The organism is Salinibacter sp. 10B (assembly GCF_002954405.1).
Lineage (GTDB): Bacteria > Bacteroidota > Rhodothermia > Rhodothermales > Salinibacteraceae > Salinibacter.
In genome coordinates, this window is record NZ_MQWC01000004.1 from 2182951 (window position 1) to 2621408 (window position 438458).

Annotated in this window: 334 protein-coding genes, 11 tRNA genes, 2 rRNA genes, 1 other RNA gene and 2 pseudogenes (2 of these 350 only partly in view); 158 read left to right on the top strand and 192 right to left on the bottom strand. The window is 61.7% G+C overall.

The features are described from left to right. The 6 genes from BSZ35_RS09090 to BSZ35_RS09110 all read right to left on the bottom strand — a co-directional run. Nucleotides 1-625, bottom strand: partial view of a flippase gene (locus BSZ35_RS09090; protein ID WP_347709571.1) — the start only. Its footprint begins 923 nt before the window's first position; only the first 625 of its 1548 coding nucleotides appear in the window; it begins with the start codon at nucleotides 623-625; the stop codon falls past the left edge of the window. Beyond that, a complete protein-coding gene (locus BSZ35_RS19230) occupies nucleotides 556-1629 on the bottom strand; it encodes a hypothetical protein (protein WP_146110041.1) in 1074 nt (357 codons plus the stop codon). Before BSZ35_RS19230 ends, BSZ35_RS09090 begins: the two co-directional genes overlap by 70 nt. A 226-nt stretch (nucleotides 1630-1855) precedes the next feature. Beyond that, entirely contained in the window at nucleotides 1856-3076 is a 1221-nt protein-coding gene (locus BSZ35_RS09095; RefSeq protein ID WP_105012136.1) for a Wzz/FepE/Etk N-terminal domain-containing protein, read from the bottom strand. 46 nt (nucleotides 3077-3122) lie between these two features. Continuing rightward, complete coding sequence (gene gmd / locus BSZ35_RS09100; protein ID WP_105012137.1) at nucleotides 3123-4241, bottom strand: GDP-mannose 4,6-dehydratase; 1119 nt, start codon at nucleotides 4239-4241, stop codon at nucleotides 3123-3125. Nucleotides 4242-4322: 81 nt separating this feature from the next. Then, entirely contained in the window at nucleotides 4323-5309 is a 987-nt protein-coding gene (locus BSZ35_RS09105) for a GDP-L-fucose synthase (protein ID WP_105013798.1), read from the bottom strand. A 191-nt stretch (nucleotides 5310-5500) separates the two neighbouring features. Next, on the bottom strand, nucleotides 5501-8587 hold the full coding sequence (locus BSZ35_RS09110) for an SLBB domain-containing protein (protein ID WP_258096169.1): 3087 nt from the start codon (nucleotides 8585-8587) through the stop codon (nucleotides 5501-5503). 622 nt (nucleotides 8588-9209) lie between these two features. Here BSZ35_RS09110 and BSZ35_RS09115 point away from each other — a divergent pair. Together BSZ35_RS09115 and BSZ35_RS09120 are read left to right on the top strand one after the other, a co-directional pair. Continuing rightward, entirely contained in the window at nucleotides 9210-10181 is a 972-nt protein-coding gene (locus BSZ35_RS09115; protein WP_105012138.1) for a ring-cleaving dioxygenase, read from the top strand. A 755-nt stretch (nucleotides 10182-10936) separates the two neighbouring features. Continuing rightward, a complete protein-coding gene (locus BSZ35_RS09120; RefSeq protein ID WP_105012139.1) occupies nucleotides 10937-11434 on the top strand; it encodes a methylglyoxal synthase in 498 nt (165 codons plus the stop codon). A gap of 125 nt (nucleotides 11435-11559) precedes the next feature. Here the strand turns inward: BSZ35_RS09120 and BSZ35_RS09125 are convergent, their stop codons facing one another. Continuing rightward, on the bottom strand, nucleotides 11560-11946 hold the full coding sequence (locus BSZ35_RS09125) for a hypothetical protein (protein WP_258096170.1): 387 nt from the start codon (nucleotides 11944-11946) through the stop codon (nucleotides 11560-11562). Nucleotides 11947-12605: 659 nt separating this feature from the next. Here BSZ35_RS09125 and BSZ35_RS09135 point away from each other — a divergent pair. Next, nucleotides 12606-12860 carry a DUF4277 domain-containing protein gene (locus BSZ35_RS09135; protein WP_105012141.1) on the top strand — a complete coding sequence of 85 codons (255 nt, stop codon included), beginning with the start codon at nucleotides 12606-12608 and terminating at the stop codon, nucleotides 12858-12860. A gap of 19 nt (nucleotides 12861-12879) precedes the next feature. Here BSZ35_RS09135 and BSZ35_RS19870 read toward each other — a convergent pair. The 3 genes and pseudogenes from BSZ35_RS19870 to BSZ35_RS19235 all read right to left on the bottom strand — a co-directional run. Then, a pseudogene (locus tag BSZ35_RS19870) lies at nucleotides 12880-13296 on the bottom strand (transposase); the annotation flags it as partial. Nucleotides 13297-13431: 135 nt separating this feature from the next. Then, on the bottom strand, nucleotides 13432-14229 hold the full coding sequence (locus BSZ35_RS09145; protein ID WP_181149263.1) for a prolyl oligopeptidase family serine peptidase: 798 nt from the start codon (nucleotides 14227-14229) through the stop codon (nucleotides 13432-13434). Nucleotides 14230-15050: 821 nt separating this feature from the next. Then, nucleotides 15051-15296 carry a hypothetical protein gene (locus BSZ35_RS19235; protein WP_146110042.1) on the bottom strand — a complete coding sequence of 82 codons (246 nt, stop codon included), beginning with the start codon at nucleotides 15294-15296 and terminating at the stop codon, nucleotides 15051-15053. Between the two features lie 1238 nt (nucleotides 15297-16534). Here BSZ35_RS19235 and BSZ35_RS09155 point away from each other — a divergent pair. Further along, nucleotides 16535-16888 (top strand): annotated as a pseudogene (locus BSZ35_RS09155) (plasmid pRiA4b ORF-3 family protein). After that, nucleotides 16773-17372, top strand: coding sequence for a plasmid pRiA4b ORF-3 family protein (locus BSZ35_RS19240; protein WP_146110043.1), 600 nt, complete (start codon nucleotides 16773-16775; stop codon nucleotides 17370-17372). Before BSZ35_RS09155 ends, BSZ35_RS19240 begins: the two are co-directional and overlap by 116 nt. Before the next feature lie 257 nt (nucleotides 17373-17629). On the opposite strand, the gene BSZ35_RS09165 is transcribed toward BSZ35_RS19240, so the two are convergent. Beyond that, nucleotides 17630-18667, bottom strand: coding sequence for an aryldialkylphosphatase (locus BSZ35_RS09165; RefSeq protein ID WP_105012147.1), 1038 nt, complete (start codon nucleotides 18665-18667; stop codon nucleotides 17630-17632). Between the two features lie 167 nt (nucleotides 18668-18834). On the opposite strand from BSZ35_RS09165, the gene BSZ35_RS09170 reads away from it, so the two are divergent. Beyond that, nucleotides 18835-19917, top strand: a complete 1083-nt coding sequence (locus BSZ35_RS09170) for a Gfo/Idh/MocA family oxidoreductase (RefSeq protein WP_105012148.1) — start codon at nucleotides 18835-18837, stop codon at nucleotides 19915-19917. Nucleotides 19918-20219: 302 nt separating this feature from the next. Here BSZ35_RS09170 and BSZ35_RS09175 read toward each other — a convergent pair whose 3' ends face one another. The 11 genes from BSZ35_RS09175 to BSZ35_RS09225 form a co-directional block, all read right to left on the bottom strand. Next, a complete protein-coding gene (locus BSZ35_RS09175; RefSeq protein ID WP_105012149.1) occupies nucleotides 20220-21719 on the bottom strand; it encodes a hypothetical protein in 1500 nt (499 codons plus the stop codon). Nucleotides 21720-21766: 47 nt separating this feature from the next. Then, the gene (locus tag BSZ35_RS09180) at nucleotides 21767-22882 is read right to left on the bottom strand and encodes a plastocyanin/azurin family copper-binding protein (protein WP_105012150.1); all 1116 of its coding nucleotides are present in this window, start codon (nucleotides 22880-22882) and stop codon (nucleotides 21767-21769) included. 392 nt (nucleotides 22883-23274) lie between these two features. Next, entirely contained in the window at nucleotides 23275-24252 is a 978-nt protein-coding gene (locus BSZ35_RS09185) for a Gfo/Idh/MocA family oxidoreductase (RefSeq protein ID WP_105012151.1), read from the bottom strand. A gap of 99 nt (nucleotides 24253-24351) precedes the next feature. Further along, complete coding sequence (locus BSZ35_RS09190) at nucleotides 24352-26343, bottom strand: ATP-binding protein (RefSeq protein WP_105012152.1); 1992 nt, start codon at nucleotides 26341-26343, stop codon at nucleotides 24352-24354. A 93-nt stretch (nucleotides 26344-26436) separates the two neighbouring features. Further along, a complete protein-coding gene (locus BSZ35_RS09195; protein ID WP_105012153.1) occupies nucleotides 26437-27828 on the bottom strand; it encodes a nicotinate phosphoribosyltransferase in 1392 nt (463 codons plus the stop codon). Nucleotides 27829-28224: 396 nt separating this feature from the next. Next, nucleotides 28225-30981: a zinc-dependent metalloprotease gene (locus tag BSZ35_RS09200; protein ID WP_105012154.1), complete on the bottom strand. Its 2757-nt coding sequence runs from the start codon at nucleotides 30979-30981 to the stop codon at nucleotides 28225-28227. Nucleotides 30982-31160: 179 nt separating this feature from the next. Then, nucleotides 31161-32240, bottom strand: a complete 1080-nt coding sequence (locus tag BSZ35_RS09205; RefSeq protein WP_105012155.1) for a BamA/TamA family outer membrane protein — start codon at nucleotides 32238-32240, stop codon at nucleotides 31161-31163. A gap of 234 nt (nucleotides 32241-32474) precedes the next feature. After that, nucleotides 32475-32672: a hypothetical protein gene (locus BSZ35_RS09210; protein ID WP_105012156.1), complete on the bottom strand. Its 198-nt coding sequence runs from the start codon at nucleotides 32670-32672 to the stop codon at nucleotides 32475-32477. 59 nt (nucleotides 32673-32731) lie between these two features. Further along, the gene (locus BSZ35_RS09215; protein WP_105012157.1) at nucleotides 32732-34108 is read right to left on the bottom strand and encodes a hypothetical protein; all 1377 of its coding nucleotides are present in this window, start codon (nucleotides 34106-34108) and stop codon (nucleotides 32732-32734) included. 51 nt (nucleotides 34109-34159) lie between these two features. Then, entirely contained in the window at nucleotides 34160-37288 is a 3129-nt protein-coding gene (locus BSZ35_RS09220) for a hypothetical protein (protein WP_105012158.1), read from the bottom strand. After that, entirely contained in the window at nucleotides 37285-37764 is a 480-nt protein-coding gene (locus tag BSZ35_RS09225) for a hypothetical protein (RefSeq protein ID WP_105012159.1), read from the bottom strand. Before BSZ35_RS09225 ends, BSZ35_RS09220 begins: the two co-directional genes overlap by 4 nt. 575 nt (nucleotides 37765-38339) lie before the next feature. Here BSZ35_RS09225 and BSZ35_RS09230 point away from each other — a divergent pair. Further along, on the top strand, nucleotides 38340-39587 hold the full coding sequence (locus BSZ35_RS09230) for a hypothetical protein (protein ID WP_105012160.1): 1248 nt from the start codon (nucleotides 38340-38342) through the stop codon (nucleotides 39585-39587). A 45-nt stretch (nucleotides 39588-39632) separates the two neighbouring features. Next, entirely contained in the window at nucleotides 39633-41561 is a 1929-nt protein-coding gene (locus tag BSZ35_RS09235; protein WP_105012161.1) for a GLUG motif-containing protein, read from the top strand. Between the two features lie 12 nt (nucleotides 41562-41573). Here the strand turns inward: BSZ35_RS09235 and BSZ35_RS09240 are convergent, their stop codons facing one another. The 10 genes from BSZ35_RS09240 to BSZ35_RS09285 all read right to left on the bottom strand — a co-directional run bounded on the left by BSZ35_RS09240 (nucleotide 41574) and on the right by BSZ35_RS09285 (nucleotide 55202). Then, entirely contained in the window at nucleotides 41574-43832 is a 2259-nt protein-coding gene (locus BSZ35_RS09240; protein ID WP_105012162.1) for an IGHMBP2 family helicase, read from the bottom strand. A 287-nt stretch (nucleotides 43833-44119) separates the two neighbouring features. Then, nucleotides 44120-45031 carry a dTDP-4-dehydrorhamnose reductase gene (rfbD, locus tag BSZ35_RS09245; protein ID WP_105012163.1) on the bottom strand — a complete coding sequence of 304 codons (912 nt, stop codon included), beginning with the start codon at nucleotides 45029-45031 and terminating at the stop codon, nucleotides 44120-44122. Nucleotides 45032-45047: 16 nt separating this feature from the next. Next, complete coding sequence (gene rfbC, locus BSZ35_RS09250) at nucleotides 45048-45620, bottom strand: dTDP-4-dehydrorhamnose 3,5-epimerase (RefSeq protein ID WP_105012164.1); 573 nt, start codon at nucleotides 45618-45620, stop codon at nucleotides 45048-45050. Between the two features lie 21 nt (nucleotides 45621-45641). Next, a complete protein-coding gene (gene rfbA / locus BSZ35_RS09255) occupies nucleotides 45642-46550 on the bottom strand; it encodes a glucose-1-phosphate thymidylyltransferase RfbA (protein WP_105012165.1) in 909 nt (302 codons plus the stop codon). Between the two features lie 111 nt (nucleotides 46551-46661). Beyond that, nucleotides 46662-47678, bottom strand: coding sequence for a dTDP-glucose 4,6-dehydratase (rfbB, locus tag BSZ35_RS09260; RefSeq protein WP_105012166.1), 1017 nt, complete (start codon nucleotides 47676-47678; stop codon nucleotides 46662-46664). A gap of 84 nt (nucleotides 47679-47762) precedes the next feature. Next, nucleotides 47763-49598: an SLC13 family permease gene (locus tag BSZ35_RS09265; RefSeq protein ID WP_105012167.1), complete on the bottom strand. Its 1836-nt coding sequence runs from the start codon at nucleotides 49596-49598 to the stop codon at nucleotides 47763-47765. A 219-nt stretch (nucleotides 49599-49817) separates the two neighbouring features. Next, nucleotides 49818-51695: a sulfate adenylyltransferase subunit CysN gene (cysN, locus tag BSZ35_RS09270; protein ID WP_105012168.1), complete on the bottom strand. Its 1878-nt coding sequence runs from the start codon at nucleotides 51693-51695 to the stop codon at nucleotides 49818-49820. Between the two features lie 110 nt (nucleotides 51696-51805). Further along, entirely contained in the window at nucleotides 51806-52717 is a 912-nt protein-coding gene (gene cysD / locus BSZ35_RS09275) for a sulfate adenylyltransferase subunit CysD (RefSeq protein WP_105012169.1), read from the bottom strand. An 86-nt stretch (nucleotides 52718-52803) separates the two neighbouring features. Further along, a complete protein-coding gene (locus tag BSZ35_RS09280; RefSeq protein WP_105012170.1) occupies nucleotides 52804-53766 on the bottom strand; it encodes a UDP-glucuronic acid decarboxylase family protein in 963 nt (320 codons plus the stop codon). 41 nt (nucleotides 53767-53807) lie between these two features. Further along, nucleotides 53808-55202, bottom strand: a complete 1395-nt coding sequence (locus tag BSZ35_RS09285; protein ID WP_105012171.1) for a UDP-glucose/GDP-mannose dehydrogenase family protein — start codon at nucleotides 55200-55202, stop codon at nucleotides 53808-53810. A 617-nt stretch (nucleotides 55203-55819) separates the two neighbouring features. On the opposite strand from BSZ35_RS09285, the gene BSZ35_RS09290 reads away from it, so the two are divergent. The 6 genes from BSZ35_RS09290 (at nucleotide 55820) to BSZ35_RS09315 (ending at nucleotide 66303) form a co-directional block, all read left to right on the top strand. Next, nucleotides 55820-56962, top strand: a complete 1143-nt coding sequence (locus BSZ35_RS09290) for a DegT/DnrJ/EryC1/StrS family aminotransferase (RefSeq protein WP_105012172.1) — start codon at nucleotides 55820-55822, stop codon at nucleotides 56960-56962. 18 nt (nucleotides 56963-56980) lie between these two features. Further along, on the top strand, nucleotides 56981-57607 hold the full coding sequence (locus tag BSZ35_RS09295) for a sugar transferase (RefSeq protein ID WP_105012173.1): 627 nt from the start codon (nucleotides 56981-56983) through the stop codon (nucleotides 57605-57607). After that, on the top strand, nucleotides 57600-58241 hold the full coding sequence (locus tag BSZ35_RS09300; protein WP_181149265.1) for an acetyltransferase: 642 nt from the start codon (nucleotides 57600-57602) through the stop codon (nucleotides 58239-58241). The genes BSZ35_RS09295 and BSZ35_RS09300 overlap by 8 nt, the downstream gene beginning before the upstream one ends. 12 nt (nucleotides 58242-58253) lie before the next feature. Continuing rightward, the gene (locus tag BSZ35_RS09305) at nucleotides 58254-59453 is read left to right on the top strand and encodes a glycosyltransferase family 4 protein (protein ID WP_105012175.1); all 1200 of its coding nucleotides are present in this window, start codon (nucleotides 58254-58256) and stop codon (nucleotides 59451-59453) included. A gap of 64 nt (nucleotides 59454-59517) precedes the next feature. Next, a complete protein-coding gene (locus tag BSZ35_RS09310) occupies nucleotides 59518-61083 on the top strand; it encodes a polysaccharide biosynthesis protein (protein ID WP_105012176.1) in 1566 nt (521 codons plus the stop codon). Nucleotides 61084-61269: 186 nt separating this feature from the next. Then, nucleotides 61270-66303: a C25 family cysteine peptidase gene (locus BSZ35_RS09315; RefSeq protein ID WP_105012177.1), complete on the top strand. Its 5034-nt coding sequence runs from the start codon at nucleotides 61270-61272 to the stop codon at nucleotides 66301-66303. A 14-nt stretch (nucleotides 66304-66317) separates the two neighbouring features. On the opposite strand, the gene BSZ35_RS09320 is transcribed toward BSZ35_RS09315, so the two are convergent. The 4 genes from BSZ35_RS09320 to BSZ35_RS09335 form a co-directional block, all read right to left on the bottom strand. Further along, nucleotides 66318-67475 (bottom strand): glycosyltransferase, encoded by a 1158-nt coding sequence (locus tag BSZ35_RS09320; RefSeq protein ID WP_105012178.1) that lies wholly within the window; start codon nucleotides 67473-67475, stop codon nucleotides 66318-66320. A 211-nt stretch (nucleotides 67476-67686) separates the two neighbouring features. Next, nucleotides 67687-68682, bottom strand: coding sequence for a glycosyltransferase family 2 protein (locus BSZ35_RS09325; protein ID WP_105012179.1), 996 nt, complete (start codon nucleotides 68680-68682; stop codon nucleotides 67687-67689). A 49-nt stretch (nucleotides 68683-68731) separates the two neighbouring features. Beyond that, the gene (locus tag BSZ35_RS09330; RefSeq protein WP_105012180.1) at nucleotides 68732-69715 is read right to left on the bottom strand and encodes a glycosyltransferase family 2 protein; all 984 of its coding nucleotides are present in this window, start codon (nucleotides 69713-69715) and stop codon (nucleotides 68732-68734) included. Beyond that, nucleotides 69712-71004, bottom strand: coding sequence for an FAD-dependent oxidoreductase (locus BSZ35_RS09335; RefSeq protein WP_105012181.1), 1293 nt, complete (start codon nucleotides 71002-71004; stop codon nucleotides 69712-69714). Before BSZ35_RS09335 ends, BSZ35_RS09330 begins: the two co-directional genes overlap by 4 nt. A 153-nt stretch (nucleotides 71005-71157) precedes the next feature. Between BSZ35_RS09335 and BSZ35_RS09340 the strand changes: the two genes are divergently transcribed. The 3 genes from BSZ35_RS09340 (at nucleotide 71158) to BSZ35_RS09350 (ending at nucleotide 74350) form a co-directional block, all read left to right on the top strand. Continuing rightward, nucleotides 71158-72492 carry an oligosaccharide flippase family protein gene (locus BSZ35_RS09340; RefSeq protein WP_105012182.1) on the top strand — a complete coding sequence of 445 codons (1335 nt, stop codon included), beginning with the start codon at nucleotides 71158-71160 and terminating at the stop codon, nucleotides 72490-72492. A 1-nt stretch (nucleotide 72493) separates the two neighbouring features. After that, the gene (locus tag BSZ35_RS09345; RefSeq protein ID WP_105012183.1) at nucleotides 72494-73441 is read left to right on the top strand and encodes a sulfotransferase; all 948 of its coding nucleotides are present in this window, start codon (nucleotides 72494-72496) and stop codon (nucleotides 73439-73441) included. A 141-nt stretch (nucleotides 73442-73582) separates the two neighbouring features. Beyond that, nucleotides 73583-74350 (top strand): response regulator transcription factor, encoded by a 768-nt coding sequence (locus BSZ35_RS09350; RefSeq protein WP_105012184.1) that lies wholly within the window; start codon nucleotides 73583-73585, stop codon nucleotides 74348-74350. Nucleotides 74351-74398: 48 nt separating this feature from the next. Here BSZ35_RS09350 and mltG read toward each other — a convergent pair whose 3' ends face one another. From mltG to tsaD, 3 genes are all read right to left on the bottom strand, one after another. Next, nucleotides 74399-75442, bottom strand: a complete 1044-nt coding sequence (mltG, locus tag BSZ35_RS09355; protein ID WP_105012185.1) for an endolytic transglycosylase MltG — start codon at nucleotides 75440-75442, stop codon at nucleotides 74399-74401. A gap of 24 nt (nucleotides 75443-75466) precedes the next feature. Then, on the bottom strand, nucleotides 75467-76150 hold the full coding sequence (locus BSZ35_RS09360) for an SGNH/GDSL hydrolase family protein (RefSeq protein WP_105012186.1): 684 nt from the start codon (nucleotides 76148-76150) through the stop codon (nucleotides 75467-75469). Between the two features lie 80 nt (nucleotides 76151-76230). Beyond that, nucleotides 76231-77241, bottom strand: a complete 1011-nt coding sequence (gene tsaD / locus BSZ35_RS09365) for a tRNA (adenosine(37)-N6)-threonylcarbamoyltransferase complex transferase subunit TsaD (protein ID WP_105012187.1) — start codon at nucleotides 77239-77241, stop codon at nucleotides 76231-76233. Nucleotides 77242-77447: 206 nt separating this feature from the next. On the opposite strand from tsaD, the gene BSZ35_RS09370 reads away from it, so the two are divergent. From BSZ35_RS09370 to BSZ35_RS09385, 4 genes are all read left to right on the top strand, one after another. Beyond that, nucleotides 77448-77972, top strand: coding sequence for a hypothetical protein (locus BSZ35_RS09370; protein ID WP_105012188.1), 525 nt, complete (start codon nucleotides 77448-77450; stop codon nucleotides 77970-77972). A 100-nt stretch (nucleotides 77973-78072) separates the two neighbouring features. Further along, entirely contained in the window at nucleotides 78073-78534 is a 462-nt protein-coding gene (locus BSZ35_RS09375) for a LytR C-terminal domain-containing protein (protein WP_105012189.1), read from the top strand. A gap of 78 nt (nucleotides 78535-78612) precedes the next feature. Next, nucleotides 78613-79083 carry a ribosome silencing factor gene (gene rsfS, locus BSZ35_RS09380; protein ID WP_105012190.1) on the top strand — a complete coding sequence of 157 codons (471 nt, stop codon included), beginning with the start codon at nucleotides 78613-78615 and terminating at the stop codon, nucleotides 79081-79083. A gap of 105 nt (nucleotides 79084-79188) precedes the next feature. Next, entirely contained in the window at nucleotides 79189-79560 is a 372-nt protein-coding gene (locus BSZ35_RS09385; RefSeq protein ID WP_105012191.1) for a DUF423 domain-containing protein, read from the top strand. Nucleotides 79561-79690: 130 nt separating this feature from the next. Here BSZ35_RS09385 and BSZ35_RS09390 read toward each other — a convergent pair whose 3' ends face one another. The 5 genes from BSZ35_RS09390 to BSZ35_RS09410 form a co-directional block, all read right to left on the bottom strand. After that, on the bottom strand, nucleotides 79691-80722 hold the full coding sequence (locus BSZ35_RS09390; RefSeq protein WP_105012192.1) for an alpha/beta fold hydrolase: 1032 nt from the start codon (nucleotides 80720-80722) through the stop codon (nucleotides 79691-79693). Nucleotides 80723-80738: 16 nt separating this feature from the next. Further along, the gene (gene pgeF, locus BSZ35_RS09395; protein ID WP_105012193.1) at nucleotides 80739-81542 is read right to left on the bottom strand and encodes a peptidoglycan editing factor PgeF; all 804 of its coding nucleotides are present in this window, start codon (nucleotides 81540-81542) and stop codon (nucleotides 80739-80741) included. 474 nt (nucleotides 81543-82016) lie between these two features. After that, nucleotides 82017-82553 (bottom strand): thioredoxin family protein, encoded by a 537-nt coding sequence (locus BSZ35_RS09400; protein ID WP_105012194.1) that lies wholly within the window; start codon nucleotides 82551-82553, stop codon nucleotides 82017-82019. After that, a complete protein-coding gene (locus BSZ35_RS09405) occupies nucleotides 82550-83950 on the bottom strand; it encodes a putative manganese transporter (RefSeq protein ID WP_105012195.1) in 1401 nt (466 codons plus the stop codon). The genes BSZ35_RS09400 and BSZ35_RS09405 overlap by 4 nt, the downstream gene beginning before the upstream one ends. A 53-nt stretch (nucleotides 83951-84003) precedes the next feature. After that, on the bottom strand, nucleotides 84004-86202 hold the full coding sequence (locus tag BSZ35_RS09410; protein WP_258096171.1) for a TonB-dependent receptor: 2199 nt from the start codon (nucleotides 86200-86202) through the stop codon (nucleotides 84004-84006). Nucleotides 86203-86425: 223 nt separating this feature from the next. Here BSZ35_RS09410 and BSZ35_RS09415 point away from each other — a divergent pair, with 223 nt between their 5' ends. Further along, nucleotides 86426-86665: a hypothetical protein gene (locus tag BSZ35_RS09415; RefSeq protein ID WP_105012196.1), complete on the top strand. Its 240-nt coding sequence runs from the start codon at nucleotides 86426-86428 to the stop codon at nucleotides 86663-86665. Between the two features lie 142 nt (nucleotides 86666-86807). Here the strand turns inward: BSZ35_RS09415 and lipB are convergent, their stop codons facing one another. The 6 genes from lipB to dnaX all read right to left on the bottom strand — a co-directional run bounded on the left by lipB (nucleotide 86808) and on the right by dnaX (nucleotide 100875). Then, a complete protein-coding gene (lipB, locus tag BSZ35_RS09420) occupies nucleotides 86808-87590 on the bottom strand; it encodes a lipoyl(octanoyl) transferase LipB (protein WP_105012197.1) in 783 nt (260 codons plus the stop codon). 180 nt (nucleotides 87591-87770) lie between these two features. After that, nucleotides 87771-95570 carry a cell surface protein SprA gene (gene sprA / locus BSZ35_RS09425; protein WP_105012198.1) on the bottom strand — a complete coding sequence of 2600 codons (7800 nt, stop codon included), beginning with the start codon at nucleotides 95568-95570 and terminating at the stop codon, nucleotides 87771-87773. A 282-nt stretch (nucleotides 95571-95852) separates the two neighbouring features. Further along, complete coding sequence (locus BSZ35_RS09430; protein ID WP_105012199.1) at nucleotides 95853-97055, bottom strand: saccharopine dehydrogenase C-terminal domain-containing protein; 1203 nt, start codon at nucleotides 97053-97055, stop codon at nucleotides 95853-95855. A 246-nt stretch (nucleotides 97056-97301) separates the two neighbouring features. Next, a complete protein-coding gene (locus tag BSZ35_RS09435) occupies nucleotides 97302-98027 on the bottom strand; it encodes a recombination mediator RecR (RefSeq protein WP_105012200.1) in 726 nt (241 codons plus the stop codon). Between the two features lie 133 nt (nucleotides 98028-98160). Further along, nucleotides 98161-98508, bottom strand: a complete 348-nt coding sequence (locus BSZ35_RS09440) for a YbaB/EbfC family nucleoid-associated protein (RefSeq protein ID WP_258096172.1) — start codon at nucleotides 98506-98508, stop codon at nucleotides 98161-98163. Nucleotides 98509-98772: 264 nt separating this feature from the next. After that, nucleotides 98773-100875, bottom strand: a complete 2103-nt coding sequence (gene dnaX, locus BSZ35_RS09445; RefSeq protein WP_105012201.1) for a DNA polymerase III subunit gamma/tau — start codon at nucleotides 100873-100875, stop codon at nucleotides 98773-98775. Nucleotides 100876-101368: 493 nt separating this feature from the next. Here dnaX and BSZ35_RS09450 point away from each other — a divergent pair, with 493 nt between their 5' ends. Further along, nucleotides 101369-102589 carry a hypothetical protein gene (locus BSZ35_RS09450; protein ID WP_105012202.1) on the top strand — a complete coding sequence of 407 codons (1221 nt, stop codon included), beginning with the start codon at nucleotides 101369-101371 and terminating at the stop codon, nucleotides 102587-102589. A gap of 190 nt (nucleotides 102590-102779) precedes the next feature. Here BSZ35_RS09450 and BSZ35_RS09455 read toward each other — a convergent pair whose 3' ends face one another. The 8 genes from BSZ35_RS09455 to BSZ35_RS09490 form a co-directional block, all read right to left on the bottom strand. Next, the gene (locus BSZ35_RS09455; RefSeq protein ID WP_105012203.1) at nucleotides 102780-103847 is read right to left on the bottom strand and encodes a serine hydrolase domain-containing protein; all 1068 of its coding nucleotides are present in this window, start codon (nucleotides 103845-103847) and stop codon (nucleotides 102780-102782) included. Between the two features lie 153 nt (nucleotides 103848-104000). After that, the gene (locus tag BSZ35_RS09460) at nucleotides 104001-105017 is read right to left on the bottom strand and encodes an NAD-dependent epimerase/dehydratase family protein (protein ID WP_105012204.1); all 1017 of its coding nucleotides are present in this window, start codon (nucleotides 105015-105017) and stop codon (nucleotides 104001-104003) included. Between the two features lie 54 nt (nucleotides 105018-105071). Continuing rightward, the gene (locus tag BSZ35_RS09465) at nucleotides 105072-105866 is read right to left on the bottom strand and encodes a glucose 1-dehydrogenase (protein WP_105012205.1); all 795 of its coding nucleotides are present in this window, start codon (nucleotides 105864-105866) and stop codon (nucleotides 105072-105074) included. Nucleotides 105867-105918: 52 nt separating this feature from the next. Then, the gene (locus BSZ35_RS09470) at nucleotides 105919-106278 is read right to left on the bottom strand and encodes an AraC family transcriptional regulator (RefSeq protein WP_181149267.1); all 360 of its coding nucleotides are present in this window, start codon (nucleotides 106276-106278) and stop codon (nucleotides 105919-105921) included. A gap of 255 nt (nucleotides 106279-106533) precedes the next feature. Continuing rightward, nucleotides 106534-107010, bottom strand: coding sequence for a DUF6653 family protein (locus BSZ35_RS09475; protein WP_105012207.1), 477 nt, complete (start codon nucleotides 107008-107010; stop codon nucleotides 106534-106536). Between the two features lie 137 nt (nucleotides 107011-107147). After that, nucleotides 107148-107999, bottom strand: a complete 852-nt coding sequence (locus BSZ35_RS09480) for an alpha/beta fold hydrolase (protein ID WP_181149268.1) — start codon at nucleotides 107997-107999, stop codon at nucleotides 107148-107150. A 40-nt stretch (nucleotides 108000-108039) separates the two neighbouring features. Then, nucleotides 108040-108591, bottom strand: a complete 552-nt coding sequence (locus BSZ35_RS09485; protein ID WP_105012209.1) for a TetR/AcrR family transcriptional regulator — start codon at nucleotides 108589-108591, stop codon at nucleotides 108040-108042. A gap of 408 nt (nucleotides 108592-108999) precedes the next feature. Next, nucleotides 109000-110118 carry a trypsin-like peptidase domain-containing protein gene (locus BSZ35_RS09490; RefSeq protein WP_181149269.1) on the bottom strand — a complete coding sequence of 373 codons (1119 nt, stop codon included), beginning with the start codon at nucleotides 110116-110118 and terminating at the stop codon, nucleotides 109000-109002. A gap of 325 nt (nucleotides 110119-110443) precedes the next feature. Between BSZ35_RS09490 and BSZ35_RS09495 the strand changes: the two genes are divergently transcribed. Further along, nucleotides 110444-111634 carry a histidine kinase gene (locus tag BSZ35_RS09495; protein ID WP_258096173.1) on the top strand — a complete coding sequence of 397 codons (1191 nt, stop codon included), beginning with the start codon at nucleotides 110444-110446 and terminating at the stop codon, nucleotides 111632-111634. 24 nt (nucleotides 111635-111658) lie between these two features. Then, nucleotides 111659-112489 (top strand): LytTR family DNA-binding domain-containing protein, encoded by an 831-nt coding sequence (locus BSZ35_RS09500; protein WP_105012211.1) that lies wholly within the window; start codon nucleotides 111659-111661, stop codon nucleotides 112487-112489. Nucleotides 112490-112651: 162 nt separating this feature from the next. Here the strand turns inward: BSZ35_RS09500 and BSZ35_RS09505 are convergent, their stop codons facing one another. Then, nucleotides 112652-114133, bottom strand: coding sequence for an FAD-binding domain-containing protein (locus BSZ35_RS09505; protein ID WP_258096174.1), 1482 nt, complete (start codon nucleotides 114131-114133; stop codon nucleotides 112652-112654). Nucleotides 114134-114215: 82 nt separating this feature from the next. Continuing rightward, nucleotides 114216-114653 carry an NUDIX domain-containing protein gene (locus BSZ35_RS09510; RefSeq protein ID WP_105012213.1) on the bottom strand — a complete coding sequence of 146 codons (438 nt, stop codon included), beginning with the start codon at nucleotides 114651-114653 and terminating at the stop codon, nucleotides 114216-114218. A 183-nt stretch (nucleotides 114654-114836) separates the two neighbouring features. Between BSZ35_RS09510 and BSZ35_RS09515 the strand changes: the two genes are divergently transcribed. Next, nucleotides 114837-116420 carry a hydantoinase B/oxoprolinase family protein gene (locus tag BSZ35_RS09515; protein WP_105012214.1) on the top strand — a complete coding sequence of 528 codons (1584 nt, stop codon included), beginning with the start codon at nucleotides 114837-114839 and terminating at the stop codon, nucleotides 116418-116420. Nucleotides 116421-116651: 231 nt separating this feature from the next. Here the strand turns inward: BSZ35_RS09515 and BSZ35_RS09520 are convergent, their stop codons facing one another. Beyond that, a complete protein-coding gene (locus BSZ35_RS09520; RefSeq protein WP_105012215.1) occupies nucleotides 116652-118145 on the bottom strand; it encodes an HAD-IG family 5'-nucleotidase in 1494 nt (497 codons plus the stop codon). Between the two features lie 438 nt (nucleotides 118146-118583). Between BSZ35_RS09520 and BSZ35_RS09525 the strand changes: the two genes are divergently transcribed. After that, nucleotides 118584-120293 carry a hypothetical protein gene (locus tag BSZ35_RS09525; RefSeq protein ID WP_105012216.1) on the top strand — a complete coding sequence of 570 codons (1710 nt, stop codon included), beginning with the start codon at nucleotides 118584-118586 and terminating at the stop codon, nucleotides 120291-120293. Between the two features lie 130 nt (nucleotides 120294-120423). Then, the gene (proB, locus tag BSZ35_RS09530) at nucleotides 120424-121578 is read left to right on the top strand and encodes a glutamate 5-kinase (RefSeq protein WP_105012217.1); all 1155 of its coding nucleotides are present in this window, start codon (nucleotides 120424-120426) and stop codon (nucleotides 121576-121578) included. Nucleotides 121579-121734: 156 nt separating this feature from the next. Here the strand turns inward: proB and BSZ35_RS09535 are convergent, their stop codons facing one another. From BSZ35_RS09535 to BSZ35_RS09545, 3 genes are all read right to left on the bottom strand, one after another. Beyond that, nucleotides 121735-122016: an amphi-Trp domain-containing protein gene (locus tag BSZ35_RS09535; RefSeq protein WP_105012218.1), complete on the bottom strand. Its 282-nt coding sequence runs from the start codon at nucleotides 122014-122016 to the stop codon at nucleotides 121735-121737. 122 nt (nucleotides 122017-122138) lie between these two features. After that, a complete protein-coding gene (locus BSZ35_RS09540) occupies nucleotides 122139-123380 on the bottom strand; it encodes a YaiO family outer membrane beta-barrel protein (protein WP_146110046.1) in 1242 nt (413 codons plus the stop codon). Nucleotides 123381-123394: 14 nt separating this feature from the next. After that, nucleotides 123395-125941 carry a sulfatase-like hydrolase/transferase gene (locus BSZ35_RS09545; RefSeq protein WP_105012220.1) on the bottom strand — a complete coding sequence of 849 codons (2547 nt, stop codon included), beginning with the start codon at nucleotides 125939-125941 and terminating at the stop codon, nucleotides 123395-123397. Nucleotides 125942-126863: 922 nt separating this feature from the next. Between BSZ35_RS09545 and BSZ35_RS09550 the strand changes: the two genes are divergently transcribed. Next, nucleotides 126864-127838: a 5'-nucleotidase, lipoprotein e(P4) family gene (locus tag BSZ35_RS09550; RefSeq protein ID WP_258096175.1), complete on the top strand. Its 975-nt coding sequence runs from the start codon at nucleotides 126864-126866 to the stop codon at nucleotides 127836-127838. Nucleotides 127839-127973: 135 nt separating this feature from the next. Here the strand turns inward: BSZ35_RS09550 and BSZ35_RS09555 are convergent, their stop codons facing one another. Beyond that, entirely contained in the window at nucleotides 127974-131231 is a 3258-nt protein-coding gene (locus BSZ35_RS09555; protein ID WP_105012221.1) for a S41 family peptidase, read from the bottom strand. Between the two features lie 272 nt (nucleotides 131232-131503). On the opposite strand from BSZ35_RS09555, the gene BSZ35_RS09560 reads away from it, so the two are divergent. Further along, nucleotides 131504-132217: a thymidine kinase gene (locus tag BSZ35_RS09560; protein WP_105012222.1), complete on the top strand. Its 714-nt coding sequence runs from the start codon at nucleotides 131504-131506 to the stop codon at nucleotides 132215-132217. A gap of 3 nt (nucleotides 132218-132220) precedes the next feature. Here BSZ35_RS09560 and BSZ35_RS09565 read toward each other — a convergent pair whose 3' ends face one another. Beyond that, nucleotides 132221-133666: a diguanylate cyclase gene (locus BSZ35_RS09565; protein WP_105012223.1), complete on the bottom strand. Its 1446-nt coding sequence runs from the start codon at nucleotides 133664-133666 to the stop codon at nucleotides 132221-132223. A 589-nt stretch (nucleotides 133667-134255) separates the two neighbouring features. On the opposite strand from BSZ35_RS09565, the gene BSZ35_RS19515 reads away from it, so the two are divergent. Continuing rightward, complete coding sequence (locus BSZ35_RS19515) at nucleotides 134256-135896, top strand: formate/nitrite transporter family protein (RefSeq protein ID WP_181149272.1); 1641 nt, start codon at nucleotides 134256-134258, stop codon at nucleotides 135894-135896. A 9-nt stretch (nucleotides 135897-135905) separates the two neighbouring features. Here BSZ35_RS19515 and BSZ35_RS09575 read toward each other — a convergent pair whose 3' ends face one another. The 4 genes from BSZ35_RS09575 to BSZ35_RS09590 all read right to left on the bottom strand — a co-directional run bounded on the left by BSZ35_RS09575 (nucleotide 135906) and on the right by BSZ35_RS09590 (nucleotide 140927). Beyond that, nucleotides 135906-137369, bottom strand: coding sequence for a glycoside hydrolase family 13 protein (locus BSZ35_RS09575; protein WP_105012224.1), 1464 nt, complete (start codon nucleotides 137367-137369; stop codon nucleotides 135906-135908). Between the two features lie 226 nt (nucleotides 137370-137595). Then, nucleotides 137596-138963 (bottom strand): sodium-dependent transporter, encoded by a 1368-nt coding sequence (locus BSZ35_RS09580; protein ID WP_105012225.1) that lies wholly within the window; start codon nucleotides 138961-138963, stop codon nucleotides 137596-137598. A gap of 223 nt (nucleotides 138964-139186) precedes the next feature. After that, on the bottom strand, nucleotides 139187-139435 hold the full coding sequence (locus BSZ35_RS09585; protein WP_105012226.1) for a hypothetical protein: 249 nt from the start codon (nucleotides 139433-139435) through the stop codon (nucleotides 139187-139189). 274 nt (nucleotides 139436-139709) lie between these two features. Further along, on the bottom strand, nucleotides 139710-140927 hold the full coding sequence (locus BSZ35_RS09590; protein ID WP_105012227.1) for an alanine dehydrogenase: 1218 nt from the start codon (nucleotides 140925-140927) through the stop codon (nucleotides 139710-139712). A gap of 404 nt (nucleotides 140928-141331) precedes the next feature. Between BSZ35_RS09590 and BSZ35_RS09595 the strand changes: the two genes are divergently transcribed. Then, nucleotides 141332-141943 (top strand): hypothetical protein, encoded by a 612-nt coding sequence (locus tag BSZ35_RS09595; RefSeq protein ID WP_105012228.1) that lies wholly within the window; start codon nucleotides 141332-141334, stop codon nucleotides 141941-141943. Between the two features lie 205 nt (nucleotides 141944-142148). On the opposite strand, the gene BSZ35_RS09600 is transcribed toward BSZ35_RS09595, so the two are convergent. Both BSZ35_RS09600 and BSZ35_RS09605 read right to left on the bottom strand, forming a co-directional pair. Then, a complete protein-coding gene (locus BSZ35_RS09600; RefSeq protein WP_105012229.1) occupies nucleotides 142149-142841 on the bottom strand; it encodes an ATP-binding cassette domain-containing protein in 693 nt (230 codons plus the stop codon). Between the two features lie 188 nt (nucleotides 142842-143029). After that, nucleotides 143030-143698 carry a DUF1080 domain-containing protein gene (locus BSZ35_RS09605; RefSeq protein WP_105012230.1) on the bottom strand — a complete coding sequence of 223 codons (669 nt, stop codon included), beginning with the start codon at nucleotides 143696-143698 and terminating at the stop codon, nucleotides 143030-143032. A gap of 242 nt (nucleotides 143699-143940) precedes the next feature. Here BSZ35_RS09605 and BSZ35_RS09610 point away from each other — a divergent pair, with 242 nt between their 5' ends. From BSZ35_RS09610 to BSZ35_RS09655, 10 genes are all read left to right on the top strand, one after another. Continuing rightward, the gene (locus tag BSZ35_RS09610; protein ID WP_105012231.1) at nucleotides 143941-144627 is read left to right on the top strand and encodes an SDR family oxidoreductase; all 687 of its coding nucleotides are present in this window, start codon (nucleotides 143941-143943) and stop codon (nucleotides 144625-144627) included. A 109-nt stretch (nucleotides 144628-144736) separates the two neighbouring features. After that, nucleotides 144737-145234: a luciferase family protein gene (locus tag BSZ35_RS09615; RefSeq protein ID WP_105012232.1), complete on the top strand. Its 498-nt coding sequence runs from the start codon at nucleotides 144737-144739 to the stop codon at nucleotides 145232-145234. A 445-nt stretch (nucleotides 145235-145679) separates the two neighbouring features. Further along, nucleotides 145680-147728, top strand: coding sequence for an alpha-glucan family phosphorylase (gene glgP, locus BSZ35_RS09620; protein ID WP_105012233.1), 2049 nt, complete (start codon nucleotides 145680-145682; stop codon nucleotides 147726-147728). A 66-nt stretch (nucleotides 147729-147794) separates the two neighbouring features. After that, entirely contained in the window at nucleotides 147795-148676 is an 882-nt protein-coding gene (locus BSZ35_RS09625) for a lysophospholipid acyltransferase family protein (protein ID WP_105012234.1), read from the top strand. A 58-nt stretch (nucleotides 148677-148734) separates the two neighbouring features. After that, a tRNA-Gln gene (locus tag BSZ35_RS09630) sits at nucleotides 148735-148807 on the top strand. A gap of 449 nt (nucleotides 148808-149256) precedes the next feature. Continuing rightward, nucleotides 149257-151479: a heavy metal translocating P-type ATPase gene (locus tag BSZ35_RS09635; RefSeq protein WP_272483060.1), complete on the top strand. Its 2223-nt coding sequence runs from the start codon at nucleotides 149257-149259 to the stop codon at nucleotides 151477-151479. A 229-nt stretch (nucleotides 151480-151708) separates the two neighbouring features. Continuing rightward, a complete protein-coding gene (gene tesB / locus BSZ35_RS09640) occupies nucleotides 151709-152569 on the top strand; it encodes an acyl-CoA thioesterase II (protein WP_105012236.1) in 861 nt (286 codons plus the stop codon). Between the two features lie 142 nt (nucleotides 152570-152711). Then, a complete protein-coding gene (locus BSZ35_RS09645) occupies nucleotides 152712-153068 on the top strand; it encodes a hypothetical protein (protein ID WP_105012237.1) in 357 nt (118 codons plus the stop codon). Nucleotides 153069-153071: 3 nt separating this feature from the next. Next, nucleotides 153072-153593: a hypothetical protein gene (locus BSZ35_RS09650; protein WP_146110047.1), complete on the top strand. Its 522-nt coding sequence runs from the start codon at nucleotides 153072-153074 to the stop codon at nucleotides 153591-153593. Nucleotides 153594-153611: 18 nt separating this feature from the next. Beyond that, entirely contained in the window at nucleotides 153612-153809 is a 198-nt protein-coding gene (locus BSZ35_RS09655; RefSeq protein ID WP_105012239.1) for a hypothetical protein, read from the top strand. A gap of 38 nt (nucleotides 153810-153847) precedes the next feature. On the opposite strand, the gene phoU is transcribed toward BSZ35_RS09655, so the two are convergent. From phoU to BSZ35_RS09690, 7 genes are all read right to left on the bottom strand, one after another. Next, on the bottom strand, nucleotides 153848-154582 hold the full coding sequence (gene phoU, locus BSZ35_RS09660; protein ID WP_105012240.1) for a phosphate signaling complex protein PhoU: 735 nt from the start codon (nucleotides 154580-154582) through the stop codon (nucleotides 153848-153850). A 197-nt stretch (nucleotides 154583-154779) separates the two neighbouring features. Then, nucleotides 154780-155676, bottom strand: a complete 897-nt coding sequence (pstB, locus tag BSZ35_RS09665; protein ID WP_105012241.1) for a phosphate ABC transporter ATP-binding protein PstB — start codon at nucleotides 155674-155676, stop codon at nucleotides 154780-154782. Between the two features lie 44 nt (nucleotides 155677-155720). Continuing rightward, nucleotides 155721-156608 (bottom strand): phosphate ABC transporter permease PstA, encoded by an 888-nt coding sequence (gene pstA / locus BSZ35_RS09670; RefSeq protein WP_105012242.1) that lies wholly within the window; start codon nucleotides 156606-156608, stop codon nucleotides 155721-155723. Between the two features lie 99 nt (nucleotides 156609-156707). Then, on the bottom strand, nucleotides 156708-157673 hold the full coding sequence (gene pstC / locus BSZ35_RS09675) for a phosphate ABC transporter permease subunit PstC (RefSeq protein WP_105012243.1): 966 nt from the start codon (nucleotides 157671-157673) through the stop codon (nucleotides 156708-156710). 42 nt (nucleotides 157674-157715) lie between these two features. Next, entirely contained in the window at nucleotides 157716-158789 is a 1074-nt protein-coding gene (locus BSZ35_RS09680) for a PstS family phosphate ABC transporter substrate-binding protein (protein ID WP_105012244.1), read from the bottom strand. A 134-nt stretch (nucleotides 158790-158923) separates the two neighbouring features. Further along, a complete protein-coding gene (locus BSZ35_RS09685; protein WP_105012245.1) occupies nucleotides 158924-159616 on the bottom strand; it encodes a response regulator transcription factor in 693 nt (230 codons plus the stop codon). A 230-nt stretch (nucleotides 159617-159846) separates the two neighbouring features. Further along, nucleotides 159847-160305, bottom strand: coding sequence for a hypothetical protein (locus BSZ35_RS09690; RefSeq protein WP_105012246.1), 459 nt, complete (start codon nucleotides 160303-160305; stop codon nucleotides 159847-159849). Between the two features lie 485 nt (nucleotides 160306-160790). On the opposite strand from BSZ35_RS09690, the gene BSZ35_RS09695 reads away from it, so the two are divergent. Both BSZ35_RS09695 and BSZ35_RS09700 read left to right on the top strand, forming a co-directional pair. After that, nucleotides 160791-162113 carry an MATE family efflux transporter gene (locus tag BSZ35_RS09695; protein WP_105012247.1) on the top strand — a complete coding sequence of 441 codons (1323 nt, stop codon included), beginning with the start codon at nucleotides 160791-160793 and terminating at the stop codon, nucleotides 162111-162113. A gap of 184 nt (nucleotides 162114-162297) precedes the next feature. Next, nucleotides 162298-166269, top strand: a complete 3972-nt coding sequence (locus BSZ35_RS09700) for a hybrid sensor histidine kinase/response regulator transcription factor (protein ID WP_219846621.1) — start codon at nucleotides 162298-162300, stop codon at nucleotides 166267-166269. A gap of 204 nt (nucleotides 166270-166473) precedes the next feature. On the opposite strand, the gene BSZ35_RS09705 is transcribed toward BSZ35_RS09700, so the two are convergent. Beyond that, entirely contained in the window at nucleotides 166474-167157 is a 684-nt protein-coding gene (locus tag BSZ35_RS09705; RefSeq protein ID WP_105012249.1) for a response regulator transcription factor, read from the bottom strand. 60 nt (nucleotides 167158-167217) lie between these two features. After that, a complete protein-coding gene (locus BSZ35_RS09710; RefSeq protein ID WP_105012250.1) occupies nucleotides 167218-167949 on the bottom strand; it encodes a hypothetical protein in 732 nt (243 codons plus the stop codon). 264 nt (nucleotides 167950-168213) lie between these two features. Between BSZ35_RS09710 and BSZ35_RS09715 the strand changes: the two genes are divergently transcribed. Continuing rightward, nucleotides 168214-169347 carry a sensor histidine kinase gene (locus BSZ35_RS09715; protein ID WP_146110048.1) on the top strand — a complete coding sequence of 378 codons (1134 nt, stop codon included), beginning with the start codon at nucleotides 168214-168216 and terminating at the stop codon, nucleotides 169345-169347. Between the two features lie 43 nt (nucleotides 169348-169390). Further along, entirely contained in the window at nucleotides 169391-170017 is a 627-nt protein-coding gene (locus tag BSZ35_RS09720) for a response regulator transcription factor (RefSeq protein WP_105012252.1), read from the top strand. Between the two features lie 17 nt (nucleotides 170018-170034). Here the strand turns inward: BSZ35_RS09720 and BSZ35_RS09725 are convergent, their stop codons facing one another. From BSZ35_RS09725 to BSZ35_RS09775, 12 genes are all read right to left on the bottom strand, one after another. Next, nucleotides 170035-170409 carry a class I SAM-dependent methyltransferase gene (locus BSZ35_RS09725; RefSeq protein ID WP_347709586.1) on the bottom strand — a complete coding sequence of 125 codons (375 nt, stop codon included), beginning with the start codon at nucleotides 170407-170409 and terminating at the stop codon, nucleotides 170035-170037. Then, entirely contained in the window at nucleotides 170410-170583 is a 174-nt protein-coding gene (locus BSZ35_RS19875) for a hypothetical protein (protein WP_258096177.1), read from the bottom strand. Between the two features lie 133 nt (nucleotides 170584-170716). Then, a complete protein-coding gene (locus BSZ35_RS09730) occupies nucleotides 170717-171547 on the bottom strand; it encodes a sulfite exporter TauE/SafE family protein (RefSeq protein ID WP_258096178.1) in 831 nt (276 codons plus the stop codon). 66 nt (nucleotides 171548-171613) lie between these two features. Then, nucleotides 171614-173260, bottom strand: a complete 1647-nt coding sequence (locus BSZ35_RS09735; RefSeq protein ID WP_258096179.1) for a S41 family peptidase — start codon at nucleotides 173258-173260, stop codon at nucleotides 171614-171616. A gap of 121 nt (nucleotides 173261-173381) precedes the next feature. Beyond that, nucleotides 173382-174242 carry a twin-arginine translocase subunit TatC gene (gene tatC / locus BSZ35_RS09740; protein WP_105012254.1) on the bottom strand — a complete coding sequence of 287 codons (861 nt, stop codon included), beginning with the start codon at nucleotides 174240-174242 and terminating at the stop codon, nucleotides 173382-173384. Nucleotides 174243-174325: 83 nt separating this feature from the next. Beyond that, nucleotides 174326-174925 (bottom strand): orotate phosphoribosyltransferase, encoded by a 600-nt coding sequence (locus BSZ35_RS09745; protein ID WP_105013805.1) that lies wholly within the window; start codon nucleotides 174923-174925, stop codon nucleotides 174326-174328. A gap of 272 nt (nucleotides 174926-175197) precedes the next feature. Beyond that, nucleotides 175198-176496, bottom strand: coding sequence for a serine hydroxymethyltransferase (gene glyA, locus BSZ35_RS09750; protein ID WP_105012255.1), 1299 nt, complete (start codon nucleotides 176494-176496; stop codon nucleotides 175198-175200). Between the two features lie 374 nt (nucleotides 176497-176870). Next, nucleotides 176871-177554 (bottom strand): DUF4159 domain-containing protein, encoded by a 684-nt coding sequence (locus BSZ35_RS09755; RefSeq protein ID WP_181149273.1) that lies wholly within the window; start codon nucleotides 177552-177554, stop codon nucleotides 176871-176873. Between the two features lie 196 nt (nucleotides 177555-177750). Next, on the bottom strand, nucleotides 177751-178128 hold the full coding sequence (locus BSZ35_RS09760; protein ID WP_105012256.1) for a hypothetical protein: 378 nt from the start codon (nucleotides 178126-178128) through the stop codon (nucleotides 177751-177753). A gap of 612 nt (nucleotides 178129-178740) precedes the next feature. Continuing rightward, entirely contained in the window at nucleotides 178741-180252 is a 1512-nt protein-coding gene (locus tag BSZ35_RS09765) for a T9SS C-terminal target domain-containing protein (protein WP_146110050.1), read from the bottom strand. Nucleotides 180253-180412: 160 nt separating this feature from the next. Beyond that, entirely contained in the window at nucleotides 180413-181999 is a 1587-nt protein-coding gene (locus BSZ35_RS09770) for a hypothetical protein (RefSeq protein ID WP_258096180.1), read from the bottom strand. 250 nt (nucleotides 182000-182249) lie between these two features. Further along, the gene (locus BSZ35_RS09775; RefSeq protein ID WP_105012259.1) at nucleotides 182250-185084 is read right to left on the bottom strand and encodes a TonB-dependent receptor; all 2835 of its coding nucleotides are present in this window, start codon (nucleotides 185082-185084) and stop codon (nucleotides 182250-182252) included. A gap of 483 nt (nucleotides 185085-185567) precedes the next feature. Here BSZ35_RS09775 and BSZ35_RS09780 point away from each other — a divergent pair, with 483 nt between their 5' ends. From BSZ35_RS09780 to BSZ35_RS09825, 11 genes are all read left to right on the top strand, one after another. After that, the gene (locus BSZ35_RS09780; protein ID WP_105012260.1) at nucleotides 185568-186824 is read left to right on the top strand and encodes an MFS transporter; all 1257 of its coding nucleotides are present in this window, start codon (nucleotides 185568-185570) and stop codon (nucleotides 186822-186824) included. Nucleotides 186825-187229: 405 nt separating this feature from the next. Further along, on the top strand, nucleotides 187230-188231 hold the full coding sequence (locus BSZ35_RS09785) for a TIGR00341 family protein (protein WP_105012261.1): 1002 nt from the start codon (nucleotides 187230-187232) through the stop codon (nucleotides 188229-188231). Between the two features lie 889 nt (nucleotides 188232-189120). Then, nucleotides 189121-189972, top strand: coding sequence for a hypothetical protein (locus tag BSZ35_RS09790; RefSeq protein ID WP_105012262.1), 852 nt, complete (start codon nucleotides 189121-189123; stop codon nucleotides 189970-189972). A 132-nt stretch (nucleotides 189973-190104) separates the two neighbouring features. Beyond that, nucleotides 190105-191364, top strand: coding sequence for an ABC transporter permease (locus tag BSZ35_RS09795; protein ID WP_105012263.1), 1260 nt, complete (start codon nucleotides 190105-190107; stop codon nucleotides 191362-191364). 197 nt (nucleotides 191365-191561) lie between these two features. Further along, nucleotides 191562-191798 carry a 50S ribosomal protein L28 gene (gene rpmB, locus BSZ35_RS09800; protein WP_105012264.1) on the top strand — a complete coding sequence of 79 codons (237 nt, stop codon included), beginning with the start codon at nucleotides 191562-191564 and terminating at the stop codon, nucleotides 191796-191798. A gap of 164 nt (nucleotides 191799-191962) precedes the next feature. After that, a complete protein-coding gene (gene rpmG / locus BSZ35_RS09805; protein ID WP_105012265.1) occupies nucleotides 191963-192127 on the top strand; it encodes a 50S ribosomal protein L33 in 165 nt (54 codons plus the stop codon). A gap of 3 nt (nucleotides 192128-192130) precedes the next feature. Next, nucleotides 192131-192286, top strand: a complete 156-nt coding sequence (locus BSZ35_RS19520; protein WP_181149274.1) for a hypothetical protein — start codon at nucleotides 192131-192133, stop codon at nucleotides 192284-192286. A gap of 208 nt (nucleotides 192287-192494) precedes the next feature. Continuing rightward, nucleotides 192495-192568: transfer RNA gene (locus BSZ35_RS09810), tRNA-Pro, on the top strand. Nucleotides 192569-192629: 61 nt separating this feature from the next. Next, nucleotides 192630-192703 (top strand) — tRNA-Arg (locus tag BSZ35_RS09815). Nucleotides 192704-192793: 90 nt separating this feature from the next. Beyond that, nucleotides 192794-192864, top strand: a tRNA-Cys gene (locus BSZ35_RS09820). An 80-nt stretch (nucleotides 192865-192944) separates the two neighbouring features. After that, nucleotides 192945-193496, top strand: coding sequence for a GNAT family N-acetyltransferase (locus BSZ35_RS09825; RefSeq protein ID WP_105012266.1), 552 nt, complete (start codon nucleotides 192945-192947; stop codon nucleotides 193494-193496). Between the two features lie 31 nt (nucleotides 193497-193527). On the opposite strand, the gene dnaB is transcribed toward BSZ35_RS09825, so the two are convergent. The 13 genes from dnaB to rplM all read right to left on the bottom strand — a co-directional run bounded on the left by dnaB (nucleotide 193528) and on the right by rplM (nucleotide 204692). Continuing rightward, complete coding sequence (dnaB, locus tag BSZ35_RS09830; RefSeq protein ID WP_105012267.1) at nucleotides 193528-195105, bottom strand: replicative DNA helicase; 1578 nt, start codon at nucleotides 195103-195105, stop codon at nucleotides 193528-193530. A 50-nt stretch (nucleotides 195106-195155) separates the two neighbouring features. Then, nucleotides 195156-196097 carry a uracil-DNA glycosylase gene (locus BSZ35_RS09835; RefSeq protein ID WP_105012268.1) on the bottom strand — a complete coding sequence of 314 codons (942 nt, stop codon included), beginning with the start codon at nucleotides 196095-196097 and terminating at the stop codon, nucleotides 195156-195158. A 111-nt stretch (nucleotides 196098-196208) separates the two neighbouring features. Further along, the gene (gene coaBC / locus BSZ35_RS09840) at nucleotides 196209-197474 is read right to left on the bottom strand and encodes a bifunctional phosphopantothenoylcysteine decarboxylase/phosphopantothenate--cysteine ligase CoaBC (protein WP_105012269.1); all 1266 of its coding nucleotides are present in this window, start codon (nucleotides 197472-197474) and stop codon (nucleotides 196209-196211) included. Nucleotides 197475-197668: 194 nt separating this feature from the next. Beyond that, a complete protein-coding gene (locus BSZ35_RS09845; RefSeq protein ID WP_105012270.1) occupies nucleotides 197669-197962 on the bottom strand; it encodes a DNA-directed RNA polymerase subunit omega in 294 nt (97 codons plus the stop codon). Nucleotides 197963-198155: 193 nt separating this feature from the next. Continuing rightward, nucleotides 198156-198722, bottom strand: coding sequence for a guanylate kinase (gene gmk, locus BSZ35_RS09850; protein WP_105012271.1), 567 nt, complete (start codon nucleotides 198720-198722; stop codon nucleotides 198156-198158). A gap of 89 nt (nucleotides 198723-198811) precedes the next feature. Beyond that, nucleotides 198812-199696, bottom strand: a complete 885-nt coding sequence (locus BSZ35_RS09855; protein ID WP_105012272.1) for a YicC/YloC family endoribonuclease — start codon at nucleotides 199694-199696, stop codon at nucleotides 198812-198814. A 164-nt stretch (nucleotides 199697-199860) separates the two neighbouring features. Next, nucleotides 199861-199948, bottom strand: a tRNA-Ser gene (locus BSZ35_RS09860). 102 nt (nucleotides 199949-200050) lie between these two features. Beyond that, complete coding sequence (gene frr, locus BSZ35_RS09865) at nucleotides 200051-200620, bottom strand: ribosome recycling factor (protein ID WP_105012273.1); 570 nt, start codon at nucleotides 200618-200620, stop codon at nucleotides 200051-200053. 52 nt (nucleotides 200621-200672) lie between these two features. Beyond that, nucleotides 200673-201455, bottom strand: coding sequence for a UMP kinase (pyrH, locus tag BSZ35_RS09870; protein ID WP_105012274.1), 783 nt, complete (start codon nucleotides 201453-201455; stop codon nucleotides 200673-200675). A gap of 209 nt (nucleotides 201456-201664) precedes the next feature. After that, nucleotides 201665-202495: a translation elongation factor Ts gene (gene tsf, locus BSZ35_RS09875; RefSeq protein WP_105012275.1), complete on the bottom strand. Its 831-nt coding sequence runs from the start codon at nucleotides 202493-202495 to the stop codon at nucleotides 201665-201667. 56 nt (nucleotides 202496-202551) lie between these two features. After that, nucleotides 202552-203517: a 30S ribosomal protein S2 gene (gene rpsB, locus BSZ35_RS09880; protein ID WP_105012276.1), complete on the bottom strand. Its 966-nt coding sequence runs from the start codon at nucleotides 203515-203517 to the stop codon at nucleotides 202552-202554. A 285-nt stretch (nucleotides 203518-203802) separates the two neighbouring features. Then, nucleotides 203803-204192, bottom strand: a complete 390-nt coding sequence (rpsI, locus tag BSZ35_RS09885) for a 30S ribosomal protein S9 (protein ID WP_181149409.1) — start codon at nucleotides 204190-204192, stop codon at nucleotides 203803-203805. Between the two features lie 53 nt (nucleotides 204193-204245). Further along, nucleotides 204246-204692 carry a 50S ribosomal protein L13 gene (rplM, locus tag BSZ35_RS09890; protein ID WP_105012278.1) on the bottom strand — a complete coding sequence of 149 codons (447 nt, stop codon included), beginning with the start codon at nucleotides 204690-204692 and terminating at the stop codon, nucleotides 204246-204248. Nucleotides 204693-205018: 326 nt separating this feature from the next. On the opposite strand from rplM, the gene BSZ35_RS09895 reads away from it, so the two are divergent. Both BSZ35_RS09895 and BSZ35_RS09900 read left to right on the top strand, forming a co-directional pair. Then, nucleotides 205019-205651 (top strand): sigma-70 family RNA polymerase sigma factor, encoded by a 633-nt coding sequence (locus BSZ35_RS09895; protein ID WP_105012279.1) that lies wholly within the window; start codon nucleotides 205019-205021, stop codon nucleotides 205649-205651. Nucleotides 205652-206015: 364 nt separating this feature from the next. Beyond that, on the top strand, nucleotides 206016-207035 hold the full coding sequence (locus BSZ35_RS09900) for a tetratricopeptide repeat protein (RefSeq protein WP_105012280.1): 1020 nt from the start codon (nucleotides 206016-206018) through the stop codon (nucleotides 207033-207035). Nucleotides 207036-207101: 66 nt separating this feature from the next. Here the strand turns inward: BSZ35_RS09900 and dnaN are convergent, their stop codons facing one another. The 8 genes from dnaN to BSZ35_RS09935 form a co-directional block, all read right to left on the bottom strand. Continuing rightward, nucleotides 207102-208301: a DNA polymerase III subunit beta gene (gene dnaN, locus BSZ35_RS09905; protein ID WP_258096181.1), complete on the bottom strand. Its 1200-nt coding sequence runs from the start codon at nucleotides 208299-208301 to the stop codon at nucleotides 207102-207104. A gap of 62 nt (nucleotides 208302-208363) precedes the next feature. Next, the gene (gene dnaA, locus BSZ35_RS09910) at nucleotides 208364-209953 is read right to left on the bottom strand and encodes a chromosomal replication initiator protein DnaA (RefSeq protein ID WP_105012281.1); all 1590 of its coding nucleotides are present in this window, start codon (nucleotides 209951-209953) and stop codon (nucleotides 208364-208366) included. 749 nt (nucleotides 209954-210702) lie between these two features. After that, a complete protein-coding gene (locus tag BSZ35_RS19525) occupies nucleotides 210703-210864 on the bottom strand; it encodes a hypothetical protein (protein ID WP_181149275.1) in 162 nt (53 codons plus the stop codon). A gap of 34 nt (nucleotides 210865-210898) precedes the next feature. Then, nucleotides 210899-212131 (bottom strand): 3,4-dihydroxy-2-butanone-4-phosphate synthase, encoded by a 1233-nt coding sequence (gene ribB / locus BSZ35_RS09915; protein ID WP_105012282.1) that lies wholly within the window; start codon nucleotides 212129-212131, stop codon nucleotides 210899-210901. Nucleotides 212132-212177: 46 nt separating this feature from the next. Further along, nucleotides 212178-212516, bottom strand: coding sequence for a preprotein translocase subunit YajC (yajC, locus tag BSZ35_RS09920; protein WP_105012283.1), 339 nt, complete (start codon nucleotides 212514-212516; stop codon nucleotides 212178-212180). Between the two features lie 148 nt (nucleotides 212517-212664). Next, nucleotides 212665-212764, bottom strand: an RNA gene (gene ffs / locus BSZ35_RS09925) — signal recognition particle sRNA small type. Between the two features lie 134 nt (nucleotides 212765-212898). Next, complete coding sequence (locus BSZ35_RS09930; protein ID WP_105012284.1) at nucleotides 212899-214485, bottom strand: Zn-dependent hydrolase; 1587 nt, start codon at nucleotides 214483-214485, stop codon at nucleotides 212899-212901. A gap of 87 nt (nucleotides 214486-214572) precedes the next feature. Then, nucleotides 214573-215301: an AraC family transcriptional regulator gene (locus BSZ35_RS09935; RefSeq protein ID WP_219846622.1), complete on the bottom strand. Its 729-nt coding sequence runs from the start codon at nucleotides 215299-215301 to the stop codon at nucleotides 214573-214575. A 334-nt stretch (nucleotides 215302-215635) separates the two neighbouring features. On the opposite strand from BSZ35_RS09935, the gene BSZ35_RS09940 reads away from it, so the two are divergent. The 4 genes from BSZ35_RS09940 (at nucleotide 215636) to BSZ35_RS09955 (ending at nucleotide 219764) form a co-directional block, all read left to right on the top strand. Continuing rightward, on the top strand, nucleotides 215636-217171 hold the full coding sequence (locus BSZ35_RS09940; RefSeq protein ID WP_105012286.1) for an aldehyde dehydrogenase family protein: 1536 nt from the start codon (nucleotides 215636-215638) through the stop codon (nucleotides 217169-217171). Nucleotides 217172-217365: 194 nt separating this feature from the next. Beyond that, entirely contained in the window at nucleotides 217366-218394 is a 1029-nt protein-coding gene (gene adhP / locus BSZ35_RS09945; protein WP_105012287.1) for an alcohol dehydrogenase AdhP, read from the top strand. 263 nt (nucleotides 218395-218657) lie between these two features. After that, nucleotides 218658-219041 carry a DUF779 domain-containing protein gene (locus BSZ35_RS09950; protein ID WP_105012288.1) on the top strand — a complete coding sequence of 128 codons (384 nt, stop codon included), beginning with the start codon at nucleotides 218658-218660 and terminating at the stop codon, nucleotides 219039-219041. Nucleotides 219042-219233: 192 nt separating this feature from the next. Further along, nucleotides 219234-219764: an Hsp20/alpha crystallin family protein gene (locus BSZ35_RS09955; protein WP_258096182.1), complete on the top strand. Its 531-nt coding sequence runs from the start codon at nucleotides 219234-219236 to the stop codon at nucleotides 219762-219764. 594 nt (nucleotides 219765-220358) lie between these two features. On the opposite strand, the gene BSZ35_RS09960 is transcribed toward BSZ35_RS09955, so the two are convergent. Beyond that, nucleotides 220359-220766 carry a CBS domain-containing protein gene (locus BSZ35_RS09960; protein ID WP_105012289.1) on the bottom strand — a complete coding sequence of 136 codons (408 nt, stop codon included), beginning with the start codon at nucleotides 220764-220766 and terminating at the stop codon, nucleotides 220359-220361. A gap of 561 nt (nucleotides 220767-221327) precedes the next feature. Here BSZ35_RS09960 and BSZ35_RS09965 point away from each other — a divergent pair. After that, nucleotides 221328-221876 carry a macro domain-containing protein gene (locus tag BSZ35_RS09965; RefSeq protein WP_105013809.1) on the top strand — a complete coding sequence of 183 codons (549 nt, stop codon included), beginning with the start codon at nucleotides 221328-221330 and terminating at the stop codon, nucleotides 221874-221876. A 39-nt stretch (nucleotides 221877-221915) separates the two neighbouring features. On the opposite strand, the gene BSZ35_RS09970 is transcribed toward BSZ35_RS09965, so the two are convergent. Beyond that, nucleotides 221916-222230: a TfoX/Sxy family protein gene (locus BSZ35_RS09970; RefSeq protein ID WP_105012290.1), complete on the bottom strand. Its 315-nt coding sequence runs from the start codon at nucleotides 222228-222230 to the stop codon at nucleotides 221916-221918. 129 nt (nucleotides 222231-222359) lie between these two features. On the opposite strand from BSZ35_RS09970, the gene BSZ35_RS09975 reads away from it, so the two are divergent. Beyond that, a complete protein-coding gene (locus BSZ35_RS09975) occupies nucleotides 222360-223403 on the top strand; it encodes a glycosyltransferase family 4 protein (RefSeq protein WP_105012291.1) in 1044 nt (347 codons plus the stop codon). A 31-nt stretch (nucleotides 223404-223434) separates the two neighbouring features. Here the strand turns inward: BSZ35_RS09975 and BSZ35_RS09980 are convergent, their stop codons facing one another. From BSZ35_RS09980 to BSZ35_RS09995, 4 genes are all read right to left on the bottom strand, one after another. Then, nucleotides 223435-225228 (bottom strand): hypothetical protein, encoded by a 1794-nt coding sequence (locus BSZ35_RS09980; protein WP_105012292.1) that lies wholly within the window; start codon nucleotides 225226-225228, stop codon nucleotides 223435-223437. A gap of 209 nt (nucleotides 225229-225437) precedes the next feature. After that, nucleotides 225438-225523: transfer RNA gene (locus tag BSZ35_RS09985), tRNA-Leu, on the bottom strand. 90 nt (nucleotides 225524-225613) lie between these two features. After that, nucleotides 225614-225687 (bottom strand) — tRNA-Lys (locus BSZ35_RS09990). 334 nt (nucleotides 225688-226021) lie between these two features. Further along, complete coding sequence (locus BSZ35_RS09995) at nucleotides 226022-226468, bottom strand: hypothetical protein (protein WP_105012293.1); 447 nt, start codon at nucleotides 226466-226468, stop codon at nucleotides 226022-226024. A 429-nt stretch (nucleotides 226469-226897) separates the two neighbouring features. Here BSZ35_RS09995 and BSZ35_RS10000 point away from each other — a divergent pair, with 429 nt between their 5' ends. Both BSZ35_RS10000 and BSZ35_RS10005 read left to right on the top strand, forming a co-directional pair. Continuing rightward, nucleotides 226898-229684 (top strand): hypothetical protein, encoded by a 2787-nt coding sequence (locus BSZ35_RS10000; protein ID WP_105012294.1) that lies wholly within the window; start codon nucleotides 226898-226900, stop codon nucleotides 229682-229684. Nucleotides 229685-229755: 71 nt separating this feature from the next. Further along, nucleotides 229756-231174 (top strand): DUF5723 family protein, encoded by a 1419-nt coding sequence (locus BSZ35_RS10005; RefSeq protein ID WP_258096183.1) that lies wholly within the window; start codon nucleotides 229756-229758, stop codon nucleotides 231172-231174. 114 nt (nucleotides 231175-231288) lie between these two features. Here BSZ35_RS10005 and BSZ35_RS10010 read toward each other — a convergent pair whose 3' ends face one another. Both BSZ35_RS10010 and pyrR (BSZ35_RS10015) read right to left on the bottom strand, forming a co-directional pair. Further along, nucleotides 231289-232257 carry an aspartate carbamoyltransferase catalytic subunit gene (locus tag BSZ35_RS10010; protein WP_105012296.1) on the bottom strand — a complete coding sequence of 323 codons (969 nt, stop codon included), beginning with the start codon at nucleotides 232255-232257 and terminating at the stop codon, nucleotides 231289-231291. 59 nt (nucleotides 232258-232316) lie between these two features. Further along, nucleotides 232317-232919 carry a bifunctional pyr operon transcriptional regulator/uracil phosphoribosyltransferase PyrR gene (pyrR, locus tag BSZ35_RS10015; protein ID WP_258096184.1) on the bottom strand — a complete coding sequence of 201 codons (603 nt, stop codon included), beginning with the start codon at nucleotides 232917-232919 and terminating at the stop codon, nucleotides 232317-232319. Between the two features lie 590 nt (nucleotides 232920-233509). Between pyrR (BSZ35_RS10015) and BSZ35_RS10020 the strand changes: the two genes are divergently transcribed. Further along, the gene (locus BSZ35_RS10020; protein WP_105012298.1) at nucleotides 233510-234445 is read left to right on the top strand and encodes a DUF58 domain-containing protein; all 936 of its coding nucleotides are present in this window, start codon (nucleotides 233510-233512) and stop codon (nucleotides 234443-234445) included. 179 nt (nucleotides 234446-234624) lie between these two features. Here the strand turns inward: BSZ35_RS10020 and BSZ35_RS10025 are convergent, their stop codons facing one another. The 3 genes from BSZ35_RS10025 to dat form a co-directional block, all read right to left on the bottom strand. Further along, nucleotides 234625-235401, bottom strand: coding sequence for a creatininase family protein (locus tag BSZ35_RS10025; RefSeq protein ID WP_105012299.1), 777 nt, complete (start codon nucleotides 235399-235401; stop codon nucleotides 234625-234627). Between the two features lie 119 nt (nucleotides 235402-235520). Continuing rightward, nucleotides 235521-236546, bottom strand: coding sequence for an alpha/beta fold hydrolase (locus BSZ35_RS10030; RefSeq protein ID WP_146110051.1), 1026 nt, complete (start codon nucleotides 236544-236546; stop codon nucleotides 235521-235523). Between the two features lie 61 nt (nucleotides 236547-236607). Then, a complete protein-coding gene (gene dat, locus BSZ35_RS10035; RefSeq protein ID WP_105012301.1) occupies nucleotides 236608-237447 on the bottom strand; it encodes a D-amino-acid transaminase in 840 nt (279 codons plus the stop codon). Nucleotides 237448-237996: 549 nt separating this feature from the next. Between dat and BSZ35_RS10045 the strand changes: the two genes are divergently transcribed. The 3 genes from BSZ35_RS10045 (at nucleotide 237997) to BSZ35_RS10055 (ending at nucleotide 240616) form a co-directional block, all read left to right on the top strand. Further along, entirely contained in the window at nucleotides 237997-238959 is a 963-nt protein-coding gene (locus tag BSZ35_RS10045) for an RNA polymerase sigma-70 factor (RefSeq protein ID WP_105012303.1), read from the top strand. Between the two features lie 130 nt (nucleotides 238960-239089). Continuing rightward, nucleotides 239090-239539 carry a hypothetical protein gene (locus BSZ35_RS10050; protein ID WP_105012304.1) on the top strand — a complete coding sequence of 150 codons (450 nt, stop codon included), beginning with the start codon at nucleotides 239090-239092 and terminating at the stop codon, nucleotides 239537-239539. A 21-nt stretch (nucleotides 239540-239560) separates the two neighbouring features. After that, entirely contained in the window at nucleotides 239561-240616 is a 1056-nt protein-coding gene (locus BSZ35_RS10055) for a hypothetical protein (RefSeq protein ID WP_105012305.1), read from the top strand. Between the two features lie 216 nt (nucleotides 240617-240832). Here BSZ35_RS10055 and BSZ35_RS10060 read toward each other — a convergent pair whose 3' ends face one another. Next, entirely contained in the window at nucleotides 240833-241735 is a 903-nt protein-coding gene (locus BSZ35_RS10060) for a LysR family transcriptional regulator (protein WP_105012306.1), read from the bottom strand. A 401-nt stretch (nucleotides 241736-242136) separates the two neighbouring features. Between BSZ35_RS10060 and BSZ35_RS10065 the strand changes: the two genes are divergently transcribed. From BSZ35_RS10065 to BSZ35_RS10075, 3 genes are all read left to right on the top strand, one after another. Beyond that, complete coding sequence (locus BSZ35_RS10065) at nucleotides 242137-243333, top strand: MFS transporter (protein WP_105012307.1); 1197 nt, start codon at nucleotides 242137-242139, stop codon at nucleotides 243331-243333. Between the two features lie 96 nt (nucleotides 243334-243429). After that, nucleotides 243430-244062, top strand: a complete 633-nt coding sequence (locus BSZ35_RS10070; RefSeq protein ID WP_105012308.1) for a trimeric intracellular cation channel family protein — start codon at nucleotides 243430-243432, stop codon at nucleotides 244060-244062. 140 nt (nucleotides 244063-244202) lie between these two features. Beyond that, nucleotides 244203-244994, top strand: a complete 792-nt coding sequence (locus tag BSZ35_RS10075) for a hypothetical protein (protein ID WP_105012309.1) — start codon at nucleotides 244203-244205, stop codon at nucleotides 244992-244994. A gap of 23 nt (nucleotides 244995-245017) precedes the next feature. Here BSZ35_RS10075 and BSZ35_RS10080 read toward each other — a convergent pair whose 3' ends face one another. Next, entirely contained in the window at nucleotides 245018-246070 is a 1053-nt protein-coding gene (locus BSZ35_RS10080; protein ID WP_105012310.1) for a fructose-bisphosphatase class II, read from the bottom strand. A gap of 349 nt (nucleotides 246071-246419) precedes the next feature. Here BSZ35_RS10080 and BSZ35_RS10085 point away from each other — a divergent pair, with 349 nt between their 5' ends. The 7 genes from BSZ35_RS10085 (at nucleotide 246420) to BSZ35_RS10115 (ending at nucleotide 263414) form a co-directional block, all read left to right on the top strand. Then, on the top strand, nucleotides 246420-250637 hold the full coding sequence (locus tag BSZ35_RS10085; RefSeq protein WP_181149278.1) for a PAS domain S-box protein: 4218 nt from the start codon (nucleotides 246420-246422) through the stop codon (nucleotides 250635-250637). Nucleotides 250638-251093: 456 nt separating this feature from the next. Continuing rightward, nucleotides 251094-251738 carry a response regulator transcription factor gene (locus tag BSZ35_RS10090; protein WP_105012312.1) on the top strand — a complete coding sequence of 215 codons (645 nt, stop codon included), beginning with the start codon at nucleotides 251094-251096 and terminating at the stop codon, nucleotides 251736-251738. Nucleotides 251739-251820: 82 nt separating this feature from the next. Further along, nucleotides 251821-254958 carry a PAS domain S-box protein gene (locus tag BSZ35_RS10095; protein WP_181149279.1) on the top strand — a complete coding sequence of 1046 codons (3138 nt, stop codon included), beginning with the start codon at nucleotides 251821-251823 and terminating at the stop codon, nucleotides 254956-254958. 539 nt (nucleotides 254959-255497) lie between these two features. Further along, nucleotides 255498-258416 (top strand): TonB-dependent receptor, encoded by a 2919-nt coding sequence (locus tag BSZ35_RS10100; protein ID WP_105012314.1) that lies wholly within the window; start codon nucleotides 255498-255500, stop codon nucleotides 258414-258416. 111 nt (nucleotides 258417-258527) lie between these two features. After that, the gene (locus BSZ35_RS10105) at nucleotides 258528-260288 is read left to right on the top strand and encodes a fibronectin type III domain-containing protein (RefSeq protein WP_105012315.1); all 1761 of its coding nucleotides are present in this window, start codon (nucleotides 258528-258530) and stop codon (nucleotides 260286-260288) included. 354 nt (nucleotides 260289-260642) lie between these two features. Further along, nucleotides 260643-262394 (top strand): sialidase family protein, encoded by a 1752-nt coding sequence (locus tag BSZ35_RS10110; protein ID WP_258096185.1) that lies wholly within the window; start codon nucleotides 260643-260645, stop codon nucleotides 262392-262394. Between the two features lie 186 nt (nucleotides 262395-262580). Next, nucleotides 262581-263414, top strand: coding sequence for a hypothetical protein (locus tag BSZ35_RS10115; protein ID WP_105012316.1), 834 nt, complete (start codon nucleotides 262581-262583; stop codon nucleotides 263412-263414). A gap of 26 nt (nucleotides 263415-263440) precedes the next feature. Here the strand turns inward: BSZ35_RS10115 and BSZ35_RS10120 are convergent, their stop codons facing one another. The 5 genes from BSZ35_RS10120 to BSZ35_RS19535 form a co-directional block, all read right to left on the bottom strand. After that, a complete protein-coding gene (locus tag BSZ35_RS10120; RefSeq protein ID WP_105012317.1) occupies nucleotides 263441-263926 on the bottom strand; it encodes a GNAT family N-acetyltransferase in 486 nt (161 codons plus the stop codon). A gap of 168 nt (nucleotides 263927-264094) precedes the next feature. Next, on the bottom strand, nucleotides 264095-264529 hold the full coding sequence (locus BSZ35_RS10125) for a hypothetical protein (protein WP_105012318.1): 435 nt from the start codon (nucleotides 264527-264529) through the stop codon (nucleotides 264095-264097). A gap of 260 nt (nucleotides 264530-264789) precedes the next feature. After that, nucleotides 264790-265518 carry a DUF72 domain-containing protein gene (locus tag BSZ35_RS10130; protein ID WP_105012319.1) on the bottom strand — a complete coding sequence of 243 codons (729 nt, stop codon included), beginning with the start codon at nucleotides 265516-265518 and terminating at the stop codon, nucleotides 264790-264792. Nucleotides 265519-265552: 34 nt separating this feature from the next. Further along, nucleotides 265553-266347: a DNA-formamidopyrimidine glycosylase family protein gene (locus BSZ35_RS10135; protein WP_105012320.1), complete on the bottom strand. Its 795-nt coding sequence runs from the start codon at nucleotides 266345-266347 to the stop codon at nucleotides 265553-265555. Nucleotides 266348-266641: 294 nt separating this feature from the next. Then, nucleotides 266642-266812, bottom strand: a complete 171-nt coding sequence (locus tag BSZ35_RS19535) for a hypothetical protein (RefSeq protein ID WP_181149280.1) — start codon at nucleotides 266810-266812, stop codon at nucleotides 266642-266644. Nucleotides 266813-267153: 341 nt separating this feature from the next. Between BSZ35_RS19535 and rpsT the strand changes: the two genes are divergently transcribed. After that, complete coding sequence (gene rpsT / locus BSZ35_RS10140; protein WP_272483062.1) at nucleotides 267154-267444, top strand: 30S ribosomal protein S20; 291 nt, start codon at nucleotides 267154-267156, stop codon at nucleotides 267442-267444. Between the two features lie 116 nt (nucleotides 267445-267560). Here rpsT and BSZ35_RS10145 read toward each other — a convergent pair whose 3' ends face one another. The 3 genes from BSZ35_RS10145 to BSZ35_RS10155 all read right to left on the bottom strand — a co-directional run bounded on the left by BSZ35_RS10145 (nucleotide 267561) and on the right by BSZ35_RS10155 (nucleotide 270893). Further along, the gene (locus tag BSZ35_RS10145; protein WP_105012322.1) at nucleotides 267561-269483 is read right to left on the bottom strand and encodes a TonB-dependent receptor plug domain-containing protein; all 1923 of its coding nucleotides are present in this window, start codon (nucleotides 269481-269483) and stop codon (nucleotides 267561-267563) included. 219 nt (nucleotides 269484-269702) lie between these two features. Beyond that, nucleotides 269703-270347, bottom strand: coding sequence for a DUF4019 domain-containing protein (locus BSZ35_RS10150; RefSeq protein WP_146110052.1), 645 nt, complete (start codon nucleotides 270345-270347; stop codon nucleotides 269703-269705). A gap of 51 nt (nucleotides 270348-270398) precedes the next feature. Next, a complete protein-coding gene (locus BSZ35_RS10155; protein WP_105012324.1) occupies nucleotides 270399-270893 on the bottom strand; it encodes a DUF4019 domain-containing protein in 495 nt (164 codons plus the stop codon). A gap of 536 nt (nucleotides 270894-271429) precedes the next feature. Between BSZ35_RS10155 and BSZ35_RS10160 the strand changes: the two genes are divergently transcribed. Together BSZ35_RS10160 and BSZ35_RS10165 are read left to right on the top strand one after the other, a co-directional pair. Then, nucleotides 271430-273727: a TonB-dependent receptor gene (locus BSZ35_RS10160; protein WP_105012325.1), complete on the top strand. Its 2298-nt coding sequence runs from the start codon at nucleotides 271430-271432 to the stop codon at nucleotides 273725-273727. Between the two features lie 186 nt (nucleotides 273728-273913). Further along, entirely contained in the window at nucleotides 273914-274882 is a 969-nt protein-coding gene (locus BSZ35_RS10165; protein WP_105012326.1) for a DUF4249 family protein, read from the top strand. 21 nt (nucleotides 274883-274903) lie between these two features. On the opposite strand, the gene BSZ35_RS10170 is transcribed toward BSZ35_RS10165, so the two are convergent. After that, nucleotides 274904-275725, bottom strand: a complete 822-nt coding sequence (locus BSZ35_RS10170) for a hypothetical protein (RefSeq protein WP_105012327.1) — start codon at nucleotides 275723-275725, stop codon at nucleotides 274904-274906. 544 nt (nucleotides 275726-276269) lie between these two features. Between BSZ35_RS10170 and fabF the strand changes: the two genes are divergently transcribed. From fabF to BSZ35_RS10185, 3 genes are all read left to right on the top strand, one after another. Beyond that, complete coding sequence (fabF, locus tag BSZ35_RS10175; protein ID WP_105012328.1) at nucleotides 276270-277535, top strand: beta-ketoacyl-ACP synthase II; 1266 nt, start codon at nucleotides 276270-276272, stop codon at nucleotides 277533-277535. 539 nt (nucleotides 277536-278074) lie between these two features. Continuing rightward, on the top strand, nucleotides 278075-278518 hold the full coding sequence (locus tag BSZ35_RS10180; RefSeq protein ID WP_105012329.1) for a hotdog fold thioesterase: 444 nt from the start codon (nucleotides 278075-278077) through the stop codon (nucleotides 278516-278518). Between the two features lie 15 nt (nucleotides 278519-278533). After that, nucleotides 278534-279487 (top strand): ring-cleaving dioxygenase, encoded by a 954-nt coding sequence (locus BSZ35_RS10185; RefSeq protein ID WP_105012330.1) that lies wholly within the window; start codon nucleotides 278534-278536, stop codon nucleotides 279485-279487. 32 nt (nucleotides 279488-279519) lie between these two features. Here the strand turns inward: BSZ35_RS10185 and BSZ35_RS10190 are convergent, their stop codons facing one another. The 5 genes from BSZ35_RS10190 to BSZ35_RS10210 form a co-directional block, all read right to left on the bottom strand. Further along, the gene (locus tag BSZ35_RS10190; protein WP_105012331.1) at nucleotides 279520-280902 is read right to left on the bottom strand and encodes a sugar porter family MFS transporter; all 1383 of its coding nucleotides are present in this window, start codon (nucleotides 280900-280902) and stop codon (nucleotides 279520-279522) included. 45 nt (nucleotides 280903-280947) lie between these two features. Beyond that, complete coding sequence (locus tag BSZ35_RS10195; protein WP_105012332.1) at nucleotides 280948-281856, bottom strand: carbohydrate kinase; 909 nt, start codon at nucleotides 281854-281856, stop codon at nucleotides 280948-280950. A 216-nt stretch (nucleotides 281857-282072) separates the two neighbouring features. Continuing rightward, nucleotides 282073-283677, bottom strand: a complete 1605-nt coding sequence (locus tag BSZ35_RS10200) for a glycoside hydrolase family 32 protein (RefSeq protein ID WP_105012333.1) — start codon at nucleotides 283675-283677, stop codon at nucleotides 282073-282075. Between the two features lie 626 nt (nucleotides 283678-284303). Continuing rightward, complete coding sequence (locus BSZ35_RS10205) at nucleotides 284304-286025, bottom strand: RagB/SusD family nutrient uptake outer membrane protein (protein ID WP_219846623.1); 1722 nt, start codon at nucleotides 286023-286025, stop codon at nucleotides 284304-284306. A gap of 78 nt (nucleotides 286026-286103) precedes the next feature. Beyond that, nucleotides 286104-289289 carry a TonB-dependent receptor gene (locus BSZ35_RS10210; protein WP_105012334.1) on the bottom strand — a complete coding sequence of 1062 codons (3186 nt, stop codon included), beginning with the start codon at nucleotides 289287-289289 and terminating at the stop codon, nucleotides 286104-286106. A gap of 466 nt (nucleotides 289290-289755) precedes the next feature. Between BSZ35_RS10210 and BSZ35_RS10215 the strand changes: the two genes are divergently transcribed. From BSZ35_RS10215 to BSZ35_RS10255, 9 genes are all read left to right on the top strand, one after another. Further along, entirely contained in the window at nucleotides 289756-290634 is an 879-nt protein-coding gene (locus tag BSZ35_RS10215) for a DUF58 domain-containing protein (protein ID WP_105012335.1), read from the top strand. A gap of 133 nt (nucleotides 290635-290767) precedes the next feature. Then, nucleotides 290768-291835, top strand: a complete 1068-nt coding sequence (locus tag BSZ35_RS10220) for a hypothetical protein (protein ID WP_105012336.1) — start codon at nucleotides 290768-290770, stop codon at nucleotides 291833-291835. A gap of 134 nt (nucleotides 291836-291969) precedes the next feature. Next, nucleotides 291970-292728, top strand: coding sequence for an NAD-dependent deacylase (locus tag BSZ35_RS10225; protein ID WP_105012337.1), 759 nt, complete (start codon nucleotides 291970-291972; stop codon nucleotides 292726-292728). Nucleotides 292729-293011: 283 nt separating this feature from the next. Next, complete coding sequence (locus tag BSZ35_RS10230; RefSeq protein ID WP_105012338.1) at nucleotides 293012-293989, top strand: VWA domain-containing protein; 978 nt, start codon at nucleotides 293012-293014, stop codon at nucleotides 293987-293989. A 92-nt stretch (nucleotides 293990-294081) separates the two neighbouring features. After that, nucleotides 294082-295107: a VWA domain-containing protein gene (locus BSZ35_RS10235; protein ID WP_105012339.1), complete on the top strand. Its 1026-nt coding sequence runs from the start codon at nucleotides 294082-294084 to the stop codon at nucleotides 295105-295107. Between the two features lie 511 nt (nucleotides 295108-295618). Continuing rightward, nucleotides 295619-296260, top strand: a complete 642-nt coding sequence (locus BSZ35_RS10240; RefSeq protein WP_105012340.1) for a tetratricopeptide repeat protein — start codon at nucleotides 295619-295621, stop codon at nucleotides 296258-296260. Further along, nucleotides 296260-296859, top strand: a complete 600-nt coding sequence (locus BSZ35_RS10245) for a hypothetical protein (protein ID WP_105012341.1) — start codon at nucleotides 296260-296262, stop codon at nucleotides 296857-296859. Before BSZ35_RS10240 ends, BSZ35_RS10245 begins: the two co-directional genes overlap by 1 nt. 194 nt (nucleotides 296860-297053) lie before the next feature. Next, nucleotides 297054-298904 carry a BatD family protein gene (locus BSZ35_RS10250; RefSeq protein WP_181149281.1) on the top strand — a complete coding sequence of 617 codons (1851 nt, stop codon included), beginning with the start codon at nucleotides 297054-297056 and terminating at the stop codon, nucleotides 298902-298904. Between the two features lie 393 nt (nucleotides 298905-299297). Further along, nucleotides 299298-299885 carry an AP2 domain-containing protein gene (locus BSZ35_RS10255; RefSeq protein ID WP_105012343.1) on the top strand — a complete coding sequence of 196 codons (588 nt, stop codon included), beginning with the start codon at nucleotides 299298-299300 and terminating at the stop codon, nucleotides 299883-299885. A 79-nt stretch (nucleotides 299886-299964) separates the two neighbouring features. Here BSZ35_RS10255 and BSZ35_RS10260 read toward each other — a convergent pair whose 3' ends face one another. Further along, nucleotides 299965-301023 carry a serine hydrolase gene (locus tag BSZ35_RS10260; protein WP_105012344.1) on the bottom strand — a complete coding sequence of 353 codons (1059 nt, stop codon included), beginning with the start codon at nucleotides 301021-301023 and terminating at the stop codon, nucleotides 299965-299967. Nucleotides 301024-301130: 107 nt separating this feature from the next. On the opposite strand from BSZ35_RS10260, the gene BSZ35_RS19540 reads away from it, so the two are divergent. Then, nucleotides 301131-301268, top strand: coding sequence for a hypothetical protein (locus BSZ35_RS19540; RefSeq protein WP_181149282.1), 138 nt, complete (start codon nucleotides 301131-301133; stop codon nucleotides 301266-301268). A 132-nt stretch (nucleotides 301269-301400) separates the two neighbouring features. Here the strand turns inward: BSZ35_RS19540 and typA are convergent, their stop codons facing one another. Then, nucleotides 301401-303233, bottom strand: coding sequence for a translational GTPase TypA (gene typA, locus BSZ35_RS10265; protein ID WP_105012345.1), 1833 nt, complete (start codon nucleotides 303231-303233; stop codon nucleotides 301401-301403). Between the two features lie 285 nt (nucleotides 303234-303518). Between typA and BSZ35_RS10270 the strand changes: the two genes are divergently transcribed. Next, nucleotides 303519-305225, top strand: a complete 1707-nt coding sequence (locus BSZ35_RS10270) for a potassium channel protein (protein ID WP_105012346.1) — start codon at nucleotides 303519-303521, stop codon at nucleotides 305223-305225. Nucleotides 305226-305406: 181 nt separating this feature from the next. Here BSZ35_RS10270 and BSZ35_RS10275 read toward each other — a convergent pair whose 3' ends face one another. The 6 genes from BSZ35_RS10275 to BSZ35_RS10300 form a co-directional block, all read right to left on the bottom strand. Next, nucleotides 305407-306300: a DUF5777 family beta-barrel protein gene (locus BSZ35_RS10275; protein WP_219846624.1), complete on the bottom strand. Its 894-nt coding sequence runs from the start codon at nucleotides 306298-306300 to the stop codon at nucleotides 305407-305409. 121 nt (nucleotides 306301-306421) lie between these two features. After that, nucleotides 306422-307447, bottom strand: coding sequence for a YceI family protein (locus tag BSZ35_RS10280; RefSeq protein ID WP_258096187.1), 1026 nt, complete (start codon nucleotides 307445-307447; stop codon nucleotides 306422-306424). A 145-nt stretch (nucleotides 307448-307592) separates the two neighbouring features. Beyond that, the gene (locus BSZ35_RS10285) at nucleotides 307593-308177 is read right to left on the bottom strand and encodes a hypothetical protein (protein WP_105012349.1); all 585 of its coding nucleotides are present in this window, start codon (nucleotides 308175-308177) and stop codon (nucleotides 307593-307595) included. Between the two features lie 165 nt (nucleotides 308178-308342). After that, nucleotides 308343-311096, bottom strand: coding sequence for a carboxypeptidase regulatory-like domain-containing protein (locus BSZ35_RS10290; RefSeq protein WP_105012350.1), 2754 nt, complete (start codon nucleotides 311094-311096; stop codon nucleotides 308343-308345). Continuing rightward, the gene (locus BSZ35_RS10295; protein ID WP_105012351.1) at nucleotides 311093-312130 is read right to left on the bottom strand and encodes a FecR family protein; all 1038 of its coding nucleotides are present in this window, start codon (nucleotides 312128-312130) and stop codon (nucleotides 311093-311095) included. Before BSZ35_RS10295 ends, BSZ35_RS10290 begins: the two co-directional genes overlap by 4 nt. Further along, entirely contained in the window at nucleotides 312127-312693 is a 567-nt protein-coding gene (locus tag BSZ35_RS10300; protein ID WP_105012352.1) for an RNA polymerase sigma-70 factor, read from the bottom strand. Before BSZ35_RS10300 ends, BSZ35_RS10295 begins: the two co-directional genes overlap by 4 nt. A gap of 309 nt (nucleotides 312694-313002) precedes the next feature. On the opposite strand from BSZ35_RS10300, the gene BSZ35_RS19545 reads away from it, so the two are divergent. Continuing rightward, nucleotides 313003-313164 (top strand): hypothetical protein, encoded by a 162-nt coding sequence (locus tag BSZ35_RS19545; RefSeq protein WP_181149284.1) that lies wholly within the window; start codon nucleotides 313003-313005, stop codon nucleotides 313162-313164. 158 nt (nucleotides 313165-313322) lie between these two features. On the opposite strand, the gene BSZ35_RS10305 is transcribed toward BSZ35_RS19545, so the two are convergent. The 5 genes from BSZ35_RS10305 to BSZ35_RS10325 all read right to left on the bottom strand — a co-directional run bounded on the left by BSZ35_RS10305 (nucleotide 313323) and on the right by BSZ35_RS10325 (nucleotide 318376). Continuing rightward, complete coding sequence (locus tag BSZ35_RS10305; protein ID WP_105012353.1) at nucleotides 313323-314045, bottom strand: succinate dehydrogenase iron-sulfur subunit; 723 nt, start codon at nucleotides 314043-314045, stop codon at nucleotides 313323-313325. A gap of 100 nt (nucleotides 314046-314145) precedes the next feature. Then, the gene (gene sdhA, locus BSZ35_RS10310; RefSeq protein WP_105012354.1) at nucleotides 314146-315888 is read right to left on the bottom strand and encodes a succinate dehydrogenase flavoprotein subunit; all 1743 of its coding nucleotides are present in this window, start codon (nucleotides 315886-315888) and stop codon (nucleotides 314146-314148) included. Between the two features lie 169 nt (nucleotides 315889-316057). Beyond that, entirely contained in the window at nucleotides 316058-316516 is a 459-nt protein-coding gene (locus BSZ35_RS10315; RefSeq protein ID WP_105012355.1) for a succinate dehydrogenase hydrophobic membrane anchor subunit, read from the bottom strand. Between the two features lie 53 nt (nucleotides 316517-316569). After that, nucleotides 316570-317034: a succinate dehydrogenase, cytochrome b556 subunit gene (gene sdhC, locus BSZ35_RS10320; RefSeq protein ID WP_105012356.1), complete on the bottom strand. Its 465-nt coding sequence runs from the start codon at nucleotides 317032-317034 to the stop codon at nucleotides 316570-316572. 178 nt (nucleotides 317035-317212) lie between these two features. After that, nucleotides 317213-318376, bottom strand: coding sequence for a citrate synthase (locus BSZ35_RS10325; RefSeq protein WP_181149285.1), 1164 nt, complete (start codon nucleotides 318374-318376; stop codon nucleotides 317213-317215). A gap of 915 nt (nucleotides 318377-319291) precedes the next feature. Between BSZ35_RS10325 and BSZ35_RS10330 the strand changes: the two genes are divergently transcribed. The 3 genes from BSZ35_RS10330 to BSZ35_RS10340 all read left to right on the top strand — a co-directional run bounded on the left by BSZ35_RS10330 (nucleotide 319292) and on the right by BSZ35_RS10340 (nucleotide 322483). Further along, nucleotides 319292-321124 (top strand): Rne/Rng family ribonuclease, encoded by a 1833-nt coding sequence (locus BSZ35_RS10330; RefSeq protein WP_105012358.1) that lies wholly within the window; start codon nucleotides 319292-319294, stop codon nucleotides 321122-321124. Nucleotides 321125-321309: 185 nt separating this feature from the next. Further along, nucleotides 321310-321603, top strand: a complete 294-nt coding sequence (locus tag BSZ35_RS10335) for a hypothetical protein (RefSeq protein ID WP_105012359.1) — start codon at nucleotides 321310-321312, stop codon at nucleotides 321601-321603. Continuing rightward, entirely contained in the window at nucleotides 321590-322483 is an 894-nt protein-coding gene (locus tag BSZ35_RS10340; RefSeq protein ID WP_105012360.1) for an MBL fold metallo-hydrolase, read from the top strand. The genes BSZ35_RS10335 and BSZ35_RS10340 overlap by 14 nt, the downstream gene beginning before the upstream one ends. A gap of 697 nt (nucleotides 322484-323180) precedes the next feature. Here BSZ35_RS10340 and BSZ35_RS10345 read toward each other — a convergent pair. The 3 genes from BSZ35_RS10345 to BSZ35_RS10355 all read right to left on the bottom strand — a co-directional run bounded on the left by BSZ35_RS10345 (nucleotide 323181) and on the right by BSZ35_RS10355 (nucleotide 326131). Continuing rightward, the gene (locus BSZ35_RS10345; RefSeq protein ID WP_105012361.1) at nucleotides 323181-323852 is read right to left on the bottom strand and encodes a nitroreductase family protein; all 672 of its coding nucleotides are present in this window, start codon (nucleotides 323850-323852) and stop codon (nucleotides 323181-323183) included. A 381-nt stretch (nucleotides 323853-324233) separates the two neighbouring features. Continuing rightward, on the bottom strand, nucleotides 324234-325415 hold the full coding sequence (locus BSZ35_RS10350; protein ID WP_219846625.1) for a hypothetical protein: 1182 nt from the start codon (nucleotides 325413-325415) through the stop codon (nucleotides 324234-324236). A gap of 152 nt (nucleotides 325416-325567) precedes the next feature. Beyond that, nucleotides 325568-326131, bottom strand: a complete 564-nt coding sequence (locus BSZ35_RS10355) for a hypothetical protein (RefSeq protein WP_105012363.1) — start codon at nucleotides 326129-326131, stop codon at nucleotides 325568-325570. A 373-nt stretch (nucleotides 326132-326504) separates the two neighbouring features. On the opposite strand from BSZ35_RS10355, the gene queG reads away from it, so the two are divergent. After that, nucleotides 326505-327488: a tRNA epoxyqueuosine(34) reductase QueG gene (gene queG / locus BSZ35_RS10360; RefSeq protein ID WP_105012364.1), complete on the top strand. Its 984-nt coding sequence runs from the start codon at nucleotides 326505-326507 to the stop codon at nucleotides 327486-327488. Nucleotides 327489-327604: 116 nt separating this feature from the next. Here queG and BSZ35_RS10365 read toward each other — a convergent pair whose 3' ends face one another. The 4 genes from BSZ35_RS10365 to BSZ35_RS10380 all read right to left on the bottom strand — a co-directional run bounded on the left by BSZ35_RS10365 (nucleotide 327605) and on the right by BSZ35_RS10380 (nucleotide 331074). Continuing rightward, nucleotides 327605-328228: a Uma2 family endonuclease gene (locus BSZ35_RS10365; protein ID WP_105012365.1), complete on the bottom strand. Its 624-nt coding sequence runs from the start codon at nucleotides 328226-328228 to the stop codon at nucleotides 327605-327607. A 106-nt stretch (nucleotides 328229-328334) separates the two neighbouring features. Then, on the bottom strand, nucleotides 328335-329675 hold the full coding sequence (locus tag BSZ35_RS10370) for an MFS transporter (RefSeq protein WP_105012366.1): 1341 nt from the start codon (nucleotides 329673-329675) through the stop codon (nucleotides 328335-328337). A 273-nt stretch (nucleotides 329676-329948) separates the two neighbouring features. Further along, nucleotides 329949-330380: a hypothetical protein gene (locus BSZ35_RS10375; protein WP_105012367.1), complete on the bottom strand. Its 432-nt coding sequence runs from the start codon at nucleotides 330378-330380 to the stop codon at nucleotides 329949-329951. Between the two features lies 1 nt (nucleotide 330381). Further along, nucleotides 330382-331074, bottom strand: coding sequence for a dienelactone hydrolase family protein (locus BSZ35_RS10380; RefSeq protein WP_105012368.1), 693 nt, complete (start codon nucleotides 331072-331074; stop codon nucleotides 330382-330384). Between the two features lie 699 nt (nucleotides 331075-331773). Between BSZ35_RS10380 and purF the strand changes: the two genes are divergently transcribed. Further along, nucleotides 331774-333303, top strand: coding sequence for an amidophosphoribosyltransferase (gene purF / locus BSZ35_RS10385; protein WP_105012369.1), 1530 nt, complete (start codon nucleotides 331774-331776; stop codon nucleotides 333301-333303). 249 nt (nucleotides 333304-333552) lie between these two features. After that, on the top strand, nucleotides 333553-335979 hold the full coding sequence (locus BSZ35_RS10390) for a TonB-dependent receptor (RefSeq protein WP_105012370.1): 2427 nt from the start codon (nucleotides 333553-333555) through the stop codon (nucleotides 335977-335979). A gap of 106 nt (nucleotides 335980-336085) precedes the next feature. Here BSZ35_RS10390 and BSZ35_RS10395 read toward each other — a convergent pair whose 3' ends face one another. Next, the gene (locus BSZ35_RS10395) at nucleotides 336086-337051 is read right to left on the bottom strand and encodes a J domain-containing protein (protein WP_105012371.1); all 966 of its coding nucleotides are present in this window, start codon (nucleotides 337049-337051) and stop codon (nucleotides 336086-336088) included. A gap of 437 nt (nucleotides 337052-337488) precedes the next feature. Between BSZ35_RS10395 and BSZ35_RS10400 the strand changes: the two genes are divergently transcribed. The 3 genes from BSZ35_RS10400 (at nucleotide 337489) to BSZ35_RS10415 (ending at nucleotide 342305) form a co-directional block, all read left to right on the top strand. Next, nucleotides 337489-338724 carry a DUF5687 family protein gene (locus tag BSZ35_RS10400; protein ID WP_219846686.1) on the top strand — a complete coding sequence of 412 codons (1236 nt, stop codon included), beginning with the start codon at nucleotides 337489-337491 and terminating at the stop codon, nucleotides 338722-338724. A gap of 345 nt (nucleotides 338725-339069) precedes the next feature. Then, a complete protein-coding gene (gene accC, locus BSZ35_RS10410) occupies nucleotides 339070-340599 on the top strand; it encodes an acetyl-CoA carboxylase biotin carboxylase subunit (protein WP_105013811.1) in 1530 nt (509 codons plus the stop codon). A gap of 401 nt (nucleotides 340600-341000) precedes the next feature. Continuing rightward, complete coding sequence (locus BSZ35_RS10415) at nucleotides 341001-342305, top strand: glutamate-5-semialdehyde dehydrogenase (protein ID WP_105012374.1); 1305 nt, start codon at nucleotides 341001-341003, stop codon at nucleotides 342303-342305. A 231-nt stretch (nucleotides 342306-342536) separates the two neighbouring features. Here the strand turns inward: BSZ35_RS10415 and BSZ35_RS10420 are convergent, their stop codons facing one another. Continuing rightward, on the bottom strand, nucleotides 342537-343118 hold the full coding sequence (locus tag BSZ35_RS10420) for a carboxymuconolactone decarboxylase family protein (protein WP_105012375.1): 582 nt from the start codon (nucleotides 343116-343118) through the stop codon (nucleotides 342537-342539). A 191-nt stretch (nucleotides 343119-343309) separates the two neighbouring features. Then, on the bottom strand, nucleotides 343310-343885 hold the full coding sequence (locus BSZ35_RS10425) for a carboxymuconolactone decarboxylase family protein (RefSeq protein ID WP_105012376.1): 576 nt from the start codon (nucleotides 343883-343885) through the stop codon (nucleotides 343310-343312). A gap of 302 nt (nucleotides 343886-344187) precedes the next feature. Here BSZ35_RS10425 and BSZ35_RS10430 point away from each other — a divergent pair, with 302 nt between their 5' ends. The 5 genes from BSZ35_RS10430 to lysS all read left to right on the top strand — a co-directional run bounded on the left by BSZ35_RS10430 (nucleotide 344188) and on the right by lysS (nucleotide 349834). Next, entirely contained in the window at nucleotides 344188-344799 is a 612-nt protein-coding gene (locus BSZ35_RS10430; RefSeq protein ID WP_105013812.1) for a methyltransferase domain-containing protein, read from the top strand. A gap of 218 nt (nucleotides 344800-345017) precedes the next feature. Next, nucleotides 345018-346055, top strand: coding sequence for an NADH-quinone oxidoreductase subunit NuoH (gene nuoH, locus BSZ35_RS10435; protein ID WP_105012377.1), 1038 nt, complete (start codon nucleotides 345018-345020; stop codon nucleotides 346053-346055). A 329-nt stretch (nucleotides 346056-346384) separates the two neighbouring features. Next, on the top strand, nucleotides 346385-347323 hold the full coding sequence (locus BSZ35_RS10440) for a DUF2520 domain-containing protein (RefSeq protein ID WP_105012378.1): 939 nt from the start codon (nucleotides 346385-346387) through the stop codon (nucleotides 347321-347323). Between the two features lie 218 nt (nucleotides 347324-347541). Then, a complete protein-coding gene (locus BSZ35_RS10445) occupies nucleotides 347542-348147 on the top strand; it encodes a hypothetical protein (RefSeq protein WP_105012379.1) in 606 nt (201 codons plus the stop codon). 130 nt (nucleotides 348148-348277) lie between these two features. Beyond that, the gene (lysS, locus tag BSZ35_RS10450) at nucleotides 348278-349834 is read left to right on the top strand and encodes a lysine--tRNA ligase (RefSeq protein WP_105012380.1); all 1557 of its coding nucleotides are present in this window, start codon (nucleotides 348278-348280) and stop codon (nucleotides 349832-349834) included. A gap of 166 nt (nucleotides 349835-350000) precedes the next feature. Here lysS and BSZ35_RS10455 read toward each other — a convergent pair whose 3' ends face one another. From BSZ35_RS10455 to nusB, 7 genes are all read right to left on the bottom strand, one after another. Continuing rightward, nucleotides 350001-351068, bottom strand: coding sequence for a hypothetical protein (locus tag BSZ35_RS10455; RefSeq protein ID WP_105012381.1), 1068 nt, complete (start codon nucleotides 351066-351068; stop codon nucleotides 350001-350003). A 69-nt stretch (nucleotides 351069-351137) separates the two neighbouring features. Beyond that, entirely contained in the window at nucleotides 351138-353309 is a 2172-nt protein-coding gene (locus BSZ35_RS10460; protein WP_105012382.1) for a prolyl oligopeptidase family serine peptidase, read from the bottom strand. A 569-nt stretch (nucleotides 353310-353878) separates the two neighbouring features. Beyond that, nucleotides 353879-354436 carry a hypothetical protein gene (locus BSZ35_RS10465; protein ID WP_105012383.1) on the bottom strand — a complete coding sequence of 186 codons (558 nt, stop codon included), beginning with the start codon at nucleotides 354434-354436 and terminating at the stop codon, nucleotides 353879-353881. A gap of 250 nt (nucleotides 354437-354686) precedes the next feature. Next, nucleotides 354687-355781, bottom strand: coding sequence for a redox-regulated ATPase YchF (gene ychF, locus BSZ35_RS10470; RefSeq protein WP_105012384.1), 1095 nt, complete (start codon nucleotides 355779-355781; stop codon nucleotides 354687-354689). Nucleotides 355782-356061: 280 nt separating this feature from the next. Beyond that, nucleotides 356062-357165, bottom strand: a complete 1104-nt coding sequence (gene ychF / locus BSZ35_RS10475) for a redox-regulated ATPase YchF (RefSeq protein WP_105012385.1) — start codon at nucleotides 357163-357165, stop codon at nucleotides 356062-356064. Between the two features lie 205 nt (nucleotides 357166-357370). After that, nucleotides 357371-358030 (bottom strand): metallophosphoesterase family protein, encoded by a 660-nt coding sequence (locus BSZ35_RS10480; RefSeq protein ID WP_105012386.1) that lies wholly within the window; start codon nucleotides 358028-358030, stop codon nucleotides 357371-357373. Between the two features lie 135 nt (nucleotides 358031-358165). Further along, nucleotides 358166-358648: a transcription antitermination factor NusB gene (gene nusB / locus BSZ35_RS10485; protein ID WP_105012387.1), complete on the bottom strand. Its 483-nt coding sequence runs from the start codon at nucleotides 358646-358648 to the stop codon at nucleotides 358166-358168. 359 nt (nucleotides 358649-359007) lie between these two features. On the opposite strand from nusB, the gene BSZ35_RS10490 reads away from it, so the two are divergent. Continuing rightward, entirely contained in the window at nucleotides 359008-361500 is a 2493-nt protein-coding gene (locus BSZ35_RS10490) for a DNA internalization-related competence protein ComEC/Rec2 (protein ID WP_105012388.1), read from the top strand. A gap of 828 nt (nucleotides 361501-362328) precedes the next feature. Here the strand turns inward: BSZ35_RS10490 and BSZ35_RS10495 are convergent. Continuing rightward, nucleotides 362329-363654 (bottom strand): glucose-6-phosphate isomerase, encoded by a 1326-nt coding sequence (locus BSZ35_RS10495; protein WP_105012389.1) that lies wholly within the window; start codon nucleotides 363652-363654, stop codon nucleotides 362329-362331. Nucleotides 363655-364156: 502 nt separating this feature from the next. Between BSZ35_RS10495 and BSZ35_RS10500 the strand changes: the two genes are divergently transcribed. From BSZ35_RS10500 to BSZ35_RS10545, 10 genes are all read left to right on the top strand, one after another. Continuing rightward, complete coding sequence (locus BSZ35_RS10500) at nucleotides 364157-365161, top strand: sodium:calcium antiporter (protein WP_105012390.1); 1005 nt, start codon at nucleotides 364157-364159, stop codon at nucleotides 365159-365161. 272 nt (nucleotides 365162-365433) lie between these two features. Next, the gene (locus BSZ35_RS10505; protein ID WP_105012391.1) at nucleotides 365434-365946 is read left to right on the top strand and encodes a DUF177 domain-containing protein; all 513 of its coding nucleotides are present in this window, start codon (nucleotides 365434-365436) and stop codon (nucleotides 365944-365946) included. A 208-nt stretch (nucleotides 365947-366154) separates the two neighbouring features. Continuing rightward, nucleotides 366155-366352 (top strand): 50S ribosomal protein L32, encoded by a 198-nt coding sequence (rpmF, locus tag BSZ35_RS10510; protein WP_105012392.1) that lies wholly within the window; start codon nucleotides 366155-366157, stop codon nucleotides 366350-366352. 253 nt (nucleotides 366353-366605) lie between these two features. Continuing rightward, nucleotides 366606-367619, top strand: coding sequence for a phosphate acyltransferase PlsX (plsX, locus tag BSZ35_RS10515; RefSeq protein ID WP_105012393.1), 1014 nt, complete (start codon nucleotides 366606-366608; stop codon nucleotides 367617-367619). Nucleotides 367620-367663: 44 nt separating this feature from the next. Beyond that, on the top strand, nucleotides 367664-368671 hold the full coding sequence (locus BSZ35_RS10520; protein WP_105012394.1) for a beta-ketoacyl-ACP synthase III: 1008 nt from the start codon (nucleotides 367664-367666) through the stop codon (nucleotides 368669-368671). A 100-nt stretch (nucleotides 368672-368771) separates the two neighbouring features. Then, nucleotides 368772-369704 carry an ACP S-malonyltransferase gene (fabD, locus tag BSZ35_RS10525; RefSeq protein WP_105012395.1) on the top strand — a complete coding sequence of 311 codons (933 nt, stop codon included), beginning with the start codon at nucleotides 368772-368774 and terminating at the stop codon, nucleotides 369702-369704. A 118-nt stretch (nucleotides 369705-369822) separates the two neighbouring features. Continuing rightward, a complete protein-coding gene (locus tag BSZ35_RS10530; RefSeq protein WP_105012396.1) occupies nucleotides 369823-370683 on the top strand; it encodes a hypothetical protein in 861 nt (286 codons plus the stop codon). Then, nucleotides 370673-371419: a 3-oxoacyl-[acyl-carrier-protein] reductase gene (gene fabG, locus BSZ35_RS10535; protein WP_105012397.1), complete on the top strand. Its 747-nt coding sequence runs from the start codon at nucleotides 370673-370675 to the stop codon at nucleotides 371417-371419. The genes BSZ35_RS10530 and fabG overlap by 11 nt, the downstream gene beginning before the upstream one ends. A gap of 183 nt (nucleotides 371420-371602) precedes the next feature. Beyond that, on the top strand, nucleotides 371603-373036 hold the full coding sequence (locus BSZ35_RS10540) for a DEAD/DEAH box helicase (RefSeq protein ID WP_105012398.1): 1434 nt from the start codon (nucleotides 371603-371605) through the stop codon (nucleotides 373034-373036). A gap of 673 nt (nucleotides 373037-373709) precedes the next feature. Next, on the top strand, nucleotides 373710-375500 hold the full coding sequence (locus tag BSZ35_RS10545; protein WP_105012399.1) for a PAS domain S-box protein: 1791 nt from the start codon (nucleotides 373710-373712) through the stop codon (nucleotides 375498-375500). Nucleotides 375501-375529: 29 nt separating this feature from the next. Here the strand turns inward: BSZ35_RS10545 and BSZ35_RS10550 are convergent, their stop codons facing one another. After that, entirely contained in the window at nucleotides 375530-375760 is a 231-nt protein-coding gene (locus tag BSZ35_RS10550) for a hypothetical protein (protein WP_105012400.1), read from the bottom strand. A gap of 160 nt (nucleotides 375761-375920) precedes the next feature. Between BSZ35_RS10550 and BSZ35_RS10555 the strand changes: the two genes are divergently transcribed. Then, nucleotides 375921-376289, top strand: a complete 369-nt coding sequence (locus BSZ35_RS10555; protein ID WP_146110054.1) for a hypothetical protein — start codon at nucleotides 375921-375923, stop codon at nucleotides 376287-376289. Nucleotides 376290-377432: 1143 nt separating this feature from the next. Further along, nucleotides 377433-377993, top strand: coding sequence for a peptide-methionine (R)-S-oxide reductase MsrB (msrB, locus tag BSZ35_RS10560; RefSeq protein ID WP_105013813.1), 561 nt, complete (start codon nucleotides 377433-377435; stop codon nucleotides 377991-377993). A 161-nt stretch (nucleotides 377994-378154) separates the two neighbouring features. Here msrB and BSZ35_RS10565 read toward each other — a convergent pair whose 3' ends face one another. Then, a complete protein-coding gene (locus tag BSZ35_RS10565; protein WP_181149287.1) occupies nucleotides 378155-378634 on the bottom strand; it encodes a DoxX family protein in 480 nt (159 codons plus the stop codon). Between the two features lie 216 nt (nucleotides 378635-378850). Here BSZ35_RS10565 and BSZ35_RS10570 point away from each other — a divergent pair, with 216 nt between their 5' ends. Further along, nucleotides 378851-379645 (top strand): hypothetical protein, encoded by a 795-nt coding sequence (locus BSZ35_RS10570; RefSeq protein WP_105012403.1) that lies wholly within the window; start codon nucleotides 378851-378853, stop codon nucleotides 379643-379645. A 97-nt stretch (nucleotides 379646-379742) separates the two neighbouring features. On the opposite strand, the gene BSZ35_RS10575 is transcribed toward BSZ35_RS10570, so the two are convergent. From BSZ35_RS10575 to BSZ35_RS10590, 4 genes are all read right to left on the bottom strand, one after another. Next, nucleotides 379743-383006, bottom strand: a complete 3264-nt coding sequence (locus tag BSZ35_RS10575; RefSeq protein WP_105012404.1) for a DEAD/DEAH box helicase family protein — start codon at nucleotides 383004-383006, stop codon at nucleotides 379743-379745. Nucleotides 383007-383063: 57 nt separating this feature from the next. Continuing rightward, the gene (locus tag BSZ35_RS10580; RefSeq protein ID WP_181149288.1) at nucleotides 383064-386183 is read right to left on the bottom strand and encodes a site-specific DNA-methyltransferase; all 3120 of its coding nucleotides are present in this window, start codon (nucleotides 386181-386183) and stop codon (nucleotides 383064-383066) included. A 308-nt stretch (nucleotides 386184-386491) separates the two neighbouring features. Beyond that, nucleotides 386492-386565: transfer RNA gene (locus BSZ35_RS10585), tRNA-Val, on the bottom strand. Nucleotides 386566-386680: 115 nt separating this feature from the next. Further along, nucleotides 386681-386753: transfer RNA gene (locus tag BSZ35_RS10590), tRNA-Gly, on the bottom strand. A gap of 426 nt (nucleotides 386754-387179) precedes the next feature. Between BSZ35_RS10590 and rpmH the strand changes: the two genes are divergently transcribed. The 7 genes from rpmH to BSZ35_RS10625 all read left to right on the top strand — a co-directional run bounded on the left by rpmH (nucleotide 387180) and on the right by BSZ35_RS10625 (nucleotide 394628). After that, complete coding sequence (rpmH, locus tag BSZ35_RS10595; RefSeq protein ID WP_105012406.1) at nucleotides 387180-387344, top strand: 50S ribosomal protein L34; 165 nt, start codon at nucleotides 387180-387182, stop codon at nucleotides 387342-387344. Nucleotides 387345-387451: 107 nt separating this feature from the next. Further along, the gene (locus tag BSZ35_RS10600; RefSeq protein ID WP_105012407.1) at nucleotides 387452-387904 is read left to right on the top strand and encodes a ribonuclease P protein component; all 453 of its coding nucleotides are present in this window, start codon (nucleotides 387452-387454) and stop codon (nucleotides 387902-387904) included. A gap of 256 nt (nucleotides 387905-388160) precedes the next feature. Further along, a complete protein-coding gene (gene yidC, locus BSZ35_RS10605) occupies nucleotides 388161-390119 on the top strand; it encodes a membrane protein insertase YidC (protein WP_105012408.1) in 1959 nt (652 codons plus the stop codon). Nucleotides 390120-390325: 206 nt separating this feature from the next. Continuing rightward, nucleotides 390326-391705: a tRNA uridine-5-carboxymethylaminomethyl(34) synthesis GTPase MnmE gene (gene mnmE / locus BSZ35_RS10610; RefSeq protein WP_105012409.1), complete on the top strand. Its 1380-nt coding sequence runs from the start codon at nucleotides 390326-390328 to the stop codon at nucleotides 391703-391705. A gap of 250 nt (nucleotides 391706-391955) precedes the next feature. Further along, the gene (locus BSZ35_RS10615) at nucleotides 391956-392897 is read left to right on the top strand and encodes a patatin-like phospholipase family protein (RefSeq protein ID WP_105012410.1); all 942 of its coding nucleotides are present in this window, start codon (nucleotides 391956-391958) and stop codon (nucleotides 392895-392897) included. 131 nt (nucleotides 392898-393028) lie between these two features. Then, entirely contained in the window at nucleotides 393029-393799 is a 771-nt protein-coding gene (locus BSZ35_RS10620; protein ID WP_105012411.1) for an acyl-ACP thioesterase domain-containing protein, read from the top strand. Between the two features lie 79 nt (nucleotides 393800-393878). Next, nucleotides 393879-394628: a hypothetical protein gene (locus BSZ35_RS10625; RefSeq protein ID WP_105012412.1), complete on the top strand. Its 750-nt coding sequence runs from the start codon at nucleotides 393879-393881 to the stop codon at nucleotides 394626-394628. 96 nt (nucleotides 394629-394724) lie between these two features. Here the strand turns inward: BSZ35_RS10625 and BSZ35_RS10630 are convergent, their stop codons facing one another. Beyond that, nucleotides 394725-395603, bottom strand: a complete 879-nt coding sequence (locus tag BSZ35_RS10630; RefSeq protein WP_105012413.1) for an NmrA family NAD(P)-binding protein — start codon at nucleotides 395601-395603, stop codon at nucleotides 394725-394727. A gap of 390 nt (nucleotides 395604-395993) precedes the next feature. Here BSZ35_RS10630 and BSZ35_RS10635 point away from each other — a divergent pair, with 390 nt between their 5' ends. The 3 genes from BSZ35_RS10635 to mnmG all read left to right on the top strand — a co-directional run bounded on the left by BSZ35_RS10635 (nucleotide 395994) and on the right by mnmG (nucleotide 399547). After that, on the top strand, nucleotides 395994-396683 hold the full coding sequence (locus BSZ35_RS10635) for a zinc ribbon domain-containing protein (protein ID WP_146110056.1): 690 nt from the start codon (nucleotides 395994-395996) through the stop codon (nucleotides 396681-396683). Nucleotides 396684-396778: 95 nt separating this feature from the next. After that, complete coding sequence (locus tag BSZ35_RS10640) at nucleotides 396779-397315, top strand: DinB family protein (protein ID WP_105012414.1); 537 nt, start codon at nucleotides 396779-396781, stop codon at nucleotides 397313-397315. 234 nt (nucleotides 397316-397549) lie between these two features. Continuing rightward, nucleotides 397550-399547: a tRNA uridine-5-carboxymethylaminomethyl(34) synthesis enzyme MnmG gene (mnmG, locus tag BSZ35_RS10645; RefSeq protein WP_105012415.1), complete on the top strand. Its 1998-nt coding sequence runs from the start codon at nucleotides 397550-397552 to the stop codon at nucleotides 399545-399547. Between the two features lie 71 nt (nucleotides 399548-399618). On the opposite strand, the gene BSZ35_RS10650 is transcribed toward mnmG, so the two are convergent. Continuing rightward, complete coding sequence (locus tag BSZ35_RS10650) at nucleotides 399619-400293, bottom strand: hypothetical protein (protein WP_105012416.1); 675 nt, start codon at nucleotides 400291-400293, stop codon at nucleotides 399619-399621. Between the two features lie 211 nt (nucleotides 400294-400504). Here BSZ35_RS10650 and BSZ35_RS10655 point away from each other — a divergent pair, with 211 nt between their 5' ends. Then, complete coding sequence (locus tag BSZ35_RS10655) at nucleotides 400505-401152, top strand: RsmG family class I SAM-dependent methyltransferase (protein ID WP_105012417.1); 648 nt, start codon at nucleotides 400505-400507, stop codon at nucleotides 401150-401152. Between the two features lie 83 nt (nucleotides 401153-401235). On the opposite strand, the gene BSZ35_RS19250 is transcribed toward BSZ35_RS10655, so the two are convergent. Together BSZ35_RS19250 and BSZ35_RS10665 are read right to left on the bottom strand one after the other, a co-directional pair. Continuing rightward, the gene (locus BSZ35_RS19250) at nucleotides 401236-401715 is read right to left on the bottom strand and encodes a hypothetical protein (RefSeq protein WP_146110057.1); all 480 of its coding nucleotides are present in this window, start codon (nucleotides 401713-401715) and stop codon (nucleotides 401236-401238) included. Between the two features lie 812 nt (nucleotides 401716-402527). Then, nucleotides 402528-403022 (bottom strand): hypothetical protein, encoded by a 495-nt coding sequence (locus BSZ35_RS10665; RefSeq protein ID WP_146110058.1) that lies wholly within the window; start codon nucleotides 403020-403022, stop codon nucleotides 402528-402530. 78 nt (nucleotides 403023-403100) lie between these two features. Here BSZ35_RS10665 and BSZ35_RS10670 point away from each other — a divergent pair, with 78 nt between their 5' ends. Beyond that, a complete protein-coding gene (locus BSZ35_RS10670; protein WP_105012420.1) occupies nucleotides 403101-403961 on the top strand; it encodes an alpha/beta hydrolase in 861 nt (286 codons plus the stop codon). Nucleotides 403962-404175: 214 nt separating this feature from the next. Here the strand turns inward: BSZ35_RS10670 and mfd are convergent, their stop codons facing one another. Next, on the bottom strand, nucleotides 404176-407607 hold the full coding sequence (mfd, locus tag BSZ35_RS10675) for a transcription-repair coupling factor (RefSeq protein WP_105012421.1): 3432 nt from the start codon (nucleotides 407605-407607) through the stop codon (nucleotides 404176-404178). Nucleotides 407608-408148: 541 nt separating this feature from the next. Between mfd and BSZ35_RS10680 the strand changes: the two genes are divergently transcribed. The 4 genes from BSZ35_RS10680 (at nucleotide 408149) to BSZ35_RS10695 (ending at nucleotide 410208) form a co-directional block, all read left to right on the top strand. Then, on the top strand, nucleotides 408149-408781 hold the full coding sequence (locus BSZ35_RS10680) for a class I SAM-dependent methyltransferase (protein WP_105012422.1): 633 nt from the start codon (nucleotides 408149-408151) through the stop codon (nucleotides 408779-408781). A 354-nt stretch (nucleotides 408782-409135) separates the two neighbouring features. Further along, the gene (locus tag BSZ35_RS10685; RefSeq protein ID WP_105012423.1) at nucleotides 409136-409366 is read left to right on the top strand and encodes a hypothetical protein; all 231 of its coding nucleotides are present in this window, start codon (nucleotides 409136-409138) and stop codon (nucleotides 409364-409366) included. A 150-nt stretch (nucleotides 409367-409516) separates the two neighbouring features. Continuing rightward, nucleotides 409517-409834 (top strand): hypothetical protein, encoded by a 318-nt coding sequence (locus tag BSZ35_RS10690; protein ID WP_105012424.1) that lies wholly within the window; start codon nucleotides 409517-409519, stop codon nucleotides 409832-409834. Next, nucleotides 409831-410208 (top strand): HEPN domain-containing protein, encoded by a 378-nt coding sequence (locus tag BSZ35_RS10695; RefSeq protein WP_105012425.1) that lies wholly within the window; start codon nucleotides 409831-409833, stop codon nucleotides 410206-410208. The genes BSZ35_RS10690 and BSZ35_RS10695 overlap by 4 nt, the downstream gene beginning before the upstream one ends. Nucleotides 410209-410215: 7 nt before the next feature. Here BSZ35_RS10695 and murQ read toward each other — a convergent pair whose 3' ends face one another. Next, nucleotides 410216-411145, bottom strand: coding sequence for an N-acetylmuramic acid 6-phosphate etherase (murQ, locus tag BSZ35_RS10700; protein WP_105012426.1), 930 nt, complete (start codon nucleotides 411143-411145; stop codon nucleotides 410216-410218). A gap of 64 nt (nucleotides 411146-411209) precedes the next feature. Next, nucleotides 411210-413657, bottom strand: coding sequence for a CHAT domain-containing tetratricopeptide repeat protein (locus BSZ35_RS10705; RefSeq protein WP_258096189.1), 2448 nt, complete (start codon nucleotides 413655-413657; stop codon nucleotides 411210-411212). A 478-nt stretch (nucleotides 413658-414135) separates the two neighbouring features. Here BSZ35_RS10705 and BSZ35_RS19880 point away from each other — a divergent pair, with 478 nt between their 5' ends. Continuing rightward, complete coding sequence (locus tag BSZ35_RS19880) at nucleotides 414136-414261, top strand: hypothetical protein (protein WP_258096190.1); 126 nt, start codon at nucleotides 414136-414138, stop codon at nucleotides 414259-414261. A 244-nt stretch (nucleotides 414262-414505) separates the two neighbouring features. Here BSZ35_RS19880 and BSZ35_RS10710 read toward each other — a convergent pair whose 3' ends face one another. Then, a complete protein-coding gene (locus tag BSZ35_RS10710; RefSeq protein WP_105012428.1) occupies nucleotides 414506-415081 on the bottom strand; it encodes a hypothetical protein in 576 nt (191 codons plus the stop codon). A 130-nt stretch (nucleotides 415082-415211) separates the two neighbouring features. On the opposite strand from BSZ35_RS10710, the gene BSZ35_RS10715 reads away from it, so the two are divergent. Both BSZ35_RS10715 and BSZ35_RS10720 read left to right on the top strand, forming a co-directional pair. Then, nucleotides 415212-416396 carry a DNA replication/repair protein RecF gene (locus BSZ35_RS10715; protein ID WP_105012429.1) on the top strand — a complete coding sequence of 395 codons (1185 nt, stop codon included), beginning with the start codon at nucleotides 415212-415214 and terminating at the stop codon, nucleotides 416394-416396. 272 nt (nucleotides 416397-416668) lie between these two features. Further along, the gene (locus BSZ35_RS10720; protein ID WP_181149290.1) at nucleotides 416669-418207 is read left to right on the top strand and encodes a M48 family metallopeptidase; all 1539 of its coding nucleotides are present in this window, start codon (nucleotides 416669-416671) and stop codon (nucleotides 418205-418207) included. 432 nt (nucleotides 418208-418639) lie between these two features. Here the strand turns inward: BSZ35_RS10720 and BSZ35_RS10725 are convergent, their stop codons facing one another. Next, nucleotides 418640-419089 carry a MaoC family dehydratase gene (locus BSZ35_RS10725; protein ID WP_105012430.1) on the bottom strand — a complete coding sequence of 150 codons (450 nt, stop codon included), beginning with the start codon at nucleotides 419087-419089 and terminating at the stop codon, nucleotides 418640-418642. Between the two features lie 295 nt (nucleotides 419090-419384). Here BSZ35_RS10725 and BSZ35_RS10730 point away from each other — a divergent pair, with 295 nt between their 5' ends. The 4 genes from BSZ35_RS10730 to BSZ35_RS10745 all read left to right on the top strand — a co-directional run bounded on the left by BSZ35_RS10730 (nucleotide 419385) and on the right by BSZ35_RS10745 (nucleotide 425588). Next, nucleotides 419385-421901 carry an MMPL family transporter gene (locus BSZ35_RS10730; protein WP_105012431.1) on the top strand — a complete coding sequence of 839 codons (2517 nt, stop codon included), beginning with the start codon at nucleotides 419385-419387 and terminating at the stop codon, nucleotides 421899-421901. A gap of 379 nt (nucleotides 421902-422280) precedes the next feature. Then, nucleotides 422281-422502 (top strand): hypothetical protein, encoded by a 222-nt coding sequence (locus tag BSZ35_RS10735; RefSeq protein WP_105012432.1) that lies wholly within the window; start codon nucleotides 422281-422283, stop codon nucleotides 422500-422502. 535 nt (nucleotides 422503-423037) lie between these two features. Next, complete coding sequence (gene hemH, locus BSZ35_RS10740; protein WP_105012433.1) at nucleotides 423038-424321, top strand: ferrochelatase; 1284 nt, start codon at nucleotides 423038-423040, stop codon at nucleotides 424319-424321. Between the two features lie 247 nt (nucleotides 424322-424568). Beyond that, nucleotides 424569-425588, top strand: a complete 1020-nt coding sequence (locus BSZ35_RS10745) for a nucleoside hydrolase (protein WP_219846626.1) — start codon at nucleotides 424569-424571, stop codon at nucleotides 425586-425588. A 181-nt stretch (nucleotides 425589-425769) separates the two neighbouring features. Here BSZ35_RS10745 and BSZ35_RS10750 read toward each other — a convergent pair whose 3' ends face one another. From BSZ35_RS10750 to BSZ35_RS10765, 4 genes are all read right to left on the bottom strand, one after another. Then, on the bottom strand, nucleotides 425770-426822 hold the full coding sequence (locus BSZ35_RS10750; RefSeq protein ID WP_105012435.1) for an endonuclease/exonuclease/phosphatase family protein: 1053 nt from the start codon (nucleotides 426820-426822) through the stop codon (nucleotides 425770-425772). A gap of 18 nt (nucleotides 426823-426840) precedes the next feature. Beyond that, nucleotides 426841-427521, bottom strand: coding sequence for an OmpA family protein (locus BSZ35_RS10755; protein ID WP_105012436.1), 681 nt, complete (start codon nucleotides 427519-427521; stop codon nucleotides 426841-426843). Nucleotides 427522-427563: 42 nt separating this feature from the next. Next, nucleotides 427564-428481: a DUF368 domain-containing protein gene (locus BSZ35_RS10760; RefSeq protein ID WP_105012437.1), complete on the bottom strand. Its 918-nt coding sequence runs from the start codon at nucleotides 428479-428481 to the stop codon at nucleotides 427564-427566. A 77-nt stretch (nucleotides 428482-428558) separates the two neighbouring features. Beyond that, nucleotides 428559-429971 (bottom strand): tetratricopeptide repeat protein, encoded by a 1413-nt coding sequence (locus BSZ35_RS10765; RefSeq protein WP_105012438.1) that lies wholly within the window; start codon nucleotides 429969-429971, stop codon nucleotides 428559-428561. Nucleotides 429972-430172: 201 nt separating this feature from the next. Here BSZ35_RS10765 and tmk point away from each other — a divergent pair, with 201 nt between their 5' ends. The 4 genes from tmk (at nucleotide 430173) to pyrR (BSZ35_RS10785) (ending at nucleotide 433264) form a co-directional block, all read left to right on the top strand. Then, on the top strand, nucleotides 430173-430835 hold the full coding sequence (tmk, locus tag BSZ35_RS10770; RefSeq protein WP_105012439.1) for a dTMP kinase: 663 nt from the start codon (nucleotides 430173-430175) through the stop codon (nucleotides 430833-430835). Nucleotides 430836-430916: 81 nt separating this feature from the next. Next, nucleotides 430917-431420: a transcriptional repressor gene (locus BSZ35_RS10775; RefSeq protein WP_105012440.1), complete on the top strand. Its 504-nt coding sequence runs from the start codon at nucleotides 430917-430919 to the stop codon at nucleotides 431418-431420. Nucleotides 431421-431518: 98 nt separating this feature from the next. Then, a complete protein-coding gene (locus tag BSZ35_RS10780) occupies nucleotides 431519-432646 on the top strand; it encodes a hemolysin family protein (RefSeq protein WP_105012441.1) in 1128 nt (375 codons plus the stop codon). A 102-nt stretch (nucleotides 432647-432748) separates the two neighbouring features. After that, complete coding sequence (gene pyrR / locus BSZ35_RS10785) at nucleotides 432749-433264, top strand: bifunctional pyr operon transcriptional regulator/uracil phosphoribosyltransferase PyrR (protein ID WP_105012442.1); 516 nt, start codon at nucleotides 432749-432751, stop codon at nucleotides 433262-433264. A gap of 332 nt (nucleotides 433265-433596) precedes the next feature. Here pyrR (BSZ35_RS10785) and BSZ35_RS10790 read toward each other — a convergent pair whose 3' ends face one another. Next, the gene (locus tag BSZ35_RS10790; protein ID WP_105012443.1) at nucleotides 433597-434499 is read right to left on the bottom strand and encodes a PASTA domain-containing protein; all 903 of its coding nucleotides are present in this window, start codon (nucleotides 434497-434499) and stop codon (nucleotides 433597-433599) included. 628 nt (nucleotides 434500-435127) lie between these two features. On the opposite strand from BSZ35_RS10790, the gene BSZ35_RS10795 reads away from it, so the two are divergent. From BSZ35_RS10795 to BSZ35_RS10810, 4 genes are all read left to right on the top strand, one after another. Beyond that, a 16S ribosomal RNA gene (locus tag BSZ35_RS10795) occupies nucleotides 435128-436665 on the top strand. A gap of 183 nt (nucleotides 436666-436848) precedes the next feature. Continuing rightward, nucleotides 436849-436923, top strand: a tRNA-Ile gene (locus BSZ35_RS10800). Nucleotides 436924-436940: 17 nt separating this feature from the next. Beyond that, nucleotides 436941-437013: transfer RNA gene (locus BSZ35_RS10805), tRNA-Ala, on the top strand. 216 nt (nucleotides 437014-437229) lie between these two features. After that, a 23S ribosomal RNA gene (locus BSZ35_RS10810) occupies nucleotides 437230-438458 on the top strand (it continues 1702 nt past the right edge of the window). The 16S and 23S rRNA genes sit together here with 2 tRNA genes alongside, the layout of an rRNA operon.

The window sequence follows — 438458 nt, forward strand, 5'->3', positions numbered from 1 at the left end:
ACTTCGATTTGATCTCAGATTTAAACCATAGCTTAAAGACATCAGCGGACTTGAACACCAGTTCTACAGAGACGACTAGGACTGCGATCTGAGTGATCCATTCATCACTGACCGAAAAGATCGTTGCCGCCACTACTCCAATCGTGAGCACGCCGGCCACCATACGCAACGCAAACGCCGTCCCCATCACCTTACCTTCACTCCACTTTTTGCTCGACAAATTTCGCACAACAATGCCGTCAAGCCCAAGTGTGGTCACCACCGTAAATAGCCCTACAAAACTCAGCGCATAACTGTACACACCGTATTTTTCGGGACCCAAATAGCGGATAACCCACACACCCACTAGGAAACGGACCGTCATATTCACGATCCGTTCGAACATTAGCCAACTTGTATTTCCGAGAATCTTTCGCAGAGTCGGACTGTCCCTAATCCTGCGCTGGAGGAATCCAGGTAGCAACCGACTCCACCAAGACTGCACATTATCAGTCGCTTGACTGCGCAAAGTGTGTACCCCGTCGGTTAGAGTTTTGACTTGATGCTTCAATGGTCCTATATATTGGAAACCATTTCCAAAAAACGTCTCGCCTGAGCCATAGGACCATAATGTTTGTAAGCCCACTTCCGCCCCCTTATTGCTATATCTTTCACCTTTTTCATATCGCGAAATACTTCAACCGCTGTATCTGGACTGTTAAGATCAACACCTATATAGTGGCGTAGGTTCGAGGGATAAACTGGAAGCAAAAAGCCGTATTTCTCAAAGTCTAAATGTATTGGCGCACTACCAGCGGCCCATGCCTCCCATAAACGAAAACTATCCCATTGACCAACTTTTTTAGGGTACATACCTAATCCATACATTTTCGACAATACACCATTCATGACTTTTCTCCCAACCTTTGACAATGAATAATTTGACATGAATATACTAGGTGGCAAAAAGAACCCACCAAACGCAAGGGTTGCCAAAGAACTTTCTAATCTTTCATAATATTTTGGATAATGACGTCTTCCTGTCATTTTCCAAAGCTTTAAATCCCTTTCATTTTCTGGCTTCTCTTCAAAGCTATCAACTTGACTATCTACATTTATAAAATTATTGATATTTTTCACAACTCTCATGTCAGCAACACTTCTTATTTCATGCCCTACCCTATAATTTTTAAGTACTTTCTCTTTTTTGTTATTATTTTTGTTGTTTTTTGTGTACTTTTTTATTCTATTAGTTATCCCAAATGGCCACGGGAAATAGTTTTCAGGATAATCTACCCATTTTGACATATGTGACCTTAATACTATATCAAACTTTTTCACCTCCTCCCTATACATCAAACCAAATTCGTCTAATTGATCTAAAAGAACATTTACACCTCCGTTAATATTACTTATGTCTACTTTATTTTCTTTTAAGAATTTAGAGTTATATACAACAATATCACACATGCTTGGTTGTATATTGTTAGACCTCTCAAACAACCATCCATCTTCTTTACTCCAATAATTCACATTAGAATATATGTTGTTTCCTAACTCGACTAGTCCTTCGGCTAACGCGATTTGACCGTGTTGATAACTAGCTGACGATGGTGATTTATACTTTGCGCAGTAAAAAAATATATCCATCTTACAAATAAAGGTATTTTGTATACCAATTTTTTTTCACAACACGTTTATTGTTAAAATATCAATGTTTTACCACATCAATAATTCAATTTTTAAGTAATCTAAATTTTACTTAAAATACAAATATAAACTCCCACCCTATACGCATATTCATATAACACGCTTATTTTTCAATTTTTTTCTTTTTCACTAACACGTTTACCATCTTTGGAGCTATTTTTCCACACTAACTAATAGGTATACTTCTTTTTATCTCACAGACTTTTTTCCTCCTTTGTGAATCCTTTATATTGCCGATAAAAAAGGAAACGAATGCTCCCCCTATTCCGATGAGTCCCCCAAGGGTCAAATACAGCAGTACAATCAACGTACGTTGTGGTGCACTCCGATTCATCGGAGGAAGCGGCTTCTCCACCACAGTCACCACCGGCTGCCGCCGCTGCAGATCAAGCCGTGTTTGAGTGAGTTGGCTCTGGAGTTCGCTGTAGAGCTGTTCTTTAAAACTCACCTGCCGCTGCAGCCGATCACGCCTAAACTGAAGGGACGCCGTAGTTGGATTCTGATTTCGCTCCAAAAACTGCGCCAGTCGTTCTTCGGCTGCCTCCAATTCTTGCTCCGCCTCCTCAAATCGTCCTTCTACAAACTCAAGACGCTCGCGCACCTTCTCCGTCCGGATCTCGCGCACACGCGTCGAGAAGTGATCAAGAAAGCTTTCTGCCACTGAAGCTGCTAACTGTGGTCCACCAGCTGTCACCGAGATCGTCATGAGGCCCGTCTCCTCGTCAACCGACGCCGAAATCTTGTTCGAGATCGATTTCAGGGCCGCGTCTTCCTCTTCGCTCGGGATCATCAGCTCCCCTGTGTCCGTCATGCCCGCCGGAGCAGGAGACCCGGAAACTGCCTTTCCCAACAATCCCTTCAACGTCCACGGCAGCCACAGTGTGTAGTCCAGAACGGTGCTCAGCGACCCAGCCGGACGATTCACGTATTCCACATACGTCATCCGCTTCTCGACATCTGGAAACCGAAACGTGTCCCGTACCACAGCCAATCGCACCTCGCGACTCTGCAACACGTCGGGGTAGGCCGCAGGCGTGAGGCCACTGGCCGTCCCCCCCAAACTCATGCCAAGCCCGGAAAGCGCCCCTCCCGCCAATCCTCCAGACAGTCCACCGGGTAGCCCTCCCCCCCCTCCCTCCTGTGCCTCACGCACAACTCGTGCCTCCGAGGTAAACTCTTCCGGCGCGAGCATAGCGTACGTTACCCCCAACAGCGTGAAGACAAGCATCGTCCGCACGATGAGTGTCTTGTTTCGTGTCAGGACAAGCAGGATGTCTAGTAGTGACACCTCGTCTTCCCGAGGTCTCCTGCGCCCTAACGCCTCATTATCCGGTGAGGTGGGGTCGGTACTGCCCTCGGTCTGGCCTTGCGGTGCAGAGTCATTCATTCAGCGGTGAATACAAATTGGTGGGGAGGAGACGAAACGTATCGCCTCACCCATTCTTCTGAACAACGATTTCTTCTCGCGCGTCTTCCATGTCGCGGTTGACCATTTCTTCGGCCAGTTGCTCCAGCGAGCGGGAGGGCGTCCAGCCCAGCTCTTCGCGCGCCTTTTCGGCCTTGCCCAGCAGCTGATGCACCTCCGTCGGGCGGTAGTAGCGCGGGTCGATCTCCACGACCGGCCGCCCGCTCTCCGCGTCGTACCCGACCTCGTCCTCGTCGGAGCCCTCCCACACGAGCTCCATCCCCGCCGCCTCGAAGGCCATCTCGCAAAACCGCCGCACCGTCGTCGTCCGCCCGGTCGCCAACACGTAGTCCTCCGGCTCCTCCTGCTGAAGCATCCGCCACATCCCCTCCACGTAGTCGCGGGCGTGGCCCCAGTCCCGCTCCGCATCCAAATTCCCGAGGTAGGTCTTCTCCTGCAGGCCGGCCTGAATGCGAGCCGCCGCCCGCGTGATCTTCCGCGTGACGAAGGTCTCCCCCCGCCGCGGGCTCTCGTGGTTGAAGAGGATGCCGTTGGAGGCGTGAATGCCGTAGGCCTCCCGGTAGTTGACCACGATCCAGTAGGCATAGAGCTTCGCTGCCGCGTACGGGCTGCGCGGATAGAAGGGCGTCTCCTCGGTCTGGGGCACCTCCTGCACCTCCCCGTAAAGCTCCGACGTGGAGGCCTGGTAGAAGCGCGTCTTCTCCGTCAGGTCCAGGATCCGGATCGCCTCCAACAGCCGAAGCGTGCCCAGCGCGTCGACCTCCGCGGTGTACTCCGGCGTGTCGAAGCTGACCTGCACGTGGCTCTGGGCCGCCAGGTTGTAGATCTCGTCCGGCTGGGTCTCCTGCACGATCCGGATCAGGTTCGTCGAGTCGGTCAGGTCCCCGTAGTGAAGGAAAAAGTCGACGTCCTCCTCGTGGGGATCGGTGTAGATGTGGTCGATCCGGTCGGTGTTGAACTGCGAGGCCCGGCGCTTGATGCCGTGCACCTCGTAGCCCTTCTCCAGAAGGAGCTCTGCGAGGTAGGAGCCGTCCTGCCCAGTAACACCGGTGATCAGGGCCACCGGGCGGTCTGCGCCCGCGCGGTCCTCCGGAATTTTGCTCGTGACTTCTTTGTCGGTTGGCATCGGGTCCTCAGCAGCGTCCAAAAAGGGAAAGAAGAAAAAGTAAGAGGGAAAGAGAGGCGCCAGGCAATAGCTCGGCAGCAGCTAGGCGGCAACAATCCCGCCTTCGTGCTTCCGGTACCAGTCGTAGGTGTTCTGGAGGCCCTCTCGAAGCGAGGTCTCCGCCTCCCAGCCGAGCGCGTCCAGGCGGCTCGTGTCCACCAGCTTCCGCGGGGTGCCGTCCGGCTTCGAGGGGTCGTGTTCAATCGGCCCGTCGTGGCCGACCACCTCCTGGATCAGGGCCATCAGGTCGTTGATCGAAAGGTCCTCCCCAACCCCCACGTTCAGCATGCCCTCCGGCGCCACCTCCCGAATCGCCTCCTCCGGCGTCTCCAGCACAAAGCGCACCGCATCGGCCAGATCCTGCGCGTAGAGAAACTCCCGCTTCGGCTCACCGGTGCCCCAGAGCGTCACCGGCGCGTCCGAGCCGTCCGGCGCGGCGCCCTTCGCCTCGTGGGCCTTCCGCAACAGCGCCGGCAGCACGTGGCTCGTCTCCAGGTCGAAGTCGTCGCCCGGCCCATAAAGGTTGGTCGGCATCAGGGTCAACATGTCGTCCCCGTGCTGGCGGTGGTAAGCCTCGCACAGCTTGTGCCCGGCAATCTTGGCCACCGCGTACCACTGGTTCGTCGGCTCCAGCGGGCCGGTCAAGAGGCTCTCCTCCGACATCGGCTGGTCGGCGTGCTTCGGGTAGATGCAGGTCGAGCCCAGAAAAATCAGCCGATCAACACCCGTTTCGTGCGCGGCCTGAATGACTGACTGCTCGATCGCGAGGTTGTCCCCAATAAAGTCTGCCGGGTAGCGGTCGTTGGCCAAAATGCCGCCGACGCGCGCCGCGGCCAACACCACAAAGTCCGGCTGCTCCTCCTCAAAAAACGCCCGCGTCGCCTGCGGGTCCCGCAGGTCCAGTGCCTCGGAGGAGCGCCCGATGAGGTTCGTGTAGCCGGCCTCTTCCAGGTGCGACCAGATGGCCCGCCCCACCATCCCCCGGTGGCCCGCAACGTAGATTTTTGCGTCTGGAGACTCCAGCTTCATAAATATTCCGGCTACGAGCATCAATCAGGAAGAGTACAATCGTTCCCGAGCTGAGCTTTTCTGCTCTGTACAATGGCCGAGAACCAAAAAAACGTACTGCCTAACTACAGGAATCCAGTAGTGGACGACCTGTCCCTGGCCAAACCTCCCCACTCTCCAGAGTTCCTTTCCCCCCATCAGCGAGGCGGGTCTTAGTTAAACACCCGCGTTGCGAGCACCAGGACCGTCAGGGCGCTCGACAGGATCGAGGTCACGTTGGAGGCAATCTCGGAGTAGTCGATCGGCTCCTCCCGCTCCGGCTCTTTCTCCACCCGGATGACGGCCCCGTCGTCCACGGTGGGGGTCCGCCGGAACCAGCCGGCGTCGACCTGGAACGTAGCGCCCGACGCCTGGGTCAGGAAGATGGCTTCCGTATTGGGCCGCACGCCGCCGGCCCGCTCCAGATAGTACTCTACGCGTCGTCCCTCCTCGTGCTTCAAGAGGCCCTCATTCGCCACGTTGCCCCGAATCGCCACGGTGTTGGGCTGGGTCGGGATAACGATCTCGTCGCCCGGCTGCACGATCACGTCCTCCTCCGGATCCCCCTGCACGGCGCGCTTCATCTCGACGATCACCTGCTCGCCGGACCGCCGCGCGAAGAAGTCTTCCGAGCCTTCGGTCTCGCGCAGCAGGCGCCCGCCTTTCAGGTACCCACTCGACCGGATGCCGCCGGCGCGCTCAATGACGCTGGACAACCGCTCCTTATTCTGTAGAAGCGTATACTCACCCGGATATCGCACCTCGCCCCGCACCGTGACGGTCTGCTGCGGCTGGAACGACGGGTCTTTCCGAACGAAGACGCGGTCCCGGTGCTGAAGCCGGAACGCGGCGGCGGCCTGCAGGGCTTCGGTCGTGTCCCCCACCGAAAAGTCGACGTCTTCCGGATCCGTTCCCTCCTCCACGAGGGGCACACTGATGGTGTTTGCCCGGAGGGTTTCCTGTCCTTTCTTCTCCACCATACGCGTCACCTCGACTTCCTGCAGGGAGGCGCCCTCTGTAAACCCATTCGCCTGCAGGATGAGGTCCTTGAGGGTCATGTTGTCGCGGTATGTGTACCGTCCGGTGTCGCGCACGGCCCCACTCACCTGCACAAACTTCTCGTCGAGACGCTCAACGGTGGCCGGATAAATGCGAATCTCGTCGTCCGGCCGGAGTGTACGAGACGCCATTCCCTCTCCGTCCAGCGCATCGCCAAGATGAAAGGGAATGACGCGCTCCTTCTCGCCGTTCGCCGACACGCGAAACAGGTCGGCGCGACCGAGAAAGACGCCCTTGAGGTATTCTTCGTCGGTCAGCCCGCCCCCTTTTCGGAGAAGGCTCCGGACCGTCATTCCTTCCCGAAAGCGATACGAGCCGGGATCGCGCACCTGACCCGTAATCTCGACCGTCCGGTCGGCCCGCATCTTTTGCACGGAGGCCACGTGCAGGCTGTCGCCCGGCTGGAGGACGAGGTTGGCTTGCGGCTGGTCCGCCATGACGGCCTCCAGGTCCAGAGAACGTGCCGTCTGGGTCAGCGAATCGTCGATGCGCACGAGATCGGACTGTTCGCGGTACGCATCGCCCGTGAGGCCGTCGGCCTGCTCAATCAGGTCCTTCACGGTGCGCACGTTCTGTCCCAGCTCGTACTGCCCCGGCTGAAATACGGCCCCCGTCACCTGCACGGCCTCGATCTCGGCCTTCACCGCTGGATCCTTGGCCTCGGTCAGCGAGAGGATGCGCACCCGGTCGCCATCGGCCAGCGAGACCTGTGCGGAATCGGACCGCACCGCCTGTAGGTCGGCGTCTATGACCTTCCGGGCCACCGACGGCGACTCGCGCTCCGAGAACGGCACGATGCGCTCAATCTGAAAGCGCTTGGCGTACGCCTTCGGCTTGAGCCCGCCCGCAAATTCAAGCAGGTCGGCCACCGTCTCGCCCTCCCTCATTTCGTAGTAGGCCGGCCGCTTGACCGCCCCCGTAATCGCAACGGTCTTGCCCCGCGGTGGCACAAAAATGTGGTCGCCGGTTCGCAGTTGGACGGAGTTCGTGCTATACCCCTTCAGCAGATAGTCGTAGAGGTCCACGTTGGAAACGAGCTCCCCCTCTCGAATCACCTTCAGGTTGCGAAGTGTCCCTCGGCGAAGGGGGCCGCCCACACTGTAAAGGGCATTAAAGACAGTCGCGTAGCTGCTCACCATGTAGCCCCCCGGCTGGGCCACCTCGCCCAACACAAAGATCTGCGACGGCCGGACCCGGGTCAGGCTGAGATCCATGAACACCGTGGGCGGATCGCTCGTGAGCCCGGAGTAGCTCCGGGAGAGCCACCTCTTCATTTCCTGCCGTAAGTCATCCATCGACTTGCCGGCCACCGTAAACTGTCCGACGTTGGGCACCGTCACCCGACCCGCCCGGTCGACCTGCAGTTCGTACGTAAACTGGGCGCCGCCCCACACCGTAAGCCGCAACTCGTCCTGCGGCCCCACGATGTAGCTGCCGTCGGTGGGCCCGGTCGGCTGCGGGGTGAACGCCTCCGGAATGGTGTCGAACGTGTCGTAGCCGAAGTACTTCAGGGTGTCCCTGTCGGCCCGGGCCGAGTCACGCTCCGGAAATTCGCCCTCTGGGAAAATGGTGATCTTTCGGCCTGTGGCCAGCGTGACGGTCGTGTCCTGCGTCGACGCTCCAACAAAGAGGGTCCACGTCCCGGCACTGGAGTCCGCCGGAATGGTGATGTCGCCGCGCCAGGTGCCCTCAATCACGGAACCGCGCACCCGCTGCACGTTGCGGAGCCGCACGGAGTCGCCCCCTGCCGTGAGAAACCCGGGCTGCACGATCTGGATGCGATTTCGACTGCGGAGCGGCACGCTCACCTCTACGTCCACGGGCAGTTCCTCAGACGCAATACTGTCGGGCTCAATCCGCGGCGTCCCCGCCAGTACAGGAAACGGCGGGTTGACGGGAATCTGGGCCCCGAGCGAGTCGGTTCCGGTGGTGTCCTGACGGGCCCGGGCCGCCTGCAAAAGGGCCTGCACACGGGCCGGCGGCACGCCCAACTGGCGCGCACGGCGCGCGGCCTCCTGTGGGCGCGATGGATCGAGGCCCAGCTGGCGGAGGCGCTGCTGGGCTTGCTCAACGGTCATCCCCCGCTGTTCGAGTTCTTCTTGGGCTGCCTCCGGAAGATCTTCCTGCTGCTGCGCCGAGACCGGCCCAGCGACGAAGAAAGCCAAGAGAACGAGACAAAGTCCGGCGCCGACGCGTTGCATGAACGAGGAACCAATCCAACGAAAAGACCTGATACACGACCCCTCTGGTGGAGGGAGGACGGAGACCCTGTTTTCCTGTGCGCTCGTCGCCCCATCCGCTGCCCAGGTTCTCGCAGACCGAACGCGGGTCGGAGCGTGTACGTCTGCTTCCCCGCCTGGGAGGAACGGTTCCGTAGTTACCGTGCCTCGCCAGGCTCTCAACGTATAAAGTCAAACAGCGTCTAGCGCGGAGTCCCCGCAACATCCGCATATTCAGAGGACCCGCCAGAAATACTTGGTAAGCCCCACACGTCGGAAACGCGAATAGCAGCCGCACATCCGCCCTCAACTTATTCAAATCTTCGCTACCCGTATAGCGGATCGTGAAATTGCGTGTCGGACGCGACGCACTCCGCAGATCGTCTATCCAAGCGACCGCTTCGGAACCATCGGGTGCGGCCCCAAGCATCGCCCCTCTTCCGCACGACTGCATAGCCCCCTGGAGCACTGACCCCTTCGGTCCCCTCTCGTCGCTCTTGAAATTTTCCCTCGTCCTGGGCACAAACAGGAGACTCATCGTTTAAGTACTCGCACCTGGAAGCGCTTCCTTTCTCGTTTCAACTCACTGTCCTCTACCGTTATCATGCCTCCGTCCGTTTCCGGCATTCACCATGTCACCGCGTACGCCCACGACCCTCAGGCAAACATTGATTTCTACACCGGCGTCCTCGGCCTCCGGCTCGTAAAACAAACGGTCCTATTCAACAATCCGTCCGAGGCCTTCACCGGACCAACGATGTATCACTTCTACTACGCCGATGGAACCGGGACGCCGGGCTCGGTCATCACCTTCAAACCCCATCATAGTATTCAGCAGGGCCAGGTGGGCCGCGGGCAGGCCACCGCCACGGCGTTCACCATTCCGGACGGGGCGGTCGACTACTGGGTCGACCGGCTCGACGCGACCGAAGAGGCAACGCTCTATCCGGTCACGGAGCGGTTTGGGCGTACGGTGGTCCAGTTTCAGGATCCGGACGGCCAACCCCTCGAACTCATCACGGGAACCTCCGACATTGAGCCGTGGGCCGACGGGCCCGTCCCGGCCGAGCATGCCCTGCGCGGCTTCCACGGCGTGACTCTCCACCCCGACAACGCCCAGCTCACGGCCGATGTGCTGGAACTGATGGGCTACGAGCAGGTCGACCGCCAGCCGACGCCGCAGGACGGGGACTGGACCCGCTTTCGGGTGGACGGCCCCGAGCACGCGCAGTTTATCGACCTCTACAACGAACCCAACATGCACGAGGGCCGCTGGGGCTACGGCACGGTGCACCACGTGGCATTCCGGGTTACCGATGACGACCAGCAACAGGCCCTCCGCCGGCGCCTCCGTGATGCGGGGCACGCGCCCACGACGATGAAGGACCGAAACTACTTTCACTCCATCTACTTCCGTGAGCCCAACGGAGTCAACTTCGAAATTGCGACCGACCCGCCCGGCTTCCTCCATGACGAGCCGGTGGACTCGCTCGGCGAGAAGCTGATGCTGCCCCCCTTCTTACAGGACCGGCGGGACGAGGTGGAGGCTCAGCTCGCCGACATCACCGTGCCGTAGTGGCGTCCGCCCGCAGCACTCCGTGGGATCCCTTCTCTCCAAACGGATCCCCTTCCCAAGCGTCGTTGGCATGCAACGGCGCTTCGGGGACCAACACGAGTGGTGCTATTGAAGGATGGTATTTGTAGAGCTTTGATGTAACCTCAATACCATAGACAACACCATCTTCGTCGCTCCTGAAAATCTGAGAATGCGGTGAGCTATATATGGACAGCATGTGGGGCCATCTCCAAACGCCAGAAATGGTCCCTCCCCGTCGCTCCTGGACATCTAGATGTCCAAACTCGCTTTGGAGCCCATCCAACCGGACGGAGAGGTCCCATCGATCATTGGATAGGCTCCAAGTCAAGCTTGGAGCGACAAAGGTGCTGGTTTTATTGGAATGAGGTTATATCCAGGGCCTTGCACATATTTTGCACTATAGCACAAGCCGTTCTGAGATGTTCAAGCTTGACTTGGAGCCATCCAGCCGGGCGGGGAAGTCTATTCGTTGATTGGGTAGGCTCTGGGAATCTCAGATTCCCTGGGGCGACGACGGAGCACTTTTCTAACGTTGAAAGCTATTTCATGTGCATTCAATAGCACCACTCGTACGAACAGGCAGAAAGGGCTTCGCGTCCCCTTTCCGGTTTTTTGTGAAGCAAAGCGCTCCCATCCCCCGGCCTCCGGATCTCCTGCTCAACGGAAGAGATTGGAAATCTCGAAGCAAACGCACACTGTTCCCTCACCACTCCGGCCCCCGCGGCCGCCCCACCATGGCCTCCCCTGCCACCCGCACGATGAACGAGAAGAAGAACATCGCCCTCGTGGCCCACGACAACAAAAAGCCCGACCTGCTGGAGTGGGCGGACTACAACCGGGGACGCCTTTCGACCCATGAGCTCTACGCCACCGGCACCACGGGACGCCTGCTGCAAGACAAGATCGGCTTTGACATCAACCGCCTTCAAAGCGGTCCGCTCGGCGGCGATCAGCAGCTCGGCGCCCGAATTGCGGAGGGCACCATCGACATCCTCATCTTCTTCTGGGATCCGCTGGAGCCAATGCCCCATGATCCCGACGTGAAGGCGCTGCTCCGCATCGCGGCGGTGTGGAACGTCCCGATCGCCTGTACGCGCGCCACGGCCGACTTCCTCTTCTCCTCGCCCCTCATGCAGGACGAATACGAACGTCCGGTCGAGGATCTTAGCGACTACCAGGACCGCGACGTGGACACCGTGCAACAGGCCTCCTCGGACGGCTCTTCCAAGTAGTCTTCCGGCTGCGACGCCCGGTGGGGCGCCGCACTCCCCCGGACCGATGCGCTCCTTCGCCCATGCCCCCTCCCCGTTGAATGGAGGCAGCAGGGCGCATAAGGATGGACAAATCCGTACGAGCGCTATCCTTCTTTCGTCTCCACCGTGCCGATTGTGAAGCCTTCGATCTCGCTCGCGCGGAACCGAAAGACGGAACCGCCGAGGTGGATGGCCTCCGCCCCCGTCATAACCTCCTGCACGGACACGTGGACGTACTCGCCCTCGTCGTCGCCTTCCACGGCCCCCATCATGGCGGAAATCAGATTGTCCATCGCGTCGATTGCGCCATTCTCCGCACCGGCCTGCTCACGGGCCATCTCGACCATGCGGGTCGTATCGGCCTCAAAGGTCGCTTTGCCCACGATGTGACCGGTCACCATGTTGCCGCTCACAACCAGCGTGACGGGACATGCCGCTTCGTCGTTCTCATTGGCCGCCTCGCTGAGTGCTTCAATTCCAGGATCGCTCATAAGAATACCGTGTGGTTGGTCCAAAAGTCTATGCGCGCTGCCGCAAAGTCGCTTCGACAACAACGTCAAGCCAACCTATGCCGAAGGAGGGACGCCGACAACCCTGCTCGTGTAAATGACCGACGATAAATGGATGGAGGGCCTACGGAGGCCGCTCTTCGTCCTTAGAAGCTGTTTTAATTTCGCACGCTGTGAGTTCGGCAGGACGCTACGACTGCGGACCCGTTCCTCCCCGCCGGGGATGCAGGCGTATACGCTCCGATGTGCTTTTGGTCTACGAAAATATCGGCATTGGATGTGGAGACGGGCGTAAATTAAAACAAGTTCTTAGGAGGACTTTGCCGCCCAAGTCCAAGCGGAGAACACCATTCGAGCGTATGCTGCGGATTTGGAAGACTTCCGGCACTGGTGCAAGCGGGTGGATCGGGAGTGGCTCCCGGCCAAGCCAAAAACAATCGGTTTGTATCTCGGCGCCCGGGCCGATGATCTGAGTCTCGCGACCTTAGAGCGCCGCCTCGCTGCAACCGCCTCCCTCCACACCGACCTTCCGCACCCTTGAACGGGCCTCAACTTACATCGCCGATGATCTGATTTTCCGTACTCTCTCGAGGTCGATCTGATATATTGAGGAATCCCGCAACCCAATCCAACGATGCCTGATGAGCCAGACCTACGAGAGCAAGATTCTAGATCATCTCGGTCTGGTGGCTGGGATGTACGACGAGCTTGAGATCGGGGAGGAGATCGACAGCCGGATCTTGCAGGACACCGAGCAACGCAAAGTCTCCGTCGGGAAGGCCGTAAAGGCGATGGTCTTCAATGGCTTAGGATTCATTGAGCAGCGGTTGTATTTGACCACACAGTTCTTTGAGACACTTCCAAACGAGACTCTTTATGCCTCCTACCCCACATAAAGGGGGTGCGGAAGGTCGGATCAACCACAAGATGGCGTTTCGTTCCCGCTTTCCCGCGATCTACCGGGTTCGGGCCGGTGGCAAGTTCCCCTTTCCCAGTCCCCGATGGCCGGAATTGACTGCGAGTCGACCGAAGCCCGCGACCAGTCAATCTGGTCGGCGCAGCCTAACTGGTCAAGAAACACTTGGTGGAGTCGCTCCCACACGCCAACTTCTTGCCAGTCGCGCAGGCGGCGCCAACAGTCATCCTACAGCCGCACCCTATCTCTTAAGAGAGAAGCTCCCAAGGGAGGCCACTTTGGAGCACGAACAGGAAGTCGGTTAGGGCCGCGCGGTTTGGAACGCGGGGCCGCCCGCCTTTCGGCTTCGGTGGCTCGAGAGGGAGAAGCGGCTCAATCGCTTCCCAGGGGGCATCGGGCAAAAGAGTCTTGACCATCGGCGTAGAAGTTAGGTCGGAAAGCACCTTGGACTCCCGATGTCAAAATAAGTTTTGTTAGAGGTTCTTAGCTGTATTTGTCACCTACACGCAGAAGAGGGGCTGGAACGGTTCAAATCTGCACGGCAAAAAACCCTACTGGGTAACCGTTGTGGCGGAGTGACTCGCTGTATCCAGCGGGGTCGCGGAACGTATAAGGAATTGCTCATAGATGCGGGCGAACCGTGGGTGCTGTATTACAGTGCCGTGCCTCGCCCCCTTTAGTACATGCAGTTCCTTCCTTTCTTCAGGTAGCGTCGACTCCTTATAGATCTTCCGAGACAGCATGGGTTTTGTCTGCCGATCGTCCGACCCAACCAGCAATAGAAGCGGTTCGTCGAGATCTCGTACGGTATACTTATTGCCTACCCCCTGCAGGTTTCCTTCAATCTCGATCCGAACGAACGGCTTGTAATACCAGGGCACTACCGAATCCGCCCACTCCTCCACCGTGGTGACTGAGCTTTCCAACACAACACCGGCAGTCGATCGGTGGTCTGCCACGTGGCCCGCCAAAAAACTTCCAAGGGACATCCCATGCACGACGAGGCTCTCGGGCGGAGTCTCCAAAGTATCTATTGCATACTCGTATACGGCAAGGGCGTCTTCTTTAAGGCGCTCTATGGTGGGCATCCCCGTGCTTTTGCCGTATCCCCGATGATCCACAAGTAAGAGATTCACATCGATAGGGGCCGTAAGGGCTTGGGTGATTTCCAATCCGTGTTCGCAGAGTCGAAAGCCATTTCCCCCGAAGTAGAGCACTGTCCGCATTGCATCACGATGCTGGATGTATGCGGCTTGCAACTCGGCGTCGTCTACCGGAATTCGATGGTACTGGAGCGAGTAGGCCGTTCCAAGGCTGTCGGTGACAGCTGTTTTCGAGAGTCCCGGCATCGGCTGAATAAAAGTGTTCTCGTCTACCCGAAATGTACGACATCCGCCTAGCGTCGACCCCATAACCAAAAGAAGGAAGAGTAAAACGAACGCTCGTCTAGTAAGCTTGTCCATTCGATAAATCATCAAGATGTAACCGATAAAGGTGGAGTTGATCCGCTTTAGTGGACAGTCGACGGCTTTCACGCCGCGACAGATGAGTGAGATTCCTTAAAATGAGAGTGGTCTCGTGAATGGTGTACACGACTTTCGACACCCCCACTGTCAGCCCAGCGTAGGTCAGATATACACCCTTTAACATTGTGCAATCATTACATGTGTAAAGGGTGTGTAGGCCACAATATTCTCGTTTCTCTACTTCCATCTTCGGCGAGATCGACTGCAAATTACTGGCTCGTGCCCATTGCGGGCGATCCGAACGAAAGAGATTCGTGTCAAGGGCCTAAATATTACGATTAATAACCCAATGTTTGTACAATCTAAGAGTAACACTTCGAGGTTGGTTACCCCGGCGGAGGGGGAGCGAGTGTCGGGTGTACCTCTTCATAATCTGTCGGAGATAGGTGACCGATGGGGGACCAGGTAGGTCCGGTGGAACTTCTTCCTCCACTCACTCTGGTCCGCTTTCGGAAGGTAACTGACCACGTTACTCTACAGTTCTTCCTATCTTCGGGAGCTCCCGGGCAAGAATACTTGGCGTTTAGAACTTGCCTCTTCTGTCATGGCGCCGTCTGATATCGACACAAAAGATGTAAATTTATTGCACTATAAAACCAAACATTTAAATTATAAACTGCATAAAACTTAATCTATAACTTATGTCATTCAGCCGCGACGGAGATAAAATCATCGACGAATTGGTCTATTCCTTTCTCGCTTGCACGATACCCTGCAACTTGACGCAATGTATCATTCCATGCTTGATGGTCGCTAATCTTTGGAAGCCTTGCCACTATTCTTTTTTCAAAATTGGGCCAGTAGGCCCAAGGATGTGGAACGTCAAGTACCTGTCTTTCGAGTCTTTTCATTTGGTAGTCATCAACACCTTCCAGATCGGCCTCTCCCACAGCGATTCGCTGGATGGAAGTGCAAGAACAAAGGATTGCTTCTGCTCTTCGAGCCGCGGCCGAATGGTTCGGTTGCTTCCATAGTCATCACTGTCGCCGGTGACCCAGCACCGGGGAACCTCGTTGGTAAGGTGCGCTCCAGCATCTAGTAGCCAAGTTCTGGCTTTGCAGTAAACTCGATCTCTTCCGACATCCCAACTTTTCGGGCGCAGCTCACCCCCTTGCCAGACTATTTGATTTCGTGAGTCCCGAACGATCCGCATCGGTACTTGCTCATCGCTCTGGGGAAGCTCATTCTCCGTGGAAGGCTTCGCTCCAAAAAATAATATATAGGTCCTCGATTGGGTTGAGTGCAGACGTTTCTTTCGAGTGTCCCACCAGAAGCGTCGTTGAAGTCCAACGCTGCTCCAGTGGATCTGCTGTCTATCAATCCGAGTGGATACCGCTGTTGCTGAAGCGGCTCGTCTGAAAAACGAGGGTTTTGAACTGAATATTTGGAAGCAAGTGTCTTGTTAAAGTGGAATAACAAGAAATGGCCTCAACAGGAAAATATATACCCCGCCCCCTCTAAAGGAGCGGGGTAGTATCTGACATTGAGCCAGAGATGTTTTTTCCGATACTACCTTTGCTCAACCCCACACGAACTCTCACAGTCCGAATGGGGATCCAAATCGGAGGGAGCAGCGGCAGCCATCTCGTATCGTTCTTCGAGTTTCTCCACTGAGAAGGTTTCGTTTGAGAAGGTTTCGTTCTCCATAGCTTATTTTAGGCTAGTTTATAAAGAAAGAGAATTCCCACCTGAACGGTATACACCCGTTAAATTCAGGAAAACAGAATATCAATTAAGTATAGCCTTTCTTATTTGAAGAATATGTTTATTGTAACTAAAACCTGCTCAAATTCCAGCCGGTCCGTGCTTATCAATTCCGAAGGTCCGTATGTAGATTAAATTATGGGCAACTCAATCGATCATTCCGATCCGGACGCCCAGCCCCGAGGGGTGTGTCAACTATATTGTGACCGCCGATGGTGGCCTGACCGGAATCGAGGTCGGAGAGCATAAAAAGTGTGGAGTAGCAGCTGATTGAGCTACTCACTTCCCTTGATTGCAGCGCGGCTCGTAGATTGTCTATTCGACTCTCCTGTGAGCTGTCCCCGCTTCGACGATGCCCGACCGCTCTGAACCTTCCGCCCCACACGTCTACCAGATCAAGGCTCGTTTTCTTCGAATTAGTCCGATGGTCTGGCGGCGCTTTCTGCTTCCCGACCAGGAGACGCTCGGCAAGCTTCACCGAGCAATTCAGGTCGCCTTCGGCTAGACGGACGTGCATCTGCCCCGGTTCGACATTCATGGCCTGACCTACGGGCTCTCCCACCCCGGCGGTCGGCCGTTCGACGTAGAAGCTGGCCAGGTTTCTCTCGCCTCCCTGCAGCTGCGCGAAGGCGAGACGTTTCGCTATACCTACAATTTCACAGATGGATGGGAGCACGACATCCGCCTTGAACAGAAGTGCTTTGAGCAGAGGCTTCCCCACGACGAGGAGCAGAGCGATCCGATCCCGCACGGGCGATCCTGGAAGAGGCCCTGTTGAGGACTGCGGCGGCCCGTGGGCCTACCAGAAGCTGATCGCGACCTGCAAGCGCGCTCCTTTGGAGGAATACCTGCGGCTCTGTCTCTGGTTGGGCGAACTCTTCGATCCGTCTGTCTTCGACCGGCAGAACGTCAATGAGAAGCTCCAAAGTGGCGCGGAGCCCAGAAACTCAAACGCCGGCTCTTCGAGGCAGGGCGATTGCATGTTAAAGATTCTGGAGGAGGTGCTCCCGATAGTCGTCGTCCCATCCAGCACGCTTTCGTTTGTTTTTCGTCCCGGCGTCGACCCGATCGTCCTGTTTGACAGCAGAGGCAACAAGCCGCCTTACGAGCGCCAAGTTCACCGCCGCGTTCTGGGTTCGCACCTAGCTGTGGTCCTCCCTGAAGGCCACATCGAGCACCCAGTGCAGCCCATTTTCGATCTGCCAGTGCCGCCGGGACGCCTCCAGAATATTCTCGGCGTCGGCCTTGAGAGACTGTTTTGATTTCACACGATCGCATTTCAGGCTGAGCGTAACGACCGCAGGTCGTCGCAATCTCTGTGTTAGGGGCTTCCGAACGATTGAGGGTCCCCCAGCTCGACGAAACACCTCTGCGATTTTCAATCCGGCCAAAAATCAAACCAGTCTCTTAAAGATGCTGTGTTACCGAGTGTCAGGCTCCAGGATGAAGCGACGGGTCGAACGGTACTCCGTTCTTCAACACTCCGAAGCAGATGCGCATCGATCCGTCGGAGATGGTATTACCGCGTCGTGCGGGGACGAATCGCAAAAGCGTCGGCAGGATTTTCGACGAGAAGCTGTCGTACGTCGGCCTCGGACACGCCTGCGTCCCGGAGCGCTGGGATGAGGTCGGTGAAAAGGGCGGTATAGGACGCAAACGATCCGCCCCCGGGCTCGCCGACGCTGTACCAGCCGTTGTCGTGTGAGAGCAGCAGCCGATCCAGCAGACCGCTCTCGCGAAAGGCGGTCACGAGCCGGACGTACCGCTCGGTGTGCTCCGGCTCATACCCGTCCAACGATACCCAGCCGCCGCGCCGGGCGGCGTCGAGGTGGCGAGTCGTGTCCGTTTCGTTTTGCGCGTGCACCCAGATCCAGGCCCTCGGCTCGATGCCCTCCTCCGCCAGCACGTCGAGCTGCTCAAACGCCGGCTGGGCGGGCCCGGTGTGCACAGCAATGGTGAGCCCGGTCTGCCGATGCGCCCGGCATGCGGCCCGCACTAGTTTTCGGTCCATGTCGGACAACGAGCCGGAATCGACGCCGATCTTGAGAAAGCCGGGCCGCACGTCGGTCTCCCCGATGCCGGTCTCCCACTCCGCCACCCAGCGCCCGGCGAGCGCGTCCACCGAGTCGGCGTAGGCATGCTGAGGGATATGCTGATCGTCGCGAGCGCCGTAGTAGCCGGTGTTCGTCAGGATCTGCACGCCCGTAGCCTGCGAGAGGCGACACAGCACGCGGGGATCGCGGCCCAGATAGGCCGGCGTGCAATCCACGAAGGTCCGGCCGCCGGCGTCGGCCACCTCCGCCAGATGGGGGCGCACCGTCTCCACCACCTCGTCTCGGTCGTACCGGTGCGCCCCCACCACGTCGACCCCAGCAAAATCCACCATTACGTGCTCGTGGGTCAGCGTTCGCCCCATCTCCGACGGGGCAATGGGACCGGTCACCGTCATAATCTCGGGCTCCTCCGTCCGCGGCGCGGGCGCGGCCCATGAGCCGCTGCACAAAGCAAGTCCGCCCAGGGCGGCGCCTCCAGTCGCGAGAAAGTGGCGTCGATCCATGGTCCCTGATGAGGAATCGTGAGGATGATATGCGAGAGACGTGCCCTTCCCTGTCGGCTGTATTCCTCAAGAACGACGACGCGCCCCCCAGAAGCAACAGGGATCCACAGAGAAATTCGCCGCTATTACCGCCCCTGCCTTCTTGAACACGTGTCTCCGCTTTCACCATGAACGAACCGTATCGACTGGGCATCATCGGCGCCGGATCGGTAGCCCACCTTCACGCCCATGCCGTTTCGGACCTCGACAATGCCACCCTCGTCGCAGCGAGCCGCCGCTCGGACGATCCGGGCCGCGCCTTTGCCGACACACACGACTGCACGTGGTATTCCGACTACGAGGTCCTTCTCGACGACGAAGTCCCCGACGCGGTGCTCATCGCCACCCCGAGCGGAGCACACCTGGAGCCCACCGTCGCGGCCGCCGAACGGGGCGTGCACGTGCTCTGCGAGAAGCCGCTGGAGATCACGTCCGCACGCATCGACCGAATGATCGCAGCGGCAGACGCGAACGACGTGAAGCTGGGGGGCATCTTCCAGCACCGCTACAGCGGCGCCGTTCAGACGCTGCAGGACACCGTGGCGCAGGGTCGGTTCGGTCCTCTCGCGGTCGCCTCGGCCACGGTCCCCTGGTGGCGAGAGGATGCATACTACGAAGGGACGTGGAAGGGCACCGAAGAATTAGACGGAGGGGGCGCCCTCATGAACCAGTCCATCCACGCGATTGACGCGATTGCGTGGATCGCGCGGGCCAACATGGATCTTGCGCTGGGACAAAATCCGGTAGCGGAGGTGTACGCACAGACGGACGTACGAGGCCACGACCCCGCCCACATCGAGGTGGAGGACACCGCCGTGGCGACGCTTCGATATCGCGATGGGACGCTCGGCCACATTCTCGGGGCCACGTCCATGTACCCGGGCACACGCCGTCGGCTTCGGGTCGCCGGCCGGGACGGCACGGCGGAGCTCCACGAGGACGAGATCGTGTGCTGGCAGCTACGCGATGAGCGGCCGGTAGACGAGGAGATTCGGGCGACGTACGGCGACGACGACACGGACGGCGGCGCCTCCGACCCGATGGCGATCGACTACGACAATCACACGCAGAACCTCCGCGCCTTCCTCGCCTGGGTAGACCACGACGCCGATTTCCTCCTCCCGGCCCCAGAGGCCCGAACCGCCGTCGCCATCATCGAAGCGATTTACGAGTCTGCGGAATCGGGGCAGCCGGTGACGCTCGCTCTCTAGCCCGTCTTTCGCGGCTAGGCCTCAACATTGGGAAAGTTGACCTCACGTGTTGACAAACGCGGAGACGTTGGTGCCCCCCCACGCCCTGAGTGAAACGAGGAGGTGCTTTTAGAGACTGTTTTGATTTCACACGATGACAGTTCAGGCAGAGCGCGACGACTGCAGATCGTCGGGATCCAGCAGGGGCTCCTTCTGAGCAACGGACGGCCCTCCAATTCCTGCGAAATATCTCGTCGATTCTCAACCCGATCAAAAATCAAAACAGTCTCTTAGAGTGCTCCCGGGCCCCATGCTCTTTTCCTTCACTGCCGCAACCGATTTAGCGTGTAGTAGAGCGTCGGATGAGCAATGGGCGTTCCGTCCGCTGCCGTCACGCCGTGCAGGTCCATCTGGTAGACGTAGCCGGACACCAACTCGCCCAGCGCCACCGACACCGTCCGTCGGTCCGGCGACACCTCAACGTCCGTCACCGGCACCGACTGCACGTCCATCTGGTCGGAGCCATATTCCTGGTGGTACTCGTAGTAGTACCGCGTAAATTGTACTGCCGAATCGGGACGCACCGTCTCAGGCTGCACTGGCTTCGTAAAGTGGAGGTCGAATCCCTCCTTGGTAAGAGTCATCTCCGCCACCTCCGTCGGCGTCCCGCCGGTCCACCGCACGCGCTGCAGCCCCTGATCCCCGGGCCAGCCGTGATCGGTCTGCCCCACCCACAGCGTGCCGTCCGGCCCAAATGCCAGCCGGTTGTTGCCGATGCGGAGGGGCCGCGAGTCGTGCGCCGTCGAGGAATCGATAAGGGTCGTGACCGCGCCCTGCATCGCCCCATCCACCTCTTCCAGCATGACCCGCAGGATGCGCGGGTGGTTCATCTCCCCGATCAGCATCTGCCCCTCGAACGGCCCAAACTGCCCGCCGGTCGTGTCGATGACGGGCTGCGTGGGCGAGTTGGCGAGAATGCCCTGTGGAAAGAGCACAGAGGCCCGCGTCCGCATCGTGTTGAGCACCGGCACAGGCAGATCCAGCGGCTGAATGTCGTCAAACCCTTCTTCCCAGACGAGACTCTGCGGGTGGCCGTAGAAGTGGTCCTGCTGGACGTGGTAGAGCTTGCTGGTCCCAAGCCAGTCGCCCTGGTTGTCGGTTGCAAAGAGGCGGCCCTTCTGGTCGAATACGAGGCCGTTGGGGGAGCGGAAGCCGCTGGCGAACGGCTCCAGGGAATCGGACGCCGGATGGTAGCGCATGACCCACCCCCGATACGGCACCGCCGCGTACATGCGGCCGGGACGCCCCTCCGGATCGAACGGGCCGCGCATAATGTCCCACACGCCCGCAAACTTCGAGGCCGTGTTCAGCGAGATAAACAGATCGCCGTTTGGCCCTTCCGCCGGCCCAAACGCAAACTCGTGGTAGTTGCCGGACATCCCGAAGTCGTCCGTCACCGTGTCGTAGCGCTCCGCCTTCCCATCCCGATCGGTGTCGGTGAGGCGCGTCAACTCGGGACGTTGGGTGACGAGCACCTCGTGATTCGAGACGGCCTTCACACCCAGCGGGTCGTGCAGCCCCTGCGCGAACACGTTCCACTCCTGCGTCTCGGCATTGTAGATCATCACCTCGCCGCGGTGGAAGACGCCGACGAGCCGCCCATCCGGCATCACGTCGAGCCCGCCGACCTCGGGAATCAGGCCGGGCGGCGTGTCGATGGTTTCGACGACGTATGCGGGTCCGTCGTCGGCAGACTGCTCGGTGCAGCCGGGGACGGCCACCAGGGCGGCCACGAGTACAAGAAGCGAGAAACGACTCATCATAGAGAATCGACGCGGTTGTAACATGGCGGATCGGTCGGCCTCGGTGCTTACTTCGTCATCGTGATGGTGAAGTTGCGCGCCTCCTCCGGCGAGAGCCGAAGCGTATCGGCCCGCCACGTCCCGGCCGAGGCCTCGACCGTCACGCTATCCGCCGCAGTCCGAATAAACCGGATCTCCTGCGGCGGCTCCTCGATCTGAAATTCGCGCTGGAGCCCCACCCCGTCGGAGACAGGTGTGATGAGCTCACGCACCGTGACCCCGTCCATCGTGTAGCGGAACTGCGGGCGTTCTTCCACCATCCGGTAGCCCTCAAATTCGGCGCTCGGCGCTCCTTCCGTCTCTCCGATGCGCAGTGGAAACTGTCCGTCGCTCCGGTAAAAGACGGTTCCCTCCACCACGGCGCGCTGGTTAGCGACGTGGCCCTTGAACACCTCGCTGTTGTCCACGAAGCCGCCGCTCCACGCGTAGCGAATCGTCACGGGCACCGTGTCGAAGGCGTACGAGACGCCGCCCGTTAGCCCCACGGCAATCGTCGCGGGACTGCTGTTCGGCATAAACGTCCGGTACATGATCGGGGGCGAGGTAGGATAGGGGTGTGCCGACGTGACGGCCGCAGAGGCCCCCGCGCGCAGGCTGTCCGGGGGCACGTGCGCGTCCTCTTCCAGCGGGGGCATCGCCGCCTCGCCGTCCGGCGACACGTACATGGCCCCATACATCACGACGCCGTGGCCCGGATACGTGCACACGTACGGATAGACACCTTCGTCCTCAGGGGCAGTAAAGGTGAGCGTGGCGCTCGAATCGGGATCGATGACCGGCGCAAAGTGGAGCACGTCGTCCGACTCCGGCACGTACTCCTGCTCCGGCCCCTCTGCGCCCATCCGGTTCGCTGCTGCCACGACGGCCTCACGCGTCCCCTTATCCGTAATGACGAGGTTGTGCGCGAGGGAGCTGGCGTTTTCGAGCGTCAACTTCACCTCCTGCTCCGGCTGCACGGCAAAGCGCACGCGGTCGTATTGCAGTCCCGCTACGGCCTGGATCTCGATGGTCTTTGGTGGGGGCAACGCAGGGCCGGGCGCCCACCGGAGCGCAAGCAGAAGGCCAAGGGCAAGAAACCCCACCCCGACCCCCCAGAGACGGTTGGAAACGTGTGTGCTACGCATTCGCCTGTGTGCTGTCAAGGAATGTCACGAATCTCCGCCCGCTGCATTCGGAAGCTGTGCAATCGCTTACAAACCGGTTTAAACTCTCAACTGGATCAGAGTTGACGTTCGACACTGCGGTTCGTTTTGCGTGCCGGCATTCATCAGCCGTCCGCTGTCCCCCCTTATGGACGCGCCTCCCTCCGATCGGTCCCGGTATTTTCGGAGTCACATCCCGGTCACGCCCCCCAAGACGATTACATCTTAATTCCTGATTTCTCGCTTCCGGATTTAACAGTCCAGTCGGTCCTTCTCCCGCGCGCCCATTCGCCCTCTCTTTCGAGCCAAATCGGAGGCTGCAGCCAGAGGAGCCGCCATTCTTCAGCTCTACGGTTCAACATACGATTGCCTTGTCACCCCTCCCCCGGATACGTCACCCCCCACTCCTGCCGCAGTGCATCGGCCGTCTGGAGCAGCGCGTGACTCTCGTCCAGCGGCATGACCGGGCTTTCGGTCTTCCCTTTCCGCAGGCAGCGCATGACGTGAGCCGCTTCGAACTGATAGCCGTTGCCCTCGAACGGACGCGCGAACGTTTCCGTGGAGCCGTCCGCACGGGTAAGATCGAACGGCGCCCCCTTCCACCACGCCCGTCGCCCCTGCAAGCGTCCCCCCGGTCCCGCAATCGCACAGGTACGCCCGGCATCGGCACGGACGGACGCCTGCCACACCGCCTGCATTCCATCGTCGTACTGGAAAACGACCGCACACTGTTCGTCGACTCCCGTGTCGCCGAGCACGACGGAGGACGTCACATCGTCGGGCGGGCCGAACAGTTCAAACGCGAGAGCAATCGGATAGACGCCGAGATCGAGCAGCGCCCCGCCGCCGAGCGCCGGGTTGAAGACACGGTGCTCCGGATCAAAGGGCTGGTGGAATCCAATGTCCGCCCGAAGGACCTGCACCGTCCCGAGCTCGTCTGCCACCACGCGTCGCACATCGTCCATCACCGGAAGGAACCGCGTCCACATTCCCTCCATCAGAAACTCGTCCTGCTCTCGGGCCGTGGCGATGAGCCGAGCCGCCCCGTCAGCGTTGAGGGCGAGCGGCTTCTCGCAGAGCACGGCACACCCGGCCTCCAGCGCCAGGGTCGCGTGCCCCACGTGGTAGGGGTGAGGACTGGCCACGTGCACCACGTCCACGTCCGCCTTCGTGACGAGGGCCTCGTAGGAATCGAAGCGCTGTGGTATGGCAAACTCATCACCGAACGCGTCGGCCCGCTCCTGCGCCCGAGAGCCGACGGCTGCGATCTCCGCGTCGGGCAACAGTTGCAGATCGGAGGCGACGAGGTTCGCGATATTGCCGGTGCCGAGAATGCCCCAGCGGATGGTCATGCGAGTGTGGTGTTCGGAATTGGGATGTTGGATTGCGGCGAGCAGGAGGGCAGAATAAGGAAGTGGGGAGTTTCGCACAACCCCGCCCCCACACACGTATCAGCGTGGCAGGTGGACCGTAAAGGTCGTCCCCACGCCTCTCTCGCTCTTCACGTCGATCGTGCCCCCCATTACCTCCGTCAAGTGCTTGGTAATGGCAAGCCCAAGCCCACTTCCCTCCGTCGTTTTCTGATCCGCGCCCCGAGCAAAGGCCTCGAACAGATTCGGCAGAAAGGATTCCTCAATGCCCACGCCGGTGTCCTCCACCTCAATCACGACCTGGTCGGGCGTGCCCCATGCTCGCAGCGTCGCGGTGCCGCCGGGCTCGGTAAACTTGAGTGCATTGCTCAGGAGATTGTCCGTGATGCGGTGAAGCATCGTGGGATCGATCTCAGCCGTGAGCGGCTCTTCGACGTCCGTTTCGAGGGTAAGGCCCTTTCCGTCAGCCTGCGGCTGAAACATCTCGGCCGTCCCCAGCAGCTCATCCGCCAGGTTCATCGATTCCGGGGTCGGCTCTACGGCCCCCGCCTCCAGCTTCGACAGGTCGAGAACCGACTCCAGAGTGTCGAGCAATCGGTCGCTACTTCGCTTAATGAGATCAATGCGATCCTGATGCTCGTCCCCGACCTCCCGCCGCAGCAGATCGGCGTGGTTCATGATGGAAGAGAGCGGCGTCTGCACGTCGTGGCTTATGTTTGCAAGAAAGGCCGACTTGAGCTGGTTGGCCTGCTCGGCCTCCTCCTTCGCCGCACGCAGCTCCCGCTCGTACTGCACCTGCTCCGTAATGTCGTCGATCGAAAACACAACCTGCCGCACCGCCCCTTGATCGTCGCGCAGCGGTGCCCCATTGACGGAGATGTAGCGCTGCGTGCCGTCGGCCCACTCAAAGATGTAGCGTTTCTCCGTGAGGGGCATCCCCTCATCCAAAATATTTTGAAAGGGCCACTCCTCCGGGGGAATCGTCGTCCCGTCAAGCGTTTTGAGCGTGCCGATCTCATTGTGGAGCTGCCCAGAAAGGGTATCCTTCTCCACACCAAGAATATCGAGGGCCGGATCATTCGCGAAAGAGATCTCCCCCGACGCGTCCACAATCACGATGGCCGCCACGCTGGTATCCATCACCGCCTCGGTCAGGTCCCGCTCTCGGCGTAGGCTCTCCCGCGCCGCCATGCGATCGGTTACATCGTCGAAGTATACGGAGAGCCCGCCTTCGAAGGGAAAGGCTTTAACCTCAAACCACCGGTTGAGCGGCGGATAGTAGTCGACAAACTCGACGGTCGTCTGCTCCTCAATTGCCCGTTCGTATCGTTTCTGAAAGGTGGACCCCACCGCTTCCGGAAAGGCATCCCACATGTTTTTCCCCACCATCTCTTCGCGGGAGCGCTCCAGAAAAGTCTCCGCCTGGTTGTTCACGTACGTGAACGTCCAGTCCTCATCAACGGCAAAAAAGGCATCCGTAATGCTTTCCAAAATGCGCCGTCGTTGCTCGCTGGTCTCTTGGTGCTCTTGCCGGGAGGCATCGAGATCGGAGGCATAATGGCGTAGATTGATCTCGTCCATCACCACGCCCGCCAGATCAGCCAGCGTCTTCTGATCCTCCGTCGTAAACGTGCGGGGCTCATCGTCCAGGAGGCAGAGCGCGCCGAGACGATATCCGTTAGGGGCTGTAAGAGGCGCCCCCGCGTAGAATCGCACGTGCGGCTTTCCCGTCACCAGCGGATTATCAGCGAAGCGTTCGTCCTTCTTTGCGTCCTCGACGACCATGACGCCTTTCTGGTCAATGGTGTGCACGCAGAAGGAGGCTTCGAGCGACGTGCGAGTCAGGTCCAGCCCACAGGTGGAAAGACACCACTGCTCTTCCTGATCAATGAAGTTTATGAGGGCCACGGGCACGTCGAACAAGCGCGTGGCCAGCCGCGTGATGCGATCGAAGGCCTCGGTGGGCGGGGCGTCAAGCACGTCGTACTGCTCGAGCGTACGGAGCCGCCGCTGCTCACTTTCCGTTTGGGGACGCGTTTGGGTGCCGGGGGGAAGAGTGTCTGGGGCCTCCATAATTGGACCTCAATACTCTCGTTGTAGAAAGTGCTTCTGGAAATGCCAATACCATTCCATACTAGCGCACGCCACGTCGCATGCGCTGAGCCCTTACCCTGACCCCACCGCCATCTCGTCGCGAAGGGCCGTGCGAGTCTCATTGAGCCGCGCCTCCATTGCGTCACTGAGCACAACGTCGTAGCCCTCGGCACTGGGCGCCAGCGCCCGGAGCCGGTCCGGCAGCTCCGCAACACGAGCGGCGGCATGCTCCCGATGTGCATCGAGGGCACGGGATGTGCCGGCATCTGTTCTACGCCCGTCGGCCATCACACGCTCCAGGAGCGGCGCGCCTGCGTGGCGATCGGCCTCCTCCGTCGCAATCACGTCGCGCACAGCCGTTCCATTTTCGTACTGCCGAATGACTTGCTTCCGACCGGGCAGGTTCGACTTTTCGGAGGAAAGCTTCATCCGCGGCTGGCCCGCGTAGCCGCACAGCTTGTAGGCGCTGTCGAGGGCCGGTTGATCGGCAGACGTCCCCATCTTCGTCCCCACGCCGACCCCGTCGATGGGCGCATCCCGATCAATCAGGTCTCGGATCTTATACTCATCGAGGCCGCTGCTGGCAAAGATGAGCATGTCGTTCAGTCCCGCCGCGTCGAGCATCCGACGGGCCTCCTGGGCCAATTCCGCGAGGTCTCCGGAGTCGAGCCGGATGCCGCGTACCTGAAAGTCCTCGCCTCGTTCGTCGGCCAAATCAATCACCTTCTGCACGCCGCGGAGGGTGTCGTAGGTGTCCACAAGGAGGATCGTCTCCGGATACAGATCCGAAAACTCGCGGAAGGCCTCTCGCTCAGTGTCGTGGGCCTCCACGTAGCTGTGGGCCATGGTGCCCGTGATGGGAAGATCGTAGGCCTGTCCGGCGGCAACGTTGGAGGTGGCATCCACCCCGGCGATGTACGCGGCACGGGCCGCCTTCATTGACGCGTCCGTGCCATGCATCCGACGCATGCCAAAGTCGGCGACCAGCCGATCGGTCCCTCCGGCCCGTGCAGCCTCGACCACCCGGGCCGCCTTCGAAGCGATCGTCGTCTGGAACGTGATCTGATTCAACAGAAACGTCTCGGCCAGCTGCGCCTCCCCAATCGGGGCCACGACCTCCACAATCGGCTCGTCCGGAAAGACGGGCGTTCCTTCCGGCACGGCATACACGTCGCCGGTAAACTCAAAGTCCTCCAGCCACGCCAAAAAGTCGTCGGAAAACTGCTCCTGCGCGTCGAGGTAGGCCAGAGCCTCCTCCGAAAACGAAATCTCTTCGAGGTACTCCAGTGCCTGTTCGAGGCCACAGGCCAAGAGGTAGTTGCGATCCTTCAGGCGGCGGACGAAGAGATCAAACACGGCCGTCTCCTCCATGCCCTCTCGCCAGTAGGCCTGAAGCATGGTGAGCTGGTACAGATCGGTATAAAGGGCCGCGGTCTCCGAGCGGAAGTGATCGTCGAATGCCATAAGGCCGGAAACGGTTGTCTAAAAGAGCCAGGGCAGGGACACACGTACCTGCACAGCAAATCACGGAGATCGGGAGGAACGAGACGAACAAACCCCGTCCAGTCCAAACTAGTGGTCCGTCAAGGTGTCCATGCCAATCAGAGTGTGGATCGATGGCCTGCCTCTCTCCCTGACGCAGGATTCAGATCAACAGTTCTCGTTCGCCCCCTCCCCCTTCGACTTGGCTGCCCACTAGCAGCTCTCGCTCCCGCACTCCCTCTCGTTAGGGCAGAGCGTCCGGTGCGGGGCTACGGCTCCGTCCCCGATAACTTCGTACGTCTGTCCACACCGTCAACGCCTTACCGTTCACAGGATCGTTGGTTTTGCGTGAAGCAAAATCGCCCTCCACGCCCTCCGCTACGGCTGCACGTCGACGGAGGCCTCCAGGGCCCGGTCGATCTGCACTTTCGTTTCCGCAAGGTGCGCCCGCGTGTCGCGGTCCAACGAGCGACGGTCGAGGACCCGTCCGATTGTGTCGGACAGCTCCGTCAGCTCCAACCGGGCCAGCGAACGAACGTCCTCCGGTACCGTCAGTTGATCGGCGCCCACGAGGGGATTGATCGTGATCCAGCTGGTGGTGTCGAGCAGGAAGGCAATGAGGCGGTCGGTGTACGTGCGCTGCAGGGAGCGGCGGAACGAGTTGATCGCCACGGCCCGCGGCGCCGTCGTGTCGAGTTCGCTCCAGATGGCATCCGTGAGGCGTGGCATCAGATCGCCCGGTCCGTAGTAGTTGTCCGCCTCGGTCCGCACGTGGTTGTCAATCATGCGCTTCAGCCGGGCAGGGTGGAGGAGACTCCGGAGAAGGCCCGTCTGAATCATCGCGACATGTTCGTGGACGGGATAATCGATCTGGAGCCCCCCGGAAGCGCCCCAGTGTGCATGCCGATTGGGCGCCAGCTTGTTGAGACGCTCGGCCTCGAACTGAAAGGCCTCGGGGGCAAAGGCCGTCTCGACGAGAAGGTCAACCGCCTCGCGCTGCTTCTCGGCGGTAACGGGGCGAAAGGGCATGCGGGCATCGGGCGTGCCCTTGTGATCGCGCGCCACGTACATGCCCCCCACCATCTTCGTCACGGGACGGAGCGCCCGGTAGCGCTCAAACAGAAGGGCGGTGGTGGCCTGGCGAAGACGATAATAGCGCTCTCCCTCGGCGATGAGACGGTCGTCGAGCTTCGGCTCCACCGTCCGGATGAGTTCAGTGCGCGTCTCGGCAAAGGCCAGCGGGCTGGACCCCAGCTCCCAGGTGTTCGTCAGCGGATCGACAGCGTAGGCCCCAAGGGCCGCGTCCTCATCGGTGCCGTAGGTGTGGTGGGGATCACTGGACTGGCCGGCGATCTTGTCGAGGCCGTTCTCCTCAGCCGTGGTCGTATCGGCCAGCGGGGCATCGCGCGTGAGCGGGCCCTCCGCCCCCTGCTCGGCAATGGGCATGTAGCCGTACTTGATGGCCCACTCGTCGTAGGTGCCCACGTTCGGATTCCAGTAGTGCCCCTGCTCCTCAGCGTCCGTCGCCACGTTGACCGGGGCGTAGTCCATCACCGAAAGACTCACGCCGTGCGCTTCGGTATAGCGCTTGTCGTGGAGCTCGTCGGTCGGGATGCCGGAAGAGGCCTTAAAGTTGTGCCGCAGGCCGAGCGTGTGCCCCACCTCATGCATCACGAGGTCCTTGACGGCCGCGCCCAAATAGTCGTCCGGCATGGGCGCGCCCGGATCGAGCCCCCCTCGTGCAAGCAACGTCGCGCGCTGGAGCCCAATCTGCTGCGACATGCCCCGCTCCGCCCAACAGGCGTGCCGGGCCAGCTTGGGGGAAAACATCTGCCGCAGTTTCTGCCCCCGGTGCCGGAGCGACGCCTGAACCGTCCCGTTCGCCTGTCCCCCTTCCGGGAGCAGATGGTCGTACTCCTGCTGCCAGCCGCGCACGAAGGAAGAAGAGATGAGAATGTCGGCGTTCAGCATCTCGCCCGTCCGCGGGTCCGTCTGCGATGGGCCAATGGCGTAGCCCATCTGGTGGGCTGCGGTCCACTGCACGGTGGAGTAGCGGATGTCCTCCGGGCTCCAGGTCGAGTCGTCCGGCGCGTCTTTGGCCACCACGGCATTCCTGTAGCCGGCCGCCTCGAAGGCCTCGTTCCAGGCCTCGATGCCTGCCTTCACGTAGGCCCGATACTCGTCCGGCACGCTATGGTCGACGTAATACACGATCGGCTCCTTCGGCTCCACGAGCTCGCCCCGACGATAGGCGGCCGTATCACTGGGCGCCAGCCGCCAGCGGTTGACGTATCGGATGTAGGGGTCGCTCTGCTTATCCTTCGAAAAATCCTTGATCGCGTCGGTGAAGTAGCCCACCCGATCGTCGGCACGTCGGGCCTGCATCGGCTCCTCCGGCAGCTGGAAAAAGGAGTAGCGAACCCCCACTGGAATGGATCGATAATCCGGAAGCGCCTCGCCGCCGATGAGGGGCACGTCCGGGCCTTCGTAGTTCAGCATGGCGTCGATCTCGACATTCCTCTCGAAGCCCCGCACCGAATCGACGTAGCTCGTTTCGTCTTGCAGCCGGGCCGGCTGCTGCCCAAAGTAGGGTTTCAGACGTTCGCCGATACTGGAGTAGTCCGACACCAAAAAGTCGGACAGCTCGATGAGCAGGTGCTCCGTAGAGTCGTTGCGGCTTACGATGTCGAACGCGTGAACGACCGAGTGGCCCACGTTCTCCTTCATGGACCGGCGCATGCCGCCCTCGTCCGCCCGGAACCGGGGATTGCGGTGGACCAGATGCACCTTGTGTCCCACCTTCCGGAAGCGCATGAGCCGGGTGTCGGTGAGGCGGAGACCATCGTGCAGGTTGAAGACGCCCACCCCTTTGCTGATGTGGAGCACCGCCCCAAAATTCTTGTCCAGCTGTTCGGGAGCAATTTCGGCATAGAGGGTCCGATCCTCTTTCATGTGAAGAGGAAGAAACCCATCGATGCTCTTGGCCTCCTTCAGGGTTTTCTTCCAGGGCTTAAAGGGATCGTCTTCACTCTCCTCTGTTGTGCTCTTCTCCTCAGCCGTGCCCGTCGACCCTTTGAAAAGGGAGCAGGAAGTAAGCAGAAGCGCCGCAATCGTAAATGTAAGGAGGTGTCGCATCGAAGAAGCGCAGGAAAAAGCGTGGAGCGGAAAGCATGAAGAAAGACCGGGCCGTACAAACGGACCTTCTTGATCAGAAAGACCGGTCCCGGAAGGATCGTTTGCCGTCTCCTGCGTCCAATATGCAAATCGCGACGGAGAAAGTGAATCTCTTCCGTCCCTGCGACGAACGTGAGAGGCTAGAATGCTTCTCCCAGGGAAACGTACGGTTCGATGCCCGTGGGACTCCACGCAAGGTCAAGCCGTCCGTGCACCCCATCGTCGGTGAGGCGAAGCCGCCCCCCGATCCCGACAGCCGCTTCAACATGCTCGACGAGCTCTGGGCCGACCCGGGGGCCCACCTCTCCAACGGACGCGAAGACGGTGGCCTTGAACCGCCAAAAGAGCGGCATTCGATATTCGGCCTGTGCGGTCCAGTACACGGAGTCCCGAAAGCGGCCCTCCCGGTAGCCTCGCATCTGGCTGGAGCCGCCCAACAGGGGAAGCTGCTGAAATGGTGCCGTTCCCATCACCGCCTCCGTGTAGAGCTGTCCGGTAAGAACGCCGATCCCAAGCGGGTGGTAGGTGCGAACATCGGTCTTGAGGTGCCCGAAGGTATAGTCGCTACCCCAAGCAGCCGAGTGAAGGGTCGTCACAACTTCTGCGTAGGTGCCGGTGGTGGGGTAGTACAGACTATTGCGCGCGTCCCAGAAGAGCGAAAGCCCAAGGCCCGCTGTGACGCCGCCCCCTGCCCCCGCCACGCGCCCCTGTGCAATGTCGCCGCGTGTCTCCCCCGACGTCCGCACCGCATCGGCCCGCACGAACACACGGGGTCCGACGCGCAGGTTCGACCGGATGCGGCGCTGGGCCGTGCCGTCTAGGAGTACGTACCGGGCCGTGTAGGATTCTTCTGCACTTTTTGGGGTCTCCCCGCCAATACCGAAGTAGGAGTTGGGATAGTGACTGACCTGCAGCTCTCCCTGCACGCGCCAGAGCCCATCGCGCAGGTATAGCTCCGGGCTCATCTTTGCGATGAGTTGCCGCCGCTGTGTGCCGGTAAAGGTCGCCTGCACGCTCGATGCCGTGCCGTTGGGCTGCTCCGGCCGATAGTATCCCACCACGAGTCCCCCCGCTATCTTCGTGTCCGGCGCGTAGGAGGCGTAAGGAAGCACCAGCCAGTCGGCACTCTGCCCGGTCCTGCTGGTGTCGTTCGCCGGCTGGGCATGCGCGGGCCCCGCTCCGATCATAGCAACGAGAAGAGAAAGGACGAGTCGGAACATAGGCAACCAGACGGCGACGGGTATAGCGACACGTCCTCATGTTCGGCATCCCGACCGACGGCGTCAACCGATGGCTCCCGTACGCGGACAATCGCCTGTGGAAGCGCATATCGGGAGACAGACGCTCATGGGTCTCCGGTTCTAATCAGAACGAGCGCAGAAACGGAAAACGGAAGAGAAGACCTTGCCGAATACCAGAACCGAGGGCTCCAACGAATCCGATACTTTCGCAAGCTACATGAGGCCGGGCTGAAACGTGCGCGGCTCGACGCGGAGGCGGACCTCCTTGAGTCCCGTTTCCTCGTCGATGTTCAGCAGGACCTGGACCCGCGGACAGGCGATGATCTCAAACAGGTCGTTGAGTTCGTTTGTCAGACGCCCGTGATCGAACTCATCGCTCAGCAGATGGCCGGAGTAGCCTCCTTGGCCCACACGCAGCCCTTGAACTATTCCTCCAGCTTGGTGTCGGCGCGCTACTATGAGCTGTCTGTTCAGGAGTCGTTTTTCTCATCAAGAAAATCTCTGAGCCACGGGGGCATTTCCTCCGTCTTCTTCGCGTCCTGGAGGGCCTCCGCGACCTTCCCGTCCTTCATCTTCTCGTACTGCTCGACGATCTGCTTTCGGGTGCGGCGGTAGCGGTTGTAGCGCTCTTTCATCTCTTCAAGCCGCTGGAGCTCCTCGACCGGCGGGCTCTCCCCGCGCGCTCGGAACTCTTCGTTCACCTCTTCCCGGGCCTCGATCCGTTCGTTCAGGTCTGCCATCATCTCGGTGTACTTCCGGTAGAGCTGCTTTTTGTTATCCTCGGCCCAGTCGGCGAAGGTCGTGCCCTCCCCATAGACGATGTTCTCCTCCGAGAGGTCGAAGCGGCGACGGGCAAATTGAATCCGGTCCCAGAGATCCCGGGGCTCTAAGTTTTGCTCCTCGGCGTAGTTGGCCTCGATGCGATTCAAGATGCGGCGATGACGATAGTAGAAAAACGCGGCTAGCGGGCCGCCGATGAGGGCCGTCGCCATCAGTCCCTTTCCGATGAGCGTGGAGGTAAGGGTGGCCCACACCGGATCTCCGTACCACCAGATGCAGCCTGCAAACAACGACATCCCGAGCAGGTGATAGGCACCCGCCGCGATAATGAGCACATGCACTGGGTTCAAGTAAAGAGTCTTCAAGAGGCCCCAATCGACCTCCTTGTCTACAGACAGCACCGGGTCGACCGCCTCGGGGTTCTCCCGGCAGTCGATCTGGCGGCAGAGAAGGGGGTAGTAGTATTTGTCCCGCGTGCCCCAGAGCGCAGAGCGGTTCAGATCGATGTCCGGGTTGGGAAAAACGTACGCCAGGGCGCTGGTGTGGAGATGCTGAAGGAGGTAGCGGCGCCAATGAGGAAGCATCTGAACCCGGGCGCCGATGCGGAAAAGCGTCCGTCCGCCTTGTCCGTTGATCATAGATCTGTACTTCCCACGAATCTCGGTGAGGGGATCATCGGTGCGAAGACGACTCGCGTCAACTCCGGCCTGGAACGGGTCGTACCAGAATTTGAGCCCTTCAATCAGAGATAGAATACATACGGCTGCTAACACTAAGAAAGCAGCGAAAGGTAGACTTCCCTTGGGAATGTCGTCGTATACGAAGTACCAACCTGGATTGGCCAACGCCACAAGGAGTGTGGGAAGCACCCACCCGATCTTCAGTCGAATCCACCACGCCAGGTGCCGGAGGTACGTCAGTTCATTTCCCGTTGGTGGGCGCGGCGCCATCTTCCCCTCGAAGTCGCTCTGCCTATGCTCGTAGGTCGGGTACTCGTGACCGGGTCCCTTTTCCCCGTGGTCCCGGACCTCCTCGTGATCGAATGTATATCCGTCGTCCGATTCCATGTCTTCAGTCTTTTAACCGTTGAAAACTGAACGCGCATGAAGGAGAGAAGGCTATGAGTATACGGGGGCCAGAACACCGGCCGATTTATGAGGCGCTGAGGAATCAGCCGCCACGCCCGGGCTCCCTTCGTACTCAAACTCCGGCTGGAGGTCGGCCGACTTCGCGGCCCGGTAGTCGATCCGGAGGGTCACGCTCGCTTCTACCGAGTCGAAGTCCCTTGTGGGTCGGACGGTCTGGTCGTGAGCCACCTCCGTAGCATCGGCAACGGCCGAGCCGTCCCAGGTCCAGCTGGCAGAAAGGAGGGTACCGTCGTCTTTTCGCATCATCTGGTCGGCGGAGTCGAGAGAAGTGGCTGTTTTGTCGAGGTGCGTCTCGTCGCCGACCACGAGGAAGTCGGACGTAAGCGAAAGGGATACTTCCGTAAGCTGCATAAGTCCGGGCTGGAACGTGCGCGGCTCGACACGGAGGCGGACCTCTTCGAGGCTCATTTCTTCACTGATATCCAGCAGGACCTGCACCCGGGGGCGGGCGATGATCTCAAACAGGTCGTTGAGTTCGGTCGTGAGACGCTTGGAGCCGAATTCACCCTTCGGCAAGTATCCGGAATACCCTTTCTTGGACCAAACGGAATTCTTGAACCACTCCTCCAGTTCGGTGTCACTGAAGACCGCCACTACGAGCTGTCCGGTCAAAATCAACCCCAGGCCGATCGCGCCGCCCCTGAATCCCGATTTTGGTATCAAAAGACCTGCCCCAATTGCTGAGGTCGAGTGGCCAACTGTGGCCCCGATATTTGAGTCTTTTTCGAAGGCGAGCTCCTCTACAGCATGACCTACAAAATAGAGGGCCTCAACGTACGCAACTCTCCTATGTAAATCATATAGATCGTCTTTCACCGCCGTCGACACTCCGGACAGGTGCCGAATGCTGGCAACGGCCTCCGCGGTCCCGATTCCGATCTGGGAGAGTTGGTCGATCGAGGCGCCCCGCCGGGCCGCGTCTCGGTAGGCATTGGCCAGGAAGAAGAGGTGCAGGCCGTCGATAGCCAGGGCGATGCGGCCCACCCGTCGCCGACCGGCTTTGTAGAGGTCGGCCTTTTGCCGGTGCTCGGTACTCTCGTCCATCTTCTCGCCGTATTGCTGAAGCCCGGCCTCGCGTCCCGTCAGGGCCTGCTGGGCCTCTTTCCCGGCCTGCACGCGCTTCCCCTTCAACTCGAAGAGCGTCTCGGCCTTCTTCCCCGCCCCCACCTGCTGGTGAACGTACTGGGCCACCGCCCCGACGGCGCTTCGGGTCGTTCGAATCAGATCGTCGAGGGTGCGGGTGCCGGTCGACGGTGCCGGCCCCGTCACCTTCCCGCTCGGGCTCAGCCCGAGCTTGCTGGTGAGGACCCGCACGTACCGCTGGCCCTTCTGCCAAGAGGCGAGCCGGCTCCGGGTCGATTCGATCTCGTCGGTCAAGTCGTCGACCTTCGACGCTTTGTTCTGGAAGGTCTCGTGGGCCTGGGCCGCCTTTTCGGCGTGTGTGGCCGCGACGTCCTCCTTCTTGATCGCCGAGCCGGCTTCGGACTTTGCCTCCTGTTCCAGCGCATTGGCCGCTACGCCCGCCAGGCGCCGGATGGTGCTAAGGTCGTAGGGCACCCGGTCGTACCAGGTCTTCTCGCCCTGCTTGTCAATGCCGCGCTTCGGGTCGGCGTCCACGTACTGCCCGAGCTGTTCGGCCAGGTAGTGCCGCCCGGCCTGCGAGTACTCGGCGTCCGCCAGCAGCCGCTCCTCGATGCCGAGCCGGTCGACGAACGTCTTAAATTTCTCGTCGGAGAGGGCCTCGGCCCCACCGGCCTCTTCCACAAACGCCGTCAGGTCCTCCCGCGCCTGCCGGTAGGCCGGAAGGTCCATCATGAAGTCGTACAGCGTGTCTCCCAGCCGCTCGACCGTATCCTGCAGGTCGTTCTGTTCAGCGCTCCAATCCTCCAGGGTCGACTCCAGGCGCTGCTTGTCCAGGAAGTCCCATACGGTTGGATCGTCGACCACGCCCTCCACGGCCCGCGCCGCCTGCGTGATCGTCGACTCTTCGGCTCGGTCCTCGAAGCGCTGGGCGGCCCGGTAGGTGAGGCTCGCATGGTGGTGTTCGAGACTGGTGCCGGCCTGGAAGGCCTTCAACCGCTCGACGGCGTGGCGGTAGGCGCTCCCGGCTGCCCGGACGAACTGCACCGGTTGCGGCACCGAGACCTGCAGGAGGTCCTCCGACGGCTCGGCCGCAAAGTAGCCGATTTCGTAGGCCCCACCGGTTTTGATCGTCTCCAGCGCGTCGGCGTCGATCGTTTCGCAACGCAGCGCCGCCAGCGGATAGATGTCCTCGGCGTGGGGATCGTCGTCTCGTCGATAGGCGCCGAGGCGCTCGTAGGAGAGCTGGCAGGGAGAAAGCATGACGTGCACCTTCGTGCAGCTCTCGGTTGCCGGGAAGCAAAGGTAGGGCTGTCCGCCTGCTGTCTTCGCGTCGAGCGAGGGAGAACGCTCGTCTTTGCCCGTCCACCGCGACGGATCCGACCAGTCGACGCGCTTGAGGGTGCCCTCGCCGGTGGCCTTTGCCTCGATCATCGGCGACATGGGCGGATCCTCTCCCGGGTGCTCCGGAAAGACGTACACCCAAGTGCCCTCCTGCAGTGGCTCCGTACTCGTGTCGAGCACGCCGGTCTCGTGGTTGGCCGTCATGACGGTCTGCTGCGGCGCGATTCGCCACAGGGACGCTTCGTTCGCGTCGGGACCGGTGGCCCCGTGGAGCGGATTCTCGCGGCTCGACCCCGGGAGGTCGGGAAAGAAGTACTTGATGGGACCGGGCGGAACGTCTGAAAGTTCAGCAGACCCATTCTCGTCGAGCGTGGTCTCTTGCTCGGACCCGTCCGGCAGGATCACGACGACCGTTTCGTCCGCCACGGGCGCGTCGGTCACGAGGTCGCGGAGGCGGATGCTCAGGTCGTCCACGAATCGCATCACGCCCGTGCTCTTCGCGTCCTGCGAATCGGCGATGATGCCGCTCACGTCCACCGTGTAGAAAAACTGCGGTTGCACGTAGCCCTCCGGCGCCTTCCACTCCGGCACAATGTCCGCGGTGTCGCCCGGATACTGGAACCGGTACATCACCTCCACGGCTCCGTTTTCTACCCGAGGACGCAGCCGCGTCACCGGGACGTGCGCCCCGCGCTCCTTGTATTCGAAAATGCGGACGGTCGCCCGGCGGCCGTCGGGCGCGCCTTTCGCGTCGGCTGTGAGCGTGAGAATGTCTCCGCGTTTGACTTCTTCCTGCGACCACCGCGGACCCGCACCGGCTCGGTCACCTTCAGGGCCTCCGACTCGGCCGAGAGGCCGTGGTTCGGCATCTTGACCTTCGCCAGGAGGCCGCCCTTCGCCTTTTGCGGCACCCGAAGCCGGAGATTCATGTCCTCGCCCGCGAGCCGGCCGTCGAGGGTGTTGTGGACGGTCCCCTGCGCGTCGACGAGCTTGATCTGGAGACGAGAGCCCTCAGCGCAGAAGAGCGTGCGGATTTCGAGGCCGATCTCCCCACCGGGGGCGGCCTGCCGTCGGTCGAAGCGGACGGCGTCGATTTCGGAGGGGAGGGTGAAGACGTGTGTCTCGTCGGCCGCGCCGGTAAACTCAGGCATGGAGAAAAGGGAAGCGAGGAGAAAAGAAAACTACAGCAGAAGTGAACCGAAATGGAATTGTACTTTATGACAAAATTAATCTAAAATAACCAATAACAAGATGTCAATGATCGATTCATGAAGAGCGGTTGTATCCAAAAACCTCGGCAAAAGTAGAGGGGCCGTCCCTTTTCCGCACTAACAAATGGACGCCTGAAAGCTGCAACTGCCCAACAGGCGATGATGCCTGGACACTCAGCCCGCCCCTTCATGTGATCTCAACTACACAAGATCGTTATGCCCTTTACGAGTGGCTTCGGATCTGACGGAGGTGCTTTTTTCGATCGGGGACGGCTCCGCATCGGGGTGAAGGATGGGCCGGAAGCAAACGGAGGAGATACCGCCGTCTGAACGCGCCCGATAGATGCCCTATGATCTTTGGAAGTGGCATGAGAACGAGTTCTGCTTCTTTTTGAATCAGGAATAGTACTTGCACCCGGCTCCCCCGCCCTCTGGTGCCCCTCGACGCCCACCCACCTTTTCGCGGCGCGGCCCCTGATCCCCTCCCCCTCCTGCACACGCGATGCCCTCCTCAGATGAACGCCTTTTGTCCCGTACGGGCCTTCGCTTCCCTTGCTCTCGCTCTTGCCCTCCTATGTCCCACACAGGTTCTCGGACAAGAGCCCGACACAACGGCTCAACGTCCCGACACCACAAGCGTCACGATCACAACCACTGCTCAGCACGAGCGAAGCACCTTTCGCCGGATCAAGGCCATCACAGGGTTCTTCCTGGACCTCAATGCGGGGTATAACTACCGGTTTAATACCTTCAGTACGGATCGCCCTCTGCTTGATGAGAGTCCTGTGAGGTACTCTAGCCTCGACCTGAGCGTGTACGATCTCTCCGTCGATCTCGGCCTGGCCGGCACCTCTCTCCTAGAGATCGGCTACGAATCTCCCTACCCACGAACGGACTTTCAGGAGCAAGCCCTCGATGCCCGAAAGGACCAGACGAAGGGCCTCGAAACGTACACCGCCGGGATTAACTTTCTTCCCCTCTGGCGTTTCCTACTGCCAGAGTCGTGGCCCGATTTTGTAAAGTGGCTGCCCGCCGTCGAAATCCGCTACACGCACGAGCTTACCCAAAACACGGCCATTGCCGAGCGGGAAAGTCTCCTCTTGAACGCCGTCTCCAACCTGGACGGAAGCGTCAGTCTCGACGACCTCACCTTTCAGCGCGTCGAGACCGGCGCTTTCTTCTCGTTCAAAACGCGGTATGAGTTTGGCTCGGTCAGCATTCCGATCTACGTGTGGAATTGGAACGACATGGAGTCAAACACAGCCCTGCGGCTCGGGGTGTCGCGGTGGAGCTACTCGCGCGTTTACAGCACTCGGTTCCCAAAATTCAACACCCCCATCGTGTACGAAGCCGACGCCGCGGGACGAGGTCTCCTGCTGAATTTTCAGTCCTATCCCCGCAGTGGCTTCCGAACCGACGTCACACTGGGCATCGGGCGCGGGACCTTTCAGACGGACGACCGCGAACTCTCGGGCGCGCTCCCGTTCTTTTATGAGACGAGCGACCTCTCCGCCAATCCGCTGAGCCTGTACGGCGAAGGCGCCTTTTCGTACCGATTCTCTTTCTTCCCCAAGGCCCCAGTGACGATGTATCTGGAGCCCGGCGTCGACATGAATATGTTCAACGTGACCTTCAACTCGTTCGACGAGGTCGTGTCGCCCGGCCCCGGTGACGGGACCCCCCTCTCGACGGATGGATCGAGCTCCATCCAGCACTTCGACTTCATCGTCCGTCCATGGATCCGGTTCTCTCTCAGCATTTGACCGTTCCGCTCTCGCCTCCCGCGCACTCCCACGTGCTGTTCCCCGATGTCTTTTCTCTCTGTGTCCAGTTCCCGCCGTTCGTGTTCACGCCCTCTTGCGATCCTCCTTCTCCTCGGCCCGCTTCTCCTCACCGGGTGTGACGGCATTGGCACGAGCGAAGCCCCAGACCGCGAGGCTCCGGACCAAAACGACGGCGGCGGGCAAGCCCCTGCGCTCTCGATTGGCCGCACCGCCTACGATTACGGCTTCGTGCACGTAGACACGCCGCAGCGTCGCACCGTTGCCCTCATCAACAACGGCTCGCCTCCCCCAGACTCGGCAAACCGGACCGGCGCACTGGAGGGCGACGTTGCCCTTGCCGGGACGGATACGGAGCGATTCACAATCGAATCGGGGGACGGCTCATTCACCCTGGCGCCGGGCGATACGCTGGACGTGCTCGTCTCGTTTGACCCAGAGAAGGACCGCGTGACGAGCCGGGCCCAACTGGAAATCACCCACAACGACACCGACCGCAAGACCCCGCTTCCGGTGCCCCTTCAAGGGGATGGTGTGGTCTTCGAGGGCGGCTCGGGCAGCGCCAATGCTCCCTACCAGATTGCACGCCCCGACCAGCTTCAGGTCATCAACAACGGACTGCGCACCGAGGACTTCGTTATGGTCGGGGACGTGGATGCCAGCGTTACGCGCAATTGGAACGAGGGCGACGGCTTCATTCCTATTGGGGAGCGTACCGACGGCGAACGGTTTACCGGCACGTTCGACGGCGCGGGGCACGTCGTCTCGGACCTCTGGATCCGGCGGTCGGACACGAACGGAATTGGGCTCTTTGCGGCCCTGGGCAACACGTCCCTCCATGATGTGACGCTTCGCGGTGTTGAAATTTCCGGCGGAAGCCAGACCGGCGCCCTCGTCGGCCAAAATGCGGGAGGAACCATCGAATTCGTGAGCGTAACGGGCACCGTGAACGGCAACGTGGGCGTGGGCGGTGTCGCCGGACTCAACTTCGACAATGGGACCCTCCGGTCTGTTCAGAGCAGAGCCTCCGTGCAGGGCGAGGCGCTCGTGGGCGGACTCGCGGGGCGCAACCACGAGAGCTCCATCCGTAATGCGACCACGGAGGGGGCCGTGGAGGGAAAGGGACCTGCGGGTGAAGTAGGAGGCCTCGTAGGTCGAAATGTGCAGGGCGAAATTCGTCGATCATCGGCCCAGGGCGACGTGTCGAGTAACGGGTCCCGAGGACAGGTCGGCGGGCTCGTCGGGCGCAACGTGGGCGGCACAATTGCGGACGCATCGTACGCCGCCGGGACCGTGCAGGCTCTCGCAAGTGCGGGCGGACTCGTGGGGGCCAACTTTGCTGGCGGAACCCTCCGGACGTCCACAGCCAGCGGAAATGTGATCAGCACCGACCGGGCGGGGGGACTCGTGGGCCGAAACGCGGTGACGGGGCGCCTCCAGACGTCCAGTGCAACTGCGAGCGTGGACGCAGACCGGAATGCAGGGGGACTCGTGGGCCTGAACCGGGCACAGGTGCACGGCTGCTGGGCAAGGGGCCCTGTCCAGGGAAAAACAAATGTCGGCGGACTGGCCGGTGCCAACCTCGGCGTCATTGAGGCCTCGTACGCGCACAGTTCCGTGGCGGGAGACACGCGCGTCGGGGGGCTCGTGGGACGTGGCAATGGAGGGACGCTGCAGCAAGCCTACGCCGCCGGCTCCGTATCGGGCTCGACGGACGTTGGGGGCCTTGTGGGCCGACAGGCGGGCAGCACGGTGAGCAGCAGCTACTGGGACACGAACACCACGAACCAGAGCCGCCCGGTAGGAACCCAGGAAGAGACCTCGGTGGAGGCAACCGGCCTTTCGACTGGGCAGATGACGGGAGCAGCGGCCGCCGAGCACATGCCCGGACTGGACTTCACGGAAATGTGGATGCCGATCGACGGCGCTTACCCCGCGCTCCGGTGGGAAGAGTGACGGTTCACGCGGCTACAGCCGCACCTCGCGGCCCTCGTTTTGAGCATAGGCCTGAACATCCGCAAACACGTCGGCGTGGGTGACGGTGGTGCTGTCGCCCACGACAATGGCCTTCCGCTTGGCCCGCGTTAGCGCCACGTTGAAGCGGCGGGGCTCATCCAGAAAGCCGATGGCCCCGCGCTCGTTGCTGCGAACGAGCGAGACAATCACGACCTCCTTCTCGCGGCCCTGGAAGCCGTCGACCGTGTCGACTTCTAGCTCGTCTATATCGAGCCGCTGCTCAATCCGGTCCACCTGATCGTCGTACGGCGAAATGACGGCGATCTGTCCCGGAGCCATCTCGGCATTCAGCAGATCGGTGACGAGCTGCGCCACGAGCTCGGCCTCACGGGGATTCTCGCGGGAGTGCGATCCGGATCGCTGACGCTCAGGAGCCTCAATGCCTGCAGTGTCGACGAAGACGAAGGGCGCCTCCGGATCGAGAATCTCACGTCGCTCCGGTGGCAAGTCGCCCGGCGGTACGCCGAGGTCAGCCAGCGTGTGCTGCCGCACCGCGTCGTCGGCCAGCAGTCGATCGTCGTAGAAAGTGCGGCTGGAAAAGCCCATGATGGTCTCGTGCATCCGGTACTGCGTGCGCAACAGACTGCGGATGGAATTGGGCGTCTCGGGATCCGTCTCGTGGTGCTTAGCGAGGCGCTCGAAGAGGGTGTACTGCAGCCCACTCTCGGCCGCCTCCGGGTTCAGAATGGTGGGCGGCAACTGCTTGTGATCGCCCACGAGAATCGCACGACGAGCGTGCGTCATCGGAATCCAGCAGGACGGCGCCGTGGCCTGCGTGGCCTCGTCAACGATGAGGGTATCAAACGTTTGATGCTGCAAAAGGTCACTGCCGGCGGTCGAGTTGGTGCTGCACACCACGTCGGCGGCGCTCAGCACCTCGTCGATCGCCTCTTGCTCCAGCCGCTCGGCCTCGTCGAAGAGGTCATCGGCCTTGTCGCGAAGGTCGAGCCACTCGGCCATCTCCTCGATCTTTTCCGGCGGTACGCCCCGCGATCCACGGCCCTCTTCGGCCAGTTCCTGAATCTTGCGATCCGACATGCCGCGGCGCCAACGGCCCGATGGATGCGTGAGGTCGTCCTGCTCTTCTAAGAGATCGAAGGCGTCCTCACGCCGGGCCTGCGAGCGCCGATAGGTGTCGTTGTCTTCAATCTGAGCATCGAGCGTGTGGGCATGAAGGGCCTCCGTAACCCGGGCCGGATGGCCGAGGCGGACGACCTCCTCCCCCTGCTCGACCAGCAACTCAACCATGTTGTCGACGGCCGTGTTGGACGCTGCAGTCGCGAGCACCGACTCGCCCCGATCCAGACACTGCCGGATGACCTCGATCGCGGTGGTCGTCTTGCCGGTGCCGGGCGGGCCGTGGATGAGGTGCACATCGTTGGTCCCCAGGGCTTCCCGAACGGCCTGTCGTTGAGAAGCGTTGAGGACCGGATTGTGCCAGTCGCCCACGTCCACGGCGTCCGCTTCGGCGGGCGAAGACGCCCCCGTACACACGTCGCGGAGATGGGCAAGCGTCCCCTCGGCCGTTGGGAGCTGAGCCAGCGCATCTTGCATCCGCTGGTACGTAATGTCGTTCACGTAGAGATCCACTCGCAGCCCTTTGCCGAACACCCATCCATCCGGCTTCGAGCCGAAGGACACAGTCACGGAATAGTTGGTGACCTGTGTGACGGTGCCGGTGGGATTGTCGTCCCGGAGCGGATCCTTCTTCGACACCATGACGAGATCGCCCACCCGGAGCTCGTGATCGGGGAGGGGCTGGCCTTTCTCCTGGCGCATAAACTTGACGCGATGCCCCCCGAGTCCCTCCCCTTCGTCCCGTCCTCGCATGCGGAGCAGCGCCCGCCCCCGCCGCTCGCGTTCACGTCCCGACAAATTTTCGATCTCTTGCTCGTGGCGCCGCATCTCCTCCTCGCGCTCCAACTCGACGAGGTCGGTGAGGCGATCAGCATACGCCCGTGCGGTCCTGGTCTCCTCGTCCAGTGCCGCAATTGACACCGTGGCGGTACCGATGCGCCCCCCATCGAGGGACTGAACAATTCGGTCGGCCACGTCGGCCGTCACGTCCACCGTGGCCGTGTCGCCCTCAATGTCGATGGCCCCGATGGCGTCGGGGTCCACATTGGCCTCGTTCACAACGGCACCGACAATGTCGCCGGGGCCTTCGCCGTTGAGTCCCTGCACGAGCAGCGTGGTGGTTTCGTCGCTCATGCGCTTTTGGGCTGGATTTGTTCGACATCCTCTTCCCTATCCTCTACCCAGAGGCCAATTTGAGAGTTGCAAAAGGGGCAGTGGAAGACGTGTAAAGGAAGCAGCTCGGCGTCGTTGACGTGGACTTAGAGACTGTTTTGATTTTTGAGCGGGTTTGAGAATCGACGAGATATTTCGCAGGAATTGGAGGGCCGTCTGTTGCCCAGAAGGAGCTCCTGTTGGATCCCGACGATCTGCAGTCGTCGCGCTCTGCCTGAACTGTCATCGTGTGAAATCAAAACAATCTCTTAGACCCCAGAGGCCCGTCCCCCTTGTTGCGACGTGCGCTCCCGCAGCCCCGCCAACTGCTCCGTCCACGTCGGAATCGTGAGGTCGAAGGTCTCTCGCGCCCTGCCAGAATCAAGCACCGTGTACTTCGGACGAGCGGCAGCCGTGGGGTACTCGTCGGAGGACACGGGCTCGACGGTCACGTCGTCGCACCCGAACGTCGAGAAGATGGCTCGGGCAAATCCGTACCAGCTCGTCTGGCCAGACGCGGCGAGATGATAGAGGCCGCTTGCCTCCCTCGGGGCCTCTCGCGCCTGCACATGACGCAGCATTGTCGCAGTAGCTTCGGCAATCCACCCCGCCCACGTCGGCGTGCCCGTCTGGTCGTCGACCACCGTGAGGGTGTCGTTCTCGTCGGCAAGCCGGAGCATGGTCCGCAGGAAATTGGAGCGGCGGTCGCTGTAGACCCAGCTCGTGCGCAGGATGAGGTGCCGACCGCCTACGTCTTGAATCGCCTCCTCTCCCGCCCGCTTCGTGCGGCCGTAGACATTGATTGGATTGGGGGCATCGGTCTCCTCGTACGGGGCCGTGTGCGTCCCGTCGAAGACATAGTCGGTGGAATAGTGCACAAGCCACGCCCCTACCTTGGCCGCTGCCTCCGAGAGCACCCTGGGGGCCTCGGCGTTAAGGACCCGCGCCGACTCGACCTCCTGCTCCGCCTGGTCGACCGCCGTGTAGGCCGCCGCGTTGACGATCACATCCGGCTCGATCTCCCGCACAGCCGCCCGCAGGGACGAAGGGTCGGTGAGATCGGTCTGCTCCCGACCGGGCGCCGCCACCGATCCGATTCGCGCAAGAGGCGCGCGCAACTCGTGTCCCACCTGTCCGGTCCCCCCCAGTAGCAGAAGAGTCGAATCCTTGGGGATACTCATCACGGAAGGAAGCGCATTAGGAAATGGGCGTGTGCGCCGTCCCGAACGCGAACCGCTCTTCGGAAAGGGCTTCTATCCCCGGCGCCTCACGGTCGCGCTCCGAAAGCACCGGGTCGTCCACTGGCCAGTCAATGCCGAGCGTTGGATCGTTCCAATGAATGACGCCCTCCGCTTCGGGGTGGTAGAAGTCGGTGCACTTGTAGTGAAAGAGGGCCTCGTCCCCAGTCACCACGAATCCATGCGCAAACCCTTCCGGCACGTACAACTGACGACCATTTTCAGCCGAGAGTCTCAAGCCCTCCCACTCTCCGAAGGTATCCGACCCAGCCCGGATGTCGACGACAACGTCGTAGACCTCTCCTTTCAAAACAGTGATCAGCTTCCCTTGTGGGCGTGGATTTTGGAAGTGGAGGCCCCGCAACACGTGCGTCCGGGAGCGCGAGAGATTGTCCTGCACAAACGTCACGTCGAGCCCATGCTTGCCGTAGTCGCGGGCGTTCCACGTCTCCAGGAATGCCCCACGATCGTCGGTATACACGTCTGGCTCGATGACGCGCACACCGGGAAGAGTCCCGTCAAATACGTCCATGGCTGAGCACATCATTCAAGATTACGCCGGCGTTCCTTCCGCCCGCCGGATGACCTGAAGAAGATACTGCCCATATGCGTTGTTGTCCATCGAGTGCCCGATTCGCCGCACGTCTTCGGAGGAAATCCACCCCTGACGCCACGCAATTTCCTCCGGACAACTAATCTTCAGCCCCTGTCGCTTCTCAATTGTCTGTACGAAGTTGGCGGCCTGCAGCAGCGAGTCGTGCGTGCCGGTGTCGAGCCACGCCATGCCCCGCCCCATGGTCTCGACCTGGAGTTCGCCCCGTTGGAGGTAGTGACGGTTTATATCGGTAATTTCCAGCTCTCCCCGATCGGACGGCTCCAGCCCTTCTGCAATCTCAACGACATCCGAGCTGTAAAAGTATAGGCCGGTCACGGCATAATTTGAGGCCGGATCGTCGGGCTTTTCTTCAATGGAGAGAGCCTGCCCGTCCCCGTCGAAATCGACGACCCCGTAGCGCTCCGGATCCTTGACGTAGTAAGCGAAGACGGTTCCCCCGCCCTCTTGCCGGGCTGCTCGCTGCAACCGTGCCGGCAGCCCCTCTCCATAAAAGATGTTGTCTCCGAGAATGAGGCAGACGTCATCGTCGCCAACAAAGTCGGACCCGATGGTAAACGCCTGCGCGATGCCCTTCGGCTCTGGTTGCTCGGCGTAGTGCAGATTGAGCCCCCACTGATGCCCGTCGCCCAGCAGCGCCTCAAAGCGCGGCAGGTCTTTGGGCGTCGAGATAATGAGCACCTCCCGAATGCCCGCCAGCATGAGGGTCGACAGCGGATAATACACCATCGGCTTGTCGTAAATGGGCAGGAGTTGCTTGCTTACCGCCCGGGTGGCCGGATAGAGGCGCGTGCCTGCCCCACCGGCCAGGAGAATGCCCTTGCGCGTCCGACTAGAATCGTCACTCATAGCATTTCGTGATTTCGGGTTTCTGCTAAAAAACGGATCGTAAAGACGCCCCGCGCCACGGGAATGACTCTCGCCCCCCGAAACGCCTCAACTCCCCCCCATCCCTCTCCCTCACCGAACAGCTCGCACCCACTCCCGATTTTCCACGTACCACTCAACCGTCCGGCGCAGGCCCTCCTCGAAATCGACCTGGGGGGCAAACCCAACATCCTCTTCGATCTTGCGGGGATCGATCGCGTAGCGCCAGTCGTGGCCCGGGCGATCTTCCACAAACGTGATTAGGGAGCGATGTCCCTCGTCTGGCCCGTCGGGCCGTAGATCATCGAGAATGTCGCAAATCTGACGCACCACCGCAATGTTTTCTTTTTCGCAGCGTCCGCCCACGTTGTAGGTTTCCCCCACCTGTCCCTCCTGCAGTACGCGAAGAAGGGCACGAACGTGATCCTCAACGTAAAGCCAGTCGCGCACGTTCTTCCCGTCGCCGTACACCGGAATGGACTTTTCGTCGAGGGCGTTCAGGATGACCACGGGAATGAGCTTCTCCGGATGCTGGTACGGGCCGTAGTTGTTCGAGCAATTCGTAATGAGCACCGGCAGGCCGTAGGTGCGCTGCCAGGCGCGCACGAGATGGTCGGCCCCGGCCTTGCTCGCGGAGTAGGGAGAGCTGGGATCGTAGGGCGTTTCCTCCGTAAAGGCGCCCGTTGCCCCGAGTTCGCCGTATACCTCGTCGGTCGAGACGTGCAGAAAACGAAAGTCTTCCGGGGTGCCCTGCTCTTCCCAGTAGGTGCGGGCTGCCTCCAAGAGCACCTGCGTTCCCACCACGTTCGTTTGCACGAAGGCGGCCGGACCGTCGATTGAACGATCCACGTGCGACTCCGCCGCGAGATGGAGCACCCCATCCGGCTCGTGCTCACGGAAGAGCCGGTGCATGGCCGGCGCGTCGGTGATATCCTCCTGTGCAAAGTGGTGACGGGGATGATCCCTCACCGGGGCCAGATTTTCCAGGTGTCCCGCGTAGGTCAACGCGTCGACGGTAACCACGGTGGCCTCGGTCTGATCAATCAGATGACGTACCACCGCCGAGCCGATGAAGCCGGCGCCGCCGGTAACCAACAGGGTATCATTCATAAGTGCCGTAGTGAGTCAAAAGAGCTGAAAGCGAAGAAAGCACACCTCAAAACGCGAGGGGGGGCGACCTGAGTCGTAAGAGACCTACAACCAAAGGATCGAAATGATCATGACGGAAATCGTCATGACGAGAAGCGTGGCCGGCCAGCCCACCTTCGCATAGTCGCTGAAGCGATACCCGCCCGGCCCCATTACCATGAGGTTCGTCTGGTAGCCGATGGGGGTCAGGAAGCTGGCCGAGGCTCCGATGGCCACAATGAGACCGAACGCAATGGGCGGCGCGCCAAGCGTGGACGCCGTGGCCATCGAGATGGGCAGCATGAGCACGGCTGCCGCATTGTTCGTGATAATCTCGGTGAGGAGATTCGTGAGGAGATAGATGGACGCGAGGGCCACAACAGGGCCATATCCTTCCGTAATCCCCAGCATTCCCTCCGCCGCCTGTTGCGCGAGACCGGTCGTCTCGATCGCCTTTCCGATGCCGAGCGCCGCGGCGATGACGACGAGCACCTGCACGTTGAGCGCGCGCTGGGCTTCCGCCGCCGTTACACAGCCTGTAAGAATCATGAGGAGCGCGGTGACGAACGCAGTCGTCACGATGGGCGCAAGGCCCACCGCCGCCGTAAGGACCATTGCCCCCGTGAGCGCCAGCGCGAGAGGTGCCAGCGCCTCTCGATCATCGTCGCCCTCGTCGTCCTGTCCGTTCGTCGACGTCAGCGCGCGCCCGTCCCGCGGCGCCACGAGGTAGAACTCGTCCCGGCTGCCACTGCTCCACCGCTGCCCAAAATCACTGGGCGCCTCTACGATGAGCAAGTCGCCCGCCTGCAGCTTTGTCGTCCCCACCGGCCCGGTGACCGGTTCATTTTCGCGCTGGATGCCCAGCACCACGCCCTGGTACTCCTCCCGAAAATTTGCTTCCCCGAGCGTGGAGCCCACGAGATCGGACGACTCGGCAATGACAGCTTCGTAAAGGGGCAGCGTTTCGTACCGCACCGGGTCGTCCGTCCGCTCTCCCGGACTTGGAAGCGTGCGCTTGAGTCCCGGACGCTTGAGAAGCCGCTCCCGTGCGGCGAGCCGTCCGTTGAAGGTGAGCACGTCGCCCTGTTCGAGCGTGAGACGCGGCGTGGCCTGCAACACCTGTTTCCCTCGACGAACGTGTGTCAGGTAGGCGTCGCCGAGATCCCGCAATCCCGCCTCTGCCACCGTTTGCCCGATGATCGGCGACTGCACTGTGACCTTCACCTCGAACATATTCTCGTCCAGCTCCTCCTCCACAGCAGGGGCCGGAGTGCCCCGATCCGGGAGGAGCCGGTGCCCGCCCATGACGAAGTATGCAATGACGGCGAGGGCGGAGGGAATGCCGATCCACGTCACATCGAACAGGTGCAGCGGCTCATAGCCCTCCGCCTCCATCAGTCCCGCCACGATCAAATTGGTCGACGTGCCCACGAGCGTCGTCATGCCCCCCGTAATCGCCGCGTAGGAGAGTGGGATCATGAGCTTCGACGCCGGGATGTTCTGCTCGTCCGCCCACTCCTGCAGGCGCGGCGTGAGCATTGCCACAATGGGCGTGTTGTTTAACAGGCCGGACAGGAACGCGGTGGGCACCATGAAGCGGGCCAGGAGCGGACTCAGGCGCGAGGTGTTGGCGAAGAGCACTCGATCGAGCCGACCGAGGGCATCGGTGTGCTGCACGCCTGCCGCAACGATGTAGAGAGCCCCCACGGTGAGGACGGCCGAGTTGGAGAACCCCGCAAACGCCTGCTGGGGAGAAATGACGCCGGTCACGAGCAGGGCCGAGAGCCCACTCAGCAGGACTAGATCGGGCCGCCCAAGGTCCGACACCAGTGCCGTGACCAATCCCAGCACCACGCCGACGGTGATCCAGGCGTCGGCACTAAGGGACGCGAGGACGGCCATAGCGAAGAGAGTGGACGGTCGACGGTCGGGACGTCAAGCCGAGCACGATCGTTCTTGCAGAAAATGCCCAAACGCCCGACGAATGCGACGGGGGTCATCGAGCTTGTGTTGAGGAGTGCGCCGGTCACGAACAAGGGACGACCGAGAAAATCATTTTCCCGCCCGTCCCGATCTGCCACGCACTCTACCCGCGCCCGCCTCTCCCACGCCCCCGATCGCCTACACGATGCCCTCTTCTTCGAGCGCCTCAATGATCTGATTCACGCAGGTCTCCACGTCGTTCTGATCCGAGTCGACGACGATCTCCGGGTCCTGCGGCTCCTCGTACGGGGCCGAGACGCCGGTAAAGTTGGCGATTTCGCCTTCCTCCGCCTTCTTGTAGAGCCCCTTCGTGTCCCGCTCCTTGCAGACCTCCAGCGGGCAGTCGACGTGTACCTCAAAGAACCGTCCCTCCGGCAGCAATTCTCGGATGCGATCGCGGTCCTCCTGGTACGGCGAGATAAAGCTACAGAGTGTCACGTTGCCCTGCTCGAAGAAGAGCCGGGCGGCTTCGCCGACGCGCCGAATGTTTTCCTTCCGGTCGTTGGGGCTGAAGCCGAGATCGCCGGACAGTCCGTGCCGCACGTTGTCACCGTCGAGCATCATCGTCTGCACGTCCCGATCGAAGAGGCGCTTCTCCACCTCTTTTGCAATCGTGGACTTTCCGGAGCCGGAAAGGCCCGTGAGCCACACCACAGCGGACTTGTGCCCGTTCTTCTCTTCCCGGTCCTCGCGCGGGATGTTGAGCCCCTCCCACACAACGTTCGGCGAGGTCTCTCGCTCCTTGTCCGTCACCACCTCATCTCGGCCGAACGGCGCCACGTCCTCGGACACGCCGCGGATCATGCCGGCGGCCACCGTGTCGTTGGTGTCCGGATCGATGAGAATGAAGTTGCCGGTCGACCGGTTGATCTTGTAGGGATCGATGAAGAGCGGGTCCGCCGTTTCCAGCTCCACCCGGCCAATATCGTTGAGCTCAAAGGTATCGGCCTCCTCGCGGTGAAAGGTCTCAACGTTGGTGCGATAGACCACCTTCGAGACATTGGCCTGCGTGCGCCGCGTGGTGTGCTGAATGATATACGGCCGGTCCCGCCGCATCTTTTCCTCATTCATCCAGCACAGGTCGGCGTCGAGTTGACGAGTGACGTCGGGGCGATTGCGGCTCCGCACGATCATCGAGCCGCGGCTCACGTCAATCTCGTCCGTGAGCGAGATCACGATCGAATCGCCCGGGCCGGCCTCCTCGACCTCGCCGTCGAGCGTCGTGATCGACTCGATGTGCGACGTGCGCTTTGACGGAAGAACGACGATCTCCTCCCCCGGTCGAATCTTGCCGGACGCCACCTGGCCCGCAAAGCCGCGGAAGTCCTGGTGCGGCCGGATCACGTGCTGCACCGGAAAGCGGAAGTCGACCTGATTGCGATCGGCCTCCGGCCGGACGTTTTCGAGGCGGTGCAGAAGCGTCGGTCCCTTGTACCACGGCATTCGCTCCGACTGGTCGACCACGTTGTCGCCCTTCAACGCTGAGATCGGGATGAAGGTGATGTCATTGATGTCGAGGTTGTCGGAGAACTCCTGAAACTCCTCCACGATCTCGCGGAAGCGCTCCTCGCCGTAGTCCACGAGGTCCATCTTGTTGACCGCGACAATCATGTACGGAATCTGGAGCAGCGAGGCGATGAAGGCGTGCCGCCGCGTCTGCTCGATCACGCCGTTGCGGGCGTCGATGAGCTCCACAGCCAGCTCCGCCGTTGAGGCGCCCGTCACCATGTTGCGCGTGTACTGCTCGTGCCCCGGCGTGTCCGCAATGATAAACTTGCGGTTCGGGGTGGAAAAGTAGCGGTAGGCGACGTCGATGGTAATGCCCTGTTCCCGCTCGGCCTTCAGGCCGTCGGTGAGGAGCGCCAGCTCCAAATCGTCATCGTCCCGCTGCGTATTCCGCTTAATCTCCTCCAGCTTGTCCTCGAAGATTTGCTGCGTGTCGTAAAAGAGGCGACCAATCAGCGTGCTTTTGCCGTCGTCGACGCTTCCCGCCGTGGTGAATCGAAGTACGTCCATCTCTCAGTGTCGAATTGCGAGTTTCGAGTTTCGAATGGGGAGTAGAACTGCGGAATGTCCGATCGGTGACTTGCCCAATTCGACATTCGCAATTCCCAATTCGCCAATGCCTAGAAGTAGCCTTCGCGTTTGCGGTCTTCCATCGCCGCCTCGGCGCGCTGGTCGTCGGCACGGGCACTGCGCTCGGCCTGCTGCGTGGTGGCCACCTCGGCGATCACCTCATCGAGCGTGGTGGCGGTCGACTCCACGGCTCCGGTGCACGTCATGTCCCCAATCGTGCGGAAGCGAACCATCTTCTCGACGTACTCTTCCCCCTCCCGCAGATCGTTGTACGGAGATTTCGGCAGAAGCACACCGTCCCGTTCAAACATTGTGCGCTCGTGGGCGAGGTAGAGACTCGGAATCTCCAGGTCCTCCTGCTGGATGTACTGCCACACGTCCAGCTCCGTCCAGTTGCTCAGCGGAAAGGCGCGGAAGTGCTCCCCTTTCCGGCTTCGGCCATTGTAAAGATTCCAAAGCTCGGGCCGCTGATTTTTGGGGTCCCAGTTTCCAAATCGGTCGCGGTGGGAAAAGAAGCGCTCTTTCGCACGGGCCTTCTCCTCGTCGCGCCGGGCCCCGCCGAGCGCCACATCGAAGCCATGCTCCTCAATCGTATCCAGCAGCGTCACGATCTGGAGCTTGTTGCGGCTCGCGTCGGGCCCTTGCTCCTCCTTTGCCCGACCGGACTTGATGGTTTCCTCCACGCTCCCAACGATGAGCTCGAGCCCATGCTCCTCCATCAGGTTATCCCGAAATTCGATGGTCTCGGGAAAGTTGTGTCCCGTATCCACGTGGAGAATCGGAAACGGCACCTGGCCCGGGTAAAAGGCCTTCCGGGCGAGGTGGACCATCGTAAGAGAGTCCTTCCCTCCACTGAACATGAGGACGGGATTATCAAACTGCGCCTCCGCCTCTCGGATGACGTGGATGGCTTCCGACTCCAGCCAATCCAGATGTTCTGAGGTGTCCGATGACAGGGACATAAGTATACAAGGAACGGTAATTCGGAGAACCGCAAGAAATAGAACTGCTGCAGCCGAATAAGCGGCTTTGCAGCAAACGTTTCGAGTTACGCTTCGGTAGCAACCCCTGCGTCAACCTTCTTCTTGAAATAGTCAAGGGTACGCTGAAGCCCCTCGCGCCGGTCGACCTCCGGGGTCCAGCCCAAAATCTCCTTTGCCCGCGAAATGTCCGGCTGCCGCACCTGTGGGTCGTCCTCGGGCAGCTCTTCGTAGGTGATGGAGCTTCCAGTGCCGGTAATCTCAATGATCTCCTCGGCAAACTCCTTGATCGTAATCTCGTCGGGATTGCCGATGTTCACCGGTTCGGACTCGTCGCTCATCAGGAGGCGGTAGATGCCGTCCACCAAGTCGTCGACGTAGCAGAACGCGCGCGTCTGACTGCCATCGCCGTAGACGGTGAGAGGATCGCCGCGAAGGGCCTGCGACATGAACGTTGGGAGGGCCCGCCCGTCGTCGATGCGCATGCGCGGGCCATAGGTATTGAAAATCCGGACGATGCGGGTTTCAACGCCGTGATAACGGTTATAGGCCATCGCCAGCGCCTCGGCAAATCGCTTGGCCTCGTCGTACACGCCCCGCTCGCCGATGGGATTTACGTTGCCCCAGTAGTCTTCCGGCTGCGGGTGAACGAGCGGGTCGCCGTACACCTCACTCGTGGAGGCGAGCAAGAACCGTGCGTCTTTCGCCTTCGCGAGGCCCAACGCCTTGTGGGTCCCCAATGCCCCCACCTTCATGGTCTGGATGGGAAGCCGCAGGTAGTCTTCCGGGGCCGCCGGACTGGCAAAGTGAAGAACGTAGTCGAGATCCCCGTTGACGTGGATGTAATCGGTGACGTCGTACTCAACGAAGCGAAACCGATCCTGTCCAAGCTCAAATAGGTGCTCGATGTTTTCGGTATCGCCGGTCACGAGGTTGTCCATGCAGATCACCTCATGGCCCTCGTCGATGAAGCGGTCACAGAGGTGCGACCCGAGAAACCCGGCGCCGCCGGTGATGAGTGTGCGTGGCATGAGAGTAGGAGAAGAGGATGAGAAAGGGGGGCCGCCTGCCGTTACGCAGCAGGCTGACCGTTTTCGACGATGGCTTCCTGAATCGCCTCCTGATCGTCCTCAGGCGCGTAGTGCGGCCGCCCGATACTGTAGTAGTCAAAGCCCATCTCCGCCATGCGCCCCGGCTCGTATAGATTCCGGCCGTCGAAAATCAGCGGACGGGCCAGCCGGTCGCGCACGTCTGCAAGGTTGGGGCGTCGAAACTCGTGCCACTCGGTGCAGATGACGAGCGCATCGGCATCGTCAAGGATGTCGTACATGTTCTCCCCGTAATCGATCGTGTCGCCGAAGACGTTTCGGGTGGTTTCGATCGCTTCCGGATCGAACGCAGCCACTTCGGCGCCCTTCTCGCGGAGGCCCTGGATGATGATGTGCGACGGTGCTTCTCGAATGTCGTCGGTGTTGGGCTTAAAGGAAAGCCCCCACATCGCGATTTTCTTGCCCTCCAGGTCACCGTCGAAATACTCGTCGAGCCGGTGTACAAGGAGTTCACGCTGCTGGTCGTTCACCTCAAGGACGGAGTCGAGAATCTTGAAGTCGTAGTCGTGCTCTTGTCCTTTCCGGTGGAGGGCCTGCACATCTTTCGGGAAGCAACTGCCCCCAAATCCAATTCCGGCGTAGAGGAAATGCTGCCCGATGCGGTGGTCCTTGCTGATGCCGAGGCGCACCTTGTCGACGTTGGCGCCGACCCGATCGCACATATTGGCGATCTCGTTCATAAACGAGATGCGAGTTGCCAGCAGCGAGTTGGCCGTGTATTTGATCATTTCGGCCGAGCGCTCGTCCACGACCAAGATCGGGTTGCCCTGCCGCACAAACGGCTCGTAGAGGCGCGTCATGATCTCGCCCGCTTTGTCGCTGGAGGTGCCAATCACCACACGATCCGGCTTCATGAAGTCGTCCACTGCAGCCCCTTCACGCAGGAACTCGGGGTTGGACACGACGTCGAAGTCCTCGCCCGCGACAAGTGCCCGCTCTTCCATCGTTTCGCGAACCCGGTCCGCTGTCCCCACCGGCACGGTGCTCTTGTTCACGATGACCCGGTAGTCCCCGTCCTCTTCCGCGGCGAGTAGATCCGCCACGTCCCCAGCTGCACTCATCACGTACGAGAGATCGGCGGACCCGTCCTCGCCCGGAGGCGTCGGCAGAGCCATAAAAATGACCTCCGCATCGGCCACGGCCTCTTCGAGCTCCGTGGTGAAGTGGAGCCGGTTTTCCTTGCGGTTGCGCGCGAAGTAGTGCTCCAAATCCGGCTCGTAAATGGGGAGCTCGCCCTCCCGAAGCATCTCCACCTTTTCCTGGTCGATGTCCACACAGGTGACCTGGTTTCCCATCTCGGCAAAACAGGTCCCCGTGACCAGCCCAACATAGCCGGTCCCGATGATTGCTATATTCATGACGCTGATAGAAAGAAATGAGTACAGAAAAAAAACTAATTCGATTCCGGAATTCCGGTACGGCCGTTTGTCTTCACAGCGGGCTCAGAATACCTGTTCGGAATCCCGGGAGGCTCAGTCTTCTCCTACCCCTCCACCGAACGAACGGCGCTCTTCCTTACGACTTTTGGCGCACCGTGCTCAATGCCCTCTTGAAGACGGTGCGTCTCCAATCGATAGAGGTAAAGAACTGAGAGTGATAGCTGCATATCGTTCCAATCACTCGAAGTGTAGTGACAAAAACAACGCCTAGCCTCCCGTTTTGCCTCCTGTCCCACCTAAAAGCATCGATTCTTCAGGAAATCCCCCTTCGGGTTTCCCTTTCCTGTGACTTCTTTCCGTGCTACTCTCCCCCGACTTCTCTTCTCCTGCAGCGTGTGGGATTAAATCCCCGAGTCGTTCCTCTCATACATGCACCTCGCGTCCAGCCAACATAGCGTCGCGACAACAGGGCTCCTCTCAATCGGGAGACGTGCCGGCCTGCATCCCTCCTGATTACATTCATACAATTCCAACCTTTCCGTTCCCTGTCTGTACGCTTACGTTGCCTGTCGTCTTACTTTCTCTTGTTTTCCCTCATGTCCGCTCGTTCTCAGTCAGACGCGTCGATCCCCCTCGCCCGCCCGTCGATCTCCTCAACGGGACTGGAACGAGTACAAGACGTCCTCCACTCGTCTCGCCTCTCTCGCGGTCCTGTCCTGGAACAGTTTGAAGCCCGCATGGCCGAACAGTGTGGGACGCGCCACGCCATCGGCGTCAGCAGTGGAACTGCGGCCCTTCACTGCATCGTCCGGGCGCTAGACCTGGAGCCCGGAGCGGAAGTCCTTACCACTCCGTTTAGCTTTGTCGCCTCGACCAATGTTCTGCTCTACGAAGACCTCACGCCTCGCTTCGTCGACATCGACCCGCAGAGCTACAACCTCGATGTCATGCGGATTGAGGAGAGGATCACTCCTCGAACGCAGGCGATTTTGGCCGTCGATGTGTTCGGCCAGCCGGTCGATTGGCCGGCCCTCACTCACTTGGCGGACACGCACGGCTTGGCCCTCATCGATGACTCCTGCGAAGCCCTCGGCGCGACGATTGACAGCCAGCCCATCGGATCCTGGGGGGAGGCCGCTGCCTTCGGGTTTTACCCCAACAAGCAGATTACGACTGGGGAGGGGGGATGCATCACCACCGATCGCGACGACGTGGCACGGATGTGCCGTTCTCTGCGGAACCAGGGACGATCCGCCGACGGTCAAATGCGGCACCCGCGCCTGGGATACAACTACCGGCTTGACGAACTCTCGGCGGCACTGGGCTGTGCACAACTCGACCGACTTGGCGAGATTCTCGACCGGCGTGCCGCCGTGGCCGATGCGTACCAAGAGGCCCTGGCCCCCCTCACCGACGACCTCCACCGCCCATCGACGGAGCCGAAGGGCACGCGAAGCTGGTTCGTGTACGTCGTACGCCTCCGCGACTCCTTCGAGGCAAACGATCGGGACCAGGTGATGGAGCACCTGCAGTCCAACGGGATCGGGTGTGCCCCCTACTTTCCGTCCATTCACCTCCAGCCGTACCACCGGGACCGACTGGACCATGCGCCGGGTGACTTCCCAATTTGTGAGCACGTGTCGGACCGAACGATTGCGCTGCCGTTTTACGATGCACTCACGCTGGATGACGTCCAGCGTGTAGTCGAGGTGCTTCGAGAAGCACTATCCTCTCTGTAGAGATCCTGCTTTGCTGCAATGTCGCCCCCCTATACTCCTTATGCCGTCTCGAAGCGGCTCTTCGACGTCGCTGGGGCAGCTCTTCTGCTGCTGATCCTGTCTCCCCTTCTGGCCCTCGTGGCGACGGCCATCTGGCTGGACGATGGGCGCCCCATACTCTTCACCCAAGAACGCACCGGACGCCACGGCACCCTGTTTCAAATTTTAAAATTCCGCACCCTCACCCCCGGTCCGAAAGACCCCACCCGCCCCTCCGCTCACACAACCCGAGTGGGGGCTCCGCTCCGCCGTTGGGCCATTGACGAGTGTCCCCAACTGTGGAACGTGCTCCGGGGAGAGATGAGCCTCGTGGGGCCGCGTCCCGCTCTGCCTCGACAAGTGAAGAAATACACGCCCCGTCAGCGCATCCGCCTCCAGGTGCGCCCGGGACTAACAGGATGGGCACAAATTCACGGACGCAACGTCCTTTCCTGGGCCGAACGCATCAGTCATGACATCTGGTATATCCGACATCGAGGATTCTGGCTCGACCTCACCATCCTGGGCCGCACTCCTCTCGTACTCATTCGGGGCATCGGGGTGTACGGCCCGGACGGTCGCAACCCCACAGTCCGTTCCCCTAGATCGGACTCCACCCATGCCTGACTCTCCCTCTCTTGTCATCGTTGGGGCCGGGGGGTTGGGCCGTGGCGTCGCTGCTCTCGTTGAGGCAGCCGATACGGAGACTCCGTCCTGGGACCTCCGTGGCTTTGTCGACGACAACGAGGATTTGCTCGGCTCCTCGGTGATGGGATACCCTGTACTAGGGAATACGGACTGGCTCTCTCACCAGCAGGACATATACTTCACCATCGCGATTGGGGACGGAACCCACCGGAAGCGGGTCGCAGAGCGCCTCCACCAACCCGATCTGTTCCCAGCTGTCGTCACGCACCCTTCCACCTCCTCTCACCGAACGAATCAAATTGCCGCAGGAACGATTGTGCGCGCCGAAACCGCCCTGGCCGTGAACCTCCAAATTGGGCCCCATGTCGTGATTAATATGGGATGCACCCTCGGCCACGACAGCGTGATCGACGCCTTCGCCACCCTGCATCCCGGAACGCACATCTCAGGGGGAGTCCACCTCGAACACGGCGTTTCGATGGGAACAGGATCCGTCGTCCTCCCCAAAGTCACGATTGGGCAAAATACGACCGTCGGAGCTGGAGCGGTCGTCACTGAAGACCTTCCTCCCCATTGCACCGCTGTTGGTGTGCCTGCACGTCCGCAATTCTAATGCCTCTTGCGCATGAATATCGCCATCTTCCTCCAATACTACCACACGCCGGACTGCCCCACGGCCGCCCGGCCGTACGCACTCGTCAAGCGTCTGGCGCAGGATCATGACGTAACTGTGATTACGACTCGCTCGTGGGAGCCCAGACGGCTTTCTCAAGACTTCCCGTGGGTTCCTTCAGGTGCCAATCTCGTGCGCTTCGACGTGCCCTATCACAACTCAATGTCGTCTCTGGAGCGCCTCCGCGCCTTTCTTTCGTACGCCGTTCGAGCCGTTGCCCATGGCTTTCGGATGCCCCCTCCTGACTTGATTATCGGCTCCTCCCCTCCCCTATCAGCAGCGATGGTCGCGGCAGGAGTGGCCTCTCTCCGTGGCCTCCCGTGGATTTTCGAAGTGCAGGACCTCTGGCCGGAATTCCCCATCCAGATGGGAGCAATTCCCGGCCCTGGGCTCCCCTCCCTTCTATACGGACTCGAGTCCGCACTCTACCGGAGCGCGACCCACGTCGTACCGGTTTCCCCGGACATGGAACGCCACGTCCACACCCTTGCCCCAAACGCCTCAACGACATCTCTGGAGTACGGTACGGACCTTCAACTCGTCGCAGATATCACGGACGATCAGCGATCGAGAATGCGACGAGATCTTTCAATCGACCGCCCCTCTCTCGTGCTCTATGCCGGGAAGTTTGGCCGGGCCAACGCAATTCCCACCCTGCTCGACGCGGCCCAACAATTGTCCGATCGCTCCGATCTTCTCTTCGCTTTTGCCGGACGGGGCTATTACGACTCCGCCGTTCAGCAGGCTGCCGATCAGCATGATCACATTCGGGCCATCGATCCTCTTCCGTACCCGGACACCCTGGCGCTCTTTTCACTGGCGGACGTGTCGCTCGTCTCCTTCCTCGACCGCCCGGTGTTAGCAGCCAACTCCCCCAGCAAGCTATACGACAGCCTCGCGACCGGGACGCCCGTCGTCGTAACCAACCCCGGCTGGACCAAACGGCTCGTGGAACGGCACGCGTGTGGCTGGTACACCCCGCCGGAATCGCCGACTCGCCTCGCCCACCGGCTCCGGCGCGTCTTCGACAACCCCGACCGTCTGGAAGAAGCGGGCAGAAATGCCCGAACCGTCGCCCATCAGCAGTTCGACCGGGCCGCACTAATGAACCAATATGCCAGCCTCATTGATAACGTGAGAGGGTCGACCTGAAGGTCTCATCGGTTTTCGTACGACCCGTTGCCCCCCGACTCCCAGATCTCTCGGCCTCGAACTGATGTCTCGTCCTTTCAATCTGACCCGCTCCGTTTTCGACGAAAAGGCTCCGGGAGGACTTTCCCCGTTCCTCTTACTCCCAGATTTTTTCATCCTCTATTTCGGGCTCCTCGTCGGCCATAAACTCCGTTTCGGAACGTGGCTTCTCCCCCACATCACGGACTGGAGCCTGTCGATCTTCATCATTCTCGGGGTGTACGTAGTCGCTCTTTGGTCCAGTGGGCTCTACACGATGGACCCGCGGGAGATGCATCTCGACGAGTTTATCGACGTGGGCGGTCGGCTTGTGGGCGCCTGGACAGCCTCCATCGCCTTTACGTACGTCACGGATCCGGCCAACCTGCCCCCGCGGGGCATGATGGTCACACACGGACTCGTCACCCTCGTCGGCGTGCTCGGCCTCCGCGCTCTCCTGCGACGCACCCTTGAGTATGCCCATCGCTCATCCGCCCCGGAGAAGAAAACGTCTCTCCCATCTCGCCCCAACATTCAACTGAGCGACCTCGTCGCCCGAGATCCGATCCACATCGACCGGTCGGCCCTCCGGGACTTCTTCTCGAACCGAACAGTGCTCGTAACGGGGGCCGGCGGCTCGATCGGCTCGGAACTGAGCGCCCAGCTTCTCGACCTCAACCCCTTCCGCCTGGTACTCGTCGACGTGAGCGAGCACAACCTCTACCATCTCGAACGGTCGCTTCGGACCCGGTCCTACGACGGCGACCTCGAATTCTGCATTGCCGACGTGCGCGACGAGACTGTCATCAACGGCCTCATGACCCGCGAGCAGCCGGACGTCGTACTCCATACTGCTGCGTACAAGCACGTCCCCCTCATGGAACGGCACCCGGCCGAGGCCTTCCGCAATAACACAATGGCCACCGTTCACCTCCTCCGGCTCTCGGAGCAGCATGACGTGGAGCAATTCACGTTCGTCTCGACCGACAAAGCCGTAGAGCCGACCAGCGTACTGGGCGCCACGAAGCAGTTGGCTGAATGGTACGTCCAGACGGCCCCGCCCTCGATGCACAGCACCACGGTCCGATTCGGAAACGTGTTCGGCAGCCAGGGAAGTGTAATTCCACACTTTGAGGAGAAGTTGGCCGCCGGCCATGCTCTCCCCGTGACACATCCGGACATGGAGCGGTACTTTATGACGAGTGACGAAGCCTGCCGCCTGATTCTGCAAACGCTGCTGTTCAACGATCATCCCGTCCACATTCTGAAAATGGGCGACCCGGTACGGATCCAGTGGCTGGCCGAGCAGCTGGTCGAGCGCTACTACCCGCACGTGGATCCCGAGTCGATGATCGAATTCGTGGGCCGCCGCCCCGGCGAAAAGCTCAGCGAGCAACTAACGCACGCCAACGAGACCGTACATTCCACGTCCCACCCCAGCATCCTCGGGCTCGATGCCCCGGTCCCATACAGCCGACGCACGTTGGAAGCCCACTTCCACCAGTTGCAGGCATTATGCGATCCGGCGCAAGGAGCCCGCGAACAGCTTCGTCAACGCCTGCTGAGCAGTTCTCCTGAAGCCTCGTTCTCCTCTCCGCACTCCGCCTCCTGATTCCGCAGACCGTCGTTGTCCCCCTGAACCGGTGCAGTGCCCCACCCGTAACAGCCGACGACTGTTTTCCTCCCTAAACCCCGTGCCCCTTCTCGTTGGTCGGCCCTGACAGGAGAACCGAGGCTGGCCCGAAGACGCCCCTCGGGCCACGCACGCCTTCTTCATGAGAGCTCCGCTCGTCGCTCTATGCTCCGTTCGTCTCTACTCGCCGTACTGGTTTACAGCACAATCCTGGCCCCGGGGCTCGCCCGGGCACAAGTGTCCGGCTCCTACGACGCGTCGTGGTACGATGCGGACGCTCCCCACGTCCGCATTGCTGTGGTGGAAGACGGAGTGTATCGCGTCACAGGGGCGGCGCTCCAATCGGCCCTGCCGGCCGGAACGACCCTCGGGGAAATTCCGGACTCGACCCTTCGCCTGTACGAAAACGGCCAGGAAATCCCGCTTCACGTGAGCGGGCCGCAGGATGGCACCTTCGGTACGTCGGATGCAATTCACTTCGTCGGGCACCGAAACCGCGGCACCGACGAGTTGTGGGCGTACGAGACCCCGAGCGACCAGAGCAGTCCGTACCGCAGCCTCTATACCGACACCACGCACTACTGGCTCACGTGGGGCGGAGAGACGACAGGCCAACGCTACACCTCGCCGTCGTTTGCCTCCACGACGCCCACAGCCTCACTCCGCGACACGGTTCACGTGGAAGAAGACAACCGGTACTACTACGGGCGCCCGTACGAGAGCGGCGACGCCTTCTACACCGAATCGGAAGGCTACTACTGGCGCCGGTTCTCTCACAACAACACCGGAACCATCCAGGACACGTACACGCTGCCGGTGTCCCGACGCACCAATACCTCTGATCAATTGAACGTGTCGGTGCGGCTGGACGCCGAGACGAATTCGTGCCATCGGGTGCGAGTCGAGGCAGAGCTTCAACAGAGCGGGGGCGGGGTGGCCTTCGAGGCACTCGACACTGTCGAATGGCAGGGGTATCAACGACAAACCGTCACCGCCTCCATCGACCAGAATCGGGTCCCTAGCGATCTTCGAGTGCGGATCGTCTCGATCAACCAGAATTTCTCTGATTCCAACTGTCCCGCCCCTGGCAGCACGCCCAACTACGTCCTCCTCGACTATCTGGAAGCCGACTACGTTCGCCGGCTTGCGGCCGCCAACGACGCGCAGCGCTTCGTTGCCCCCTCGGGCACCAACTACACCTTTTCGCTCAGCGGCTATTCGAGCAGTCGCGTAGAGGTCTACAATCCCGCCGACGCCCGGCGCTACGTGCTTTCTACGACCGGCGGAACAGGAACAGTGTCTGCTTCCCCGACAGGTCCGAATACACCGTTCTGGACCGTGGGCCAGCAGTCCTTCAAGTCGCCTGCCTCTCTTCGTCCCGACAAGTCGAGCGACTGGTCGGTGGCCTCGGCCCACGGGGCCGACTACGTGATCCTCACCACAGAAGCCCTGCTTTCCTCCGCGCGCGAGTTGGCGGAGTATCGACGCACACAAAGCGACTATGAGGTCGCAGTAGTACAGATCCAGAACGTGTTCGACGAGTTCGACTATGGGCGCCCTACGCCCATCGCAATCCGGCGCTTCGCCCGCGCCACGCAGTCCTGGTCGCCCGCCCCGCAGTTCCTCACCATTTTTGCAGATGCGCCCTATCCCATCGATCCGGGGCTTTCCCGTTCTCGTGCAGAGTGGGCCGTCCCCTCGTTCGGCTACTCGCCCTCCGACGGCTGGTACGTCATGCAGGCAAACGGACCCAGCGATTGGACGGAGTTCATGGCCGTCGGCCGCATTCCGGTCCGAAATAACGCGCAGGGGGAGCTCTTTGTCGATAAGCTGTCGACCTACGAGAATGCCGCCCCCGCGGCCTGGCAAAAACGCATGATGCTGCTGGCCGGGGGCACGAGCGAGAGCGAACAGAGCTCTCTGCAGTTCTACTCCAACCAGTGGGGCGAATTGGCCACCGGCACGGCCGACACCCTCTATGCCGCCGGGATGGATACCTTGCGCTACTATAAGCAGGCAGACGATGCACTCGATACGAGCTTCCAGGACTCTTTGTCCGTAGACCTTGAGCGGGGCGCCGGTTGGTTGAGCTACTTTGGGCACTCCGCCGCGCAGACGTGGGAAATTGTCACCGAAGCGCCGAAGGAGTGGGAGAACGCCGGTCGGCTCCCCGTCATCCTCTCTCTCGGCTGTAAAACGGGATCCTTTGCGGGGGGGCGTTACTCAGAACGGGGCGCCCCCTCTCTGGGCGAACAGCTCGTCGTGGGAACGCTCGGGAGTGACTCCTCCCCCGTGGACGGCTCCCGAAGTGGAGGTATCGCGCATTGGGGCACGTCGGCCCTGGGCAATCGGCTGCCCTCCGCTCGCCTGGGCGACGAGCTCACACACAGGGTCTTTCAGGATACTATGCGGGTGCTGGGCACGGCCATTCAAGAGGCCAAAGCATCAATTGCCCGCGACTTTGGATCAAGCAGTCTCTATCAACGCCACTTGCTTACCTACGGCCTGCTCGGCGACCCTGCCACTCGGATCGCAATTGCGGAACAGCCCGACTTCCATTTGTCTGAGGATCAGATTTCGATTTCCCCATCGGCTCCCGTCCCCGCCGAGCCGCTCTCGGTCAACGTCACGCTTCGCAATTACGGCCTAGTGCCCCGCGACAGCGTGGGCCTTCAGTTCACGTGGCAGCGCCCCGACGGCTCACAGGTGCAGCGCACTGCTCGCTTCCCTCGATTCGCGCTGCACCAGGACACGTCGTACACCTTCATCCCTGATGAGCGCGCCCTGGGCCCAAATACGTTCCGGGCTGTTGCCGACTGGTCAAACACCTACGACGAAGCCAACGAAACGAATAACAGTGCCGAGCAGACCCAAGTAGTCTTTGACACGGGCATCGATCTGATTCGACCTGCGGATCAGGGCATCGTGCAGTCGCCCTCTCCTACCCTCCGGACCAGTGTGCTCCGGCGCACGACCGAGACGGTGCCCGTGCAGATTCAACTCGACTCTGTTCCTGACTTCAGTTCGCCGGCCCGGCAAGAAGCGCGTCTTGACGCATCGTCGGCCGTAACCGAGTGGTCCCCGAGCAGTGCATTGCAGGAGGGCACCACGTACTACTGGCGAGCCCGGGTCGACCGTTCGGACCCGCCCTCTTCCTGGACGCAGGCCAGCTTCACGGTCCGCTCCTCGTTTCAAACCGATGGGTGGATGCAGCAGAATCGGCAGTTTCAAGTCAATCGACAGAACCGACTCTCCCATCAGGGTCCTTCCTGGACCTTCAACTCCTTCACTCGCGAAATCATCACCTTCTCCGAGCGAGGAAGCGGATCGAGAAACTTCGGGTTCGTCGTCGGGGGGACCCAGCGCTACGTACGACTCGGCTTCGGTTTCGGGGTTCTGGTGATAGACGGAAAAACAGGCCGCGTAAAAGGGGCCAGTAGTTTCCCCACCTACGAGCTGCCCGACCGCTTCACCGACCCAGAGATCGGCGACACGCAACAGGCAATCAACAGTCTGCGCGACTTCCTCGACCAGCATGTCGAATCAGGCGACTACGTCTTCACCCGAACCCGACACCTCGCCGGCGGCGGGAGCGCTCCCGTTCCCGATGAGGTCACGTCCCTCTTTCAAAATCTAGGCTCTTCTCCCACCCCAGAAGACTACTCGACGGCCATCGACACCCTCACATACGACCACCTCTGGGTGATGAAGGCTCGATACGGATTCCCCGACGCCACTGTCGAGCAGGTGTCTCCGCCATCCGAGGCCTCGTCCGTGAATGAAATTGAGCTCTCCTCTACCCCCTCCTTCCGTTACCCACGCGGCACGACTACGACCCCCCTCATTGGTCCGGTAACTGCGTGGGAAACGATGCGCTGGCAGACGAGTCCCTCCGATGCGAGCGACGACCTCCAGATTGACGTTCTCGCTCGTGATTCGACGCTCCTCGTTTCGGATGTAGGTGGCCTGAACGGAGAGCGCGACCTCAGCTCAATCGATCCGTCTGCGCATCCCTACGTCCGCCTCCGCGCCACCCTCACCGACTCAACGAATCGCACTGCTCCCAACCTTTCGCGGTGGAGCGTAGGGTACACCGGAGTGCCCGAACTTCTCACCGACCCGGCGCAGTTGCAGTCGATTCCCGACACCCTCCAGGAAGGCGCCTCGCAATCAGTGTCGCTGCCGGTGTTCAACCTTGGACCGGTGGCCTCCGCCCCTGTGCGCGTCCGATACGACCTCGTGGATGCAACCAACACGCGAACGACCCTCGCCATCGACACCCTCGGCGTCATTGATGCCGGGGCAGAAAAGACGAGCTCCCTCTCCTTCTCCACAGCGGATCGTCGTTCAGGGGCCACTCTTCTTGCCGTAACGATCGAGTCCGACGGTCCTCCCGAGCGAATCACCTACAACAATACGGCCCTCCGAAACTTCTACATCCAATCCGACGACACGCCGCCCACCCTAGAGGTCCTCGCCGAAGGCCGGGAACTCCCGCCAACCCCCGACGCCATCCAAAACCTGCAGGATCCCAGCCTGCCGTTCGTCCCCACAAACCCGACGCTCGAAATCCAGGTGCGGGACAACAACCCCTACCTCCGGCTCAAGGACACCTCCTACGTGGAGGTGTACCTAAAAGAGGGGCTTCCCTCAGATGGGCCGGACCTCATCTCGAACTATCAGCGGATTCCCTTTTCTGGCCCCACCCTGACCTTCCAGGCCCCCGAAGACGACGAAGAGAATCGAGCGCGCGTTCTGTACGAGCCCACTCTTCCCTCGAAGGACCAGACCTACACGCTGAAGGTGGAGGCGCAGGACGCGCAGGGCAACGAGGGGGAACCACACGCCGTGACGTTCAGGGTACAAACCGAACAGGTGATCACGGACCTGTATCCGTACCCCAATCCAATGAGCGACCACACCCAGTTTGCCTTTCAGGTCCAGGGGGGGAATACACGTCCCACCGACTTTTCGCTTCGGATTTACACGCTCAGCGGCCGCCTCGTTCGTGAATTCGAAGGATCCGACGTGAACGAGGGGGCAGGACTTCGCAAGACCGGATGGAATATGCTCACCTGGAATGGGCGAGACGAGGACGGCGACCGCGTCGCAACGGGCGTGTACCTCTACCGGGTCCGGATGGAGGGGGAAGACGGCACGTTTGAGGGCGACGTGGAAAAGATTGCCGTGATCCGATAGACGGCTCGGCGCGCTCACCCAGTGCTCCGGAGAAGACCATCGTACAGCTGCACAAGGCGCCGTCCCATGATCTCCCACCGATACGCCTGCGCCGCCTGTAGCGCAGCCTCGGATCGTTTCCGATACTCCCCTGGGTGCTGGTGCCAATGCTGAATTACGTCGAGGGCCTGTCGGGGCTCGTTGGAGGGCACTACTGCTCCACACTCATGCGTTTCGACAAAGCGACGCCACACCGGAAAATCGGTGCAGAGGATGGGGAGGCCGTAGTGCAGGTATTCGTAAAACTTCGTCGGGATCTTTTCGACCTGATTCGGGTGGTCCGTGCCCAAGACAACGCCTACGTGCGCCTCCGCATAGTGCTGGACGAGCTGGTTCCACGGGACGTACGTGTCCCACCCCACGCGCTCGACCACGTCGCCAAGACCCTCTCGTCGAATGCGTCGCTCCGCCCGACGACGGGACGCCTCGACGTAGCACACACCGACCAACCGAAGTCGTGCATCCAGACCGCCGGCCTTCATGTGCCCCGCCAGATCGATCAGTTGCGAAAGCCCTCGTCCTCCCCCATCGCCCATAACGCCTGTGTAGAGTGTCCGAATCGGTCCTGACCTCGGAAGGGAGCACGGCGCCCGCTGCTCCTCCGCACCCTGCTGGTCTTGTTTCCGATCAAGAGGCTTGTAGTAATTGGCGATCCGCGTGGTCGGCACCTCCTCCGTCTCCACAATGGAAAGGTGCGGTGCGTTGGCCACCACTACGTGATCGACCCACCGAAAGCACCATCGCTCCAGTCCCCGAATCAGCCGCCCCACAATGGGCCCGTGCCATCGGTAGTCTTCATGCATGTCGTAGATGATCTGCCCTTGTGTCTGTCGCTGGAGCAAGCGAGCAAGCGGAAGGAGCTCCGGATCATGGACGTGGTAGCAGTCGGCGTCGAGCGCCACGGCTTCGCGATAGGCCTCCCATTGAAGAAGAAGACGATGCCCCCACCCGGCTCCCTCGGTCAGTGCCCGGAGGGTGAATTTCTCGCTCTCTTCCGACGTACCATTCTGGGCAATCAGGTACGCATCGTACCCAGCCTCCGCCAACGTGCAGAGCTCCTTCCGGACGATCCTCGGATCTTGAGGATGATGCACGGTCGTGATATGTACGATGCGCTTGTCTGAACGCTGCATCTAAGATCTAAGAGACTGTTTTGATTTCACACGATCGCATTTCAGGCTGAGCGTAACGACCGCAGGTCGTCGAAATCTCTCTGTGTTAGGGGCTTCCGAACTATGAACGGTCCCCTCAGGTCGGCGAAACACCTCTGCGATTTTCACTCCGGCCAAAAATCAAAACAGTCTCTAAGAAGGGGCCGGTCCCAAAAGCCCGTGATCAGAAAAGTCAGTGCGTGGAGGGAAACTGTTTGGGATCATAGTATTTCCCTGAACGGCCCGAAATGCCGTGCCAGAAGGCTCGGGCAAGAACGGTGACCCGCAGCCACTTGTGATCATCGAGACACAGCACCGCTACGACACTCCGCAGGAAACGATACAGCCCCACCACATATCCCCTCCAGCGCTGCCGTCGGGTTTGAGCATGCTTGCGCACAATCAGAAGCTCATTTCGAAGGAGGTAGTAGCGTCGCCAGTAACTGTCGATGGGCCGCTCCCCCCAGAACCGAGCCCAAAGGGACGTGGGAATGTCCTTACTCTCCGACGCGTCGTGATGGACGATGCGGCTATCTCGCACCAGATACACGTGCCCCCAATTCGACAGCCGAAGCACGTATTCGTTGTCGTCAGACCGGATAAAAAAGTCGGCTTCCGGCAATCCGACATCGCGAACGGCCTGTGCGCGGACCATCAACCCCACAAAGGTAGCGTAACCAATTTTTTCTACTCCACTCCCCGTCCCAGACACTCGGTCATAGGTCATACGAAACGGCGCGTACCACCCGACTGAGCCCTTCTGAATCGTCCCATCTGGATTTACACGTAGCGACGCGAGTCCCGCTGTCTTCTCTTCGCGATGACGCCCCGATGAAAAGAGCCGTTCGAGAGCGTCGGGATTCGGCTCGGCATCATCATCCATCACCCACATCCACTCCACGTCCCGCGACACTGCCTGCTTCATCCCTTCGTGGAAGCCACCTGCCCCACCCCGGTTCTCGTCGAGCACCCGCAGGGTCACCTCCGGGAAGTCGGCCCGCACCATCGCCGCGGTGCCATCAGTGCTCGCGTTGTCGACGACGATGATCTCTGCAATCGGGTGCGTCTGGTTCTGCAGGGCCTCCAGGCACTGCCGCAAGAGCGCCTTGCGCTCGTAGGTAACCACAATCGCAGCGACCGTAGCAGATTCGGGCTGCTCAGGTGACGGTTCCGATGACGAGATCGACATCACGATTCTGAATGCCCTAATGAGTCGGCAGTGCAACGGGCAAGCGGGATCACTCCGAGGAGGCGTCGAGATAATGCTCCGGATCGACCCGCTTTCCCGTCCGCCCCGTCAAGCCGTCAACGATTCCCCAGAACAGGATCTGGAGCTTTCCCCACTTGTGGGAGCTGTACAGGAACACCGACCCGGCACTTCGGAGTCCCCGGAAAAGCACCCGCGCGTATCCCCGCATCCGCTGGGGGGCGGACGAAACGTGCCGACGGAGGATGAGAAGGCGATTTCTGTATCCGTAGTAATATCGCCAGTAGTAGCTCAATTTGAAATACCGCCAGGGCTTGGCCTCGCCCTTCTCCTGGCTTCGCCTCTCTTCGGATACGTGGTGTGTAACTCGGCTACTCCGCACCAGGTAGATGCGTCCTTCGCTTGCGAGACGAAGACAATACTCCACGTCGTCGTACCACAGGAAAAAGTCCGCCGCCGGAAGTCCTACCCGGTGCACGACATCCACACGACAGAGGAGTCCGACGAAGGCCGCATAGGAGATTTCCGTGCAGTCCTCGTCGGCAGCCGCAACGGGCTCGACCTCGGCGCGCACCGGATCGTACCAGCCGGCCTGGTCGTACTGCGGCCGCCCCGATGGAAACCGCTTCAGGGGACTTAGTGCCACCGTATCGGGGGCCGAATGCACTCCTGAATCGAAAAGCATCTCCAGCGCCGTCTCTGCTGGCTCCGCGTCGTCGTCCATGACCCAAACCCAGTCTACGTCCTGCGCCACTGCCGCCGTCATCCCCTCGTGAAAGCCGCCCGCCCCGCCCTGGTTCTCCTCCAGCGACTGCAAGGTCACCTCCGGGAAGTCGGCCCGCACCATCGCCGCGGTGCCATCAGTGCTCGCGTTGTCGACGACGATGATCTCTGCCACCGGGTGCGTCTGATTCTGCAGGGCCTCCAGGCACTGCCGCAGAAGCGTCTTGCGATTGTAGGTCACCACCACGGCAGCGACCCTCGGTTCAGCGGACGGGGAGGCAGAATCAGTCATTTGCGCACCGTCCCTCCGACGAATAAACCATCCTGCAGGGACTCTGCGATGCCCTGAAAGACCCACCGTCCATAGCGCCCGACCATGAGAATGTCGTGATCGTCCAGGACGCTCAGGGCCTCCTCTTTCCAGGTCGACTGTGGCCAGGACCACGTGTAGGCCACGTCGATCCACGTCGGATCCACAACCTCCGCCTCCTCAATGTATCCCCATCGCGTCAACTCGTCCACGACCGACGCCGCGTACTGGTCCACCTCATCAGCCGACGGCTTCTCGCCGCCCCGATACGCGCGCTCCACGTAGATGCTCACACGGTCGTCCAACCCGTCCGGGAGAAAGTCCTCTTCTACGTTCGAGTAGAAGCCGACCCGGTGAAAGCCGGACTCGCTTTGCGGAACGTAGATCCAGTGATCCTCGGGACACTCGGGACCGCGCACGGCTCCCACGTTCAGGACGAGAACGGACGTGTGCGGATCGGGCCGCGACGGCACCGACAGGTCCGTCATCTCCATCATCTCGTTGAGGGGCAGCGTCGAGACGAGACGGTCGTACCTCTCCGTGGCGCCGTCCTCGAAGGCCACCGTCTTTGTTTCCACGTCCACGTCCACCGCCCGCTTGCCGTATCGCACATCGCACTGGCTCGCGAGGCGCTGCATGAGCGTATTCAGCCCCTCCTCCGGGTAGAGAAACTCGACGTTGTACCCGACCTCCTTGGCCTGCCCGAAGGCCCCCTCCACCACGTCCTCTACGTCGGCGGGCGACTTGTACGGGTCCTGCGGGGCAATCTCTTCGTAGAGTCCTGCCGTGTAGAGATCGTGGAAGGGATCGAAAAAGACCTCACAGAGCGTCTCGCCGAAGCTGCAGTAGAGCCAGTCCTTCATCTTCTGCCGCGGCTCGTCCGGCGCGTGGATCATGTCGGTGAGGGCATCCGCGGCAAGCGCTTCGTCAAATCGCTTCAGGTGATTCTGCAGGGGATACGGCACCCGTAGATCCCGCTCGGGAAGGTACACGGCCGACTGTCGCTCATACTTCTGCATCGGCGTCAAGCGGCGCATGAAACGCTTGGCCGCCGGGTGCCCACCGAAGATCCAGTGGCCGCCGCCGATTTCAAACCGGTAGGTGGGGCACGACGCCGGACGTTCGTGCAATCGCTCGGTGCCGCCCGGCTCCACATAGTACGACGCGCAGATGCCCCCGGGCGCCTCCCGTGCTTCACAAACAGGATGGCCGGAGGCATAGCCCGCAGCGAGGCCCGTGATGCCCCCACCGAGAATGATACAATCGCTCATAAAGACGTGCGTAGTCGATGGAGAACCGTCAAAGTGCCCCGTACCGCGTCGCTCAGAGGTGATGCCCAATGAACTTCCTGCTGTCAGTATATAAGTTTCACAGACTCATGTCCAGCCGTCCCCCCAACTCCCGTTGATGACGCCACGCGCCCTATGCTTCAGCATGTACGGACCCTGCTCCGCCGATGGAGACAATCAATCGCAGCCCGCGGCGCGAGCCTCGTATTCATGACGCGTGTGGTGGGGGCCGGACTCAGTCTCGTCCTCCATGTCCTCCTGGCCCGATGGGCAGGCCCCACCGTGTACGGCACCTACAGCTACGCCATCGCCTGGGTCGCCACCCTCTCCATCGCCGTGGGACTCGGCTTCCCAGAAGCCTCGCTCCGATTTATTCCCACCTACCTCCAATCGGAGAACTGGAAGCCCCTGCACGGAATTGTCCAGCGGGGCGAACGTCTTACACTCCTCATAAGCGTAGCGGTGAGCCTGCTCGTGACAGCAGGCGTCTGGGGACTGCCCTTCGTCCCATCCGGGCCTACCACACAGGCCATTCTCATTGCGTTCTGGGCCCTCCCCTTCTCTGCCCTCGTCCGCTATTATACCGAAGCGTGCCGGGCCGCCGATCAAATTGCCGCTGCATATGCGGCTCCACGGTTGCTTCGTCCCGGCATCATGATTACCGGCATCGCGATGCTAGCGTGGCTTCCGGTCGGCGTACTGAGCGGCCCGTCGGTGACGGCACTGTTCGGGATTGCGCTCCTTCCCATTTTGGCTGTTCAACGGATATCCTTTCGTCGCCTGATCACCGTGGAAAGCCCATCGGTCGCCCCCCAATTCGAGACCCGGCGCTGGCTGCGCGTCGCCATGCCCCTGCTCCTGGTGACCGGCTTTACCACGCTTCTCCGAAAGACGGACCTCCTCTTCGTTGGCTGGATGCTCGACATGCAGGCAGCGGGCCTCTACCAGGCCGCCGTCACCGTTGCTGCCCCCGTAGGCTTCATCCTCAACGCCGTCAATGCCGTGGCCGCGCCCCGCTTTGCCCGGCTTCACGCGAATAATCAGAACCGGAAGCTCCGCCGTTTTGTCCGAACTCTCGCCCACTGGCTCTTCTGGCCCACGCTCGTCTTTTCCCTTCTGATTGCCGTCGGCGCCCCGCTTTTCCTCAACATCTTCGGTCCCGAGTTTAAAACGGCCCAAGCCCCTCTTCTCCTCCTCATCCTCAGTCACCTCATCAATGCCGGCACCGGGTCCGTCGGCCATCTTCTCAACATGACAGGTCACCATCGAGACAGTACACGTGTGTACGGAATCACGACCGTACTCAATCTTGTTATCACGCCGATCTGTATTCACCATTTTGGACTCTGGGGGGCCGCGGCTGCAACGACCGGTTCGGCTCTCGTTTGGAATGCGTGGCTGCATCACGTCGTGCAAAAGCGCCTTGGTCTCACCCCTTCCATCCTTTTCGCAGTGCAACCTTCCCGCTAGGATGTCCTGCCTGCCCACCTTCCTTCTGATCGGTGCCGCTAAATCGGGGACAACGTCGCTGTATCAATACCTCGGACAGCATCCCGAGATTTTCGTTAGTCCTCTAAAGGAGCCAAACTTTTTCGCATTTAAGGGGCAGGACGTGTGTTTCCAAGGCCCCGGCGACGAACGATGCAACCGGCTCTCCATCACCTCTCTGCCTGAATACAAGACCCTCTTTCAGAATACAGACGCACCGGTTCGTGGCGAGGCCTCTCCTTCGTCGCTCGTCTACCCACACGCTCCACACCGAATCGCGGAGCACGTGCCAGACGCAAAACTCCTCGCGGTTTTACGCAACCCCGTGGATCGGGCGTACTCAAACTTTCTCATGATGATCAAGCAAGGACGTGAGCCGCACCGGGACTTCGCCACGGCCCTTGCAAAAGAGGAGCCTCGTCTGGAGGCGGGCTGGAGTTACTTCTGGGGATACAAGAATTTTGGGTTCTACCATAACCAACTGTCTCGGTACTACGATGTATTTCCTAAGGACCAAATATACGTGTGCCTCTTCCGAGACCTCGTTCAGACTCCCTCCGCACTCCTTTCAGATCTCTTTTCTTTTCTTGGTGCAGCCCCTTCCTTTCAGCCGGACATCTTAAAACGGCACAACCCCTCCGGCATTCCTCAATTCGAATCGCTGCACTGGCTGCTCTACCACGCGGGCCTTCGCCCCACTCTCAAGTCTCTCCTTCCCCCTTCAGTGACCCGATTTTTCTCCTCCCACTTCTCCGACATTTCCCAAACCCTCCATCGTTGGAAACAGCACCTGGTACACCATAATCTACGTCGTCCCTCCATGCCCCCCGAGGTGCGTCGTCATCTACAGTCCTTATACCGCGACGACATCCTCCGCCTCCAAGACCTGATCGACCGCGATCTCTCCCACTGGCTCGACGATTCATCCTGAGTAGCCTGTGCTGGCAAACGAAGAGCCAGTTGTGCGTGCCCCCGGAACCCCATCGCACCCACGCTTTACGATCCAGGCAGGCTGGGTTTTTGCTTCTATCGACTTGCCCTCCTATCGCCCGCTCACCGCCCTTCTGCCCTTATGCCCCCGCCCAACGGCCCCACAACGGACACCGAAAATGCCCGCCTACTCATCGTGGAAGACGATCCGGACGTAGGCACCGGTCTCGAAGACTTCTTCTCCATCAAAGGCTACGACGTCACGCGGGTCACGGACGGTGCGGACGCCGTGCAGCAAATGACGATGCTTCCGCCCTACGACGTTGTGCTTCTGGACGTGATGCTGCCGGACAAGGATGGGTTCGAGGTGCTGCGCGAGGCGCGCAAGGCGGGGGTCGACTCGCCCGTTATCATGCTCACGGCCAAGTCGGAGTCAAAACACAAGCTCCGGGGCTTCGACCTGGGGGCCGACGACTACGTAACCAAGCCGTTCGACGCGAAAGAGCTGGCCGCCCGGGTACGGGCTGTCCTCCAGCGCAGCCGTGAACCCGATGAGATGCCGGATGTGGGAGACGTGTACTCGTTCGACGACTATACAATCGACTTCACGGACGAGTCAGCTACGAAGGACGGGGAGGAGATCGAATTTACGGACCTGGAGTTCGACATCCTGGAGTACTTCATCAACCATCGCGGCCGCACTGTGAGCCGCAAACAGCTGCTCCGCGACGTCTGGGGCATCAGCGGCGACATCACCACCCGGACCATCGACCGTCACGTCGCGTCCCTCCGCAAAAAAATCGAACCCGACCCCGACGATCCAACCTACATTCGGACGGTGTACGGCATCGGGTATAAGTTTGTGGAGGACGCGTCGTCCGATGCCGCCGACGAAGACGCAGCGTCTTGATGACCCCGACAGGCTGTCCCGCTGCCACCGCGGCCATGCCTCAGTACTCTACCGCGACGAGCCGTCCGCCTCTCGGGCCCGGCGGTCCATCATCTCGTGATACTCTTCCGCCGCTTGGTTGTGCTCTCGGAGCGTGCGGCTGAAGGTGTGTCCGCCCGTTCCATCGGCGGCAAAGTAAAAGTACTCGTGCCGCTCCGGATTGACGGCGGCCCGCAGTGAGGAGGGAGATGGATTCGTGATAGGCCCGGGCGGCAACCCGTCGATCTGGTAGGTATTGTACGGATGATCGATCTCTAGGTCGCGGTACAGGACGCGACTTGTCCGCTCTCCACGCGTCTGAATGAGCACGTACTGGATCGTCGGGTCGGCCTGTAGGCGCCAGCCCCGTTCCAGCCGATTGAGATACACGCCGGCAATGCGGGGCTTCTCCTGATCCTGTAAGGCCTCCCATTCCACGATGGACGCAAGGGTTACCACCTCTCGCTTCGTGAGCCCGAGGCTATCGGCCCCGGGGGCCAGGCGCCGCTCATAATAGCGGTCGAACGACGTCTTGATGCGGCGCACAATCGTTTCTGCGGGTGTCTGCCAGTAAAACTCATAGGTTTCGGGAAGCATATAGCCGAAGAGGCGAGACGGCGTGGTGCCAACCTCTTGTGCCAGACTCGTATCTCGAAGGGCGCTGAGGAACGCATCGGCGTCCAACTCGAGTCGATTTGCCATCACCTTTGCTACCGTCGACGGGCGGGAGCCGGGCGGAATAATTACCCGCACCGGGGCCTGAAGGCCGCGGCGCAGTTTGTCGAGCAGGCGATAGTTGGAGGTATGCGCCTCAACGCGGTAGTGGCCCGGCTTAATCTGGGCGCCCCATCCCGTGGCCCTGGCCACCAGGCGAAAGGTAGAGGGAACAACGAGGATGTTTTCTGCCTGAAGCGAGTCGACGGTCTGATCCAGCGACGCGCCATTGGGAATGATGAGATCCCGACTCCCATCGTAGGAACCGGTATTCGGGCCGAAAAGGATCGCTCCACCTACGCCGGCCCCAACTCCGAACACGAGGGCGGCAATCAGTACGAGAAGAGACTGTGTTCGCATCGAGACCGGGCTCAGTGTCACAAATCATGCAAAAGCGGCTGTGCGTTCCCCCGTACGGACGGCGGCAAGCCACGCCTGGGCCATGCGGTAGTGTCCCGCAGCAGTTGGATGGACGCCGTCACTGGCCCAGTATGCGGCAGGGGCCTCTTCGAGTGCCTCGTCAAACATGGACTGGTACGGGACCCATGTGGCCCCGTAGTCGACGGCAACCCGCCGGGCGACCTGTCGGTACTCGTCAAAGTGCAGGGCCCACTGCTCATCTACAGTCGAGCTTCCCGGAAGGGCAAACGGCTCTCCAATTACCAGTGTTACGTCCGGATGGGCACTGCAGGTTCGGTCCAGGAGCCTACGATACTGGTGCTCGTAGCGCTCCGGCGTGCCATCGTGCTCTCCCGAAACTGTATACCAGAAGTCGTTCACCCCAACGAGAATGCTCAAAACATCCGGCTGCAGAGCCAGACACTCGTCTTCCCACCGAGCGGCGAGGTCGTGCACCGTATCGCCCCCTACGCCCCGATTATAGCAGATCCAGTCCCGCTTCGGCTGTGTGCCCAGCAAGGTGGAGGCGACGAGTGCCGCGTAGCCGCTCCCCAGACCGGATGGCTCGTTGGGCGCCGCCTTGGTTCGCTGGCGGCCCGTGTCGGTGATCGAGTCGCCCTGAAACACCAGGACCGGCCCGACGGACTCGTTCGACGGATCCGACGACATCACAACTGAGATGGTGTAGACAAGTGCGTACGGGAGACAGAACCAACTGGACGCACCGCCCACTGATCCAACCCCCGGCCTCACTCTTCAATCTGCAGCTGCGGCACGACGTCTAGCGTCGAAGAATGCTCGTCGCCGGCCGCAATCCGGAGCGCTCCTGCATGCGCGATCATGGCCGCGTTGTCCATACAATACGAGAGGTCGGGCACGTACACCTCGAATCCCTCTTCGGCCCCTACGACCGCCCCCCGGCGCCGCAACTCTCGGTTGGCCGCCACGCCGCCCACCACGGCCACGTGCTCAGCGCCCGTCTCCTCCGCAGCCCGGCGCACCGCTCCCACAAGGACATCGACAATCGCCGCCTGCACCGACGCGCAGAGATCGTCGAGATGCTCCGTGAGCACCCGTTCGCGCTCTGCGTCCGAAAAGTTGCGCAGGTAGTAGAGCACTGAGGTTTTGAGCCCACTGAACGAAAAATCGAGATTGTCGAGCCGAGTGCGGGGAAAGTCGTGAAACGTGGGATCGCCGCCTGCCGCCTGCTGATCGATGGCCGGTCCTCCCGGATACGAAAGCCCGAAAAGCTGAGCAATCTTATCGAAGGCCTCTCCGGCGGCGTCGTCGCGAGTGCGCCCGAGCACGGTGTACGAAAAATCCTCCTCGACGTAAACGAGCTCGGTGTGTCCCCCGGAGACGATGAGGCAGAGGTACGGACGCGGGGGCGATGGCGACGCAAAATCGCCCGAGTATAGGTGCCCCTCCAAATGGTTGACCCCAATCAACGGCACGTTGAGGCCGCGGGCGAACGCCTTCGCAAAACTGAGCCCCACGAGCAGGGACCCGGGAAGCCCCGGCCCGTATGTCACCGCTACGGCGTCCAGCGTATCGGCCCCCACCTCGGCCTCGGACAGCGCCTTCTGCACGACGGGCACAATGAGGCGCTGATGGTCGCGCGAGGCCAGTTCCGGCACAACGCCGCCATATTCTTCGTGCAGGTCGTGCTGAGAGGAAATGATATTCGACCGCACAGTGCCATCGTCCAGCACGGCGGCGGCGGTATCGTCACACGAACTTTCAAGACCGAGAACACGCATGAATCGGGGAAGCTAGTGAAAGAATTTCCCAGCCGTCGGGGGGCGGGGACCGTCGTGCCGTTCTCTCCCACGCCTCGGCACCGCCGTGGATTCGCCCCTCACGTCAATCGCGAACAAATCGAGTCGTTTGGGGTATTGTGAAACGACGGAGATGTGTTCGTAACGTCCCTCTTCCTGCCTCCCCTCCAAAGACGATTTCGGCTCCCATGCGAACCGCGCTCCCGCTCTTGTGCCTTGTTCTCACGCTGAGCCTTACGGCCCCGGCGGACGCCCAGCTCCGCGAAACGGCCCAACAAAACCGGTCGGTGCAAACCCAGTTGTACGACTCGGGGTCGGCGGCCGCCAATGCCCTCCAGTCGCTGTTTGGAGCCGAGCACTTTCGCATGAGTCATAGCTACTCGGCGTCGTTCTCCTCCTTCGGTGGCCAGTCGGCCTCAATGGGAATGTACACGAACTCCATGATGTGGCAGTTCAACTCCGACTGGGCCGCCCGCATGGACGTGAGCGTGTCGCATCCGTTCACCCAAACGAGCGGCTTTGGACAACAGCAGGCACGGGTATTTATCCGCAACGCGGAGGTGGCCTACAAGCCCTCCGATAAATTCCAGGTGCGCATGCAGTTTCAACAGAGTCCCTACGGACGATACATGAGTCCGTACGGCTATCACAGCCCCTACAGCCGCGGCATCACCGCGCCCACAGCGACCGGCGATCTCTTCTGGAAAAAATAGCCGCGCTGGATGATACGAATCGATTCGCTACATCACGGCGCGGCATGCCCCGGGGCATGTCGCGCTTTTGTGTTGGCACGCCTGGCCCCTTCTCTCGTCTATGGTTTCGTGGTCCCGCGTTCGGAATGGCCTTTTAAACGCCGCTCTGGCGATTGGCGGCCTGTGTGTAGCGGTGCTCCTCTATGGCCTCGTCACGCGCGTGCTCATTCCCCAACCCGATCCGCGGCGGTCGCCCGGCGGCTCAAACCTTGTGGGATCCATTATTCAGGTCGAGGTGCGCAACGGGGTCGGCGTCGATCGCCTTGCCGCCGAAACGACGCACTACCTCCGCGATCGTGGGTTCGACGTGGTCGACGTGGGCAATTACAAGACCTTTACCCAGAAACGCTCCGTCGTCATCGATCGTGTGGGCGACCCCGAGGCCGCCCGAAAAGTCGCCGAAGCGCTGGGCCTTCCGCCCGATCGCGTGGAACAGGAAATTCGGCGCCAGTACTACCTCGATGCCTCCGTCATCATCGGGCACGACTACAAACAGCTTCACCCCTTTCACAACCAGCAGTAGCCTCCCTCCCAGCCGGGATGGAGGCAAAACGGTTCTCCGTACTCCGTCACTCATTCCCGCAACCAATGCTCTAAGTGTATGGCTTCCCCCGACCAAACATCGACTGCAGACCCTTCCGTCCGTCAACCTCCGCGCAACCCCGGCCACGTGCTGGCGGCCCATGCCGTAGACGCCATGGCCGAAAAGAAGGCCAAAGACATCACGGTAATCGACCTGCGCGACGTGAGCAATATGGCGGACTTCTTCGTCATCGGCACCGGCGAATCCGACCTTCAGGTCCGGGCCATCGCCAATGGGGTCATCGACCGAATTGAGGAAGAATGCGACGAGCAGCCGTGGAAACGAGAGGGACTCGACCATGCCCGGTGGGCTGTAGTCGACTACGTCGACCTCGTCGTGCACGTCTTCCTGCCGTCGCGGCGCGACCACTATCGCATTGAGCGACTCTGGGGCGAGGCCGACCGGGCCGAGGTCCCTGAAGATGGCGACGTATCGGACGTGGAGCTTCTGCAGGAGCTCCTCAATCAGTCGCCGGAGGAGGAGGAATAGTCCGAATCCTGTGGGTCGGATGTTTGGACGAGAGGTGGTATGGACGGCTGAGCCCTCTATTCACCTGTCCATACCTCGATTCGTTGCACTCAGGCATACCTTCACATGACGCGTTTCTTTCTTGCCGCCGGATCGATCTTTGCCGGGCTCGCCGTCGCCGCCGGGGCGTTCGGGGCGCACGGGCTCGAAGATAGCGTGTCGCCGGACCGGCTGGAGACGTTCCGCACCGCCGTGACGTACCAGATGTACCACGCACTGGCGCTCCTCGTCGTGGGCTGGGCAGCCGCGCAGGGATGGGGTGGCCTCTTGCATGGGGCCGGCTACTGCTTCATCGCCGGCATTCTGATCTTTTCCGGCAGCCTCTACGTGCTCGTCCTCACCGATACGGGCTGGCTCGGGGCCATCACGCCGTTTGGCGGCGTCGCCTTCATCGTGGGCTGGGGACTGCTGGCGTGGGGCGTCCTTTCGGGGGGATGACGATTTCGAGCTGATCGCTTCGCTCCACTCTTCATCCGTTTTGCCCGATGGGCATGGGAGCGCGGGAGCATGAGCGAGGAGCGACGGGCGACCTCGCGCATTATGCATTACGCATCACGCAATGCGTGCCTCAGCGATCGAGGGGCTCCTCCACGTCGGGCCTGCCGTCTTTTTTCTGAAGCTGAAGTGCCGTCGCCAGGAATGAGGCGGCACGGCGCTCCGACCAGTATTCGCCATTCTCGGTGAAGCGGACGAAGCCGACGTGTCCCCCACTCTCCGGCACCTCCAGCGTGAACTCGGAATGGCCGTTCGCCGCTTCCGTCGGGTAGCACGTCTCACTCAGAAACGGATCGTTCGCCGCATTCACCAGAAGCGTGGGCACAGCGATGTCTGACAAAAGCGGCTTGCTGCTGGCCGCCCGGTAGTACGCATCGGCGCCCCGAAAGCCGTTGAGCGGCGCCGTGTAGGCGTCGTCGAAGTCGCGCAGGGTGCGGACGTGGCGGAGCGCATCGGTACTCACCTCGGCATGCTGCTCTGCTTTCTGGCGAATCGTCTGCCGGAGGGTGCGAAGAAAGTACTGCGTGTAGTGCCAGTTTGAAAGCTGTCCAATCTGGTGAGACGACCCCTCCAGATCGACGGGCACGGAAAAGGCCACCGCTCCACAGATTCGGTCGTCGATCGTCTCGCCGCGCTCCCCAAGGTACTTGAGCGTGAGGTTGCCGCCGAGACTGAACCCAATGAGGGCCACGGTGGAATACCCCTGCTCGAAGATGTGCGCCACTACGCATGCCAGGTCTTCCGTCTTCCCGCTGTGGTAGGTGGTAGCCGTCCGGTTTATCTCGCCACTGCATCCGCGCAGATTCCAGGCACACACGTCCCACCCCCGTCGCACAAAGGCCCGCGACATGCCCCGCGTATAGGTCCCGTCCGCACTCCCCTCCAGTCCGTGCGTGAGAATGACCGCCCGCCCCCGTTCCTCGGATGCGCCGTTCGGCCGAGCCGCCGCCCAGTCCAGGTCCAGAAAATCGCCGTCTGGCGTGTCAACCCGCTCCCGACGATCGTAGGTGAAATCGACCCGTCGTACGAGCGAGGCGTAAAGCGTTTGTCGATGTCCCCCGGAAAGGAGAGGCGGCGGCGTGTAGGTGGATGCGACAACCGGCACTGAAAAGACAAAAGAATCAGTTTCGAAGAACGATCGCGCCGAACATGCGCCCGGTGGTGCCGCCGGAGGCGCGGTACGAAAAGAATGTCTCTGGATCCGACAGTGTGCAGCGATCCGATACCTCAATCCCGTCGCCCGGCACGCCCGCCCTCTCCAGTTGGTGTCGTAGGGCGGCCTTGAGGTCAACGTGCGGCCGTGCCTCCTCGTCCCGACGGTACACGAACGCATCGTCAAAGCGGGCCGCCACCTCCGGCCCCACCTCAAAGGCCGATCGGGAAAGACAGGGACTCACGTACGCCCGGATCTGCGCCGGCTCAGCGCCCTCTTCTTTCATCCGGTCCACGGTATCAGCAACAATGCCGGCCACGGCCCCTCGCCACCCAGCGTGGCACGCCCCCGCCACGATGTTCTCTGGATCCGCCAGAAGGACTGCCGCACAGTCCGCCGTTGCGATGGCAAGCAGCAGTTCCGGCGTGGTCGTCACCAGCCCGTCGCAGAATGGCTCGTGGCGCGGGGCCTCGATGACGCGAACGGTAGACCCGTGCACCTGCCCGGCGGTGGCCAGCCAGGCGGGATCGGCATCCAACGCGGCGCAGAAGCGGCGTCGGTTCTCCTCAACACTGCTGGAGTCGTCGCCCACGTGGCGGCCCAGGTTTAGAGTGTCGTACGGCGCTCCGCTGACCCCGCCCTTCCGCGTGCTTACCCCGGCCGTCACCGACGGCACCTCAGCAAAGATGCGAGGACGAAGCACGGGAGCGCGGGTCTGCATCGGGGACGAGAGCACGGCACCGGAGCATGATGAGACGTGAGCGGTCGGCATTCCAACTGCTCATCGGATCGTCGGTTCGCTGGTGAGCAATCGATCGCGAAGGCATTGATCATGCGGGGACGGCTCGTCTGTCATCTTCCCGCGGCGTGCCCGGAGGGTGTGAGGGTGCGGGTGTTCGTCTTGCATTCAAACGCCGATTCGGACGCCGTTGGTCTCCGGACATGATGGAGCCGGCACCGTTACGACGCCCCGAAGCAGAAAAGCCATGTGCCTTTGCGAGATTAACCACAGGAGCGACACACCCCGGCACTGGATTTACCGTCTTCTGCAAAGGTCAATATTCTCTGTGTAGCGTCGGTGGACTCCAAGGACGCTACACAAGGGCATCCATCACGTCCGGTGGACAATCTCGCAATCCTATAAAGCTTGTCAATGAGGAAGTAGTTTCCGACTGCACCTCAGATGATCATCGGCGGAAAAGGAGTCAGTCCCCCCGAGGATCAGCCTCAAATTGTCGTGTGGGGCTCACTCGGAACGGCGCGGCTCCCCACACGGCGCCGCCGTCTGTGTCCGATACTCGGCAAGCGTTGTGTGCCGATAGGCACGCGCCGACACGAACCCAAGCACCGCCTGAAGCGGCTCCGATTCGATGAATCCCGACAGGTGGAGCAGGTACTCGCCTCGTGGCGAAAGCAGGACGGTGGCAGGCACCCCATCGGCCCGAAACGTGGAGGCAATCTGCCGGGGCGTGACGCGTCGCCCCTTGTACCGGTACGTCGTGTCCGTGTCGTCGCGGTTGAGGCGCGTGCGCACGAAGTCGTCCGCCAGACACTGGCGCACGCCCTCGCTCGAATAGACCTCCTTCCTCATCTTGTGACACCACCCGCACCACGGAGCGGAGACGGCGACCATCACGAAACGGCCGGTCGAATCCGCGAGGGCCATCGCCTCCTCAAAGTCGTGCCAGTTCTCTTCTTGTCCCTGAGCCCTCCCCACCACCAGGATCGCAAGCAAGACTCCGAGAAACAGACGCTGTCGCTTCCACCTCCGACGGTCATTCATCCCCCAATCACCCCAAATCCAAAGCGGGCAAAAGGCCAGAAGTAATGCACGAGCACGCCCACGATAAGCGCCGGAATCGTCGTGTAGATTGTGGCCACGATGGCCGCCTTCATGTCGATTGCCATGAGCGGAAACAGAGCATCGCCGTCCTGGCTGATCGCGTTGGCCACGAGGGCAGAAAACGGAATGACCTCCTCGACGGCGTAGAGTTGCGCAAAGATGATCTGCGGCGTACAGCCCGGCACGAGACCAAGGGCCGCCCCCGCCATGGGGGCAAACACACCGGCGGCCGCGGACAGCGCGCGGAGGTCGAGAGAAAAGACGCCCATGGTGTACTCATACAGGAGGTACCCGGCAATCACCCACACCGTAACCATGGATGTCTCCATGGCAGCGTGCTCGAATGTCTCGTACGCGCTCCCGAAGCGCTCGCGCACCCGACCGCCCCCCTCGTCCATGTACTGGCGCCCGACGAAGTAGAGGTAAAACGAAAGCGCTGTGCCCAACAGCCCCGCGACGGTGAAAAGCCCAAAGAAGGTCGGGGCGAATTCGAGAGCCACTTCCGGAGCCCCCCGGACCAGATACATCACGCCCGCCACGAGCCCTGCCACGGCAACGAACCACCAGAGGAGATGCACCCCGTGACTGATGGTGCTCATCATGCCGGCCGACCCGTCCGGCGCAGAAGACGCCTCCGATGTCGCATTCGTCGCCGGTGCCGGACAGACAGAACCGACACTACAATCAGAATTGGACAGGTCTTCGGCAGCCGTTCCGCCTCCCCCCCATCCATTCGCCGCCGGACCGTCCCCGAGGGAGGGGACGGACTGAACGGCCTGACGGGACACCCCGGATTCAGGACTGCCGTCGATAACGCTCGACTGTAGAGCGGCGGGGCGTACGCTGGGGCCGCTCGTGGCAACGCTCGGGGTGGCAAACCCGTCGGAGCTCATCGACGCGGCGATGCGCTCGACAGCGTCGTCGATGCGACGAATGCCGAGCCCCCAATAGTCGATGGCGTATCCGAACAGAACACTCGTGATGAACGCAAGCCCGTAGGCGTACACCCCAGCCCCGGGAGCGATCGCGAGAATCACGAAAGCAGAGTCGCCGGCCGTGGCCCCAAGGGTCGCCACAACGGACCCGAAGCTGATCGTGCCGCGGATGTAGAGCGGCATCGCCACAATCGCCCCGCCGCAGCCCGGAGTAAGCCCAAGCAATGCCCCGGCGATGGGCTGCATTCGCTTGTGGTTCTTCAGGAAGGTGACGATTCGGCCCCCAGTGCGATACTGTACGTAGCTGAACAGCAGCACGGTCATAGCGACGAACGCGCTGACCTGCACGAATCCATCCCGGATCGAAAAAATCAGGATGTCGAGAGCGTCCTGAACGGACATGGGAGGAGTGAGATATTTTCAAAATACGTCCAATGCAGTGGAGCGCGGGAATGCTACCGCAGGGTCATCCGCACGCCCAGCGAGACCGTGCGCCCGACCATCGGCCCCCAGGTGTAGATGGTGTCGAACACCGTGTCGTCCTGCCGCCCGAACGGATCGTCCTGTCCCACGAGCGGACTCCCCTGCGTGTAGTCGAAGAGGTTTTCCACCGTGAGGTAGGCGTCAACCCCCACCCCCGACGGCCCATTCACGCCCAGAAATTCTTTCGTGAGCTTGAGGTCATGCGTCGTGAACATGGGCGACCACCGATCGCGCCCGTAGGTCTCGACGTAGAGGTCCGGCATCCGCTTCGGACCGGTGAGGCTGCCGGTGTACTCCACCGTTGCCCCAATGGCATTGATGTTGTACGAAAGCCCCACGTTGCCCATATAGTCCGGCGCGTACGTCACCGCCTGCCGTTCCCCGTCCTCTTCCGTATAAACATCCGAGAGCGTCATACTCGCATCATAGGAGATGGGAAGTGTGGTAAAGTTCTGGTCCACCCTCACCGAAAACCCGCGGGTCACGGAAACACCATCGAGATTCTCGTAGACGATGAGCTCGGGATTCTGGTCGTAGTTGGGAATAATCTTGTTGGCGAACCGCGTGTAGAAGCCGTCCACACTCACGGTGAGCGGGTTCGTACCGAAGGGGAGGATGTGCTCTACGCTGGCCGTGACGCTGCGAGAGCGCTCCGGGTCCAGATCCTCCTCAAACACGACCTCGCGGGAGCCGGTAAGCGCCGCGTGGTCCTCGGTGAAGACGTTCACGACTCGGAAGCCCGTACCGGCACTGGTGCGGAATGTGGTATGATCGGAGGGGCTGTACTTGGCCGAGAGGCGGGGCGCTGTCACGACGCCGTGCTCGTCGTGATGGTCGAAACGAAGCCCGCCCAACACTGTCACGTCGCCCAATGAGAATTCCCCTTGCCCGAACACCCCGGGGATGAAGCGTCGGTCCGCTACCGTCGTGGCCGGCGTATTGTCGTCGTACATGTCATATCGAGCACTCGCTCCCATCAGCAGGTCCAGCCCCTCGGTCACCGACTGGCTCCAGGTGGCCTGCCCGAACGCGATTTTCTGCGTCCCTACGTAGTGCTCCGGGCCGTAGTAGCTATCCTGATTATGGTACGTGAGCGCCCCGCGCAGGCGCAGCCGCTCGTCGAGGCCCGAGGGCCGGTACTCCGTCAACAGTTCGGCGCGACGAGTGTAGATCGACTCGCCGTACACCTCGTCCGAGCCCCGCAGGTCGTCGGTAAAGGTAGGCGGGCCACCCGTCCGGTCCTCGGCGTAGAGCTTGGCCGCCACGTTGAGCCGCTCCTCTCCGTTCACACCGGTAAGCGTTCCCTTTCCGAAAAGAGCCAGCCGCGACCGCTTCGCCTGGTCGGCAAAGCCGTCATCGTTCTCGTCGACGTAATTCTCCATCCGAACGGCGTTTCCGCTCACAAAGCCCTTGAACCGCCCGATCTCTGGCGAAGCTGCCAAGTTGATGCTCCCTTCCCGCGTGCTCGTTCCATACACGTCGGCGGAGATCGTGGGGGTGTTCGCCGGATCCTTCGTGAGGATGTTCACCACCCCGCCCAGGGCCTGCGTGCCATAGAGCGTGGACTGCGGCCCTTTGATGACTTCCACCTGGTCGATGATGGACGGGCTGATGCCGTTGAGTCCGTAGACCGACGCCAGCGCCCCCATGATGGGCATGCCGTCAATGAGCACCGCGGTGTTGGCCCCCTCGACGCCGTTCACCCGAATCGCGTTCGTGCCGCACACCCCGCAGTTGAGCTGCGTCGAGAGCCCACTCACGCTGCCGATCAGGTCCATCAGATTGGCGCTCGTTTTTCCCTGCTGTAGGCGCTCCGTTCCGACGACACTCACCTTCACTGGCGACTCCTTCACGTAGGTCTCGCGCATCGTGCCGGTCACGACCACCTCGTCGCGCTGCAGCACCGTCGCCCGAAGCGATACGTTCCACCTCTGCTCCGTCCCCGCCTCCAGCGTCAGGCGCTTTTCCACCGTTCGAAACCCAACGGCGGACACGACGACTGTGTGCGTGCCAGGAGCGATTGACGAGAGGCGGTAGCGGCCATCCTCGCCTGTGGCCCCGCCCCTGTCCGAGTCTTTCACGTACACGTTGGCCCCCGGAATCGGCGTCCCCGACCCGTCTGTGACGCGACCGGAAAGGGTCGCCTGTGCCGAAGCAACGCGAGGCGTCATTGCCATCAATCCAAGGAGTGCAACTCCAATTGTCGTCGTCCACCGAAAAGGGTACATCCGACGAATCATTTTGTTTTGACTGGCTATCTAGTCATATGGATATAGCTAACAGATTTATTAGTCAAGGCTAAAAAAGGGAGCGTGCGTGTACTTCTGATGAACAGTGGGCACATGCCCCCCGTTCAATTCACCTTCTTCCTTACGTCCCAATGCTCTGAGCCCAATGAAAATCTACTGCCCAAAGTGCGAGTGGGAACCGCCTGCCGGCGCCCGGTGGACCTGCGAGTGTGGGCACTCCTGGCACACATTCGACACGCACGGTCAATGTCCGAAGTGTGGCACGGTGTGGCGCGAGACGCAGTGTCACCAGTGCCATGAGTGGTCGCCACACCACGACTGGTACCACGACCTGCCGCCCGTAGACGTGGACGCAATTACGGAAGAGGAGAGTGCCCCCGGATGACTCGCCCGTCTGTCGCTTCTTCAATGCCTTGGAGACGCTTTCGTCTCCGGTCAACGAAAGAGCAAGAGCGCGGGAGACTGGGAGCGTGGGCGCATGGAAATATGCTCGATACGATCTCAGCGGCACGCACGCCCGTCCGTCGTCAGTCGTCGGCCGTCTGAAGCGTCGACTCCAACGCCTCGGCAGTATCGACAAACCCTCGAAGAAAGCCGCGGGCCTCACTGCCACGCAGCGCCGTCACGTCCACCTCAAACAACTCCTCGAAGTGCCGAACAATCGGCGCCCGCACCGCCGCCATCTCTACAGAAGCATCCGTCTCTTCCGCCAGCGAGGTTACGCCTCGGTCCTTGATGCCGCACGGCACAATGTGATCGAAGTAGTCAAGGTCTGTCGTCACGTTCATAGCAAAGCCGTGCATCGTGACCCAGCGGCTGCAGCGCACGCCCATCGCACAGATCTTGCGCTCCAGCCCCCGTTCATCCGGCCCCACCCACACGCCCGTCCGCCCGTCGACCCGGGTCCCCGTCACAGACCACTCGGCACAGGTGCGAATGATGATCTCTTCGAGCGTGCGCAGGTAGCGCCCCAGATCAGTAAAGAGGCGATCGAGGTCAAGGAGTGGATAGCCGACAAGCTGGCCGGGGCCATGATACGTCACGTCGCCTCCTCGCCCAATGCGGTGAAACGTCGCACCCAGCTCGTTAAGCCGCTCCTCCGACATCAATACATTCTCAGCATCCCCGCTCTTGCCCAGGGTGTAAACGTGTGGGTGCTCCAGAAGCAGCAAGACGTGTGGCACGGGATCGGCGTCCGGGCTGCGCTTCGCCGTAATCAACCGCTCCTGTACTGCCTCCTGCAGACTCCAGGCCGACGTGTACGCCGTCCGGCCCAGATGACAGACGATAAGTTCTTCGCGCGCAGACATGTGCTGTGACCTTTAACGAAAATAATAGGTCCGTATCCAGCTACCGGACCGTTTTCAATGACAACGGATTGGACCCCGAACATTCTCCAGCAATCCCGATGATGCCCCCGACCATTCGGATCGGCTGCCGTCGTGCGCTCCTGATCGAGCGACCAGAGCCTGTACCCAGACCCAGACCGATTAGTTTTGCGAGATGCTGACACTCACATTGAAGGTGCCGTTGACGTTCGTGTAGGAGGTCTGCTGTCCCTGCGTCACGTCGAACCGCTCAAAGTCGAGTTGGAAATCGGCCGTCACGCGGTTGCTGACGCTGTAAGAAATCTTCGGCGTCATCGTGAGACGGGTCGTCTTCGTCAGAATGTCGACATTTTCGCCCTGAGTGGCTCGGGTCGGATCGTAGCTGTCGAGCTCCGATCGGGCCTGCTGCAAGGCTTGCGTGACCAGGTACTCACGCTCGTCGCTGACCGACCGGCTGAGCGTAAAGGAGAACCGAATGCGATTCTGAATGCGCGGGAAGAAGGGGAGGCTGAGCCCGCGCTTGCTGAACGAGAGGCGCCCGGACAATTCCCCGGTCTGCCGCTCCACGACATTTTTTCCGCGAAGGGCCGTAGTGATGCGCCGGTTCCATTCGAGACTAGTCTGCAGCTCCCACGGCCACGTAATATCGATGCCGATAATGGGCTGATACTGCTCCTGAATCTGGATGGACTGGGGTTCGTACTCGGGCTCAATGTAGTTGAACGTCTCCCCAACGACGGTAATGGTGGTCGAGTCGCCCGCTGTCGCGAGCGAGTTGAAGCCCGTTTGGTACTCAGCGTTGTAGCTATGATTGAGCGAAACGCTCTCCGTCACCTGCTTGATGAACGGCCAATTGGAAAGCCCCGAGTAGCGAACCGTCCACCCTGGCATGGGAAAGGGGGCAAAGCCGCTCCCCCCAATGCGTCCCCCTCCGGTGAGGTAGGCCTCTCGAAAATCGGCCACCACCGACGACCGAATCAATGCCACCTCATCGGCCTCCCAGACCGTCTCCGGCGATTCCACATTGCGTCGAAAGGTGTTCAGTTGTCGTTCAAAGAATGATTGGTAGGACCCAAACGCCCAGATCGAGGCGCTAGCATTGCCGCTCTCGCTCCGAAACCGCTGCAGCCCCGACGATGCCTCTCCCCCCCCGGGCACCGGCCCGTTTTGTCCGCCTGGCTGAAACTGAATCTGCGGCTGGGTGCTCCAGCTTACGTTCCAGTTCAAGTCGATATTGAAAGCGGAGCTCGGCGATAGGGCCGTTCGCGCCTCAAACCGATGACGGTTCGTAAGATTATCCGTCACCTGCACGTCCTGAAACACCCGATTGGTGGTGTCGATCGACCGTCGAAGGCCGAGCCGATAGCCCAGGGGCGGCCCCTGCCCCTGAATAGCATCGAACAAGCTGTAATGGGTGCGCACATCCACTACCCCGGTTGCGTTGGTCACGGGACGGCCCACCCCAGTGGAGCGCGAGGAAAACTCCCCGTTGTAGTTCACCGTGAGGTCCTGAATGTCCATCACCATGAGCGCCGCCCCTCGGAGAATACGGACCGGATTCGGCAGCGGAAGATCACTGAATTGAACGCCCCCGTCTGTGCTGTCGGTCACAGCCCCTTCCTCAGTCCCAGGGGTAGGACCTTCGCTTCGCCCGCTTCCCTCGGAACGGGCCTCCGCCGAGCCCGATTCCTCCCGACCGGCCTCCCGCTGGGCCTGCTTCAGGCGCTCGTAGAACCCAAATCGCTCCCACACCCTGTTCGGATGCAGGCTCACCCCCGTCCGCAGGGTCACGGAGTTCCGCACGCTGGCACCGGTGAAGCTTCCCTTGGCCCCATTCTGCCAGTCAAACGACGACTGGTAGTTCACGTCCTGCACCCCAATCCAATTGAGTGCCTTCCGATCGAGAATCCCGAGCCGGAGGGTGGCCGAGAGCCGTTGCCGGTAGTTGTTTGTGCGCGGGCTCACGTCCCCCAACACAAGCGCCCGAAAGATCTCCCCCTCCGACTTCTCCAACAGGCGATTCTCCACGAAAATCGTCTCGCCAAGCTGGTCCCGAAGAACCCCCGTGCTGTCTGGTAAATCCGAGAGGAAGGCGCCCGGATTCCGGAAGAAGGCACTGGTGTCTACGTCTGTGAGGGTCCGACGCCCCACCACCGACTGCTCCGAGAAAATCAGATTGCGCTGCGTCCGCGACGCAAGATCGTTCAGCGTCTGCTGCGTGTTGGTATCAAAGCTGAGCCCGAGGAACCCGAAGGGGTCGTATTGAAGGCTGAAGTTGCGATTGTGCGTGAAGTTCTGCGTTTCGCGAAACGGGTTGGCAATGCGGACCGGCTGTGACGGATCGGTGCGGCCCGAGGGACGGCTGCGTGTAGTGGACAATTCACGCTCGGCGCTTCCACTGAAGGAAAGCGAGGTCGGCACGTAGTTGAATCCCACGTCTCCCAGCATCCCCGGAAGAAACCCGAGAGGCTGTATCGTGCGGGGCTGGCCGAAATCCACCTGGTACTCAAACGATCCCGACCAGCTCCACTGATCGTTGAGCAGTCTCTGCGGACTGCGGGCCGTCCGATCGAAATACGAGAAGTTCAGGGTCGTCGCGTCCATCGTATTCCGCACCCACCAGGAGTTGGATCCGTCCTTCGACACGTTGGCCGTAACGGTGCGGCGAAGGTTATAAGACTGCGAGGCCCGCCGTACGCTGTCCTTCAGCGTTTCTCGAATCTCGGTGGGGGACTGATCCGGATACTTGTCTCCGAATTCTCGCCGAACGGTGGAGTCCGGCAGAATGTCGAACTGATCCTGAATTTCGCTGATGCGCACGTCGCCCCGCTCGGGATCGAACTGCGGGGCCGTGAGGCTCGACTGCAGTTGCATCGTCACGGGAATGCTCCACCCCTGCCGGCGGGGAAGGAGGACGTCGAGATTCACATCAGTGCGCACGTTCCAGCTCGTGCTGTTGGCCTGTTCCCGCTCGTCCAGGGTACTGGAAAGCGATCCGAACCCGTCTGTTTGGCGCTGGAAACTCCCTTGCACCGTGGCCAGGTCGGCCAGCCCGATGTTTGCTGTTGTCGTGGTGGCCCAGCCGCCTTCCTCATCGAAGCCGCTGACCCGAAGCTCATTCACCCAGAGTTCGACGTTTCGGAGAGGCGGAGCCGAGGTTGGATCTCCTACGTGCCGCACCCCGATCACGACCGTGTTGATGCCGTCGAGGGACGGAGTGCCCCGAATCTTGAGCCGGGTCCCCTCCGGGGCAAAGTCAAGCGGCAGGTCCACCCGGTCGGACGTAAAGGTCGTGTCGATCTGCTCCCCACTTTGGTCGCGCGCCGTCTTGAGTTGCGAAAGGGTACTGAGCAGCAGATTCATCTCGTTCTGCTCCTGCCACAGCCCCGAGGCCCCTTCGGTCCCCGGCAGATTATTCGGGGTCAGGGGCTGTTCATACTCGTAGTAATCGCCGGTCTCGTTGGCCCCCAGCCGCACAAAGAACCGGAGGTTTTTCCGAATGCGCTCTTTTACTTGCGGGCTGTTCGACGCCCCGTGGACGTGGGTGTACATCCGCAGGTTGGAATACTTCAACAGGTCCAATCCCTGCTGATAGGTTTTAAACACGCCCCGCTGCCGCCCCGCCTCCAGCTCGTTGACATTGAGCAAAAGCGCCTGCTCCCGATTTTCACGCTGCACGCCCGTCGAGGTCCGGCTCCGGCTCACAATGGCCCCCACGGGCGGCTCGTAGTCGGGGTCCTCCTCATTATTGACACTGGCCACGCGGAGCTCCCCCTCCCCTTGGTCCATCACCGTCCCCCGGTCCACCGGCTGTTGCGCCACCGGCGGCGACTTGCGCCACTGGCTTCCCACCAGCTCCATCGACGCGAACCGCATCGTAATGGGCGCCCGGTGGCCCGTCGTCCACAGGCGAATGGACTGGATCCGCGTAAAGTCCTGAATGTTGCCTACCCGATCCGTGAACGCACTCACCGGAATTCGCACCTTGTACCAGTCGCGATTCCGCCCCACCTTGCTTACGACGTAATCGGTAGGCCCCTCGTCGGATTGAGCCCGCTGGTCCAGCGAGTCGAGGGGAATGGCATACTGGTAATAGTTGTTGGTGATGTTGGCACTGCCCCCGGTTCCATCGAGATCCTCGGTGTCCGGCGTGCCCGTAATGCCGCGCCGCGTGGACACCCCCTCAGCCAGCTGGTTCTGCGCCTCGAAGCTATTCAGCTCCTGCCCGGCGTAGTAGTGCGCAAATCGCTGCTGGAGGGTCGCGCCGTCCGGAAAAATCTCTGTATCGTCGAAGTAGCGGTCATTGCCGTAGAAGTGATAATCGTCGGCCGACGGGTCGCCCTGAATGCGCGCCACCTCAGCCTGCAGCCGGTCAAGCTGAGCCGACGTCAGCCCAAGCTGCCCGCCCTCTGCCGCCAGGCTGTCGGCCTGGGCCACGAAGTCGCTGTAGAAATTGCGTTCAAGCATCCCGGGCTCGTATGGATCGCTGGTGTACGACACCAGTCCGTCCAGTCCCAGGTCTTCCGTGCGCCCATTCCGCACGTCAATGGAGGCTCCGGCCTGACTTCCGCTCGCAATCCGGCTCAGTTCATCGAGGTCGTTTTCGTCAAAGGTGAGTGCGAGTCCGTTTTCGGAGTTGAGCCGATCATTGGGAATCACGTCTTCGGAAATGGTGCCGAGGTTGAGGTAGAGCTTCGCCCCGTCGGTGATCTGGCCGTTTTGAGGATACGGCTTCACGATGAACTCGACGAACTCGACGTTCTGCACCGAAAAATCGGTATATCCTTCCGGCAACTGTCGGGTCACCCCACCCCACACACGGGTGGGATTGCGGAAGAAGGACACAAGATCCGAGGTATAATTGTACGGCCCACGCTTCCAGGGATTGAAATAGAAGTCGAGCGACCGGAGCGTAGGATTGGCCGAGCCGCGGGTGTCCCGATCGAAGACGTCGCGCACGTCGAGAAGCTCTGTGGCCTCCGCCGGCCCCCGCTGAGCGACTTTCCCTTCGAGGTCCTCGACAATTTGCTGGTTGAGCTGGTACCAGGCCAGGCTTCCGCGCCAATGCGTCCGAGCGCGATCGCTCATGTCGGCGCCAAACCCGAGCGAGTCCGGCGCGGCACTGATCTGCCAGGAGTTGAGTTGCTGACGGAGGGAAAAAGTATTCTCAAAGCCCTCGAAGTCATCCACGTACGAGATGCCGCTCCGCTCATCAGGCGCGTAGCTGTCCGTCTCACTGTTCTTCACGTCCTGCACAGTTCGCTCGAACGCCTCGGTGCGGGTGTGGCCGGGGCGCAGCTGGGCAAACTCGCCCGACAGAGACAGCTGACTCTCCGCCCGGGTCTGCACCAGGGGCAACGCGTCGACTGCCTGCGTGAGCCAGCGCGGCTCCAGTTCCATGGAGCCGTCGACCCCCCAGATGGTGTTGTTGATGGGCTCCTGCCCAATCCGATATTTGTCGACGGGCGACTTTTGACTGAGCTGCATGACCGTAGCCCCGAGGGCAAACCGGTCTTGCAGGTTCCAATCGGCCCGCGCCCCGAGCAGCGTCTTCTTTTGTAGGTTTGCGATGCTCTGCTGCTCGTACGAAATATTGATCTCGCGCCCGTCCGTCAGGTACGACTGATTCGTGATGTTGACCGTGCCGCTCTGATAGTCGACCACGTAGTCGGTGCCTTCCTGCAGCGCCTGTCCGCCCGAGGTGACTTTTACGGATCCCTCCACGAGCCCGGTAAAGGCCTTCAGGTCGTAGAAGCCCTGCGCCTGCCCCTTGTAGGACCCCGTCATGCTGTAGACGTTCTTTTCGGTATCCTCCTTCTCCGCATTGCTCTTTTTCTTGAGGTACAGATTTTCGAACGCGTACGGCTGCCCGTCTGTGCGATTGCCCTCTTGTGCCGCAACGTCGAGAATGCGCTCCCCGAAGGGCCGGAGATAGGGAAAGTAGATGAGTCCTTCCCCCTCGTTAATGACCTGAGGCGTAAAGTCAAACTCATTGTCCGGGGTCGGAGCTCCGCTCTGATTGACCCGGTCCAGCCCGAGGATTTGGAGGAGCGGCGCGTTCGAGATGTCCGAAAGCGTGGTCGTAGCTCCTTGTCCGGACGGCTTGTACTCGACGTCGAGCTCGAAATTGTTTGCGGTGAAACCGCGCCCACTGAGCCGGTAGACGTTGCGCATCTCCAGGAACCAGGACGACGGCTCGTCGGTCGCGTTTGGGCCGGGCGCCACGGGATTGGTGGGACGAATGAGCTTCAACATGAGGCGATCGGCCTTCACCCCGCCGGTCGTGCCTCCCTGCTCTGCCGCAAAGTCGCCAATCTGTCGTACCTGTCCGTTCACGCGGTACTTGTACGCCACGGCCAGCGCTTCGTTGGGACGCAGGCGCTGGTTCAAGGAGATAAAGCCCAATCGATCGTCGAGCCGGTAATCGCGTCCCTTTTCGAGCTTCTTAAAGTTGCCCTCTTCCCAGTCCTGCGTCTGAAGGGGCTGAGCCAAATTCGCTCCCGACTCGACGTAGTTCGAGACCGACGTATTCTCTCCGTCGCGCAACGCGGCGATGTCGCTCTCCGTGTATTGATCCGCCTCTGGGGACGGCAATACACGCTCTGTGTATTCGTCGGCCTGTTGAAGAAGCCGGGGCGACTCGCCCAGATCCACCGTCGCGGCCACACGCCGCACGTCTGCCTCCTCGCTGGCGCTGCTGGAGGTTTGCAGTTTCCATACCTCGATGTTTTCGATCTGGTCGACGGGGGGGCGAATGCTCGTCGGATCCTCGTGGGCCACATTCCAGCTGTTGCGGAAGTAGTAGCCGAGGAAGAAGTGTGTGCCCTCATCATAGTCGGTGGGCTGCAGCGAGAACTCCGTGGTCTCGGCCCCGCCTTCGATGGAGAGACTGTTGGACTGCCCTTCCTGCTGACTGGCGATCGTGGTAAAGCTCAGATTCCCGAGCTGAAACGTCCCCTTAATGCCGAAGAGGCTCTGTCCTCCGCTGATGAGTTGGGAGGGCGTTTCCAGAAATACGTTGCCGGCTTCCACACTCTGGATAATCTCATCCTCGTATCCGGTGTATTCCAGCTTTACCTGGTTCTGATAGTCAAACTGATTATTCGTGTCCCAATCGACGTTGATCTGCATCTTGTCGCCGATGGTGCCGGTGATGCCAAGCCGCAGGTCCTGCTTAAAGCTCGGATCCAGCTGCGTGGCGTCGCCGGTGCGCGCGCCCTGCCGGTCATTCTTGCTGTACTTGAACCCGGCATTGATATCGGCCTGTCCGTTGACCCGGAGGTCCACCTGGGGCTTCCCGAAGATGGTGGTGAACGCACTCTCTCGCCCTCCGGGCACCGTCATGCGCACGCCCACGCCGCCCCGCTCGGCCCGTTGCCGCCGTCGCTGCTCTACCAGTGAGGTCCAGTTGTCCCGCACGTTGGCCCGGTAGCTCTCTCGCCGGTACACCTCTGCATCTACACGCATCGGCCCTTGGGTGTAGGGGCCGTCGTCGAGGGTGTAGTGGAGGCTTGACGAGTCGAGCGAGACCGAACGCTTCTGTACTGTACGAATCCGCGGGCCGAGAAAGGGAGACTGCGCCCCAAAGAGCGCACCGGAGGGGCGGCGCGACGACGGAAGATAGCGCGCTACGAGCCCGGTATCGGGCACCGCGGAGGACTCTACACCCGTGAGGGAATCTGCCACGAGTGCCCCGGTCGGGGGAGAAGCGACGGGTTCGCCCCCTGCCTCAAGACTGTCGAGCGACGGAGACGTGAGTGCGCGCGAGGGAGGGCCTTCCCTCGGCTGGGAGGGCGGCACAGCCGCGGCCGTGTCGGCGGCCGTTGTGTCGGGAGCCGGGCGCTCCTGGGCAACCGCCGGCTCTCCCCCGACGATCCCCCCACACAGCAACGCCACAACGACACAGATCCGACCCTTCCACGGACAGAGGCGCGCTCCCCCTCCCGGGCGCACCTGATCCATACAGTACCGAAAAGCGACTAAAACAAACGGCACGAAACGAGCAACACCGGTAAAATGCCATCATACAGATCGGGGCCGCCGTTAAGCGCCCCGAACATCGCAACGCAGGGTGCGTGCTGTATCAATCAGTGCCGATACGCAACAAAGCGAGTTATGAGCGTAGAACGTGGGGCGAGTTGCCGCTCCGCGGGCGGTCCTCCTTCTAGCAGAGTGCGCGTCTAGCGTTCCCACATCCTCCAATCGCCTGGTATTGCGCCCCTTTTCGGCCCCGGGCACGCGTCCCTACACGTGCTCTTCTTCAAGGGAACGCTTCGCAGTAATCTCCCGAAAGCCGTCGTGGCGTTCGTGACGAATATTGAGCCCACGCTGGGCCACTTCGTCGAGGAAACGCTCACGCGGCAACACATTTTCGGGCACGTCGGCACCGCCCCCGGTTACCGCGCCCTCCCGGGCTAGAAGCAAAGCCGATACAACGGTGGGAATGGCAGTGCAGCGCATCACGGCAGACTGGTGGGACTCCTCGTTGTAGCGCTCCACCATTTCGTACACGATGGTCGTCGGCGCTCCCTCCCGCTCGCCCCGCACGAGCACACGCAGGAGCACTGCATCCTCATGGTTGCCCCCAAGCCGCTCGCGCATGCGCCGAACGAGGATGTCGCGGTAGGTGAGGTGCGTGCGCACACCGATCTTCCGGTCCTCGCCTAGTCCAAGTCCCATGAGGAAGCGCATCTGGTGCGCGTGGCCGGGCCATCGGATGGTCTTGTGATCGAGTTCATTGACGCGTCCGGCCAGGGTATCGGTGAGCGTGGAGAGGCCGCCCTGCGTGCAGAAGGCCTCCATCGTACCGAAGGGCGCCTCCTCGAAATGAATCTCCTCGTCCCGCGACAGAGAATCGACCTCCACTACCGTCCCATTCTCAATAAGCTTCGCCGGATTGGTGTAATCGTCCAGTATTCGCTCGGCCGACCACGAAATTCGAAAGTTGAAGGGCGGCTCCGGATCTAAGGGCACGTCCCCAACCCGCAGGTGCGCCGCCTCTGCTCGATCGAGCTGGTCGAGGGCCCGCAGACACAGAATGTTGATGAGCCCCGGGGCAAGTCCGCAGTTGGGCACGATCCACACCGACTTCTCGCGGGCCTCGTCTGCCAGTTGAAGCTGCCTCTGCACGTGTTCATCGATGCCGCCGAGATCACAAAAGTGCACGCCCGCATCGAGGCAGAGCTTGGCGAGGTCCGGATTCAACTCCGCCGGCACACAGCTGATGACGCAGTCGCTCCCCTTCACAATTTGGGAGAGGACCGTCATATCCCGCGCGTCGACCTGGAACGAACGGAGAAACTGGCTGTCGACCTCCTCGTGGAGCTGCTGGAGAGCGCGGGAGCGGGTATCGCACACCTGCACCTGATCCACCTCATCGGTGCGACGGCACAGTTCGCGCACGACGGCCCCCCCGATTGAACCTGCGCCAATAACCGTGATTCTCATAATGTCGGAAGGATCTATCCGGTTGAAAATAGTGCTCAGTCAAGCTGAACGTGCTGAGCGTCGCCTCATACAGCGGCCGCCCATTGCCGCCGGCAAGATGAATGCGTCCAGACGGAGGGGCTGAAACGTGACGAAGCACACGTGCAGCCTTCTTCCCGTCCTCAGTTCAAACCGCAAGGCGCGTTCGTCCCCTCTTCACGTACTGCTCTCGTCTCACCCGCTGGAATCAGAGCCGCCTCTGCTCTACTACGTGCTCCCCTCGTCCTCCACTCCCCCTCGGCCCTCCAGGGCCCGAGACAGAGTAGCCTCATCTGCGTATTCGAGATCTCCCCCGATGGGAAGCCCCCGGGCAATCCGCGTGACCTGCACGTCGAACGGCTCTAAGAGCTGAGAGATGTAGTAGGCCGTCGTATCGCCCTCCACATTGGGATTGACGGCGAGAATCACCTCGTCGACCTGCGCGTCGCCCTCGGTTGCCTCCTCCGAAGCGACTCCATTTGGGGACCCGGCAGAGGCCTTTGCCTCTGAGGCTGCGTTGGGATCGTCCTCCGCCGCCGTATCGCTGAACGACGGGTCGATGCGACTCGCCAGTTCGTGAACGCGCAAATCATCCGGCCCCACCCCATCGAGCGGCGAAATGACGCCGCCCAGGACGTGGTACACGCCCCGGTATTCCCCAGTCCGTTCAATGGCCAACAGATCGCTGGACTCCTCCACGACACAGATGGTGGAGTGGTCGCGCTTCTCGGACCGACAGATGGGGCAGGGATCCTCGTCGGCCACAACGAAACAGGTGGAGCAGCGCTGCACTCGTTCCTTCACAGCCATCAGGGCATCCGAAATGGCCTCCACCTCCTCGCGCGGCATCTTCAACACGTAGTTGGCCAGTCGCCGCGCCGTCTTTGTCCCAATGGTGGGCAGCTTCGAAAACTGCTCCACCAGGGCTTCGACCGACTCCGAGGTAAACTGCATCGGAATGTGAAGTTTGGAATTCGGAGTTCGGAATGTGGATTTCGGAATGTGGAAGCAATTGTCGGGCGGTTACGGCTGTTCTCAAATCGAACCGCTCCCCCCTCCACACTCCCCACTCCGCATTCCCCATTCGCTAGAGGCCGAGCTGGCTCAGGTCCATTCCCGGCGGCAGCATGCCTCCCATCGACTCCTTCATTTGCTCTTGCGCCATGTCCGACGCATCCTCAAGGGCCTTGTTCACCCCGGCAATCACCAGGTCTTCCAGCAGCTCCAGGTCGTCCGGATCCACCGCTTCCGGGTCAATCTCAATGCCGGTAATCTTCTGATTGCCGTTGGCGGTGACTTTTACCATGCCGCCGCCGGCCTCCGCCGTCACGGTTTCGTCCTCCAGTCCTTCCTGGGCGGCGTTCATCTTTTCCTGCATCTCCATCATTTTGCCGAACATGTCCGACATGTTCATGCCTCCGGGTCCGTTAGCCATAAGTTTGGTCGTGGTCTCGTACCAAAAAAGAATCGATTCGTGAAATCGCCGGGGAGCTTTCATCCCCCAGTGGGTCATCTATGCAATCTCCCGACCCATACCTCCCAATCTCGCCCTCCGAAGCACAACGGGCCGCGCCGGATGGGCAGAGAAGATCCTCAGGAACTTGGATCGTAGATCGGTAGCTCCAACGTACAAAGCGAACGGGCGATCCCTTTCCCGCGAACCCAACGTTTTCCGTATTTTAACGCGCAGGGTCGGGGACTACCACACCGGCTCGGCCCCGAACTCCTCAAAGAGCACGTCCAGTGCGGAATACGTATCCCGGAGCTCCTGCAATTGCTCGCGCGGACTCATCGGATCGCCGGACTCATTCGTCGTCTCCGGATCGGGGGAGGACGTCTCCACGACGAACCGAAGCTCCTCTACGGCAACGTCGAATGTGTCGGTGAGACGCTCCAACAAGAAGTTGTGTTCGTCGCGGAGCGAATCGCGGTGGAAGGATTTGGGAACCGCAACGGTGAGCTCCGTTCCCATCATTTCGATCGGCTCGGCCTCTCCGAGAAGCGAACCGAGCCGAATGCGCTCCTCCTTGACGGCGTCCACGAACTGCGGCCACTCCTGTACCAGTCCGTCCACGCTCGTCCCGGACGCCTCAACGGTGGGTTCAGCCACGGCAGCCTGTGGGCCAGCCCCGGCTCCTCCACTGGACGCAGAGGACCCGCCCTGCGCGTCCGTCGGGCCGTCGCCGGAAGCCCCATCGCCCCCAGACGCGCTCTTGTCGAGGGCGGGACTGCCAAACAAGTCGTCGTACCCAACGCTGGACTCATCGTCGGACTCGTCCATGCTGGCATCGTCGTCCGTCGAGGAAGACGATCCCGAGTCCTCGGCCGCCGATTCCTCTGGGGAGGAGGGCGCGCGCTCCGCCTCTTCGCCTTCCGATTCCTCCGGCGTCGCCTCCGCAGAACCGGACGAGGAGGAGCGGGACGCGGCGTCGTCCGTCTTTGTTGCGGGCTTGGAAGAATCGGTCTGGGCCGGAGAGTCGTCTTCGGAAGGAGACTCTTCGGTGGGGGGCTCGTACGATGATGCCGGTTCAGACGCCGTGTCCGCGGTCGCCTGCGGCTCGTCGTGCGATGCCGACGCAGCGTCCGACCCGCCCTCTACGTGACCCTCGGGAATCGATTCGGGAAGCTCTCCCGACTCGGCCAGTCGTTCCAGTCGATCGATTTTTTGAATGACTTCGCGCAGGTCGGCCGCCCGGCGCATCTGAGCCATCTTGAGAAGGGTCGTCTCCAGCTTGAGGCGCGGCTGCGGACTATTCTTCACGTCGTCCTCCGCTTCTCCTGCGGCCGTCAGCAAGCGTAGCAGATCGGCCTCGCCGAAGCGCTCGGCCTCTTCCCCATACTGGCGACGTGTGCTCTCCGCCACGCCCTCCAACGCCTCCCCGCCTAGCGAGTGCGCCACCAGCAGGTTGCGCAAGTGCTCAGCCAGCCCCACCAGAAACTCTTGCAGGTCGTACCCGCTGCGAACGACGTGCCTTACAAGCTCCAGCACGCCGGCGGTGTCCTGCGTGGCCACATGCTCGGTGAGGTCAAAGTAGAGGTCCTGATCGACGACCCCCATCGCCTGGGCGAGCTCGCTGTATTCGAGCGTCGACCCGCACAGCGAGATGGCCTGATCGAAGGCCGAGAGGGCATCCCGAAGCGCTCCGTCGCCCTTCCGGGCCAGCAGCATGAGGCTTTCTTCGTCCGCCTCAATTCCTTCTTCGTCACAGACCTCGCGCAGCCGATCTACGATGTCGGGCACCGGAATGCGGCGGAAGTCGAAGCGCTGACACCGCGAGAGAATGGTGGGCAGTACCTTGTGCGGCTCCGTGGTCGCAAAAATGAAGAGAGCGTGGGGCGGCGGCTCCTCCAGCGTCTTCAGCAGGGCATTGAACGCCTGCTTCGACAGCATGTGGACCTCGTCGAGAATGTACACCTTCTTCTGGTCGCCCTGCGGCGGAATGCGCACCTTCTCACGCAGCTCGCGCACATCGTCGACCTTGTTGTTGGAGGCCGCGTCCATCTCGAACACGTTGAGGCTGCGCCCCTCCTCGAAGGAGGTGCACGAGTCGCACTCACAGCAGGGCTCGGCGCCGTCCTCTCGCTCCTCCCGCGGCGTCTCGCAGTTGATGGCCTTCGCCAAAATCCGAGCCGAGGTCGTTTTCCCCACCCCACGCGGCCCACTGAAGAGGTAGGCGTGCGCAAGCCGGTCAAGCTTAATTGCGTTCTTGAGCGTATCGGCCACGTGCTCCTGCGCAACCAGCTCTTTGAAGAGCGACGGCCGGTACTTGCGCGCGGTAACGAGGTAGTCCCGATCGGCCATAGCGACTGCAACGACGGACGTGTGGAAGAGGCGAGGCCCAACTCGGGCCGTAAGTGCATCGCAAGGGACTGTTCTTTGGAGGTGTCCCCTACATTTTCGAATTCAATATAGCACCGAACACCGGGGGGAATCAACTTTGCCGTCCATCCCGTGGGGCGATTGTACGTTAAAATCCAAGCTGTCCGTCCCCCCGCCCAAAAACAAAAACCGCAACGGAACGTCCGGGACGATTCTCTTTCAGCTTCGATCCGGACGATGGGCGCTCGCCAGCCATTGGCCGACGGAGTCGATCAGAATCTACGTGGACATGAACACAGGCGATTTGCCCGGCGCCCCCGGCTTGAGAATCATCCGGCCGCAGACGGACTCCGACGTCAAACGAACGTGCGATTGACCGTCCCTTCAATCATTGACATTCCTCACGCCTGAATCCTTCCTTTTGGAAAGTATACCACTTTCCCGTTTCAGCGTCACCGCTGCACTTTCCCTCAACATGATTGCATGTCGTCTCATCTTTTTTCTGTCCTTTGGGATGTGCCTTCTGCTCGGGGGCTGTTCTGAGGAATCTTCTCCCCCATCGTCCTCGCCCCCCTCCGATGCCACCCCGACGGTCGTTGGCCTCACCGGCGATGCCGCTTTTCCCCAAACGAGCGACGCCCTGAATGAACGGCTGTTTCCCCTTGTCAAGTATGAGAACGGGACCTTTCAGGACCTGTCCCTCCAAAGGGACACCACTCGTCAAGGGGGAACAACACACGTCACGTGGAGAGACTCCACCCTGGCGCAGCGCACCCGGTATTTCATTGATGCGCCCCCTCGACTCCTCACGGCCCAGACGATCGGCCTGCGGACGTCTCCCGTCCACACTGCTCCTTTCATCAACGGCAGGGTGACCGACTCTCTTTCGCCCCCGCCGGCGCATTCGCGCCTTGATGTGGGCAGCCACGGGGGCATTGCCATCAGTTTGCCTCCGGACTCGATCGTTGCCCCCAGCACCTGGATTCCGAAAGCCGATACCATACTCACAGACGCCGAGCGCACGGCCATAGCGACCTATGTCGGTCGCCAACTTCTGTCTCCCATCACGGACGCCAAAAAAACCGGACACCCGATCCCTTCGCGGCGGCGATCCGTCCTGACCCGACACATACAGTCCGGCCTTTCCCCCGCTGCTTCTCCGCCGAACACTCCCTCCTCCCATCCAAGGCCGATCTCGAACCTGAGCATCGACGTCGCCTCTGGCCAGTTTGATACGGACGACGCAACCGACTACCTCGTCGTCGTGAACCACGAGTACAACGCCGTATGGCACGTCAACAGGCGTGGCCAAGCCGACTCCATTCACACCGCGAAGCGGACGTCTCCCTGTCCCTGCGACCGCCCCTTCCACGAGGAAGACGATGTCTTCAGCACTCGCAGCGATTCCACGCTGACGAACTTCGGCCTGGATCCCGATACGACCGAGCGGGCCTGCCTACACGGCGGCACACAGGCCGCTGCCTTTTTCGGCGACATCTCGGGCACGCAATGGCGTCCCCACGATGCGACCATAACGACCACCGAGTGGCACACGTCCCTGTCGCACGTGCTCCGCCTCGATGGATCCTTCGTGCTCCTCTTCCACGGGCGCGGATACGAGGGACGGTGGTGGAAACTGTTCCGGCACGACGACAAAGCCTTCACCCCTGTCACTACGGTTTCTCTGGGCACCTGACCCCAGAGACTGTTCTGATGTCACACGATGGCAGTTCAGGCAGAGCGCGACGACTGCAGATCGTCGCGATCCAACGGGGCGCCTTCTGAGCAACGGACGGCCCTCCACTCCCTGCGAAATTTCTCGTCGATTCTCAACCCGCTCAAAAATCAACATACCAGTCTCTAAGGAAAAAACGTCCGTCTCCGGACTACTTCAGGTACAGCTCCGCGATCTCTTTCGTCGGCGTGAAAACGTCGAACCCCGCCCGGTTGGTGAGAAGGATCACCGTGAGATCGTCGTCCGGGTAGTGCATGAACGCAGCCTTGCCGCCGCCCGAATGCCACACGCGCCGGTGACCGTCCTGCGCATCTACCGTCCACCCGATGCCGTAGCCCTCGACGGCGTCGATCGTCGTCTCCTCGAACGGCACCGAGGTCCACATCTGCTCGCGGGACTCTGCTGCAAGGAGCCGCCCCCCCGAGAGCGCCTGTGCAAAGCGTGCAAGGTCCCCAGTCGTACTGAAGAGCCCCGCCGCCGTGGGAATGTAATATTCGTAGGCCTCCGCGAAGTCGAACGCCGCGTAGTCCTCCCGATACGGTGTGGCGAGACGGCTTGAATCGGGCACCGGCTGCCCAACGAAGAACGTGTATTCCATGTCGGCAGGCGCAAAGATGTGCTCCTGGGCGAACGCCTCCCAGGATTGCCCCGAAACACGCTCAATGATGCGCCGCACAATCTCGAAGCCGGTCTGGTTGTAGCGCCAGGTCGTCGTGCTCGTGTCCCGAAGCGGCTTCTGCCGCACGGCCTGCCACGCCGCGTCCATCGTCCCCCCGCCGCGGAGATCGCCGGTCTGCGGATCGACAAGCGACGGCAGCCCCGACGTGTGAGACATCGCCTGCCGGATGGTCACGCCCCGCCACGCGTCCGGAAGCGACGGCAGATACGTGTGTACGGAATCGGCAAGGGCCAACGCATCCTCCTGTACTAGCCTCATGACGGCAGTGCCGGCCACAATCTTCGTAGCGGAGGCGAGCTGGAACATGGTCGAGTCAGTCACCGCGCGCTCGGTGGCCCGATCGGACACACCGTAGTTGAGCTGTTGGACGATCTCGCCGTTCTGTACAACGGCGACGGACGCCCCGGGCACGTCGTGTTCGCTGCGGGCCTGATTGACGATCGATGCAATCACGTCGGCTCGCTCTTCTGGGGTCTCGGGGGGGGAGCAGCCCGAAAGTAGAACAGCAACCACGAGTAGAACAAGGGAAAAGCGGGTCATCGGGAAAGGCGTGGAAAGTCGAAAGCAAGTGTGCGGCAGGCAAACGAACGCAGGCGACGTGTGACGCGCTGTACCCTTAACGGGACGATGCCGTCGAAAGGTACGCGACTGTCGCGTTTCCGCCAACCCTTCACGTGGGCGACACGCCGGAGGCTAGGCCCATCGTTTCCACACGGCATTTTCAGCCTCATAATCAGGATCAGGCATTTCGTCCTCGTCCCAGTGGTCCCGCTCCCATTCGACAGTCCGACGAAGCGCTTCTGTTTTCGTTACGGGAGGCTCGTATTCGAGCTCGGCACGCATCCGACGGGTGTCGGTGGCCAGTTCATACCGCCAATCGCCCGGCCCCTGCAGATGCTCGGGCAGTTCTTTCGAGGGCACCGGCACCACGTCGCCGCACCATCCAACGACCCGCGCCAGTCGGTGTATTCGCTCGACCGTCGTTGGCGTTTCGACCTCGCCGACGTTGTAGATGCAGCTGTCCGCGCGTCCGTCCGCCGCAGCACAGGCAATGGCCGCCGCCACGTTCTCAACGTACCCGTGCGTCCACCGCCAGTCGGCCTCCCCCTCGTCCATCAGAATGGCCGGACGATCGTCGTCCATGCGGCGGAGGTGGCGCACAAGGCGATGCTGCGTATCCCCCGGCCCGTAGACGGCGGGAAGACGAAGCACGGTCCCTGCAAGATTCGGTGCCCTCATCACAACGCGCTCGACCAGAATTTTCTCGTAGTCCCTGGCATAGTCAAAGCCGAGCCCCTCGTGGCCGCGGTACGGATAGAGCTTCTCGCGCAGCGGGGCCTCTTCGTCCAGCGGCACAGGATCCGGATCGTGATCGCTCACACCGCGCCAGCCGTCGTAGTTACGATACACGTCGCTGCTGCTCACGACAACGAGACGATCGGTAATGTCCCCGAACACATCAACCACCCGCTGCGCGTGCGCCTCGGTGTAGGGCACCACGTCGATGACGACGTCCGGGCTCTCCTGCTCGAATGCGTCTCTGTGCTCTGCCAGGGCATTTCGGTCGCCGTGAAGATGTCGAACGGACTCAGGCAGGTCGGCGTCCGTCTCTCCCCGGTGGAAGACGACAATCTCGTGGTCCTTCCGGACGAGTTGATGCACGAGAGGCGTCCCGATGAAGCCGGTGGCACCGATGACGAGAATTCTCATGGCGACGCGTGATTTGTGATGCGCGATGGAGGCGGCCCGCCTCGCTTCGACCGATCAGCGCACCGCACAGGTCGTTCCGCCATCGACGATCATCGAGTGGCCGTGGACGTAGGTAGCGGCGCCGGAGGCGAGCCAGAGCACGGCCTGAGCCGCTTCCTCGGGCGTCCCGATACGACCCACGGCACTACGATCCGCATACTGTTGATGAACGGCGTCCACGTCGGTGCCCTGCGCATCGGCCGCCTGCTGCATCACAGTCTGCAGCATGGGGGTGTCGAAAGCCCCCGGCACGAGTGCATTGACGCGGAGGCCCTGGGGGGCATACTCCTGTGCTGCCGATTTGGTGAGGGACAGCACCCCAGCCTTACAGGCCGAGTAGATCGATCCCCCGGGCGCTCCACCCAAGCCATTGACACTGGATACGTTGACGATGGTCCCGCCCGACTCGTCCTTGGAGAGCATTTGCTGGATCTGATGCTTCATTCCCACCCAGACCCCGCGCAGTGCTACGTCAACAGTAGCGTCGAATTCCTCCAGGTCAAACGCATGCGTCGGCTTGCCTGTCCCCGTTCGGCCCGCGGCGTTGTTCACCGCCACGTCGAGCCCCCCATACGTCGCCACGGTCTGCTCCACAAGACTCGCGATCTGCGTGGGCTTCCCTACGTCGACCTGAACGAAGGTTACCTCGCCGTCGATAAACTGAGCGACCGAGCCTCCACGATCGACATCACGGGCAGCAATCACGACCGACGCCCCATGTTCGGCAAAGGCCTCGGCAACGGCGCGACCGATGCCGGAGGTTCCTCCTGTAACGAGGACGACGTGATCCGAGTAGTCGTAGGTAGGCATAAGTTTGCCTCTGCTGTTAGGAATTGTACCTCCTGCCGCCCCGTCGGCGTGCTCAGTCGGCCTGCTCGCGAAACGCCCCCGGGGGCTGACCCTCAAGACGCTTAAAGGTGCGTGTGAGATGGGCCTGATCGTAGAAGCCGGCGTCGATCGCAATCGTTGCAATTGGGCGATCCGTCTCAGCGAGCAAGCGCCTAGCCTTCTGAACGCGCGCCTCCATCACATAGCGCCAGGGCGTCACGTCGGCTGCAGCCTTGAATCGCCGCACGAGCGATGACGGACTCACGTCGGCGACCGCCGCCATGCGATCGAGCGACAGGTCTGCGGCCAGGTGCTCGTCGACGAACGTTTGGACCTGCCCGACCACGGGGTTGGGCGCCGCTTCGTCGGCCGCAGAGGAACCGGCAACGGGCATCGTGACTCGGGGGCTAGCCCGAACCCCGGCATCGCGGAGCACGCGATTCAATGACGCGAGAAACGTCCGATGCGATACTCTGGAAACCGAGTGAGTTGGACGCGACTGTGTGGATGTCATAACCAATTGGGGGTCGATGGATGATTGCACGTACGGATCGAACGTCTGCGGCTCGCCCACAAGGTGAATCACACGCCGTGCGGTGTCTTGTAAAATCGACGCACGGTTGTGCCCCCCTACTTGAGCTCCTCCCGTTCACGGATGGGTATCCTCGTACAGCCAGACCATCCGGTCCAGGTACCAGAGCTTGCTGGCGTAAACGAGCGCGGTCCCGAACACCGTGGGCCAAATCGACAGTTGCACGACGCCCCAGATCACGAACAGCGTGCCGACGCCGTTGACCCCATTCAGCACATTCGGCACGACCCGGTGATGCTCGGGCACAGGATTCTCGTCGCGGTTCGTCCACACGCGCTCGCCAAGGACCGACTTTGAGGCCCAGTGGTCGAACGAGTGAGGGCGTCCAAAGAGGCGCGGATTGAACCACGTCCACAGCAGGGCCGCCGCGCCGGGCACCAGCGCCCACCATCCGATCCACACCCGGCTCCAGGCGGCCAGAATGAGCAGCGGCAGCACCGTGGTACGGCTCCACACGCTCCAGGGATTCGCGTGGCGTGCCCACGTATCGTCGTCCATTCGGAAGAGCGAGGCAATGCGCTTGCCGACAGTCATGAGACGAGAAGAGTCAGCGAGAAACGAGAGGTGAGAGCCGCCCTCCCCCCCAGATACCGGACTCACAACCGATACAGTTATGGGCTCCTCCCTGGTCCCCGTGCTCACCGAGCGCCCCGCCCCACACTCGGAGCGGATTACAGAAACGACCGAAGAGCAACCTGCACGGCATCCGGCACTTCCTCCTGCGGCAGATGACCCGCGTCCGGGAAGGTCTTCGTCTCGGCCGTCTCGAAGAGCGCCTGCCAGCGCGCAAGGGCCTCCAGGCCGAAGCCCGGATCCTGCTCGCCCCACAACAGAAGCGCCGGAATCGAGCGCAGTCCGTCGCGCTGCTCCCAAAGCGACGCGTACCAGTCGTCTGCCCCGACCAGATCCCGCGCAAACAGCCACGGAGCGTGCCGCGTGTCCGGCGTGGGAAAGGGCCGCTGATAGTGCGCGTGTACTTCGGCGGAAAGGGCCTGATTCGTGAGGGCCGGCAGCATCACGTCCGGCGAGAAATTCCAGTGCGTGTAGACCCAACGTCCGAGGCGCGTCCCAAAGAAACGGCTCGCCCAACGCGTGGCCGTATTCTCAAGCGGCCACATCCACGTATTCAAGAGCACGAGACGATCGATCTCCTCCGGATGGTTAAGGGCGTAGGACAAGCCAATCGGGCCGCCAAAGTCGTGCACGATCAACGTGAATCGATCCAGCTTCAGATGGTCGAGAAGGGCGCGAAGGTGATGGGCCTGTTGGGGCGGCGCCACGGCCTCCGTTTGCGGTTTGTCCGAAAGGCCGAAGCCGAGCAGGTCGGGCGCGATCACGCGATGGTCCTGCCGCAAATCGTCAATGAGGCGACGATAAAGGAAGGACCACGTCGGCGTGCCATGCACGAGCACTACCACGGGCCCCTTGCCTACATCAACGTAGTGCATCCGGCCGGCGCCGACGTCGAAGAAAGAGGAGGGAAACGGATATGCCGATCGGTCCAGCCAGTCGGGAGCAGTCATCAAGGTGGGGGGAGTGAGAAAAACAGAAAGGACGGACTCATCAAGCCGCGGGAGAGAAGCGGCCGATGATTTGCTCGATGACATTGTCGAGCGGGTAGGATTCCGGATCACGAACGTAGTGCTGCCCCACCCCGTCGAGGGTGGCGAAGAGGAGACGAGCGCTTACGTCAGGCGCTTCGTCGTCCAGCGATACGAAGAGGGATCGGAGCCGAGCGTGGATCTCGTCGTACAGTCCGTCGAGCGTATCCCCAACCGCAGCCACCGCCTCGGGCTGCTGGCGCAGGCTGTAGAGCAGCTGCCAGAAGGCCCGGTGCGTGCGTACGGTGTCTAGGCAGGCAGTGACGAAGTGCCGGACCTGCTCCCCCGGAGGCCCATCGGGCTCGAGCTCGGAGAACGTCGTCTCGACCTGAGCCCTCCCCTCTTCCACAATCACACGAAGCAGATCCTCCTTTCCCGAGAAATAGTTGTAGGCCAGTCCGAGGGACACGTCCGCCGCCTCCGCAATGGCGCGCATGGAGGTGGCCTCGTAGCCGCGCCGGGCGAAGAGGCTGCGGGCAGCATCGCGGATGTCGGTGGCACGATCGGTTGGCATCGATACAAGCCTCCAGCATGCGGAATGAACGTTCGTTCAACACTTAGATCCTCCGCTGGCGTCTCTGGTTCCCACACCGTCAGCACGGGGTTACCGATGCCCCCCGTCAAGGATGCATCAGAAGCGCCGTTGAACTGTGACGTTACGAGTTTAACCGCAGGGGCGACACACCCCGGCACTGGATTTACCGTCTTCTGCAAAGGTCAATATTCTCTGTGTAGCGTCGTTGGATCCAACGGCGCTACACAAGGGCATCCATCACGTCCGGTGGACAATCTCGGAATCCTATAGTCCAACGACGCTACAACGGGGCCATCTCCCTCGTCCGGCGGATAATTTTGCAATCCTACACTCCAACGGCGCTACGGAATCCTGCTTCCTACCGGAATAGAGCTTCCGGAGTTGGTATCACTCCCGCCGTCCGATGGTCAGCTGAATCTCACGGGGCTCCCCGTCTCGGAGAACGCGCATGCGCAGTGTATCGCCGGGCCGGAAGTCGTAGATGCGGGCGATGTAGTCCTCCCGCGTCTCGATGGGCGTGCCCTCAATTTCAGTAATCACATCGTAGATCTGAAGGCCGGCCGCCGCAGCGGGCGACCCAAAATCGAAGTCGTGCACGAGCACCCCGCCGCTGCGCTTCAAATTGAGCGCACGGGCAATGCGGGGCGTGACCGACACCGTGGCGAGCCCCGTGTAGTACGACCGATCGACCGCGCCCCGGTCCCGGATCTCAGACACAATGCGGGCCGCGCGCTTGGCGGGCACAGCAAAGCCGAGTCCAATGGAGCCCCCGGACTCGCTATAGATGGCGGTGTTGACCCCAATCACCTTCCCCTCGGCATTTACGAGGGGACCGCCGGAATTGCCCTGATTGACGGCCGCGTCGGTCTGGATCATGTCGCGGTAGAGCCGTCCGTCACTCTCGGCGCGCAGGTCACGACCGGTGGCACTCACCACCCCCACCGAGACAGAGGGCTGCGAGGCCTCGAAGAGTCCGAATGGGTTGCCGAACGCAATGACCCACTCGCCGACGATCGGGGAGGAGGTCGTGTCGAATTCGACGTACGGCAGGGCCTCCTTCGGGTCCACCTTCAGCACGGCCAGATCGGTGGCCTCGTCGCTCCCCACTCGCGTGGCCGGCATGGAGCGCCCGTCGGGAAAAAGCACCTCAATCTCGTCCGCCGCTCCAATCACGTGCTCGTTCGTTACGACATATCCATCCGGCGACACAATGAAGCCGGATCCGGTCCCCTGCACTCGCTCCTCGCGATAGGGCGACTGGCGAAGAAAATAGCGGACATAGGCATCGTCGTAGGCGTCGAAGCGGGGATCGCGCACACGCTTCGTCTCCTCAACATTGATCGTAACGACCGATGGCGATACTGCTTGCACCGCCCGCGTGATGGCCGTCCGGCGCGACTGGGCCACTTCTACCGTGTCCGACGTGGACCGGGCGTTCTGTGCCACAACCCCTGCAGGCCCCACCACACTCATCGCGAAAACAACAAGGAGAATTCGAACACGCATATTGGACATTCCCTCTAGCAAGCTGATTTCATTTCAAGCGCTGTCTCCCTCTTGGACACCGACTGCCTCTCCCAATCGGCCGCCCGTCCCAAATTGAGAACCGCGGTCCAAGGCATGTTTTTCATAACGCAGGCGTGCCATTCGTCGCCTGCCTTGAACCCTGTGCACCTGTGCACTTCTATGAGAGAACTGCGTTCATCGAAAGACCCGTATCCGGAACTGCCGGCGCTATACGTGGATTTTGGGAAAACCTCGGAATACTTATTCCTCCTCCGGCCTCCGGTACGCCTCCTTCGCCTTCCCAACCCTCGTCTCCTTTGACGACGTGACTACGGAACGTTCAATCCCCAATTGGCCGAGCCGGTCCGAATGGGGCATTATTGTCGCCTTTTGGGGCACCTTTGCGCTCATCTCGATTGGCCAGGGATTCATTGGGGAACACGCGGGCCATTTTCACTGGACCGACGCCCTCGGCGATCTCCTCGAATACGGCGCCTGGACCCTCATTACCCCGTTCGTCTTCTGGTTCGTGGGAACCGTTCCCGTTATCGAGATGCTCTCCGACGACACGATGCGGGCCGTACGAAACGTGGGCCTGCACACGATAACGGGCCTCGCCACGGCCATTCTGGTCGACGTTAGTGAAGACCTCTTCGGGCTCCACATGGGCCCGTCTCCTCCCGGAGCCTCCGCCGGCTCTCCCCCCACCATCCTCCAGCAGATTCAAAACCTCTGGTTTCTGGACGAATTGGGGATCTATCTCATCGTGCTGATGGCCGGATTCGCCCGAATCTACTATCTACAGAAGAAGAAGCAACAAGAGGAGGCCGAGCGACTGGAGGAGCGGGCCGAATCGCTAGAGGCGCAGCTTACGGAGGCCCGGCTGGAGGCCCTCCGCATGCAGCTCAACCCTCACTTTCTCTTCAACACGCTGCATGCAGTAAGCACTCTTGTGGACCGCGACCCTAGCGGGGTGCGACGCATGATCGCTCGCCTCAGCGAGTTGTTGCGACACGTGCTCGACGAGGATGCACCGCAAGAGGTCCCCCTCTCTCAGGAACTCGACTTTTTGAACGACTACCTCGACATTCAAACCATTCGCTTTCAGGGGGAACTCGACACCGAGATCGACGTCCCCTCCGAGCTACACGAGGCACAGGTGCCGAATCTCATTCTCCAGCCCGTAGTTGAGAATGCCATCAAGCACGGGGCAAGCCAGGTCCGCGGCGTCGGTCGCATCGAAATTCACGGCCGACGGGAGGACGATCGGCTCGTGCTCTCGGTACGGGACAACGGGCCGGGACTGCCGCCTTCGCAGGAGGACGGGCTGGGGCTCCGAAACGTACGCGCCCGGCTGCAGGAACTCTACGGCGAGAATCAGTCCCTTCGCCTGGAATCAGATCCGGACAAGGGCACCCACGCGATCCTCGAGATTCCGTACCACTCCAGCACGGCCCTCTACACCGCCGAGGGCGAGTCGACTCTCACCGCCGCCTTGCCCTCCTCCGTCGAGTAGTCTTGCTCATTACGCAACCGGCCCATGCCTGCCTCCAACGTCCCGATTCGAACCCTCATTGTCGACGACGAACCGCTGGCCCGCGAGCGCCTGCGCGGCTTGCTGGACGACCGTTCGGACGTGCGCGTCGTCGGTGAAGCCGAGGATGGACTCGATGCGGCCGAAGCGATCCGCGAGCAGGAGCCCGACCTTGTCTTCCTTGACGTGCAAATGCCGGGAATGAACGGCATTGACGTGATCGAAGAGGTGGGACGGGAGCACATGCCGGTCACGGTTTTCGTGACGGCCTACGACCAGTACGCAATTAAGGCTTTCGACCTGGCCGCTGTCGATTATTTGCTCAAGCCGTTCGATGACGAGCGGTTCGAGCAGGCCTTTGCCCGAGCCCGTGACCGGATTGTGGACCAGGACGCCGATGCCATCTCACGCCGCCTACTGCGACTCCTTCAGGAGAAGGACCCCTCCCTCCTGGAAGAGGAGAAAGAAAAGACGTCGGACGAGCCGTACCTGGAACGAATTGCCGTGCAGGGACGCGGGAAGGCCCGGATCGTCTCGGTCGACGACATCACGCACATCACGGCCGACGGCTCCTACGCAGAGCTTCACACCGCAGACGGCACGCACGTCATTCGCGAGCGAATGAAGGCCCTTGCCTCCCGCCTCGACCCAGAGGAATTCGTGCGCGTGCACCGTTCGGCCATCGTTCATCTCGATGAGGTGGAAATGATTCTGCGGAGTGGTGGCGGCAACTATGCCGTGCGGCTCGAAGACGGGACGACCCTCAGTGTGAGTCGGGGGCGCATTGAAGAGTTACAGGACCGCCTCGGGGTGGATGTGGTGCAGCGGGATGGATAGGGGACTACCCCATTCGTGTGCAGTGACTTCGAGTCCCCTTCATCGATATAATCCCTGTTGAGAAGCGAAAGGCGAAGGGCGAACGACACCGTGCGGCCATTCGATACACGCCCCTCGCTCTTCGTCCCTCCCCTCTCGCCCTTCTCTCTTCGCCCCTCGCCACTACCCTCGGCTGCCGTGCCGCTCCAGGATGGTCTCGGCCTGTGTCTGAATCTCCGGCCGCTCGCGAAACGACCGAATCGTCTCTTGCGCGTGATGATAGGCCTCAAGATGATCGACGACCCGCTCGGGATAGTCGTCCCCAATCACACATCCCACGGCCTGCTGCTCGATGGGTGACATCTGCCAGGGCTCGTGGACGTAGGCATCGGTCTCCAGGTGAGATAGCTCCGGCACCCAGCGGCGAATGAACGTGCCTTCCGGGTCGTGCTCTTTGCCCTGCTTCACGGGATTATAGATGCGGATCTGGTTGATGCCGGTGGTGCCCGATTGCATTTGCACCTGCGGGTAGTGAATGCCGGGCACGTAATCGGCCATGAGGCCGCCGTAGGTGGGGGCGAAGCGGCGCCAGTCGAGCCAGCAGTCGTACGCGGCAAACGAGCACAGCATGGCCCGCATCCGGAAGTTGAGCCAGCCGGTGGTGCGGAGACAACGCATGCAGGCATCGACCATGGGAAATCCCGTCCGGCCGTGGAGCCACTGTTCGTAGAGGGCTGAATCCCAATCGTTCTTCCGGAGCGCGTCGAAGGCCGGAATGTAGCTCTCGTGCTCGATGCGAGGGGCATCCTCCAGCTTCTGTGTGAAGTGGCTGTGCCAGTGGAGGCGGCTGTCGAAGCTGTCAAGGGCTTGGCGCCAATCGGTGGCGGCCGGGTCGCGGCGCTCGTCCAGTTCGGCCCGCCGCTGTCGCAGCTCGTACACCACCCGTCGCAGGCTGATGGTGCCGAAGGCGAGGTGCACCGACATCCGCGAACAGGCCCTCTCTCCCGTAAGCGGGCTCGACATGGCACGCCGATAGTTCTGTCCCCGCTTGCGCAGAAAGGCGTCGAGCGTGCGGTGGGCCTCCGCCTCCCCGATCCGCTGAAGAGCAGTAGTGGACGGCCGCAGCCCGAGCTCGGCGTGCGAGGGCATCGGGCCCGGTTCTATGCCGTCCACCGGCGTCAGAGCATCCGGCGGATAAACGAGCGGGCGGCGCATGGCGTTCTCCCAGTGATTGGCCCAGTCGTCGCGGTCGTGCGGCCCCCGAACGACGCCCCGGCACGGGATTTCCGTGAAGCGAATGCCCTGCTCCTCGGCCCAGGCACGAACCCGACGGTCGCGCTCGAACGTCCGCCCGTTGCCGACTTCTTCGTGCGCCCAGAGCCTCAAGGGCCCGACCTGTCGTCGCAGCGCCTCCAGCACCTCCGGCATCTCGCCACAGCGCACCACGAGCGGCTGCCCCCGCTTTGCAAGACGGGCACGCAGTTCGATGAGGGCCTCGCGGATGAGCGTCCAGTGTCGTGAGCGGTAGTCGTCCGCCGCCGTAATCGACGGCTCGGCCACGTAGAGCGGCAGGACCGGTCCCCGCTCCGCGGCCCGGGCCAGCGGACGATGATCGTCCACCCGCAGATCCCGCTTGTACCAGACGACCTGGACCGGGTCGGGCATGGACGAGGCAGAGGCAGTTCGGACGAGCACCGGTACAGTTCTACCGCCCACCCCATCGCCCGATTCCATCGATTCGCACTCGTTACGGCATCGTCGACGCCCACCACGGTGCCTCTGCGGCCGATTCCCCGGCGAGAAGGGTGCGGAGCGGCGCCGGCTGAAGGTGGACCTCGCCGAGCGCATCCGCCGGGGCCCACGCGAACGAGAGGTAGCCCTCCTGCGCCGCCGGGGCCGTGCCGGACGGAAGCGCCGGGGCCTCCACGGCGAAGCAGTGGTTGAGCTCGTACTGCGGCTCCCCGTCCCGGTGCCACCGATGCTCCACGGCGCCCCGGTATGCCCCCACGATCGACTCCACACCCAACTCCTCCCGCAACTCGCGCCGGAGGCATCCCGTCAGTCCCTCGCCGTTCTCTACGTGCCCGCCCGGCAGAAAGGTGTGCGACTGCCCTTTCGCCTGAACGACGAGGACTCTATCGTCTCGGCGGATGACGGCGCGGGCAAGGAGGTGGGTAGTGGACATGTGAATGCGGACGGGAGTGAGAATGAACGGAAATATCGTGCTCTATCCGCAGGAGCGTGCCGTTCGTTCCCCCTTCGCCCTGGATTCACGCTTAAGAGCGTTTGGGGAAATGGCATTTCTTCTCTCCCTTCGCCTTCGCATCTTTCAGGCCCGCGAATCGCACACGCACACTTCCCGCTTCTTATGAGCGACGCCGATCCCATTTTGCTGGAGCTGTACCGCCACCGGTTCGAGGGCGTGGCCGATGAAATGGGCGGAACGCTCCAGCGTACCAGCTACTCGCCCAACATCAAGGAGCGTCTCGACTTCTCCTGTGCGGTCTTCGACGAGGAGGGCCGCCTCGTGGCGCAGGCCGCCCACATCCCCGTCCACCTCGGCGCCATGCCCGCCAGCGTGGCCGCCGCCCTGGAAAGCGTGGACGCCTGGGCCCCCGGCGACATCGTGATCCTCAACGACCCGTACGAGGGGGGCACGCACCTCCCGGACGTCACGATGGTCTCACCAGTCTTTGTGGCGAACAACGACACGCCAACATTCTTTGCGGCCAGCCGCGCACACCATGCCGACGTGGGGGGCATGACGCCGGGCTCGCTCCCGCTGGCGACAGAGCTGGTGCAGGAGGGCCTCGTCATTCCCCCGGTCAAGCTGTACGAAGAAGGCTCCCCAAACGAGAGCGTCCTGCGGCTCCTCCTCCGCAACGTCCGTACGCCGGAGGAGCGGCGCGGCGACCTGTCGGCCCAGCGCGCAGCTCACGCCGTGGGCGAGCGGCGCCTTCAGGATCTCGCGGCAACGCATGGCGCCGAAGAAGTCACGGCCTACGCCCATCATCTGCAGACCTACAGCGAGCGTAGAGTCCGTGCGGCCCTGGCCGAGTGGCCGAACGGCACCTATGCATTCGAGGACACGCTGGAGCTGGCCGACGACACGTCCGCCACGATTCGCGTCACTGCCATGATCGGGGAAACATCCGTGGCGTTTGATTTTGACGGAACGGATCCGGCGGACGATGGCAACCTGAACGCCGTGCTGCCCATCACCGAATCCGCCTGCTACTACGCGGTGCAGGGCCTCGTGGGCAGCGACATGCCGATGAATGCTGGGAGCCTCGTGCCCGTGTCGGTACACGCCCCTGAGGGATCCATCGTCAACGCCGATCCCCCACACGCGGTAGCCGGGGGCAACGTCGAAACCTCGCAGCGCATCGTGGACACGGTACTCGGCGCGCTCGCGGAGGCCCTTCCCACTCGGGTCCCTGCCGCCGGTCAGGGCACGATGAACAACGTTACGATTGGGGGGACTCGTGCGGACGGCTCCTCGTTTGCCTACTACGAAACGATTGGGGGCGGAATGGGCGCGAGTGCCGAAGCAGATGGCCTCAGCGGCGTGCACGTACACATGACGAACACGCTCAATACGCCCATTGAGGCACTGGAGCAGGCGTATCCGTTTCGGGTCGTCGCCTATCGGCTCCGCGACGGAAGCGGGGGCGGGGGCAAGCACCGAGGCGGCGACGGGCTCGTGCGGGAGTACGAGGTGCTGGTGCCCGTCACCGTGACCATGCTCAGCACGCGCCGAACGGAGGGACCGTGGGGACGCGACGGCGGTGACCCAGGCGCGCCCGGCCGCAACGTCCTCGTGCATCCCAACGGCCAGGAAGAGGTATTGCCCGCTCACTTCTCCCGGCGTCTTCCCGTGGGCAGCCGTCTCCGCATCGAAACGCCGGGCGGTGGGGGATTTGGGCAACCGTACGCTGGAAGCTCAAATTAGCCGACGACCGCTCGCATGCCGCTGCTCTTCCGGATGTGCGATGAGGGACGTGCGTGTGGGAGTGGGGAGGAGCCGTTGGTTCTGCTGAACTGTCCCCCATGTTGCCGGTCTCTTCTGTTACCTGTGTCCCCGGGTGCCCCCCCCATACGCCCACACTCCCAGACGCACACAGATTAGGTCGATTTCGCCAGACAGCCCCTCTCCTTGAATCAAAGCCCTTTCTGTCCTGCCCTACCCCCGCTCCTTGGCTGTTGTCTCGTCCCACTCATAGCCAGAGGTGAGGGAGGAGTACTTCGGCTCCCGCTCAGCGGCCTCGTCGTGAGGCAGGCTGCCACGATGCGAGCGCAGGTACGTGAAGGGGGTATGGTGGAGGAAATTCGACACGCGGCCCGTGTAGACGTCCGCGTAGCGCTCCACCTGCCGTGCGAATAGACTCTTGTCCTTGCCGGTGCGCATGAGGGGCCCCCAGTTCTCGTTCACGAGGCGGCTCGATTCCTTGGCGAGAGGAGCAATGCGCTCATCGAGCGCCGTGAGGCGGGTGCGGAGCGTTTGCATCTCTTCTTCCAGCGTCTTCGCATCCGGCCCGTTCGGGCCGCCGTAGTCCTTCTTGAGACGCTGCCGCTGCAGCCGCTTGGCCGAGAACTCCGCTTCCAGCTGCTCCTTCTTTTCCATGAGTCCCGACAACTGATCCTGCTTCTCGGCAAAGGCCTGAAACTCTTCAATTTCGGTCTCCAGTTCGCGCACCACAAGCGCCGTGCGCCAGCGCAGCACCTTCTTCGAAACGTTGACGTCGACGAAGAGGTGATCTCCCACGTAGAGAATCTCCTCGCCCCGTAGGCCCAGACTTTCCTCTACCAGCGGCGCATTGGCTCCTACGTAAACGTGCCCCTCTTCCAGCGGCCCATTCTTGTGCTCGCGTAGGAGTCCGTCTTCGCTCTCCACCCGAAACGCAGGCATGCGCACCGAGAAGAAATCCGGCTTGCGGGCGCCCACAATCGATAGATCGAAGAGATCACGCCACGTCATGCCCTCCGGCAGGAAGTCATTGAAGGCATACTCCAACATCGGGCGGGCATAGTCCCACTCCGAGTTGGTAATGAGCAACACCTTCTTACCAGCGCGCTTCTGATCGAGCAGCGTGAGCGGCATCTCCGGGTCCAGGTTCACGAAGCGCCCCGGGTTGTTCACAATCTTCTCTTTGAGGCGCCCCTCCATGTGCGCCTCGTCAAGCGTCTGCTGTACCTCCTCGAAAAGGTCGGCGTAGCCCATTGAACTGCCCAATTTATTGGCGTCGAGCAGGTCGACGAGCTGCATGTACATACAGGCCGACGAGATGGAAAAGAGGGTATTCAGAAAGTGCCATCGATCCTCCCCCAGATCAACCAGGGTCCGCTGATATACTTCTCGCTGTCGATCAAAATTGAGGGGTTCGGTCCCGTGAAAGGCCCGCTTCACGTACCCAAAGCGGTTGGCCTTTACGACATTGCCGTGCTCGGTATCGAGCACGAGCCCCCGAATGACGAGATCAGGATCAAAAGCAAGGTCCTCCACCGGCCAGCCCTTTGCCAGCAGTCCCTCTTTGATGAAGCTGTATGCCCGCTGCTCCCACTCGCGCATGTGGTAGTGAACGAGCGTGTAGTCCATGTCATATCCGATGGCCCGGATGCCACGCAGGTTGAGCGTGCGGTTGCAGAAGAGCCCGCGAGCGGGATCAATCGATTCCATAGAGCAGAAGGGATGTGCCGAGTTTCGTTGAGGAGTTTGGGTAAACGGGCCGAGCTCGGGATTGCTTCGTTATGAACCCGTTCGACCTCCTGTGGCTCTCCCGAGTGGAGTCGGAAGACCGAATCAGAATGCCTACTGAAGATGCTGGCGGAGGGTGAAAGCGTGAAGGTGCGAACGTTGACAGAAAACGATGTTCGGATGTCGAAGGCGGATGATACCCTGCAGTTACAACGGAAACGACTTGGAGGGGTGGATCGGTGAGGCGATGCATTCGTAGGACGGGCGAATTCGGGTGTACGTGATATCGACCGCCTCTGCTGACAAAACCGCATACCAGCATCGCCTAACGGACCTTCTCTACCCTTGGAATTTTCCTTTTTACGTCCACGAAGAGTCCCCGGTCCTAGCGCTCAACCTTCCAACCTTCAACGTTCCCCCGTGACTCGACGGCTTCTTCCTTCCCTTCTGCTCCTCATTGGACTCTGCACGATTGGACTCTGCACGGCCCGAACGGCCCAGGCACAAACCGACGGCCTCCTCCAGATCGACGACGAGACCCACCGGTTCCTCCAGTCGCAGCAGACGAAGGGCCATCTGCCAGACGCCTTCCTCTCCCACCAGCCGCTGTCGGTGTACGAGGCCCGTCGCTACCTCGACTCCCTTGCCGTTCGCGACAGTGCCGAGCAGATCCTCACGCCGGCAAATCGAGAACACCTCGCCTGGCTTCGGGGAACCACGGATCGTCCCGGCGCCGAATGGGCCGAGCGCACATTTTCGCTGTACGAGAATGGGCGGGACCTGATCTCACTCGCAGGCGAAGACTACGCTTTGCAGCTCAACCCGCGGTACTACGGCTTTCTCGGGCCGTCCGTCCACAGCGAGTCGTCGTCCCGATTCGCAAACGACCTCGCCTGGCGCAACACGCGCGGCCTCCGCTTCTCGGGCCACGTGGGCGATCACCTCTTTTTTGAAAGCCGGGTGTCGGAGAATCAGTGGCGGCCCGTCTGGCCGTCGTTCGCCAACAACACGGCGCCGCGCGTGGGGCACATCTCCTTCTACGACAACGGCGACCCCTACAACTTCTTCGAGGCCACCGGCGTCGTAGGGCTTCGCAGTCGGCACTTTGAGGTGCGTCTCGGCCGGGCTCGAAACCACTGGGGACCGGGACAGGGCAGCCTGTTCCTTTCCGATTACGGGACCGTTTACGATCAGGCACAGATCCGCGCAACCCTCGGGCCCCTGCAGTACAACTACCTGCTGGCCCGCTTCCTCGACACCGAGTCTCAAAGCATTGCCAGCGGCCCGCGTCGTCCCTCTCGGTACGGGGTTTTTCACCACCTCACGCTCCACGTGACCGACGCGCTTACGTTCGACTTCTACGAGGGCATCATCATGGGGCGCGACACCACCGCCGGGGGCACCGGCTTCGATCCCGGCTATCTCAATCCGGCCATCGTCTTTCGGCCCATGGAGCGGGACCTTGGGAGTGCTGGAAATACCTTGCTGGGACTGGGTGGGTCCTGGCGCCCCCTGTCGGGCGCGAACATTTATGGCCAGTTCGTCCTGGACGAACTCCGCGTCCCTGAGATCGGCAATCAGTGGTGGGCCAACAAGTGGGGCTGGATGCTGGGCCTGCACGTCGTGGAGCCGGGCGTGCCGCACCTGTCGGCCCGCATCGAAGCCGCACGCCTCCGCCCCTACCTCTACAGCCACCGCACCTCGGCCTCGGCCTTCACCCACATGAGCGACGTCGTCACTCATCCCGCCGGCCCCAACAGCATCGATCTCTCCGTCTTCCTCGACTACACGCCCCCCGGCCCGTGGCACGCGCTGCTCCACGGCAGTTGGACGGTGCACGGGCGCAACGAGATCGGCCCCGATGGAACCGTCACCGCTAACTACGGGGGGGACGCCACCGTGCCCTCTCGTCCCCGGGTCCGGAGTCGTCCGGTGCCAATGCTTCAAGGCATCCGGCAGCGGCAGGGGGTCCTGGAGGCCGCGCTCGCGTATGAGGTGCTGCCCCACCTGCGCGTGACGGCCGCCGTGCGGGGCGAACGCCTGGTCGACGCCGAACGAGGCACAGACACCTACCTCAGCCCGCGCCTCGTACTGAACTGGGGACTGCCGTTTCAGCACCTTCGGTATTAGCCCCCCTTGATGAAGGCACAGCAAAAGGCCCGCCGGTCGGTTGCCGATGCGCCGGGGCCTCTCTTCTTTAGGTGGAGAGTGGCGGCCTCTCCATCCAACGTGGGCATTCCTCCTCGATTCTCGATCCCCCATGCCTTCTGCTCCCTCCCTCCCCGACTGGAACCGCGCCGTCGTAAAGGTCGGCAGCGCCCTCATCGCCCCCGACAATAGCGGCTGCAGCACGACGCACCTGTTGCCCATTGCCCGGTTTATCATCGAGAGTCGACGACAAGGAAAAGAGGTGATCCTTGTTTCCTCTGGTGCCGTGGCCGCGGGGTTGGCCGAGCAGAACCGCGACGATCCCAGCACCGGCCTCTCCATCCCTGAGCGGCAGGCCCTCGCCGCCATCGGGCAGCCGCTGCTCATGGCCCACTGGCGCCGCCTCTTCGACGTGACGTGCGCGCAGGTCCTTCTCACGTACGACGACCTGCAGCGCCGATCCCGCTTCGTGAACGCCAAAAACACGATCGCGGAGCTGCTGGACCGCGGCACGCTTCCCATCGTCAACGAGAACGACACGGTGGCCACCGAAGAGCTCCAAGTGGGCGACAACGACAACCTCGCCGCCTACGTGTCCGTGCTTGCCGAAGCGGACCTCCTCGTCATCTGTTCGGACGTGGACGGCCTCTATACGGCCGATCCGCACCAGGACCCGTCCGCCAAACAGCTCCCCGAGGTGGACAAGATCACCGAAGAAATTTACGAGATGGTGGGAGGATCGCACCGGGCGGTGGCCACCGGAGGCATGCAGACGAAAGTGGAGGCGGCCGAGAAGGCCACGGACCGGGGCATCGACACGGTGCTCGTGAACGGAACGAAGGGGCGTCACCTCGACGCCCTCGGGCGTGGAGAGATGCCGGGGACCCTCTTCCGGCGCGCCGAGCGCCCCCTCTCCGCCCGCAAGCACTGGATGCTGCACGCCCTCCCCACCACCGGCCGCATCGTGATCGATGCCGGGGCCGCCCAGGCACTTCAAGATCACGGTGCCTCCCTCCTGCCCTCCGGCGTGGTGGCCGTCGAAGGCCCGTTTGGGCAGGGCGATGCCGTGGAAATTGCTGTCACAGAGGAAACCGATGCCCCCACTTCCCGAATTGGCAAGGGCATCACCCAGTACGGCTCGGAGGCGCTCCGCCGCATCCAGGGCCGGCAGAGCCATGCCATCGAGGACATCCTGGGCAATGCCCCCGCCGACCACGTCGTGCACCGCGACGATCTAGTGCTGCAGCACGCTGATCGGGACGGGTAGCCCTGCCTCCGAGGTACCGCCTGGAATGGGGCGAGTACGTGTCCCGTCAACATGATGTGCGACGTGAGGGGAGATGGGTACGGCGTCACGCGACATGCGTTACGGATCACGAGGGCCCCTCTCGTCAATCGTCCCGTCCTCGCCCCTACACGAGCATTATCCAATCTCCAGCGTGCCCTGCGCGGTGCCGTCGTCGTCTTCGTGCCACTCCAGCTCGAACTCGATTTCCATTTCGGCCGAGCCGTCCTCGTGTGCGTCCCGCTCTACGTCCACCTCAAACTGCAGGCGCTCGGGCACGGACACGGACGTCGTTTCGCCCCCCGCAGCAAATTCCAGCGTGCCGTCGCCGTCCAGCTTGTCGGCGATTTCGCGCAGGTAGGCGGCCACGTTGGCCCGAGAAAAGGTCTGCTCAAACTCAAAAAGGGTTTCGTTGGACATGGGAATGGAAGTTGATGTACAAAAACGCGAGCGTCCGTCTCTTTTTTACGTCGCCAAATTTCATCGGTTGCTTTTACCAGCAACCGCACGACGCCTCGCGACGTGCCTCGCCCATTCCCGCGTCAAAATTTATACGAGACGGAGAGGCGCACGCTCACTCGCTTTTGGACACGCGCCGGAAACTCCTCCCTGTCGTACCCCACCGACCCGCGAAGCAGCGTCCGATAGTTCAGCGCCATCTGCCCACCGGCCGACACACTCCAGGACGACTGACGCTGCACATCTTCCTCAAACATTGCCTCGCGGGCCGAAGTCCCGGCACTTCCGGCCAGCTCCACGTACGTACGGGCTCCGCCCAAATACCGACGCATGGTTCCTCCCACCGATACGGACGTACCCCCAGAAGACGGCGTGACGTAGCTCGCCCCTCGAAGCATGTAATTGCCCCAGTACTTCGTAAGCGAGCCGGTATAAATAAATGTATTTCCTCCTCCAAAATTGAGATGGCGCACCCCAACCTCTCCTGTGAGGCTGTAGGGAAGGCTTTTGTAGAGAGACGCCCCAAAGCGATAGTCCGGAAAAATCGACGACGCCGACACGCCCCCACTCACGTAGGCATAAAGCCCGCTCATCAGCGACGGATACGCATCTACCTCAAACTGCAGGCCACTGGTGGAAAACCGGTGTGCGTAGCGGACGCGGCCAGTGATACTCCCGATGGACGTTGATCGCCCCACACTCACTGCCCCAAAGGTCCAGGGCGTTCGAGAGCCCTGAAAGGCATCGCGGCGAGCGGCAAGCGTGGTGGTGTAGTGCATCTGGTCCTGCCGAAGGCTTTGCAAGGCCTCCCGGGCTTCGTCGTCGTTAGGCCGGGAGGCCAGAACGGCATTCAGCTGCGTAGCCGCAGCGTCGGGCTGTCCCATCCATTGCAGGATGGACGCGCGCTTGCGCATGAAGTACGGATCTTCGGGATAGTGCTCTCGGGCCTGGTTGGCATACGTGAGGGCATCTTGGGGATGATCGGACCACGTCTCGACATCAATGATGGCCTTCAGGGCTTCGTAGTGGTCCGGATCCCGCTCCAGCACATACCGCAGTTCGCGTCGTGCCTGGTCGTGCTGCTCCTCCCAGGCAAGTGTACGGGCCACAAAAACCCGGATGCCGTGATAGTTGGGGGCTGCGTCCAGCGCCCGGTAGGCCATGGCGCGTGCCTTCTCGTAGTTCTCGTCCTCGAACGCAATGGTCCGCGCCTGGGCAAAGAGAGAATCGACCGACTGGCCGTGCACGACGGACACGCCAAAGAGGAGGGCAACAATCATCCCCGCGAGCACGCCCGTCCCCGGCTGAATCCACAATCTAGACACAAAAACAAATCGGTTCACGGATGGAGGCGGTTCTTGAGCGTGGGAAGTTCGTCGTAGTCCGGGGCCGTCTGCTCGAGAGTTGCTACAACCTGCGTGGCATCCGCAGAACGGTTAAGGGCAAGCAGTGCCTTTGCCTTCTTGGCCAGGAAGTCGGCCCGATCGGGGTGGCGGTCTAGCCCCGCATTGATCGTCTCCAAGGCTGCTCGCGGGCGTCCGGCCCACAGCTCTACGTCGGCGAGGGCGTTGTACGCATCGTAGTACGCCGGATTGCGCTGGAGAATGGTGCGAAAGTGGTCGCGAGCCGTGTCGAACTGCTGCGTCCAGGCGTAGGTGCGCCCCAACAGCGTACGCACGTCGTGGTAGTCCGGGCTTGTCTGCAAAAGACGACGACAAAGAGCCCGGGCCACCGCATAGTCCCCATCGAAGGCCTTTCGCCGAGCTACCTGAAACTGCTCAGTCGTATTCAAGTCCTGCTCGTCGATGCGCGCAAGCACCGTGTCGATGGCCTGCTGAGGCGACGCGGGCCCATCGGGCGCCGACGCCGCCCGGTACGGCGTGGTGGGCGGAAGCTCGTGCCCCGGCACCTCCGGACTGTACAGCTTGTTCTGCTGCGTCACGTACTGGTTGACCCGTTTGAAGCGGGCCATGCGCTGCTCCAAATCGGCCTGCTTGTCGGGATTGTTCACGGGCGTCAGCGCCATTCCCTCCGACAGGCGGTACAACTGGTCGTCGGCCTGGTAGTAATCCTTGTGCAGATAGTCGATGAGCTGATTCTTGTTGCGCATCAGCGGCCGCGAGTGGACATTGCGAAACTGCCGCGCCGTGTCAATCCGCGTGCCCAGCCAATGGGCCGTCTCCGGCCACGAAAGCCCAAACTGTGCCTGGAGAAAGCCGAGGAGGGTCGGCCCCACGTCAGCGTGACTGGAGACGGATGCAAAGGTCGCACTTTCGGCCAGAAGGGGCGAGTAGAGGAGGAACGGGACGTGATAGCGGGCGATCTGGGTCGGCTGCGGAATTGGAATCAGCCGATGATCGCCGGTAATCATAAAAATCGTGTTCTCGTACGCAGGCTGCGACTGGTACCATTCGAAGAATTGGCGAAGGGCATCGTCGGTATAGAGAAGGGTCGTCAATTCCGATTGATACGTCCGATAGCGCGCAGCCTCGTCTTCGCTAAGGTTGAGTGCCTGGAGCCGCTGCTCGAAGCGGCGCCAGTAGTCTTCTTCCTCCGGCACCACGAAGGGATCGTGGGACTGCAGGGTGTGGAAGATGTCGAGACGCGGCTGCCGATCAACGGTATCGATGATCGAGGTCGCCAGGGAAAACATTTCCTTGTCGGGATAGCCCCAGTACCGCTCCGTAGCCCCAGGATCGCCCCCAAAGCGCCGATGCAACTCGGACCGGTCCACGAGACGATCAATCTCTTGCCGCTTTAGAAATTGGTCGACATTGTCGAACGCCGTGTCGAATCCGCTGTAATAACTGGTATGATATCCGCGCTCTCCCAGCAGGCGGATCAGCGTCTGGTGCCGGGGCATGTCGTCGCCCATCGCCATGAAGCCGCGCTCAGCAAAGGGCAGAGCGCCAAAAAGAGAGGGCATGAGACCGAAGGTACGCCCCGTCGTGCTCAGGAAATTTTTCCAGTACAGCCCGTCACGCGCCAGCGAGTCGACGAACGGCGTCATGCCTCCATACCGCGCCTCCTCTCCGATGAAGGTCGTCCCCAACCCTTCGAACACAATGACCACGACGTGAGGGGGACGGTCAAGGGCGTCCAGCTTGGCCTGGTCAAAAAATGGCCCCAGCACGTCCTCGTAGTTCGCCCGGTACATCCAGGGATACTCCCGGCTCCGCACGGAAGCATCGGCAGACGCAACATTGTCGGTGGGCTCCGTCTTGGGCTGGTACTCCGTGGAGGACGAGGCAAAAGCCCACGCTGCGCTCTCCCCAAGAAAGTATGCCGTTTTGTTGAGGGCAAGGTGTTCGGCCGCGGGGCGGTCGGCATCCAAGGCAGACGTCGAAACAAACAAATTGAGGAGGGCGAGAATCCCGACGGCATAAAGGGCCTTATCGGGGACGCCCCCCGCGCGAAGGAAAAACGCGTTGCCCACAAGCACTGCGATGAGGACGAGCGCATTCCCCCAGAAGACGACATTGCCGGCACCGGAGGTCTGAACCGTGTCTACGACCTCCGTCAGGTCGTAGGCCCAAAAGTCCAGGCCCAGCGGCTGCAGTGTGGTGGTGTAGTAGCGAATGAGGACCAAATGTCCCACAATGAGCACCACAAGCCCCGCCAGTGTGACCCCGAAGGCCACGGACCTTCCCGCAATCGAGAAGAGGGTGAGATACCCCCCAATGATCCCCACCGCCACAAACAACGAAAACTCCAGGTCGTGCAGTCCCCCGACCAACTCGTGCTTCCACAGCGCTACATCCAGCGAGTGATGAGCCCGAACGAGCCCGTATTCGATGAGACGACTAACGATCAGGGACGCAAAAAACGCAGCCCAGAGGACCCCCCCATCTCGGAAGACACCTTCAAGGTCAAGATCGAGGGTCATTGAAGAGGGATACTGAATTCAGGGACAACCGACCATCCTACTCTCTAACAGCACAACAAAGGACCGGACAGCGACACCGCCCATATCGTAAAGGGATCACAAAAACTGGTCCATGCTGCACGAAAAGTCCTTTGGCATGTTCGTAGCGCAGTGCACAGTCCTCCTTTGCAATTGGTATTGGAACGTGTTGTGTTACGCGTATCCGCTCCTAAGTAACTTCAATCATGGATTTGGACTTTGCCCTACTCAAAATCGGCTTTTGCAACCATTGCGGGTCGTTTTTTAGACGCCAAGCCCCAAGTTTTCGATTGAAGTCACTTGGTCTCCAGCAACGCCCCCTCGTCGCTCTAGAATGTGGGGAGGTATGAACTCGTCCCCTCGGACGAGAGGGTTGTGTAGCGTCGTTGGAGTCCAAGGCGTTACACAGGAGACGAAAGGCCCGGTGCTTCGTCCATGCTGATACATACAGGATCTGAGTCCTAGGGAAGCGGGAGGACCATGATGCTGATCGGAGTCGAACGCACCGAAACGGGAGGCGGGATCTGTTCTGTTTAACGAACTCACTGTTGCTCAAAGCAGCTGTACGCAACACGGGCCCAACGTCTTTCCCCAAGCATCCCGCCAGACTCACAGTATATGGAACGTAATACCAACCCCGGGAGCTCTATTCCGGTAGGAATCAGGCTTCCGTAGCGCCGTTGGAGTCCAACGGCGCTTCTGGTGCCATCCTTGACGGCACCGGCGATGCGAGAGGCTTTTGCGTATTGCACCGCCGTACCTCCTACCTGAAGTCTGCAGCAGGATTCGGTATAAAACGGCTTCTTTAGGATCCCGGAAGCCGACGTTCCATACGTCGCTGGGCGGGATCCCACCTGAAACAGCTTCTCCTTCTCAACTTCTATTTCCCCACCCCCAACCGCCGATGGCCGCCCTTCGCACGCTCTCCCCCTCCTTCGTCCTGTATGCCATTGGAACGATGGTCCTACTCACAACCGGATGTGGCACCACACATCCCCGTTCCGCCCCCGCCTCCACCGAGGCAGCAGCACGAGCCGACAGTCTGGCCCGCGTGACCGACAGTCTCGAACAGGCCCTCGCGGCGCAGACGGAGCGCGCTCACCTGCGCCATCCCAACCTCGACGCTACACTTTGGACCCAGACGGCGGTTGAATACGACGGGGTCACACAGGGGACCTACCGCCTAGCATCGGTCATGATGAAACGGGCCCTGACTGATTCCAGCTGGTCCGCCGCATTGGCCCAGGCTGAGGAGTCGGCCGCGCAGTACCGTGAGAAGCCCCCCGCCGTGGTGCTGGACGTTGACGAGACGGTGCTCGACAACAGTGCCTATCAGGCTCGTCTCGTACAAAACAATGAATCCTACGACACTCAAAGCTGGAACGCCTGGTGTCGCGAACAACAGGCCGACGCGGTGCCTGGAGCCCTGCGCTTTACGCAGCAGGCCGACTCGATGGGCGTGCAGGTCATCTACCTCACGAATCGGGACTCGGTTGTAGAGGCGGCCACGCGCGCTAATCTCCGAGCGCTGGGCTTTCCGGTGGAGGATGCGCCGGACGCCGTGCTCACGCAGGGCGAACGGCCCGGCTGGACGCCGAAAGCCTCACGCCGCGCCTGGGTGGCGGAGCGCTACCGCGTGCTGCTGCTTGTCGGCGACAACCTGGGCGACTTCGTCGAGCCCGCCGACACGTCCCTCGCCGCTCGTCGTCGCATGAGCCACCGGCACGCCGACTTCTGGGGCACACGCTGGATTGTCCTTCCCAACTCCCAGTACGGATCGTGGATGGGTGCGCTTTTCCAGTACGATTACGCCCTCTCGCCGACCGAACAGCTCCGCCGCAAACATGATCGGCTCAAGACGAAACCCCAAACGCCTTGATGGCCGAATTGCCCCCATCGTCGGGTAGGGCGTTCCGACATACGCCGGATGTTGAACTAGCAGGAGAAACGTTGGGGGCGGCGGTCTGAGGGCCGTCGTCCCTTTTCGTAAAAGCCCGGGGTCCACTGTGTGTTGCTACTGATTGCCGTTCGGCCGCTGCGTGCGATCCGGGGCCGGAGGCTGCTCGCGCAGGTCCATACCCTCCGTTTCGAGAAGGCGCAGACCTTCCTCCACCGCCCGTTCAAGCTGCGGGTCACGCCCTTGCTCCACGAGACGCGGCGTCATCTCCACCTCTACGTCCGGTGCCACGCCCTCATTCTCAATAGCCCATTCCCCCTCGGTCGTAAAGAAGCCACCGCGCGGCGCCGTAATGGCCCCGCCGTCAATGAGCGGAGGCGTCCCCCAGATGCCAACCAGCCCGCCCCAGGTGCGCGTACCCACCAGGGGACCGATGTCCATTTTGCGAAAGAGGTACGGCAGGTAGTCGCCCCCCGAGCCGGACATTTCATTGATGAGCATGACCTTCGGCCCCCACACGCCGGCTCCCGGGGAAGTGAAGGGCGTCTTTTCGCCAACCGGGTTGCTGAAGTACCCGTGCAGCTGGCGGCTCATCACGTTCACCATGTAGTCGGCCGCCGAGCCCCCGCCGTTGTAGCGCTCGTCAATGATGATGCCCTCTTTGTGCTGCTGAGAGAAGTAGTTGCGCGTAAAGTGCTGGTAGCCGCCCCCACCGGTGTCCGGAATGTAGACGTAGCCGAGACGCCCATTGGAGAGGGAGTCTACCCGCTGTCGGTTCTTCTCAATCCAAGCAATACGGCGCAGATCAGCCTCGCTACGGGTCGGAACGACAGTGACATCACGGGCTCCCTCGGCGGTCGGCTCGTCATTTACAGTGAGGATGGTCTGCCGCCCGGCCGTCCCTTCCATCGCTGCGTAGGGGTTGTCCTCCGCAGTAATCTCTGTGCCGTTCACGCCAATCAGGTAGTCGCCCTCACTCACGTCGATGCCCGGAGCAGCGAGCGGGCCCATAGCGTCGGTCCACGGCTCCCCCTCGAAGATGCGGGCAAAGCGGTAGTAGCCCTCGTCTGCCGCGAGATTTGCGCCGAGCAACCCCACCGGTACCCGATCCACCTCCGGCATGTCGCCCCCGCCGGTGTAGGAGTGCCCGACCGAGACCTCGCCGCCCATCACGTCGAGCACGTAGTTGACGTCTGCCCGATGCTGGGCGTGCTCGAGCCATGGCTTATAGCGCTCATACACGGTCGACCAGTCGGCTCCATGCAGGTTCTCGACGTAGAAATAATCGCGCTGAAACCGCCAGGCTTCCCGGTAGATTTGCTCCCACTCCTTCGGGGGCGTGATGCGCGCCTCCAGGTCCGTCGAGAGCGCTCCGTCTCCCACCGACGGATCACCGCTGGTCGGGACCACGCCCCACGTACCGCCCGCCCGGTAGAGCAGATTCTTTCGGTCGTGGGAGAGTTGGAACTGGCTCACGCCTTCCATAAACGTGGCGCTCGCCCGCTCGTCGAACGAGTAGCGCTTGAGTGCCGGTTCGCCGGGATCTTCCCCAACTGGGGTCGGCATCTCGACATAAAACAGGGTGCCTGACGGTCCGGCCCGCAACTGACTGTAGGTATCTTTCGGAACGCCGAGAGAAACGATGCGATCGCCGAGCCCGTCGCGGTCAACTTCGACGGTCACGGCGCCGGAGGCTTCCTCCTCATTTCCATTCTCGTTATTGTTGGTTGACTCCTCATCACTGCGAGGGAGAAGGGGAGACTCGTCATCGTCGGAGAGGACAGCGGCGTAGAGGCCGTAGGTGGTGGGCCGCCCGTAGCTGCTCATGTCGAGCCAGCCGGTGTCGAGGCCGAGATTGGTACTGCCAAGAAAGTAGAGATAGTCGCCGTCGGCGCCCCAGGTGGGGTGCCGCGTCTCCACGAGCGTGGTCGCCACCGGGGCCGTCTCGCCCGTCTCCATCGAGTAGAGCATCACTGCGTAGTGCAGGTTCTCCTGGCGAACAGTGTAGGCAATCCACTCACCGTCGGGCGACCACGTCGGATCGATGGCCCGCTCCGGCGTAGCGTAGGGATCGGTGTCTACCTCTGTCGTCTCGCCGGTCTCGGTGTTGAGCGTCCAGAGGGTGCGATCGGCGTCGGTAAAGAGGACGTGGGTGCTATCCGGCGACCATTCCAACTCGTAGTAGAAGGTGGGCCCGGGCAGGTCAAACCGCTCCGGTTCCGTCAGGCCCTTCTGGTCACTCACAAAGAGCTGGTACTCGCCCGAAGCATCAGAGAACCAGGCCACCTGCGTTCCGCCTGGCGACCAGGCAGGACTGCGGTCGGCGGCGCCGGCGCTCTCGGTGAGGTTGCGCCAGTCGCCATGCTCGGTCGGCACAGTAAAGACCTCACCGCGCGCCTCCATGACGGCCCGTTCGCCCATGGGCGAAAGCCGTGCGGTACGCACCTGACGCCCCACCTCCTTCCAGTCGGGGCGCGTCCAGGGCAGGTCGCCGCGCACATCGATCTCAAGCTGCGTCGTTGTGCCGGCCGAGGGGTCGTAGCGGTGCAAGTAGCCAGCCTGTTCGTACACGACCGCCCCGTCGCCCGCCGCCAGTCCCTTTACGTCGTAAACGTCGTGCGAGGTTACCTGCCAGAGCGAATCCGCCGCGGTGTCGTAGGCCCACACATTCATAGCACGGTCCCGCTCCGAGAGGAAATAGACCGTGTCGCCAAGCCATACCGGATTTTTGTGCCGGCTGCCCTCCCAAGGGACTTTCGTCAGGTCCATTGACTCCAGATCGAGGATACGAATCGGTTGGGCCTGACCGCCCTGATAGTTTCGCCACTCGGGGTCCCACGGATCCACGAGCTCATAGGCGAGACGCCGTCCATCCGGCGCCATCGTGCCAACGTACGCACGCGGCACCGACACCCGTTCCGGACGCCCGCCGCCATCCGGCTCCGTCGTCCAAAACTGCGGCTTCAAGTTCGGCCCCCCGCGCCGTCGGGACATGAAGAGCACCTCCCCGTCCGGCGTCCAGCCACGTACGTGGTCGGCACTCGGGTGGTGCGTTATGCGCCGGGGCTGCCCGCCGTCAATCGAAACGACGAACGCATCGGTATCTCCGTCGTACTCGCCGGTAAATGCCACCTGCTCCCCATCCGGCGAGAGGTGGGGCTGGGTTTCAGTACCGGGAAAGCTTGTGAGTCGCTCCGCCTCCCCACCGTTTTCCCCCACGACCCAGAGGTCGTTGGCGTAGGCAAAGACAATCGTGCCGTTTTCAACGGTGGGCTCGCGAAGAAGACGGGTCCCCTGTCCCTGCGCGGCGGAGAGCACGCCTATGCACAGGAAGAGCAGAAGAGCGGAAACAACAGGACGATGACGACCAATCATAGGGCGGCTCGACGATTCGGGGCATGGGAAATGTTGCGGCATCTGTCTGGCGAACGTTCTGTGGCCTCCAACGTCGACCACTGTGTCTCGGCTTTTTCTTTACGCCACCAAACGAATTTCAAGATGATGAACGGGCGGCCCGACATCAACCACGCTTCGTCCGTATTTGTCAGCGTTTCCGTGCGGCTCTTCTGTCTTGTCTGGCATTCCCGGGACGTGTTGACTTACCTTGAGGGTGTCCGTCCATTTTTCGCCCGTCCCACCTCCCCTTCATGTCCGCCCTCGAACCTCACATCGTCGACCGCAGCGATCGCAGCACCGGCTGGATCGAGGTCATTTGTGGCTCCATGTTTAGCGGCAAAACCGAAGAGCTGATCCGTCGGCTGCGCCGTTCCCGCTTTGCCCGACAGCAAACGGAGGTGTTCAAGCCCTCTCTTGATGCTCGTTACAGCGAGGATGAGGTCGTGTCGCACGACGAGAACACGGTGCCCACAACGCCGGTGGACACGGCCGCTCAGATCCTCCTCATGACGAGTGAAGCCGATGTCGTGGGCATCGACGAGGCGCAGTTTTTCGACAACGAACTGGTGGAGGTCTGCCAGCAACTCGCCAACGACGGGCGGCGAGTGATCGTGGCGGGACTGGATACCGACTATCGCGCCGAACCGTTCGACCCGATCCCTCAGCTCATGGCGGTCGCTGAACACGTGACCAAGCTGCATGCTGTGTGTGTGGAGTGCGGCGCGCCGGCCAATCATTCCCAGCGCATTGTGCCGGGCGAAGACCGTGTCCTTGTGGGCGCCACGGAGGCCTACGAGCCGCGCTGCCGAAAATGCTTCGAGCCAACGCCGGTGGAGGTACACCGCCCGCGTCCCCATACCGACGACTTCGAAATGGCGTCGTCCCCCCCATCCGCTCCGGACGACGAAATGGAACCGTCCCCCTCAGACGACCCGCGCTCTCTCAACGAGGGGGAGCCCTCGTAATCCTCAGCCGGAGACCATTTCCGCCGTGGCGGACATCGGAGAGTCGGGTGTGTCCTCCCTCGCCCGCCCCAAAGGATGGTCGTCCGCAATGACTGTCGATTGTGCCCCTTCCTTGGCCTCGTACATGGCCATATCGGCTGCATGGAGCGCCTGATCGATTGTGTCGTACGACGAGAGCCCCACGACGCCTCCGATACTCGCCGACACTCGAAGATCGCAACGATCGGTTTCAATGGGAAACCGAAGGGTCTTGTGGATACGATCGGCCACCGAGCGTGCCTCCCCGGCCGTCGTCGCGTCCGGAAGACAGATCACAAACTCGTCGCCTCCGATGCGCCCCACGCGGTCCTCCCCACGCGTGATCGTACGGAGCAACTCCGCCGCGCGGACGAGCACCTGATCGCCCGTGTTGTGACCGTATTCGTCGTTGATTGGCTTAAAACCATCGAGGTCGAGGTACAGAAGCGCCCCGCTCCTGTCAGAGCGAGTCTGCATCAGCTCTCGAATGTCCTGCTGGACCGCGTATCGATTGGGGAGATTCGTGAGTGCGTCGTGCATGGCCTTGTGCTTCAGACGCTCCTCCCGCTTCTGCTGGTCCGTCACGTCGCGCTGGGTCGACACCCAGTGGGTTAACTCGTTCGTCTCACTGTAAACGGGGGCAATGTGCCAGGACACCACGTACGGCGTGCCGTCCTTCCGGTAGTTGACCGTTTCGGCGTGAACGGCCCGCTCGTTCTCGAGAGCACTCCGCACTTTGTTGAGCACGGACCGATCCGTCTCCGGTCCTTGGAGCATGCGGGGCGTTTGCCCGACCAGCTCCCCGCGCTCGTACCCGGTCATCCGGGAGAACGCTTTATTCGTCCATACAATCCGGGGACCGGGAGCCTCCAGCGGTTCTGCTTCGGTAATCACCACGGCGTCCTCGGCCTCTTCCAGGGCCGACTTGAGATACCCAATCTGATAGGTCATGCGGTGAGCCTCCAAAAGGTCCACGACGATATCGGCGAGCGTGGTCAGGCGCGCCTGCTGTGCCCGCCCGAAGGAGCGAGGACGCTCATCCGTCAGGCAGAGCGTCCCCAGCCGAAGATTGTCGCCCATGTCGAGCGGGGCGCCCGCATAGAACCGAATCTTCTCCCCGGTAACGAAGGGGTTGTCCGCAAAACGTTCGTCCTCGGTGGCGTCTTCCACCACCATCACTCCATCGTCGAGAATTGCATAGGTGCAGAACGAACTCTCCCGGTCCGTCTCGTCGACCTCCCACCCACAGATTGACTTGAACCACTGGCGATCGCGGTCGATCAGTGTGACGGCCGCACTCGACACGTCGAAGAGATCTTGGGCAAGGGTCGTGATGCGATCGAAGGACGCCTCGGGATCCGTGTCGAGAATGCCAATCTGATTCAGAGCCGCGAGTCGCTCGTCCTCATTGGCAGGAAAGGGGACATCCACAAGAAACGGAATTGGAATATGGGAGGGACTCGCGCACCCGTTTTTCTGAGCAAGGAACAGGCCACAGTCCTGGAAAATACGCTTTTAGCGCACATTACCCACCCCAAACTACGTACAAATCCCAAAAACACGGGAATGTACGTAGGACTGAACTGGTGTTTCAACACTCCGAGACGGTACTCGTACGTAGTGATCCGAGACGAATTTGAACGAGACGCTCCCGTTGCCATGACGCACGCTCGTTCTTCTCCCTCTTCTCCCCCCAAACGACAGCCGAAACGTCAACCCAAACGGCAGCCCAAGCGTCAGCCGAAACGGCAGCCCACAGAGCCGACGCGCGTGCCCAACCCTACACGTCGCGAACCGAACACGCCGGATCCCGATCGACGGGAGCCGAGTACGCCGAGCCCCTCCTCCGGCGAGTAGCCCTCCCCGTGTCCCCCAACGCCCGTCCTTTCGTGCCCCCTTCTCCGTAGCTGCACGGTCCGTGTCTCTATATTGTTGATTGATTACATGCGGCGGTGGACCTGTACGAAAGGTGCCCCGTCCCATTGTTGTCTGTTCAGACAAACAAGAGCACATCCACGGTATGGATTCTTCCGCATCGGACCGTCCCGACTCGGCGACGTCGGGACTGGCGACAAGCGACGGAGACCTCCCGCTCTCTCTGCCCCGCCTTGACGCCGCAGCTGGTGAACAGAGCCGGATGCGGGAGGTGCTTGACCGCTCCGAGAGTGGGGCACCGGCAGCGGGGGAGGCCCTCCGCGACCTCTTCTCGACCGACGAGATTTTCCACCGCCTCGTCATTGCCGCCGACGAGGAGTTCAGTCGCTCTACGCGCCTTCTCTTCCTAAGCGGACTGGCCGCTGGTCTCTCAATCAGCCTGTCGTTTCTTGGCATGACGGCCCTTACGGCCCTCTGGCCCGGCGAAGCGGCTCGACTGGTGGGGTGCCTCCTCTACCCGCTTGGCTTCCTGTTCGTGGTGATGGGGCGCTACCAGCTCTTCACGGAGAACACGCTGACGCCGGTGACGCTCGTGCTCACCCGGATCGCAAGCATTCCCCGATTACTGCGCATCTGGGGCGTGGTCCTGGGGGCCAATGTATTGGGGGCGGCGCTCTGCGCCTACGTGCTCGCCACTACGGGCGTCTTTTCGCCGGAGATGGCAACGGTGGCCCACGACTTTGGACTGCACTTCCTGAAGATGTCCTGGGCGGACCTCTTCTGGAAGGGGGTCTTTGCCGGCTGGCTCGTGGCCGGGATGGTGTGGCTCAACTACGCCGCCCGCGACATGACGTCCCGTTTCCTCATCACGTTTACTCTCATTTACACCGTGGCTGCGGCGGAGCTGGCCCACTGCATCGTAGGCTCGGCCGAGGTGCTCTACGTCGTCTTTCAGGGAGACGCGACGGTCTCCGCCTTCGCCCTTGACTTCCTGGTCCCGGCGGTGCTCGGCAACACCGTGGGCGGCGTCGGGCTGGTCGCCATTCTCAACTTCTCCCAGACGCGCGACCACCGCTTCCCGCACCGCGACTGCGGCCAGCTGGAGCTGACGTGGACCGAGTGGCTCTTCGGCCACTCGGCCGGCCGTCCCGAGTCGGAGGGGGATGAGGAAAACAATCAGCCGCTCGACCCGCCAGTGCACCCCGACGACCATGCATATGGCCCGCCCGATGCCCCCGTGACGGTCGTGCAGTACGGGGACTACGAATGTCCCACGAGCCGGCAGATCTACCGTTCGGTCAAGCGATCGATCATGGACCTTACAGACCGGAGCGACGTGACGAAGCCGCCGGTTCGGTACGTCTTCCGCCATCTGCCGCTGCGGCAACGTCACCCTCATGCCGTGCACGCCGGGGTGGCCGCGGAGGCTGCGGCTAAGCAAGGGGCCTTCTGGGACATGCACGAGCAGCTGTTTGCCCACCAGGACCACCTGGAGGACGAGGCCCTGCACACCTACGCAGCGGCGATTGGCCTCGACCTTGATCGATTTGACGCAGATCTGCAGGGCGATGCGCTCCACGAGCGTGTGATGGCGGACCGCAGCGCGGCGGTGAAGAGTGGGGTTCGCCGCACGTCCAACCTCTTTATCAACGGGGAGCGGTACCAGGGGGCGCTGACCCCAAACGCCATTGCCCGTGCCCTGCGCCGGCAGGCCGCCGCCGAGGCGCCCCTCCCGGACGACGATGAATTCTACGACGAGCCGGAGCCGACGACCGACCGGGCGTAGCCTAAGCCCTCAGGACTGGGCGGGCGCATTGACCCACACCCGAGCCGACCGTGCAGGAATCGTGACGGGTTCTGGGATTCCGTTGAGGTGGAGTCCGTCCTCGTCAGCGTCGAGTGGCCAGGCGAGGCTCAGGGCAGAGGACAGCACTGCATCTGGGGCAAGTTCAACGTTGGCAGTCGTCGTCCCTGCGTTGAAGACCACCACCGCTTCCCGCTCCCCTAGCTCTCGACGGAACGCCACGGTCCGCTCTTCGGCCCGTAGCCACTCCACCCGTCCGGTCCGAAGCACCTCGTAGCGATGACGAAGCGTAGTGGCCTTCCGATAAAATGCTAGCAGATCGGTGTCCCAGTCGTCTTCGTCTTCCGGAAACGCCCCACGGCAATGGGGATCCCCGTCGGATGAGAGGCCCACCTCGTCGCCATAGTAGATGCAGGGCGCGCCGGGCATCGTCATCAGGAAAAGCGTGGCTTGTCGGAGGGCCGTGGCGTCGTCCCCCATGATCCACTGCGCGCGGGCCATGTCGTGACTGTCCAGCAGATTGAGTTGCGCGCACGTCGCCTCCCAGTTGTACAGCGCCAGCACCTCATCCACGTCGGTGACAAACGCCTCAGCGTCGAGGGGATCAAATGTAAGGTGGGCCTTGGTGTAGTTGCGGAGACTCTTGGCGCCAAAGAAGCTGAGAATGGGACCCAGCAGCGGATAGTTCATGAGGGCATCGAACCGGTCTCCCTCCAGCCATGCTGGCGCCTCCTCCCAGATCTCTCCCACGAGATAGGCCTCTGGATTGGCGGACTTTACCACGTCCCGAAACTCGCGCCAGAAAGGGGGATTGTCGATCTCGGCGGGGACGTCGAGGCGCCATCCGTCGATGCCGAAGTTGATCCAGTGCTCAGCCACGTCGAGCAGATAGTCTTGGACCTCCGGGTTGTCCGTATTGAACTCCGGAAGGGCGGGAAGGTCGTGCCAGGCCGCATAGTTATGGGGCTTCGTGGCCGTCGATGAGTAGGGGCGAAGAGGCCAATCTTTGATCTCAAACCAATCGACGTACGGGGAGTCGGGGCCATTTTCAAGGACGTGGTGGAACGGCCAAAAGCCGCGACTCGCATGATTGAAAACCCCGTCGAGCACCACGCGGATGTCCCGAGCATGGGCAGCGTCCAGCAGCGCGCGGAGCGCGTCGTTGCCTCCAAGAAGCGGATCCACCTCGTAGTAATCGTACGTGTGATAGCGGTGGTTGGCTGCCGAAGCAAAGATGGGATTTAGATAGAGCGCCGTAATCCCGAGCTCGTCCAGGTAGTCGAGGTTGTTAATGATGCCGTAGAGGTCTCCCCCCTGAAATCCCTGCTCATCGGGCGGCGTCCCCCAGGGCTTCAGTTCCACCTCGTCCTGGTGCGCCACCTGCCCACTGCGCGCAAAGCGATCGGGAAAGATCTGGTAGAAGACGGCGTGCTTGACCCAGTCCGGGGTGGTCATGGTGAGATCGTCTAACGGAAACAAACTTCGATACTCAGGACCCAGACAGCCCTTGGCCCCCCGAGAACGACGGACGAACGCCTACGGCCCTGGGACACGTACGAGGCCAGTCGGGAGCGGGGCAGAAGAAAACGGAGGCCCGAGTGCCCCGCGCCCGTAACGTGCCTCCGCGGCGGTCGGTCGTCCGCCCCCACCCTCACGTTGAGAATGTGGACCGCCCCTGCCGTTAGATCACACCGAACACAATCCCGCCCAGAATGGTCGCGATGACAACAGGACACACGTACTTGAGAAAGACGGCCCACGTGGAGGCAAATGCCCCCGTAAACGTATCGCCAGCCCCTTGTTGCAACTCCTCAATGGCCTGCCCGGTGCCCCACACCCACCCGACGAACACGCTAATGAGAAGCGCCCCAAGCGCAAGCGAGATATTCCCCCAGATGAAGTCCATGATCGAGAAGAACCCCGTGGCCCCAAAGAGGCTGATTTGCTCGGTAAGAAACGTCGATCCTCCGTTCGCAAGAGCCGAGGGCAACCCGAGGAGGAACGTGAAGCCGCCAACGAGCAACACCGATTTGCTGCGCGACCATGTCGTTTCATCGACAAAGTAGGAGACCACTACCTCCAGCAGCGACACCATGGAGGTAAGGGCGGCAATGGACAGGAGGATGAAGAAGACCATACTGATGAAGCTTCCCAGCGGCATCGTCTCAAACACTTCCGGCAGCACCTGGAAAATGAGGGCCGGACCGCCACTCTCCGGCTGCTTGCCCATCGCAAACAGGGCTGGAAAGATCATGAGACCCGCCAGCAGGGCGATGGCCGTGTCGAAGAGGGCCACGTAGCCGCCGGACACGAGCAGGTTCTCGCGCTTCGGGAGGTAGGAGCCGTACGTAATCATGGCCCCCATTCCCAGACTCAAGCTAAAGAACGCCTGGCCCAGTGCAGCGAGGATAACCGTGCCGTCGATCTTCGAAAAATCCGGGTTCAGATAAAACTCCAATCCCTCGCCCGCCCCCGGAAGCGTCACAGCCCGGAAGATCACCACGAGCATCAGCACAAGCAGTACCGGCATGAGCACCTTCGCCCAGCGCTCAATTCCCTCCTCCACCCCGCCGTACACGACAAGGATCGTGATGACCATAAAAACGGCGGCCAGCGGAATGACGGTCCCGGCATCCGACACAAAGGAGCCAAAGTAGGCCGCCGAGTCGACGCCCGGCGCCACGAAGCCCTTGAAGATGTAGCCGAGAGCCCACCCGGCAACCACACCGTAGTAACTGAGAATACACACCCCTGTGAGCACACAGAGTCCTCCCACGAGCACCCAGGGGGTTCCGCTCTTGATGGCCGCGATGGCCCCCACCGGATTCTTCTGGCTGTTGCGCCCCAGCGCTAACTCGGCAAACAAATAGGGGAGACAGATCAGCGCGATGCAGGCCAGATAGACCACAACGAAGGCCCCTCCCCCGTTCTCGGCAGTCACATATGGGAATCGCCAGATGTTGCCCAGCCCAATGGCCGAGCCCGCGGCGGCGAGAATAAATCCGAGGCGGGAGCCCCACTGCTCGCGATCGGCAGACGTGGTTGCCATATCGTCAGAGTGTGATCATCGATAGAGAAAGACGCAACCGGTAGTCCCCCATGCCCCTACAAACCGGAGTATCAGTGCTGATCCTGGAGTGCAGATCACGCGAAGATAATGGGTGCCCTTGGTGAACGCAACGGAGCACCGCCCGAAATACGCTTGCTCCGCAAAAAATCATTCAAAACAAAAATCGAGCACAGACGGACGGGGCGACCAAGCACGTAGACGGCTATGCGTTCCACTGGTCCTGTGGCGGATAGGTCTTCCGGTCGTGATAATCGTGGAGTCGGGGAACGACCTGTGCAAGAACGAATCGGGGGTTCGCGCCCTCTGCTGCATCGGCAACGTCCGCCAACTCAATGTCGCCCGACGACTTGTGCAAGCGCACATGCCCGATCGTTTCGGCCGACGTGCCGAACGTGTACACACAGTGATCCGGCGTTTCCTCTTCCTTCGAGACGAACAACTCAACACCCATCGCATCCACGCAGAAAATGATCGGAAAACGGATCGAAGCCTCCGGCCTCGGGACTCACGTTTCTCAAACGTCCCCCCACAGGAACAGAAAGAACCACGCGCTCCGTGCCGGCCCGAAGACTGTTTTGACTTCAAACGATGACAGTTCAGGCAGAGCGCGAAGATCCGCAGGTCGTCGCGATCCAACAGGGGCTCCTTCTGAGCAACGGACGGCCCTCCAATTCCTGCGAAATATCTCGTCGATTCTCAATCCGATCAAAAATCAAAACAGTCTCTTAGATCCCCGACGCGATGAGCAACTCGATGTCGCGGTGATTCATGCCAAACATGGACGCCAGGCTCTTCTTGGTAAGGTGCTGCCGGTACACGTACGTGCCGTTGCGCAGCCCTTCGTCGCGCCAAAGCGCTTCGTTGATTGATCCGGCCTCGCCGATGTGAAGAAGATAAGGCACGAGCACGTGCGAGAGAGCATAGGTGGCGGTGCGCGCCGCGTTGGACGGCATATTCGGCACACAGTAGTGGATGACGTCGTGCCGGCGATACACTGGGTCAGAGTGAGTCGTGGGCCGGCTCGTTTCGATGCAACCGCCCTGATCCATTACGGCGTCCACAATGACGCCGCCCGGCGACATGGACGCCACCATATCTTCCGTCACGAGCATCGGGGAGCGCTCCCCGCCCGCCATCATTGCCCCGATTACTACGTCGGCCGAGCCCACCGCCTGTCGGAGGTAGTGGTCGCTGGCCATGGCGGTCGTGATGCTGCGGTCCAGGTAGTGCTCCAACGCACGCAGCGAGCCGAGCTCTGAGTCGAGCACAATGACGTGTGCACCGTAGCCGAGAGCGGTGCGCGCCGCCCACTCCCCCACCACGCCGGCGCCCAGAATGACAACCGTCGCGGGCGGCACACCGGAGATCCCGCCGAGCATGACGCCCTTTCCGCCCTCATTGCTCTCCAGGTACCGCCCGGCGATCTGGATCGACATCGATCCGGTAATCTCGTGCATCATGCGCACGAGCGGAAACGTCCCGTCCGGATCTCGAATGAACTCGAAGCCGATCCCTGTAATCCGAAGGCGCATGAGGTGGCGAAGAAACTCGGGCGTCGTGCCCCCCAGGTTGAGGGCCGAGATGAGAATTTGCCCCTGCTGAAGCAGACCCATCTCCTCCTCGTCCGGCGGCCCTACTTTTACAATGAGATCGCTTTGACTGTAGAGGTCGTCTGGTTCTTCGACGAGCTCCGCCCCCGACTCTTCGTACTCGTCGTCTTGAAAGTGGGCCTGCCGCCCGGCGCCCTGCTCAACATACACCTCATGACCGTTGGCAACCAACGCCCCTACACCGCTGGGCGCCAGGGCCACTCGACGCTCCTCGTTTGCCACCTCGCGCGGCACCCCGATGCGGAGCGATTGCCCGTCGTCCTTTTTCAGAGGCTTCTCCATCGTCATCAATCCGGGTTCGCGCTCGAAGCCCTGCAGGGACGGGATTTCCATATAGAGAAAGACATCTGATTGTACGACCGGCGTCCAGCGAGCAGCACCCCCACCGGACAGTTCCCGACGGGGATGTAGCGCAGAAAAGGTATAAAACGGCATCGGCTTTTGCACATCACAGCCCCACGATCCATGCGTCCCATGCCAGACTCTGGTCTCCTGCGGTCGCCAGCACCACAAAGACATTTCGCCAAACGGGGGCGAACCCATGCGTCATCGTGCAGCTCAAAATGCCATGGTGTGCTCCAGGCATACTCCAAGAGTCGTCGGCGGCGCCCTTCTTCCATTGCCGAAGGATAGGTGCACCAGACAAGGGTACATCGTTTCTTCATGAGAGACCGAACCGGGAAAGTAGCAATGGTTCCCCCTGCGTTCGCCCCCTTACCTCTTCCCCCTTTCCTCCTATGACTTCCGTCTATCGATCTCTCGTGATCTTTTTGGCTCTGCTACTGATCGGGGGCCTGACCAATGCGGGAACGGCTGTTGCCATCAGCCTCGCCCCTTCTTCTCCAGTACTCTCAACGCTCTCCGAACACCTTCGCTCTGAACTCCGGTCGATGGATGCCACGCGGCAGGAACGCGCCCTGATTGACGTCGTGGCCCTGAGCCAATGCACGGCCTCCTGTACCATCAAAATGTCATCGCTTCCCATGCGGAAGATTCGTATCGACAATGACACCGGTGCCGGTTCCGTAGCGAACCTTACCATCCTCACACCGGTCCTCACGCGAATCTACCGGGTGGGACCAACCGATGAACTCCGCCTCTTGGCCCTCTCGGCCCTTCTGAACATCGGGCACGAGACGAGCCTGGACGCGATAATCGAACACGTTGCCTCGGTGGTGTCCCCCCGCGTAAAAACGGTCACGCATCGTGGCCTCTCCACCTTCTTCCTGACCAAATATCCCGAGCTGAATATGCGGATCTCGCGTAACGGCACGCTGGCTCTGGACGACATCCACGTCGCCCGTGCTCGTGCCGAACGACAGATGCGCAAGCAGGCAAGGCGCGGATAGGCACAGTGCAGGACCACTCCCCCGTCGTCGACAGAACAATAACGAACTCGCGACGACCCTCTTCACCGAAACTGGAGCCCCCATCCCGACAATTGGGAGGTGGGGGCTTTCCTCGTTCCGGGGCGAGCATCAGGCTGCGTGATATGAACCGCAGGGCTGTGCGCCCCTCCCCCGACTCCACAGGGCGGGCGCGCCTCTCTCTGCCCTACGCCTCCCCTCGATCAACAATGTCGGCAATTTCTCCGGTCCGCACCACGCGACCGTTCTCCAGCCGTACCCCCCGGCGCCCCAACCGGTGCGCCCGGGCTTTGTCGTGGGTCACGAGCACGGCAGTGAGCGCATATGCCTCCATTACATCCGCCAGAAGCGACTCCACCCGCTCGGCTGCCGTCGCGTCTAGGCTGGAGGCCGGTTCGTCCAGCAGCACGACATCGGGATCGTTGAACAGGGTGCGGGCAATGGCAACCCGCTGCGCCTCGCCCCCCGACAGGGACTCGGTGTCGCGATCCTGATACCCTGCCAGCCCCAGCCGATCTAGCAGCTCGTCCATCCGGTCAGAATCGACGGACGCGTCGCGGAGGCGAGGCCCCCATGTTACGTTGTCGGCCACCGTTCCCTCAGCAAGCGCGGGCTGCTGCGGCACAAGGCCGACGCGCTGCCGCACCGTGCGCGGAGGCAAGGTGCGGTAGTCCGTACCGTCAAGCAACACTGTGCCCGCCGTCGGCTCATCAAGCCGGTTCAGGAGGCGGAGGAGTGACGACTTTCCGGCCCCGGACGGCCCGAACACCACAAACACATCGCCCGCCTCCACTTCGATATTCACGTCTCGCACCAGCGCCGTCCCGTCCACGACGCGCGTCAGGTTTTGAGTGGCGAGAGGAGCAGGGGCATCGGACATACACGACAGGATTCTTGGGATGGCCGACGGACAAAACAATATGCGCAGACCGCCCCCAAGATTCTGCACAGCTGCCGCGACTACTGTCACAGGCAGCCCCACTCCACCCGCCTGGAGGAACTGGAGTCGGAGCACCCAGCCATTCGGTGCACACACGAGTACGCGCCCAGCGCCAAACGATCAACGCCCTAGTCCAGTGGCTTCACGTAGATGTTCTTGAAGTGAACGACACTGTCGGGGTCGTGACCTTGAAGGGCAACCGTGCCACTCGACAACACCCGTCCACTCATGTTGTCCGGGCGCTCCACATCAGCGGGCTCGGTGTACTCCACCATCGTTTCGCCATCCACCGCAATGGAGATGCTATCGCCCTTGACGCGGATGTGCATCGTAAACCACTCATTGTCGTCCACGGGCGACTCCTTCACGTCCTGTACCGCGTAGAGACTGCCCGTCCGCCGCGGATCTCCCTCGTACGTGTTGTTGATCTGTGCCTCGTACCCCTTCGACGGCCAGCCCTCCTCCTGATACTCGGTGTGAAAGTAAATGCCCGAATTCGCACCGGGCATCGATTTTACGTCGGCCCGAAACTCGAAATTATCAAAGTTGTGGTCCGCAACCTCCCCGACGTAAAACAAGTGCGAGCGCTCCCCATCTACGACGATCATTCCGTCCTGAACGGAGAAGGTATTCTCATTTTCGCTGGCCCGCCATCCCTCCAGCGACTCGCCATCGAAGATTGAGACCCAGCCGTCGCCCTCAGGTGGGGGTTGCTGAGCCAGAGCCGTCGAACATACGACGCCCGACAGGCCTGCAAGCAGAAGAAGCGTGACGATTTTGGTCAAAGCGGTTTTCATAACAATCGTGGAATTAGGAGAGGAATAGAAGCCCGGAAGGAAAATACTCGTCGGGCCCATGTGAATGAATAATGTACATAAACAAATCGTCGGATCGAAACCACACGACCCATTCCGTCCGCCCCGGCTCGAACCGACTCTCCATAACGGAAGTGCTACGAATACCAAAGAGGATTGACCTCGCCGGGTGTAGCGCCTACTTTCGATACTCCGTCTCCCACTCATTCATTTGTTGTCCTGCCATGCCGACTGTTGCCATTACAGGAGCCGCCGGCGCCATCGGCTCGGTCACTGCTGAAACGTTCGAGGATGCAGGTTGGAACCTTGCGCTTCTTGACTACGGGGAAGAGAACAAGACCACGCTCGACTCGTCATTTCCGGACGCCCATACGTTCGACTGTGATCTGACCGACGAGGACGCAACCCGCAAGGCCTTCGCAAGGATCGACGACGCAACGGAGTTGGACGCTGTCCTCGCCATCGCGGGAGGATTCTCCATGCAGGCGGCCACCGACGCGACGATGGACGACTATCATCGCATGATGGCCCTCAACGTCCAAACCCTCTTCAACACGGCTCGCGCCGCCCTACCGGTCCTGACGAAGCAAGACCAGAGCTTTCTGCTTGGCGTGTCCGCCCCAGCCGGGCTCGACGGCCAGGCGAACGCTGCTCTGTACGGAGCGTCGAAGGGCGCTGTGGCCGCCTACGTGAAGTCGCTCGGGAAAGAAGAGCAGGAGGCCGGCCTGCGTACAAGCGTGCTCTACCCGATGGGGGTCGTCGATACGCCCGCCAACCGCGACGCGATGCCCGACGCCGACCCGTCCTCCTGGATCGCGCCGCGCGAGCTGGCAGCCGGCATGCTTCACCTCGCCACCCGGAGCCCCCGTGGTCACGTGCCCGAGTTGAAAGTTCACGCCGCAACGGAATAGTCCGTCCCATCGGCATCGTTACGCCGCCCCTGGAACCGAGTCCAAAGCCAGGAATCGAAGGAGAGAGTTTATTCTCCCCGCTGCCCCCTTTCCCCGTCCCCCTCCCGACATGGCCGCAGCCGCTACTCCTTCTCGTCCCTCCACACTCGTCGCCAAACTGACCGAGCGGGCCGGGACGTGGACCCACGTGTCGCTTGCTCCCCATTCCGACCGGGCCGTCGCCTTCAAGCTAGACGATGCCACAATCGGCGTGCTTCACCACGACGGGCTGCTGGAAGTACCAGTCCCGATGCCCGTCCGCACCGTGCTCGTCGAGGAGGGCCTTGCCTCCCCGCACGACGCGCGGCCCGGAACGAACTGGGTCGCCGCTCACTTGCGCTCGGAGGACGACGTAGACCCAACTGCTCTCTTGCTCCGCCTCTCCTACCTCTACCGTCGCCTCCTCCGAAGCCAGGACGCAGCAACACTCCGCCGCATCCGCACCGAAGTGGCCCAGTACGGCCTCCCCGATGCGCTCAACACCATCTACGACACGATGCTCGCCAAGCGGGTCGACGCCACGGCCTCTCCCCTTCCGGGCCTGTCCTCGTCGTCCCTGAACCCGTAGCCCCGAACATCGAAGCGCTTCCTGTGTCCCCCCTTTATGTGGGTGGGGTTAAACCTGACCGTCCAGCCCTCCCCATAACTGATTTTTCACGCGAATCGCTTGGCAAATCCGCCCCCGACCTCGACCCTTGTAAAAGGAATGGTGGATTGCGAACCTGTTTAGTGGATGGATAACAATGCTGAGACACAGTGGATGCCTTTCCGCACGATATCCACGACAATAGCAGGCCGTAGACAATCCGCCGAACAGGTTCCGCAAGGGTCCATCCCTGACCGGGAGGAATCGCATCGTCTTGCCCCCCGGTCGGGTGCATAGGCGTCGGCGGGAGGTCCCCCCGACCATGTGTCTGCGGGGACTCCCGGAGCACGTTCTCGTACTTGCGACGACCGCGCTCCCCGCGTCTTCCCACCTGCGTCGTTTTCCCCAAACCAACACCTCTTCCCGAATGAATACGCGTGATAAGCTCCAGTCAATTGCAATCAATCTGTGGTGGAGCTGGAGCCCCGAGGCTCGATCGCTGTTCCGCCGCCTGAACCCAGAGGTGTATCGCACGTCGGGCAACAACCCACAGGCGGCCCTTGCCCTCGCCAAGGACGAGGTGCTTGACGATCCGGACTTTCAGTCCGAAGTCGATGCGGTCTACGACAATTATATGTCGTACATGGACCGAGAGCCGGAGCTTGAGGAGGCTCCGAATACGGCCTATTTCTGCATGGAGTACGGCCTCCACGAGAGCTTGTCACTCTATTCCGGCGGCCTCGGCGTGCTTGCGGGCGACCATGCAAAGGCGGCCTCCGACCTTGGACTGCCGTTTACGGCCATTGGCCTCTTTCTCCGCGAGGGCTACTTCGAGCAGTCGTTTAACGCCAACGGGTGGCAGCAATCTACCTACCCCGTGCTCGACCCGGCCAAGCACCCGCTCTCGCTGGTGACCGAGCGAGAGGGAAGCGATCCGCTCACCGCAACGGTACACATTGGAGCGCAGCCCGTGCACGTTCGGGCCTGGAAGCTGGACCTCGGGCACACGGATCTGTACCTGCTCGATACCGACTTCGACGGCAATCCGGAGCAATACCGCTCCCTCACACGACGGCTGTATCAGGGAGGCGACCAGGAGCGCATTCAGCAGGAGATCATTCTCGGCATCGGCGGACTCCGCCTGCTGCGCAAGCTCGGCGTGACTCCGGACGTGTATCATGCCAACGAGGGACACTGCGCCTTTCTGATGCTGGAGTTGCTGCGCGAGCGGCTCGACGAGGGCGACGACCTGACGACGGCGGAAGACTGGGTTCGCGATAAGAGCGTCTTCACCACCCACACACCGGTCATGGCCGGGCACGACCACTTCGACCCCGACCTTTTCACGGAGGCCCTGTCCGGCTTTCAGGATCAGATCGAATTGACCAACGACGACCTTCTGAGCTACGGGCGCGTCGACCCGGACGACGAGGACGAGAAGTTCACGATGACGGTGCTAGGCCTTAAGCTTTCGCGGGCGGCCAATGGGGTGTCGAAGCTCAACGGCCACGTCGCCCGGCAGCAGTGGGAGGATCTCTATCCGGATTGTGAACTGGGGGAAATCCCGATCGACTCGATCACGAATGGCGTGCACCTGCCCACCTGGACCGCCGGCCCGGCCCGCGACTTCCTGGACAAACATCTCGACGGCGACTTCACCGAGCGTCAAGACCCGGACGTGTGGGACGGCCTTGCGAACGTGAGCGACGAGACCCTTTGGAACTACCGTTCCTCCCTCCGCCAGCGATTGATCGACTTCGTGCATGCCCACGTGCAGGGGCAGAGTCTGCCGATGCAGCCCGACCTCGATCCGGAGGCCCTCACCATCGGCTTCGCGCGCCGGTTTGCGACCTACAAGCGTGCCCCGCTCATCTTCCGCGACCGCGAACGGGCCCGGGCCCTCTTTACGGACCCCGACCGGCCCATCCAGCTTCTCTATGCTGGCAAGGCACACCCGCAAGACGACGCCGGGAAGCAGTTCATCCAGCGCATCTATGAGATTAGCCAGATGCGCGGCTTTGCGGGCAAGGTCATCTTCCTGGAAGGCTACGACATGGAAATCGGGCGGATGCTTGTCTCCGGCTGCGACGTGTGGCTCAACAATCCGCGCCGGCCGTTGGAGGCCTCCGGCACGAGCGGACAGAAAGTGGCGGCCCACGGAGGGCTCAACCTCAGCGTCCTCGACGGCTGGTGGCCGGAAGGATACAATGGGCACAACGGCTGGGCCATTGGTCCGGAACCGACCGGCAACTACGGAGAGGCCAACCCCGAAGTGCAGGACGAACAGGATGCCGAATCGCTCTACACGCAGCTCGAAGAGGAGGTCATTCCCACCTTCTACGATCGCAACGACGACGGGCTGCCGACGGAGTGGATCTCTAAGATGCGGGACGCAATGACGGGCCTTACGGCACCCTTCAGCGCGAAGCGAATGGTGATTGATTACGTGGAAGAGATGTATCGCCACGACGAATAATCGAATCAATTCGGAACGGGTGGGCGTCGGAGTCTTCCCGCTTTTTCCGGCTGGTCTCCCTCTGCCATGCGTACCGTCCTGCTTTCCCTCTGGGTCTGGTTTGCCATCGGGGTCCTCCTGGTTGCGTGGATTCCCGTCATGTTGGTGGCCCGCCTCCTGGACCGCGATCCGGCCCTGTACAACACGGGACTTGCCCTGCGCTGGCTGGGACGTGCCATGACGTACGTCAATCCCTTCTGGGACATTGAACTGGAGGGTCCATTTCCGGACAATCCACGCGCGCCGTACGTGGTGGTGGGCAACCACTTCTCGCAGGCCGATCCTCCCATTATCGCCCGCGTGCCGTGGGAAATGAAGTGGGTCGCCAAGAAGGCGCTCTTCAGCCTGCCGGTGGCCGGATGGCTCCTCCGGCTGAGTGGCGACATCTCGGTAGACCGTCGCGACAAGCGAAGCCGCGCTCGGGTGCTCGAAACGGCGTCATCGTACCTGTCCAATCGATGCAGCGTGATGTTCTTTCCGGAAGGCACCCGGTCGCGGGACGGGCGTGTGCGGAAATTTTCGGACGGTGCGTTCCGTCTCGCGATTAAAGAGGGCGTGTCGGTACTGCCCCTCGCCGTCGACGGCACACACGAGGCCCTCCCCAAACATTCGCTCTGGTTCAACCCCGACGTGGAAACGATTCGGGTGAAGGTCCTCGACCCAATCGATACGAGTTCCTACACGCCCGATCAGGCTCGTGCCCTGCAGCGGTACGTGCGCGCGCAAATCATCGACCAAATTGCGACGTGGCGGGGTGTAGACCCGTCCGCAGTGGATGCCCTCTCCGACAGCGACGCCGCCGTAACGAACTGGCTGGACGCCCCGCCCCCGCCCTCGTCCTCGGAAGCGGAGGGTGAAGCGTCCGTCAAACCGTCTGCGCGCTCCGGCTCGACGGAACCGGGCGGCTAGCCGAGTCATTTCTGTTGATCCGATGTCGGACTTGATCGTCCGGCTCACAGACTCGTCTTGCCCAGTAGCTCAATCGGCAGAGCGTCCGGCTCTGGACCGGGAGGCTGATGGTTCGAATCCATCCTGGGCAGCCCTCGCCCCGCGGCCACTTCAGCCGTGGGGCTTTTTTGTTTGACGAAGATCCAGAAGCCAAACCGAACGGCTCTGTCCCGCAAAGCCCTGTGCTTCCGTCCCGCTGGAGCCTGCATCAGAAGGGCCGTTGGACTTCAACGACGCTTTCAATGCCCCTCGACCCGTGCCGACATTCCGAGCACAGGAAAGACGAGACCGTTCGTGCACGGGTACGACCAGCAACTTCGATCCGGGGCGGTACGTGTAAGGAGGCGATCCTCTTAGCCTTCTTCTCTCTATGCCCACCTCCTCCCCTCCCGATCCCACGTGCGCCGAGGCCGTCGACCAAACGGCCGGCGACGTTGAGGGCGTCGTCCGGGTCGAGCTCGACACCGACCGGGGCCGCCTCGCCCTCGACTACGATCCGTCGCGTCTGTCTCCCCGCGAGGCTGAGCAGCTGATGCGCCGCATGGCGTCGGCTGTGGACGAGCCGCACTCGTCCTGTACGCTGCCCCTCGGGCGTCGGGGCGGACGCAGCTGCGACACCTGCGCCCTCGCCCTCGAAAAGCGGCTGCGCGAGGTCCCCGGCATCCGGGACGCCCAGGCCTCGTTTCGGAGCGGTCTCCTGCGCGTGACGTACGACGACGCCATCACGTCCCCCGACGACCTCACGCGCATCGTTCAGAACCTGGGAGAACACACCGCGCCTCGCTCCGCCGAGCCACGGGCGCAGAACGAACCGACGCCGTCTGACGAACCTCCAGAGGAACAGCCGGTCGAGCCAACGCAACTCCGGCGCGAATCCATCTTCGTCGGCCTCTCCCTCGCAGGCATGGTTGGCGGATTGCTCGCCGGATGGCTGGACGCCCCGTCCGCCGTGGCGTGGACGAGCTACGGCGTTTCGTACGTGTTCGGCGGATGGTACGGCCTCAAGGCGGGCCTGGAGACGCTACGGGAGGGGGCTGTTGACATCGACCTGCTCATGATCCTGGCGGCGATGGGCGCACTGGCCATCGGGGCGCCGTTTGAGGGCGCGATGCTGCTCTTCCTCTTTTCGCTCTCAAACGTGTTGCAACACTACGCCATCGGGCGGTCGCGCCGGGCCATCGAGGCCCTCATGACGCTCCGTCCCGAAACGGCACGGGTGCGACGCGGCGACGACACCGAGGTGGTCCCAATCGACGAGGTGACGCCCGGGGACGTGTTCGTCGTGCGTCCGGGCGACCGCATCCCACTCGACGGGGTGGTGGCCTCGGGCGAGAGCACGATCGACCAGTCGGCCCTTACGGGCGAATCGGTACCGGTCCCCAAAACCGAGGGCGACGAGATTTTCAGCGGGACGATGAATGAGGAGGGCAGTCTCGACGTGCGGGTGACACGACCTGCGCAGGAGTCCGCCCTCGCCCGCCTCATCCGCATGGTGGAAGATGCGCAGGGCCAGAAGGCACAGACGCAGCGCCTCATCGACCGGCTGGAGCAGCCGTACGTGATCGGCGTGCTGAGCATGACCGCCGCTGCCCTCGGCCTTCCGCTCGTGTTCGGCGCGACGTTCGATCCAACGTTCTATCGCGCCATGACCCTCATGGTAGCGGCCTCCCCCTGTGCCGTCGTCATCTCGACCCCCGCCGCCGTGCTGTCGGCCATCGCCGCGGGGGCCCGGCGAGGCGTGCTCTTCAAGGGTGGCGCCCACGTCGAGGCAGCGGCCAACATTCGCGCGGTGGCCTTCGACAAGACGGGCACCCTCACGAAGGGGGACACCGACCTCACGGACATTGCCGTCCACCCCGAGGCCACGTTCAACGGCACGACCGTCACGGAGGAGCGCCTACTCGCCCTCGCGGCGGCGGTACAAGCCCGCTCGGAGCACCACCTCGCCCAGGCCACCGTCGACGCGGCTGCGGATCGAGGTCTAGAGGTCCCGAGCGCGGCCGGCTTCCAGGCCCGCGTGGGGAAAGGAGTGCACGCCTCGGTGGACGGGACGACACTCCACATCGGGAATCCGTCTTATTTCGACACGCTCGGCAGTAGACCGATCGCCCACCTTGACGAGGGACTCGACGCTGTCAATGCGTGGCAGTCTGAGGGCAAAACCAGCGTCCTCGTGACCGCCGAGACGAACGACTCCATTCACGTGATCGGGTGGATCGCCTTTGCCGACACTGTACGGGAGAATGCGGCGGAGACCATTGCGGCACTGCGCGACCTCGGCGTTGAGCACGTGGTCATGCTCACCGGCGACAACAAAGAGGTGGCTCAGCGGATCGCCGAGCAGGTGGGCATCGACGAGGTGCAGGCCGAGCTGATGCCGGAGGAGAAGGTCGAGACCGTGCGTCGCCTCGTATCGCGATACGAGCACGTGGCCATGGTGGGCGACGGCGTGAACGACGCCCCAGCCCTCGCCACCGCCACCGTCGGCGTCGCCATGGGGGGAGCCGGCACCGACGTGGCCTTGGAGACGGCCGACCTCGTCCTTATGGCCGACGACCTCTCCATGCTGCCCTACGCCTTCGGTCTAAGCCGTGCCACCCGCCGCACGCTGCAAGTCAACCTCTCGATTGCGTTTGGGGCCATTGCCGTGATGGTGGCGTCCATTCTCGTGACCGGCATTTCGCTCCCCTTGGCGGTGGTGGGACACGAGGGCTCCACCGTCGTCGTCTCCCTCAACGGCCTGCGCCTCCTTCGGTATCGGTAATCTCTGGCTGCACTGTTATTCGCCGGAAATGAGAGACGCCCCACTCACGTATCTGTCCTCCGTATTGCGTATTCCGTAGTGCGTGTTTCGTATTGCGTATTTCGTATTGCGTATTTCGTGGTGCGTAATCGACCGGGAATGGCAATGATACGCACTACGAAATACGAGAGCACAAACCTAACGCGGGCGGAATCAGCATCTCGATCCTCCCCATCCCTCCCCCCAGCCCATGGCATTCCAGCTCGACGACCTGTACGACCTTCTTGACCTCGAATACATTGAGCATAACATTTTCCGGGGCCGCAGCGTCGACATCGGCTCGGGAAACGTCTTCGGCGGACAGGCCCTCGCACAGTCGCTCGTGGCTGCCCAGCGCACCGTTAAGGACACACGCGTGCCCCACTCGATGCACGGCTACTTTATTCTCCCGGGGGACGTGGACGCGCCCATCGTGTACGAGGTCGATCGCCTGCGCGACGGCAAGAGCTTTACCACGCGCCGCATTGTGGCCATCCAGCACGGACGGGCCATCTTCAACATGGCGGCGTCGTTTCAGGTGCCAGAGGAGGGGGCGGAGCATCAGGCCGAGATGCCGGACGTGCCGGGACCGGACGACCTGCCCCGTGAGCTTGAACTGATTCGTGCCGTCGAGGACCAAATCCCGGAAGCCGTGCGCTCCTTCTACACGCGGGAGCGGCCCATCGAATTTCGGCCCGTGGCGCCCGTCGATCCGTTCGACCCGGACCCGACCCCGCCCACCAACCACGTCTGGTTTCGGGCGCGGGGCACGCTTTCCGACGACCGGCTCACGCACCAGAGCTTGCTGGCGTACGCATCGGACTACGGCCTGCTAAGCACGGCGCTGCGGCCGCACGGCCTCTCGCTCGTGCAGCCGGACCTGCAGGTCGCCTCTCTCGACCACGCGCTCTGGTTCCACCGGCCCGTGCGGGCAGACGAGTGGCTGCTCTATGCGATGGACAGCCCCAGCGCCTCGGGCGCCCGCGGCTTCGTGCGGGGGCAGATCTTTTCCGCGGACGGCACACTCGTCGCGTCGGTGGCGCAGGAGGGGCTGATGCGAGTGTGGGAGTAATACAAAACCCGATTGGCGATGGCCACCGGAATGTCTTTGAAAGCAGTGTCGATCCGAGGGAGGCTTTGCGCTTCCCCTCCATCCTGGCTACCCATTTCACGAGAGTGCTCCCCTTCTTTACCTTTACTGCAGGAGGAGGAGAATGACAGAAGCGATTTCAGAGATCGAAGAGTACTTTCGGCAGCGGGCGCAGGAGCGGCAATGGGTGTCGCTCATTGCGGCCACGTATCTCCGGCTCGGCTTCCCGGCCCTGCTTTCACTCACCATCCTCTACAAGAACGACCTCAGCGACGCCTTCTGGCCGGTCATCATCACGACGAGCCTCATTCAGATTCTGAGCGTCCTGGTGCGCGTCTCCACCGGAAAGAGCGAGACCGCATTCTTCGAGCATAGAGACCTTCAGCGCAGGTACGAAGAACTGGAGACGCGGTACGAAAACGAAAAAGAACGATCCAGGGCCGCAGTGTATGGAATTCAGGCCTTGAGAAACGCCTCGTAGGTGGTGATCGACGCCCTCACGTCGGCAGACGAAGCGCAAAACGAGGGAAATCTAGAAGAGCTCGTTCGAGAAGCACTGTATTCAGTCGTCGGACTCCGCAAAGAAATTTTCGGCTTCTCCGGCGAACGATACAACTTTGCCGTGTACCAGTACAATTCAGAGCGCGACGTTCTGCACGTGCTGTACCGAGACGTTCATCGAGACATTCCCCGGCAAGATCGAGAGTGGAAGCCGGGATTCGGACACGTCGGATTTTGTTTTATTCGGCGGGAGGCCGTTCTTTCTCACGACGTGACCGAATCGGAAGAAATGGCAGACGACCAGTCCGAAACGGACGATGAACACTACGTGTCCATTGCGGCCGCTCCCATCTTTTCTCTCACCTCCGGTGACGATTCGGATCCTCGCGGCGTGCTCGTAATTACAAGCAGTGCACCCAATCAGTTTGAGAAAGCGATTCACCGGCCCTTCCTGATCGTTCTCGCCAACATTCTGTCGATGCTATTCCACATCACGGACAACTGACCAAGCCGCCCACTCGCCATGCCGGATACTCCCAACGAGACACAGGATAAAAATCGCCGTCAGAATGGAGAAAGCGGCGGAGCCGTATCGTACTACGACTTTTCCACCGACCGCCTCTTCCAGAGATACCTTCAGGGAGACGAGGACGCGGGCCGAAAAGCTCTAGAAGCGGTTCGCCGAGAAGTCGAGTCCGACCTGCGCGAAGCACGTCGCTGAACGCGGACATCATACGAAAAACGGAAACGCCCCGCGCACTACGCCTCCCGGGACGACACGTCCGACGACGCGTCGGGCTGCCCGTTGTTTGGCGCTGCCTCTTCTTCCTCGTCCACTCCTCGGTGGCGAATGTCGCGCCCCTCGATCATGAAGACGATGCCCTGAGCCACGTTCTTCGCGTGGTCGGAGATGCGCTCCAGGGCCTTACTCACCGTCAGGAGATGCGAGAGGGCCTCTGCCTGCTCGTGCCCCTCTTCCATCATCTTTACGAGCATAGAGAAAGTCTCGTCGTGGAGACGGTTCACCTGAAGATCGCGGGCAATGACCTTGCGCGCCTTCAGACGATCGTTTTCCAGAAACGCATCTTCTGCCTCCCGGAGCATCGTGCGGGCCATGTCGGCCATCTTGGGCAGCCGTGTTTGGGCCAGCAGGCCAGGCGCATCGGCCAGGTGCCGCGCGTTGCGGGAAAGGTTACTACAATGGTCCCCAATGCGCTCCAGATCCGTATCGATCTTCACGGCCATGATGAGCATGCGCAGATCCACGGCCACAGGCGAATGCAGAGCCAGGATGTGCTCACACTGCTCGTCGATACGCAATTCGAGGGCGTCGATGGCGTCGTCGCCTTCCACCACCTGCTCAGCAAGCTCCGTATCGCCCTGCAGGAGGGCATTCATGGCGTCGGCAAATTGGGAGTCGACGTGATTCGCCATTTCGGCGATCAGGCCGCGAAGCAGTGCGAGCTCCTGGTCGAGAGAAGAACGATTCGACATGGCCGGGAGGGGGATGAGAAGGGCGACGTGAGCGAGCAGGACAGACCGTTACTGCTGTACTGTGCAGTTTCGAGGTCGTGGATGTCGTATTACGTATTGCGTAGATGCCCGGTCCAGGCCCAAAATACCCAATACGGAAAGCGAGATCTCTGTTCGGGCCCGCCCTCTCGGCATTGAAAACAACTGTTGGAGACCCCCTACCCAAACCGTCCCGTCACGTACGCTTCGGTCCGATCCTTCTCGGGACGGGTAAAGAGCTGATCGGTCGGATTCATTTCGATGAGGCGCCCCATGTAAAGAAACGCCGTCTCGTCACTGATGCGAGAGGCCTGCTGCATGTTGTGGGTGACGATCACGATCGTGTACTCTTCTTTTAGCTCCGTGATCGTTTCCTCCACCTTCGAGGTGGCAATGGGGTCGAGCGCACTGGCCGGTTCGTCCATGAGGAGTACGTCCGGCTCCACCGCAAGGGTGCGGGCAATGCAAAGGCGCTGCTGCTGGCCGCCGCTCAGATCGTACGCGCTGGTGTGAAGGCGGTCTTTCACCTCGTCCCAGAGGGCCGCCTGGCGCAGGGAGCGTTCCACGAGGGCGTCGATGTCGCCGGTGTAGCCGTTGATCTCGGCCCCCCAGGCCACATTCTTGTAGATGGTCTTGGGGAAGGGGTTGGGCTTTTGAAACACCATGCCCACCCGGCGGCGCACCATCACCGGATCGGTGTCCTTTGCGTAAATGTCTTGCCCGTCCACGTGAACATTGCCCTCCAGGGTGGTGCCCTGGATAAGCTCATTCATGCGGTTGAGGCACCGAAGCAGGGTCGACTTGCCACACCCCGACGGGCCGATGAGGGCCGTCACCTGCTCGGGCTGAATTTCCATCGAGATGCCCTGTAGGGCGTGCGTGTCCTCGTACCAGAAGTGGAGATCGTCAATATTGATCTTAGGCTGCACGGCAGACGTTGAGGGATTAGAAGCGGCCGTCTGCGCCTCCTTGTCCGCGGCCTGCCCGTTGTTGGACGCCGGGGACTCGTCGGTGGACGGATCATCCACAGGAGTCGTCGAGGCAGAAGCTTGGTCGGCGGGCTCGTCGGTCGGCATGGCAGGCAGAATCGGTCGTGCGAAAGCAGTGGGCAGCCGTTGGTTTAGGCACCGGCGCGGCGCTCTTCGAAGTAGTTGCGCAGCAGGATGGCCGTGAGATTCATAGTAAACAGCAGAATCATGAGAACGACGATCGCAGCAGCCGCAAGTCCCCGGAATTCATCTTGCGGCCGGGCCGTCCAGTTAAAGATCTGAATCGGCAAGGCCGTAAACTGATCCATCGCCCCCCGTGGCAGGAACGGAATAAACGTGAGAGCGCCGACCAGAATGAGGGGGGCTGTTTCGCCAATGGCGCGGCTGAGAGCCAGAATGACCCCTGTAAAGATGCCAGGCGCAGCCATGGGCAATACATGACTGTAAATCACCTGCCAGCGGGTGGCGCCGAGTGCGAAGGCGCTTTCGCGAATGCCACTCGGGATGCTCCGTAACGCCTCCTGCGTGCTAATGATGATGATCGGAAGAATGAGGAGACTCAGCGTAAGGGCACCGGCGAGAAGACTGTTGCCCCACGCGGCAAACCGAACGAAGAGAGCAAGTCCCAGGATGCCGTACACGACTGAGGGCACCCCGGCAAGATTCGCAATGTTCACCTGAATGAGCCGGAGAAACCAGCCGTCCGCTGCATACTCTTCCAGGAAGAGTGCCGACGCCACACCCAGCGGGACGGAAATGAGGGCCGTGAGGCCCATGAGCCATAGCGACCCGACGAGTGCCGACTTGATCCCGGCCTCCTCCGGATGACGCGACGGAAAGCTGCTGATAAATTGCCCGTCGAGCCACGGCGCAGCCGTGACTGCCACGTCCACCAGAAGGGTCACGAGCACCACAATGCCAAAAATCGTGGCCAGAAACAGAATCCCGGCCAGGATCATGCCGAGACGCTTTCGGCGCGTGCGGCGAAGGTTAAATGTGCCGTTCGAAGAAGGCTCCATTTGTGTGAAGGGTAAAGGGTGGAAGGCTCAAGCTTGAAGGTTCGACAAGCGTCCATCACTGCTAACATCCAACCTTCAACATTCTAACCTTTACCGACCTTAGTATTTTTCCTGGTAGCGACGCGTGATACGATTGGCCAAGATGTTCATCGCAAGGGTGATGAGGAAGAGCACCAACCCCACGGCGAAGATGCTCTGATACACAATGGTGCCCTGTGGCGTGTCGCCTTTGCTCACCTGCACGATGAAGGCCGTCATTGTCTGAATCGACTGCGTGGGGTCAAGCGTCATCTTCGGCGTGGCTCCCGCCGCCAGCGTCACAATCATTGTCTCCCCAATGGCTCGACTCACAGCCAGAATGAAGCTCGCCATGATGCCACTGAACGCCGCCGGCACGTTGACGCTGAGAACGGTTTCAAATTTCGTGGCGCCGAGCGCGTAGGCGGCTTCCCCGAGACTGTCGGGGACAGCCTGAAGAGCATCCTCGCTCAGCGATGCGACCATCGGGATGATCATGATGCCCACCACGATGCCACCGCTAAGGGCGTTATAGACCCCCAACCCCGGGATGACGGTTTGCAGCAGAGGAGTTACGAAGGTGAGGGCAAAGTAGCCGTACACGACCGTCGGCACCCCGGCCAGCAGCTCCAGCCCCGGCTTCAGAATCTGACGCACCCAGTCCGTGGCGTACTCCGAGATATAAATGGCGCTGGCCAACCCCACCGGCAGGGCCACGACCGCCGAGATGACCGTCACCAGCACCGTGCCGCTCAGCAGGGCCCAGATGCCGAAGTGCTTGTTGGCAAACTGCGGCGTCCACCGCGTGTCCCCGAAAAACTCGCCGAGGGCCACCGACTGGAAGAAGGGAATCGACTCGATGACGAGCACGGCCGCAATGCCGAGCGTCGTAAGCACGCTCACCAAAGCACAGGCCCCAAGCACGTACTTGATGGCCCGCTCCTTGGGACTGTTATAGATCTGCTGCCGGAGATCGTCGGCCGGGCGCGACGCCGCAGTGGTCGTCGTTTCAGGGGCGTTTGTGGCCGTGGAGGACTCCGTACTCATAGCGCGCGGCGCAAATCGGCGAGAAGCCAGTGAGGAGAGAATTTATTCATCAGTCGTGTCGGCGGCCGTCGTGTCCCTCCGGGAACGGAGCATGTCCGTTACTTTCGTGCCCGTCACATCCATTCCCTCGGCGCCAAAGATCGTGCCCGTCGTGCGGTTCTGAAAGCGCTGGAGCGCAAGGTCATAGGCCTCTTCCGGCATGCCCACGTAGCCCACGTCGGAGGCCAGCGTGCGTGCGTTTTCCAGGTAGAACTGGACGAACGACTCGACGGTCGGCGTGATCTTCGCCGGGTTTACGTAGATGAAGAGGGGGCGGGACAGGGGGCGGTACGTTCCGTTCTGAACCGTTTCGGCACTCGGGGTCACGCAGGACGCGCCGCTGTCACGCTGGTCGGGGTCGATGCCGAGCACCTTCAAGTCGTCCGCGTTGTTTTCGTAGTAGGCCAACCCAAAGTACCCGAGCGAGGTCTCCGTTCCCTTAATGCCCTGAACGAGCACGTTGTCGTCTTCACTGGCCGTGAAATCCGATCGGCTGGCCCCGCTCTCTCCCACAATCGCCTCGGTGAAGTAGTCGTAGGTGCCGCTGGCCGTGCCCGGACCATAGAGATCAATCGGCCGATCCGGAAACTCGCTGCGGAGCTGATTCCAGCGGTCGATTGAGCTGTTGGGACGCCACAGCTCTTCGAGCTCCTCGGCGGTGAGGCACTCCACCCAATCGTTCTCGGGATGCGCGACCACGGCCAACCCGTCGTAGGCCACCGGGATCTCAATATACTCGACGCCATTGCTTTCGGCTTTCTCGATCTCCTCGGGCGAGATGGGGCGGGACGCATCGTTGATGGCCGTTTCTCCCCGCAGAAACTTCGCAAATCCCCCACCGGTGCCGCTCACTCCCACATTGACACGGGCCCCCGGAGTCTCCTTCATGAACTCCTCCGCCACGGCTTCCGTGAGCGGAAACACGGTGCTGGAGCCGTCGACGCTCACCGACTTGGCCGACCCGCCGCCGCATCCAGCAAGCGCAAGAACCAATGCACACGCAATCACGCCCAGGCCTCCAGTAGACGCCCAGAGCGAAGAGAACAATGATTCAGCGGAATGAGACGAGGTCATCATGGGTGACGTTCGAGTGGAAAGTCGGGGATGGAATGGTTGAAGTTGCGGAAACAGGGCGTTCATGTCAAATAGAGAATGCCAAAGATTCCGACACTCTCAGGATTGAGGGACGAGCCGGGACACACACCGTGGGGCTATTCTTTCATTCGGTAGCCCACTCCTTTCACCGTTTCAATGTATTCGCTTCCAATCTTTTGCCGAATCTTCCGCACGTGCACGTCTACGGTCCGATCCACAACGTACACGTCCCGTCCCCAAACCTCATCCAGAATTTCCTGACGGGAGAAGACCTTGCCGGGATGGGACGCTAGAAAGTACAGAAGCTCGAATTCTTTTCGGGGCATCCGGAGCTCTTCCTCGTCCCCTTCCCCGTTTTTCTGATAGACCAAGTAGCGGTCCCGATCCACGCGCAGGTTGTGCACCTTGATTTGGTCGGGTGGGTCGGCGTAGCGCCGAGCACTTCGGAGAAGGGCGTTGGCCTGGCTTATGATGACGGACACGGACACCGGCTTGCCGAGATAGATATCCGCCCCTACATCGAGCCCTTCGACCTGATCCTCCTCTTCGGTACGGGCAGTGAGCATCATGATCGGGATGGTGCGCAAATGGGCGTCCTTTCGCAGACGCTCGCACACCTCGATGCCGTCCATTTTCGGCATCATGATGTCGAGGATGATGAGATCCGGCTCATGTTCTCGTGTCTGCTCAATGGCCTCCACCCCATCCCGAGCAAGAAGAGTGTCGTATCCTTCCTGCTCCAGGTTATACTCCAGTAGGCTCAACAGATCCTCTTCGTCATCGACGACGAGAACCGTCGGGCCCTCCATGCCAAAGTCTGGTGCGTTCACGGCGTTGGGGATAAGTGATCCCAAAAACGGTGTATCGGGCGATTTTACACCGGAATGACGGTGGCTGTTGTTATCGAACCATTATCATCCGGACGGCGTGCCGTCCTTTGCGGTTTTTTTGCACCCACATAATAATGCCCCCCGCCGGCCAAAACCAACGGGGGACACGTTCGACGCAAATGAGGAACCGCGTTTCTCTTTCTAGGGCACTACTCACTGGAGCGTACCTGGGAGGTCGCCGTGCGATCCGCCTCATACTGCGCGATCGCATTCTCGGCCACTGTCGTCAGCCGCTCGGACTCGAAACTGTCCATCTGCGCCTTGAGTCCACGCATGGCCGTGTCGGTACCGATGGAATACAGTGCCGAAATCGCCATGATGCGAAGCGACTCGGTCTCCCCTTTACTTACAAGCGCGTGGAGGGGCGTGACCATCAGGCTATAGAAGTCGGCATCGAACCGTCCGACGTGGGCGTAGTGACTGATGAGGCTGATAGCGTCCGCCTGCTTGGCGACGACGCCACTGTTGAGATTGTTCATGATCGTCATCTTGGCAGCCGTCTCCGTTTGTGGCGTGTCGGTCGTATCTGCCGGGATCGCCATCGTGCTCATCGGAAGCAGTGCGAGGAGCAAAAGGAGCGTCGGGAGTGCGTGTCGGAGTCGAGTCATGAGTGCGGTTGGATTCGTCTACGGGAATACGGAATGCGAACGCAGGGGCTGGCGCCCGGGCTGTCCCAGCCCACCGTTCCGACCTGGCCGGTCGCTGCGGCCGAGCCGAGATCGCCAGCATGTTCACCCGCCCCTACGACCGGTTGGCGGAAAAGTGGCAGATTTCTGTCTCGAAAACATGCATTCTCTGTCTACGCAGTTTGAAGGAAGCGATTTCATTTCCCTGAAAACGCTTCTTTTCATAATCCGGTTACACGGCCCTCAGAGGCATTTTTTGCTGTAACCGCTCCCAAGACGAGCACTTTTCTTTCCCATTTCCCTCCAGAAACACTCCTCAAAAGAAAAGACCATTTCCTTTCGCCCAGGCGAACCGCTCACTCTCTTCTTGGCTATTACGAAAAGATCGGAGGGACGGCGAACCCATTCCAAATGCGGATCGTGCAGAGAGGCGATCCGCAATTCCTTCTGATCGGTGTTCGGCGCCAGTGTCTCTCTCGCTCACCAGTCCCCACGACGACGATATTCTGACCCTTGCGGTGCCTGCCCTCGCGGGGCTTGCCGCCGACCCGCTCGTGTCCCTCATCGATACGGCGTTCGTCGGGCAATTGGGAAGTGTTGCCCTGGGCGCGCTCGGCGTCAACACGTCCATTTTCTCGATGACGTTTGTCGTCTTCAACTTCCTTGCGTACGGGACCACCCCGCGCGTGGGGCGCGCGGTGGGCAACGACAATCGAGCAGAGGCCGGGCGGGCGGTCGTGCGGGCGCTCGTGCTCGCCGGACTGTGTGGGATTCTCGCACTGATCGCCCTTCAGCTTCTGGCCCGCCCCATTCTCGTTCTAATGGGGGCGAGCAACGACCTGATGGCCCCGGCCCTCAACTACCTGCGCATTCGCGCACTGGCAGGGCCCGCTGTGCTCCTCATCACGGCCAGCCACGGCGCCTTCCGGGGCTACCAGGACACCCGGACGCCGATGCTCGTCACCATCGGGTTCAATATCGTCAATGCGAGCCTCGATCCCATTCTCATCTTCGTTCTCGACTGGGGAGTGGCCGGCGCGGCGGCCGCCACCGCCATAGCCCAATGGCTCGGCGCCCTCGTCTTCCTGGGGCTGCTCCTTGGCACCCGGCGGGACGAGCTTGGCGTTGAGCTGATGTGGCCTTCCCTTCGCTCCCTGGTCCCCTTCCTCAAGGTGGGACGCGATCTCCTGCTGCGCACCGGCTCGCTCGTGGGCAGCATGACGCTCGCAACAGCCGTGGCTGCGCGGGTGGGAGTGACGGCCGTCGCGGCCCACCAGGTGGCCCACCAACTCTGGCTCTTTCTCGCGCTTGTGGTCGACGCCCTTGCCGTAGCCGCGCAGGCCCTCGTGTCAAAACACCTGGGGGCCAATGACCCCGAGACTGCACGAGCCGTGTCGGACCGCCTCTTTCAATGGGGCTTCGCGGTCGGGGTCGTCCTCGGCCTCGCGTTCTTTCTCCTCCGTCCCGTCCTCCCCCATTTCTTTACCGACGACCCGGACACCGTCGCGGCACTGCTTGACGTGTATCTCTTCGTCGCGCTGCTGCAACCGCTCAATGGCCTCGTCTTCGTGGGAGACGGCATCTACATGGGCGCCGAGGCGTTCCCGTACCTCGCAAAGGCCATGATTGGCACCGCCCTCGTCGCCGCCGCGGTGCTCGGCCTCGTCCTCCCGATGGGATGGGGCCTCACGGGCGTGTGGTGGGGCATCGCAACGCTCATGGGCGGGCGGCTTCTCACGCTCGCGGTGCCGTACGGCCGACGATCCCTCTTCCCAAACGAAGCGGCATAAGCATCCTCCCGGGGCGATCTCTTCATTCCCATTACAAAAATTCCCATTCCCAGCAATACCGCTCTGCTTCAGGTATCCTTGCTCCTACACGAACGGATGGAGATGGGACTTTTGGCCTCCATTTTGTACATTTTGCCCCCCCGGTTCTCCTCTGTCCTTACCCACCGCATCGACCATGACGTCCGTGCGGTATGCTGCTTTCGTTCTCGTCGTGGCGGTGGCCCTCGGCTCGGGGGCACGGCCGCTCTGGGCGGACACGGCTCCCTACCTCCGCTATGCTACCCACGACGGGCTCCCCAGCAAAGACATCACGGCCCTTGCCCAAACGAGCAATGGGCTCCTCTGGATCGGTACCCGGAACGGACTGGCAGTCTACGACGGCCACCAGTTCCGCACGATTCCTATGCCGGACTCCGTGCGCCAAAAGCAGGTAATTTCCCTCCAGCCCATGCCGGACGGATCGGTGTGGGCAGGAATTGGTCACGATGCTGTCCGGGTGGCCCCGCACGGGATCACCCGGGTGCTCCTGCTCGGCCCTCACTTGCATAGCGAGATTCTAAAGCGGGACGACGAAATCCTGTTCGTCACGGATCGGTCCGTGTGGAGCCTTCCGTCCTCTCACCGCCGTCCAACTCGTACCCGCTTCCGGTACGACACCCTGTCGGACGTGACGCTCGTCCGAGGGGCCGACCTAGACTCCCAAGGACGGCTGTGGGTGGTAAACAAAAGACGAGGACCGGGACGCGTGCGACCGGATGGACGGGTTCAGTTCTCCGAGCCTCCCCTCTCCCTCCCAGATCGTCCTCAGCCTCAAACAGGGTTTTCCGATCTCCACTTTCTCGCGGATGGAACCGCGCTGGTCACCGGCGCCCGCCGGCTGTTTCGGTTCGACCCCGAAGCGCATACGCTGACCCCTCTTTCTGATGGACTTCCTCCCCTCGCTGAGATTAGCCACGACGGCACTGTGGCCCACCTCACCCAGGCCCCGTCCGTTCTTCGGTACGACACACAAGCTCGTCAGATACGGCCTTCCATTGGCCCGGCGCAGGAGGCGCCCAACGCCGCGACAACTTCACTCCTTCACGACCGGGAAGGCGGCCTTTGGGTGGGGACCCAAAACGGACTCCTGCATTTTATGAATCCAGCCTCGCGGCACGTGGAAGCCGTCGACGGCGTGTCGTTCCAAACCGGAGCGTCGTTTCGGGCACAAGACTCAACGCTGTGGGTCAGCACGTGGGGAGACGGCCTTTTCCAGCTCCGCCCTGAGCGCAGGCGCGTGGCCCCTGACGGACGGACCCGGTGGGTTTTCCCTCGCAGCCACGACGGCCAACTGCACGCCCTCGCAGGTCCGGGCCGCTGGTGGTACCGATGGAATACTTCCAACGGATGGAACCTGATGAGATTTGCAAAGGATGCTGTCCGGGGCTACGTCGACTCCTCCGGTACTGGCTACTTTTGGCATAACGACGGCCTGTACCGTCACGTGCCTGCCGGAGACACGACGGAGCGCACCCGCCTCCGTCCCTGGTCCGTCGGCACCTCCCAGCACCACCTGATGGGCCCCGCTCCGAACGGAGACCTCATTCTATTCGACGAAGGCCACCTCCTTCGCCTGCGACGTCCGGACGGCGCAGTGCTTGACACCATTGCCTTCGTTCCTGAACACGTCCAATCGCAGGGGCGTCGCCTCCAAATCGACTCGGCCGGCCGCATCTGGTGTCCCTTCCGCGGCGGCGGCCTGCTCCGCGTGGACCCGTCCCGCGGAACGACGCAGACGCTTCTGAAGGGAACGATCGTTGAAAAAGTCACCCTGGGGGGCGACAGTCTGGCCATGGTCAATACCAAGAACGGCCTCTATCTGCTGGATGCCCAAACCGGCTCCCTCCGACGTCACCTCACCGAGGCCGATGGCCTCCTGTCGAACGATGTGAACGGCAGTCTCATGATGGAGGACACCCTCTACGTGGGCCATCTGTCGGGCCTCACGCTCCTCCCAACCAGTTCGCTCTTTCGGACGCCCCCAACGCCCCACGCCGTCCTTACGGGACTGGAAATCAACCTCGACAACCGTCCCTTACCGTCGGACTCCCTTTTCGGACAGGAGGAGCGCGCGGTCGGATTTTCCTACACTGGCGCCAGCCTCCTCTACCCCGACCGCGTCCACTACGAGGTGCGGCTTTCGCCTCGGGACACAACGTGGAAAACGACTCCGCGACGCTTCGTCCGATATACGAATCTGGAGCCAGGCACCTATCGGTTCGAGGTGCGTGCACGGCTGGAAAATTACCCGCCCGGCCCGGTGGCAACCTACACGTTTACCATCCCCCCCCATTTCTACGAGACGTGGTGGTTTCAACTTCTCCTCGTGCTGGGGGTCATCGGGAGCGGCCTCGGCATCTACCGGTGGCGCACCGCTCGCCTTCGGAAGCGACAAGAAGAGTTGGAGACCGCCGTCGAAGATCGAACCCAAGAACTGGTCGAGGAGAAGAAAAAGACCGAACGGCAGGCCGAGCGCCTCGCGGAGTTGGACGACGCGAAGAATCGCTTCTTCGCTCACGTCAGCCACGAGTTTCGCACGCCCCTTTCCCTCATCCTCACCCCCCTGGAGGAGCAGCTCCGTCGCAGCGATGGATCGGTCTCGTTCGGACGTCGACAGGCCCGCCGCATGACGGAAAACGCCCGCCGCCTGCAACGCCTCATCGACCAGCTCCTCGACCTTGCCACCCTGGAAGCCGGTCGCATGGAGTTGAACCGCCGACCCGGCCGCCTGGCGCGTCTCGTCCGTCGGCGCACCGAAGCCTTCCGCTCAAAAGCCGACCAAAAAGACATCGACCTCCAGGTCGACGTGCCGGACGCCCCGATCGAGACGCACTTCGATCCGGAGAAGATGGAGACGATTGTGACCAATCTCGTAAGCAACGCCATCAAGTTTACACCGGAAGGCGGCACCGTCACCCTCCGGGTCGACACGACCGAACATGCCCAATCGATGTCCCCTCCGACCGCGGAGGACGCCGTGCATGGCACCGTCCGCCTCGAGGTGTCCGACACGGGACCCGGCATCGATCCCGACGTGCAAGAAACGATCTTCGACCGGTTCGAGCAAGCCGATGCCTCCAGCACGCAAACCCACGACGGCATTGGTCTTGGACTGGCCTTGACCCAAGAACTGGTGGAGCTCCACGGCGGAACGATTGACGTGAACAGCACGCCGGGGGAAGGGACCACCTTTGTCGTGGAGCTCCCCCTCGTGGCGGCGCCGTCCCCCTCGTCCGAGCGTACAACCACACCGGAGGACGATCCCTCAACCGAGGCCGGAGCGAACGGCGTCGACCGCCCCTCCGCGCCGGACGCCTCCAAGATCGAGAGCTCCTCCCGCGACGACGCGACTCCGCCGAGCGACGCAGCGACGATTCTCGTCGTGGAGGACAATGCCGAAATGCGTGCCTACCTGCACGAGCAGCTGTCGCATTCGTGGAGGATACTCGAGGCGACGAACGGTGAAGAAGGATGGGAACAGGTGCAGAAGAACGAGCCCGACCTCGTGCTCAGTGACGTCATGATGCCGGAGACCGACGGCTATGCTCTTTGCCGTCGCATTAAAGCGGATGAGCAGCTCCGCGTGACGCCGGTCTTGCTCCTGACGGCACGGGCGGACGAGACGGCCACCCGCGAAGGACTGCAGTGCGGTGCGGACGACTACGTAGCCAAGCCGTTCGATGTGGAAGAGTTGCGGCAGCGCATCGCGAACCATCTGGCGGCCCGTCGTCACCTCCAGTCCCACTATCGAGAGGAGGTAAGCCTCGCAGGCCTGAACGCGACCGCCGAGGAGCAGTCGTTCCTAGAGCGGGTCGTCGACGCAACGGAGGGGCGGCTTCAAGATCCCGACTTTACGGTGGGCGACCTGGCGTCAGAGATGGCCCTGAGCCGCCGGCAATTGACCCGACGGTTGAAGAAGGCGGTGGGAGAAACGCCTGGGAACGTGATTTATCGACTGCGCATCGAGCGGGCCAAAACCCTCCTGGCTTCCGATACAACGTCGGTGGCTGAAGTGGCCTACGCAGTGGGATATCGGTCGCCGTCCTCCTTCTCCCAATCCTTCCGGAAAATGGTCGGCTGCCCTCCCTCCGAGTACGTGGAGGCGCAACAGGAATAGAAGCCGTATGGCCCCACGCCCGGCCGTCCCGTCCCGATGCCTCTCTTCCGACAAAGGAGCGAAGAGACTCCGTCCCTTCATACACAAACCCCCCGCTCGTACCGTCGGTGAGGAGGGAAGGCCGACGAACGAGCAGGGGGTTTGCCCCGTGCGCCTCTATAAGAACAACGTCCGACAAACTGGAACCGGGGATCCGCCCCGACGCTATGCCATTCTCGATTCGCGATTCCGGGAACGAAGTACACGCGGCCCTGGCACGTAGCCGCGCTGATATGTCTGGTCGGCCATCTCTACTATGCTTCGAACTCCGAGCTTCCCCTTAATATTCTCTCGGTGCTTTTCCACTGTCCGGGGACTAATGCCGAGCTGCTCGCCGATCTCTCGGCTCGTATAGCCCTCCGCCGTCATCTGCACCACTTCCCGCTCCCGGATTGTGAGAACCCGATACGGATCGGACTCCAGCGCCTCCGGCGCCCCTGCCTCTGCCATGTAGGACTTCGGAAGAGCATTGCTTAGATAGCGTTCCCCCCGTCGCACGGTCGTAATCGCGGCACAGATCTCTTCCAGTGAATCGCGCTTCCGTACGTAAGCATGAGCCCCGCGCCCGAACACCTCTCTCACACGGCGCTCCTTCTCCGACGTGGTGAGAACTACGGTCTTTACCGGAAGGGACTTCTCCTGAAGATAGTACAACACGTCGAGCCCATTCAGGTGCGGTAGTCGAAGGCTAAGCACGAGCACCTCGGGGGCGTGCTCCTCCACCGCCGATACGGCGTCCAGTCCAGTTTGGACGGAGGCCACCACGCGTCCCTGCATTCCTTCAATGGCAGAACGCATGCCCCATCGGGTCACGTCGTGGTTGTCGGCAATGGCAGCAGTCAAAGACATGGCGGAAATCTTGGGTGGATTCTTGGGGTCAACAATACAGTTCTGTCGGCTCAACGACCTCTACCGAAGCTTCTTCTCCTTCATTCGAAGCCCCTCGGTCTTGCCGCTGAACAGAATCCCGTCCGCCGAAACGGAAGGCGACACCCCGTCGAGCGTGAAGTAAATATGCGTGCACTGGAGCGCCTGGGAGGACGACGTAAACTGGACGGACGCTGCACTTCGCTCCTCCATCGTGTTCGACTTGGTATCGTCCTCATAGTCGACTGCAACCAGCACAGACTCTCCGTTGTCCACGTAGTGATATGAGTCCGGCTCCTGCATGGTCGTTACCCCTTCGCTCCCACCACTGTAGGTCGGCTCGTCCGGGCTTCCCGTCAGGTCCGTCTCCTGGCTGTACAGCACCTCGCCGCGGTTCCGACACTCCATGGTCACCGACGTAGGCTGCATCTGCTCAAAGTCGGTCTTCACCAACTTCCGTCCCCTCTCAACCCCTTCGTGAGTAATTCGGGCCACAGGCTCGCCCCGCTGATCGTCAATGAGCTCGATTGAAAAGGTCTCCCCTTCCGAAATGGACCCGGATTCGAAAAAGAGATTTGCTTCATTGAGGGCCTCGGCTTCGATTCGAAGCTCGGAGGACTGCCGCCTCGGAGCGTCGGAGGAAGTGGACGAATGCACGTTCACGGCATCACACCCCGTGAGCAGCCCAAAAGCAATTCCAACCGTACACACCACAAGTGCGTGCTGGACCGCTCGTCGACCATGTGAGACAATCGAAGCAGTGGAAAACGTCATGGCACTAACCTTTTAGCTCTGAAGAATGGGACTAGGGGAGCGGCTTTGCCTCTCCACGTCTCATTTCAAAGGTATAGTGCCCCCATATTCGTTCAATCAGAGCATCCGACCGTTTTTCCGGATCGGATCGTGGAAAAACAGATCGGATTGTGGATCTCAACACGCAGATTTGTTCGTGCGAGGATCCCCCCGCCTGTTTTCGCCCTTCACTCTTCTCGTTATGTTACCGTCCCCCACCTTTTTCCCGACTTGTATTCCCTTGCCGTGCCTTTCCCTCAGCAACAACGCGAGCGGTGGATTATCGGACTCTCCTGCCTCTTTCTCGCGTTCGGGCTGTTCCGTCCATCCCCGATACAGGCCCAGGACTCTGTTCAAGTGCTGGAAGAAGGGAGAGTGCTCCATCAGCCAACGAGACGACTCTACTACTATCGCATTGATGCCGACAGCACAGTGCTCGTCCGTCAGGAGCGTCCCTCCACGGATACCGCCGGCATTGTACTTCCAGCGAATACGTACTCGCAAATCAATCGGCAGGTAGAAAAGCAAATACTGACGCCCGACTGGTACAGTGAGAATCTCGTTTTCCACTACGAGGATCAGTACCTCGTGCTGCAGTTCACTCAGCGCTTCGATCTCTACGTGCTCGGCACGCTGATCGTCGTCGTGCTGGTCGGGGGCAGCCTGCTAGCCTGGCTCTGGTGGAAACTGTCGAAGGAGCGGCGCCGACGAGCTGCGATCGCGCGGTCGCGGCGCTATCTGGCCCAGGGCCGGGAAAAGGAGCGGGAACGTCTCGCCCAGGAAATCCACGACGGCCCCGTACAGGACCTTCATGGGCTCCACATGCAGCTCAATGCGGCGGCCCGGACCAACGGCGATCAGCTCGAAACGATTGGCGACGAATTGATGCGCGTCACGGGTGAGCTTCGAGCCATGAGCGCCGACCTGCACCCGCCGGCCCTTCAGCAGTTCGGCCTGCCCGCCGCCCTCCGCTCACACGCCGATCGCTTGCGCGACCGCACGTCGGACCTGCAGGTGGACCTCGACCTCCCGGACGAGGCCCCGTCCCTTCCAGAGCCCGTCGCCCTCTCCCTCTTTCGGGTGGCTCAGGAGGCGATGAACAACGCGGTGCAGCACGGCAATGCCAACCACATTCGGGTCCGGCTCCAGTGTGTGGACGACACCGTAGAGCTTGATGTGGAGGACGATGGGGTTGGCTTTACGCCCCCTGATGACTGGCACACACTTGCCGATCAGGATCATTATGGCCTCCTTGGCATGCAGGAACGAGCGGAGGCCATTGGGGCCGACCTCGACATCAGCGCGGCCCCCGGCGAGGGCACCCACATTTGCCTTCGCGGACCGGTGACGGGCGACACCCCGGCCTCCGTTTCGGCCTAATGTCCTTTCGTTTTCCGTCTTTGGAATCACCCTCTCCAACCCAATGGCCACTGTGCGCGTCGTCATCGCTGACGATCACCCGGTCGTTCGCGCCGGCATTCGCGACCTGCTCAACGGGGCCGACGACATCACGGTCGTGGGAGAAGCCACCAATGGAGCGGAGGCCCTCGATCTGGTAGAGGACGAGCATCCGGACGTGCTCCTGCTGGACATGGAGATGCCGGAACTAACGGGCGTCGAGGTCGCCCAGCGCCTCCAGGCCAAATCGCACCCTGTTCGGCTCCTGGCGCTCTCGTCCTACGAGGAGCAGGAGTACGTGCAGGGCCTCCTCCAAAACGGCGCGTCCGGCTACCTCACGAAAGAGCACGCGCCCGAGCTTATCCTCGAAGCCGTGCGGGCTGTCGCCCGGGGAGAGGTGCGCTGGTTCGTCCAGCCCGATCCCTCGTCGCCTCGCTCCTCCGACCTGACCCGCCGGGAGACGGAAATTCTGCGCCTGATGGCCCAGGGCCACTCCAACGCAGGCATCGCCGACGAATTGAATCTGGCGGAGAGTACCATCCGCAAGCACGCCACCCAACTGTACCGCAAGATCGGCGCAGAGTCGGGCCGTGAAGCCATCGCCTGGGCGTGGCAGAACGGCATCATGTCGTCCGACGAGGAATCCGCGTAACTCCCCTCCCGTTCCGCTCATCGTCCCTCCTCGCTCGCGGTGGCCGTCCCCATGATGTGTGGAGAAACAACCGGAAGGCCCGTGTCAAAACGCTCGTACGTCACCGCCCCGAACCCCGCAGCATCCAGGACCGCTCCCGTGTTGCGGGGCGCGGCTACGTGCTCGATGAAGAGGAGGCGCCCGCCGGGTTTTAGAATACGTCGGAGTTCGGCAAGCGTCTCCTCGAGGTCGGGCACGGAGCACAGAACCAGTGTGCTGATGACGATGTCGGCACTTGCCGTCGGCAGACCGGTGTCCTGTGCAGGGCTGGTGCGAAGCTCCCCCTCCATGTCCCGTTCAGCCAGCTGCTCTTGGAGAAAAGAGTGCATGTGCGGATTCGGCTCCAGCCCAATCTAGTGCATGTCGTCCGGCAGGTACGGCAGATTCACGCCCGTCCCTGGCCCGATCTCCACGACGGTTCCCGCAATGTGGGAAAAGAGCTGTCGCTTACGGGAACCATAGATCCGATGCTGCGCCTCGTCGCCCAGGGCGAGGCCGTGGGCGAAGAGTTTCTGGTAGACACTCATGTCATCCTCCTCAGTGGACACAATGGGTCGACTATCATGGGATCGCCCGCCAAGCGCGTGCCCCCCTTTCGGGAAAAGGCCGAGCACAGCCGCTCCCTCTACAGGGACCGCCGTTCCAAACGACCAGCAGTGATTATCCGAACGCCCCCCACACCAGCCGCCCCGCCACAACGACAGCCAATGCCGCGAACGCCCATCGCAACCAGCGCGTCGCCCATCGATGGGCAAGCGCTGCGCCGACCTGCGCCCCCACAACGGCAGGCCCCGCCAGCAGAAGGCCGGTGCCCACATCAACGTAGCCAAGCGCAAGGGCCGGCCGGCCGTCGAGCCCCACTCCCAGCCACACGTACGCCGCCGTGCTCAGCGTCGAGATTACCAGGATGGTGGCGCTGGACGTCCCTACGGCCCGGTGGAGTGGCAACCGAAGCCACCGGCTGTACGCAGGCACGAGCACGACGCCGCCCCCCACGCCCACCGCTGCGGCGACAGCCCCGGCGGCCGACCCCGTCCCTACCCACCGCCCCCAGCGCGGCTCCGGAGCATTTGCCTCTGCATTCTCTCCACTTTCCTGCGCCCCTCGTACCATTCGCACGACCACCACAAGCAGCACCGCCGCAAAGAGAAGCTGGAAGAGACTGTTGTCATACCACGATTGTGTGACAACGAAGCGAGAAACAACGCCTACGGCCCCTGCGCTTGCCATCCCCACCCCTAGGGCCATACGCGGCCACACAGCCCCTTTGCGCAGGTGGTGGCCCGCACTCGCCCCCGCCGCAATGCCGGTACAGAAGAGTCCCGTCCCCACCGTCAAGGGAGTGCGCACCGCCTCCGGCACATCCAGCACCCCGTACACGGCAAACAACACCGGCGTAAAAATCACACCACCCCCAATCCCGACGAGCCCTGCCAACACGCCCGCCCCGAGCCCTGCGACTGCCAACCACACCGCCTGCATCACCGTCATCCGTTTCCCGCTACTCCTCGAATCCTACGCTCTCATTTCGCCCTCCGTCTCTCGCCCTTCGCCTCTTTACTCTTCTTTCGGCGTCAAAATCTCCTCGTACCGATTGCCGTCGTGCAGCAGCCGCACCGCCGCTTCCACCTGACGGTCCTGCGGAAGCAAGGCCGCCGTACGCTGCGACTCCGTAACGAACCGGGCGAGAATCTCCCGTTCCAAGTGCCGCTTCAAGTCCTCCGCATGGGTACGGAAGGCATCCCGCTTCTCGGCTCGAATCGCCTCCCGGAGTACCGCCACCTCCTCTTTGACCGCCTCGTAGGTGTCGGCCCCAAACTCCTGCCGGAGCTGACGAACCGCATGTTCGGCGTCGGTGGGATACCGAATTTCCTCCTTCTGGAGCCACACCCGGAAGTCCTCCAGTGTGCCGCCGGTGACCGCAAAATCCTCGGCCAGCGTGTCCCGCGAGGCGGCGTAGTGGTTGGCGTAGTAAAAGAACGCAGCGCGACGCTTCAGCGCGGCTTCGAGTGCACTCGTATCGGCAATCCGCACGGTCACATCGGGCCGAAGCCCATTTTGGTCGCGTACGGTGCGGCCGTGCGTGGTCGTGTGGGTTACCATTGTCGTGTCGCCGGCGGTCGTCGTGTCGCGGAAGGGACTCTGATCCAGGTTCTGGATGCTCCGGCCACTGGGGGTGTGGTACTGGGCCGTCGTGATTTTCAGCGAGGTGTTGTGCGGGAGAGAACGAACGGCCTGCACGAGCCCTTTGCCGTAGGTGGTCGTTCCCAGGACCGCTCCCCGGTCGTGGTCCTGAACAGCCCCGGCCACAATCTCGCTTGCCGACGCGCTGTAGCCGTTCACCAACACCACGAGTGGCACATCGGGCATGAGAGGCGTGCGGTCACTCCGGTACGTGTTGCTGGCCTCGGACAGCCGCCCTTCGGTAGACACGATCACCGCTCCGTTCGGCAGAAAGAGCTCGGACACCTCAACCGCTGCACGTAACAATCCCCCGGGATTGTCCCGCAGATCGAGAACGACCCCGCGCAGGTCGTTCTGCTCGCGAAGGGCCTGCAGGGCCGACTCGACCTCCGCCGCCGCGTTGCGGGTAAAGCGCTCCAGTTTTACGTACCCGACATCCGACGCCTCCCCCACGAGACCGTTGTAGGTTACGTTTTCCAGATCAATCTCCTCCCGCTTGAGTGAAAATTCCAGGAGCGCCGGCGCCCCTTCCCGCTCGACCGTCACGCGCACCGTCGTGCCCGGCTCGCCCCGCAACAGCGTCTGCACGTCCTCCACCGACAGCGGCGCCACCGGCTGCTCGTTCACCTGCCGAAGCACGTCGCCTGCACGAATGCCCTGCTTGTATCCACTGGCCCCTTCCACCGGTGCCACCACCGTAATCTTGCCGCCGCGCGTGCCGATGTTTAGCCCCACGCCGCCGTACCGTCCCTCCGTGATAATATCAATGTTCGCGTTGTCGGCCTCGTCGAGGAACGTGGTGTAGGGATCGAGCTCATCCAGCATCGCCTCGATGCCCGTCCGCATCAGATGCTTCGGACTTACGGGCGTGACATAGCTGGTCACGAGCTCCTCGTAGACGGCCCCAAAGATGCGGAAGTTTTTCCGAAGCTCAAAATAGTCGTCGTCCGGCGGCATCCAGGCTCCAACCCCAATCCCCAGCATCAGGGAGGAGACCAGCGAGACAACGATCAGGGACACTTTTAGTCGTTTGGAGATCATGGCCAGTCTACCTCATCAGTTCAGCACGTGCTCCCTGCATCTGCGCATTAAGTTCCGCCGGGAGGCATCGGCCGGCGAACAGTCCCCTCCCCGTAGGCCACTACTCTCCTTCCATGCCGAGCTCTTGCCGACGCTTGCGAGTCACCCACGCGGCAATGTAAATCGAGAGCTCATAAAGGCCTAGCAGCGGCAACGCCACAATGATCTGCGAGATCGGGTCGGGCGGCGTGAGGAAGGCACCCACCCCCAAAACCACGAGGAGGGCATACTTGCGATACGCCCGCATCGTCTCCGGCGTCAGAATCCCCACCTTCGCCAGGAAATACACTACCACTGGCAGTTCGAACAGAATGCCCGTGCCCAGCGCCCAGAACGACACCATGCTGAAGTAGGTCATGATGTCGAAATGATTCTCGATCTGCGGCGACAGGGTGTACTGCGCAAAGAACTGAAGCGCCAGGGGCGTGAGGATGAGGTACCCAAATGCGATGCCGAGCAGAAAGAAGAACGCAGCGAACGCCGCGGCAAAGCGCATGCCCGACTTTTCCTGCGGGTAAAGCGCCGGCTCGATGAATTTCCAGAAGTAGTAGACGACGACAGGAGAGCCCACGATAAGGCCCACGACGATAATGGTCCCAATGTCCGCAAAGAACTGACCCGTAATTGTACGGTTGAGCAGGTTCAGCTCTTCCGGACGCATCCCCAACAGCCCATACATGAAGAAATCAGGCCGGGTGGGCCCGATGAGGACGCGATTGACGATCCACTCGCTGAAGAAGGCGCAGAGGATGGTGGTGGTAAGCACTCCCGCACCGGCCTTAATCAGGGTCCACCGCAGTTCTTCGAGATGGTCCAGGAAGGGCATCACTCCCTGCTGATCGGGCGCTGCGGCCTCGTTTGCCGCCCCGTCGCCCTGCATGCCGGGCGACATCTCCGTCTCTGGGGAAGGGACTTCTGGCATCCGATTACGACTGTAACGTGACAGGAAACACGGTCCCGATTTGGACCGCACGACGCTTCATCCCCCCGGGCTCCAGGATTCACTTAGGCACTATCCGACCCACTGCTCTTGCCTTCTTGCAGGTTTAGGTCGAGAAGGGAATCGACCCAGAGCCCTTCATTCTCAATGCGCGTCTGGCCGCTGCTCCAGGTGAAGTTGAAGAGTGTAAGCAGGCCGACCACCTCCAACCCCTCCCGCCGAAGCAGATGCAGGGCCCGTGAGGCACTGCGCCCACTGTTGATGATGTCGTCGAGCAGTACAACCGGCTGCTCCGGATCAATGGGTCCTTCTACAAGCCGGCGCCGGCCATGCTCCTTGCGCTCATCTCGAATCAGTCCGCCCTTGAACGCGTCGCTCTCGGGACCCGACAGCACACTGCACACGAGCGGATAGGCCCCAAAGCCGTATCCTACGACCTGGTGCACGTCCTGGTCACGGAGGCGCCGCGTCAACACGGCCCCAACCTCGCTGAAGAGTTCTCCGTCGAGCATCGGAATGCGCGTGTCCAGCAGCCAGCCAATGGGCTGCCCGCGCGGATCCGTAATCAACTCGTCCTCGCGCCGAATGAGGGCTCGGTCGTAGAGACGACGACCGAGCTCGACCAGATCGGCCCGGGCCGAGGAGCTCAATGTGCTTCGGTCCATCGACGGCATTGAATCTACACTCCAATCATGGGGAAACGGAGGGGGGTCGGAAGGCAAGGGCCGCGGAGGGCTGAACAGAAGATGTCAACTGTCGAGCGTACAGGCGCGTTCCGCTCCAGACGGCTCATACCAATGACCTCGGAGTGTCGTTAGAACCCAACGGGATTACGGAAAAAGGGAACAGGCCTCGGCGGCGGGAAGCAATGCAGCCGTGGCTAGGCTACGGGGCCATTGTTGCGCAGCGGAACCATATCTAAGCTATGGAGCCGTAGCTAAGCTACGGCAGCATCGTAGAGCGGAAATTGGTCGCAGAGGTCTTTCACTTCTCGCTTCACGTTCTGCTGGACCTCTTCATCCTCTGGATTCTGCAGCACCTGATCAATGAGGGCACCCACGTGTGCAAACTCGTCGGTCCCGAATCCGCGCGTGGTCATGGCGGGGGTGCCGAGGCGGAGGCCACTCGTTACAAACGGGCTCTTGTCGTCAAACGGCACCATGTTTTTATTGGCGGTGATGCCCGCCTCTTCGAGCGCCGTCTCGGCCGTTTTGCCGGTGATGCCCTTATTTCGCAGGTCAATGAGGATGAGGTGGTTATCGGTGCCGTCGGACACGAGGTCGTAGCCTCGATCTGTCATCGCCGCCCCGAGCGCCTTTGCATTGTCGACCACCTGCTGTGCATACTCGTCAAACGACGGCTGCAGGGCTTCCTTGAAGGCCACGGCCTTTGCGGCAATCACGTGCATGAGGGGTCCGCCCTGCGTGCCGGGGAAGACAGCGGAATCCAGAAGCTCGCTCATCATCTTCGTCCGGCCGCTCTTGCGGGCCGTCTTGCCCATCGGATTCTCGTAGTCGTCGCCCAGCAGGATCATGCCGCCGCGCGGGCCGCGGAGCGTCTTGTGCGTCGTGGTGGTGACGACGTGGGTGTGGGGCATGGGGTCGTTGAGCACGCCCCCCGCAATGAGGCCGGCCGTGTGGGCCATGTCCATCCAAAGATAGGCCCCCACCTCGTCGGCAATGTCGCGGAACGCCTCATAGTCAAAGTCGCGCGGGTAGGCACTGGCCCCGATCGAAATCATCTTCGGCTGTACCTCCTTGGCCCGGTCGCGCACCTTGTTCATGTCGATGCGCCCGGTGTCCTTTTCCACCCCGTAGTACTCGGCGTTGTAGAGGATGCCGGAAAAGTTGACGGGGGAGCCGTGCGTAAGGTGGCCGCCATGGGAAAGGTCGAGGCCGAGGAACGTATCGCCTGGCTCCAGTAGCGTCAGGTAGACCGCCGCATTGGCCTGCGCACCGGCGTGCGGCTGGACGTTCACCCAGTCGCAGCCGAAGAGCTCCTGTGCACGCTCCTGCGCCAGCTCTTCCGCCACGTCCACGTACTTGCAGCCGCCGTAGTAGCGCTTGCCCGGCAGGCCTTCAGCGTACTTGTTGGTGAGAGGAGTGCCCATCGCCTCCATCACGGCGGGGGAGGCGAAATTTTCGGAGGCGATGAGCTCCAGCCCGTCGTTCTGGCGCTGCACCTCCTTCTGGATGGCATCGTAGACTTCGGGGTCCTGCGTGGAAAGACGACTCATCAGGGGAAATGGCTTGAGGACGATAGCGTCGAACGTGTCATTCCAGCTCCATGGGGGAGGGACGTTGTGGAGGATCCGTCCTGGGCTCGATCCAGGAATGGACGTTTGAACGAAGAGGCTCCTCCACCACGTCCACGGTCAGCGGGGCCTCTTCCCTCCAATCCGCCGAAACGGCTTCTGGCATCGCAGGTCTATTGAAATTACGACAGCAGGCCGACAACCGAAACTGCATTCTAAACTCAAAAACGAAATCGGATTCAATTGCTGTCCTCGCGCTGTGGGGCGTGGCGGTGTAAAAGCAGGTCTGGACGAATTGTGGCAAGGAATCTCTCGCCCTCTCCTCCCTTCCTACGCCCACACGTCTCCCTCCAGATTTAGTGCGTCATCGCATAGGTGAGGATGTTGACCCCCATTCGAAGGGCAGCACGGCGCTTCTCCGGTGGATTGTTGTGCACCGACGCCGGTTCCCACCCGTCTCCAAGGTCGGTCTCGTGCGTGTAGAAGACCATCACACGTCCACTGTCGTGGAGAAGGCCGTAGCCCTGCGGCCGCTCGCCGTCGTGCTCGTGAATCTTGGGCAGGCCGTCCGAAAAGGTGTACCGGGTGCTGTAGATCGGATGGTCGAACGGGAGTTCCACAAGCTCCTTCTCCGGAAACACCTTCTTTAGCTCCTCGCGGATGTACTCGTCGAGGCCGTAGTTGTCATCAATGTGCAGGAACCCGCCCTGCTGCAAGTAGCGGCGCAGTCGGTCGGCCTCGGCCGGGGAAAAGGTGACGTTGCCGTGCCCGGTGAGATAGAGGTACGGATAGGTAAAGACCTTGTCGCTCGTCAACTCCACCACCGCCTCCTGCGGTCTCACGTCGAGCAGCGTATGCTGTCGCACAAACGCGAGAAGCTCCGTCAGCGACTCCTCGTCGCTGTACCAGTCGCCTCCCCCGCTGTACTTTACCCGGGCCACCTGAACGGAGGCGTCTTCCTGAGCCACCGCAGGAGCAATCATGCCCGCCCCGGCAAGCCCCATCACCACAAAGAACAGCACACGGAAACCGTATTGCATGACCGAGCCCGGAATATAGGGATGTACGGAGTACTGAAAACCCGCCTGCGCACGGCAAGTTCACGACAGCGGTCCACTGCCGCAAGATCCAACATCATTTCTACGGTCTCGGTCCCCCCGTGGGAAACGCCCCTCCTACTCGCTGAGAGGACTTCCACTCCGTGTCGGGAGGTCGACGACCATACGGCCGAGAAGCCTACTCAAGCTCCAGCCGCCGGTCGATCTCATCAATCGAACGCCGGGCAAGGCCCAGATTGCCCTCATCGCGATCGATCACGAGATGAATAAACACGTCCTCGTGATTTCCGCACATGCGCGTGAGGTGGTACTGCTGCTCAAGCGTCACCAGGACATCCTGAATCTCGTCGTCAAGATCGAGGTCGTGGAGAATGTCTTTCTTCGAACGGACGACCTCCGTATTGCCGGCCCCGGCAAGCTCCATGTCGAGATCGCGCCCCCCGATGGTGCCCAACGTCATGCCACTTGTGTAGTCAACGATAGCGGCACCGATGGCTCCATCAATGGCCTGAAGCTCTTCAAGCGCGTTCTGAACGTCAAGGGTATCGGTTGCCATGGTACGGGATGAATTGTGAGAAAGAAGACGTGACCTTTCGCGCGAAACGACGCCTGTTCATAAGTCTGCGGCGCAATGGCCCCTCGCGAAGCCGCGGAGCTGCGCACGACTATCGTTTCGGCATTCCCCGCAGGGAGCGGGGATCGGCGTACCTGGAGGCTGAAGGAAGGAAATACGCAGATGCCCTCCCTATGCAAAAGACAATCTACGTTCCTTTTCAATGTGCCGCCCGTTCTATTTACTGATTCTTCCCCTTCCCGGCTTCGGCATACCTCTCGTCGCACTGTACGGCAAGACCGTCCTCGACGTTGTGACGCGTCCCGATGGTCGGGTGCGATCGCCCGACCACTTCAGACACGTCCGCCCCCCGCATTTCGCCCTTCTTGCTGCCAAGTCGCCCTCCAACACGTGTCTTCCCCACCCGACGCACGGGTTGTCTCCCCTCTCGGAAGACGCCGCCCCTGTCCCCCGCTGGGGTGTATTTGCCAGTGGAATACGAACCTACTCAGGATTCCGTCCTTCTTTCCCAGACGGTCGCCGGTTCTTTTTCCCACAAGAGGCCCTCCCTGATTGCGCTCATCCCGAAGTGCCCGTCCCGTCTTCGCTCCTGCATTATTCTTGTTCAGTGGACGTCTCCGAAGTCTCAGGGGATCCACCGTCGATGAGGCCGAGGCCCGGATACTCGCTGCCGCCTCGCCCCACGTACGTCCAGGAGCGCGCCCAATTCTCTTGCTCGCCAAATGCGCCGATATAATCCACCGCCTCAAAGAAGTCGCCCCTCGGCTCTGGAACGCCGGAAACCACGAGGGCCTCTTGCGTGGGGCGGGGATCGAGCGCCCGCAAAAATCCGCGGGAGCTCCGCGAGAGGGTCTGGAGGGGCACCTGGCCGGTGAGCGTGTTGTTGTCGGCCAGGTAGTCGGCCACCCGCTCACCGAACGCTCCGTCGTTCACGACGAGGCCACTCGCTGCTACGCCCTTGCCCGTCACAAACGAACCGGCAATCTGACCAAAGAGATTTCCTTCGAGCTGGAGCGTGCCGTCCTCGAATCGCGCGCGGCTATCGCCGGTCTCGGTGCCGGATACGTCTTCGATGCGAACGAGCTTCTGAGGAAAGTCGACGAACATCGAGTTGTGGTACGCCCCGGCAAAGTTGTCACGGAGGTTGAGCGCCGTGCTGCCGGTGCCCTGCATGCCCGACCCCACGTACGTCATATTGTAGAGCTGGGGAGCAGAGTACGGTTTACTGTCTTCCCCTCCGTAATTCGCCTCACCGCCGTCGTGCTCCCCGGCGTGGTCGGCGTAGTAGCTGTTTTGAATGGCGAGCCAGAACTGGCCGCGTCCCTGGTAGCCCTGATCGATGTCGTAGGAGTCGTCCGTGGCGAAGGCCGAGACCAGATGCTTCGCGTCCACGGTCCCGCCAAACCACTCGAAGCCGTCGTCCTTGTTGTTGAAGACCTCGACGTACTCGATGGTGGTGCCGCGCCCGACGCCCCCGAGCGTGAGGCCGTTGATTTCCTCGTTCTCCTTGAGCACCGTCCCGCCGTGACGGATAGAGACGTAGCGAAGCACCCCGGAGCTGTCGCTCGGATCGTCCCCGCCGTACACATTTCGGAAGGCATCGGGCGGCACGCCCTCGATGTCATGAAGACCGGCAGCGGTATTGATGGGGGCCCGACCCAGAATGATGACGCCGCCCCACCCGCCGCGAAAGTCGTCAGGGAGATCCTCGGTCGTCGTTAGATCGTCCTTGATGCTCGTGAAAATGATCGGCTTCTCCGCAGTGCCCTCGGCGAAGATCGTACCGCCGCGAGCCACGACGAGCGCGCTGGCGTCGGCCCCGTCCCCGGCATCTCCCTTCACGACCGTGCCCGGCTCGACCCGAAGCGTCTGCCCTTTGTCGACGAACACGAGGTCATCCAGAATCCAGACGTAGTCGCTTGTCCAGGTGACGTCCGGGCCGTGGGTGGGATGCGCGATACCGGCGGTACTGGTGCCGATTACCACAGCCTTTTGGCCATCCACGGTGGTCGTGTCGTAGGTGGCCGCGGACTGCCCCTGTGCAGGCAGGGTCATCAGCCCAAACGCAGCGAAGAAAATGTACAAGACACGTACAGCAAAGTGCATGGGGGAAGCAAGTCGATTCATAGTCAACGTAACGCCCCGCCGCCCCTCACGGATTGAGAGAATGGTCCGGCGAAGGCAAAAAAACACCGGACGCCCCGACCATAGTCGGGACGCCCGGCGTGTGTGGTCGTCTAGACCCTACAGGTCACTCCACAGCGGATTAGTTCACCGTGCCGTCCTGCGTGATCTTCGCCCAGCCCTCGGACAGCTTCCAGTCTGCTCCCGGACCAAAGGCGCCGCGGAAGTCGACAGCGGTCCAGCTATCGTTCACGCCCGGCGACTTCGCTCCGAAGTCGCTCGGCTTGTTGGCCCCGCTGGTTGCGGCGTTGGCCGGCGCCGGGGTGAAGCTCTGAATCGCACCGTTGCCGCCCTCCCGCGTGATGCTCGCAAGGGGGCTGTCGGTCACGATTTCGTTGCTCTCGGCGCGGAGGTAGTTGGCAAGATTCGTCCGGAAGGCCTCGCCACGATCGCCCGACGGATTGCCGTCGTCGCCCGTGGTGAGCTGGATGAGGCTCTCGAACGTCGTCTGGTCCCCAAAGTCCGGACCGATGTTGTACCAGAGGTTGTCCTGGTGCTCCAGCTCCCCTGCGGCCCAGCGATTGGCAGCGTCTTCGTCGCCATCCAGGTCTTCAATCTGGATGCCCGCGTTGGTTCGCCCCCCGGTGAAGATGCTGTTGTGGTAGGACGTCGCGTTGTTGTCGCGATGAATGATGAAGGGATCATTCGCATCGCCCGACACATCGCTCACGCTCGGGCCCATGCCGATGTACGTGGCATTGGAAACGATCGACTCGGCGTACGGCGTGGCCCCTTCCGGCGAGCCAGCCCCGTCCATCTCAGAGGCACGTCCGGCCGTATTTCCGCCCTGAACGGCGAGCCAGAACTGGTTACTGCCCCGAAATCCCTGGTCGATGTCAAAGGCATCGTCCGATTCGTAGGCCGTAATCAGGTACTTGGTGTTCACCGTTCCGCCGAACCACTCAAAGCCGTCGTCGGCACTGGCGTAGGACTCGACGTACTCGATGGTCGATCCGGCACCGACGCCCCCGAGCGTGAGTCCCTGAATCTCATCTCCGTTTCCGAGCTGCGTGCCCGTGTGGCGGATGGAGACGAACTTGAACGTCCCGATGCTGTGATCGGCGTTCTGGCCGCCGTACAGGATGCGGGCCCCGGTGTTGTCCGGTACTCCCTCAACCGCAACCTGCGACCCGTTGTTGGTCGGCGCGTCGCCGAGAAGGATCACACCGCCCCAGAGTCCGCGGTCGTCCCGACCAAGCTCCTCTTCCTCTGCTCGGACCGAGGTGAACACAATCGGATCGGAGGCCGTCCCTTCGGCCTGAATCACGCCGCCGGACGCCACAATGAGGGCCGACGCATCCGCGCCGCCGCCGAGCCGTCCCTGAATTTCGGTGCCGGCTTCGATATTGAGGGTGTCGCCCGGATTCACGAAGACAAATCCATTCAGCTCGTAGGTCTTGTCGCTCGACCACGTGACCGAATTGCCGTCTGCGTCTGGCGGTACCACTCCATTATTTCCCACGTCGGTCACCCGAACGCGCTCCGCCGTCCCATCGTCATCCGAATCCACCTCAACCATGGTATCCGATTCGTCCACGGGGCCCGGCTCAAGGAGTCCCACCTCTTCGTCCCCATTGCCATTTCCGTCTCCATTTCCGACGCCTCCATTTCCACTCGAGTCGCACCCCGTGACGAACACGAGGGCCGGCACGAAGAGAAGAAGGAGCATCCATCGAAGCGATGTCCCTGCTTTCGACGCAAATCTGTGTGCAAGTTTCATTATCCGTGTGTGGTCTTAAAGAGAGAGTACACGATGCAGCGTGGGAGCGGAGTTTTTAATTCCATAACACCCTCCCACGAACCACCGAAGGGGCGAGCCGACACTGCGGCTCGCCCCTTCGAGGTGTGGATGTAAGTGTTGGTCGTGGTGCGCCCGGAACGACGAAAGAGCCCTGGTCCGGCCTCAGGCAACAGCGTCCTCAGTACCGGTAGGACACGCCGACCGACACGCTGCGCCCAAGCGGACGCTGGTCGTTCACGAACTCATTTCCTTTGAAGGTCTGTGACACGATCTCCTCGCTGTCCAAAATATTTTTGACCGACACCGACGCCGTCACTCCCCTGATCAGTCGCTGCGAGACGTTGGCATCGAGCGTGCTCCGGGCCCGCTCGAAGATGTTCGCGCCGTTCGCCGATACGGTCTGGAGCCGGTCCCCAAACCGGTTGAAGAAGACGTTGACGCTCGTGCCCGACGCCGGATTGTCGTACCCGGCATTTAGATTGACAAGGTAAGGCGATTGCCCCTGGAGCTGGCGCGTCTCGTCCGGGTTCTCCTGAAACTGCCGAAGAAGCCCCAGAACCGCCTCCGTGCGGTCGATGCGAGACTGAGTGAGCGTGAGATTGCCGCCGACTTGCACGTGCTCCAGCCAGGAGGCGAGGCCGTCAAGCTGCTTCTGCGCTTCCAGTTCCAGCCCGTAGACTGTTGCGCTTTCCCGATTTCTGTAGGTGATAATCCCCTGGTCGACAGACTCTGTGACAAAGGTCCGCTCGATCGGGTCGGTAAAGTCTTTGTAGTACACGCTGGCCGACAGCAGTTCGCCGGGCCGCGGAAACCACTCCCAGCGCAGATCGAAGTTGTGGACGGTCGTGCGGTCGAGGTTCGGATTTCCGCGTTCGGTGAAGTCGCCGATGAAGTTGAACGACTGGAACGGAGCAAATTCTCGAAAGGACGGCAATGCGATGGTGCGTCCGTACGCCGCTCGCATGTTCATGTCCTCTCGAAGCGACCACACGAGATTGGCGGAGGGGAGCACATCGAGCTGTGAAAATGAGCCCTGTGTGGCGTTGTCGAGTGTGCTCAGCGCCATGTCCGTATACTCCAACCGGACGCCCCCGATAAATTCAAGAGACGACAGGCCCGGGACCGGGGTCTCTGTCATAAGGTAGCCGGCGCCGCGGTCCAGATTGCCGTCGTAATTGCCGCCCTGCGAGGGTACTTCCGTCACGAACGTCCCGAAGCTTCCGTCCTCCTGGATGCCCGCTCGCGCACCTACGTATTCGTCCGGGCTCCCACTGTATCCGACCCCAATGGGGGCATCGTGCTTAAAAATGCGTTCCCGAAACTCGCGGGTCTTCGTCTGGACACTGCCCCCAGCTTCGAGAATGGCCGCCCCGACCGGGATCTTGAGCGAGACCTCGCTCGACCAATTCTGCTCCGTGAGATCCCGAAAGTATCGGGTCGGAAGCCCCGTTACCGGCCCCGAGATTGCATACGACGTGTCGTTCGCCTCAGGGGAAAACTCGTTGGGGAAAAAGCGACCGTCCGGCTCGTCTCGTCCAACGACCGAAAGAGCGGTTTTCCATTCGAGCCGAACGCCCTCCCGCCCACTGCCAAACTGGTGCATTCCTTCGATCTCTCCGGTTCGCACCGTACGTCTGATGAGGCGGGACACTCGCGTCTCAAACCGCCGATCCCCGGAGATATTGTCACGGGGAAGAATGCCGGATTCAGAACGGGCAATCTGCTCCTCGTCGCGGTTGTAGAGCAGCCGCACGCCGAGCTCGTGGTTGGGGGCAACCTGGAACGACATTCCGGCGAGCCCGCCCCAAAGCGTCTCTTCCACTCCGCGCTGCGTCGTATAGGAGGCTTCCGGTTTGAGCCGCTCCGAGTCGATGCTCGTTTGCGAAAAGCGGGCCGTCGTCCCGCCGCTGTAGCCCGAAAAGGACTCGTCGTATGAGAGCGAGGCAATCACGCCGAGCGATCGGTCGCCCAGCACAGAGAACTGGTTGCCGAAGGCGACCTCTCCACTTCGATTTCCAAGCACATCGTTCGCCCTCGGGGAGATGCCCGTCGCAAACGCCCTCGTGAGCTGGTTCAAGGCCTCCTGTCGTTCAGGAACGGACGACGGACTGGGGGGAAGGAGATCACTATCTGCAATCGCCGGCACGTCCTCTAATCCGCTTGGGGGACGCAAAATATTGCCGCCAATGCCAACCTCCGTATTGTAGGAGCTCGAAAACGACGCCGTAAGGAAAACATCGTCCGGAAACGACTTCGTCGTGATGTCGACCGCCCCTCCCGTAAAGGTCCCGGGCTTGTCGGGAGTAAAGGACTTCGTGGTTACAATATTGTCAATCAGACTCGACGGAAAAATGTCGAGGGCCACGCTGTTTCCGTCGGGATCGGCATTCGGAAGTGTGGTGCCATTCAACTGAACGGTCACGTATCGCCCCTGCAGGCCGCGCACGTTCACGTATTTGCCCTCGACGACGGAGGCTCCAGTCACATTCCCCATGGCGCTCGCCGCACTTCCTGCCCCGGCCCGCCCAATCGCCTCGGCGCTGATGGCATTGCTGACAGACGCGGCCTTGGCTCGATCGGTAAGCATCCCTGCCTCTGAATCGCGGGCGGCCTCCGCCTCGATCACCACCTCATCGAGCTCCGCCGTCTGCTCGGACAGCGTGACATCGATCTTCGTCGTCTGTCCGGCCGTCACCTCCACCCCCGTCACGGTTTTCTCTTGGAAGCCGACGAACGAAAACAAGACATCATACGTCCCCGCCTCCAGGCCGGTCAACCGATACCGACCGTTGAGGTCAGTGGAGGTGCCGGTCGTGGTGCCCTTGATCGAAACGTTGGCCCCGGGCAGCGGCTCGCCCTGCTGGGCATCAACGATCACGCCCGCCACCGTCCCCGTCTTCGGTTTGTTCTGAGACGCAGGATCCTGCGCAGGGGCCGGAGATGTGGCGAGTCCAAACCCGAGAAGAATGGCGATCGCGAGTTTGGTAACGCCTCGCAGGCAGTCGTCGACCATGCGTACGGAAGGGAGTCGGTGTCAAGATAGCGAGCGGAACGGCTCCTGGGCAGATCGTTTGCCCCGCCCAAGAGGCATCCGAGGATCCGTACTCCACCATAAGACCTGGATGTAACCCCGCCATTACGACGACATTACCCTTCTATTAACGACTAGATCTTTCCTGTGCCTTCACGCAATCTGTTTTTTAAGTTTGCACCTTTTCTCCATTCCCGTCCGCCCTCCTCCCACCCGATGAATTTCGACGAAGATTTAGCCGAATGCCCTGGATGACGAGGTTCGACCCTGCATCTTTGGCCCCCACCCGTTGGTTTTCCTTCCGGTCCGAGTGTTATGGTACAGCGGCCCGATGGTCGTGACGGGCAGCTCCCTGACCAGGATCGCACTCCGCCATCCGAGACGCCCCCACGAGATGCGGAGCCCTCTCCATCGCGGCCGAGAATCCGGTGCATATGCCCTTGCTCATCCAGTCCGCCGCTCTCTGTGTCTAATTCGAAGACGGCGAATCCATACCTGATCCTCTTTGCGCTCTGGCTGATGATGTTCTCGGCCAGCAGCCAGTTGATCATCATGGTGCCGATCCTCCCGGAAATTGCGGACACTCTGGGAGTAAATGCCGTCCTGCGCGGGATGCTGCTTACGGCCTACGCCCTGTCGTTGGGTGCCTCGGCCCTCATCACGGGCCCGGCGTCCGACCGGGTGGGCCGCCGCAAGATTCTGCTCTACGGCTCCGGCATTCTGGCCGTCACGCTCACCCTCCACACCGTGGCGGCCGACTACGAGCTGCTCCTCCTCATGCGCCTGCTGGCTGGCATCGGTGGCGGCATGCTGAGCGGCGGTACGGTGGCGTACGTGGGTGACTACTTTCCCTACGAGCAGCGCGGCTGGGCCAACGGCTGGGTCATGAGCGGAACTGCCTTCGGCCAGGTCCTGGGCGTGCCTCTCGGCAAGGTGTTGGCCACCGGCTTCGGCTATCGGTGGCCCTTTCTGATGTTTGCCATTACGATGGCCCTGGCCACCGTCCTCATCTGGCTCTTCGTGCCACAGCCGAACGCGGACCTGGACGAAGAGCCCCTTACCCCCCGCCGCTTCCTCCAGAAATATCGGTACCTCCTCGGCGGCTCCGAGATCGTCGCCGCCGTCCTCGCCTATTTCCTGATGTTTTGCGGCTTCGGCCTCTTTACGTCGTTTCTTCCGACGTGGCTGGAAACGGAAATTGGCATCTCGGGCTACAGCATCGCGCTCCTCTTCGCCATCGGGGGCACGGCGAACGTGCTGGCCTCGCCCCTCGCGGGACGCATCTCCGACGAGGTGGGGCGCAAACCGCTGGTGGTGTGGTCGTGCCTGGCCTTGGGCCTGCTGTGCGCGGTGGCCCCTGCATTGATCGTCGGCTTTACGTCGGCCTCCATCCTCTTCTTCCTGGCGATGATCTCAGTCGGAATCCGGATCAGCCCCCTCCAGTCCCTCATGACGGCCCTCGTGTCGGACGACAAACGCGGGCTTCTGATGGGAATGGCGATCAGCCTGGGACAAGGCGGCTTCGGGATCGGAAGCTTCGTGGCAAGCCTCACCTACGGCCCGTTCGGCTACACCAGCAACGCTATGGCCGGGGCCCTCGCGATGGTCCTCATGGCGGCCCTCGTCCATTGGGGACTGCCTGAACCCTCCCTCTCCTCGTCCGACTCTCCTTCTCCGCCTCCTGCCTCCTCCCAGTCCCCAAGCGTCGCCGAGGCGCCGTGAGCGTAGCGAACAAGTGCTTTCAGACTGCGCCCTGACCAAGGAGATCTGGGATCTCCAGGGAGGAAGCAGTTTTAGACTGTGCCGTGAGCACACGACTCGGGCCGTACCGTTCCCACCGTCAGCAAACCGAAGAACGAATCGTCGCCCACCGTCCCAATTCATGGGGCCCGAGTTTGTCCCTGCCCTTGCTCGTGCATGCTCTACCACCAGGTGCCAGAGCCAACAACCGTAACAATACGCCTGTACGCTCCCATGACGCGTCGAGGACGCCCCCTCGTCGAGAGGGCCGTCGGCACTCTCTGCGCGGGTCCTCCGTATACGGGACGGCGCGGGCCCGTGAAGGGGCCGCCAATCACGGCCGCGCGCCTCTCGCCGCCTCGCCCCTCATCTAGTTTTTGAAGCGCCGTGGCCCTTCGGCTCGTGGACATCTACCGGCCCGACGACGCCGGTTCGCTCAATTTGCCCGACAATACTTATACGGTCCTCGGGCACTGGACGTACGCCCTGGATGAGAATCAGCGCGTCGACCGCGTGCTGCTGGAGATGGAAGAGACCGAAGCCTTTCTCGACTGGGTGGACGACGCCCTTCCCGTAGAGCATCGGGTCGTGCTCCAATCGGTCGAGGCGACGCTGCCCCGCCCCGAACCGGAGGAGGAAAACGAAGAATCCGAGGCGGAGCCGGACGCGGAAGACGAGTCGGTGTCGGTGAATCGCATTAGCCGGGCGGAGCTGTACGAGGATGCGAGGGATGCTACTTCGGTATCGGGCTCGTTCGTGGCACTTACCCTTCTTTCCACCATCGTGGCGGCTGGGGGCATGCTTCGCAATCAGACGGCCGTCGTGATTGGTGCGATGATGATCGCGCCTCTCCTCGGCCCGAGCCTCGCCCTGGCCCTCAGCACGACGCTCGGCGACCGGTCGCTGCTGGGTCGGTCGCTCTGGGCCAATATTCTCGGGGGAGGCCTCGCATTCGGGGGAGCGCTCGGAATGGGTCTTCTGCTTCCGGTCGACCCTACAATTGAGGAGATCGCCGCCCGCACCATGATCGGATTGCCTGACGTGGCCCTTGCTGCGGCCGCCGGAGCGGCGGGCGTACTGGCCATGACCCGTGCCCAGGCCACGGGCCTGGTTGGGGTGATGGTGGCGGTGGCACTGCTGCCACCTGCTGTGGCTTTGGGACTACTACTGGGGGCCGGTCATCTGACTGAAGCCCTGCAAGCGGGGCTTCTCACCGCAACGAATATTGTGGCTCTGAATCTGGCCGCCGTGTGCACGTTCTTCGTCATGGGCGTACGCCCCCGTGACTGGCGTGACCTGGAGCAGGCCCGCACCTCCATCCGCCTTGCTCTTGTGCTCTGGGGCGGGGCCCTCGCCCTGCTGATTGCCCTTCTTTGGCTGAGTGGGTAGGCCTGCGAGCATCGGGGCCCCTGCCCCTCCCCACCAAATCTGGAAGCGCTTTCAGCCAAATCCCTATCCTCTCTTATCCAGATCCATTGCGCGCTACCGTTCCGTTCCCCCGATCTTAACGATCGCAAAGGGATGCGTGTCTCAATTCTTCTTTTCTCATTCGACTTCTCGCCCTTTTTCTATGTCGACTCCTCCTCGCTTTTCTCTTCCGACCTCCTCTTCGAACCGCTCTCCGTACCTTCGGCCTCTTCCCCCGGGCCAGCCGCCCGAGGACCTTTCGTGTCTCGATGATACACCGCCTCCCCTCCGTCCCGCACGCCCCCCAAACCGACGGGACTAGTGGTCAGTCAAGCTGAGGATGCCGGCTGTCGAATTGAACACGCTGTGTTGAATACGGCATTCTGCGGCCTGAATACGGTCCACAAGCCGGGGTTTGACCCGACATGGAAACCATGACGTACCACTAATGCACTCCCGTTCGCATTGGAGCATGGGTGCTTTTCAGTTCGGGGGGGGGGGGGCAAAGTGAACCCGTCCCAGACGTACCTGTGACCAGTCTCCATCGAGTCTGGCGCATTTCCGTTCCTCGCTCTCGTGCTCCTGCGCACGCAACAGATCGGCGTCGGAGCAAGAGGTCTTACAGATCCGTTGCTCTCCCTCTTCCCTGAGAATCTGCACCTCTGCGTCCTGCCCCCTATGTTTTTGGTGTGTCTGCACTGCACGTGTGCGCAAGTTCCAGCGCCTCCACGACGGGTCGTCCATCGTGCCCGCTGCGTTTCTCCCGCTCCGTTCCGGGAGCAAGAACTCCTGCACGATGCCTGGACCGCCCTATCCACGCCCGCGTGCATGGCCACTTCGCATGTACTGCTGATCCTCTTTGCGCCTGCCTATGACCTCTGCTCGCCCACTTTTTGCCGTTGCTTTCCTCGTCCTGCTCGGACTAGGATGCTCGTCGAGCTCCGACTCGCCGACTCGCTCAGCCCCCGCCCCCACCGATACGCTCACCCTCGATACGAAGGCCGACTCTGTGGCCGCCCGGCTGTTGGAGGCGCACGGAGCAAATGCCTTCGCTTCGGCCCCGTATCTGCGCTTCAACTTTGCCGTCGAGTCGCCAAAGGGCACACAAGTCGTAGCACGGCACCTCTGGAACCGATCCACCGGAGAATATCGCGTGGAGTGGAGCGAGGGGACGGACTCCTCGTACGTCGCAATCGTCAACGTCCGAGAGGTCACGAACGGCGTGCCGACCGGAAATGCGTATCTGAATGGATCTCAACTCGACGGCACGAGTGCTCAGGCTGCCCGTGAGGAGGCTTATGGGCGCTTTATCAACGACACCTACTGGCTCCTGGCCCCGCTTAAAACATTCGATCCGGGAGTGAACCGACGCTACCTACCGGATTCGTCAACCGCCGAGCATGACGTTCTCCACCTTACGTTCGGAGAGGTGGGCCTCACGCCCGGGGACGAATACTGGCTCTATGTCTCCTCGGAAACTGGGGCACTGGACCGCTGGGCCTTCCACCTGCAGGGCATGAAGGACGAGCAGCCGCCCCAGGCATTTAACTGGACCAACGACACAACCCTCACGGCCCCGGAGGGAGAGGTGACGCTGTCGACCCGAAAGGAGGCTGTGGGCGGACGTACTGCCATTCTCACGAATGAGCTGGCCTTGCCCTCCAGTTCGCCGGACGGGGCCTTCTCCACGCCGACGCCGATGCTGGACCCGACGTCGAACTGACGCGAGAGCGATCCGTGCCCCGCGTGGCCGCGCCTCTCTTTCCCTTTCACCTGCTCTTTGGGCACATTGACCAGGGGACGACAGTAGAGCCATCCGCTCCGGAGAACTCCTTTCTCACGTGACGGCCCTATCGTGGACTACCGCTTCCAAATTGCCCGTCGGTATCTCGCGAGTCGTCGCGAGGTGTCGCTAATTTCGGTCATCACCGGCATCTCGATGACTGGCGTCACGCTGGGCGTCGCGGCTCTGATCGTCGTCCTCTCGGTAATGAACGGCTTCTACGACTTCGTGCGGGATCTGCTGGTGTCGGTGGACCCACACGTTCGTATCGTCAACACCGAAGAGCGTGGCATCACGAACGCCGATTCGCTCCTGCGCGTGGCACGCTCGGTGGACCACGTCCAAACCGCGGCGCCGTACGTAGAAGGCAAGGCCCTCCTGCTCTCCCCAAAAGACGCGGGCGCCAACCAGGTCGTGCAGGTCCGCGGCATCGATCCGGCCGCCATGGGCCAAACGACGCCCAGCATGGCAACGGGCACCTTCGACGTGGAGACAAGCGCGGCGGGACCGTCAGGCATCGTCATGGACGTGTCGATTGGCCAGAGTTTCGCCCTCGCCCCAAGCCGGGACGGCACTTCGTCGAGCACCGTAGGGCTGCTTTCCGCCCCTGCGATCGAACGCACCCTCACCCAGGTGTTCGCCAGCCCGCCTGTACAGCGATTCGAAGTGCGCGGCCTCTTCGAAATGCGGGCCGCGACCGACCGACGACGCGTCTTCATTGGACTCGATGAGGCGCAGCGTCTCTTCCAAACCGGCTCGCAGGTCACGGGGATTGATCTTCGGCTCGACAACCTCGACCGCGCGAGTACCGTGAAGGCGCAGCTCCGTGAGCGTCTTCCTGCGACCCACTATTCCGTACAGACGTGGTACGACCTGCAACAGTCGCTCTACGACGTGATGCGACTGGAAAAGTGGGGCGCCTCTGCCATCCTGGGCCTCATCGTCATCGTTGCGGCCTTCAACATCGTGGGCTCTCTCACGATGGTCGTCATTGAGAAGCGGCAGGACGTGGGTGTGCTACAAGCCATGGGCGTGTCCCCCTCCAATATCCGCCGCATCTTCCTTCTGGAAGGCGGACTGATCGGAACGGTCGGCACTGGGGTCGGCCTCGTCCTCGGGCTGGGCCTCGCCCTTCTCCAAAAACACTTTAAGCTCGTGCCGATGGCCCAGGCCCAATCCTTTCTGATCAACGCCTATCCCGTTTCGATTCACCCGCTGGACATCATTCTCATCTCCGTCGTGTCGTTTGGACTCTGCGTGCTGGCCTCCCTGTATCCTGCCGCTCGGGCTGCCGCCATCGAACCCGCTCGGGCCGTCCAAATGGACCAGTGATTGCTTCTTCTGCCTCCTATGTATTGCCTGGCTCCGTCTGGGGACGCCCCGTCCGCTCGGCCCGATTGAAATCGCGCTGTCTTCACGAACAAAGAATCGGTATTAGATCTATAATTCGACTGTCGAATTCGGGCAGACGACTGAAAACATCCTGCCCTCTATTGCTTGCTGACACTCACTGACCGTAGAGGTACACCATGGCCCGTAAAGACGATATTACCGGCGAAGGCCCGGTGACCGGCAACAGTGTATCGCCGTCCAACCAAAAGACCAATCGTCGCTTCAAGCGGAACCTGCAGAAGAAGAAGTTTTACATTCCGTCGCAGGACCGCAAAGTGACCCTGAAGGTATCGGCCAAAACCCTGAAGACAATCAACAAAAAGGGCATTGAGGCGGTGCTGAAGGAGGCGCGCAAGCAGGGATACGACGTGTAGGCCCCTCCCTCCCGACGGCATAGAGGGAACGGAGCGTACTGCGCCTTTGAGGTCCCAATGGAGCCGCCGTTCGAAATGGCCCCTCCGCCCGGATCATCGTGCCGACGTACGAGTGTCCCGTACGCCCTCGCGCACTGGTTTGTTGAATTTATCCCCATAGTCCAATGGCTACAGGCGACCGCGTGCAAGTCACGCTCGAGTGCACGGAAGAGCCGGGGACGTCCCGCTACCACACGACGAAGAACCGGCGGAACGACTCCGACCGCATCGAGATGATGAAATACAATCCTGTTCTTCAGAAACACACCCTTCACCGAGAGACGAAATAAGCCATGGCGAATGGAAACAACACGAGTACGGCCTCGCGGAAAATGGCGAAGCTCGTCGTAGCAGAAAAGCGAGAAAACGGAAGTTACGGCTTCCGCCAGAAAATTGTCCCCCTCGACGATGTAGAGGAGGAACTGGAGGCTGCCAAAGAACAAAACTAGTGTGTGTAACACACGTTGTGCACGAATGCACTCGGCAGAGCCCGACAATCTCGGAGCGCTGACTGTGCCTCTCGCCCGCATGGGGCTGTCCTCTTTGTCCCCGCCGGCGACTGCTCAGCAGTCCTCTCGTCTAGGCTCGGAGCTGTAGGTGTCGTAGTGCGCATCCCCTTACGGGAGCGGGTCTGTTCGGACGCCGGTCCCGACCTTGCGGGGCGTGGCGCAGCTCGGTAGCGCACCTGCTTTGGGAGCAGGAGGTCGCCGGTTCAAATCCGGCCGCCCCGACATTTCTCAGCAATACTCGCCCCGAGTTCTGCTCTGTGGCTGCCAATGGGGTTCTCAACCTGCGCCCGTAGCTCAGTTGGATAGAGCAGCAGACTTCTAATCTGCAGGTCGCAGGTTCGAATCCTGCCGGGCGTGCCGGTCTCTTCTACGGACTCTTGATCCGACGAGCGGGATGAGGAGGAACTTGCCCTCAATCCGGTCAATTTAATCGACTGAACATAATTCGGTGACGTGGCCGAGTGGTCAGGCAGAGGCCTGCAAAGCCTCCTACGGCGGTTCGAATCCGCCCGTCACCTCTAGGCGTCCACTGAGTCTCTGCTCGGTGGGCGCTTTCGCTTTGTGGTGCGCGTCTTTCGTCACTCGGCCGTCCTGCTCAATGCCGGAACTGCCCCTCTCCAACGGGTTCGTCCTTTCCCCCGTGGAACGGAGCGACCGCGACGCGATCGTCGAGCACCTTCAGGACCGCGAGATCTGGCGGAATACCCTGTACATTCCGTATCCCTATACGGAAGAAGACGCCGACACGTGGATCGAGGGGCGGATCAATCATCGTCGCGACCAGCCGGCCGAGGTGACCTTCGCGCTTCGCAATCCGGACGAGAAGCTCATCGGCGTGGTTGGGGCGGACGACCTAGAGGTGGGCACCACCCATCGGGCCAATCTCGGCTATTGGCTGGCAAAGCCGTACTGGGGACGAGGCCTCATGACGCGCGCGGCGCGTCGGTACACACGATACGCCTTCGATCACCTTGAGGTGGTGCGCCTTACCGCTGAGGTCTTCTCATGGAATCAGGCGTCGGCCCGCGTGCTGGAGAAGCTGGGGTTCCAACGGGAGGGGCGTCTCCGCAAGCACCGCGAGAAGGACGGCGATCTCGTGGACGTGTTGTATTACGGCCTGCTCCGGGACGACTTTCGGCCCGAGGCGTAGCGCAACACGGCTGCCCTTGGAATCCCGGGCGCTAAAACGGCGCGTCGTCTTCGAACGACCCCGCTCCGTCGCCGGGCGCCGGCCCCATACCGCCGCCTCCAGGCGGACCGCCGCCCTGTCCGTCGAACTGCGTCGTCAGGTTTTCGAAGCGGGCGTACTGCTTCACGAACGCCAGCTCCACACTGCCGATAGGGCCGTTACGCTGCTTCTCGATGATGATCTCGCCGATCCCTTCCGTCGAGTTGCCCTGCTCGTCCACCGTGATGCCGTAGCGCTCGGCCCGGTAGATGAAGGCCACCACATCCGCATCCTGCTCGATCGAGCCCGACTCTCTGAGGTCCGAAAGCTGCGGGCGCTTGTCACCGCCCCGGTTCTCAACGGCCCGGTTGAGCTGCGAGAGGGCAATCACCGGCAGGTTAAGCTCCTTCGCCAGCCCCTTCAGCGAGCGCGAGATGTGAGCAATCTCCTGCTCCCGGTTGGCCCCGCTGCGGAGATTGGCGCCGGACGCCTGCATGAGCTGCAGATAGTCGACCACCACGAGGCCGATGTCGTGCTCGGCCTTCAAGCGGCGCGTCTTGGCCCGCAGCTCCAGCACGCTGAGGCCCGGCGTGTCGTCAATGAAGATGTCGGCCTCGCTGAGCTTGCCGGCCGCCCGGGCCAGGTGTTGCCAATCCTCGTCGTTCATCTGGCCGGTGCGGGCCTTGTGCGCATCCACCCGCGCCTCGGACGTAAGCATCCGCTGGGCGAGCTGCTGCGCCCCCATCTCCAGCGAAAAGACGGCTACGCCGGTCGAGCGCTCCGGGTGCGTGGCGGCGTTTTGGGCGCAGGCCAGAGAAAATGCGGTTTTCCCCATGGAGGGCCGAGCCGCAATAATGATGAGGTCGGACGGCTGCCAGCCACTCGTGAGATCGTCGAGCTTCGGAAAGCCACTGGGCACACCCGTGATGCCACCGTCCTGCCCGTGAATCGTCTCCAGATGTTCGAAGGTATCTTTCACCACCTCGTTCATCGGAGCGGCGGCCTTGCGGAGCTGCGAGTCGGAAATCTGGAAGATCTGGCTTTCCGCCTCGTCCAGCAGCTCGAAGGCATCGGCACTGGAGTCGTAGGCCTTCCCCACGATCGTCGTCATCGTCTCGATCATCTTGCGGAGCAGCGACTTCTCCGCAATGATCCGGGCGTGATACTCAACATTGGCGGCAGAGGCCACCTGCGTGGTGAGCTCTGTCAGATAGTAGGACCCACCCACGGCCTCCAGCTGATCGCGACGCTTCAGTTCCTCGGTGAGCGTCACGAGGTCCACCGGATTGCCACGCTCAAAGAGGCTCAGGATGGCCTCGTAGATGTTCTGATGCTTGCTGCTGTAAAACGCATCCGGCGGCAGCACCTCAATCGCTTGCGGAATGGCCTCCCGCTCGATCAGCATCGCCCCCAGCACCGACTTCTCTACGTCCGTGGCCTGCGGGGGCACACGACCGGAATTCTCGTGTACCTGCTCGGCCTGTTGACGTCGACGGTCGCTCTGCCGCCCCCGCATCTTGTCCAGGGGGTACGACGGCGACGACGAGTCGTCGATGCTCAGGTCTTGTTGAGAATTGTCGTTGTCGGCCATGAAGAGGAACGGTCACATTCAGCCCAGCACGCGCACAGGTGGACTCTGTCTTACGCCTCCGATTCGTCCGTGAGCTCATCGTAGCGAGTGCGAAGTAGCTTGACGTCTTCCCAGGTGGGCCGCTTCCACTGCGAATTCCGAAGGAGAGCAGCCGGATGGTACGTCACCATCAGCGGAATGCCGTAAAAGTCGTGCTCCTGATCCCGCAGGTTGGACAGAGACGAACTGCGGTCCAGCAGCGTGTTGCCGGCCACTTTCCCCACTGCCAGAATGATCTGGGGACGGATGAGGGCGAGCTGCTTGTAGAGAATGGGCAGATGCGCCTCCACCTCGTCGGCCTTCGGGTCCCGATTTCGGGGCGGGCGGCTCTTCAGAATATTGGTGATGTAGATCTCCTCCCGCGTAAAGTTGATGGCGTCGAGGATCTTGTCGAGCAGCTGCCCGGCCCGGCCCACAAACGGCTCGCCCTCCTTGTCCTCATCGCGGCCCGGCGCCTCCCCAATGATCACGAGGTCGGCCTCCGGATCGCCCACGCCAAACACCGGGTTCTCCCGATCCTCGTCGATCGGGACGAGCACGGTCTCCGCAAGATACTGCTCTACCTGATCGAGCGCATCAGCATCCTTGTAGGGCGCATCGTCGGGCACCAGGGCATTAATTCGTTCCCAGGGCGGAAGAGTCGGGTCTTCCTCGGGCGGACGAGTCCGGTTACCAAAGAGATCCTTGTTGGGCATGTTGTCGTCGGAAGGCGAGTCGGCAGCGGGTGAAGATGAGGACGAAGGGGAGTCGGGCGTATCGGCCCGTTCAACGGTCTGGGACTCGGACGCGTTGGCCCCAGTGGCTTCAACGTCGGAAGACGGGGGCGGAGCAGCAGTGGACGCACCGGGATCGGCGGTCGGGGAAGACTCTGAGGCGTCGAGCGGAAGGAGAGAGCCGTAGAGGGCCTGCTCGTGCTCGACGATGCTCCGCAACTCACGCAGAAGGTCGCGCATGAAGAATGAGGCGTATTTCGTGACTCGTGATTGCGTATCCGCAAGGCAAAACGGAAGACCTCACGCGTCACGCCTCACGGGACAGTCTCTTCATTTTTAAGGAGGATGCGGTCACGAAGCCTTTTCCGAGTGAGCAGACAGCACCCGATCGAGAATCGCCTCCGCCACGTCCGACTTTGCCATCAGGGGGAGATCCTCGCTTGCGCCGTCACGCGAAAGGAGCGTAACGCGATTAGTGTTGGGCCCAAATCCGGCCCCTTCCTCCGTGAGGTCATTTAATACGATCCAGTCGAGGTTTTTTTCCTCCAGCTTGCGCCGGGCATTCTCGTAGGCATCATTGGTTTCCATTGCGAACCCGACGAGTATTTGCCCGGAGCGCTTGTGATCGCCAACCGTCTTCAGGATATCGGGTGTCCGACGAAGGTGCAACACGAAATCGTCGCCCTTCTTCAACTTCGTGTTCGACCGTTCGGCAGGAGTATAGTCGGCCACAGCAGCGGCCATAAACACGAGATCGGCGGTGTCCCGATGCGCCTGCACGGCTTGGTTCATTTCTTCGGCCGTCTCGACGCGTACCACGTCCACGTCCTCGGGAGGAGCAAGCGTCGTCGGTCCCGTTATGAGCGTCACAGTGCCTCCGCGTCGGGCAGCGGACCGGGCCAAGGCGTGGCCCATCGTGCCGGTGGAGCGGTTGGTGAGAACCCGTACGGGATCAAAGGGCTCTTGGGTCGGCCCGGCAGTCACGAGCACGGATTCCCCTTGTAGCGAGCGATCGCCGAAAGAAGCGCTCGATGCAGCGGTGGACTGCTCCGCCCGATCGATCATCTCCGCACTCCGCTCCCGGATGGCATCCGGTTCCGGCATGCGCCCCTGTCCCACCAGCCCACTGGCCAGCTCGCCGTGCGCCGCCGGCATCACCGCGTACCCCATCTCCTCAAGGCGCTCCAGGTTGTCCTGAGTCGCCGGATGCCGGTACATTTCACGATCCATCGCCGGACACACCAGCAGGGGACACCGTGCCGAAAGAGCGGTGGCCGTGAGCATGGAATCGCAGAAGCCCCGCGCAAGCTTTGCGACCGTGTGCGCAGTGGCAGGTGCCACGACAAAGAGATCCGCCCATTCCCCAAGAGTCACATGCTTCGTCCAGCTGCCCTCCTCATTCTCCGGAAAGATCTCCGTTAGCACCTCCCGTTCCGACAGGGTGCCAAGTGTAAGCGGCGTAATGAAGCGCTCGGCATCGGGCGTCATGAGCACCTGAACCTCGGCCCCGGCCTCTTTAAACAGCCGAACGAGGGGCGCCGCCTTGTACGCAGCAATGCTCCCAGTCACGCCCAGGAGAAGGTGCCGTCCAGTAAGATCGGGGGGAGACGCGCTCATCGGACGCGCAGAACGGGGAGGATCCAAAAAACCAGTTGACGGGTGCGCGCGCCCCCTCTGCCCAGTGCCTCCGACCGCCTCGATCACTGCTCGGCGTGAGGCTCAACTGTAAGGCCCGCTATTCTCAATCATCGTCGAGACTGGACGATGATTCTACCCGCTGGGGGGAATTCCCCCAGGAGTGGGGCGCAGCCCTATTCTTCGTCGGGCTTGCGGTAATAAAGCTTGTCCTCGAGGAAGTCGTCAATCGCGATCTCCGTCGGTTCAGGTTTTTTCTCGTATTCGAGCGAGACCTTCTCCTGCTCCTCCTTCATGCGCACGTCCTCCATTTCGGGACCAAAGCCCTCGAAGTAGGAGAGCTTATCTTCGAGCTCGGACCGCATGTCGGACGAGACCTGGCGCGAGCGCTTCGAAAGGATCGCCACCGTTTCGTACAGATTGCCGGTGCGGTTGGCGAGTTCGTCGATGTCGAGGGTTTCGATGGCCATAATCAATCGGGACTACTTCAGTGGTCGGTTGTGCCGGACGCTCTCTTCCTGCTCTATTGGCGCGGGATGTAGCGTGACGCAGTGACTCGTAGTACGACCGGGAAAGACACTCTCACGGCGTGCACATCACGACTTCCTCTTCATGCCGTGCGGCTCCGCCTCGTTGGACAGGCAATCCCCGGAGGCAGAACAATCACAACTCTAGAAACTGGTGGATTCGGTCCAAGGTTTCCTGCACAGCCTCCTCCAGATCATCATTCACGACGACCCCATCAAACGACTCTGCCTTTTCCAGCTCGCGGTCGGCACGCGCCAGCCGGTCGGCAAGAGCTTGGTCGTTTTCCGTTCCTCGCCCCTGGAGCCGACTGCGCAGTTCTTCTTTCGAGGGCGGAGCAACGAACAGCACGAGTGCATCGTCGCCAAACGCCGCCTTGACGTTTGTTGCGCCGTCCACGTCAATGTCCAGAAGCACCGGGCCCTCTTCGGACTTCGTCTCGATTTCGGACCGCAGGGTGCCGTAAAACTGATCAGGATACACTTCTTCGTACTCCAGCAGGTCGCCGTTGTCGATGCGCCGCTGAAATTCGTCAACTGAGAGAAAGTGATAGTCCTCCCCGTCGACCTCATCCGGACGCGCCGGACGGGTGGTGGCCGAGACGGAAAACTGCATCTCCGGCATCTGCTCCAGCACGCGGTGTGCTATGGTCGTTTTGCCGGCGCCGCTGGGCGCGGTGAGAACGATGACGTTCTGGTCGGGCATGGGGCGGTAAGGGGTCAGCAGCGTTGAGGGGGCAGCGTCTGGGAGTACGTATCGAAACGCACAACGCTCAGCCTGCAACGCAAAACGGATTACTCGACGTTTCGGATCTGCTCCTTAATCTTCTCGATTTCCTCCTTCATGTCCACAGCATGACGGGAGATGACCTCATCGTCGGCCTTGGCCCCAATCGTATTGGCCTCCCGGTGAATCTCCTGCGTGATAAATTTGAGCTTGCGCCCAGAGGGGTCGTCGCTGTCGAGGGCCTCCCGAAACATCTTAAGGTGGGAATGCAGGCGCACGCACTCCTCGGTAACGTCGAGCTTGTCCGCCAGCATGGCGATCTCGGTCTCGATCCGGTCCGAGTCAACCCGATCATCCTCGATGAGCTCCTCCAGCCGCTCTCGCAGGCGCGCCTGCCGTTCCTCCACCCGTTCCGGCGCCCGTTCTTCGATGGCGTTCAGGTGCTCATCGATCGCATGGGTTCGCTGCTCGAGATCGTCCTGGAGGGCTGTGCCCTCGTCCGCCCGCATCTGCTGCAGGTCCTCAATGGCCGCGTCCAAGGCCTCCAACACAAGGGGCCACGCACGCTGGATCTTGGCTGCCTCAAACTCCTCCTCCGCGGCAAAAATGTCCTCGAACTGGAGCAGGTGGTCGAGGCGAACGGGCTCCTTAATCTGAGCCGCGGCACTGAGCTGCTCTAGCCGCTGCTTGTAGCGCATGGCGGCGTCCGCATCGATGGCATCCGGCAACGCCTCCGCATCGGCCTGCTCCACGCTCACGTCCACGTCGAACTGCCCTCGCTCAAAGGCGTCCTGGATCCGAGAGCGCACTTCTGCCTCCGCCTCGGCCATTGGGTCAGGGAGATGGACGTAGACGTTGAGGTGGCGCTTGTTGGTCGAGCGGAGTTCGACGGAGGCCGTGGCCCCCTCCCCACTGGCCCGACCATGGCCGAAGCCCGTCATGCTGCGAATCATACTGAAGGAGCGTGTTGCAGTGAGGGGATAGGCGTTGGGGAGCAGAGCAGCAGGCGTTGTGGGGCGCATACGTCCCAAGAACGCAAAACGCCGGGCGCCCCACGAGGCCAATCAGAAAAAGCCGAGCCTCGAATCGACTCGGCTCCTTCCGTGAACACAAAGGGCGGAGGGGGAGGGATTCGAACCCTCGGTACCCCAAGGGGGCACACTCGCTTTCCAGGCGAGCACCTTCGACCGCTCGGTCACCCCTCCGGATGTGTACATTAGGAATGCGGAATGGGGAGTGTGGAGTTCAACGTTGACGGTGGAGAATCTCCAAAATTCCGCACTCCCCACTCCCGAACTACAAATTCGCTACACGTCCATAATCTTGTCTTTCTTCTTCTCGAGAAGCGTGTCCACCTGATCGGTGTGCGCATCGGTGATCTCCTGGAGGTCTTCTTCGCCCCCGTACCGCACGTCTTCCGACAAGTTCTCATCCTCGACGATGCGCTGGAGCTCGTTCTTGGCGTCGCGACGGATATTGCGGATCGAGATCTTGGCGTCTTCGGCACGCTCACGGGCCGTCTCCACCAACTCCTTGCGCCGCTCCTCCGAAAGGGGCGGGATGGGGATGCGGATCTTTTCCCCGTCGTTGTTCGGATTGAGGCCCAGGTCCGCCTTCATGATGCCCTTCTCAATGTCCTCCATCGCGTTGCGATCAAAGGGTTGCACGACAAGCAGGTCGGGCTGCGGGGCACTCACGCTGGCCACCTGGTTAAGGGGCGTCTGCGAGCCGTAGTAGTCCACCGTCACGTTTTCGAGCATGCCGGGGGACGCCCGTCCGGCACGAATCGTCTTAAGCTCCGACTGCAGATACGATACGGCTTCCTCCATTCGCTCGTCGGCCTCATCCAGCAGGTCCTGAATCGGGTCGTCGGGCATAGGTCTGTGCGGCGAATGCGTGAGAGTGGCGAGAAAAGAGCGGGGTACTGTATTACGCCGGCACGCGCTCAGCCGTCGCTTCCGTCCCATCCCAATGCACGCGGGTCCCCACGGTTTCTCCAGCCAGCAGGTCCGGCAGATTCCCCTCCCGTCCCATGTTGAACACGATGATCGGCATTTCCGATTCCTGGCAGAGCGTGAGGGCCGTCATGTCCATCACGCGCAGGTTCCGCTGAATGACCTCCTGCCCGTGGATGCGAAGAAACCGCTCCGCGTCGTCGTTCTCTTCTGGGTCCGCGGTAAACACCCCATCCACGCGGGTCCCCTTCAGAATGACGTCGGCATCAATTTCGAGACCGCGGAGCGCCGCGGCCGTGTCGGTGGTGAAGTAGGGATTCCCGGTGCCGGCCCCAAAAATCACGACGCGTCCCTTTTCGAGATGGCGGATGGCCCGCCGCCGAATAAACGGCTCGGCGATCTCTTCCATCTTGATGCTCGACTGCAGGCGCGTCACGAGATCCACCTGCTCAAACGCATCCTGAAGGGCCATGCCGTTAATCATGGTGGCCAGCATGCCCATATAGTCGGCGTGCGCTCGCGTCATCCCTTCCATCGCATTTTCCACTCCCCGGAAAATGTTTCCTCCCCCGATGACGATTGCCACCTCGGCTCCCATCTCCACGGCCTTCCGGACCTCTTCGGCGTACGACCGGAGCACGGCCTCGTCGATGCCAAACTCACGCTCCCCCCCAAGAAGGGCCTCCCCACTGAGCTTCAGCAGAACACGCTGGTATTGCAGCTCCGAATGGCCATTGTCTGCAGAAGGGGGACTCATGAGCAAAGCGGAAATTGAAGGCAAGAGGGAGGACGTACGCAGGGGCCGAGCCGCACCGGCGCATCGACGGTGCTCTCGGCCCCACAGTCATGAACTCAATGCGGGCCAAGCAGTCACAACCCGGCGAAGATGGTCGCGCCGAGCAAACCCCTTCGTGCCCGGGAGCCCCCCAACAGCACGAAATCGAAGCTGGGGCGACGAACCGGCGCTTAGTCTCCGAGTGCGTACCGGGTAAACCGGTTCACCGAAAGCCCCGCATCGTCGATCATTTCCTGCACGGAAACCGAGGAGTCCTTTACGAAGGCCTGCTCCAAGAGCACGTTGTCCTCGTAAAAGCGGTCGAGCTTGCCGTCCACGATCTGATCAATCACGTGCTCGGGCTTGCCTTCATTCAGCGCGGCTTCGCGGGCCACTTCGCGCTCCTCTTCGGTGACCTCTTCCGGCACCTCGTCGCGCGTGACGGCAATCGGGTCGAGTGCTGCGATCTGCATGGCCACGTCGCGCCCGGCCTCCTCCAGATCCCCGTCGCCTTCGACATCAACGAGGACGCCCAGCTTGGAGCCGGGATGGATGTACGAGATAATGCGGCCATCGTCACTCTCCAGCAGATCGACCCGGCGAACAGCCAGCTTCTCTCCAATCTTCCCGGTGAGTGCCACCAGCTCATCCTCGACTGTAGCGTCGTCCTCGTACGTGAGCGCCTTCAGGGCGTCGAGGTCAGAGGGACGCTCCGTGAGCGCCAGCTCCGCCACGCGGTTGGCAAACTCCTGGAATTCGTCGTTGCGCGCCACGAAGTCGGTCTCGCAGTTGACCTCTACAATGGCTCCAACCGAGGCATCGTCCGAAAGGGCCGTGACGACGAGCCCCTCATCGGCCTCTTTCGCGGCACGGTCCGAGGCCACTTCCTGCCCCTTCTTCCGCAGAATGCTCACGGCCTCGTCGAAGTCGCCGTCAGCCTCTTTCAGGGCCTCTTTGCAGTCCATCATGCCGACGCCCGTTGCGTCGCGCAGCTCTTTTACCTGTTTCGCAGAAATGCTCATGTCTGTGGGGGGTGAAGGTCTTCCGTGGGACGTTTGCGAGGGAAAAGGGGACGGAGTTACGCGGACTCCTTCTTCATCTTGCGCTCTTGGAGCCCTTCCATGACCGCATCCGTGATGGTAGACGTCACCAGCTCGATGGAGCTGAGCGCATCGTCGTTCACCGGCACCGGATAGTCAATCTTCTTCGGGTTGCCGTTGGTGTCGACCATGGCGATGATGGGGATGCCGAGATTGCGGGCCTCGCTTACGGCAATCTCCTCGCGCTTCACGTCAACGATGAAGATGGCCCCAGGCAGGCTCGCCATGTCGCGAATGCCGCCGAGCGTGTTCTCCAGCTTCTCATGCTCACGGAGGCGAAGCAGCTTCTCCTTCTTCTTCAGCTTGTCGAGCGTGCCATCCCGCTCCATCCGCTCAATCTCCTCCATGCGGCGAATCGACTTCCGGATCGTCTGGAAGTTGGTCATCGTGCCCCCAAGCCAACGATCCACCATGTGAGGCATGCCGCACTCTTCGGCGTGCTCCCGCACAATGTCCTGTGCCTGCTTCTTCGTACCGGCAAACAGGATTTTCTTGCCGCGCCGGGCGAACCGCTTGGCCGCCTCGGCCGCCTTGTCGAGAAGGACCTGCGTTTGCATCAGGTCGATGATGTGGATGTTGTTCCGCTCCATGAAGATGTATTTCTCCATGCGCGGATTCCACCGGCTCGTGAGGTGCCCAAAGTGGGCCCCCGCCTTCAGCAGGTCCTCAATCGTTACGCGGTGGGACGATTCCTGCTCGGACTCGCCCTCTTCGTCGGACGCCTCGCCACTCGAATCAGCATCGGTCGCAGCGTCGCCGGTGTCCGGCTGCTGCTCGCCCGCGTCGGGCGCCTCTGCTTCTTGTGCTTCTTGGTCGTCCGTTTGATCGTCCGTCTCCACTTCTTCTGAGGACTCGGCCTCCGCCGTGGATGCCTCGGCAGCTGCCTCCTCGGAGGATTCGTCGGGACTTGTGTCGGGGTCTTGCGTAGTTGTGTCGTCAGCCATAAAAGTCGGAAAAGGAAATAGACATTGGGTTTAGACTACTACGACCGTCATTTGCGCAGCGAAACCGCACGCTGGGCAGGAGAGCGCGGGGGAGTGGGAAGAGAGGGCGAGAGGGCAATGCAAGGAGTGCCCACACGCTCCCGTGCTCCCACGCCCTCATACTCAGGCGCGGTCAACCCACTGACGCATCGGGCCGTATGATTGATTTTGTGCAGTTTCGAATTGCGAGTGGCGAAGTGTCGAACTGAACCCATTCGACACTCGAAAATCGCAATTCGCCACTGTCTAACGTTTGCTGTACTGGCTCTTCTTCCGGGCACCGGGCTGGCCGTACTTCTTGCGCTCGACCATCCGGTCGTCGCGGGTCAGATAGCCGGCATCGCGGAGCGGGCCGCGCAGCTCCTCGTCGTACTCCACGAGGGCCCGGGCAATGCCGAGCCGAATGGCCTCGGCCTGGCCGGTCAGTCCGCCCCCGGACGCATTGACCTTCACGTTGAACTGACCAATCGTATCAGTCACGTCGAACGGCTGGTCGAGCGTGCGGCGGCGCCAGGGATTCGGGAAGTACTCGTCCGCGTCGTCCCCATTGATCTCAAAGCTGGATCCATCGCCGGGGCGCAGATAGACCCGCGCCGTCGCGGTCTTTCGACGGCCGATGGCCTGGAATTGCGTCATCGTTGGCATGGCAAGGTCGTGCAGTCGTCAAAAAGAATCTCGTCAGCAAGGTGCTATGCTTCCTCAAGGGGAGCAGGCTGCTGGGCCTCATGTGGATGATCGGGGCCTGTGTACACCTTCAGTTTCTTCATCATCTTGCGCCCGAGAGGGCCCTGAGGCATCATCCCCTGTACGGCCCGCTCAATGAGCTGGGTGGGACGATCCTCTCGCACTTCTTCGGGAGACTCGGTATGGTCGCCGCCCGGATACCCGCTGTATCGGAGGTATTCTTTGTCCTGCTCCTTGCGGCCGGTGAAGCGTGCCTCCTCGGCATTCACGACAACAACATAATCGCCCGTGTCCATATGGGGCGTGAATGTCGGCTTGTGCTTGCCGCGAAGGACGCGGGCAATGTCGGAGGCCAGACGACCCACCACGCGGTTCGTGGCGTCCACCACGTACCACTCGTGTTCAATGGTGCTGGGCTTGGCCTGGAAAGTCTTGAAGCTTTGCGTGTCCATCGATAATTCAGTCGCGTCACTCGGGTCGAAGCGTACAGGTGAGGCCGAAATGGCCACAGGGACGAACGGCCGCTCTCGCCTGTCCGTCCTGCAAACGAAAACGGCGGTCGTCGCCGCGTCCGTAGCCGAGGCCCAACGGCAAGCCTTTAGCACGGCCAGGGAGAGGGCAAGTTTTCACTGACGAAGAGATTCCTGCAATCTTGACGGAGAAATTGGCGTTGACGGAGGCGTGATGGTCTCTTATTGTGTAATGTTTTCTGTCCCGATTGGGGGCGGTTCTCTATGAGTCTATTTCGGGTCCCCTGCGATCACGTGCTCCCTTCGCTATGACGACCCCCTCTTCTCACCTCCGTACCGTCCTCGACCAGCTCCCCTTCTCGGTGGAGAACACGGACGCTGCCAATGAGGCATTTCGGCGCTGGACAGAGGGGAAAGATCCGGATGCCGAACGCCTAGTGGACATGTGGACCTACTGCTACGTCTGTCGCTACTTCCTGACCAAGTCCACCGGCGATTCCTTCGACAGTGTCGCTGCTCCGTCCAAGCTCATTACCCGAGCCTACGAAAAGGTGCAGGAGAAACGCGACGAGGTACGGAACCCCAACCGGTACGCCAACTGGGTCAGCGTGGTCTGCAAAAACACCTTTTTGAACCACACCCGGTACGACCGGACGGCAGAGTCGATCCACGAGGAGCGGGGCCCAACCCTTCGGGCCAACGAACCGCAACCCACTGCGGAATACGGATTCGTGCGGGAAGCCCTCGCAGATGCCATTGACCGCCTTCCCGACTACCTCCAACGACCCGCCCGGCTCTACTTTTTAGAAAACATGGAATTCGAGGAAATCAGTGAGGCGGTTGGAAAGGCCGTTCCCACCATTCGCACCTACAAGCACAAAGCACTACAGAAGCTCCGGAAAGATGACACCCTGCGCGAATACGTAGACCAGACGACCTAATGCAAAAAAGTATGAAGTCCTCTCAAGACAGGTTATGTCGGATCTCGCAATGTGTCTGTTCTAACAACACGTTCTTACAACGTGGGTTCTGACGTCTATTTCTCTCCCTGAGATTCGATTCTGCGTCTCGATTCTGCGTCGAAGTGTCCAGATAGATCTCTCGTTGCCGGATTATCCCCCTGTTCGTACCGCCCCCACACTGTACGAAGAGTCCTCATAATCCGTTGAGGAAATGTCTTGAACCGCTCCGAGATGTTTAGGATTGCTTTGAGAATTCCCGACTTTCGCCGGGGCTCCTCTGCATAAACGAGCATGATCTACCGGGACATTTTTCCATCTTTGTTGCCTAGCGCCTCTCCTGCTCATGGATGATGTCAAGGAGCAGATCCTGTCGTATTCAAACCTTTCCATCGAAGAACAGCGTGAAGTGGACGCCTACGTCGAGGACCATCCGGAGTGGGCTCCCCTTCTCCGTGACGTCCGCTCCCTGGAGTCGCTCCGTCGCGAGCGCTCAGAAGCCCCCGACGATGCCTCTCTTCTGTCGACATACGTCGCCGTCCAGCACTTTCACCCCGACACGGTTCCCTCCCACCTACAGGAGGCGTTTCGCCGCCTGGAAGAACGGTTCGATAAGGACCCGGCCCTCCGCGTACGCGCCGACGAACTCCGACAGCAGTTGGAGACGAAAGAAGCTGAGCTCGACCCCGCCTCTCACTTTGAGGAATTGACCGGACATTCCCTCGTCCCCGACGAGTCAGGGAAGGAAAACGCGGCCGAAGCACTCTCGGCTACTGAGCGCGCCTATGACCGGAATACGCCCCCTGCCTCCCGATCGCTTCTCGACCATCTCCTCCAACTTCCCCTCGCCCTACGGCTGGGGGGGGCAGCCGCAGTCCTATTGCTGGGCACCTACGCAGTGCTGTTCGCTGTTAGCATCTCTTCCCAGACGACCCTCAATCGGCTCGCGACGGTGCAGATGAGCGACCAAATGGTGGAGAGCTACTACACCGCAAACACCCGTAGCGCGACGCCAACCTCGGATACGGCTTCTGCCAGCGATTTGTACCTCCGTGCTCTGTCGTCGCTTCGCGACGCACGCACCTCCACCTTTGGGCTGTTCCCGAGTTACAATTCCGACTCGCTTCAGAGGGCTGAGTCGACGCTCACGCAGGTACTGGAGAAAACAGCCCAAGACTCCTTCCTTGCCCTCGAAGCACAATTCTATCTCGGGAAAACATACCTCGCGCAGGGACGCGTACCGGACGCCCGCGCCTGCTTCACGACTGTCGTTGAACTGGAGGGCCGCCGGGCCCAGGAAGCGCAGAACATCTTGGAGACCCTGCGCGAGGAGTATCCGGACCAGACGAACGGCGCCAGCTCGTAACCAAATAGAAAACGGGCGCCAGCCGAGGCCGGCACCCGCACTCCTCTCTAAGATGAGGACTGGACCCTACGCGTAGGTGTTGAGCATCACCGGCATGATGAGCATGAGAATGTCTTCGCCCTCCTCTTGCTCTTGCGGAAGAACAATGCCGGCCCGATTGGGCGAACTCAACTTGAACACGACCTCATCACTGGTCACGTTGCTAAGCACCTCGGTGAGGTACTCGGAGTTGAAGCCAATCTCCATGTCTTCGCTGTCGTAGTCGCAGTGGATCGTCTCCTCCGCCTCGCTGGAGCGCTCCACGTCCTCGGCGGAGATCGTAACGGTGTCACTCGTAATGTCCAGCCGGATCTGGTTCGTCATGCTGGACGAATAGAGCCCCACCCGCTTCACGGCGTTGAGCATGTCCTCACGACTGACCACCAGATCGCGGTCGTTCTCGTCGGGAATCACCGCTTCGTAGTTCGGATACGTCTCGTCGATGAGGCGCGCAAGCACGCGAGCATTCTTGAACGCAAAGCTCACGTGCCCGTCATCGACCCGAATGGTGCATACTTCATCATCCTCCACAATGCGCCCGGCGAGCTTCGTCGCCTTCTCCGGCACGATGAAGTCAACCGAGGCGTCGGTCTGCAACTCCGGGAGGTCGAGCTTGACCAGGCGGTGCCCATCGGTCGCAACCACGCGCGTCTCGTCTTCGCCCATCTGAAAATACACGCCCATCATCGCGGGGCGAAGCGCATCCTGGCTTACGGCAAACGCCGTCTTGTCGATGGCGCGGCCCAGCAATCCGCCCTCCACATTGATCTCGTGCTGCTCGTCAAGATCCGGCAGCTCCGGATAATCCTCACCGTCGTGGCCCACCATCTTGTAGTGCCCCTGATCCGTCTCCATTCGGATCTCAAAGTCACTGTCCGCCGAAAACTCAATCGGCATGTCCGGCAGGGCCCGTAGAGTGTCGAGGAGACGCTGGGCCGGCACCGCAATCGGGGTGTTTTCCGGTGTCCCGTTTTTCTCGAACTGCACGGGCACCGTCTGCACAATGGAGATTTCAAGATCAGTCGCACTCAGCCGCAGAGTATCCCCCTCTCGCTCAAAGAGTACGGATTCCAGAATGGGCATCGTACTCTTCGACGGAACGGCCCGATTGACGGTGTTGAGCGCCTCAAGGAGGTCGGCGCTGGAGGCGGTAAACTTCATGGCGTGGATCGTCGGTCGATGGGCGAGCGTGCGTGAAAAGATACGGTCATGGTTGACGTCGTCCATACGTTCAACGGGCGGGGCAGATCCCCAATAACCCGACGTACCTGGATTTCACTCAGGAATCCTTACCGGGAGCGAAGCTCGATCTTTCGCTCAATCTCCTGGACGGTATTGCGAAACTGCTCGTCGGTTTCCATCTGGTCCTCGACAGTGTTGTTGGCGTGGATGACCGTCGAGTGATCGCGCCCCCCAAAGTGAAGCCCGATGGTCTTGAGGGAGTTCTGTGTAAACTGCTTGCAGAAGTACATCGCAATCTGACGGGCGCGCACCACTTCCCGCTTGCGCGTCTTGCCGCGCACTCGATCTCCGTCGATGTTCATGTACTCACAAACAATCCGCTGGATCTCATCGATCGTGAGGTTGACCTGCTCGTCCTCCATGAGGTCGTGGAGCACGTCCTTCGCGAGGGCAAGGTTGAGCTCGCGCTGATGGAGGGTCGCATGGGCCAGAAGGCGAATGAGCGCCCCTTCCAGCTCGCGGATGTTGCTCTTGATATTGTGCGCGATAAACTCGATCACGTCCTGCTCAAGGTCGATGCCGTCGTCCTCGGCCTTCCGCTGAAGGATCGCGATGCGCGTTTCGAGGCCGGGCGGCTGCACGTCGGCCGACAGTCCCCACTGAAAGCGGGAAAGCAATCGCTCCTCAATGCCGTCAATCTCTCGGGGCGGCCGATCGGCCGAAAGCACAATCTGCTTGCCGGCTTGGTGAAGGGCGTTGAAGATGTGAAAGAACTCTTCCTGCGTCTTTTCCTTGCCGCTGAAGAACTGTACGTCGTCGACAATGAGAACGTCGACCTGCCGGTAGAGCATCGAGAACTCGCTGATGCGATTTTGCTGGATCGACTGCACAAACTCCGTCGTGAACCGCTCGCTCGACACGTAGAGCACGGTCTTGGCAGGGGTGTGTGCAGTCACGTAGTTCCCGACGGCCTGGATGAGGTGGGTTTTGCCAAGCCCAACGCCACCGTACACCAAGTACGGGTTGAAACTGGTGCCGCCCGGCTCCTGCGCAATGGCCCAGGCGGCACTTCGGGCCAGCTGGTTGCAGTCCCCCTCAATGAAGCGCTCGAAGGTGTAGCTCTCGTTGAGCTGGCTGTCGACCTCTTTCTCCTGAATTCCCGGAATTGCAAACGGGTTCTGTACCGGCGGTTCGCTGGGCTCCTCCTGAGATGCCTCCTCCGAGGCGTTGCCGGACGGAGGAGACGGCGAATCGGCGTCGGCGGAGGGGTCTGGAGATGAGACCGACGACGCTCGACCCGAGGAAGACGACGCACTCGTCTGTGAGTCGGGGGACGCCTCCCGCGGCGATGGGGACGATGACGCATCCTCGTCTGCCTGCCGAGCGGGCAACTGCATCGAAGTCCCCTGCCCCGAACCGTCGGGTTTGTCCTGTTCAATGACAATGTCGTAGAAGAGGCGCCCATTCTTCCCCAGCACCTTCGTGACGGTTTTTCGGAGAAGCGAGAAGTAGTGCTCCTCCAACCACTCGTAGTAGAACCGACTCGGGAGCTGGACTGTCAGTTTCTGGAGGCCGTCCTCCTCCTCAAGCGAGTGGGCCTCCAGGGGCTCGAACCACGTCTTGAAGCTCTGCTGGGTCACGTTGTCCCGAATGATTCCGAGACACTCCTCCCAAACGCGGTCGGCAGACTGATCCATATCCAAGAAAAGGAAACCGCCGAACGAGCCAATGAGCACTCGCGGCGGGGTGTCGAAAAGCAACGCGGGGAATGTAACCAGCCTGCACGCCCCCTCCCCCACCAGCGCCAGGAGACCATCGTACTCGAAGAAGCCGTGAGCCCGACCCAACGTCCCATCCGGAGGCAGGACGACACCGCTATAGCTGCGGCAAAGAACGATGAGAACGATCCCAACGCCCGCTACAGGAAAGGGAAAAAGATCCCGGCAAACGGAACGAGGCCGGAGGCTTATCCACATGCCACACCGGCCGCCCGAGGAATTGTAACCACGCTTCCTCGGCGCCCCGAAACTTTCAACAAGTTATCAACAGGTTTTCAACAACCCAATAACCCCTTCCATGCCACGGGGTTACGGGAAATTTTTGCTCCTCAAGCCCTATCGGCAGTCCGTGACCGTTCCGTGTCCGCCCGTAAGACGTCGCGGGGCGGCCAGTTATTCACAGATTGCCAACAGGCCGCGTACGGAGGCATTCTCGTCGATCCGATCTCCGTGTGTGGAGACGTGCATAGCTGAGGATTCCAGGCCGTCCGGTGCGGGAGACTCCTTCTCTCTCCCGCTCAGAATGGTGCGGCGCCCGGTGTCCATAGGGATACAGCACGATAATCATTACCCCCGGCAACGTCAAGGTGAACTGCCGGGAAGCGGGAGGGATATATGTTCAGTCTTTGTGCCCCTCCAGATTCCGGACGTACTCCCCTTGCGGGGACCTACTCGTCAATCGTCGCGAGACGATACACGCAGAAGGCGACGATGATTAAAGGCCAAAGCGCCGAGACCCAATCTCCCGCCATAAAACGAACCCCAGACAGGTAGGTGGCAAAAATGGCGAGCCCCGCATAGATGAGTTTAAAAACCTGGTTTCGGTCCATGGCTGCACATACAGAAGAGAAGTCATCGATTCCGTTACGCTCCCGGCTTCAGAAGCTCCATGAGAAGCGGCGTGAGCCGGTCCGCCGCAAGCTGTGTCAGTTGCTCGGATGCCTCTTCCGGCAGTTCGATCGGCGTTTGCTCGACGAGGTCCAGTCCGTAGCCGGCCAGTCCAATGCGCTTGCGGGGGTTGTTGGTGAGCAGGCGCAGACGGCGGATCCCGAGGTCACGGAGGATCTGACAGCCAATGCCGTAGTCACGATGGTCCATGTTGAGTGACGCGTCGGCCGGATCCGTCTCGTCCTGCGACTGCTGCCGCTCCATGCGGCGGAGCTTCGACAAAAGGCTTTCGTTGTGATCGCGCTGCATCATATAGAGCACAGCCCCCTGCCCTTCGTGCTCAATTCGCAGCAGCGTCTCGGCCAGTTGCTCACTGTACTCCTCCCGGCGAGCCGCCAACACATCACCGAGCACGTTCTGCGAGTGCACACGCACAAGAACAGGTTCCGTCTCGTCCCACTCCCCCTTGAGCAACGCAAGGTGCACGTCTCCCGTCAGCGTCTCCTGGTAGGCCACGACCCGAAACACCCCAAACGCCGTGTCGAGCGTTACCTCTGCCTCACGGGAGACGAGGCGCTCGTTCTGCATCCGGTACGCAATCAGGTCCTGAATCGTAATCAGCGGCACGCCCAACTCGTCGGCCAGGGGACGGAGCTCCGGCACGCGGGCCATACTACCGTCCTCGTTCATGATCTCAACGAGCGCGCCCGCCGGCTCAAACCCCGCGAGGCGTGCGAGATCGACCGCCGCCTCTGTGTGGCCGGCCCGGCGCAGCACGCCCCCACTGCGGGCACGGAGGGGAAACACGTGACCCGGCCGCCCAAAGTCGTACGGCGACGCGTCCGGATCGGCCAGGGCCTGAATGGTTGTTGCCCGGTCGTCGGCCGAGATGCCGGTACTCGTGCCCTCCTTGTAGTCCACCGACACGGTGAAGGGGGTGTTATAGACCGCCGAGTTCGACTCCACCATCAAGTCGAGGTCGAGGGTATCGGCACGCTCCGGCGTGATGGCCGTGCAGAGAAGCCCACGCCCCCGCTTCGTCATAAAGTTGACGAGCTCCGGGGTCATCGCCTCTGCCGCCCCGATGAAATCCCCCTCATTTTCGCGATCCTCATCGTCGACCACGATGACGAGCCGCCCCTCTCGCACGGCAGCAATCGCATCTTCGATCGGGTCGAACGTGGCGTCTACAGAGCGGGCGTTGCTCATGGGTCAGTATGAAGGATCATCGAGCGGACGGGAGAGGAGAGACACACTACTCATCGTCGTCCTCACCGCTGCTGGCAATGGCCTGCTTGTCGATGCGTAGCTTCGTGCCTTTACTATCCACCTGCGCGAGTACGCTGTCCTCGTCGATGCGTTGGATGGTGCCGTGAATGCCCCCGATGGTCACGACCTTGTCTCCCTGCTCCAGGTTGGCCACCATCTCCTCGTGCTCCTGTTCGCGATCCTTCTGCGGCTTATAGATAAAGAAGTAAAAGACAAGCCCAATGAGCAGGAGAGGAAAGAGCAGTCCCATAATTCCCCCCGAGCCTCCACCGGACGAGGTCATGAGCACGACGGGCGCGAACGCAGGAAGAAACACAGAGAGCATGAACGGAAAGATTCTCAATTCGATAAGCCACTGGACGACACGGGGCAGAAGAATGCCACGCAATTTCGGCGGATATACGCAGGGCACGACGCCCCGTTCGGGCCGGTGGCGACGAATCCCGGCCGAGACTCGGGAAAACCAAAAGAAAAAAGGGCAAGCGACCCGCAGCGCGCCGCTGCGACCTCCTACCGCTGCTGCCTTCCGGCCCTGACGGGGTTCAGAGGGAGCTGGCCGTGCGGGACTTGCCCTATTCGGTGCGAGGCAGTGCCTCGCGCAATTTTGGACTGTACTAAACCGAACCAATTTTTCGGAGGTTCCCCGAGAAGACGCCCATTTCGGTTTTTGCTCCGCCTTCACGCCACTGAGGGTAAGAGCCCGACAATCAGCGTCCTCCCGATCCACGGCCCGCCAGCACAGACGATCCCTGCTCGAACGTGAGGGCTGCGGGTTGATCGGAGAGTCGGGCAAGCACAGTGCGGAGCTCAGGGGGCACGGAATTGTGGGACTTCAGAAATGCCGACACTTCGTCCCGGTTGGCCGATTGGAGCCCCAGCAGGCGACGGGTGAGGGTGGGAAGGGCCTCGCGCATCCTCTCCGGGGCCACGGCGTAGGTCCCGGTCGCCTCCTCGTACGTAATGGCCCCGCGTTCCCGAAGGACATTGAACTGGATCAAGGCGGCGCGGCCCCGCACGCTGCTGGTGTCACAGCGGAGGGTGTGGAGGAGCGTAGCAAGCGTCGTCGCGTACGCCTCCATCGGCCCCTCGTCGCCCGCGCCGCCAGCAAGCACCGCCAGTGAGCGGCCCAGCGCGTCCACCGCTCCGACGGCCAGCGCAGAATCGGAGTCCCCATCAGGGCGCGTGGTTCGGGCCACCTCTTGGAACGTCGTCTGTGCAAACAGCGCTTCGGCCGTCACGTGCGACCGCTGCTCCACTGCGATTGCCGCGTCGGCCAGCGGCCGCAGGATTGAGTCGGCCCGGGCCTGCACAAGGTTCAAAAAGAGAATGCGGCGTTCCTCTGCACCAGGTGTGTCCCCGAGCCGAGCGAGGGTCAGCGGCTTCGGCCCGGCATTTGCTGCTCCGGCCGCGTACAGCACGTCGTACACTCCGAGGGACGGAATCGGATCAGGCAGCCTCGCTTCGCCCCCTCCCGGGAGTGACAGTTTGTTCCAAAGCGCCGGAACCTGTCCCACGAGCGCGTCCACACGCTCCTGTGCGTCCGAAGTGTGATGAAGGACAAGGGCCGCCGCCGAGGTCTTCACCCCAAGCAGGCGATCCTCTCCCGCCTCCACCGGACCTATGACAATGTCGAGGGCGGTGGGCGCCCCCGGCGGCTCCGTCGCGTAATTGCCGCTCGTCAGCGCCTCGGCGCGCCGCTCTAAAAACGTCCGAAGGACCACCGACTCGGCGAGACGGGCTGCATCGCGCAGCTGGAACGCCGCCGTCGCCATCGGTTCGGCAAAGAAGCGGTGATACGGCAGCGCCGTGAGTGAGCCGTCGGGCAACCGCCGGACCATCGTGTATGGGTCGTCGATGCCTTCGGTGGAGGCCCCGACCTGCTCGAGTTCCTCCCGTGTCACGCTCGCAGGGTAGAAGTTGGCCCCGGGCGGCCGCGGTCCCACTCCGTCTACAAAGGGGTCAAAGTTGCTCAGTCGGCTCCACGGGCCGTAGTTGATTTCCACCAGACGCCGCCGCTGGGGAGGGCCGATCGTCTGGAGAAGCGAGTCTCGATTGCCGTACGCCTGCTCCCAGAAGATCACGTCCATCGACTGAGCCGCTTCGATCAGGTGCTGGGCTATTTCTGCCTGCGGACCGGAGAGAGACCGAAGATCGATGTCGAGAGAGACGGTTGCATACGTCTGGAGAAGCGCGTCGGGGGACGACTGTGCATCAGAGGGAGTCTCGGGGGAAGGCGGGGACTGACAACCAGTCCAGAACAGAATAAAAAGCAGGAGGAGAGACGAACGAGACATGCACGACAAGACAGAAATGAGACAAACGGCATCTCCTGGTATTCTCGGGACGGGGCGCAGGTTCTACGTGGCGTCTCTCGTGCGCAGTCAATCGTCTTCCAGGGAATCACGCTCCCGAGAGGAGTCCTTGCCTGATGTACGAAGCGATCGCTGGTACGCCTGCGGGGTGCGTCCCACCCGACGCCGAAAGAGGTCGATAAAGTGGCTGACGCTGCTGAAGCCGAGATCCAGACTCACGTCGGTGACCGTGCGGCCCGACTCGCGAAGCAGAGCCTTGGCATGTTCAATTCGCATGCGAGTAATGTACTGCAGGGGCGTGACCCCAAAGGTCGTCCGGAAATGCCGATAAAACGTCGAACGGCTCATACACGCCTGCTCGGCCAACTCGTCGACAGAAAACGGGCGGTGGAGATGGCGTCGCACGTGCCGAACAGCGGCGGCCAAGCCCGGCGGATTGAACGTAGGTTCATTTGCCTGAAGCAGCAGCGGCCGAGCGGTGGTCTGGAGGAGGTGAAGAAGAAGCTGCGTGACGTTGAGATCCAGAAGGTCGTCTCGGCGCGGATGCTCGTGCCCCGAAAGCAACGTGAGCGTCTGAAGACTCGCCTGCAGCAATGGGGAATTTTCGATGTGAGCGTGAGTCGCACCGATCGAGTCATCGCTCTCTGGATCTCCATCGGCTGACAGTTGGCGCGCAAGGTATCCCCCCACCTCCGCACCGACCGCCAACCCAAGCACAGTGAACGAGGACGCGGGACGAATCAGAGAAAATGCGTGTCCGGAACGCACGACGAGGGAGACCCCCGGATGAATCGTCAACGGTGACTGATGCTCCAATTTGATGCCGACTTTTCCTTTCACGACGCCCCAGTAGAGTAGCGAATCGTGCCTCCCCTTGAGCCTGCGAAAGAGACGGGCGGATGAGTAAACCGACAACGAGCAGGCCCGTCGACGGGGGACCGGGAGACACTCGTCATAGACACATTGGACGAGGGGCATAACGGACGCATAGAGGAAAGAAAATCGACTGACGACGGCGGATTGACACGATCCCGATATCGTCTCGGACGAATTCGGGAGCACAAATTGGAAGCGCTTCGATACCTTCGACTCTCCCTATTCGTCAAAGTTCTCACCTCTTCAATCCAATGCCATGATTTACGATCGCCCCATCCTCCAGGACACCTACGACAACTACATCGGCGGCACGTTCGTCGGTCCCGTCAATGGCGAGTATTTCGACAATCCGTCCCCCATCGACGGCGAAAATTACTGCCGTGTGGCCCGGTCGAACCACAAGGACGTGGAGGCGGCCCTCGACGCCGCGCACGAGGCCTCGGCAGCGTGGGGCCAGACATCGGCCACTGAACGCGCAAACATCCTCAACAAGATTGCCGACATTACTGAGGAAAATCTGGAGTTCCTGGCCCTCGTCGACACCATCGACAACGGCAAGCCCATCCGCGAAACGCTAAACGCCGACCTGCCGCTCGTGGTGGACCACTTCCGCTACTTTGCGGGCGTCATTCGGGCCGATGAGGGGTCCCTGTCGGAACTCGACCGGGACACGGTGGCCATGCACGTGCACGAGCCGCTCGGCGTGGTCGGACAGATCATTCCGTGGAATTTCCCGCTTCTGATGGCAGCCTGGAAAATTGCCCCGGCGCTGGCGGCGGGCAACTGCACCGTCGTGAAGCCTGCCGAGCAGACGCCCGTCTCCATCATCGAGTGGATGAAGCTGGTTCACGAGGCCGACCTTCTGCCGGCCGGTGTGCTCAACATCGTACAGGGCTTCGGTCCGGAGGCCGGAAAGCCACTGGCCAAAAGCGATCGTATTGCGAAGGTGGCCTTCACCGGCGAAACCACGACCGGTCGCCTTGTAATGCAGTACGCCTCGGAGAACCTGACGCGGGTGACGATGGAGTTGGGCGGCAAGAGCCCGAACGTCTTCTTTGAGAGCGTGATGGACGCGGACGACGAGTACTGGGACAAGACGCTGGAGGGCGCAGCCATGTTTGCCCTCAACCAGGGCGAGGTGTGCACCTGTCCATCTCGCATTCTGGTGCAAGAGTCGATCGCGGAGGAATTTACCGAGGCCGTCGTCGACCGGGTGAAGCAGATCCGCGTCGGAAATCCCCTCGACACCGAGACGCAGGTCGGCGCGCAGGCGTCCAACGACCAGTACGAGAAGATCAAAAACTACTTTGAGGTCGGCCGGCAAGAGGGTGCCGAGGTGCTCGTGGGCGGCAAAGTGGCGAAGGCAAAGGGCATGCCGGTACCGGCAGGCGGCGACGGTGAGCCCGCAAACAAGGGATACTATATCGAGCCCACCATCTTCCGCGGCCACAACCAGATGCGGGTCTTCCAGGAAGAGATCTTTGGGCCAGTCACGAGCCTCACAACGTTCAAGGACGAGGACGAGGCCATTGAGATCTCAAACGACACGCTCTACGGCCTCGGGGCCGGGGTCTGGACGCGCGATGCACACCAGCTCTATCGCGTGCCCCGCGCCATCAAGGCGGGCCGCGTGTGGGTGAACTGCTACCACCTGTACCCGGCACATGCTGCCTTTGGGGGCTACAAGAAGAGCGGATTCGGTCGCGAGAATCACAAGATGATGCTCGACCACTACCGCCAGACAAAGAACATGCTCGTCAGCTACGACAAGGAGCCGATGGGCTTTTTCTAACCTCCTCTGCCGGGCATCGGGGCGCGCGCCCCCGCCCTTCTTCGACGGAATGGAGGACAGGCTGGCCGGGCCGCCTGTCCTCCTTCTATTTCGCCCTGAATGCGGCGGCGCCCGTGGTCCTCGCCTCATCGCATCGAGCCTTGCTCAGAGACCCATCCTGTACATTTATTCCCTACCTGCCCCTCTAGAATACCATGAAAGCTGCTGTCGTTCACGAATTCGGGACTCCCCTCTCTATCGAAGACATGGACACGCCTACCCCCGGCCCGAACGAGATCCTGGTCGACGTGCAGGCCAGCGGCGTGTGCCACACCGACCTTCACGCCGCCGAGGGCGACTGGCCGGTCAAACCCAAGCTCCCCCTCATCCCGGGCCACGAAGGCGTCGGCTACGTGGCGGGCGTAGGGCGCAACGTGACCCACGTGAAGGAGGGCGACGCGGTGGGCGTGCCCTGGCTTTACAGCGCCTGCGGCATCTGCGAGCACTGCCGCGGCGGCTGGGAAACGCTCTGCCTCAAACAGGAAAACGCCGGCTACAGCGTCGACGGCGGGTACGCCGACTACGTCATTGCCGACCCGGACTACGTGGGCGTGCTGCCGGACAATCCGGACTTCACGGCGCTCGCGCCCATCCTCTGTGCCGGCGTCACGACCTACAAGGGCCTCAAAATGACGGACGTGCGCCCCGGCCAGTGGGTGCTCATCTCCGGCGTCGGCGGACTCGGGCACCTGGCCGTCCAGTACGCCCGGGCGATGGGCATGCAGGTGGCCGCTGTCGACATCGCCGACGAGAAGTTGGAGTTGGCTGAAGATCTTGGCGCCGCGTTCACGGTCAACGCAAGCAAACAGGATCCAGGCACGGCCGTCAATGATGCAATTGGGGGCGTGCACGGAGCGCTCGTCACCGCCGTCTCGACGGCAGCCTTCCGCCAGGCCCTCGACACCCTGCGGCGCGGCGGCACCCTCGTCCTCAACGGCCTCCCACCCGGCGACTTCCCGCTGCCCATCTTCGACACGGTGCTCAACGGCATCACCATTCGCGGCTCCATCGTGGGCACGCGAAATGACCTGCAAGAATCCATCGACTTCGCGGCGGACGGGCAGGTAACAGCCCACGTCGAGTCGGTTGAACCCCTGGAGAACATCAATGACATCTTCGACCGGATGCGGGCGGGCACCATTGCCGGCCGCGTCGTCCTGGACCTGACCAACGGCGCGGTGTAGCCTCCGTACTCCTTTTTCCTAATACGACTGGTGCTATTGAAATAGTCTCCCTTCATTAGGTGACAGCACCTTCGTCGCCCTGAGCTTGACTCCGGCAATCTGGATTACCGAACCTATCCGATGAGCGGGAAGCCCTCTCCCCAATCATTTGGATGGGCCTGGACATCCGAGACGACCAGGAGCGACGATGGTGTTTTTCTGGCGGTGAAACGCTATTCCATATGGACCCAATAACACCACCTATCCTAATATCTGTGACTCCCATGCCTTCTTCTACCGAACGGGTCCGCGCAACGGAAGACGCTCGAGCCGTAATCGATCAGTTACGCGAGCGCTACGGCCCACTCATGTTTCATCAAAGCGGGGGGTGCTGCGACGGCTCCTCACCGATGTGCTTTGAGGACGGCGACTTTCGCCTGGGCGACAGCGATGTCTACCTGGGCGACATTCACGGCTGCCCGTTCTACATGGCCCGCGACCAGTTCGAGTATTGGAAGCACATGCAGCTCACGATCGACGTGAAAGACGGTCGCGGGACAAGCTTCTCTTTGGAAATTCCGCTCGGCCTCCGCTTCGTCGTCCAGTCTCGGCTGTTTACCGACACCGAGCTGGAAAACCTGGCCCCCACACGCCCGGTCACGAGTTGAGGGCGAGAGACCGGCTCAGTCACTTCGTCAAGTCCTCGCTGTCAGAACTACAGTTTTCTCTGTCGCGGCGACAGAGAAGACCTGTCGGGATTGCGGACTGCACTCTCCAACCCTGTGGGTGGCACACAGTTTGATAGATTCGGTGGGTGGAAATGACGTTGACAGAAATGCGAACATCGCTGAGCATTATCGATGCTGAGCATTATCGATGCTCAGCCCCGACCTGACTTGCCGACGACCCACGTACACAACCTGTTGAACAAATCGCACGAGGTGATCACGATGACTCAGATGACCCGTCGCTCCCCGAACCGCACGCTTCGCACCCTGCAGCGCGAGGTCGACAGCCTGTTCGACCGTTTCTTTGACCGCTCCGGCGACGACCAGGGCACTTCGGCGGTGTGGTCGCCGCGAACGGACCTGGTGGAGAAGGATGACGCCTTCCACCTCCGCCTGGACGTGCCGGGCATGAGCAAAGAGGACATCAGCATCAACCTCCAGAACGGCACGCTCACCGTGAGCGGCGAGCGCACCAGCGAACGGACGGAGGAGGATGAAGAGTACGTCCGCGTTGAGCGGGCCTTCGGCACCTTCCACCGGACGTTCCGTCTGCCGGACGCGGTGGACGAAGACAACATCGAGGCCGCCTACGAGGACGGCGTGCTGACGATTCACGTACCGAAGACAGAGGAGAACACGCGCCGTCAGATCGAAATCCAGTAACGGATTCTTCCACGACATAACGGGCGGCCTCGGTCGCGCCCCTACAGGCTTGTGAGTGGGTGCGGCTCAGCCTCCCCAGTCGGGAGCCTCACCTCCCGACTGGGCTTTCCTTATGGGCTGCCCCCCATTCTTAGAATGCGCCTATGAAGTTGCCTTGAGCCAAATTTTGGCTACATAGTCGCCCTGAACTTGACTCAGAGCCTACCCAATGGATGGTGAGGCCTCACAAGTCTCTTCGATAGGCTTTGGTAATCTAGACTTGCCTTGATCAAATTTGGACATCTGAGATGTCCAGGAGCGACGAAAGTGCTGGTGAATAAGACTTCATAGACAGACTCTTAGAGACTGGTATGTTGATTTTTGACCGTTCTGCGATTGGGAGGTCTGGTTAGCGATAGTGTTCTCCACCACTGTCCAGAAAATGGACCAATGGACGAAACTGAACGACCCACAATCGACATGGTCTGCTAGAGGCGCCATCGTGTGAACTCCAAACAGTCTAATATGTCCGATGACATTTGTAAATAGCTCCGAGGACGCTCGGAGCCGGCAGGGATCGGGCCGAATCGTCAGGCGCCCGTTCCTCACGAAGGCTTACGTCTCGTTCGTGTAGTGCTCCAGCAGATCCTTCGTGGTCACGATGCCGACCAGCACATTGTCCTTCACCACCGGCAGCGACGAGATGTTGTTGTCGAGCAGTGTTTGCGAGGCGTCCTCAATCGTGGTGTCGGGCCCAACGGTGATCGGGTCCGTGCGCATCACCTCCGAGGCCGGCTGGGTGAGCGTCTTCACATCCCGATGCTCTTCGCTGAAGGTGTCGAGGAACGGACTCAACGCTCGCAGCACGTCGCGGTCCGAGATCACCCCACAGAGCGTATCATCCGCCTCCGCCACCAGCAAGTGGCGAAACCCACGGTCGTGGAGTAGACTTCGAATTTCCATGAGGGCCGTGTCCGGCGAAACGGTCACGACGTCGCGGCTCATGATGGCGTCGACGGTCATAGGTCGGGAAACAGTTCAAAGAGGAAAAAGCGAAGCGAAACCAGTCCGAAGAGACTGTGTTGATTTTCGGTCGTCTGGAACATCGGAGAGAGGAAGCGCGGCCCTCGACGATCTGCAGGCGGTAGGATCGCTTGCCCCTCCGTCGTGTCACACCAAAACAGAAGCCCAACAGGCAATAGTCGCTAGGCGACGTGTGTCTAACCGGCCATCGAAAGAAGCTACGAGAGCAATACTGAGGGTAATTTGATTGGGTCCGATCCTTCGGGCCCCACCACCGGGACAAAAGCCGATGCGCCGATCGGGATCAACAAGTTGACCGCAGCGGTGTTCGACGTGCGAAGCCGACGGAGGCACTTGGGGCTCTTCAAGGCACGTCCCATTCCGTTTGTGCCGCACCGAGACCGTTCCTCTACCGAGGAAGAGGCGCAGGAACGGAAAAGACGTATCTCCACGAACGTCGGATATTTGCAAAACATAACGAACGAGCGAGATTACATCCACGCCCAGACGCGTGCGATCTGCATTCCGCCTCACTCTTTTCATCGTTCTTCAACTGCAGTCATGACCCACACGGAAGCCGGCGTTTCCCTTGAGTTGATCCAGGGCAACATCGTAAAGCAGGACGACGTGGAGGCGATCGTCAATGCGGCCAACGCCCAACTGCGAACGGGCGGAGGGGTGGCGGGTGCCATTCATAGCGCAGCCGGCCCCGAACTCACGAAGGAGACGCAGCCCCTGGCCCCCATCCAACCCGGCGAGGCCGTCACGACGGGGGCGCACGCCCTTCCCAACGAACACGTCATCCACGTCCTCGGCCCCGTCTACGGACGCGACGAGCCCTCCGATGAACTCCTCCGCACCGGCTACGAGAATGCCCTACGGGAAGCGGAGACGCACGAGATTCAATCAATCGCATTCCCCGCCCTCTCGACCGGCGCGTTCGGGTACCCCATGGATGAGGCTGCTCGTATCGCCCTGCAGACGATGCTCGACTGGGCCCCGCGTCTCAATTCCGTAGCGTTGATCCGCTTCGTGCTCTTCAGCAACAGTGACCTGGAGATCCACGAGCAGGCCCTCTCGGCCCTACTGGAGGAGACCGACGCGGCGTGACGCTCCCCTCTCTCGACGTGCCTCCACAGTCCGGGCTCGCTAGTCGGCAGCATCAATGGCCCGGTGCACCCACGCCGCCAGCATGTCTGAATCCTCGAGAACGTCGTCCGGAACCTCTAAGTATGCTGCCTGCTGAACGGAGGCCGCGCTGTAGGGACTCGTCTCCGCCTCGGCGAAACTAGCGCGACTGTCGTCATCGACACACAGATAGAGATCCTCGTCGTCGAGAATCCCAAACTGCTGATCGTCTGAAAATACCCCGATCGTTCCAAACATCATGCGCGCCTCAACGTCGTCTAGGATGTTGCCAAGACGATCAATGAGGGCCTTCTGAGACGTGGAAAGGAAGGACATGGCACCGAAGCTGATCCCAAAGGAGCGTTTGTCCGTTCGTGCGCAAGAAGTAGACCGTCGGGCCGAAATTCAGGCTTAATAGGAAATGAGTGGAAATTAGCAGATTGATGTTCCCCATTGTCCTGCCCCATGCACGTCACGCTCCTGGTTCCGACTATTCACGATCGCCCTACCGGTGGCAATATTTACAACCGTCGGATTATTACGGAATTTTCGGATGAGGCCGCCACTGTAATCGAGTGGTCGGGGCGTGCGTCCTCCCCGTCCCTGCACGACGATCCGGTGCTGCTTGTCGATAGCCTCCTCCTTTGCCACGACGCTTCTCTTCGATCCCTACGCGACGCACATCCCCGCGCCTCCTTCATTCTGCTCGCCCACTACCTGCACTGCATCGACCCCAACGAGCAGTCCACCGACGCAGCCGAGCGAGAGCGCGCCCTCCTCCCCCTTTTCCACGGCGCCGTCACGACGAGCACGTTCGCCCGGCAGGCACTGATGGACGAAGGGATGCCGAGAGCACAGGTACACGCCGTGCCACCGGGCCTCGACGAGGCGTACCGGGCCCCGTCCCCTGATCGGGACCATAGCTCCTCCGCCAATCTGCTCACCGTCGCCAACCTCCTCCCCGGCAAAGGCCTGCTCGATTTCGTCGACGTGTTGGGGGCGCTCGACGACGCGGACTGGCACTGGACCCTGGTGGGCGACGACACGCTCGACCCTGACTTTGCCGCTGCGCTCCGCCCCCGGATCCGCGACGCCGGAATTGCCGACCGCGTCACGATAACGGGCCCCCTCCCGCCGTCGGAGCTCCGCGTGCAGTACGACCATGCCGACGTGTTCGTCCTGCCCTCCCGCTTCGAAACGTGTAGCATGGCCACCCGCGAGGCCATGGCCCGCGGCCTTCCGGTGGTGGGCTACGCCGTGGGCGGGATGCCTGACAATTTTGGGGATGTGCAGGCGGGCCGGCTCGTCTCCCCCGACGAGCCGGGCGGGTTGGCCGAGGCCCTGCGGCCGCTCCTTGCAAATCCGGCGATGCGAGTGCGCATGGGACAGGCCGCCCGCACCCGCAGCCAGTCGTTTCCCACGTGGGCGGAGGCAGGAGCACAGTTCCACTCGGCCCTCCAGGCGATGCGAACGCCCGAGAAGGGGACGGACGAAAACGGCCGCTCGTAAAACGGTCCGCCCCCATCGTCGGGGGAACCCGCTACCGCACCAGCAGAGACGGCGAGACGCCCCTCGGGCGGTCCGGCGGCAGCCCCGTAGAGTCGGCCTCCGCCCCAGCGCTCTGCGCGGCGAGGAGACGAACGAGAAAGGAGTAGAGCCCCTCCTGCCGTAGCGTCGGGCTTGCGTCGGTGAGCGTCAGGCCCTCGGTGAGCCCCTGCCGTCGAACGTACTCGACGAGCGTCGAGTCGGTGCTGAGGATGTGGAGCGGCACCGTTGAGGTTTGGGTGTTAAGCAGCGGGGGCTGGTGATCGCCTAGGAGGAGCACGAGGCTCCCCTCGGGGGCCTTGTCCGTCAGATAGTCGCGAATCACCCCCAGGTCGTAGGCGATGTGCTGGAGATAGCGCCGGGGCATCGGCTGGTCATAGATGCGCGGCGCCGTGATCGAGTCCGGCAGAAACGGCGTGGGGGCAGCCCCCTGCTTCTTGAGCTGCTGCTTTTGCTCGTACGTCGATCCCTTCACCGTATTGAACAACTGCCAGTCCGGAAGCACCGGGGCCAGCCCGTAGTTCCAGAGGGCGTGCGAGCTCACCGTCTCAAAGAACAGGAAATAGGGTTCTCCCGACGGCGCCAGCTGCGTGTGGTGCGCAAAATTCAGGCTGTACTGGTCGGGGGCGTCGGCAAGACCAAACGGCGGCCCGTCGTAGTTGAGATCGTCCCGGTAGAGCGTGATGTCGAAGTCGTAGAGGTTGCGCACCGGGAGGCCAGGCCGCTCGAAGGTGAAGGGCTGGAGGGCCACCGTCCGGTACCCCTGCCGGTCGAGGAAACGGACGAGGTGCGGCACCCCGTCGGGATTCCCTTGAAATCGATTAAAGACAAGCTGTCGATCCACGCGCACGCCGGTAAGAAGAGAGGCAATGGCAAGCCAGGACCGTCCCCCCCGCACCGGGGCGTCGAGCCGAGCGGAGGCCGCGTGCCAACCCGCCGTCTGCAGAACAGATTCCGTGCGGCGGAGGACCCGTCGGTACGGCCCGCGCAACTCGGGATGGCGATCGAGCACGGTCCCGTAAGATTCGACCGCAAAGAGATAAATGGACGGACGCTGGTCGAGCGTGAGCGCGTCGTAGGCGAAGTACGCAGAGTCAACCGGGGCGGTGCCGAGCGAATCGAGCATGGCATCAAGCCGGAGGGAGGCTCGCGCATTGGCCCACGCCTTCGTGGCGATGGTCCGGTAGCGCACCTGCTCGCTCGTGGTCTGGTACGTGAGGTTCGGAGTGCCCCACTGCTGCGCGGGGGCCACGACCATCACGAGCGGCCACGCCCCCAGGTGAACAGCCACCACGGCCATTCGGCAGGCGGCGTGCCGCCCCGCCCGTGTCACCATGCCCACACAGCGATGCATCATCCAGACGAGCCCCCCACCCCCCACGAGAATCAGGACCATTCCTGCAAGTGCCCTCCCCACGCCGAGATCGAACGCGAAGTACGTCAGGTTGTCGGCAAACTGGAGGTCCTCGTACAGGATGCCGCTTCGCTGAAAGGCCGTGTAGACCGCCGCGTCGTACGTTGTGTAGACGACCAAAAGGAGAACGCCGATCGTCGTCCCCACTCGGACCGGACGCTCAAATCGGGTGCCTCTCGCGTACACGAGTCCTGTTACGAGCACGAGCACCTCGATGCACAACGGGAAGTACGGACTCAGCGGCAGGGGAGAAACGAGCGCCGGAAGGAAGGGAAGAAGATTGAGCACGAGCGCCCCGCCGGCGAAGCGAAGAGTATCGGCCTGCACAGCCGTATCGGACGAGAACCAACGGAACGAGGATTCGGACACAGTCATCCGACGCAAGGAATCAGACTCAGGTGCTCAAGAGAGCAGAACGCCGCCCGCATGAACGCACCACGTAGCGGATTAGCATTGCAGACATCCCTGTACCGGATCGGCGCCCGCGTGCTCCGTGTCCATGTGCCGGTCTTGTTTCATCTCGTGGCCCCACAAACAAAAAAACCCTGACCCGCCAGAACCGACGGACCAGGGACCACTTTCAGTGCCCGAGAGAGGACTCGAACCTCCACGGCCTGTAACGGCCACATGGCCCTCAACCATGCGCGTCTACCAATTCCGCCACTCGGGCAGGGCACTGTCGAAATGCGAATTTCGAATGCCGAATGAGCGAGGGTTGTTTCACCATTCGAAATTCGCCACTCGCCATTCGCAATTGCTGTGACCCCAGATGGATTCGAACCATCGACTCACGGATTAAAAGTCCGTTGCTCTGCCAGGCTGAGCTATGGGGCCAAATATGAAAATAGAGCACTCCTGTGTATGCCGCCGCCCGGCATCTGTTCGCCCGGCCGGGGGGCACAGTCTTGAATCGTGTGTGAGTCTAGTGGTCAGTCAGGCTGAGACTGTTGGGGGCCGAGTTGAACACGCTGTGTTGAATACGGCATTCTGCGGCCTGAATACAGTCTACTGGCCATCGTCCTACCCGACATGAAAAACGTGACGCCCCACTCGCGGCCTAAGTGACTTCAATCATGGAGCTAGAATTTGCTTTGCTGAAAATCGGCTCCAAGAGCCACTGCGAGCCGTTTTTCTGGACACCAATCCCCAAGTTCTCGACTGAAGTTGCTTAAGACCGGACCTGCTCCCACAACGTGGGCATGTCGTAGCGCAGAACGAGCACCCCCTCCAGCAGCGTTCTATCGTAGTTGATGAAGCCATGGGCCGTGTACACCTCCGGTGGCGTGCAGTCGACCAGCAGTTTCATCTCCCGGTCCTGTTGACGGTAATCCGTCGTGAGGAGAAGGCCGACGAGGCCCATCGTCCCACTCCCCAAAAAGACATCAACCGCCTCTCCGTCTGTGCTCGTCGTTCCGGGGACGAACCCGTAGTCCAGCGGATAGACAATCGACGGATACTCCGGATGTGCTTCCTGGGCCGGCCGATCAATGGTGACGCCCTGCTCCGCAATCACCCGTGCCCACGAATCCCATGAAAAATGGGACGCCACAGTCGCCCGCAGGGCCTGCAAGTGAAGGGGCGGTACGGCTTCGGCCGGTACAGAAACGCCGGACATTGGTTACATCGGAAATCATTGTAGAAAACGAACGAATGAGGCCGCCCGCGCCGTGCGCCTGAGTAAAAACGAAACGCACGTTCAAAATACCCGAAGAACGCCTCAAGCAGTGACCTGCATTCGGAGCGACGACGCCCCTGCACAACCTTAGAACGACTTGAAAGCGGCAATCATTCTCATGCGAAAAACCACGTACCGAATGCTTAGATCCGATGAAGTGAAGCGATATTCGGTACGTAGATACTCGTGGATTTTTCCCTATACTGGACGGCGGCTGGCGAACCGGTCCCCAGAGCTCATGTCGCCTGTCTGCTCGGGCTCTGCATCTGAAGGACGGCGCGGAGCAGTTCTTGTACCCTCCTGTCTTCCCGCTGCGACGTGCCTCCCACCCGGCACGCGCAGCTCCCCATTGATTGGTGCCCGCCGCTCATGTTTGTGCGTTCTCATACCCGTTGGCTCGGCTTCGTCCCCCTCCTGCTCCTGTCGAGTGTGCTGGGCGGATGCGACGTGCCAACCAGCGCCCCTTCCATTTCGACGGACACCTCGGTGGATGCCCCCCTCGTGGCCGAGAAGACATTTTCGTTTCTCGGCGGCCCCACGAGCACTCACGACCCGCTGATTGACACGACGCGGGCCGGCGTCCGTTCGCTGTTCGCCGTACACGGCTCCGGAAAAACCGTATTCGTTGAACAAGAGGTCCAGGACATCGGGCGTGGAACGCTGAACGGCACGCTGGACAAAGCCGCTCGGGGCGTACAGATCGACACCTCTTTCGCCGGCCCCATCGCGCAAGAAAACGCCATTGCCACGCAGGCCGTGCACGCGTCCTATGAACGTACCACCGGCACGTTTGAAAGTCCCGGCCGAACCGACGCCACGCCGGTACCAGCTTCCCCAGGCGCATCCGACGTCACGCTCCCCTTTCCTGTAAACGAGATTGTCGTCCCTCCAACGACGGCGGTGGTGGATGCGGCAGGAGCGACGGTCGAGCGCGTAACCCTTACCGAAGGAAACGAACTTACGTTCACCCTCGCCAACAATCGGCAAACGACGACCCCACTTACCAATGGGAATCCCGGCACGGCTCCGGAGATTGCCATTCGGACGGAAAACGGCCCCAACCCGCTTTCGCCCACCCCCATCGGTACGTCGCCCCTTCCCCCCGGAAAGACGCGGTCGATTACGGTGGACGTGTCGGGCGTGCAACTGGGCCGGAACTCGACGATCGTCCTTCGGATCGCAGGCTCCGGACAGGATGACAAACTCACGACGGACTCTCGTCCCGGCCTCCGCTCCCATACCGTCACGCTGAGCGATCCAGGCGACATCCGGGTGCAGGCCTCCGCCACCGGCCTCCAGACTCCGGGCCGTACGGCGTCACGGTTTGCAGGCCTGCACGTTGAACACGGTGCCCTCAACGTCCACGTGGAAAATGACCTTGGCTTCCCTCTTTCCATCGACCGGCTCAGCATCAAGAACAACACGGAGGCCCTCGGCCTGTTGCCGCACGATTTTCCCCCTCTCGACCGTTCGGTGGCCGACAATTCGCCCCTGCACGTCCAGCCGGGAGGGGCGGCCGTGCGCTCGGTTGAGCTCGGCGGAACGGGCGTGGCACGGCAAGTGGACGTCACCCTGACCGGCCGACCGGCACAGTCGAACGGCACGGTGACGCTGCACGCCCGTGGCGGACTGAAAACCGTTGCGGAAGGGAGCGGGGCCATCTCAAAAATGCATTTCTGGCCAGCCGGGGAACAGCTACACACGAGCGGGACCATTCCATTGTCGCCGGACCACATGTCGTTTGATCAAGAAGGGGACTTCGTCGAAATCGGCGCGAGCACGGTTCGATTGCAAAAGCTCACGAATGAGCTCGGGGTGGCCTTTGACTCATTCACACTCAGCTATCCCGGAATTCGGCTGCCGGACGCGAACAACGACGACCGACGATATGCGGCTGGCGATTCGCTGTCAATTTCGCTCGTAGACGACCCAAGCGGCCCGTATGAATTTGCAGCGCTTCGCCAGTCGGACGCCCGAGATTTCGAGGTGTCGATTCCATCGCTCCGCTTCCTGCCGACGAACAACGCGCTCCGGTTTCACCTGAACGGGACGATGGAAACGGTGCCCAACACCACGAAAGAGCACCTCCGCGTCCTTCGGGTTGAGGAGGAAATCCGTGCCGACCTTTCGATCGACCAGTTCGAGGTCAAGGCCCTGCGAGGAACGGTCCCTCCATTTTCGGTCGACATAACACCGGACGCCGATGGTGACGGCCGACTGGACGTCGCCGACGAGGCGGAGGTGCGAGAAACGTCCATCCAACAACTGCAGAACATTGCCCAGCATGTCGATGGACTCCAGTTTCAGGGCGGCGCGCTCACCCTCTCCGTGGAGACTGATCTCGGAGCAAAGACCCGGTTCTACGGGGCCCTCATGGGACAAACGTCGGACGGCCCGGCGTTTCTCGCGGGCAAAGGGCCGCAACGCGTGCCGAGTTCGGACCCGATGGGACAACACTTTGAACGAAACGGACGGCCCCTGGGACCGGACCGCCTCATTCAGTTCAACGTGGAGGGCGGACCGCCCAACCAATCCGTCACTCGGAGCGTGACGCTCACGGACGAAAACTCCACCCTCGACCGCTTCCTCAATCAGCTGCCGACTCGTCTCCGACTTGCGGGGAAAAGCCGCATCAATGGGGGACGCCTTCACCTACGGAAGCCCGTTCAGTTCGACGTTGGGCTCGGGTTCAGGATTCCACTGTCATTTAAGGATCGATTTTCGTACGAGGACACGCTCGACGTTGACCTTGCAGGCCTTGAGGCCTTCACCGACCCGAATAAACGGGTGACCATCTCCTCCGCCGACCTTCGGATTGATTATACCAATACGATTCCCCTGGACGTCGAGGCCACCGTGCACGTCGTCGGAGAGAACGGCCGCTCCTTGGTCTCGCTTCCGTCGAGCAAGGAGGCCGCAACCCTGAAGGCTGCGCCGAAAACGAACGACGGAGCTGCGGCCTCCCCTCAGAATGAGACGCTCACCCTCGACCTCGACCCGGACGCGGTGCGCTCCCTTGCCCGTGGGCGTGCCCTCCGCCTCCAGTTGACGATGATCCCTCAAGACACCGGACCCACGGCCCGCATCCGATCAGACGATACCATTCGACTCTCGATCGGCACCGACATCGACGCTTCCGTTCAGACCAGCCCCTGACGCCTGGACGTCGCCTTCCCCTCCCCCTCCACACTGCTCTCATGACGACACGGCGGCCTCTTTGCATTGGAATGGCGGTTTTCGTCACCGGACTCCTGCTTTTCGGCCCTCTCCGTTCGGTGCGGGCACAGGCAGGCATGCAAAGCATTGAGGCTGTGAGCACCGGTGGGGGCACCTCGGCCCTCAGCGGAGGAGTGGCTGGACTTTATACCAATCCGGCCCACCTCACCGTGGGCCCTGCGGAGCACACGACCGAGGTACAGCTGTTTCGGGTCGGTGCGTACAGCGGCGGCGACCTCTTTCAGTTCAATCACTACAGCAAGCTGTTCATCCACGAGGATCCGGGCGCCCCGCCGCTCTCGGATGCAGAAGAGAAGGCGACGCTCGACGCGTGGTTCGGCTCCTCGACGCGAAGCGCGGCGTCGTACCTGGAGGTGACCCCGCTCGCGATGACCTACCGGTCGCCGAACGGGCGGTGGGCCTTCGGACTGGGGATTCGAGGGCGCGTAATCCAAAAGACGACGCTGGACAAAGGCCTTTTGGACTTGCTCCTTCGGGGCACGGCCCCCACCCGCATCCTTCCCGTCAACGGGCGCGTCCGCCTGTACAGCCTCCTGGACGTGACCGGGACGTTCAGCTACCGCTTCTCCTCGTTCCCGCTGTCGGTGGGCGTCTCTCCGCGGGTGATTCTTGGCACCGGGTACGCGGACGGCGTGCTTAACTCAACCGTCGTGGTGAACGACGCGTCCCTCACCCACCAGTTTGCCTACACGGCCCGGGCGGCAGGGACGCTGAGCACCGGACTGTACGACACGTTCGACGCGTTCAGCGCAGAGCCGCTCCGGCAGGTGCTGGGCTCCACGAGCGGCATTGCCGGGCGGGGCGGCGGCCTCGACCTTGGGATGAGCTACGCCCTGCGGCCGGGCCTGCACCTGTCAATGAGTATCACGGACCTGGGCGCGGTGACGTGGACCGAGGAGGCTCAGACCGTGACGCCGACACACAATACCTTTCGCTTTGATGGCCTCTCCCTAGACCTGCAGCGGCTCACCGACGAGTTTGAGGGCGACGTGGGCGCGTACGTCAAGCATCAAATCGACAGTCTAGCCCAAACGGCCTACCGAGACGTAAGACGTGAGCGCGGCTCGTTTCGAACGGGTCTTCCCACGACGATCCACTTCAACAGCACGTGGGCGCCGGGCGCCGTTACCGTCAACGGAGGCGTGTCGATGGGGCTGAATGAGCACGCCGGGGCGGTGCCGCGCCCGGTAGCGGCCCACCTGGGCGGCGAGGTGTCGCTCGGGCCGGTTCCGATACGGGCCGGTGTGCGCGCACTGGGGACACAGGCACTCACCGTGTCCGGGGGCCTTGGACTCGAAATTGGAGGGTACCGGCTCGACGTGGGGGGCAGCGTGACGCCGAAGACCTCTCTGCTCGGCACAGGCGCCCGATACGCAGTCAGCGCCTCGCTGGGGACGTTGCGGAAGTAATGTGTGGAGGTGCGGATGTGTGGACGTGCTGCCCAGTCACATCCATAGTAGATCAACCGACAGACGACTGATGTAAAACGCGAACACGTTTCTTCGGCTGAGACGAACGAACAGCTACGCCCCCTCCCGCTGCGGGGCCAGCAGGTAGAGCACCGCCATGCGCAGGGCCACGCCGTTGGTGACCTGGCTGAGGATGATCGCACGATCATGATCGACGACCTCGTTCGATAGCTCCACGCCCCGGTTCACCGGCCCCGGATGCATGATGAGGAGGTCGGGGTGTTGCTCCAGGTGCTCCGGCGTGATGCCGAACTGCATGTGGTACTCGCGAATGCTGGGGAAAAGCCCCTCGTCCTGCCGCTCCATCTGAATGCGGAGGGCCATCGCAATGTCGCAATTGTCCAGTGCCGCGTCGAGATCCGTGGTGGTGCGCACGTCCATCGCCTGCTCCATCTCCGCCGGCAGCATCGTGGCGGGGCCGCAGAGCGTGACGTTGGCCCCGAGCGTGGTGAGGGCGTTGATGTTGGAGCGGGCCACCCGGCTGTGCGTGATGTCGCCGATGATGGAGACGTTCAGCCCCTCGAACGTGTCGATGTGTTCTCGCATCGTGAGCACGTCGAGCAACGCCTGGGTCGGGTGAGCGTGGGCGCCGTCCCCTGCGTTCAGAATCACACTGTCGGTGCGGCGGGAAAGGAAGTGAGGCGCCCCGGGCGAGCTGTGACGCAGCACCACCACGTCTACCTTCATTGCCTCCACGTTGCGGGCCGTATCCTTCAGCGTCTCGCCCTTCTTCACCGACGACCCGGACTTCGACAGGCTGACGGTCTCGGCCGAGAGGCGCCCGGCGGCCAGGCCGAACGAGAGCTTCGTGCGCGTGGAGGGTTCAAAAAAGAGGCTCGCAACCGTTGTGCCCTGAAGCGTAGGCACCTGCCGAATGGGTCGCTCAAGCACAGCCCGAAACTCCTCTGCCGTGTCGAGGATGTGGACAATCTCCTCGCGGCTGTAGGTGGAGAGGTCGAGCAGATGGCGGTGCTGCAAGGGCGTCGACTCGTCGGCAGCGAGGGTGGTACTAGAGTGGGGCATGGAACCGTCGTCGAGCAAACAGGCAAGTGGCAGAAGGAAGCGGATACCAGAGCATCAGGCTAGGGCGCCGAGCGGGATGGATCGTCGGTGTCGGGGGACGGCGCCTCCACGAGCCAGACGCCGTCCACCTCGTCGATTTCGCCGACCCGAACACGGACTTCTTCGTTGGGAAGGGTGGGCACTTCCCGTCCCACAATGTCGGTCGCGATGGGCAACTCGCGGTGGCCGCGGTCGATAATCGCGAGAAAGCGCACGGAGGCCGGGCGACCCAGGTCCATCAAGGCGTCGAGCGCAGCGCGGCCCGTGCGGCCCGTAAACACGACGTCGTCGACCAGGACAATGTGGCGATCTGTGACACTGAAGGGAATGCGCGTTTCCTGCATGTGGGGCTGCGCCAGCCGCATCCGCACATCGTCGCGGTACATGGTGACGTCGAGCGTGCCCACCGGCAGGTCCACATCCTCTTGTGCCTTGATTCGCTGTTGGAGGCGACGCGCCAGAAAGACGCCCCGCGTCTGCATGCCGACGAACGCAAATGGCGCCGCGGCCTCTGGGTCATCCGGGTCTACGAGCTCCAGAATTTGCTGCGCCATGCGGTCGAGCGTCCGCTCCAGATCGCGGGCGGACATAAGCTGGGCCTTGATGCGGTCGTCGGTCTGCACGGGGTCAATTGCGCGTTTCGAGTGGCGAATTTCGAATGTCGAATGTATGCGAGCGCCGGGCGAGGAACGAGACCATTCGCAACTCGCCATTCGACACTCGACACTGACAAGGAACCGAACAGCACCGAAACTTTCTAACGGGGCTGGCGGTGGGGGTTGCTCCCCCCGACTGGGAGACGCTTCGTTGCGGTTTCCTGTAGGGTATGCCTCGTTTGGTATGGGTGTTTGGACGTGTGGGTGTACGTGGGGGGTAGAGCCCTCGGTCGAAACAGGGTGCCGTCATCGGATCTGTGAAATTATCACGACCGCAGACCACGGACCGCACGACAGGCATGACCTCGTTTCACTCAGCCCCTGCCCACGGCATCGGGAATTCGATTCAAGTCGAACGGACCCGTCTTCTCCAAGGGCTTTGCTTAGGGGACAGTCGGCCGTCCGTTTTGGCATCACAGCCGCGATTCTCCTAATTCCGGAGCTGCTCGCTCCCACTCTCCATACTTCCAAACGCCCACCCTCACACACAGGATGAATGCGGGCAGCAAGAATACGAACACGCCTCCTCCCTTAACAAACGTGTAACCGGTACAGGTATGCCCGACTCCGACACCGCACTTCGCTACCTCGATCCCGTCGTCATCTCGCAGCTGGCCACGATGGAGCTGCGAGCCCGGCTGATTGTGGAGGGCTTTATCACCGGACTCCACCGCAGTCCCTACCACGGCTTCTCGGTCGAGTTCGCCGAGCACCGGCCCTACAATCCGGGCGACGAGTTGCGGCACGTGGACTGGAAGGTGTACGCCAAGACGGACCGCTACTACATCAAGCAGTATGAGGAGGAAACGAACCTGCGAAGCCACATTGTGCTCGACACCTCGCCGTCCATGCGGTACAAGGGCGACGCCGAACTCTCGAAGCTGGAGTACGGCTCGTACCTCGCTGCCGGCCTGCACAACCTGATGCTCAAACAACGCGACGCCACCGGCCTCATCGGATTCGACGAAACGGTGCACACGATGCGTCCCCCGAAGGCCACGCCGAGCTACCTGAATCAGCTCCTCGTCGCCCTGGAGCAGATGAGCGACGAGGAGCCGGACGACGAGCGTCGCACCAGTGCCGCGGCAGCACTCGACGAAGTGGCCGAACGCATCGGGCGTCGCTCACTCGTGGTCGTCATTACGGATCTCTTCGAAAACATCGGCGCCCACGAGGACCTGCTGAAGTCGCTGCGCCACCTGCGGCATCGAGGGCACGAGGTCATCGTCTTTCACGTGCTGGAGGGCGAAACGGAGCGAACGTTCTCTTTTCCGGACCGGCCCACGCTCTTCCGCGACATGGAAACCGGAGAGGAAATCACCCTCCAGCCCAGCCAGCTCCGCGACCACTACGAAGAAGCGGTCGAGCACTTTACGGAAACCTTCCGCCGCAGCTGCTTGGAGCACGACATCGACTTTGCCGAACTCGACACCAACGAGCCGTACGATACGGCGCTGATGGCCTATCTCAACAAGCGGACTCGGTTGGTGTAGGCTGTGAGCTTGTCCCCTGAGGTGGGGCCTGCATCCCAACGTCGGGACTAGAAATCACGCCATGGTGTTGAAAGTGGAAAGGTTGTAGGTTTTTGGCCTCCCCTTCAATTCTGTGCCTGAATTCGGGCCGTGATGATCTCATTTCCCGGTCCTCCCTTTTGCATTCGCCGGAGCCGAATTTAGGGGGCATCGGTGAACAGGTCGTCGAGGTCGGCAGCCGCGAGGTCGGTGAAGAGGGTGGCGAGCGTAGTGGTCACCTCGTCCAGATAGGCCGCGCCCTTCTCCTTGCTGGCGGCCTTCGGGTTGCCCACGCCCGTGTCGTCGGTGACCTCGGTCCACTGGCGTTCGGTCCAGGCCCAGTCCGACCGCAGCGCATCGATTGAAAATTGCCGGGCGGCCCCATCCCCCGCCTCGTCCAGCGGCCGCACGAGCTCCGGCGCCGCGTTCAGCATCACGCTCGTCTCCATCTCCCCCGCGTGGTCGCCGTGGTCGTCGAAGTAGTCGCCCCAGTCGCCGATCTGGAACCAGTGGGCCACGCAGATGAAGAGGTCGTCGTACTGCGTCTGCACCTCGCGGACGAGCGGCTTGAAGGTGTTGCCGCCGTGGCCGTTGAGGACGACCAGTTTGCGGAAGCCCTGCGTCGTGAGCGACTCGGCCACGTCGCGGAGAACGGCGGCCTGTGTGCTCGGATGCATGTTCACGACGCCGGGGATGTCAAGGTGCCCGGTGTCCACACCGAACGGGACGGTGGGCAGGACGAGGACGCGGGTGCCGTTCTCCCAGGCCTGCCCGGCCGCCTCCGCAGCGACGTAGTCGCACTGGATCGTGTCGGTGGCGTAGGGGAGATGGTAGTTGTGGGCTTCGGTGGCCCCCCACGGTAGCACGGCCACTTCGTAGTCGGTGGCCTTGACGGTCTGCCAGTTCGTTTCGTCGAGGAGGTAGGGACGTGGGCTCATGAGCAGGGTAGCGGGAGCGTGTGCCTGAGGTAGAAAGCGAGAATCGAAGTATGGGGCAATTTTTGGTGCGAGTCAAGAGTCATGAGGACCAAGAGCTCGGGATCGTGCCCATGGCGGCCTCAGTTCTCGCGAAGGAACTGGCGGACGGTAGTGGCAACGGTGTCCTGCTTACAACCGGTGCCAAGGTGACCGCAGGGGGAGTTCAGACGTACTTCCTCGGCCCCAAGCGTCTCGGCAAAGCGCTGGGCCGGCAGCGGATTCACCATCTGATCCTGCTGAACGGTCACGACGAGCACGTCGGCCTCCACGGCGTTGGCAGCACGCTGCATAGACCCGCCGAACGGCTCGGTGACATCGTGGCGGAGCATGGCCTTGATCTGCCAGGCCCAGTCGTACGGGTCGAATTCGAGAATGGCGTCTTCCTGCGCGCCGAAAAACTCCCGAAACTCGGTGGAGTCCATCCGGGCCAGCGTCGTCGGTGTTTGCAAGTGGAGGCTGTGGATGGCAGCAATCGTGCGCATGGCCTGCCGCCGATCATCCGAGGCGCGGCACGCGGTGCGGAAGGCGCGCAGTTCGGCCTGCCACAGCAGGCGATCCTGCGGGGTGAGGCGCGGCGTGCCAGCAATGGGCACCGCCTTGTTCATGAACGCGGGGTACTGCATCATCCACGCGAACGCCTGCATCCCGCCCATCGACGTGCCCAGGACGGCGTGCAGTGAGTCGATATTCAGAACTTCGGTGAGGAGGCGATGCTGGGTGTGCACCATGTCCTCCACGGTGAAGACGGGAAAGGTGGAGTCTGCCTGAACAGCACTGGTCGAGGGAGACGAGGAGACCCCGTTGCCCAGCGCATCGACGAAAATCACGTGGTAGCGGCTGGTATCGATGAGGCTGCCCGGCCCCATCTGGCCCGTGAGGTCGTCCGTCGTGCCCGAAAACCAGGTGGGGAAGAGGATGGCGTTCGACCGCTCGTCGTTCAGCGTGCCGGCGGTGCGGTAGCCGATCGTGCAGTCCTGAATCGTACCTCCATTTTCCAGCGCGCACGTGCCCAGGTCGGCGGTCTGCAGCGCGGGCTGGGCGTGAACGCACACGGTGAAGAGCACCGCAAAAAGGAGAGACGTACAGAAGCGAAGAGGTCTGCGCACGAAAAAGAAGGAGGAGTCAGGCGAGAAGCGAGGGACGAGGGGAAAGGGCGAGAGCGGAACGCTATACCGGTTCGAGCTCCTGAAAGGCCGCCTGCAGTTCCCGGGTAATGGCACCGGGCGTGCCGTCGCCCACCGCCCAGTCTTCCACCTGCACGACCGGCATTACGCCCGTGGTGGTGCCGAGCAGAAGGAGCTCGTCAAGGTCGGGGAGGTCGTCCGTCGGAATTGGCACCTCCTCTACCGGAATGTCGAGACGGTCGCACAGGTTGAGTGCCAGCCTGCGCGTGGTGCTGGGAAGAATCCGGTTCGTGAGTGGATGGGTCATCACGGTGTCGTCGTCAACGCCCAGAACGGTGGAGTGCGACCCTTCCGTCACGAATCCCTCGCGCACCAAAATGGCCTCAAAGGCCTCCTGCTCCATCGCGGCCTGATTGGCGAGAACGTTCGGAAGAAGCGCGGTCGACTTGATGTCGCAACGCGCCCATCGCTGGTCCGGATACAGAATCGTGGAGACCCCCTGCCTCCACTTCTCGACGGGCGGCTCGTGCGCCGAAGCGGTGGCATACACCGTCGGTTCGGTCGACGTCTCCGGAAAGGCATGCTGTCGCGGGGCGGCCCCGCGCGTCACCTGAAGATACACCTTCGCGTGGCCCTCTTGCAGGTCGTTGTGGTAGAGGAGCAACGACACCGCCTCCTGGAGCTCGTCCACGTCCACGCCGTGAATCTTGATCTCGTGAAGGCTCCGCCGGAGGCGCCGAAAGTGGGTGTCGGCCTGAAACAGCTGGCCGCTCTCGGCACGGAGGACCTCGTACACCCCATCTCCGAACACGAATCCCCGATCGTCGGGGGAAATGGATACATTCTCTTTATCGACGAACTCCCCGTTGAAGTAGACCGTCATCGAGATCGAACAATCTGAGCGAACCAGTGGACGATGCTGCCTCCCCGCGACCTTCAGTAGCGAGAAACAGGCAAAGACTCCACGCGGTGCAATGATCAAAGTGGAGTCACAGAACGAAACCAATCCGGCGCCCTTTGGGTCCACCCTCCAACGCCCCTCTTCAAGCCCGGGCGGCGACCTGCCGGCCGATACCAAGACGAAGCCGGCTCTGCTGGTGCGCGGCCTCGAGGCGTGGAGCGGGCTGCGGTACGGCCGATCGATTTCGGCTCTCGACGCCGACCGCCGAACGGCCCTCTGCGACGGCATGCACGAACGGAAGCGTGGGTGCATGGAGGCACGGCAGAAAGGGCGCATGAGAGAGTGGAAGCACTCGAAGACAGGAACTGAAACCTCTCCTGCTTGCTCTTACTCGATCAGACGACGGACCGCTGAATGCCTGCCTCGGAATCACATCTCACGATGCGAGTGAAGCACACGTCTATTCAATAGCATTCCACGCCATGCCACGCCCGCACTCACGCACGCCCAAACGCCCATACACCTGGGCAAATGAGAACGAACGAAGCCCATGAGTCTCTGCTGGTCGTTCGAAGCCTAAACGTCAAGAAAATGCCCGACGACTGGACGGATACGTTTGAATCGCACCGCGAGCGCCTGCACGCCCTTGCCTATCGGATGTTGGGGGAAATACAGGCCGCTGAAGACGCAGTGCAAGACGCCTACCTGCGCTGGCGCTCCGTGGACCTGGAGACGGTAAACGACCCTGGGGCCTATCTCACCACCATCGTCACGCGTCTCTGCCTGGACGAACTCTCCTCCGCCCGTGCCAAGCGGGAGACGCGCTACACCGGCCCGTGGCTGCCCGAACCGATCGTCGAACCCATGGACCGTCCGGATCGGGCAGCTGAGCAGTCGGATGCCATCTCGATGGCCATGCTGGTGGTGCTGGAAACCCTGCCGCCCCGCCAGCGCGCCGTGTACGTGCTCCGCGAAGCCTTCGACCTGCCCTACGCCGACATTGCGCCCATCCTCGACGAAAGCGAGGGCTACTGCCGAAAGCTCGCTCAACGGGCCCGCAACCGGATCGACGAACGGGATGTCCGCTCCGACATTCGCCCCACTGAGCAGAACCAGCTCATCCAGGACCTGATGACGGCCATTGAAACCGGAGACGCTGAAGCGGTGGCCGAGACGCTGGCCGAGGACGCCGTGGTCACGTCCGACGGCGGCGGGGAGGTTACGGCGGCCCGGCGCCCGGTGGAAGGACGCGAGCACATCACCCGCTTCCTGCTCGGCATTGCGGAGCAGGTGCCGGACGACTTTGCACTCAACTACGTGCTCGTGAACGGGCAGCCCGGCGTCCTCGCGACTGTTGACGGGAAGCCGCAGAGCGTGTGGGCCTTCCACGTGCGCAACGGCCAGATCCAGAACGCCTACGCCGTGCTCAACCCCGACAAGCTCCAGCACGTCGCGCCCTCGCCTGGCAGCGGATTTTCGAGTCCAGGCTCGTAATCCTCCCCCTCTCCGAGATGTTACGATGCCACGACTCCAGTCCCAATCGACCGTCCCAACTTGCACGTGACCTGAAGATCCGCTTTGTTCGTATCAGCGCTTGTCCGCCAACCACCTTCTTCCTCCTGCCATGCGATCCGTCTCTCGCCTCACCGGTGTTCTCGCCCTTACGGTCGCGATGCTCGCCGCCGCACCGTCGGCCCAAGCCGACGTGACCCCCCGCGAGAAACTGAAGCAGCACGTCCGCGACATGGTGCAGACGGTAAAGGCCGCTCCGACCGCCCCGAAGAAGCGCGCGATTCTCGACGAAAAGCTCCGGGGCATGATCGAGGCCCTGAACCGAGCCGAGCGGATGGCGCCTTTCTCTCTCCAGGATCAGAAGGGCATCGACGCCCTGCGGACGCGTCTGCAGGAGAAGCTTGACGAGCTCCACGGACAGAACGGGTATGAGGCTGTGCCGGCTGGACAACTGAACACGTTTGCGGACTACGTGCAGCAGGACTTCGAGCAGGCCGACAGCATCACCATCAGCCTCACCTCGGCGCTCCTGATCTTGATTCTCGTGATCCTGCTCGTGTAGACATCCCTTCCGCTCTGTCCCATGCCGGTACGCCTCCCGCCGCGGCTTGCCGCCCTCTTTCTGGGCATTCTGTTGTTGCTGATCGGGGGATGCCGTAGCATCGTGCCCGTGCCGCCCGGCGGAACGGACGCTCCGAAATCGGGGGAGCCGCTACGACAACGAATCCTGATTCTCGTGCACGGGGACGCAAGTTATCTCTACCACGCCCCCGACGGCACACCGCACCAGGCCGATACGGAAACCCTGCGAGAGGCCTTTTCGGCGGCCCAATCAATGCCCCGAGCGGAGATCTTCGTCTTCCACCAGCGCCCGCACGATTCGGTACTCGGCCTCTTCCCACGAGCCGACGGTACCCTCTATCACTTCCGCCACGGCCGGCTCCACCACCAAACCACGTACGACCAGACCCGCACTCGCCCGTTTGAGGCGGAAGCCGAACTCGTGCGCAGGCACCGAGCGCCCGTGCCGGATTCCAGTCTCTTTACTGCCGCGCTGTACTATGGCCACGCCGTGCCGGAGCAATCCCGCCCCGGCTACCACCGCTCTCAGGCCGATGTCCCGTTCGGCATTCCCGACTTGGCACAGGGCCTGGAGCGTCTGTCTGCCGCTGAAGCGTTCGACGCTGTCGTGCTCTCCACCTGCGACGGCGGCACCCCGAACACCCTCGCCGCACTCGCCCCCCACGTCCGGCACGTCCTCGCTGCCCCCGGCGACCTGCACCTCTCCTACGTGGATGCTGACCTGCTGTCGACAGTGGGCACCGTAACGGAGCCCGACGCATGGACGCACCGCCTCGCCGAACGAGCCTTCGACCGACTCACGGCACGCGTCACGACGGCCGTCACCCTGGCCACCTACGACACGCCCCAGGTAGCCCCCGCCGCCCGACGAATGGCCCGGCGCGTACCGCCGGACACCTCCACGGCCCCCACCGGTGCCCGCCTCGTCGACTGCCGACAGGTGCTTGACTCCACCGTTGACACAACCGGCGTTCGCGTCTGGCACCGGCCTGCTCGCTTCGGCCCGCAGGCCGATCAGGACACGCACTCGGGATGGGGCTGTCTCCCGACTCCCTGACGGCCGTCTGCCAGGAGCAACGGTGGAAAACCCTCGATTGCGATCCGGTTATGAGCGGGATTTGTTCAGAGGAATGATCAACCGATCGAAGGCCTGCTTGCTTCTCGTATGTCCTTGCATTCCAATGGCACCACGAGGTGAGGACGTTCTCGCTCGTCAGAACCAGCTCGATGCACTCGAACGTGCCATTACGAATTCCGCCTGCCCAGCGCCCCGCTAGAGCGGATCCTGCTGAAACGCGTCCTTCTCCTCCTCCACCGTTTCCAGGAAGCGGGCCAGCAAGGGGGAGTCGTCGTCGTGGCGATGGGCAAGACCCAGGGTGAGAGGCACCGTCGGTTCTACAATCTTGGCGTAGCGCACACCGGGACGCTGGATCTGCACGTTCGAGGCATGCGCAATGGATACCCCCAGTCCCGCCTCGACGAGGCCGAGAAAGCTCTCCCCCCGCTCGATTTCCTGAATGATTTGGGGTGTAAACCCGGCCTCGTGGCAGGCCCGCACGTACGCATCGTGGATGCGCGGCGCTCCGCTCCGTGCCCAGATCACGTGCGGCTCTCCCTGCAGGGCCCGAAGCGGCACCGTATCGTGATTGGACAGAGAGTGATCCGACGGCAACACCGCCACCATGGGGGCCGAAAATAAGGTGTAGACTCGAAGTCCACGCTCATTGATGGGCAGAAAAAGGAATCCCGCGTCTGTTTCCTCCTCGTGGAGAGCATCCACCTGCTCGCGGGTCGTCTTCTCTACAAGGTCGAGCTCGCCGTGCGGGCGCTGACGCTGAAGCGCCTTGATGATGGCCGGAAGTCCGCTCCGCATCGCAGTCCCCTCGTAGGTGATCGTAAGCAGCCCTGCCAGTCCGTCTCGGGCCGCCCGCGCTACCGACTCGGCACGCCGCGCTTCCCGAAGCACGCGCCGGGCGTACGGCAGAAAGGTGCGCCCGGCCCTGGTCAGTTCCACCCCGCCGGAAGACCGCTCGAACAGTTGAACGTCAATCTCATCCTCAAATGCTCGAATCTGCTGACTCAGAGTGGACTGGGCAACAAACACAGCGTCGGCCGCCCGGCCAAAGTGCAACTCATCGGCCAGCGCGGTGAAATAGCGAAGATGGCGCAGTTCCATAACCGAACGAACGGCTGAGGAAGAGGACACGTGAACCCGAACCGCAGGCTTTCACCTGCCGCCCTTACAACCGATCGATGGCATCGATCGATCCGTGCGAAAAACTCCATGAAACGGATGAGAGGGTGTGTCGCTACCACCTCGTGCGGAGGAAAAACGTATAGCCGGCCGGTTCACATCGGCGTAACACGGAGCCTTGCTTGTGCTGCCCTTTCCTCTTGCCGCCGTCATCGATCGATCCGTGTGAACGGACGAGAATGCCCCGTCCGGGACAAACCCGTGCCCGTGCAATGCGCTGGCACGGTGGGGGCACGCATACTAGCCTTCCAACACGAGCATGGTGCCGCCCCACGGCTGGCCCTTACTCGCCCGCTGTCCTTCCCCATAATCCTCATACCACTGTGACACTCTGGTCGCGGCAGGGAGCCGTCCTCGGGGCGTGCACCCTCGCCTTTTTCGCCACCATGGCCGCTCGACTCGTCATCAGTCCGGTCGTGCCCTTCATTAGTGATGCGTTTGCCGTCCCCAACGGCGCGATCGGGCTCGCCCTCACGGGCATGTGGATGGGGTACGCCCTTGCACAGTTTCCGAGCGGGCTCCTGGCCGACCGCTACGGCGAGCGTCGGATCATTCTCGTCGCGGTGGGCGGCACCGCCGTCGCGAGTGCGATGCTGGCCTTTGCCCCATCGTATCCGGTCTTCCTGATCGGGGCGACCGCACTGGGCACCGTTGCCGGCCTCCATTACAGCGTGGCCACGTCGCTGCTGACGCGGACGACCACGCAAACGGGCACGGCGATCGGGATCCACACGGCGGGCGCTCCGGTGGCCGGCGTGCTCGTCCCAATGGCCGCTGGGGCCGTCGGCGCCTGGCTGGGCTGGCGGTGGGCGCTCGCGCTCGGGGCTGCCTTTGCCGTCCCCGTCATATTTCTCGTGGTCTCCGTTATCCGAGCCCGCCCGCCGGTCCGCCCCCAGCAATCGGTGTGGAGTCGCCTGCGCATCGGACCGCTCGTGGCGCTTCTGCGCCGTCCCCCCATTGCCCGTACGGTGCTCCTCTCCGCAGTGGGCATGTTTGTGTGGCAGGCCACGGCGTCGTTTTTGCCCACCTTCTTCGTGGCGCATCACGGCTACTCGGAAGCGACGGCGGGTGCACTCTTCTCGGGATACTTCCTGGTGCAGGGGGTCACCCAGCCGGGCCTCGGGGCGCTCTCGGACCGTATCGGGCGAGATGCCGCCGCAAGCCTCGCCATCGGCGTGGGACTCGTGGGGTATGGGCTCCTGGTGGTTGGAACGGGAATGAGCATGATCATGATCGCGGTGGCCTGCGCGGGCATCTCGATGGGATGGGGCGCGGCCCTTATGCCGAAATTTATGGACCACCTCGACGACCATGAGCGGAGCGCCGGATTCGGACTCGTGCGCACCGTCTACATGGTACTGGGCGCCAGTGGGAGCGTTGTCGTAGGCTTCGTGGCCGACCTCTTCGGATGGGACGTGGCGTTTCTCGGACTCGTCGGTCTTCTCGTGGGAATGCTGGTCGTGCTGGCGCGGCTCACGATGCGGAACCAAGCGGCCCGGCGCGCGCCCGCTCTTTCCTAATTCCGCGCACCGAAGAGTATTGAGCATCTGCCGAGCGCTTTAGACCACACTGCCTCGCCGCTCGTTTCACGTGACTCCTGAGCCCCACTGCGCCCGATGTCTCCCTCGCCCGAATTCGTGCTCTACGTGCTCGACCTGTTCGGCACGGCCGTGTTTGCCGTCTCGGGCGCGCTTGCGGCCGGACGGCGGCACATGGATCTGTTCGGGGCCCTCGTCATTGCGGCCGTCACGGCGATCGGCGGCGGCACGGTGCGCGATCTCATTCTGGACCGCCATCCGGTGTTCTGGATCCGCGACCTGCGCTACCTCGCGGTCATTGCGGGGGCCGGCGGACTTACGTTCGCCTATACCTCTGTCTTCCGCCCGCCTCGTCAGTCACTGGAAGCAGCCGACGCCTTCGGGCTCGCAGTGTTCTCGGTCGTGGGGGCCCGCGTGGCCCTCGACGCCGGAACGCCCCTCGTGATTGTCGTCCTCATGAGCGCCATCACGGCAACCGTGGGCGGAATGGTGCGAGACGTGCTCTGTGGCGAGACGCCCCTCATCCTGCAGGAAGAGATCTATGCAACGGCTGCCCTCGGGGGAGGCGCCCTCTACCTGGGCCTTCGGGCCTCTGCCTTGCCGGACGCAGCGGTGATGGCCCTCACAATCACAGCGGTCGCGGGCGTGCGCCTGGCAGCACTGCAGTGGAAACTGCACTTGCCGTCCTTTCGGATCGACGAAGTGCAATAACCCCCCCGAACCACGTCTCTCCCTGATCACCCGGCCCCGCAACGAGCCCCCGCCCTGCGACTGTTCGGCAGTGTTTGGGTTGCAGACGAGGGATTCGTATGCTGTAGGAGCACCCCTTTCGTGTACGCCCCCTCGTGCCTATGCAGCGTGCTGCCGCCTCTTCGACTGGTCTTCTCCTCTGCCTCGTGCTCGCAGTTCTCGGAGGGGCCTGCGACTCCACGAATGCCCTTTCGGGGTCGGCGCGTGTGGACATCGGCTTTACCGCTGCGCCCCTGTCTCGCCCCGTCTCCGACGCGGCCTCCGCCAAGTCGTCCCACGTCCCGCTGCAGATGGAGGGGCCAAACGGAACGCTCACAATCAACAAGATCCGACTGATCGTCGATGGGGTGCAGCTGAAGGGCTCTGGCAATGCAACCGACGTCGATGTCGATTCGGCCTTTGTCTCTCTTCCCCTGGACTCGACCACCATCGAGCCGGTGGCCTCCGGCACGGTTCCCGTGGGCACCTACGAGACGCTCACGCTCACGATCGAGAATGCCGACCTGGAAGATGAGACACGTGAGGAGAAACTCCGCACCGAAATTGACGAGGCCTTCCCCAACTGGCCGGACGAGGCCAGTATGGTCGTCACCGGCACCTTCAGCCACACAGGAGAGGACACGACTCAGGAGTTTGCCACCTACTTCACGGCCGAGACCAAGGTCACCCAGGAAATGAGAACGGCACTGGACGTGTCCGGAGCAGACGTCATCCGCGGCCTGAACGTCCGAGTGGACCCGAGCCGATGGTTCGCAAAGCCGGACGGGTCGCTCTGGAACCTCTCGGAGTACGATTACGCCCGAACCGGGGCCGTGATCGACTTCGAGGACGAATTCGAAGACGGAGTGGCCTCGATTGAGATCGACGACCGAACACTCGGAGGCGGCTCGTAAGAAACGGGGCGCGAGGACGCCCCCTATCCCGCCTCCCCCACAGTAATGGTCCGGCGCTGGGGATCTTTGCCCGAGACAAGTAGAAGCGTATCGGCGCGGAGGCGCCCGTCCTTCTCGTGGAGGCCCGGGAGGAGCGGCCCGTCAGTCACGCCGGTGAGCGCCATCGCGACCGTTTGGGCATCCACCAGTTCCCCGGCGGTAAACGTTCGATCAAGCACCTCCGGCAGGGCCGGATTCTCAACGAGACGGCGGCGCTCCGCTTCGGATTGGGGGGCCACCCGCACCCGCATCGCTCCCCCAAGGGCCCGCTGCGCCAGGGCCGCAAGCATGCCTTCCGGAGCGCCCCCGATGCCCCAAAGCAGATCAACGGGACCGCGGGGCTGAGCCGTGGGCTTTCCTTGGACTCGTGTCGTCGCGCGGACGCGAGTGTCGTCGGCCGCGGAGAGCCCCGACCGTGGACAAAGGGCCTGAATCGCAAAGCTGAGATCCCCCTCGGCAAAGAGATGCACCTGTGCCCCCGCAGCCCGGAGGGCCTTCACCAGATCCGTGTGGCGCGGCCGCTCCTGCACAGCCACCCGCACCCCAGACGGCGCAACGTTCAGTGTATCGGCAACGCCCTCAATCACCTCCGCCGGATCGGCCGTCAACGTCAGCGCCTCGTCCGCCGCCGGCGGGCCGATGAGCTTCTCTGCGTAGAAGGCCCGCCCCAACGGAAGCAGGGTTTGGGCCGGTGCGAACCCCATCACCGACAGGGCGCCTGGCTCATCTCGGGCCGCGAGCGACGTCCCTTCGAGCGGATCGACGGCAATGTCAAGGCCGCCGTCCTCTACACGCTCCCGGCGCTCCCCGATCTGCGTCCCCGGCGCCAGGTACGGCGCATCATCCTTTTCGCCCTCGCCAATCACAACGGTGCCTCGAAGCCCACACCGGGCGGCCTGAGTGCGGAGGGCCTCCACCGCCGCGGCGTCGGCCGCCTCCTTGTCGCCCTCCCCGATCCACGGTTCAACGGCCCGGGCGGCGGCCTCGGTCAAACGACAGGCCGTCTGGCCCCAGTCGGAAAGAAAAGAGGATCCCATAGGAAAAGAAGAGGAGTTTGCAAGGCACAACTCAGGCACGTCCCCCACCGGATCCCGATGCCAAAGCCTTCTTGGGACGCGGTGCCAGTATTATGGACGACCATATCCGTTCCCGTAGCGATGCGTTTTTTTTTGAGGATGCCTCCCCGATCATGTCCTTCTCTGTCCGGGAAACCGCGTCTCTCGAGAATATCCATTTTCACACCGCTTCGCCTTCATTCTCCCCCCTCTATTTTTATCTATAACTTCAAGCAACCTTCCAATTAGGAATCGGCGCGCTTTTTGACTCAACTCTCTTTCTACGCAGAGACGGCATCCGCGCCTCCCGTTCGAAAATGCCTCGATGCCCATGCCCCAGCCGCACGACTCTGAGAGGAGCCATCCCGGTGTCTTTTTTTCGGTAGACGCTCTTCCCGAGGCGTTCAACACAAATGGCGAGAACGACACTCCCGGTGCCCGCCTCCAGTCCCTTCTCTCCGGATCGTCCTCTCCCTCTTCCGACGCGCTCTCGTCCATCCTGGAGATCGGGCTCGACTGGCTCGGGGTGGAGCATGGCCACCTGGCCCAGATCGATTTGGGCTCCAATCGGCACACCATCACGACCGTCGCCGGCACGCCCTCAACCGTTTCACAGGGCGACCGCCTCCCTCTTTCGGCCACGTACTGCCGGAAGGTCCTCGGGGAAAACGCCGTGCTTACGGTGAACGATGCGGAGGCCGCGGGATGGGCGGCGGATCCTGCGTACGAGACGTTTTCGTTTTCCACCTATCTGGGCGCAACGGTTGTGGCGGAGGGAGAGCTATACGGGGCCCTCTGCTTCGGCGACCGCCGTCCTCAGGACGTGCCCCTTCGGGAGGACGCCGCCGCTGTGGTTAAGGCCCTGGCCGACGCCGCCGGCGAAGTGTTGGCCCGCAGTGGCCCATCCAATCGGGCTCTGCCCCCCCAGAACCAGTTGGAGGCGTTGTTCGAGCATTCGCCCAATATGATCAACCTCCACGACGCGGCGGGCAACCTGATTGCCCCAAACCCGCGTCTCTGCGAAAAGACGGGATACGAGCCCGAGGAGCTCACGAACATGAAGGTGTGGGAACTCGACCAGGACGCCGATCCGGAGGAAGCACGCGCTGCTTGGGCTGAGATGGTCCCGGGCGACCGCCGCCGGTGGGAGGGGACCTTTCAGCGCACGGACGGCTCCACCTTTCCCGTCGAGGTCGACGTGCAATGCCTTGAAGTAGAGGAAGGCCCCCGGTTCGTCGCCACCAGTCGGGATATTTCCGAGCGCCGGGCGGCCCAAACGGCTCTGGAACAGCGCGAAGAGCTCCACCGCGAGACCCTCCGCAACATCACGGATGCGGTGTTTATCACCCGATCGGACGGGACCTTCACGTACGTCTGCCCGAATGTCGAGTACATCTTCAAGCAATCGCGGGAGGAGGTCGAAGCGCTCGGATCCATCTCCGCCCTTCTCGGCAGCGATCCGGCCGAGCAGCAGGACTTCGGCAAGACCCAAGAAGTTCAAAACATTGAACATCGGGTCGTGGACGCCGAGGGTACCGAGCACGACCTTCTCATCAACATCCGGCGCGTGTCGATCCAGGAGGGATGCCGGATGTATACGTGCCGGGACGTAACAGGGCGGAAAGACGCCGAACGGGAGCTCAAAAAGCAAAACGATCTGCTGTCCGAGATCCAGCATCTCGCCAACGTCGGCGGGTGGGAGTACGATGTGCAGACCGAAGAGCACACCTGGACGCAGGAGGTGTATCGCATCTACGGTCTCTCCGAAGATGTCGACCCCACGGTTGAAGGCGGCATCTCGTACTATCACCCCGAGGACCAGTCCACAATCCGGGCGGCGTTTACCCGTGCGGTGGAGGAGGGGGAGCCGTACGAACTGGAGTTGCGTCTCCTCCGGGAGGATGGGGAGCAGCGATGGGTTCGCACGCGCGGGATGCCGCAGGTTTCGGACGGGGAGGTGGTTCAGGTTCGCGGCAGCATTCAGGACATTACCGAACGAAAAACGGCCGAGCAGGATCTGCGTAACACGAAGCAACTGCTGGAGAAAACGTTTGAGAATCTGGGGGAGGTCGTCTTGATCGTCGACCCGCCGAACCGTCGGATTATTTCGTGCAATTCGGCGGTCGAGGATGTCTTTGGGTACAAGAAGGAGGAACTCATCGGGGAAAGCACCGAGAAGCTCCACAAGAGCCCGGAGGCCTACCAGCGCTTTGGGAAGATCGGAGAGCCCATCCTGGAGGAGGACGGCATCTTCCGACATGAATACCAGATGCGTCGGAAGAACGGAGAGATTATCGACACCGAACACGTGGTGACGCCGCTGGAGGACGAAAACTGGCCCGGCGGGGTGGTGAGCGTCATTCGGGACGTGACCGAGCAGAAGGAAACCCGGCGACAACTCCGCGAGGAGCGCGACCTGCTGGACCGCATCCTGGAAACTAGTCCGGCCGCCATCGCGGTCCTTAACACCGACGGGGCGTTCATCGAAGCCAGCGCACGGGCCGAGGACATTCTCGGGCTGACGAAGGAGAAGGTGACCGAGCGCACTTATGACGACCCGGAGTGGAATATCCGCCGGCCGGACGGCACCCCTATGCCGGAGGCGGAGCTTCCCTTTGCCCGGGTGATGGACACGGACGCGCCCGTCTACGACGTTGAACACAAGATCGAGTGGCCCGATGGGACCCAGCGGCTGTTGTCGGTCAGCGGCGCTCCGCTGCACTCGCCGGACGGCGACCTGGAGGGAGCCGTCTTCCACATGGACGACATTACGGAACGCCGAGCGGCCAAACGAAAGCTCCGGGAGGAGCGAGATCGATTTGCCACCCTCTTTCACAACCTGCCCACGCCGGTCGTGCACGGGCGCCGCGACGACGAGGACCGGATTCACATCCAGGCCGTGAACGAACGATTCGAGACCGTCTTTGGATACGAGGAGAGCGTCATTCGGTCGGAAGGCTGGCAGGACCTCCTTGTGCCAGACAGCGAGCAGGACGAGGCAGCATCCATTCGTCGCTCCCTATTGGAGGGGACTCCCGTACAACATGAGGTGCGCCGACAAACGGCCGGCGAGGTGCGGGACTTTCGGGTGCAGGTCGCCCTGCGCGAGACCGACGAACAACCGACCGAAGGGTTTGCAATTTACACCGACATTACCGAGCGCAAAAAGCAGCAGCGGCGCCGAGAGGAGGTCATCCGGCGCGTGACCGACGCTATTGTCGAGATCGACGCGGACTGGCGGTTTACCCTCCTTAACGACCAGGCCGAGGCCCTCTACGAAATGCCCGAGGAGGCCCTGCTCGGCAAGCGCTTCTGGGACATTTTTCCGGAGGCGATCGGGACGCGCTTCGAGGAGGTGTACCGGGGCGTGATGACCACCCGCGAGCCCGCCTCCATCGAAGAATACTATCCCGGACTCAACGGGTGGTTCAACATCCAGGTATACCCCAATCCTGACGGTGGCATTGCGTTCTATTTTCAGGACATCACCGAGCGCAAGAAGCAAAAACAACAGCTTATGCGCCGCAAGGCGCTCCTGGAAGCCCAGGCCCGTGCCACGATCGACGGCCTGCTCGTCATCGATCCGGATCGGCACGTCATGTTCTACAACGATCAATTCCTCAACCTCTGGGACATTCCGAAGGAGGTTGCGGACACGTCCCCCGACGAGCATCTTTCCGAGAGCACTCTTCTCAACAGCGCGGGTCACCTGCTCGCCAACCCGAAGGAGTTCCGCCGAAAAGTGGAGTACCTCTACAACCACCCGGACAAGGAAAGCCGAGACTTGATCCAATTGACCGACGGCCGCTGGTTCGATCGCTACAGTGCTCCGATCAGGAGTGACGACGGCACCCACTTCGGCCGCCTCTGGATCTTTCGGGACGTCACGGACCAGCGCCGGATGCTGGAGCGTCTGCTGGAGGTGCAGGAGGAAGAACGACGTCGTATCGACCAGGAAATCCACGACGAGATGGGGGGACTCCTCACCTCCCTTCAGTTCACGATCGACATTGCGCGCCGTGAGACGCAAGAACACGGCGCGCCTTCCACTCACTTCGACCAACTGGAAGAGCTGGTGAGCGACCTTTCAACAGTGTCCCGGACGATCTCTCGGAAGCTATATCCCAGCGACCTTTCGAATTCCGGCCTCGTAGAGGCCGTGTCTTCTCTAGTGAACAAGCTAAAGGAGAAACACGCCCTTGAAATCGATTTCTACAGCGAGTTTGCTCACGGCGAGCGCTTCTCCAAGATCATCGAGCGCACGGCCTTCTGGATCGCACAGGAGGTCCTGGTGACGATCGCCGGACACGACGCAACGGACGCGGCGCACGTGACCCTTACCAAAAGCGCCGACCAGCTTCACCTGCATATTTTCGATGACGGTGTTGAGGTCGGCTCCTCGCCCACGGGAGAGGCCCCCTTCGGCTTGGACAACATCCGTTCCCGTGTTGAGAGGCTCAACGGAGACATTGACATCGCTCCCATTCCCGACGAGGGAACCCGTATCTCCGTCACGCTTCCGGCCAAGCTTCCCTTTCCAGCCCAGTAATTGTTGAGTACCAAACGACTGTCCCAACGATCCCTCGCGGCGCGCGCCCTGCTTTCCGTTACGTGAGCGTGAAGACCCGTAGCTTCTGTAACCTCTGGGTAAACGGCTCTTCTATTCGGAAAAACCAGGAAAGGGATTCGTCTTCCTTATCCCAAAGGGGTAGGGATTGTGCTCATTGCTGTATCGACAACAAAAATAAAATAAAAGTAATACATCACATAAGTTGAGGGTACTGAAAGAGATTTCAGCCAGTGGGCGTTTGAGGGCTGCGCGGCGGAATACATCCCCTCCTGGCGCCTCACAGGGGACGGGATGTGCCCCCCTCCCCACTGATCGCAGCGTCCGGAGGTCGAGCATGGGGCTTCGCATTTCAGAAAGAGTATATTCGGACACAGCACGGACCAACCCGTCTCGTCGTCCTGATTTCGTTAGCGTCGCATCAATCGGCCAGGGGCTATGCTCATTTCATCACTCATCGCCGAAGACCATGACCTGACGCGACAGGGCATCCGGTCACTACTCGAGGACCGACTTGATGCTCGCGTGTGCGCGACGACCGGGAATGGGCTGGATGTTTTTTCCCTCCTTCAGGAGCATGAGCCCGACCTTCTCGTTCTCGACCTGGGCCTTCCCCACCTCAACGGCCTCGACGTTCTCCGTCAGATTCAGGAGAGTGCCCTTTCCGTACAGGTGGTGGTGCTGTCGATGCACGCAGAAGACATCTACGTGAGTCGGGCCTTCGAGCTGGGGGCAGCGGGATATGTGTTGAAGGGGGCCTCCCTGGACGAGATGGTACGCGCAGTCCGAACCGTCGTCGGCGGGAACCGATACCTCAGCGATGACCTGTCGGACGCGCTACTCAACGCCCCACAATCAACAAACGGAGACGCCGATGACCGATACCAAACCCTGACCGCCCGGGAACGCGAAGTGCTCCAGCTCACGGCGGAGGGATATACCAGTCAGGAAATCGGCGAGCACCTCCACATCAGCCCCCGAACGGCCGACAAACATCGGCAAAACATCAAAGCAAAGCTGGAGCTCAAGAATGTGGCTGAGATGACAGCCTATGCCCACCGGCGCGGACTTATCACGGGATAGCCCGTCGCCCCTCGTTCGCATTGATGAGCAGCCTTCCGCCCGGCTTGCGCTCCTGTTCTTTTGCATTGTTGCTCCTCTGTGCATGTCTACCGACCGCAAGGGCTCCGCTCCCGATTCCAACCTTCAGAATCCGGCCCGTGTGCGGGCTCTGCGCCGGTATGATGTGTTCGACTCTCCTCCGACCGAGGCCTTCGATCGCCTAACCGTCCTGGCGGCCGAATTTTTCGAGGTGGACGTTGCATTCGTATCGTTTGTCGACGCCGACCGACAATGGTTTGCGTCCACCGTGGGACTGGAGCAGCGCGAACGCCCGCTGGCGTCTTCCTTCTGCTCCCACACGATCGAAAACGAGGACCTTCTGATCATCACTGACGCGGCCGGAGACGAGCGGGTGTGCGACAGCCCGTTCGTCACGGAGATGGGGATCCGGTTTTACGCGGGCGCCCCGCTCACGACCCCTGATGGCCATGCCATCGGCACGTTCGGGATCATGAACTCGGACCGGCAGGCGCCATCGGACGCCTCCCTGCGCCGCCTCCTCTCCTTTGCCGAAATGGCGTTTGACGCGTTGAGCCTACGTCGAAAAACGCGAGAGCACCGGCAGGCGACCCGGCGCCTCGATGCCATTCTGGAGGACCCGGACGTACTCACGGGCGTGCTCGCCCCCGACGGCACCCTTTTGGAGGCAAACGCGACGTCCCTCAACTATATCCAAGAGAGCCGGGAGGACGTGATCGGGCAGCCATTCTGGGAAACGCCCTGGTGGTCGGATCGAATCGCCTCGGACGTGCAGAACTGGATTGAGCAGGCGGCCGGCGGGGAGTACGTCGAGTACAATGCGGATCTACTTGGGCCGGACGGCGCTCCGTACAGCGTGGAGGGCACAATCCGTCCGGTCGTGGAGGACGGCGCGGTCGTCTCGCTCATCGTTTCCGCCCGCGACGTCACCCAGCGCAAGCAGAGCGAGCGGAAGCTCCGCGAGAGCGAGGCGCGATACCGGGCGCTTGCGGAAAACTTTCCGAACGGCGCCGTGGGGGTGTACGACCGGGACCTCCGCTACACGCTGGTGGCCGGAACATCGATCGGGGACACCCTACCGTCGTCCTCCCGCCTTGAGGGCGCCCGGATGCCGGACGTCTTTCCGGACGCAACCGCCCAAGACCTGACGCCGCTCTTTCGTGCTGCGGTGGAGGAAGGAGAATCCGACAGCGTCGAGACCCACTTCGACGATCGCATCTGGCGGGTCTGGGCCACACCTCTGCGGGACGAGGAGGGATCGATCTTCGCCGGCCTGAGCTTTGCGCAGGACATCACCGAGCAGCGTCGTCGGGAGCAGACCTTGCGCCTTTTCCGACAGATCGTGGAGCAGGCGAAGGACGGCATTCTCGTGACCGAAGCCGCTCCCCTGGACGCCCCTGGCCCCCGCATCGAATACGTCAATCCGGCCTTCGAGGCCCTGTCCGGCTACGAGGCCGAGGAGATCCGTGGCCGGACGCCGCGCATCCTGCAGGGCCCCGAAACGGATCCGTCGGTGCTGGCCTCTCTTCGGGAGGCCCTGGAGGCCGGCGAGACCTGGGAGGGCGAAACGATCAACTACCGTAAGGACCAGACGCCGTACCGGCTCCGGTGGAGTATTTCCCCCATTCGGGGGCGAAACGGCGAAATCGAACACTGGCTCTCCGTCCAGCGGGACGTGACCGAGCTACGAGAGACGAAGAAAGCACTGAAACGCCAACGCAACCTTCTGAAGCAGGCCCAACGCCTGGCCGGGGCCTGGGAAATCGACCTCCGAACCGAACACGTCTCCTGGTCGGACAAGGTCTACGAAATCCACGAGGTCCCGCCCGGCACAGAGATTGGCATAGAAGAGGGAATTCAATTCTACACCGAGGAGGCCCGCCCCCGAATCCGTGAGGCCTTCGAGCGGTGCATCGAAAAGGGCATTCCCTACGACCTGGAACTGCCCCTCATCACAGCAAACGGCAACCGGCGATGGGTCCGCACGGTCGGCGCCCCGGCAGAGCGAGAAAACGGAACCGTCGTTAAGGTGGCTGGGGCATTTCAGAACATTACGGAGCGGAAAGAAACGGAGCAAGCGCTTCGCCAACAAAAAGAACGACTTCAGGATCTGGCCAACAGCGTCCCGGGCGTCATCGTCCAGTTTTATGCTCGCCCCGATGGCACGCGTGGCAACTACTTCGTGAGCGAGCACGCCCGCTCGATGCTCGGCATCTCTCCGGACCCAGACACCTTCTACGAGCGGGTTCTGGAGCGCATCCCCTCGTCGCACCAGGAGGAATTCCAGTCCTCGGTTGAGGAAGCCGTAACCGAACGAACACCCTGGCGCCACGAGATGCCGTTTGTGAAGCCCTCGGGCGAGAAGATCTGGCTCCTCGGCATCACAACGCCTCGCGAACGCGAAGAGGAGGTCGTCTTTAACGGCGTCTTGCTCGACATCACCGAGCGCAAGAAAGCCGAAGAGAAGCTCCGAGAGGCCAAGACAATGGCCGAAGAGGCCGCCCGGCTCAAGAGCGTCATGCTGGCCAATATGAGCCACGAGGTCCGGACGCCGCTCACCTCTATGATCGGGTTTTCCGGACTGCTAACGGATCGGCTGGAGGGTCACTCCGCCAAACTTGCGCGCCTCATTCACAAGAGCGGACAGCGCCTAAAAAATACGATCGAGGCAGCGCTTCAGCTCTCGCGGCTCGAAGCCGGCAGCTTCACCGTCGTCCGCGAGACCGTTCAACTCAACGCTGCGGCCCGCACGGCCGTCGACGAATTCAGTCCCCAGGCGCAGGAGCATGGCGTTGATGTACGGGTCGATCCCGCCGACGAGCCCGTGGAGGCTCACGCCGACGAGGTCGCCGTTCGGCGGATCGTGAGCAACCTCCTGGACAACGCAATCAAATTCACACCGGACGGCGGCCAGGTCACGGTTCGAACCCGGATTGACGGCCCTGAGCGCGTAGCGCTGATGGTTCAGGACACTGGGATCGGCATTTCCGAGGAGGCTCTCCCAACCATCTTCGAGGCCTTTACGCAGGAGTCAGAAGGGCTCACCCGCGAGTACGAAGGCGCAGGGCTCGGGCTCTCGATCGTTCAAAAGCTGGTGGACGCTCTTGGGGGCACCATCGAGGTCGAGACCCAAAAAGGAGAGGGAACGTGTTTCATTGTGCAGCTGCCCCGTGCCTACGACGCCTCCCCGCAGGAGTCGTAGACAGCGGCCGCGGGGATCGCAGCCCCGCCCCTCCTCCTGCCCTCTCTCCTTCGGCCGTCTCTGTCCCTCCATCGCCCTTCGCCAATCGTCCGATCGGGCGGCCAGTGCCGGACTGTCGCGTCCCGGCGTTGCCCCCCCGACCTGCTGACACGAACTCGCGTGCTCCGTTCGGGGTGGACGTTTGGACGAATGGATGTGGGGACGGATTTCACCTCCAAACGTCCACTCGTTCTCACGTCCCTACCCACACGAGGCCGACGGACGCAGTTCCTCCCGTCCCTGGTATACATACGGCGATTTCCGTTATTCAGAGCCGATTGCAGCTCCCGTGATCCCGACCGTTTGAGCCAGCTCTTGTATTACACTGCTCAAAGGGGATCATAATCATATCGAAAAACAGCCATTCTCGAATGCTAATCTGGGCTTGCTATCTACAGGGTGTTCGGGCTGGGTCTTCATGTTGCCCGGAACGGAGGAGCGCACGCCCGCACTCCTTCCGTCGAATGCCCCGTGTTTTTTTGAGCAAGCCTTGATTGCACATGCGTCAGTCCTACCATCGCTTCCTTTGTTCACTCCTTCCCCTCCTGGCCGTTGCTCTCCTCGGTCCCGTCGTCGGCCATGCCCAATCGACGGGCATCGTGCAGGGACGGGTCGTGGACGCAGCGGACGGCACACCGCTTCCCGGGGCCAACGTCGTGGTCGACGGCACGACGCTCGGAACGTCCACAGGCCAAAACGGCCGCTTCGAATTGCGGAACGTCCCGGCCGGCTCGCAGACCCTGACCGTTTCGTACGTGAGCTACCAACAGAAGAGCCAAACGGTCGAGGTCGAATCGGGAGCAACGATAACCGTCACTCTTGAAATCGAGAGCCGGGTGCTTGAAGGAGGAGAGGTCGTCGTGACCGGCCTGCGCGGCAGCCAGTTCCGGTCCGCAACCCAGAAAAAGCAGTCGATCAACATCGTAGATGCCCTGGCGGCCGACCGCATCGGCAACCTGCCCGAAAAGAACGTGGCGGAGGCCGTGCAGCGCCTACCGGGCATCGTAATGCGCAACGACCGCACGGAGGGGCGCTTCGTGTCGATTCGCGGCGGGGCGGCCAACCTCAACAACGTAACGCTTAACGGCAACACGCTCGCGTCGACCGCCGGTTCGCGCGCCACGGCCCTCGACCTGCTCCCGGCCGAGATGGTCTCGAACGTAGAAGTCACCAAAGCCGTGACGCCGGACATGCCGGCCAACGCCATCGGCGGATCCGTCAACATCTCGACGCTGACCGCCTTTGACCGCGAGGGAGCCTTCGCTTTCGGGTCAATCCGCGGCCTCCAACACGATCAGCAGGTGCCCTCGTTTGAGACGGCGTTTCCGTTCCGCGCCAACCTCACGGCCGGCACCCAGGTAGGCCCGAACGACAACATTGGCCTACTCGTCTCCGCCAGTGGCTCGCGTCGCGACTTCACGACCTCGGGCCTCAAGGCTGAGAACTGGAACTGGGCCAATGAGGAGGACCTGCCCACGACCAACGTCCCGGAAGGATTCGAGCAAGTCGTCGAGCGCAACAAGCGAAGCCGCTTTGCTCTGAACACGAGTTTCGACTGGCGGCCCACCGACCAGACCTCCGGTTTCGTACGGCCGTACTTCACCTACACCGACGAGGCGGGCATCGACAATGAATTGGAGTACGTGCTGAAGGGAGGCGAGGACGCCGGACCGACGATCACCGAGAACGGATCGCGGTTTCCCGCCGGCTACGGCTCCGTGGACCTCAGCCGCACCGACGAGGAAGAGTCGCTCTGGGGCACCAATGTGGGATTTGAGCACCGCTTCGGCAGTGCCCTCACGTGGTCGGCCAGCGGCACCTACTCGCGCGGCTACCTTGAGCGGGGCGGCCCGGACGGCGAATTCCAGACGCCCGGCGAGGACAGCGTGAACCCGCAGGCCTCCGGCGTGGCCGACATGACCAACTTCCTCTTCAACTTCTATCCGGAGAATCCGCAGTATATCGGCGACGCAAGCAACTACACGGCCAACCCCGTCGACGTCGAGTATCAAGAAAACACGGAGAACACCTACGCGGCGAAAACCGACGTCCGCCTTCCGTTCGAATTCGGCGCGCTCCCGGGCTACCTCAAGGCGGGCGGCCAGATTGAGATGCGGGACAAGTCGGTGGACGCGGCTGACATCGAGTTCAACTACGCGGGCGACGGCAGCCTCTCACTGGCAGACTACGCGGCTCCGAGTGTGCAAACGGTGCAGGTAGGCAATAGCCTCTTCCCATTTGCGGATACGGAGGCCTTCGCCAACGATTTCCTCAACAACGTCTGCCAACCCCCGGGCAACCGACTCTCAGGCGACCGCACCTGCCAAAACCCCGACAGCCCGTACGAGATCAACACGGAGGAAGTCCAGACGGAGGACGTGGAGAACGACTCCGAGAATGAAGAGAGCATCTACGCGGGGTACGCAATGGCCTCGGCCGAATTTGGTCCCCTGACGGCCCTTGCGGGCGCCCGAATCGAGTACACGTCCACCTCCTCCACCCGCTTCCAGCTCCTAGAAAACGACAACACGGGTAACCTCACCACCACCAGCCAGACCTTCGACAATTCCTACACCGACGTGCTGCCCTCGGTGCACCTCACGTTTGAGGCCACCGACAACCTCCAGTTCCGCGGCGCCTGGACCAACACCCTTGGACGTCCGGACTACGAGAAGCTGTCCTCGTTCAGCGAGGTCACCGTAGAGGGCTCGGAGGCGGAGGTGATTGAAGGGAACCCGAACCTGAAGCCCTTCAAGGCCATGAATGTCGACCTCACCGCCGAATATTACTTCTCCGACGGCGGACTCGCGTCGGTGGCCGGCTTCTACAAACAGATTGACAATCCGATCTACCGGTTCACCGAGACGGAAACGGACGTATCAAACCCCTTCGGCGACGGCCGGACGTTCAATCGCGTCCAGCGCACGCAGGAGCGAAACGCGGACTCGGGCTCGGTGCTGGGCCTGGAGGCCACCTACCAGCAGTCGTTCACCTTCCTGCCCGCCCCGCTCAACGGCCTCGGCCTCAATTCGAACCTCACCGTCACGGACTCGGAGGTTGACGTGCCCAATCGCGGCGACCTGCCGTTCTTCCAGCAGGCCGACCTGGTGTACAACATCGTGCCGTACTTCCAAAAGGGCGGCTTCGAGGCCCGCGTCGCGATCAACTACCGCGGCGACTACCTCCTGTCGCTGAGCGAGTTTGCGGTAAACGACACCTACGTGGCCGAACGGACGACGGTGGACTTCAATGCCAGCTACCAGCTTGAGGGGCTGATCGGCAATCCTGAGCTGCTGGTGCAGGTCGAGAACGTGACGAATGAGCCGGAGGTTGAGTACGCCGGGGGCGATACGAATCGCCTCTCCAGTCACTACCTGAGCGGCCGCGCCGTAGCCATCGGCCTTTCGATGGAATTCTAGACCTCTCGCCCCGTCCCGGCCCTCTCCCCCGCGCCCCCTTCCTGCACGTTCGGGGGAAGGGGACGCGTGTTTTGTTCCCCTTCTCCGCCTCGTTCACAAGCGATCGATCACATGCCTCCCCCCAACGCTCGCCTGCTTTTCCTTACGACGCTCGTCCTTCCGATCGGTCTGTTGGCGGCCGCCTGCTCGACGCCGTCCTCTGGCTCGTCGAACGCTGAGAAGCCCGATTCTTCCTCGACGGAGGCGGCGACGCTCCCCTCCACGACGCCCAGCCCCTACCCGGACCGCATCGTGCTCAGCTGGGAAGAAGACCCGGCCTCTTCCCTCAGCGTCACGTGGCGCACCGACAGCACGGTTACGGACGCCAAGGCTCAGATCGCCCCCGCCCTCGGCGCCCCCTCGTTCTACACGAAGGCCAAAACCGTGGACGCGGAGACGCAGGACCTCCACACGCACAAGGTCACCGGCGAGCACGTGAACGCCAAGTACCACTCCGTCACCTTCGACGGCCTGATGGCCGACACGCTTTACGCCTACCGCGTGGGCGACGGCACACACTGGAGCGAGTGGTTCCACGCGCGCACCGCCAGCCGGCAGCCGGAGCCGTTCAGCTTCGTCTACGTGGGTGACGCGCAGAACAACGTGCGCTCGCACTGGTCGCGCCTCCTCCGCCAGGCCTATGCCGACGCCCCGACCATCGACTTCATGATCCACGCGGGCGACCTCGTGAACAATGCCCACCGGAACGTGGAGTGGGGTCACTGGAACGCGGCCGGCGGCTGGATCCAGAGCATGGTGCCGAACGTGGCGGTGCCGGGCAACCATGAGTACGGAGGCTACCGCTCCTGGCACGCGCGCGATACCTTCCGGGTGGAGGTAGAGGCCACTGGACAGAAAATGACTGGAACTATTCTGGAGCCGGACGGCAATCCGGAACCGCTGGAGGCCAGTAGCAGCGCCGATCCATCCGCCGACTCGTATCCCGCCGGCGGTTGGGACTACAACGTCGACAACGGCGAGTACGTGGGCACGCTTGAGATTGACGGCGACAGTTCCGGATACAGCGCGACCCTCGTGAACGAGGACGGGGACGAGTTCCCACTCCAGAACGTGGCGGTCGACGGCAGTACACTCACCGGTCATTTCATGATGGAGGTGGAGAAGGAGAGCCCGGAGAAGCTGTCGATCCACTGGCACCCGCAGTTTACCCTTCCCAAGAATGGACCGGAGGGGATGGAGGAGACGGTCTACTCCCTCGACTATCAGGGCATGCGCATTATCGCCCTGAACTCCAACATTCGGGACTCCTCGCGCCTCGCACGGCAAACCCAATGGCTGGAATCAACCCTCCGAAAGACGGCGCAAAACGACGATATCCGCTGGACCGTCGCGACCTTTCACCACCCCATGTTTTCGTCGGGCGAAGGGCGGAGCAACGCGGCACTCCGTGACCGGTGGACGCCTCTCTTCGACGAGTACAACGTGGACCTCGTGATGCAGGGCCACGACCATACCTACGCCCGCGGCCGGCTCGAAAACCTGGAGCAGGGCGTAAACGCCCGGTCGCCGAAGGGCGGCACCGTGTACGTCAACTCCGTAAGCGGGGCGAAGATGTACGAGATCAAACCCGACCGCTGGGAGGACTTCGACGGCATCGAGATGGAGCGCGGCGCCGAAAACACGCAGCTCTATCAGGTGGTGCGCGTCCAGCAGGACACGCTGAAATTTCGCTCCTACACGGCAACCGGACAGCCGTACGACGCCTTCGACCTCGTCCAGCGTCAGGGCGCGCCGAACGAGATGATCGAGCGGCCGCCCGCGAATACGGACGAGCGGATGCACGAAAACACGCTCGATTACATGCGGCCATAGTGCCGAGCCCCCTCCCTTCCTGATTCCAGCAGACGGCCTTTTGCCTCTGTTCACCGGCTCCCTCGGCGACACACGACGCTCGCCGGGGGAGCTGTGGTTGTGTTGGAAACTGCGAGTGCTCTTCCCCGCGCCGACTTCACGGTCGAACGTGTAGTGGAGCCCTGTGCTGTTGCAAGATTAGGCGCAGGACCGACGGTTGCACCGGGGGCATCCTCTAAAACGGCCTGCCTCCTCCTTGTAGCGCCGTTGGCGTCCAATGGCGCTGCGAAGAGGCCTCCCTTACGTCCGGCGAAGAATCTCGCAATCTAATGCTGCTTCACTGACTGTCTTCCCCCTTCACACTCACGAGCTACGATGACCCATTCGATTCGATACTTCCTGTTTCCTCCGTCCCTGGTTTTGCTGGGGGCCCTCCCCCTTCTTACCGGCTGCGGCGCCGGGGCCGACGAGTCCCCCAAGATGGAGGACGTGTCGCCCGCCCGCCAGACCGCCTTCCGCGTGCGCTCGGACGCCGACGTAGGATTGAATGCCGACGCGGGATGGGCGGGCCCGCTCAACGAGCCCGCCACCCTGCCGGTCGAGGCTCCGTTTCGGCTTCGGTTCGAGGTGGAGACGCCCCTGGACGCGCCGTTCGTCGAGCGCTTTCGGCTGCAGTACCGCCGCAACGGCGGGGCCTGGCGCCCGGTCCTAACCGCCGATTTTCCCTATGCTACCTCGGAGGTGACCCCTCGGGTGAGCGTAACCTCCACCGCCGCCTACGAGAATCTGGCAGACGCCACCGACTTGCTCGACGGATCGACGGCGTCGTATGCGGGTGGCAAGGGCGTGCGTCTCTCCGGTCAGGGTCCCGCTCTCCCGGATCACGGCGTGCAGAGCGAGTGGGAGTGGCCGCTGGTCATCCGACGGTACGCGGACGGCGCCGCGACGAACGAGGACGGCGACACGTTCGAGTTTCGAATGGTGGACGTAAAGGGGCGTCCGCTGGCCGCCGAATCGACGCCTAAGATAACGGCAACCATTCCCCCCCGGCTGCTGGGCGGCACCTATCCCGAAACGCCGGGCCGCCTCGGCCCCTGGGAAATGTCCGACGGCAGCCTCTACTTTCTCATGGAGCCGGCGGAGTCCTACAACAAGCTGATGACGGTCAAGTCGACTGACGGTGGGGACACGTGGCGGGAGGTCGACGGCGCCCACCGACCCGCGTCGGGCGACCTGGAGGGGTTCGCCTCCGCCGTCCACGACGGCACCATTCACATGCTCCACCAGATCGACGCCGGGGTCCTGCACCACTCCTTCCGGACGACGGACCACCCGAACAATCCGGACAGATGGGCCGTGCGGGACGACACGGTCGCAACGCCCGGCGAGCCGCCCGTACAGGTTGCATCGATCACTGCCCGATCGGACGGGAGTCTCGTCGGGATTTACGGCGGGCCGGAGCACATCCACTACACGATCCGCAGCCCCGACGGCACGTGGGGCGAGGAAACGACAATCCCCAGCGAGACGGGCGATCCGCTGTCGGGTCCGCAGTCGGTGCGCGGGACGGATGACACGGTGCACCTTGCCTACACGCGCCGCGACGGCACGGCCTGGTATCGTCGCATCCGCCCGGACGGAAGCCTCTCGGCCCCTCAGCAGATCTCCTCTAAGCTGGGAACTGCGGAGACAGACGTCGGCTCCGTCCTCCCCCTCGTGCACCTTCCGGAGACGAACACAACGGCCATTCTCTACCGTCGGGCGGACAGCACCCTGTGGGCACGTCGGGCAGACGCCGACGGCCAGTTGAGTGCCCCCGTCCAGGTCACCGAGCGCGCCGTCGTACAGAACGCGGCCGACTCCGACCAGGTAGGGGCCGATGCCGTTGCCATCGGCTCGTCGATCCACGTCTTGTTCATCGAGAACGGGACGGGCCACCTCTACCACACCCGCAGCGACACCGCCGGCACCTGGACCCCCGCCACGCTGCAGGTCGACAGTGTGAACGCACAGTGGGTCCGCGGGCAACCGGTGCGGCAGGGACGCGCGTACGGCTACGTGTACGACGCTGGGTCGAACGGCGGGTCGGGGATGAACTGGTACGGCGAGGTGCCGGTGGGCGAGTAGTGACAACATCCGACCGTAGCGATTCTTCGGCTCAACGGCTCCCTCCGCGTTCGCCGGGGGAGCCGGGTCTATTTCTGTCCTTCCCCCAACTGTCCGACGCCATAATCCAATCTGTTGTGATTCCCAATCCTCCTTTAAATATTGGGAATCATCATTTCCTCCTGACGATCCTTTCCCCTCTCCCTCATGTCTAAGTGGAAGTTATCGCTCTACGGGTGGTTGAGCTTCCTCTCGTTTCCCGTTGCGTTCTTCAGTACCATCGGAGTGGTGTACCTCGTGTTTGGGAGCTACGTCGAGCCGCTCGTGTCTTCGACTCCATTTCCCGAACCCTACCTCCCGCCGATTATCTTCGTGGTGACCCTTGCGTTGGGGCTCTATGGGATGAAGGTGTTCAACTCGCGCTCAACCCGCGTTCGCCAGAACTTGTGGAAGAAGGCAAACCTCCACCCGACCAGCGAGAACGAATCTACGGGCACCGTGCGCGGATGCACGGTTCGCGCTCGCCCAGACACATGGCAAGACTCGGTCGGGGACGGGAACTCCTCCGCCACAACCGTCGAGGCCGAGATGGGCCAACCGGTCGACGAAGGGGCCGTCGTCGACTTTGCTCCCAGCCAGAAGGTTCAGTCCCTCGCCGAAACAAACCCGACGTTCGTCTTCGAGGAGGACGAGGATCTCGCCGTGGTGGGGGAATCGGAGGCGTGTGTCCAGGCGCTCCTCTCCGGGCGCGCCCGAGAGGCCCTGCTCGAACTCGACACCATCGGGAAGCTCCGCGTCGGCAAGTCCAGCAATCTGATTGCCGACCCCGTCGGGAACGCCCTGGAGTCGCTGTTTGGCGAGGACGCCGCCGAATCGGGACTCGGCGGCGACGCCTCGACGGTCACCCATCAGCTGAAGGGACTGATCCTCGATCCCGATAAACTCAAACGTCAGATCGACGCCGTGGCCGTGGTCGCGAATGCGTTCGAGAGCGCTACTGTCGAATCTCAGGACGAGTCCCACGACCCCGACAGGACATAAAACGGCCGCTCGCCTTGAGTAAAATGTCAGAGGCGGCGGTACATCACGTGGGCATCAACCAACCCCTTCTCCGCGTGGTCAAAGACCTCCGGCAACGTACCCACGATATCGAAGCCCATCTTCTTCCACAGGTGAACGGCCGCCTCATTGGTGGCCACGACGAGGTTGTACTGCATGGCCTCATACCCAAGCCGTCGCGCCGCCTTTAGTGAGTGCTCGCACAGGGCCTGCCCGATGCCCTGCCCCCGCGCGTCGGCGCGCACCATGTATCCCGCATTGCAGACGTGGGCGCCCCGACCCGGCTGATTGTCCTTGAGATAGTACGTGCCAACAATCGCCCCCTCGCGTTCGGCGACGTAGCACGCCCGCGGGTCGTCCATCCAAAGCCGCAGGCCCTCCGCTTTCTCGATATCGGACGGATAGGCGTAGGTAGTGCCGTCCGAGACCACGTCGTGGAAGAGGGTCCAGATGGCGTCGCGATCCCGACACTGGGCGCTGCGAATGTTGAGCATGAACGAGTGTTGCTGTATTGCGCACAGAAAATGCCTTCCAATCCCGGAATTCTTGAGGCTGTCGAACGGGCCTGATCTTCGCTCGCACGACTCAACAAGGACAATCCTGACGACGAATGACGGGAAGCATCCCAGAAATGTGGCTCTCCCCCAGGCCGAATGAACGAATCAGGCAATCAGGTGCTCGGCAAGATAGAGCCAATAGCCTAACGCGAAAAGCTCCACCCCAGCGAAGAACATTGCTAAACGTCCCTCCACATCATCTTTCAACGGTAAGGACCATATGAGCAGATAGCCCGGCGAGAGAAAAAGAAGGATTCCCAGAACATAAACGAACCAGTCCATATCTCTGGCAATCACCTGTTCTTCCCTCAGTAGCTTCACGCTGACCGTGTTCTCCAGAATTGCTGTCGTTCGAGTCACCAACGAATCATCCGACTCAATTCGCTTGGCGAGGTAATCGGGAACATTGAATTTCCGGAGGTGCCATTTCTTCTCGCCCGAAACTTGACGGGCATAGACGACGAGATCGCTGGGCTGCTCCACCGGACTGAATGCGTAAAGAAGCGCCTCTCCCCCCTGGGACGTCTCAGGCACCTTCATGACCCGAGTAGGGACATACGTTTCTCCTACCGTACTGGGAAGCGAAACGTCAACCGCAATGAGGAGAGCAAGAGCGAGACTTGGATACGCCAAGTAGCGAAGTACCCGAGGCAGGTACTTCCTCAGGTATTTCCTGTAGTCGATCTTGTAGAACCGCCTACGACTTCTCCATCGGTCGTGGTGACTCATCGGGGTCCCGGCCAGGGCCTGGTCCAGAATTATCAGTTCGGAGATTCAGCAGCGAACCCGGGGACGCCTCTCTACGCCGAACACCGGGCCCGCAGCCGCTGCGCGTCGTGCGGGGCGTGGCCCTCGCCCGCCGTGTTGTTGAAGAAGACGTACACGTCGCGCCCCTCTGCCCGCCACTCGGCAACAGCGTCTGCCCACTCATCGAGCGCGGCATCGGTGTACCGCCCGCGGTACGCCTCGCCGGCTCCATGCAGCCGCACGTACACGAAATCGGTCGTCACGGTGCGGAGGGTAGACCGGTCGCCGTAGTCGTAGATGCAGAACGCGGCGTCGTGGGCCGCCAGCGCCTCGGTCGTCCCCTCATTCAGCCACGTCGGGTCCCGAAACTCGAAGACGTGCCGATGCTCGTCGTCGAGCACCGCGAGAAAGTTGTGCAGGCGCTCCAGATTCTGATGCCAGTTCGGCGGGCACTGAAAAAGAATCGGCCCCAAGGCATCGCCGAGCGGCTCGACGTTCCGATAGAGGTTTTGGATCGGCTCCTCGGGATCCTTCAGCTTCTTGAAGTGGGTAATGTACTGGTTGGCCTTGACGACAAACGTAAAGTCGTCCGGCGTCTGCTCACGCCAGTTGTGGAGCGTCTCTTCATCGGGGCTCTGGTAGAAGGTGTTGTTGACCTCGACACTGCCGAACGTGTCGGCGTAGAACGAAAGGCGATCGCTCTGCGCGAGGTCGTCGGAGTAGAAGCGGCCAGCAAACGCGTCGTGCTGCCAACCGGAGGTTCCGATGTGAAGCTGGGACATGGGACACAGGGGAATGAGAAAAGCAGAGGAGCGGTTACGCCGGCGGCGACTGCCGAGCGGGAGAGAAGTAGGCCGTGCGCCCCGAGACCTGTTCGGTTTCGAGCGGCACACCCGTGTCCGGGCATCGTTCGTCGCCGTAGCGGTGGGGAAGCATGAAGCGCTCCGGATCCAGCGCCGTGGGATCGGACTCCACGTCGATCGCTGCGTCGAGGACGACCTGGATGGCGTCGTAGAGGCTCCGCAGGTTGGCCTCCGAGAGTTCGGGCACGGTCGTGGCCGGGTGGATGCCCTCCTGGTACAGTGCTTCGTCGGCGTAGATGTTGCCGAGGCCGGCCACCACTTGTTGGTCCAGCAAACGGCCCTTGATGCTGCCGCGACGGCCCTCCAGTTGCTCAAGGAATGCCTCTACGTCCACCCGGCGGGCATCCGGCCCCAGTTCTTTTTCTTCCAGGAAGGCCTCCGGCGTATCGATGAGGCGCACGCGGGCAAACTTGCGCGGGCAGACGAATGCGAGGTGCCCCCCGTCCTCGAAGTGCAATTGGATATACGCGTACTCGGACGGATCACCATTCTCTACGATTTCCACTTTGCCCGTCATGCCGAAGTGGAAGGCCAGCCAGCCGGTCTCGTCCCCGTACTTTGCGAAGACGTGCTTGCCGTGGCGGTGCGTCTCCGTCAGTGTCTGTCCGGAGAGGACCTCGTCGAACCGGTGGGGCTCCACGCCAGCGAGGATGCGCGGGTCGACGACGTTGGTCTGTGCAATCTTCCGGTTCAGGGCTCCGTCGGCGATGCGGCGCCGGTAGACGACATTGTCGGGCAACTCGGGCATGGAGTGTGGAAGTGTGAATGTCTGGACGTATGGAGGACGGGAGGCCTATAGCCACAATTCCCGCAGGCCTTTACGACCAACCGCCGCCAGGCTTCCACGTCCTCGTCCCCGATCGCGCCCAGTTGAGCAAAAATAAAAATGCCCGCCTCTTCCGGGGAGGAGAGAGGCAGGCGTGAGATCGCGTTTCTCGAACGGGTTGATTACGGTCGCTTCGGTAATCCTCGCTCTGCAGAGCAAGTGACGCCGGTGAACCCATTCGTCGCGACGGAGCACTGCTATACGAACGCAGTGTCCTCAGCAATTTTCCGACTGCAGACGACGATCCGCCGCCCCCTCGCGGAGCGGGCGATCGTCCCGGGTCAAATCGGCTGCACGGCGGGACGAAACGCCCCGGTTGTGAGCCAGAATGCGCCGGCGACGCCAGGCGCGGCGGGGAGTCGGAAGCGTGGGAAAGAACGCGTTCATGTAACATCATCGGGTGGTTCGGGAAATCAGTGAGGACCGGCGAGCCGTGGCCCGTCCGATCGCGCCTTCAGACCCCCAAGGACGACCCTGAGTTTTCAAGCTTTCGTGGAGGAAGCGATTCCGTCACACAAAGGTATCACAGATTGAGCCGAAAACCGCTTCCACGTCCCGGCATCGTCCCAACGAGATGCCTACAAGCCCAAGGGCCTCCGCTTCTCAACCAACCAATTCACAAACGGAGGCTTTCGGTTTGATTTTCTATTGCATCGGGAACCTTTCCCCTGCGCGGAATCTTGTGTGTTCATTGCGACTCGCCCACATCCCTGTGGACGAGCACGACCATAACAAGCTCACCGACCCCAGCGACACACACCATGCCCACGCACAAATCGGCCAAGAAGCGCGTTCGCCAGAACGAAAAGCGACGCAAGCAAAACCAGTCCCGAAAGACCCGCGCCCGAACCAAGATCAAGAAGCTCAAGTCCACCGATGACCCGGAGGCCGCACGGGAGCTCCTGAACGACGTAAAGGGCGACCTGGACGGCCTCGCGGCGAAGGGCATCATTCACAAGAACCGCGCCGCCCGAAAGAAGAGCAAGCTGGAGAAGTACGTGGACAACCTCGACGCGTAGGCGCTGCTATCATTGCTCGGTACGAGCAGCCGTCCCCGTAGCGCCGTTGACGCCCAACGGCACTACGGGTCCAGCTCTTTTCCGATGGCAGAGGACCCCCTGCCCCTGCATGTCCTCTACAGCTGCACCGACGCTCCCACCAGCAGCGTGCGGTTTGGCATCGGCGCATCGAAGATCTCACTGTACTGCCGGTCGAATGCGTTGCGCACCTCGGCAGAGAGCGTCGTGCGCGCCCCGCCAAGCCGCGTCTGGTAGGCCAGCCGCGAATGCACTACGCCGTACCGGTCGGTCGCCAGTCCGATATCGGTCAGGCGGTCCCTCCACGTCCCCTGCAGGCTCACGGTGACCGCGCCCACCGTCATCGCGGCGCTTCCCTGCACGTGATGCCGGGCACTGTTGAGCCCGTATTTGTAGGCCGTCGTCGGGCGCTGGGCGTCCAGCGTGGCGTCGAGGAATGTGTACGCCGCGCTGAGCCGGACTCCCGCAGGACCCATCTGCCGATCGAACGTCATTTCCGTTTCGAGTCCCGTGGTCGTGGTCCGGTCAAGGTTTCGGGCCACAAAAACGGCTTCCCGCCGGAGGTAGTCGATGGCATTCTCGGTAGATCGATGGAAGCCCGTCACCGAAAGCGACAGGTTGGCGGGCATCTGCACATCGGCCCCCACCTCGCCCGACCACGCCGTCTCAGCGTCGAGATTCTCGTTGCCCTGATTGGTGGGCGAGTCGATGAAGCGCTCCAGGTAGTTGGGCGCCCGCACGACGCGGCCACCGCCGGCCCGGAGTGTGGCGGCACCCAGGTCATAGGCCACGTAAAGCTGCGGCGTCGGCTCCACGCCATAGACCGGGTCGTAGTCGAGACGCGTGCTCTGATTCACGGTGAGGCGCGAGGTGGCCTGCCAGCGCAGGCTGACGAACGTGCCCACCGATGCGTCGCGGTGTACGCCGTCCCGATTGCTGTCCACGCCCCGTACGCCGCCCGATGCTCCGCCGGTTACGTGCACGGTCCCCCACGTGCGGGAAGCCTGTCCCTGCACGTTCAGCATACGGCTGATGTGCCGATTGGGGCCGACTGCCGGGTTGTACGTGTACCGGTCTCGATGCTGCTTGCCCGCAATCTGGACTTGCCAGGGCGTCTCTGCGTCATGTGCGCTTGCCAGTCGGCTCTGAAGCCAGAAGGTCGACGTCGCCTCCCGGGCGCGGTCGGAGGCAAAGTCGGTGTAGAAGTGATACGCCCCAAACTCACGGTCGTCCACGCCGGCGCGGGCATAGAAGGTTGCGTCGCCCACGTTTCGGCTCACCGCCGCGGTTGCCGCGCGGCGGTGGAAGTCGGTCTGCACCGTACTCGACAGCCCATCCGACTCGGCGGCGGACACCGTCTGCCCGTCGCTGCCCTGTACCGAGGCCGCCGCGCTCACCGTCGTGTTCGCCCCCACGTCGCGGGCCGCGCCGCTCACGTCGTAGAAATTGTTCTTCCCATAGCGCCCATCGACGCGCGCCGCGAGGCCCGTGTCCGGCATCCGGCCACTGCGAAGGGCAGTTTTGGTGATGAGGTGCACCACGCCGCCGAGGGCGTCGGGGCCGTAGAGGGCCGTTGCGGGGCCGTGCAGCACCTCCACCCGGGCGATTTCGGACAGCGGGACCGGCAAATCCATCAGGAAGTGACCGGTGTACGGATCGTTGATTCGGGCCCCATCCAGCAGCAGCAAAACGCCATTGAAGGTCGAGCCGCGCATCTTCAGGTCGCTCTGGACCCCGAACCCCCCCCGACTCTGCACGTCGACCCCGCCCACCACGTCGAGCAGTTGGTCAACGCTGTTGACGGAGAGGTTCTGAATGTCCCGCTGGGTGTAGATGCTCACCTGACGTCCCGTAGTCTGGGCCTCCGCAGCTACGCGAGTGGCCGTCACGACCACGCTGTCGGGCAGGTTCACTTCAAACGCCACGGCAGACGTATCGGTACTGGGCGAGGGCTGAGCCCGCACGCCCCCAACGATCAAGACAGCAATACTGAGAACAGCGAAAAGGCGATGGAATCGCATAGACGTTCGGAAAGTAATTCGACTCTACGCTACACGCACATCCACCAGCGCCCCGTCCCATCCCGCTGACCCCGGACGTGCACTCACAGCGCACGCTCGAATGCTGAGGATCGGCGTCGCCCATCACCTTTTCAACGTTGCCGCTAAAGTTTCATCTCGTTGTGACAAAATTTTGGCCCTGTAACAAGGTCTTTTTCTTCTAACCTCTCGCTGCAGACGCTACTCCGGCGTTTCCTCCGTTGCCTTTGTGCTATCGCTCGGAGCCTTCGTACTGTCGGGCGCCGTCACCGTGGCCGGGGCCGGCACGACCCGATAGCCCGCGACCGACCAGGTCGAGTCCGTTCGCGTCGTGATGACGGCCTCCAAGGTGGTCCCCCCGTCAAATTCAGCAACGTATTGCAAGATCGCGACGGGCCCGTCCCCCACGTCCTGATCCGTAGAGTCGCGGTATTGGCTCGATTGGAGCGTGCGAGACTTGAGCGACTGGAGCTGGCGCCGGGCCCGGGTGCCCTGTTCAATCCACTGCTCGCGCGAGAGCCCTTCTCGAAGGGAGGGGGCAGCGGTGTCCCAGCTTTCTCCAAACTCGCCCGCGTCGATCCGAGAGAGCCAGGACTCTGCCGCGGCTTTCGCCCGTGCCTCCGGTGAACGGGCAGCTGTTGCCTGCTCACCGGCCTCTGCGCTGTCAGCGACCGCCGGTGCGGGGGCCTCGCTGGTATCGGCCGCTTGGGGCTCGGGCGCCACGTCTGTGCTGCCCGCCTCCATAGTGGTCGTGTCGGCAGCAGACGAGTCGGCCTCTTGGGCATGAGCAGGGCTCCCTCCAATCAACAGAAGGAAGAGAAATACAAATGGGACAAATCGGAGCATGCTGGCAAAGAGCTTGGACAAAACAGACACAGGGGACTGTGGACGAGGGCGTCAGGACGACCCGCTGCTCTCAAATAGCGACGGTGAGCGTGCGCGATCGTGCCGGAGGGGGGTAACCTGGTAGCCGGCCACCTTCCATGTCCCCTCCTCCCGAACGGTGAGAAGGAGTTCCTCGACCCGCCCCCCGTCGAACGACGAGCGGTACATCAAAATCACGAAAGGGCCAGAAGGCGCCCGGCGGAGAGTGTCTCGGTACTGCACCATCGTGCGAGCACGACCCGAGAGTGCCCGAAGCGAATCGCGTAGCTCACGCCCTTCGTCCTCCCACTGCTCGCGTGGCATTCGCTCTTGCAACAGGACGGCCGCCGTTTCCCAGCTCTCCTCAAAGTCGCCATCGTCTACTCGAGCCAACCAGGCGGTCGCTGCTGCCTGTGCGTTCTGCTTGGCCTCCGCACGGGCGCGATCGCTTGGCTGCGCACTCACGGCCCCCGTAAGCAAAAACAAACTGCACAGTACCGATCCGGCAATGCAACCGACGCGATGCATGATGAGGAGACGAGTGAGCGGAGGAAAGCCTAGAATGCGTGAGGCATACGAGAGGGGGGCGCATCAGTTCGCCCTCTTTTGGGTCGCCCTCCTCAGGCAGGAGCATTGCCCTCCCATCGGTGCTCGCTCTTTCCAACAGGCCGAGCGCCTCCCTCAAGCCTCCTCTTTCCCCAACCGGGGAGTGGTCTGTCCTCGTCTTTTGACGTCTCGTCCGAAGATGGGGGACCGCAACGGAGATGTAAACAGTCCTTAACCTCTCAGCCAAAGACGTGTAGAGTGAGGATCACCGACTGAGGGGGCTCGTGGAACGGCGAGTGGTGTTGGGAAAACGACTGCAAGCGATTGGGGCCGAGCCGTCCCCTCTCCTCTCGTCTGGGACTGATTCTCGGAATGCTCAAACGCTCTGCGGCTCGTCCCCCGAACGTTTCGACTCGTCGATTTCCCGGCATCAATGCCCTCCCCAGAGCGTTGGTCTGTGCGGGCATTACTCACATGCTGCGCCCCTGCTTCGCTTCTGTATACCCCCTTTTTCACGGATGGCTCGTTTCCTTCTCTGCTCGGCTGCTCTCGCCGTCGCCCTCTTGTTCCCGTCGCCTACGGTCGCCCAAGAGACCGCTTCCCTCCGCGGCTACGTGCGCGATGCGTCGACGGGCGAAACCTTGCTTCAGGCCAATGTCCTCGTGCAGGGGGCCGGACAGGGAACCGCAACCAATAACGAAGGCTACTACGCCCTCCGCGGCCTGGAGCCCGGCACGTACGTCGTCCTCTTTTCCTACGTCGGCTTTCAGGCGCAGCGGGAAGAAATCACGCTAGCCCCGGGCGAGGAACGCCGCCTGGACGTGGAACTGACGCCGGCGGAGCTGCAGGCCGACGAGGTGGTCGTGACCGGAGAGGGGGACGACGAAGAAATTGAACGCCAAATCGGCACCGATCGGCTCTCGACCGCCGCCATCACACAGCTGCCGTCCGTCCTCCAGCCGGACGTCTTTCGCTCCCTGAGCCTGCTGCCCGGCGTAACGACGGCCTCCGACTACTCCAGCAACCTCTACATCCGCGGCGGCGGGCCGGACCAAACCCTCGTCCTGCTCGACGGCACCACGGTGTACAACCCCACCCACTTCTTCGGCTTTTTCTCCACCTTTAACCCCGACGCCATTAAGGACGTGCAGCTCTACAAGGGCGCCTACCCGGCCAAGTACGGCGGGCGGCTCGGAAGCGTGGTGTCCATCTACAACAAAGACGGAAACCGACGCGAGACGACCGGAGGCCTTAGCGTCGGCCTGCTCGCGTCCCGAGCCTACGTGGAAGGCCCGTACGGCGGCTCGGACGACGACCCGGCGGGATCATACATGGTGGCCGTGCGGCGCTCCACGCTCGAACCCGTCCTTGCCGCCCTCCGGAGTGCCGACACCGACGGCATCCCGGACAGCTTCTCCTTCTACGACGTCAACGCAAAGATCAACTACGACGCCGGTCCTAACGATAAGCTGTCCCTGTCTTTTTATGGCGGGCAGGACTTTCTCGTCATCGAACCGCAGGAGGATACCCGCTTCGACGTCAACTACGGAAACCAGACCGTGAGTGCCGACTGGACGCACCTCTTTGGCGACCGGGTGTTCTCCACCCTGACGCTTACGGGCTCCCGATACCGGAGCACCCCGGTTGCCGAGCTCGCCAGCACACGACTGCTGCAGGAAAACGGGGTCGACGACCTTTCGCTGAACGCCGACGTCGAATACACGCCCAATGAGACGCACACGGTCGAGAGCGGGCTGCGGGCCAGTACCTTGGCCTTCGAGCTGACCAGTACGTTCGACGGGACGACCACCTTTGACCAGCGCATTACCGGCCAGCGCGTGGCCCTGTACGTGCAGGACACCTATGAGCCCACCTCGGCGTGGACGCTGAAGGGCGGACTGCGCAGCACATACTTCAGTCGAGGCAACTTCTGGCGGTTCTCGCCGCGCCTCTCGGTCGACTATAACCTGACCTCCAGTGTTCAACTGCAGGCCGCCTACGGGCGCTACCACCAATTCCTCACGCTGGAGACGAGCCAGCTCTTTACGGCGTTCGACACGTGGCTCATGGCCGATGCAGGCGTGCCGCCCTCCTACAGCGACCAGGTGGCTGTGGGCTTGAAGGCGTCCCTCGGGGCCGACTGGCAACTGGAGGTGGAAGGCTACGGACGCACCATGCGCGGCCTCTTTGAACAGGATCCGTTTCTGCCCGACAATGCCGGCGTGCGCTACGCTGAGCGCTTTCACTTCGGCGACGGTCGAGCCTACGGGGCCGAGCTTCTGATCCGTCGCCAGAAGGGCACCCTCAACGGCTTCCTCAGCTACACCCTGGGCCGTACAGAACGCCGGTTCCCGAACGTGAACCTCTCCGAAAGCGGCGAGCCGCAATACTATCCTCCCAACTACGACCGGACGCACACCCTCACGCTGGCGGCCAACTACGAGCTCACCGACCAGTGGCGACTCACGAGCACCTTTAACTACAATACCGGCAAGGCCTACACCGAGCCGAAGCTGCGCTACCAGCTCGTGAACGATCCCTTCCAGTCCCAAACGGAGGCGCGAAGTGTCCTCGTGAGTCCCTTCAACAACGCCCGCCTTCCTCCTTATCACCGCCTCGATGTCGGCGTGGCTCGAACGGGGCGCCTCTTCGGCGTGGCCGACTACGAATTCCAGGCGCAACTCATTAATGCCTATTCTCGCCGCAACACCTGGTTTTACCAGTATGAGAGTGAACCCGACGGCACGCTCGATCGCACCGAGGTTCCCCAGATCCCCGTTCCGATTCCAAACCTCTCCCTTTCCCTCACATTTTGACGATCGACCTACGGCCGTCTTCTGTCCGCTTTCCGGCAGAGGCCGGAGACTCATGATCGCCGGCTGAAGCTTCTGAGACAGGACGCGGCTCCTGCCCCTTCCAACGTATGGGAGCGGGAAGGAGGCCCTTCATTCTTGCGAGAGAAACGGTCTTCACCCCATCGATACCAACAACAGCCCAACAACGTGATCGCTCGTCGTCTCGCGCTTTTCTCGATTTTGCTCACTGGGATTGGTCTGCTCGGATGCGACACCACTGCCACCGCCCCGTCGTCCCAGATCGTCGTGGAGGCGTACCTGCAGGCCGGGGCTGCCCTGCCGTCCGTACGCCTCTCGCGAACAGTGGGGGCGAATGAGACCTACAACCCGTCGGCCGTTGCGGTTCGTGAGGCCGACGTGGACGTGCAGCGGCTCGCCGAAGACAGCACAGTGGAGGCAACCGTCGCTTACAGCGAGCGTGATTCCGTTCCGGGCCTCTATACGCCCACTGAAGCCTCCATTGTGGAGTCCCAGCAGACGTACCGCCTCCAGGTGGAGACCGACGATGGCACCACCCTGTCGGCCACGACGACCGTGCCCGGCCCTATTGACATTGTGGAGACCGAGAACGACACGACAGTCTACCAGAGCCCCAACCAGCCCGCGTTCACCGTCGAACTGCCCCCGCGAGAAGGACCACAGAACGTATTTACGTTCACCACCACCTCCCTGCTCGACTTTGAGAACACGCCGGACTCCACCCTCCGCCGGTCGCTCACACCGTTCTACGCCGACGGCTTCGAGCCAGAGGACGACAGTCTCGAATCGCTCCGGGTCGCGTCGTCTGGGCTTCTGAACGAAGGAAACTTCGAACGCAACGCGGACGAGACGATCACCGTCACCTTGCCGTGGCTGGCCATCGCCTTCTTCGGCCCCAACGAGATTGCTATCAACGTTGTGGACGACAACTACTACGACTTCCTTCGCTCACAGCAGGTGCAGCAAGGCGGCTTTGCCCCCGGGGAGATTCCCAACGTCATTGAGCACGTGCGGGGAGGGACCGGCATCTTTGGAAGCTATGCCCGTGCCGCCCGGTCTTCCATCATCCAGCGCCCCAGCCGCCCGGAATCTCGGGCGACTCGGGCGGTTCATCCCCACGAATCGTCCTCTCCATAATGTGACCCGGCCGCGGCGTCGTTACGCCTCGGTCGGGTGCGGGCCTTCGACCTCTACCTGCATCCGCTCCCCGACGTAGCCGCCCACGAGGGACGCAAGCAGGCCCACGAAGAGCACCAGCGACATGCGGAGGTAGGAGAGGATCGACTGTCCGGCGAGGGTAAACACGAACACGTCAATCAGCAGAATGAGCGTGATGAGGCCCGACACCGCCGCTTCGTACGACGTGTCGCCCGGCGACCGGAACGCGCAGACGTACCCGGTGGCCTGCAACCCGAGGAACACGACAAAGAGCATGACCCAGGCATTCTCCGGCTCCAGCGCGGCAATTGGACTCGCAAAGAGGCCGAAGAGCCAAATGACCAGGTTGGCGAGAAACAGGCTCACCGCAAGTCCGAGAATGGATCCAGCCACGATCCAGCCCCATTCCATGGCGGGCTTCCCCGACCCGGCGTAGGTACGCTCGAGTTTTTCGCCGGCCCAGGCCCCGGCAAACGTCAGAATGAGCCCGTTCATGAACGAGATTACCATCATGTACGTGTAGGTGCCGTTTTCCACCAGCCCATCGAAGCAGCGGAGGTCAAGGGCCGTAATGATTGCGTACGATGCCAGCGCCACCAGGATGGCGGCCAGGGCCGGCTCGAGCACCGTCTCCCCCTCACTCAGATACCCGTAGGACACCCCGGCGAGAATGAAGCCCGAGGTCATGGCGAGAAGGGGAAAGGTCGGAGCGCCGAAGGCATTGCCGTTCATCCAGGTGAGCAGCACGACGAAGATGACGCCAGTGACGAACGACCCGATGATGGCTTTGGGGTCGAAGCGAAAAGCAGAACGGGTAGGCATTGGGTTTCGAGATCGACTCGTGAGGGTGTGAAGTGAGCAGGACGCGACGGGGTCGTCGCCCCTCATGGACGAAGACCGCCCCGCCAGTAGTTACACCCCTTAATATAAAAACGTGAATCGCAGAAGAAACCCCGAACACAGTCCTTTTGTAAATTCGGGGCGTCGCGTTCCGTGCTCGGCGGCGCACGAGCAGGGGTCACGGTCGGGCCCACCCGGACCCTGTGCGTCCAGTTCGGATTAGGGGCGCTCGAGGAAACGACCGAGAGCCCATTCGTCTGCCCGCCTCCCCTCACCTGTGTCCCCATCCCCCGCAAAACGGGTTAAATCCGCATAACCCTCGAGGGTGCATTTGCGTCGGAGTACGCAAGACGCTACACTAGAACTTCTGGACATTGTGGCGAGGCTTCACGGAGCGAAGTGCGGACCTGCCCGTAATGAATGGTTGTCCCGTTTCCGTTGCCCTGTCTAGCACCCTCTGCGCGGGCGTTCAGCGGTTCGCGTTTTCTCGTCTCTCGCACCGATTGTTGACTAGCTTCTGTTACTCATGGCTTCTTCCGATTCCGCCCATCGCGTCGTCGTTACGGGTCTGGGCGCCCTCACCCCGCTTGGCAACACCGTTGCCGATTACTGGGAGGGCTTGATGGACGGAAAGAGTGGAGCGGGTCCCATTACCAAGTTCGACGCCTCGGACGTGCGCTCCAAGATTGCCTGCGAGGTGAAAGATTTCGACGCCAGCCAGTACATCGACGAGAAGCAGATCGAGCGTCAGGATCTCTTCAGCCAGTACGCACTGGCGGTCACCCAGCAGGCCTTCGACGACGCGGGGCTCGACACCGAGGCCCTCACGCCCGACGAACGCGACGACATCGGGGTGGTGATGGGCACCGGCGTGGGGGGTAGCAACATTTTTGTGGACGAGGTGCTGAATCTGGAGGAGAACGGCGCGCGCCGCATCTCTCCCTTCTTCGTCCCCATGATGATCAGCAACATGGCGGCCGGCCTCATTGCGATGGAGCATACGCTCCGCGGCCCCAACCACTGCGTCGTGAGCGCCTGCGCGACCGGCAACGATGCCGTCACCGACGGGCTCTTGCTCATGCAACAGGGCCACGCCGACGCGATGCTTGTGGGCGGCACGGAGGCGTCGGTGAACGAACTCTGCGTAGGCGGCTTCTCCTCGATGCGGGCCATGTCGACTCGAAACGACGACCCGACAGCGGCCAGCCGTCCTTTCGACAAAGACCGCGATGGGTTCGTGATTGCGGAGGGGGCCGGGGCCCTCCTGCTCGAAACGCTGGAGCGAGCCCAAGAGCGCGGCGCTCCCATCTACGCCGAGGTGGCGGGCGTGGGCAAGTCGAACGACGCGCACCACTACGCCGCTCCGGATCCGGATGGACGGGGCGCCGCCCTCGCCATGGAGAAGGCCATGGACGACGCGGGCCTCTCGCCGACCGACGTGGACCACATCAACATGCACGCGACCTCCACACCGGTGGGCGACGTCATCGAGTCCGACGCCGTGAAGAACGTCTTCGGCGACCACGCCTACGACATCAACATCTCGGCCACGAAGAGCATGACCGGCCACATGCTGGGGGCAGCCGGCGCGGCGGAGGCCATCGCCACAATCCTCGCAATTCACGAGGGACGCGTGCCCCCGACCATCAATGTGGACGAGCTCGACGAGGACTGTGACCTGAACTATACGCTCGACGAGCCGGTGGACCGCGACGTGAATGCCGCCCTGACCAATGCATTCGGCTTTGGCGGGCACAACACCACGCTGGCGTTCACTTCGTACGACGACTGACAAACCGCCCCCCAGGAGTCCTTGCTCGCTCCACTCACAGCGCCGCGGACGGCCGCCGGGAAAGGAGTTTCATTCAGAATGAGGGGGGGCTTCCTCGTACAAGATCTGCTCCTCTTGAACATGCTCCTCTTGAACAGACGCCCCCCCGCTCAGCGTAGACCGGAATGATTGGAGCTTCGCGAAGAGATTTTCGCCGCACGGGTATGCCTCCCGAAGTGGCCCAGGAGAGGCCAGGGATTCGCGCCGATGAATGAGGGGCAATACTCTCCCGGTCTCGATGAGCGAACGACTGGCCCTCTCGAGAAATCGTGCCTGTTCTGCATGTTCGTAGATGTGTTCAGCATATTCGAGCGATAGCTGCCAAACGTCCAGATTCTCAAATTTAATAGGACACAGGGCATCTGTTGAGGCTCTTGAGCTACCTTGTTCTACCCTCTATATGAGAGCCTTTGCCGACACGAGAATGATTTCCCATTCAGCCGACGGACTATTTGCCAAGCCGCCATCCGCGGCCTGCCGTCCGCAGTCAAACAGCTTCTATGTCCACTGACTCCTCCTCCAACTCGGATCCCGCCGCCAAGGACCTGCCCGACGATCTCGGCGGCGTCGCCGGCCTGCTCGACATCGACCTCGTGGAGACCGGCCCCGAGCGCGTGACCGCCACCATGCCAGTCACGGCAAAGCACCACCAGCCCTTCGGGGTCCTGCACGGCGGCGTAAGCGTGGTCCTCGCGGAAACCGTCGCGAGCATCGGGGCCTACCTGGCCGCTCCCGAAGGGCATACGGCCGTCGGCATGGAGGTGAACGCCAACCACGTCCGCTCGGTACAAAAAGGGCGCGTGGCGGCCGTGGCGACGCCGCTTCATACGGGACGCACCACCCACGTGTGGAGCGTCAAAATTCACCATGAGGGCGAAAAGCTCATCTGCGTGAGTCGCTGCACGCTCGCAATCGTCCAGCAAGAGTCCGCCTCTTCCTCCTAACTCCCTCGTCCGCCCATGCCCGCCCCCATTCCCGGCCTTCACCACATCACGGCCCTTTCGGGCGCTGCGCAGGACACCCTCGACTTCTACGCCGGTGTGCTCGGCCTGCGTCGCGTCAAAACGACGGTCAACTTCGATGACCCAAAGACCCATCACCTCTACTACGGCGACACGGTCGGCCGCCCCGGCACGGTCCTTACCTTCTTCCCGTGGCCGCGAGCGCGGCAGGGACGCACCGGGGCCGGCATGGTACAATCCGTGGCCTTCGCCATTCCCGCAGACGCGCTCGACCCGTGGAACGCTCACCTCAATGAGGCCGGGATTTCTGTCCGTCGTACAGAGTTGTTCGGCGACCCTGTGCTACGCTTCGACGACCCCTTCGGCCTCACCCTGGAGTTGGTCGCCACCGACACGATGACGAACAGCGGCGCATGGGGCGACGGCCCGATCTCGTCCGAGCACGCCCTCCGCGGATTTCATGCGCCCGTCCTCCCCATCTTCTCCGACGATCGCACGCCCGACCTCTTCACAGACCTCTTCGGGTGGACGCAGGTCCAAGAGAGCGAGAATCGGCGCCGATTTCAGGCGCCGGACTCGGACCTGGCGAACGTCGTTGACCTCCAGGTCCAGGAACGGCACCCATCGGGCCGAATGGGACAGGGCACGGTGCACCACATTGCCTTCCGGGCTCGCGATGCCGACGAGCAGAAGGAATGGCAGACAGCACTCCGCGACCGCGGTCTGCAGGTAACAGACGTGAAGGACCGGCAGTATTTTCAATCCATCTATTTCCGCGACCCGAACTGGACCTCCGGGATTCTCTTCGAAATCGCAACGGACGGTCCCGGCTTTCTGGACGACGAAGCCGAGGCCGAACTTGGCGAGACGCTCCGGATCCCGTCCTGGTTGGAAGCGGACCGCTCTGAGATCGAAGATGCCCTGCCGGCCCTCACGTCGCCAACTGCGTAGCGCGACGGCAGGCGTCTCGGCAAGAACGAGAATCACGCCGGGGCCGCGTCGGGGGCCTCTTCGTCGATTTCTCGGTCCAGCTTCTCGGTGCTGATCCCCAGTTTGTGCTCCATCTCCTCGAGGGTCAGATTCTTCGTCTCAGGCATGAGGAACCAGGCGAAGAAGAACTGCAAAAGCATCATGGCGGCGAAGAAGGCAAAAGCATGCCCCCCGGAGGCGTCTGCAATGATGGGAAACACCCAGGTCACGAGAGCGGCCATCACCCAGTGCGTTGCACTGCCCAGGGACTGCCCTTTCGACCGCACGCGGTTCGGAAAGATTTCGGAGATAAACACCCAGATGACTGCCCCCTGCGAAAAGGCGAAAAACGCAATGAAACCGAGCAGCCCGACGAGCACGAGAACGCCGGGCGTCGGGGCATAAAACTCATACGCAACGAGCCCCAGACACGCGGCCGTTCCCAACGACCCGATGAGCAGAAGAATGCGCCGGCCAAACTTGTCTATGACCGCCATGCCGACGAGCGTAAACACGAAATTCGTACCGCCGATGGCCACGGACTGAAGGAGGGCAGCGTCGGTGGCCGCCCCCGCCATTTCGAAGATGCGAGGCGCGTAGTACATGAGGGCGTTGATGCCGGACAGCTGGTTGAACATGGCAACGGCCCAGGCCAGAAAGATGACGAATCCGTATTCGGGCTGAAAGAGCGGCTCGTCTGGTTTCCGTCTCTCCCTCATCAACGACGCCTTAATCTGCTGGAGCGACGCCTCAACCGACTCGATGCCGAGCCACGTGAGCACGTCCCTCGCGTCTTCTGCCCGGTCGTTCTTCACGAGCCACCGCGGGCTGTCCGGAACCAAAAAGAGAAGTCCAAAGAAGAGGGTGGCCGGAAGGGCCTCCACCCCCAGCATCCAGCGCCACGACGACGTGGGGATGTACTGAGCCACGAGATAGTTGGAAATATACGCCAGCAGGATGCCCACGACAATGTTGAGCTGATGGGCAGCCACCAACCGTCCCCGTACGTCTGCAGGAGAGATTTCGGCGATATACATGGGCCCTACGACGGATACGCCCCCAACGGCAATGCCCCCAAGGAACCGGTAGAGGAGAAAAGCCACCCAGCTGGACGTGAGAGCGCTTCCAAGAGCAGAGACCGTAAAGAACACGGCCAGCACAATCATGACGGTGCGGCGCCCATACGCATCGGCGGGCCGCCCGGCAGTGAGAGCCCCGACGATCGTGCCTCCCAGGGCCGCGGCCACCGTAAAGCCGAGCCAGAATTCTTCGAGGGCGAAGACGGTCTGGATCGCCCCTTCAGCCCCGGAGATGACCGCCGTATCGAAACCAAAGAGAAACCCCCCGAGCGCCGCAACAAGCGTGCTCAGGTACACGGACAAATGAGAGGATTTCATATCGTCAACACCGACAGTCAGAAGGGAATGACGTTCGCAAAGGGATTACGTGGCTCGCTGGTTGCTCTCGCCCACGAGGGTCTCAACGTCAGCCAGAGACTCTACGTCGTAGGAGGGAAGGGCCCCGGACCGGGAGGCCACAAAGGCCCCGAGGCGGTTGGCACGATCGAGCAGGATCTCCCCGTTCTGATCGTTAATGATCCCAGAGAGAAAGGCCGCGAGAAACGCATCGCCTGCCCCCACGGTGTCGGCCACCTCCGTTGCATAACCAGGGTGTGACCAGTACTGCCCCTCGTTCCAGAGCCGGGCCCCCTCCCCTCCCAGGGTCACGCAGACAGCCGAGCAGCCGAATGTATCCGCCAGAGCCCCCATGGCCGCCTCGGCCCCATTCGGCAACCCGAACCAGGTCCGAAGACGGTGGAGTTCGTGATCGTTCAGTTTCACCACGTCGGCAATCGACAGGGAGCGCTCTACCACGTCGCGGTCAATGTATGGGGGGCGCAGGTTAATGTCGAATATCCGCAGGGCATTGGTCTCACAAAGCGCCTGAATGGTTTGACGTGACGTCCCGGCCCGCTGGGCGAGACTGCCAAACACAACGGCGGCCGCCCGCTCGCCCCGTTGCTGGAGCGGGTCGGACAACGTGATGGCATCCCAAGCCGCCGGTTCCACGATCTCGTAGTCCGGCTCGCCTCCATCGTCCAGCGCGACCCGCACAAATCCGGTGGGGAGCGTGTCGTCGACCTGCATGAGATCGGTCTCGAGGCCATAGACGCGCAGCCGGCGCAACGCCTCGTCGCCGAGCACATCGTTTCCGACCCGACTCACAAAGCCGACATCCTCCCCGAGGGCGCGCAGGTGGCACGCCACGTTAAACGGCGCCCCCCCTAAGAAAAGGCCGTCGGGCAGCGCATCCCAGAGAATTTCTCCGACGCAGAGAATTTCGTCACTCATGAAGACATGCGAAACAGTAAAGGAAAGCGTAGAATCGTACTCATGGCAGCGGGTCGTCGCTCTTTTCGCCGGTTCGTGACGCGTAATGAATAAGGCGTAATGAGTGAAGCGGGAGAATCTGCTTGATCTCCGCCTCCCTATTGTTTCGCGTCCCTGATCAGCGAGTGTCCCCCTCAAGGTCCACACGTCCCGCAGCAAGAGGGAACGCGATACCAGCTATCGGCTCGGCCAAATCGATCGAAGCGACCAGGCCTCAAGCCGAACGAGCTGCGCCGGTCCGCCCTCTGCAACGAGGGAAACGCCGTCGCTTTCCGGGCGCGGGAAAATGCGATGGGTGAGCACCCGCGCCCCGTCGTTCGCAAAGACCTCAACCGAAGAGCGGTCCACAAAAATGTGCAGCTTCACGCGGCCGTCCGGGGTCGCAAGGGGAGCAGCATCCCGGGACGCAAAGGCGTCGTGGAAGTCCACTGCGCCGGAGGTTGTCCGGTCTACGAAGACGGAATCGGTCGCAGCGTCGTAGCCGACAATCGTGCGCTCGTTCTTCCCTTCCCGCACGGCCACCCCCACCGTCTCAGCGTCTCCCGGCTCAAACTCGGCCACAATTTCCAGCGTTTGTCCCGAGATCCCGTCCTCAGCAAGCGAGGTCATCCCGGACTCGATGGTGCGCCCCTCCAGCTGCACGGCATTCTCGCGCAACTGCTGAAGCTCCTCCACGGGCCGCTGCACCAGCCGCCGGGTGCCATCAATGGTGCGAACGTGAACAGAGCGGGGAATCGTCTGCGCGCTGCGCCAAGGCGACGTTGGAATGTCCTGCGCGTACTCCCAGTTGTTCATCCAGGCCATCCAGAGCGCCCGGCCGTCCTCTTCGGGCACATTATTCCAGGGGATCACCGCGTAGAAGTCTGGGCCGTAGTCGACCCAATGGGGCGCAGTCTCCAATCCGCCCTCGCGGGGGGTGAACGTGGTGCCATCAAAGCTCCCCAAAAAGTACTGCCCACCGGAGCCTCCCGCAACCGATCCCGGATTGAGGTCGACCTGCAACACCCACTGCTCCTGATCGCTGCCCTCGACCGGCACCTGAAAAAGCGCCGGGCACTCCCAAATGCCGTCTGTGCCGCCCGCCGGGCCGAATTCACTCATGAGTGACCAGTCCTTCAGGTTCGTCGACTCGTAAAACTGTACCTTGTGCTGGGTGGGAAGGGCAATGGTCATCACCCACTTCTCGCCGGGGGCGTACCAGAAGACGTTGGGGTCGCGGAAATTGGGATCGGGGTGTTCGAGCACCGGATTCCCCTCGTACTTCGTCCAGGTCTCGCCCCCGTCGGTACTGTAGGCCAGCGACTGCGCCTGATCGGTCGAGTCCTCCGCAATCGTGTAGTGGCTCGTGTAGATGGCCACCATCGGGGCCTGGCCGTCGTTCGTTCCAAAGCCTGCGGTGTTGTTTTCGTCCACCACCGCACTCCCCGAAAAGATCATCTCGTTTCCTTCTTCGGGAATCGCCACGCCCTGATGCTCCCAGTGCACGAGATCCTCGGTCGTCGCGTGGTTCCAGCTCATGTGTCCCCAGGTGTTCCCCTCGGGGTTGTACTGGTGGAAGAAGTGAAAAACCCCATCGTTATAGACCATCCCGTTGGGGTCGTTCATCCAGTTCTGCCGGGGCGTGTAGTGAAACTGGGGCCGATACTGCTCGTCGAACGTCGGCTCCTCAGCTGCCAAGTCGTCCGGAGGAGGTGAAGACGAGTCGGACCCGCAGCCGGCGACGGTAAACAGGATCAGCCCACTGACGAACAGGGACAGTGTGGTGCGCAAGAGACGAGACATGGGAGTGGCATTGGGTGGATTGAAATGGAGCACTCAAAACGTAGAACCGATTTCCGGAATCGGCGGAATGGATGATACTACTGAGGCAGCATTGAATGGCTCTCCGAGCGTTTAAATACATTCTGGCGCCGCTCTAGTGGTCAATCAAGCTGCAGCGGTCGGGTGCCGAATTGAACAACTGTGTTGAATACGCCATTCTGCGGCCTGAATACAGTCCACTGGCCATCGTCCTACCCGACATGGAAAATGTGACGCCCCACCAGGACATCTCATACCAGATGACGAGAATGGTTACGCACTTTGCTGGAAGCGTTTCGGAACGAATGGAGCACGAGGCGGCCTTCGGCCCCGCCTCGGGACGGACGTCCGTTCTGACGGGGGGCAGATGCACATCGATCCTTCGGAGATGGTCTCCCATCTAGCAGATGAGGGCATTCTCGGAGGAACGTGGAGAACCGTCCTTCGAGATGATGCACATAGGCACCCATTGTGTTAGCAGACGTCGCCGTTGCCCGCGGCACAGATTCGGCAGCATCGCCACGTCCACCGTCGAGTTTCCTCAGTCGGGAAGCAGGAGCACACCGAGCGCCTGAACCTGCACGCGGTGCAGCCCCGTCAATACAGGACTACCAGCCTGGATTCTGCTGGTAGCTGCCGTCGCTGAAGTCAATCTGCTGCTGCGGGATCGGGAGGTACTCGTCGCGCCCCTCCTGGAACTGGGCGTCCTGGAGATAATCGCGCCGCTGCTTCTCCGTTGCGAAGTACTCGTTCAGCGTCTCGGCGGCGATGCCCCACCGCACGAGGTCGAAGAAGCGCCAGCCCTCCATCCCCAGCTCCAGCCGCCGCTCGAAGCGAAGCGCCTGCCGGGCGTTCGCCTGCGTCCAGTTGATGTTCTGCCCGTCTCGGTAGGGCTCGATCTGGTAGTTGGATACGTTATTTCCGTCGGCGTCTTTCACCGTGCTATTCGCCGCCCGAGTCCGAATCCGGTTGATGATGGGCAGGGCCTCGTCCTCACGACCCAGTTCAATTAGGGCCTCTGCCTTCCAGAGCAGCACGTCGGCGTAGCGGATGACGTTGTTGTTCTTCGAGCTCGCGTAGAAGAAGACCACCTGCTGGACCGAGGGTGACCCCACCGGCTGCAGTCCCTTCATCGACGTGTACGGGCCGTACGTGGCCGGTGCCCGAGCCCACACGTCAGGGTCGTAAATTTGGTCGTTGTCGTACTTAAAGGGATGTCCCTCCAGGGCGACGGAGTGGTCCAGCCGCGGATCAACGGTGTTCTGCTGGAAGTCTTCGGGCTCCGTCAGCGAGTTTTGGTTGAATGTGTCGAACAGCGGCAGGCCGTCGCTGTCGGTCTGGAACGCGTTGACGAAGTTCTGGCTCGGAATGTGGAACCAGCAGCACCCGAACCCTTCATTCATCGGGTAGTTGAGCGCATTCTCCATATTCACGCGCCCGCGGACCGTGCCATCGTTCCGGGAGCGCTGGACCGCAAAGACCGCCTCGCCCCCGTCGGTATTGTCAAACTCCCAGAGGAAGTTTTTCCGGATGTCGTCGAACAGAGAATATTCGCCGGAGGCCTCCAACTCATTTACGAGGCTCACGACGGTCTGCAGCTTGTCGTCCTGAATCTCCACCACCTCGTGGTTGGAAGGATCCTGGCGGTAGGCCTGGTACAGCCGCGTCTTCGCCAGGTAGGCTTTTGCTGCCCACTGGTCAATGCGCCCCACCTCAGGCTGCGACTCAGGAAGGTTGTCGGCCGCAAACTGAAAGTCCGCCGCAATCTTGTCCCAGAGCTCCTGACTCGTGAACTCCCGGTTGGAGACGTTCTTCAGTTCGCGCTCCTCATTCGCCTCAATGAAGGGCACGTGCTTGAACATGATCTTGAGCATGAAGTGGAAATGGCCCCGAATAAACCGCACTTCTGCCTCTCGCCGCGTCTTTAGCGGGAACTCCTCCTCCGAAATCTCCGCGAGCTTCTCCAGGGCGAGGTTGGCGCGGGAAATGCCCTGATAGCTCTTAAACCAGAACTGATCGGCCTTGTCGAGGTCCGTCCGAATGGAGGAGAACTGCTCGTAGTTGTTGTACACGCCCTGGTCGGCCACCGACCCGCCGCCCTTGTAGGCATTGTCGGACCGGACGCTCCCCCACGGCCACGGGTCGGTGTAGGTGGCCGCGTCCCAGTGCCCGTTGCCCAGGGCCGCATACGCCGCGGTGACCAGGCCCTCGACCCGGTCGGGCGTGTTCAACTGGTCCCCGCTGAGCTTACCGGAGGGATTTTCGTCCAGGGCGCTGTCGCACGCGAGGAGCGTCCCCGCAATTAAAAGGAATGATAACAGTCTGAGCATTCGCATGGTCATCCGTTCGTATGGTCTATAGGGTGAGCTCGCGGGTGCGTCGTCGGTCCTGGTTGGTTCCTGGTCGGGCTAGAAGCCGAGCCGGACGCCGAACGTCCACATGCGCGGCCGCGGGAACGTGAAGTTGGTCGTCTCCGGGTCGGGGCCGGTGAATTCGTCGCTTCCGGTTTCGACCGTAAAGAGGTTCTCGCCCCGCGCATAGATGCGAGCTCGATTCAGGCTGAGCGTGTTCGTGATCGACTCGGGGAGGTTATACCCCAGTGTCACCTCGCGAAGCTTCAGGTAGGAGCCGTCCTCAATGAGGTAGGAGGAGGTGCGCAGTTCGCCATTCGTGTCCGACAGGGTGGGCGCCGGAATGTCCGAATTCAGGTTCTCGCCCGTCATGGGCGAGTAGGCCTTCAGCACACGTGAACCGTAGTTTTCGCCGCGGAAGAAGGACGTGAAGTCAGTGAAGGCCTTGAATTCGCCCACATTCACCTCTCGTCCCTGCACGCCCTGGAAGAAGAGGCTTAGGTTGACGCCTTTGTAGGAGAGGTTCGTCGAGAGCCCATATTCGTAGTCTGGGTTCGAGTCGCCGAGGTATTTCTGGTCAAGGGAATTGATCGTCCCGTCGTTGTTCAGGTCTTTAAAGCGCAGGCGACCGATGTCGGCCCCCGGCTGGGTGGCGTGCGCATCCACTTCCTCCTGACTGCGGAAGAGTCCGTCGGTCACGTAGCCGAAGTGGGAGAACTGGGACCGATCCAGGATATTCTTCTCGCTGTTGCCGGGAAAAGAGTCGACCACGTCGGAGGGCAGCTCCGTGATCTCGTCGGAGCTGTGGCCCAGGTTGCCGCCGATGCTGTAGCTGAGGTCGCCCACCGCGTCGCGGTATTCCAGCTGGAATTCGAAGCCGGTCGTTTCCACCGTGGCGCCGTTGATGAACCGACTGCCCCCTTCGCCGACCGTCGCGATGAAGCCCGGCTGGATGAGAATGTCGGTCGTCTCGCGGGTGTAGTAGTCGAAGGAGCCGACCAGCCTGTCGTCGAACAGCCCATAGTCGGCGCCGATGCCGATCTCGGTCGTTTCCTCCCACTGCAGATCCAAGTTGGGCCGCTGGATCCGGCGGAAGCCTCCGGGGATCGACCCCGTGTCGTTGCCGCCCAGGTCGTAGGCGGTGGAGGTCGGGGCCGTAAACAAGACGTCCTCCGAGCTGAACCCCGGCTCAAAGAGCTGGAGGGAAGCGAAATTGCCGATCTCCTGGTTCCCGACGCGACCCCAACTGCCGCGCAGCTTCAGTTCCGAGAGGACGTCGACCCGGTTCTCCATGAAGCTTTCCTCCGTCACCCGCCACCCGAGCGAGAAGGCCGGGAAGAGGCCGAACCGGTTGTTTTCACCGAACCGCGAGGAGCCGTCGTACCGGACCGTCACCGATGCAAGGTAGCGATCCTGGTACGAGTAGTCGGCCTTCGAAAAATAAGACAGGAGCCGCGAATCGGTACGGGTCCCGCTCACAAGCTGTCGGCCCGTCCCCGCATTCTCGACGAAATAGTCGAGGGTCTGAACGGAAAATTCCTCCCGCAGCGAGGAGTTGGAGACTAGGTGCTCATCCTGCGTCTCGGCGCCCGCCAGCAGGTTGACGTTGTGACTTTCGCCGAACAGCACGTCGTACTCGATCGTGCCGTTGAACGTCCAGATGAAGTTGTCGGTGTCGGCGTTCGAGACAGAGTTGACGCTTCGCCCCAGGAAGCCGGTCTGGTAGCGCTGCTGAATGTCGCGCTCCTGGGTCCGCTCCCAGTCCACGCCCAGGCGGCCCTGCAGCGTCAGGTGGTCGGTGAGGTCGAACGCCCCATTGATGTTTCCGAAGACCTCGCCGGTGTTGATCTCGTCCCACCGGTTGTCTTGGATCAACCGGACGGGGTTGTCCCGGTCGCTGAACGACCCGGCGCCCGTGGGGCCGGCAAACGCCCCGTCGGCCGTGCGGACCGGGATGATGGGGCGGAGGCGAAGCGACAGCACGAACGGATTTCCACCGGCGCCTTCCGGCAGGGGCACGCCCTTCTCTTTCGACAGCGTAAGGTTCTCGCCGACCCGCAGCCGCCCGTCGAAGAAGTTGAAGTTGGAATTGATCTGGGCATTGACCCGCTGAAACTCGTTCTGTTTGACAATGCCCTCGTTGTCGTGGAAGCGGAGCCCGAAGTACGCACTTCCTCGTTCGCTCCCCACGCGGGCCGAGAGGTCGTGACTCTGAATGATCCCTGTACTGCTGATCTCTTCGGTCCAATCGGTGCCGGGCACCGCGGCCGGCGTGTTGTTGCCGATGTTGTCCGCAATCGTAATGTCGTTGAGCACCGCCGTGCCGTCGTCCCTCCGTTCGAAGTCGTAACTATACAAATTCGGGTCAATCGAATTCGGGTCGCGTCCGTCGTTGATGGCCGCCCGGAAAATGGCGAGCGCCCGTTCCCGCGTGTTTAGCGGCTCGTAGGTGCGCCCGTCCGGCCAGCTCGAAAACGTCACGTCCGATCCGTAGCTGAATTCAAGCGTGTTGCCCCCGCCGGCCCCCGACTTCGTCTCGATGACGATGACGCCGTTCGAGGCGCGCGAGCCGTAAATGGACGCGGCCGCCGCATCCTTGAGCACCTGCATGGACTTAATGGAGCCGGGGGAGAGGATCTGCTCCACATTGTTTTTGGTGGGCACCCCGTCGATCACAAAGAGCGGCGAGTTGTTGCCGAGTGTGCTCGCGCCTCGGATTAGCAGTTCGGCATCGCCGAAGGGGGAGCCGGTCGTCTGGACGTTGACCCCCGCAACCTGCCCCTGCAACGACTTGATGGGGTTGGTCGACGGATCGTCTTCCAGGCCCTCTACATCGACACTGGAGACCGATCCAGTGAGCGTGCGCCGCTCCTGCGACTGATACCCGGTTACGATCACCTCGTCCTGCGTGAAGGTGCTGGACTGAAGTGTCACGTCGATCGTCGTACGCTCTTGGATCGGGACCCGCTGAGTCTGAAACCCAACGAACGAAAACATGAGCGTGTCGGTGGGGGACGGCACTCGCAGCTCGTACTGGCCGGTGCCGTCGGTCGTCGTCCCGATCATGGTGCCGGGAACGCTAATGTTGACCCCCGGAAGGCTCTCCCCGTTTGTCGCATCCGTCACGGTTCCCCGCACCGTGTGCTCTCGCTCCTGAGCCTGTACGGCGGAAGCGACGGGTCCTCCGAGAAGTCCCGCAAAGAGAAGTGCTGCAAACGCAGTGTGTAGCGTTGATAGGCGCATATCACGATGGGAGTCACGATGGGAGTAAATGAAAACGTTTCCATATTGCTAGATCAGCGGGGGTGTAAAGCCCACAACCACGGTCCATTCTCCAAATGAGGCGAAAAACAGCCGTTTCTTTTCCATCTCTTTTGTCGAGGCCGGGCACTCTCGATCCTCCTTGGACTCGCAAGCGCTTCCAGTTGGCATATTTTGGAAACGATTGCATAGATATACGTAACCTGCGCCGATGATTGACGCAAATCTACCCAATTTCTTTACTCTTAGTTAACAAAAGGGCGTCAATGGATGATGGCGGTCCGATCCAAACGCTCATTCTCGAGATCTTCTTGAAAACCTTTCCACAGCGTTGGGGGTCCGTGTCGGACTCCCTCAACGGTTCCCTCCGCCTCCCGAACCTCCCTCTCCCCGTATCGGTTTGTGCTCCTCCCGGAGTCATACGCCCCTCCCCAAGCGTCCCCCTCTCGTGATCCCCGACGAGCTCTTCGACAAGATTCGCCGCCTGGAGGTACGCACCCGCGGCGTGGTCGAAAATGTCTTCGGCGGTGAATACCATTCCGCATTCAAGGGACGGGGCATCGAGTTTGCCGAGGTACGCCCCTACCAGGTGGGCGACGACATCCGCAACATCGACTGGAACGTCTCTGCGCGGATGGACGAGACCTACGTGAAGGTCTACGAGGAGGAACGGGAGCAAACCGTCATGCTTTGCGTGGACGTGTCCGGCTCGGAAAACTTTGGATCACAGGAGAAGCAGAAGCGAGAGATTGCGGCCGAAATCTGCGCCGTCATGGCCTTCAGCGCAATCCAAAACAACGACCAGGTGGGCCTGCTGCTTTTTTCGGACGAGGTGGAAACATTCATACGTCCCCGGAAGGGACGACGACACGTTCTGCGCTGCATTCGCGAGCTCTACGCCGCCGAACCACAATCCACCGGCACCGACATCCAGGGCGCGCTCCGCCACGTGCTCCGCATCCTCCGGCGGCGGTCAATCCTTGTACTGGTAAGCGACTTTTTTGACGACGATTACGATTCGATGCTGCGCGCCGCGGCCCAGCGGCACGACACCGTGGGCGTGGAGCTTCAGGACCCCCGTGAAGAGGAACTGCCCCCCGTGGGGCTGGTTGACCTGACCGATGCCGAAACGGGCGAGACCGTAACGATCGACACCCACGACCCGGCGGCCCGCCACGCCTTTGCCGAACGAGCCCGTGCCCGACGCGAACATACGGCGTCGCTCCTGCAGCGCACCGGCGTGGGCCACGTGCCCGTCCGCACAGACGAGGATGCCCTAGACCCCCTCATTGCGTTCTTCCGCGAGCGGTCGCGGCGGGGACGATAACTTCGGGATTGCTCCTGACTGGGCGCTGGGAATTCGAGAGGACTGTCCGACGGAAGTCCCCGAAAGGGTGCGTGGGATGGGCAAGAGGCGTGTCAACGGCGGGGTGTTTGTCTTAGAATTAGCTGCAAGTGGCATGTGGTCGAGCAAGTACGGTTTTGCGGAGGAGACAATGACGCAGGTCCTCCGTCTCGTACCGTTGGGCCTCGCGCTTGTGCTCGTCCACACGGCCCTCCCCATCCAAGCACAACCGTCCCTCCAACTGCAAACCCGGGTGTCGACGGACAGTGTGGTCATCGGGGAGCGATTTACGGTGTCACTGGTCGCCACCCACGGAGAGGGCACAACGGTTGCCTTCCCAACGCCGGACGCCGGACCGGTCGTGTTTGGAAACGTAGACGTGCTCGACCGCAGTGGCATACACACCCGCCGCCTGGACAATAATCGAGTTGCGGATAGCGTAGCCTACACGGCGACCACCTTTTCGCTCGACTCGGTGCGTGTGCCCGCCGTGCCCATTCAGGTGGTGTCCGGGAGCGACACGAGCATAACGAGTGCTCCCGCCCGCCGTCTGACGGTGGTGTCGGTCGTGGGCCCCGACGCGAAGGGCCTCCACGGCGTGGCACCGCCCGCTCCGTTTCCGCGTCCGCTGTGGACCTGGCTGCTGCTCGGACTAGTCGTCCTCGGCCTCGTGGCCGGGCTGGCGTACCTCTGGTGGCGCCGGCGGCAGTCGTCCGAGACCGCCCCGGCCCAGCGGCCCCTGCAGGAGGATAAGACGCCCTACGAAGCGGCCACGACCTGGATTCGGCAGCTAGAGTCCTACGACCTCTCCGATCCGGCCGCCGTGAAACCATTCTACGTGGAGCTGTCCAACGCACTTCGGGTATACTTGGCCCGCGAGTTGGAAGTGGCCGCCCTGGAACGGACGACGCGAGAGGTGGTCGACGTACTTGAGGCCCGTCCGGACGTGCCGACGGAGGCAGGCGCTCGAATTCGTGCCGTCCTGGAGCTGGCCGACCTCGTAAAATTTGCGGATGCCCACCCCAACGCCTCCGACCACGAAAAGGCGCTCCGCGAGGCACGTGCTGCCCTCGACACCATCGAAGCAACCCGTCCTCAGCATTCTCCGTCCACGGAAAACGGATCCCCGTCGTCCGGTCCGGCCCCGCCGGAAGCGGTGGACGACGTCGCGTCTGCGGGATAGGTGCGGCCCCCGCGTACCGAGGGAACGAGAAGGAATAAAAAACAGCGCCGTACCTCACATATTACGCATCATGGGGCGCGAAAACGGGTCTGTTGTTTTGCTCTCACCTTCCACTTATCCCAGCCAACATTCGCATGTCCGCGTTTAGCAATACCCTCATCGACCGCCTCGCTGCGGCCGAGCACGTGGCCGTCCTCACCGGAGCCGGCATCAGTGCCGAAAGCGGGATTCCCACGTTTCGCGATCCGGACGGCCTCTGGGAGAAATTTGATCCGCAGGAACTGGCCAACGTGGAGGCCTTTCTCGACAATCCAGAGCTCGTACAGGGATGGTACCAGCACCGGCGCCAGTTGGTCGAAGAGGCCGAGCCGAACGCCGGTCACCGCGCCCTCGCCGATCTGGAAGCACACGTCGAGGAAATCAGCATCATCACCCAAAACGTGGACGACCTCCACAACCGGGCGGGCAGCCGCACCGTGATTGAGCTCCACGGCAACATCACGCACAACTACTGCATGGACTGCGAGCGCCCCGCGGAGGCCGAGACGGTGGACGCCGCCATCCAAAACGGCACGCCCGCCCGCTGCCCCGAATGCGACGGCCTCATCCGACCGGATGTCGTGTGGTTTGGCGAAATGTTGCCCCCAAACGCCATTGAGCAGGCCGACGCGGCCACGACCCAGGCCGACGTCTTTCTAAGCGTGGGAACAAGCGCGGTCGTCTATCCGGCGGCGCAGTTTCCGATGGAGGCGCGGGCCAACGGAGCGTACGTGGCCGAAATCAACCCGGACACGACGGGCATCACCGACGAGATCAATGAATCCATCCGCGGCCCGGCCGGCGATATTCTGCCCGCCCTGCGCGACGCCGTCGCCGAACGCAAGGGGCAGTAGCGGAGTTTGGGGGATTCAAGGCCAAACTCCGTCGCACTCGATTGCCAGCATGAAAGCGGGACACCTGAACGCGTGATCGAGGGGAGCTGCCCCTCTTCGTTTCACTCACCCTGACGCACGAAAAAAGCCCGGCGTTTTCCTGATGATGTACGCTGCGGCATCCACTGGCACCGCCATTGAGTGTGAGTACAACCGATCGTCCCCCTCACACATCCACATACGCTCCCGCCGGTAAAAGCAGCACCCGGCGGCCTTATTCTCCTCGCTCGACCCTACGCTTCCCGTGACCTTCGCCAATCCCCACGCCCTGTGGCTTCTACTTTTGGTCCCCCTGGTGGGCCTATGGACGTGGTGGCGCCGCCGAACGGAAAGAGGCCTCCGCTATAGCGATACAGAACTGACCGCCGGTATACCGGCGTCGTGGCGCATACGGTTGCAGGGCCTTCCGGCCGTCCTCCGAATGGGAGCCCTCGCGCTTGGCGTGGTCGCCCTGGCCCGGCCCCAGGTGCACGACGTGATTCGCACCACCACCGCGGAGGGCATCGACATCATGCTCGCTCTCGACACCTCCTCATCGATGCGGGCCGAGGACTTTCAACCCAACCGCTTCGAGGCCGCACGCGACGTGGCGGGCTCGTTCGTCGAGGGACGAACCTCCGACCGCGTGGGACTCATCGTCTTCGCGGCCGAGGCATACACGCAGGTCCCCCTTACCCTCGACTATTCCTTCCTCCAGCGCATGCTGGAACGGGTAAGCATCGGGGTGGTGGAGGACGGAACGGCCGTGGGCACGGCCCTCGCGACGGCCGTCAACCGCCTCCGCGAAACGGAGGCCGAGAGCAAGGTGGTGGTCCTCCTCACGGATGGCCGCAACAACCGGGGAGAAATTGATCCAGCGACCGCGGCCGAGATTGCAAGCACCATCGGCGTGCGCGTGTACGCAATCGGCGTGGGTGCGGCGGAGTCATCTGGCGCCGTGCCGCGCGGCCACCGGGAGCAGCAGCAACCGGGCGATGGGGGAGTAGACGAAGAGATGCTGCGCACCGTGGCCTCCACCACGAATGGGCGCTACTTTTCCGCCTCCAGCAAGGAGGCACTGAAGCGCATCTACGCCGAGATTGACGAGCTAGAGACCGCAGAGATCGACGAGCGGGTCTACACCGATCGGGAGGAATGGTTTGCCTGGGCGCTCGGCCCCGCCCTCGCCCTCGTGCTGCTAGAGATTAGCCTCTCGACGACGGCCTTCCGCCGCTTCCCCTAAACATTGGCGAGTTGCGATTTTCGAATTGCGAATTGAGGAGGCTCTTCCCGCTATTGATTCGTGATTCGACAGTCGAAACTTGAACATCGAAAATGGACCTCTTGTATCCGCACTTTGCGTGGGCCCTGCTGGCCGTGCCCGGCGTGGCGTATTTGTTCTGGCGTGCCGCGCGGGCCCAGACGACGGCCCTCCACCGGTTTGGCAATGCCGCTCTCGTGCGGCAGCTGGCTCCGTCTGCTCCTCGATGGCGCCGTTGGCTGAAGGCCACGCTCGTGGTGCTGGCCGTGGCCGGCCTTGCGCTCAGCCTGATGGGGCCACGCTTTGGCACGCAGTTGCGAACCGTGGAGCGCCGGGGGGTAGACCTCGTGGTGGCCCTCGATGTGTCGACGTCGATGCAAGCCCAGGATGTGGCGCCGAGCCGCCTCAAGCGTGCCAAGGAAGAAATCCGCGATCTCGTCGGGCAGCTGCGCGGCGATCGCGTCGGGCTGGTCCTCTTTGCAGGCTCCGGCTTCGTTCAATGCCCCCTTACCACCGACTACAACGCTCTCCGGCTCTTTCTCGATGTCGCCGGCCCCGACCAACTTCCGGTGCCCGGCACCAACTTCGAAGCCGCCTACGACGCCGCAACCGATGCCTTCGCCGCCCCTCGTCCGTCGTCGGACTCCACCCGCCCCGACCCGCAGCGCGCTCAGGTACTTCTCGTCCTGTCGGATGGCGAAAATCACGTCGGCAACCTTGAGTCTCTTAAGGAGCGTGCCCAGGCGGACGACATCACCCTCTTTGCCGCTGGCCTCGGGACCGACGACGGCGCCCGTATTCCAGTATACAAGAACGGACGACAGGTGGACGTAAAACGGGATGAGAACGGCAATATCGTCCGCTCTCGGCTCGACGAGGCGGCGCTCACGACCCTTTCTGAGAATGGCGCCTATTTCCGAATTGGGAGCACGTCCAGTGCCCTTTCGGACCTGCCTACCGCCCTGCGCCAACTGCAAACGTCAACCGTGACGGAAGAGCAATTTGCGGACTATGCGCAAATGTACCAGTGGCCCCTTGCCGTGGCTCTGCTCCTCCTTCTCGTAGAGGCGTTCATTCCGATCCGGTCACGACGGGGGTGAGGTGCCGACGAATACGAACGGATGCACGGCGTGGCCTGTATATCCTGATCTGCTTGTGATTCTCCCCATCAAGCCCGGAGTCGATACTCGCGCGATCGGCCCGGCCAGAAGAGGTGCGGCTACAACAGGCATTGTCCCCTGGCAATGAACCAAAGGGGGATTTTGCGCTCTACCAGGCGCCGCTGGGGAGAAGATTCCCACTCTGAACTCCATGTCCCTGGTACGAGCCCTGTGAACCTCGGGGAGCATGATTGCGACCGTTGATCCCGAGTGCTCCGTCATCGATGCAGTATCAGGGGGGGGGGCGATGCGAACCTCCCTTTTCCCAAAAATGAGCGCGGGATGGAAGGGAGCGGATGCTGCTGACTGCTTTATCCCCGAAGCGGATGAACTGGAATCGAACACCGGAGGTAATCGTTAGAAAACCAGTGGTCAGTCAAGCTGAGGATGCTGGTGCTGAATCGATCCGCAACGAGACCCACGGTCCTATTTTGCTGAGTCGCCTGTCCCTATGACCGCCCGTTTTGCCCTCCTTTTTCTCCTGTTTGGCCTGTTTGGCGATGCCGGGGCCGAGCATGGTCGTGCCGGCAATGCGCTGTACGAACAGGAACAGTACGCCGAAGCGGCCGCAGCGTACCGCGAGGGGCTCGCCGCAATCGACGATACGACAGGCAGCGTTTACGCAACCCTGCAGAACAACCTCGGGGCAGCACTGCACCGACAGAAGCAATATGCCGCTGCCCGCTCAGCTTTCCAGCGGGCTGTGCAGGCGGCTCCGACCGAGGAGGCGCGCGTCCGGGCCTTCTTCAATGCCGGAACTGCTGCTGCAGGCACGGGACGCCTGCAGACGGCCCTCGACGACTATCGGCAAGCCCTTCTGCTCGACCCCACCCACAAGCAGGCTCGGTACAACTACGAGTATATCAAGCGACAACGAGCCAACCAACAGTCCGGACAACGATCGCCCGACGTGGAACCGTCTGCGTACGCCCGTCGCTTGAAGAAGAAAGCAGAAGCAATGGTTGGTCGCGAGCAGTACGCGGACGCCGCTGAGCTCATGAGCGAGGGCTTGCAGAAAGACTCCACCGTAGCCGCGTACCGCGACTTCATTGGACGCCTTGACGACATCGCCCAAATTGCCCAGTCTCCATAATGCGTGTGTGCTGGATTGGACTTGTCGTAGGAGGACTACTTGCGGGGGGCCCCTCCCTCGTTGCAGCCCAGTCGTCTGCCGACGCCTACTTTCACGAGGCGGCCCAGTCGTACGTGGCTGGAGATCGTGCAGCCGCCCGGCGGGCGGTAGAGCAGGGCCTGGCGATGGCCCCCTCGGACCCGCGCCTACAGGCCCTCCTCCAAAAGTTGCGACAGAGCGGACGCTCGCAAAGCCGCCAGGACAGTTCGTCGGCCAACGGGTCCAACCGCTCCCAGCGAAATGAAGAGGCATCCTCTAACGGGTCTTCCGAACGTAGTGAAAACCCGTCTCAGTCCGAGCAGAGCCCGACCCAACAGCCCGGCCCGCGTTCGGATTCCCAATCGGCCGCTGGCGGGACACAATCGTCGTCCCAGACGTCTTCCGACGGACAGCAGCAGAGCGGATCTCAGCGCCGACCGGGCGAGGGACAGCCCGTGGACACTCTTAGTCGGGCCCAAGCGGAACGGCTCTTGCAGGCCCTGGAGGGGCAGGAGCGCCAGCTGTTGCGACGCATCCAGGTCCGCTCCCCCACGCCCCGACGAGTGGAGAAGGACTGGTAGCCTGGCGTGTGGTGCCTTCGCACACCGCTAGGTTAGCCAATCGCCCACATTGAAACATTCCTTCGTACTTCAAGAGGACACGCCGGGGAACCATGGTTCTTTCCCGTCCGTCGGTCTGCTTCGAACCCCAATCCCCGGCGCGGGCAGCCCCGCCAGCTTCAACTGAACGTCCTCGCCCGACCTACGGCACGATTATGCACTCACTCCGCCTTCTTGCCCTCCTGACCGGGATGGGTCTCCTGCTCGTGGGGGGCGTCCGTGCCCAATCGGGAGATGAGGTCGAAGTGACCGCCTCGGCCCAGCCGTCGGAGGTGGGCACAGCCGGTACGGTTGTCTTCAAAATACAAGTGAAGGGAGCGCCCCTTTCGGCCATCGAGACCTCGTCTCCCCCGTCCACGACGAACCTCGTCCTCCAAAATCCGACGCCCCAGACAGATCCAGAACTTTCGTTCGACAGTGGACGCCTCACCCGCCACGTCGCGATCAAATGGACGTATGAGCCGCTGCAGGTGGGCATCGGGCGCATCCGACCAACGACCATCCGAATTCGCGGCACCAAATACACCACCGACGAGATCCGCGTCCGCATCGTGCCGCAGTCGCAGCGCCCCTCGCGTGCTCCTTCCGCTTCTGCCCCCCCTGCGGCCTCTTCCCAGCGCCCCTCCTCGCAATCTAATGCCCTCGGGCCGCGGGCACTTTTCATTCGGGCCACGGCGTCCGCCGACACGGCCTACCAGAACGAGCAGGTCACCGCCGAGTATCGTCTTTTCTTTCGTCCCGGAGTACGCCTGCGCCAAAGCCGAATGGCAGACGCCTGGGACGCCCCGGGCTTCTGGCGAGAAGAGTTGGACGTTGCCTCTCGTCCCACCCCCCGTACAACGGATCTATACGACCAGACCTACAAGGCCATTACGCTGAAGCGCGTGGCCCTCTTTCCGACCCAAAGTGGCTCCCTAACCATTGACCCGCTCCGCATCGAGACAGAAGCGCGCCCCCGCCCACAAATGGGGCGACGCGAAACGGTGCCCCGAAGCCGCTACGAACCCGTGACGCTTTCGTCGGAAGAACTTACGGTTCATGTGGAGTCGCTGCCCCCGGATTCGCCCCCGTCGTTTGATGGTGCCGTCGGGCGCTTTTCCCTAGACACCCAGATCAGCAACGACAGCGTAGAGGTGGGCGAGGCCGTTGACCTGACGGTTCGTCTCCAGGGATCCGGCAACCTCGCTACGATCGCGCCTCCACTCGTCGAGCCTCCTTCAGACTTTGAGACATATGAGCCGTCCGTCCAGACGGAGTTGGACCGGAGCGGCGGCGAAGTGCAAGGGACGAAAACATTCAGCTATACGCTCGTCCCCCGTTCGAACGGGGGATACACCTTACCGCCCGTGACCTTCACGTATTTTGACCCCGAGGCCGAGCAGTATAGAACGCTTCAGTCCGCCCCCATCACCCTCCACGCCACAGGCGACGTGCCGCCTCAGGCCGTGGGCCGAACGGGAGAAGGGCTCCCAATCGGAGACATTGCCGGCCCCATTGAGAACGCGCAATGGGTACGTGCTCACCAGGCCCCTCTCTACGCGCAACCGTGGGCCTATGCGGCCGTCTTCGTCCCCATTCTACTCGCCGCGGGCGGCGCTGTCTATCGACGGTACACCGCTGGCCCCACTGCCCCCAACGCTCCGCCCCCCGACGCACTAGACACTGCTCAGCGCCATCTCCAAGACGCCCACACCCATCTCAGAGGGGGTGACGCCGATGCCTTCTACGGCACCGTGGAGCACGCCGTCCTGTCGGTACTGGACGCGCACCTTGACCTTCCCCAGCCGCCCGCCGGCTTAACGCAGCAAGCGCTCGACCAGCACCTCGTCCACCACGACGTGCCCCCCTCCGATCGAAAGGCCGTCCAGGAGCTTCTCGATACGTGCAATGAGGCGCAGTTCTCCCCGACTGATCCCTCTTACGACGCCATGGAGGCGACTCTCGACCACGCCCAGCGCCTTCTCCTTCGCCTCGACGACTCCCTCCCAACTGTGAAGAGCCGTTGAGACTCTCACATGAGAATCAGGCGGTTGCATTCACCTTTCGTGGTTCTCATATTGCAGCAGCGTAACGTTCTCGTCGGACCGAACCGTCTTGACTGCGATGATGTCGCTGCGGCGGCGTCCGTCGATTGGGGCGCAGGCCCTGGGCACACTGCCCTGCGGTCGAACCGGATCTACACTGTCGTCCCTCGAGGAAGATCACGGAACATATTCCCTTCACCTGTCGCCGTTTTGTCATCGTCGCTGGCCCTCGTTTCGTCTTGAGAGCCATCCCCACCCAATTGTCATCCGATCCTCGTAGCGTTCGCGCTCGTCTCGGTCCGTGCTGATCCCGTCTACGTCTGTGGCCGGGATCGACCCACCACTCGCATCGACACCGTTTGACTATCCAACACCATGAGCGACAAGCCGAAGAACGTTTTTCGCATCGACATCGAGCCGACCGAGGAGAATCCCGATCGGCATCCCACGCACGGCTGGCAGGTGCGCATCAAGCGCCAGAAAGAACAGCACACAAAGTATTTCTCCGACAAGCGCTTCGGCGGCCGAGAAGGGGCGCTGGAGAAGGCGGTCGAGTACCGCGATGACTTGCTGGAGGAGCTGCCGGATCCGATGGATCCGGTCAAACGATCGGCAGAGGCGCGCTCAAAGACGGGCGTCATCGGCCTCAACTTCTGCTGGAAGGACGACGGCAGCGGTACCCCAAAACCCTACGTCCAACTCAGCTGGCTAGAGGACGACGATACGCGTCGCAGCGCGGCCTTTTCGGTGCGGAAGTGGAATCTGCGCCGCGCCGTCTGGAAGGCCTGCGTCCGCCTGCACAAGGCCCGCGCCGAGCAAGACGGGGAGGCCGAGGAGGTGAACGACATGTTTCAGACGGCCTTCCCCAACATTCGGGAGCAGTACGAAAAGGGCCCGGACGGCAACGGCCTGCCGGACGAGGAAGCGGAGGTAACTGAACCGGAGGAGATGGCGGAGGCGTAGCGCCAACGGGCGATGGGCGCGTGTAAAAACGGGCGACGGAGCGGTTCCCCCCGCCGTTTACAGGTGAGCGCCGTCGACGTTACTGGGGCGTTCCCTCGAGAAGACGCGCCAGAAAGGCCACGTCACTCCACGTTCGGTTTGCTCGCCCGAGCCGGACGACAACCATCTGCCGCGAGGGAATGACGTAGAGCCGCTGATTGTATCGTCCGGCGGCCATGAACAGCTCCGCGGGTGCGCCGTCGTAGATCAGGTGATCCTGTCCGCGAGGCAGAAGAATACGCTCGGGCACGTGCGGCCAAAACGACAGCGAGTCTGCTGTGCTGAGGTCGACGTTCAGCCACACGCCCAGTCCGAATGCGGGGCTCGCGGGCGTCGGTTCGGTCAGCCGATCCACGTTTTCAATGACCTGCTCTCCGTGCCATCGGCCGTCGTTGAGAAGGAGTCGACCAATCCGCCCCAGCTCCCTCGGCGTAAGGTGAGCGCCATCGAATAGGCGAGGGGGTAATGCCGTCCTTCTGCTCGACGCTCTCTCGGTTTCCGTCACGGCCCTCCACCGTCCACCGGGAATGCCGAGGGGCTGAAAAAGCCGGTCTTTCATCTGCTTGATGCGCTCCGAGCGCTCCATCACCGCCCCGAGAACCTGAACGGCCGTGGGACCAAATCGAAACGACTCTCCAGGAGCATGAACCAGCGGTGCTTCGAGGGCCTCGTCGAACATTGGCACGTCTCCGTGCCCAACGCCCGTTGCCTTTAGCCCACTCGTAAAGTGGAGGAGTTCGGACCACGTAATGGTGGCCTTTTCTTGAGTCGTGCTCCACGCCGGGAGGTCGGCCGAAACCGGCCTGTTCAAATCAAACTCTTCGTCGCTGTTCGCCAGCAGAGTTAACACAGGGAAGAGCATGCTGATCTCGGTTAGGATGTGCTGCTGCCCCCGGGAATCGCCGTTCGGATAGTCTTCGCGAACGAGCGTGCCGTCGATCCAAACTAGCAACGCATCCCCGTCCTTTTCTGCCGAGTACGCCGTGGCCCGATCCAAACGCTCCTGCTGACTCACAACCTGGCCGCCGCTACATCCCGCACTGAAAATAGTAAGGACGAGAAACAGAGCCGAAAAGGAAAGTCCCAGATGTGCTCGCATGACCGAGGCAAGGTCTCATAATACTATCTTGGTAGTATTAAAGCGACAATTGCTACCAAAATCAAGATTTCAATGCAGGCACAAATGGGCACCACCTCCGATCAGAGGTGGAAAACGACGCCGAGGGTGCCGCCGAAGACGCACAGAAAACACTCGACTTCTACCGCGAGCACAACGTGGACTCCCGGTGGTCGCGCAAAGCCGAAGAGATTCTAGAAAAGACCCAGACGCCCGACGCGTCCTGAATCGAACGCCCTACGCTCCACGCCCCTGCGTGCTCTCTCCCATTCTCCCACGCTCCCATTCGCCCTTCCCCTCACGGTCCCGGCACGACGGAGGAAACTGGCACGGTGCCTCCGTCGCCCCCGAACGACAGCTTACGAGTGGCTGCCCGCCTTCTGCTTTTTCGCCTTCACGCGCTTCTCCGGATCGCGGTGGCGCTTGCGCAGACGATAGGCCTCCGGCGTGATCTCCACGAGCTCATCCTCCCGAATGAACTCCAGGCACTCCTCCAGCGACATGTCGCGCGGGGTCGGCACGTGCTCCAGCTCGTCTCCGGCGGCAGCGCGCATGTTGGTGAGCTTCTTCTCCCGCGTCACGTTGAGGTCGAGGTCTTGGGGCTTGTTGTTCTCGCCCACGATCATGCCCTTGTACACCCGGTCGCCGGGCGCGACGAAGAACTCGCCGCGGTCCTGGAGGTTGAGCAGCGCGTAGGCCGTCGTTTCGCCCTGACGATCGGCCACGAGGGCACCGGTCGTGCGGTGCGGAATCTCGCCGGCCCACGGCCGAAATTCCTCAAAGCGGTGCGTGAGGAGGCCCGTCCCCTTCGTGTCGGCCAAAAACTTGGACCGGTACCCGATGAGGCCCCGGCTCGGCACGTCAAACTTGAGGCGGACGCGCCCGCTGTCGTTTTTCTGCATGTGCTGCATCTGTCCCTTCCGCTCGCCGAGGCGCTCCATCACTACGCCCATGTGCTCCTCCGGAATGTCGATCTCGGCAATCTCGTAGGGCTCGTGCGTCTCGCCGTCGACCTCCTTGGTGATGACCTGCGGCATGCCGACGCAGAACTCGTAGCCCTCGCGCCGCATCTGCTCGATGAGGATGGCCATCTGCAGCTCGCCGCGGCCGTAGACATTGAGCGCGTTGGCGGTGTCGGTCTCCTCCACACGGATGGCGAGGTTGTTGCGCGCCTCGTCGAAGAGGCGGTCGCGCAGCTGGCGGGAGGTAACGAACTCGCCCTCCTGCCCGCTGAACGGCCCGTCGTTGATGCGGAACTCCATCGACATCGTCGGCTCGTCGATGTCAATCGGCTCCAGGGGCTCCGGATGTTCGGGGTGGGAGAGACTTTCGCCCAGGCCGATGCCTTCGACGCCCGCGATGGCGACAATCTCGCCCGGCCCGGCCTCCTCCGTTTCCACGCGCTGCAAGTCCTGGTAGGTAAACAGCTCGCTGATTTTGGCCTGCTCGGTGGTGCCATCGCGATGGCAGAGCGTCACCTTCTGTCGGTTCTTGAGGGTGCCCTGCTCCACGCGCCCCACGGCGATGGGGCCGAGGTAGTCGTCGCGCTGCACGCTGGTCACAAGCGTCTGGAGCGTGCCGTCGGGGTCGCCGGACGGCGCCGGAATCTCGTCGAGAATCGTGTCGAGGAGGGGCCGGAGGTTCGACCATTCCTCTTCGGCGAGATCGCGCTTGCACTGCCCCTCGGTGGCCACGGTGTAGAGCACCGGGAAGTCGATCTGGTCCATGTCGGCCCCGAGATCGATAAAGAGGTCGTAGATGGCATCGAGCGACTCCTCGGGGCGCGCATCGTCGCGGTCGATTTTGTTGAGGACCACGATGGCCGGGAGGCCCAGGTTGAGCGCCTTCTGCACCACGAAGCGCGTCTGCGGGAGCGGCCCCTCGGCCGCATCGACCAGCAGCATGATGCCGTCCACCATCCGGAGCGTGCGCTCTACCTCGCCCCCAAAGTCGGCGTGGCCGGGCGTATCGACAATGTTGATCTTTTTGCCCTCGTAGCGGATGGCCGTGTTGTTGGCCATGATGGTGATGCCCTTTTCCCGCTCCAGGTCCATCGTGTCCATCATCCGCTCCTGCACCGTCTCGTTGTCGCGGAAGATGCCGCTCTGCCACAGCATCGCGTCCACGAGCGTGGTTTTGCCGTGGTCCACGTGGGCCACAATGGCGATGTCGCGAAGGTCGGACTGCTTCATACTACGAGTAGGCTTTGGAAATGGACTGTGGGACCGAGGCGTGGCGCCTGCATTTCAATATCAACGGTCGGGGAGGGGGAAGTTTCCGGCGAGCGACAGGGTGCCGGGGGAAGAATGGAGGAATCGAGACCGGATCGGCCGGAAAGAGCGCCGACAAAAGGCCGAACAACATGCAGAATTTCTCTCTCGACGGCGATGGGAATCCGCTGCGCAACGAGAATTGGAACCAGACCGGCGCGATCATGAACACGAACGTGTCGCCCTGTCTGCAAGTCCCGCCGCATCATGAAGACAATCAGCACCCAGCTCTCCTACTTTTTGGAGGACCGCGCCGTCCAGCGCAATCTGTGGTTGCTGGTGCGCTACGTGCTCCTCCTGATCGCGGTCATCTTCGTGTTCACGGTGGGTTTTCACTTCATCATGCTGTACGTGGAGGGGGAGCAGCACTCGTGGATCACTGGACTGTACTGGACCCTCACGGTGATGAGCACGCTCGGCTTCGGGGACATCACGTTTCAGTCCGACATTGGCCGGCTCTTCAGCGTCGTCGTACTGATGACGGGGATCGTGATGCTGCTGATTGTGCTGCCGTTCGCGTTCATTCGCTTCTTCTACGCCCCGTGGCTGGAGGCCCAGATTCGCAATCGTGCCCCTCGTGCCCTCCCGGCCGACACTCGTGACCACGTCATTCTTTGCCACCATGATCCCATTGCCAAGGGGGTGATCGACCGGCTGGAGCGGGACGACATTCCGTACGTGGTGCTGGAGCCCGATCCGCGAGCGGCCGGGGACCTGCTCTACGACGGCGTGACGGTGATGGCAGGAAATACCGACAGCCGCGACACCTACGACGCCGCGCGTGCATCCCAGGCGCGATTCGTTCTCGCCAACCAAGGCGACGTCGACAACACCAACGTCACGCTCACGGTACGCGAGGCAGCCCCCGACGTGCCCATCGCTGCCATCGTCAACGACGACGATTCACAGGACATCTTGGAGCTGAGCGGGGCTACGCACACTCTCCCCATCAAGCGGTGGCTGGGCGAGCAGCTGGCCAGTCGTATTAATGCCCAGCACGCCGAACTCCATCCCATCGGCCAGTACCGTGACCTCCGGTTTGCCGAGCTGCCCGTTCATAACACCCCGCTGCAAGGAAAATCCATCCGTGAGGCTGGGCTGCGGGACAAGTTTGGGGTGACCGTGGGCGGAGTGTGGGAGCGCGGCACCTTCCGTGCGGCACAGCCGGACTACACACTGGGCCCGTCGAGCGTGCCGGTCGTAGTGGGCACGACCGACCAGCTCCAGCGACTGAACGAGCGGATCTCGCCGTACGACGTGAATCCGAATCCTGTGCTCGTGATCGGTGGTGGAACCGTGGGTCGGGCGGCCGTTCGCACGCTGAGCCAACGGGACGTGCCGGTGCACCTCGTGGAGCGCAATCCGGAGCGATGCCAGGCCCTGCGCCCGCACTGCGAGGCCGTCTTCCAGGGGGATGCGTCCGAATACACGCTGCTGCGCAAGGCGGGAATCGACGATGCCCCATCGGTTCTCCTCACGACCAACGACGACGCCGTCAACATCTACCTCGCCTCGTACTGCCGCCGCCTCAATCCCGAACTCCGTGTGGTAAGTCGCATCACGCACGAGCGCAACCTGGAGGCCATCCACCGCGCCGGAGCCGACTTCGTGCTCAGCTACGCCACCCTGGGGGTCGAGGCCGTCTACTCAGCCCTCAAGGGCAAGCGGCTCGTGGTGCTGGGCGAGGGCGTCGATCTTCTTACGCGCGACGTCCCCTCTTCGCTTCGGGGACGCACGCTGGCGGAGAGCGAGATCGGCGCACGCACCGGCCTCAACGTCGTCGCTATCGAACACAACGGCACCTTCACGACGGACCTAACGGCCGATTCGACGCTCCCCCCGAACGGACGCCTCATCATGATCGGCACTGATGCCCAGGCGTCAACGTTTGTCGAACAGTTCGAGCAAGAGTAAGGAAGAAAGCACTTGACATCGCGGGGCGACCTCCGGTCAGGCGCTCCACACTTTCATAACCGAAGCCTGCCACAGGACTCGGTATAGCGCTATATCCCCAGCCTCTGCCTCATGCTGGGCCGCCCCCCTGCTTGTGAAAAGAGGGGCAGATTCAAAATCCACGGTATCGCGTCCGTCCAACTCAGAACTTCGAAAAGTCGAGGATGCGGAAGATGTTGAAACCGAGCCGGAATTGCCCTTCGTAGATGTTGCCGGGGGCCAAGTCCCCCCCCGACAGGTATTGATCCGTGGACAGGCCAGCGTTGTTGCTGGCCACAACCTGAAAGACGTGCCCTTCGGTCGTGACCTCGATCCCAGCACTCCAGGTGGCGTAGCGCGTGGCGCCGGTGACGGTGCGATCAGAACGCGAAAGGATGGGAATCCACTCGGCCACGAGGGCCACCTTTTCCTGAAGTTTCAACCGCGCTCCGAGCCCGAGAGTAACGAGGGGAGCCTCCCCGCTCACGTGCTCGTCTGGGTTCAGGGTTAGCCCCGGCACGACGGCCAGCCCAAGCCGCTCGCCGACCGTGCGGGTCAGGGTGACCTGGACGGTCTCCTTAAACGCATTGCCCCGCCACTGAGACTCGTTTGGACGATCCTCAGTGAGCCAGTTGGCAGCCCCTTGGACGGAGAGCCCCAGAGGACTGGCGCCCGCCTCCTCCATCAGCCGGTACCGCATCTCCAGCTCGACGTTATCATCGGAATTCGAGCGCGCCAGGGCCACGAGCCACTCGTCAGTGAGGGCGTATCCTAAGCTAAGATAGATGACAGCCGGCCCGTCGAGGCCGTAGAATGCCGAATACCCTTCGCTCACGGCTGGGTTGAACCGGTGGCTGATCAGGAAGAGCCAGTTTCCGCCCTTCAAGGTCCGGTCCGTGGGCACGTTGATCACCTTCCAGCCGCTGAACGGCATCGGATCCTCGTACAGCCGAGTGGTATCACTCTCTGTGCTCGCAACGCCCGAAGAGTCCGGCGGCGTTCCTCCCGTAGCACGGGTGGGGACTTTTTGCGCCCCCGGCGCGGGCTGTGCCGCCACTCCCACAGGAAGTCCACTTGCGAGGAAAAGTCCCGCCGTGATAACGATCGACGGTATGCGAAACAGAGCGCAAATTCGTGTCCGCACGGTCAAACAAAAGTCTAGAAGCATGATCGGGGGGTCAGTTGCTCTCGTGGGTGGAGACCGGACGCGACGAGTGAGAGGACACCTCCTGCAGAATGCGCCGCAAGTCGCGCCGGGCCGTCCAGTCGGCCGAAAAGCGCGCCGTCCCCACGGTGGCCGTCACGGTAAGCGCCTCCGCAAGGGTTTCGAATGCCGGGCGCGTCACGTACATCCGCAAAATTTCGACGATCGTTTCGTCGTCGAGCCGCCGTTGCGAACTTTCCACTCGATACGGTTCCACCGAGTGCCGATCCGCCGTGAGTGTGACGGTCCGTGCGTCCGCAAGCCCAATCGGCTGGTCGGCAAATCCGTAGAGGGCAACCATCCACGTCCACTCTCCTCCTGGCGACCGCCGGGCCTCGGCATATACGCTTGCACTATTGCCTGCATACTCAAGGGGGATCACGCTCCGAAGATCGGTGCTTGCAATGCTCTGCGTTCCAGTCCTCTCGCTGCGGTCCGCCTCGATGCGTCCGGTCCCCCCCTCAACCGACGCGATCGCCCCCGACACTCGAGCATCGATCCGAACGGTGTCGCCGATGGGCGCCATCCAGAGAAGCTCCGGACGCTCGACGTCGAACCGGGTTAAAGACACTGGAAAACGCGCCCGGGCGTGAACGCTGTCGTCAGTCGTTCGGACGCTCACCTCGGCTTCCACCGGGTGCGTCTGCCCGTGGAAGGTAAGATCACCCGTCGTCCGCCACCGGCCGGCGTGGCCCCCGGCGGTACGGCCCCACTGGACCGGCTGAACCTCAGTCGTGCGAAACTCCACAACCGGGTACGTCTCGGCCTCGGTGACCTCACGCATCCGGCGGTCGCGCCGGTTGGGTCCGCTCTCGAAGCTGGCAACGGGAACCCGAACGACGACGCGGCTACTGTCGGGCGTGTCGAGGTCGAGCACCATCGTTCCGGACACGTCGCGGCTCGTTCCGGTCCAGTCGTGCAGCGTGGCCGAGCCGGTGTAGTCAATCACGCTGGCCGTGGAATCAACGGTGGCGGCTACGCGCTGGGCACAGGCCTCCATCGGTTCTAAAAGGCTCAGTCCACACGCGAGCAGAAGAAATGAGATACTGGCAACGAACGGGCTCGCTCTTAACATGAGAACAGAAGACCATTGGAGAGCAGTACGAGAGGACCACCGGTGCCGACGAGGTGCGTGTCGTCCGCCCTCAATATCCTCCGCCTCCGCCGGACGAGCCTCCACCGGAGGAATCCTCAATCCCCATCTCGCCACCCATGTAGACGTGATTGCCGCACTGATAGAAGAGCTGATCGGGGGCATCGGAGGGGACGGAAAAGGTGACAGTCCCCGTCGTGGCCTGCGCGTTCTCGACCCCGTCGTTGTACTCGTCGCCTCCCCCGCCCTCTGCCGAAGTCCCGACGTAGAAGGGATGAGGCAGGTCGTTCGGCCCACTGTCGACGCTCGATTCGAGCTCGAACGCGTACGTCTTCCCGCGCTCAAGCGTGATTACTGCTCCCACTTCCCCGTCAATCGCGTAGGCCACCCCAACGTTGTTCTGTTCACTATAGGGATAGCTGCTGTCAATTTCCTGAACGGTCACCGTGTAGGTCTGCGCGACCTCTTCTCCATTGCCTCCCCCGTTTCCGGTTCCGTTCTCGCCGTTTTCTGAGCCCGTTCCGCCACTGTCGCAGGCCGCCAGTCCTCCAACCACAGCCACTGCGAGAACGAGGTTGAGAAGGCATCGAACTGTGGCTCGAATCAATCGGAACGAGGCGATTCGGTGTAGTCGCATGGTACTAGAGCGTGCATTGATGTGTAGACGGAAACGACGAGCCGCCGGCAACCAGCCCATCGTGCATCCGTCCAGCACGCGACATCCCGCAGATGACTACCCCAAAACATGAAGACTTCGCGAACAGAAAAAATTTTGGAGCGAGCGCGTCTCACCTACCCACTGTCAATAGCGCACTGTAAGGCCGCCCACCGCGCGACGACCCGGAAGCCGCCGCGTCGTGCGGGTCATGCCGTCGTCCGTGGGCCGGACGCCCCAATCGAAAGGATTCGCACGGTCGAAGACATTGATGACATCGAGCCGAGCCTCCAGGACCAAATCGCTCCACTGCAGGGTGTAGCGGAGGCCGAGATCGAGGCGCATACGGGGAGCCAAGACATGAGTAGAAGGCGCATTCAGCGACCGTCCGAGAACGGCCTCGATGTCCGACTGCCCACCGAGATAGTCGTAGTAGGTTTGCCGAAAGCCCCAGCTACGTCCCCATCCCCGCTCGCCTCGCACCATGAGCCGAAGAGCCTCGGTCGCCTCCATCTCGGTCGACAACGAGAGGCGGTGCGGCTGATTCCAGGGCACCGGCACCCGTTCCCCTCCAAAGCGCCCAGGAAACCGGCGATGGGACCGGCTCCAATCATACCGGAGCGTGGTCTGCAGAAGCGGCCCGTCTCGGGTGAGGGCGAGTCCGCCCCCGAGGGCGTATCCGTCTGTCGCAGCGATGGCGTCGGACGGGGCGACAGAAGTGCCAGGGTCTCCCTCCAGCGCAGTGTAGTCGAGTGACAGGAGGTGGGCATAGTGCTTGTAGTACGCTTCACCGGCGATCCGCCACCGGTCGTGGGGCCGAACGCGCCCGTTAAGGGCAGCGTGGTAGGCCCTCGGCGGGGCATGGCCCGCCCCCACTGGCAGCCAGAAGCGCATGGACGGCAGGATGGCCGTGGGACTCGTGCTGCTGGCGTCGAACCGGTTTACGAACTGCCGGTAGAGGCCGACTGCTCCCCGCACAGCATAGGGACCAAGGCCGGGCGCTCCCCCCTCATGATGCAGTTGCGCGCGCGGCTCGGCGTAGAGGGTCTGCCGGATTGGGAGATACGTGAGGCGTGTGCCGGCCGTGAGGGTTGTGTTCACGCTCAGCGACACCGCATCCCGAACATAGCCGCCGATCTGCCAGCGCGTATCCTCGAAGGCCGTGGGCTGGAGAAACCGTCCCCCCAGCCGGAACTGGCTCGTGAGGCGCGAGATCTCCACACCCCCCTTCAGATGATGGCGTGAGGTGACGGCGTACTGGCCCGTCGTTTCGAGGCTCAATTCCCGAATGCGGTTCCGGTCGTCGGGCCACAGGGACGGATCGAGGCTCTGCTGGAGCGAGTCGATGACGCCGTCGATGCTGTCGCCCGGGTCCGGATTTCCGTACGTCATCTGGTAGCCCCGATGCACTCGGTGCTCACTCGCCCGAAGCTGCACGGCGGCCGACGTACGGGCACCGAGCGTCCAGTCCACCCGCGCCTGCCCGGCGGTGTTGGCCCAGTCGTACCGGTCTTGCGTGAGCATGCCGGTGGGATCTTGCGCCACGAACTGGGTATGGAGGTGGTTGCGCCCCCGGTAGCCGGACACGGAAAGGGAACGAAAAGGGCCGAGATCGACGCGGGCGGCGGCGTGCAGGTCGGAAAAGCCTACGTCGGCCGTCTGCGCAACGGGCGAGAAGGCCGGCAGATCGGTGCCATCGCCGAAGTAGGACGATAGCAGCATCGGATCGACCACGTTCCACTCGCGCAGGAGGCGGTCGAGGGTCGGGTCCTGGTACACGTCCCACACGCTCGACCGCGCCGCTACACGCAGGTGGGCGCTGCGTCCTTCTCGAAGGTCGATCGAGCCATGCCCTTCCGCGTTCACGCTCATCGGATCGAGCGTGACTTCGCCATAGGTCGGGGTGCTCGTACTCAACGCGTGCTCGGCCGACACGATGCCCGAGATGGTGCTCCCGTGTTCGACCCCAAAGCCCGCCTTTCGGACCGTCAGCCGATCGAGGGCCAGTGGGCTGAATGCCCCCAAGAGACGGCGGAGCGTGACGGGGTTGCGGATGGGCATGCCGTCGAGACGCACCTCGTGCTCACCAGCCCCGCCTCCCTGTACGTGCAGATCAGCCCGTGGAAACTGCCGGTACACGCCCATCCGGGTCCCGGCCCGGCCCAGCACGTCGGGCGTCCCCATACGTCCGGTCTTTTTGAGCTCGCCGGCCCCGAGAGACGGGGCGCCGAGGCCGTCCTCCGGCCCATGCCGCTCTGCGCCATCCACCACGATGGGCTTGGACGCGAGGGCCGTGGGCTCCAGCGTAATGCGACGCTCCACACGGTCGCCGGGAAGCACACGGACACTATCGACCGCCGGCTCGTAGCCAAGGTGCGTGGCCACGACGCGATGGACGCCCGAGGTAAGTCCCGGCACCTGGAAGCGCCCGGCCTCGTTGCTCGCGGCGCCCGTGTTGGCAGTAGCGAGAATAACGTGAGCGTGGGAAAGCGGCTCGCCGGTGCGCGCGTCTACGACGATGCCGGTGAGGTCGCCGCGAAGCGACGGCTGCCGTGGGGAGTCCGTGAGTACGTAGGTGCCCCCTGAGGTCTCATAAAAGTCGAGCGCCACGTCCGCCAGGAGGCAGCGCAGCAGATCTTCTGGCGTCGCGTCACGGGCCGTGCAGTACACCTGCCGTCCCTGCACCAGCTCTGAGTCGTACACCAGGTTGATGCGAGTCGTCTCCGCCACGCGGCCGAGGGCCGTCTCCAGCGCCACGTCCCGAAACATCATGGTGTAGCGGGGCGCCTCCGGAGCCTGCTGGGCGTGAAGCGGGGGGAGTGCTCCGCCGCCGAGTCCCAGTACGAGGCCCAAGAGAATGCCCCCAACCTGCAGGGCTGGAAATCGAACAGATCGGGTCATGGAAGCCGAGACGCTTGCGTGTCACCAGCGCGCGAGAGCACGAAGCCGTTGGCCGTGGACCGATACGTCAGATTGCGAGCCATGCAAATGTCGTGGAGAATCTGTTCGAGGTCGGCATTCTGCGCGTAGTAAAGCGTGAGCGGTGCCGTGCGCATGGACTCTGAAATCGACGCATCCAGCTGAATAGTCTGCCCAAAGCGTCGTTCAAGGGCCTCGGCAAGATCGGGCAGAGGGGCGCCCGTCACGGCAAACCCCCCGCGCCGCCACACCGTCACCCGGTCGATGCTGGTGTCGCGCACTGCCGTCAGCGGACCGGTTCGTCCCACAGTCACGGCCTGTCCGGGTTGCACGGATGTCGTTCGGGCGTTGGCGGTCCGTCCCGTGACGCGGAGCTGCCCCTCGGCGAGGGCCACGAGCGTCCCTTCTTCTTCATCGACCCGACTGTTCACCGAGAAAGACGTACCCACGACCTCAATTTGGGCCGTCGGCGTTTGCACCACGAACGGGCGGACGCCGTCCTCGACCTCAAAGAAGGCCTCACCGCGGAGGCGGACGAGGCGCCGCTCGGACTGTAGCAGAGAGACGGTTGAAAACGTCCGGTCGTACGCGAGGCGCGAGTCGGCATTGAGCTCCACTGTCGAGCCGTCCGGAAGCGTGTGCGTGACCGTAGCGCCGGGGGCCGTCCGCACGGAAAGGGGCCGCATCCACCACCAGCCGGCGACTGCAAGCACCAACAGGACGGCCACGGCACTGCCCCACCGCCATCGACGCTGCTGCGCCGAGGGGCGTGCCGAGCTTCGGTCGGCTGGGTTATGATCGTCCGCGCGACGCTCATTCTCTTCGCTGCTCCCCTCAATGTGCTCGCGCACCCCCGCCCAGGTGTCCTCCGCCTCCGGCAGGTCCTCATCCGACGGAACAGCGTCATCCAGAAGATCCCACACCTCCTCCAGATCCGACGACTGCTGACCGTCGGAACGGTGGCCCTCCAGGACCTCCCGGAGCTCAGGGGGAATGTTCGATTCGTCGCGGCTCATGACGAAAGGTGGTCTGCGTGATGGGAGCGAACCCAGCGGCGAAGCTTTTTCAGGGCCTCCACAATGTGATTGTTCACGGTGCGGGGCGAAATGTCCATCACCTCGGCGATGGCGTCGTGGCTCAGGCCCTCGAACCGGCTGAGGGTGAGCGCCTCCCGCTGCCGGTCGGGGAGTTCGTCGATCCGTAACCGGAGGTCGGCCGCCAGTCGATCGGCATCCATCTGCGCTCCGGCATCTGGCTGGACCGGCCCTGTGTCGCGCTTGATTTCGTCGTGCTTGGCCGCTCGATTTCGTCGATCGCGCTCCGCGTTGTAGGCCCGGTTCCGCACGAGACGGAAGAGCAGCGCCTCTAGCGACTCACTGGGGTCAAGGTTCTCCCGCATGTCCCAGAGCGTCGTGAACGCGTACTGCACAATGTCCTGCGCGACGGCCGTGCGCCCCGTAATCTGGAGAGCGTAGCGGGCCAGTGGATCGTGGAGGGCATTGAACACGGCCCGGAACGCCTCGCGGTCGGAGGCCTTGATGCGGCGGCACCACGTCGCAAATTGCTCGTCGGTTGGCATAAGGACATCGCAACGGCCGTGTCGAACGGGAACGGCTCCGTATCGAGGATCGTCTTCTCTATCCGTTTTCCGCGGGGGACCTCTCCAGCACGCAGACAGCGGGGAATGACCACCCAACAACACGAAGACTTCGTGAACACATAGACGAAAGGAAGGACAAAAATGGTCCCTGAGGCAAAAACGAGCGACGCCTCCTCCAGCACGGGGATGTGCTGAAGGAGTCGAAGAGATCTTTTTGCGATACTCGATCCTGTGTCGGTATCTTCACGGGCGAACGCGCATTCCCAACCACAATTCCACCTTCTACTCGTGGCAGATTCCTCGACCCGCAATCTCGGTCTTCGCATTCTGGGCGTGTGGCTTCTCCTCTGGGCGCTCTTCCGCTTCGTCGACCTCTCATTCGCCTACGACCACCTTGTGCTTCCCATCCTGGGCCTCGTGGCCGGGGTCCTGCTTATTATCGGCAGCTAGGGACCTACGTCTTTTCCCCAACGTGCCCCACACTGCTGTGCCCCCCACGGGGCAACGGTGTGGGGCATTTTGGATTTGACGGCTCGAACTGCCTCTCAATAAAAAAGCCCCACCTCCGGTGACGGAAGGCGGGGCGAGGAGAGGGAGAGCAGAAACCACTAGGCCTTCGTCGAGGCCTGAGAAGTCGCAGCGCGGCGCTTGAGGGCCGAAAGCCAGCGCGTGATGTCGATGTCCTTGGGACAGGCCTCGTTGCAGTTGAAGATGGTGTAGCACTTCCAAAGGCCGTCCGGCGAGTCCACTACATCGAGTCGCTCTTCGGCGCCGTCGTCGCGACTGTCGAACGTGTAGCGGTAGGCCTTGAGCATGGCCGCGGGGCCGAGGTAGTCCGGATCCGCCCACGTAGAGGGGCACGCGTGTGTGCACGCCCCGCACATGATGCACTTCGTCGCGTCCTCGATGACCTCATGCTCTTCGGGACTCTGCTCGCGCTCACGCTCCGGCGCCGGGCCATCGGTGATGAGCCACGGCTTCACGTCGCGGTACTTCTCAAAGAAGCGGCTCTGATCGATGACGAGGTCCTTCACGACCGGGGCAGAAGGGAGAGGCGCAAACGTAATCGTGTCGCCGTCCCCACTCACGAGATCTTTCACCAGCACCGAGCAGGCGAGTTTATTCTCACCGTTGATCTGCATGGCGTCGGAGCCACAGATGCCGTGCGCGCAACTCTTGCGAAAGGAGAGCGTGCCGTCCTCGTGCCACTTCACGTGCAGGAGGAGGGAGAGAGCACTGTCAAGTGGCTCAGCCGGCACCTCGTAGGCTTCCCAGTGCGGCTCGTCGTCCTCATCAGGATTGTAGCGCTTGATTTCAACAGTAAGGTCCATACTAATTTCGAGTTTCGAATGTCGAATTTCGAATGTTCAGAACGGCGAGCAAGCGCCGAAAAGCCTCCATTCGACACTCGACATTCGCCATTCGACATTGCTAGTATTTGCGTTCTTTCGGCTCAAAGCGGGTGATGACGACGTCCTTATCGTCAAACTCGTAGTCCCCCTCACAGTCGCTCCGAAAGAGCGTGTGCTTGAGCCACTCGTCGTCATTGCGATTCTGGTAGTCTTCTCGCGAGTGGGCGCCGCGGCTTTCCGTACGGTGGCGGGCACAGGCCGCAATGGCCTCGGCGTAATCCACCATGTACCCCATCTCCACTGCGTCCATGAGGTCGGTATTGAACCGCTTGCCCTTATCGTCCACGACCACGTTCTTCGCACGCTGACGCAGGCCCTGAATGTGGTCGAGCGCCGTGCTGAGGGTGTCGTCGTTGCGGAAGACACTCACGTTCTCCATCATCGTCTCCTGGAGCTCCGTCCGCACGTTCACGGTAGGCTCTCCTTCGTCCCGGGTGTTAGAGAGGAGGTCGTCGAGCATGTCGCGCGTATTCTTCTCGGGCTCCTCCGGCAGCGGGGCGTAATCCTTGCCCTGGCGCACCTGTCGGGCCATCTCCATGCCGGCGCGCCGGCCCATCACGACAAGCTCCAGTAGCGCGTTGGTGCCAAGGCGGTTCGCGCCGTGAATACTCACACAAGCGCACTCGCCCACGGCGTAGAGGCCGGGCACGTACTCTCCACGCTCCCCTCGCTCCACGTGCCCATCCTCGTTGGCCGGAATGCCGCCCATTGCGTAGTGACAGGTCGGCACGACCGGGATGGGCTCCTCTTTGGGATTGACGCCCATGTAGGTACGGGAGAACTCCGAAATCTCCGGGAGCTTCTTGTCTAGAATGTCCTCATCCACGTGCGTCAGGTCGAGGTGCACGTAGTTCTTGCCCTGAATGCCCCGCCCCTCCCGAATTTCCTTATAGATGCACTGGCTCACGAGATCGCGCGGCGCAAGGTCCTTGACGGTGGGGGCGTAGCGCTCCATGAAGCGCTCGCCTTCGCTGTTGCGCAAGATGCCCCCTTCCCCACGGGCGCCCTCGGTAATCAGGATGCCGAGGCGGTACAGCCCAGTCGGGTGAAACTGAACGAACTCCATGTCCTCCAGCGGGATCCCGTTGCGCAGCATGATGCCCATACCGTCGCCCGTGCTGGCGTGCGCATTTGAGGTCGTCTCGAAGGCACGGCCGTACCCACCAGTGGCAAAGCAGACCTGCTTGGCGTGGAAGGTGTGAATTTCACCGGTCAGGATCTCGTACGCGATCACGCCCGCACACTCCCCGTCCTCCGTCATGATGAGGTCGAGGACCTGAAACTCGTCGTAGAAGCGAACCCCCTGCTTCGTGCACTGGTCGTAGAGCGTGTGGAGGATCGTGTGCCCCGTGCGGTCGGCGGCGTGGCAGGACCGCTTGACGGGCGCCTCTCCGAAGTTGCGGGTGTGTCCCCCAAAGCGGCGCTGCGAGATCGTCCCTTCCTCGTTCCGGCTAAAGGGCACGCCGTAATGCTCCAGCTCCACAATGGTGCGAGGAGCATCCTTGCAGAGCGCCTCGATGGCGTCCTGGTCGCCCACGTAGTCACTTCCTTTGACCGTATCGAAGGCGTGCCAGAGCCAGTGATCCTCCTCTTCGTTGCCGAGGGCCGCAGCAATTCCCCCCTGTGCGGCTCCAGTGTGTGACCGGAGGGGATGAAGCTTCGATACGACCCCTACGTCGGCCCCGCCTTCACGGGCGTAAAGGGCAGCCATCAACCCGGATCCCCCTGCCCCAACGACGACGACATCATGCTCAAAAGTCATAGTTGGTATTGCGTATTTCGTATTGCGTGATGCGTGAGGCGTGAGGAGTGATACGTGAAGCGTGAGGAGGACATGCCCGCCTCTGTTCACGCATCACGATTCACGCTTCACGACCCGGTACCCAACAGCAGCATCGTGTCCACTTCCCTTCTTCGTTTGCCCCTGCCTGTCACCACCCGGCCGTAATCACCGAGTAGAGCCCAATAATGAATAGCCCGAGCGCAACCGTCCACGACAAGGATCGGGCCACGAGGCGTCCCATGGGATTTCGGATGTAGTCGGTGAGGACGTTGTTTAGCCCGTAGAAGCCGTGATGTAGCGCCACGATGAGGAACAGGATGTTAAACCCCTTCCACAGCACCGCGTAGACCGGATCGGCGAGGCGTTGCATCACCACCTGATACGGTGTCGCTTCGGCGTCAGGCCCAAACTTGGCCTTTACCCCTTCTTTCGCAGCGTCCGGATAGTCCGGCATTGCGCCCTTCTCCGTCACCACCTCATGCGTGACAGAGGCGACCTGATGGTCGTAGTGCTGTACCCAGAAGTGGGTAATCAGCATAAAGATCAGGAACGTCCCCGTGATGCGGTGCAGAAACCAATTCAGTGCGTTGGACTTCGAGGCAGCCATGTCTCAGAACAGAGCCTAGGGATGGACGGAGGCGACGAACAAGGAGGGGAGACTCACAGAAAGAGCGACGGCATCGTGCCAGGGCCAAAGAGCCACTCGCCCAATGCGTAAATCGACGGCCAGCCGCCGACGAGGATGATGAGCACCGTCACCGCCCCGAGGGTCACGAATAGCCGCTTCTGCTTCGGGCTCCACCCCAGGAAGTCGATCAGGACGATGCGGAGGCCATTCATGGCGTGATAGGCCACCGCCACAAGCAAGGCAAACTCGCCCACCTTGAAGAGGGGGCTGTGGTACTTTGCGATCAACGCATTAAACGTCTCCGGATCGCTCAGCGACTTCAATCCCCAGATATGGATCACGAGATACACGACCAGCCCCACGCCGGTCAGGCGGTGCATGAGCCAGGCAAACATGCCGGTACGCACGCGGTAGCGCTGGAAGCGGCTATCCTGCGTCGCGGTGGACTCATTCTCGGCGGCAGTCGCCGCAGGACGGTCTTGGGTGTCAACAGCCATGAGAGAGAGGAGGCATTATGACGCAAAAGGAGGCGGCCGGAGGGCATAGATGGGCACGCAAACCCCGGGGCGTCCGTTCCGACGGGGGAGCGGAACAGAACACCCTCGTTACGGGCGAACGCCCCGGGGAAGATGGCGGCCGCCCCTTCGACAATTTGCGGCCTTGCCCATCAAACGTCTACCGATCGGCGAGAGGAACGAACGTCTGGTTCTCCGCGCCTACGTACTCGGCCCGGGGACGGATGAGGCGATTGTCCTGCCACTGCTCCAGGAGATGGGCCGTCCATCCAGCCGTACGGCTCAGCGCGAAGATGGGCGTAAAGAGGTCGGGGTCGAGGCCCAGCTGATAGTAGGTCGAGGCACTGAAGAAGTCAACGTTCGGGTCAATTCCCTTGTCCTCCCGCATTGCTTCGAGGATGGCCATGCTATAGTCGTACCACTTCATCTCGCCCTCTTCTTCGCTCAGTTCCTTCACCATGTCGCGAAGAATGGCGGCCCGGGGATCCATGGTTTTATAAACACGGTGACCGAAGCCCATCACGCGCTCCCCGTCGTCGAGCTTCTTTCTCACGTATTCAGCCGGATCAGCGCCCTGCTCGTCAATCTCCAAGAGCATGCGCATGACCTCCCGATTCGCTCCGCCGTGCAGCGGGCCCTTGAGTGCCCCAATCGACCCGGAGACGGCCGAATACATGTCCGAAAGCGTGGACCCAATCACACGTCCCGTAAACGTCGACGCGTTGAGCCCGTGGTCGGCGTGCAGAACAAGACACACGTCGAAGATGCGCTCGGCGGCTTCGCCCGGCTCCTCACCGTTCAACATGTATAGGAAGTTGTGCGCCATCGAGCCGTCGTTGAGCGGCGACACCGGATCAAGGCCCTTCCGCAGCCGATCGAAGGACGCAATGATGGTTGGGATTTGCGCGAGGATGCGGGCGGCCTTGCGCCGATTGGCCTGTGGATTCATCGTGTCGGCCTCCCCGTCGTACAGGGCGAGGGAGGACACCGCCGTGCGGAGCACCGCCATCGGGTGGGCATCGTCCGGGGCATTGCGCAAGATGTCCATCACCGGCGCCGGAAGCGCGCGCTCGCCCCGCAGCTCGTCCCGAAGCGTGTCGAGCTCCTCCTGTGTCGGGAGACCTCCGTTCCATAAGAGGTGAACCACCTCCTCAAAGCACGCGCCTTCGGCCAGGTCGTGGATATCGTAGCCACGATACACAAGCTCCCCCTTCTGGCCATCAATGGAAGAGAGCTCAGACTCAAGGGCAATGACCCCTTCGAGTCCACGCGCCTTGACGGGCGCATCGTTCGTCGTCAACTCTTTCACGTCGTTATCAGCCATGGGTGTCGATCCAGTAAATGTCGGAACGGTGTGTGGAAAGTGCATACCGGAACGTGGAGGGCGCTCCCGAAACGTCCCTGGTGCGACCGAGGGACACACCTGGAGTGGGTATCAGGACGTCGGGCGTCTAAAAGATAGCGCTTCCAGCGTGTCCAAAACAAGAGGAAAATTAGAGAATACTTCCCTCTCGGGGGCCTTGGCAAAAGCCTCACGCCTGCATGGGTTTCCTTCACCCAAACGTCACAAATATACTTGTGGAAACGGCCCGAGGCCCCAACACCTAGTGGGCCGGGCGGCGCCCGAATGGCCCCAATTCGGCGACGGTATCCGCGCCCGTTCCCCTTGAGCGCAGCCGCCTCTTTTTCAGGGTCGGGATCATTTGCGTACGGATGCCAATACTCAATATGACCTTTGCTACACGTTGGAGTTTACTCAACGTGTGGCAGATGCCGGCTGGACCGACGGCGAGGGGGCGACGGGCGATGCGTCGCCCCACCCCTCAGGGCCGGCCCGAGGCGAGCCGAATGGGCCTTTCGCTCACCGGCTGTTGGGACCGATCGCTCTGCACAGCAGACGCGCGGTCCTCCTCGTTGCCTCGGCCCGACGCATCCATCGGATCTCTGTTCGGCATTCTTATACCTACCGCCGCTCCGAAGCGGCCCCCTTTTCGACCCCAATGCTCACGAGTCAACTTGTATCTGAGCGCTCTCGCACTGGCGTCGGTCGGCCGGTTGAGACTCCGCACAGCGGAGTTGCTGCCCAGCCGTCCGTCCGCGACGCCCCTTGCCGTCCTCCTGTCTTTACGCGAGGCGGTCCGTTCTCTTCTTCTCGACAGCACACAACGAATGCCTTGGTTCTCCATCCGGACGGATCAGGGGCCCCCGGTGCCCGCTCAGGTGCACACCTACCCCGCTTATGTCCAAAGAAATTGTTGTTAACGTCGGCGAGACGCAAACCCGAATCGCGATTGTCGAGGACGGAAAGCTCGCCGAGCTCTACATCGAAGACGCTGAAAATAAACGTACGATCGGCAACCTTTATCTCGGACGCATCCGGAAGGTGATGCCCAGCATCCAGGCTGCGTTCGTGGACATCGGCCAAGAGCAGGACGCCTTCCTTCACTTCTCGGATCTGGCCGACAACCTGCCGTACCTCATCAAGTACCTCGACCTCGACACCCCAAAGGTCGAGAAGGTCGACGTCCCGGCCGGCGGGAAAGACTGGGACAAGCGTCCCTCCGACCTTCTGAACCGCGGGCAGGAAATCCTCGTCCAAATTACGAAGGAGCCGATCTCAAACAAAGGCAGCCGCATCTCCACGGACCTGTCGCTGGCCGGTCGCTTTCTCGTACTGGTGCCCCTGCAGAACTACGTGGCCGTCTCCCGCAAGATTACGGAGGAAAAGGAGCGGCGCCGTCTCAAAGCCCTTGCCGGCAGCCTCGTGCCGGACAACTTCGGAGTCATCGTGCGCACCGTGGCGGAAGACCGCGACGCCAAGTCGCTCGACAAGGACCTAAAGCTGCTCATGGAGCGGTGGCGCCGGGTCGAGAACAAGCTGCAAGAGCAGCCAAGTGCGCCTGCCCTCATCCACGAGGACGTGGACATGGCCTCCTCCATCATTCGCGACCAGTTCTCGGAGGAGTACAACCGGCTGCTCGTGGACCACGAGAATCTGTACCACAGCATCCGCAGCTACGTGCGGGCCGTGGCCCCAAGCATGGTCGACTGTGTGGAGCTTCACGACGGCAACGAGCCCGTCTTTGAGGCCGCTGGCATCCAACAGGGTGCCGACCGGGCCTTCAAGGACCGCGTGGAGCTTCCATCTGGCGGCTACCTCTTTATCGAGCAGACCGAGGCGATGCACGTGGTGGACGTAAACTCGGGACGCTCGGGAAAAGGCAAATCTCAGGCCGAAAACTCGCTGAGCGTGAACATGGAGGCGGCCCGCGTTATTGCCCGCCAGATTCGCCTGCGCGACCTGGGCGGCATTATCGTGGTCGACTTCATCGACCTGCGCAACGAGGACGACAAGAAGAAGGTCTACGAGGAGCTCAAGGACGGCTTTGAAGACGACCGGGCCATCACGAAAGTGCTCCCGATGAGCGACTTTGGTCTCGTCGAGATTACACGCCAGCGCCTCCGCCCCAGCATCACCACCACCTTCTCGTCGGCCGACGGCGACTCCGATACCGAAGGCCAGGGCACGCCGAAGAAGCTCCAAAAGGCGGAGCGGAAGATCCAACGCCTCCAGCAGGAGGTCAAAAAGCGAGAGCAGGAGATGGAGCGCCTCCGCAAGCAGGAAAAATCCGACGAAGGGGAATCGGCGGAAAAGGTGGAGCGAATGCAGCAAAAGATTCGCGAACTGGAGCAAGAGTTGGAAACGGCTCGCGCGCAGGCGCAGGACGCCCAAAAGCAACAGTCTGCTCCGTCCGACAACGGCGAAGCCGGCACCCCGCACTCCGAACTACAACCGGACGACGAGGCCCCGGCGCCGAACAAATTTGTGGAGACCCTCGAACAGTGGATCGCCGACCATCAGGCTCAACACCGGTCCGTTACCCTTCAGGTTCACCCCTTCACCGCGGCCTTTCTGCGCCGCCCGGTCCCGACCTATCCGACACGCTGGTTTATGGATCACCTCGTGCGCGTCCACCTCGAAACGGACGATAGTCTTGCGCCCCAATCCTTCCGCCTCATCGATCCCCATGGGGACGTTCTCGCCGAAGGAGCCCCCACGAAAACGACCTGACGCCCATCGCGAGGACAGAGTCGCACCCGACGAGTCCCCGCAGCGGGAGGGCCCTTCCCCACAGCCCTCCGTGACGCATAGGCCCCGCGGCCGGCAAGAATCCGGGCAATAACCAGCCTGTGCTGGGGAACCGACGTGGTGCTCACACGGAGTTGTGGCTTTTGCTGGACCAGTTTGTCATCTGTATGGACACGCCGACCATCATCGAAGAACTTGAGGACGTCGCCCAGCGGCTCGGCTTTGAAGTGCGATCCGAAAAGGGAAACTTTCGGGGCGGACGCTGCATCGTGGAGGGAGAAGAGCTCATCATGCTCAACAAACGCCACCAGCCCGAAACACAGCTCGTCGTGATGGCAAATGCGCTTCGAGACGCCCCGCTCGACACCATTTACCTGAAACCGGCTGTGCGTCAGGCCCTGGAAGACACCTGGGCCGCCCTGGACGCAGAGACGGAGGAGGCGTCGCATGTCGAGGGATAACCACGAGCCTCCTCTCTCGCCCACTGCTGCGTCCGTCGTGTCCAACGCAGCGGCCGATCGGCACGCCTCGTCTCCACCGATCCGCGTCACGATGCTCGGTACTGGTACCTCCACCGGCGTGCCCGTATTGGGCTGCTCGTGCGAGGTCTGCTCGTCGGACGATCCCCGCGATACCCGAACCCGCTGCTCTTGTTACGTCCAAGTGGGGAACATGGGCCTCCTCATCGACACCGGCCCCGACTTTCGGCGGCAGGCCCTGCGGGAAGAAATCGGGCGGATCGATGCCGTCTGTTACACCCACCACCACTTCGATCACGTGGTGGGGCTCGACGACCTGCGTCCCTTCTTTTTCGAGAACACGCAGGTGATGCCCTGCTACATGCATCCGGATACCGCGTCCATCCTGCGGGACAACTACGATTACATCTTTGGCGCGGACCCGTACCCCGGCGCCGCAAACGTCGCCATCGAAGAGGTGACCGGCCCGTTCACCGTGCCCAGTCGCTATAACGATGCCCCTCCCGTGCCCGTGGATCCCCTTCTCCTCTACCACGGCCAGACGCCCGTCTACGGCTACCGCATCGGCAGCTTTGCGTATCTCACCGACGTGAACCGCATCCCGGAGGCGAGCTACGAAGCGCTGGAGGAGATCGACGTGCTGGTGCTCGACGCCCTGCGTCCCGACCCACACCCCACCCATTTCTCCTTCGATGAGGCCGTGACAGTGGCCCGGCGCATCGGGGCGCGGCAGACCTACTTTGTGCACATGACCCACAACGTGCGCCACGCCGAGGCCAACGCTCGCCTGCCGGACGACATTCAGCTGGCGTACGACGGGCTGACCCTTCCCGTCTCGTCCCGCACGTCGTCGACGCCGTAAGCTCACGTCTGGAGGTTCGGCGTTGGGCGCAAGAAATCACGGGACAGTGCTACTGCAGCGTCAAGCGTCACTGTACGGGTGTAAGCGAACTAAAAAGCACGTCATTTCGAGTAACGTCAAGATCCCCTCCTGGTGAAGCTGTCTGCTTCGAGGAGGCTTCTCGACTTTGGCAATCTCTGTGTCTTTTCAGATTAATCGTCGGACGCCTCTCGGAGGGAGCGCGCTGGAAATTCTTCATTGTCCGAGTGCGTCAGGCAAGAGGAGCGTATGCGCTCCAGGATTGCCGCGAGCGAGTTTGAAGAATTTCCGCGTGACCGGAGATTGGGGATCTTTGATGCCCGAGGTCAGGCATTTTCTTCACTGGCGTGATCTTTTTAGTCCATTTTTGGATCCAGCCAAAAATGGACGCCTCTTCTGGAAAGAAGCACCGGTGAATGAAGGGAGTAACATCGTACGGCGCTTATTTTCATAATCCCACACAGATTGCCACGCTCGAAGCGACCTGCCGTAGGGATTTTGAGTTCGCAATCAGATTGAGACTTGACAACCCACTACTCTAGCCTGCTAGAGATGGAACCAGTGGCGCCATTGGAGTCCAACGACACTCCGAAGTGGAAGTCTGCCTTCGAACGGTGATGTCAGGAGCGAAGCAGTCACTCCACTCCCTCTGCTCCCACGCGCCCACTCTCTTGCCCTCTCATCGGTTCCACTGCACAATTTCGTCGAGCGACTTCTTGTCGATGTCCGGGACCGTAGCATCTTCTGCCGGATAGCCGACCGGGAAGAGGATGTAGGGTCGCTCGTTCGACGGCCGCCCCAGCAAGTCATTCAGGAAGCCCATGGGAGCGGGCGTGTGCGTGAGTGTCGCGAGGCCCATCTGGTGAAGGGCCGTGATGAACATCCCGCAGGCGATGCCCACGCTCTCCTGCACGTAATAATTCGTGGTCTTGCTGCCGTCCTCGTCGACGTCATAGGGCTTGGCAAAACAGACCACGAGCCAGGGGGCCGTTTCAAGGAATGGCTTCCGCCAGTCCGTCCCCAGCGGCGCCAGGGCCTCCCGCCACTCATCGGACATCCGCTCCTCGTAGGTCGTCTTCTCCTCTTCCTCCGCCGCCTCGCGAATCTCCCGCTTGAGGGCCGGGTCGTCCACCGCCACGAACTGCCAGGGCTGCCGGTTGGCGCCACTCGGGGCCGTGCCCGCCGTTCGGATCGCCGCGGCGATACACTCGCGCGGCACCGACCGGTCCGAAAAGTCGCGCACCGACCGGCGCTGGGCCATCACTTCGTAGAACGACTGCGCTCGCTCCCGTATCTCTTCAGGAGGACGCTCAGTGAAGTCGAGAGGAATGGAGTCGTATGGGTCGGGCATACCTGGAGGAAGCTGGTTAGAACAGACGATCCTGATTCCGCCTCAACCGCCAGAAAGGGGAACAGGATTCGATGTCGATCAGAGGCACGTAGGGAACGAACCAGCTGGATACTGAGGTACGAAAAAAACCTACGTACCCATCTCTAAAGTGTGGAAAACGAGCGCCCCTCCTAACGACATGGGCTGAGATGTATACCGAGACGCGCGCCGATCAAGCGTAGAGGGCGGCTTCGGTTTCTTCGGGGCCATTACGCGGATTGCAGGAACGATCTCGCTTCCTGCCGTCGATACGGCAAAAACTCATACGGAATCGCCGCCGCTCCGTCCACTGCACGGACGCAATCACCCATAGAAGGAGGCCGCGCGGCAGCCCGAACGACGTTATCGCCGGAAGTCGTAGCTGATGCCGGCACTCATCGAGAAGCGGGCCCCATCGCCCGCCGCGCCCGTCACGTCCATCATAGCGGGCGTGATGACGATGGGCCACTTCGGCACCGGAGCGATCGACAGGCCAAGCGCGAGGTCCTGCCCCGTCCAGTTGGCGATGGCGTTCACGGGCGGCAGGACGCGCACGGCCACGCTCCCGAATGGATTCATGCCGTCCGCTCCCCGAGCAAAGTCCGCCTCGCGGAGAAACCGATCCGTGCCGAGCCCCACGTTGAACACCATTGAGCCGAGTGCGGAGGCTGGACGATCTCGCAGCAGGACGACCTTTGACACCACCACGTACCGGCTGCTGCCGCCGTCCGTGCCGTCGGTATGCCAGATGTTTTCGTGCCCCACGGCAATTGCACTGTGGAAGGGCAGCCGACGGTGCAGTTTGAGGCTCAAGCTCCGGTCCTCAGCAAACTCGGTGTAGGTGTCAAGGATGTTGACCGTCACATCGAGCCCCACATACCGCGTCGGGTTGCCGAGACCAAATCCAGCCGAGGCGACCCCATCCGTCCAGTCGTCGTACCGGATGCGCTCCTGATACCCCACCCCGGCAAAGACTTGTCCCCACCGTGGGCCGTATCCCGTGGGTGTGTTGATGGTGGACGACGGCTGGCCCCGTGTCACATCCACAGGGAGGAGCTGCCCCGTTGGCAGGGCAATGCGAAGCCGGTCTCGGAGCGAATCGGCCGGAACGAGCAGCAGACCGGAGGTTCTTCCCCAACCGGTCGCAAGCGTTCGTGAACTGAGAGCAAGAAGGGCGTCGACCCGGTGGTCCGGCAGATGTACCACAGGCAAAGCAGAGCGGTAGGGCACCGGTGATTCGATCGAGCGCTCTCCGACTCCGAATGGGGCGGAAGCGTTCTCCCGAGAGATCGATACTGCAGAACTCGGGGCCGGCTCATTCAGTTCAGCGGATAGAGCTGTCGGTGTGTCTTCATCAGACTGCGTTTCCCCTTTTTCCACTGCGAAAACAGGGACGGTTGAAGCATTGGAGCCCCCGACGTCCTGCACGGGGAGCTGCTGGGAAAAAGAAGCAGCGGCACTCGACATTTGCGACGCGTCATGCTCTCCCTGCCAGGGACTGCCCATGAACACGAGGACCGTAAGAACGACAAAAATAGAGGGCAAGAAGGTAACGGATTTTTTCATTGCGACGTGGAGCCGATAATCAACGAAGCGGGGCGGGGGAGCGCAAAGAGGCTCCCTCCGCCCCTCTACGGGTCATCAGCAGGCTGTGCACGACCTCAAAATCGGCAATTCCCATTCCCCCCTGCCCCCCGTCAGAGGGTCGCCGCATCGAGGAGTGTTATAAGCAGGATCCGTGCAGCAATAAAGTCGGACGGTGGCTGGGCGAGAAAAGCGGTTGGGGCAATCTCAACGACCGAATTGAATGCCTGCAAGGCTGTCACAAGTTGGGTCGGCTGCACGGTCTCGTTTTCAAGGAGCCCCGTGAGCGCCGTGGTAAAAGCGGTGGCCTCAGAGGCGGGGACCCCTTGGCCAACCAGCAGGTCATAGAGTTGCTGGGACGCGGCGTGCCTCTTCGCTCGCGTCGGCACAAATACGAGGTCCATCATCTGCGGGGAGACCGTGACCGAGGTCCCGTCTCCCGTCGCTAGCACCCCGGACCGCACGGATTGGGCAAGCTGAGACGACACTGCCACCAACCGCCCTTGGGCCGCCTCGGTCTGAAAAGCGTCGAGGTCGCTGAGGGTGCCGGATACGTCACTACCAGACACGTCGCTCTGCGGAATCGATCCCCCCGTATCGGTGTTTTGGGCCCACACCGGGCTGGCTGTAAGGACGCACACCGCCGCAATGAGAATAGATCGAGCAAAAAGAGTCATCGGAGAGACGCGGGAACGCGGGAGAGGAGGGGGAACGTCGGGATTCAAGATCCCAAATGGACTGGTGGGACTTCTCTGTCGTTTGGCTTGCTCATAACAGAAGGTTTGGAGCGTATCTTGTCCGGCAATGGCCTATGCCGTGGGCCGAAGCCTCTGCTCTACGTTTCGGGCTCTGCACACTCCCTGGATGGCCCCGTTCTCCCCCCTGCCTCCTCGGCGCCCCCTCACAGCGCTTCTTGGTAGCTGGTATCAGACGTCCCTGACACACAGGCGGCGCGTCTCCGTTGCGGCCCTCCATTCCTGCACGAACGTGCACAGGAGGTAAGCGTACACGCCAGTCCCTTCGTCTCGCTGACGTGTGCTCTCTCCATCCATGCCCGGATTCGACGCCACCAGCCAAGAGCGACTGGCCCAGGCCACGAAGCTAGAGGCCACCCGTCTCGGCTTCGACGCGTGCGGCATTTCCAAGGCTGAGCCGCTCGACGAGGAGGCGATTCGGCTGGAGCAGTGGCTGCTGGAGGGCCGCCACGGCACCATGGACTGGATGGAGCGCAACTTCGACAAGCGCATCGATCCCACGAAGCTGGTGGACGGCGCCGAGTCCGTTATCTCGGTGCTGCACAACTACTATCAGCCCACCGATCATCCCGACGATCCGGAGGTCGGCAAAATCAGCCGGTACGCCTGGGGCACCGACTACCACGAGGTGATGAAGGAGAAGCTGTACCTCCTCTACCAGTGGCTGCAGGAGGCAGTGGACGCCGAGATCAACGGCCGCGCCTTCGTCGACAGTGCGCCGGTAATGGACAAGGCGTGGGCGAAGCGGAGCGGCCTGGGATGGCAGGGCAAGCACTCGAACGTCCTCAACCGCGAGACCGGCTCGTTCTTCTTCCTCGGCGAGCTCATCGTGAGCGTGCCGATGGACACCGACGATCCGATGGCCGACTACTGCGGCTCCTGCACGCGCTGCATCGACGCGTGCCCCACCGACGCCATCTACGAGCCCTACGCCGTGGACGCCAACCGGTGCATCTCGTACCTCACCATCGAGCACGGCCCCGACGACGTGCCCGACGGCCTCCAGCCCGACGTGGGAAACTGGCTCTTCGGCTGCGACATCTGCCAGGACGTGTGCCCGTGGAATAAATTCAGCCAGCCGACCGACGAGGAGCGGTATCTGCCGCGCGAAGGGGTGACGGACACGGCGCTGGAGGACTGGGCGGAGATGAACCTGGACGAGTTCGAGCGTCGCTTTGAGGCCAGCCCCGTAAAGCGCGCCACGTTCGACGGCTTCAAGCGCAACGTGCGCAATGCGATCCAGAATGCCCTGAACCGACGGGCAGACGACTCCTCTTGATGCTCAGGGGTGCGAACTTCTGCGCAGACAGTGAATCGGGAAGACGTGATCCGTGAATCCGTAGCCGAAGCACACGCCGGTTCCTCACGCTTCACTCCTTACGAGTCACGAACCGTCTACTCCTCTTCGTCGGACGGATCCTGCGGAAGCACTACCCCCACCTCAAACGATAGCAAATCGTCGAAGAGCGGCGTGACCGACCCGTCCCGCGTCATCGTCTCACGCTGCCGGTATTCTCCATCGGCGGGCTCTCGGTAGACCTCAATCGTGTCGTTCTGGAGATTGACGATCCAATATTCCGGAATCCCGTTCGTCGCATAGCACCGGAGCTTCGTCGTTCGATCCTTCTCCAGTGAGGTGTCTGCCACCTCCACAATCAGGGGAATCTCGTCCGGCTCCCCCTCCAGAAGATCATCGGCTGTTCCGCTCAACACGGCAAGATCCGACTCCGGCACGTTGTGGCAGTCGAGCGGAAGGGTCGATTGCGTCTGGACGACGTACGGCGCGGCGCGAAGACGGTCGACCAGAAGCTCGGTCGCTTTGATGACGGCGGCACGATGAGGAGCGTTTTGGGCAACCATTTCTACGATGTGACCATCCAGGAGCTCGGTCCGGTCGTCTTCATCGAGAATGCCGACCTCTACCATCCGGAAATACTCCTCCTGCGTGAACCGGCGGGGGCCTGCAGACGGCTCGTTATCAACCTCGGACGAGGGACGTGAAGCGACGGTTGTAGCCATGTCGGATCCGAGCAGAAATGAGAGAAGGACACGGACTTGTTAAAACAACCAGAGTTGTCTCAAGGATCCGACAACCGACGCTAGAGTTCGGGACGCTGGATTCGCCTCAGGCACCATATTCGGCGGTCCGCGGTCCGCCGTCCGCAGCTGCCTCCGCCCGCTCGTCCCGCCACTCGCGCGGCACCACCACAAGGAGCCAGCCCAATCCACAGGCCATCTGCAGCCCGGCAAACGCCAGCACTGCGCTCTCTAGCGTCAGCCAGCCGACCTCCAGCAGCGCACTGCCCACGAGAATCGACATCGACTCGGCGGTCATAACGAAGAGCCAGTCCGTCGAGAACACCCGCCCCCGGTATCGGTCCTCCGTCCGCTTCTGCAAGATGACCGTGCTGAGGACCCAGTTGCCTCCGCTGGCGGCGTGCCCCAGCACCACGAGCGTACAGACGAGCGCGATGATCGACAGGCTCGACGACCACGGCACGAGGCCGATGCCCACGTAGCACAGCCCGCTAATCATCACGGCCCCGCCGATGACGACCGGCCACTGATGCCGCTCGGGAAAGAGGGCGCGCACCACGATGGGCCCGATGCCGGTGCCAATGCCGCGGGCCATGTAGAGAATGCCGATGCCCGCAGCCAGGGCAGAGGGCGCAATCCGATCGCCCAGAAGCGCGAGCATGTAGACGAGAGATCCCCCCGCCACCGCCCAGGTCGCCTTCGCAAAGGCAAACCGCCCAATGCGGGGATGAGCGCGGAGGTGCTGCCAGCCGTCCATCACCTCACGAGCGGCGGATCGGAGGAGGGAGGTCTGGGCAGGCTCGGTGTCCTGTGGAATGGTGGTTCCGATGATGAAGACGGCTGAGAGGACGTAGGTCGCACTATCGATCCAAAACACCGCTTCTGTCCCCAGCGCCTCCACGGCAAAGCCGCCGAGGGCCGCCCCCACCGCGAGCATTGTCGACCACGTGGCCGACATGAGCGCATTGGCTGTGAGGAGCTCCCGCGGCGTGGTGATGTTGGGGAGCGCGGCGCTCTTGGCCGGGTTGAAGACCGCCCCCGCCACGACCTGTGCCGTCAGCAGCACGTAGAGCCAGGGCACCTCCGCCGGCTGGTCGATGAGCAGAAAGCCCAACACGATTACGGCCCGCAGCACGTCCATCCCGATCATGAGCCGCCGCCGGTTGTAGCGGTCCACAAGGACCCCGGCCAGCGGCGCCGAGATGGCCCAGGGCAACATCTTGGTGATGAACACGGCCCCCAGCGCCAGGGGCGAGCCGGTGAGCTCGGTAATGAGGACGTAGAGAGCGATGGTGTTGAACCAGTCGCCCAGCAAGGAGATGAGATTCCCGATCCAGAGGCGCCGGAAGTTTTTGTTGCCGGAGACAAGTGCCCAGTATCCGGCCTGGTCCTCGACCTCAACGTCGTGTGCGGTGTGGGATGTGGCCATAACGGCGATTCAACCCAGCAGCGGCGGGGCGGGGTTCGGACGAATCCCTGTCCCATCAAAAAAATCACAGGTGCATCGTCCGTGTTCTTCCCACGGATGGGCCTCTTACAACCAGATCTGCTCTGCTTTTGGACACGTGCCCTCAACAGGGAGTAGGTTGAAAAGAAGCGGTCGAGAAATCCCACTGAGTACGAAGACGGACGATCTGTAAGGGGGAGTGGCTTTAATCTCAGGACTCACGTCTCCCTCACAGCGTGTCGCGTCGACGGGTCTTCAGAGCTGAATCACCGCTACGGCCAAGCCAATGCCGACCGCATCGGCCACGAGGTCCTTGCCGCTGGCCGTGCCCGTGAGGCGCGACGCGTCATAGAGCTCTTTTAGAATGCCGATGGCCGCCCCTGACGCGATGGAGGCAGGGAGGGCGTCGCGCTCCGTCCAGTCGGCCTTGTTCACGAGAATGTACTGCGTGGAGAGGGTCCAGAGGCCGCTAAACACGACGTGTTGCACCTTGTCCCGCCCCAACCAGCGATCTCGGATCGGAGCAGGAGTAGGGGAGGCCCCGTAGCGCAACTCAAACGCCACCGCCGCAGCTGTCAGCGAATCGGCGGAGGAGGGAGAGGCGGCCTGCGCCCACCCCAGCGGGGCAAATCCAAAGAGGATAACAATGCCGAGTCCGAGGATCCCACATCGCCACCTGAAAGACACGCTACTCCTCATCGTCATCATCATCGGCCGTTTCGACTGTGGAGGGCACGTCGACGTACCGGCCCAGCAGCGACCGGATGTGCTGGATCTCGTCCTCGTTCGTCGTGTGTCCCATGCCCTCGTAGATCCGCTTCGTGACCGTCGCGCTCATGCCTCGAAGCACATCGGCCGTTTCCTCCACTCGTTCCAGCGGAATGTAGGGATCCTGGTCGCTGCAGCCGAGAAAGACGGGCGTGCCGTCGAGGGTGCCCTCGTAGTCGAACGTCGTGTCCTCCGGACCGATGAGACCGCCGCTGAGTCCCACGACGCCGCCGTATCGCTGCGGATTGCGGGCGGCATACTCGGTGGCCAGACAGGCGCCCTGCGAAAACCCACACAGGACGATCTCTTCCTCGCTCAGTCCAGCGTCGGTGACTTTTGCAATCGTGTCGGACACAACCTTGAGCGCCGAGCTCAGCGCCGGTTCGTTGTTCTCAATCGGCGCCATGAACGACTCGGGGTACCAGGAGCGTTGTGCGGCCTGCGGAGCGAGGTACGCCACGTCGGGCATGCTCAACTCGTCGGACAGACTCAGGATGCCGCGGGCCGAGGCGCCGCGCCCATGGAGGAGGATCATGACCGCAGAGGCCTCCGAGAGCGGAACGCCGCGGTCGAGGAGGGGCTGGTCCTGATGAGGATGGTCGGAGGAAGGCATATGGTTTTTAGATTCGTGCAGCATCAACCAGTTTAGTGTCGCGTCCGTACCGGGGAACGCCTTCCGACGGAAATCGCTCCAACAGTCCAGAGAGGGTTCCCCAGTCCCACGCTCACTGCTCCGCCTGCCCCCCAGCATCATGTGGCCCCGGGAGGCACGAGGCGACATCGCCGGATTGCCGAACACGAGGTGCCGCCATTTCCAGGATCGCCGCCCCCTCTGCGTTCCCTTCCTCCGCCAGAGGCGCATACCAACCTCCTCCATCTGCCCGTTCTTGGCGAGAGGATTGTGTAAACCGAGCATAGAAGCGGTTCCAGGATTTTCCGTGTGGGGATCAACCTCCATCGTTTGCAGTTTCGATAGTGTAAAGTCGGGACTCTGCCGAGTGCTGGCTCGTGCTGTGTTGCGTGCTCCGTGTCGGGTTGAGCATTGCTGACCGAGTCGTAACTTCGTAGCAGACAGTCAACCTTCGAACACTGAGTACACGTTCGACACTCAACATCCTCTGCTTGACTACGCACGAGTACTGCGGCACAATGATCGGGATGGACCGCCCGTTTCACAATCGTGCACGGTCCGTTCGGTGGAAATTAGAGGACGAACGTGTGCAGAGGGCGTCCCGTCCCAACCATCGTGATTGAGTACTAGCGTCCCGCCTCGCCCCCGTTCCACGAACTGCGGTTTCCGCTGCCGCCGCCCATGAGCGACGCCGTCCAAGACCACTGTGGCATCTTCGGCATTTTCAATCACCCTGAGGCCGCCCGGCATACGTACTACGGGCTCCATGCCCTGCAGCACCGGGGACAGGAGTCGGCGGGCATCGCCACTTCCACCTTCGACGAGAAGCAGCAGGAGCCGGTTATGCCGGTCCACAAGGACTTTGGCCTTGTGCTCGACGTCTTCGACGACCCAGACCTCTTCGAAAAGCAGTTGCTGGGAGACGCAAGCATTGGCCATAATCGATACTCCACGAGTGGCTCTTCGGCCAACCGGGCCAATATTCAGCCCCTCGTCGTCCACCACCGGAAAGGCAACCTCGCCCTCTCGCACAACGGCAACCTGTCCAACGCCCGCGAGCTTCGGAAAAGCTTTAGCGAGCGCGGCACCCTCTTCCAGACCACCAGCGACAGCGAGCTGATTCTGCACCTCACGGCCCAGAGCCGACGGCAGAATCACCTCGATCAGATCATCGACGCGCTGATGCAGATCGAGGGCGCCTACTCGCTGCTCCTGCTCACGGACGACCACATGATCGCCGTCCGCGACCCGAACGGCTTCCGTCCGCTGGCCCTGGGCCGCATGGACACGCCCGATACCCACGAGGGCTCCGCCTACTGCGTCGCCAGCGAGACGTGCGCCTTCGACATGATCGACGCGGAGTACGTGCGCGACATCGAGCCGGGCGAGGTGCTGGTCATCGACCGCGAGGGCTGTGCCAACGAGGGCGACTTTGAGAGCCACGAGATCCCGACCAAGTTCGGCGTCAGCCAGTGCGTCTTCGAGTACGTCTACTTCTCACGGCCGGACTCGCAGATCTTCGGCGAAATGGTGGACAAGGTCCGCCGACAACTCGGCATTCAGCTCGCCCAGGAGGCCCCGATTCCCGAAGAAGCCAACGACGACGAAAAGACGCCGATCGTGGTGCCGGTGCCGGACTCTGCCAACACCTCCACGCTCGGCTTTGCGGAAGAATGCCAGGAGATGGGCCGCCGCTGTCGGTTCGACCTCGGCCTCATCCGCAATCACTACGTGGGGCGCACGTTTATCGCTCCGGGCCAGGACCGCCGCGAGATGAAGGTCCGATGTAAGTTCAACACCGTGCAGGGCCTGCTGGAGGACCGCACCGTCGTCGTGCTCGACGACAGTATCGTGCGGGGCACCACCGCGCGCTACCTCGTCGACATGCTGCGCGACTCCGGGGCCAAGAGCGTCCACTTCCGCGTCACGTCTCCCCCGGTCATCAGCCCCTGCTTCTACGGCATGGACTTCCCGGACGCCGAGGAGCTGCTGGCCAACCGGTTCGACAGCATCGAGGACATGCGGGACTACCTCGGCGTCGATTCGCTGGCGTACCTCTCCGTCGAGGGCCTCATGAAGGCCGTAAACCGCGCCAACGACAACCACCTCGGCTACTGCAATGCCTGCTTCACCGGTGACTATCCGGTCCCTGTCAACAAGGACATGACGAAAGAGGAGTTCGACTGGCAAGCCCCCGCGCCGCGAGCGTAGTGAGCAAGTAGTTTCAGACTGCGCCGCGAGCGTAGCGATCAAGTGATTTCAGATCGCTCCGCCCAAGGCCTTCGTCCGTTGCCTGTGAGCTGCCCACTCTGTCCGAGAGTGATCGGCCTGCCACACTCGCAATCAAGGATGATGAAATTGAAGACAGAGAGGTGTATTTGGTAACATTGGGCGAACCCTCGCTCGTTGTACTGTGCTAGAAGAAGTCGCATACTTCTCCTCACAGTCGACGGCGTTGTTATGGACTTCATTTCGAGAGCACGTCTGCTCGCCCTTCTCCTCGTCTCCCTCGCCCTCTTTTCCGCCCCCTCAGCTTGGGCCCAGCAGACGGGTCGCCTCACGGGTCAAGTCGTAAGTGAGGAGTCGGGCGAACCGCTCGTGGGAGCCACCGTCGCGCTCTGGACCGAGACGGCAGAGGACTCGACGCTGGTAACGGGCACGGCCACCGGCTCGGACGGTGGGTTCGTTCTGGAGGCCGATCCCGGCCCCCGATACGTGCTCCGGATCAGCTACGTCGGCTTTGCCAACCGCCGCTTTCCCAACACGCGCCCGACGACGGGAGAAGGGACGGACCTCGGGACCATTCGCCTCGCCTCCGAAACGACGCAGGCCGGAGAGGTTGAAGTCATGGCCGACCGGCCCGCGGCCCGAATGGAAACGGACCGAAACGTCTACAACACGTCCGACCAGACGCTGAGCGCTGGCGGGTCGGCCCGGTCGGTACTGGAGGACCTCCCCTCGGTGCGGATCGACATGGACGGAAGCATCAGCTTTCGAGGGAGTGAGAGCGTCTCCCTCCACATCAACGGAGAACCCGCGTCTCTGCAGGGACAGAGCCTGGTAAGCTACCTGGAAAGTCTCTCGGCCGATGCGGTGGAGCGGGTAGAGATCATCCCGAATCCCTCGGCAAAATACGACCCGACGGGCATGGCCGGAATTATCAATGTCGTGCTCAAACACGACCTGGCCGCTGGCTGGAACGGCGGCATGACGCTCGGCACCGAACGGGACGCCAACGCACGGTGGGGCGGCAACGCTTCGGGAAATGTGGGCTACCAGTCCGGGGGCTGGCGGGCGATGGCAACCTATTCCCACCGCCGCGACAGTGAGGAGGATTCCGATGCTCGCTTTCTCGAACAGCTCAACGCCGACTCCCCCAACCGGCTTACGGAGCAGTCCGGTCAGGAGGAAGAGCAAGACCGCTCCCACTCCCTTAACACGCAGGTGGAGTACTCTTTCTCAGAGAACACCTCGTTCGACCTGGAGACGACCTTCAGCTATCGCGGAGATGAGGAAACGGGCACAACAGAATACTGGGAATACCGTAGCTCGACCACACCGGAGAACCGGCAGGACCGCTACGCCCGCGTGACCGAGTCCGAAAATCTCGACCGCAGCATTGACGGACGCCTCGGGGTTGACCATGAGTTTGGGCAGGGACATACCCTGAGTGCCCAGCTCCGCTACGACCGCGAATTCGAAACCGAGGATGGCCTCTACAAGGTATTCGGCTACGAAAATGGCACCCGCCGCCCCGCTCCCCGCACCCAGGAACTGGAGACGCTCAATGAAGACGAGCAGGACGGCTCCCTGAAGCTCGACTACGAACGGTCTCTCGGGGACTTTGCCCTGGAAACGGGGTACAAGGGCACGCTTCGCCGCCTCGACAACGACCAAACCTTCGAAGGAACCGAGACGACCTTTACGTTCGACGAGCAAATCCATGCGGCCTACGCAACCGTAAACCGCGGCTTCGGGGACGTGAGCCTGGAGGCAGGCCTGCGCGCCGAAACTGTGGGGACCGCCTTCGACCTCAGCGGCACGGGAACCACCAAAAGCTCGTACGTGAGCCTGTATCCGAGTGCCTTCCTCACCTACAAGCCCAGCCCCCGACGCCAGGCGCGCCTCTCCTACAGCAAACGTGTGGATCGGCCCAACCTCTGGCACATTAGCCCCCTAGAGGACAACGAAGACCCCACGTTTCGGCGCGAGGGCAACCCCGGACTCGACCCGGAATACATCCACTCTTTTGAGCTGAGCATGACGCAGCGATGGGGAATTGGCTCAGTCACCCTCACGCCGTACGTACGCCACACGGTAAATGAGATCGAGCGCGTCCCCCGACAGGAAACCAACGAGAATGGAGAGACCGTGATTGTCCTCCGGGCCGAAAATCTCTCCTCAAGCACCGCCTACGGCACCGAGGTGGTCGGGACCTATAGCATCGGGGAGTGGCTCCAGGGACGGCTGAATGGGAGCGTCTACCGGTCCGTGACCGACGGATCGAACCTGACGACTGACCGTAGCCAGGACGCTCTCCTTTACTCGGGACGTGCCAACCTACGGATCAAACTGCGGGACGGCCTGCAGTTGCAGATGAGCCAGTTTTACCGTCCGGCCCGCGAGATTCCGCCCCAGGGCCGAATGGACGCTTTTTCCAGCACGGAAATGGGCCTCCGGCAACAGCTCTTCGGGGGCAACGGAAGCCTCACCCTGCGGGTCGACGACCTCTTCGACCAGACGCAGATGAACATCTGGTACCGGGACGAGGACGTCTTCCAGGACTCCAATTTTCAGTGGGGGCGCCGGGAAGTGTCGCTGGCCTTCCAGTACACGTTTGGCTCCGGATCGCAGGACGGCGGCCGGGATCGGCGACGGCGACGGTAAGCCGTCAAGGCACGAAGTACAGACTTGCTATAAATGATGGCAGACCACAGACAACCGACCGCCTCAAGAGCCATCTCCGTCGGTCCGCCGTCTGCCCAGCCGCAGCCTAAAGTAGACCTGCGTCCTCAGCAGCCTCGCGAAGCGTCTCACGCTGCTCATCGCTCAGGTCGGACGGCACGTCCACGTCCACCTCGACGTAGAGGTCGCCCTGCCCGTCCTCGGTCTTCACGCCCTGGCCGCGCAGGCGCAGCTTCTCGCCCGGCTGGGTGCCCGCCGGAATCGTGAGCTTGATGCGCTGGCCGTAGGGCGTGGGGATGCGTCGTTCCGTGCCGAGTAGGGCCTCGAACACGCCGATTTCCTCCGTGAGGTGGATGTCGTCGCCCTTGCGTCGGAAGCGTGGGTGCTCGCCCACTTCAAAGGTCACGTAGAGGTCGCCGCGCTCTCCCGTCGGCCCGGCCTGTCCCCGCCCCTTCAGCCGAATCTTGTAGCCGTTGCGCACGCCCTGGGGAATGGTGAGTCGGATGGACTCGCCGGTGGGCAGCTCCACTTCCCGACGTCCCCCTTCCAGGGCCTCCCGAAACGACAACCGCAGCTTCGTCTCAATGTCCTGACCGCCGCGCCGCTGCCGTTGGCGTTGCTGTCCGCGCTGCTGACGGAAGGGATCTTGTCCGCGCGTGGCCCCGCCTCCGCCACGTCCCCCAAAGAAGCTCTCAAAGATGTCGCCAAGGCCGCCCCGCCCGCCGAAGACCTCGTCGAAGCCGCCCTGCTCGAAGTGCACATTGGGACCGCCGCCGCGCTGCCCCCCGAATCCACGACCGCCCCCATTCGGGCCACCAAAGCCCCCGCCCCCGCCGAAGCGACGTTGGGCATCGTACTGCTGACGCTTCTCCTCGTCGGAGAGGATCGAATACGCCTTCTGTACTTTCTTGAACTTCTCCTCGGCGTTCGGATCGTCCGGGTTGCGGTCCGGGTGGTGCTTGCGCGCGAGCTCCCGATACGCCTTCTTGATTTCCTTCTTGCTCGCGTCTTCGTCGACGCCGAGAATGTCGTATAGGTCTTTCGTTTGCGGCATAGGAGTACAACGCTATGAGAGCGCAGTCCAGCGCAAAATGGTGAGGTACGCGTCCCTGTCAAAAGTGACAGGACGACGCTCCGGGCCCGCCGCGTCCCGCCAAAATGTAGCCGCGGAGACGCCGGAACGTCCCGCAAATCCGGGACACTGGGCATTCTTTTCTTTTCACACATTCCATGCCACCCCACACATCAGACGAAATGGCGGACGTCCTCGTGTCATCGCGTCTGACTTGTGTCATTTCCGGAGACGTTCTGAACCTTCAGTCTCCCTGACCGTCCGTCAGTTTGACGAGAGTGCACAAATCCAACCGTGCCTCATTCAGCGCTCCGAACAGGTAATCCCCCGAAATGTCTCCGTTCTGGATCCTACTCCGGCACCGCTGGTGACGCCTACGGCGAAGTTTATACCGTCATGTAGACCTATTCAACGTTCTTCTGGTCCTGTTCCTGGGTCTGCTCCCCCTGTATGGCCTCGGGGTCGGGAGTTACGTGGTGACGGACCTGCTCCAACAGCGGTACCCAGATGCCGACCCGACGGCGCTCGTCAACGGCAGTATGCTGTATCTGGTCCTGGGGTTGGTCCTCGTCCGCCTCCTGTTCCGGTTCCTGCGTACGGAGCGGCTGGATTCGTATTTGCCCCTTCCGATCTCAACAAACAGGCTGCTGCGCGCGCAATTTCTTCTGTCCCTGGTCTCCCCCCATACGCTCCTAGCCCTCGTCATCGTGGGCCCGCTCTGGAGTGCGGAGATGGGTGGAGCGACATCAACCGTGGGCGCTCTCGCTTGGCTCGCGTCCGCCCTGTTGCTGAACGTCGTAGGCCCGGCGTTGAGCACGCAGGGGCTGAGTGTGCTCCTGGACTGTCGTCCGTGGACGGGAAGTGTGAGTCTACTTCTCGGGGTCTTAGCAATTGGGCTGGACGCGGCAACAGGACTCGGCCTGGTGCATGCAGCCTCCCAGTTCATATTCGGCACACCGGTTCCCGGACTGGCCTGCACACTCGTCGGGGTCGGTGGGGCGACCGTCGCGCTACTCCGGGCGATGCGCATACGGCTGGACACCGACCAGCAAACGCACCGGGCAAGCACTCGATCCGGTGGACGCGGTGCCTTCTACCGATGTATCGAAGACACACTGCCGGCAGGCCAACTCGTTGCGCTGGAGCTTCGACAGATGATTCGCACGCGGCTGCTCCGACGCTTCCTTCCTGGATTGCTGCCGATCTTATTGATTGGATACGGAAATTATTTCATCGCCGCGGTTCCGGGAGGGTCGTTGTCTCCTCTAGGAGAGGCCAGAAGTGCGTTTTGGATCGTTGGCGTCGTCGCGGGAATAATGATCTACGGGGGATATTCCTACGGGGTGCTCTCCGATTACGCCGATGGACTGTTCGCCCGTCCTCACGCCCTCGCTATGATCGTGAAGAGCCGGATGATCATGCTCGGGCTGTGGGCGCTCTTCGGATTGCTCCTCACGATCCCCTTGTGGCCGTGGGTGCCGCGGGCCCAAGTTGTTTCCGCACTGGCCTTCGTCGTCTTTCTGATTGGCACGTTCATCCCCGGACTGGTCTTTTTTGGCCGCGAACGCGAACCCCGGTCGACTCCTCCACTGCAGAGGGCATTTCTGCGTCTCCGGCCGCGATGGAGATCGGCCTCAAAATGGGCCTGCCGGTAGGCTTGATCCTCGCAGTCGGAATCGTCGTTGGGGGACTCTTTTCCGCCTGGCTCACGGTGTCCGTCTTGTTCGCGAGCATCGGTCTTATCGGCGTGCTAAGCCTCCCGTGGATGGTCCCGAGTTTCGTCCGCCAGTTGGACCGCCACCGGCGCGAAATGTTGGAGGGGTTCTGGAAAAACGACCCCGTTTGACGTTCAGGCGCTGGGCCTCCAGGATGTACCGACGCCGGTCATCCGCCTCTTCCCTCTTCGCCCTATTGCGTAAGAGGATCAGGCCCCTCCAGTACTCGTTCCGCAGCCCCCTTCGATTCACAATTCTTCCTCTCCCAAGTCATAGATGAACGGAATGTCAGCTTACCCGGACTCGACCCGCCCCCTCCAGACGGTCCTCGTGGCCAACCGCGGCGAAATTGCCGTGCGCGTCCTGCGCACCTGTCACGAACAGGGCCTCCGCACGGTGGCCGTTTACAGCACGCCGGACCGCTCGGCCCCCCACGTGCGTCTGGCGGACGAGGCGTACCACATCGGTCCGGCGCCCGCCGCCGAGTCGTACCTCGACCAGGAGGCGATCCTGAAGGTGGCCGATCGCAGCGGGGCCGACGCCATTCATCCCGGCTACGGCTTCCTCTCAGAAAACGCCGATTTTGCGGAGGCCTGTGCCGACGCTAGCGTCCACTTTGTGGGCCCGCCCCCGGAGGCCATTCGCGCGATGGGCGATAAGACCGCCGCCCGGCAACTCATGGAGGAGGCGGGGGTCCCGATGGCCCCCGGCACGACCGACGCGGTGGCGACCACGGAGGACGGAGAGGAAATCGCCAAAGAGATCGGCTATCCGGTGCTCATCAAAGCGGCGGCCGGCGGGGGCGGAAAGGGCATGCGCATCGTGCACGAGCCTGAGAATTTCGCAGGGGCGATGGATCGGGCGCAAGGCGAGGCCGAGTCCTCGTTCGGCGACGACCGCGTCTTTATCGAGAAGTACATCGAGGAGCCCCGTCACATTGAGTTTCAGATTCTGGCGGACCACCACGGGAATACGATCCACCTCTTCGAGCGGGAGTGCTCCATCCAACGGCGGCATCAGAAGGTGATCGAAGAGGCGCCGTCGTCGGTCCTCACGCCGGAGGTCCGTCGCGAAATGGGCGAGGCGGCAGTGGCGGCCGCGGAGTCCTGCGGCTACCGGAACGCCGGGACGGTCGAGTTTCTGGTGGACAAGGACTTGAACTACTACTTCATGGAGATGAATACCCGGCTGCAGGTGGAGCACCCGGTCACGGAGTGGGTGACGGGCGTGGACTTGGTCGCCGAGCAACTGCGCGTGGCGCAGGGCGAAGAATTGGGATACACGACGGACGATTTGTCGATCGACGGGCACGCCGTGGAGAGCCGCATCTATGCTGAGGACCCCGCTTCGAATTTTTTGCCGGACCCCGGCCCGCTGAAGCGGCACGCGGCGCCGTCCGGCTTCGGCGTGCGGGTGGACGCGGGGGTGGAGGAGGGGGGCGAGGTGCTCATCCACTACGACCCGATGATCTCGAAACTCACCACGTGGGGCGTGGACAGAGAGGACGCCATCGACCGCATGATCCGGGCGCTGGACGAGTACGAGGTGGCGGGCATGGCCACCACGATTCCGTTCTGCCGATTCGCCATGCAGCACGAGGGATTCCGCCAGGGAGATTTCACCACTCATTTCGTGGATGAGGAATTCGATCCGGATGCCCTTCACCTCGACAACCCGGACCGCGACGAGCTGGCGGCCCTCGCTGCTACGCTCTACTACCGCCGAACGCAGGAGGAAGATGCCCCTACGATTGCCTCGACGGACAATGGAACGAAAGAGATCAGTCCGTGGCGCCAGCGGCGGCGCAGATCATAAGACTTTCGGAATCCGTTCGTCGGACCGACCCACGCCCCCCCTTTCACGCCCCACAAGAGAGCCCGGCTGCACAAGAGATCGTATGTGGATGGAGTGTGGATAAGTCTCCAGAGCGGCCTTCTGCCGAGCTAACCCGCCCCAATAACAGAACCAAACCCGGGGAGTGCGTCGTCGTGTCCCTCCCCATTTCTGCAAACTGGATCTCCGTTATTCCTTCTGGTGCTCGATCAGGCTCAGCCGGTTGTGGATAAGTTTGGGATTGCCCTCTGGCTGTTGCTGGAGGCCCATCCGGACCCGTGTTCGTCCCGCCTGCCGCCGCTTGAAGTTCCATGGAGCAACCGAGGCTGTATTAGGTTATAGCTCGCCCGTGATTACACACGAATGTACGTTCTCCACTCCTCATGCCTGAGACTGCCCCGCAGACCACCACTCCCGAATCACGTGACGCCGTGTCCGTCGAATCGCTGGCGGCCGAGTGTGCAACCGCCGCACGGGAGCTCAGCACCCTCTCGACCGACGCGAAGAACCGCGTCCTCCGCCGCATGGCTGACGAGTTGGAAGCGTCGACCGACGCGATCTTGTCCGCCAACGAGACCGACATGGAGAATGGGCGTGAGGAGGGCCTGTCCGAGGCGCTCCTCGACCGGCTGCTCCTCACCCCCGAACGCATCGAGAAGATGGCCAACGCCCTGCGCGACGTGGCGTCCTTCTCCGACCCGGTGGGCGAGATGAGCGGCACCCGGAAGCGACCCAGCGGCATCGAGGTGGGCAAGATGCGCGTGCCGCTCGGCGTCATCGGCATGATCTACGAGGCGCGTCCCAACGTGACGGCCGACGCCGCGGGCCTCTGCTTTAAAGCCGGAAATGCGGTGCTGCTGCGCGGCGGGTCGAATGCGTTCAATTCGAACCAGGCCGTCGCTGCGGCGCTGCATCGCGCCCTGGAGGCCGAAGACGTGAACCCGGCCGCCGTGACGCTCATCCCCACCACCGACCGCGAAGCGGTGCAGGAGATGTTGACGCTCAACGAGCACATCGACCTCATCATCCCCCGTGGGGGGGAGGGACTCATCCGGTTCGTGGACGAGACGAGCCGCATCCCCGTCATCAAGCACTACAAGGGGGTCTGCCACCTCTACGTGGACGACGATGCCGATCTGGAGATTGCGGAGGACCTACTGCTGGACGGCAAGGTCTCGCGCCCGAGTGTCTGCAACGCGCTCGAGACTATGCTCGTGCACGAGGACGTGGCGGAGGATTTTCTGCCCCGCGCCCAGCAGCTTCTGGACAAATCCAACGTGGAACTCCGCGGCGACGAACGTACCCGTGAGATTCTGGACGGCGTGTCTGAGGTGACGGAGGACGATTACGCGGCGGAATACCTCGACCTGACGCTGGCGGTGCGCGTGGTGGACAGCGACGACACGGCGATGAACCACATCACCGAGTACGGCTCCAACCACACCGAGGTCATCGTGACCGACACGCTGCCCACGGCTCGGCGCTTCGTGCGCTCGATCGATGCCTCGGTCGTGCTGGTGAACGCGTCCTCGCGCTTCTCGGACGGGGGCGAGCTGGGCCTCGGCGCCGAGATCGGCATTTCCACCACCAAGCTGCACGCCTACGGCCCGATGGGGCTCGACGCGCTCACGACGGAGAAGTTTGTGGTGTATGGGGAGGGGGAAACGCGACACGACGTTGAAAAATAACCCCAGCTGACTGGATATGTCGTCCAAAGGGTTCTGCTGACGTCCTCGTCGGAAAGTTGAAGGTTGGAAGGGCGACGGTTTTGAGTTCTGCGCTACATGCCTCTCATCGTGGGTGAGGGGACCTCTTCCTCAACCTTCCAACCTTCGACTTTCCCCTGCCCCGAAAACACCTTCTCACCCGAGGGATGGACGCTCTGGCAAGAGAAAAGCCACATCGTCTGGGGGTGAATCCTACCAGTCCATCTTGCCGAGCACCGGCCACATCTCTTGAATGTCATCATTCTCCGTGACGAGATCGTCGACCTCCGTCTGGGCGATGTGATTGACGTAGTTGCTAAAGATCTTGAGGCCGATGAGGGTATTGATCTCGTAGAGCTCGGTCTTGCCGATGCCTTCCCACTGTAGATTGGAGAGGTCGTCCTCATCCAGCCAGCCCCGCTTGTCGAGGAGGAGGCGGGTCGCTTTGACGAGGGTCCGCAAACGATCGTCCTCGGGAAGCCCCCCCCGGTGGATGGTCTCGATGGTCTCCTGGTCGAGCCCGGCCTGCCGCCCCAAAAAGGCATGGGTGCGGGTGCAATAGTGGCAGTCGTTGTACCGGGAGATGGTAAGGATAACCGCCTCCCGTTCGTGATCCGGCAACTCGCCCTGCTCTACCAAGTCCATCGTGGCGATGTAGGCGCGGGCCGCCGCGGGACTGTGCTCATTCAGCACCTTGATCTGGTTCGGCACGAAGCCGCCGTAGAAGTCCTTCGCCATGTCGCGCACCTCCTCCACGGCATCGGTAGAGGGGGCACTGGTCGATTGATCGGGCATCGGTTCAGACGATGTGTTATCTGTCGATCTTTGAATGAGGTGACCTTCGTCTCCTTGGTATTCTGCGACCGCAGACGGCTGCTTGCCGACTGCTGTTTGTATGATTCCCAAGCCTGCCCTCAGAGCGTTCTTCTGCAGGAGAGGGCCTCGGTTGCGGCCTCTCTTCTCCGCGCTTCCACGCGCCTACGCATTCAGCCCATAAACAGGCGCTGCCGTTCGATCGTGTCCGGCTCATCCGGAACGTGGTCGAGTGCATCCTCAACATTTTCCAGAGGGGGGTCCACGTCCGGATCCGCGATGTGACTGGTGAAGCTCGTGAACGTCTTCAGCCCAATGAAGGCAAAAATCTCATACAGCTCTCCGCGCCCCACCCCCCGCTCCTGAAAGTCGCGGAGCGTGTCGGCATCCAACCAGCCCCGTTCCTCACACGACGTGAGGGTGGCCTCCACGAGGGCCTGGATCCGATCGTCCGACACCGTCTCTCCCGCCAGCAATTGCTCGATCACCTTCGGTGAGAGCCCCGCATCGAGTGCCATGCGCGCATGCACGACGGCATCGTACCGACTATCGTGGTAGCGCGCCATCGTGAGAAGGACGACCTGCTGGTCGACCGGCCGCAGGTTGCCGTCCATGAGGGCCGCATCGGCGGCCACGTAGACCGCTCCCGGGGCCCCGGTGTACTGATTCGTTTCCTCGAAAAGATTTGGCACGGTCCCGTACGCCTTGGTCGCCGTCTGTTCGACGTCTTGGGTGAGGTCGGACGACATGGAAGAGAGGAGAGTCGGGAGCGAAATAGCGAATGTGGAACGCTCATGGTACCTGCCCGGCGCCCGTTCGTGCCCACTACCGTGGGGCTCGTTGAGAGATTTGGACACGACGGGCGTCCAAATGGAGGAAATGGCTCCCCATCGGTCCACTAGACGCAGCTGTACAGGTGCTACTACACCCAATCGTTTTCACTTTAGGGCATTACTCTATGCTGTTCAATGATACCAATGCCCACCAAACCGATAGGGCAGTCCTTTGTAGGATGTATGATCACCGGTGCTGCATTTTTTCCTTTGTCCTCATGATACAACGGACTATCCTTCTTTTGGCCTGGGGCTTTCTGCTCGCCGCCGTCGGTCCGCTGTCCGGCTGCGCTCAAGAACAAGAGCGCGCGTCTCCCTCCGCGAAACCAACGACGACGGATTCGTCCCTTACCAAGGACGTAGCCTACGTGAAAACGCCCCAGCGGGTCGTGGAGCGGATGCTCGAAATGGCAGACGTCTCGGAAACCGACGTGGTGTATGACCTGGGGAGTGGGGACGGGCGCTTTGTGATTACCGCCGCACAGCAGTATGGGGCCCGGGGCGTGGGCATTGAAATCGATCCGGAGCTGATCCGAACGGCCCGGGCAAAGGCCCGTCTGGCCGGCGTGTCCGACCGGGTCACGTTTCGGCAAGGAAACCTCTTCGACGCCGATCTGCACAACGCGTCGGTCGTCACGCTGTACTTGCAAGCCGACCTTAACCTCCGCCTCCGTCCCAAACTCCTTCTTCAGCTCGACCCGGGCGACCGTGTGGTTTCGCACGATTTCGGGATGGGGGCCTGGTCGCCGGACCGGACCGAGACCTTGGCCGGAAGCACGATCTACCTTTGGACCATCTCCGACCGGATCCCCGATTCCCTCGCCCACTAGCCTCCGTCCGTCTCTATCCTGCTCGGCGAGGCGTTCGGCCCCTTTCCCATACCGGGTGAATCCTCGCCAAAAACGGCCTACGGCATGTGTCCGTCTGGGGGCCGCTTCGTACTGCCGGTTGCGCCCGTGACCTGAGAGGACTACGTTTGGATGTTGCGTGGCTCCTATTGCCGCATCCACGCCTTTTTCGACGACCCGCCTTCATCCATCGTGGAGACATGGATCTATCGCTGTTCCTGACTGCCGCCTTCGCCTTTCTCGTCATCAACGGGATGCTGCTCTCAGCCTCCCTGCTGGTGTACGCAGAGCGGCGCGTCTCGGCCTTTATGCAAAATCGCCCCGGCCCGAACCGCGTGGGCCCTGTGGGCATCCTCCAGCCGTTTGCCGACGTGCTCAAGTTCGTGCTGAAGGAGGACGTGCAGCCGGCGCAGTCGAACAAATTCATCCACGCCATGGCGCCGGTGCTCATGGTGGTCATCGCAATGACGACGGCGGCGCTCATTCCCTTTGCCGAGGGCGTAGTGGTGGCCGACATCAGCGTGGGGGTCGTGATGCTGCTGGCTCTCACGTCCATCAGCGTCTACGGCGTGACGCTCGCCGGCTGGAGCTCCAACAGTAAGTTTCCACTCCTGGGCGGCCTTCGCTCGGCGGCGCAGATGGTAAGCTACGAGTTGTCGATGGGCCTGGCGGTCATCTCCGTCGCGCTCATCGCGGGCTCGCTCAACTTTATGACCATCGTCGAAGATCAGGCCTCCGGACAGGCCCTGTTGGGATGGAATATGATCCGCAACCCAATTGGCGGTCTGATCTTCATCGTCACGGCCTTCGCCGAAACGAACCGCGCCCCCTTCGACCTGCCGGAGGCGGAGGAGGAACTGGTGGGCGGGTTCCACACCGAGTACAGTGGGATGAAATTCGGCATGTTCTTCCTGGCTGAGTACGTGAACTGGTTCATCGCCTCCTTCTTCATCGTCACCCTCTTCTTTGGCGGCTACCTCATTCCCTTCCAGCCGCTACTGCTGGACATTGCCCCGGCCCTGGACGGCACAGCCCTTTTTGCGGTGCTTCAGTTCCTCAGTCTCATGCTGAAGGTCTGCTTCTTCGTCTTCCTCTTCATCTGGGTGCGATGGACGTTCCCCCGTTTCAAGTACAACCAGCTCATGGACGTGGGGTGGCGCTACCTGCTGCCGATTGCCCTGGCAAACGCGATCCTCATTGCCGTGGGCGTCATTCTCTTCGATTCGATTGGGCTGTAGGCTCCCGTTTTTTGCGGGTCGGATTGGGCAATGGCGGCTCCCTGCCCGCTTCTTGCAGTCCTGCCCTGTAGCGTGTGGGAGTGGGGGAGGTGGCGCGGGTCTGCTTCTTTCGGTCGCTTGGCGTAGCTCCGCGCGGACGTGCTTTTCGGATGGGAGGGAAGAGGATCGAGGAGTGAGGATTGACGCTCAGCGGGACGGACCTGTGAGTGCTCTCTTCGCCCGCGCTCTCTACGCCCGTACCCTCTTTCTCCTTTGGGATAGACGTTCCCCCCGACAACACCTATCATGTCCGGCCCGTCCCCTCGTAGGACCACTGCTCTCGCACTGTTATGCCGGACGAAATCTCCCCTACCCGTACGTCGCCCGTCGCCATCGTAGGGGCCGGTGCAGTGGGCACGGCGCTCGCCCGGCGGCTCGTGACGCAAGGGCATCCGGTACAGGCCGTGCTCAGCCGAACTGCGGACTCCGCCCAGGCGCTGGCCGAGCGGGTGGAGGCCCCAGTTGATTCCGATGATGTTTCGGCCCTGCCGAGCGACGTGCGGCTCGTGCTCCTCTGCGTCCCCGACGACGCGATTGCCTCCGTGGCCGAGCGGCTTGCAACGGTCGATCATCCGTGGGCGGACACCATCGTGGGCCACACCTCCGGGGCACACACCGCCGAGATCCTGTCGCCGCTGGCGGACCGGGGAGCGGCGACGCTCAGCTTTCACCCGCTCCAAACCTTCGCGCCCACAACGCCGCCCGAAGCCTTTGAGAACATTCTCGTAGGGGTGGAGGGCAAGGCGTCGGCTGTGGCGGCGGGAACTGCCCTCGCCAAAACCATCGGGGCTCGTCCTGTGGAGCTTACCGCGGAAAGCAAAGCCCTGTACCACTGCGCCGCCGCACTGGCCTCGAACGGACTCGTGGCCCTCATGGCCGTGGTGGAAGAGGTGTTTGCGGCGGCAGACGTGGACGCGCCTGCCGTCGACCTCGTGGCCCCGCTCGTACACCAGACCTGGCAAAACCTGAAAGAGGACTCGCCCGAACGCAGTCTCACCGGTCCCGTGGCCCGGGGCGACCGTGCGACGGTCGAGTCGCACCTGGACGCGCTGAGCGACGCGGCCCCACACCTCGTCCCTCTCTACGCCGCCCTCTCCACAGAAATGACCCGCACCGCCGTCCGCGGGGGACACCTCGACAGTGCCACTGCGGAGGAAGTGCTTCAAATGCTCCAAAAACCCCTACAGTCCTCCTCCAATTCTCCAGATTCAACAGGGGCTTTGCATTGATTCTTTCGAAGAATGGTGTTTTCTTCATGCGACACCCACACAATGCGGAACCCGTACCGGGTTTTGTTCGATATCACGGGCTGTTGTGACGCTGGCGTCCGAATGAGATTGTTGCGCCCTCTGAGCCCGTTTCCCTACGGTTGTAGAGTGCAGATGTCTCAGGAAACAGATTCGGGTGCCGGTGATGCTCACAGACTTCCCCATAGCAGCTTGTTGACATGAATACGCGCCGCAGTGCCTCTCCCGACGCGTCCTCGACTTCGGACGAAACCGCCTATCGGGAGCGCATTGAACGCCGCCCTCTCCTTCTGGAGCAGGAAGGCGACCACTCCCGTTCTTCCGAGGTCACTCAGCCGGACGTGGAGGCCCTTCAGGCACTGATCGAGCGGGTCGGGCAGGAAGGATCGGCCTTTCAATCCGTCGCGGTGGCGGCGGTGCAGATCCTCGAGCGGGCCCTGTCCTACGAACGCGAAGCGGCCGATGCCGCCCTTTCGCTCGGCCAGCAAGAAAAGCTGCAATCAATGGTCAACACGGCCGAGCAGGCCGTCGCCCTCCTCCGAAGCACCCTTACCTCTCAGGGCAGCGGCAAGGTCATCCACCTGTGTGCGCAAGGTGAGCCCCCGACCCCTGCCGACAACCAGCCCTGGTGGTTTGCCCTCACCGATGCTCTGGAAGTGCTGGAAGAGGGCACCGGCCGCATGACCTCGCTCACCACGGCCCAGGCCGAAGGCAGCCCGGCGTGCGAACTGAGCCGCGCCGTGGCCCAACTCCTCCGCGAGCATCACGACGCTCTGCTCCTCGAAGCCGACGAGTGGATCTCGTAGGCCGAGGCCGCATGATTTTTCCCGTTTCCTCAGACGCAGCCCGGCACCCGGGAGGCGTCTTTTTCTTTGGAGGCCCTGGAGGCGCCTTCCTTCGTTCTCACTGTTTCATTTCCCAGACCCTTCTTCCCGAATGCCATCGTCGTCCGCCGATCGGAACGAACAAGAACAACGCCGGCGCGAGGAGCGCACCGCACTCGAAGAGCGGGGCATCGATCCTTATCCCTATGCCTGGGACGTAGATGCCCACGCCGAAGACATCCTCGACACCTTCGACGACGACAAACACCAACCGGAGGATGGGGAGCCGGGCGAGTATGCGGTCTCGATTGCCGGACGCATCACGGGGCTTCGTGTGATGGGCGGCTCGGCCTTCTTTGACCTGCGGGACGAGAGTGGGACGATTCAGGTCTACGTCCGCTCACAGGACCTCGGCGAAGATTTCTACGAGGAGGTCTTCACGGAGCTGTTCGACATCGGCGACATCGTGGGCGTCAAGGGCTTCGTCTTCCGCACCGGAATGGGGGAAGTCACCGTCCGTGCGGCCGACGACTTCCAGCTGCTGGCCAAGTCGCTGCGCCCCCCGCCCCCGGTGAAAGAGGTCACGGAGGATGGGGAGGTCGTGGAAAAGCACTACGAGGTCACCGACAAGGAATTCCGCTATCGGCAGCGGTACGTCGACCTTTTCGTCAATCCCGACACGCGCGATGTCTTCCGCCAACGGGCGGAGCTTATCTCCACGATGCGCGACTTTCTGGATGACCGCGGCTACCTGGAGGCGGAGACTCCGGTCCTACAGCCGGTCTACGGGGGCGCGACGGCCCGCCCCTTCAAGACGCATCACAATGCGCTCGACATGCCGCTCTATCTCCGCATTGCGGACGAGCTGTACCTGAAGCGGCTCCTCGTGGGCGGTCTAGAGGGCGTCTATGAGATTGGCAAGGACTTCCGGAACGAGGGCCTCAGCCGGTTCCACAACCCGGAGTTCACGATGATGGAGTGCTACGTGGCCTACAAGGACTACCGGTGGATGATGGACATGACGGAGGAGCTGCTCCGCACCGTCACTACCGCGCTCCACGACGATCCCGTGATCGAGTTTGAGGGCCACGAAATCGACATGGGGGGCGACTGGACGCGCATTCCGTTCTTCGACGCCATCGAGGAGATGACGGGCTTCAACCTCTACCAGGCCGACACGGAGCGGGTCTACGAGGTGGCCAATGATGAGCTGGGACTGGACGAAGTGGACCCGGACATGGACCTCGGGGCGCTGCTCGACGAGATCTTCAGCGAAACGGTGGAGCCGGAGTGCATCGAGCCGACGTTCATCACCGATTATCCAATTGAGCTCAGTCCCCTTGCCAAGAAGCACCGCGAGAAGGAGGGGCTCGTGGAGCGGTTCGAGCTGGTGGTGGCCGGGCGCGAGATCGCCAATGCCTTCAGCGAGCTCAACGATCCGCAGGACCAGCGCGAGCGCTTCGAGGCACAGGCGCGCCAGCGGGCCGAGGAGGAAGACGTGGACGTGTCCGACCTCATCGACGAGGACTACCTCCGTGCGCTCGAATACGGCATGCCTCCCGCCGCCGGGCTCGGCATCGGCATCGACCGCCTCACGATGCTTCTCACCGGCCAGGAGTCCATCCGCGACGTGATTCTCTTCCCGCTCCTTCGCCCCGAACGAAAGTGAGGAAGCTGGTCTTGGGCCGCGCCCCGAATCAGGCAATCGATGAGTGCGACAATCGGTATGGGATTATGAGGATTCCCCGCCGGACGTGATGGATGCTCCTGCGGTTAATCTCGCAAAGGCCCAGTCCAGCGGCGCGACGGTCAACCCATCTCTCCAAGATCTGGCCTCAGTCGCCCCGGAGGCCCCGATTGACGGACGACCAGTCCCCCTCCAGGGTGGGCGCGCGCATCACTCCGCGGTCGGTGCTTAGGTACCACTGTCCATCAAGGACCTGCACGGCAGCGTGGACGCGGGTGTCCGGTCCCGAGAGGCGAGACCATCCATCGTCGCCCCGAACGAACATCCCGTCCATGCCGAGCCCCAGCACGCGCCCCTTGGCGTCGCGGGTGAAGTCGACCACACGCTCCAATGCCCCCACCGGACGCCACGTCTCTCCTCGATCGTCCGACCGAACGGCTTCCAGTCCGGCCCCGAACCCCACGCCGAAGAGCACGCCGTCCCGCGCAGCAGTAAGCGCGCGAAACGGCACCGGGGGATCGGGCAGGCGCGCCCAAGTGGTGCCCCCATCCTCAGAGCGGTGAACGGTAGGCTCTGAACCGTACGTATCCGTCAGCACAGCGTAGAGCGTGCCGTCAGGGGCCTCGGTGAAGGCTCGCGCCCCGCGGTCCTCACTCCCCAACACACGCGACCAGAGCCCGCCCTGATTGGGGGAGCGGAGGAGTCCACCGTTCGCAAACCCGGCGAAAAGCGCGCTGTCGGTGTGGGCAAGAAGCAAAACGTCCGAGCGTCCCCCGTTGTCGTGTCGTACGTTTTCTTTGAGAGACGACCAGGTGGCGCCGCCGTCGAGCGAGCGGTAGAGGCTGTGATGCGCCGACAGCAGGGTTCCGCGGGGGCCTTCGGTGAGGTGCTTCACCATACTGTGCGCCCGCCCCCGGGCGGCTGCGGCGCCGGTCGTCACAAACTGCCAGACCGAGTCGGCCGGGGCGCGGCGAAAGAGGCCGTGGTCGGTACCGGCCCACAGCACACTGTCGTCCGCGGCCAGGAGAGCGTAGATGCGGTTGTCCGCAGGCGGAGGGGAAGAAGCAGCAGCGGTCGTCGTGGACTCTTCAGGAGCGGATGTCGGGCCGGCCGAAGACTGGAGAGTGTCCGTCTCAGTCGTGCAGCCGGCCCCTATCAGACCGCCCATTAGGAAAACAAAAAACGAGGACACAAAGAAGCGAGACAGAACCGACATGATGCCTGGGCATCTGGGAGATGTTCGATGCCGTCAAGATACGGTTCTGCCAGAAGAAGTGGAAGGCTCCTACTCCGACGAGGGAGTGCCGGAAGACGAGAATGCAGGCACTTCCATCTTCAGGGCGTCCACGAGGAACGCGAAGACGTCGGTCGTCTCCTCGATCTCTTTGCTGGTCGGTGTACCGCCGCCGTGGCCAGTATCCGTTTCTACCCGGAGAAGGATGGGGGCATCGCCCGCCTGCGCGTCCTGCATAGCAGCGGCGAACTTGTAGGAGTGCGAGGGCACGACGCGGTCGTCCGTGTCGGCAGTCGTTATCATTGTGGGCGGATAGGCCGTGCCCGGCTCCACGTTGTGGAGGGGGGAGTACGCGTAGAGGTACTCAAACTGCTCCGGGTCGTCCGAGGAGCCGTACTCCGGCACCCAGGCCCACCCGATCGTAAACTCGTCGTAGCGAAGCATATCGAGCACGCCGCGCTCCACAACCGCCGCGCCGAAGAGGTTGGGCCGCTGCGTGACGGACGCGCCGGTAAGCAAGCCGCCGTTGGACGCCCCCGAAATGGCGAGCTTCGACCGCGAGGTGTAGTTCTCGTCGATCAGGTAGAGGGCCGCAGAGGCGAAGTCGTCGAAGACCTGCTGCTTGTTCTCTAGCTTGCCGGCCTCGTGCCAGGACTGGCCGTAGGCGCCGCCGCCGCGCAAGTTGGGCACGGCGTAGATGCCGCCCATTTCCAGCCAGGCCAGCGTCTTCGGCGAAAAGCTGGGGGTAATCGTGATGTTGAAGCCCCCGTAGCCGTAGAGGCGGGTCGGATGGGTTCCGTTCTGCTCCAGGCCCTTTTTGTGCACCAAGAACATCGGGATCTCCGTTCCGTCGGTGCTCTCGTAGAACACCTGGTTCACAGCATATCGATCGGCCTCGAAGCCCGGTACCTCTGCCTCGTAGATCGTTTCCGAGGTCCCGGTGTCGAGATCGTATTTAAAGACCGTCGTCGGATAGGTAAACGACGTAAAGCCGTAGTAGAAGCTGCTGCGGTCCGGATCGCCACTCACTGAGCCCACGGTGCCGATCGTGGGCAGCTCCACCTGCGTCTGCTGCCGTCCCTCCAGACTGTAGATGGCAAGGCGCCCCTTCACGTCCTTCAGGCGCTGGACGACCAATTTTCCGCCGGCAAGCTCCACGGACTGGAGAACAGCATCGGATTCCGGAATGACGGTCCGCCAGTTTGACTGATCCGGACTCGCAAGGTCGATGGCCACCACGCGGCGATTGGGGGCGTCGAGGTTGGTCTGCACGTAGAGCGTTTGCTCCTCGACCCCAATCACGTCATAGCTGGCGTCGAAGCCCGTTATGAGCGGGCGAATTTCCGCGTCGGCTTCCGTCAGATCCTTCACGTAGAGCTCGGTCTTTTCCGAGGTGCCCTCACTGGCCGAGATGATCAGATAACGGCCGTCGTGGGTCACGTCGGTGCCGAAGCCGAGCTTCGGATTGTCGGGCCGCTGGTACACGAGCCGGTCCTCGGACTGCGGCGTGCCGACCTCGTGGTAGTAGATCTTCTGTGCCTTCGTCTCATCCTCGTACTCCTCGCCCTCCTTCGGCTCAGGATATCGGCCGTAATAAAAGCCTTCTCCGTCGGTCGTCCAGGTCGGATTGCTGAATTTGACCCACCGGAGGGTATCGGCCATCGTCTCCTGCGTGTTCACATTGCGGACGTAAAGGGTTTTCCAATCGGAGCCCCCTTTGCTCTTGCCGTAGGCGACGTAGTTTCCGTTCGGGCCGGGCGCGAAGGCAGACAAAGACACCGTGCCGTCCTCGCTCCACTCGTTGGGGTTGAAAAGAACCCGCGGCTCCTCATCGCTATTGGTGGGCTGAACGTAAACGACGGCGTGGTTCTGGAGACCGGCATTCTTGCTGTGATACCGGTAGCCTCCCTTTTGCTGCGGCACGCCGTACTTCGGATAGTCCCAGAGCGCTCGTAGCCGATTGCCAATCTGCTCTCGCTCCGGAATCTGGCGGAGGTGACGCGTGGTGTACGCGTTCTGCTCTTCAACCCACTGCCGGGTGTCCTCGCTGTCGATTTCTTCCAGCCATCGATACGGCGCGGGCACCCGAGTGCCGTGGTATACGTCGACGCTGTCGACGGTCGTCGTTTTGGGCGGGGATGCCCGGTCCTGGGCCGGCGTTGAAGCAAAGAGACCGGACAGGGAGAGGGTGAGAAGCGTGAGAAGTGCAGTACGAACGTACATGACGAAGGAAACGGACCCGTGAAGAGAAGCGAACTGGGAATTCCTATTGCGCCTCTGCAGAATTGGTCCGACGCCGTGCGGTTTGAGCTGCTCCGCTTGCCGGCCGCCGTTGGCGTTCTACTCATCGGCTCCTGCCCGTGATCGCTAGGCCGAGGGGCGTCCTGTTTTTCATGTCGGAGAAACGCGGGCTCCTGAACTGTACTCAGGCTGCTGAATGCCGGATGCAACACAGCGTGTTCAATTCAGCCCCCACTCTCTCAGATTGACTCATCACTGATATGGGGGCTATTGCATCAGCTTGAAACCACTCCTCCAGACGTGAGAAATGAATTCCATCGTCGCGCCTGGAAATCTCAGATGCTGGGAATCTCAGATTCCCAAGAGCGACGAAGGTGGTTTTCTCCGTCTCATAGAGACATTTTCAATAGCACCACCCGTACGAATTGCAGTCAAGAATAGCGTTGGGGAATCACGTTTGCGCCGATCCACGAATTTCCGCCCCGAATACGACATCTCGCGTCGTTACGAAGTTCAACCCGCACTCCGACTTCCCAATTCCGCGATTGAAGTCACTTAGGGGAGGCTGGAGGGAGTTCGTCCATCTGAGGAGGGTCGGGCCGGTTGAGTCCCACGTAATCAGTCAGGTGCTCCAGCGCATCGAGATAGGGGCGCACGGCAGGCCAGTCGCGACGGGTTGGATCGATGTGTCGCGCCTGCCGGATCGAATCCATGCGGGCCACCTGCGCAAGGGCCTCCTCTCTTTCCTCGGCGGTCATGTGGGGCGACTGTTTGAAGGCACGAATGTCGGCACGCTGTTGGGCACGGTACTCCGCCGAATCGGCCACCATTTCGAGAGCGGTTTCCGCCCGCATGATGCGTTTCTGCAGGGCATCGAAGGCCTCAGGCGCCCAGCCCTCCTTCTTGAGAAACGCAGCCCGGCGCTCGTAAAAGGCCTGAATCAGGGCGTCGTACTGATCGGCATTCGCCTTCATTTTCTCCTGCATCTGATGTGTGTCCACCCGCAAGCGAATGTAGTCGCGCACGTGCTGTCGTTGCAGCGGGCCGTCTACGGCCTCCTGGGCGCTCACGGGGGGAACGACCACTAGGATGGCCGTGAGGGCGATCATGAGAAGGGTTGCCGGGACAAAGAACGGTCGGAAGCACGGCGAACGGGCAGGGAGCATCGTGGGGGGAGGGAAAGTAAGGGAGCGCGGGCTGGTACGGGAAGATCCGAACGGGGAGACCCAACCACAACCACCCGCCCCCATGAACGCCCTTTCCATCCTCGGTCGATACTCTCGGGGACGTGCAACTGACGCCGAATACGTGTCGAGAGACGGCGGCCCAGTCTCTTCCCCCCTACGACACACATGGCTCTCACACGTTGAACCGAAACTCCATCACGTCCCCGTCCTCCACGACGTAGTCTTTACCCTCGGTTCGCAGGAGCCCGGCGTCCCGAGCGGCCTTTTCGGAGCCGGCCTCGTCGAAGTCGGAGAAGTGAATCGTCTCGGCCTTGATGAAGCCCTCCTCGAAGTCCGTGTGCACCTGACCGGCGGCCTGCGGGGCACGGGTGCCCTTCCGGATCGTCCAGGCGTAGGCGCCCTTCTCGTCCGCCGTAAAGAAGGTGATGAGATCCAGCACGTCATATGCGGCGTGGATGAGCCGTTCGAGCCCGGAGCGCTCCAGTCCGAGGTCGTCCAAAAAGAACTGCCGCTCCTCCGGCTCCAGCTCGGCAATCTGCGCCTCCGCCTCCGCCGAAATCACAACGACCTGCGTGTTCTCCTCCTCCGCTCGTGCCCGAAGCGCATCCACGTGCGCATTGCCTTCTGAGATGTCGTCCTCCGCCACATTCGCCACGTAGAGCACCGGCTTGTCGGTGAGGAGGAAGAGCTCGTCCACCAGCGCCTGATTGTCGTTCGATATGTCGAATGAACGCACCCAGTTGCCATTGCTCAGGTGCTCGTGGAGCCGGTGAAACAGAGGCAGGTTCTCCGCCGCCTCTTTGTCACCCTTCTTCGCTGCCGGCTCCAGCTTGTCGATGCGCTTCTCGACCGTCTCCAGATCCTTCAGCAAGAGCTCGGTATTGATCGTCTCCACGTCCCGGACCGGATCGACCGACCCGTCCACGTGCGCGACGCTGTCGTCCTCAAAGCAACGCACGACATGGATGATGGCGTCGACCTCGCGGATGTTGGCCAGAAACTGGTTGCCCAATCCTTCGCCCTCGGACGCGCCCTCCACGAGCCCGGCGATGTCCACAAACTCGATGGTGGTGGGCACCGCCTCAGGCGACCCGGCTAATTCCTTTACCCGCTCCAGCCGGTCGTCGGGGACGGGCACGACGCCGACGTTCGCATCCACCGTACAGAAGGGATAGTTCTCGGCGTCGACGCCGGCGTTGCTCAGGGCGTTAAAGATGGTAGACTTGCCAACATTGGGCAGGCCGACGAGGCCGCATTGGAGAGACATGGCACCCTGGTGAACGCTCGTGAGACGATGACGAAACCTCCCCCTCAACAACTCTTCCCGGACACCCACTTATCGGACAATTTCAGGAAGGCCCCGAAAAATCCTTGTCGAGACCGCTTAACTTTCCCTCGGGATCACTACCCAGAGTCAAAGCTGCCGAAACAGCATCACCTGTTTCCTTACTTTTCTCCGTCGCTCCTGGACATCTCAGGAGTGACGGTTGGAGAGGATTTTTCGGTGCCCACAGCTGTGAAACTGTACACTGTCCGGCTGCTTGCCCTCACACGTTGAACCGAAAAAACATGACGTCGCCGTCGTCGACGACGTAGTCTTTGCCTTCGGCCCGCATCTCTCCCGCTTCCCGCGCCGCCGCTTCGGAGCCAAGCCGATCGTAGTCGGAAAAATCAACCGTTTCCGCCCGAATGAACCCCTTCTCAAAGTCGGAGTGGATCGTGCCGCCGGCCTCCGGGGCGCGCGTGCCTTTTTCGATGGTCCAGGCCCGGGCCTCCGACGGGCCAGCCGTAAAGAAGGTAATCAATCCCAGTTGGTCGTACGCTGCCCGAATCAGGCGTTCAAGTCCGGGTTGCTCCAAACCAAGATCGTCGAGAAAGAGTTGCCGCTCGTCGGGGTCGTCGAACGCTACGATCTGCGACTCCACGTCGGCCGAGATCACAACCGTCTCGGCCTCTTCTTCGTCGGCAACCTCGCGGACCTGCTCCACGTGGTCGTTCCCCTCCGGGAGATCGCTCTCGGCCACGTTGGCGGCATAGAGCACCGGTTTGTCCGTGAGCAGAAACAGCTCGTCGATGAGGGAGCGGTCGACTCCATTCGCGGGAAGCTCGAAGGTACGGGCCCAATGGCCGTCCGACAGGTGATCGTGCAGAGCTTCAAACACCGTCAGCTTCTCCTGAGCCTCCTGGTCTCCACTGTTCGCAGCTTTCTGGTGGGCCTCCACGCGCTTCGCCACCGTCTCCAGATCCTTCAGCAGGAGCTCGGTGTTGATCACGTCGATGTCCCGCGCCGGGTCGACCGAACCGGAGACGTGCCCCACGTTGTCGTCCTCAAAGCAGCGCACGACATGCACGATGAGGTCTACCTCGCGGATGTTGCCGAGAAACTGGTTCCCCAGTCCTTCGCCCTCGGACGCGCCTTCCACAAGCCCCGCGATGTCCACGAACTCGATGGTAGCGGGCGTGGTGTCATCGGCATCCGCCAGCTCGGCGAGGCGGTAGAGGCGGTCGTCCGGGACCGGCACGACGCCCACGTTGGGTTCGATGGTGCAAAAGGGGTAGTTCTCGGAGTCCGCGCCGGCGTCGCTCAACGCGTTGAAGATGGTCGATTTTCCGACGTTGGGCAGGCCGACGAGGCCGCACTGCAGGGACATAAGGGGGGAACGACTTTACTCGAGATCGACGGGCGTAGAGGGGTATCGAACGCCGTGATAAAATCAGGAGGGCGTTGCGCTACCGTATTTCGTATTGCGTACTCCGTTGGGACCCTCAAGAATACGCAGTACGGAATACGCAACCTCTGTGACCCTCTAAGGATCTCATACGAGGAGGATTTTCCCTCGGATTTCGATGAGCGCCTCAGTCCACGTACTCCACGTCAATGAACTCTCGCTCGGGGAGGCGAACGGCGGTGAGGCGGCCCATTCCCGGCTGCATGTGGTAGACGCAGCCCGTGTCGATGAGAATCAGCTTGTCCCGATTGATGGGCTCGGGACGGGGCGTGTGCCCGCAGACGACCGTTTTCTCCCACGCGAACTCGTCGGAGCCGAGGTGCTCCCGTTCCCACATGAACACCTTTTCGTCGTTCTGCTCCAGGTTCTCCTCAATCGTGAGGTGGGGCTTGAGCCCGGCGTGGACAAAGAAGTAGTCCTCCGTCTCGTGGTAGAGCTTCGTCTCCCGAACGAACTCGGCGTGGTGGTCGGGAATTTCGATGTCCGACTCGCCGCTGCCGAGATAGCTCTGTAGAGTCGAGACGCCGCCATTCACTCGCCACAGGTTGAACGCCCCATCGTTGAGATAGCCCAACATCAGGGACTCGTGGTTCCCCCGGAGAAACGTACACTCCACCTCCTCGCGGAGCTCCAAGAGACGATCGATGACGCCCTTCGAATCGGGTCCTCGGTCGATGTAGTCGCCGACGAAGAGAAGATGATCGTCGGACGACGGGTCAATCTTTTCTAGAAGCGCTTCGAACGATTTTGCGCATCCGTGTATGTCACCTATTGCTATGAGGCCCATCGCATTGTGCCCCGCCTTTCGGCGGTGGGGTACCGTCGTGAAGCGAGTATTCGAGGAGAAGGGAATCTCACCCTCCAGATAATGTTGCGAATTTGTGCAGAGAAAGGCAACTCCAGTTCTGAGTCGGAGCGGCCTTTACTGAGACTGTGCCCGTTCTCGGATGGCGTCCATGCCGATCAATCCGCGTCCCGATTTTTCGAGTCGCCCCTGCCGGTGGAGGTCCATCAACACCGAATCGAGCACCCCATTGATGAAGGGGCCGCTGTCGTCCGTGCTGTAGGTCTTGGCAATCTCGATGGCCTCGTCAATTGTCACCTTCGGCGGGATCTCTTCAAACTCCAGAAACTCGGCCGTGGCCATCCGGAGAAGGGCCCGATCGATCGCGGTAATGCGGTGCAGCTTCCAATTCGTGGCGTGGGCCTGAATAATCTCATCGGCCTCATCAGCCACCTCCAGGGTCGTCCGGAAAAGGCTTTCGGCAAAGTTCATTACCTCCGGATCGTCCTCAAACTCCGCAGCCAGCAGAGTGTGAACGAAGTGGCTCGGGTTCCCCCCAGCCTGCTCCTGGGCGTACAACGCCTGCATGACACGTTCTCGGGCTTCGCGGCGGGTGCTCATACCGACACGTGAGGAAGTTGATTAGAAATCGTCTCCGCTTGCAGTCGAACACTGCCCCCATCTTCCGGGAGAAATGGTTGACGCCTCTTCTCACGGATCGGCATGTTTGGTCGCCTGCATTCAACCGTCGAGAAAGACGACCACGCCTCATACGGCGTCGGGCATGCTTTCAGAGGAAAGCTTTGTTCCTATCCCCGAGGGGTACGGAGGTTCAGGGGTCACTGCGGATTCCCTTAATCTTGGATCTTGCCGGCTTGCCTGCACTGCTATGAGAGCATGTTATACTCAGGTGTAATGATGTGTCTGTGCGACTGAGTAACCTGCCTTGATTTCATTGTCTATCGGCTGATTCCTCTCCCGTGCGTTCCTCCTCCGCCCTTCATTGGTCGGCTTATCCGGCGCTCGTGCCGGCGGGCGCATTTGCTGGCGGGATTCTTCTCGACGCCCTTGCGGGGAGGTGGCCCCCATTCTTCTGGAGGGGCTGCGTCGGGCTCGGTGTGCTTCTCTTTGCACTCATGCACTGGTGGGGAAAGCAGCGGATGGTCACGTTAGCGCCACTGGGGCGGGTCGTTGCCATTGTGCTGTTGGGTCTCGGGGCCGGAGGTACCTCCTATACCATCTACACGACTTCGTCCCCCCGGGCGCTGGGTCCAGTGGTGGAGAAGATGCCCGATCGCGCCCTCCCGATTTTTGGAACAGTCGTCGATGCCCCTGAGCGGTCGGAGTTGTCCACACGTTTTACACTGGTTGTGGATGAGATTGCATGGGCAGACTCCCTCATAAAAGCAGACGGAAGGGTCCGCGTGACTCTTCGACCGTCTCCGTGGGAAGCGAGCCCCAAGCCGTTTCCTCGGATTTATGAAGGGGATCGCCTTCGTCTCACGAGTATCATTCGCCCAGCGCCCGGACAACGAAACCCAGGAGGATTCGACTATGGGGAGTACCTTGCGCGGCGCGGCGTCTGCTGCACGGCATATGTGGATCGGCCATCTCGTATTCGTCGACTCGACCGAAGCTCTGCTCTGCTTACGAACGTCGTCGTTCGGACGCGTCAACACATCCGTCGGCAAATCCGCCGGTACGTGCCGAGCGCCGACGGACGTGCGGTACTTCAAGCCCTCCTGCTGGGCGACCGGAGCCGTGTGACGGACGAGCAGCGGCAGCAGTTTGCGGAAACGGGGCTCATGCATCTGTTGGCTGTTTCAGGACTCCATGTGTTCCTGGTAGGCATGGTCCTGTACATTCTACTCCAGCCTCTTTTGATGCGGCTGCGGCTTCGCTGGCAGACTGTGGAGATCGGGCGAGCGGGACTCACAGTCGTAGTGCTTTGTCTGTATATGCTACTGACGGGAATGCGGCCGTCGGTGGTACGCGCTGTCGTCATGTCTACGTTGTTTATCGGCGGTGTTGTCTTTCAGCGATCCACTCATCCGTTGAACACGCTCGGCGTGGCGGCACTGGTGCTTCTCGCTGTTCGTCCCCCAGCGCTCTTCGACGCGGGATTTCAGCTCTCCATGGCGGCCGTCGCGGCAATTGTGACCATCGATCCTCGATTCAAGGAGTGGATTCCGTCGGAGTGGACGCAAACGGCCGCTGGGGACTGGCTTATTTCTACAATCACTGTATCCGCGGCGGCGACGATTGGGACGGCTCCCGTGCTCCTTTACCACTTCGGGTGGGTATCAGTCGCCGGCTTGCTTTTGAACGTGGCAGGCATTCCTTGCACGGGGCTCGCCCTATCGGCGGCCGTGATGATGACCGTGGTGGGCGAGTTGTGGTCCTTGGCCGGTGCTGCCTTTGGGAGTACTGCGGATCTGTTTGTTCGGGGGCTGTTGCTCATCTCTCACAGCGGGGCGACGTGGTTGTCGTGGGGCGGCCTCCGAATGGTAAATCCGAATCCGTGGGTGCTTGGAGCGCTCGTTTGTGGGTCGGGGGCTTTGGCTCAGTGGCCGCGCCCCCGTTACCGCTGGCGGTGCACCGTCTGTGCTCTTCTGATCGCAACGGCTGGGGTATGGGTAGGGCTGTTTGAGCCGGAGGCGGACCCCACACTCGATGTACTCTTCTTTGACGTAGGGCAGGGGGATGCTGCTCTAATTACGACTCCCGAGGAGCGTCGGATTCTGGTGGACACGGGTCCCCGGTCTCCCTACGGCGGGAGTGCAGCTGCGTCCTCAATTCTCCCGTTTTTGCGTCGCCGAGGTATTCACCGGTTGGACCTCGTGGTTGTTACGCACCCCGATGAGGATCACCTCGGCGGACTTCCTGCCATTTTGCAGGAGGTCGACGTTGGGAAGGTAATCCACAGTGGGCAGAAGACGGATACCGATCTCTTTCGCGAGACGCGCCGGATGCTTTCTCGCTTGGACGTGCCATCGTCCTCTGTGCAACGTGGAGATATGCTTTCGGCGGGACCGTCGGTTGGAATTGAAGTACTTGGGCCACCGGTCCATCCCGAGCGTTGGGGAGTCGAGAGTGAAAATAGCCGGTCGGTTGTTCTCCGTGTAGGATTCGGTCGTACCGATGTGCTTCTGCCGGGGGACATTGAGGCAGCTGCCGAGCAAGCCCTTGTGCGGATGTACGAGAGGAGTCTCGGAAGCCGAGTTGTAAAACTGCCCCACCACGGATCCGAGACGAGTAGTACTTCTGCTTTCGTGCACGCCTGTGTGGATTCGAGTCGGAAGACACACGCCGTTGTCAGTGTTGGGCGTGAGAACCGATTTGGGATGCCTAGTAGAGATGTATTGGCGCGATGGCGAAGGGAAGGAGCTGAGATTCACAGCACCGCACGCTCGGGGGCCGTTTGGCTCCGATCGGATGGGGTGCAGGTCTGGACAGTTCCCTGGCGGGAGTGAACAAAGAGGAGGGCAAGCATCCCATCAACATGGACTGCTGGTGATCCCCCGTTGTGGTACTCTAGCACTCCTAGCGGTGTTATTCCTCTACAGGAATATCCTACTTCTTGGTTTGGTACACGTCGATGTACCAGTACAAAGCTCTTACTGAGCGGTATATCGATTTGAGCTGCGCCGTATTCCTATCGAGGAAAGTTATCCACACGCCCTACTGTGAATAAAGCACTCTGGGATTTTTAAAAAGATGTGGTTGTTGTTGTTAGGCGTGTGGAAATGTGGACAAGTAAACGACCCACAACCGCGATCGAGAGATGTGGACAGCATCGCGCTTCATTCACGGAGTTATCCACAAGAAACTGGATTCAAGAGTCGGTATACGGCGTAAATCGACGATTTTCGGGGTGTTTTCCACCTTTCCACAGCTATCCACAGTAAATCACGGTGTTCTCGTGCATAGTTGTGCACACTCATCCACAGTGTTGAGAACGCGGTGATGGGTGTGGACGGACCCCAAAGTTATGCACCGGCGCAGACGATCAAAATTCGTCGTTTTGGTTATCCAGATGTTATGGACCACTTATCCACCGGTTATCCACAACATTGTGGAGAAGTCCACAGCCCCCTGACGAGGGCTGCGGACCATCCACAAACGGTACATCTGCGTTGTTAGAAAAGGGGGGCGAGGGACGCAGGAGACGACCTGGTCGTAGACGTGAAAACAGTCCGGCCCCTCGTTTACCCTGCAGGAGAGGGGCCGGCGTGCCGGGCGTGGACTTGTGTTGGAGTCGCTGGCGGGATACCATTCATTTTTTTGGTCGAAGAGCGAGTTCACCGGTCGAGTCGGTCGTACATCTCACTCTTGTAATCTTCCACGCCGGGCTGATTGAAGGGGTTGACGTCGAGCAGGTACCCGCTAACCGCCACGGCGTGCTCGAAGAAGTAGAGGAGTTCTCCGATCGGTTGGGGAGCTAGGGCGTCGAACCAGATGGTGACGTTTGGGACGCCCCCGTTGGCGTGTGCCTGGGCCGTTCCGTCGTACGCGGCGCGGGTGACGTCGCCCATCGTTTTTCCGGCGACGTAGTTGAGTCCGTCCACGTCGTCCTCTGTTTCAGGAATGGAGAGCGACGCCGGATCCTTCTTCGGCATCAGGAACGTCTCCATCAAATTGCGCTGCCCCTGCTGCATGTACTGGCCGATCGAGTGGAGGTCGGTGGTGTACTGGGCAACGGTGGGAAAGAGGCCGGTGTGCTCTTTGCCCTCGCTCTCCCCGAAGAGTTGTTGCCACCACCGCCCGATATTCCGGAGCTTTGGTTCGAACACCGCGAGGGCTTCTACGTCGTAGTCGTCGTTCAGGAGCAGATACCGAAGAGCAGCGTATCGGAGGGCATCGTGCTCGGCGTCGGCACTGATCTCTTCACAAGCCGACACGGCCCCATAAAAGAAGGAATGGATGTCGATCCCGGCCGCGGCAATGGGAAGCAGGCCGACGGGCGTAAGCACTGAGAACCGTCCCCCGACGTCGTCGGGAATGACGTACTTCTTGTAGAAGTCGTTGGCCTCGTGGAGGGCGTTGAGGGCGCCCTGTTCCTTGTCGGTTGTGATGATGATCCGGTCGGAGGGGGCGTCGAACTGGTCGTGCATCCATGCACGCACCACTCGGAAGGAAAGGGCAGTTTCGAGGGTCGTGCCACTCTTGGAGATGACATTTACAAAGACGGATTTTCCGTCCAGGTCGGAAAGGAGCTCTCGAAGGTAGGCCCCGCTCGTGTGATGGCCGGCAAAGCGCACCTCAGGGGGCTGGGAGGGGTGCATGCTCTGGCCCTCGGGGGTATCGGGCGAAGGGGGGTCGGGTTGGCGGGCGGACAGGTACGGCGTGAGGGCGCTAATTACTGCCCGGGCACCGAGGTAGGAACCGCCGATGCCGAGACACAGCAGCACGTCGGCGTCGCGCCGGAGCCGGTGGGCGGTGGCTTCGATGTCTTGCAGAAGGGCATCATCCGGGTCTAGGAGAAGATCGCGCCATCCCAGCATGTGGCTGCCCTTTCCTGTTTTGTTCAGAACCGCTTCGTGGGCCTCTTCGATCTGAGGCTTAAGGTCGGCGAGTGCGCCGTCGTCGAGGAACGACTGTGCGTGTTGAGTGTCGAGGCTGACCATGATGGCAGATGTCTTCAGTTTGATAATGACGTCATGAGAACCTATCTGGCGGAGTGTCTACGGCCTGCGACTGCGTGGATTTCGTGCAGAGCGGCTTCTGCGCTCCCCCGGCAGCTCTGCTACAGGGAGAGGCGCTTGGCGTCTTTCTATCACTTCGCCACTGTGTCTTAGCATCGTAGCCATCCCCCAAGCAGATTCGGAGAGACGGATCGAGCAGTCCGGGGGAGGACCGCCAGCATCCGAAAACCTACAAAACGAATGCACCATCCGTGAAATGGGGGCGCCCGTCAGGTCTACAATCGACGGCGTTCTCGTTTTCGGGAGGCGAGTGGCACTTTGCATCCCAACGCTCCCATCTCGGTTTGATCGGGAGCACCGGAACTCTTTCCGACCAGCTTGACTTTGGGGCGGAGGCGCGCCACTATATCTTTTCTCCTCTTCGGGGCTGCCGTAGGTGGAGGGCGCCACACCTCCAATTTACTGAGCGACTGGTTCGTACCTCATGCAGTTACTCCTCTATATTGGTTTCGCGGTGGGGGGCACCGCGATCTGTTGGTGGGGGAGTGGGATCCTGGAAGACACGTCTCGGCGACTGTCGGTCTATTACCAGCTTCCCGCAGCCGTGCAGGGAGCCGTCATCACGGCCATTGGGTCCAGCTTTCCGGAGTTGTCGAGTACAGTGTTGGCGACGCTCCTGCACGGGACCTTTGATCTTGGGGTCGCCTCCGTCGTGGGGTCGGCACTCTTCAATATTCTCGTGATTCCGGGCGTGTCCGGGCTCGTGGGCGGGCGCATCGATACGGGACGACTCCTCGTGTTCAAAGACGTGCAGTTCTACGTTACGTCCGTGGCAGTGCTGATGCTGACGTTTGCACTGGCGGCCCTGTATTATCCTGTGCCCGGTCCCGATCGCGTTGGGATTGTAACCCGTCCCCTCGCCCTGATGCCCTTGATGTTCTACGGGCTGTACTTCTATCTCCAGCTGCTTGCGGTGCGGGATCACACTGGAGAGGCTCCTCCCGAACACTTGACGCCGATGGGCGACTGGGTTCGACTGGGGGGAAGCTTGGCTCTGATTCTGGTTGGGACCGAAGGGCTGGTGCGTGCGGCTATTGGGTTTGGCGATTGGTTCGGCACGCCCTCTTTTTTATGGGGGCTCACCGTTGTGGCTGCCGGGACAAGCCTGCCGGACATGTTTGTGAGTGTTCGGGCAGCCCATGGGGGACGTGGGACCGTAAGTCTCGCCAACGTGTTGGGCAGCAATATTTTTGATCTTCTCGTGGCAGTTCCGGCCGGCATCTTCCTCGCAGGGGCCTCCACCGTCAACGTGTCGGCAGCCGTGCCGATGATGGCTGTTCTTGCCCTCGCGACCCTCGTGCTCTTCGTCATCCTGCGAACCAATGAGTCGCTGGAGCCGAATGAGGCCGTTGGGCTTCTCGGGCTCTACGCTCTCTTTCTTGTGCTGGTCGCGCTAGAGACGGCCGGTGTGCTCTCGATCATGACCTGACCCGACCGTGTGCTGATGCGGATGAAGGGCGGCGGATCGGCAGTGGAGGCGTTGGACGAGTCTTCGACAGAGTGTTGAACCCACCGTGCGCCCATCTCCTGCGGTCAATCGTTTGTCGGCTGATGTTGTGCAGGAGGAGGGCGGGGAAGAGGGCGATCCAGCATGCGTTCGTGTGCGCACTGAACCCGGAACCCCAATGCGGTAGACGGCATATCTGATCAGATACCGAAATAGATTTCTTTGCGCGGTTTGTTCACGAACGGCTCGGTGCCATGCTGACGGTCGACGTCACCTCCCTTTCGGACGGCATCCATCACCTTGAGTTTTCCCCGTCGGCAGAAGAGGCGGCTCTTGATCCGACGACGTTTCGCGACGTGTACGTGGAGGCGGAGTTGCAGTGTCATCGGGATCGCATTCTCGTGAAGCTGTCGGCCACGGCGACCGCCGAGCTCACCTGCGATCGAACGCTCAAGTCGTACGACGAGGATGTGGAGGGACATTACAATCTGCTCTTCGGACCGCCGGAGATGGTTGGGCGGGAAGGGGAAGAGTTTGAAGAGGTGCGCCCCTTCCATCCCTCAGACCAGGAAATCGACCTGACCGACGTGGTTCGGGATACCCTGCTTCTGGCACTTCCGCAGCGGCAGATTGCGCCGGGGGCCGAAGAGGAGCCCATCGATCAGGAGTTTGGAAGGCCCGAGGAGGCCGAAGAGGAGCCGATCGATCCGCGGTGGGAGGAGCTGCAGAAGCTGAAAAATAACAACTCGACCGGGGAGAGTTCGTAAGCCCGACAGCACTATACCCGGCAGGGGCGGGCAGGGTGTGCTATAAATTCTGAGCAAATTGAGCCGAGGGGGCTGAACATCTGGATTCTTCCCCTCATCTTATGGAGTCCGCCGTGTCCGAATAGGAGGCCGCGTTTACGGAGTGTCCGTGATCGGTCTCGGAGGATGGGCCCGCGCGCTGTTTGTATTCATTGACTGGGACTGAGTTATGGCTGTACCGAAACGACGACACTCGAAGTCGCGCACACGCAAGCGCCGCTCCACGTACTACAATGAGTTGGAGCCGCCGCAGCTTATGGACTGCAACAACTGCGGCAATCCGAAGGTGATGCACCGCGCCTGCAAGCACTGCGGCCACTACCGAGGACGGCAAGTAATCGAACCGTCCGAAGAGTACATGGTGTAGCGCACCGGGACGTACACGTTCTGGCTCGCGGCACCCGCACACGTCCCACCGAGGAAGCTTGCTGCATTCGGTTTGGGGCGTGTCATTTCTTTGTCGGGTCTTCGTCCCGTCTTTCGACGGTGACCCGGTGATTTTCCCTGCGCACACCTATGTTTGCGCCGGGTCCGTCTTTTCCAGGATGGGTCCAGTAGGGCGAAGGCGTTCCCTCTTTTCCTCACTACACTCGTTTTCGGGACACACTCTGACGGCTCGTATGGCTTCGCGTATTGCTGTGGACGCAATGGGAGGCGACGATGCGCCGGAAGCGGTCGTCACGGGAGCAATTCAGGCCGTGAACCACGCAGACCGGGATCCCTCCGTTCTCCTCGTTGGCCCCGAGGCACAGATCCGAGCAGTGTTGGAGGAGCATCCTGACGCTCCCCACGACGCCCTCGACATCATTGATGCCCCGGATGTGATTGGAATGGGGGAGGCGCCGGCGGCGGCCGTTAAACAAAAGACGAATTCGTCGATCCATCAGGGCCTCGCCGCTCATCACGACGACAAAGCCGACGCGTTTGTGAGTGCCGGCAACACCGGGGCCATCATGGGTGCGGCAATGTTCATTCTTGGTCGGATTGCGGGGGTCGAGCGTCCGTCGATTGCGGGGTTCTTTCCCAATCTTCGGGGCTCGTCTGTTGTCCTGGACATTGGCTCGAACGTGGACTGCAAGCCCTCGCACCTGGTCCAGTTTGCCCGCATGGGGACCATTTATGCCCGGCAGGTGCTGGACAATGAGGACCCCACCGTGGGGTTGATCAACATTGGGGAGGAGCCGGGGAAAGGCAATGAGCTCGTCAAGGAGGCGTATGAGCGGCTTCAGAACATTGACGATATCCACTTCAAAGGAAATGTCGAGGGAGGAGATCTACTGTTTTATGCCGCCGATATCCTCATTTGCGATGGGTTTGTTGGAAATGTTCTGCTCAAGTTCGGGGAGAGCATGACGACGGTCCTGTCGGAAATGACGCAGCAGGAGATGGACCGCCAAGGGCTGTCGGACGACGAGCAGGCTCTCGTGTCGAATGTGTTGGGGGAGGTAAGCCATCACTTCGACCCGGAGTCGATGGGCGGGGCTCCGCTGTTGGGAGTCAATGGAAACGTCTTGATTGGTCACGGCAGCTCGTCGCCCGACGTGATCGAGCAGATGATTCACGCGGCCGCCGCACTGTCCACGACGGAGGTCATCCCCGCGATTGAGTCCGCATTTCAGTCCGAGACCGGATAACATCGCCGGGATCCGTGTCATCGTCCCACCACCCGCACTGATCTATGTCTTCCCCTTCCGCTTTGCGTCACGCCGCCATTACGTCCGTCGGTCACTACCTGCCGGACGAACGGCTCACCAACAGTGACCTGGAGGCGATGGTGGAGACCAACGACGAGTGGATCCGGACCCGCACCGGCATTCGTGAGCGTCGCATCCTGGGGGACGACGGGAAAGCGACTGCGTTTATGGCCACCGAGGCGGCGCGCGAGGCCCTCGACAAGCGAGGCCTCACGCCCGACGACGTGGACGTAATTGTCGTGGCCACCGTTACGCCGGATATGCTGTTTCCGGCCACGGCCTGTCTCGTGCAGGACAACCTTGGCGCTTCGAATGCCTGGGGGTTCGACCTCTCGGCGGCGTGCAGCGGCTTTTTGTACGGCCTCACCACCGGGGCCCAGTTTGTTGAAACCGGCCGGGCGGACACGGTCCTCGTCATTGGGACCGATAAGATGAGCTCTATCGTCGACTACACGGACCGCACCACGTGCATTCTCTTTGGGGACGGTGCGGGGGCGGTTGTACTGGAGGCCGACGAGGACGTGGGACTCCAGGATACGGTGCACCACACGGACGGGGAGCATCGGGATCTGCTCTGTATGGAGGGCGGAGGAAGTCTCCATCCCCCGACCCACGAAACGGTGGACAATCACATGCACTACGTTCACCAGGACGGTCGGCAGGTCTTCAAGTTTGCCGTGACTCGCATGGCCGACGTCTGTGTGGAGGTCATGGAGCGAAATGACCTTACTGCCGACGACGTGCAATACCTCGTGCCCCATCAGGCCAATCAGCGCATCATTGATGCGACGGCCAAGCGGATGGGCCTCGACTCTAACAAGGTGATGGTCAACATTGACCGCTACGGCAACACCACGGCGGCAACTATTCCGCTTTGTCTCTACGACTGGGAGGACGAGCTTACGCGAGGGGATAACCTCATTCTCACGGCTTTTGGGGGCGGATTTACCTGGGGAGCCAGCTACCTTACCTGGGCCTACGAGGGGCAATGACGAGTGGTGAATTGCGAGTGTCGAATTGATCTCGGCTTCTCGCTCGGTTGCCCATTGTCTTCAACAATTCGCACTTCGAAACTCGAAATTCGACATTGCCATGATGGCATTTCTCTTTCCCGGGCAGGGGTCGCAATCAGTGGGCATGGGCTACGAACTCTTTGAGCAGCATCCCGAGGCTCGGGCGCGCTTCGAGGCGGCCAACGACTTGCTGGACGACGTCGACCTTCTGACGTTCATGTTTGGGCTCGACTCCAGTGTCGCGGAGCCGGCCGAGCGGTTGAAGCAGACGGCGATCACACAGCCGGCGCTCTACACGCACAGCCTGGCGGCTGCGGCGGTACTGGAGGCCAAGGGGGTTCAGCCGGACCAGGCGGCCGGGCACAGCCTGGGGGAGTATAGCGCGCTGGCGGCTGTTGGGGCGCTCTCCTTCGAGGACGGACTGCGCGTGGTGCGCCGGCGAGGCGAGTTGATGGCGAAGGCCGGTGAGCAGCGCCCCGGGGCAATGGCGGCCATCATGGGGGCCGACGACGAGGAGGTGGAGGCCGCCTGCACGGCCGTGTCGGACGAGGGCGAGGGCGTCGTACAGACCGCCAACTACAACGCGCCCGGACAGATTGTCATCTCCGGAGACGAGGCGGCAGTAGAGAAGGCCACGGCTCGCATCAAAGGACGCGCCATCCCGCTTCCGGTGAGTGGAGCGTTCCATTCCCCTCTTATGGAGTATGCGCGGGAGGGGCTCCGGGAGGTGCTGGAGGCAGTGACCATCAACGAGCCGGAGTGTCCGGTGTACTTGAACGTAACGGCTGAGCCCACCGTCGACCCCGACGAGATCCGGCAGCGGCTCATGGAGCAGTTGCTTTCGCCGGTGCGGTGGGCGCAAACACTCCGACGCATGCATGCGGATGGGGCCGACCGCTTTATCGAGGTGGGAGCAGGCAATGTGCTGCGAGGCCTCGTTGGGCGCACGCTCGACGACGTCGAGACGGCCGGAGCAGGGACGCCCGACGAGATTGAAGCGCTCGTGGGGTGAGGCCGGAGCGACGGCTGGTCCTCTCCGGGTTTGGAACGAAGAGGAGCCGGTGGGGAACGCTGCTCGTGTGCCGTGAGTGCTACACGGTCCGCTCTCGCGTGCCCATTCTCCTCCTGTCATGGTTCCGTCTCTCCCGCGGTCTCGGCTTTTCGTCGTTCTCCTGTTGCCTCTGTTTGCACTCCTCAGCGGCTGTGCCGGCGGAGGGACCTACAGCCTTAATCCGGGCGACATTGCAGAGAGATATCTGCCGACGACTCGGTCAGTCGATCATCATCCGGACTCGCTTCGGTCCTTTTCAATTACAGAGAACGAAAATACGCTCCAGGCGAACGTTGAGGGAAGCTACGAAGCGCTCCATCGAAAGTGGTCCTGCACGTTCCAAAGCCTGGACACAAGGGCAAGCCAGCGAACCTACAGCTATGCGACGCTGCGGAGCAAAGAGATTGCCCTCGCCTCCCTCGAAGCGGAAATCGGATTCTCGTCGCTGACCAAAGAGCGGGCCCGACAGTTGCTGAAGGAACGGACGAAAGAGTACCAGAACGCCATTCAAATCGACCTGTACTGGTTTCAGTCTGATGGCAGTACGCTCGTAGCGGGTCCGGGGTCACGGGTCGAGCTTGTGATCGATGGAGAGCCGTACCGCCCGGTGGAGGAGTCGAATGGGCCGCTCCGGGAGGCCTTTCTCCTGCAGGGCGACGGGCGTTCGCTCTATCGCCGGAATATCTTCTATTTTGCCCGCACCGTCGACGGGACCGACATTTTGGAGGATGCTACTCGTGTGGTGCTGACCATCAACCGAACCGGCAGGCGTGTTCGGTTCAGTTGGACATGGGAAGCGGAGGGGGAGTCAGAGGTCCGTCTCGGGCGGCGGCGTCCCGAACAATCCGTTGCCGCTCGGAGGGAGGACGCGTTCCACACATCGCCATACTCACTCTTTTTTCCGTCAACAGAACCGATTCGTCTTATCCATGACCGTTGATTTCGACGGCACGACTGTTCTCGTAACGGGCGGGACCCGGGGCATTGGGCGCGCCATCGTGCAAAAATTTGCAGAGGCCGGAGCCCGTGTCGCGTTCACGTACCGCTCGTCTGCTGCCGAAGCCGAAGCGCTGGTGGAGGAGCTTGAAGAGCAGGGCACTGAGGCCTTTTCCCTACAGGGGGACGTGGCCGACTTCGACGTGGCACAGTCGCACGTGGACGCGGTGCTCGACCGCTGGGACACGCTCGACGTCCTGGTCAACAATGCCGGCATCACGCGAGATGGGCTCATGCTGCGCCTCGAGGAGGAAGACTGGGACGCCGTTCTCGATACGAACCTCAAAGGGGTCTTCAACTTCTCGAAGGCGGCCTACCGGCCCATGATGCGCAGCGGAGGCTCGATCATAAACATCTCCTCCGTGGTGGGCACCACTGGAAATGCCGGCCAGACCAACTATGCTGCGTCCAAGGCCGGTGTCGTGGGCTTTTCGAAGAGTCTCGCCAAAGAGCTCGGCAGCCGAGACGTGAACGTGAACGTCGTGGCGCCCGGCTACGTACAGACCGACATGACCGACGAGCTCGACGACGACACCCGCGACAGCATTCTTGACGCCGTTCCTCTCGATCGGCTCGCTGACCCCAGCGAAATTGCCAAGTCGGTGCTTTTTCTTGCTTCTCCGGCCGCCGACTACATTACCGGTCACGTCCTTCACGTAAATGGAGGACTGTCGATGTAAACATCCTCAAAACAGGCGGGCCCGACACGCGAAATTCGAAGAATGAAAGAGGATCGTTCGGGCACTGCGTTCGTAGCACTCTTCCAGCGCGTATGAACGGGCAGTCCTTCCGCCCACGCCCCTCCCGTGCTGGGTGCCCACCTGCTCTTGCTGTATTGAACTTGGAACTCAGACGCCTGGCTGATGGCCCCTGATATCTCGGAGAGTCCGTACACGAACGTCATCGACCTTACTTCGAAAGCGCAGGAGAAAGAGCGGCGCGAAAAGATGGATAGTGGGCTGCGCGAGCCGGATCCCCCGCTCGACGAGATCACGGTCGACCAACTGCCCGAAGAAATTGATCAGGCCATGCGGGCGGCGGGATGGGACGATCTCATGGAGGTGCAGCGCAAGGCCCTTCCCTACATTCTGGAAGGGCGCGACCTCATCGTACAGTCGCATACGGGCTCGGGAAAAACCGGGGCCTTCCTGTTACCCCTCTTTCAGCTGCTCAATCCCGACAAGAAGGAGCAGCAGGTCCTGATTCTCACGCCCACGCGCGAGCTGGCCCGCCAGATCCACGAGGAGTTTGAGCGGATGAAGATCGCTACGCCCCAGACCAATCGACTGGAGGCGGCTCTCATCTACGGAGGCGTCGGCTATGGGCCACAAATCGAGGCCCTGGAAAAGGGAGCGCAGGCCGTAATCGGCACGCCGGGCCGCGTGCTCGACCACCTCAAGAAAAACAACTTCGACGCCTCTACCATCCGGATGCTCGTGCTCGACGAGGCCGACGAGATGCTGTCGATGGGTTTCTATCCGGACATGAAAGACATCGTGGATTACCTTCCGCAGAACCGGGAGTCGCACATGTATAGCGCCACGATGCCCCCGAAGGTGCGATCGGTGGCCCGCGAGTTTCTCGACGATCCCGGCTTCCTATCGCTCAGCAGCGACAAGGTGAGCGTCGATGAGATTAAGTACCGCTACTATTTGGTGACTCCGATGGAGAAGGATCGGACACTGGAGCGGCTGCTGGAGATGGAAGAGCCGGAGTCGGCCCTTATCTTTGCCAACACGAAGCGGGAGGTGCGCTACCTCGACCGCTTCCTTAGCAACAAGGGCTACGACGTGGATCAAATGTCCGGCGACCTTTCTCAGCGAGACCGAGAGAAGGCGCTCGATCGGCTTCGAGAAGGAGAACTCCGTCTCCTCGTTGCGACGGACGTTGCGGCACGCGGCATTGACGTGTCTGATCTCAGCCACGTCTTCATCTACGACGTCCCACAGGACCACGAATACATCATTCACCGCTCTGGGCGCACGGCGCGCGCCGGGAAAACGGGCACGACCATCGTTCTCGCCACGCATGAGGACGAGTTCGAGCTCAAGCGGATGGCCAACACCTACGACATCGACATCGAAAAGGCGGAGCTGCCCGAGGATCCTCACCGCACGGCCACCGAACTGCTGGAGGAGCGCTACGAAGAGGACGGGTATCCCCGCGATGACGTCGAGGAGTTTGTGCCGTTGGTACAAGAGCTTTCCGAGGAGCGTCCCGAGCTGCTGGCGTCGCTGGTAACCGATCTCTACGTGCAGTCGAAGGAGGAGGACAGTGAAGCAGAGGGGGAAGAGTAAGGCTGGGGCCGGGGGCGAAAGGGAAATACGCCTGCGACGGCGTTCAGCGTAGGGGGCATTTTGTTTCGGGCGTTTCGGAATTGCCGGTCCCGACCGGCAGAGGATGAGCGGCGAGCCCGTTGATGTTCACGTCTGGCGGCACCAATCGAGAGCCTCGCTAAAGTGGATCGCACATTGCCGCGGCCGGATCGTCTCCTCCGTTCGGGACGTGCCTCGTCTGCCGACACCGATCTGGAGCGACAAGGACCGATGATAGAAATGGGCGTCCGGATGGCACCGACCGATCCCATATTCCGTCACGAGCCCTCCAACAGGAGAGAATCGTTGTATTGACCCACTCTTTTCACAATCTTTGATGGAAGGAGGGCGTTGGGCCGGGCTGTACGATCGGAAAAATGAGTGTTGTGTTTGGGACATGCTGTCGTCTTTTCTAAAGAATAGTGCCAGCGGACCGAGGGTGGAGACCGTAGTCTTTCGTTGTTTTAAGGCAATGGCCGGTTCTCTTTTTCTTCGTTGGTCTCATTCTTGCGGCCGCTATGATGGTCGTCTACACCGAACCTTAACGTATTTGGTCCGGTATATACCATGCGTTTCCTAATTTGAACGGTTCGATTCGAACCGGTCCGCATCTCTCTACAACCGTTGCCCTGCGCCCCTAGGCAACGCCCCGATCATGTTTTCGCCGACTGAAACCGGCCATGCCGTCGACCAGAGCCAGATCGCCGCGCAGTATGCACGGCGTCTCCGGGCGACGATTGTGGCCCTTCTGCTGATCGGAATGGTGCCGTTTGGGCTGCCCTGGTGGATTGCCGGGCTTGCGGTCGTTGTTGCCGGAATCCTGGACGCCGGGTTCTGGTGGTCGCGTCATCGCGTCAAGGGACTGCTCTCGCCGGAGCTTGCCAACGCGGCCCTTGACCTCTTGCCCGCTGTGTTTTTCGTGCTTGATCAGAGCGGGCGTATTCAGTACTGGAATGCCCGGTTTTCCGACCTGTCCGGACATGAGTCTGAGAATCTGTTTGGGCGTCGGCTCTACCGCTTCTTTGAAGGCGACGATCGGCAGAACGTCATCGTAGCGGTCACGCGCGCCCTCACCCGGGGGACATCCACCGTAGAGGCCGAGTTTGTGGGCGAGGAGGGCGAGACGATTCCAATGTTGCTTACGGGGATACGGGTGAACCTGGGAGGGACCTATCGCCTCATCGGGGTGGGGCAGGACATCAGTGCGCGAAAGGAGGCGGAGGCAGAGTTGCGGCGGCAGGAGGCGCGGTACCGGCTGCTGGCCGAGAATGTGACCGACGTGGTCACGCATCTGGATCCGTCGACCACGCTTCTGTACGTGTCGCCCTCGGTGAAGAACCTGCTCGGCTATGAGCCCGACGAGCTGACCGGCGAGCGGGCGATCGACTACGTTCATCCAGACGACCGGGAGCCGACCAAGCAGGCCGTCCAACGGGCGCTTGCTCGGGGACACCGGCCTCGTGCCGAATTTCGCATCCGGACCAAGCACCGCGGATATCTTTGGGTGGAGTCGGTGGGCAAAGAGCTGGAGGGAGAGGGCGCCCGGCGCGAGCTTGTCATCACGACCCGCGACATTTCGGAACGGAAGGCCCGCGAACGCGACCTCGTCGAGGCCCGGGACACGGCCGAGGAGGCGCGGCAAGAGGCCGAACGGGCGCGAGAGGACGCCGAACAGGCCAACCGATTGAAATCGGCCTTTCTCGCCAACATGAGCCACGAGATTCGCACTCCCCTCACGAGTGTCATTGGCTTCTCGGAGGTGCTCGAAGAGGAGGTGGAGGAGGACTACGCTCGCTTTGCGCGCCTCATTCGGGAGAGCAGCACTCGGCTCAAAGATGTGCTCAACTCTGTGTTGCGTCTCTCCAAGCTGGAGGTGGGGGCCGTCGAGTTCGAGCCCGAAGAGCTGGATCTCGCAACGGAGGTCAAACGCACGGTGGAGCTTCTGCAACCGCAGGCTGAGGACAAGGACCTTACGCTTCACATGGACGCCCCGGAGGAGTTGCACGCCTGTCTCGATCCTGGCGCCACCGGGCGGATTCTGGATAATCTCGTGAGCAATGCCATCAAGTATACGCCGCAGGGGGGACGGGTGGATGTGCGTCTGCGGGCCTCCGAGGAGGGGGCCGAGTTAACGGTGGACGATACCGGAAAGGGCATTGAGGAGGACCTTCTGCCCAACCTCTTCGAGCCGTTTGTGCAGGCCCCCGGGGAAGATGGACGAGACGAAGGCAGTGGGCTGGGACTGGCCATTACCAAGCGGCTCGTAGAGGGAATGGACGGGGAGATTGAAGTGGAAACGGAACCGGGCGAAGGGACCTGCTTCACGGTCCGGTTTCACACCGACCGCTGCATTTTTCAGAATGGGGCGGCGACCCATTCGTCCCCGTCTTCCGATGAAGAAGAGCCGGTTCCGAAGGAGGCCGGAGCGGGCGCTCAGTCGGGCTAACCCCCTTTGATAGAACGAGGGACGTGTCGTCAGGGGGATGTATCGGCCTCCATCACCCGTTCCGCAAGTCGGTACGCAATGAGACCGCCGGCCGCGAAGATGACCCCGTAGAGACCCAACGGGTTCTCCGCACTACTGATGGATTCGTATACTAGGGCGGAGCCACCGGCAGCCATCCCGCCCGCCAGAATGAAAATGAGAACGTGTACTACCCAGCGGCCCAGTGCCTGGCCCGGGGATAGAGACGACTGATTAGGCATAAATCAAGAGACGTTTGGTTGAGGGACAGCGCATCGAACGTAGAAGAAAACGACGATAACGACAACCGCAAGGGCAGTTTGGTGGGGATCAAGCAGTGTACGTCATCTCCTCTTTCTTCACTAGACCACGTTCTGTAATCCGATGAATACGAAGCTTTTCATGTCTACGAGTGGTATCTTTCTTGGGTTTTTCGGGATTACCATTTCTTTTTTCCCGCGAGAAATATTGACGGCTCTTGGGGCGACGCCCGATGAGGTGTCGTTGGTACTAGCGAACATGGTCGGGGCAATGTACTTAGGGGTTGGGATGCTCAATTGGATGGCACGTGGGAACCTCATCGGAGGAGTGTATAGCCGACCCGTGGCATTGGGCAACTTTGTCCTGTTTGTCATGATTGCAATTACATTGTCGAAGCAGGTGCTGGCCAGCTCGAATGCAGTTGTGTACGCAATCGGAGGGGCCTTGCACGCTGTTTTTGCGGGGGGATTTGGGTACGTACTGTTTGGAAAAGGGGGACAGTGCGGCTGACGGTGGGGGGACTGGCGCACTGCTGCTGATCCCCGTGATCGGTCCTCCCGCATTCAGTAGGGGCGATTCACCTCATCATTTCGTTTTGTTTAAGTGTTCCCGGGAATGCTTTTTTGTATACTGGTGTTAACAGTATAGAATAAAAGTTTGCAAAGCGCTGCTCCCGACGGGGTCGGGCAGCGCTTTTTTTATTTCGGTCTCGTTTTTTCTTGGTGGAGGTGGGCGTGGGGAGGCGGAGGGGCCTGTGCCGGTAGACCATGCCATCCGTGGGCTCGGGCCGGTCGAAGTCACTGTGGCCGATCAAGATGCTCCCCGGCAGGCGATGACGGAGGTCTTCGGCTTTCGGGAGGCGGGATCCTATGAGGTCGAGCCAGGGAAGACAGAGGACGAATCCCTTGCGCTGTACCCACCCCTCTGGCCACGGCGACGGTGTTTGACGGGGCCCGGTGGGGGGGGAAATGCACGTCATTGAGCGTGCAGAGGGGGAGCGAGAAAGACTTGGAAGAGGCGGGGTTCATCATGTTGCTCTCCGTACCCCGACAGCGACACGATTCGTTGGTGGCACGACCGCATCTCCAGCGCCGGTCCAATTCCGTCCCCGGTCATTGATCGCCACTACTTTGAGTCGGTATACACCCGTGAGCTGGGGACATTCTCATCGGAAATTGCGACGGACACTGGAGCCCCATTCCCGGTGGAAGAAGCGGCTGCCGGTACGGTGGCTTCCACCGTCGCTGGAGCCGCAACGGGAGGAGATTGAAGCTCGACTCCAGCCGCTGGAGGGAGAGAAGTAGCAGGGAATTGCCGAGAGGTCCCCAATAGCGCTTCGGTCAAGCCCTGACCGAATGGTTTCGTCTCTGTCGTTACAGTATTATCACCCTAAGTTTAACCGTACCCCGGGGGTCGTTTTGTTATACTGGTAACGGACGTGATGATGAAAAATAGAGTTTTGCCGCCTGGCAAGTGCCGGGGGGCTTTTTCTATGTCTTGCGGGTCCTTTTCTCTCCTCCTTCTCTCTCCGTCGGTCCCGGACCTCTCGATCTTCCAGCATTGTCGCATCGTGACTGAAACGATTCGAGCAGCGCGACCACTAAGACGGGAGTAGCCACCTATTTTCGCTCTCCCGATTTTCTCTGCGCTATGATGGACCGAGCCTCGTTTCTAAAGCATTTGGCCTGGGCGTCGGTTGCGCCGATCGCCCTTTCTGCCTGCAGCCGGAGCCGCTCCACCCCCACCCCGTCGGCAGTGGACACTGACACCCTCGACGTGCACGAGCGGCGTTCCGACATTCTGCCCCTCGACAAGTCCAAAGAGGAGTGGAAGGCAATTCTCGACGACGACGCCTATCGCATCCTGTTCGAGGCCGGCACCGAGCCGCGCCGCTCCAGTCCTCTCCTGGAGGAGACGCGCACGGGGACGTATATCTGTGCGGCCTGCTACCTCCCGCTCTTTTCCTCAAAGACGAAGTACGAGAGCGGAACGGGTTGGCCCAGCTTTTGGGCGCCGCTGGAGGGGCGCATTGAGACGAAGAAGGACATGAAGCTTGGCTACCCGCGCACGGAGTACCACTGCGTGCGGTGCGGCGGGCACCAGGGCCACGTGTTCGAAGATGGGCCGGAGCCGACGGGCCTGCGCTACTGCAACAACGGCCTCGCCCTCAACTTCGTCCCTCAGTCGGAGGCCCTTCCTGCATTGCGATCATAACTGCCGTCTGCAGCGGGCGGAATGAGGGGCCTTTCCCTCGTTGGGGGAATATCGTCTGTTCGACCGGAGTCGAGAACCCTTCTTTTTCTCGCATACCGGCCGAGACCAATGCCGTATAGCATTGCAGAAAACATTCGCTCGAACCAGGTCGGGGGCGCTCCTTAGGCGCTCGTGGGCTCCTCCATCGTTTCGCGTGCGGGTCCGGACGAGGCGCGTCGCCGCGCGTCGAGCGACCAGCGCCCGCCGCCGAACAGGAAGACGAGCCCGAGCAGAAAGAGCACCAGGGCGGAGAACTCCAGCGACTGGTTGGCCGACAGGAGGCCGTCCTGCCAGTGCACCACGAGTACGGCGCCGGCCAGCACGGGCAGCTGCACGAGGGCGGCCAGGCGCGTGTAGAGGCCCACGGTGAGAAGCGCGCCCCCGACGAGGTGAGCGGCCGTGACGTAGATCAGAATGCCGGACGTGGTCAGGGAGGGGGCGGCGCCGGCAGTGAATTGCTGCAGGCCCGTGTCGGTGAGGAGGAGGGCAAGTCCTCGGAAGAAGAGCCCGGCCCCGAGGTACACCCGAACGGCGTCGAGCACGAGGTGACGGTTGGCGTCGAGGCGGTCGAAGAAGCGGCGCATGGCGGACCCGAACTGCAAAGAGGAAACGAATGATTGGGACGGTAAACAGACGGGCCGCACCAGTCGATCCGGGCGGTGCCGCCGTTCAGCGTCCTGTGCACCGGGGGGCGCAACGATCGGCTCTGAGGGCGGTACCGCAGGCACAGGGCCGCTCCTTCAATTGTCCTTGCCGCGCAAAGACGCGTCGGAGGCGCGGCGCGGTTCGTCGGCTTGTTCTTCGATTCCCGATTCGACATGCGGGCTTTTTCCTTTGTATTGCGCACGGTGGCATGCATCGGCGTGGCGCTGCTACTGTACGGATGCTCCGATGCTACGACTCCTACGGGCCCTGAATCGGGCGATGACGAAGGAGGAACGGCGTCGTTCAACAGTGAAGCGGCTCCGGGGGCGTCTGCTCAGGCTTTTCTGGACAATGCCTCGTTTTCGGTACTCAACGTAGAGGTCGACTACATGGAGGGCTACGAGCCGACCGAAGGAGGCCTCGACAGCCTCAAGACAGCGCTGGCGGACCACCTGAGCAAATCCAGCATCACCATTGAGGCCCCTACGCGCGTCCCGGCGGCGGGACAGGACAGCTACACCGCCGATGAGGTTCGGGGGCTGGAAGAAGAGCACCGAGACCACTACACGCAGGCGCAGGACGATGCTCTCTGGGCGTACATCCTCATTCTCGACGGTACGTTCGACGAAGGAAATGTGGTCGGGATCGCCTACTACAACACGTCCACGGCCTTCTTTGGCAAGACGATCCGGGAGATTTCGGGCGGGCTGACCCAGCCCTCGCGAGAGAAGGTGGAGGCCACGGTGTTTCGGCACGAATTCGGCCACATCCTGGGACTGGTGGACAATGGCACGCCGATGCAGGAAGGACACCGAGACGACGGCCACGGTCCGCACTGCACAAACGAGCAGTGTGTGATGTACTATGCTATCGAGACGACCGACTACTTCGCAAACATCTTCGAGGGCACGGTGCCCGGGTTCGAGCAGTTCTGCACGGCGGACATGGCAGCGCAGGATGGGAAGTAAACTCGAATGAGGGGCATTCTGAGCGGAAGGGGGGACGCTGCCGCTGGAGGCAAGGGGGACGCAGCCCTCCCTTCCCGAGGTCGTAATCGGGCGCGGATCAGCGGGCGGGAGTCTCCACGCTGTCCCGGAGCATTTTCTGAACGGCCGTCGCCCCGTCTTCCAGAAAGTAGATCTTCCGGTCCTCGAAAGCTGCCCGGGTGTCGAGGGCCTGCTTTTCCTTGAGGACGTGGAAGTTGGTGACCGACGCGATGAAGCTGTGCAACCGAATGTCGTCCCGGCTCGCCCGAGCATTGAGGGTCTCCTGGTAGTCCTCGATGTTCTGACAAAACTGGACTTTCGGCTCCACATCGATATTCCCGACGCCGACGTCCAGGCCCTTCGGGTCGACGAAGATGATGTGCTGGAGGGGAGCGTCCAGCAGCCACAGAATGAAGTCGGGGAAGAATCGTCCGCCATTCTGCATCTGAAAGCCGACGCCCGTTCCCCGCGTCTGATTGCGCAAGACGTAGAGCTTTCGGTTCTCGCCCATAAACTCGCGTCCCTGCGCGCTTCCGAGAAACGAGCGGAAGTGCTCAATAAATTGTGTTTCCCCCGCATTCAGGGCTGGAGGACTGTACTGAACCGGCTCGTCCTGCGTGACGAGCGGATGATAGAGGTGCTTGTCGAAGTAGACCCGATCTGGTTTCCCACTCTCCTCCGTGTACAGGTGTTCGTCGCCCCTAAAGAGGATTTCTTCCTGATCGCCGGACTCCACCCTTTCCAGTCGATCAAGAAGCTCGTTCAAGAACGCGTCAGCGGACTCTTCTACTCGGGCCTCAACGACCTCAATCAAGTTGTCGTCCTCTTCGTTGAGCTCCTCGTATTGCAGAGTTTCGCGTTTCCACTCCTGCTTTTGGCTGGAGTAGTACTCTGTAATGTACGTTCGCAGGATGCGGAGGACAATGGACTCAATGCGGCCCAACTCATCGAACCGAGTGCATTCGAGCATCTCTACGGGACAGTACAGGTCGTACTGCTCCGTTTCGATCACCCGTTTTAGGACGTCTTGCCCGAACGTGAGGTTCGTATACCCTTCCTTCTCCCGGTACCGCCAGAGGGTTCGGTAGATGCGAGGCCAGTCGAGCAATGCAATGAGGTCGGAGCCGATCGTGCGGCGCTCTTCGGTGTCCGACGAGGTCCCGGCTGGGGCTCCATCGCTCAGATCGCTGGTCCCGTTCGTGGAGGAGAGGACCTCGATCTTTCGGGTCAAGTCGATCTCCGGCGTGATGTCGCTTGAATCGACCACCTCCGGTGTGAGTGTGAGGTCCTCCACGTCCTCGAACGATTCCGTCTCGCTCGGGCGGAGAAGCTGAAGGCCGGCGCCACTGAACCGGTCGTCGACCTGCGTTTCAAACCGGACGATCTCTCGATCGTCCGTCTCAATCCCTTCATCTGCGAGGTAGTCGCGGAAGTCCGCCATGTAGTCGGCCCGGACCCCGAAAATGTTTAGCGTTTCGAGGGTCGGAAGGTGGCGCGGGTGCGACCCTTCCAGGACACTAGAGCGCTTCAAGCTCCGATCCTTCCCGAGAAGACGGACGCCCCGTCCAAACAGCTGGATAATCTGCGGGCCTTCGCCCCGCCCGATGTTCATGAGGCCCATCGTGGAGACGCGCCAGCTGCTCCACCCTTCGATAAACTTCTTCGCGCCTAAAAGGACATTGATGTCCGACCGGCTCTGGTTGATGCGCTTGAAGAGCGACCCTTCAAACTCCGATTCTTCGATCCCGATCTTCGGGAATTCCTCTTCGGTCAGATTGAGGAAGCCCCGCTTGTTGCCCACGTCAATGACCCCGAAGAATTGATCGGAATCCCCCGCCCGGAGCCCGATCTCTCCGTCGGTATTTTTGAGGTCAGAAAGGCGAAGGCCCGTGCCACCGGACGCGTGAAACAGCCGATCGCGGAGATCTCCTAGAATGTCCTCCGCGCTGCACCCCGTCGAACGAAGAACGTCAAATTCGTCGGCGAACAGATCTTGCCCGGCAATTTCCAGCGTACCCTCGTCCGACAGCAAGTCTCGGACCGCACGGGTGGCCCAGTCGGTGTCCGTAAGCACACGGTTGAGGAATGCGACGAGACGCTGAATGTCCGTCACGCTCCGGCGATCGTTCGTGCTCAGGTCCGAGACATTTCGTCCGCCCGTGACGCTGTGTCCGATAAACATGAGAAGGGGTTTCCGGAGGTTGTACTCCTCGCGGAGGCGCCGCTCATCCCGGTTGAACACCACCTGCTGTTCGTAAAATGTGAGCAGGTTGGCCAACAGATACCGATTGGTCAGGTCGTCGTCCTCTTCCAATGCCTCATCGGCGTTGGTGTCGAGGTTGAGGATGTTGTAGTCCTTTCCGTATCCGTCTTCGTAGAAGCGCTGATACGAGTAGTCAAACAGGATCGACGTGCCGTATTCGTCCTTCACGGAGGCGGGCGTCGATCCGCTGACGGCCTGTCCGAACGTGGCGCTGTACTCGAAGGTGAAGCCGCCGTCTGCGAGTCGTGACCGGAGGTCCCGCCACGTCCCGGCGGTTGAGCTCGCGCCCTTGTGCCCCTCGTCGACGAACACCAGGTTGTTGCCCTCGAAAGCGTCGACCTCCACCCGCACGCCCTCGTCGGTCTTCTCGTTCACGAGCTTGGAGATCTCAAGGACCTTCACGTGTTCCGGCGGTACGGATTGGCCTTCCTCTACGAGGTCCAGGTAGTACCGGCAGCCGATGCCGCTCCGGCGCAGCTCGGCCATGTGCTGGTCCGTGAGTCCCTCGTTCGGCGTCACGAGAAGGATGTGGTCGATCGCGTCGCCAAAGTGGTGCCGATACTGATAGTAGTGCAGGTGCATGAGGAGCGTCTTTCCGCTCCCAGTGGCCATCCAGAGGGCAATCTTGTTGAGCTGGCCGGGGTCCACCGTCGGGTACGTGATGTACGTCCGGTCCTCATTCTGACGGGCGGCAAACTCGTTGATCGATGCGGCCAGGCCCTTCGCATCGTGCTTCAGGCGGTGCAGGTAGTGCTCGGTCATCAGCCCCGCCAGGTGCTGGAAGTAGCGCCAGGTAATGCTCTCGTCCCGCCGCTCGTTGATCGAAGCGGTGTGCTCGCGAAGCCGCTCGTCGTACCGGACGAGCTGCGCGTCGCTCAGTCGGATCCCTTCACGCTGTTGCAGTGCCTTGACGAGGTGAGAGGTCCCGTCCTGATGGAATCCCTCCTTGGTCTGTCGCAGGCGTTCGTGATACCGCTGGATTGCGCTCGTATCCTCCGGGTCAGCCACCCCGAAGAGGTTTCGGAAGTACGCCGCAAGGACGAGCCGCTTCTGGAATTTGCTAAAGGAGTCGGAGGGCATCTCGGCATGTGGGCGTAGAGAGCGTGGGCGCGGGAGCGAAGAAGGAGCAGGAGAGGGTTATCCCGCGGCGGGGTCCATGCGGCGTTTGAATTCAATTTCGAGGGGCTCGGCCTTGCCGTAGATGTGACTCGGGCCGTTCACGTATACTGCATCGAACGGACCGTCCGGCAGCGTGTCGGCCGCCCACGTCTTTTCGGCGTCCAGGTTCAGATCCGCTTGGTTGCGCCACACGACCATAACGGTGTCAATAGACTGTTTCTTTTCGACACTGCCGGTGAGCACCACGTAGCGGCGGTCCTGGTGTTCGTAGACGCGGCGTGCGTCGACGTCCAGACCGATCAGATAGTTGAACGTCGCCTCCAGGTCCACCTCGCGGGCGGAGGGACTTTCCATGCCGTGCTGGATCTGTAGCGTGTAGTCGAACGGACGCTTGAAGGCGTCGGGTTGGAGCAACGTTTGACTTCCAGCAGCTTCGGTGGGAAGGAGGTACCGGAGGGTGTAGTCCTCAAACTGGTCGGTCAGAGACCGCTGGACATCTGGGGACGAAAGCTGGATGTTGTTGAGGGCATCCTCGTAGGATTCCAGCCGGTGGTATTGGAGGACGTGGCTTCGGCCCGATGTGTCCTGGGGGATTCCCTCTTTCCAGTTGTCGCTGAACGCGGCTTTCTTCAGGCGAGGGAGGAGGAGCGTGTCGAAGTAATCACCCATTTCCACGAGCACGTACGAGTTGTCGCCGCCGTGTTCGTCGTCGAGCCGCATGAGCGAGTGCGCCGTCGTCCCGCTGCCCGCAAAGTAGTCGACGACCGTGTGCCCGCTCTCAGACGTATCGATGGACACGTCCAGACAGTCCTCGACGGTGTGAATCGATTTCGGGAAGACTGGGTCGTCCGGCATGTTTTCTTTTCCCATTATGCCGGACAGGAGGCGCGAACCGTGTGTGCCGGCATCATAGCGAGCACCCGACCAAACTGTTCGCGGCGTTTCCCGAGATCGGGCAATCTCGATTTCCATATTGCCCCGGATCTCACGTACACGCACCGTGTCGATTACGTCGCGAAGCGAGTCGGCCTTATAGCGCCACTTCCGTTCCACCCCTTCTTGATCGATCGGCCAGACTTTCTTTTTGCCCGAATCTGTCTCCTCGACCCGACGATCCGGGTGAAAATCGTCGGGCGGCACGTCCCCCAACTCTTCAATCTCCCCGTTCTTAACTATGATGGGGTAGAAGCAATTCCGTCCATCCTCGCGACGGGATTCACCGCCCCAGTTTCGGAGGTTCGAGTACTCCCACTTCTCTTCGTCGATCTGCTGTTGACGGATGTGGCGTCCCTCCTGGGGGAAAAGGAAGTACGCGTACTCGTGGGTGTAGGAAAAATTGTCCCCTTGGATGCCCCGGGGGTTGTGCTCCACCGTCACACACGTCTGATCTCGGCCCGGGAAGGCGCGGCGAAGGAGCAGCCCGAGGCGCTCTTGTTCGTTGTCGTCAATGGCGACGATGGTAATCCCATCATTCGTCAGTAGCTCTCGACCTGCCCGGAGGCGGTCGTTCATCATCGAGAGCCAGGAGGAGTGCTTGTAGGCATTCTTGTAGAGGATCTCGGTTGACTGCGAGTTGTAGGGAGGGTCAATATACACGCAGTCGACCCGGTTGCGGAATCGCTCTTCCAGAAGGTTGAGGGCCTGGAAATTCTCGCCCTGGACACACAGGCCGTCTACGGCCTCGGTGAGGCCGCCGTCGGTTACGTCTGACAGATGCGCCAGCAGGCGGTCTTCAAATTCTTGATCGAAGTGCCGCGTGTCGATCACAGCGTGTGGATGGGTCTCCACGAAGGCGGGCGTGAAATCGCCATCCTCGTAGCCCTGCGTAAACAGGCCGCCCTCCCACTCCTCTACGGCGTACAGCTCGCGCCACTCATCACACTGGTCGTCGTTGTCGAGGATCGTGTCGTGGAGCCCGTCCGGCACGTGGTCAAGAGTGACGCAATAGCCGGTGTCGACCACGAATTTCTTCTTCTCGAAGAGCCGCTTCTGGAAGTCCTCGATCTGAGCGAGGAACGTAATGATACGATCACCGATCTTTTCCACCGCTTTCGCCCGCCCAATCTGATGGTCCCGGCTATGATCGGAGGCGTCCAGTAAATTTTTAGGCTCAAGAACCTCGTTTTGAAGGAAGAAATCGAGTTGATCTCGGAGGAATCCCTCCAGATCCTTGTGTACGAAATAGTCCGCCGTATGACGGGCTGTAAACCGATTGAGGTGACGGAGTAAAGGGCTGCGGTCAGCACCGTCTTCAGGCTCCTGAAGCTTCGCTAGAAGCCCTGCGTCGTCGATCGAGTCGAGAAGCTGTTCCGCCGTTGCACGGACAATCGTCTTTCGATCACTGGTTTTTCGGCTCTTGCCCGTGGCCTCATTGTAGACGGAAAGAAGGTGCTCATCTTCCTTCTCAGTCAACGGGCGATACGAGAAGCGGATCACGCACGCCCCCGATTCAGCACCGGCCTCGATGGGGGAAGAGCCCTCCAACACGAAGTGCTGAGCATCGCCTGCTTTGACGTTATCCTGCGGCACATCCGCATCCACCAATTTGAAGTGCACGTCGACCCCTCGGGTGTGGAACCGGTAGTCCCGGAAGTGCTCGGTGGTTTTGACGTAGTACTGGTCGCGGTTGGCCCAATGGAGGACGACCTCTTCGCCGTCGTACGGGACATAGTACGTCGAATCGCGGCTCGAAAACCGCCGCTGGGCAACGAAGTCTCCCTCATCGTAGTATCGTCGAAAGAAGCGAGTGAGGTCGTCGTACACCCGCCGCTTGGTCTCTGCAGTGAGGGACGCGTCCGCTAGCGCTTCCCGCGCTTCGGCGTACTCCTCCGCAACGTCCAGATTCTGATACTCCTCCCTGACGGATCCATCGGGCTTGATAGCGTCGTCAGAAAGGGACTCGCGTACTTCCTTTTCGGCCTCTGCAACAGCTTGTCGGAGCTCCTCGGTCTTCCGGTCCTCGAAGGCCTCCAGTTCGTGCTGCACCCCTTCAACGAGATCCTCTTCGATGAACTGATTGATTTCGTCACGCTTTTCGTTCAGGATCCGGTAGACCCCGAAATCGAGGTCGGCAACGTCGAATTGAAAAAGGTCACGCAGGAGGGATTTGAAGTCTTCCAGCTCGTCTGAGACGTGCATTCGGAACCGGGGCGGTGGGACTGGCATCGACTGTCGGGCAAGATAACAAGGAAGGCCCGAGATCGAAACAAATAGCAGGTCGTGGTCGGGGAAAGAGACCTACCGTTGATCAGCGTTCCGAAGAGGGGAGAGTCATCCCGCCGGAGCGAGGGGCTACGGAGGACAACTGGCCTTGGAAGGGAGGTCGAGACCCGCTTGAGGGGGTGCTGAGAATGGCTGGTCTGACGTGCGGGAACTGTGCTCCGTCAGCCAAAGAAAATGCAAATACGCAAACCCCTGCTGAGCAGGGGCTTACGAGGGAAGGGGAGTGGGCGGTGCTGGATTTGAACCAGCGACTTCCTGCTTGTAAGGCAGGTGCTCTAAACCGCTGAGCTAACCGCCCCGGCAATGGCGAGTGTCGAAGTGCGAATTTCGAATGAGACGAGTGGGATCGAGAATGGCAGCCGGGGTTGGCCGATCATTCGCCACTCGCACTTCCGAATTCGACACTGGAAAAGAGCGGGAGACGGGGATCGAACCCGCGACCTTCAGCATGGGAAGCTGATGCTCTGCCAACTGAGCTACTCCCGCTTTTCGTTTTGCACCGTTGCTCTATGCAGAACAAGGACGCCGGTTCCGGACAGGTTGGCTCCCTCCGGTGGGTGGTGAGGAGAGAAGAGAAGGGAGAGGGGCGATAGGCCGTGACGTCCCCGAGGTTGAGTGTAGATCCCTTCTTCCGTTGTGTTCTTCTATGACGAGCCCCCGAGTGGAACCCACTCCATTGGTACGGTCAGCGCTCCCTCGCCTCTCGCTTTCTCCTTTCGCCCATCGAAGCGGGGAACCGCTGACAGCATCAAGGAACGGGGCCTCCGCACATCCAAAGCATCCATGCTTCCACGCGCACCGTGCCAAATTGACGCTGTCTTTGCAGAGGGGGCGCAAAACGCAAAACATCGGCCCGAGGCCGTCGTTAGACCCCGTTGCGTACACTGAACGACACCAATCCGTACCGCTGCTATGCCGAAGCGCACCTACCAGCCCAGCGACAAGAAGCGCAAAAAGAAGCACGGCTTCCTTGAGCGCATGAAGACGAAGGAAGGCCGTGAGATCATCAAGCGGCGCCGCAAGAAGGGCCGTGACAAGCTCTCCGTGAGCGACGAAGACTCCGGTAAGCCTGTGTAAGCTTAGGAGAGAACGGGGACATGGGCGCGTGGGAGCAGTGAGGTTTTGCCTTTCCCAGATCGTTAGGCCGAGCCTCCGCTGGCACGGGTCTACCCACCCAAATCCTTGTGTCTGACCGACCTGATCAGGACGATTCGGAACGGCGATATACCTTTCCGAGGTCGCACCGGCTGAAGCGACGGCGGCTCATCCGTTCGCTCTTCGACCGGAGCCGCGACGATGTGGACACGGTGGCCGTCGGCTGCGTCCGTCTTCTCTACCGCGTCGTGGACCGCGAGGCCATCGGCCACGACGTGCCTCTCCAGGTCGGGTTTGCGCCGGGACGCCGCGTCGACAGCGGCGTTGAGCGCAACCGCGTCCGGCGTTTATTGCGAGAGGTCTACCGGGTGCATCAGCACACCCTGGTAGACCTTTTCCTACGTCGGTCTGAGGCCCTCATCGTCATGATTCTTTTCCGCGGCGCGCCCGCACAGGCCGACGAGTGCATCGAACAGGACCTCCCGAGAGCGATGCAGCAGGTCGCGTCCCGCTTTGAGCCCATTCCAGAAGAGGGTTCTTGAAACGCGCTCTTCGCCTCTCACCCCTCCCGCTTCTTCTTTGGGGGCCGCTCCGTCCGTTCAGAGCGTAACCGGTCCCGTCGCCAGTCAGTCCCCGCTCGACTGGTTTCTATTCAATTCCCACCTCTTTTTAAAATGCGCGGGGGCACGTTGACGGGGGCCGTGCGTATTGCCCCGTTGAGCCTGCCTCTATCGGACGACCATACCGGTCGTCGTTCGCAGCGGGTGTTCGACTGCATTCACCAATCCCCTTGCCCCCGTGGCTTCTCCCCTTCGCAACCAACCGGCGCCGGAAGATCAGCGCAACGTCATCATCGCGACCGTCCTGGTAGCGGTGATCATGTTTGGGTACATGTTCTTCTTCAGTCCGCAGCCCCAGCTCCAGCAGGCATCGGGGCCGGCGGACACGTCTCAGCAGACGGCCGCTGCGCCGGACACGCAAGAGACGCCAACCGATACAGGACAAACGGCCACGGCGGAGACGCAGCCGTCGGCCGCGACGACGGAGTCGACCCCGCCGGAGGCGCCGGCTGCGGATTCGATTACGGCTGGAGCGTTGCAGGGAACGGCCCGGCGCATCGTCGTCGAGACGGACCTCTACACGGCGGTCCTCAACACTAAGGGTGGTACGCTCCACCGCTTTACCCTCAAGGAGTACGACCAGTTCAATCAGGTCGACCCCGTTCAGATTGTGGACACCACGGCAGGCGGGACGCTCTCCCTGTCCTTCCGCACGCCGACGGGCAAAAAGGTCGACACCCGCTCCCTCTACTTTTCTGCCGATACCGATGCGGACACGATGCGCGTGCAGGACGAGCCGGTGTCGGTCACCTTCGAGGCCGCGCTGGGGGAGGGCACCCTCCGTCAGACCTACACGTTTCATCCGGACGATTACGACCTCGGTCTTGCCGTTCAGCAGGAGAACCCGGCGAGCTTCGTGACGGACGAGGGCTACGACCTGACGTGGCACGGCGGCATGCCGTACTCGGAGGGCGGGGAGGAGGACGAGCTGCAGTACACGGGTCTCTTTGCCTACAGCGGCGAGACGCTCGAAAGCGTCACCCTATCGGACGGGGACCACGGCGAGACGCGGCTGAGTGGGGCTGTCTCGTGGATGGCCGTCAAGAACAAGTACTTCACCGCTGCCCTGATGCCCGACAGTCCGGACGCGGTGAAAGGGGCGACCCTCATCGGCGACAAGGTCGGGCGGGCCACCAGTGCCGCGGACTTCAAGGAGCTTACGGGGCATTTCCGCATGCCGCGTCCGCAGGGCGAGTCGCACGTGGACCAGTTTCACCTCTACGCCGGCCCGATCGACTACTACAACCTGGCCGACTACGAGCGGGAGCTCTACGCGATGGTCGATTATGGGTGGGATTGGTTCGAGTGGATGACCAAGCCACTGGCGAAGTGGATCTACATCCCGATGCTCACCTACCTCGGAGGGGGGCTTCCGGAGGCCACGATTTCATCGTGGGGATTGCCGGGCTGGTTTGGGCAGGGCCTCCCATACGGCATTGTCGTCATCCTGATGGCCGTCCTCATCAAGACGGTGGTCTATCCGCTCACCAAGTCGTCCTACCGCAGCATGGCGCAGATGCGGGAGCTGCAGCCGAAGATGGAGGAGCTGCGGGACAAGTACGACGACGATCCGCAGAAGCAGCAGGAGGAGATGATGAAGCTCTACCGCGAGACGGGCGTGAACCCGCTCGGGGGCTGTCTGCCGATGTTCTTGCAGTACCCGATTCTGATTTCGCTCTACCAGTTTATTCCGAAGTCCATCCAGCTGCGGCAGAAGAGCTTCCTCTGGGCAACCGACCTGTCGGCGCCGGACAAGATTCTGCAGCTGCCTTTTGAAATTCCGTTCTATGGCGACTACGTAGCGGGCTTCACGCTGCTGATGGGCCTCGCCATGATCGTCACGATGCGCGTGCAGTCCACGCCCAGCAGTGGCGGGCAGGCCAAGATGTTCATGTATGCGATGCCGGCGGTCATCTTCTTCATCTTCAACCGGTTCGCGTCGGCCCTAAGCCTGTACTACCTCTTCTACAACATCATGACGGCGGCGCAGCAGAAGTGGATCAACATGCAGCTGGAGAAGGAAAAAGACGAGGATGGCAATCTCACGAACGGGAGGAGTTCGGGAGAGGAGGCCGAAAAGGGCTTCTTTGGAAAGCTCATGGAGCGGGCGCGGGAGGCGCAGGAGGAGCAGCGATAGCGTTGAAAGTCGAACGGTTGGAAAGTTGGAAGCTCGGAGGTCATTCAATGCACGTGTGAGGACATCCGGATACTAAGGGGGTCGCTACCCGCGGTAAACCCTCAACGCTGTTGGAGACGCATTCCTCGTCCGAGGTCTGTTCTCATCATTCGGAGTCGAAGACGACCACCGAACGTTCAACCTGCAACTTCCCACCCTTTACCTCCATGGACGACACGATCGCGGCCATTGCCACAGCGCGGGGACGAGCGGCCCTCGCCATCGTGCGCACCTCCGGCCCCGACGCCATCTCCGTCGTGGATGACTGCTTCCAGGGGGGCGACCTGACGGAGGCGGAGAGTCACACGGCGCACGTCGGCTTTCTGGTCGACGCGGACGGGAACGATGTGGATCAGGTGGTGGCTACCGTTTTCCGGGCGCCCAATTCCGCGACGGGCGAGCATGTGGTCGAGGTGTCCTGCCACGGCGGCGATCTGGCCCCGCAGATGGTGTTGGAGAGTCTGCTCGATCACGGCGCCCGCATGGCCGAGCCCGGCGAGTTTACGGAGCGAGCCTTCCTGAACGGCAAGATGGACCTGACGCAGGCCGAGGCGGTGGCCGACCTCATCCACGCCAGTTCCACGAAGGCACACCAGGCCTCCCTCACCCACCTCAAGGGCCGATACTCCGACCTGCTGGAGGACCTGCGCGAGGAGTTGCTGAATCTCTGCTCGCTCGTGGAACTGGAGATCGACTTTTCAGACGAGGACGTGGAGTTTGCCGATCGAGAGCGGCTGGAGGAGCTGCTGGATGAGACGGAGGAGATTCTGGGGGACCTGCTCGACACCTATCCCACCGGCGAAAAGCTGAAAGACGGCGTGCGCGTCGTCATCGGCGGGCGGCCCAACGCGGGCAAGTCCACCCTGCTGAACGCGCTGGTGGGCCACGACCGGGCCATCGTGAGCGAGACGCCCGGCACCACGCGGGACGAGATTGAGGCGGAGGCGGAGATCGAAGGCGTGCTCTTCCGTTTCGTGGACACCGCGGGCCTCCGCGACACCGCCGACGAGATTGAGGCCGAGGGCGTGCGCCGCGCCACCGAGTCCATCGAGGCGGCCGACGTGCTTCTCTACCTCTACGACCTCACGGTGGGCCTCGACTCCGAGGAAATCGACTTTCTGGGCGATCTGTCTGATGACGACACGGGAGTTCGGCCCTTTCTCATCGGCAACAAGGCCGACGAAGCCCCCGATTTGCCGGTGGCCGACCTCGACGACCTCTCGGCGCTCAAGCTCTCGGCCCTCGACGCCCGCGACGATGCCGACATGCTACAGCCCCTCCTCGACCGTCTCACCGACACGGTCGCCGAGCACCTGAGCCGCGCGGAATCTTCCCCCGTCGTCATGAACCAGCGCCACCGACAGCACCTCCAGGACGCCCTCGACGCCGTCCAGCAGGCCCGCGAGGCGCTCGACAGGGGCGTGTCCGGTGACATGCTCACGCTCGACCTCCGCGCCGCCCTTCAGGAACTGGGCGCCATCACCGGCGAGATCACGAACGAGGACGTGCTCAACCAGATCTTCTCCCGGTTCTGCATCGGGAAATGAGCGTGGGCGAAAGGGTGCATGGGAGAATGAGGGAGAGGGAACGCGTGACACGTCTGGATGAGTCCCGTCCTTTCCACCCCAGATTGATCTGTAACGTGCTGTTATGAAAGAGGATTGGAGAATGACTTGATGAAGTCTTTGTGTTATCGGCGTTAGGGTCGGGAGGAGATCCGTGTCTTGTGGATGAAGTCCTGGTCTTCAGCTTCACCACAGCTTATCGGCATCGCCTCTCTGTCAGTCTCGCCCGATCATGATCAACGTCCTCTCGATCGACGGCGGCGGCATTCGCGGCTTCATCCCTGCGCTCGTTCTTCAGCATATCGAAATCGAAACCGGCCGGCCCACTGCCGAGCATTTCGACCTTATCGCCGGTACGTCCACCGGCGGCATCCTTGCGCTCGGTCTTACCCTTCCGCAGAACGGTACGGCGAGTGATCCACGGTACAGCGCCGAAGAACTGGCGGCTCTCTACCGGGATCGAGGAGAAGACATCTTTCACCAGCCGCGCTGGCGACAGGTGGCCTCTGTGGTCAATCTGTTCGACGAGAAGTACGACCACTCCGGTCTTGAGGGCGTCCTGGACGAGTATTTCGGCGATCAGCCGGTGGGCGACGGCCTGACGGACGTGATGGTGAGCAGCTACGACATTCAGGCCCGCGAGCCCTACTTCTTCATGAGCTGGCGGGAGCCGGACCAGACGGTGCCGATGCGCCGGGCGGCCCGGGCGACCTCCGCTGCGCCCACCTATTTCGAGCCCGCAAAAGTGGCGGTGGGGGATCAGCAGCGCGTGCTCGTGGACGGCGGCGTGTTCGTAAATAATCCTGCGGTATCGGCGTACGCGGAGGCCGAACGGCGGTATCCCGACGAGCCGATCCGGCTGGTCTCCATCGGGACGGGCAGCGCCACTGAGCCCATCGGCTACGACGAGTCGCAGGAGTGGGGCAAGCTGGGATGGGCCGTCGAGACGATCGATATTGTGTTCGACGGCGTGTCCGACGCGGCCGACTATCAGCTCCGCCACGTGCTCGGCGATCGGTTCGACCGCTTTCAGGTGCCGCTGGAGTCGGCCAGCGATGCCATGGACGACGCCTCGATCGAAAATCTGGAGGCACTCGCGCAGGACGCCGAGCGCATGATGGCGACCCAGGCCGATGCGCTAGAGGCACTCTGTAATCGGCTGGATGAGGCGTAGTTATCGGGGTGGATGCCGGGCGCCGTTGGACTCCAACGACGCTACGGAAGAGAGCTGAGGTCGAAAAACAGGGTCGCGAGATTCCCGTTGGGGCTACCGTCGCCTCTATTTTGTTCTTTGTCTCCCCGCGCATGAAGGCTCGCCCCTGGATCGAATCTCGCGTCGTCCGTGCCTCGGATGTAACCCCTAATGGCACTGCGTCCGTCCTCGCCCTTGCCACGTTTTTTCAGGAGGCCGCCGGGCGCCATGCCGCCGCGCTCGGCGTTTCGATGCAAGACCTGCTGGCCGACGGCAAGGCGTGGGTCTTGGCCCGGCTTCGGATGGAGGTGGATCGGTTGCCGGCGTGGGAAGAAGAGATCACCATCGAGACGTGGCCGTCGGGCCTCGACCGGCTCTACGCCACGCGGGAGTTTGTTTTCCGGGACCAGGACGACCGTGAATTGGCTCGGGGCACCAGCGCCTGGCTCGTGATCGACACCGAGCGGCGGCGTCCACTGCGTCCCCCGTCGGTCCTGTACGACATCGAGGTGCCCGATCGGCCTGCGCCGCTGGGACAGGAAGAGGTTGACTTTGCAGCTCTATCCACCGTGGACCGGGAGCAGACCTTTTCCGTGCGCTACCACGACCTCGACCTCAACCGGCACGTCAACAACGTCCGCTACCTGGAGTGGGCACTAGAGACCCTGTCCCCAGAGATTCTGGAGGAGCGTCGCTGTGTAGGGATTGCGCTCCAGTTTGAGGCCGAGACGACCCTCGGCGATTCCGTGCGGGCGACCGCGGAGGAGCAGCAGGAAGGGGACAGCCTACGGGTACGTCACCGCCTGTCCCATGCTACGTCGGATCGGACCCTTGCACGTGCCGTGACGAGGTGGACTTCCATTTCAGAAGACGAGTCCAGATAAGGGCAATCACACCACATCATTTTTCTCCATTTCTCTTCAGACGCTGTGTTCAACGTGCAGACAAATCGGAATCTCTGCCATGGCAACAGGCGCATCGAGGGACATATGGGATTGGATCGACCTTGCGATTCGCATTTCGGCGGGCATTGCAATCCCGCTTCTCCTTTTCGTTTTCGGTCGAGAGCTTCGATTGGATCGGCAGGAAGCGCAAAACGCAGATCGCATCCGGCGCTCCATTGAGCATCTGGCGAGTCCAAACTGGCGGGAGCGCTTGATGGGCGTGCAAGTCATGTGGCATTATTGCAGGCATCGAGAGCATTACCCGCTTCCTCTGGTTGCGGTGTTGGCGAGTACAATCGAGACGGACTCTAGCATCAGAGTGCGCCGGGCAGCCGGGCGCCTCTTTAGTGAGATTAAGTCTGAGCCCTCGGCCAATCGATCGGCTCCCTCAACGGCTACATGCAAAGCCGATCTTCCAGAGCGTCCCTTTCCCAAGATTAGGAAGATCCGCGAGCAGCTCCGCGTGTACATTCACATTCAGGAGGAGGCGCAGGAGGCCACCGCGTCTGCGTTTAAGCGCTCAATTGATGGCGACACGATTGGCACCCATGTCGTAGATGTCGTCAGCATTGAGAAGTTGGACCGGGGACCGTCCTCCACCCAGCTTCGATTCTTCAATGCCCAACAGCGAACGCTCGTCGATAGTCTCCTTGCCCACACGAGTCGGCTCCCCGCATTTTCCTCTCGCATCGACGTAAAAAATCTCAGCGATGAATACGGTCGGATTACCGACCACTTCGAGCTTTGGATAGCCCCTCAATCTCAGTAGAACGGGACGCATCGAGGATTCCTGCTGTTGCGTTTGCCTCCGTGAACGAAAAACGCCCCGACCCCAGAGGGGCGGGGCGTCGGGTGGAAGGGAGGCTTACGTTCGTGCTGGGCGGTGCGCCCACGTCCTCGCGATGCTCTTGACGAACGAGCGGAATGAACGCGGCTCCTCTCCGAGAATCTGTCGGGTTTCCTTCTGCTGCGCCGTCGTGGCGATGAGGCCGCTCTCCTGGAAGCCGGCGTACATGATCCGGAAGTCGTATGCCATCCAGGCGGGGAGCATCGAGCGGCTTTGTGCCTCCCAGGTGTCGAGATCGTTGCCACCGTATGACACGTCGCGGTCCAGGGCATCCCCGTAGATCCGAGCGCAGTCCGGACCGGTGAGCACGTCCGGGCCGGCCAGGGTGTATGTTTTGTTTTCGTGTCCACTCTGCGTGAGGGCATTCACGGCGGCCTTCGCGACGTCGCGGGTGTCTACGCGAGAGAGTCCGACATTGCCAATCGGCTGCGGGTAGAGGCCTTGCGACTCGATCGCCCCCCGGAACCAGTGATCGTTTTGGTAAAAGTTGTTGGGGCGCAGAATCGTATACGTGAGATCCGACTGCTTGAGTGCGCTCTCAATCGTCATTTTGGCCGCAAAGTGCGGTGCGTTGGGGATCGTCTCTGCGTCCTGGACGGAGAGGTAGACCACGTGCTCGACGCCGACACGTTGTGCTTCGTTGAGGGCCGCGAGGCCCTGGTGCAGCTCACTCATGCTGACGGGGTTGAGGAGGAACAGCTTGTCGGTTCCCGCAAAAATGTCATCGTACGTGTTCGGGTCTTCGAGGTCGCCAAGGATGGCGGTCGCGCTCTTTGGCAATTTCTCGGCGTGCTCTTGCGAGCGGGTGAGGACACGGACGGTTTTGTTCTGCTCCAGCAGACCGGAGACGACGTCTTTGCCGACGGTGCCGGTGCCACCGATGATGAGGTAGTTCATGGGCGTAAAGAATAAGGAGGAAGGATACTGGCGGCGAGAGTTTATCCTGATTCACGGTGCACGTGGGGAGGAGATGGTCACGCGCGGGCAACAGGAACGTGCTCTCGGATTCAGACTGGAGGATACGATCCCTGGACGAGTGTGGAGAAGGGAACCGCCTCGTGTGTTGGAACGCCAACGGCAATTCCCCCGATGTGCCACACAGGGCGATGGATTGCACCTGCCCATTTACTGCGCCGTCCCTACTCGACGCGCTCCTAAATAATCTGCGGTCCGTCGAGGACCGGCCGGTGGCGAGCGTGTCGTTGTGCAAGCCCGCCCCATGCTCAGAGGCCCGTGATTGTCTTCATTTCAGCTCCATGTGTTTTGACTTCGGTCGGAGGCCCGGGTATGATGAAAAACGGAAATCCGCTGTTCGGGCAGACCGAACTCCTCTTCTCCGATCAACAGTTTTCTATGGGATCGACACCGCCCCAGCAACCGTCCTCTGACGATGAACTCCAACTCACGAAGCTGGAGACGGCGTTTATCGTCGGGATCGTGGGCTGTCTGCTGTTCGCCACGTGGCAGCTGGGGGACCTGCTGGTGAATGAGGTGCTGGACGGGTGGGTGGGCGACAGCGATCTCCGGGAGGATTTGATCTACTATGGCGTGGCCTTCACGGCCGCCCTCGCGGCTCTCAGCGGGACGACCCGCTCAGCGTTTCAGGTCGGCCGGTTCGGGACTACCGTTACCCGAGCGGTGCTCTGGTATGGCGCCCTGCTGCTCATCACGGCGTCGGGCATGGGTGCGATCGAATACCTGCCCGAAGTGGCGGCGGGACTTGTGGGCGCCGCCATTCTAATCGGGGCTGTGTACATCCTCCAGCAGCGGTACTTTACCCAGGAGCGCATCCTGCGGCGGCGCCTGCGCAACGACGACTGTCCGGACTGCGGGGGGCATCTGCGGGCGGAAGCGCACTTCTGCTCGCACTGCGGACGGCGGGTGGGACGCGACTGCCCAGAGTGCGATGGGTACGTGACCCGTCTCGACACGTACTGCGCCTCTTGCGGCCACGAGTTGGCCGCAGAGTCACGATAGCACCGGATCCCGCCCGGCCCTTGCTCGGTTTCTTCCGAACAAGCGCCGAGAAATTCGCGGCACCGCGCCCTATTTCTGCTCATCGAGTCTGCCCAATGGCCGATTCCGACGCCCTCCGCACCCTCCTCACCACACAACTGGACGCCACCGTGGCCCGCCGCCCGCCCGACGAGATTCTGCGGGCCGTGCCGCCCGAGGCGCGCGGCGTCCAGCCCGACGGCTTGCCTGAGGCCTATTCGCTGTGGCAGATTCTAGAGCACATGCGCATTTGCCAGGCGGACTACCTGGGCTACTGCAAGAATCCGGACTACACCCTTCCGACGTGGCCCGATGACTACTGGCCAGCCTCGGTCGCTCCGCCGAGCGACGCGGCCTGGGAGAAGAGCCTAGCGCGATTTCAAGACGACCTCCAGTCTGTAAAGCAGTTCGTCAACGACCCGGACCTCGAGATCGGAGGGCCGATTCCACATGCGGACGGTGTGGCCTACCACGGCACCACCTACGCGTCGGAGATCGGGGCCATCGCCGACCACAACGCTTACCACCTCGGGCAATTCGTGACGGTGCGGCGCCTGCTGGGCGTGTGGCCGCCCGCGGACGTCGACGACCCCGACTGGAAAAACGACCTCTGACTCTGAACCCTTCGTTCGGGCTTCTCGTATCTCGGGCAGGTTGTGAGTTGAGGATTTCGGGTTGTGCGTTTTCTCAACGGGACAACCCATCAGAAGTAATTCGGAATGGGGGCGGGTCTCCGTGGTTTTGGTTTGTCTACCGTGACTACAATCCTCCACTCGCAAACCCCATAACTCACAACCCGGTGCTCTTCCCTCGGTTGGTTTTGTTCTCGGAACGAACGGCTTCTCACCATGCACACCGACTATTTTGAGTACGACGTTATTGTCGTGGGCGGCGGGCATAGCGGCAGTGAGGCCGCGGCCGCGGCGGCCAACATGGGCGCCGACACGCTGCTCGTCACCATGAAGCTCGCGGACATCGGGCAAATGTCGTGCAATCCGGCCATTGGCGGGATCGGCAAGGGACACATCGCCCGCGAGATCGACGCGCTCGGCGGCATCATGGGCAAGGCCACCGACCGGGCGGGCATCCAGTTTCGGATGCTCAACAAGAGCAAAGGGCCGGCCGTGTGGGGGCCGCGCGCGCAATGCGGTCGACGGGCCTATGCTCGCGCCATTCGGGAAGAACTGGAGGCGATCGAGAACCTCCGGATGCGGTCGGACATGGTGAAGGAGATCCTGACCGACGACGCCGGGGAGACGGTGACCGGCGTCCGCACGAATCTCGGGAAGGAATTTCGCGCGCCCTGCGTGATTCTCACGACGGGCACGTTCTCGAACGGCGTCATCCACGTGGGCGAGAAGAACTTCGGCGGGGGGCGCATTGGCGAAAGTGCCTCGCACGGCATCACCGGTTGCCTGCACGACCTCGGCTTCGAGAGCGGGCGGCTCAAGACGGGCACGCCGCCCCGCATCGATGGCCGCTCCATCGACTACAGCGGGATGGAGAAGCAGCCGGCCGACCCGGACGCCACGGCGTTTTCGTTCCTGACCGACGACCTGCCGCCGGTCGACGAGCAGCTCTGCTGCTGGCTTACGGACACGACGCCGGAGACGCACGAGGTGCTGCGCACCGGCTTCGACCGAAGTCCGATGTTCTCGGGGCGAATTGAGGCCGAAGGTCCGCGCTACTGCCCGTCCATTGAGGACAAGATCGACCGCTTTTCGGAGAAGGACCACCACCAGCTCTTCATTGAGCCCGAGGGGCGGGACACGCACGAGATCTACCTGAACGGCTTTTCGTCGAGCCTGCCGGAGGAAGTGCAGTTCGAGGCGCTGCGCACCATCCCGGGCCTGGAGAACGCGCACATGCACCGGCCCGGCTACGCCATCGAGTACGACTTCTTCCCCCCGTACCAGATCCAGTACAGCCTGGAGACGAAGTACGTGGACGGCCTCTTCTTTGCCGGACAGATCAACGGCACCACCGGTTACGAGGAGGCGGCGGCCCAGGGCATCATGGCCGGCATCAACGCCGTGCAGAAGCTGCGGAAGGCCGACCCGATCGTGCTGAAGCGGTCGGAGGCCTACATCGGCGTGCTCATCGACGACCTCGTGGCGAAGGGCACCGACGAGCCGTACCGTATGTTCACCAGTCGTGCCGAGCACCGGATCCTGCTGCGCCAGGACAATGCCGACCTCCGCCTCACCGAGCTGGGCCGTAAACTGGGCCTCGCCTCGCAGCAGCGCTACGATCGGATGAAGCAAAAGGAGCAGGCCATCGAAGAGACGCGCGCCGCCCTCGACGACACCAGCGTCTCGCCCGAGCAGGTGGACGACTACCTACAGTCGGTGGGCACGTCCACCCTCAACCAGTCGCGGCCGGTTATCGAGATTTGCAAGCGGCCGGAGGTCGACTCGGAAGACCTCCTGCGTCACGCTGGCATCTACGACGAGGTGGTCACGGAGGCGCCCGGCATGCTCAGCAGTCCGCGTCTCATCGAGATCGACCTCAAATACGAAGGCTACATCGATCGGCAGGAGGACATGGTGGAGGAGATGGAGGAGAAGGAGCGCTGGCCCATCCCGGACGACTTTGAGTACGAGGACCTCGACAACGTCTCGATCGAGGCCCGCGAGAAGCTGAGCAAGGTGGAGCCGGACAATCTGGGCCAAGCCTCCCGCGTCCCGGGCGTTCGGGCATCGGACATTTCCGTGCTCATGGTGCTTCTCAAGAACAAGGGCGTGGAGCCGCTGCCGAAGGAGCGCGATCTGGATCTCGACGCGATGGGTGGGGACGGACAGTCCTTCGGCGCGTCCCGCGAGCAGGCGGTAGAGGTGTCTGGGTGAGCCCGGCACTGCCGGCGGCCCGGTGTTTTCGGAGTCGTTCGCGCCGGGGCCCGTTCGTGAAAAGGGGCGGACTATGAGCTCCACAGATAGAAGAGGAGGCCGCCCAGCACCAAGAGGCCGCCCACGACCATGAATCCCCAATTCGACTCGGCGGCTGGCTGAGCAGCGGCCTCGGACGTGTCCCGCTGGGTCGTCGTGTCGGGGGCGGTGGGCACAGTAGTGGGCGCGTCCGCTGCGGCCGTGTCGCGCGGGGAGGGAGTCGATGAGGAGGAAGCAGAGTCACTCTCGCTGCGGTGTTCTTGCAGGGATCGTCTTGCCAGGAGCTCCTGCTCCGACGGCGTCTCCTGGGCCCGGTCTCTCGTTTGGGCACGAGAGGGCTGCACGCCGCGAAGCGTTGAGAGGCGGGCGAGGTCAGGAATCTTTGCGATGGGAAGCCGACCGGAGACGATTCGTCCCGCTACCGCTGCCTCTGTGAGGCCGAGTGCTTCGAGATCCGTTTTGAGGGCCTTTGGATCCGCCGTTGCAATTGCATCGATCGTAACGCGTCCGTCCCGGATCTGCATTTGCGACTCGCTGTCGTCCCCACTTTGAATGCCGTTCGTTTCCTTTGCCCGGGATCGATGGTACAAGAGCAGAAGATCCATTCCGGCCTTGGCCAGCGGTCCGTCCTTCCCTTCCAGGTCGGCTCCGTGGAAGTCCCGGAGGGCGTGCCGTCGAATGCTATCAGGAGACTGAGCGTGCGTCACGGGGACGAGCAGGATCGTAAGACATAGTGTGAGAAGAACACCGAGTGCGGCAGAGCGTCCTCGGGGCCGTCTGGCTGGGCTTTGCATGGTCGGCGATCGGTTGGAGGGAGGAGGGAGACAAAAGAGGGACGGCTTGTGATACAGCGCAAACGCGTATTTTATGGTATCTTTTTGAAATGTATTGTTTTGATGGACAAGGTGAAGAGGTAAAATGCAAGAGCTGACTGGTATCTCCTTCATTGATCTTACCGACGATCAGCATCAGCAGCTGGAGGCATTCGAGGAGCAACTGCTCCGCTTCAACCAGCGCGTCAACCTGATCTCGGCGGAGAGCGAGCATCATTTTCGGACGCAGCACCTGCTGCACTGCCTCACGCTCACCCGTCGCGATTTTCCCGATGGGTGTACGATTGTGGACTGGGGAACGGGCGGCGGGCTGCCGGCGATTCCCTTGGCGATTTGCTACCCGGAGGTGACGGTCGTCGGTGTGGACTCGGTGGGAAAGAAGGGACGGGCCGTGCGAACGATCGCCCGGCGGCTCGGGCTCGACAACTGCTATTCCTGGACGGGAAGGGCGGAGGACTGGGACGGGGAGGCGCACTACTCGGTGTCGCGCGCCACGGCGCCGCTGGGGGAGCTCTGGCAGTGGCATCGGCGGATCGCAATCGACCTGGAGGGGACGCCCGGCGACGGTGAATGGCAGCAGGGACTGCTTGCGCTCAAGGGCGGGAACCTGAGCGGGGAGATCGAGGCGCTCCGAGCAGCAGATTCAGCCGTAGAGGTCGAGCGGTTTTCGCTGGAGTCGCTGCTCGGGCGGAATGAGTTCTTTGGAGAGAAAGAAATTGTGGCAATAGGGTAAGGGACCTTTGCGGTCTTGCTATACGGCCTCCATCGTCTGGAAACTGCGACTGGGCGAAGCCAAATATCCAAGATCGAGCTCAGTTAGTCAGAACCTTCCAATTTCGCTTCTTTATCCCCGGATGATACTTCAAGGACTAGCCCTATACCAATTATAGAAGCACTACCTAATAGAGCAACTGCCAGTGAATATAGAGCATTATGATATATCGAATTGAGAGCAGTGGGTTTGTTGAATATGTAAAAATCACCCAATACAGTAAATAAAAGATGTAAGACTGTGAAAAAAGCAACCCCCCCGATGAAGGCCTTCTGGTATTTTTTCCACCGGTCGGGGCCCACCGGAGGACTGTTTAGGCCGACGGCAGACGGTGCTATCTGGGCGATAATGCCGATCCATGGCGGAGAAAAAATGGCAGAAAATACAACCGAAAAGGCTAACTTAACACGGAAGTTAACAAAAAAGCCGAATTGAAATTTCAGAAATAGATAAAATGATAGGAGGAAAAGTGAAAAGACTGATATCCAAGTCGCGAAAACAGGAAGGCCAGAAAGTCTTTTCATGGTGGTAAACGCATAATTTGAAAAATCCACCGGGGCATGCCACTAGGTAAACGACACGCCCCGGCAACTTATGTGCTATCGAGGCTGTCATGCTCATCGAGCGTTGTTGCCACCGTCATGATAGACGTTTGACTGCTCGTTGTATACAGCACACCCTCAACCAAGCGAACCTCCTCAACCGGCCTGTTAGAAAAGGGCTTTACAAAATAAAGCTGACCTGATGCGTCGTGTCGCACGACCCTAAAGTTGCAGAGCCAGAAATGCCAGCGTGGCTTTATGGGAGAATGGAGTATCCATTATGGTCGCGTACATTTGGGCTTGTGATGATGGTGGCCCAAATACCCCCGAAGAGGCCTTTTATGTCAGCCGAATATAAGCTAAGCCAGGTCTGAAGTGGTTTTGAAATATTTTGTGTGGGGCACCCAACATCGAGTTAGCTATTTTAAAATAAGGCAATATTTAAGGGGTCGTACGCTTTGTACACGCTTGCTGGTCGTTTTTCGTCTGAGTTTCTGATATCTATCTATAATATCCAAGCCCCCAGTCTTATCGTCTGAGGGTAGGGGACTGGTACTTACACACTAGCTTGGCCTTCGTGTGACGACGGGTGCCTTGCACTCGGAGGGGGATTGTCTCATCAGTAGCGCAGATCTGAATAGTGAGATCGAGGAGCTTCGAGGCGGAGAAACGGACGTGGGTCTTCAGTGTCTTTCTCTTGAGTCGGTACTGGGCCGGCAGGGGTTCTTCGGAGAGAAGGAGATTTTGGCCGTTCGTATTGCGTAATTCATATTGCGTATTTGGCGGGTTGCGCGTCAATTCAGCGTCCTGCGCACTCCCTTCTGATCCCCACCGGTCTGCGTCGTCTCTCTGAGTACGGTGGCGAGTTGGTCCGGCTCGTCCGTTCCAATTCGAATGACATTCCCGTCGCTCGTCTCGATCTCGACGGCGTCAAGTCCCGATACGTTGTAGATCCATTCATCCACCAGCATCCGAATGCCCCATCCGTGTAGGGGGGAATTCCGTACGCGCTCGACCCGCTCGATGGAAGAGAGGGGGAGCGTATTTCGCCAAAAACGGGGACCGAAGTACCAGATCAGCGCGTCCTCGGTGACCCGCACGGTCAGGCTGCAAAAGGGCAACGCCCCTACGCTCACAGCTCCAATGATGAGCCAAAACCCGATCCCGGGCGATTCCACGAGCACCAGAGCCGGGACCACGCCCAGCACCCCGACTCCCAGCACTGCTCCGAGGATGACGTATCCGACTTGCGTGTGCTCGTACTCTTCGTTCATGTCGTCTGACATCATCGGGTGGGAAGGCGACCGACCATCCCTTTCCCCGATCCGTATGGTTCTTTCGTGTTTCGATCGTCGTTCCTCCGTATCATGCGCCGTACCATGATCAACACCGCACTTGCCATTGCTGTTGGCTACGGGGCCATCGTCGGGCTCGCGTTTGCCTTTCAGGACCAGCTCCTCTTCCAGCCCAGCAGTCGCCTACTGGCCACGCCCGATGAGGCGGGGATGGACTACGAAACGGTTCACGTGAGCACGGAGGACGGCGAGACGCTCCACGGCTGGTGGATTCCGGCAGCCGACACTTCACGTGAAACGAGCCCTGGCGAGTTCGCGAAGCAAACGCTCCTCTTTTTCCACGGCAATGCGGGCAACATCTCCGGCCGGCTGGAGAGCGTGCAACAGTTTCACCGCCTGGGCCTCAACGTGTTGATCGTCGACTATCGGGGATATGGGCAGAGCACGGGCTCGCCGTCGGAGGAGGGAATTTACCGCGACGCGGAGGCCTGTTGGGAATATCTTACAGAGGCGCAAAACCTTGTGCCCCAAGAGATTATCGTCTTCGGACGATCGATGGGCGGCGGGCCGGCGACGTGGCTGGCGGCGCGGCTCTCACCGGGGGCCGTCATTCTAGAGTCGGTCTTTACGAACGTGCCGGACATTGGGGCGCACCACTACTCGTTTCTGCCGGTGCGCGCCCTTGCCACGAACCAGTTCGACAACGAATCGCGGGTAGCGGAGATCGACGCGCCCAAGCTCCACATCCACAGTCGGGAAGATCGCGTCGTGCCGTTTGAGCTGGGACGGCAGGTGTACGAGGCCGCTGCCGAGCCGAAGCAGTTCCTGGAGATCCAGGGTGGACACAACGACGGATTTCTCGTGTCGGCGGAGACGTACCTTCGGACGATCGACGACTTTCTGGCGGAGCATCTGGATTCGGGGAAGAAGTAAAGTGCACGGGGGCGTGGGGGAGAGTGGGCGAAGGGGCGAGAGAGCGCTCGGGTGCAAAACGTTCGTCCAGGATCGCTGCGGGCGGGAGTCTGATTTGTCTGTAGATCGTTCGCGCGGAGATCCTGATGCATGTGCCCCTCAGTCATCCTCACTCTCGACGCCCACGCACTCCACGTCCGCGCCCTTGCCCCCCACGCTCTCCACTCCCACGCGCTTACGCTTCTACCGTCGCCACCGTCGCGGTCTCCTCCAGCAGCAGGTCCTCCATCACGTGAAGCGCGTCGTTGAGCGTGGACACGTCCTGCACGATGGCTCGCATGAGGCCGCCCTCCACGTCGTCCTTCATCACGTACTCGCGGTCCAGAAGGGAGAGCTTCTCCAGCAGCGGGTGGAAGACCTCCTCGTAGAAGTAAGGATCGGCGTTCTCGCTGGGGAGGTAGAGGAAGAGCCGCTCGTTCTTGTAGACCACCTTCGGCATGCGCAGCCGCTCGCCGAGGAGGCGGAGCTGGGCACCGGTGAGCAGATTTTCGACCGGGTCCGGGACATCCCCGAAGCGGTCCTCGAGCTCGTCCAGCAGGTCCACGAGCGTCGTCTCGTCCGGCGCGTCGCTGATGCGGCGGTAGAGGTTGAGGCGCTCGGTGTTGTCGCGCACGTACTCGTCGGGAATGTAGGCGTCCTCCTCCACGTCGACGGAGGTCTCGGGCCCCGGCGGCACGGCCTCGCCGTCGAATACCTCTTCGAACTCCTCTTCCCGCAGCTCCTTCATCGCCTGGTCGAGGATCTTGTGGTACATCTCGTAGCCCACGTCCTCCACGAAGCCGCTCTGCTCGGCGCCCAGCAGCGAGCCGGCCCCGCGGATGTCGAGGTCCCGCATCGCAATGTCGAAGCCGCTGCCGAGGTCCGAGAACTGTTCCACGGCCTTGAGCCGCTCGCGGGCGTCGTCGGTGAGACTGTGGATGGAGGGCACCAGGAGGTAGCAGAAGGCCTTCCGCTGCGACCGGCCCACCCGGCCCCGCAACTGATGCAGTTCCGAGAGCCCGAAGTGCGAGCCCGCGTGGTTGATGATCATCGTGTTGGCGTTGGAGATGTCGACGCCGTTCTCGATGATCGAGGTGGAGACGAGCACGTCCAGCTTTTCGGTGAGGAAATCGACCATAACGTCTTCGAGCTCGCTCGCGCTCATCTGGCCGTGGCCCACGCCGACGCGCACGTCGGGCACCATCGCCCGCACCATTTCCGCCACCTCGTTGATCGTCTTCACCCGGTTGTGGATGAAGAAGACCTGCCCGCCGCGGCTCGTCTCGTAGACGATGGCGTCGCGGATCAGGTCCTGGTCGAAGGTGTGGATCTCGGTGTTGATGGGCTGCCGGTTCGGCGGCGGCGTCTTGATGAGCGAGAGGTCCCGTGCGCCGAGGAGGGAGAACTGCAGCGTCCGGGGGATCGGCGTGGCGGTGAGGGTGAGCGTGTCGATGGAGGCCCGCATCTTCCGGAGCTTCTCTTTCGTCTTTACGCCGAAGCGCTGCTCCTCGTCAATGATGAGCAGGCCGAGGTCGTCGAACTCAATGTCGTCGGAGGTGATGCGGTGCGTGCCGATGATAACGTCAACCTGGCCCTTCTCCAGCTTCTTGAGCACCTCCGTCTGCTCCGCCTGCGTGCGGAAGCGGGACAGCACTTCCACGTTCACGGGAAAGCGCTCCAGGCGACGACTGAATGTCTCGTGGTGCTGCTGGGCAAGGATGGTGGTGGGCACGAGCATAGCGACCTGCTTGCCGTCCTGCACGGCCTTAAACGCGGCGCGCACGGCCACCTCGGTCTTGCCGAAGCCCACGTCGCCGCACACGAGCCGGTCCATCGGCACCGGCTCCTCCATGTCACGTTTCACAGCCTCGGCGGCCTCGGCCTGGTCGGGCGTGTCCTCAAACTCAAAACTCGCCTCCATCTCGCGCTGCCACGTGGTGTCGCTGGAGAAGGCGTATCCGTCCGACGCCTTCCGCTTCGCGTAGAGCTTGATGAGGTCGCGCGCAATGTCTTTGACCTTGCTCTTCGTTCGCTCCTTCGTCTTCTCCCACTGCCCGGAGCCGAGCTTGGTGAGGGTGGGCGAGTGGCCCTCCTTGCCGGTGTACTTGTTGAGCTTGTGGAGGGCGTTGACGTTGACGTAGAGGATGTCATTGTCGGCGAAGTTGAGGCGCACGGCCTCCTGCTGCTTGTCGCGCACCGTGATCTGCTTCAGGCCCGCGAACTTGCCGATGCCGTGATCGACGTGCACCACAAAGTCGCCCGGCGTCAGATTCTTGATGTCGCGGAGGCTCATGCCGCCGCTGTACTTCTTCCGCTTCTTGGTGGAGGGGCGGTGGTAGCGGTTAAAGATCTGGTGGTCGGTGTAGACCGCGAGGCTGGCCGCGGGCAACTCGAACCCCTCGTGTAGCGACTCTACCACGAGCCGTGCCCAGCCGTGATCGATCTCCGACTCCAGCAGGTCGCGGAGGCGGGAGCTTTGCCCGTGACTGTCGCAGAGAATGAACGTGTCGAGGTCTCGATCGCCATTCTCTTGCAGCCGGTCGCGCACCACGTCCATGTCGCTGTTGAACGACGGCTGCGGATCGGCCTCCAGGTCGAGGGTCTCCTTCGGCGTCCCGTTGGTTTGCGTGCTGGCAGCAAACGTGCCGAAGAGGAGGCGCGGGTGTCGGTCGAGCGCCGCGGCAAAGTGCTCCCCATCGAGAAAGCGCTCGTCCGGCGGCGTCAGGTCGTCGGGCGATTCCTCCGCATCCTCGTCCTCCGACAGCTCTTCTTTTCGATCCTCGTATGCCTCCACCGCCTCATCGTACTGTGCCTGCGCGCCCTCGCGGAGCTGCGTTTCGTCGACTGTGGCGAGGATCACGTCTTCGGGCAGGTACTCGAAGAGCGGGATCGATCCCCGGGCCGCATTCTCGCGCTCCAGGTTGGGCACGAGACGGGCGGTGGTGAGACGGCTCACCGAGCGCTGCGTCTCCGGGTCGAATTCGCGCAACCCGTCGATCTCGTCCCCGAAGAAGTCGACGCGCACCGGGTAGCTTCCGGCATAGGGAAAGACGTCGAGGATGCCGCCGCGCCGCGCCAACTGCCCGGGCTCGTCCACGAACTCCACCGGCGAGAACCCCTGATCCACGAGCCGCTCAACGAGAGCGTCCATCGAGATTTCCTCGCCCGTTTCGACCGTGAGCGTCTCGTTCTGCACAGCCTCCGGTGGCGGCACGAGCTCGCCCACCGCATCCACGCTCGTCACGAGCAGTCCCGTAAAGCCCTCCGCCAGCCGCTGCAGCGCATCGGCCCGCTCGATGAGGGGCGTCGAGTCGGACATCTGCTCTGGGTCGTACGGCGTTTTCCGCGTCGCGGGCACCCGAAGAATGTCCTCCTCCGGGTCGGTCACCAGTTGCTCTAAGTCGCTCTGCAGGTAGGCCGCCGCGTCCTCGTCCGGCACGAGGCAGCAGAGGGGCGCGCCGGGCGTCTTGTGAATGTGGTAGAGGAGGAAGGCCGGGAGGGAGCCGGCGGCGCCCGTTACGTGCAACACTGGAGAATCGCTACCATCGACGGCGTCGCTCGCCCATGCGCGGAGGCGGCTGACGGCCGCGGTCGTCTCGATGCGATTGGCAATGGAGGAGAGAGACACAGGCGGTTGTGATTCCTGATGTAAGAGAACGTTTTGGATCCGAGTGAGCAGACTTCGCTCGGCGTGCTTCTATCTCTCGTGGAGGGCGTGGGGGGGAGAGGGCGAGTGGGCGAAGGGGGGGACGATTCCTCTTTTGCTGGATTCTGTGCGCCCTATCGCGCACCCTCATTTTTTCTCCCTTTCCCAAGACGCCCAAACACCGAAAGGCCGACGCCCCGATCAGGGTCGGGAACGGCGGCTCTGGAACGAGTCGTACCGGCGGGAGGGACGGATCACTGTCAGCCCCTTTACGAACCCCCGGAAACGGAAGATTCGCCCTGCATGCGCTCTTCGTGGGCCTTTTGGAAGAGTCGCAGATGTTTCACGTGAAACCCCGTTCGCTGTCTGGCAGGACTGCCATTTTGAGAGGGATGCGGCTCCGCGCTGGTTTTGGGAAATGCTGCAGGAACGTGTGGAAGAGAGGGGAAGGGCGAGGGGAGGAGCAATCCTTGAGGGTCGAGGGTTGAAGTATGGCGCTTCTGTCCACAATGCAGAGTCCTAGATGCCTGATTCTTCTATTCGAGACGCCTACGGCCAGTGGGCATCTCAGTATGATCGTGACGAGAACGCCACCCGCGACCTGAACGCAGAGGTACTACGCGAACAGTCATTTCTCCATCCCGACGACGACGTGTTGGAGATCGGCTGCGGGACGGGGTTCAACACCCAGTGGCTTGCGTCGTGCGCCGGGCGGGTGGTGGCGGTAGACTTCTCCGAGGCCATGCTGGAGACGGCGCGGACACGTCTCGAAGAAACGGACGTCGCGCTCTGGCGGCTGGACGTCACGGAGCCCTGGCCGTTTGACGGAGGGCAGTTCGATTGCGTTGTGTCCACGCTCGTCCTCGAACACGTGGAGCGGCTCGGTCCCATCTTTCGGGAGGCTCGACGCGTGCTTCGGAGCGGCGGACGGTTCTACCTCAGCGAGTTGCATCCGTATCGCCAGCTTGGGGGCGCGCAGGCGAACTTCGATCATGAGGCGTCCGGTGAGAACGTCACGATTGACGCGTTCACGCACCCGGTGTCGGAGTTTGTGAACGAGGGAGTGGGCGCTGGATTCACCGTGCGCGAAATGGGCGAGTGGTATGGAACGAACGACGATCTCCCACGACTGATGACGATTCTCTTTGAGAAGTGATCGGGATCGGAGGCTCCGCGCAATAGCACCGATTGTTTCACGTGGAACGTCGTTTCGGGGGATGACAGTCGAGTGGGGAGGGGAGGGTCGTTGTTCCACGTGAAACACTGCGACCCCCGATAGAGCGCCGCTGAGGGTGGTGTTGGATGTTTCACGTGGAACGTAGGGCGGCGCTCATGGTGAAGAGCGGGGTTCTAGATCGAATCTCAAGAGAGGGGGGAGGCGTATGCTGAAACAGTTTGAATGCGTCCAAAGAAGATCCCTGAGATGGCTCCAACTCCTTCAGCACCTCCAGCGACACGGGCAGACGTGCTTGCGATGTGTGTCCGGCGCTTTCGGGCACACTAACGGCTCGTGGCACTGTACGCCACCCATGAGGATCCGTACGAGCCAGAGCAGGGTGGGGAGGATGCCCCGCATGTCATTGTCGTTCTGCAGGGGCCGTACGAACACTGGAAAGAAACGGATGCCGTGACGGACATTCTGGACGAAACGGATTGGGTGGCGCCCGTCACGTCTCACCACGTTGCGAAAGACTCAGCGGTCGCAAAGCGAATGGAGAAGAGGGGGGGGCGTTTTGACTGAGGGGTGCAGCAGGCATGAGCATGTCTTTCCTGGAGAGCACAGTCGTTGGGACAGAGAAGCAAGTTTGAGGAGGCCGGCAGCGTGAAACCGGCACATCAACGGGTGAATAGAAAAGGTCCAGTACAATCCCGCCACAGGTACGTACGGACAATGGAAGCCACTGAACGAGTAGACATTCTCGCGGCCCTTTCTCGCCGATACAGAGAGGCATATGGGGATCGTCTTGAGGCGCTATATGCCCTTCCGAGAAATCCCTTTGAGCCGGAGGAAGAACACGAGGGTAAGAATCTAGACATCGTCGTCGTGCTCCGCGGCGTTGACGACCATTTTGCGGAGACCGATGGGGTCGTGGAGGTGGCAATGGAGATTGAGCGAGAGTATGACTTTGAGTATGGGATTTTTCCCCATCACGCCAGTGAGGACGACGACTTTGTTCGAGTTGCCAGGGAAGAAGGGGTTCGGTTATGACGAGCACAGAATGGATTGAGGCCGCTCGAATTCGACTTCAGGCCGCCACTGCTCTTCTCGAAAATGACTATCCATCGGATGCGCTCACCCGGGCCTACTTTGCCGTCTTTTCGGCGGGAAAGGCACTTCTGCTCAGTCGGGGACTGACGTCCAAAACGCATCGAGGGACGCACACCCTCATTCACAAACATTTGCGGGAGGAGGTCGACACAGCACTGCTCCGTGCCCTCCAGGAAGAACGAGAAGACTGCGATTACCGACTCCTCCAACCGTCCACTTCGAAAGTGAAACGTCGCCTCCAGCAAGTCCAGTCGTTTGTTGAGGATGCCGAGGAGGAAGTGAGGCCCTCTGACGAGGACGACGTTTCCAGGTAGGCCGAGACTACCCCCGTACACCCTCAATCGCCGGCCGCACGAAGCCGTCGGTGTTCTCCAGACGGCGTCGGGCCTCGTCCAGCTCCACATCCGCGAGGATCATCACGATGGCCGTCTTGACGTGCCCGTCGCACTGATCCAGGATCTTGTCCGCCTCGTCGTACCCCACGCCCGTGACCATCATCACGGTGCGGATGCCGCGCTCCACGAGCTTCTCGCTGGTGCGTCGCAGGTCGACCATCATGTTCTCGTAGACCTTGCCGAGCCGCACCATCGAGGCGGTGGTGATCATGTTGAGGACGAGCTTCTGCGCGGTGCCGCTCTTCATGCGCGTCGAGCCCATGAGCACCTCCGGCCCCACAACCGGGCAGATGGCCACGTCGGGGTCCACGTCCAGCTCGTCACGTGGAACGGTCGTCACGAAGAGGGTGGGGCAGCCAATCTCGTCGCGGGCGTGCTCCACGGCGCCTACCACGTAGGGGGTGCGTCCGCTGGAGGCAATGCCGCACACCACGTCGTCCTCGGTGACACCGTGCTCCTCAAGCGCCTCCGCGCCCTTTTCGGGGATGTCCTCCGCGCCCTCCTGCGAGCGGAAGACCGCCGGTTTGCCGCCCGCGATGATGCCCTGCACCATCTCCGGATCGGTGCCGAAGGTCGGCGGGCATTCCGACGCATCCACCACGCCGAGCCGTCCGCTCGTGCCGGCGCCCACGTAGAAAAGCCGTCCGCCGTTCTCGAACGCCTCCACCACGTGCTCCACGGCCGTTGCAATGTGGTCCAACTCCCGCCGCACGGCGATGGGCACGAGGTGATCCTCCGTGTTGATGACGCGCAGGATCTCCTCCACCGAGGCGGTATCGATGTGGGTGGAGTTTGGGTTTCGTTGTTCGGTGGCGAGGGATTGCAGCTGATCGAAGAGGGCGGAGTGCTCGGACATACGCGACCGGACGGCGATTGAGAAAAGGCGTGTACGTGTAAAAAACGAGAGCCCGGGGCGTGCATCAAGAGGAACGGCCGCGGAACCGGTCCCAGTTTGGGAGGCCGCGCCCCCAGACGAAGAGGGACGCCCCGACAAGCAGTCCGATCATAAACAGAAGGGCCCAGGCCCAGAGCGGCAGGAAGGCCTTGGAGTCAAGGGGAAGCGCTGCGGGAGAGCCGTAAAGGACGGGCGGGGCCCAGAAGAAGGGGCTTGCCTTCTGCGGGTGCGCGTCCAGGTAGTCCAGTTGGGCCTTCTGCAGGGCCACGTCCTTCGGGTGTCCGTTCTGGAGGTAGTGATAAAATCCCTCCATGAGTTCCACGCTCGCCTCGTCGGCCACGGGCCAGAGCGTGGAGACGGTTGACTGCGCGCCCATTGCCCGAAAGGCGTACTGGAGTCCCTCCATGCCTTCACCGCCTCGAAGTGTGCCTTTGGCGGTACTGCAGCCGCTCAAGACCACGAGCGGGATCCGGGTCTGCTGCTCCTGCAGTTCGTGCAGGAAGAGAACGCCGTCCGAGCCCGACGTATCCGCCTCTGCGCCGGGGGCGGTGTCGTCCGGGCGGAGGAGAATAGCGTTTTGAAGAGGCGAGGAGGCGTTCACGAACGCGTGGGAGGCCACGTGGAGAATGCCGGCCTGGCGGGCATCCCGGCAGAACGAGCGCTCCGTGGCGTTGTCGTTCAGGGCCAGGCGGGCGTCGGAGACCGAGCGTTTCAGGACATCGAGCTCTCGTTCAACGCCGGGAAGGGGCGGCAGGCGAACTGTGGAGTCCTGCACGGCTTCGGGGAGAGCGGTCCGAAGGGCGGACGGGACGGTCTCGAGGGTGTCGAAGGTGGAGACTCCGTAGGCGGCCAGTTGCGGCTCGTAGGACGTCCAGTCGGTGGCCGACGTGTCCGGAGCGGTGACGAGCGACGGGGCCAGCTCCAGCGAGGTCGCCCGGTCGTGGACGAGGAACCGGGCCTTGGAGGGCGCAAACCGGCCGCCGGGCATCGACGTCACGAGCATTGAAAACGGGAGGTGAAAGAGGGCGCCGTCCGGGATGATCGTCACGGGTCGGTCCTCGGGCAGATGGGAGGAGACCGGTGCGTAGACGGTGTTGTAGAGGCGATGGAGCGGACGAAGGTCAAAGTGGAAGGCATTTACGCGGTCCGGTTTTCCGCGTGCGCTGAACAGGGGAGACACGGATTTGGTGAGGGTGCGCACGGAGTCCTGCGTGAGGCCGGGGAGCGGGACGGTCCGGAGCGTGTCGGGCGTGAGGACGAACGCGGCCGAGCGGGGCGATCGGTCGTACACCGGCCACGGGTCGTCGACGAAGTACGCGACGAGGGCACGGTCCTGTCGGCGGAGCGTGGCGGCAATGGAGTCGAGGGACGGGCGGGTGGAGCGAGAGTCGAGCTGGAGCAGTTGCTGCCGGGCGGCCATGAGCTGTGCCTCCCGGTTTCGAAGCTGGGTCGTCTGCGTGTCGGGGCGAGCGTCCGTGCTGAGTTGATTGCGCACGGTGGTGAGCGCACGGGACAGGCTGTCCAGGCGAAGGCGGGCCGTCGGGGGAAGCTGTTCGGCCACGCGTGCCTGAGTCCGGAGGTCGCGGAGGTGGCGGGCGCGGGCATTGTCGAGGGCGACGAATGCCTCGCGGGTCTGATTCTGGGCAAGAAGGGTGCGCACCAGGCCACGGTGCACGTTGCGCCACTCGGCAAAGGCCGTCATGGACCACTGCGAAGCCGTGAGGGACGTCCGGTACTCCTCAATAACCCCGATGCCACGCCGATAGTATTTTTCCGCTTTGCCCCAGTTGCGCTGCATCTCGTGGAGGCGGCCGAGGGTGCGGAGGATGCGGCGCTGATAGTCGAGGTCGCCGAGTTTCTCGGACAGGGTGAGCGCCCGGCTGAGAGTGGAGTCGGCGCGCGTCCAGCGCTTCGTTTGCACGTGAAGCACGCCGAGCTTGAGGAGGGAGAACGCCTGAAGGCGTACGTTGTCATGTGTCCGGGCGTACTGCCGACCCGTTTCATTTAGACGATACGCCGTCTCGAAATTACCAAGATAGCCCTGGGTTTCCGAAAGGAGGAGAGAGATGCGCGCATGCCGCTCGGTTCCGGAGTCTGCAAGTGCGTGCGCTCGTTGGAACAGTGTGCGAGACCGTTCAACCTTTTTCCGCGAGTACTCAGAGGTCGACAGCTGTAAATCGGCCCGCATCTGATACGTTCGAGCCTGCAGTGCTCTGCGTTCTTCAGGGGGGACGGATTCACTCTGCAGGAGATACTCGGCCTGATCGAAGTAGTGGCGAGCGGAAGCGTAGTCTTGGGTTCGGAGATGTAGAATCCCGACATCGATGAGAAATTGGATTTGCTCGCTCGGTTGTGAGTCGGGCGTCGTCTGGTAGGCCTTTAGGTAGTGCTCAATGGAGGCAGACAGGTCGCCGAGCAGGAAGTGTAGGTATCCCCGATCCTGGTGGAGGGTCGGGAGCCACCGGTCTCGCATGCCATCGATGGAGTCAGCGGGGAAATCCCGGCGGAGATAAGAGACCGCTTGTTCAAATGCCTGAAAGGCGTTGGAGAAATCACGGAGAGCCGCATGCGAGAAGGTCTCCCAGTGCAAAGAACGGACGATGGAGGGAGAAGGAGACTCAGCGCTGGAGGAGAGGGATTGAAGGCACGTCCGAGCCTTTTGCAGCTGCGAAATCGTTGCCCGAAGAGAGTCCCGCGAAATTGACGTTTCTGAGGTCCAAATCGTCTGAGCGTCGTTAAGGGAGCCGACCCGAAGCGCGGACCGAGACTGAGTAGGAAAGAGGTCTAGGCACGCACTCCGATCGTCGGCGGAGTCCGGTGGGGATAATATGAGCAGGAGTCCGAAGAGAAATACGGACATCAAAGCAGCGGAATAATATTTGTTTGTATTCTGTATCCTGTGACAAACACGGGGGACATGCGCATTTCTCTCACAGACTCTACGCTATGTCATGATCGACGCATACGACGCTACGCTCGAGCACGCATCCCTTCCGGTGTATTCACGAGGAGGAGGGGGAGATCCTTCGTCCAGTGATGACGATGACGACGATGGTAGTAAGGTAGAGGACTCATAGGCACTGTCCCGGAATGAGTGGAGAAATAGAAAAGGAAAGAATACAATAAATTCCGCTGGAGAAAAGGAGGCTTCTCATCCAAATGGGATGGTGGGGCTCGGGCGGAGATCCAGAGGCGTAAGGCCAGTACACACACGGACAGTCCTAGGGGCGAGTCGAATCCAGACTCGCCCCAAACTTATGGAGTTGAGCTGGAAATCCCGAACTGCAGACGGGGAAAGAGAGGTGGTAATTTGTTTATCCTTCACTGAAGGAAAGAGTAGATAGACGCCGTACAGGAGCATGTCCCGTCACAGTCCGGGCAATGGGGGCGTCCGCCGACCCGGTCGTAATACCGGTTGATGGTTGCGACGGCAGCAAACTCATACTTCTCGAACAAGACGCGGCTGTCGACGGTGTGAGGCCGGTGCCAGGCGATGCCGAACGTGCGGGGCACATTCCGGTCGGCCACAATGTCGAGTCGTCGTTCGAAGAACGCAGAACCGATCCCGAGACCCTCCCAGTCTTGATCGACGCAGGTCAGGTGGAAAATACCATTCCGGTCGGCGAGGGAGAGCGGCCGAGAGAGCACATCGAGCCCCAGGTACTGCCGGGTGAATGCGGCGTCGCCCACGTCGAGAAACGAAAGACCGACCACAGGGCCGGAGGGGTGGGCCGTCGCCACGAGTCCGACGGCCGAGTGTGAAGGGCGGAGCGCCGCCTCGATCCACCGGTCCTGGGTAGCCGCCTCGCCGCCGAACCGCCGCGACCAGAGGCGTTTCACCGCCGCCGCGTCGGACGCCGCCATCGAACGCAGGTGAAAGGGACGATCGTTGGCCATGGGGACGTCACGTGAAATGGATCGTGCGACGAACGAAGGCGCTCTCCGTATCGTATTGTAGCCGACCACCGGACGGAAACCAAGTCCGCCGCATGCTGCCGATCATCCCTTTCGGTCCTGCCTCTTCTCCATGATCCTGCGCACCCTTCATCTGCGGTCGTTCCGGGCCCACACCGAAACGGAGCTGGCGCTCGCCCCGTCGGTGAACCTGTTGTACGGGCCGAACGGCGTCGGCAAGACCAACGTGCTGGAGGCGGTGCACTACCTGTGCCTCACCAAGAGCTTCACGGCTTCGCGCGACCGGTACGCGGTGCGGAAGGAGGCGCCGTACTTTGAGGTGGAGGGCACGGTGACGGGCGTGCGGCAGAAGCCGATGGAGGTGCGACTGGCGTACGTGCCGGGCGAGGGGAAGAAGATGTTCGTGAACGGGGCCGAACTGGACCGCCTGGCGGACATCGTGGGCGTGCTCCCCGTGGTCATCTTTTCGCCGGAGGACGCCGATCTCACGGCCGGCGGGCCCAGCGAGCGCCGCCGCTTCGTGAACAACATCCTCAGCCAGGCGCGGCCCGTGTACATGGACGACCTCATGAAGTACCGGCGCGCGCGCCGCCAGCGCAACGAGGTGCTGCGCAGCTACAAGAAGCGCCCCGACCCGCCGCCGAACGCACTCATCGAGCCGTGGACCGAGGAACTCGTGAGCCTCGGCAGCCGCGTCATTCACCGACGACAGCAGTTCCTGCAAACGTTTGTCGAGTACCTGACCGACGCCTACGATCAGATCGACGCCGTGGCCGAGCGGCCCACCATCGAGTACGACACCATTGCCGACCTTGCCCCCGACGCCTCCGTGGACGACGTCGAAGAGGCCTTTCGGGCTGCCCTCGACCGCAAAATGGGGCAGGAGCGCGACCGCGGGACCACGCTCGTCGGCCCGCAGCGGGACGAGCTCATCTTCCGCCTCGACGACCTGGAGGTGCGCCGCTACGGCTCGCAGGGCCAGCATCGAACCTTCGCAATGGCGCTCAAGCTCGCACAATATTTCTACCTCGACGACCGGAGCGACACCACCCCGCTGCTCCTGCTCGACGACGCCTTCGCCGAGCTCGACGCCCGCCGCACCGCGGTCTTTCTCGACCTTCTGCGCTCCAACGCAGTCGGGCAAACCCTCATCACCGCCACGGGCCGCGATCTGTTCGATCAGGCGGTCAATTTTGAAGCAGAGGCCCACCGCGCCCTGTCGGTCGAGCGACGGGAGGGGGCGGCCCACGTCGAAACGACGCCCTCTTCCAATCAGGATCCGGCCGAAGTGCATTGAAGGGGGACAGGGCCGAGTGCGGCGAAGTCGTTTTGTTGTAAGTATTTGGGGGAGAGTAGATTATGGCATAAAAAAACGAGAGGGCAGGGCTGCCTCTCGGCGGCGAGCGTGGATAGCAGCAGCGGGTCCGGACGTAGCGCCGATGGAGCAGCAATTGTGACGATTTGTGGAGCGGGATGAAAATGGGGCGTGGGATCGTTTCCCTGGAAACATCGATGGGGCAGCCAAAATTCTCATTTCGCACTTGCTCATCACCCACGGTTCTCTCGCCGATGAACACGTCTTCTTTTCGTCAACGGTTCGCGCTGCAGCGAGCTCGTCTGCTGCGCCTCGTCCTTCCGCTCGTACTTCTCGTCGCGGCCACAGGCAGTGGCTGCGTGAGCACCGGCACCAATCCCATCTCCGGCAATACCCGCGCCTACGGGTATAGCTGGGAGCAGGAGGTGAAGATGGGCACGGAAGCCGACCAGCAGATCCAGCAGCAGTACGGCGTCTACGAGGACGAGGAATTGCAGCAGTACGTGGACCGGGTGGCGCAGGACGTGCTGGCCGAGAGCCACATGCGGCGGCCCAGCACGCCGGAAAAGTTTCGCAACACGGAGTTTCACTTCCGCGTGCTCGACAGTCCCATCATCAACGCGTTTGCGCTGCCGGGCGGGTACGTGTACGTGACCCGCGGCTTGCTGGCGCACCTCAACAACGAGGCGCAACTGGCGGTGGTGCTGGGGCACGAGATTGGGCACGTGGCCGGGCGGCACGCGTCGAAGCAGGCGGCCAAGCAGCAAATTATGCAGGGGGTACTCATGGGCGGGGCCATTGCCGGACAGGCCGCCTTCGGCGGTGATGTGGCGCAGAACGTGATGGGGCTCGGCGGGACGGCGGCCCAGTTGCTTTCACTGAGCTACAGCCGCGACAACGAGCGGGAGTCCGACCGGCTGGGGGTAGAGTACGCAACGATGGCCGGGTACGACGCGGCGGAAGGGGCCGACTTCTTTACCTCCCTGAAGCGAAAGTCGAAGCAGAGCGGACAGAGCATCCCCACGTGGCAGTCCACCCACCCGGATCCCGGCCAGCGCGAAGACACGATCATTAAACTTGCGCAGGAATGGGCCCAAAAGATTGAGGGGAGTCAAACTGCCCGGAATCAGGAGGCCTACTATGCGTCCATTGAAGACATCATTCTCGGAGAAAATCCGCGGCAAGGATTTGTGGAAAACGAGGTGTTCTACCACCCCGACCTCAAGTTTCGCTTCCCGGTGCCCAGCGGCTGGCAGGTGCAGAATGAGACGAGTCAGGTGGCGATGATCCAGCCCAACCAGGAGGCGTACGTGGTCTTCCGGATCTCGCAGGCCAACACCCCGGCGGCCGCCGCTGAGGACTTTGCCGGACAGAAGGGGCTCACGGTGGTAGAGCGGCAGCAGGAGACGGTCAACGGTCGTTCGGCCTATCGGGTGCTGGGAGAGGGGCAGACCCAGCAGGGACAGACCCTTCGCATTCTCTCGTACTTTATCGCGTACGACGGTCGGGTCTACGCTTTTCAAGGGATGACCACGGCTCAGCAGTACGGGACCTATCGTTCGGCGCTGGAGCGCCCCATGACAGGCTTCGACGAGCTCACGGATCGGCAGAAGCTGAACATCCAGCCCACGCGTCTTACTGTTCGCCCGGCGTCGCGGGCAGTGGCCTTTCGGACGTTCGTTGATGAGAGCCTTCTGCCCAAGGACATCAGTGCCACCGATCTCGCCATCATGAATCAGGTCGATCTGGACGAGACGGTGGAGCAGGGGCGGCCGCTGAAGCTGCCGAAGTAGGCATTGTCCGCCGGGCCAGAGGCGCTCACCGCGTTGGCGATCTCCGGGAGGACCCCCCGTCGAGGGAGACCAATCCGGTGGCTTGGGGCTCGGTCATGACAGGATCTGGCGCGCCCTGGACGTCAGCGGTGCGAGGGCCCTACTACAGTCAGTGTAGGAACGGAACGGTTTATAGGATTGCGAGATTGTCTGCCGGACGAGGGAGAGGCCACCTGTGTAGCGTCATTGGACTCCAACGACGCTACACAGAGGATATTGAGTAAAACCAGTGCCGGGGGGCGCTTCTGCAGTTAATCTCGCAAAGGCACATTCCGTTCCCACGGACGATTGCCTCTCCGTCCCTGATGCCTGCATCCAGACATGCGTACTAGGGGCGCACATTGGAGGGGGGCGGGTGGGACTGGGGGCGTCAGTGTTCTCGGAGCGACGGCACTACTCGCTACCGGGCATAACGGGTTCTTCCTTTTCTTCCGTCGGCGGAATAACGCGACCTTCGCCGCCAAGGACCATCTGACTGTCGCGATAGATGTACGTCCGGACCTTCACGTGTTTGTTCTTCTCGATCTTCTCGGAGACCTTGATTTGGACGCGCACCTCGGACCCAACGGGCACCGGACGGAGAAAACGACACGAAATGCCGACGGCAATGCTGCCATGGCCCGGAAAATCGCGCCCCAGCACCTTGGAGATGAGCCCGAGGAGGAGGACGCCGTGGACGATGGGGCGTTCAAATCGGGAATGTTCGGCTGCGTATTCAGGATCGACGTGGAGGGGGTTGTCGTCACCGGTGATCTCGGCGAACTTCTGTACGTGCTCGTTCGTGACCACGCGCGTCCATTCGTGGGAGTCGCCGACTTCAATTGTTTCGTACGTGTGGGCCATGAGAATCGAAGAGTTGCGGATGTGTGTGCATCGTAAGCGTCGGAGAGGACCGCGCCGCAAAGTATAAGAAGAGATGAGGGAAAAACCCACCCCGGGGCTACATTCCGGGGATCTGTGGGGATGTGGGGGGGCGCCGGGAGGAGCGAATTCTCACAAATTCACGTTACGATGGAGGGCAGAGGCAGCGGCTCTCTGGAGGCAGGAACGGCGAACGTCGACCGTTCGGCACTCGGACTCAAATTGTGGAGGGCCATCTCGGTCCTGAATCGCGTTTTTTCAGAGTTTTGCGTTCAACATGAGCAAACTGTTCGACGCTCTTCGCCCCGTTATTCGCTTCGTCGTGCGGCGGGCCGGTTGGGTGCTGGTGGCGGCTCTTCTTGTCTCTGCGGCAGGAGTGCATCAGGCACAGAACCTGAGGATCGACACTGACTTTTCGAACCTATTGCCGGACGACTATCCGAGTGTGCAGGCCCTGGAGCGGCTGCAGCAGGCCGTGGGGGGCGAGAGCGAGGTGGCGGTGGGCATTGTGAGCCCTTCGTTTGAGGCCAACAAGGCCTTCGCGGAGGACCTCATCCCGAAGGCGCTGGAGATGGAGAGGCCGAGCGATGGGGCGCCGTATCTCACGCGGGTTGAGTACCAGCGGGAGGTCACATTTCTGAAAGACAATGCCCTCTACTTCGCGAGCGATCAAGAGCTGCAGGAAGTCGAGCAGTTTCTGGATCAGACGATAGAAGATGCGAAGCGGAAGGCGAATCCCTTTTTCGTTGACATTGAAGAGGAGGAGGCGGACGGGGGGGCGGACGGGGAGGAGTTGCAGCAGATGTACGATCGGTTGATTGGGAAGGAGTATCCCATCTCGCCCGACAGCACAACGATGGTGCTGCGCTTTTATCCGTCCGGGTCCCGAACGGACGTCGGGTTTATTGAGAACCTGTACGGCGACCTCCGCACGCTGGTGGACAGCCTCGGGCCGGACTCGTATCACGCGGAGATGGACGTGACGCTGGCCGGGCGCCTGCTGCGCCAGCAGGCCGAGGTGCAGGCGATCACGAACGATGTTCTCAGCTCGTTCGCGACCGGGGTGGCCACGGTGATTTTGGTGGTGGTGTTGTACTTCCTCTACAAGTCGTACCGAACGCGAACCGGGGGACAGTGGAGCGGCCGCGTATTGCTGGCGGAGCTGGTCCGGTCGCCCATTTTGGCCCTCGTCATTGCGACGCCGCTGTTCATGAGTCTTGCCTGGACGGGCGGCGTGGCGTATCTGGCCTTTGGGGACTTGAACCTCATGACGTCAACGCTGGGGCTCATCCTGTTTGGCCTTGGCATCGACTTTGGCATTCACTTCTACGCCCGCTACACGGAGGAGCGTGGCACGGGCCTTTCGGTGGTCGACGCGGCGGAGAAGACGTTTGTCAGTACGGGGCAGGCCATTGCCACCGGCGCCCTGACGACGGCGGCGGCCCTCTACGTACTCATGATCGCGGAATTTAAAGGCTTCAGCGAGTTTGGGGCCATTGCGGGGACGGGGGTGATTTTTGCGCTCGTCGCCATGACGATCGTGATGCCGGCCCTGCTGTCCCTTCTGGAGTGGGCGGGGCTTCTCAATCTCGCGGCGCGCGATCCGCGAACGGCGGGATCGGGAGAGGACCGCCGGTTCGGGGGCGCCCGCCCCATCGTGATTGGGAGCGTCGTGGCGGTTGGGCTCGCGCTGGTGGCGCTGCCTCGCGTGTCGTTTGAGTACGACTTCGGGAAGCTGGAGCCGGATTACGAGGCGTACGAGGAGCGGAATGCAATCATTGAGCGAGTGGAGAACAAACGGGCGGACAATCGCCGCAATCCGGCGTACGTGCTCGTGGACAGCGCGGAGAACGTGCCGGAGGTGGTGGCAGCGGTCGAGCACAAGGCGGAGGATTCGACCTCGACCGTCCTGGCCGTGGAGAGCCTGCAGGAGCGCTTCCCTCTTTCGGACACCGCCCGGCAGAACAAGCTGAGGCGCATTGCAGAGATTCGTGAGCGCGTCAACGAGAATAAGTACCTGCGCAATCAGGACTCCGAGAACATCGAGCGCCTGCGCCGCGCCGCCCAGACGCGGGAGGCGATCGAGCTGGAACAGGTGCCGGAGTTTCTGCGCAAGCAGTTTACGACGAAGGACGGAGAGCTCGGAAAGTTCGTGATGATCTACCCCTCCGTAGGCCTGTCCGACGGGCGGAAGTCGATCGCCTTTTCGAACGAAATCGGGACCATCACGACGGCCGACGGGACGACGTACCACGCGGCCTCGACGCCGTTGGTGGCAGCCGACATGCTGAAACTGGTGCAGGCCGAAGCCCCGTGGATGGTCGCGGCGACGTTCATCATCGTGGCGCTAGTGATGCTGCTCAATTTCCGGAGCCTGCGATGGGCGGGGCTCGCGCTGGTGCCGCTAGTGGTGGGGGTGCTCTGGATGTTGCTGGTGATGGAGGTCTTCGGCGTCAAGCTGAGCTTCTACAACATGGTGGTGCTGCCGGCCATCCTGGGCATCGGCAACGACGCGGGGGTGCACATGGTGCATCGGTACCGGGAAGAGGGGCGCCGGTCGCTCTGGACGGTGCTGCGGTCCACGGGCGAGCACGTGACGATGGGCACGCTCACGACAATGATCGGCTTTGGGGGACTGCTACTCAGCTTCCATCCGGGCCTCAACTCGATCGGGACGCTTGCGGCCATTGGGCTGGGGACAACGCTGGCGGCGGCAATTGTTTTTCTCCCGGCGCTGCTGCAGTGGATGGAGGATCGGGACTACGCGCCGGAGGATTTGGGAGGGGAAGAGTGAGGAGGAGAGGCGAGGGGGGACATTGCGGTGCCGCGTCGCGACATCGGGCGATCTCGAAAGGCTCAGGCGGGGTGGGCAAACACTCGGGCGATCGGAGGAGTTGTGGCTGATATTTCTGTAGAAAAGAAGGTTATTCTTTCGCGAGCGTATCGAGCGGACTGAGCGCATTGACGTTCACGTCCATCGTCTCGGTGCTGGAGAGGGCAAATGAGGGTCTCACTGGCTGGAGAAAAATCATGGTGATACGCCCCACAAAAACCGAGAGGCATACGTAGAATACTCGCCGTATACGTACACGTGGGAAAATGTCGGAAGCGAACTCGGCGGCAACGCCCGGCATCTCGGAGACATCCCGGCACGAGCATACACAGAACCGGACGTGAAATGGTCGATCGAGCACCGTCGGAAGAGCTACTACTCGAAAAATGCCATAGACATGGCCGTGTTGATAAATGACCTTCGAACCGCGGGCAACGAGGAGGCGGAGCTGATTACGACGCACGAGCAGCGAGCCAAACCAGACGAATCACCGCATTCGTGGAGGATCGTAGACGAGCCGGAGTTGATGACGTGGATTGTCTCTCATATCAACGGCGAGTGAGCGCATTCTGATTACGAATAACAAACGTTGGGGAGAAGTCGATCGCGATCGATTCTGCCCCACTGTGGAATCGCCCGTATTTGTCCCGACAACGAACGATGCCAACACAAGAGTGTGGGAGTACCGTCCATCGCCGTCGTTGTCGAGTGTACGCAACATGTGGGGGTTATAAGGGCGAGGTGGGAGGCGACCGGTTCAAATCGGGTCTTCAGATTGCGTTCTCTCCTCCAATCGCGGAGTGGGTCGAAGGATGGGGTGTAAGTGGGGAGCGTCGTAATAGGAGGCACTCTCGGTCTTCTGAGAGGCGGGAGTGTTTGCGGACGTACTTTTTCGGAGGGTTTTGGGGAAAGAGCGGAAAAAAACAATGGGTGGAGGGTACCCCCACGGTTCCCCGCAAGGATTCCCCACGGCTCGCGCGTTCCCGGACCGCAACGCAGATGCAACGATTGGAGGGATTCGTGAGTCTTCCTTGTGTTCTGTACGTTTAGGACACCGTCACACCGATTCTTCCGACACGAGGCTTTCTGCACGACTGATGACGCCGTACGAGTTTTTGCGCCGCTACGACGACAACAAGTACAACCGCGACAACCGAATGGTGAACGGGCAGTTTTTCCCGTCTGCCAAACTGGAGGTGGAGGAGGGAGAAACCGTGGGGGTCGTGATGCTCAACCTCGGGGGACCGGATTCGGAGGAGGCCGTGGAGCCGTTTCTCTACAACCTGTTTATGGATCCGGCGATCATCGACTTTTCGGAGGTCGTCTACTTCTCGGCCCGCGGCACACTCCGACACTGGTTCTCGCGCATCATTTCGTACTTCCGATCGAAGTCGGTGGCGGAGGACTACCAGGAGATCAGCGACGACGGCGGTTCGCCCATCAATCCGCTCACTCGCGAGCAGGCGTCCAATCTGGAGCAACAGCTCAACGAGCAGTACGCGTCACAGGCGGGCGTCGACTTCAAGACGTACATGGCCATGCGGTACTGGGAGCCATTCAGCGAAGAAGCGGCCGAGCAGATGCAGGCAGACGGCGTGGACAAGGTGGTGCTGCTGCCGCTCTACCCGCAGTACTCGAAGACGACCACCGGCGCCTCGCTCGTGTACTGGTACGAGCTGGAGCAGGCGGGCGAGATTCCGGACTGGCCCACGTCTTTCGTGTTTGAGTACGCCACGCATCCGAAATACATCGAGGCCCTGAGCGAGCGCATCGACGAGGGGCTGGCGCGCTTCCCCGACGACGTGCGCGACGACGTCCACATCCTCTTCAGTGCGCACGGCACGCCTCTCACGGAGATGAAGGACCGGCGCGATCCGTACTGCTGTCTCGTCCACTCGACCGTGAAGCACCTGATGGAGCATCGGGGGCACGAGCACGAGTTTAGTACGGCGTTCCAGAGCAAGGTAGGGCCGTCGGAGTGGCTCACGCCCGCGACGGACGACCGGGTAGAGGAGCTTGCCGAAGAAGGGGAGGACGTGCTCGTCGTCCCAGTCGCGTTCGTCACTGATCACATTGAGACCAGCTACGAGCTGGCCATCGAGATTCCGGAGGAACTGGAGGAGGAAGGAGCGCCCATTCCGGAGCACTACGAAGTGATGCCGGGCCTCAACAGCCATCCTAAGTTTATCGAAGCGCTGGCCGACGTGACGGCGTCACAACTCGAATTGCCGAATACGGACACCACGGCGCCCTGGAGTGCGCGGCCCTGTTACAAGAGCCGGGACCGCGACATTCGCTGTCACCAGTGCGAGCGCATCGCCGAGGCCACTGACTGGACCGAGAACGAAGAGTCGGAGGCGCGCACACCCGCTGCCGCGTAGGTTTGGGCATGGGCGTTGAGGGCGGGAGGAGGGCAGTCGGAGGGGGGGAACCTGTTCGGGCAGATGTGGTGGAGGACGGAGATTCCGCGCTAGTGGTGCGTCACGTTTTCCACGTCGGGTAGAACCATAGCCAGTGGGCTGTCCTCAGGACGCAGAATGCCGTACTCAACACAGCATGTTCAATTCGGAGCCCGACAGCTTCAGCTTGGCTGACCACTAGTAGACATTCACTTCTGCTCTGTTCGCCATGCCCAGCTCCCGAATTCCCTCGTGCGTTCGTTTATTGCGGCGCGGCGTTTTACTCTTTCTGGCTGTTCTCGCTATGAGCGGAGGTCTGAACCGCGCCCCCGCTCAGGACATGGCCGATGAGCCGACACCGGTCGTGCTGGACACCGACATCGGCAGCGACATTGACGACACGTGGGCACTCGCCCATCTGCTGCGGAGTCCGGAGCTCGACCTCCAAATGGTGCTCACTGCGACCGGCAACACGCGCTACCGGGGCCGCGTGGCGGCTAAGTTTTTGGCCACGGCCGGTCGCACCGACGTGCCCGTGGCTCTCGGCCCGTCCGGCGAGGCGGCCCACGAGTACCAGAAGCCTTGGGTGCGGGACTACCAGCTGGACGATTACGCCGGGCCGGTGCGGGAGAATGGCGTTTCGGCGTTCATCGAGTTGGTGCGAGCAGCCGACGGCCCGATCACGCTTATCGCCATCGGGCCGTTGCCGAATGTGGAGGCGGCTCTCGATCGCGCTCCCGGGATTGCCTCCAAGATTCACTTCGTTGGGATGCAGGGCAGTATCGATCGGGGGTACGGCGCCGGCTCTGATCCCGTTGCGGAGGCCAATGTGAAGGGGGACGTGGACGCGTTTCGTACGGTTCTGCGGGCGGACTGGCGTAGCTTTGCGATTGCGCCGCTGGACACGGCCGATCCGGTGGCCCTCACGGGGGACCACTACCAGAAGCTGAAGCGGTCAGACGATCCGATGTTGACGGCCCTCTTTGCAAACTATCGGCTCTGGGCCGATCGCGTCACCTGGACGGAGGTGGGCTATTTCGACGAACGCTCCTCCACGCTCTTCGACGTGGTAGCCGTCTACATGGCCTACAGCCGTGAGCACCTTGACGTTGAAGCGATTCCCATCACTGTGACCGACGACGGCATTACCCGCCGCGACGAGGACGGCATCCCGACCCGCATCGCAATTGAGTGGACCAATCTCGACGCGTTCTACGGCCACCTGACGCGGCGCCTCCTTTCGGAATGAATTCTCCCACCAGGATTGGACTTTGGACTGTAGCGCACTCTGAGAACGGCTTGTGCTATCGTGCAAAGTATGTGCAGCGCTTCGGAAGCAAGTTCCTTCCAAGACAACAGCACCTTCGTCGCTCCAGGGAATCTGAGATTCCCAGCATCTAGATGTCCAAGCTTGACTTGTGCTATCGAATTCATTCCGAGGGAATATTGGGCGCTGATTCTAATGTAGGCCACTCCAACGGCGGCGCAAGGCGGAAGGAGGCCGTGACGGCGCAGTGGTCGGACGGCGGGGACGGAGTGCCACAGCGAATCTTCCGATTCACCGGCGTCATGATGGCGGGCGGATAGAAGATATGGTCGATCTTTTGAGCCGGGGCATCGGCTGGATAGGTGCCCGAAAAATGAGGATGGCGACTGGGGAGCGTCGGGCGCAGAGCGGTCTCGGCCAGCAGGAGGCGCATTGTGGAGTCGGTCGCGGCCTGGCGAGGCCCGGACGTCGAATCGGGGAGCGGGCTGTTGAAGTCGCCTAGCAAAAGAACCGGCAGGCCCTGAGCGGTGATCTGGTCGTAGAGTGCGTTGACCCTTTGGGCCTGCTTTGCCCGGGTGGCTGCGTGGAACGCTTCCAGGTGAACGTTCATGACGGCGAGGGAGCGGCCGCCGAGGTCAAGGAGCACCACTTGGGCCAGACGGTCGAGGTAGAAGGCGTCTCGAACGAAGGACTGCGGCGGGCGCGAAAGAGCGATGCGCTGGTGCTGGCGGATCGGGAATTGGCTGAGCACTGCCTGCCCGGACAGGGTGCGACCGAAGTGGACCGCGGGGCGGCCGTACGGAAATGGGATGTATCGTTTGTCCCAATTCACGGCCTGTGCGGCGGTCGCGAAATTGAGCCGGGCCGCAAGGGTGTCGAGCTGATGCACGTACCCCGAGCGCCCACTGCCATAGTCAATCTCCTGGAAGGCAACCACGTCTGAGGTCGTTCGATGGAGGAGGGCGAGCGCCTCCTGCATATTAGCCGCAAGAAAAGAGTCGGAGCGGACGACCGGCTCGTTGTTTGTCATGCCGGACAGGTAGCCCAGGTTGTAGGTCGTCACCGTGAGCGAATCCGGAGCCGTGCTCGATGCTGGAGCATCATACTGTTTCGTCTGAGCGAGTTCCCCTTCCGACAGTCGTCCGGAGCTGGCCCATAAGAAGACGGCCGCGAGGGCCAGAAGGATCGAGCTGATGATGACGAAAAAGCGTTTCATAAGCGGCAAGAACGGCAGTTACCACGTCGTCTCGAACGGACGCGAGTAGTCCTTCGGGAGGGGAAGGACCGCCACCCGCACGCGCCGATTTCGCTGGCGGCCGCGAGCCGTATCGTTGGAGGCCCGGGGACGGGTTGAGCCGTAGCCTAGGGCCACAAATTGGCTGCGGTCGAGGGACGTGAGGTCAAGCAGTTGGCGCACCACGGTAGTGGCACGCGCAGCGGAGAGCTCCCAGTTTGACGGGAAACGTTCCTGGAGAGAGTCGCCGAGCGGAGTGTCGTCGGTATGACCTTCGATGCGGACAGTACGGTTCGGGTACGTGCTTTGCAGATGCCGGGCGAGGGCACGGAGCCGCTTCGTGCCTCCTTCGCTCAGGGTGGTTCCTGCCGACTTGAAGAGGGTGTCCACGGACAGGAGGGCGACGGTCATGCCTCCGTCTCGAAGTTGGCGCACCTCGTAGGTAAGGCGGTTGATCTGATCGTGCAGGATGCGGAGCTCGCGGTAGTATTGGCCGGTTTCAATGTCGCGGCGCAGCTGCAGGGAGTCGCGAAGCGCCCGATTTTTGTCTTGTAGGCGGGCATTCTCGGCGCGCAGCGAATCGGGCGACCGGGCCTTTCGCCCGACCGGTTCTCGTGCTGTGGTGCACCCGACCAGCAGGCCGATGAGCACGAAGGGACCAAGAGGAAACAGGCGGGACATCCGGTTAGAAGCAGCGTCGTGCAGAAGAGGGGGGAAACAGGATTACGGGGCCGAGTGCGCTTCCACGGGAGTGGACTGGCGCCCCCACCAGAGGAGGCCGAGCACGAACGCAAAGCCTACGACGATCAGTCCGACGACGGAACCGATCGGGTCGTTCGCACCGGGCCACCGGAGAACGCGATTGGGGCCGACGTAGGGCCACAGTGCGCGGAGCGCTCCTGCAATGAGGCCGACGAGGGCTGCCATTGTGGCGTCGTGACGGTGGGCAAGCAGCCAGTCCAACAGCTTGGCAAACGACCCGAGGCCGGCGGCCGCTCCCACACAGAACGTGAGGACATAGAGCAGAGAGGCGGGGTCGAGGGACGGAAGGCCATTGAGGGCGTGAAGGGTGGGCTCGTACACGCCGAGCGCCTTCAGAAGAAAGGCGCCGCTGACCCCCGGCAGAATCATGGCGCAGATGGCGACCGTGGCCGACAGAAATACGCGCAGCAGTCCGGGCTCGGCGGCATCAAGGACAGGGAGGCCCGTCAAAAGAAAAGCCACAATGGCACAGGTAACCCCAATTCCCATTCGGACGGGCGTCAGCCGCTCGATGCGCAGGGCGGGAATGAGGAGAGACGCGCCCACGAGCCCGAGAAACAGACCTCGCATCTGCTCGGGGTAGGTGTCCATGAGCCCGGGGATCAGACGGGCCCCGACGATGATGGCGAGGGCAATGCCGCCCCCCAACGGAAGGACGAAGCCCCAGGGCACGTCCTTCCAGTGCGAGCGGGCAGCCGCACCGTCCAGTTGGAGCAGGGAAAGGCCAAACGAGACAGCCGAGCTAATGGCGCTCACCAGCCGCTCGTAGACGCCCACGATGAGAGCCATCGTGCCCCCACTCACGCCGGGGATGATGTCGGCCCCGCCCATGAGCATGCCGTAGAGGAGGTAGCGGAGGAGGGCGGAAAGACGCGGCATGCGACGACGGTCGGACTGAGTAGACAAACCACAGAGGGGAGCGGGAGGCCAGTCCCCCGGAATGCGACGCCGATTGGTTACGACTGGTCAAGGTCAAGGAGTTGACGGACGCGATCGTTTTTGTAGAGATCAGGGTAGGCCCGGCGGAATTCGTCCTTCTTCGTAGGGTCAAGCCGGAAGGCGGTCTTGAGGGAGCGGATGCTCTCATCGGCCCGGCCAAGGGCCAGAAGCGCCTTCGCCTGCCGGAAGTACGTTCCGGCGTCGTTCGGGTCGATTTCCAACGCCTGCCGGTAGGCTTCCAGGGCCTCCTCGGGCTGCCGTTTTTCCAGCAGTGTTTCGGCATAGCCGACCCAGGCATTTTCGTCTGAGTCGTCGAGCTCCACGGCCTGCTGGTAGGCCGAGAGTGCCTCGTCGTACCGGCGGGCCTTGTAGGCACAGTTGGCCCGTGCCTTCCAGAATTTGGGTTCGCCCGCATTAAGGGTGAGGGCGTATCGGAAGCACTCCAGGGCCTCATTGTACTGCTCGTCTGCGTCAAAGCAGCATCCCAATCCGTACCAGGCCTCCGGGTAGGTCGATTCCTCGTCGAGGGCCTTCTCGTAGTAGGTGCGGGCGACGTCGAACGCTCCCTTTTCCTCGTAGGCCAGCGCCAGGTTGTAGTACGTGGCAGCGTCAGGGCCTTCAAGGTCCAGCACAGCCTCGTAGCTTTCGATGGCGTCGTTGAGGGCGCCCTTGTTGGCCTGCGCGTTGCCCCGGTTGTAGTAGGCCGAAGCGAAGTCGTCCTGGATGGCAATCGCCATGTCGTAGCTTGATACCGCATCGTCGAAGCGCTCCATGCGGTTCAGTACGATCCCGCGGTTGTACCAGGCGTCCTGCGAGTATGGGTCAATGTCGATGTGACGGTCGTAGGCCTCTACACTCTCGGTGTTGCGGCCGAGCCGGTCGTAACAGTACCCGAGTTCGTACCATACTTCGGGATGCTCCGGCTCGGTTTCGGCACACTGTTCGAAGGCCTCCGCCGCCGCTTCGAGTCGATCGGCCCGTTCCAGGGTCACGCCCCGGTTGAACAGCGCCTCACTATGGAAGGGGTTGATGGAGAGGGCTTCATCGTAGGCGTCCAACGCATCGCCGGTGCGACCCAGGCTGTCGAGCGTAATGCCGCGATTGATCAGCGTTTCCGTGTCGACGGGGTTCAGCTCTAGGGCCTTGTCGTAGGCAGCGAGGGCGTCCCGGTGCCGGCCGAGGTTGTTGAGGAGGATGCCCTTACGCATCCACGCGTCCGACTGGTAGGGATGCAACTCGATGAGATGGTCTACAACCTCCAGGGCTTTTTCCATGTTGCCCCGTTCGAAGTAGTAAGACGCAATCTCTTCGAGGTCGCTGGAGTCGAAGTACGAGGAGGGATCCTCCTCGTAGGCGGCGACGAGCTCTCTGAGATGCCCCTCACGAGGGGAGTCCTCAAAGTCGTCGAAGCCGAAGTCAAAGGTACTCATAGACGCGTCGGGTCGTGGTCCACGGAAGCGTACGGTACGCGCTGTCGGTTTAGGTCGAGGGCACGGGACATCGACCAGATCTCCGCATCACATTATAAAACCATCGCGAAGGCACTTGCAACAATGGGAACCAGTCTTGCAGGTTCTTTTTCTGCAATAACCGACTGATCGTTTACGAATTTGTCCCGTCTTGCGTTCGCCATGCTCCTCCTTACGTTCGAAGGCATTGACGGGAGCGGGAAAAGCACCCAGGCGCGTCTTCTCGACGAGCATTTGCAGGCGGAAGGACACGAGACGTTACTTGTGCGAGAGCCCGGGGGGACGGAGCTTTCCGAACAGGTGCGTTCTATTCTCTTGGAGCCGTCCTTGAACGTCCAACCGTTTGCAGAGTTGCTTCTCTTTTCCGCCGCGCGCGCCCAGCTCGTGGCCGAGCGCATCCGGCCGGCGCTGGACGAAGGGCACATCGTGATTTGCGACCGCTTCTACGATTCGACGACGGCGTACCAGGGCGCGGGACGAGGCGTCGCAGATCCCACGTGGCTGCGAGCCTTCCATCGTCGGGTGACCGACGCCCTCGTTCCCGATCGTACGTACCTCGTGGAGGTGGATGCCGAAACGGCCCGGGAGCGCCGGGGAGGCGAGGCGAGCGCGGACGATCGAATGGAGGCAGCCGGAGCGGATTTCTATGAGCGCGTCAGCGCAGCCTACGCTGAGCTTGCAGAGGACGAGCCCGACCGTTTTTGCCGGCTCGACGGCCGTCGTTCCATCGACGCGCTGCACCAATCAGTGCGAGCCGACGTGGCCGCCATCCTGGACGGGCGGGGCGGAACCGGCGTTTCCGGCACCGGTTCATCCGACCAGTAGGGCTGGGGCGACAATTGTCTCCCGTGCCCACGCTCGCGCGTCTACGTCGTCCGTTTTTCTGCTCAATCCCCGCTGTCCCGCATGTCGACGTTGCCTCAGCAGAAGCTCGAGGAAGTGCGCTCGATCTTTCAGGCATTTCTAAAGAAGCGAAACAAGCGGCAAACGCCGGAGCGTTTTGCGGTGCTGGAGGAGATTTACCAGACCGACGATCACGTAGATGCCGATGAGCTCTACGTGCGTCTCAAGCAAGACGGCACGCGCGTGAGCCGAGCTACGGTTTACAATACGTTGGAGCTGCTGCTGGAGTGCGATCTGGTGGTGCGTCACCAGTTTGGGAAAAATCAGGCCAAGTACGAGCGGGCCTACAGCTACTGGCAGCACGACCACCTTATCTGTATGGATTGCAATGAGCTCTTTGAGTTTTGCGATCCGCGCCTGCAGAGCATTCAAGAGATGGTGGCGGACATCTACGAATTCGACATTAAGCACCACTCGTTGAACATGTACGGCCACTGCATGCGGGAGGACTGTCCGAATCGGACGGAGGCGGAGACAGAGGATGAAACGGAAGAAGCCGCTGCCTAAACGAGCACTGCTTCGGTGCTGGAGTGCAATGAGTCTCCCGTACCGATTCTGAAGAGCGGCGTCTGTATTCGTTTCATGAGCGTGTCGTCAGTGTCTTGATGAGTTCAGTAGAGATTGCGCTTCGGCTCGTCGGGGGCGTTTTCCTCACCGGGGCCAATGCCTTTTTCGTCGTTACAGAGTTTGCTCTTACGCGGCTTCCGCAGCTCGATCCTGTCGACGATCCGCCGGGGCTTGAGCGGGCGCGTCAGATCACGGATCAGCTGGAGATCTACCTCACAGGGTGCCAACTCGGCATTACGGCGTCCAGCATTCTCCTGGGGGTCGTGGCAGAACCGGCCTTTACCTATCTGTTCCAGCCGCTGTTCGAGCTTCTAGGCCTGTCCGAGGCTGTTACCCATGCGATCTCCGTGGTCGTCGGGATTGTGCTGATCAACTTGATCCACAAGATTTGGGGGGAGCAGACCCCGACGTATCTTGGCGTCGAGCGTCCCCGACAGGTGGCCCGCCGAACGGCCTGGGCCCTTCAGGCCTGGACGACGGCCGCCTACCCCTTCATCATGGCGGGAGATGGGCTGGCAAAGGGCACGCTCCGGTTGTTCGGGATTGAGGTGGAGCGGTCGTGGATGGACGAGGAGGCACCGGGCGAAGAAGAGGGGGCCACCGGTGTTAGTGCCGTGCGGCGAGAGATTGGAGAGGTCCTCAGTCGGGCCGATTTGTCCCGCGAGCGCCGGAGTGAAATCCTTCGGGCCGTTGATATCGATCACATTCCCGTTCGGGCCATCATGGTACCGCGCTCGGAGATCGTTGCCCTCAGTACCACCGACGATCTGCACGAAAATCTGGAGCAGATGCGAGCACACTCCTACAGCCGCTATCCGCTCCTGGACCCGGACTGGGATCACGTGTACGGGACTCTCTACACGAAAACCGTTTTCCGCCACCTCCCCGAGCTGGAGAGGGGCAATACCTCGCTGGCGGGCATTGCCGAGCCCCCCGTGTGGGTGGATCCGGAGCTTCCGATCAGTGATCTGATCGACCGGCTGCAGCGGAAGCAACAGGAAATTGCAGTGGTGCGGGCCGAGGGAGACGTGCAGGGAATTGTAACGAGCACCGATGCCTTTGAGGCCATTGCCGGAGAGATGGAGGATCCGGGGGATGTGGTGCGGCAGCAACAGAAGCCGGGGAGAAATGGGGCCAGCGCCCCGTCGTGGATTGCGGAGGGGTGAGGCTTCACATTCTTTCCCATGTGCCGTAGATTCTGTGCGGGCCAGGAAAACGGTACCTGCATTGTTCGAGAACGCTCCGCACTGAATCGCAGAACCTGCGATATGGGTCGCACACTCATTATGTCCCCGGCGCGCGTGCGCCGAACGCTCCGTCGCCTGGCCTACGAGATTGTTGAGCGCAATCAAGGAGCCGGCGCCGTTGAACTCTTCGGCATTCTGGAAAGTGGAGTGCCACTCGCGCACAAGGTGGCGGAGGAGATCAATGCCATTGAGGATACGGAGTTAACGGCGCACGAGCTTGACGTTACGCCTTTTCGCGACGATCAAGCTGATGAGCATCAGCCCCCAGCCACCTCCACCCACGACGTAGACGTGACCGACCGCGATGTCGTGCTTGTGGATGACGTGCTGTTTACAGGGCGGACTGCCCGGGCTGCGCTCGATGCGGTCGTGCAGTACGGCCGCCCCCGATCGATCCAGCTCGTGGTTCTCATTGATCGCGGGCACCGAGAGTACCCCATCCAGCCCGATTGTACGGGGCGTCTCCTCCAAACCAAACACCGGGAGCAGGTGGATGTAGCTACCGAGGACGACTTTGCCGTCTACGTGGAGGACTGAGAGCCTGTATTCAGACAGAGCGGGAAGGGCTGCAAATGGCCCACGCCGCTTTCAGCGTTCTGCACTCTAAAAGCACGTGCTTCGCAGCGCTTCATCGACGATGCTCCCCATCGCCTGTTTCGCGCGCCTTGGAGGCGACGCGTAGCGCTCATTTTCGCCTGCTTCCTTCGATTGAATGCAGGCTCTGAAACCTTGGTGTGTCGACTTGCCTTCGGGAGCGGGATGTCGTCCCCGACCGGCTGGGAGAGAGCTGAGAGGAGTCGGAGGGGGGCTGCTTTGGCTTCGAGCACTTAGTGAGACCCGTGAACTCGCCAAACGGGTTCAAAAGGAGACTATTGCTGAGGGCGTGTGGTGGTCGTGTCCGACGCGGCGCTCGTTGTGTCGGCGGCAGACTCACGAAGCGCTGCGGCTTGCTCGGCGTCCGTCGTGGTGAAGAGACGAATCTCAGTCCCTGCACGCACGCTCGTGCCCGGCGACCGCCCCTGCCTGCGCACGTAAAGATTGGTCTCCACGGACTCGGTCGTATCCCGGCCCGTTGCCGGATCGGCCTCGTCACTCGATGCTGTATCGACAACCACCGACCGAAGCTGCTGCTCAAGCAACTGTCGTTGGGCTTCGTTCACGGTTTGCCCAACCACATTTGGGATCTCGACCGACGAGTCTCCCAGGCCTGTGCTATACCAGAGGTCTACTGAACGTCCTTCCTCAAGCGAGTCGCCCGCAGCAGGGGTCTGTTTGGTAATCGTGTTGGCATAGGGAGAGGGGATTGGGTCTTCCTGTACACTTCCTACTGTCAGGCCCAGCGAAGAAATGCGATTCTTGGCCTCACGGACGGACATGCCGTTCAGGTCAGGCATGCTCACCATCGGGACTTCACCGGCGTTCACCGTCAAGTACACACGCCGCCCCGGTTTTACCTTTGCGTTAGGCAGCGGGGTTTGGTCGACCACCACATTCTGAGCGACGTTCGGGTTGTACCGGCCAACTTGCCGCTGGACTTGCAGGTCGCGCCTTTGGAGCTGCTCCTGGGCCTTCGGAAAAGGCACGCTCTCGACGTTAGGGACAGTGGTCGACACGTCATGCCGGGTGTACGACGGCATGATGAGACCGTCGACGATGAGGTAGAGGGCGAACCCGACGCCAGCCAGCACAGCCACACCACTCCAAAAGTACCGGTTGCGGCCGAGGGCGCGCAGCCAGTCGAGCGCATCCCAAAACGAGTCTTGAAGGTTCATATTCGGAGCAGATAGTCAAAGCGAAGTGACCTGCGGCGTCGGCTGGAAATATCGAATGGGGAGAGGGGTTCCGAGGAAACCGGCTTAAGTGAAGAGCGAGAGAGCCAGAGGTGAAGGACCGATGCTCCATGTGTTCTTGAAACGAAATGGCGGAACCGCACCGTGGAGCGCATGTCTAAAGGCGTCCCGTCATCGAGAGGGGCCGCTGACAGGCCGCGCTCGGGCGGGTGGAAACCTCGCGGGGCGTGACACGATTTAAAGTCGTTTCACGCAAATGGACGAAACCAAGTCCCGCTCGCGAAGTCTAACATAGACGCGAAACGACGAGGGGCGGAGGCAGCCTACTCGAAACGGCGCGACTGTTCTTCAACTTACGGGCTCCAAGATGGGTCGGTCAGAAAAGTTGTCGAGTCGGCCGGAAAATGAACAGATTGTGAACTGTTCAGGTCGGGCTTGACAAAGACATAGATGACCCATTAATTGGTGAGTCCGCGCTGAGCCGAAAAGTGGCAGCGCAGAGTAAGAAAATTGTTCTTTGACGGAATTGGAAGCATAGCGAGTCCTGGTCGATTCCTTTGCGCCTAGCGGCGGAAAGCGAATGCGATCGAACCTAGATGTAAACTTTCCTACTACGGAGAGTTTGATCCTAGCTCAGGACGAACGCTGGCGGCAGGCTTAACACATGCAAGTCGCACGAGAACGTTCTGGCTTTGCCAGAACAAGTACAGTGGCGGACGGGTGCGTAACGCGTATATAACCTGCCTTCAGGCGCGGGACAACCTCGGGAAACCGTGGCTAATACCGCACGACGTCCAGACCCCGCATGGGGACTGGATGAAAGCCTTATGGTGCCTGAAGATGGGTATGCGTCGGATTAGCTTGTTGGTGGGGTAACGGCTCACCAAGGTAACGATCCGTAACTGGTCTGAGAGGATGATCAGTCACACTGGGACTGAGATACGGCCCAGACTCCTACGGGAGGCAGCAGTGGGGAATCTTGCACAATGGGGGAAACCCTGATGCAGCCATGCCGCGTGGAGGAAGACACCCCTATGGGGCGTAAACTCCTTTTCTGCGCGAAGAAACCTCTGTTTTTCAGAGTGTGACGGTACCGCAGGAATAAGGACCGGCTAACTCCGTGCCAGCAGCCGCGGTAATACGGAGGGTCCAAGCGTTGTCCGGAATCACTGGGCGTAAAGGGTGTGCAGGTGGGGCAGCAAGTCAGAGGTGAAAGCCCGCGGCTTAACCGCGGAAGTGCCTTTGAAACTGCTGCTCTTGAGTCCCGGAGAGGTTGCCGGAATTCGTGGTGTAGCGGTGAAATGCGTAGATATCACGAGGAACACCAGAGGCGAAAGCGGGCAACTGGACGGGTACTGACACTGAGGCACGAAAGCGTGGGGAGCAAACAGGATTAGATACCCTGGTAGTCCGCGCTGTAAACGATGAATGCTCGCCGTTGTCTCGTCAAGGGACAGTGGCTAAGCTAACGCGTTAAGCATTCCGCCTGGGGAGTACGATCGCAAGGTTGAAACTCAAAGGAATTGACGGGGGCCCGCACAAGCGGTGGAGCATGTGGCTTAATTCGATGCAACGCGAAGAACCTTACCTAGGCTCGAACGCTAGGCGCTCGCTCCTGAAAGGGAGCTTTCCGCAAGGACGCCTAGCGAGGTACTGCATGGCTGTCGTCAGCTCGTGTCGTGAGATGTTGGGTTAAGTCCCGCAACGAGCGTAACCCCTATTGCTAGTTACCATCGGGTAATGCCGGGGACTCTAGTGAGACTGCCTGCGCAAGCAGTGAGGAAGGTGGGGACGACGTCAAGTCATCATGGTCCTTACGCCTAGGGCTGCACACGTGCTACAATGGCTGGTACAATGAGCAGCTACACTGCGAGGTGGAGCGAATCTCTGAAAACCAGTCCCAGTTCGGATTGGAGTCTGCAACTCGACTCCATGAAGCAGGAATCGCTAGTAATCGCGGATCAGCAATGCCGCGGTGAATACGTTCCCGGGCCTTGTACACACCGCCCGTCAAGCCATGGAAGCTGAGAGCACCCGAAGTCCGTGACCCAACCTTTTGGGAGGGAGCGGCCGAAGGTGAGCTCAGTGACTGGGGCTAAGTCGTAACAAGGTAGCCGTACCGGAAGGTGCGGCTGGATCACCTCCTAGAGAGTTTTTCTCGATTGCATTGCGCACTGCTGCAAGAGCAATGGAATCGGCCGGACTCGCTATGCTTCCCTTCCCCTTGAGCTTCTGCAAACCAGGTACAGCCCTGTTAGGGTGCATTCCTCGATGAAGGGCACGCTGTGCCACGGAGGGGTATCACCCGATGTGGTCGGTGCCTGTGTAGATGGGGCTGTAGCTCAGGTTGGTTAGAGCGCACGCCTGATAAGCGTGAGGTCGGTGGTTCAATTCCACCCAGCCCCACATTGTGCTTGTCAGGCGGGGTTATAGCTCAGTTGGTAGAGCACCTGCTTTGCAAGCAGGAGGTCGTCGGTTCGAATCCGACTAACTCCACTGTGCCCAGAACCGTTGGGCATTTGTTCTTTGACATGATAGAAAGGTCATCCGCACTGCACGGAGCAACATTCTGTGTGGTTCGCTTCCGCGCGACCACATTTTGATGTTGCCTACCGAGCATGCGAGCGCAAGTTAAGCGGTGTACGTATACACCAACACTTCTGTTTTGCGTCCCCCACGAGAGTTTTGTGGTGGCATGTGCAAAATAGTGGGTGTTAAGCATAGATACGGCTCATGGTGGATGCCTTGGCATGGACAGGCGATGAAGGGCGTGATAAGCTGCGATAAGCCACGAGGAGTTGCAAATAAACGTTGATTCGTGGATTTCCGAATGGGGAAACCTGGCAAACAAAGTTTGTCACTTGGCACTGAATACATAGGTGTTAAGAGCTAACCCGGCCAACTGAAATATCTCAGTAGCCGGAGGAAAAGAGAACAATCGTGATTCCCTCAGTAGTGACGAGCGAAGGGGGAAAAGCCTAAACTGACGTGGTTTCGGCTGCGTCAGGGTTGTGGGGCCCACAATACGGAGCCACGCGTCGAAATTGAAGCTGACTGGAAAGCAGCGCCAAAGAGGGTGATAGCCCCGTAAGTGTAAGACAACTGGCCCCAGTGGGATACCCCGAGTATCACGGGACCGGAGAAATCCTGTGAGAACCCGCCAGCACCATCTGGTAAGGCTAAATACTCGTCCATGACCGATAGTGGACCAGTACCGTGAGGGAAAGGTGAAAAGAACGCCTAATCGGCGAGCGAAAAGCACCTGAAACCATGAGCTAACAATCAGTCGGAGCACCTTCGGGTGTGACGGCGTGCCTTTTGCTTAATGAGCCTACGAGTTGCTCCTCACTGGCCAGGTTAAGGCCTTCAGGGCCGGAACCGCAGCGAAAGCAAGTCCGAAATGGGCGCCGAGTCAGTGGGGGCAGACGCGAAACCGGGTGAGCTACCCTTGTTCAGGTTGAAGCGCGGGTAACACCGCGTGGAAGACCGTACCGACCAGTGTTGAAAAACTGCCGGATGAAGTGAGGGTAGGGGTGAAAGGCCAATCAAACCCGGAAATAGCTCGTTCTCCCCGAAATGCATTTAGGTGCAGCGTTGTGCTAAAGTGTGCTGGAGGTAGAGCACTGATTGGACTAGGGCCCTTCACCGGGTACCAAATCCAGACAAACTCCAAATGCCAGCTACACGTTCCACAACAGTGAGGGTGCGAGGGATAAGCTTCGTACCCAAGAGGGAAACAACCCAGACCGACAGCTAAGGCCCCAAAGTCCAGACTAAGTTGATTGAAGGAAGTCGGACTGCTTAGACAACCAGGATGTTGGCTTAGAAGCAGCCATTCATTAAAAGAGTGCGTAATAGCTCACTGGTCGAGCGGTCCGGCGCCGAAGATTATCGGGCATCAAGTCTGGCGCCAAAGCTTCGGATTCGTCTTTTGGCGAATG

Coding starts and splice junctions, on each gene's coding strand:
- BSZ35_RS19230 (WP_146110041.1), bottom strand. CDS start 1,629: ATGGATATATTTTTTTACTGCGCAAAGTATAAATCACCATCGTCAGCT.
- BSZ35_RS09095 (WP_105012136.1), bottom strand. CDS start 3,076: ATGAATGACTCTGCACCGCAAGGCCAGACCGAGGGCAGTACCGACCCC.
- gmd (WP_105012137.1), bottom strand. CDS start 4,241: ATGCCAACCGACAAAGAAGTCACGAGCAAAATTCCGGAGGACCGCGCG.
- BSZ35_RS09105 (WP_105013798.1), bottom strand. CDS start 5,309: ATGAAGCTGGAGTCTCCAGACGCAAAAATCTACGTTGCGGGCCACCGG.
- BSZ35_RS09110 (WP_258096169.1), bottom strand. CDS start 8,587: ATGCAACGCGTCGGCGCCGGACTTTGTCTCGTTCTCTTGGCTTTCTTC.
- BSZ35_RS09115 (WP_105012138.1), top strand. CDS start 9,210: ATGCCTCCGTCCGTTTCCGGCATTCACCATGTCACCGCGTACGCCCAC.
- BSZ35_RS09120 (WP_105012139.1), top strand. CDS start 10,937: ATGGCCTCCCCTGCCACCCGCACGATGAACGAGAAGAAGAACATCGCC.
- BSZ35_RS09125 (WP_258096170.1), bottom strand. CDS start 11,946: ATGAGCGATCCTGGAATTGAAGCACTCAGCGAGGCGGCCAATGAGAAC.
- BSZ35_RS09135 (WP_105012141.1), top strand. CDS start 12,606: ATGAGCCAGACCTACGAGAGCAAGATTCTAGATCATCTCGGTCTGGTG.
- BSZ35_RS09145 (WP_181149263.1), bottom strand. CDS start 14,229: ATGCCGGGACTCTCGAAAACAGCTGTCACCGACAGCCTTGGAACGGCC.
- BSZ35_RS19240 (WP_146110043.1), top strand. CDS start 16,773: ATGGATGGGAGCACGACATCCGCCTTGAACAGAAGTGCTTTGAGCAGA.
- BSZ35_RS09165 (WP_105012147.1), bottom strand. CDS start 18,667: ATGGATCGACGCCACTTTCTCGCGACTGGAGGCGCCGCCCTGGGCGGA.
- BSZ35_RS09170 (WP_105012148.1), top strand. CDS start 18,835: ATGAACGAACCGTATCGACTGGGCATCATCGGCGCCGGATCGGTAGCC.
- BSZ35_RS09175 (WP_105012149.1), bottom strand. CDS start 21,719: ATGATGAGTCGTTTCTCGCTTCTTGTACTCGTGGCCGCCCTGGTGGCC.
- BSZ35_RS09180 (WP_105012150.1), bottom strand. CDS start 22,882: ATGCGTAGCACACACGTTTCCAACCGTCTCTGGGGGGTCGGGGTGGGG.
- BSZ35_RS09185 (WP_105012151.1), bottom strand. CDS start 24,252: ATGACCATCCGCTGGGGCATTCTCGGCACCGGCAATATCGCGAACCTC.
- BSZ35_RS09190 (WP_105012152.1), bottom strand. CDS start 26,343: ATGGAGGCCCCAGACACTCTTCCCCCCGGCACCCAAACGCGTCCCCAA.
- BSZ35_RS09195 (WP_105012153.1), bottom strand. CDS start 27,828: ATGGCATTCGACGATCACTTCCGCTCGGAGACCGCGGCCCTTTATACC.
- BSZ35_RS09200 (WP_105012154.1), bottom strand. CDS start 30,981: ATGCGACACCTCCTTACATTTACGATTGCGGCGCTTCTGCTTACTTCC.
- BSZ35_RS09205 (WP_105012155.1), bottom strand. CDS start 32,240: ATGTTCCGACTCGTCCTTTCTCTTCTCGTTGCTATGATCGGAGCGGGG.
- BSZ35_RS09215 (WP_105012157.1), bottom strand. CDS start 34,108: ATGGAATCGGACGACGGATATACATTCGATCACGAGGAGGTCCGGGAC.
- BSZ35_RS09225 (WP_105012159.1), bottom strand. CDS start 37,764: ATGCCTGAGTTTACCGGCGCGGCCGACGAGACACACGTCTTCACCCTC.
- BSZ35_RS09230 (WP_105012160.1), top strand. CDS start 38,340: ATGAACGCCTTTTGTCCCGTACGGGCCTTCGCTTCCCTTGCTCTCGCT.
- BSZ35_RS09235 (WP_105012161.1), top strand. CDS start 39,633: ATGTCTTTTCTCTCTGTGTCCAGTTCCCGCCGTTCGTGTTCACGCCCT.
- BSZ35_RS09240 (WP_105012162.1), bottom strand. CDS start 43,832: ATGAGCGACGAAACCACCACGCTGCTCGTGCAGGGACTCAACGGCGAA.
- rfbD (WP_105012163.1), bottom strand. CDS start 45,031: ATGAGTATCCCCAAGGATTCGACTCTTCTGCTACTGGGGGGGACCGGA.
- rfbC (WP_105012164.1), bottom strand. CDS start 45,620: ATGGACGTATTTGACGGGACTCTTCCCGGTGTGCGCGTCATCGAGCCA.
- rfbA (WP_105012165.1), bottom strand. CDS start 46,550: ATGAGTGACGATTCTAGTCGGACGCGCAAGGGCATTCTCCTGGCCGGT.
- rfbB (WP_105012166.1), bottom strand. CDS start 47,678: ATGAATGATACCCTGTTGGTTACCGGCGGCGCCGGCTTCATCGGCTCG.
- BSZ35_RS09265 (WP_105012167.1), bottom strand. CDS start 49,598: ATGGCCGTCCTCGCGTCCCTTAGTGCCGACGCCTGGATCACCGTCGGC.
- cysN (WP_105012168.1), bottom strand. CDS start 51,695: ATGGACGTACTTCGATTCACCACGGCGGGAAGCGTCGACGACGGCAAA.
- cysD (WP_105012169.1), bottom strand. CDS start 52,717: ATGTCCCTGTCATCGGACACCTCAGAACATCTGGATTGGCTGGAGTCG.
- BSZ35_RS09280 (WP_105012170.1), bottom strand. CDS start 53,766: ATGCCACGCACACTCATCACCGGCGGCGCCGGGTTTCTCGGGTCGCAC.
- BSZ35_RS09285 (WP_105012171.1), bottom strand. CDS start 55,202: ATGAATATAGCAATCATCGGGACCGGCTATGTTGGGCTGGTCACGGGG.
- BSZ35_RS09290 (WP_105012172.1), top strand. CDS start 55,820: ATGTCCGCTCGTTCTCAGTCAGACGCGTCGATCCCCCTCGCCCGCCCG.
- BSZ35_RS09295 (WP_105012173.1), top strand. CDS start 56,981: ATGTCGCCCCCCTATACTCCTTATGCCGTCTCGAAGCGGCTCTTCGAC.
- BSZ35_RS09300 (WP_181149265.1), top strand. CDS start 57,600: ATGCCTGACTCTCCCTCTCTTGTCATCGTTGGGGCCGGGGGGTTGGGC.
- BSZ35_RS09305 (WP_105012175.1), top strand. CDS start 58,254: ATGAATATCGCCATCTTCCTCCAATACTACCACACGCCGGACTGCCCC.
- BSZ35_RS09310 (WP_105012176.1), top strand. CDS start 59,518: ATGTCTCGTCCTTTCAATCTGACCCGCTCCGTTTTCGACGAAAAGGCT.
- BSZ35_RS09315 (WP_105012177.1), top strand. CDS start 61,270: ATGCTCCGTTCGTCTCTACTCGCCGTACTGGTTTACAGCACAATCCTG.
- BSZ35_RS09320 (WP_105012178.1), bottom strand. CDS start 67,475: ATGCAGCGTTCAGACAAGCGCATCGTACATATCACGACCGTGCATCAT.
- BSZ35_RS09325 (WP_105012179.1), bottom strand. CDS start 68,682: ATGTCGATCTCGTCATCGGAACCGTCACCTGAGCAGCCCGAATCTGCT.
- BSZ35_RS09330 (WP_105012180.1), bottom strand. CDS start 69,715: ATGACTGATTCTGCCTCCCCGTCCGCTGAACCGAGGGTCGCTGCCGTG.
- BSZ35_RS09335 (WP_105012181.1), bottom strand. CDS start 71,004: ATGAGCGATTGTATCATTCTCGGTGGGGGCATCACGGGCCTCGCTGCG.
- BSZ35_RS09340 (WP_105012182.1), top strand. CDS start 71,158: ATGCTTCAGCATGTACGGACCCTGCTCCGCCGATGGAGACAATCAATC.
- BSZ35_RS09345 (WP_105012183.1), top strand. CDS start 72,494: ATGTCCTGCCTGCCCACCTTCCTTCTGATCGGTGCCGCTAAATCGGGG.
- BSZ35_RS09350 (WP_105012184.1), top strand. CDS start 73,583: ATGCCCCCGCCCAACGGCCCCACAACGGACACCGAAAATGCCCGCCTA.
- mltG (WP_105012185.1), bottom strand. CDS start 75,442: ATGCGAACACAGTCTCTTCTCGTACTGATTGCCGCCCTCGTGTTCGGA.
- BSZ35_RS09360 (WP_105012186.1), bottom strand. CDS start 76,150: ATGTCGTCGGATCCGTCGAACGAGTCCGTCGGGCCGGTCCTGGTGTTT.
- tsaD (WP_105012187.1), bottom strand. CDS start 77,241: ATGCGTGTTCTCGGTCTTGAAAGTTCGTGTGACGATACCGCCGCCGCC.
- BSZ35_RS09370 (WP_105012188.1), top strand. CDS start 77,448: ATGCGAACCGCGCTCCCGCTCTTGTGCCTTGTTCTCACGCTGAGCCTT.
- BSZ35_RS09375 (WP_105012189.1), top strand. CDS start 78,073: ATGGTTTCGTGGTCCCGCGTTCGGAATGGCCTTTTAAACGCCGCTCTG.
- rsfS (WP_105012190.1), top strand. CDS start 78,613: ATGGCTTCCCCCGACCAAACATCGACTGCAGACCCTTCCGTCCGTCAA.
- BSZ35_RS09385 (WP_105012191.1), top strand. CDS start 79,189: ATGACGCGTTTCTTTCTTGCCGCCGGATCGATCTTTGCCGGGCTCGCC.
- pgeF (WP_105012193.1), bottom strand. CDS start 81,542: ATGCCGACCGCTCACGTCTCATCATGCTCCGGTGCCGTGCTCTCGTCC.
- BSZ35_RS09400 (WP_105012194.1), bottom strand. CDS start 82,553: ATGAATGACCGTCGGAGGTGGAAGCGACAGCGTCTGTTTCTCGGAGTC.
- BSZ35_RS09405 (WP_105012195.1), bottom strand. CDS start 83,950: ATGTCCGTTCAGGACGCTCTCGACATCCTGATTTTTTCGATCCGGGAT.
- BSZ35_RS09410 (WP_258096171.1), bottom strand. CDS start 86,202: ATGACGCCTCGCGTTGCTTCGGCACAGGCGACCCTTTCCGGTCGCGTC.
- BSZ35_RS09415 (WP_105012196.1), top strand. CDS start 86,426: ATGAAAATCTACTGCCCAAAGTGCGAGTGGGAACCGCCTGCCGGCGCC.
- lipB (WP_105012197.1), bottom strand. CDS start 87,590: ATGTCTGCGCGCGAAGAACTTATCGTCTGTCATCTGGGCCGGACGGCG.
- sprA (WP_105012198.1), bottom strand. CDS start 95,570: ATGGATCAGGTGCGCCCGGGAGGGGGAGCGCGCCTCTGTCCGTGGAAG.
- BSZ35_RS09430 (WP_105012199.1), bottom strand. CDS start 97,055: ATGAGAATCACGGTTATTGGCGCAGGTTCAATCGGGGGGGCCGTCGTG.
- BSZ35_RS09435 (WP_105012200.1), bottom strand. CDS start 98,027: ATGCAGTTTACCTCGGAGTCGGTCGAAGCCCTGGTGGAGCAGTTTTCG.
- BSZ35_RS09440 (WP_258096172.1), bottom strand. CDS start 98,508: ATGGCTAACGGACCCGGAGGCATGAACATGTCGGACATGTTCGGCAAA.
- dnaX (WP_105012201.1), bottom strand. CDS start 100,875: ATGGCCGATCGGGACTACCTCGTTACCGCGCGCAAGTACCGGCCGTCG.
- BSZ35_RS09450 (WP_105012202.1), top strand. CDS start 101,369: ATGATTGCATGTCGTCTCATCTTTTTTCTGTCCTTTGGGATGTGCCTT.
- BSZ35_RS09455 (WP_105012203.1), bottom strand. CDS start 103,847: ATGACCCGCTTTTCCCTTGTTCTACTCGTGGTTGCTGTTCTACTTTCG.
- BSZ35_RS09460 (WP_105012204.1), bottom strand. CDS start 105,017: ATGAGAATTCTCGTCATCGGTGCCACCGGCTTCATCGGGACGCCTCTC.
- BSZ35_RS09465 (WP_105012205.1), bottom strand. CDS start 105,866: ATGCCTACCTACGACTACTCGGATCACGTCGTCCTCGTTACAGGAGGA.
- BSZ35_RS09470 (WP_181149267.1), bottom strand. CDS start 106,278: ATGCCCGTTGCCGGTTCCTCTGCGGCCGACGAAGCGGCGCCCAACCCC.
- BSZ35_RS09475 (WP_105012207.1), bottom strand. CDS start 107,010: ATGACTGTCGGCAAGCGCATTGCCTCGCTCTTCCGAATGGACGACGAT.
- BSZ35_RS09480 (WP_181149268.1), bottom strand. CDS start 107,999: ATGACTGCTCCCGACTGGCTGGACCGATCGGCATATCCGTTTCCCTCC.
- BSZ35_RS09485 (WP_105012209.1), bottom strand. CDS start 108,591: ATGCCAACCGATCGTGCCACCGACATCCGCGATGCTGCCCGCAGCCTC.
- BSZ35_RS09490 (WP_181149269.1), bottom strand. CDS start 110,118: ATGCGTGTTCGAATTCTCCTTGTTGTTTTCGCGATGAGTGTGGTGGGG.
- BSZ35_RS09500 (WP_105012211.1), top strand. CDS start 111,659: ATGCCTGCCTCCAACGTCCCGATTCGAACCCTCATTGTCGACGACGAA.
- BSZ35_RS09505 (WP_258096174.1), bottom strand. CDS start 114,133: ATGCCCGACCCGGTCCAGGTCGTCTGGTACAAGCGGGATCTGCGGGTG.
- BSZ35_RS09510 (WP_105012213.1), bottom strand. CDS start 114,653: ATGTCCACTACCCACCTCCTTGCCCGCGCCGTCATCCGCCGAGACGAT.
- BSZ35_RS09515 (WP_105012214.1), top strand. CDS start 114,837: ATGAGCGACGCCGATCCCATTTTGCTGGAGCTGTACCGCCACCGGTTC.
- BSZ35_RS09520 (WP_105012215.1), bottom strand. CDS start 118,145: ATGGAATCGATTGATCCCGCTCGCGGGCTCTTCTGCAACCGCACGCTC.
- proB (WP_105012217.1), top strand. CDS start 120,424: ATGCCTTCTGCTCCCTCCCTCCCCGACTGGAACCGCGCCGTCGTAAAG.
- BSZ35_RS09535 (WP_105012218.1), bottom strand. CDS start 122,016: ATGTCCAACGAAACCCTTTTTGAGTTTGAGCAGACCTTTTCTCGGGCC.
- BSZ35_RS09545 (WP_105012220.1), bottom strand. CDS start 125,941: ATGACCCTCGATCTTGACCTTGAAGGTGTCTTCCGAGATGGGGGGGTC.
- BSZ35_RS09550 (WP_258096175.1), top strand. CDS start 126,864: ATGGCCGCCCTTCGCACGCTCTCCCCCTCCTTCGTCCTGTATGCCATT.
- BSZ35_RS09555 (WP_105012221.1), bottom strand. CDS start 131,231: ATGATTGGTCGTCATCGTCCTGTTGTTTCCGCTCTTCTGCTCTTCCTG.
- BSZ35_RS09560 (WP_105012222.1), top strand. CDS start 131,504: ATGTCCGCCCTCGAACCTCACATCGTCGACCGCAGCGATCGCAGCACC.
- BSZ35_RS19515 (WP_181149272.1), top strand. CDS start 134,256: ATGGATTCTTCCGCATCGGACCGTCCCGACTCGGCGACGTCGGGACTG.
- BSZ35_RS09575 (WP_105012224.1), bottom strand. CDS start 137,369: ATGACCACCCCGGACTGGGTCAAGCACGCCGTCTTCTACCAGATCTTT.
- BSZ35_RS09580 (WP_105012225.1), bottom strand. CDS start 138,963: ATGGCAACCACGTCTGCCGATCGCGAGCAGTGGGGCTCCCGCCTCGGA.
- BSZ35_RS09585 (WP_105012226.1), bottom strand. CDS start 139,435: ATGGGTGTTGAGTTGTTCGTCTCGAAGGAAGAGGAAACGCCGGATCAC.
- BSZ35_RS09590 (WP_105012227.1), bottom strand. CDS start 140,927: ATGGAAATCCCGTCCCTGCAGGGCTTCGAGCGCGAACCCGGATTGATG.
- BSZ35_RS09595 (WP_105012228.1), top strand. CDS start 141,332: ATGACTTCCGTCTATCGATCTCTCGTGATCTTTTTGGCTCTGCTACTG.
- BSZ35_RS09600 (WP_105012229.1), bottom strand. CDS start 142,841: ATGTCCGATGCCCCTGCTCCTCTCGCCACTCAAAACCTGACGCGCGTC.
- BSZ35_RS09605 (WP_105012230.1), bottom strand. CDS start 143,698: ATGAAAACCGCTTTGACCAAAATCGTCACGCTTCTTCTGCTTGCAGGC.
- BSZ35_RS09610 (WP_105012231.1), top strand. CDS start 143,941: ATGCCGACTGTTGCCATTACAGGAGCCGCCGGCGCCATCGGCTCGGTC.
- BSZ35_RS09615 (WP_105012232.1), top strand. CDS start 144,737: ATGGCCGCAGCCGCTACTCCTTCTCGTCCCTCCACACTCGTCGCCAAA.
- glgP (WP_105012233.1), top strand. CDS start 145,680: ATGAATACGCGTGATAAGCTCCAGTCAATTGCAATCAATCTGTGGTGG.
- BSZ35_RS09625 (WP_105012234.1), top strand. CDS start 147,795: ATGCGTACCGTCCTGCTTTCCCTCTGGGTCTGGTTTGCCATCGGGGTC.
- BSZ35_RS09635 (WP_272483060.1), top strand. CDS start 149,257: ATGGCGTCGGCTGTGGACGAGCCGCACTCGTCCTGTACGCTGCCCCTC.
- tesB (WP_105012236.1), top strand. CDS start 151,709: ATGGCATTCCAGCTCGACGACCTGTACGACCTTCTTGACCTCGAATAC.
- BSZ35_RS09645 (WP_105012237.1), top strand. CDS start 152,712: ATGACAGAAGCGATTTCAGAGATCGAAGAGTACTTTCGGCAGCGGGCG.
- BSZ35_RS09655 (WP_105012239.1), top strand. CDS start 153,612: ATGCCGGATACTCCCAACGAGACACAGGATAAAAATCGCCGTCAGAAT.
- phoU (WP_105012240.1), bottom strand. CDS start 154,582: ATGTCGAATCGTTCTTCTCTCGACCAGGAGCTCGCACTGCTTCGCGGC.
- pstB (WP_105012241.1), bottom strand. CDS start 155,676: ATGCCGACCGACGAGCCCGCCGACCAAGCTTCTGCCTCGACGACTCCT.
- pstA (WP_105012242.1), bottom strand. CDS start 156,608: ATGGAGCCTTCTTCGAACGGCACATTTAACCTTCGCCGCACGCGCCGA.
- pstC (WP_105012243.1), bottom strand. CDS start 157,673: ATGAGTACGGAGTCCTCCACGGCCACAAACGCCCCTGAAACGACGACC.
- BSZ35_RS09680 (WP_105012244.1), bottom strand. CDS start 158,789: ATGATGACCTCGTCTCATTCCGCTGAATCATTGTTCTCTTCGCTCTGG.
- BSZ35_RS09685 (WP_105012245.1), bottom strand. CDS start 159,616: ATGGAGGGCCCGACGGTTCTCGTCGTCGATGACGAAGAGGATCTGTTG.
- BSZ35_RS09690 (WP_105012246.1), bottom strand. CDS start 160,305: ATGACTCGACTCCGACACGCACTCCCGACGCTCCTTTTGCTCCTCGCA.
- BSZ35_RS09705 (WP_105012249.1), bottom strand. CDS start 167,157: ATGTCTTTGACTGCTGCCATTGCCGACAACCACGACGTGACCCGATGG.
- BSZ35_RS09710 (WP_105012250.1), bottom strand. CDS start 167,949: ATGACGTTTTCCACTGCTTCGATTGTCTCACATGGTCGACGAGCGGTC.
- BSZ35_RS09720 (WP_105012252.1), top strand. CDS start 169,391: ATGGCCACTGTGCGCGTCGTCATCGCTGACGATCACCCGGTCGTTCGC.
- BSZ35_RS19875 (WP_258096177.1), bottom strand. CDS start 170,583: ATGAGTGTCTACCAGAAACTCTTCGCCCACGGCCTCGCCCTGGGCGAC.
- BSZ35_RS09730 (WP_258096178.1), bottom strand. CDS start 171,547: ATGACGGTGATGCAGGCGGTGTGGTTGGCAGTCGCAGGGCTCGGGGCG.
- tatC (WP_105012254.1), bottom strand. CDS start 174,242: ATGCCAGAAGTCCCTTCCCCAGAGACGGAGATGTCGCCCGGCATGCAG.
- BSZ35_RS09745 (WP_105013805.1), bottom strand. CDS start 174,925: ATGGACCGAAGCACATTGAGCTCCTCGGCCCGGGCCGATCTGGTCGAG.
- glyA (WP_105012255.1), bottom strand. CDS start 176,496: ATGAGTCGTCTTTCCACGCAGGACCCCGAAGTCTACGATGCCATCCAG.
- BSZ35_RS09755 (WP_181149273.1), bottom strand. CDS start 177,554: ATGCAATACGGTTTCCGTGTGCTGTTCTTTGTGGTGATGGGGCTTGCC.
- BSZ35_RS09760 (WP_105012256.1), bottom strand. CDS start 178,128: ATGGCAACCGATACCCTTGACGTTCAGAACGCGCTTGAAGAGCTTCAG.
- BSZ35_RS09765 (WP_146110050.1), bottom strand. CDS start 180,252: ATGCACTTTGCTGTACGTGTCTTGTACATTTTCTTCGCTGCGTTTGGG.
- BSZ35_RS09770 (WP_258096180.1), bottom strand. CDS start 181,999: ATGCTCCTTCTTCTCTTCGTGCCGGCCCTCGTGTTCGTCACGGGGTGC.
- BSZ35_RS09775 (WP_105012259.1), bottom strand. CDS start 185,084: ATGGTCGACGACTGCCTGCGAGGCGTTACCAAACTCGCGATCGCCATT.
- BSZ35_RS09790 (WP_105012262.1), top strand. CDS start 189,121: ATGACCTCTGCTCGCCCACTTTTTGCCGTTGCTTTCCTCGTCCTGCTC.
- rpmB (WP_105012264.1), top strand. CDS start 191,562: ATGGCCCGTAAAGACGATATTACCGGCGAAGGCCCGGTGACCGGCAAC.
- rpmG (WP_105012265.1), top strand. CDS start 191,963: ATGGCTACAGGCGACCGCGTGCAAGTCACGCTCGAGTGCACGGAAGAG.
- BSZ35_RS19520 (WP_181149274.1), top strand. CDS start 192,131: ATGGCGAATGGAAACAACACGAGTACGGCCTCGCGGAAAATGGCGAAG.
- BSZ35_RS09825 (WP_105012266.1), top strand. CDS start 192,945: ATGCCGGAACTGCCCCTCTCCAACGGGTTCGTCCTTTCCCCCGTGGAA.
- dnaB (WP_105012267.1), bottom strand. CDS start 195,105: ATGGCCGACAACGACAATTCTCAACAAGACCTGAGCATCGACGACTCG.
- BSZ35_RS09835 (WP_105012268.1), bottom strand. CDS start 196,097: ATGCGCGACCTTCTGCGTGAGTTGCGGAGCATCGTCGAGCACGAGCAG.
- coaBC (WP_105012269.1), bottom strand. CDS start 197,474: ATGAGCGCGTCTCCCCCCGATCTTACTGGACGGCACCTTCTCCTGGGC.
- BSZ35_RS09845 (WP_105012270.1), bottom strand. CDS start 197,962: ATGGCCATCGAAACCCTCGACATCGACGAACTCGCCAACCGCACCGGC.
- gmk (WP_105012271.1), bottom strand. CDS start 198,722: ATGCCCGACCAGAACGTCATCGTTCTCACCGCGCCCAGCGGCGCCGGC.
- BSZ35_RS09855 (WP_105012272.1), bottom strand. CDS start 199,696: ATGATTCGCAGCATGACGGGCTTCGGCCATGGTCGGGCCAGTGGGGAG.
- frr (WP_105012273.1), bottom strand. CDS start 200,620: ATGCCCGACGACCCGATTCAGGACCTGCTGGATGAGGCCGACGAGCGA.
- pyrH (WP_105012274.1), bottom strand. CDS start 201,455: ATGAGTCCCCCTTCTGCAGACAATGGCCATTCGGAGCTGCAATACCAG.
- tsf (WP_105012275.1), bottom strand. CDS start 202,495: ATGAGCATTTCTGCGAAACAGGTAAAAGAGCTGCGCGACGCAACGGGC.
- rpsB (WP_105012276.1), bottom strand. CDS start 203,517: ATGGCTGACGACACAACTACGCAAGACCCCGACACAAGTCCCGACGAA.
- rpsI (WP_181149409.1), bottom strand. CDS start 204,192: ATGACGCAATTCCAGGCCATCGGCCGTCGAAAGACCGCGACGGCGCGG.
- rplM (WP_105012278.1), bottom strand. CDS start 204,692: ATGGACACGCAAAGCTTCAAGACTTTCCAGGCCAAGCCCAGCACCATT.
- BSZ35_RS09895 (WP_105012279.1), top strand. CDS start 205,019: ATGACGACCCCCTCTTCTCACCTCCGTACCGTCCTCGACCAGCTCCCC.
- BSZ35_RS09900 (WP_105012280.1), top strand. CDS start 206,016: ATGGATGATGTCAAGGAGCAGATCCTGTCGTATTCAAACCTTTCCATC.
- dnaN (WP_258096181.1), bottom strand. CDS start 208,301: ATGGACGACGTCAACCATGACCGTATCTTTTCACGCACGCTCGCCCAT.
- dnaA (WP_105012281.1), bottom strand. CDS start 209,953: ATGGATCAGTCTGCCGACCGCGTTTGGGAGGAGTGTCTCGGAATCATT.
- BSZ35_RS19525 (WP_181149275.1), bottom strand. CDS start 210,864: ATGGACCGAAACCAGGTTTTTAAACTCATCTATGCGGGGCTCGCCATT.
- ribB (WP_105012282.1), bottom strand. CDS start 212,131: ATGAGCAACGCCCGCTCTGTAGACGCCACGTTCGACCCGATCGAAGAT.
- yajC (WP_105012283.1), bottom strand. CDS start 212,516: ATGCTCTCTGTGTTTCTTCCTGCGTTCGCGCCCGTCGTGCTCATGACC.
- BSZ35_RS09930 (WP_105012284.1), bottom strand. CDS start 214,485: ATGTCTCGTTCGTCTCTCCTCCTGCTTTTTATTCTGTTCTGGACTGGT.
- BSZ35_RS09940 (WP_105012286.1), top strand. CDS start 215,636: ATGATTTACGATCGCCCCATCCTCCAGGACACCTACGACAACTACATC.
- adhP (WP_105012287.1), top strand. CDS start 217,366: ATGAAAGCTGCTGTCGTTCACGAATTCGGGACTCCCCTCTCTATCGAA.
- BSZ35_RS09950 (WP_105012288.1), top strand. CDS start 218,658: ATGCCTTCTTCTACCGAACGGGTCCGCGCAACGGAAGACGCTCGAGCC.
- BSZ35_RS09955 (WP_258096182.1), top strand. CDS start 219,234: ATGCTGAGCATTATCGATGCTCAGCCCCGACCTGACTTGCCGACGACC.
- BSZ35_RS09960 (WP_105012289.1), bottom strand. CDS start 220,766: ATGACCGTCGACGCCATCATGAGCCGCGACGTCGTGACCGTTTCGCCG.
- BSZ35_RS09965 (WP_105013809.1), top strand. CDS start 221,328: ATGACCCACACGGAAGCCGGCGTTTCCCTTGAGTTGATCCAGGGCAAC.
- BSZ35_RS09970 (WP_105012290.1), bottom strand. CDS start 222,230: ATGTCCTTCCTTTCCACGTCTCAGAAGGCCCTCATTGATCGTCTTGGC.
- BSZ35_RS09975 (WP_105012291.1), top strand. CDS start 222,360: ATGCACGTCACGCTCCTGGTTCCGACTATTCACGATCGCCCTACCGGT.
- BSZ35_RS09980 (WP_105012292.1), bottom strand. CDS start 225,228: ATGACTGTGTCCGAATCCTCGTTCCGTTGGTTCTCGTCCGATACGGCT.
- BSZ35_RS09995 (WP_105012293.1), bottom strand. CDS start 226,468: ATGTCCGGCGTTTCTGTACCGGCCGAAGCCGTACCGCCCCTTCACTTG.
- BSZ35_RS10000 (WP_105012294.1), top strand. CDS start 226,898: ATGTTTGTGCGTTCTCATACCCGTTGGCTCGGCTTCGTCCCCCTCCTG.
- BSZ35_RS10005 (WP_258096183.1), top strand. CDS start 229,756: ATGGCGGTTTTCGTCACCGGACTCCTGCTTTTCGGCCCTCTCCGTTCG.
- BSZ35_RS10010 (WP_105012296.1), bottom strand. CDS start 232,257: ATGCCCCACTCTAGTACCACCCTCGCTGCCGACGAGTCGACGCCCTTG.
- BSZ35_RS10020 (WP_105012298.1), top strand. CDS start 233,510: ATGCCCGACTCCGACACCGCACTTCGCTACCTCGATCCCGTCGTCATC.
- BSZ35_RS10025 (WP_105012299.1), bottom strand. CDS start 235,401: ATGAGCCCACGTCCCTACCTCCTCGACGAAACGAACTGGCAGACCGTC.
- dat (WP_105012301.1), bottom strand. CDS start 237,447: ATGACGGTCTACTTCAACGGGGAGTTCGTCGATAAAGAGAATGTATCC.
- BSZ35_RS10045 (WP_105012303.1), top strand. CDS start 237,997: ATGAGAACGAACGAAGCCCATGAGTCTCTGCTGGTCGTTCGAAGCCTA.
- BSZ35_RS10050 (WP_105012304.1), top strand. CDS start 239,090: ATGCGATCCGTCTCTCGCCTCACCGGTGTTCTCGCCCTTACGGTCGCG.
- BSZ35_RS10055 (WP_105012305.1), top strand. CDS start 239,561: ATGCCGGTACGCCTCCCGCCGCGGCTTGCCGCCCTCTTTCTGGGCATT.
- BSZ35_RS10060 (WP_105012306.1), bottom strand. CDS start 241,735: ATGGAACTGCGCCATCTTCGCTATTTCACCGCGCTGGCCGATGAGTTG.
- BSZ35_RS10070 (WP_105012308.1), top strand. CDS start 243,430: ATGTCTCCCTCGCCCGAATTCGTGCTCTACGTGCTCGACCTGTTCGGC.
- BSZ35_RS10075 (WP_105012309.1), top strand. CDS start 244,203: ATGCAGCGTGCTGCCGCCTCTTCGACTGGTCTTCTCCTCTGCCTCGTG.
- BSZ35_RS10080 (WP_105012310.1), bottom strand. CDS start 246,070: ATGGGATCCTCTTTTCTTTCCGACTGGGGCCAGACGGCCTGTCGTTTG.
- BSZ35_RS10085 (WP_181149278.1), top strand. CDS start 246,420: ATGCCCCAGCCGCACGACTCTGAGAGGAGCCATCCCGGTGTCTTTTTT.
- BSZ35_RS10090 (WP_105012312.1), top strand. CDS start 251,094: ATGCTCATTTCATCACTCATCGCCGAAGACCATGACCTGACGCGACAG.
- BSZ35_RS10095 (WP_181149279.1), top strand. CDS start 251,821: ATGTCTACCGACCGCAAGGGCTCCGCTCCCGATTCCAACCTTCAGAAT.
- BSZ35_RS10100 (WP_105012314.1), top strand. CDS start 255,498: ATGCGTCAGTCCTACCATCGCTTCCTTTGTTCACTCCTTCCCCTCCTG.
- BSZ35_RS10105 (WP_105012315.1), top strand. CDS start 258,528: ATGCCTCCCCCCAACGCTCGCCTGCTTTTCCTTACGACGCTCGTCCTT.
- BSZ35_RS10110 (WP_258096185.1), top strand. CDS start 260,643: ATGACCCATTCGATTCGATACTTCCTGTTTCCTCCGTCCCTGGTTTTG.
- BSZ35_RS10115 (WP_105012316.1), top strand. CDS start 262,581: ATGTCTAAGTGGAAGTTATCGCTCTACGGGTGGTTGAGCTTCCTCTCG.
- BSZ35_RS10120 (WP_105012317.1), bottom strand. CDS start 263,926: ATGCTCAACATTCGCAGCGCCCAGTGTCGGGATCGCGACGCCATCTGG.
- BSZ35_RS10125 (WP_105012318.1), bottom strand. CDS start 264,529: ATGAAGGTGCCTGAGACGTCCCAGGGGGGAGAGGCGCTTCTTTACGCA.
- BSZ35_RS10130 (WP_105012319.1), bottom strand. CDS start 265,518: ATGTCCCAGCTTCACATCGGAACCTCCGGTTGGCAGCACGACGCGTTT.
- BSZ35_RS10135 (WP_105012320.1), bottom strand. CDS start 266,347: ATGCCCGAGTTGCCCGACAATGTCGTCTACCGGCGCCGCATCGCCGAC.
- BSZ35_RS19535 (WP_181149280.1), bottom strand. CDS start 266,812: ATGAACGCGTTCTTTCCCACGCTTCCGACTCCCCGCCGCGCCTGGCGT.
- BSZ35_RS10145 (WP_105012322.1), bottom strand. CDS start 269,483: ATGCGATTCCATCGCCTTTTCGCTGTTCTCAGTATTGCTGTCTTGATC.
- BSZ35_RS10150 (WP_146110052.1), bottom strand. CDS start 270,347: ATGCTCCGATTTGTCCCATTTGTATTTCTCTTCCTTCTGTTGATTGGA.
- BSZ35_RS10155 (WP_105012324.1), bottom strand. CDS start 270,893: ATGCATCGCGTCGGTTGCATTGCCGGATCGGTACTGTGCAGTTTGTTT.
- BSZ35_RS10160 (WP_105012325.1), top strand. CDS start 271,430: ATGGCTCGTTTCCTTCTCTGCTCGGCTGCTCTCGCCGTCGCCCTCTTG.
- BSZ35_RS10170 (WP_105012327.1), bottom strand. CDS start 275,725: ATGCCTACCCGTTCTGCTTTTCGCTTCGACCCCAAAGCCATCATCGGG.
- fabF (WP_105012328.1), top strand. CDS start 276,270: ATGGCTTCTTCCGATTCCGCCCATCGCGTCGTCGTTACGGGTCTGGGC.
- BSZ35_RS10180 (WP_105012329.1), top strand. CDS start 278,075: ATGTCCACTGACTCCTCCTCCAACTCGGATCCCGCCGCCAAGGACCTG.
- BSZ35_RS10185 (WP_105012330.1), top strand. CDS start 278,534: ATGCCCGCCCCCATTCCCGGCCTTCACCACATCACGGCCCTTTCGGGC.
- BSZ35_RS10190 (WP_105012331.1), bottom strand. CDS start 280,902: ATGAAATCCTCTCATTTGTCCGTGTACCTGAGCACGCTTGTTGCGGCG.
- BSZ35_RS10195 (WP_105012332.1), bottom strand. CDS start 281,856: ATGAGTGACGAAATTCTCTGCGTCGGAGAAATTCTCTGGGATGCGCTG.
- BSZ35_RS10200 (WP_105012333.1), bottom strand. CDS start 283,677: ATGTCTCGTCTCTTGCGCACCACACTGTCCCTGTTCGTCAGTGGGCTG.
- BSZ35_RS10205 (WP_219846623.1), bottom strand. CDS start 286,025: ATGCTCAGACTGTTATCATTCCTTTTAATTGCGGGGACGCTCCTCGCG.
- BSZ35_RS10210 (WP_105012334.1), bottom strand. CDS start 289,289: ATGCGCCTATCAACGCTACACACTGCGTTTGCAGCACTTCTCTTTGCG.
- BSZ35_RS10220 (WP_105012336.1), top strand. CDS start 290,768: ATGTGGTCGAGCAAGTACGGTTTTGCGGAGGAGACAATGACGCAGGTC.
- BSZ35_RS10225 (WP_105012337.1), top strand. CDS start 291,970: ATGTCCGCGTTTAGCAATACCCTCATCGACCGCCTCGCTGCGGCCGAG.
- BSZ35_RS10235 (WP_105012339.1), top strand. CDS start 294,082: ATGGACCTCTTGTATCCGCACTTTGCGTGGGCCCTGCTGGCCGTGCCC.
- BSZ35_RS10240 (WP_105012340.1), top strand. CDS start 295,619: ATGACCGCCCGTTTTGCCCTCCTTTTTCTCCTGTTTGGCCTGTTTGGC.
- BSZ35_RS10245 (WP_105012341.1), top strand. CDS start 296,260: ATGCGTGTGTGCTGGATTGGACTTGTCGTAGGAGGACTACTTGCGGGG.
- BSZ35_RS10250 (WP_181149281.1), top strand. CDS start 297,054: ATGCACTCACTCCGCCTTCTTGCCCTCCTGACCGGGATGGGTCTCCTG.
- BSZ35_RS10255 (WP_105012343.1), top strand. CDS start 299,298: ATGAGCGACAAGCCGAAGAACGTTTTTCGCATCGACATCGAGCCGACC.
- BSZ35_RS10260 (WP_105012344.1), bottom strand. CDS start 301,023: ATGCGAGCACATCTGGGACTTTCCTTTTCGGCTCTGTTTCTCGTCCTT.
- typA (WP_105012345.1), bottom strand. CDS start 303,233: ATGAAGCAGTCCGACCTTCGCGACATCGCCATTGTGGCCCACGTGGAC.
- BSZ35_RS10270 (WP_105012346.1), top strand. CDS start 303,519: ATGAAGACAATCAGCACCCAGCTCTCCTACTTTTTGGAGGACCGCGCC.
- BSZ35_RS10280 (WP_258096187.1), bottom strand. CDS start 307,447: ATGGAGGCCTGTGCCCAGCGCGTAGCCGCCACCGTTGATTCCACGGCC.
- BSZ35_RS10285 (WP_105012349.1), bottom strand. CDS start 308,177: ATGCGACTACACCGAATCGCCTCGTTCCGATTGATTCGAGCCACAGTT.
- BSZ35_RS10290 (WP_105012350.1), bottom strand. CDS start 311,096: ATGACCCGATCTGTTCGATTTCCAGCCCTGCAGGTTGGGGGCATTCTC.
- BSZ35_RS10295 (WP_105012351.1), bottom strand. CDS start 312,130: ATGAGCCGCGACGAATCGAACATTCCCCCTGAGCTCCGGGAGGTCCTG.
- BSZ35_RS10300 (WP_105012352.1), bottom strand. CDS start 312,693: ATGCCAACCGACGAGCAATTTGCGACGTGGTGCCGCCGCATCAAGGCC.
- BSZ35_RS10305 (WP_105012353.1), bottom strand. CDS start 314,045: ATGGACCTTACTGTTGAAATCAAGCGCTACAATCCTGATGAGGACGAC.
- sdhA (WP_105012354.1), bottom strand. CDS start 315,888: ATGACTTTTGAGCATGATGTCGTCGTCGTTGGGGCAGGGGGATCCGGG.
- BSZ35_RS10315 (WP_105012355.1), bottom strand. CDS start 316,516: ATGGCTGCCTCGAAGTCCAACGCACTGAATTGGTTTCTGCACCGCATC.
- sdhC (WP_105012356.1), bottom strand. CDS start 317,034: ATGGCTGTTGACACCCAAGACCGTCCTGCGGCGACTGCCGCCGAGAAT.
- BSZ35_RS10325 (WP_181149285.1), bottom strand. CDS start 318,376: ATGGCTGATAACGACGTGAAAGAGTTGACGACGAACGATGCGCCCGTC.
- BSZ35_RS10330 (WP_105012358.1), top strand. CDS start 319,292: ATGTCCAAAGAAATTGTTGTTAACGTCGGCGAGACGCAAACCCGAATC.
- BSZ35_RS10335 (WP_105012359.1), top strand. CDS start 321,310: ATGGACACGCCGACCATCATCGAAGAACTTGAGGACGTCGCCCAGCGG.
- BSZ35_RS10340 (WP_105012360.1), top strand. CDS start 321,590: ATGTCGAGGGATAACCACGAGCCTCCTCTCTCGCCCACTGCTGCGTCC.
- BSZ35_RS10345 (WP_105012361.1), bottom strand. CDS start 323,852: ATGCCCGACCCATACGACTCCATTCCTCTCGACTTCACTGAGCGTCCT.
- BSZ35_RS10355 (WP_105012363.1), bottom strand. CDS start 326,131: ATGACTCTTTTTGCTCGATCTATTCTCATTGCGGCGGTGTGCGTCCTT.
- queG (WP_105012364.1), top strand. CDS start 326,505: ATGCCCGGATTCGACGCCACCAGCCAAGAGCGACTGGCCCAGGCCACG.
- BSZ35_RS10365 (WP_105012365.1), bottom strand. CDS start 328,228: ATGGCTACAACCGTCGCTTCACGTCCCTCGTCCGAGGTTGATAACGAG.
- BSZ35_RS10370 (WP_105012366.1), bottom strand. CDS start 329,675: ATGGCCACATCCCACACCGCACACGACGTTGAGGTCGAGGACCAGGCC.
- BSZ35_RS10380 (WP_105012368.1), bottom strand. CDS start 331,074: ATGCCTTCCTCCGACCATCCTCATCAGGACCAGCCCCTCCTCGACCGC.
- purF (WP_105012369.1), top strand. CDS start 331,774: ATGAGCGACGCCGTCCAAGACCACTGTGGCATCTTCGGCATTTTCAAT.
- BSZ35_RS10390 (WP_105012370.1), top strand. CDS start 333,553: ATGGACTTCATTTCGAGAGCACGTCTGCTCGCCCTTCTCCTCGTCTCC.
- BSZ35_RS10395 (WP_105012371.1), bottom strand. CDS start 337,051: ATGCCGCAAACGAAAGACCTATACGACATTCTCGGCGTCGACGAAGAC.
- accC (WP_105013811.1), top strand. CDS start 339,070: ATGTCAGCTTACCCGGACTCGACCCGCCCCCTCCAGACGGTCCTCGTG.
- BSZ35_RS10415 (WP_105012374.1), top strand. CDS start 341,001: ATGCCTGAGACTGCCCCGCAGACCACCACTCCCGAATCACGTGACGCC.
- BSZ35_RS10420 (WP_105012375.1), bottom strand. CDS start 343,118: ATGCCCGATCAATCGACCAGTGCCCCCTCTACCGATGCCGTGGAGGAG.
- BSZ35_RS10425 (WP_105012376.1), bottom strand. CDS start 343,885: ATGTCGTCCGACCTCACCCAAGACGTCGAACAGACGGCGACCAAGGCG.
- BSZ35_RS10430 (WP_105013812.1), top strand. CDS start 344,188: ATGATACAACGGACTATCCTTCTTTTGGCCTGGGGCTTTCTGCTCGCC.
- nuoH (WP_105012377.1), top strand. CDS start 345,018: ATGGATCTATCGCTGTTCCTGACTGCCGCCTTCGCCTTTCTCGTCATC.
- BSZ35_RS10440 (WP_105012378.1), top strand. CDS start 346,385: ATGCCGGACGAAATCTCCCCTACCCGTACGTCGCCCGTCGCCATCGTA.
- BSZ35_RS10445 (WP_105012379.1), top strand. CDS start 347,542: ATGAATACGCGCCGCAGTGCCTCTCCCGACGCGTCCTCGACTTCGGAC.
- lysS (WP_105012380.1), top strand. CDS start 348,278: ATGCCATCGTCGTCCGCCGATCGGAACGAACAAGAACAACGCCGGCGC.
- BSZ35_RS10455 (WP_105012381.1), bottom strand. CDS start 351,068: ATGTCGGTTCTGTCTCGCTTCTTTGTGTCCTCGTTTTTTGTTTTCCTA.
- BSZ35_RS10460 (WP_105012382.1), bottom strand. CDS start 353,309: ATGTACGTTCGTACTGCACTTCTCACGCTTCTCACCCTCTCCCTGTCC.
- BSZ35_RS10465 (WP_105012383.1), bottom strand. CDS start 354,436: ATGATCGCCCTCACGGCCATCCTAGTGGTCGTTCCCCCCGTGAGCGCC.
- ychF (WP_105012384.1), bottom strand. CDS start 355,781: ATGTCTCTCCAATGCGGCCTCGTCGGCCTGCCCAATGTTGGCAAGTCT.
- ychF (WP_105012385.1), bottom strand. CDS start 357,165: ATGTCCCTGCAGTGCGGCCTCGTCGGCCTGCCCAACGTCGGAAAATCG.
- BSZ35_RS10480 (WP_105012386.1), bottom strand. CDS start 358,030: ATGGGCCTCATAGCAATAGGTGACATACACGGATGCGCAAAATCGTTC.
- nusB (WP_105012387.1), bottom strand. CDS start 358,648: ATGAGCACCCGCCGCGAAGCCCGAGAACGTGTCATGCAGGCGTTGTAC.
- BSZ35_RS10495 (WP_105012389.1), bottom strand. CDS start 363,654: ATGGTCAGCCTCGACACTCAACACGCACAGTCGTTCCTCGACGACGGC.
- BSZ35_RS10500 (WP_105012390.1), top strand. CDS start 364,157: ATGCAGTTACTCCTCTATATTGGTTTCGCGGTGGGGGGCACCGCGATC.
- BSZ35_RS10505 (WP_105012391.1), top strand. CDS start 365,434: ATGCTGACGGTCGACGTCACCTCCCTTTCGGACGGCATCCATCACCTT.
- rpmF (WP_105012392.1), top strand. CDS start 366,155: ATGGCTGTACCGAAACGACGACACTCGAAGTCGCGCACACGCAAGCGC.
- plsX (WP_105012393.1), top strand. CDS start 366,606: ATGGCTTCGCGTATTGCTGTGGACGCAATGGGAGGCGACGATGCGCCG.
- BSZ35_RS10520 (WP_105012394.1), top strand. CDS start 367,664: ATGTCTTCCCCTTCCGCTTTGCGTCACGCCGCCATTACGTCCGTCGGT.
- fabD (WP_105012395.1), top strand. CDS start 368,772: ATGATGGCATTTCTCTTTCCCGGGCAGGGGTCGCAATCAGTGGGCATG.
- BSZ35_RS10530 (WP_105012396.1), top strand. CDS start 369,823: ATGGTTCCGTCTCTCCCGCGGTCTCGGCTTTTCGTCGTTCTCCTGTTG.
- fabG (WP_105012397.1), top strand. CDS start 370,673: ATGACCGTTGATTTCGACGGCACGACTGTTCTCGTAACGGGCGGGACC.
- BSZ35_RS10540 (WP_105012398.1), top strand. CDS start 371,603: ATGGCCCCTGATATCTCGGAGAGTCCGTACACGAACGTCATCGACCTT.
- BSZ35_RS10545 (WP_105012399.1), top strand. CDS start 373,710: ATGTTTTCGCCGACTGAAACCGGCCATGCCGTCGACCAGAGCCAGATC.
- BSZ35_RS10550 (WP_105012400.1), bottom strand. CDS start 375,760: ATGCCTAATCAGTCGTCTCTATCCCCGGGCCAGGCACTGGGCCGCTGG.
- BSZ35_RS10555 (WP_146110054.1), top strand. CDS start 375,921: ATGTCTACGAGTGGTATCTTTCTTGGGTTTTTCGGGATTACCATTTCT.
- msrB (WP_105013813.1), top strand. CDS start 377,433: ATGGACCGAGCCTCGTTTCTAAAGCATTTGGCCTGGGCGTCGGTTGCG.
- BSZ35_RS10570 (WP_105012403.1), top strand. CDS start 378,851: ATGCGGGCTTTTTCCTTTGTATTGCGCACGGTGGCATGCATCGGCGTG.
- BSZ35_RS10575 (WP_105012404.1), bottom strand. CDS start 383,006: ATGCCCTCCGACTCCTTTAGCAAATTCCAGAAGCGGCTCGTCCTTGCG.
- BSZ35_RS10580 (WP_181149288.1), bottom strand. CDS start 386,183: ATGCACGTCTCAGACGAGCTGGAAGACTTCAAATCCCTCCTGCGTGAC.
- rpmH (WP_105012406.1), top strand. CDS start 387,180: ATGCCGAAGCGCACCTACCAGCCCAGCGACAAGAAGCGCAAAAAGAAG.
- mnmE (WP_105012409.1), top strand. CDS start 390,326: ATGGACGACACGATCGCGGCCATTGCCACAGCGCGGGGACGAGCGGCC.
- BSZ35_RS10615 (WP_105012410.1), top strand. CDS start 391,956: ATGATCAACGTCCTCTCGATCGACGGCGGCGGCATTCGCGGCTTCATC.
- BSZ35_RS10620 (WP_105012411.1), top strand. CDS start 393,029: ATGAAGGCTCGCCCCTGGATCGAATCTCGCGTCGTCCGTGCCTCGGAT.
- BSZ35_RS10625 (WP_105012412.1), top strand. CDS start 393,879: ATGGCAACAGGCGCATCGAGGGACATATGGGATTGGATCGACCTTGCG.
- BSZ35_RS10630 (WP_105012413.1), bottom strand. CDS start 395,603: ATGAACTACCTCATCATCGGTGGCACCGGCACCGTCGGCAAAGACGTC.
- BSZ35_RS10635 (WP_146110056.1), top strand. CDS start 395,994: ATGATGAAAAACGGAAATCCGCTGTTCGGGCAGACCGAACTCCTCTTC.
- BSZ35_RS10640 (WP_105012414.1), top strand. CDS start 396,779: ATGGCCGATTCCGACGCCCTCCGCACCCTCCTCACCACACAACTGGAC.
- mnmG (WP_105012415.1), top strand. CDS start 397,550: ATGCACACCGACTATTTTGAGTACGACGTTATTGTCGTGGGCGGCGGG.
- BSZ35_RS10655 (WP_105012417.1), top strand. CDS start 400,505: ATGCAAGAGCTGACTGGTATCTCCTTCATTGATCTTACCGACGATCAG.
- BSZ35_RS19250 (WP_146110057.1), bottom strand. CDS start 401,715: ATGAAAAGACTTTCTGGCCTTCCTGTTTTCGCGACTTGGATATCAGTC.
- BSZ35_RS10665 (WP_146110058.1), bottom strand. CDS start 403,022: ATGATGTCAGACGACATGAACGAAGAGTACGAGCACACGCAAGTCGGA.
- BSZ35_RS10670 (WP_105012420.1), top strand. CDS start 403,101: ATGCGCCGTACCATGATCAACACCGCACTTGCCATTGCTGTTGGCTAC.
- BSZ35_RS10680 (WP_105012422.1), top strand. CDS start 408,149: ATGCCTGATTCTTCTATTCGAGACGCCTACGGCCAGTGGGCATCTCAG.
- BSZ35_RS10690 (WP_105012424.1), top strand. CDS start 409,517: ATGGAAGCCACTGAACGAGTAGACATTCTCGCGGCCCTTTCTCGCCGA.
- BSZ35_RS10695 (WP_105012425.1), top strand. CDS start 409,831: ATGACGAGCACAGAATGGATTGAGGCCGCTCGAATTCGACTTCAGGCC.
- murQ (WP_105012426.1), bottom strand. CDS start 411,145: ATGTCCGAGCACTCCGCCCTCTTCGATCAGCTGCAATCCCTCGCCACC.
- BSZ35_RS10705 (WP_258096189.1), bottom strand. CDS start 413,657: ATGCGAGACCGGTGGCTCCCGACCCTCCACCAGGATCGGGGATACCTA.
- BSZ35_RS19880 (WP_258096190.1), top strand. CDS start 414,136: ATGATCGACGCATACGACGCTACGCTCGAGCACGCATCCCTTCCGGTG.
- BSZ35_RS10710 (WP_105012428.1), bottom strand. CDS start 415,081: ATGGCCAACGATCGTCCCTTTCACCTGCGTTCGATGGCGGCGTCCGAC.
- BSZ35_RS10715 (WP_105012429.1), top strand. CDS start 415,212: ATGATCCTGCGCACCCTTCATCTGCGGTCGTTCCGGGCCCACACCGAA.
- BSZ35_RS10720 (WP_181149290.1), top strand. CDS start 416,669: ATGAACACGTCTTCTTTTCGTCAACGGTTCGCGCTGCAGCGAGCTCGT.
- BSZ35_RS10725 (WP_105012430.1), bottom strand. CDS start 419,089: ATGGCCCACACGTACGAAACAATTGAAGTCGGCGACTCCCACGAATGG.
- BSZ35_RS10730 (WP_105012431.1), top strand. CDS start 419,385: ATGAGCAAACTGTTCGACGCTCTTCGCCCCGTTATTCGCTTCGTCGTG.
- hemH (WP_105012433.1), top strand. CDS start 423,038: ATGACGCCGTACGAGTTTTTGCGCCGCTACGACGACAACAAGTACAAC.
- BSZ35_RS10745 (WP_219846626.1), top strand. CDS start 424,569: ATGCCCAGCTCCCGAATTCCCTCGTGCGTTCGTTTATTGCGGCGCGGC.
- BSZ35_RS10750 (WP_105012435.1), bottom strand. CDS start 426,822: ATGAAACGCTTTTTCGTCATCATCAGCTCGATCCTTCTGGCCCTCGCG.
- BSZ35_RS10755 (WP_105012436.1), bottom strand. CDS start 427,521: ATGTCCCGCCTGTTTCCTCTTGGTCCCTTCGTGCTCATCGGCCTGCTG.
- BSZ35_RS10760 (WP_105012437.1), bottom strand. CDS start 428,481: ATGCCGCGTCTTTCCGCCCTCCTCCGCTACCTCCTCTACGGCATGCTC.
- BSZ35_RS10765 (WP_105012438.1), bottom strand. CDS start 429,971: ATGAGTACCTTTGACTTCGGCTTCGACGACTTTGAGGACTCCCCTCGT.
- tmk (WP_105012439.1), top strand. CDS start 430,173: ATGCTCCTCCTTACGTTCGAAGGCATTGACGGGAGCGGGAAAAGCACC.
- BSZ35_RS10775 (WP_105012440.1), top strand. CDS start 430,917: ATGTCGACGTTGCCTCAGCAGAAGCTCGAGGAAGTGCGCTCGATCTTT.
- BSZ35_RS10780 (WP_105012441.1), top strand. CDS start 431,519: ATGAGTTCAGTAGAGATTGCGCTTCGGCTCGTCGGGGGCGTTTTCCTC.
- pyrR (WP_105012442.1), top strand. CDS start 432,749: ATGGGTCGCACACTCATTATGTCCCCGGCGCGCGTGCGCCGAACGCTC.
- BSZ35_RS10790 (WP_105012443.1), bottom strand. CDS start 434,499: ATGAACCTTCAAGACTCGTTTTGGGATGCGCTCGACTGGCTGCGCGCC.